This window comes from Paenibacillus sp. NPDC058071 (assembly GCF_042885235.1).
Taxonomy (GTDB): domain Bacteria; phylum Bacillota; class Bacilli; order Paenibacillales; family Paenibacillaceae; genus Pristimantibacillus.
In genome coordinates, this window is record NZ_JBHVSK010000002.1 from 241,106 (window position 1) to 603,680 (window position 362,575).

Annotated in this window: 309 protein-coding genes, 1 pseudogene and 1 riboswitch (1 of these 311 only partly in view); of the genes and pseudogenes, 89 read left to right on the top strand and 221 right to left on the bottom strand. The window is 49.9% G+C overall.

The genetic code is table 11. The features are described 5' to 3' along the window. The 9 genes from guaA to ACFVTB_RS03975 all read right to left on the bottom strand — a co-directional run. Positions 1 to 306, bottom strand: partial view of a glutamine-hydrolyzing GMP synthase gene (gene guaA, locus ACFVTB_RS03935; RefSeq protein ID WP_387745494.1) — the 5' portion only. 1,233 nt of this gene lie to the left of the window's left edge; only the first 306 of its 1,539 coding nucleotides appear in the window; the start codon lies at positions 304 to 306; its stop codon lies off the left edge, out of view. 223 nt (positions 307 to 529) lie between these two features. Next, a complete protein-coding gene (locus ACFVTB_RS03940; protein WP_387745497.1) occupies positions 530 to 3,058 on the bottom strand; it encodes a DUF4129 domain-containing transglutaminase family protein in 2,529 nt (842 codons plus the stop codon). Further along, positions 3,048 to 4,808, bottom strand: a complete 1,761-nt coding sequence (locus tag ACFVTB_RS03945) for a DUF58 domain-containing protein (protein ID WP_387745500.1) — start codon at positions 4,806 to 4,808, stop codon at positions 3,048 to 3,050. The genes ACFVTB_RS03940 and ACFVTB_RS03945 overlap by 11 nt, the downstream gene beginning before the upstream one ends. After that, the gene (locus ACFVTB_RS03950) at positions 4,805 to 5,833 is read right to left on the bottom strand and encodes an AAA family ATPase (protein ID WP_387745503.1); all 1,029 of its coding nucleotides are present in this window, start codon (positions 5,831 to 5,833) and stop codon (positions 4,805 to 4,807) included. The genes ACFVTB_RS03945 and ACFVTB_RS03950 overlap by 4 nt, the downstream gene beginning before the upstream one ends. An 831-nt stretch (positions 5,834 to 6,664) precedes the next feature. Continuing rightward, positions 6,665 to 8,137: a serine hydrolase domain-containing protein gene (locus ACFVTB_RS03955; protein WP_387745506.1), complete on the bottom strand. Its 1,473-nt coding sequence runs from the start codon at positions 8,135 to 8,137 to the stop codon at positions 6,665 to 6,667. Between the two features lie 114 nt (positions 8,138 to 8,251). Continuing rightward, positions 8,252 to 8,740 carry a thioredoxin-dependent thiol peroxidase gene (bcp, locus tag ACFVTB_RS03960; protein ID WP_387745509.1) on the bottom strand — a complete coding sequence of 163 codons (489 nt, stop codon included), beginning with the start codon at positions 8,738 to 8,740 and terminating at the stop codon, positions 8,252 to 8,254. Positions 8,741 to 8,809: 69 nt separating this feature from the next. Further along, positions 8,810 to 9,601 (bottom strand): ABC transporter permease, encoded by a 792-nt coding sequence (locus ACFVTB_RS03965; RefSeq protein ID WP_387745512.1) that lies wholly within the window; start codon positions 9,599 to 9,601, stop codon positions 8,810 to 8,812. A 5-nt stretch (positions 9,602 to 9,606) separates the two neighbouring features. Then, entirely contained in the window at positions 9,607 to 10,401 is a 795-nt protein-coding gene (locus tag ACFVTB_RS03970) for an ABC transporter permease (RefSeq protein ID WP_387745515.1), read from the bottom strand. Further along, entirely contained in the window at positions 10,398 to 11,447 is a 1,050-nt protein-coding gene (locus tag ACFVTB_RS03975) for an ABC transporter ATP-binding protein (protein ID WP_387745518.1), read from the bottom strand. Before ACFVTB_RS03975 ends, ACFVTB_RS03970 begins: the two co-directional genes overlap by 4 nt. A 452-nt stretch (positions 11,448 to 11,899) precedes the next feature. Between ACFVTB_RS03975 and ACFVTB_RS03980 the strand changes: the two genes are divergently transcribed. Further along, positions 11,900 to 12,940: an LCP family protein gene (locus ACFVTB_RS03980; RefSeq protein WP_387745521.1), complete on the top strand. Its 1,041-nt coding sequence runs from the start codon at positions 11,900 to 11,902 to the stop codon at positions 12,938 to 12,940. A gap of 1,102 nt (positions 12,941 to 14,042) precedes the next feature. Beyond that, on the top strand, positions 14,043 to 15,353 hold the full coding sequence (locus tag ACFVTB_RS03985; protein ID WP_387745524.1) for a glutamate-1-semialdehyde 2,1-aminomutase: 1,311 nt from the start codon (positions 14,043 to 14,045) through the stop codon (positions 15,351 to 15,353). A gap of 254 nt (positions 15,354 to 15,607) precedes the next feature. On the opposite strand, the gene ACFVTB_RS03990 is transcribed toward ACFVTB_RS03985, so the two are convergent. The 4 genes from ACFVTB_RS03990 to ACFVTB_RS04005 form a co-directional block, all read right to left on the bottom strand. Continuing rightward, positions 15,608 to 24,412, bottom strand: coding sequence for a hemoblobin-interacting domain-containing protein (locus ACFVTB_RS03990; protein ID WP_387745526.1), 8,805 nt, complete (start codon positions 24,410 to 24,412; stop codon positions 15,608 to 15,610). A 140-nt stretch (positions 24,413 to 24,552) separates the two neighbouring features. After that, positions 24,553 to 26,310 carry an extracellular solute-binding protein gene (locus ACFVTB_RS03995; protein ID WP_387745529.1) on the bottom strand — a complete coding sequence of 586 codons (1,758 nt, stop codon included), beginning with the start codon at positions 26,308 to 26,310 and terminating at the stop codon, positions 24,553 to 24,555. A gap of 123 nt (positions 26,311 to 26,433) precedes the next feature. Beyond that, positions 26,434 to 27,312, bottom strand: coding sequence for a carbohydrate ABC transporter permease (locus ACFVTB_RS04000; RefSeq protein WP_387745532.1), 879 nt, complete (start codon positions 27,310 to 27,312; stop codon positions 26,434 to 26,436). Positions 27,313 to 27,327: 15 nt separating this feature from the next. Beyond that, positions 27,328 to 28,185: an ABC transporter permease gene (locus ACFVTB_RS04005; RefSeq protein ID WP_387746181.1), complete on the bottom strand. Its 858-nt coding sequence runs from the start codon at positions 28,183 to 28,185 to the stop codon at positions 27,328 to 27,330. 319 nt (positions 28,186 to 28,504) lie between these two features. Between ACFVTB_RS04005 and ACFVTB_RS04010 the strand changes: the two genes are divergently transcribed. The 3 genes from ACFVTB_RS04010 to ACFVTB_RS04020 all read left to right on the top strand — a co-directional run bounded on the left by ACFVTB_RS04010 (position 28,505) and on the right by ACFVTB_RS04020 (position 32,472). Beyond that, complete coding sequence (locus ACFVTB_RS04010; RefSeq protein WP_387745535.1) at positions 28,505 to 30,322, top strand: sensor histidine kinase; 1,818 nt, start codon at positions 28,505 to 28,507, stop codon at positions 30,320 to 30,322. A 43-nt stretch (positions 30,323 to 30,365) separates the two neighbouring features. Continuing rightward, positions 30,366 to 32,003, top strand: coding sequence for a response regulator transcription factor (locus ACFVTB_RS04015; RefSeq protein WP_387745538.1), 1,638 nt, complete (start codon positions 30,366 to 30,368; stop codon positions 32,001 to 32,003). A 238-nt stretch (positions 32,004 to 32,241) separates the two neighbouring features. After that, the gene (locus ACFVTB_RS04020) at positions 32,242 to 32,472 is read left to right on the top strand and encodes a hypothetical protein (RefSeq protein ID WP_387745541.1); all 231 of its coding nucleotides are present in this window, start codon (positions 32,242 to 32,244) and stop codon (positions 32,470 to 32,472) included. A gap of 595 nt (positions 32,473 to 33,067) precedes the next feature. Here ACFVTB_RS04020 and ACFVTB_RS04025 read toward each other — a convergent pair. From ACFVTB_RS04025 to ACFVTB_RS04055, 7 genes are all read right to left on the bottom strand, one after another. After that, on the bottom strand, positions 33,068 to 33,925 hold the full coding sequence (locus ACFVTB_RS04025; protein ID WP_387746182.1) for an inositol monophosphatase family protein: 858 nt from the start codon (positions 33,923 to 33,925) through the stop codon (positions 33,068 to 33,070). Positions 33,926 to 34,067: 142 nt separating this feature from the next. Beyond that, the gene (locus ACFVTB_RS04030) at positions 34,068 to 34,916 is read right to left on the bottom strand and encodes a sulfite exporter TauE/SafE family protein (RefSeq protein WP_387745544.1); all 849 of its coding nucleotides are present in this window, start codon (positions 34,914 to 34,916) and stop codon (positions 34,068 to 34,070) included. 16 nt (positions 34,917 to 34,932) lie between these two features. Beyond that, on the bottom strand, positions 34,933 to 35,949 hold the full coding sequence (gene uvsE / locus ACFVTB_RS04035) for a UV DNA damage repair endonuclease UvsE (RefSeq protein WP_387745547.1): 1,017 nt from the start codon (positions 35,947 to 35,949) through the stop codon (positions 34,933 to 34,935). 3 nt (positions 35,950 to 35,952) lie between these two features. Then, positions 35,953 to 36,270 (bottom strand): hypothetical protein, encoded by a 318-nt coding sequence (locus tag ACFVTB_RS04040; RefSeq protein WP_387745550.1) that lies wholly within the window; start codon positions 36,268 to 36,270, stop codon positions 35,953 to 35,955. A 20-nt stretch (positions 36,271 to 36,290) separates the two neighbouring features. Next, the gene (locus ACFVTB_RS04045; RefSeq protein ID WP_387745553.1) at positions 36,291 to 37,397 is read right to left on the bottom strand and encodes a D-alanine--D-alanine ligase; all 1,107 of its coding nucleotides are present in this window, start codon (positions 37,395 to 37,397) and stop codon (positions 36,291 to 36,293) included. 40 nt (positions 37,398 to 37,437) lie between these two features. Further along, positions 37,438 to 39,153: an amidase domain-containing protein gene (locus ACFVTB_RS04050; RefSeq protein ID WP_387745556.1), complete on the bottom strand. Its 1,716-nt coding sequence runs from the start codon at positions 39,151 to 39,153 to the stop codon at positions 37,438 to 37,440. A gap of 1,745 nt (positions 39,154 to 40,898) precedes the next feature. Further along, complete coding sequence (locus ACFVTB_RS04055) at positions 40,899 to 41,642, bottom strand: IclR family transcriptional regulator (protein ID WP_387745559.1); 744 nt, start codon at positions 41,640 to 41,642, stop codon at positions 40,899 to 40,901. A 463-nt stretch (positions 41,643 to 42,105) separates the two neighbouring features. Here ACFVTB_RS04055 and ACFVTB_RS04060 point away from each other — a divergent pair, with 463 nt between their 5' ends. Then, positions 42,106 to 43,164: an alpha/beta hydrolase gene (locus ACFVTB_RS04060; protein ID WP_387745562.1), complete on the top strand. Its 1,059-nt coding sequence runs from the start codon at positions 42,106 to 42,108 to the stop codon at positions 43,162 to 43,164. Between the two features lie 137 nt (positions 43,165 to 43,301). Here the strand turns inward: ACFVTB_RS04060 and ACFVTB_RS04065 are convergent, their stop codons facing one another. From ACFVTB_RS04065 to ACFVTB_RS04100, 8 genes are all read right to left on the bottom strand, one after another. Continuing rightward, the gene (locus ACFVTB_RS04065) at positions 43,302 to 45,989 is read right to left on the bottom strand and encodes an FG-GAP-like repeat-containing protein (protein ID WP_387745564.1); all 2,688 of its coding nucleotides are present in this window, start codon (positions 45,987 to 45,989) and stop codon (positions 43,302 to 43,304) included. A 159-nt stretch (positions 45,990 to 46,148) separates the two neighbouring features. Beyond that, positions 46,149 to 46,742 (bottom strand): GTP cyclohydrolase I FolE, encoded by a 594-nt coding sequence (folE, locus tag ACFVTB_RS04070; RefSeq protein ID WP_387746184.1) that lies wholly within the window; start codon positions 46,740 to 46,742, stop codon positions 46,149 to 46,151. Between the two features lie 43 nt (positions 46,743 to 46,785). Then, positions 46,786 to 47,007 carry a YneF family protein gene (locus ACFVTB_RS04075; RefSeq protein WP_387745567.1) on the bottom strand — a complete coding sequence of 74 codons (222 nt, stop codon included), beginning with the start codon at positions 47,005 to 47,007 and terminating at the stop codon, positions 46,786 to 46,788. A gap of 161 nt (positions 47,008 to 47,168) precedes the next feature. Next, positions 47,169 to 48,335, bottom strand: coding sequence for a tRNA epoxyqueuosine(34) reductase QueG (gene queG, locus ACFVTB_RS04080; protein WP_387745570.1), 1,167 nt, complete (start codon positions 48,333 to 48,335; stop codon positions 47,169 to 47,171). A gap of 77 nt (positions 48,336 to 48,412) precedes the next feature. Then, on the bottom strand, positions 48,413 to 48,850 hold the full coding sequence (gene rnhA, locus ACFVTB_RS04085) for a ribonuclease HI (protein ID WP_387745573.1): 438 nt from the start codon (positions 48,848 to 48,850) through the stop codon (positions 48,413 to 48,415). An 11-nt stretch (positions 48,851 to 48,861) separates the two neighbouring features. Then, positions 48,862 to 49,455 carry a signal peptidase I gene (gene lepB / locus ACFVTB_RS04090; protein WP_387745576.1) on the bottom strand — a complete coding sequence of 198 codons (594 nt, stop codon included), beginning with the start codon at positions 49,453 to 49,455 and terminating at the stop codon, positions 48,862 to 48,864. 6 nt (positions 49,456 to 49,461) lie between these two features. Further along, entirely contained in the window at positions 49,462 to 50,034 is a 573-nt protein-coding gene (locus ACFVTB_RS04095) for a DUF402 domain-containing protein (RefSeq protein WP_387746185.1), read from the bottom strand. 134 nt (positions 50,035 to 50,168) lie between these two features. Beyond that, positions 50,169 to 50,591, bottom strand: a complete 423-nt coding sequence (locus tag ACFVTB_RS04100; RefSeq protein ID WP_387745578.1) for a GNAT family N-acetyltransferase — start codon at positions 50,589 to 50,591, stop codon at positions 50,169 to 50,171. Positions 50,592 to 50,961: 370 nt separating this feature from the next. Here ACFVTB_RS04100 and ACFVTB_RS04105 point away from each other — a divergent pair, with 370 nt between their 5' ends. Continuing rightward, the gene (locus ACFVTB_RS04105) at positions 50,962 to 51,576 is read left to right on the top strand and encodes a superoxide dismutase (protein ID WP_387745581.1); all 615 of its coding nucleotides are present in this window, start codon (positions 50,962 to 50,964) and stop codon (positions 51,574 to 51,576) included. A 276-nt stretch (positions 51,577 to 51,852) separates the two neighbouring features. Next, the gene (locus ACFVTB_RS04110; protein ID WP_387745584.1) at positions 51,853 to 52,698 is read left to right on the top strand and encodes a hypothetical protein; all 846 of its coding nucleotides are present in this window, start codon (positions 51,853 to 51,855) and stop codon (positions 52,696 to 52,698) included. Between the two features lie 142 nt (positions 52,699 to 52,840). Here ACFVTB_RS04110 and ACFVTB_RS04115 read toward each other — a convergent pair whose 3' ends face one another. The 7 genes from ACFVTB_RS04115 to ACFVTB_RS04145 all read right to left on the bottom strand — a co-directional run bounded on the left by ACFVTB_RS04115 (position 52,841) and on the right by ACFVTB_RS04145 (position 61,355). After that, positions 52,841 to 54,001, bottom strand: a complete 1,161-nt coding sequence (locus tag ACFVTB_RS04115; protein ID WP_387745587.1) for a S1C family serine protease — start codon at positions 53,999 to 54,001, stop codon at positions 52,841 to 52,843. A gap of 30 nt (positions 54,002 to 54,031) precedes the next feature. After that, positions 54,032 to 55,273 (bottom strand): FxLYD domain-containing protein, encoded by a 1,242-nt coding sequence (locus tag ACFVTB_RS04120; protein WP_387745590.1) that lies wholly within the window; start codon positions 55,271 to 55,273, stop codon positions 54,032 to 54,034. Between the two features lie 415 nt (positions 55,274 to 55,688). After that, positions 55,689 to 56,207 carry a DinB family protein gene (locus ACFVTB_RS04125; protein ID WP_387745593.1) on the bottom strand — a complete coding sequence of 173 codons (519 nt, stop codon included), beginning with the start codon at positions 56,205 to 56,207 and terminating at the stop codon, positions 55,689 to 55,691. A 156-nt stretch (positions 56,208 to 56,363) separates the two neighbouring features. Further along, positions 56,364 to 58,034: a ribulokinase gene (locus tag ACFVTB_RS04130; protein ID WP_387745596.1), complete on the bottom strand. Its 1,671-nt coding sequence runs from the start codon at positions 58,032 to 58,034 to the stop codon at positions 56,364 to 56,366. Between the two features lie 255 nt (positions 58,035 to 58,289). Continuing rightward, on the bottom strand, positions 58,290 to 59,171 hold the full coding sequence (galU, locus tag ACFVTB_RS04135) for a UTP--glucose-1-phosphate uridylyltransferase GalU (RefSeq protein ID WP_387745599.1): 882 nt from the start codon (positions 59,169 to 59,171) through the stop codon (positions 58,290 to 58,292). Positions 59,172 to 59,232: 61 nt separating this feature from the next. Beyond that, positions 59,233 to 60,684, bottom strand: coding sequence for a sensor histidine kinase (locus ACFVTB_RS04140; RefSeq protein ID WP_387745602.1), 1,452 nt, complete (start codon positions 60,682 to 60,684; stop codon positions 59,233 to 59,235). After that, the gene (locus ACFVTB_RS04145) at positions 60,681 to 61,355 is read right to left on the bottom strand and encodes a response regulator transcription factor (RefSeq protein ID WP_387745605.1); all 675 of its coding nucleotides are present in this window, start codon (positions 61,353 to 61,355) and stop codon (positions 60,681 to 60,683) included. Before ACFVTB_RS04145 ends, ACFVTB_RS04140 begins: the two co-directional genes overlap by 4 nt. A 141-nt stretch (positions 61,356 to 61,496) precedes the next feature. Between ACFVTB_RS04145 and trxB the strand changes: the two genes are divergently transcribed. Further along, positions 61,497 to 62,441: a thioredoxin-disulfide reductase gene (gene trxB / locus ACFVTB_RS04150; protein ID WP_387746187.1), complete on the top strand. Its 945-nt coding sequence runs from the start codon at positions 61,497 to 61,499 to the stop codon at positions 62,439 to 62,441. 299 nt (positions 62,442 to 62,740) lie between these two features. Then, positions 62,741 to 63,175: a Dps family protein gene (locus ACFVTB_RS04155; RefSeq protein WP_387745608.1), complete on the top strand. Its 435-nt coding sequence runs from the start codon at positions 62,741 to 62,743 to the stop codon at positions 63,173 to 63,175. A 289-nt stretch (positions 63,176 to 63,464) separates the two neighbouring features. Here ACFVTB_RS04155 and ACFVTB_RS04160 read toward each other — a convergent pair whose 3' ends face one another. The 5 genes from ACFVTB_RS04160 to ACFVTB_RS04180 all read right to left on the bottom strand — a co-directional run bounded on the left by ACFVTB_RS04160 (position 63,465) and on the right by ACFVTB_RS04180 (position 68,648). Next, complete coding sequence (locus ACFVTB_RS04160; RefSeq protein WP_387745611.1) at positions 63,465 to 64,094, bottom strand: fumarylacetoacetate hydrolase family protein; 630 nt, start codon at positions 64,092 to 64,094, stop codon at positions 63,465 to 63,467. Between the two features lie 137 nt (positions 64,095 to 64,231). Continuing rightward, positions 64,232 to 66,193: an ABC-F family ATP-binding cassette domain-containing protein gene (locus ACFVTB_RS04165; RefSeq protein ID WP_387746189.1), complete on the bottom strand. Its 1,962-nt coding sequence runs from the start codon at positions 66,191 to 66,193 to the stop codon at positions 64,232 to 64,234. A gap of 224 nt (positions 66,194 to 66,417) precedes the next feature. Continuing rightward, entirely contained in the window at positions 66,418 to 67,548 is a 1,131-nt protein-coding gene (locus ACFVTB_RS04170) for a PAS domain-containing sensor histidine kinase (protein ID WP_387745614.1), read from the bottom strand. Further along, positions 67,541 to 68,194 (bottom strand): response regulator transcription factor, encoded by a 654-nt coding sequence (locus tag ACFVTB_RS04175; protein ID WP_387745617.1) that lies wholly within the window; start codon positions 68,192 to 68,194, stop codon positions 67,541 to 67,543. The genes ACFVTB_RS04170 and ACFVTB_RS04175 overlap by 8 nt, the downstream gene beginning before the upstream one ends. Beyond that, positions 68,172 to 68,648 (bottom strand): GAF domain-containing protein, encoded by a 477-nt coding sequence (locus ACFVTB_RS04180; RefSeq protein WP_387745620.1) that lies wholly within the window; start codon positions 68,646 to 68,648, stop codon positions 68,172 to 68,174. The genes ACFVTB_RS04175 and ACFVTB_RS04180 overlap by 23 nt, the downstream gene beginning before the upstream one ends. Before the next feature lie 211 nt (positions 68,649 to 68,859). Here ACFVTB_RS04180 and ACFVTB_RS04185 point away from each other — a divergent pair, with 211 nt between their 5' ends. After that, the gene (locus tag ACFVTB_RS04185) at positions 68,860 to 69,612 is read left to right on the top strand and encodes a Crp/Fnr family transcriptional regulator (protein WP_387745623.1); all 753 of its coding nucleotides are present in this window, start codon (positions 68,860 to 68,862) and stop codon (positions 69,610 to 69,612) included. 107 nt (positions 69,613 to 69,719) lie between these two features. On the opposite strand, the gene fumC is transcribed toward ACFVTB_RS04185, so the two are convergent. Together fumC and ACFVTB_RS04195 are read right to left on the bottom strand one after the other, a co-directional pair. Then, the gene (gene fumC, locus ACFVTB_RS04190; RefSeq protein WP_387746191.1) at positions 69,720 to 71,108 is read right to left on the bottom strand and encodes a class II fumarate hydratase; all 1,389 of its coding nucleotides are present in this window, start codon (positions 71,106 to 71,108) and stop codon (positions 69,720 to 69,722) included. Between the two features lie 277 nt (positions 71,109 to 71,385). Continuing rightward, a complete protein-coding gene (locus tag ACFVTB_RS04195; RefSeq protein ID WP_387745626.1) occupies positions 71,386 to 72,054 on the bottom strand; it encodes a bifunctional 2-keto-4-hydroxyglutarate aldolase/2-keto-3-deoxy-6-phosphogluconate aldolase in 669 nt (222 codons plus the stop codon). Positions 72,055 to 72,384: 330 nt separating this feature from the next. Between ACFVTB_RS04195 and ACFVTB_RS04200 the strand changes: the two genes are divergently transcribed. The 3 genes from ACFVTB_RS04200 to ACFVTB_RS04210 are packed head-to-tail and all read left to right on the top strand — an operon-like array spanning position 72,385 to position 73,705. After that, a complete protein-coding gene (locus tag ACFVTB_RS04200; RefSeq protein WP_387745629.1) occupies positions 72,385 to 73,239 on the top strand; it encodes a collagen-like domain-containing protein in 855 nt (284 codons plus the stop codon). 19 nt (positions 73,240 to 73,258) lie between these two features. Beyond that, positions 73,259 to 73,465: a hypothetical protein gene (locus ACFVTB_RS04205; protein WP_387745632.1), complete on the top strand. Its 207-nt coding sequence runs from the start codon at positions 73,259 to 73,261 to the stop codon at positions 73,463 to 73,465. A gap of 15 nt (positions 73,466 to 73,480) precedes the next feature. Next, positions 73,481 to 73,705: a DUF2642 domain-containing protein gene (locus ACFVTB_RS04210; RefSeq protein ID WP_387745634.1), complete on the top strand. Its 225-nt coding sequence runs from the start codon at positions 73,481 to 73,483 to the stop codon at positions 73,703 to 73,705. A gap of 104 nt (positions 73,706 to 73,809) precedes the next feature. Here the strand turns inward: ACFVTB_RS04210 and ACFVTB_RS04215 are convergent, their stop codons facing one another. Further along, on the bottom strand, positions 73,810 to 74,250 hold the full coding sequence (locus tag ACFVTB_RS04215) for a DUF4395 domain-containing protein (RefSeq protein ID WP_387745636.1): 441 nt from the start codon (positions 74,248 to 74,250) through the stop codon (positions 73,810 to 73,812). Between the two features lie 238 nt (positions 74,251 to 74,488). On the opposite strand from ACFVTB_RS04215, the gene ACFVTB_RS04220 reads away from it, so the two are divergent. Then, positions 74,489 to 75,361 (top strand): 3'-5' exonuclease, encoded by an 873-nt coding sequence (locus ACFVTB_RS04220; RefSeq protein WP_387745638.1) that lies wholly within the window; start codon positions 74,489 to 74,491, stop codon positions 75,359 to 75,361. Between the two features lie 527 nt (positions 75,362 to 75,888). Here ACFVTB_RS04220 and hisA read toward each other — a convergent pair. Then, positions 75,889 to 76,650: a phosphoribosylformimino-5-aminoimidazole carboxamide ribotide isomerase gene (hisA, locus tag ACFVTB_RS04225; protein WP_387745641.1), complete on the bottom strand. Its 762-nt coding sequence runs from the start codon at positions 76,648 to 76,650 to the stop codon at positions 75,889 to 75,891. A 158-nt stretch (positions 76,651 to 76,808) separates the two neighbouring features. On the opposite strand from hisA, the gene ACFVTB_RS04230 reads away from it, so the two are divergent. Further along, positions 76,809 to 77,699 carry a DMT family transporter gene (locus ACFVTB_RS04230; RefSeq protein ID WP_387745644.1) on the top strand — a complete coding sequence of 297 codons (891 nt, stop codon included), beginning with the start codon at positions 76,809 to 76,811 and terminating at the stop codon, positions 77,697 to 77,699. A gap of 1,066 nt (positions 77,700 to 78,765) precedes the next feature. On the opposite strand, the gene murI is transcribed toward ACFVTB_RS04230, so the two are convergent. Then, a complete protein-coding gene (murI, locus tag ACFVTB_RS04235) occupies positions 78,766 to 79,539 on the bottom strand; it encodes a glutamate racemase (protein ID WP_387745647.1) in 774 nt (257 codons plus the stop codon). 140 nt (positions 79,540 to 79,679) lie between these two features. Then, a complete protein-coding gene (gene rbsK, locus ACFVTB_RS04240) occupies positions 79,680 to 80,657 on the bottom strand; it encodes a ribokinase (RefSeq protein ID WP_387745650.1) in 978 nt (325 codons plus the stop codon). Between the two features lie 132 nt (positions 80,658 to 80,789). Between rbsK and ACFVTB_RS04245 the strand changes: the two genes are divergently transcribed. Then, entirely contained in the window at positions 80,790 to 81,551 is a 762-nt protein-coding gene (locus ACFVTB_RS04245; RefSeq protein ID WP_387745653.1) for an exodeoxyribonuclease III, read from the top strand. Between the two features lie 64 nt (positions 81,552 to 81,615). Here the strand turns inward: ACFVTB_RS04245 and ACFVTB_RS04250 are convergent, their stop codons facing one another. From ACFVTB_RS04250 to ACFVTB_RS04260, 3 genes are all read right to left on the bottom strand, one after another. Then, entirely contained in the window at positions 81,616 to 82,446 is an 831-nt protein-coding gene (locus ACFVTB_RS04250) for an energy-coupling factor transporter transmembrane component T family protein (RefSeq protein ID WP_387745656.1), read from the bottom strand. Further along, positions 82,443 to 84,185, bottom strand: coding sequence for an ABC transporter ATP-binding protein (locus ACFVTB_RS04255; protein ID WP_387746193.1), 1,743 nt, complete (start codon positions 84,183 to 84,185; stop codon positions 82,443 to 82,445). The genes ACFVTB_RS04250 and ACFVTB_RS04255 overlap by 4 nt, the downstream gene beginning before the upstream one ends. Before the next feature lie 152 nt (positions 84,186 to 84,337). After that, the gene (locus ACFVTB_RS04260; protein WP_387745659.1) at positions 84,338 to 84,916 is read right to left on the bottom strand and encodes an ECF-type riboflavin transporter substrate-binding protein; all 579 of its coding nucleotides are present in this window, start codon (positions 84,914 to 84,916) and stop codon (positions 84,338 to 84,340) included. Between the two features lie 280 nt (positions 84,917 to 85,196). Here ACFVTB_RS04260 and ACFVTB_RS04265 point away from each other — a divergent pair, with 280 nt between their 5' ends. Together ACFVTB_RS04265 and ACFVTB_RS04270 are read left to right on the top strand one after the other, a co-directional pair. Continuing rightward, positions 85,197 to 85,742 carry an RNA polymerase sigma factor gene (locus ACFVTB_RS04265; RefSeq protein WP_387745662.1) on the top strand — a complete coding sequence of 182 codons (546 nt, stop codon included), beginning with the start codon at positions 85,197 to 85,199 and terminating at the stop codon, positions 85,740 to 85,742. After that, entirely contained in the window at positions 85,690 to 86,835 is a 1,146-nt protein-coding gene (locus tag ACFVTB_RS04270) for a DUF4179 domain-containing protein (protein ID WP_387745664.1), read from the top strand. The genes ACFVTB_RS04265 and ACFVTB_RS04270 overlap by 53 nt, the downstream gene beginning before the upstream one ends. Before the next feature lie 99 nt (positions 86,836 to 86,934). Here ACFVTB_RS04270 and ACFVTB_RS04275 read toward each other — a convergent pair whose 3' ends face one another. From ACFVTB_RS04275 to ACFVTB_RS04355, 17 genes are all read right to left on the bottom strand, one after another. Further along, positions 86,935 to 87,624, bottom strand: coding sequence for a hypothetical protein (locus ACFVTB_RS04275; protein ID WP_387745666.1), 690 nt, complete (start codon positions 87,622 to 87,624; stop codon positions 86,935 to 86,937). A gap of 239 nt (positions 87,625 to 87,863) precedes the next feature. After that, positions 87,864 to 88,796 carry an oligopeptide ABC transporter permease gene (gene opp4C, locus ACFVTB_RS04280; protein WP_387745669.1) on the bottom strand — a complete coding sequence of 311 codons (933 nt, stop codon included), beginning with the start codon at positions 88,794 to 88,796 and terminating at the stop codon, positions 87,864 to 87,866. 12 nt (positions 88,797 to 88,808) lie between these two features. Then, positions 88,809 to 89,762, bottom strand: coding sequence for an ABC transporter permease (locus ACFVTB_RS04285; protein ID WP_387745672.1), 954 nt, complete (start codon positions 89,760 to 89,762; stop codon positions 88,809 to 88,811). A gap of 17 nt (positions 89,763 to 89,779) precedes the next feature. After that, positions 89,780 to 90,772 carry an ABC transporter ATP-binding protein gene (locus tag ACFVTB_RS04290; protein WP_387745675.1) on the bottom strand — a complete coding sequence of 331 codons (993 nt, stop codon included), beginning with the start codon at positions 90,770 to 90,772 and terminating at the stop codon, positions 89,780 to 89,782. Next, positions 90,769 to 91,761: an ABC transporter ATP-binding protein gene (locus ACFVTB_RS04295; RefSeq protein WP_387745678.1), complete on the bottom strand. Its 993-nt coding sequence runs from the start codon at positions 91,759 to 91,761 to the stop codon at positions 90,769 to 90,771. Before ACFVTB_RS04295 ends, ACFVTB_RS04290 begins: the two co-directional genes overlap by 4 nt. Positions 91,762 to 91,789: 28 nt before the next feature. Beyond that, on the bottom strand, positions 91,790 to 93,427 hold the full coding sequence (locus tag ACFVTB_RS04300) for an ABC transporter substrate-binding protein (protein ID WP_387745681.1): 1,638 nt from the start codon (positions 93,425 to 93,427) through the stop codon (positions 91,790 to 91,792). Between the two features lie 246 nt (positions 93,428 to 93,673). Continuing rightward, a complete protein-coding gene (locus ACFVTB_RS04305; protein ID WP_387745684.1) occupies positions 93,674 to 94,468 on the bottom strand; it encodes a DUF1684 domain-containing protein in 795 nt (264 codons plus the stop codon). A gap of 5 nt (positions 94,469 to 94,473) precedes the next feature. Continuing rightward, positions 94,474 to 95,337, bottom strand: a complete 864-nt coding sequence (locus tag ACFVTB_RS04310; RefSeq protein ID WP_387745687.1) for an alpha/beta fold hydrolase — start codon at positions 95,335 to 95,337, stop codon at positions 94,474 to 94,476. Positions 95,338 to 95,648: 311 nt separating this feature from the next. Beyond that, the gene (locus tag ACFVTB_RS04315) at positions 95,649 to 96,488 is read right to left on the bottom strand and encodes an ABC transporter permease (protein ID WP_387745690.1); all 840 of its coding nucleotides are present in this window, start codon (positions 96,486 to 96,488) and stop codon (positions 95,649 to 95,651) included. Then, positions 96,485 to 97,651 (bottom strand): extracellular solute-binding protein, encoded by a 1,167-nt coding sequence (locus ACFVTB_RS04320; RefSeq protein ID WP_387745693.1) that lies wholly within the window; start codon positions 97,649 to 97,651, stop codon positions 96,485 to 96,487. Before ACFVTB_RS04320 ends, ACFVTB_RS04315 begins: the two co-directional genes overlap by 4 nt. A 36-nt stretch (positions 97,652 to 97,687) precedes the next feature. Further along, positions 97,688 to 98,719 carry an ABC transporter ATP-binding protein gene (locus ACFVTB_RS04325; protein ID WP_387745696.1) on the bottom strand — a complete coding sequence of 344 codons (1,032 nt, stop codon included), beginning with the start codon at positions 98,717 to 98,719 and terminating at the stop codon, positions 97,688 to 97,690. Positions 98,720 to 98,754: 35 nt separating this feature from the next. Continuing rightward, the gene (locus tag ACFVTB_RS04330) at positions 98,755 to 99,579 is read right to left on the bottom strand and encodes an ABC transporter permease (RefSeq protein WP_387745699.1); all 825 of its coding nucleotides are present in this window, start codon (positions 99,577 to 99,579) and stop codon (positions 98,755 to 98,757) included. Between the two features lie 47 nt (positions 99,580 to 99,626). Continuing rightward, positions 99,627 to 100,631: a LacI family DNA-binding transcriptional regulator gene (locus ACFVTB_RS04335; protein WP_387745702.1), complete on the bottom strand. Its 1,005-nt coding sequence runs from the start codon at positions 100,629 to 100,631 to the stop codon at positions 99,627 to 99,629. A gap of 16 nt (positions 100,632 to 100,647) precedes the next feature. Continuing rightward, positions 100,648 to 101,367: a glycerophosphodiester phosphodiesterase gene (locus ACFVTB_RS04340; protein ID WP_387745705.1), complete on the bottom strand. Its 720-nt coding sequence runs from the start codon at positions 101,365 to 101,367 to the stop codon at positions 100,648 to 100,650. Continuing rightward, positions 101,364 to 102,386 (bottom strand): CehA/McbA family metallohydrolase, encoded by a 1,023-nt coding sequence (locus ACFVTB_RS04345; protein WP_387745708.1) that lies wholly within the window; start codon positions 102,384 to 102,386, stop codon positions 101,364 to 101,366. Before ACFVTB_RS04345 ends, ACFVTB_RS04340 begins: the two co-directional genes overlap by 4 nt. Continuing rightward, positions 102,383 to 102,850, bottom strand: coding sequence for a hypothetical protein (locus tag ACFVTB_RS04350; RefSeq protein WP_387745711.1), 468 nt, complete (start codon positions 102,848 to 102,850; stop codon positions 102,383 to 102,385). The genes ACFVTB_RS04345 and ACFVTB_RS04350 overlap by 4 nt, the downstream gene beginning before the upstream one ends. A gap of 227 nt (positions 102,851 to 103,077) precedes the next feature. After that, entirely contained in the window at positions 103,078 to 103,506 is a 429-nt protein-coding gene (locus ACFVTB_RS04355; protein ID WP_387745713.1) for a DUF6157 family protein, read from the bottom strand. 189 nt (positions 103,507 to 103,695) lie between these two features. Between ACFVTB_RS04355 and cysC the strand changes: the two genes are divergently transcribed. After that, positions 103,696 to 104,319, top strand: a complete 624-nt coding sequence (gene cysC, locus ACFVTB_RS04360; protein ID WP_387745716.1) for an adenylyl-sulfate kinase — start codon at positions 103,696 to 103,698, stop codon at positions 104,317 to 104,319. A gap of 16 nt (positions 104,320 to 104,335) precedes the next feature. Continuing rightward, complete coding sequence (locus ACFVTB_RS04365) at positions 104,336 to 105,109, top strand: sulfotransferase family 2 domain-containing protein (RefSeq protein ID WP_387745718.1); 774 nt, start codon at positions 104,336 to 104,338, stop codon at positions 105,107 to 105,109. Positions 105,110 to 105,281: 172 nt separating this feature from the next. Here ACFVTB_RS04365 and ACFVTB_RS04370 read toward each other — a convergent pair whose 3' ends face one another. The 9 genes from ACFVTB_RS04370 to ACFVTB_RS04410 all read right to left on the bottom strand — a co-directional run bounded on the left by ACFVTB_RS04370 (position 105,282) and on the right by ACFVTB_RS04410 (position 112,115). Then, complete coding sequence (locus tag ACFVTB_RS04370) at positions 105,282 to 105,743, bottom strand: hypothetical protein (protein ID WP_387745721.1); 462 nt, start codon at positions 105,741 to 105,743, stop codon at positions 105,282 to 105,284. Between the two features lie 15 nt (positions 105,744 to 105,758). Further along, entirely contained in the window at positions 105,759 to 106,151 is a 393-nt protein-coding gene (locus ACFVTB_RS04375) for a DUF350 domain-containing protein (RefSeq protein ID WP_387745724.1), read from the bottom strand. Next, positions 106,148 to 106,843 (bottom strand): signal peptide protein, encoded by a 696-nt coding sequence (locus tag ACFVTB_RS04380; protein ID WP_387745727.1) that lies wholly within the window; start codon positions 106,841 to 106,843, stop codon positions 106,148 to 106,150. Before ACFVTB_RS04380 ends, ACFVTB_RS04375 begins: the two co-directional genes overlap by 4 nt. After that, on the bottom strand, positions 106,844 to 108,040 hold the full coding sequence (locus ACFVTB_RS04385; protein ID WP_387745730.1) for a glutathionylspermidine synthase family protein: 1,197 nt from the start codon (positions 108,038 to 108,040) through the stop codon (positions 106,844 to 106,846). It abuts the gene before it with no gap. Further along, the gene (locus tag ACFVTB_RS04390) at positions 108,037 to 108,783 is read right to left on the bottom strand and encodes a hypothetical protein (protein WP_387745733.1); all 747 of its coding nucleotides are present in this window, start codon (positions 108,781 to 108,783) and stop codon (positions 108,037 to 108,039) included. Before ACFVTB_RS04390 ends, ACFVTB_RS04385 begins: the two co-directional genes overlap by 4 nt. A 27-nt stretch (positions 108,784 to 108,810) precedes the next feature. Beyond that, a complete protein-coding gene (locus ACFVTB_RS04395) occupies positions 108,811 to 109,023 on the bottom strand; it encodes a hypothetical protein (RefSeq protein WP_387745736.1) in 213 nt (70 codons plus the stop codon). Positions 109,024 to 109,201: 178 nt separating this feature from the next. After that, the gene (locus tag ACFVTB_RS04400) at positions 109,202 to 110,476 is read right to left on the bottom strand and encodes a GyrI-like domain-containing protein (RefSeq protein ID WP_387745739.1); all 1,275 of its coding nucleotides are present in this window, start codon (positions 110,474 to 110,476) and stop codon (positions 109,202 to 109,204) included. A 692-nt stretch (positions 110,477 to 111,168) separates the two neighbouring features. Beyond that, on the bottom strand, positions 111,169 to 111,792 hold the full coding sequence (locus ACFVTB_RS04405) for a DUF2812 domain-containing protein (protein WP_387745742.1): 624 nt from the start codon (positions 111,790 to 111,792) through the stop codon (positions 111,169 to 111,171). A gap of 17 nt (positions 111,793 to 111,809) precedes the next feature. After that, positions 111,810 to 112,115, bottom strand: coding sequence for a PadR family transcriptional regulator (locus ACFVTB_RS04410; RefSeq protein WP_387745745.1), 306 nt, complete (start codon positions 112,113 to 112,115; stop codon positions 111,810 to 111,812). 179 nt (positions 112,116 to 112,294) lie between these two features. Between ACFVTB_RS04410 and ACFVTB_RS04415 the strand changes: the two genes are divergently transcribed. Beyond that, positions 112,295 to 113,164 (top strand): pentapeptide repeat-containing protein, encoded by an 870-nt coding sequence (locus ACFVTB_RS04415; protein ID WP_387745748.1) that lies wholly within the window; start codon positions 112,295 to 112,297, stop codon positions 113,162 to 113,164. Positions 113,165 to 113,265: 101 nt separating this feature from the next. Here the strand turns inward: ACFVTB_RS04415 and ACFVTB_RS04420 are convergent, their stop codons facing one another. Further along, entirely contained in the window at positions 113,266 to 114,051 is a 786-nt protein-coding gene (locus tag ACFVTB_RS04420) for a sporulation protein (RefSeq protein ID WP_387745751.1), read from the bottom strand. Positions 114,052 to 114,294: 243 nt separating this feature from the next. On the opposite strand from ACFVTB_RS04420, the gene ACFVTB_RS04425 reads away from it, so the two are divergent. Further along, positions 114,295 to 115,350: an S-layer homology domain-containing protein gene (locus tag ACFVTB_RS04425; protein WP_387745754.1), complete on the top strand. Its 1,056-nt coding sequence runs from the start codon at positions 114,295 to 114,297 to the stop codon at positions 115,348 to 115,350. 94 nt (positions 115,351 to 115,444) lie between these two features. Here the strand turns inward: ACFVTB_RS04425 and ACFVTB_RS04430 are convergent, their stop codons facing one another. Next, positions 115,445 to 115,975: a VanZ family protein gene (locus ACFVTB_RS04430; protein ID WP_387745757.1), complete on the bottom strand. Its 531-nt coding sequence runs from the start codon at positions 115,973 to 115,975 to the stop codon at positions 115,445 to 115,447. Positions 115,976 to 116,113: 138 nt separating this feature from the next. On the opposite strand from ACFVTB_RS04430, the gene ACFVTB_RS04435 reads away from it, so the two are divergent. Beyond that, entirely contained in the window at positions 116,114 to 116,731 is a 618-nt protein-coding gene (locus tag ACFVTB_RS04435) for an NUDIX hydrolase (RefSeq protein WP_387745760.1), read from the top strand. A gap of 404 nt (positions 116,732 to 117,135) precedes the next feature. Here ACFVTB_RS04435 and ACFVTB_RS04440 read toward each other — a convergent pair whose 3' ends face one another. Together ACFVTB_RS04440 and ACFVTB_RS04445 are read right to left on the bottom strand one after the other, a co-directional pair. Continuing rightward, a complete protein-coding gene (locus tag ACFVTB_RS04440; RefSeq protein WP_387745763.1) occupies positions 117,136 to 119,295 on the bottom strand; it encodes a glycoside hydrolase family 3 N-terminal domain-containing protein in 2,160 nt (719 codons plus the stop codon). 117 nt (positions 119,296 to 119,412) lie between these two features. After that, on the bottom strand, positions 119,413 to 120,264 hold the full coding sequence (locus tag ACFVTB_RS04445; RefSeq protein ID WP_387745766.1) for a helix-turn-helix transcriptional regulator: 852 nt from the start codon (positions 120,262 to 120,264) through the stop codon (positions 119,413 to 119,415). Between the two features lie 124 nt (positions 120,265 to 120,388). Here ACFVTB_RS04445 and ACFVTB_RS04450 point away from each other — a divergent pair, with 124 nt between their 5' ends. Then, positions 120,389 to 121,387, top strand: coding sequence for a Gfo/Idh/MocA family protein (locus tag ACFVTB_RS04450; protein WP_387745769.1), 999 nt, complete (start codon positions 120,389 to 120,391; stop codon positions 121,385 to 121,387). 51 nt (positions 121,388 to 121,438) lie between these two features. Continuing rightward, on the top strand, positions 121,439 to 122,377 hold the full coding sequence (locus ACFVTB_RS04455) for an aldo/keto reductase (RefSeq protein ID WP_387745772.1): 939 nt from the start codon (positions 121,439 to 121,441) through the stop codon (positions 122,375 to 122,377). Between the two features lie 93 nt (positions 122,378 to 122,470). Here the strand turns inward: ACFVTB_RS04455 and ACFVTB_RS04460 are convergent, their stop codons facing one another. The 25 genes from ACFVTB_RS04460 to ACFVTB_RS04580 form a co-directional block, all read right to left on the bottom strand. Next, positions 122,471 to 122,737, bottom strand: a complete 267-nt coding sequence (locus ACFVTB_RS04460; protein WP_387745775.1) for a phage holin family protein — start codon at positions 122,735 to 122,737, stop codon at positions 122,471 to 122,473. A gap of 14 nt (positions 122,738 to 122,751) precedes the next feature. Continuing rightward, entirely contained in the window at positions 122,752 to 122,934 is a 183-nt protein-coding gene (locus ACFVTB_RS04465) for a hypothetical protein (protein WP_387745778.1), read from the bottom strand. Beyond that, on the bottom strand, positions 122,925 to 123,527 hold the full coding sequence (locus ACFVTB_RS04470; RefSeq protein WP_387745781.1) for a peptidoglycan recognition protein family protein: 603 nt from the start codon (positions 123,525 to 123,527) through the stop codon (positions 122,925 to 122,927). The genes ACFVTB_RS04465 and ACFVTB_RS04470 overlap by 10 nt, the downstream gene beginning before the upstream one ends. Further along, positions 123,524 to 123,853, bottom strand: a complete 330-nt coding sequence (locus ACFVTB_RS04475; RefSeq protein WP_387745784.1) for a hypothetical protein — start codon at positions 123,851 to 123,853, stop codon at positions 123,524 to 123,526. The genes ACFVTB_RS04470 and ACFVTB_RS04475 overlap by 4 nt, the downstream gene beginning before the upstream one ends. Positions 123,854 to 123,920: 67 nt before the next feature. After that, positions 123,921 to 125,183 carry a DnaB-like helicase C-terminal domain-containing protein gene (locus ACFVTB_RS04480; RefSeq protein WP_387745787.1) on the bottom strand — a complete coding sequence of 421 codons (1,263 nt, stop codon included), beginning with the start codon at positions 125,181 to 125,183 and terminating at the stop codon, positions 123,921 to 123,923. Continuing rightward, a complete protein-coding gene (locus ACFVTB_RS04485) occupies positions 125,180 to 125,896 on the bottom strand; it encodes an ATP-binding protein (RefSeq protein ID WP_387745790.1) in 717 nt (238 codons plus the stop codon). The genes ACFVTB_RS04480 and ACFVTB_RS04485 overlap by 4 nt, the downstream gene beginning before the upstream one ends. Beyond that, positions 125,893 to 126,690 (bottom strand): helix-turn-helix domain-containing protein, encoded by a 798-nt coding sequence (locus ACFVTB_RS04490; protein WP_387745792.1) that lies wholly within the window; start codon positions 126,688 to 126,690, stop codon positions 125,893 to 125,895. The genes ACFVTB_RS04485 and ACFVTB_RS04490 overlap by 4 nt, the downstream gene beginning before the upstream one ends. 129 nt (positions 126,691 to 126,819) lie before the next feature. Next, positions 126,820 to 130,653 (bottom strand): hypothetical protein, encoded by a 3,834-nt coding sequence (locus ACFVTB_RS04495; RefSeq protein ID WP_387745794.1) that lies wholly within the window; start codon positions 130,651 to 130,653, stop codon positions 126,820 to 126,822. Positions 130,654 to 130,790: 137 nt separating this feature from the next. Continuing rightward, positions 130,791 to 131,219: a hypothetical protein gene (locus tag ACFVTB_RS04500; RefSeq protein WP_387745796.1), complete on the bottom strand. Its 429-nt coding sequence runs from the start codon at positions 131,217 to 131,219 to the stop codon at positions 130,791 to 130,793. 5 nt (positions 131,220 to 131,224) lie between these two features. Then, positions 131,225 to 134,203 carry a discoidin domain-containing protein gene (locus ACFVTB_RS04505; protein ID WP_387745799.1) on the bottom strand — a complete coding sequence of 993 codons (2,979 nt, stop codon included), beginning with the start codon at positions 134,201 to 134,203 and terminating at the stop codon, positions 131,225 to 131,227. 22 nt (positions 134,204 to 134,225) lie between these two features. Further along, positions 134,226 to 135,074: a hypothetical protein gene (locus ACFVTB_RS04510; protein ID WP_387745802.1), complete on the bottom strand. Its 849-nt coding sequence runs from the start codon at positions 135,072 to 135,074 to the stop codon at positions 134,226 to 134,228. A 40-nt stretch (positions 135,075 to 135,114) separates the two neighbouring features. Then, positions 135,115 to 136,224, bottom strand: a complete 1,110-nt coding sequence (locus ACFVTB_RS04515) for a hypothetical protein (RefSeq protein ID WP_387745805.1) — start codon at positions 136,222 to 136,224, stop codon at positions 135,115 to 135,117. Positions 136,225 to 136,237: 13 nt separating this feature from the next. Further along, positions 136,238 to 140,323, bottom strand: coding sequence for a hypothetical protein (locus tag ACFVTB_RS04520; RefSeq protein WP_387745808.1), 4,086 nt, complete (start codon positions 140,321 to 140,323; stop codon positions 136,238 to 136,240). Positions 140,324 to 140,721: 398 nt separating this feature from the next. Then, on the bottom strand, positions 140,722 to 144,291 hold the full coding sequence (locus ACFVTB_RS04525; protein ID WP_387745811.1) for a LamG domain-containing protein: 3,570 nt from the start codon (positions 144,289 to 144,291) through the stop codon (positions 140,722 to 140,724). 120 nt (positions 144,292 to 144,411) lie between these two features. Then, positions 144,412 to 145,482 carry a hypothetical protein gene (locus tag ACFVTB_RS04530; protein WP_387745814.1) on the bottom strand — a complete coding sequence of 357 codons (1,071 nt, stop codon included), beginning with the start codon at positions 145,480 to 145,482 and terminating at the stop codon, positions 144,412 to 144,414. 1 nt (position 145,483) lies between these two features. Then, a complete protein-coding gene (locus ACFVTB_RS04535) occupies positions 145,484 to 147,247 on the bottom strand; it encodes a hypothetical protein (RefSeq protein ID WP_387745817.1) in 1,764 nt (587 codons plus the stop codon). 2 nt (positions 147,248 to 147,249) lie between these two features. Next, positions 147,250 to 147,672 (bottom strand): hypothetical protein, encoded by a 423-nt coding sequence (locus ACFVTB_RS04540; RefSeq protein WP_387745820.1) that lies wholly within the window; start codon positions 147,670 to 147,672, stop codon positions 147,250 to 147,252. 15 nt (positions 147,673 to 147,687) lie between these two features. After that, a complete protein-coding gene (locus ACFVTB_RS04545) occupies positions 147,688 to 148,098 on the bottom strand; it encodes a hypothetical protein (RefSeq protein ID WP_387745823.1) in 411 nt (136 codons plus the stop codon). Further along, the gene (locus ACFVTB_RS04550) at positions 148,098 to 151,091 is read right to left on the bottom strand and encodes a peptidoglycan DD-metalloendopeptidase family protein (RefSeq protein ID WP_387745826.1); all 2,994 of its coding nucleotides are present in this window, start codon (positions 151,089 to 151,091) and stop codon (positions 148,098 to 148,100) included. Before ACFVTB_RS04550 ends, ACFVTB_RS04545 begins: the two co-directional genes overlap by 1 nt. A gap of 15 nt (positions 151,092 to 151,106) precedes the next feature. Continuing rightward, positions 151,107 to 152,561: a hypothetical protein gene (locus ACFVTB_RS04555; RefSeq protein ID WP_387745829.1), complete on the bottom strand. Its 1,455-nt coding sequence runs from the start codon at positions 152,559 to 152,561 to the stop codon at positions 151,107 to 151,109. 55 nt (positions 152,562 to 152,616) lie between these two features. Beyond that, entirely contained in the window at positions 152,617 to 153,258 is a 642-nt protein-coding gene (locus ACFVTB_RS04560) for an S-layer homology domain-containing protein (RefSeq protein WP_387745832.1), read from the bottom strand. Continuing rightward, positions 153,255 to 156,899 (bottom strand): hypothetical protein, encoded by a 3,645-nt coding sequence (locus tag ACFVTB_RS04565; RefSeq protein WP_387745835.1) that lies wholly within the window; start codon positions 156,897 to 156,899, stop codon positions 153,255 to 153,257. The genes ACFVTB_RS04560 and ACFVTB_RS04565 overlap by 4 nt, the downstream gene beginning before the upstream one ends. Before the next feature lie 400 nt (positions 156,900 to 157,299). Further along, a complete protein-coding gene (locus ACFVTB_RS04570; protein WP_387745838.1) occupies positions 157,300 to 157,749 on the bottom strand; it encodes a hypothetical protein in 450 nt (149 codons plus the stop codon). Between the two features lie 119 nt (positions 157,750 to 157,868). Continuing rightward, entirely contained in the window at positions 157,869 to 158,708 is an 840-nt protein-coding gene (locus tag ACFVTB_RS04575) for a hypothetical protein (protein WP_387745841.1), read from the bottom strand. Positions 158,709 to 158,819: 111 nt separating this feature from the next. Continuing rightward, entirely contained in the window at positions 158,820 to 159,263 is a 444-nt protein-coding gene (locus tag ACFVTB_RS04580; protein ID WP_387745844.1) for a hypothetical protein, read from the bottom strand. Positions 159,264 to 159,626: 363 nt separating this feature from the next. Here ACFVTB_RS04580 and ACFVTB_RS04585 point away from each other — a divergent pair, with 363 nt between their 5' ends. After that, positions 159,627 to 159,920 (top strand): hypothetical protein, encoded by a 294-nt coding sequence (locus ACFVTB_RS04585; RefSeq protein ID WP_387745847.1) that lies wholly within the window; start codon positions 159,627 to 159,629, stop codon positions 159,918 to 159,920. 75 nt (positions 159,921 to 159,995) lie between these two features. Here the strand turns inward: ACFVTB_RS04585 and ACFVTB_RS04590 are convergent, their stop codons facing one another. Further along, complete coding sequence (locus ACFVTB_RS04590; RefSeq protein ID WP_387745850.1) at positions 159,996 to 160,304, bottom strand: hypothetical protein; 309 nt, start codon at positions 160,302 to 160,304, stop codon at positions 159,996 to 159,998. Between the two features lie 569 nt (positions 160,305 to 160,873). Here ACFVTB_RS04590 and ACFVTB_RS04595 point away from each other — a divergent pair. The 11 genes from ACFVTB_RS04595 (at position 160,874) to ACFVTB_RS04645 (ending at position 169,131) form a co-directional block, all read left to right on the top strand. Continuing rightward, positions 160,874 to 161,188: a hypothetical protein gene (locus ACFVTB_RS04595; RefSeq protein WP_387745853.1), complete on the top strand. Its 315-nt coding sequence runs from the start codon at positions 160,874 to 160,876 to the stop codon at positions 161,186 to 161,188. Between the two features lie 157 nt (positions 161,189 to 161,345). Next, a complete protein-coding gene (locus ACFVTB_RS04600) occupies positions 161,346 to 161,630 on the top strand; it encodes a hypothetical protein (protein WP_387745856.1) in 285 nt (94 codons plus the stop codon). An 84-nt stretch (positions 161,631 to 161,714) separates the two neighbouring features. Continuing rightward, the gene (locus tag ACFVTB_RS04605) at positions 161,715 to 161,936 is read left to right on the top strand and encodes a hypothetical protein (protein ID WP_387745859.1); all 222 of its coding nucleotides are present in this window, start codon (positions 161,715 to 161,717) and stop codon (positions 161,934 to 161,936) included. Between the two features lie 227 nt (positions 161,937 to 162,163). Further along, complete coding sequence (locus tag ACFVTB_RS04610) at positions 162,164 to 163,252, top strand: CHC2 zinc finger domain-containing protein (protein ID WP_387745861.1); 1,089 nt, start codon at positions 162,164 to 162,166, stop codon at positions 163,250 to 163,252. After that, positions 163,249 to 163,830, top strand: a complete 582-nt coding sequence (locus ACFVTB_RS04615) for a sigma-70 family RNA polymerase sigma factor (RefSeq protein ID WP_387745863.1) — start codon at positions 163,249 to 163,251, stop codon at positions 163,828 to 163,830. The genes ACFVTB_RS04610 and ACFVTB_RS04615 overlap by 4 nt, the downstream gene beginning before the upstream one ends. A 95-nt stretch (positions 163,831 to 163,925) precedes the next feature. After that, the gene (locus ACFVTB_RS04620; protein ID WP_387745865.1) at positions 163,926 to 166,040 is read left to right on the top strand and encodes a DNA polymerase; all 2,115 of its coding nucleotides are present in this window, start codon (positions 163,926 to 163,928) and stop codon (positions 166,038 to 166,040) included. A gap of 121 nt (positions 166,041 to 166,161) precedes the next feature. Further along, on the top strand, positions 166,162 to 166,485 hold the full coding sequence (locus tag ACFVTB_RS04625) for a hypothetical protein (protein WP_387745867.1): 324 nt from the start codon (positions 166,162 to 166,164) through the stop codon (positions 166,483 to 166,485). A 123-nt stretch (positions 166,486 to 166,608) separates the two neighbouring features. Continuing rightward, on the top strand, positions 166,609 to 166,998 hold the full coding sequence (locus ACFVTB_RS04630; RefSeq protein WP_387745869.1) for a hypothetical protein: 390 nt from the start codon (positions 166,609 to 166,611) through the stop codon (positions 166,996 to 166,998). Between the two features lie 22 nt (positions 166,999 to 167,020). After that, entirely contained in the window at positions 167,021 to 167,626 is a 606-nt protein-coding gene (locus ACFVTB_RS04635; RefSeq protein ID WP_387745871.1) for a lytic transglycosylase domain-containing protein, read from the top strand. 84 nt (positions 167,627 to 167,710) lie between these two features. Next, positions 167,711 to 168,445 (top strand): sigma-70 family RNA polymerase sigma factor, encoded by a 735-nt coding sequence (locus tag ACFVTB_RS04640; RefSeq protein WP_387745873.1) that lies wholly within the window; start codon positions 167,711 to 167,713, stop codon positions 168,443 to 168,445. 104 nt (positions 168,446 to 168,549) lie between these two features. After that, positions 168,550 to 169,131, top strand: a complete 582-nt coding sequence (locus ACFVTB_RS04645) for a GNAT family N-acetyltransferase (protein WP_387745875.1) — start codon at positions 168,550 to 168,552, stop codon at positions 169,129 to 169,131. 100 nt (positions 169,132 to 169,231) lie between these two features. Here ACFVTB_RS04645 and ACFVTB_RS04650 read toward each other — a convergent pair whose 3' ends face one another. From ACFVTB_RS04650 to ACFVTB_RS04660, 3 genes are all read right to left on the bottom strand, one after another. Then, a complete protein-coding gene (locus tag ACFVTB_RS04650) occupies positions 169,232 to 170,035 on the bottom strand; it encodes an IucA/IucC family C-terminal-domain containing protein (protein ID WP_387745877.1) in 804 nt (267 codons plus the stop codon). Between the two features lie 12 nt (positions 170,036 to 170,047). Further along, a complete protein-coding gene (locus tag ACFVTB_RS04655; RefSeq protein WP_387745879.1) occupies positions 170,048 to 171,808 on the bottom strand; it encodes a glycerophosphodiester phosphodiesterase family protein in 1,761 nt (586 codons plus the stop codon). Between the two features lie 124 nt (positions 171,809 to 171,932). Next, positions 171,933 to 172,253, bottom strand: coding sequence for an antibiotic biosynthesis monooxygenase (locus tag ACFVTB_RS04660; protein ID WP_387745881.1), 321 nt, complete (start codon positions 172,251 to 172,253; stop codon positions 171,933 to 171,935). Positions 172,254 to 172,489: 236 nt separating this feature from the next. Here ACFVTB_RS04660 and ACFVTB_RS04665 point away from each other — a divergent pair, with 236 nt between their 5' ends. The 3 genes from ACFVTB_RS04665 to ACFVTB_RS04675 all read left to right on the top strand — a co-directional run bounded on the left by ACFVTB_RS04665 (position 172,490) and on the right by ACFVTB_RS04675 (position 177,500). Next, the gene (locus tag ACFVTB_RS04665; protein ID WP_387745883.1) at positions 172,490 to 173,296 is read left to right on the top strand and encodes an alpha/beta fold hydrolase; all 807 of its coding nucleotides are present in this window, start codon (positions 172,490 to 172,492) and stop codon (positions 173,294 to 173,296) included. A 22-nt stretch (positions 173,297 to 173,318) separates the two neighbouring features. Further along, positions 173,319 to 174,287 (top strand): sensor domain-containing diguanylate cyclase, encoded by a 969-nt coding sequence (locus ACFVTB_RS04670; RefSeq protein WP_387745885.1) that lies wholly within the window; start codon positions 173,319 to 173,321, stop codon positions 174,285 to 174,287. A gap of 87 nt (positions 174,288 to 174,374) precedes the next feature. Further along, entirely contained in the window at positions 174,375 to 177,500 is a 3,126-nt protein-coding gene (locus tag ACFVTB_RS04675) for a hybrid sensor histidine kinase/response regulator (RefSeq protein ID WP_387745886.1), read from the top strand. A gap of 50 nt (positions 177,501 to 177,550) precedes the next feature. Here the strand turns inward: ACFVTB_RS04675 and ACFVTB_RS04680 are convergent, their stop codons facing one another. The 6 genes from ACFVTB_RS04680 to ACFVTB_RS04705 all read right to left on the bottom strand — a co-directional run bounded on the left by ACFVTB_RS04680 (position 177,551) and on the right by ACFVTB_RS04705 (position 185,412). Continuing rightward, positions 177,551 to 178,915, bottom strand: a complete 1,365-nt coding sequence (locus ACFVTB_RS04680; RefSeq protein WP_387745888.1) for an MGH1-like glycoside hydrolase domain-containing protein — start codon at positions 178,913 to 178,915, stop codon at positions 177,551 to 177,553. A gap of 6 nt (positions 178,916 to 178,921) precedes the next feature. Continuing rightward, entirely contained in the window at positions 178,922 to 179,809 is an 888-nt protein-coding gene (locus ACFVTB_RS04685) for a carbohydrate ABC transporter permease (RefSeq protein ID WP_387745890.1), read from the bottom strand. A 15-nt stretch (positions 179,810 to 179,824) separates the two neighbouring features. Next, on the bottom strand, positions 179,825 to 180,727 hold the full coding sequence (locus ACFVTB_RS04690; protein WP_387745892.1) for an ABC transporter permease: 903 nt from the start codon (positions 180,725 to 180,727) through the stop codon (positions 179,825 to 179,827). Between the two features lie 28 nt (positions 180,728 to 180,755). Next, on the bottom strand, positions 180,756 to 182,414 hold the full coding sequence (locus tag ACFVTB_RS04695) for a type 2 periplasmic-binding domain-containing protein (protein WP_387745893.1): 1,659 nt from the start codon (positions 182,412 to 182,414) through the stop codon (positions 180,756 to 180,758). A gap of 120 nt (positions 182,415 to 182,534) precedes the next feature. Beyond that, complete coding sequence (locus tag ACFVTB_RS04700; protein ID WP_387745895.1) at positions 182,535 to 183,581, bottom strand: response regulator; 1,047 nt, start codon at positions 183,579 to 183,581, stop codon at positions 182,535 to 182,537. After that, positions 183,571 to 185,412, bottom strand: coding sequence for a cache domain-containing sensor histidine kinase (locus ACFVTB_RS04705; RefSeq protein WP_387745897.1), 1,842 nt, complete (start codon positions 185,410 to 185,412; stop codon positions 183,571 to 183,573). The genes ACFVTB_RS04700 and ACFVTB_RS04705 overlap by 11 nt, the downstream gene beginning before the upstream one ends. 610 nt (positions 185,413 to 186,022) lie before the next feature. Here ACFVTB_RS04705 and ACFVTB_RS04710 point away from each other — a divergent pair. Then, on the top strand, positions 186,023 to 189,946 hold the full coding sequence (locus tag ACFVTB_RS04710) for a discoidin domain-containing protein (protein ID WP_387745898.1): 3,924 nt from the start codon (positions 186,023 to 186,025) through the stop codon (positions 189,944 to 189,946). A gap of 61 nt (positions 189,947 to 190,007) precedes the next feature. On the opposite strand, the gene ACFVTB_RS04715 is transcribed toward ACFVTB_RS04710, so the two are convergent. From ACFVTB_RS04715 to ACFVTB_RS04735, 5 genes are read right to left on the bottom strand one after another with little or no spacing between them, the layout of a single operon-like run. After that, on the bottom strand, positions 190,008 to 190,766 hold the full coding sequence (locus ACFVTB_RS04715; RefSeq protein ID WP_387746194.1) for an amino acid ABC transporter ATP-binding protein: 759 nt from the start codon (positions 190,764 to 190,766) through the stop codon (positions 190,008 to 190,010). Further along, positions 190,759 to 191,499, bottom strand: a complete 741-nt coding sequence (locus tag ACFVTB_RS04720) for an amino acid ABC transporter permease (RefSeq protein WP_387745900.1) — start codon at positions 191,497 to 191,499, stop codon at positions 190,759 to 190,761. Before ACFVTB_RS04720 ends, ACFVTB_RS04715 begins: the two co-directional genes overlap by 8 nt. An 11-nt stretch (positions 191,500 to 191,510) precedes the next feature. Next, a complete protein-coding gene (locus ACFVTB_RS04725; RefSeq protein ID WP_387745902.1) occupies positions 191,511 to 192,326 on the bottom strand; it encodes a transporter substrate-binding domain-containing protein in 816 nt (271 codons plus the stop codon). A gap of 38 nt (positions 192,327 to 192,364) precedes the next feature. After that, entirely contained in the window at positions 192,365 to 193,384 is a 1,020-nt protein-coding gene (locus tag ACFVTB_RS04730) for a glutathione S-transferase C-terminal domain-containing protein (RefSeq protein ID WP_387745904.1), read from the bottom strand. A gap of 41 nt (positions 193,385 to 193,425) precedes the next feature. Further along, positions 193,426 to 193,848: a GNAT family N-acetyltransferase gene (locus ACFVTB_RS04735; RefSeq protein WP_387745906.1), complete on the bottom strand. Its 423-nt coding sequence runs from the start codon at positions 193,846 to 193,848 to the stop codon at positions 193,426 to 193,428. A gap of 243 nt (positions 193,849 to 194,091) precedes the next feature. Here ACFVTB_RS04735 and ACFVTB_RS04740 point away from each other — a divergent pair, with 243 nt between their 5' ends. Then, on the top strand, positions 194,092 to 195,006 hold the full coding sequence (locus ACFVTB_RS04740; RefSeq protein ID WP_387745908.1) for a helix-turn-helix domain-containing protein: 915 nt from the start codon (positions 194,092 to 194,094) through the stop codon (positions 195,004 to 195,006). Positions 195,007 to 195,255: 249 nt separating this feature from the next. Here the strand turns inward: ACFVTB_RS04740 and ACFVTB_RS04745 are convergent, their stop codons facing one another. The 4 genes from ACFVTB_RS04745 to ACFVTB_RS04760 all read right to left on the bottom strand — a co-directional run bounded on the left by ACFVTB_RS04745 (position 195,256) and on the right by ACFVTB_RS04760 (position 198,624). Beyond that, a complete protein-coding gene (locus ACFVTB_RS04745; protein ID WP_387745909.1) occupies positions 195,256 to 195,945 on the bottom strand; it encodes an AIM24 family protein in 690 nt (229 codons plus the stop codon). Beyond that, complete coding sequence (locus ACFVTB_RS04750) at positions 195,942 to 196,394, bottom strand: hypothetical protein (RefSeq protein ID WP_387745911.1); 453 nt, start codon at positions 196,392 to 196,394, stop codon at positions 195,942 to 195,944. Before ACFVTB_RS04750 ends, ACFVTB_RS04745 begins: the two co-directional genes overlap by 4 nt. Positions 196,395 to 196,623: 229 nt before the next feature. Further along, the gene (locus tag ACFVTB_RS04755) at positions 196,624 to 197,379 is read right to left on the bottom strand and encodes an SDR family NAD(P)-dependent oxidoreductase (RefSeq protein ID WP_387745912.1); all 756 of its coding nucleotides are present in this window, start codon (positions 197,377 to 197,379) and stop codon (positions 196,624 to 196,626) included. Between the two features lie 225 nt (positions 197,380 to 197,604). After that, positions 197,605 to 198,624, bottom strand: a complete 1,020-nt coding sequence (locus tag ACFVTB_RS04760) for a LacI family DNA-binding transcriptional regulator (protein ID WP_387745914.1) — start codon at positions 198,622 to 198,624, stop codon at positions 197,605 to 197,607. Positions 198,625 to 198,906: 282 nt separating this feature from the next. Between ACFVTB_RS04760 and ACFVTB_RS04765 the strand changes: the two genes are divergently transcribed. The 5 genes from ACFVTB_RS04765 (at position 198,907) to ACFVTB_RS04785 (ending at position 204,975) form a co-directional block, all read left to right on the top strand. Then, on the top strand, positions 198,907 to 199,953 hold the full coding sequence (locus tag ACFVTB_RS04765; RefSeq protein ID WP_387745916.1) for a 2,3-butanediol dehydrogenase: 1,047 nt from the start codon (positions 198,907 to 198,909) through the stop codon (positions 199,951 to 199,953). Positions 199,954 to 200,112: 159 nt separating this feature from the next. Then, entirely contained in the window at positions 200,113 to 201,777 is a 1,665-nt protein-coding gene (locus tag ACFVTB_RS04770) for a helix-turn-helix domain-containing protein (RefSeq protein WP_387745918.1), read from the top strand. Between the two features lie 110 nt (positions 201,778 to 201,887). Next, the gene (locus ACFVTB_RS04775; protein WP_387745920.1) at positions 201,888 to 202,850 is read left to right on the top strand and encodes an iron-hydroxamate ABC transporter substrate-binding protein; all 963 of its coding nucleotides are present in this window, start codon (positions 201,888 to 201,890) and stop codon (positions 202,848 to 202,850) included. 110 nt (positions 202,851 to 202,960) lie between these two features. Beyond that, complete coding sequence (locus ACFVTB_RS04780) at positions 202,961 to 203,971, top strand: FecCD family ABC transporter permease (protein WP_387745922.1); 1,011 nt, start codon at positions 202,961 to 202,963, stop codon at positions 203,969 to 203,971. Next, positions 203,968 to 204,975: a FecCD family ABC transporter permease gene (locus ACFVTB_RS04785; protein ID WP_387745924.1), complete on the top strand. Its 1,008-nt coding sequence runs from the start codon at positions 203,968 to 203,970 to the stop codon at positions 204,973 to 204,975. Before ACFVTB_RS04780 ends, ACFVTB_RS04785 begins: the two co-directional genes overlap by 4 nt. A gap of 335 nt (positions 204,976 to 205,310) precedes the next feature. Here ACFVTB_RS04785 and ACFVTB_RS04790 read toward each other — a convergent pair whose 3' ends face one another. From ACFVTB_RS04790 to ACFVTB_RS04800, 3 genes are all read right to left on the bottom strand, one after another. Continuing rightward, complete coding sequence (locus ACFVTB_RS04790; protein WP_387745926.1) at positions 205,311 to 206,531, bottom strand: hypothetical protein; 1,221 nt, start codon at positions 206,529 to 206,531, stop codon at positions 205,311 to 205,313. 82 nt (positions 206,532 to 206,613) lie between these two features. Next, positions 206,614 to 208,113: a sensor histidine kinase gene (locus tag ACFVTB_RS04795; RefSeq protein WP_387745928.1), complete on the bottom strand. Its 1,500-nt coding sequence runs from the start codon at positions 208,111 to 208,113 to the stop codon at positions 206,614 to 206,616. Then, positions 208,110 to 208,802 (bottom strand): response regulator transcription factor, encoded by a 693-nt coding sequence (locus tag ACFVTB_RS04800; protein WP_387745930.1) that lies wholly within the window; start codon positions 208,800 to 208,802, stop codon positions 208,110 to 208,112. Before ACFVTB_RS04800 ends, ACFVTB_RS04795 begins: the two co-directional genes overlap by 4 nt. Positions 208,803 to 209,101: 299 nt before the next feature. On the opposite strand from ACFVTB_RS04800, the gene ACFVTB_RS04805 reads away from it, so the two are divergent. Further along, positions 209,102 to 209,542 carry a GNAT family N-acetyltransferase gene (locus ACFVTB_RS04805; protein WP_387745932.1) on the top strand — a complete coding sequence of 147 codons (441 nt, stop codon included), beginning with the start codon at positions 209,102 to 209,104 and terminating at the stop codon, positions 209,540 to 209,542. 70 nt (positions 209,543 to 209,612) lie between these two features. Here the strand turns inward: ACFVTB_RS04805 and ACFVTB_RS04810 are convergent, their stop codons facing one another. The 4 genes from ACFVTB_RS04810 to ACFVTB_RS04825 form a co-directional block, all read right to left on the bottom strand. Continuing rightward, on the bottom strand, positions 209,613 to 212,759 hold the full coding sequence (locus tag ACFVTB_RS04810) for an alpha-mannosidase (protein ID WP_387745934.1): 3,147 nt from the start codon (positions 212,757 to 212,759) through the stop codon (positions 209,613 to 209,615). Positions 212,760 to 212,849: 90 nt separating this feature from the next. Then, positions 212,850 to 214,448: an extracellular solute-binding protein gene (locus ACFVTB_RS04815; protein WP_387745936.1), complete on the bottom strand. Its 1,599-nt coding sequence runs from the start codon at positions 214,446 to 214,448 to the stop codon at positions 212,850 to 212,852. Positions 214,449 to 214,509: 61 nt separating this feature from the next. Continuing rightward, complete coding sequence (locus ACFVTB_RS04820; RefSeq protein ID WP_387745938.1) at positions 214,510 to 215,457, bottom strand: carbohydrate ABC transporter permease; 948 nt, start codon at positions 215,455 to 215,457, stop codon at positions 214,510 to 214,512. Next, on the bottom strand, positions 215,451 to 216,395 hold the full coding sequence (locus ACFVTB_RS04825) for an ABC transporter permease (protein WP_387745940.1): 945 nt from the start codon (positions 216,393 to 216,395) through the stop codon (positions 215,451 to 215,453). The genes ACFVTB_RS04820 and ACFVTB_RS04825 overlap by 7 nt, the downstream gene beginning before the upstream one ends. Positions 216,396 to 216,686: 291 nt before the next feature. Between ACFVTB_RS04825 and ACFVTB_RS04830 the strand changes: the two genes are divergently transcribed. Next, on the top strand, positions 216,687 to 217,805 hold the full coding sequence (locus ACFVTB_RS04830; RefSeq protein ID WP_387745942.1) for a LacI family DNA-binding transcriptional regulator: 1,119 nt from the start codon (positions 216,687 to 216,689) through the stop codon (positions 217,803 to 217,805). 153 nt (positions 217,806 to 217,958) lie between these two features. Here ACFVTB_RS04830 and ACFVTB_RS04835 read toward each other — a convergent pair whose 3' ends face one another. The 4 genes from ACFVTB_RS04835 to ACFVTB_RS04850 form a co-directional block, all read right to left on the bottom strand. Then, positions 217,959 to 218,762 (bottom strand): ABC transporter permease, encoded by an 804-nt coding sequence (locus tag ACFVTB_RS04835; protein ID WP_387745944.1) that lies wholly within the window; start codon positions 218,760 to 218,762, stop codon positions 217,959 to 217,961. Between the two features lie 6 nt (positions 218,763 to 218,768). After that, on the bottom strand, positions 218,769 to 219,578 hold the full coding sequence (locus ACFVTB_RS04840; protein ID WP_387745946.1) for an ABC transporter permease: 810 nt from the start codon (positions 219,576 to 219,578) through the stop codon (positions 218,769 to 218,771). Next, positions 219,575 to 220,600 (bottom strand): ABC transporter ATP-binding protein, encoded by a 1,026-nt coding sequence (locus ACFVTB_RS04845; RefSeq protein WP_387745948.1) that lies wholly within the window; start codon positions 220,598 to 220,600, stop codon positions 219,575 to 219,577. Before ACFVTB_RS04845 ends, ACFVTB_RS04840 begins: the two co-directional genes overlap by 4 nt. 260 nt (positions 220,601 to 220,860) lie before the next feature. Beyond that, positions 220,861 to 221,595, bottom strand: a complete 735-nt coding sequence (locus ACFVTB_RS04850) for an SDR family NAD(P)-dependent oxidoreductase (RefSeq protein WP_387745950.1) — start codon at positions 221,593 to 221,595, stop codon at positions 220,861 to 220,863. Between the two features lie 211 nt (positions 221,596 to 221,806). Here ACFVTB_RS04850 and ACFVTB_RS04855 point away from each other — a divergent pair, with 211 nt between their 5' ends. Then, a complete protein-coding gene (locus ACFVTB_RS04855) occupies positions 221,807 to 222,454 on the top strand; it encodes a TetR/AcrR family transcriptional regulator (protein WP_387745952.1) in 648 nt (215 codons plus the stop codon). 129 nt (positions 222,455 to 222,583) lie between these two features. Here the strand turns inward: ACFVTB_RS04855 and ACFVTB_RS04860 are convergent, their stop codons facing one another. Beyond that, entirely contained in the window at positions 222,584 to 224,392 is a 1,809-nt protein-coding gene (locus ACFVTB_RS04860; RefSeq protein WP_387745954.1) for a family 43 glycosylhydrolase, read from the bottom strand. A 704-nt stretch (positions 224,393 to 225,096) separates the two neighbouring features. Between ACFVTB_RS04860 and ACFVTB_RS04865 the strand changes: the two genes are divergently transcribed. Continuing rightward, complete coding sequence (locus ACFVTB_RS04865; RefSeq protein WP_387745956.1) at positions 225,097 to 226,797, top strand: alpha/beta fold hydrolase; 1,701 nt, start codon at positions 225,097 to 225,099, stop codon at positions 226,795 to 226,797. Between the two features lie 109 nt (positions 226,798 to 226,906). On the opposite strand, the gene ACFVTB_RS04870 is transcribed toward ACFVTB_RS04865, so the two are convergent. The 3 genes from ACFVTB_RS04870 to ACFVTB_RS04880 all read right to left on the bottom strand — a co-directional run bounded on the left by ACFVTB_RS04870 (position 226,907) and on the right by ACFVTB_RS04880 (position 231,678). After that, positions 226,907 to 229,012 carry a carbohydrate-binding protein gene (locus ACFVTB_RS04870; protein WP_387745957.1) on the bottom strand — a complete coding sequence of 702 codons (2,106 nt, stop codon included), beginning with the start codon at positions 229,010 to 229,012 and terminating at the stop codon, positions 226,907 to 226,909. Positions 229,013 to 229,558: 546 nt separating this feature from the next. Then, complete coding sequence (locus ACFVTB_RS04875) at positions 229,559 to 230,578, bottom strand: S-layer homology domain-containing protein (RefSeq protein ID WP_387745959.1); 1,020 nt, start codon at positions 230,576 to 230,578, stop codon at positions 229,559 to 229,561. 290 nt (positions 230,579 to 230,868) lie between these two features. Beyond that, the gene (locus ACFVTB_RS04880) at positions 230,869 to 231,678 is read right to left on the bottom strand and encodes a GyrI-like domain-containing protein (protein ID WP_387746196.1); all 810 of its coding nucleotides are present in this window, start codon (positions 231,676 to 231,678) and stop codon (positions 230,869 to 230,871) included. 318 nt (positions 231,679 to 231,996) lie between these two features. Here ACFVTB_RS04880 and ACFVTB_RS04885 point away from each other — a divergent pair, with 318 nt between their 5' ends. Genes ACFVTB_RS04885 through ACFVTB_RS04895 form a run of 3 tightly spaced genes read left to right on the top strand, consistent with a single transcriptional unit; the run spans position 231,997 to position 234,722 of the window. After that, positions 231,997 to 232,797: an ABC transporter ATP-binding protein gene (locus ACFVTB_RS04885; protein ID WP_387745961.1), complete on the top strand. Its 801-nt coding sequence runs from the start codon at positions 231,997 to 231,999 to the stop codon at positions 232,795 to 232,797. Continuing rightward, positions 232,766 to 233,590 (top strand): ABC transporter permease, encoded by an 825-nt coding sequence (locus tag ACFVTB_RS04890; protein ID WP_387745963.1) that lies wholly within the window; start codon positions 232,766 to 232,768, stop codon positions 233,588 to 233,590. The genes ACFVTB_RS04885 and ACFVTB_RS04890 overlap by 32 nt, the downstream gene beginning before the upstream one ends. A gap of 19 nt (positions 233,591 to 233,609) precedes the next feature. After that, positions 233,610 to 234,722 (top strand): ABC transporter substrate-binding protein, encoded by a 1,113-nt coding sequence (locus ACFVTB_RS04895; RefSeq protein WP_387745965.1) that lies wholly within the window; start codon positions 233,610 to 233,612, stop codon positions 234,720 to 234,722. 157 nt (positions 234,723 to 234,879) lie between these two features. Here the strand turns inward: ACFVTB_RS04895 and ACFVTB_RS04900 are convergent, their stop codons facing one another. From ACFVTB_RS04900 to ACFVTB_RS04925, 6 genes are all read right to left on the bottom strand, one after another. After that, the gene (locus tag ACFVTB_RS04900; protein WP_387745967.1) at positions 234,880 to 235,695 is read right to left on the bottom strand and encodes a cupin domain-containing protein; all 816 of its coding nucleotides are present in this window, start codon (positions 235,693 to 235,695) and stop codon (positions 234,880 to 234,882) included. Positions 235,696 to 235,782: 87 nt separating this feature from the next. Beyond that, positions 235,783 to 237,201, bottom strand: coding sequence for a dihydroorotase (locus tag ACFVTB_RS04905; RefSeq protein ID WP_387745969.1), 1,419 nt, complete (start codon positions 237,199 to 237,201; stop codon positions 235,783 to 235,785). Beyond that, on the bottom strand, positions 237,198 to 238,307 hold the full coding sequence (locus tag ACFVTB_RS04910; protein WP_387745971.1) for an acyl-CoA dehydrogenase family protein: 1,110 nt from the start codon (positions 238,305 to 238,307) through the stop codon (positions 237,198 to 237,200). Before ACFVTB_RS04910 ends, ACFVTB_RS04905 begins: the two co-directional genes overlap by 4 nt. Further along, positions 238,277 to 239,320 (bottom strand): PrpF domain-containing protein, encoded by a 1,044-nt coding sequence (locus ACFVTB_RS04915; protein ID WP_387745972.1) that lies wholly within the window; start codon positions 239,318 to 239,320, stop codon positions 238,277 to 238,279. Before ACFVTB_RS04915 ends, ACFVTB_RS04910 begins: the two co-directional genes overlap by 31 nt. 5 nt (positions 239,321 to 239,325) lie before the next feature. Continuing rightward, positions 239,326 to 241,140: an asparagine synthase (glutamine-hydrolyzing) gene (gene asnB / locus ACFVTB_RS04920; protein WP_387745974.1), complete on the bottom strand. Its 1,815-nt coding sequence runs from the start codon at positions 241,138 to 241,140 to the stop codon at positions 239,326 to 239,328. A 196-nt stretch (positions 241,141 to 241,336) separates the two neighbouring features. Continuing rightward, on the bottom strand, positions 241,337 to 241,867 hold the full coding sequence (locus tag ACFVTB_RS04925; protein WP_387745976.1) for a cupin domain-containing protein: 531 nt from the start codon (positions 241,865 to 241,867) through the stop codon (positions 241,337 to 241,339). A gap of 231 nt (positions 241,868 to 242,098) precedes the next feature. On the opposite strand from ACFVTB_RS04925, the gene ACFVTB_RS04930 reads away from it, so the two are divergent. Genes ACFVTB_RS04930 through ACFVTB_RS04945 form a run of 4 tightly spaced genes read left to right on the top strand, consistent with a single transcriptional unit; the run spans position 242,099 to position 245,313 of the window. After that, positions 242,099 to 242,641 carry an NADPH-dependent FMN reductase gene (locus ACFVTB_RS04930; protein ID WP_387745978.1) on the top strand — a complete coding sequence of 181 codons (543 nt, stop codon included), beginning with the start codon at positions 242,099 to 242,101 and terminating at the stop codon, positions 242,639 to 242,641. A 43-nt stretch (positions 242,642 to 242,684) separates the two neighbouring features. Beyond that, positions 242,685 to 244,049, top strand: coding sequence for a purine/pyrimidine permease (locus ACFVTB_RS04935; RefSeq protein ID WP_387745980.1), 1,365 nt, complete (start codon positions 242,685 to 242,687; stop codon positions 244,047 to 244,049). Next, complete coding sequence (locus ACFVTB_RS04940; RefSeq protein ID WP_387745982.1) at positions 244,021 to 244,671, top strand: DsbA family oxidoreductase; 651 nt, start codon at positions 244,021 to 244,023, stop codon at positions 244,669 to 244,671. The genes ACFVTB_RS04935 and ACFVTB_RS04940 overlap by 29 nt, the downstream gene beginning before the upstream one ends. Before the next feature lie 24 nt (positions 244,672 to 244,695). Then, positions 244,696 to 245,313, top strand: coding sequence for a DsbA family oxidoreductase (locus ACFVTB_RS04945; protein ID WP_387745984.1), 618 nt, complete (start codon positions 244,696 to 244,698; stop codon positions 245,311 to 245,313). Positions 245,314 to 246,616: 1,303 nt separating this feature from the next. On the opposite strand, the gene ACFVTB_RS04950 is transcribed toward ACFVTB_RS04945, so the two are convergent. From ACFVTB_RS04950 to ACFVTB_RS04970, 5 genes are all read right to left on the bottom strand, one after another. Continuing rightward, positions 246,617 to 247,165: an OsmC family protein gene (locus ACFVTB_RS04950; protein WP_387745986.1), complete on the bottom strand. Its 549-nt coding sequence runs from the start codon at positions 247,163 to 247,165 to the stop codon at positions 246,617 to 246,619. Positions 247,166 to 247,196: 31 nt separating this feature from the next. Then, on the bottom strand, positions 247,197 to 247,871 hold the full coding sequence (locus ACFVTB_RS04955) for an amino acid ABC transporter permease (protein WP_387745987.1): 675 nt from the start codon (positions 247,869 to 247,871) through the stop codon (positions 247,197 to 247,199). A gap of 35 nt (positions 247,872 to 247,906) precedes the next feature. Further along, the gene (locus ACFVTB_RS04960; RefSeq protein WP_387745989.1) at positions 247,907 to 248,767 is read right to left on the bottom strand and encodes an amino acid ABC transporter substrate-binding protein; all 861 of its coding nucleotides are present in this window, start codon (positions 248,765 to 248,767) and stop codon (positions 247,907 to 247,909) included. Between the two features lie 198 nt (positions 248,768 to 248,965). After that, positions 248,966 to 249,919: a LysR family transcriptional regulator gene (locus tag ACFVTB_RS04965; RefSeq protein ID WP_387745991.1), complete on the bottom strand. Its 954-nt coding sequence runs from the start codon at positions 249,917 to 249,919 to the stop codon at positions 248,966 to 248,968. 295 nt (positions 249,920 to 250,214) lie between these two features. Next, entirely contained in the window at positions 250,215 to 251,294 is a 1,080-nt protein-coding gene (locus tag ACFVTB_RS04970; protein ID WP_387745993.1) for an LLM class flavin-dependent oxidoreductase, read from the bottom strand. A 231-nt stretch (positions 251,295 to 251,525) separates the two neighbouring features. Here ACFVTB_RS04970 and ACFVTB_RS04975 point away from each other — a divergent pair, with 231 nt between their 5' ends. Genes ACFVTB_RS04975 through ACFVTB_RS04985 form a run of 3 tightly spaced genes read left to right on the top strand, consistent with a single transcriptional unit; the run spans position 251,526 to position 254,089 of the window. Continuing rightward, positions 251,526 to 252,530, top strand: a complete 1,005-nt coding sequence (locus tag ACFVTB_RS04975) for an oxidoreductase (protein ID WP_387745995.1) — start codon at positions 251,526 to 251,528, stop codon at positions 252,528 to 252,530. A gap of 40 nt (positions 252,531 to 252,570) precedes the next feature. Next, the gene (locus ACFVTB_RS04980) at positions 252,571 to 253,413 is read left to right on the top strand and encodes a transporter substrate-binding domain-containing protein (RefSeq protein ID WP_387745996.1); all 843 of its coding nucleotides are present in this window, start codon (positions 252,571 to 252,573) and stop codon (positions 253,411 to 253,413) included. Between the two features lie 4 nt (positions 253,414 to 253,417). Continuing rightward, on the top strand, positions 253,418 to 254,089 hold the full coding sequence (locus tag ACFVTB_RS04985) for an amino acid ABC transporter permease (RefSeq protein ID WP_387745997.1): 672 nt from the start codon (positions 253,418 to 253,420) through the stop codon (positions 254,087 to 254,089). A gap of 243 nt (positions 254,090 to 254,332) precedes the next feature. On the opposite strand, the gene ACFVTB_RS04990 is transcribed toward ACFVTB_RS04985, so the two are convergent. Further along, positions 254,333 to 256,096, bottom strand: coding sequence for a sensor histidine kinase (locus tag ACFVTB_RS04990; RefSeq protein WP_387745999.1), 1,764 nt, complete (start codon positions 256,094 to 256,096; stop codon positions 254,333 to 254,335). After that, the gene (locus tag ACFVTB_RS04995; protein WP_387746001.1) at positions 256,086 to 256,814 is read right to left on the bottom strand and encodes a response regulator transcription factor; all 729 of its coding nucleotides are present in this window, start codon (positions 256,812 to 256,814) and stop codon (positions 256,086 to 256,088) included. The genes ACFVTB_RS04990 and ACFVTB_RS04995 overlap by 11 nt, the downstream gene beginning before the upstream one ends. A 194-nt stretch (positions 256,815 to 257,008) precedes the next feature. Between ACFVTB_RS04995 and ACFVTB_RS05000 the strand changes: the two genes are divergently transcribed. The 5 genes from ACFVTB_RS05000 to lgt all read left to right on the top strand — a co-directional run bounded on the left by ACFVTB_RS05000 (position 257,009) and on the right by lgt (position 261,696). Continuing rightward, a complete protein-coding gene (locus ACFVTB_RS05000; RefSeq protein ID WP_387746003.1) occupies positions 257,009 to 258,007 on the top strand; it encodes a peptidoglycan DD-metalloendopeptidase family protein in 999 nt (332 codons plus the stop codon). A gap of 395 nt (positions 258,008 to 258,402) precedes the next feature. Beyond that, positions 258,403 to 259,089: a hypothetical protein gene (locus ACFVTB_RS05005; protein ID WP_387746005.1), complete on the top strand. Its 687-nt coding sequence runs from the start codon at positions 258,403 to 258,405 to the stop codon at positions 259,087 to 259,089. Positions 259,090 to 259,620: 531 nt separating this feature from the next. Next, positions 259,621 to 260,052 (top strand): BlaI/MecI/CopY family transcriptional regulator, encoded by a 432-nt coding sequence (locus ACFVTB_RS05010; RefSeq protein WP_387746007.1) that lies wholly within the window; start codon positions 259,621 to 259,623, stop codon positions 260,050 to 260,052. Then, positions 260,049 to 260,846, top strand: coding sequence for a M56 family metallopeptidase (locus ACFVTB_RS05015; protein WP_387746009.1), 798 nt, complete (start codon positions 260,049 to 260,051; stop codon positions 260,844 to 260,846). The genes ACFVTB_RS05010 and ACFVTB_RS05015 overlap by 4 nt, the downstream gene beginning before the upstream one ends. 67 nt (positions 260,847 to 260,913) lie before the next feature. After that, entirely contained in the window at positions 260,914 to 261,696 is a 783-nt protein-coding gene (lgt, locus tag ACFVTB_RS05020; protein WP_387746011.1) for a prolipoprotein diacylglyceryl transferase, read from the top strand. 251 nt (positions 261,697 to 261,947) lie between these two features. On the opposite strand, the gene ACFVTB_RS05025 is transcribed toward lgt, so the two are convergent. Both ACFVTB_RS05025 and argC read right to left on the bottom strand, forming a co-directional pair. Next, positions 261,948 to 262,460 carry a GNAT family N-acetyltransferase gene (locus tag ACFVTB_RS05025; RefSeq protein WP_387746013.1) on the bottom strand — a complete coding sequence of 171 codons (513 nt, stop codon included), beginning with the start codon at positions 262,458 to 262,460 and terminating at the stop codon, positions 261,948 to 261,950. Positions 262,461 to 262,594: 134 nt separating this feature from the next. Continuing rightward, positions 262,595 to 263,554: an N-acetyl-gamma-glutamyl-phosphate reductase gene (gene argC, locus ACFVTB_RS05030; RefSeq protein ID WP_387746015.1), complete on the bottom strand. Its 960-nt coding sequence runs from the start codon at positions 263,552 to 263,554 to the stop codon at positions 262,595 to 262,597. Between the two features lie 145 nt (positions 263,555 to 263,699). On the opposite strand from argC, the gene ACFVTB_RS05035 reads away from it, so the two are divergent. Continuing rightward, a complete protein-coding gene (locus ACFVTB_RS05035; protein ID WP_387746017.1) occupies positions 263,700 to 264,188 on the top strand; it encodes a pyridoxamine 5'-phosphate oxidase family protein in 489 nt (162 codons plus the stop codon). Between the two features lie 317 nt (positions 264,189 to 264,505). Here the strand turns inward: ACFVTB_RS05035 and ACFVTB_RS05040 are convergent, their stop codons facing one another. Next, the gene (locus ACFVTB_RS05040) at positions 264,506 to 265,285 is read right to left on the bottom strand and encodes an ABC transporter ATP-binding protein (RefSeq protein WP_387746019.1); all 780 of its coding nucleotides are present in this window, start codon (positions 265,283 to 265,285) and stop codon (positions 264,506 to 264,508) included. A gap of 312 nt (positions 265,286 to 265,597) precedes the next feature. Here ACFVTB_RS05040 and ACFVTB_RS05045 point away from each other — a divergent pair, with 312 nt between their 5' ends. The 3 genes from ACFVTB_RS05045 to ACFVTB_RS05055 are packed head-to-tail and all read left to right on the top strand — an operon-like array spanning position 265,598 to position 268,294. Then, a complete protein-coding gene (locus tag ACFVTB_RS05045) occupies positions 265,598 to 266,410 on the top strand; it encodes an ABC transporter permease (protein WP_387746021.1) in 813 nt (270 codons plus the stop codon). A 12-nt stretch (positions 266,411 to 266,422) separates the two neighbouring features. Continuing rightward, entirely contained in the window at positions 266,423 to 267,256 is an 834-nt protein-coding gene (locus tag ACFVTB_RS05050) for an ABC transporter permease (protein ID WP_387746023.1), read from the top strand. 48 nt (positions 267,257 to 267,304) lie between these two features. Next, the gene (locus tag ACFVTB_RS05055; RefSeq protein WP_387746024.1) at positions 267,305 to 268,294 is read left to right on the top strand and encodes an ABC transporter substrate-binding protein; all 990 of its coding nucleotides are present in this window, start codon (positions 267,305 to 267,307) and stop codon (positions 268,292 to 268,294) included. Between the two features lie 160 nt (positions 268,295 to 268,454). Here the strand turns inward: ACFVTB_RS05055 and ACFVTB_RS05060 are convergent, their stop codons facing one another. From ACFVTB_RS05060 to ACFVTB_RS05125, 14 genes and pseudogenes are all read right to left on the bottom strand, one after another. Next, entirely contained in the window at positions 268,455 to 268,817 is a 363-nt protein-coding gene (locus ACFVTB_RS05060) for a 4Fe-4S binding protein (protein ID WP_387746025.1), read from the bottom strand. Continuing rightward, positions 268,814 to 270,424 carry an FAD-dependent oxidoreductase gene (locus tag ACFVTB_RS05065; protein WP_387746027.1) on the bottom strand — a complete coding sequence of 537 codons (1,611 nt, stop codon included), beginning with the start codon at positions 270,422 to 270,424 and terminating at the stop codon, positions 268,814 to 268,816. The genes ACFVTB_RS05060 and ACFVTB_RS05065 overlap by 4 nt, the downstream gene beginning before the upstream one ends. A gap of 386 nt (positions 270,425 to 270,810) precedes the next feature. Continuing rightward, positions 270,811 to 271,686 (bottom strand): hypothetical protein, encoded by an 876-nt coding sequence (locus tag ACFVTB_RS05070; protein WP_387746028.1) that lies wholly within the window; start codon positions 271,684 to 271,686, stop codon positions 270,811 to 270,813. Further along, the gene (locus tag ACFVTB_RS05075) at positions 271,616 to 272,212 is read right to left on the bottom strand and encodes an RNA polymerase sigma factor (RefSeq protein ID WP_387746029.1); all 597 of its coding nucleotides are present in this window, start codon (positions 272,210 to 272,212) and stop codon (positions 271,616 to 271,618) included. Before ACFVTB_RS05075 ends, ACFVTB_RS05070 begins: the two co-directional genes overlap by 71 nt. 237 nt (positions 272,213 to 272,449) lie before the next feature. After that, positions 272,450 to 272,587: pseudogene (locus ACFVTB_RS05080) on the bottom strand (GNAT family N-acetyltransferase); the annotation flags it as partial. A 35-nt stretch (positions 272,588 to 272,622) separates the two neighbouring features. Continuing rightward, the gene (locus tag ACFVTB_RS05085; protein WP_387746030.1) at positions 272,623 to 273,402 is read right to left on the bottom strand and encodes a DJ-1/PfpI family protein; all 780 of its coding nucleotides are present in this window, start codon (positions 273,400 to 273,402) and stop codon (positions 272,623 to 272,625) included. 48 nt (positions 273,403 to 273,450) lie between these two features. Continuing rightward, a riboswitch (ZMP/ZTP riboswitch) is annotated at positions 273,451 to 273,532 on the bottom strand. A gap of 97 nt (positions 273,533 to 273,629) precedes the next feature. Further along, a complete protein-coding gene (locus ACFVTB_RS05090; protein ID WP_387746032.1) occupies positions 273,630 to 274,775 on the bottom strand; it encodes a serine hydrolase domain-containing protein in 1,146 nt (381 codons plus the stop codon). Positions 274,776 to 274,951: 176 nt separating this feature from the next. Next, a complete protein-coding gene (locus ACFVTB_RS05095; RefSeq protein WP_387746033.1) occupies positions 274,952 to 276,592 on the bottom strand; it encodes a response regulator in 1,641 nt (546 codons plus the stop codon). Beyond that, positions 276,589 to 278,367 (bottom strand): cache domain-containing sensor histidine kinase, encoded by a 1,779-nt coding sequence (locus ACFVTB_RS05100; protein WP_387746035.1) that lies wholly within the window; start codon positions 278,365 to 278,367, stop codon positions 276,589 to 276,591. Before ACFVTB_RS05100 ends, ACFVTB_RS05095 begins: the two co-directional genes overlap by 4 nt. A 103-nt stretch (positions 278,368 to 278,470) precedes the next feature. After that, on the bottom strand, positions 278,471 to 279,664 hold the full coding sequence (locus ACFVTB_RS05105; protein ID WP_387746037.1) for a trans-sulfuration enzyme family protein: 1,194 nt from the start codon (positions 279,662 to 279,664) through the stop codon (positions 278,471 to 278,473). Next, positions 279,634 to 280,584: a uroporphyrinogen decarboxylase family protein gene (locus ACFVTB_RS05110; protein ID WP_387746039.1), complete on the bottom strand. Its 951-nt coding sequence runs from the start codon at positions 280,582 to 280,584 to the stop codon at positions 279,634 to 279,636. The genes ACFVTB_RS05105 and ACFVTB_RS05110 overlap by 31 nt, the downstream gene beginning before the upstream one ends. Positions 280,585 to 280,627: 43 nt before the next feature. Continuing rightward, entirely contained in the window at positions 280,628 to 281,482 is an 855-nt protein-coding gene (locus ACFVTB_RS05115) for a carbohydrate ABC transporter permease (RefSeq protein ID WP_387746040.1), read from the bottom strand. Positions 281,483 to 281,485: 3 nt separating this feature from the next. Beyond that, the gene (locus ACFVTB_RS05120) at positions 281,486 to 282,397 is read right to left on the bottom strand and encodes a carbohydrate ABC transporter permease (RefSeq protein WP_387746042.1); all 912 of its coding nucleotides are present in this window, start codon (positions 282,395 to 282,397) and stop codon (positions 281,486 to 281,488) included. A gap of 66 nt (positions 282,398 to 282,463) precedes the next feature. After that, a complete protein-coding gene (locus ACFVTB_RS05125) occupies positions 282,464 to 283,771 on the bottom strand; it encodes an ABC transporter substrate-binding protein (RefSeq protein ID WP_387746044.1) in 1,308 nt (435 codons plus the stop codon). A 315-nt stretch (positions 283,772 to 284,086) separates the two neighbouring features. Between ACFVTB_RS05125 and ACFVTB_RS05130 the strand changes: the two genes are divergently transcribed. Beyond that, the gene (locus ACFVTB_RS05130; RefSeq protein WP_387746046.1) at positions 284,087 to 285,127 is read left to right on the top strand and encodes a serine hydrolase domain-containing protein; all 1,041 of its coding nucleotides are present in this window, start codon (positions 284,087 to 284,089) and stop codon (positions 285,125 to 285,127) included. A gap of 130 nt (positions 285,128 to 285,257) precedes the next feature. On the opposite strand, the gene ACFVTB_RS05135 is transcribed toward ACFVTB_RS05130, so the two are convergent. From ACFVTB_RS05135 to ACFVTB_RS05150, 4 genes are all read right to left on the bottom strand, one after another. Further along, complete coding sequence (locus ACFVTB_RS05135; protein ID WP_387746048.1) at positions 285,258 to 286,889, bottom strand: helix-turn-helix domain-containing protein; 1,632 nt, start codon at positions 286,887 to 286,889, stop codon at positions 285,258 to 285,260. Positions 286,890 to 287,060: 171 nt separating this feature from the next. Continuing rightward, positions 287,061 to 288,038, bottom strand: a complete 978-nt coding sequence (locus tag ACFVTB_RS05140; protein WP_387746049.1) for an ABC transporter substrate-binding protein — start codon at positions 288,036 to 288,038, stop codon at positions 287,061 to 287,063. A gap of 227 nt (positions 288,039 to 288,265) precedes the next feature. Next, positions 288,266 to 289,300 (bottom strand): FecCD family ABC transporter permease, encoded by a 1,035-nt coding sequence (locus ACFVTB_RS05145; RefSeq protein WP_387746051.1) that lies wholly within the window; start codon positions 289,298 to 289,300, stop codon positions 288,266 to 288,268. Then, positions 289,301 to 290,497, bottom strand: coding sequence for a FecCD family ABC transporter permease (locus ACFVTB_RS05150; protein ID WP_387746052.1), 1,197 nt, complete (start codon positions 290,495 to 290,497; stop codon positions 289,301 to 289,303). It lies immediately after the preceding gene. Between the two features lie 423 nt (positions 290,498 to 290,920). On the opposite strand from ACFVTB_RS05150, the gene ACFVTB_RS05155 reads away from it, so the two are divergent. Next, the gene (locus tag ACFVTB_RS05155; RefSeq protein WP_387746054.1) at positions 290,921 to 292,039 is read left to right on the top strand and encodes an NAD(P)-dependent alcohol dehydrogenase; all 1,119 of its coding nucleotides are present in this window, start codon (positions 290,921 to 290,923) and stop codon (positions 292,037 to 292,039) included. A 104-nt stretch (positions 292,040 to 292,143) separates the two neighbouring features. Here ACFVTB_RS05155 and ACFVTB_RS05160 read toward each other — a convergent pair whose 3' ends face one another. The 3 genes from ACFVTB_RS05160 to ACFVTB_RS05170 all read right to left on the bottom strand — a co-directional run bounded on the left by ACFVTB_RS05160 (position 292,144) and on the right by ACFVTB_RS05170 (position 293,688). Continuing rightward, positions 292,144 to 292,629 carry an HPP family protein gene (locus ACFVTB_RS05160; protein WP_387746055.1) on the bottom strand — a complete coding sequence of 162 codons (486 nt, stop codon included), beginning with the start codon at positions 292,627 to 292,629 and terminating at the stop codon, positions 292,144 to 292,146. Between the two features lie 144 nt (positions 292,630 to 292,773). Beyond that, a complete protein-coding gene (locus tag ACFVTB_RS05165) occupies positions 292,774 to 293,091 on the bottom strand; it encodes a GNAT family protein (protein ID WP_387746057.1) in 318 nt (105 codons plus the stop codon). A gap of 42 nt (positions 293,092 to 293,133) precedes the next feature. Beyond that, positions 293,134 to 293,688, bottom strand: a complete 555-nt coding sequence (locus ACFVTB_RS05170) for a GNAT family N-acetyltransferase (RefSeq protein WP_387746059.1) — start codon at positions 293,686 to 293,688, stop codon at positions 293,134 to 293,136. A gap of 189 nt (positions 293,689 to 293,877) precedes the next feature. On the opposite strand from ACFVTB_RS05170, the gene ACFVTB_RS05175 reads away from it, so the two are divergent. Further along, positions 293,878 to 294,303: a DUF7832 domain-containing protein gene (locus tag ACFVTB_RS05175; RefSeq protein WP_387746061.1), complete on the top strand. Its 426-nt coding sequence runs from the start codon at positions 293,878 to 293,880 to the stop codon at positions 294,301 to 294,303. 163 nt (positions 294,304 to 294,466) lie between these two features. Here ACFVTB_RS05175 and ACFVTB_RS05180 read toward each other — a convergent pair whose 3' ends face one another. From ACFVTB_RS05180 to ACFVTB_RS05190, 3 genes are all read right to left on the bottom strand, one after another. Continuing rightward, entirely contained in the window at positions 294,467 to 295,048 is a 582-nt protein-coding gene (locus tag ACFVTB_RS05180; RefSeq protein ID WP_387746062.1) for a YkoP family protein, read from the bottom strand. Between the two features lie 258 nt (positions 295,049 to 295,306). After that, complete coding sequence (locus ACFVTB_RS05185; RefSeq protein WP_387746064.1) at positions 295,307 to 295,807, bottom strand: DinB family protein; 501 nt, start codon at positions 295,805 to 295,807, stop codon at positions 295,307 to 295,309. Between the two features lie 91 nt (positions 295,808 to 295,898). Then, complete coding sequence (locus tag ACFVTB_RS05190) at positions 295,899 to 296,843, bottom strand: helix-turn-helix transcriptional regulator (RefSeq protein WP_387746066.1); 945 nt, start codon at positions 296,841 to 296,843, stop codon at positions 295,899 to 295,901. Positions 296,844 to 297,170: 327 nt separating this feature from the next. Between ACFVTB_RS05190 and ACFVTB_RS05195 the strand changes: the two genes are divergently transcribed. Then, positions 297,171 to 297,533 carry a DUF1304 domain-containing protein gene (locus ACFVTB_RS05195; protein WP_387746068.1) on the top strand — a complete coding sequence of 121 codons (363 nt, stop codon included), beginning with the start codon at positions 297,171 to 297,173 and terminating at the stop codon, positions 297,531 to 297,533. A gap of 138 nt (positions 297,534 to 297,671) precedes the next feature. Here ACFVTB_RS05195 and ACFVTB_RS05200 read toward each other — a convergent pair whose 3' ends face one another. Then, positions 297,672 to 298,460 (bottom strand): CPBP family intramembrane glutamic endopeptidase, encoded by a 789-nt coding sequence (locus ACFVTB_RS05200; protein ID WP_387746070.1) that lies wholly within the window; start codon positions 298,458 to 298,460, stop codon positions 297,672 to 297,674. A gap of 263 nt (positions 298,461 to 298,723) precedes the next feature. Between ACFVTB_RS05200 and ACFVTB_RS05205 the strand changes: the two genes are divergently transcribed. Both ACFVTB_RS05205 and ACFVTB_RS05210 read left to right on the top strand, forming a co-directional pair. Further along, positions 298,724 to 299,332, top strand: coding sequence for a GNAT family N-acetyltransferase (locus ACFVTB_RS05205; protein ID WP_387746071.1), 609 nt, complete (start codon positions 298,724 to 298,726; stop codon positions 299,330 to 299,332). A 21-nt stretch (positions 299,333 to 299,353) separates the two neighbouring features. Then, positions 299,354 to 299,926, top strand: a complete 573-nt coding sequence (locus ACFVTB_RS05210) for a TetR/AcrR family transcriptional regulator (RefSeq protein ID WP_387746073.1) — start codon at positions 299,354 to 299,356, stop codon at positions 299,924 to 299,926. A 74-nt stretch (positions 299,927 to 300,000) separates the two neighbouring features. Here ACFVTB_RS05210 and ACFVTB_RS05215 read toward each other — a convergent pair whose 3' ends face one another. The 4 genes from ACFVTB_RS05215 to ACFVTB_RS05230 all read right to left on the bottom strand — a co-directional run bounded on the left by ACFVTB_RS05215 (position 300,001) and on the right by ACFVTB_RS05230 (position 304,940). Then, complete coding sequence (locus ACFVTB_RS05215) at positions 300,001 to 301,008, bottom strand: FecCD family ABC transporter permease (protein WP_387746075.1); 1,008 nt, start codon at positions 301,006 to 301,008, stop codon at positions 300,001 to 300,003. Then, complete coding sequence (locus ACFVTB_RS05220) at positions 301,005 to 302,054, bottom strand: FecCD family ABC transporter permease (RefSeq protein WP_387746077.1); 1,050 nt, start codon at positions 302,052 to 302,054, stop codon at positions 301,005 to 301,007. Before ACFVTB_RS05220 ends, ACFVTB_RS05215 begins: the two co-directional genes overlap by 4 nt. Beyond that, complete coding sequence (locus ACFVTB_RS05225; RefSeq protein WP_387746078.1) at positions 302,041 to 304,014, bottom strand: AraC family transcriptional regulator; 1,974 nt, start codon at positions 304,012 to 304,014, stop codon at positions 302,041 to 302,043. The genes ACFVTB_RS05220 and ACFVTB_RS05225 overlap by 14 nt, the downstream gene beginning before the upstream one ends. Positions 304,015 to 304,220: 206 nt before the next feature. Then, positions 304,221 to 304,940, bottom strand: coding sequence for an SDR family NAD(P)-dependent oxidoreductase (locus ACFVTB_RS05230; protein WP_387746081.1), 720 nt, complete (start codon positions 304,938 to 304,940; stop codon positions 304,221 to 304,223). A 150-nt stretch (positions 304,941 to 305,090) separates the two neighbouring features. On the opposite strand from ACFVTB_RS05230, the gene ACFVTB_RS05235 reads away from it, so the two are divergent. Then, positions 305,091 to 306,527: an alpha/beta hydrolase gene (locus tag ACFVTB_RS05235; RefSeq protein WP_387746083.1), complete on the top strand. Its 1,437-nt coding sequence runs from the start codon at positions 305,091 to 305,093 to the stop codon at positions 306,525 to 306,527. Between the two features lie 26 nt (positions 306,528 to 306,553). Here the strand turns inward: ACFVTB_RS05235 and ACFVTB_RS05240 are convergent, their stop codons facing one another. Further along, a complete protein-coding gene (locus tag ACFVTB_RS05240; protein WP_387746084.1) occupies positions 306,554 to 307,606 on the bottom strand; it encodes a MerR family transcriptional regulator in 1,053 nt (350 codons plus the stop codon). 537 nt (positions 307,607 to 308,143) lie between these two features. Here ACFVTB_RS05240 and rsgA point away from each other — a divergent pair. Further along, positions 308,144 to 309,217, top strand: a complete 1,074-nt coding sequence (gene rsgA, locus ACFVTB_RS05245; protein WP_387746085.1) for a ribosome small subunit-dependent GTPase A — start codon at positions 308,144 to 308,146, stop codon at positions 309,215 to 309,217. Between the two features lie 425 nt (positions 309,218 to 309,642). On the opposite strand, the gene ACFVTB_RS05250 is transcribed toward rsgA, so the two are convergent. The 3 genes from ACFVTB_RS05250 to ACFVTB_RS05260 all read right to left on the bottom strand — a co-directional run bounded on the left by ACFVTB_RS05250 (position 309,643) and on the right by ACFVTB_RS05260 (position 312,424). Next, the gene (locus ACFVTB_RS05250) at positions 309,643 to 310,440 is read right to left on the bottom strand and encodes a TerC family protein (protein WP_387746087.1); all 798 of its coding nucleotides are present in this window, start codon (positions 310,438 to 310,440) and stop codon (positions 309,643 to 309,645) included. A 310-nt stretch (positions 310,441 to 310,750) separates the two neighbouring features. Further along, entirely contained in the window at positions 310,751 to 311,248 is a 498-nt protein-coding gene (locus ACFVTB_RS05255) for a hypothetical protein (RefSeq protein ID WP_387746089.1), read from the bottom strand. Between the two features lie 477 nt (positions 311,249 to 311,725). Further along, a complete protein-coding gene (locus ACFVTB_RS05260; protein ID WP_387746091.1) occupies positions 311,726 to 312,424 on the bottom strand; it encodes an HNH endonuclease in 699 nt (232 codons plus the stop codon). A gap of 661 nt (positions 312,425 to 313,085) precedes the next feature. On the opposite strand from ACFVTB_RS05260, the gene ACFVTB_RS05265 reads away from it, so the two are divergent. Then, the gene (locus ACFVTB_RS05265) at positions 313,086 to 313,511 is read left to right on the top strand and encodes an exosporium protein C (RefSeq protein WP_387746092.1); all 426 of its coding nucleotides are present in this window, start codon (positions 313,086 to 313,088) and stop codon (positions 313,509 to 313,511) included. 104 nt (positions 313,512 to 313,615) lie between these two features. Here ACFVTB_RS05265 and ACFVTB_RS05270 read toward each other — a convergent pair whose 3' ends face one another. The 6 genes from ACFVTB_RS05270 to ACFVTB_RS05295 form a co-directional block, all read right to left on the bottom strand. Next, a complete protein-coding gene (locus ACFVTB_RS05270; RefSeq protein ID WP_387746094.1) occupies positions 313,616 to 314,656 on the bottom strand; it encodes a zinc-dependent alcohol dehydrogenase family protein in 1,041 nt (346 codons plus the stop codon). Positions 314,657 to 314,841: 185 nt separating this feature from the next. Beyond that, positions 314,842 to 317,238, bottom strand: a complete 2,397-nt coding sequence (locus tag ACFVTB_RS05275) for an MMPL family transporter (protein WP_387746096.1) — start codon at positions 317,236 to 317,238, stop codon at positions 314,842 to 314,844. Positions 317,239 to 317,269: 31 nt separating this feature from the next. Further along, positions 317,270 to 317,884 carry a TetR/AcrR family transcriptional regulator gene (locus ACFVTB_RS05280; RefSeq protein ID WP_387746098.1) on the bottom strand — a complete coding sequence of 205 codons (615 nt, stop codon included), beginning with the start codon at positions 317,882 to 317,884 and terminating at the stop codon, positions 317,270 to 317,272. Positions 317,885 to 318,112: 228 nt separating this feature from the next. Continuing rightward, a complete protein-coding gene (locus ACFVTB_RS05285) occupies positions 318,113 to 318,661 on the bottom strand; it encodes a TetR family transcriptional regulator (RefSeq protein WP_387746100.1) in 549 nt (182 codons plus the stop codon). 69 nt (positions 318,662 to 318,730) lie between these two features. Beyond that, positions 318,731 to 319,618, bottom strand: coding sequence for an alpha/beta fold hydrolase (locus ACFVTB_RS05290; RefSeq protein ID WP_387746101.1), 888 nt, complete (start codon positions 319,616 to 319,618; stop codon positions 318,731 to 318,733). 23 nt (positions 319,619 to 319,641) lie between these two features. Next, the gene (locus ACFVTB_RS05295) at positions 319,642 to 320,277 is read right to left on the bottom strand and encodes a TetR/AcrR family transcriptional regulator (protein ID WP_387746103.1); all 636 of its coding nucleotides are present in this window, start codon (positions 320,275 to 320,277) and stop codon (positions 319,642 to 319,644) included. A gap of 242 nt (positions 320,278 to 320,519) precedes the next feature. Between ACFVTB_RS05295 and ACFVTB_RS05300 the strand changes: the two genes are divergently transcribed. Next, positions 320,520 to 320,774 carry a helix-turn-helix transcriptional regulator gene (locus ACFVTB_RS05300; RefSeq protein ID WP_387746105.1) on the top strand — a complete coding sequence of 85 codons (255 nt, stop codon included), beginning with the start codon at positions 320,520 to 320,522 and terminating at the stop codon, positions 320,772 to 320,774. A gap of 57 nt (positions 320,775 to 320,831) precedes the next feature. Continuing rightward, positions 320,832 to 323,126 carry a preprotein translocase subunit SecA gene (locus tag ACFVTB_RS05305; RefSeq protein WP_387746107.1) on the top strand — a complete coding sequence of 765 codons (2,295 nt, stop codon included), beginning with the start codon at positions 320,832 to 320,834 and terminating at the stop codon, positions 323,124 to 323,126. A 372-nt stretch (positions 323,127 to 323,498) separates the two neighbouring features. Here ACFVTB_RS05305 and ACFVTB_RS05310 read toward each other — a convergent pair whose 3' ends face one another. The 4 genes from ACFVTB_RS05310 to ACFVTB_RS05325 form a co-directional block, all read right to left on the bottom strand. Beyond that, positions 323,499 to 324,527: an alpha/beta fold hydrolase gene (locus ACFVTB_RS05310; protein WP_387746109.1), complete on the bottom strand. Its 1,029-nt coding sequence runs from the start codon at positions 324,525 to 324,527 to the stop codon at positions 323,499 to 323,501. Between the two features lie 257 nt (positions 324,528 to 324,784). Continuing rightward, the gene (locus ACFVTB_RS05315; protein WP_387746111.1) at positions 324,785 to 326,023 is read right to left on the bottom strand and encodes a sensor histidine kinase; all 1,239 of its coding nucleotides are present in this window, start codon (positions 326,021 to 326,023) and stop codon (positions 324,785 to 324,787) included. A gap of 109 nt (positions 326,024 to 326,132) precedes the next feature. After that, the gene (locus ACFVTB_RS05320; RefSeq protein WP_387746112.1) at positions 326,133 to 326,813 is read right to left on the bottom strand and encodes a response regulator transcription factor; all 681 of its coding nucleotides are present in this window, start codon (positions 326,811 to 326,813) and stop codon (positions 326,133 to 326,135) included. A 230-nt stretch (positions 326,814 to 327,043) separates the two neighbouring features. Then, the gene (locus tag ACFVTB_RS05325) at positions 327,044 to 327,928 is read right to left on the bottom strand and encodes a LysR family transcriptional regulator (protein WP_387746114.1); all 885 of its coding nucleotides are present in this window, start codon (positions 327,926 to 327,928) and stop codon (positions 327,044 to 327,046) included. 256 nt (positions 327,929 to 328,184) lie between these two features. Here ACFVTB_RS05325 and ACFVTB_RS05330 point away from each other — a divergent pair, with 256 nt between their 5' ends. Both ACFVTB_RS05330 and ACFVTB_RS05335 read left to right on the top strand, forming a co-directional pair. Beyond that, entirely contained in the window at positions 328,185 to 328,976 is a 792-nt protein-coding gene (locus ACFVTB_RS05330) for an SDR family oxidoreductase (protein WP_387746116.1), read from the top strand. 23 nt (positions 328,977 to 328,999) lie between these two features. Next, complete coding sequence (locus ACFVTB_RS05335) at positions 329,000 to 329,341, top strand: nuclear transport factor 2 family protein (RefSeq protein ID WP_387746118.1); 342 nt, start codon at positions 329,000 to 329,002, stop codon at positions 329,339 to 329,341. Between the two features lie 203 nt (positions 329,342 to 329,544). Here the strand turns inward: ACFVTB_RS05335 and ACFVTB_RS05340 are convergent, their stop codons facing one another. The 10 genes from ACFVTB_RS05340 to ACFVTB_RS05390 all read right to left on the bottom strand — a co-directional run bounded on the left by ACFVTB_RS05340 (position 329,545) and on the right by ACFVTB_RS05390 (position 339,927). Continuing rightward, the gene (locus ACFVTB_RS05340; protein WP_387746120.1) at positions 329,545 to 330,150 is read right to left on the bottom strand and encodes a sugar O-acetyltransferase; all 606 of its coding nucleotides are present in this window, start codon (positions 330,148 to 330,150) and stop codon (positions 329,545 to 329,547) included. 467 nt (positions 330,151 to 330,617) lie between these two features. Continuing rightward, a complete protein-coding gene (locus tag ACFVTB_RS05345) occupies positions 330,618 to 331,367 on the bottom strand; it encodes an amino acid ABC transporter ATP-binding protein (RefSeq protein WP_387746122.1) in 750 nt (249 codons plus the stop codon). After that, positions 331,364 to 332,050 (bottom strand): amino acid ABC transporter permease, encoded by a 687-nt coding sequence (locus tag ACFVTB_RS05350; protein ID WP_387746124.1) that lies wholly within the window; start codon positions 332,048 to 332,050, stop codon positions 331,364 to 331,366. The genes ACFVTB_RS05345 and ACFVTB_RS05350 overlap by 4 nt, the downstream gene beginning before the upstream one ends. 84 nt (positions 332,051 to 332,134) lie before the next feature. Next, positions 332,135 to 332,974 (bottom strand): transporter substrate-binding domain-containing protein, encoded by an 840-nt coding sequence (locus ACFVTB_RS05355; protein WP_387746126.1) that lies wholly within the window; start codon positions 332,972 to 332,974, stop codon positions 332,135 to 332,137. Next, on the bottom strand, positions 332,975 to 333,499 hold the full coding sequence (locus ACFVTB_RS05360) for a thioredoxin domain-containing protein (RefSeq protein WP_387746128.1): 525 nt from the start codon (positions 333,497 to 333,499) through the stop codon (positions 332,975 to 332,977). A gap of 345 nt (positions 333,500 to 333,844) precedes the next feature. Then, on the bottom strand, positions 333,845 to 334,768 hold the full coding sequence (locus ACFVTB_RS05370) for a hypothetical protein (protein ID WP_387746131.1): 924 nt from the start codon (positions 334,766 to 334,768) through the stop codon (positions 333,845 to 333,847). A 119-nt stretch (positions 334,769 to 334,887) separates the two neighbouring features. Continuing rightward, positions 334,888 to 336,165, bottom strand: coding sequence for a sensor histidine kinase (locus ACFVTB_RS05375; protein WP_387746133.1), 1,278 nt, complete (start codon positions 336,163 to 336,165; stop codon positions 334,888 to 334,890). 72 nt (positions 336,166 to 336,237) lie between these two features. Further along, entirely contained in the window at positions 336,238 to 338,283 is a 2,046-nt protein-coding gene (locus tag ACFVTB_RS05380; protein ID WP_387746197.1) for a serine hydrolase domain-containing protein, read from the bottom strand. A gap of 205 nt (positions 338,284 to 338,488) precedes the next feature. Next, positions 338,489 to 339,160 carry a response regulator transcription factor gene (locus ACFVTB_RS05385; RefSeq protein WP_387746134.1) on the bottom strand — a complete coding sequence of 224 codons (672 nt, stop codon included), beginning with the start codon at positions 339,158 to 339,160 and terminating at the stop codon, positions 338,489 to 338,491. A 272-nt stretch (positions 339,161 to 339,432) separates the two neighbouring features. Then, positions 339,433 to 339,927, bottom strand: a complete 495-nt coding sequence (locus ACFVTB_RS05390; protein WP_387746136.1) for a DUF6022 family protein — start codon at positions 339,925 to 339,927, stop codon at positions 339,433 to 339,435. Positions 339,928 to 340,090: 163 nt separating this feature from the next. Here ACFVTB_RS05390 and ACFVTB_RS05395 point away from each other — a divergent pair, with 163 nt between their 5' ends. Beyond that, positions 340,091 to 340,786, top strand: a complete 696-nt coding sequence (locus ACFVTB_RS05395; RefSeq protein ID WP_387746199.1) for a MerR family DNA-binding transcriptional regulator — start codon at positions 340,091 to 340,093, stop codon at positions 340,784 to 340,786. Positions 340,787 to 340,893: 107 nt separating this feature from the next. Here ACFVTB_RS05395 and ACFVTB_RS05400 read toward each other — a convergent pair whose 3' ends face one another. From ACFVTB_RS05400 to ACFVTB_RS05415, 4 genes are all read right to left on the bottom strand, one after another. Continuing rightward, positions 340,894 to 341,568, bottom strand: coding sequence for a stalk domain-containing protein (locus ACFVTB_RS05400; RefSeq protein WP_387746138.1), 675 nt, complete (start codon positions 341,566 to 341,568; stop codon positions 340,894 to 340,896). A 279-nt stretch (positions 341,569 to 341,847) separates the two neighbouring features. Continuing rightward, positions 341,848 to 342,264, bottom strand: coding sequence for a hypothetical protein (locus tag ACFVTB_RS05405; RefSeq protein ID WP_387746140.1), 417 nt, complete (start codon positions 342,262 to 342,264; stop codon positions 341,848 to 341,850). Positions 342,265 to 342,984: 720 nt separating this feature from the next. Then, positions 342,985 to 344,031: a hypothetical protein gene (locus ACFVTB_RS05410; protein WP_387746142.1), complete on the bottom strand. Its 1,047-nt coding sequence runs from the start codon at positions 344,029 to 344,031 to the stop codon at positions 342,985 to 342,987. 4 nt (positions 344,032 to 344,035) lie between these two features. Next, positions 344,036 to 349,243, bottom strand: a complete 5,208-nt coding sequence (locus ACFVTB_RS05415; RefSeq protein WP_387746144.1) for an AAA family ATPase — start codon at positions 349,241 to 349,243, stop codon at positions 344,036 to 344,038. Positions 349,244 to 350,227: 984 nt separating this feature from the next. On the opposite strand from ACFVTB_RS05415, the gene ACFVTB_RS05420 reads away from it, so the two are divergent. Then, a complete protein-coding gene (locus tag ACFVTB_RS05420; protein WP_387746145.1) occupies positions 350,228 to 350,881 on the top strand; it encodes a hypothetical protein in 654 nt (217 codons plus the stop codon). Beyond that, positions 350,847 to 351,611, top strand: a complete 765-nt coding sequence (locus ACFVTB_RS05425) for a class I SAM-dependent methyltransferase (protein WP_387746147.1) — start codon at positions 350,847 to 350,849, stop codon at positions 351,609 to 351,611. The genes ACFVTB_RS05420 and ACFVTB_RS05425 overlap by 35 nt, the downstream gene beginning before the upstream one ends. Before the next feature lie 383 nt (positions 351,612 to 351,994). On the opposite strand, the gene ACFVTB_RS05430 is transcribed toward ACFVTB_RS05425, so the two are convergent. The 6 genes from ACFVTB_RS05430 to ACFVTB_RS05455 all read right to left on the bottom strand — a co-directional run bounded on the left by ACFVTB_RS05430 (position 351,995) and on the right by ACFVTB_RS05455 (position 356,979). After that, complete coding sequence (locus ACFVTB_RS05430; RefSeq protein ID WP_387746149.1) at positions 351,995 to 352,846, bottom strand: sulfurtransferase; 852 nt, start codon at positions 352,844 to 352,846, stop codon at positions 351,995 to 351,997. Between the two features lie 126 nt (positions 352,847 to 352,972). Beyond that, the gene (locus ACFVTB_RS05435) at positions 352,973 to 353,845 is read right to left on the bottom strand and encodes a hypothetical protein (RefSeq protein ID WP_387746151.1); all 873 of its coding nucleotides are present in this window, start codon (positions 353,843 to 353,845) and stop codon (positions 352,973 to 352,975) included. Then, positions 353,838 to 354,389 (bottom strand): RNA polymerase sigma factor, encoded by a 552-nt coding sequence (locus ACFVTB_RS05440; RefSeq protein WP_387746152.1) that lies wholly within the window; start codon positions 354,387 to 354,389, stop codon positions 353,838 to 353,840. Before ACFVTB_RS05440 ends, ACFVTB_RS05435 begins: the two co-directional genes overlap by 8 nt. A 192-nt stretch (positions 354,390 to 354,581) precedes the next feature. Further along, positions 354,582 to 355,835 carry an MFS transporter gene (locus tag ACFVTB_RS05445; protein ID WP_387746154.1) on the bottom strand — a complete coding sequence of 418 codons (1,254 nt, stop codon included), beginning with the start codon at positions 355,833 to 355,835 and terminating at the stop codon, positions 354,582 to 354,584. A gap of 278 nt (positions 355,836 to 356,113) precedes the next feature. Then, positions 356,114 to 356,629: an SRPBCC domain-containing protein gene (locus ACFVTB_RS05450; RefSeq protein ID WP_387746156.1), complete on the bottom strand. Its 516-nt coding sequence runs from the start codon at positions 356,627 to 356,629 to the stop codon at positions 356,114 to 356,116. Positions 356,630 to 356,649: 20 nt separating this feature from the next. Beyond that, complete coding sequence (locus ACFVTB_RS05455) at positions 356,650 to 356,979, bottom strand: ArsR/SmtB family transcription factor (RefSeq protein ID WP_387746157.1); 330 nt, start codon at positions 356,977 to 356,979, stop codon at positions 356,650 to 356,652. Positions 356,980 to 357,203: 224 nt separating this feature from the next. Here ACFVTB_RS05455 and ACFVTB_RS05460 point away from each other — a divergent pair, with 224 nt between their 5' ends. Continuing rightward, positions 357,204 to 357,962 carry a gluzincin family metallopeptidase gene (locus ACFVTB_RS05460; RefSeq protein ID WP_387746159.1) on the top strand — a complete coding sequence of 253 codons (759 nt, stop codon included), beginning with the start codon at positions 357,204 to 357,206 and terminating at the stop codon, positions 357,960 to 357,962. Here the strand turns inward: ACFVTB_RS05460 and ACFVTB_RS05465 are convergent. The 4 genes from ACFVTB_RS05465 to ACFVTB_RS05480 form a co-directional block, all read right to left on the bottom strand. Then, positions 357,959 to 359,236 carry a hypothetical protein gene (locus tag ACFVTB_RS05465; protein WP_387746160.1) on the bottom strand — a complete coding sequence of 426 codons (1,278 nt, stop codon included), beginning with the start codon at positions 359,234 to 359,236 and terminating at the stop codon, positions 357,959 to 357,961. The two genes, ACFVTB_RS05460 and ACFVTB_RS05465, sit on opposite strands and share 4 nt — an antisense overlap. A gap of 206 nt (positions 359,237 to 359,442) precedes the next feature. After that, entirely contained in the window at positions 359,443 to 360,045 is a 603-nt protein-coding gene (locus tag ACFVTB_RS05470) for a beta-class carbonic anhydrase (RefSeq protein ID WP_387746162.1), read from the bottom strand. A gap of 206 nt (positions 360,046 to 360,251) precedes the next feature. Then, complete coding sequence (locus ACFVTB_RS05475) at positions 360,252 to 360,824, bottom strand: DUF3885 domain-containing protein (RefSeq protein WP_387746163.1); 573 nt, start codon at positions 360,822 to 360,824, stop codon at positions 360,252 to 360,254. A gap of 122 nt (positions 360,825 to 360,946) precedes the next feature. Beyond that, positions 360,947 to 361,324: a winged helix-turn-helix transcriptional regulator gene (locus ACFVTB_RS05480; RefSeq protein ID WP_387746165.1), complete on the bottom strand. Its 378-nt coding sequence runs from the start codon at positions 361,322 to 361,324 to the stop codon at positions 360,947 to 360,949. Between the two features lie 115 nt (positions 361,325 to 361,439). Between ACFVTB_RS05480 and ACFVTB_RS05485 the strand changes: the two genes are divergently transcribed. Continuing rightward, positions 361,440 to 362,453, top strand: a complete 1,014-nt coding sequence (locus ACFVTB_RS05485; RefSeq protein WP_387746167.1) for a zinc-dependent alcohol dehydrogenase family protein — start codon at positions 361,440 to 361,442, stop codon at positions 362,451 to 362,453. Positions 362,454 to 362,575: the final 122 nt, after the last annotated feature.

The window sequence follows — 362,575 nt, forward strand, 5'->3', positions numbered from 1 at the left end:
ACCCGCGCGTTCGACTTTACCGTTCAACTGGTGGGACATCAACTGCATACCGTAGCAAATGCCGAAAATCGGAACGCCGATATCATAAATCGCCGGATCTACAAGCGGCGAGTTTTCTTCATAAACGCTAGCCGGTCCTCCCGAGAAAACGATGCCCTTCGGCTGCAATTCCCGGATCCGCTCCACCGACGTATTAAATGGCAGCAGTTCGCTGTAAACGCCCAAATCACGAATGCGGCGCGCGATCAGCTGGTTGTATTGTCCCCCGAAATCGAGAACAACGATGATTTCATTTGGCTTGTTCATTACCGAGCCTCCCTCAATTAATGTAGTAATTATATCTATAGCACTCCAAGGGAGTCAAGGACGAGCGATAGAACTGTACATGCCAATGCGGATGGAAATAAATTGGAACGACGGGATGCGCATAACTGCTAGCATTTTAAAAGGTTTGACGGTTTTATAGTTTAAGTAAAAAGAGCCCGCTCTCTTCACGAGAGCGGGCATTCAAAGGGGCAGTTTCAAAAGGCTAATGGAGCTTGTGCTTGCTAGACCGAAGCAGTCGAAGTACATCGGCCAGTTCATCGGGCTGCGGGGCAACCCAATCGTCGCGATGGCCGAACTTGGCAGCGTCGTCCCAGGCGACAAAGCTGACAAGCGCTGCCGCACGCGCCGGAGGAAGCGACTTCGTCAGCACGTCGGCGTATTCGCGTGCGGTCTGCTGCGCCTGCCTAGCGTGTATGCGGCGGTGCAGCAGCTGCCAGGTCGCAGCCGATACCGCTGCGAACCGCTGCTTCACAAGCGCCAGCGGAGCGAGCGCTTGCCGGCCCTTGACGCCGGAGCCAAGCTCGGCGTACGCGGCGCGATAGCGCCTCAGCGCCAGCGCAAGGCGAAGCCGCTTGCGCTGCGCCACCGCCGCCGCAGCGGCTGCCAGCGTCAGCGCAGCCGCGCCTGCGGCGGCTCCGGCGGCAGGCGAAGCTGCTGCTGCCTCCGCTCTCGCGGCGAGAGCATTCGCCCCTCGCCGTACCCCAGAGGCGGCCAGCGTCGCGGCCGCCTCAAGCTGCGCCTGCGCGCGCCGCCCCAGCAGGCGCGCGACGGCGCCTTCCGGCGCAGCGGCTCCGCTCGCCAGCGCCGCAACTGCTGTGCCGCGGCTGGCTACGTTCGCCGCGGCCATCTCCGCCGCCGTCCGAGCAGCGGCGGCTGCAGCATCGACGCCGCCGGCGAAGCCCGGCGTCGGATCGAACGGCACCCAGCCAGTGCCTTCGAAGTAAGCCTCCACCCAGGCGTGGGCATCTGTGCCGCGCACTTCGTAAGCTTTCATCCCGGCGCGTTCTTCTTCGCTCAACCCCCGCAGCAAAGCAGCAGTCGGCTCCGTCTCCGTCCCTGGGACAAAACCCTTCACCCAGCGGGCCGGAATGCCTTGCGAGCGCAGCATGACGACCATGGCTGAGGAGAAATGAACACAATAGCCGCTTTTTTGCTCGAACAAGAAATGGTCGACAAAGTCAGCCCCCGGAGGAGGCGTTTTACTAGTCTCCGCTGAGTACGCGTAATTGTTTTTCAGATAGGATTCAATCCCTTTTGCCTGCTCATAGCGACTAGTCACTCCGCCGCCCGCTACCTCTGAAGCTAGCGCCGCTACGCGGCTCGGCAATGATTCAGGCAGCTGCAAATAAACGGAGGCATCCGCTCCCAACTCTCCATCCTCGTCTCTACCGCCGCCTGTTGACCTTGCGGAGATACTGCGCTTTAATTCCTTTTCGTCAAACGAGACCAATTGGCTCTCGATTGTGTAGCGTTCAATCTTGGCCGTTTCGGAGGTTGCATAAGCCGCCTCACTATATGCATCCGTTACATACGTTCCAAGCTGGCGCTTCGGAATAGCCGTTTCAATGTGAAGCGGCTTGCTATCGGTACCCGACGCAAACAGAGGCCATCCTGAGGCCGGGTTCGCCAGCCGAACAGATTGAATTATCGCAGCACCCTTCGCCCCAGTACTCGATGACGCCGCTGAGGACTGTTCCGTTTCCTCACCCGTGCTCTCGCCTATGCCAATTGGCTTCAGCGTCTTTCGACTGATTCCGGCACTCCAGCCCCGGCCATCATAAAACGATTTGGATTCCCCTCTCCAATAAGCCTTCACCGGAGAAAGCCCCGTGAAGACAAGCGATTCGTCCTGTGAAAGCGCAGCTCCAAGCTTGCTGTCATCGAAGCCGTAGCCTGTCACGGCAGCGTCGCCCCCGTAGCTTTCGGCTGCGGCAATCGCTTGGTCACCGGGGTTGCTCAAGGACAGCAGCGATCGTTCCACCCGTTCGGCCAGAGCCGCCGTCCATACCGGCGGCTCTGGCTCGGACGACCGGCCAACGGACACCAATAGAGCGCTTCCGGCAACTAACAGCACCAGCGCGCATGAGGCAATAAGTCTGCCGCCTCCCGCGTTCAACGCCTTCTCACGAAAGCCTTCGCTCATCCGCTGCACGCGGGAGATGGTCACCATACCGGTCAAAAGCAATCCTTCGCAAGCTGTTCGCATCAATCCCGCCATAATATCCAAACCCAGCCATATATGAAGCGCGGTTAGATAAAGCACCGTCAACGCCGCAAGTCCGAGAGATAGCTGGCGCATCCACACGAGCGCTTGAAGCGCGGGGGCAAGCAGTGCCCAGCCTGCAAACAGCAGCAGCGTTCTCAGCTCTCCAGACATCGTCCATAACCCATAGCGGAATATATCGATTATGTTACTCCCCAGCGTGGAAGGCAATTGAACTAACCATTGCAGCGCGCTCTCCTCGCCACGATAAAGCTGCATTAAAGAAAATAAGCAGAGACCGACGCCAATCAACCCTGAAACGGTCCAATGCGGACGAAACAGGCCTACGCCCAGCATACAGCCGACGATTGCCAACAGAGGACCAAGCTGATAAAAAGCCCCAAGTCCGCTATCGTCCGTCCATGGCAGCATCCATTCGGCAAGCAAGCCAAACAGCAGAACGCTTGTTATAAGCCTGTAACCAAACGACAAATCGCTTCCCGATGCTTGATCAGTATCATGATGCATATCCGCCGACACCCCCCTCCGCCGCGAAAGGCGTTTCATTCATTTGTTCCGGAAAAGGAAGCCAGTTCACACGATAACCGCATGACTCCCAGTAACGCTGCTGTTCCCTCATTGCATAGGTGAGTATCGTCTGCTTTGTCACGATATGAAGGAACACCTCTCCGCCCTCTCTGGCGATATGCAGAGCCAGCTCTCTCCAGCTCTTCCCGTCATGCCAGTTACCGGTATAAAGCTGCACCGCCGATCCTTTACGCATTCCGCCTAACGCTAACTTGCCGCTATCAGGATGAAGCCCCTCTTCGCTCATTCGAAGCTTTGCAAGCCTCTCCAGCTGTTTCTGGACACTGGCTTTTTCCGCTTCTCCCTTTTGATCAGCAGCAACGATGCGGGCCGGAACCCCGCTGAGGGAGAATGCTTCCGATTGCTGGGCGGCCCAAGCGACGCAAGCATCGAATAAACGGGCGTCGCCGCCGTAAGCCGACACAGCGGAATCGACGACCAGCACGAGCTCAGCCCGTTCTGATTCAGCGTGCCGCTTCGTGTGCAGTCCTCTGCCTCTTGCTGCCGATCTCCAATCGATATGACGCGGCGAGTCACCTTCCCGATAAGGTCGACTATCGGGTCCAATACCTGAATAAAGCGTCCGGTCGACCGCTTCCGAAGGCAAACCCGTACCCATCAGCTCCAGCGAGGATTGATCAGCAGCATCCCGGCAAACCGTTCCGTCAGATGTGATGTCCCCGCCAGCCGGCTGCTTGGGCAGCGCCGGCAACGCCAGCAAACTGCCTTCGCACATGACATGGCGAGTAACGGCCGTTAATCCGAACAAATCGCCGACGGTCACCGTAACCGGTGCAAAGCGATGTTCGCCGCGATGCAAGCCGCGAAGCCGGTAGTCAATTTGCAGTTCCTTTCGAAGCAAAGAGGCTCCTACGAAACGGTACTCCGCCCTGCTTAGCTCTCCGTCAGTTACATTAATCGCCTCGTCCCGAATTGCGAACCATGCGAACGGAACAATCATTTTTCGTTTTAAGATAAGCCTGACAGGCACATCTCTCCCGGCGGCTCCATTATTCTCCGTCTTGCGCACCGCTTCCAATCCGGCAATAGCCGCCAAAGGAACGACTACGCTCGCGGCCATTATGGCCGTAAGCAGCGCAAAAACAAACGTCTCTACCGCTCCGCCGCGCATGACGACTGCCGTCAGACTTACACCCCAGCCAATTGCTATAACCGTCCATGCTCCTATGCGTGTCCGATACATCGGACGACTCTGACTCGTACGATCTCGCCGCGTTTTGCCGCTGCCATCCTTCCTGCCGCTATGCTGCCGTCGGCTGCTAGTATCATAGGACTGATCACCGATCATCCCACTCTTCTCGTGTGCCTTAACAGCCTTCGTCCTTCTTCCACGTGGAGGCAGGGGGCCAAGTGCCACAGCTGCACGATCAGCAGCTTCCCCCGCCGACACAGATGCAGATGCCGATCCAGCCGTCCCAGCCTCCACAACCCCTTGAGCCTCTCCAGTGACTCTCGCTTGCCTGCTTCGCTCAGACCCGGACGTAGCAGAAGCTGCAGCCCCATCCGCAGCCGCGCCTCTCTCCTGTATGTCGCTTGGCGACGTCAGCGCCTTCGTCGCCTCTCGGTCCGCGCCCGCACTCATCGCGCTCTCCCCATTCGCGCCTCTCTCCTGTCTGTCGCTTGACGACGTTAGCGCCTTCGTCACCTCTCGGTCCGCGCCCGCGCTCATCGCGCCCTCCCGCCAACGGATGCATAGCCCGATGATCCCGGCAGCTTCACATCGCGCAGCAGCCGTGCAAGCACCGTTTCCGCCGACTTGCCTGCACCGCGCATACCCGTGCTGCCTTCCAGACGATGGGCAAGCACAGGAGTCGCTGTCGCAAACAAATCGTCCGGCAGCACGTAACGTCTGCCCTCGATATAAGCGCGCGCTTGAGACGCTCGCAGCCAATCTCTCCCGGCGCGCGGGCTTAATCCATAAGCCAACTCAGACGACCGTCTCGTCGCATCCGCCACATTCACGATGTATTCGAGCAGCGCCGGATCAACATGTCCGAGCAGCGCTTCCCTTTGCATGCGCAGCCATTCGTTCGGCATCATTGCCGGCCTCAACTGCAGAGGATCGACGCGCCTGCCGGAAGCGTATTGTTCCAGCAGCCGAATTTCGTCGGCCTGCGTCGGGTATCCGATCGATAAGCGCATCATAAAACGATCCAACTGCGCTTCGGGCAGCAGATTTGTTCCCTCGTAATTCAGCGGATTTTGCGTCGCTATCAGCAAAAATGGTTCCGGCAGCTTGCGCGTCTCTCCATCAACGCTTATTCGCCGCTCTTCCATCGCTTCGAGCAGCGCCGACTGCGTGCGCGGGGCAGCGCGGTTGATTTCATCGGCCAGCACAATATTCGCCATAATTGGACCCGGACGGAAAACAAGCTCGCCGATTCGGGCATCCCATATCCCCCCGCCGACGACATCCGCAGGAAGCATGTCCGAGGTGAATTGAATCCGCTTGAACTCGCCTCCCAACGCTCGGGCGGACGCTTGAGCAAGTATCGTTTTGCCGACTCCCGGCATGTCCTCCAGCAGGACATGGCCGCCTGCGAGCATCGCCGTCAACGTCAGCTTCACCGTCTCTCTTTTACCAAGCAGCACGTTTTCTACTCTATGAATCCATCGCCCGAGCAAGACTTGCGGCGGTTCCGGCCAGCCATGCTCCTCCCGCTCCGGCATATCGTTAAATTTCGGGGCTATCATCGTCCAATCAACCTCCTGAAAAATGAGATTCTATCTATTTTCCAGTCTCGCCACATTCCTCTCTATTTAGACCCGCTAGATTGACAGATTATATTCGCATAAACGCAAAAAAACTTGGCCGATTGGCCAAGCTCTAGACTGGTAGGAAAACGGTATTTTAAAAATGCAGTAACTATTTCTCCGGCTCACTTCGGCTCCAAACCACAGTAGCGCCAACAATAACTGCTTTTCCGCAGTTATTCCCTCCATACCAGGGGTTCAACGAAGAAATAATGCCTTTCTGCAGTTATTTCCACGCGAATGGCTCCATCCGGCGTACAACGCCAAAAATAACTGCGTTTCCGCAGTTATTCCCGCCATACCAGGGGTTCAACAAAGAAATAACTGCCATTCTGCAGTTATTTCCACGCGAATGGCTCCATCCGGCGTGCAACGCCAAAAATAACTGCGTTTCCGCAGTTATTCCCGCCACACCAGGGGTTCAACGAAGGAATAACTGCCTTTCTGCAGTTATTTCCACGCGAATGGCTCCATCCGGCGTGCAACGCCAAAAATAACTGCATTTTCGCATTTATTCCCTCCATATCGGCCGTTAAGCAAAGAAATAAATGCCTTTCTGCAGTTATTTCCCGGCGAGGAGCCTCATTCGGCGCGCCGTGCGAAGTTTGAGTTATTACCCCATCCGTGGTAGAGCCCCAATGAGTTCCCACTAAAAACCCTTATTAGCATTCTTCTACCTCCCATACCTCACACCACATCTCACAACTGCGCTCCCAACAAAAAAGAGGAGCCATCAACTCCTCTCCCTCTACACTAACCAAACGCTTCAAATTAACCGTTCGCACCCACGGCTTTCGCCGCAATCGTCTGTATGTGCTCCATTAGTAAAGCCGTATCCATACCCGCTCGGTTACCGAGTAAAATAACGGTCAGGCCGTTGTCCAGATTTCTGGACATGCCCGTCGAATAGCCGCTTCCACTGCCGTTATGGAAAACGGTTCTGCCTTCCGCAGCATCCCTTGCGATCCAGCCATAGCCGTAGCCTTTCTCCGAATGCGGCGTATACATCGCCTCAAGCGAATCCGCTGTCAGCAGCTTGCCGGAACGAAGCAGACCGTCCCATTTCAGCAAATCGTCAACTGTGGCGTAGAGCGTTCCTGTGCCCGATTGAGAGACGTAATATGGCGCTTCCACCCATTCACCCTTTTGCTGCACATAGCCCTGAATGACTGGCGTGCTTTTCGTCGCCGTACCGGAACGGCTCATGCCCGCACGCGACATTAACTCGCTTTGAACATAGGCGGCATAGCTTTGTCCGGAAAGCTTCTCAATAACGGCGGCCAACAGCACGTAGCCGTTATTGCTATATTTATAGTCCGTGCCGGGCTCGAATTCGAGCTTCTTGGTCCGGATTTCCGCTACAGTCTGCTCAATCGTCCTCTCCGCGCCGCGCGTAAATTCAGAAGGCAGCCCCGACGTATGCGACAGCAGCATATGAATCGTAATCTCATCGCCACGAGGAATCCCCGTTATATACGCGGAAATTGGATCGTTCAGTGAAAGCTTGCCTTCCTCCACAAGCTTCATAACCGCCGCTGCCGTAAACGACTTCGTAATCGAAGCAATGCGCGACGTCATATCCGGACGATTAAGCTTGCCTGGCGACGCGAGACCGTACCCTTTGCGCAGCAGCACACGCCCGTCCTTGGCGACAAGCGCCAGCCCTGAGTAGCGCTGCTCGATCAAATAACGGTCCACTGCGGCCATTTTCTTATCGACCGTTGTTACGTTGTCCGTCGTCACCTCGATCGTCATCAGCGAAGGCGTCTGCGTAAGCTTCAGCGTAGACCGCATCGCATCCGTCAGCGCCCGCAGCGGCACCATCAGCGATCCATTCACTGTCCGCGAAGCGGCTGGCATTCGGAGCCGGAAACCGTCGTTTAACGTAATGTCCGCTACGCCGTTCTGATAGACGTAAATGTCGCCGTTCAATTCCATTCGCGCGGATTTCGTCGCGTTATTCCAAGTCACCTTCGCGCCTAGCGAAGCAGCCGCTTCCCGCAAAGGCACATAGGTAGTACCGCCAGCGACAAAAGGCTTAGCGCTCCAACCCGCCGACTCTTTCCCGTCGACGATCACCTTCGCCGCCTTCACCATTTCCGCGGCAGAAGCCGCTTCCGCGACGTTAAGACGGCCGCCCCAGGCTGATACGCCCGATAACGGCCCCGCCAGAACGGCAGCCGCAATCAGAAGCCGAGCTGCACGCTTCGCATTTTTCGTTCCTCTTCCTACTCCTGTTGCCATACCGGTTCTCCCCTCTTGCCGCAGGTTCAGGATCACCTTCAACTGATCCACTATCTATCCAAAAACGAACGAACGGTTCCCATCCCCGATCGCCCCTCAAGCTCACAACCGACCTTACGGCTGCGTCAATACATTCACTGACTCCAGCACTTGCTGCACATGATTTTTCACCTTTACGGCTCTCCACTCGTTCACGACAAGACCCTCTTCGTCGATCAGAAAGGTCGAACGTACAATCCCCATATACTCACGGCCGTAAAGCTTCTTCAGTTGCCATACGCCGTATAGCTCGCTTACCGCATGATCCTCGTCGGCCAAAAGCAGAAACGGCAAGCTCTGTTTGCCGATAAATCTTTGATGCGTTTTGACCGGGTCGGGGCTAACGCCAAGTACGACGGCGTCGCTTTCCGCTAGCCGCTCGTAAGCGTCGCGAAAGTCGCAAGCCTGCTGCGTGCAGGCGGGCGTCGCATCCTTCGGATAGAAGTAAAGAATTACTTTTTTGCCTCTATACTGTGCAAGCCCCACCGTTTCTCCGTTTGATGCGGGCAGCTGAAAATCAGGCGCGGTTTTCCCAACCATTCCGTCGGTTGTTGTTTTTGACATCGTTCGACTCCTCCATTCTTGTAACGCTTTGCTTGTCCGAAAGGTTTCGATGCATCGGCAAATTGCCTCTTATGAACCGGCTCCCCTGTATCGTTTGACGCCGATATTCCAAAGCGTTAGCCCGAGCACAAAGAATACGATGCCGACAACCGGCGTGAGCAGCGCCAAGCTGGACAAATCGTCCGCTTTTTTCTCCAAGAAGTACGATGCCGGAATGACGCCGACAAACGCAAACGGCAACAGCCAAGTTAAAACGAAGCGAATCGTTTTATTGTAAATATTAACCGGGTAACGGCCGTAGTTTTGAATATTGTAAATGAGAGGTACAATGCCCGTTGGCGCATCCGAGAAAAAGGAGATGGCCGCGAGAGCCGTATATATGCCGCCATAGACGAGTACTGCTCCGATCGTAAACAGAGCCAGCAGCAGCAAATCGGTAAAATGGAACGCCAACCCAAGATCGTTCCAGCAAACCGCCATAATGACTGCTCCGACAGCAGATCCGATTAGCGAAGGCGGATCGATATTTTCCAAAATGACTTGGAACAGATTGTGAGCCGGACGCGTCAAAACGCGGTCCATTTCCCCTTTGACAATATACCGCTCGCTAAAATTCCACATATTAAAGAACGTAGTGAACAAGCCGTATGGAATCATAAAAAAGCCGTAAACGAATACGACCTCCGCCTCCGACCAGCCGCCAAGCGACGAGGTGTGCCGGAAGACGATCAAGATGAAAAATAGATTCATCCCTTGAAACATCAAATCCGAGAGGACCTCGATCCAAAAGTCGGCTCGGTAGGTCAGTCTCGTTTTCGCGTAATTTTTCATGTACTCCAACATAAGCGTCGGATATTTCATCGCCGTTAACCTCCTTGCACGAACAGACGCTTACGCGCCGCCCGCCATATGAATACAATCGGCGCCAGCAAAATGACGAACCAGACGAGCTGCAGCCCCATGACGCCGTATGCCTCATGCAGAGGCGTTCTGCCGGTAAATACTGCGCTCGGCAAATACGTAATCGCCTGAAACGGCAGCCATTTCATAACCGTCTCCAGCCATCCCGGGAAAAAGGCAATCGGAATGAGGACGCCTGAGAACAGGTCGACCATTACGCGCTTCATCCGCATCATGCCCTCGTTGTTTTCAACAAAGAAAGCGAACAGACCGGTTAAAATATTGATTTGCGAATTAATTAAGAAGCTTAAAAACAGCATGACTAAATATACCGCCCACGTTAGCGGATCGGTCGGCAAGGACACCGGGAAGATCAAACAAACGATAAGCATGCCCGGTACCATGAACAGCAGCAGCCGGAAGAGGCCTTCTCCGAAGCCTTGCATCATTTTAACGAACAAGTAGTTGTATGGACGGATCAACTGCGTGGCGACGCTGCCGTCCCGAATTTCGTTCGCAATTTCGCGATCCAGATTGTTGAAATAGAAAGCTCTCGCCATCCACGACACAGCCACGTAAGTCGTCATTTGCGCCAGCGTGAAGCCCTGAAGCGTCTCGGCGTCTCCGTAGATCGCCTTCCATAAAAAATAGTAAGCGCCAATGTTGATCGCATAGATAACGATGCCGCTGTAATAATTGACGCGGTAAGCCAGCATCGTCAAAAAACGAATGCGGATAAAATCCAGGTATGCGCTCATCATCGGATTGCCGGCTCCTCTTCTTTCAATAAAGCCGCCGCAGCCGTTGCCGATGCAGATCCCGAACGATAAATTTCGCGAACGATTTCATCGGTGTTCGTTTCCGTAATTTTTATATCCCGGATATCCGTTCCGCCTGTTACAATCGACAGTGCAACCGACACGTTAGTCGTGTGCGGAAGCCACATCGTCGCGCTCAATTCGGAATCCTGTTTCCAGGTTACGCCAAGCTCTTTTGTCAGCTGTTCCAGCTTCGCCAGCGGCGTGACACGCTCGAATTGGAATTGGATTTCACGGCCCTTGCTCCAGCGGCCCTTCAGCTCGTCCAGTCCGCCATCATAGATGATCCGGCCGTCATCCAGCATAATGACCCGCGAGCACAGCGCCTCGATATCTTGCAGGTCATGCGTCGTGAGCAAAATCGTCGTACCTTCGTCACGGTTCAGCTCTTTTAGAAATTCGCGAATTTCCGTTTTCACGACAATGTCGAGTCCGATCGTCGGCTCGTCGAGAAACAGAATGGACGGATTATGAAGCAAGGAAGCAACCAGCTCACAGCGCATACGTTGACCGAGACTGAGTTTGCGCACCGGGCGTTGCAGCAGCTCGCCAAGATCGAGTCGTTCTACGAGGTTGTTCAGTCTTTTGTTGAAATCTTGCTCCGACACACCATACACTTTGCGCAGCAGCCGGAACGATTCGATGACCCCGATATCCCACCAAAGCTGCGAACGTTGGCCGAAAACGACACCAATCCCGCCGACGAACTTCTCCCTCTCTTTATAAGGAACGAAGCCGTTAACCCGAATATCACCGGAGGTTGGGACGAGGATGCCGGTCAACATTTTGATCGTTGTCGACTTGCCCGCTCCGTTCTCGCCGATATAACCGCATATTTCACCTTGTGGAATTTGAAACGTAATATCTTTGACGGCACGAATTTCGTTGTACTCTCGTTTGAACAAATCTTTTAGCGCGCCTGAAAGGCCTGTCCTGTTCTTTTGCACTTTGAATTGCTTTCGCAAATCTTTGACATCAATTGCCAGCATTTCTGGTGTAGCTCCTCTCGAAAACAGCGGGACATCGACATTTCCCAGGAAATTGCGATTATTTTCCATGGTTTTTGATTAAACTTGCTTCCATGCGACGTTCCGCTTTATAATTTTAAGTTGTGAATGCAATCGCAAGAGATGGACTTGCAACGAAACGGTCCCCATCGCCGTCTTAATATCAGCAGCGTTCAACTTGCGTACTGCATAGGCCCGATAGGGTTGGAAAATACTTATCTATGTTCATCGTTTCCGCTAACTCGCGGGTTTCGCTTTTTGGCGACAACCGCATTCGGCTGGCAACTGGCGATGGCTAAAATAAGTAAAACACTAATAAACTATTATATATTAAACGATTGCCTCTCCTAGGGCAACGGAGCAACCCAATTGGTCAAGCTTTACTTTTTAAAAGATATTAGCTTTTCGTAATTGAAAGGGGCACTCTTAAAATCATGAGTAAACAACCAAAAAAGAAAAGTCCTTGGAAATGGATTGGGATCGGCGCCTTAGTTGTAGTAGCGATCCTCATTGTTGCCGCAATCGTTTGGGGCTCCGGCGTCTTTAAAGGACTGGATAGCTTCAGCAAGCCGAAGGAGGAATCCCGGTTTGGCCAGTTCGAAGAAAAGCCGGATGTAACGCCGAAATGGGAAGGCAAGGAGCGCGTCAACATTTTGCTGCTGGGCGGCGACGCCAGAGGGCTGGAAAAAACGGACGTTCCTCGTTCCGACTCCCTTCTGGTCGCTTCGTTCGATCCGGTTACGAAAAAAGCTCATTTATTCTCCATCCTTCGCGACACCTATGTCGACATTGAAGGGTACGGCAAAGGCCGCATTAACACGGCTATTTCACTTGGAGGACCGCAGCTTGCAATGAAGACGGTAGGCGATGTGCTCGGTTTGGATATCCAGTATTATGTGTATACCGATTTCGAAGGATTCAAGGCGCTAATCGACACTATCGGCGGCGTCGACTTTGAAGTCGAGAAAAACATGCGTTATACGGATAAAGCCGACAATCATCTTTATGATATCGACTTGAAGGCCGGCTTCCAGCATCTCGATGGCGACAAAGCGCTGCAATACGTTCGCTTCCGCCACGACGCAATGAGCGATTATTCCCGCACCGAGCGTCAGCGCAACTTGCTGCAAGCGGTGGCGAAGGAAATGCAATCGACTTGGAATATTATTAAAATGCAAAAAATATTGGAAAGCGTCTCTCCTTACATCGAGACGAACCTGCACGTACCTGATATGCTGAAGCTCGGTCAGCTTGGCGTGGAAAGTCACGTAGCAGGCAACGCTCAGTTGCCGCCGATGGAGCTGGTAACCGAGTTGAAAGTCGGAGGCGCATCGGTCGTAGGCGTTAGAGACGACGAAGAGTTGAGAACGTTCGTGCAAGACACGCTCGCTACGGACGATACCATTCCGGTGCCGACCGATTCGCCGGAGCCCGGCTCCGATAACGCTGCAGGCACGACGGATGCGACCCCATAATGGACTCGCGGTATGGTGAGTAGGGAGAGATGACAGGCCGGAGAGATTGGCTTGTATAGATGAATGGCGGTGCTAGGATGATTATCCTGCACCGCCATTTCTGTTTTTGATTTGAGGTGGCTGTTTCGCCTTACAGTACCCATTTGAGGCATCCGCACAGGCTGTAAGACGGTTTTCCGGCTTACAGAGCCCTTACGGGGCTTCAATCCAGCCTGTAAGACGATTTTGCGTCTTACAGAGCCCTTTCGGGGCTTCAATCCAGCCTGTAAGACGATTTTGCGTCTTACAGAGCCCTTTCGGGGCTTCAATCCAGCCTGTAAGACGGTTTTCCGGCTTACAGAGCCCTTTCGAGGCTTCAATCCACTCTGTAAGACGGTTTTCCGGCTTACAGAACCCTTTCGAGCCTTCAAATCAGGCTGTAAGACGGTTTTGCGTCTTACGAAGCCCTTTCGAGGCGTCAATCCAGTCTGTAAGACGCTTTTGCGTCTTACAGACCCCTTTCGAGGCTTCAATCCACTCTGTAAGACGATTTTGCGTCTTACAGGCTGTGTTGGCTCATCTTCCTGCGAAAGCTTGATTTACACTGTAGCCTGCGGGCGTCAACATCATCAACAACCGAAATAGTGAGAACAACTTCTTCACCAGTAGGTTCAGCTTTACGATTCATCAGAGTCAGCAGCAGTATTGTTCAGCATCTGAATCTGAATCTGCATCTTCAACAACAAAAAAGAGATCAAACTTAAAAAAATCAGTGCTTGACTAAAAAGGAGAGAGTAGCGAAGGGGCAGAGGGATTCTGGAGAAACGATAGTGGTCGCTTTTAAAGCCAGATTCCTGCCGCAAATATTGATAAGATAAAGGAATCAGGCTTTAATGGCGATCGCAAGAACCCTCTGACCCGCAGCGCTCCCCCTCACTTATAATCATGCACTGATTTCGGTTTTGAGCAAAAAAGAGAGAGGGAATTCCAGCGTTCGCAATAGCGAAAAAGAATTCCCTCTATCTCAAAGTAAACTCGCCACTTAGGTGACAAGCCCCGTTTAAACGCTACTTGAGCTATAATGGATCATAGCGGTTATTTACGAAGGAGGAAACATTCGATCATGTCTATGCAACGCAAACATTCTGACGCGCTTTACGAAGAAGCGCTGCAACATATTGTAGGCGGCGTCAACAGCCCTTCCCGCTCGTTTAAAGCGGTAGGAGGCGGCGCGCCGGTATTTATGAAGAAGGGGGAAGGCGCCTACTTCTGGGATGTCGATGATAATCGCTATATCGATTATCTGTGTGCCTACGGTCCGATCATAACTGGACACGCCCACCCTCATATTACGGAAGCGATTATTCGCGCGTCGCAAAACGGAGTGCTGTACGGGACGCCGACCGAGCTTGAAATTACGCTTGCCCGCATGCTGAAAGAAGCGATTCCTTCTATGGATAAGGTTCGCTTCGTCAATTCCGGCACGGAAGCGGTCATGACGACGATTCGCGTCGCTCGCGCCTATACGAAGCGCAATAAAATCATTAAATTCGCCGGCTGCTACCACGGCCATTCCGATCTAGTACTCGTCGCTGCAGGCTCCGGTCCGTCCACGCTCGGCATTCCGGACAGCGCAGGTATTCCGACGAGCATCGCCCATGAAGTCATTACTGTTCCCTTCAACGACCTTGATGCGTTAAAAGAAGCGCTCGATCGCTGGGGCGGCGAGACGGCGGCTGTCATGGTAGAGCCGATCGTCGGCAATTTCGGCATGGTTATGCCGAAGCCTGGCTTCCTAGAAGGTCTATGCAAGCTGACGCGCGAAGCGGGCGCGCTCGTCATTTATGACGAGGTTATTACCGCGTTCCGCTTCCATTACGGTGCAGCACAGACCTTCTCCGCCTTCCCTGACCATGCTGCCATTGAGCCAGATTTAACAGCGCTCGGCAAAATTATCGGCGGCGGTTTGCCGATTGGCGCCTATGGCGGCCGCAAAACGATTATGGAACAAGTCGCTCCGCTCGGCCCCGCTTATCAGGCAGGCACAATGGCCGGAAATCCAGCTTCTATCTCGGCCGGCATCGCATGCCTTGAAGTGCTCCGCGAGCCGGGTGTCTACGACCGAATGGACAAGCTGGCTTCGACATTGGCTGACGGATTGCAGGCAATCGCGGCGCGGCACAGTGTACCGCTGACGATTAATCGCATCCGCGGCGCGCTGTCCACGCATTTCTGCGATCACCCGGTAACCAACTATGACCAGGCGCAGGATACGGACGGCGAAAAGTTCGGCCGCTTCTTCAAGCTGATGCTGGATCAAGGCATTTGCCTTGCCCCATCCAAATACGAAGCGTGGTTCCTGACGACGGCACACACTGAAGCGGACATTCAAGCAACGCTTGATGCCGCTGATCATGCGATGTCCAAGCTGTAACGTCACAAGGATTTGACTGGAGGTTTGACCGCCGAAGTGTGAACGAGCACCGCGCGCCGGGAGACGCACGCTGCAAAAGACAAGCAACTGTCCCAAAAAGGAAAGCCCCCATAAGCGATTCCCAAAAAAATGCAAAGGAGCCTTCAAAACCACCTTAAAGGTGGAATAGAAGGCTCCTTTTCAATTATTCAAGCTGGAGGTTAATCACTTCGACGAATCGAGATCGACTTTCGTAACAACCCATTAACTGCATCCTACGAATATACCTCGATCTCATACAGGGACGGCCCGTAAGGCGGCATTCCCCTCTCTGTCATATAAATCCGAATATAACGTCCTTCTGTTCCGGACGGCAAGTCGAGCAGATCGATTTTCACCGGATCGTTCAACACGCGGTCCAATGAAAGAACGGTTACCCAATCCAACGGCGCTCCCGCAGCCGCAGGCTGAGCTACCTGCACTTCAAACTTTTTGCCGTATGCGGTTTCCCAATGCAGTTTCAGCTTGGATAGGGAATGTACGCTGCCGAGATCGACTGAAATCCATTCCGGCGTCACCAGCACCGGATCTTGCTCATTCGCGGATCTATTCGCGTTCCAATCGGCCTCCCAACGAGTACCGGCTAAACCATCAGTAGCCGCATTGGCCTGACCAGTACTACTGGAAGCTTCGGCCGCCTTGCCCAACGCCAGATTTACTTCCGCAAGGATGGTTTGTTGAACGATTGCATCCTCATAGCCGTCCGCTGCAACCGCAACATTGTAACTGCCTGCCTCTTGGAAGAGGGTGGCTTTCAATACGATTTTTCCGGCAGTTAACTCATACAAGCCCGCAGACACGTTCGCGCCGTTAAGCTTAATACCGGTAATCGCCGCCAGCCAATCGGCATCTCCAGTGTAAGTCAGTTCAATATCCTTGCCCGGCTTATTATCCGTCGTATCCGCTGTAAGCGCAGGAGGCGTTTTGAGCACAGGGCCTGCCGGCGCTCCATACACTTCAAACTCCCATAGCGAATAGCCGTAAGGCAATCCTCTTTCGATACCGAGCATACGAATATGTCTCGCTTCTGCGCCTCCGAGCTGAATCGTATCGATTCCGCCGTTTCCGGCCGTTTCAGAGTAAGCATCTGTCCAATCGCTCTCGCTAGGAACATCCGCAGTTGAGATTTGAATTTTATATACCTTCCCGTAAGCCGCTTCCCAATTCAAAACGACTGTGTCGATAGCATATAAACGGCCGAGATCGATCGTTATCCATTCGTTTGCTGTATGAGCGCTCTCCCAACGGGTTTGCCCGGTTCCTCTGCCGTCGATGGCAAGCGAAGCGGTGCCTGTCGACGCCGTTGCCGTTTTGCCTAGTGCGACGTTCGGCTGATTCGTGCTGATCGGCTGAGACAGCTCGGCATTGCCATAACCCGTTGCTTTAATGACGATGGCATACGTTTTAACAGAAGGGAACAAGGATGCATCCAACGTAATTTTACCCGCCGTAATAATCGCTTTTCCTGGATCAACCGAAACGCCGTCGATATATACGCCCGTAATCGCCCCACGCCAAGCGGCGTTGTCGGCAAACGTCAATTCAATCGGCTGTCCAATCTTAGCATCCGTCGTATCGGCTTGAATAACCGGACCGGCTACGACTTCCTTCAGCAAAATATCGTCAAAACGGATTTGATGCGAGCCAGCCGGCACTGTTAATCCGTTCTCTACGATGTTACCGAGCAGAAACTTCAGATCAAACGTCTGGTTAACAGACGGACGGAGCGTTCTGCTATATACCGCCGTGTCGTCGTTCGTAATCGGGATTACAAATCTCCACATGACATTTTCAGGCTTTGACAGCTCCAGCAGTACCGGACGATCAACCGTCGACCAGGCACGGAAGCTTAACTCATACATTTTGCCCGCTTCAATTCTAATGTTGTTTTGTGAGAGCTGCGTCGACCAGGAATACGGCACGTTCCACTGCGGATCGAAACCGCCATGTGTGAAAATATCCAATTTGGCTTGCTCGTTCTCCACCGTGAAATCGGAGAAGCCATCGTCTCCCGTCCAGTACTCCCAACCTGCAGCGCCATTATTAAATTTCCCGTTAGCAAGCAAGTTGCCGTCAGCTGCCAGCAGTTTCTGTTCCACTATCGCATCCGCGTAGCCGGTCGCCTTAAAGCGGATCGTGTACGATCCTTCTCCGGTAAAAGCAGACGGATGCAGCGTAACAGAGTCTGCGCCCAGTACGTAATCGCCTGCTTGCAGCGCCGTTCCGTTCACTTCAATAGAAGTAATGGCGCCTTGCCATGCCCCATTCGGCGAATGGAGAAGCGTAATGACGGAGCCTTCGAGATTTCCTTGCCGAACCGGCACGATCGTCGGAGGCTGGAGGACTGGCGCGTTTCGGATACGCAGCACGACGTCGTCGATCCATACCTGATGCGGGCCGCTCGGGCTCTGACTTGTTTTGCCAAGCAAAAACTTGAGCGCCAGGTTATCGTCGACCGCCGACTTAAAGCTGAATCGATAAGTCTTCCAATCGGTTCCGAGCTCAATCGAACCTGTCTCGAAGCGTCTCGTATAGCCCGCATTTTCCAGCGATGCCTCGATATCCCGGATTACGCTCGACTTCGCTCTGAATTCAAATTCATACGTGAAGCCCTTTTTGAGAATCAAGCCCGATTGATTGAGCATGACGTTCCAGCCCTCTCCACCCGTGTTCTGCACATCGATGCGGGCTGCTCCGCCGTCCGTCGTGAACGCTGCAACCCCGTTTTGCGTGAACGGTTCCCATGCGGTCAACCCGTCTGTGAAATCGCCGTTTTTCAACGGGAACAGGTCTACGCCGGAAAAGTCGACGTTCAGATCGGTTGTACGGATCAAGCTGATATCATCGAGCGTGACGCCCACATTGCTGCCGCCAAGCTCGAAAACGAGCTGCCCTTCCGTATCCGTTACATTTGCCGGCATCGTGAAACTGAACGTCTGTTCTGCCGGATTGGCGCCGATTGTGAAATCGGATTTCGATGCGTACGTTACCGAACCGTCCTTGCTGCGAAGGGATACGTCTATGCTTCGGTTCGAGTCCGCCGACGCGCTAAAGGTGAGCGTATAGCTGTCGCCTTGCAGCAAATTGATTCCTTTTTGCGTAAGCGTAACGTCATTAGGAGCCGTTCCGCCATTCAAGATAGCTGCTTCGAGCTTCCTTATTGCCGGGTTAACCGAAGCGGATGCCGTTGCTCCGTTCTCACTGTTGAAGCTCCAATATCTCATCCGGTCCATCGAGCCAAGGTCAAAACGGCCGTTGTATACATGCTCGCCGTTGCCCATAGGCTCCTTCGCGCCGTCGCTGTCAACGGCTGTATCGATTTCCTCCAGAACGACATTGCCGATCCAGACCGCATTCGTGTTCAGGCCGAGGTTGAATTCGAGCCTTGCCGCGCTGTCCGTTTCCGACGTCATTTGGAAGCGATACTCAAAATGCTTCATGTTCGCCGCGAGCGGCACATCGTAATTGTCTGTGTACGCGCCCCATCCATTGTCGGCGTCTCCGCCAAGCTTGACGCTAATGCTTCGATTGCCTGCTGCCTTGGCGTCGAAGCTCAGCTTGTAGCTGCGGCCTTTCACCAGCGTAGCGTACTGAATCAGCTGCAAGGAATGCCCTGCGTTTCCGCCATTCCCGATTTGCACATTGGCAAACGGCGTCCCGTCTACCTGCTCAACGGAAACCGATCCGCTGCCGCCAAAATCTGGCGTATGAAGAAAGTTCCAATAAAGCGGATCGAGCGGCGTTGCAGAAGCAGCAATATCCTTGATCCCATTCGCATAGCCTGGATCGTAAATATAATTGCCGTTAATAGCCGGTTTGGCGTCCGCAGGCAGCTCCTCCTGCTCCATCGACGGCTCGACAGGCGACTTATATGGACGTCCCGTCAATTCGTAAACGCGAACATAGTCAACTTCCATCTTGGCCGGCAGATCGGAAGCGTCCGGCAAGCGATGGCCGTCATACATTCCGCCTACCGCAAGGTTCATTATAATGTAGAAAGGCTTATCGAACGGCGCAGGAAACGCATATTTATCAGGCTGATCGACACCCCAGCTATGCCAGTTGTCCACCTGCTGATAAAGCTCTCCGTCAACATACCAGCGCAGCTCGCCAGGCTCCCATTCTACGCTGTACGTGTGATAATCGGATATTTTTTCACCATTCGGGAAGTGATACTCAGCGCCTGTGGCGCGATTGTTCGGAGCAGTTTTGCCGTAGTGAATCGTACCGCCCACTTCGCCCGGCAATCTTCCTCTCGCTTCCATAATATCGATCTCGCCCGAAGACGCCCATCCGCCGTACTCGCTATCCGCCGGCATCATCCAGAACGCCGGCCACAGGCCTTGCCCTTCCGGGAGCTTCATCCGCGCTTCGAATTTGCCGTATTCCTTCGTAAAGGTCGGTCCAGTAAACACGCGGCCCGAGGTGTACGGTTTGCCGTTAAAGCCGTCGTTTTTCGCGGTAAAGACCAGTTTGCCGCCCGTTACTTCTACGTTTTGCTCCCGGTAATATTGCTGCTCCTGATTGCCCCAGTCTGTCAGCCCGTATTGCGAGCCGGTGCCGAGCTGATAGCCCCATTTGTCGAGGTCAAGTCCGTTCGTGTCCAAATTGCTGCCCGAACGGTCGAATTCATCGTTCCAGAATAGCGTCCAGACTTGCTCCTCAATTTTATGCCTTGCCGTGGCTAGCTCATAACCTGTCGCCTTCACAACAAAGGTATAGAGTCCCTCTGCAGCGAACAGACTTGCCGCAAGCTCAATTTTCCCAGGCTCGACGCTGTAATCAGAGGAGGACACGGGCGTGCCGTTTACGACTACCTCTGTAACCGCGTTGCGCCATGGCTCATTGTCTTGAAAGGCCAGCGTGATGTTCTTGCCAATAACATTGTCGATGGAATCAGCTTCAAGCGATGGAGGCGACAGCAGTCGAATATCATTTGTTGTCGGCAATAATTCGCCGGTCGCCTCTCTTGCCCCTTTCAGCTCAAATCGCACATTATCAATGAACACATCATGCGCAGCCGACAGTTTGTCTGACGCCTCTTGCGGCTGGCCCAGCAAGAACTTGAGCGTGGCGGCATCGTCTGCAGGCATGGTGAATTCAAAGGAGTAGCTGTTCGTCGTCGACTGCAGCCGCGTCAACTGATTGAGATAACGGTGATAAAAGGTTGTATTTTCAGCAATGACGTCAATTGCGCGCGGCAACGTCGATCTCGCATCAAAGGAAACGATGTACGTTTTGCCTGCCTTCAGCTCGAAAGGTCCTTGGGACAGTTGAATGTCCCAAGTGTTTGCACCTGCGTTCGCAATTGCCCCTTTAAAAGCGCCCCCATCAAAGCTAAACGCCGCTGACGAGTCACCGTCGTACTGCCCTTGCAGGTGAGTCTGCCAGTTAGCTGCTCCTTCGGTAAAGTATCCGTTGCGCAGAGGGAATGCTTTCTCTCTCGCTCCTTTCAGTTCAACGTGGACATCGTCTACAAAGACGTCATGCGCACCAAGCTTTGCTGCTCCGCTCAGCTGTCCCAGCAGCAATTTGAATGAAACCCTCTTGTCGTCGTTTAACTTAATTTCGTATTGGAGCGTTTGATACTGATCCGTCAATTGAACTCTCTGAGATAAGTATTTAGTATACGAGGTATCGTCGATTGCAATTTCCGTTTCTCTCGGTTTCGATGATTTCAGTTTTGCTGTTACCACGTACGTACGGCCCGCACGCAGTTGGAAATCGTTTTGCATCAGCATGACGTGATAATCGCCGCTGCCCTCGTCATCGATTGCGACCTTCATCTCGCCGTTAGAGACCGAAATGTCGGCTTTAGACGTACTGCCGCCATAGTCGCCCTGCACATGCTTGTTCCAGTAGGTTTTGCCATTGGAGAAGTCTCCGTTGCGAATCAGAAACTGCTCCGCAAGCGGCAGCTCAACTTCAGCTTCACTCACATTGTTCAGCACGATGTTGTCCAGCCATACGTCTGCGTCATGGCCGCCGAGCAGGAAGATAACTTTGCCGTTCGCTTCTGCGTCCGCACCTGTCGTAAAGGCGGCTTCATAGTCTTCCATCGTCGCAGATAACGTGATTTCAGCAATTTCGCCCGTTATTTCCCCGTCTGGTTTGGCCAACGCGACTCGGATCGTCCGACCTGAATCCGCACGCCCTTTGAACGTCAGTTTGTATTCGTTGTCTGGCTGCAGCTTAATGCCCGTTTGCGATAAAGTAACCGCGGCGGCCGCGGCGCCGCCAGATGTAATCCGGGCCTGGAACTGCCGTTCGATAGCGTCGACGTTAGCCGTCGCGGAAGCCCCCTGCTTCGCTTCGAAGTTCCAATACGTCAGCCGATCCATGCGTCCGAGGTCGAACGTGCCGTTATAAATATAGTTTCCGGCAATCGGCTCCTTCGGCTTCAGCTCGTTGAACGGATCGAGCGGTTCGATTTCTTCAAGCTTGACGCTGCCGATCCAAACCGGATTGACGTTCAGACCTAAATTAAATTCCAGCCTAGCCAATGCGTCCGAATCCTTCTCCATCGGGAACGTCATTTCGTAGGTTTTGAATTCTGGCGTCAGGCCATAGGTGATGCTGTCGGAATAGGTGCTCCAGCCGCGATTTTCACCGCCGCCGATTTTCACCGTTATATCCCGATTGCTCGTCGATTTCGCGTCAAAGCTCAGCTTGTACCAGCGGCCTTTTCCGACTGTAACGTTCTGAATCATCTGCACAGAGTGAACCGCGTTGCCGCCGGCTGTGATCTCCGTCTTCGCGTAACGCTTGCCGCTCACAACATCGACTGCAGCCGTTCCGTTACCCTGGAAGTCCGGCATATGAACGAGATTCCAATTTTCCGTATTGAGCGAATCCCCCGCAGCTGCCACTTTCGTAATTGGCTGCTCGAAGTTCGCATCATGCACGTAGTTGCCGTCGATCGCCGCTTTGTGCGGCTCCGGCAGCGGCTCAGTTTCCAGCACCGGCTCTGTCGGTGTCCGGTACGGTCTACCCTTCGGCTCGTAGACGCGCACGTAATCAACCGTCATTTGCGCCGGAAGCTTCGACTGGTCTACCTGAACGTTATCGAACACGCCTCCTACCGCAAGGTTGAGAATCATATAGAACGGCTTGTCAAACGGCGCCGGGTAAGCGTATTTAGCCGCTTTATCGGCACCGGTGCTGTCCCAATTGTTTATCTTCTGGAACAGTTGACCATCAACGTACCAGCGAAGTTCGCCTGGTTCCCATTCTACCCCGTAAACATGCTCTTCAGTGATATCAGTGTCGTTATCGAAATGATAGCTTTCGCTCGTGCTCTTATTGCCTGGCCACGACCGGCCATAGTGGATTGCTCCGCCCACTTCCTGCGGCAGCCGACCTCTTGCCTCCATAATGTCGATTTCGCCCGACGATGCCCATACCCCGTACTCGCTGCTCGCAGGCATCATCCAGAATGCCGGCCATAGACCATTGCCCTTCGGCAGCGACATTTTTGCTTCGAACTTGCCATAAGTCTTCGTGAAAGTCGGCTCTGTGTACAGACGGCCAGACGTGTATGGTTTGCCGCCATAGCCATCCGTTTTGGCCGTTATGACGAGCTTTCCGTCCTCTACTTTAATGTTTTCCGGGCGATAGTACTGCTCTTCCTGGTTGCCCCATCCGTCTAGGCCGTATTGTGAACCAGTCCCAGTCTGGTAGCCCCACTTATCGAGATTGACGCCGTTCGTATCCAAGTTAGTGCCGGATCCGTCAAACTCGTCGCTCCAAACGAGTTTCCATTCGTTGTTTCCACCAGGGTTCTCGCCGTTGCCACCGCCAGGATTCTCACCGTTGCCTCCACCTGGGTTCTCGCCATTCCCTCCACCGGGATTCCCGCCATTGCCGCCGCCGGTTCCTCCCCCGGAGCCGCCAGCAGCGCCTGATCCTGTTCCGCCGTTTTGCAGCGGCGTTCGTTTGCCGTTCAAAAACAAAACGGCTTCTCCTGGTTTCAACGCTTCTCCATTCAACGTCGAACCAGGCACAGTGCTTTCCAAGCGCTGAACAGACACTCCCGGTCCCGCTTCAATGTGGCCTGCCGTCAGCAAAGTGACCGAACCTGCGCTGGTCGTGCCGGAGAATACGACACGCACTTCACCATCCGGCTTATCAATGACAACATCGTTTACAGTCGAATCGGTGATATAAACGCTGTTGACCCCTCCGCCGCTAACATAGACGGTTCCTTTCACGTCGCCTTTTTTGAGCGTAAAATCGCCTTCCTTGATGCCAGGCGCAAGCAGCAGATTGCCGTTGATGCGGGCGTTTTCCAGCGTAACGTCCGTCGTATTGACAATAGCCCTGCCAAGCTCCGCTTTATCGGCGTAAACGCCGGCTTTATTGTAAATTTCACCGGCTAACCGATCGAGCAGCGTAATCGCCTCTCCGCGCGTAATCGGCGCTAATGGACGAATCGTTCCGTCCGTGAAGCCTTTCAAGTAACCGCCGGCAGCCAATCTGCCTAGCGAATCGGCCGCAAAAGCGCCCACTTGGCCCCTATCGGCATACGCCTGCAAAGGCTCGCCAGCAGAGGCAGCCGGAACACGGAACAAACTGGCGGTCATTTTAGCCGCTTCCTGTCTCGTAATCGGCTGATTCGGCTTAAACGTACCGTCCGGATAACCGGAAATATAACCGGCACTGCGTCCGATCGCCGCATGCTCCGCATACCATTTCCCTGCTTCCACGTCGCTAAAGCTTGTACCATCTGCCTTGTGGAACCCGAACAGCGTATTGACCAGCTTAGTGAATTCGGCTCGTGTTATCGGTTTGTTTGGCTTAAAGGTACCGTCTGGGTACTGGTCTGCCAAGCCTTTGTCCATCCACTTTCCGACCTCGGCGGCCGCCCAATGACCGGTCAAGTCGCTTCCGGCCGACACCGGCGCCGCTTGCGCGGCATATGCGCCGGGAAAAGAACTAAATATAACGGTAAGACATAACGCTACTATTAACATACTTTTCAAGGATCCTCTGCTTCTGCCTCTGCTGTTGCGATTGCTCATTATTTGCTTCCTCCTGACTTTCTGTTATTTGAAAGCGCTAACAATTTATCCTATTAATAAATTTTTGCAATAGAAAAGGAATGCCGTTGCGATTTTACTTGCAGGCATTCCTTTTCGAGTCAAATGTGTTTATTCAATTATTATTTCGAAGCCGATGCGTACCATTCGTTTACTTCTTTCGTTACTTGGTCGCCGCCAGACTTCTTCCAATTTTCAACCATTTTATCAAACTCTTCGATTGGCGATTGGCCGTAAATAATCTTCGAGTAAGATTGGTTGATCAATTTGTTCAGCAATTCGTTCTTTTGCTTCATCGTTTCTGTCAAAGGACCTTGGAAGTAGTTTTTCATCCGAATGTCCTTTTGGTCCATAACAATCTTCATCGCTTCCAGGTTTTCCGGTTTACGAACACCAGCTGTTTGCGTTTCATAAGGCGTCACAGCCTCTTCGCCGTTATACAGCTTGATCATCGTGTCTGCATACAACGATGGGATACGAGCGCCGTCAAACGTCAGCGAGTAATAAACTGGTTCTACCAAGTGCGTACGGTCAGAGTAGCCAGGGAACAAGTCTGGATACTTTTGCGGGTCTTTCGTAATCGTTCCGTCCGGCAGTTTCGCCCAGTCATAGCCTTCTGCGAAGCCGTTCTCGAAAATGCTGCCCTTCTCAGGGTTCGCCCAGTTATCGAAGAAGAAGTTATAGTAACGAATAAGAGCTTCAGGGTTTTTAGCGTTTTTATTAATCAGCATCCAGCCATTAACGGATGGGTTGCCGCTTTGCGCGCCGATCTTGCCGTCTGGTCCCGCAGGAATCGGATACGCTTTATACCTCGCGCCAGGCACGTTGTTGAGCAGGTCGCCGAACGGCCAGTCTGGCAGCCAGTTGCGGCCTACGATCGCGCCCGCTTGACCTTTCGTGAAGAACTCAGATCCGGCTACTTCGTCTTTCAAACCGGAGTCTTTCGAGATGTAGCCTTTTTTCATCCAATCTGCCAGTGTTGTCAGCGCTTGTTTCGCAGTCGGATCAACCGAACCGTGCGTCAGCGTTCCGTCCGCACTTTTGTTCCATTGGCCAGGCATCGTGCCGTAAGCACCAAACAGCCAGCTTATGTCGGACATCCAGCCCAGGTACGTATTCTTGAAGCCAAGTGCCAGGCCGAACGTGTCCTTCTTGCCGTTGCCGTCCGGATCTTGGTTAGTGAACGCGTCCATAATGACTTCCAGGTCAGCTACTGTTTTCGGGGCTGGCAGGCTCAGTTTCTCCATCCAGTCTTCACGGAGCCAGAGTACCATGTCGTCATTGTAAGCGTAATCGAGAACCGGCAAAGCCCATTTTTTGCCGTCGCGTACGACTGGCAGCCAAGTGTCCGAATTCAGTTCAACCGCTTGCTTATATTTTTCGCCTGCGTATTTATCAAACAATTCGCTTACATCCATAAACTGACCGGAGTCGATCAGCATGTTGACCGTTTCGACATCGCCGCGATAAGTGACTACGTCCGGCATTTTGTCTCCTGAGGAAAGCATCATGCGAAGTTTCGTTTTGTAAGCGTCATTTGTATCAGTAACGATCCAGTCGTATTTGACATCGATGCCTAGATTATCCTTCATGTACTTCTGCAGGACGTTGTTTTCCATCGTTTCGCCTGTTTTGAAGTAATAGTTGGTACCAATTCCTTTAACCGTCGTCAATGTGATCGGTGTTGTATACTTTGTGCCGTCCCATCCGGTTTCGTCTGCGCTGCTCGACGAATTGTCGTTATCTTTGGCCGGTTCAGACGTTGGAGCATTTGTCGAGCTATTGCCCGGGTTGTTATTCGAGCCCGAACAAGCGGCTAATGAGAAGCCCAATGTTGCGACCAGCGAAAGGAGAAGCATTTTTTTCCAAGAGTTACGCATTTTTTTCCCCCCGTAAATTAATGAGAACGCTTTACTAACGCTCTATACACACTATATGACTGGATTATTTTTAAATAAATGCCAGAATCTTGTGGGCGATGCTAATTTATTATCCTCTTAGTTCTACTCTTTTACGGCACCAAGCACAATCCCTTTGACGAAAAATTTCTGCATGTAAGGGTAGATGATCAGTACAGGCAATATCCCGATAAAAATTTGCGCGGCCTTAACCGTGCGCTCCGAAAAGTTTTTGAGCATCCGAATATCGGGGTTCAATTTGTTGAAATCCTGCTGCACGATAATCGTTTGCAAGAAGGTTGCGAGCGGATAGTTGCGATAATTATTAATATAAAGCAGCCCGTCGAACCAAGAGTTCCAGTTGCCTACAATTGTAAATAACGAGATGGTTGCAATGGCGGGCATGGCGAGCGGCAAGTACACGCGGAACAAAATCGAGAAATGTCCAGCACCATCGATAAAAGCCGCCTCTTCCAGTTCCTTCGGCGTCGCTCTGAAAAAGTTCATTAGCAAAATCATATTAAAGACCGATACCGAAGCCGGCAGGACGAGCGCCCAAATGGTATCCATCAGATGCAAGTTGCGAATCAGCATGTAGGTTGGGATAATTCCGCCGTTGAACAGCATCGTAAATACGAAAAACCAAGCATACTTAGAGCGGCTTCTGAACAATCCGCCGTCTTTGGACAGCGCGTAGCCGGCAAGCGTAATGACTGACATGGTGATGATCGTTCCTAGTACGGTACGTCCAATAGCGATATAGAAAGCGCGCAGAAAGTTCGGGTTGTACATCGTCTTCGTGTAGGAATCAAAGTTGAAGCCAATCGGCCACAAGCCTACCAAATGAGCATTGGCTGGGGCGCTGGCGCTGAAGCTGAGCGCTAGTATGTGTACGATCGGAAGCACGCAAAGAAGGCCTGCAATGGTCAAGATCACATAGTTGAATGATGAGAAAATTCGATAGCCGGGCGATTTATGATACAAGTCCGCGACCTCCTCTTAGAAAATTTTATAATCCGCAAATTTGTAAGCAAGACGATAGCCGATCACGATCAAGACAAGGCCGACGAATGATTTAAAAATACCGACCGCTGTACTGAAGCTGTATTGTCCGTTCAAAATACCTGTCCGGTATACGAACGTGTCGATAATATCGCCTTTGTCATAGACAAGCGGGTTATACAGGTTGAAAATTTGGTCGAAGCCTGCATTCAAAATGTTGCCGAGTGCCAGTGTTCCGACTACGATAACAATCGGAAGCAGCGACGGAATCGTAATGCTGATCGTCTGTCTAAAGCGGCCTGCGCCGTCCACCTCCGCAGCTTCATACAAAGCTGGATTGACGCCTGCGAGCGCAGCCAAATATACGATCGTGCCAAAACCGAATTGCTGCCAAATGTCGCTGACGATAACAGTAAACCGGAACCAGTTGCCGTCGCCGAGGAACAGAATCGGCTCTAGGCCGAACCAGGTGTTCAGCAGCGAGTTGACGATACCGTCGGAGGACAGCATGTCGTTCAGAATGCCGCCCAGGAATACCCACGAAATGAAGTAAGGCAAGTAGACGAGCGTCTGCACCGTACGTTTGAACGGATTGTAGCGAACCTCGTTCAGCAGCAGCGCGAACGTAAACGGTACAATAATACTGAATATTATTTTCAATCCGGCGATTAGCGCAGTGTTAATGATAACCTGCTTGCTGTCCGGATACTCGAACATGAATTTGAAATGCTCCAAGCCGACCCAAGGCGATCCAAGCATCCCCATGTATGGCTTAAAGTCTTTGAACGCGATAATAATCCCGCCGAGCGGCAAATAAGCGAATATAATTTGTAAAATAACGGCCGGTAGCAGCATAACATGCAGCGGCCACGTACGTTTCACAAACACCCTCCACCCATTGCTCCATGCGGATCTCGGCCGTTCCGCACCTTTTTGGCCGGTTGCCGTATTTAACGTTGTACTCATCCTCACTATCCTCTCCGCATACGCATTTTGTCCTTCTTTTTGTTGCTTGCAGCTGCATCTGCAGCGTAGGGCATGCCAATTGACAGTGCAGCATCTTCCTGTATAGTTAGTATAGCAACGGGCTTTTTCGCTCGTCTGCGCCAAACATTTTAGAACGATACCCAATTATTTGTCACATCGCTCATTGTCCACGAGGAGGGGAGCGCTCTTGTCGCTTCGAGTGAATACGTTTACAAAAGTAATGGGCCTGATCGTGATGCTGCTTATTCCGATCATCGTCCTCTACTGGTTTTCGAACCGGACGAGTCTGGAAGTCGTTATGAACGAGGTCGAGAAATCGATGTACAAGGATTTGTCCTATTTTGCTGCGAAAACGGACGAGACTGCCTCACAGTTGGCGAGAAGCGGCCTCATTATCAGCGAAGACCTTAACGTGCGCAATCTTGAATTTATCGAAATCGCATCCCTTTACGAGCAAACCGACGAGAAGCTGCGGATCAGCGACAAGCTGCGCCTTATGAATGCCGCCTCCGCCTGGGATACGACGATCAGCATTTATACGCCCGCCACCAAGACATTCGTATCGACCAACTCCTATCTTCACTTCAATGAGGAACTGGTCGAGAAAAATTATTCGAAGGTATGGAAGTATACCGAGAACGTCGACAAGCCTTACCGGGGCCAGCCCCGATTCGTTCGCTTTATTACCGAGCCCTTGGACAGCACAGCCAGTAAAGCCGGCTTGATCGTCGAAGTCAGCTTCGCCTCCGATGAACTGGTCAAGGCACTCGAGCGCTTCAAGAAAGGCGGCAAGGGCGATGCCGTGTTCGTTTCCTCTGAAAACCATATTTTGTCCGTGAAAGGATCAGATAAGGATTTGCAAGCGGCGTTGCTGCAGCAGCTTGATCTGGAGCAGCTGTCCAAACAGCAGCATTCGCGGATTAAGCTCGACAAAGTCGAATATACGGTCAGCAGTGTGTTCATGCCCGAGCTCGGCTGGTACCTGTTCGACTACTTGCCGATTCAAGATGTCGTCCGTCCAATTACGACGAACAATCTTCTTTTCTATATCTCGATCTTTTTCCTGTTAATTGGAAGCACGGCTGCAGCGTATGTGCTATATACGAACGTTCAAGTGCCTATCCGGGAATTGATTCGCGGGGTTAAAAAGTTGAAAAAGGGCGAATACCCGAAGCTCAAGGTGTTCCATCCGAAAAACGAGTTCCACTTCCTGCTCGTCAGCTTCAACGATATGGCCAAGCAGATAGAGACGCTTATCCAAAATGTCTATCTGGAGACAATCCGCTCCAGAGATGCGAATCTGAAGCAGCTTCAATCGCAAATCAATCCGCATTTCTTATATAACTGTTTCACGCTGATCCGAAGTCTTACACGACTTGGCAAGCAGGATTCAGTCATGGATTTGGCTTTGCACTTGAGCCGTTATTACCGCTACACGACCCGTTCAGAGAAACAATCCGCCTACTTGCGGGAGGAAGTCGACTTGGTCGAGAGCTATCTTGCGATTCAATCGATGAATGTGCAGGATTTGAAATTCGTGATCGATATACCCGAAGCGATGCAAATGTTGGAGGTACCGCGCCTCATTCTGCAGCCGCTTGTGGAAAACGCCGTCATACACGGCGTAGAACCGATCGGCGAAGGCGAAGTTCGCGTTACCGGCTCACAGAACGATCGATACAATATTATTACCGTTACAGATGACGGCATCGGATTGACGGAAGAGAAGCTTGCTCAACTGCGCCTACAAATTTCGATGCCGCCGAGCGAGGACAAAGGCTGCGCCTTGTGGAATACCCGTCAGCGGATGCTGCTGCAATTCGGCCAAGAAGCCGGCCTTCGCATCTTGAGACGAGATAACGGCGGCGTTGCAGTCGAGCTCTACTGGCCGAACGAACAGTCTTTCTCCGCAGCGCCGGCTGCGGCCGCTAAGCAGGAGGTGCCTGCCCGCCTTCGGTCGAATGTCGAAGCTTCAAGCTCAGACCGCGACGGCGGCAGCACCTAGCTAGCTGCACCTGCAATTTACTCGAAGGAGGAATAACACAACAATGCGGCAATTGTTGATTATCGACGACCAATCGATATTGGTCGATGACTTGGCGGAAATGCTGCCTTGGCACAAAGCGGGCATTGACACCGTTTTTAAAGCATATTCGGGATATGAAGCGCTGGAAATTATGAACGAACAGCCCATCGACGTCGTGCTTACCGATATTCGCATGCCCGGCATGTCGGGATTGGAGCTCATTCGAGAAATTAAACAAAACTGGAAACATACGAAATGCATTTTATTGTCGGGCTACGCCGATTTCGAATATACGAAGCAAGCGCTGCAGTTGAGGTCAAGCGACTATTTGCTTAAACCCGCCTCCGACGAAGAACTGCTTGGGGCGGTCAGCAATGCCATTGAGGAATTGGAGCGCGAATGGCAGGAAATCAGCTCCATCCAACGTGCCATGTACTCGCTCAGAGAGCAACTGCCAAAGCTTCGTGAATATCTGCTGCTCGACTTGCTCAGCGGCAAGCAGTCCGCCGAGCCGCAGCGGCTCATGCCAAAGCTCGCGATGTATGACATTCCTTTCCGGAAAGACGACTCCTTTCATGTAATGCTGCTCAGGCTCGACGATGCCGGAGGTCTTTATGAGGGCGGAGATAGCGAGGCTTTAATCGACTATGCGTTGGCTAATATGGCCGAAGAAATATTCGGGGAACGAATGGATCTTTGGCATGCCAAAGATCCGCATGGCTTTCTCGTCTGCCTGCTGCGCGAGAAAGAGAGCGATGGAACCGAAGAGGTCCGCCTCGAAACCGAAGACTGGCTGGAGCGCCGCGCTTTTCAGTTGCAGCATGTCGTAAAATCGTATTTGCGCGTAGGCATTTCCGTCCTGACAAGCAAAGCGGGAAGCTTCCCCATTGACGCAGGCCCGATGTATCAGGCTTCTATCACCAACTTCCGGCATTTTATCGGCAGCGAGCAAGAACTGTTCGTTTCTCTTGCAAAGGAGCCGACGCGTGAAGGCACTCCTCCTCAGTTGCTCAGCGAGCTTTATCGGCCCCCCATGCTTCTGCAATTGCTGGAGATTGGGCAGTGGGAGGCGGCGGAAGAGAAGCTGAACGCCATTTTCGGAGAATTGGAGGGGCAGTGGAAAGATTCGCAAGAGCATGTGCTGGAGACCTATTTCTCTATTGCGGCGACACTAGCTGCACTCGTTCATAAAAACAAGCAATGGCTGTCAGACACAATCAGCAGCGATTTCCACGAATACGCCAACGGTCGTCCAATTGCCAAGGTCGAGGAGCTGCGAAGCTGGTCGTTCCGGGTCATCGAGAACTACCGCAATTCCGTACGCACCGAAGAAAAGGACTCCCGCTCGGGTATTATCCGTAAAGCCCAGGAGTATATCAATGAACATCTGGATAACGCCTCGCTGCATTCCATATCAGCGCATGTCTTCCTGAATCCTTCGTACTTGTCTAAAATCTATAAGACAGAAACGGGCGAAGGCATCAGCGAATATATGCTGCGAGCGAGAATGGAGAAGGCTGCTGATCTGCTGTCGCAAACCGAGGAGAAAATATATGAAATTTCGCAAATGCTGGGCTACCAAAAGCCAAGCTACTTCATCCAGCTGTTCAAAAAGCACTATGGCTTGACGCCGCAAGAATATCGCAACAAGCTGAATTGAAAGAGAAGGCCGAGCAGGCGGAGTGGAATGTCCACGCCTGCTCGGCCTTTCCTGTTTTTGCATGCGCGAACGTTACTTTTGTGAGCTTAACCTTTCGTCGTCGTTCGGACATACGAAGGGCCATGAAAGAAACGAAAGTAACGATGACTGTGGCGGATATGACGACTATGGTCGTTGTGATGGCTTTGGCAGCTTTGGTGGCTTTGATTGCTGTGGTTGCTGAGGTTACTGTGGTTGCTTGGTTGCTTTGGTTGCTTTGGTTGCTTTGGCGACTTTGGCGACTTTGGCGACTTTGGCGACTTTGGCGACTTTGGCGACTTTGGCTGCTTTGGTTGCTTTGGTTGCTTTGGTTGCTGTAGCTGCTTTGGCGACTAAGGTTGCTATGATGGCTTATATTACGAAGGCTGCGAAAGCAATAACTGCTTTTTTGCAGTTATTTTGCGATTTTATCCCCGTGAGCATACAATAACTGCTTTTTTGCAGTTATTGATTAGAGATATATCAGTTTCTGGGCCAACATTGGTTGAATAACTGCCTTTTTGCAGTTATTGTACTTGTTTCGAAGCATTCTCTTTCCAATAACTGCATAAATGCAGTTATTTTATAATGTACTAGTTAAAACCCAGGTGTGTGAGTCAGGGCACTGCGTCGCATGGGGAGAGTAGCAGTTGCTCAACATAGGCTGCTGTACCGCCCCAATGAAGTATCAATGCGATGCTATGCGTAACTGTAACGAAATTGCCGTTTGCCAGCACCCTCCTACCACGCATCTTCACTGCTCACTTCACACAACTTGGACCTTCGCAACATCTCACCGCACACCTCGCATCCTTGCAACTCGCATCTCACGCCTTCGCACTTCGTACCACGTACCTTACACCCTCTTACCCCGATCTTCCAACTCACATCACGCAACTTGCGCCTTCGCAACGTAGCACCACATACCTCACACCTCACTCCACGCGCCTTCGCACCACGCACAAAAGGCCGGCCATCGGTCGTTACAACCGAGACCAGCCTTTTACAAGACGGAAGCTGCAAGCTTCCTCCTCTTACCCTTTTGCCTATTCCGCCGCTTCCGCTTTGGTCAGCGCGTCTACCAGCTCGCCGTGAATATGGCCGTTCGATGCAGCTACATTGCGAACGCCCAAATGATAAGGCCGTCCCGACGTATCCGTTACTTGTCCACCAGACTCTTGTACAAGCAGCGATCCAGCCGCCAAATCCCAGCTGTTCAGGCCGATTTCCCAAAAACCGCTGAGGCGGCCAGCCGCTACATAAGCCATATGAAGAGCGGCCGAGCCGCCGGAGCGGATGTTGCGCACCTGAGGCGCCAATGCTTGCAGTCCCTTCATATTAAGGGGCAGAGCATATTGCTGATCCGCCGGAAAACCGGTCGCGACCAGACCACTCCCCAACGTATCCTCCGGGGACACGCTCATCCGCTTGCCGTGCACATATGCGCCCTTTCCTTTTTCGGCCAAAAACAACTCGTCCTTCAACGGGTCATAAACGACGCCAACGATAACCTCGCCTCGGTATGCAAGCGCTATCGAAACGACAAAGAAAGGGAAGCCGTGCACGAAGTTAGTCGTACCGTCGATTGGATCGACAATCCATAAGTATTCATCCTGCAGTTTCGACTCCAACGCCTTCGCCGAAGCTTCCGGTCCAGGCTCAACGCCCTCTTCACCAAGGAACGAATGATCCGGAAAATGCGTCAGTATAAGCCGTTTTATAAGCTTCTCCGATCCTTTATCGACTTCCGTCACCAAGTCCTGAGCAGACATTTTCGTATCTAATTTTTCGTAATTTCCAAGCTTCGTCTTAATCCATTCTCCCGCTTTTGCCGCACAATTAATGGCAACGGCCGTAAAGCTCTTGCGGCCGATAATGGCTCCGTCCTGCTGATCGCTCACGATCCATCACTCTGCTTTCCTGTTCATATTTCAAATAAATATCAGATCCGTCATCACTCAACCGAAATAGCAATTATATAAAAACAACAATTCTATTATACGTATTAACGCTTTGGAAGTTTCGTACCCTCCGCCCGTTTGCCGCCTACAGCTTAACAATCCCCTCTATGATCATTTGGCAGGCGAGCAGCAGCAACGTCACACGCAGCAGCCAAAGCAGCTTTTTACCGCTCATCCTGCTTGCGATGCGAGCTCCTAGTTTGCCGCCAATCCATGCGCCTGGAATGAGCGCAACAAGCAGCAGCCAGTCGATCTCCCCAAGCCAGCCGTGCATGCCGCTCCCCAGCGCAGAGGAAAGCAAAATGACAAACATTGAAGTCGCCGTCGCCACATGCGGCGGAAACCGAAAAAGCAGCACCATCATAGGCACAAAAAGCGAACCGCCGCCTATCCCGAACAGACCGGAGATAAAACCAACAGCAAATCCGATCCCCAGCATCGGCGCAATCGCGTAGCCGTAAATATGCTCCTTGCCGGAGGCGTCGGTGAAGTTTCGCTCTATCGGCCACTGGCGCGAAATCGGTTTCAAAGAGTCGCGGGCGATTAACAGGACGGCCATCAGCAGCATAAAAATGCCGAAGCTCAGCGAAAATGCGCTGCCCTGCAGCCGTCCGGTCAACGCTGATCCGATCATCGCGGCCGGTCCGCTTGTCGCAAACAGCAGCAAGCCGCTGCGAAAATCAACGATGCCCTTTTTCGTATAACTTAACGTCGAGGCAAGCGCCGTTACAATCAGCATCGTCAGTGATGTTCCGACCGCCGTTGCGTGGCCGATCTCTTGACCCGTAAGCTGCGGCCCGAGCAGCATAAGCGCCGGTACGATAATGATTCCGCCGCCAAGTCCGACAATGCTGCCGAACATCGCCGCAACGACGGCAAGTATCGCCAGCAAGCCCCATTCCAGCAAAAACAACGCAATCCCCGCTTCCTCCACCGCCGCCGTCCTGAGCCTACGGTTTTATTTCAATACTTCCACCGTCAATTACTTTGACGCCTTCTCCGCGTGCTTCCAAAGCTCGAAAGTCCTCCATCAGTTTAAGCAGCGCGCTGTCCTTGTGCTTCGCTTCCAGCATACAATCGACGCGCGAGGTCTGTCCCGCAATCCGCCTTAAAAAATCGAGCAGCGGCTCCGCCTCCACATTGTCCGCATGGCTTCGCCGGTCCGTTTCGCCCTTCGGACTCGAAGCATGAATTTTCGGAGGAAGGCTCTCTTCCTGCAAGCCGAGCAGACGTTCTTCCTCCCGCCAAGTACGCAAAATGCGCGGCCACAACCCGAGGCATAGCTCGTCCATTGAAATACCGCCGTCGTTTACCGCATGATGATGAATGTCGAGCACCATAGGTACGCCTGTCGTTTCCGCAGCTTCCAGCGTTTCTTGGACGTTGAACGTTTTATCGTCGTTTTCCAACGTTACGCGCCGCTTCATTCGCTCGGACAGCGAGCCAAATTGCTCGATGAACCTTTTTAACGATCCGGGTTTATCGCCGTAAGCGCCGCCGACATGAATATTGTTTTTCACCGTCTCCGGCAGCCCCATCGCTTCGATCATCCGAATATGATGCTCCAGATCCCGAATCGAGCCTGCCAGCACCTCGGGACGGGGCGTGCTCAATACGCAAAAATGATCGGGATGAAAGGAAACGCGCATCCCTTTCTTTTGCACAAAATCACCCAACTCGCTGAACGAATCCGCAAGCGCAGAATACGGATCCCAACCGGCAAGCGCATCATGCGTCGCCAGCGGAATAAGCTTGGAGGACAACCGATACACTCGAATGTCATGAAAAGCCGCATGCTTCATGATTCGCAACGTATTATGCAGATTTTCACCTGCAATGCTTTCCAGCCTTCGAACTGCCGCTTCGCGGTCATCCAGCTTGGAAAAGCTTTTGTAGGTCATTGTTTTAGAAGGAGAGGCATTTTCCAGCTCTAGGCTCATTGCTACGAATCCGAATCTAACAATCATTGATTACTCTCGCTCTCCGAAAAACATTTCATGAGCGAGGGCAGTTTGCACCCTCGCTTCCTCTTCCGTCAGCTTTCTCACCAGCTCCATCTCCACTTCCGTGATCTCTTCACCTTGAAAGTTAATTTCTGCAATGGAGGCGAGTATACGTACGATCGCTATCGCCTGATTGGAAGGCGTATAAGCAATGACCTTTTGACCGGTCGGAAAAACACGAAAACCGCTCTTTACCATTTTACCCCTGCCATATTCCAACAATTCATAAAGCTCTTGCTCCGACTTGAATTTGCATACCGAGTTGAATTCCGTCGCGAATCCCATTATTCATTTCCTCCTGTTCGTCAAATGCCGCTGCCTCCAAAATCGATGGACTGCTTGTCGGCGTAGCGTTTAAAAGCCAGATCGATCAGCCGGTCCAGCAAATCCCGATAGGACAAGCCCGATTCCTTCCACATGAGCGGATACATGCTGAAAGGCGTAAATCCCGGCATTGTATTGATTTCATTAATTAAAAGCCGGCCGTCCGATTTGCGCAGAAAAAAATCGACGCGGGACAGGCCCGATCCATCAATGGCAAGAAAAGCACGCACAGCCATGTCCCGCGCCGCTTCGGCAGTCGCCGAGGGCAGGCTCGCGGGAATATGCATCGTCGATTTGCCATCGATATATTTGGCCTTATAATCATAAAATTCATTAGAAGGCGCAATTTCTCCCGGCACCGATGCTTTCGGATCTTCATTGCCCAGAACGGCAACCTCAATCTCCCTCGCGTCGACAAACTCCTCGATAATTACTTTGCGATCAAAACGAAAAGCATAATCGACAGCGGCGATTAGTTCATCACGGTTCTTCGCTTTTGATATGCCGACGCTTGACCCCAGGTTGGCCGGTTTCACAAAGCACGGATAACCGAGCGAAATTTCGCATTCCATAATGAAATACCCAGGGTCCTTCTCCCACTGCGACCGGTTAAAATAACGGAACACGCATTGCGGAAGCCCCTCCTGCGCAAACGCCTTTTTCATCGCGATCTTGTCCATCCCGACCGCAGAGGCGAGAACGCCCGTACCGGCATAAGGGATGTTCGCTATCTCCAGCAGCCCTTGAATCGTGCCGTCCTCGCCGAATGTGCCATGCAGCAGCGGCAGGACAACATCAATTTGCGGCTCGGAGCCCGTCCCGCCGTCCGTCTTTGCGAGCTTTCCGAACAATGGAGCAAGAGGGAAGCCGCTCTCTGTCGCAGTCAGCTGCAGTTCCTGTACACTTCCCGGCTTTCCTGCAAGCGTGGCTCCCCTTCTCCACTCGCCCAGCTTTGTAATATAAAATGGTGTTACATCATACTTGCTATAATCGAATTCGCCGGCAACGGCGAATGCCGTCTGCAGGGATACTTCGTGCTCGCCCGACCTGCCGCCGTAGATTAATCCTACATGCACTTTTTTCGTCATCCGCGCACCCTCCGCTTCGTGTGGAATGGAATCATGCCCTTCAAAAAAAGTCCGCAAGATGAAAAAAGCGGTATTTGGTCTGTTCAGTCCATGCGTACGAATCGCGATAATCCCAGTAACGATGCCGGCTTGGCACCGTGTTCGCATTGACGAGCGGCATTCCCGCGGCGTCGAAAGCCGTAACGATCGTGCTATGCTCGAACCGTCCATCCCCGTTCCAGTCGTACGTAATGATGTCGCCAAGCTCGAGCTCTTCGGCAGAAGACAACACTGTCGCCCTTAAACCGGAACTGCGCTGCGCAGTCAAATATTTGGCCAGCGCATTCGAGACGGACCAGCTGTAGCTCCACCACTCCCGGCCACCATTGCGACCTTTGTACCACCAGCCGCTATCCCTTTTACCAGTATAGTTCATCGGCGCATTGCCTGCAAAGATCGCTTGAGAAGTATAATTTGTACAATTCACCTCGAATTCTTCATATGACGAATTGGCCTGATTCCACCATTGGTCAGCGTACGAGGCCGCCAAATCTCGCCTGTACGGCGTGCCAGCTTGCCGGTATCTTCGCTGCGGGAACAGGTCGGTGTTCAAATAAGGCGTCGAGCTCCATAGTATTTCCCGTTCGCCAAATGCCTCCGGATCTTGAAATTCGTCTTGCTCCACTCCGTATTCCGATAAACCAAACCGTGGGCGCCGTTCTGCAATAATCGGCTCAACCCTCGCTATGCGCCACTCTGCTCCTTCTAGCGACAGCCAGATCCTTTCGGTTTCCGATTTCTCTTCTACATAATAGAGTCCGGCCTGTTCCATTTGCCGTTTCATATGCATCCTTAACAGCACCGCCGTTTCCAGCGACGATTCATTGACGCGAAGCAGTTCCGCCTTCGTCTCGCCTCTGGCCGGGAGACAGCCCCGCAGCAGATCGCGATGGCGCAGCCGCTCCATCCTTCCGCGCAGCCTAGAACAGTGGTCGGCATCACCGATAAAGCTGTCCAACACTTCGACATGCTGCTCGGTCTCCGCTTGATTGTACAGGCTGACATAGCGGTGAATAACCGCCTTCCAGCCCTCCCCTTGCTCTTGACTGCCAGTCCGGTAATCCGAGGAACGCAGCAGCGAGTTCAGCTTCGACCGTTGTGGACCTCCGGCTGCGACCGACCGGCTGCTTCCTGGGGCTACGCGTGCATTTTCAGCCGCAGGGCGTCCGCCTTTCGGCATTGCGCGATCGCTGTTGTTCGGACCTGGGCGGTCGCTGCTGTTCAGCGCAGGGCGATCGCCTTGCGTCGCTGAGCGATTACTCCCCAGTGTTGGGCGCGCATTATCCGATGTCGGAAAATCACTCTTGGACGTTGGATGTGCGTCATCCGACGTCAGATGACCACTTTTGGTTGTTTGATGTGTGCCATCCACCGCTTGACGGACGCTCCCCGACATCGAAGGTCTGCTATTTGTCGGTGTGCGTACACCTTCTGCTGATTGATGACTTATCTCAGATATTGGGTAGCCGCTGTCTGCCACTGGGTTACTACTCTCCAACTTCGGTTGACCACTGCTTGGCGCAAGGTGACCACTACCGTACGTTAGGCGTACGCCATCCGCCGCTGGGCGGATGCTTTCCGAGTCTTGATGTGTCGGCGGCTGCTTCCTTCCTGTTCTATTCCCCTGCGGCGCTCGTATCCCGAATGCCGCGTTCAGCAGCGGCACCTGTCTAGCGGCACTTTTGCCCGTTCCCGATCCGGCCGTACGCGAAGACATCGCTACCCCTCCCATCCACACACGCTGGTTCATTATATGAGAGGTTGGAGGCAGCTATACACGTACGGGCCTTGCTCAACTTCCCAATACCCGTATGCACTACAGGTGATAGCTCGGTTTTCTCGCTGTAAGGCGCTTTGACGCCTTACGGCTGGCTCCGGATCTAGCCCGCTTTGCTCGCTGTAAGGCGCTTTTGAGCCTTACGACTTCGGGATCGTGCCGTTTTGCTCGCTGTAAGGCTCTTTTGAGCCTTACGGCTCCGGATCGCGCTCGGATTGCTCGCTGTAAGGCTCCTTTGAGCCTTACAGCTCCGGATCGCGCTCGGATTGCTCGCTGTAAGGTTCCTTTGAGCCTTACAGGTCTGGATCGGGCTCAGTTTGCTCGCTGTAAGGCTCCTTTGAGCCTTACAGGTCTGGATCGGGCTCAGTTTGCCCGCTGTAAGGCTCTTTGAAGCCTTACGGCTCCGGATCGCGCTCGGTTTGCTCGCTGTAAGGCGCTTTTGAGCCTTACGGCTCTGGATCGGGTTCGGTTTGTATCTCTGTCAAGAAAGTAGACACGCTCATTATGCAACCTGGTGCTGCTCGTAATTAACTTTTTTCACACGAATGTGGGGTCATCTAAACAATAGACGAATGAATGCGAATGCGGTTGTAGCCAAACTCGACTCCTGTAAGACGGAAAACCGTCTTACAGACGCATATCCGGCGCTCATTGACTCCTGTAAGACGGAAAACCGTCTTACAGACGCATATCCGGCGTTTATTGGCTCCTGTAAGACGGAAATTCATCGTACAAACGCATATCCCGCACTCACTGGCTCCTGTAAGACGGAAAAGCGTCTTACAGACGCATATGCGGCGTTTATTGGCTCCTGTAAGACGGAAAAGCGTCTTACAGACGCATATGCGGCGTTTATTGGCTCCTGTAAGACGGAAAACCGTCTTACAGACGCATATCCGGAGCTCATTGGCTCCTGTAAGACGGAAAACCGTCTTACAGACGCATATCCGGCGTTTATTGGCTCCTGTAAGACGGAATACCGTCTTACAGACGCATATCCGGCGCTCATTGGCTCCTGTAAGACGGAAAACCGTCTTACAGACGCATATCCGGCGCTTATTCCTCGCTGTAAGGCTCCTTTGAGCCTCACGGCTTCGGATTGGGCTGACTTTGCTCGCTTTACGGCTCCGGTTCGGACTCGGTTTGTTCGCTGTAAGGCGCTTTTGAGCCTTACGGCTTCGGATCGAGCCCGCTTTGCTCGCTGTAAGGCGTTTTTGAGACGGACTTGCAGCAACTCGCTCGCTTTCGAGACATTGTCCGTCGAGCCGTCAACGGAATGCCCTGCCCTTCGCATTTCGCCTTTCGCCCTTCGCATTTCGTCTTTCGCCTTTCGCCTTTCGCCTTTCGCCTTTCGCATTTGGCATTTCGCCCTTCGCTTTTCGCCTTTATCTTTAAGATTGCCACCGCACTTCTCAAATGAGCGACATGAAGAATGACACGAGCAGGCTCGCTGCAACAAGCACAATTGCGCATGTCAACAACCCAGCTCGCATCATGAAGATAGCAAAAAGCGCAAGTTCCGCGGCTATAGTAAGCCTAAGAACTTGCGCTATCCTTTACACTTAAGCCGAATTCATGCTCCTACAAGGAACACATCATCTAGACCTAACTCACTCCTGCACGACTACCCTTCCGAATAAAACTCGAAGCGGCCACTCACAGTAACACTCATCCTCGAGAAGCAACTACTTCATCATAGTCCCCATCCGTTTCGCGGATTCCATAATGATTGGCGCGTACTCTCTCATTAACGCAAGCGTCAACCTGCTGGCCGGACCAGACAAGGAGAGGGCCGCAGCCAGCCGGCCGTTCCGATTGATAATCGGAGCCGAGATCGCAGCTACGCCGGATTCGCGCTCTTCGAAGCTCGTTGCGTAGCCTTGGTTCAATATCTCTTCCAACTGCTGCTTGTATGGGTCCGGATCAATCGAAGCCAGCCAAGTCGGATCGTTCATAATCTGCTCTCTCACATATGCGTCGGCATAGGCGAGGAGCACCTTGCTGGAAGCCCCCGCATAAAGCGGCAATCTCGCACCAACCGGTGCAACCCGCCTTACAGGTTGATTGCTCTGAACGGCTTGAATCCGAATGCGCTCCAGTCCATCGCGGACATAAAGGCTGACCGTCTCTCCTAACTTGTCCCGCAGCCGCTCCATTTCCGGTTGCAGGATAACGGCGGGATCATCAGTAGTCGACAAGTATGCGGACAGTTCCCATACCCTGATCCCAAGGTGGTAACGGTCTGTTGCCGGATCGCGCTCAATGAAGCCTTTATCCTCCAGAGTGGCAAGCATCCGATGGACCGTACTTTTGTGCAGTCCAACCTTCTCGGCGATTTCCGTCATCGCATAATCCGTTCCCGTCGTAAAGCAAAGCAATATATCAAGCGCCCGGTCGACCGCGCGCACATTCGCCTTTCCTTCTTCCACCTGGAAAAACCTCCTTCTTTGCCCGCGCCATTCCGTTTCGTTCAATGAAATTAATTCTCATTTCAGTATATCGCAATCAGAAGGCAATCGTAAAGGACGCTCTTTCATTACAGACTTGTTACAACGAGTTAACAATACATCGACATCAATTGACAGGCCTTTTCGCCCGGAATACGATAAAAGTACTAATATGATCTTGGTCGTTTGGCCCTTTTAGAACAATAACCATTACGGATAGGCATAAACCTTTCGTCGTATGATTCTCGCACAGATTTGTTCATAACGGCCTTTTCTGAACCATTTAACTTTTTGAACGCATGCCGAAATGCTAGTCTATCAGAATCAAAATCGATACCTCGATTACTTATTACCGCGTGGCCGGCAGTGACGGAACGATTCCGAACTCCACAAGAAATTTGAAGCGCTTACATCTTGAGATTAGATGGAGAAGGGGGTTACGAGTATGAGCACCACGATCATGAACCCGCTGCCGCAGACAAGCGGCTTTCCGCAAGTACTGCAACCCGTTCCTGCGGCAGGAACACTACCGCCGATCAAACGGCGCACGGGATCGCGTCGCTATCATCTGCTAATTGCAGCAACTGCGGCCGTTACCGCCTTCTGCTTGCTTGTCGTTCTTGTTTTCTACGGCTACGTGGCTTGGATGCTCGCTTATCCGTATGTAGCGCCGCTTACCTCCAATCCCAAAGCGGCAGTCGGTCTCGATTACGAGGATATCGTCTTCCCAAGCCGTAGCGGCAAAACAACGGTCGGCGGCTGGTACGTGCCGGCAAACTCAGTTAACGACACACTCGGTTCGACCTCGCAGAAAACCGTTATTTTCAGCCATGGCTATGGCGCAAACCGCGAAGAAACATGGGTGCCGATGTACGATCTGACCAAGCTCCTAAACGGTCTTCATTATAATGTTATCCTATTCGACTATGGTTACGCCTCTCAAACGTATAAGGCTCCGGCAACGGGAGGTCTGGAGGAATCACAGCAGTTGCTTGCAGCTGTCGACTTCGCGAAGCAGCAGGGCGGCAAAGAAATTATTGTGTGGGGTTTCTCCATGGGGGCCGGCACAGCTCTGCAAGCGGCGCTCCAATCCGATGAAATCGACGCGATGATTTTAGACAGCTTGTTTATCGCAAGCCCGGAGACGCTCTATCATAATGTAACGCAATTTGTGAGCCTGCCCCGTTTTCCGTCCATGCCTTTGATCGAATCGCTTATGCCGCTTTGGTCCGGCGCCAATCTTGAGCAAATTCCGGTCGAGCAGATGACGACCAGCAGCTTCTCGATTCCGATCTATATCGTACACGGAACCAACGATGCGAAAGCAACATACCAGACGGCGGAGACCATTGCCGCCAGTCAAGCCAATCCGTTGTCGCGCTCATGGATCGTCCCTGAAGGGCAGCACGAGATGTTATTCCGCCAGCATCCAAAAGAATATATCGGACGCGCTGCGCTGTTCCTCAGTCAGGTTGAGCAGCAATTGTCAGACAGTGAAGCTTAACTTAGAAAGGGTTAAGTATGCGAAGGAGCCTTCAAAACCACTATAAAAGTGGAATGGAAGGCTCCTTTTAAATTAAATATCACATGCAATGCGGGGGATGAAATCCGAAAAGGACTATCCGAACAGCCCCGTTTACTTTATTCTTTTGTCAGCAAAGCCCCAATCTTAGGGTCGAGCATCAACACCCGGATAATCATCGATGCCGCCTCGGCGCGCGACGTCATACGATTGGGATGGAAGCGCCCATCCGAATCGCCCCGCGCTACGTTCGCTCCGGCAGCGGCTTCAACATAAGGCTTCGCCCATGGAACGGAGCCCAGATCATCAAATGACTTTATGCCAGTCTGCAACGCTTGCAGTTGCACTAACCTAAACAGCATCGAAGTCATTTCGGCTCGGCTGACAGGGTCGTCCGGTTTAAATAGAACGGTCGATTTACCGTTCACAATACCATTCGAAGCCAGCAGCCGGATGGCCTCTTCATAGCGATGACCGTTTATATCCGAAAAATCTGCGACGATGCTGCCTTGCGATAACGCAAATGCGCTAACCAACATTTTGCTAAATTCGCCTCGCGTCACCTGCTTGTCCGGCTGAAACGATTCATCAGGGTATCCATTTACAATGCCCAGCTTGTAAGCCGTCCGAATGTCTGAAGCTCCCCAATGAACGTCCACATCCGTCAAACGGACCGGACGATTGCTGTTGAGCGCTTCCTGGATGGCCTGCATCGTTTTTTCTTTGTCAACCGCTTGAATAAATACGCTATTCACTTCGTTGACCGGCGGGCTTGGCTGCGGCGTTGCCGACGGCCCGGATGTCGCCGAAGGTCCTGACGGTACCGTTGGCCCCGGCGTTGCCGTTGGCCCCGGTGTTGCCGTAGGTGCCGGCGTTGCCGTAGGTTCGGGTGTTGCCGTAGGTGCCGGAACTACCGTCAGCGTCGTTGCCGAGCGATAGCCGTTATACGTCGCTTCTATCACTGTACTTCCCGATTGCAAGCCTAGAATCGAAGTTCCCGAAACGCTTGCGATTGCCGGATCGAGCGACACAATTGCCGCATGTTCGGTGACGTCGAGCTGTTGGCCGCTCGTATACACGGCATTCACTGTCACTTCTGCTTGTTGTCCGACTTCAACCGAATTCTCATTAAGAGCGACTTGAATTTCGCTTAAGAAGCTTTCACCAATTGTCTGCGTCACAACAGCGTCCGCATATCCCGCCGCTTTCACCGTCAATGTATGGACCCCTTCAGTCAGCGCGCCTGCCTTAATCGTGATTTTTCCAGGTGAGATTTGAATGTCGCCGGATGGAATCGCCGTTCCATCCTTCAGCACTGCAGTAATCTCGTTTTCCCAAGAGGTATTTTCCGCAAACGTTATTTCAATAGGCGTATAGGCATCGTTATCGGTCGTATCCGCCGTCAATGCAGGCGGCGCAAGCAGAGTCGTAACTGCGCCGGTTAAGCCGCCGCTGAGATTTCCGGCCTTGTCAATTGCCTTAACCGTATAACGATATTCCGTTCCTTCGTTCAATCCGCTAAACGAGTAGCTGGTTATATGGCCCTCGACCGTTGCGATAGGCGTTACCCCTGCTCCTTCGTATATTTCGTACCCGTCCACTCCACGGTTATCCGTCGCCTGAGACCAGATCAGATCAACTCCAGACGCCGTTGCGGCAGTGGCATTAAGCGCGGCACCCGAGCCCCATGTCGGCGGGATAAAGTCTTCACTAATTAAAACTGATATATCATTGGAGCTGCTGTTAACGGCCACTAGGTCCGGAATGCTGTCTTTATCAAAATCGCCTGCCGTGACAAACCTTGGATAGGCGCCAACAGGAACCAACTGCTCCGGACCAAGAGATCCGTTATCCTGCCCCAAGCTGATTCCGATAATGTTCATCACCTCATGCGATACGACAACGTCCAGACGACCGTCCAAGTTAAGGTCTACAAGCTGAATCGATCTAGGGTGCAGAAAAACCGGCAAATTAGCGTTCGCCGTAAACGAGCCGCCGCTATTGACAAACACAATAATTTTTCCAGCCAGCCTGTCAGCTACTACTATATCCGGAGATCCATCGCCATTCATGTCGCCGATGGCAGCTGCACCAATATCTGATCCTGCATTTAAAGTTATCGTTGTACTGAATTGTCCGTTTCCTGCTCCCATCATTACAATAACTTGGCCGGAAGTTCGCGGCACTACAAGATCAAGAATACCATCTCTATTCAAATCGCCGGTCGCCATGATTTGCAGCATACCACCCAGGTCGAAATCCGATTGATAATTAAAAGTTCCATTCCCAGTACCTTTATAAATAACTACATACCCGTTCCAAGTCGAGACCGCTAAATCGAGATTGCCGTCCTGATCAAAATCCTCGGCCAAAACCGACCACACGACACCGCCGTTCTTCACGGAGACGATTGACGGCACTCCAAATGTCCCATCTCCGTTCCCTAAAAAAACGGACAAATTGCCCGAATCATTGGCCGATACAATGTCGGGAATCAAATCGTTATTGAAATCGCCAACGGCAACATAACCCGAGCCCCCGGCCCCTGTCGAATAATGAACGGCACTGCTGAACGAACCGTCACCGTTGCCCAATAATATAGAAATGCTGTTTGAGCCGCTGTTGGCAACAACTAGGTCCAAATTGCCGTCTTTATTAAAATCACCCGTTGCGGAAGCAAAGGGAAAGCTCTGCACAGCATACCTTGACTGATTGCCGAACCCTGCTGCCTGAACGGAAAGCGGAGACAGAACTGTCACAATCATCAGGACCGCCAACGCAAGCGGCATCCATTTTCTTTTCCCCATTTCAATCTATTTCCCCTCTATGTAAGATTCAATCTATCACTCTATTAACAAATAATAGCATAATCGAAATCGAATATCCTGCGTCCCCAATAAAAAAGCGGCGGGCAATCGATGACAAACAAATGTCTCGGTTACCCGCCGCTTTTGAGCTGCGCTCATCTATTCTTTTATCAAAGCCAAAAACTCGGAGCGAAGCGCCGGATTGGACCGAAATTCCCCGCGCACGGCGGACGTAACCGTCTTGCTTCCCGGCTTCTTCACGCCACGCGAGCACATGCACAAATGCTCGCCTTCAACGACAACCATAATCCCTTGCGGGCTAAGTTCCTCTTCAAGCACGTTCGCGATTTGAGTCGTGATTCGCTCTTGCACCTGCAAGCGGCGAGTAATCGCCTCCACCAGTCTAGCAAACTTGCTTAAGCCGGCAATTTTGCCGCTTGGCAAGTAGCCAATATGCACTTTTCCGAAGAAAGGCGCCATATGGTGCTCACATTGACTGTAATAGACAATATCTTTAACGATGACAAGCTCTTCGTGCTGCTCGTCGAACGAAACGCCGAGCACTTCGCGAGGCTCCACCTCGTAGCCCGCAAATATTTCCTCATACATGCGGGTTACTCGCGCCGGTGTTTCCAGCAGCCCTTCCCGCTCTACATCTTCGCCAACCAGCTTTAAAATCTCTTTGACATGATATTCGATTTGCTCTCGGTTGCGAGATACCGCCGAATTGACGTAATCTTTTCTTCCCGCCATTCGATGATCCATCCTCTCCGGCCCCTATCCGCAGCCAATAGTTCTACTTGCGAGGCATTTTTTGATTTTTCATCATGCTCTGGGCACGCTGCATTTGTTGTTTGTTTAAGTTGTAACCCATTTGCTTCGCCATCTTCTGAATCATTTCCGGATCGCTCTGCATTTTCTCAAGCTGTTTGCGCAAATAGAATACGCCTGCAGCAAAACCGCCGATAGCTCCGACGATAAGTGTTACGATCGGGATAACAATGTTATACCAAGCCATTATAAAATTCACCTGACCCTTTCCTATCTATAACTCTCGCTGTCTATAATGACCATTATAATAGCATGTTCCTCGAACGCGTGCAAACGGCTGGAAGGAACACTTATTTCCTGTTGTTGATACGCTCCATCCCTTCACCCGGAACATCAACGCGATCAACATTAAATGGACTCCATCTCACTGCATTCGGCCATTTCCGCCATTGCCCGTTCGATATAAACCTTCGCTTCCTCATCGGTTTCCTTGAGCACAGCCGCCTGCAATGCCGCTTCCGCTTCCTCGCCGCCGATTTTGCCGAGCGACCAAGCAGCAGTTCCTCTCATGACCGGACGCGGATCGTCTTGAAGCACGCCGATAAGATCGCCGACCGCACTCTTTTCTTTAAAATTGCCAAGCGCGATAACGGCGTTTCGCTGAATCGGCTTTTTCCCCCGCCATGCGGAGGACATACTGCCGTAACGCTCTTTGAATTCCCGGTTGCCGATTGTCAGCAAAGGAACGAGCAGCGGTTTGACCAGCTCATGATCGGGCTGCAGCTCGGGATGATGCGTCCAGTTTTTCCGTCTATTCACCGGACAAACCGTCTGACATGTATCGCAACCGTACAACCGATTGCCGATTTTGCGCATAACCTCGTCTTCCAAAAAGCCCTTCGTTTGCGTAAGAAAAGAAATACAGCGCTTGGAGTCCAGTTGTCCCGGACCGACCAGCGCTCCTGTCGGACATGCATCGATGCATTTCGTGCATTCCCCGCAGCCGTCCGCGAGCGGCTTGTCCGGCGGAAGCGGCAAATTCGTAATCATCTCGCCGAGATAAATCCATGAGCCAAGCTCATCGTTCATGATCATGCAGTTTTTACCGCCCCAGCCAAGGCCAGCCCGTTCCGCGACCGCCCGATCGGACAAAGCGCCGGTGTCGACCATGCTTTCGACTCGAAGCTCAGGCACTCTTTCCTTCAGCCACGCCTCCAGCTTGCTCAGCCTGTCCCGCAGCACCGTATGATAATCCTGCCCCCACGACGCCCGGGCTATTATCCCTCTTCTTGCCCCAGGCTCTGACTTGGGCGGATCGACCAGCTTGGACGGGTACGCAATGGCAATAGCTATAATCGATTGCGGGCTGTCGAACAACAAAGACGGGTTTGTCCGCTTGTCGAGATCCGGTTCCTCGAAGCCGGACTCTCTGCCAAGCTCCCGGTGGCGGATCAGAATCTGCTTCAGCTCAATGAATGGATCTGCGGAAGCAACGCCGATTTTGTCAATGCCGAGCGAAGCCGCCGCATCCAGCATTTCTTCTTTTAACCGCATCCAGCGGTCGCCGTCCTTCATCGCTTTTCCCTCCCGTTAACATCTAAGCCGCATCGCGATGAGCCGGACAAACTTCCGAATGACGCAGAAGCTTCTCGTCAAGCGAGACGCTTGATCGCCCCTCTGGCCAGCTCGTCGCAGCGATTATTCCATTCGTTGTCGCTGTGCCCTTTTACTTTTATATACTCGACCTTATGAAGCTTCATCAACTCCCATAACGCCTTCCAAAGATCCTGATTCTCGACAGGCTCTTTCTTGCTGTTCTTCCATCCGTTGCGGAGCCAGCCGTGAATCCAGCCCTTCTGAAAGCAATTGACGACATAAGCCGAATCACTGTATACCTTGACGGAGCACGGTTCCTTCAAAATGCGCAGCGCTTCAATAACCGCTGCAATCTCCATCCGGTTGTTCGTCGTATCCGCTTCTCCCCCGGACAGCTCTTTGCGGTGCGCTCCGTAAAAAAGAACGGCTCCCCAGCCGCCCGGTCCCGGATTGCCTGAGCAAGCCCCGTCCGTATAAATCGTAACTTCCTTCATCGCCTATTCTCCTAAAGCCCTCGCAACTCTTCGAGCGGCCATACTATAAATTCGGCTCTGCCGCGTATGAGCGATTCCGGTACGGCCCCGAACATTCGGCTGTCCTTGCTCGCCCTTGCATGACGGTTGTCGCCCATTACAAAATAAAAGCCTTTTTCAACGGTAACCGGCATAAAATCCATATCTTCGATTTTCGAATCTATATACGGCTCGCTAACCTTCAGTCCGTTGCGATACAGCTCCTGATTATAAATCTCCAGCCGATCGCCTGGTACGCCAACGATCCTTTTAACCAGAAATTCCCGTTTCTCGCCGGTAGCCACAGGGTCTACCAGAATGACGACATCTCCTGCTTTTGGACTGCCGATCAAATATACGAGCTTGTTAACGAACAGCCACTCCTTTTCGTGAAGGGTAGGCTCCATCGAGCGGCCTTCCACCGTAGACAAATTAAACACGAATAGATGCAGCGCCATCACGATGGCGAACGAAATCGCAATCGTTCTTGTCCACTCCCACGCTTCCAAAAGCCAGGATGGCTTTGACGTCCTGTCGCCGCCTGCGTCTTCCGTTATCGCTTCATTCGAAGAGGAGGTGTTGTTCAACGGTTATCACTCGCTTTCGCTTTCGCTATCGCAATTGCCGAATTGTTCATACCAGCTGTCGTAATAGGACCGAATATGTTTTTCTTCAAAAGGCTCCTGCCCGCGATCCATCCGGGACAGCAGCGCGCTAAGACCTTGCTGCACTTTATCCTCCACCATTTTCGGATAATGATAAGCGATGCGGTGCAGGTCGTACTCGTCCTGATCGACAACATGCCGCATTCCGTCAGCCGTTCGAATCACGTCGAGATCGTAATCGATGTAAGTCAGCACGTTATCATGCACATATGGAGGCGAGGCGACATTGCAATAGTAGCGAATGCCTGTCTGCTCCAATAATGCAACAACGTTAAACCACTGGCCCGGTATGAAAAAGGAGACAGCCGGCACCTTGCTCACCCACAGCTTGCCGTCGGACTCCAAAATCGGCGTTTGACGATTGATCAGCACAATCATCTCTTCTTCCCGATGCCGCGGCGCAAGCCATTCGTCCGGTATCCGCCAATTGCGCTGCCAGGTGCGATGAAGACGCCCGTCATGCTTAAAGCTTTTTATCATGCAATGCTGATAGTTGGCCATGCCGTTCTCCTCGCCAATCTGTATCTTCATTCCCTACTGTCCTGTATATAAATAGAAAAGCATATCTCATCCCCAAAAGCAATGGCGATGCAGATATGCCCTGCAAAATGGCCGCCTGCAATGAATCGCGCCGGCTAACCTGCTATAATGCTTAGTTTATGAAACGAACGGAAAAAGTCGTTCGCGGCATAGCCCATCGATTCATACAACGACAAAACCGGCTCGTTGTGCTCATCGACAGTAATGAGTATTTTCTGAACATTGCGCTGTTCGAAGCGCTGACGCAGGGACTGTATGAGCAGCTTTCCAATCCCTTTCCGTTGATGGTCAGGATGGACCGCAATGCGATAATAATAGCCTTTATTATTATCTATCGTACCGATAATCATACCTACAACTTCTGATTGGTCGACAGCGACCAGAACAAGCTCACTGTCCCATGACAATTGACGCGCAAAAGCTTCCATTGTTTGCTCGTAGCACTCTTCAGTAAGGACTTCCTCGAGGAGTGTCGTTAGTGGTCTGTAATCAGATAACTGGAAGGAACGAACGTTCATTAAATAAACACCTTCTATACCCTGTCATAGTGCTGCAAGTATATAAAATACGACATTGTTTTTATATTTCCTTCTCAATTATATAAAAATAATTTAAAAAATTAAAGAAAAACGTAAAATATTGTTGAAAACGCTTTATATTAAGCGCTTACAAGCAGTTTTTTCCTATTTACTCCGGATAAATCCGTTTTCCTTGACTTTTCGTTAATTTAGGAGGGTCTTAAGTCATAGAAGAAGGAGATTGAGGGTCGATAAAATCTTTACCGACTTTTTAAACATTTATGTATATTTAATGTTGATTTATTTAGTCGGATAAGGGATAATAATAAAAGAGATTTACATATCCCAACTTATTAGGAGGCTGTTAATAATGGCTCATCAATTACCTGCTCTGCAATACGCGAACAACGCTCTGGAACCGCATATCGATGCGTTGACGATGGAAATTCACCATGACCGTCACCACAATACGTATGTAACAAACCTGAACGCCGCTCTGGAATCCGCTCCTGAGCTGCAAGACAAATCGTTGGAAGAACTGCTTGCCAACAACCTGGCAATCGTTCCTGAAGCGATCAAAACAGCGGTTCGCAACAATGGCGGCGGCCATGCTAACCACTCCCTGTTCTGGGAAGTTATCGGACCAAACGGCGGCGGCGCTCCAACTGGCGCGCTTGCAGCAGCTATCGACAGCGAGCTGGGCGGCTTCGACGCGTTCAAAGCTGAGTTTGCTAAAGCAGCTACTACTCGTTTCGGCAGCGGTTGGGCGTTCCTGGCTGTAAAAGACGGCAAGCTGAAAGTATACAGCCTGCCTAACCAAGACAGCCCGATCTTCGAAGGCGAAACTCCGCTTCTCGGTCTGGACGTTTGGGAGCATGCTTACTACCTGAACTACCAAAACAAACGCCCTGACTACATCGCAGCGTTCTGGAACGTTGTGAACTGGGCAGAAGTTGGCAAACGTTACGAAGCAGCAGCAAAATAATAGAGCTACTCATTCAAGGGCCGTCCGCTACAATGCGGACGGCCCTTGTTGCTTAAGAAACTCGGCCTATGCGCCGGGTTTCTTTTTATTATCCGCAAAATCAATGGAGTGCTAGAGAGAACTGCGCACATTCAGCAAATAGGCGGTGCGATGCGAGATTAGAAGCTTCTCGCGGATAGGCGCCAAAGTTCAGCCCGTTCATGCACCGGTATAGGCATTCGCCGCATAGGATGGAAAAGAATCGCCTAATCTTTTGCGAAGGAGCCTGACTGCTGTATGAAATATACTTACAAGTACATCAATACATTGGACGGCAGCGTCGTCAATTGCGGCTGCGGCGGGCCGAGAATGTTAATGCCTGCTACGGGTGCGGGACAGGGATCGGGGCAAGGGCAAGGGCCAGGACATGGACCGGGACCGGGGCCGTTCCCGCCAGGACCGGGGCCGTTCCCGCCTGGGCATGGGCCGTTTCCACCTGGGCCGGGGCCGTTCCCACCTGGGCCGGGGCCGTTCCCACCTGGGCCGGGGCCGTTCCCGCCTGGGCCGGGGCCGTTCCCGCCAGGGCCAGGGCCATTCCCACCTGGGCCGGGGCCGTTCCCGCCTGGGCCGGGGCCGTTCCCGCCAGGGCCAGGGCCATTCCCACCTGGGCCGGGGCAGTTCCCGCCGGGACCGTGGTTTCCGCCAGGACCGTGGCCGTTTCCGCCGGGCGGAGCCGGCATTGTCTCCGTCTTCATTAACGGAGGAAGTGCCTTCCCTAATATTAACCAAGGCTACCGGATTCGCTTCCGACCAGGTCTTACCATCGCCCAAGCGCTTGCTGAAACCGGCGTCGTCCGGTTCGGCTTCAACGGTCAAATCGCTTCCGTCAGCGGTATCCCGATCGGCGGGCAAATCAGCTACATTCTCCGTCTGAACGGCCGCATTATCCCAAGCACGCTGCTTAATTTCCCTGTCCAACGAAACGACGAAGTTTCGCTGCTGCTCATCTTCACGCCATCCGATAGGTCGGACGACGAGCAACTCGCCGATATTTCCGATGTCTCTCTTCATTCCAGCGTTTCCTCTGTGGCTCCCGATATCGTGGAAGCTCACGAGCAGTTGCCGCAAAATCCATTGCTATAAGGGTTAACAGTGCCGTATCAACAAGGGCATACTCAAAAAAGCCGCATCCAACATCGCGAATAAATGCGATAACGGATGCGGCTTTTTTTACCTGGAGGCCGCTTCCCAGTCCTATTTTTCAGAAATGTCGACGCCCGCTCGTTTATTTACGCCGATCTTCAGGCGCTTTTGCTTGCCCTTGCTGAATGGCCTTGCCTTTTCCGCTTATCAGCTTCAACTGATCGTTCTCGTAGCCGACCTCGTAAGTGACCTGATATTTGCTTAGCTTGTACTGCCCGTCAACTCTCTCATCCACAGAGATAACGGCAGTGACCGTTGCCTCGTCTTTATTCTTCTCCGTCACATGCATATCGTCGATCACCACATTTCGGGTCGCCATATAGCCTTCGCGGAAGCTCTCGTAACGGGTTCCCGCTTTCCAGTTGCCTCCCAGCAGCGAATAGGCATATACATAATCGGCATTATTCAGACTGTCATAGAAGTGTGTCACTAAATATTCGGCATACTCGCCGATTGTCGCATCCTTTTGCACAACGCCGTCATTATCGGCGAAGGCAAGCTGAGGCAGCTTAGCCATCGGCTCGGACGACCATGCCTCCGCAAGATCCAGCACATTGACAACGGGAATACTGAAGCCAATCGAGCCTTCGTCGATACCTGCTGAGTTAATGCCGATCACTTCTCCCGTCGACTTGTCGACAAGCGGCCCTCCGCTGTTGCCTCGCGCGATAGGCGCGGACACTTGATACAAGTCCTTGTACGTATAAGGCTCGATTTCAAAACTGCGGCCGAGCCCGCTAACAATACCTGTGGTAACGGTATTCTGAAAGCCTAGCGGACTGCCGACGGCAATGACGTCATCTCCGATTTCCGCCTTCCCGTCCCTGCGCACTGGCAGCGGCTCGGTTCCAGCCAATTCAGCGACGCGAATAACCGCAACGTCGATATCCGTACTGATGCCGATGACTTTGCCTTCGAACTCTCTCGCATCGGCCGTCTTAATGCGGACGCGGCTTGCTCCCGCAACGACATGCCCGTTCGTAATCAGATCGCCCTGGTTATTATACAGAAAGCCGGAGCCCTGCTTGCCGTCCTCTGTCTCAATCATGACGACAAGCTTCTGCGTCTCGTAAATAATATCTTTCAACGATTTCACGGCAGCCGCATTTCCGTTGGCGTTGGCAAGCAGCGGCTTGCCAGACAGCTGCTTCGGCAGCTCCGAACGGATTGCGACAATCGCGGCAGCCCCGCACAGAAGCACCGCAATTGAAATCGCAAGAGCGCCCCAAGTTCTTTTTTTCATATCTCTATCGTCTCCTATTTCCGAAAACCATTAATCCAAGTACCAGGTCGCATGATCGATAACAACCTTCACGTTCTCATCCTCAACGCCTTGGATGACGCCTTCAAAATGGAAGTTTTCTCCCGCTTCAATGTAACTCGGCTTCGCCTCTGCCGTCCCGGATTCGATCGCATCCCCGTTTGCGTCATGCACCGTATACTCAATCGTTACCGAATAGATCGGACGGGTAGCTGCATTTTTCATCTCGCCGTTAATGTGCAGCTCGCCGGACTCGCCAAGCTTCGTTTCGATTTTCACGACCTCGACGGCGGCAGTCTGATTAATCAGATCCTCTTCCGCGGCCTTCTGCATCGCGTTGGCAATGCGCTGCTGCTCCGCCTGCTCGAATTTCGTTTTCTCTTTCTGCACTCTATCATACAGCTTCAACAGTTGTTCGTTGCCTGTTACGTACGACATGCCTTGCTGCACGACAGCGAGCGCCTCGGAGAAGTTTTTCTTCTTCAGCAGCGCTTCTGTTTCTTGTGTGGTGAGCCCCGCAAGCTTGTCCTCAATCTTCTTCTGCAACGCCGAGGCGATATCGCCGTTTAAGCTTCTTATCGCGTTATACTTCAATCCAAGCTCTTCTATCGTCAAAAGCTGATCCAGCTCCGCCGAGGTTTGTTCCACAATGACCCGTACCGACAGCTCGTCATATTGTTCGCGCAGACTGGCAAACAGCGGCTCTTCCCTGCCCCGCATTTGCTGCCTCAGCTGATCAAATAACTGAAGCGCTTCGTTCACCCGCTTATTTTCCAGCTTTTTTTCGATAGCAGCGATTGAACGCTTAAACGATATCGCCTCATTTACAATGGACAGATCGGCCTGAGCTGCCGTATAACTTGGCCGCAGGTGCAGCGCATCGTCAAGAAGCTGAGCCGCTTGCTCGTAACGGCCGGCCAGCGCCTCGGACTTCGCCTGCTCCTGATGCTGCAGCACCCGCTCATTGCGATTGGATTCGTACAAATAATAGGAAAATACAGCCCCAGCACTTATAACAAATATACAAAGAGGAATAAGCCAGATGGTGATTGCTGAACCGCCTGCTGTTTTTTTCCTCGATCTTCCCGTTTCAATGGCAGCCGCTAGTTGCTCTCCAGCCGCCTGCAGCTCGACCGCTGCCGCCTCTTCATCAGGGACGCTCCGTCCCGATCCGCGAGTTTCTAACAATTTGCCGCATTTGCTGCAATAAACGGCATCGTTCGCATGTTCTTTTTTGCAATGAAAGCAATACACTTCCGTTCAACTCCCGCCGTGGTACTCTCTCTCTCGTTTAGGCATCTTCTATTCTACTTGAAAAAGTTAATGATCTCCATTTTAATCTATTGGAAATAAGTACTGTCATTATATACGAGCGAACACCCAAAATAGTTCATTTATAAAAAAAACTTACAGCCCTCAAGCAGCTGTAAGCGGCTGTGCAATCCCATTAAATCAAATATTTCGGCTCAAAACCGAAATCAATGCTTGACTTGAAGTGAGGGGAAGCGTTGCGGGTCAGAGGGTTCTTCCGATCGCCATTAAAGCCTGATTCCTTTATTTAATAGAGGTTTGAGGTAGGAATCATGCTTTAAAAGCGAACACTTTCGTTTCTCCAGAATCCCTCTGCCCCTCCACTTTTTCTCCTTTTCCGTCAAGCACTGATTTTAAATTAAATCAAATATTTCTCTTTTAAAATGTTCAAATGGTACCGTTCATGACCAGCAATTATATAAGCCAGCGCCCGGACTGAAATGGTCGTTCCGTTAGCGGTTCCCCTTCGCTGCCATGCAGCCTCTGAAAGCAGTCCCAGCATCGAGAGGGTAGCGATTCTTACAGCGGCGAAATCTTCAACCAGCACGGCGAGAGGAACGGAGGCAAGATCAACTGTCGCTATGTACTCGTCCTGATCGTATCCAGGCAGCGAGGTCTGATCTCCTCTGGCCACAGCCAGCAGCCGATAGGCCATAATTCGCTCGTTGTCCGCTATATGGGCGACCACTTCTTTCAAGCTCCATTTGCCTTCCGCGTAACGAAACTCCGCTTGCGAGTCTGTCAGCGAGCTCATCAGGGCGCGGGTATCCGCTAACTGCTCTCGCAAAATCGCGAGAATATCTCCATCAGGAACCAATCGGACATAGGTGCTCTGATACTCCGTATATTCGTCTGCGCTCGGAACAGTGTTGATCATACTTTCTCCCTCCTTGTCGTACAGGTCAGGTTCAAAGGCTTTCTCTCATGGAAATTATAGCACGTTCAAGTCATGCCATCCATTTCCAACAAAAAAAAGACGCAAGCCGCTCGGGCTGCGTCTTCCATTATCCACCGGTAAGACCGGCTGTCATTCTTAGAGGGATGACTCTTTGATCGCTTTCAAACGCTTCATGACATCATTCGCTCCGCGTCCGTAGTAGTCGTGAAGCTCATTATATTCGGCATACAGCTTATCGTAAACCGCGACGTTCGCCGGAATTGGACGGAATGTCTCCTCCTGCACGCGGGCCATTCGCTCCGCCGCATCCACCACGCTGTCGTAGCCGCCTCTGTCTGCTCCCGCGGCTACCGCTCCGAACATCGCCGCGCCAATCGCCGGCGTCTGTTTCGAAGCTGCTACCTTAATCTCGCGATTGGTCACGTCCGCATAAATTTGCATAAACAACCGGTTCTTTTGCGGCAAGCCGCCGCATGCGTACAGCTCGTTCACTTCAACGCCGCTGCCGTGAAAAGCTTCGATAATTTTGCGGGTGCCGAAAGCGGTCGCTTCCAGCAGCACCCGGTAGATCTCCCAAGGCTTTGTCAGCAGCGTCAGGCCGACGATCGTACCGGTCAAATCGGTATCGACGAGGACCGAGCGATTGCCGTTCCACCAATCGAGCGCCAGCAAACCGGATTCGCCCACAGCAAGCTCAGACGCCTTCCGCTCCAGATAGACGTGGATGTTGACGCCTTCCCGCTCGGCTTCATCGCGAACATAGCCTGGCACGGCCTCCTCCACATACCATTCGAAAATATCGCCAACTGCCGATTGTCCCGCTTCGTAACCGTAATAGCCAGGTATAATGCCGTCCTCTACAACGCCGCACATCCCTTCGACTTCCTTCTCCTCATGACCGAGCAGCAGATGACAAGTGGACGTCCCCATCGCCATCACCAGCTTTCCTGGCGTGACGACGCCGACGCCCGGCACGCCCGCATGCGCATCGATGACGGCAACCGCTACTGCCGTTCCAGCAGCAAGACCCATCCGTTCTGCCATCGCCGCCGTCAGCTCGCCCGCTTTCGATCCGAGCGGGAGCACGTCACCGCGCAGCTTCGTCTCGGCAAGATCGGCCAGTCTCGGATCAAGCGCCGCCAGAAATTCGCGGCTAGGGTAGCCGTCCCGCTTATGCCAAGTCGCCTTGTAACCAGCGGTGCAGCTATTACGGACAAAACGTCCGGTCATTTCCGCGACGACCCAATCCGCCGCTTCGACAAACCGGTCGGTCCGCTCATAAATATCCGGCGCTTCGTTTAGGACCTGCCATACTTTGGCAAGCATCCACTCCGAAGACAATTTCCCTCCGTAGCGCGCCAGGAAAGACTCTCCCCGACGAGCGGCCAGCTCGTTAATGAGATTCGCTTCATCCTGCGCGGCATGATGCTTCCACAGCTTTACCCAGCTGTGGGGATGGTCTTTGTACGCATCTTGCAAGCAAAGAGGCGTTCCTTCCGTATCGATTGGCAGCATGGTGCAGGCGGTAAAATCGATACCGAGGCCGATCACATCGGCGGGATCGATCCCCGCTTGCAGTAAGACAGCCGGCACCGATTGCTCCAGCACTTCCATGTAATCGGCTGGATGCTGCAGCGCCCAATCCGATTCCAGCCGAGCTCCGGTGGAAGGAAGCCTCTCGTCGATTACATGATGGCGGTAAGCGGTTACATGTTCAGCTACTTCAAATCCGTTCGAAAGATCAACTAACACCGCTCTTCCTGATTGCGTGCCGTAGTCGATGCCGATTGCGTACTTTTTACCCATAGTTGCGTCGTCTCCCATCGTGAATAAGTAATCTCGTACAGCAAGCGCCTAAAAAGCGAGCGCTTTCATCATTTAACGCTCTCCAATGAGCGTTCCGGCATTTGCTCAAGTATAGCATAAGTTTGACGCATTGGGGCCGCTTCCGCAAAGCGCTCGATACCATTCGCAATCTGGAAAGAAACGATCGTCGATCACATCTGAATAAAAAGCCGCTTCTGGACAAACAAGTCCAGAAACGGCTTTATTCGCGGCGCCTTAACGGCCTTCCACTTGCGCCAGTCGTTCAAGCAAGTACTGCTTCACGTCAGCGGACAGATCCTCCCGCTCCAGCGCGAAATCAATCGTCGCCTGTACGAAGCCCAGCTTGTCGCCGACATCATGCCTTCTGCCCGTAAAACGGAAGCCCGTAAGAGGCGAAATACGGTTCAACTGCTGAAGGCTGTCCGTCAGTTGAATTTCACCAGCCTTGCCCGGTTTCGCCCGCTCAAGCAGATCGAATACCGCTGGCTCCAGCACATAGCGGCCAACAACCGCCCAGTTGGAAGGCGCCAGTCCCGGAAGAGGCTTCTCTACGAGATCACGAAGCAGCCCTTCCTTGCTTGCCGGATCGAAATCGACAATGCCGTATTTATGCGTCTGATCCCAAGGCACCTCCATCACGGCAACGACCGAAGATTGCCTGCGCTCGTAAATATCGATCATCTGCTTCAAGCAAGGCGGCTCCGACGTTAAGATATCGTCACCAAGCAAAACGGCGCACGGCTCGTCGCCGATAAATCTTCTAGCGCACAATACCGCGTGGCCGAGCCCCAGCGGTTCCTTTTGACGAACGTAATAAATGTCAGCCAGCTTTGAAATTTGGCGGACAACGTCTAGCATGAGCTCGTTGCCCCTCTCTTCCAATTCGGCCTCCAGTTCATAAGATTTATCGAAATGGTCCTCAATTGCCCGCTTGTGGCGGCCGCTGACGATAACGATGCTCTCGATGCCGGAACGAACAGCCTCTTCCACAATATATTGAATCGCCGGTTTATCAATGATGGGAAGCATTTCCTTCGGCTGCGCCTTCGTCGCTGGAAGAAATCTCGTTCCTAGTCCGCCCGCCGGAATAATAGCTTTGCGCACACGCTGTTTCAAATCGCACCGCTCCTTATCCTTGTACCCTTCTTACTTTCCATCATACTATCTTCTGCCAACTTTATCCATACCCTTGTTCGCTTTTTGGCTCCGTCTTGTGGATGCCTTGCAGCGGCAGCCGGATAACAAAGACCGTGCCGGTAGAAGCAGGCTTTCGGCCAAACGCGTATGAATCGCTTCCGCTTGCGGCGTCAGTCTCTTCAATTTCAATCGAACCGCCATGAATCTCGATAATTTTACGCACAATAGACAAGCCTAAACCGCTGCCTCCAACGCTGCGGTCCCGCGAAGCGTCGGATTTATAAAATCGCTCAAACACGCGGTCCCGCTCCTCGGAGGCAATGCCGACCCCGGTATCGGCAATTCGAACGACGACGTTCCCGTTTTTTTCCGACAGATGAAACGAAACATTTCCGCCGTCTGGCGTAAACTTGATGCTGTTCGACAGTAAATTGATCCATACCTGACTGAGCTGGTCCTCATCCGCCTTAATCGTCGTTTCTTCCATAAGCAGCTCGACCGTCAGTTGCTTGGCCACCCATTGCGGCTCGCAGGATAATACCACATCGCGTAGTTGCCGGTCCAGCCTGTACGGCTGCGGATGAAAAGGATGCTGCTGCGAGTCGAGGGAAGCGAGCTTCAGCAAGTTCTCACTTAATCTCGATAATCGGTTGCTCTCCTGCTTAATAATGCCGACATAACGGTTCCTCTCAGCCTCAGATAACTGCTCGCTGCGCAGCGCTTCGGCGAAGCCGCCAATCGAGGTTAGCGGCGATTGAATTTCGTGCGAGACGTTGGAGACGAAATCTCTGCGCATCGTCTCGAGCTGCGACAGGCCGACCGCCATCCTATTAATGCTGTCGGCCAGCTCGCCAAGCTCGTCCTTGCGGTTCGCCGGCAATTGAACGGAGAAATCGCCCTGCGCAATTTTTCCCGTCGCCGCTTTCATCATTTTGAGCGGCTTCACCAAATAGCGGGCTGCTACAAGAATGAGCGCAATGCCCACCAGGAGTAGTGTGGCGACAATCGTTACCGTATTCCGTTGATAAACGCGAACTTCACCCATCCGGTCCGGCGTTACGAAGAGGGCCCATCGCATACCGCCGAATCGAACGGCTTCGCCTATCGCGGGAGGAGCGCTATCCTCTCTTCCGCTCAGTTCAAATTGCCGAACGTTTCCCGCGAATACGTCGCTCAGCATTCCTCTCGTCAACCCGTCAATCAGCTGCTGGCTGCTTTTCCCGGCCGAGATGATCGTACCCCGCTCCGAAATCGCCACGATCGTCAGCCCCTGAACGCCGGAAAGGCCTTCAATAAACCTTGGAAGCGAGCGCGGCATTGATTCGTTATACAGCTGCTCGATACGGGCAATCGTGTTGCGCAGCGACTGCTCGAATTGCCCGTGCATGTCCCGTTTGAACGTCGTATTGGCGATAAAAATCGATATCCCTGTGCTAATCAGAACAATGAGCAGAAAAGTAGCCGTAATTCGTACATAGAGACTCCGGATCATAGCCGCTCTTCCAGCCGATAGCCGAGACCCCGTATCGTAACGATCCGAAAACCGGACGTCTCCTCGGGGAACCGTTCCCGCAGCCTCTTAATATGAACGTCAACCGTTCGCTCGTCGCCCTCGTAATCCATTCCCCAAAGCTGCTCGATCAAATGCTCTCTTGTAAAGGTTTTGCCGGGATAGCTCCCAAGCTTGAACAGCAGGTCGAATTCCTTCGGCGGCATCGGCACCTCCACCCCGCGCGAGAGCGCACACAACTCGCTGCGGTCCATGCTCACCCGGCCGAATTCAAGCTGCCGCGAAGTTGCGATCCGATAACGTTTAAGCAGCGCCTTCACCCGCATGACCAATTCCGGCGGATCGAAGGGCTTGACCACATAGTCGTCGGCACCTTGTTCGAAGCCTCTTACTTTGTGGGCCGTCTCACCTTTCGCCGTCAGCATAATAATCGGCAGATCGTAGGCCTCCCGCAGCTCCGCGCACAGCGCCCAGCCATCCTTTCTCGGCATCATGACGTCGATAATAGCCAAATCCGGCCGCACTTCATCCAGACGCGACAAGGCGTCCTCGCCGTCCTTGGCCTCTATAATGTCGCAGCCTTCCCGCAGCAGGAAGAGAGCGACCAGCTCGCGAATATTCGGATCGTCGTCGACGACCAGCACTTTTGCCATTGGTATCCCTCCGAAATAACGTCTATCCCACTACCTTAATACAGCAACATGAAATTAAGATGAACATGTTTGACTTTCCAGGTAGATTGCAATAATTTTAAACTAATATTTCGATACCGATTTATAACGGAGGGATCTATGATGCATAAAGCAATTATTATCGGCACCGGCCCAGCCGGTTTAACGGCCGCGATCTACCTGGCGCGCGCCAATATGGAACCGCTCGTTATCGAAGGCTGGCAGCCAGGCGGCCAGCTGACAACGACGACCGAAGTTGAGAACTTCCCCGGTTTTCCGGAAGGCATTCTCGGCAGCGAATTAATGTCCAATATGCGCAAGCAAGCACAGCGCTTCGGCGCAACGTTCCGCACCGGCTCGGTGAAAAGCGTCGATTTCAGCGAGCGTCCTTTCACGCTTGACGTTGAAGGCATTGGTGAGTTGAAAGCCGAATCGGTCATTATCTCGACTGGCGCCTCCGCCAGATATCTTGGCATTCCGGGCGAGCAGGACAATATCGGACGCGGAGTCAGCACCTGCGCGACCTGCGACGGCTTCTTCTTCCGGGGCAAAAAGCTCGTTATCGTCGGCGGCGGCGATTCCGCAATGGAAGAAGCGGTCTTCCTGACCCGCTTCGCTTCCGAGGTAACCGTCGTCAACCGCCGCAATGAGCTGCGCGCCTCGAAAATTATGCAAGACCGCGCCCGCGCGAACGAAAAAATCAGCTGGGGCCTGAACCGCACGCCGCTTGAAGTTGTCGCAGGCGATCAGGGGCTGCAAGGGCTGAAGGTTCGCAACAATGAGACCGGCGAAGAAGAAGTCGTCGCGAGCGACGGCGTATTTATCGCAATCGGCCACACGCCGAACACCGGCTTCCTCGACGGACAAATTACGACTGACGAGCAGGGCTACATCCTTGTGAAGCCAGGAACGACCGAGACCAACATTCCGGGTGTCTTCGCCTGCGGCGACGTTCAGGATCGCCAATACCGCCAAGCTATAACGGCGGCAGGCAGCGGCGCTATGGCCGCACTGGACTGCGAGCGGTTTTTGGAGGAAAGCAGCCACGGACAACCGGCTAACGTATAACGTTGCGCTGACGTAATAGTCGAATCTATCGCAAGCCATGATTAGGCATCGCCCCGTTTAATTGACGGGCGCGGTGTCTTTTTTTGTTCATACCCATCATGTCTTTGCGAACTCAGCAAACTGCTTCTTCTTGTTGATGGGGGCGACGGTCTTTTTCCATATAGGGGTTGACTTTTCATTCTTATTTTGTAATAATTCTAATTAAGAAATTAATATAAACAACAGCCAATCGTCCACTCTTCTCTGGCATAAACTTGGAAGGGTCGGCGCAAACTAAATCCCGGAAAGGATGAGATCGAATGACAACAACTCATGCGGTACTAAATAAGCAAATCGCCAACTGGAGCGTACTGTACATCAAGCTGCACAACTATCATTGGTATGTAAAAGGAACGCAATTTTTCACATTGCACGTAAAATTCCAAGAGTTCTATGAGGAAGCGGCGCTTCATGTCGACGAGATCGCGGAGCGGCTGCTGGCGCTGCAAGGCTCTCCGATCGCGACGATGCGGGAATACTTGAACACGTCCAGCATTAACGAAGCGAGCGGAACTGAGACGGCGACTCAAATGGTCGACGCACTGATCGCCGATTTCTCCGCCGTCATCGGCGAGTTGAAAGAAGGCATGGCTATCGCGCAAGCGGACGGGGACGAAACGACAGCCGATATGTTGCTAGCCATTCACACGACGCTTGAGAAGCATGTGTGGATGCTCCGTGCTTTCAACTCCTAAACGTTTAAGAATCGAAGGGCATGGCTAGGCCGACCGTTTTCTGGCTTCCCTGCCTGTCCTGCTCTCAGCTAGGAATGGCTAAGGCAAAAAAAGACGCATCCTGCTCCGCGCTCATTGCGGAATTGGATGCGTCTTTTCATCATTTAGAGACCGCCGTCATGCGGCTATATGTCATACTGTTGTGCCTCATCATAAGAAGGCTGCCTGACTTGGACGCCCTACCTTGCCTTACTTGCTTAGGCGGCACTCAGCGTCATCCGCACGGGAGCCATAATCTAGCGAGGCGGCCTTACCCCATCAGCTTAATCGTGCAGCTGGCCGCCGTCTCGCCGCCCCATAGCGCCTCCAGCTTGTCGCCGTCGACAAGCGCAGCGACGCCGGCCGGCGTGCCTGTGTAGATCAAATCGCCAGGACCGAGGCCGTATGCCTCGTCGATATGGCGAATCAGCCTGCCAATGCTGAACAGCATATCGGAGGAGTTGCCGATTTGCGCCCTTACCCCGTTGCGCAGCAGCTCGAAATCTTTCGCTTTCAGCCCTTCTTCGCCGGGATAAGGCAGCCACTCGCCTAATGTAGCCGAGTTTTTGAAGCCTTTCGCCTCGAGCCAAGGCAATCCTTTTGCCTTTAATACCGACTGTACGTCGCGCAGCGTCAAATCAAGACCTAGCGTGAAGCCGTCGATCACGTCGTCCGGCTCCATGCCCGGCTCCAGACGCTGCCCTACCCGCAGCACCAGTTCCAGCTCGAAATGCACCTCGCCCTTGCCGCCGGGAAGCTCGATCTCGTTTCCGTTCATCGGCACTGCCGCGTGCGTCGGCTTCGTGAACAGAAGCGGCGCCGTCGGCACCTCATTGCCAAGCTCCTCTGCATGCAGACGGTAATTGCGGCCTACGCAATAAATATTACGAATGTTTTCCATTTGCGCTCTCGTCCTTCCCGTTTTGTACGCTACGATGAATACTGTCGATAGGCGAGACGGTTAGTTAGGCGCGAAGCACTCGCGCCGTCCGCCGTTTCGCTATAGATCGCTGGATCTTCTCGAGACGGCTAGTTCGCTTATCCCTTCTTCTGTGAAGCGATTTTCTCCGCCAGCTCGTTCAGCTCCGTCCAACGGTCAAGCAGTTGCTCCAGCTTCGACTCCAGCTGCTCCTGCTCCTGAACGAGCTTCTGCAGCAGCACGGAATCGCTGCCGGATTGCTCCATTTGCTCGCCTACCGCTTGCAACTGCGCTTCCGTTTCTGCAATCAAGCCATCGATCTGCTCATAGTCCTTCTGGTCCTTATAGGACATGCGCAGCGGCTTATCGCTCATCTTCGGCTCCGCCGCGTCCGCAGCAGACTCTGCCGGCTTGGCGGCAGCTTTGGCCGAAGCCATCTTAGCGCCGCCGCCGGATACAGCGGCGGAGCCCGGATCGGTCCCGTGCTTGCTTACGTAATCCTGGTAGTCGGAATAATTGCCCGTGTGCAGAGACAGCACGCCATTGCCTTCGAAAGCGATTATTTTATCAACAGTCCGATCGAGGAAATACCGGTCGTGGGATACCACGAACACAACGCCCGGGAAATCGTCCAAATAATCTTCCAGTACCGTCAGCGTCGCAATATCCAAATCGTTGGTCGGTTCGTCCAGCAGCAAAACGTTAGGTGCATTCATCAATACCCGCAGCAGCTGCAGCCGTCTTTTTTCCCCGCCGGACAGCTTCGAAATGAGCGACCACTGCATCGCTGGCGCGAACAGAAAACGTTCCAGCATTTGACCCGCCGATATCGTCGTGCCGTCTGCCGTGCTTACCTGCTCTGCTCCTTCGCGGATATATTCGATGACACGCATCGATTCGTCCATTTCCTCATGCTCCTGCGTGAACCATCCGAGATTGACGGTCGGGCCGAGTTCGATGGAGCCGCCGTCCGGCTGAAGCTTTCCTTCGATCATCTTCAGCAGCGTCGACTTGCCGCTTCCGTTCCGGCCAACGATGCCGACACGATCCTCGGGCACGGCGATGTAGCTGAAATCGCGAATGATGCTGCGTTCGCCAAACGATTTGGCGATATGTTCGATTTCGATAATCTTTTTGCCCAAACGGGTCGAAGCCACCGACACGTCCATTTTGCCCGACGCTTGTTTTGGCGCCTGCTCCTTCAATGCTTCAAACCGGTCGATACGCGCTTTCTGCTTCGTCGTCCGCGCCTTTGCTCCTCGTCTAATCCAGGCCAGCTCGTTGCGCAGCAGGTTTTGGCGCTTGCTTTCGCTCGCCGCTTCCCGCTCCTCCCGCTCCAGCTTTAGCTCCAGAAAGCGGCTGTAATTAGCCTGGTAGAAATAGGCGCTGCCTCTATCCAGCTCGATGACGCGATTGCTGACGCGATCCAGGAAGTACCGATCATGCGTAATCATCAGCAGCGCTCCTTTGCGCTTTTGCAGCATGCCTTCGAGCCACGCGACCGAGTCGTTGTCGATATGGTTGGTCGGTTCGTCCAAAATCAGCACTTCCGACGGCTGCAGCAGCGCCGCAGCCATCGCCACCCGTTTGCGCTGTCCGCCGGACATCGTCTCGACCTTTGCTTCGCTGTCCAGTATCCCCAGCTTCGCAAGCGCAATTTTCGCCTCGCTCTCCAGCTGCCAGGCATCGTACTCGTCCATCTTCTGGTTTGCTTCGATGAGCTGCTGCTGCAACGGCTCATCGCTCGGATTCAACTCGAGCGCCTCCAACGCGGCCGCATAACCGCGCACCGCGCGCAGCTGAGGCGAGTCGCCGCCGAGCACATGCTCCAGCGCCGTTTCGCCAGCTGCAAACACCGGGTCCTGCGAAAGCATCCGCACCGTTACTCGGCTGCCGATCGAGATTTGGCCCGAATCGGCGGGCTCCAGACCGGCGATCACTTTCAGGAACGTCGATTTGCCGGTGCCATTGACCCCGATTATACCGATTTTATCGCCGTCCTCGACGCCAAACGTAACGTCTTCAAACAGCATTTTCTCGCCGTAGCTCTTTGTTATATGTTCAACTGATAATAAGTGCATGCCATTCCAACCTACTTTGCTTCGGATTCGGGAGCTCTCTTCAGCGCCTTGCTTGCACGCTGCTGTGGGCAGACTGCGTCCGCTAGCCGAGCGTCCCGCCATCCGTATCATACCATAATCCGCCCAGCCGTTCACAGCCTGAATGCCGTCATTCGGCCACCCTCATACAACAAAACACCGCGCGCTGAAAACTGCCAGCGCGCGGTGCAAAACCGCCGATTATTCTATTGAGCCGTACGCTTCGGAACAGACAACTCCACGACTGTACCCGCCCCGGGCTCAGAACGAATCGACAGCGCCGCTCCGACGCTGCGCGCCCGCTCCTCCATGCTGAACAACCCAACGCCTTTGCCGCTGCGATCACGGATGAAGCCAGTTCCGCTGTCGGAAATGCGAGCCTGCACTGTCTCCGCGGTCTCCGTTACGGACACCGTTACTTCCGAAACGCCGGCATATTTGGCGACGTTGGTCAACGCCTCTTGAATGACCCGATACAGCACCGTTTCGCGTTGGACGTCGAGACGGGTACGCAGACTGCAGGCCAGATCTACCTGCATGCCGTAATGCTGCGAATAGTTGTCGATATACGTCCGGATGGCGGGCACAACGCCCAGATCGTCGAGCACGGAAGGACGCAGCTCCCATGCCAAATTCCGCACATCGTCCATCATCCCGGAAACATCCTTGCGCAGCGCCTGCAGCTCCGTCAGCTGATGCTCGGAAATCATCCGGTCGAGCTGAATTTGCAAGGAAAACAGACTCTGCCCGATGCCGTCGTGCAGCTCTCGGGATATCCGCCTGCGCTCCTCCTCCTGAATATGCATCACCTTGCTCATCATTTGTTGGAGCTCTTCTTCCGTTTCCTTCAGCTTCGTAACCTCGCTGCGCACCGCCATGTATTGATAAGGCTTGCCGTTGCTGCCGATGAAAGGCATAATGGTCGTGTTCACCCAATAGTAGCTGCCGTCCTTCGCCCGATTGCGGATTTCGCCGCGCCATATTTTCCCTGAACCAATCGTTCGCCACATCTCGCGAATAAACGTCTTGCTGTGAAACCCGGAATTAATGACCCGGTGATCCTTGCCGATCAGCTCGTCCCGTCCGTACTGCGATATTTCGCAAAAGCGGTCGTTCACGTATAAAATGACGCCGCGCGAGTCGGTAACCGCCACAATGGACGACTCGTCCAGCGCTGTTTTCAAATCGGCCAGCTGCTTGAGCGATTCCTTCAACCGGGCGCGGAACTCGCCTTCCAGCACCTGACTGTCAATCTCCTCAAGCAAGAAGGCCACATTTTGCCCGATCACCTCCGGGTAACCGTCGTCGCGGCTCACCTTGTCCGTTTCTCTATTCAAAATAGAGCAGCCCCCGTTTCACCGCAAATCTCACCAGCTCCGGCCGGGTTTTCAGACCCAGCTTCTCCATGAGATTGCTTTTATGGGTCTCAACTGTTTTTACGCTTATGATTAAATTTTCAGCGATCTCCTTGTTGGAGTAGCCCTTCGCGATCCAAGTAAAAATCTCTTTCTCGCGATCAGATAACGAGTCGTAAATATCAAGACTCTCCCCCGCCTTGATTCGGGACATGTATTCGCTCATCAGCCGCTTCGTTGCCGTTGGATACAAATAAGCGTCTCCCGTCGACACGCTCGCAATCGCCGTCAGCAGCTCCTCGTGGGGCGCGTTTTTCAGAATATACCCTGATGCTCCCGCCTGTATCGCCCTGAATAAATACTCATCGTCGTCGTGCATCGTTAGAATGAGGACAGCCGTATCCGGCAGCATCCGCTTCAGCTCCGTCGTCGCGCTGAGTCCGTCCTTTCCGTGCGGCATGCTGAGGTCCATCAGCACCACGTCCGGCTTATGCTGCGACGCGAACCGGATCGCCTCGTTTCCTTCGGAGGCCTCTCCGATCACCTCCATCCCCTGCTTGCCATGAAGCAGCATCGACAGCCCCGAACGGACGACCGCATGATCGTCAACGATTAGAAGCTTGATCATCGCCTTGCTCCCTCCTCTTCTCTTCCGTCCGCCACTGCTCCTCGATGTACGAGGCTAGCTGCTGGACATTTCTTAATTCTTCCTCGGTAAAAGAGCGCTCCTCCCGGCTGCCTGCCATGAACACACCCGTCGCTTTGCCGTTCTTCTTAATCGTAACCGCCGCTGCGGCTCGAAGCTGTTCGGCCAGCATAACCGGGTCCTCGTTGCGCAGCCGCTCCCGTTCCGTCTCCGCCAAGGAACGGTCGCAATAAATCAAACTGCCCGAGCGGAGTGCTACGTTCGCCAGCCCTTTTCCTTTCAACTGCGCCATATGCAGCGTTCTGCCGCTGACACTGCCTCTCGTCCATATCCATGCGAGCCGGCGTCCGTCCTTCTCCAGCTCGCACACGCCATAGAAGTCGAATGCATCACCGGGATTTAGCCGGTCGTTTTCGTAATTGTCTGCCGCCTTCATCCGCTCTCCCGTCCTCCTTGCCTCTCGCCCGATTTCTTTTATCTTTATTGTAAAAGATCGGGCAGGGCTTTGTATGTAAGGGAGCACCCTGAATTCGCGGCCCCGGTTCAGGGTTCGGATCGCTCGTCTTTCAGCGTATTCCCCGATACCCCCCTTTCCCCGGAAACGTTATGATGGAAATATATCACTATTATAACAGGAGGATGACGCCATGACGCTACAAGTAAGGCAGTCTGCCCGAACCGAATGGAATCTCGGCGCCAGCCACAGCGCAAAGCTCATCAACCGCTTGCTCGAACTGTCACCGGGCTCGTTCACGTATAAACCGGTAAAAGCCGGTCAGCTTTTGTATCGAGAAGGCGCGCCCTGCTGTGCGGTCTACTGCATTTGCAGCGGGTCGGTAAAGCTTCGCAAAACGTCGTCGGACGGCAAGTCGCTGCTGCTGACCATTGCCGGACCGGGAGAAATTGTCGGAGAAATGCAAGGCGATCCCGACGAAGAACCGCTTTTCCATTTTTCAAGCGCTCAAGCCGCCCAGGATACGATTGTCGCGATCCTCTACCATACCGATTTTGACATGCTTGTGGCCCATGATGCGGAAGCAGCCTATTTGTTCGGCAAAGCAATGGCAGGCAAACGCCGCATCGCCGAATCGAAGCTTCGCGATCTCGTAAACGCGCCCAAGCTTACTGCCCTATCCTCGTGCCTGCTGCGCCTTGGCAACAGCTTCGGCGTAACGTCGTCAACCGGCGTTCGCATCGATGTAAAGCTAACCCATAGCGAGCTTGGCGAAATGATCGGAGCGACAAGAGAAAGCGTCAACAGACTGCTCGCTGCGCTTAAAGAGCAAGGAACGATCGGCGCCTCGCGCGGCCGGATCGTGATCCAGCGCGAGCAGGATTTGCGGCAAATCGCCGGCTGTCCGGATTGTCCGGGCTGCCCCGCAGAGGTTTGCCGAATCTAGCTAGCTGATCGTTTGTATCTCTATGGAACCAAAAAGCCCTCTATCCATGAAAGCCGGACACCAGGTCCATTCTTTCGGGATAGAGGGCTTTTTCATGCCGGACTCGCTTATTTCAGCGTGCCGATCATGTTCTCAGGACGAACGAATTCGTCGAATTGCTCAGATGTCAGCAGGCCGCTGGCAATAGCGGACTCTTTCAGCGTAAGTCCTTTTTTGTGCGCATTCTTCGCAATTGCCGCCGCATTCTCATAGCCGATATGCGGGTTCAGCGCCGTTACGAGCATCAGCGATTGCTCGAGATTGCGTTGGATCGCAGCCTCGTTCGGCTCGATGCCAACTGCGCAGTTGTCGTTAAACGAAATCATGCCGTCGCCAAGCAGCGCGACCGATTGAAGGAAGTTGTAGATGATAACCGGTTTGAACACGTTCAGCTCGAAGTTGCCTTGGCTCGCCGCAAATCCGATTGTCGCGTCGTTGCCGAACACTTGGCAAACCGCCATCGTAATGGCTTCGCTTTGCGTCGGATTGACTTTGCCCGGCATAATGGAGCTGCCCGGCTCGTTCTCAGGGATTACAATTTCGCCAATGCCGCAGCGCGGACCGCTTGCCAGCCAGCGAACGTCATTGGCGATTTTCATCAAATCAGCCGCCAGCGCTTTAATTGCGCCGTGAGCGTACGTAATTTGGTCGTGGCTCGTCAGCGAGTGGAATTTGTTTGGCGACGTCACGAACTTTTTGCCAGTGAGCGCCGTTACTTCTTCCGCTACCTGCACCGCAAAATCCGGATGAGCGTTCAGGCCAGTGCCTACCGCCGTGCCGCCCAGCGCCAGTTCGCGCATCGTGTCGACGCTTTGCTCGATCATCGCGCGGCTCTTCGTCAGCATCGCATGCCAGCCGCTAATTTCCTGGCCGAGCGTAATCGGAGTTGCGTCCTGCAAGTGCGTCCGGCCGATTTTAACGAGATTGGCGTATTTGTCCTGCTTGTCCTTAAACGTTCCGCTCAGCACGTCGATCGCCGGAAGCAGACGCTCCTCGACCTCAATAACGCCTGCGATGTGCAGAGCAGCCGGGAACGTATCGTTAGAGCTTTGGGAGCGGTTGACGTCGTCGTTCGGATGAATCCGCACGGAGCTGCCGCGTTCCTCAAGCAATTGGTTAGCGCGGTGCGCCACAACCTCGTTCACGTTCATGTTCGTTTGCGTGCCGCTGCCTGTCTGCCATACAACGAGCGGGAACTGGTCATCCCATTTGCCGGCCAAAATTTCGTCGACCGCTTCGCCGATGACGCCGGCTTTTACCTCGTCCAGAACGCCCAGCTTGTGGTTAGCATTAGCCGCTGCTTTCTTGACAATTGCCATCGCGTAAACGACTTGAATCGGCATTTTTTCGCCGCTGATTTTGAAGTTCTGCAGGCTGCGCTGCGTTTGCGCGCCCCACAGCTTGTCCGCAGGAACTTGAATTTCACCCATCGTATCCTTCTCAATCCGATATTCCATCATCCATGCCTCCTTATTCGTCTCCATGCACATAATACTACTTTATACAAAACGGCGCGACCTTTTCAACTCCGCAGGCCGTTTTTTATTCCCTCTTCTGAAGAACAGCAACCGAATTACAAGAAGGACCGCTTAACCGTCAATTCACATACAAGAGGCAAGCCTCCGCTCCGCCTCGCACCGTGTCTATAAGAACCGGTGCGAGGGGGCGGCAAGCTTGCCTGATCTGTTTGCTATTGACCGCTCCGGCGTCCCGTCTCGGGAACGGAAAGGCTGCTTATTGGCCTTTTGCGTTGCGGTACGCTTCCATATAAGCGGAAGCTTTTTGCTCGATGAGCGAGAAGTCGCCCGTTTTTACAGCGTCCTTAGTCAAATCCGAACCGATGCCGACAGCTACCGCGCCCGCTTTGACCCAATCCTTCAGGTTGTCCAACGATACGCCGCCTGTTGGCATAATGTTCGCTTGCGGAAGCGGACCTTTGATCGCCGAGATGATGCCTGGCGAGAACAGATTGCCCGGGAACAGCTTCACGATATCGACGCCAAGCTCCAGCGCGCTTTGAATTTCATGGACCGTCATCGTGCCCGGCATTACCGGGATCGAGTAACGGTTGCAAAGCTTGATCGTTTCCGCGCTGAAAGCAGGAGCGACGACAAATTCGGCCCCGCTCAGAATCGCGGCGCGAGCTGTCTCCGCATCCAATACAGTGCCGACGCCGATAATGGCGAAGTTATCCGCATCGGGAGAAACGGTGCTCGAATATTCTTTGGACAGCTGCTCGATCGCGCGCAGCGCGAACGGCACTGTCATCGTAATTTCAATCGCTTTAATGCCGCCTTTAATGGCGCGGCGGGCCATTTCGGCCACTTCCTCCGGGGAATCGGCGCGCAATACGGCGACGACGCCGCTTTCCGCGAGCTGTTGCAACACTTGCAGTTTCTTCATGTCTGTTACCTCCTGAATAGTAGGTGAAACGTTACTGCCGGGGTCCGCAGCCCGCCCGTCTCCGGTTCGGCCTTCGTTCGCCCGTAAGCGCATTCGCAAACTTGATGTTACCGGACCGCATGTTCATAAACATGCGCTTTCGTTTGCATTTGTGCGAAAAGGTCTGATCATTACCGTTTTATTATATTCGTTTCCTTCCCGATCGGCAATGCCAAATAAAGTGACGCGCCTGCTCAAAAATGTACGTAAAAATAAGGAAATGTCCTAGTCCGCTCCACTCCTGTAACGGATAAATTAATAGAAACGAATCCGCACAAGAGGAGGCCCCACATGATCGTAGCTGCAAAAAGGAAAAAGCGTCGAAGCCATGGAGCCATTTGGTTGCGCAATCGTCGCGCTGCGGTAAAGCTCGTGAAGCTGGCTCAAAAAAGAAAGCGCCGCGCAGTCAGACATAGAAGAAGGAAGAACGTCCGCCACAGTTCCCATGGCAACGGTGTTGCGCAAAGCCGGAGACTCTGTCCGCCGCGCCGCCGCCATCGCCGTCGCCGTCATCACCGCCGACGTTATTTGAGGAAATGCATCATCATAACCCGGATCGTTAAAGGTCCGCGCGGGCCGGCCGGTTCTAGAGGCGCCGAGGGACCACCCGGATCGACCGGTATGCGGGGAGATCCGGGTACTTCGGGCGGCAGCGGACTGCCGGGCTTGGCCGGGCCTGTCGGCGTACAGGGCGATGCCGGACCTACCGGACCGCAAGGCCTTTCGGGGCCTCCAGGCGTGCAAGGCTTACCTGGAGAAGCCGGGCCGGCAGGGACATCAGGGGCGCAAGGACTGCCAGGCGTACCGGGTCCGCAAGGCATTGCCGGGCCGCAAGGAGAGCAAGGACCTGCGGGGACTCCGGGAGTTCCCGGAGCGGTTGGGGCCGCTGGGGCACAGGGCCCAGCGGGGCTGCAAGGACCACCTGGGCCTCCGGGGCCTTCAGGCGACAATACGGAACTGATCGATCTGCTGACCTCTTATATGAATGCAGAAACGCTCATCAACGTTATGACCGCTGGCCAGCCGACGGGCTTTGCCGGCACCGTCACCAGCGTCCAGCAAACGCTGGCCACCTTCTTGACGAGCGCGCAAACGGTCATGACGATTCCGCTCTCTCAAATTACGAATGTAGAAGATATAAGCTAGCAGAGGAGGCCAGGTTTGAATGGCAACTACGATCTCAGGCGATCTGATCCCGTTAATCGGCTCCGAGGTTACGGTCGTCACAAACGGATTCGGGCAGCTTGCCGTCATCGGCCAATTAGTCCGCGTCGGAAACGATTATATTCTGGTTTCCTTCGAGGATAGCGGCTTCTTGTACGAAATCCGTATTTTTTACGCCAATATCATTTATGTGCATGCCAACCCGTAGAAAGGAGGAAGACCCGTGGCCACACAATCCTCAGCAATCCTTGTCGCGCCCGGCAGCGCTCTGTACGCCCTGCTCAAAAACCGTATTGGCGATAACATCGTTGTCACCACCGCCGCCGGAGAGGTGAGCGGGCAGCTAACCGATTTCAGCCAGTCCTATCTCATCGTGTCCGGGACCGGCGGAACTAGATACGTGTTGATCGGGAGCGTCTCCTTCTTTTCTTTTGTCGAGCCGGTGTAAAAGACGTATCGCTCAGCTTTCGAGGGGATAAAAAAAACTTCAATGCCCGATTAAGGAGCATTGAAGGTTTTTTAACGAAGCGGATCATGTGCGGCAGCAATTACTTACGCTTTGCTTTTCGCATAACGATACTGCTGCCAGCGATACCGGATAAAGCAGCCGACGCAGAAGCCAGCTAACATGACAGCCATTGCAAGTGCAGGCATAATCGTGAAAATGTAGTAGCCAACCGTCCAACCGGCAGCGGCGCTAATCAGCGCCGCCCCCAGCATAATGGCGGCCAATGACGAATTAAAGCGAAGCTGCGCCTTCTCTTCCGACACATAGGACGAAGGCGGCTTATTAAAGAAACGTTTGGCCAGCGCAATTAGCGGATTCCATCCGATCAGCGCTCCCAGGCCGATATAAATAAACGGAATAGCTGCAACCCATTGCCATCCGCTGATCCAGCCAACGGCCAGCAAGGCGAGCGAAACCCAGCTATTGAAACGAACGAGCGGCATTGGTACCGAAGGAACGGCTCCGTTCGGGGAATTTTGGCTCATGCTCCCATCTCCTTCATTATAATGATCGATTCGTTATCGATTCCTCGATTGATTGGTTAACACCAGTATACATCATTTCCTATAAGAATAGTTTGTTTTTGTAAAATAATTCGGCCTCGATATTCATCATTCACTCCGCACAATCGAGCCATCATTCATTAGCGGCCGGGCCGATTTCCCCATCGCGCCTATTATCTGCTAGAATAAGACAACGAGCAAAACCATTTCGGGGGTTATTATGGATTACATTATATTAGATATCGAATTTAATGGACGGAAGTTCGCCAGCGAGCTGCCAATGGAAGTGATCGAGATCGGAGCGGTCAGACTGAACGAGAAGCTGGAGTTTACCGACGAATTTTCCAAGCTGATCAAGCCAGTCTATTTCTCCAAACTCAACAGCTTTATCAAGAAGAAAACAGGCATCCCGCAAGAGGATATCGACGCGGCCGATGGCTTCAAGAAGGTCATTGCTGAATTTATGCGCTGGCTGGACCGCAGCGAGCAGTTTTTGCTCTTCACTTGGGGCGGCGAAGATTTGAAACGTATCGTTTTCGATACGAGAATGCATAAGCTGGACGATGAATATTGGACATCGGCTTATTATTTCGATCTGTTGAAGGGCTTTCTCCGCTACCGCAATTTGACCAACGACGTAAGCGTGGAAGCGGCGCTTGCCGATTTGGCGATTACCGCGGAAGGCAATGCTCACCGTGCGCTGGACGATGCCCGCATGACAGCCGAGGTGTTCCGCGCTGTTTTCGACTCGCTTGATTTCGAGCGCAAGCAGCAGTATAAGGATACCTATACGAATGCCAAGGAACGCCGTATGGTCAAAAATGCGATCCGTTCGCTCCTATCGCAAAAGAAGCCGGTCACTTGGGAGCTCTTCACCGATAAATATTTGAAAGACAAGCCCGCTTTAACCGACTTGAAGAAAATGATTGAGCTGCAGCAATATTTTGAGACCGAGCTCGAGGCGCAGCTTAAAAAGCAGCAAGAGGCTGCGGCCGCAAAGCCTGTCGTTCTCGTAGCAGAGGAACCTGCCGAGGATCGCCAAGAAGATGGCGGTACGGACGCTGAAGGAACTGCGGAAGGGGTCCGGGACTAGGCTAGACTGGACTAGGAAGGTCTGGACTAGGCTAGACTGGACTAGGAAGGTCTGGACTAGGCTAGACTGGACTAGGAAGGTCTGGACTAGGCTAGACTGGACTAGGAAGGTCTGGACTAGGCTAGACTGGACTAGGCTAGACTGGACTAGGAAGGTCTGGACTAGGCTAGACTGGACTAGGAAGGTCTCGCGCTCGGGTTCACCCGCATCGCAATAAAAAAAGGCTCGATTCTAACGAATCGAGGCCGATAGTTGAGAAGAACTCGCCGATTTCAATAAGGACGGGTTCTTTTTATTTACGTTCTTTCAATATGTATGATTTTTCGTATATATTTTGCTGAATTTATGCAAAAGCTTCGATTATATATGATTTTTCGACTATAATCGTCCGAAATTCCGATTTTCTAGAAATTATATATGATTTTTCATACTTATCCCTTCAAAACGGCTCAACGGCTGCTGCAGTTGGATCGCTTTTTCGCAATTGACGGTCTCTGCAAGTCTTTATTGTGCAGCTTGGCCCGATTCTAACGAATCGAGGCCGGGTATGCAACAACCTGCTCATAAGAGAGGGAACCGCCAAAAATATCGAGCGCGCTGCCGATCGTAATATCGAGCCTACCGCGTGAAAGACGGTCGAACAGTGCCATGTCGTCGAGCGAACGGGCTCCTCCGGCATAGGTGGTCGGAATCGTCGTCCAATCCGCCAGCTGCTCCACCAGACTCTCTAATATGCCTGTCCTCTTGCCTTCCACATCGACGGCATGAATCAGAAACTCGTTGCAATGCGCTTCCAGATCGCGAATGTTCGACTCGCTTACTTCAAAGTTGCTGAACGTCCGCCATTGGTTTGTGACGACATGCCATTTGCCGTCGCGCTGCTTGCAGCTTAAGTCGATGACCAGCTTTTCCTTGCCGACCTCGGATACGATGCGCCGCAGGTTGTCCTCTTGCAGTTCTCCGTCTTTGAATATATAGGAAGTCACGATGACGTGCGAAGCGCCCTTCTCCAAGTATAACGCCGCATTTTCAGCGGTTATGCCGCCGCCAATTTGCAGTCCGCCGGGATACGCTTGCAGCGCGGAAATCGCCGCTTCCTCATTCCCCCCGCCCAGCATAATGACATGGCCGCCAGTCAGCCCGTCTCTCGCGAACATTTGCGCGTAGTACGCGGAGTCGTGCTCGGATACGAAGTTTTCCACTACATGCTGCGGATTCGCGTCAAGCGTCTCGCCTACGATTTGTTTTACTTTGCCGCTATGCAGATCGATACAAGGCCTGAATTTCATGCTATCTCCTCATTTCAGCTACGTTTGTCTGTCCCCATTGTAGCAGATAAGCGCCGCGCCAGGTAATCTCCCCCTTCCTATTGCCGCCTGCGTCTCTGTGTAGTAGTATTACAGGCGACATCATTAACCTTTTAACTCGAACTGGAGAAGTTGCAGCTATGAATCGCTTTGCAGGTAAATTTTCAACCTATGAATTGTTATTTGTCGTCGGCATTATCGGCATATCGTTTTCTTCTATATTTGTGCGCTGGTCAGACGCCGACGTGGCGATTATCGCCATGTACCGGCTCTACTTGACGAATTTGCTGCTGCTGCCGCTCGTATGGCGTCACCGGCGCGAGCTGTTCCGGTTATCGGGGCGTCAATGGGGCTGGCTAGCATTTTCCGGCGTCATGCTAGGCTTGCACTTCCTGCTATGGATGGCCAGCCTTCGCTATACGACGGTAGCGAGCTCCACCGTTATTTTGACGCTTGAACCGGTCTTTGTGATGTTCGGCTCTTATTTGCTGTTCGGCACGAAGGCGAATCGCGTCATGCTGATCGGCATGGGACTCGCCTTCGTCGGCTCGTTCGTTATCGCCTCCGGCGATTTCTCGCTGTCAGGAGACGCTTTGATCGGCGACGTCTTGTCTTTCCTCGGCGCGGCGGCTGTTGCCGTACACATGCTGATCGGCAAGGAGCTGCGCAAGGACGTCAGCGCTTTTACCTATAACTTCTGGGTGTTCGCGTTCGCCGCAACCGCCCTCGCCGCCTATAACCTAGTGCGGGGCAATGCTTTCGGCGGCTATAGCGGCCACGACTGGGGCATCTTCCTGCTGCTCGCCATCGTGCCGACGCTGTTTGGACACTACCTATTCAATTGGCTGCTGAAGTACATGAACGCCGCCTCCGTATCAATGTCGGTGCTCGGCGAGCCGGTCATCGCGTCGCTGCTAGCCTGGATTTTGCTCAAAGAATCGCTAAACGGCTACCAAATGGCGGCAGGCGTGCTCGTTCTGTTCGGCGTATGGCTGTTCATTCGATTCGGCAACGAGACACGGAAAGCATAGGTTCGTTGAGTTCGTTGGGTTCGTTGAGTTCGTTGGGTGCGTAGGAATATCTACTGGTATGACGCATTGGGTTAATGCAGTGAGGGTGCTCCGTGGGATAGCGCAATAAGTTGGTAAGATAAGTTGGTGTGGTGTGTGATGAGAGGTAGCTTGGTGAGTAGTTGCTATGAGTTTGTGCGGTGAGTTACCGGATAAATAGTTACATTGACTGGATGCGTTGAATAGATACGTTTGTTAGATACTTTAGGTGGACGCGTGAGGCGAACCTCTCGGCTGTTCCGTTAGCTAAGTGTGCTGGGGCGAACCGTCGACAGGTCCGTCGGCTAAGTGTGCTGGGGCGAACCGCTCGGCTGTTCCGTTAGCTAAGTGTGCTGGGGCGAACCGTCGACAGGTCCGTTGGCTAAGTGTGCTGGGGCGAACCGTCGACAGGTCCGTTGGCTAAGTGTGCTGGGGCGAACCGTCGACAGGCCCTTTGGCTAAGTGTACTGAGGCGAACCGCTCGGCTGAACCGCTCGGCAGTTCCGTTAGATAAGTGTGTTGGGGTGAACCGTCGACAGGCCCTTTGGCTAAGTGTACTGAGGTGAACCTCTCGGTAGTTCCGTTAGCTAGGTGCGCTGACTAGCCTCTTCGGCTAGATTCAAAGTAAATAACTGCATTTTCGCAGTTATTCTCTCGCTTTTTAAGCTAAAAAGAGAAATAACTGCCAAATGGCAGTTATTCAAGGCTCGGCATAGCCGTTTGAACGTATCCTCCAGTAAATAACTGCCATTTGGCAGTTATTTATCGATTTTGCTATTATCCAAGTAAAATAACTGCATATTTGCAGTTATTTACCGACCGAAAGGGATAAACCATAGGGAGTTACATCCGCCCTCTTGACAGTCTAGTAACGAGTACTCGCTTCTCTTAGCGCGACGAAGAGCGTCAACTATCATTAATGGCGAATGGCGAATACAACATTCCCATCAATCCACACAAAAAAGTGCCGAAAAGCCGTTCTTCCGGCTTCTCGGCACTTCAAGGTTCTGCGTTTGACCAACGCGGAACCTTTTTTTTCATATCATTATTAATACTCCAGCTCGCGGGCGTAGCCCAGCGCCGTTTCCATTTTAGCGATATAGTCGGGATTGCCGTCGGTGCACATCAGCTCTACTCGTCCACTGCCGTTGTTGGCGATACCGTAACGCGTTAGCAAAGCCGACAGCCGGCGCACCGTCCCCGCGTTGCCATCGATGACCTCAATATGCGGAGGAAGCATGTCTCGCAGTATGGATCGGTAAAACGGATAGTGGGTGCAGCCCAACACGATCGTGCCGTAATCGTCGAGATTGTACGGCTCTAGCTTTTCGCGGAAATACGCTGTCATAATGTCTGGATCGAACTGCAGACTTTCGCAATAGCGCACCAACTCCGGCAGCGGCAGCGGTTCAACTAGCCCTTCGCCTTCGACGCGCGATACGAGCGCATAAAACTTCGGCTGCTGCAGCGTCAGCGGCGTGGCGAAGACAAGCACTCGCTTACCCGTCGTCCGAATCATCTCCACAGCTGGCTTGACGGCCGGTTCCATGCCGACGATCGGCATCGCATATTTCTCTCTCAGCTCAGTCACCGCAATGCTCGTCGCCGTATTGCAGGCAACGACCAACGCGTCGATCCCCTTCTCCATCATCATTGCGACCGCTTGAAGTACATAATCGTTTACTTGCGCTTTTTCTTTCGTACCATAGGGAACATGAAGCGTGTCCGCCATATAAACGTAATCCTGTGCCGGCAGCTTCCGCAGCGCCTCCGCCATAACGGTCAGACCGCCTAGCCCCGAGTCAAAAAAACCGATTGTCATGATTCCCTCGATCCCTAATCATAAGTAGTCGTAAAAGCTATATTCAGCATATTACGAACGGGCCGATAGAGCAATACCTGTCTATTCGGCAAACCTTCCATTTATAAGCACTAGCGGCCGTCTCGGACCATGCGTCCGATCTAGCCGCCAGCATCCTCTCTAAGCGCCTCGACTTCGGCAAGCGTCGGCATTCCATCCTGAGCCCCGAACCTTGTCACAGCAAGCGCCGATGCACGGGAAGCAAAGCGAACTGCCTCAAGCAAATCCGCTCCAAGCGCCAAGCTATAAGCGAGCGCTGCATTGTAGGCGTCCCCGGCCCCAACTGTATCGACGACGGGCACGCGATATGCCGACTGCACCGAGAGGCTGCCGCCTTGCCGCTTGAAAACGGAGCCGTCGCCGCCAAGCGTCGTCACGACAGCGCCCGGACCGCGTGCAAGCAGCTTGTCGATCGCCGCCTCAAGGGCGGAATCCTGCCCAGATCCATGCGGCTCACCGGCTGCTGCTACGCTTTCACCCTTGTTGCCGACCGCTGTGCCGGTCAATAGCAACAACTCGGAGCGGTTCGGAGTAATCACATCGACAAGTGAAAGCAGCTCATCCGGCAGTTCCCGGGCTGGAGCCGGGTTCAGAATGACCGTTTTGCCAAAGCGCTTCGCAAGCTGTGCCGCAGCCATTACCGTACCAAGCGGAATTTCCAGTTGAAGCAGCACCGCATCGGCTGCGCCAAGCGTCTCCTCCAATGCCTCAACGTCGGCGGGACTTACCGCACCGTTCGCTCCCGGTACCACAACAATTGTATTGTCCTCCGGTGCAAGCGTGATGGAAGCAATGCCGGTCGCCGTTCCACTAACCGTGCGAACATGCTTCGCATCGACCCCGTTACGCTCTAACGAAGCCAGCAGCTCGCTTCCAAAGGCGTCGCCACCGACGGCTCCGGCCATTGCGGTATGCGCCCCCAGCCTGGCGGAGGCAACCGCTTGATTCGCTCCCTTGCCTCCAGGAACAAACCGCGCTTCTGCCCCCGTTATCGTCTCTCCTTCTTGTGGAAAACGCGGCACTTTGACCACAATATCCATATTCAAACTGCCGACGACGGCAATCTTCGGGCGGTTCATAGGCTCGATTCTTCCTTTCCGTTCATTTCGATACTTTCTATGATAGGCGAAAACCCGAAACAATGCCATCCGCTCCACGAACTATGCTAAACTAATAAAAGCTCATGAAGCAGAGAAGGAGAGTACCGCCTGATGAAACTGGTTTCTTGGAACGTTAACGGGCTCCGCGCCTGCGTCAATAAAGGATTTATCGATTTTTTCCGCGAAGTCGATGCAGACATTTTTTGCGTGCAGGAAACGAAGCTGCAGGAAGGCCAATTGTGCCTTGAAATAGGCGAGGAGTATGAACAGTTCTGGAACTATGCCGAGAAAAAAGGCTACTCCGGCACCGCCGTATTTACACGCCTTAAACCGCTGTCGGTCCGCTACGGTCTAGAGGAGGACTACGAGCCGGAAGGACGCGTCATTACGCTGGAGTTCGAAAGCTTCTATCTCGTCAACGTGTATACGCCGAATGCGAGAAGAGATTTGTCGCGGCTTCCGCTGCGCCTCGAATGGGAGGATCGTTTTCGCACTTATTTAAACGGATTGGATGCTTTAAAGCCGGTCGTACTCTGCGGCGACCTGAACGTCGCCCATCAGGAAATCGATTTGAAGAACGCCAAGTCGAACATGGGCAATTCCGGCTTTACGACGGAAGAGCGCGGCAAGATGACAGAGCTGCTCGAAACCGGCTTCACCGATACGTTCCGCTTCCTCAATCCGGAGTTGGAAGGCTCCTACTCCTGGTGGTCTTATATGCCGAAGGTGCGCGAACGGAACATCGGCTGGCGGATCGACTACTTTTTAATCTCCTCGCGGCTGCAGCCGGCGATTGAGGCCGCTAGCATCGAGCCGCATATTACCGGTAGCGATCATTGTCCGGTCACCTTGACGCTCGCATTAGACGCGTAGAAGCAGGACGAAAAAAAGCTGAGAATCGGCGGATACAACCGCTAGACTCTCAGCTTTTTTCTCTTTATCGAAAAGGATTGTAGAACCGCGAGCCGTTGCTGATCGTAACTAGTACAACAACCGTCATCAGAATGACGATGAACGCCAGCGTCAAGTAGTCACGCGCGGCAAACGGTTTGGCGTTGTACCACGTTCTGCGCTTATTCCGCCCAAAGCCGCGCAGCTCCATCGCCGCGCTAATCGTTTCGATCCGTTCGATGCTTGCGAGTATAAGCGGCAGCAGAATCGAAACAACATTTTTCAGCCGCTTGAGCAGCTTTTCTTTGCGTGACGTATCGATGCCCCTTGCCTGAGCGGAAAAACTAATATTTTGGTAATCGCGCTGCACGTCCGGAATATAACGCATCGCCAGCGAGACAGCGAAGCCGATTTTATAATGAACACCGATTTTGTTCAATGAAGCCGCGAATTCACTCGGGTCCGTCGTCAGTACAAACAGTAGCGCAACCGGAACGACCGTCGCGTACTTAAGCATGATGTTGAATTGGTAAAACAGCTGCTCCTGCGTTACGGTATATCGTCCAATCAGATGAAACAGCTCATGGCTTGTGCCGTATATCTTCACGCCCTCCTGCGGCGAGAAGATGAAAATCGCGATATGGTTCAATAAGAAAAAGAATAAAATCAAATAGAGGACAAAAGAATAACTCGCAAATTTGATCTTGGAAACAGCGAAAGCGCCAACCCCGAACAGAAACATAAACAGCAGGCATCTCGTATCGTAGGTGATCATTGCCGTCACCGACCATAGCGCGAAAAACAGCAGCTTAGTGGAACCGGCCAGCCGATGAATGGGAGAATCGAGAGCAGTATAGGTCAACATTTTTACGTTCATATGCCGCGAGCCTCCCGGTCAAACGCAATAAATTTTCGTACAAGCGCCTTCGGGTCGCTCAATCCGGCTCGCTTGCCCAGCTCATAAAGGGACGTTTCCTTCAAATTGGCGGCTCGAATGACGGCTTCGTCTGTTAGCACGCCGGACGGCTCATCGTCCGCCAGCAAACGCCCGTCAGCAAGCACGATCGTCCTATCCGCATACTCCAGCATCAGATGCATATCGTGCGTTATCATGACGACCGTTACGCCGCCGCGATTCAGCTCCAGCAAAAATTCCATCATTTCGTTGTAATGCTTGAAATCCTGCCCTGCCGTCGGCTCGTCCAAAATAATAACTTCCGGCTGAAGAACCAGGATCGAAGCGATCGTCACCCGCTTCTTCTGTCCGAAGCTGAGCGCCGATACCGGCCAGCTGCGATAGTCGTGCAGACCGCAGACGCGCAGCGTGTCCATGACGCGCCGCTCCGTCTCTTCCGGGTCAATTCCTCGAACCTTGAGACCGAGCGCCACTTCGTCGAACAGCAGCGTTTTGGAAATCATATGATTCGGGTTTTGCATGACAAAGCCGATTCGTTCAGCCCGTTCCTTGATCGTGTCCGACGCCATATCGGCCCCTTTATAATGAATCGAGCCTCCACTCGGCCGATAAAAGCCGCAAATCAGCTTCGACAGCGTCGACTTGCCCGCTCCGTTTTTGCCGACGATGCTGACCATTTCACCTTGCTGGATTTGAAAGGAAATATTTTGCACAATCGGTTTTTCCGCCTCATAGGCGAACGAAATGTTTCTCAGCTCTAAGATCGGTGCAGCCATCTCGGACGGCTTTGTCTCCGGGAGACTGTCGCTCCAAGCCTGAAGCGGCGCTTTGCAGTCGTCCAGCTTCAACTCCGTCAGATCAGACAGGCGCATTTCAGGGGTCAACCCGCAGCCTGTATATTTTAGCGCCGTTACGTAAAGCGGCTCGCGAATGCCCGTTAGCTTCAACAGCTCGGAACAAAGCAGTTCGTCGGGCGTGTAGTCTCCAGCAATTCCCCCATCCCGCATCACAATGATGCGATCCACATCGCGATGGAGCACATCCTCCAGCCGGTGCTCGATGATGATAACCGTTTTACCCGAATCTTTGTGAATCCGGTCGATCAACTCAATCGCTCGTTTACCCGTGTACGGATCAAGGTTCGCCAGAGGTTCATCGAACAGCAGTACGGAGGCGTCGCTAACAAGCACGCCGCCTAGCGACGTGCGCTGCTTCTGTCCGCCCGACAGCTCTTGGGGCGAGGAAGCAAGATGCCGCTCCATATCGACGAGCCTAGCCGCCTCTTCGACTTTACGGATCATCTCTGCTTGCTCTACACCGTCGTTTTCCAGCTTGAACGCTATATCCTCGGCCACCGTCAAACCAACGAATTGTCCATCCGGGTCCTGTAGAACCGTACCGACGATTTCTGACAGGCTGAATATATCCAGCCCGCTCAGCGGCTTACCGTTAATCCAAGCGTCGCCGCTTGCTTCGCCGGGATAAAAATGCGGGGCGAGGCCGTTCAGGCAATGCCCCAGCGTGCTTTTGCCGGAGCCGGAGGGGCCGACGATGAGCACCTTTTCTCCCTTGTAGATCGTCAGGTCGATATTTTTTAACGTAGGCTCGGATTGAACCCGGTAATGAAAGCTGTAATCGGCAAATTGGATGATAGGCGTTTTTTCACTTGCAGTCGCGTTTTTTGCCGCTTCCGTTGTCATGGTCGCATACCTCATTTTTTTCATCATCAGTTGATCGATTAGCCATTGCGTCACACAATGTGTCTGCCGAGAAAATAGGAAAGCCGGTGCAGGCACCGGCTCTCTCTGAATTATAGCAAGAATTGGCTAACTTTGGTATAAATCAATAAACCTTATGCGCCTTTAGTCAGACTGCCTTTTCTAGTTCGCGTTTTCGCATAGGCGACAAGCAGCAGCGTGCCGATAATGCCGACCGTCACAATATTCGATGCGCCTGCGACAAGCCCTTGCACGAATACCTTATCCTGCGGCTCTGCGTAAATCCAAATATCGAGTGCAGGAGCGACGAGGAACCATGCCACGGCATTTGCGACAATTTGAAAAATGTTGAACTTAACCGCTTCCGCCGTGCCGAATTCGCCATCCTCTACTTTGAGCTTGCGATAGGCAAGGCCAATAATCAATCCGACAATAGCAGAAGCAATAACCCAGCTAAACCAAGGCGAGCCGTAAAAAATCGCATCCTTCAGCGTATGTCCGATCAGGCCAACGAGCAAGCCGGTGACCGGTCCATAAAGAACGGCGATCAGCGCAAGCAGCGCATAGGTCGTCTCAATATTCGTATCAGGGATGCCTGAAGGAATGGAGCCAAACCGCCCTAAAATGACGAATACCGCGGCGCCGATTCCGATTGCTGCAATCTGTCTTACAGATAAGTATTTCGCAAAAAATTTCGAGAGAAACTTATTCATAGTTCTATACCCTCCCACAGTTATGTCGCGGCTAGGACTCCGCGCTCATTTCACTAGGTATCTTGATTTTTATTCTATATCGGAATAGTCGGAATTGCAAAAGATTTTTTAAGGAAAATGCCTATTATTTTGCATTCTCACAGTAACTGTACTCTGCAAAACCTTCTATCCATAGCAGCTCTATTATGGCTTTCAATTGGCAAATTGTCTATATCTGAATAAAAGTGTAACCTTTTCCCTGAACACGTGTCTCTATTGTAGAAAGAAGGTGAGAGACAAAATGGAGCGGCAAGAACTGCTGAGTCAATGGATTCGGCAATATTACGACCGGTTAGTCTATGTGGCCTACACTTACGTCCGAGACCGCAGCAGAGCCGAGGATCTTGTGCAGGAGTCTTTTGTTAACGCGTACCTTTCTATGCAGCAGTTGAAGGATACCGAACGTCCGCTGCCTTGGCTCATTCGGATCGTCATCAATCAATGTCTCAACGCTTTGCGGAAATACCGCCGCGAGCAGCTGACTGCCGTTCTTCCAGAGGAAAGCGGCGTGAGCACGGAAGATATCTATCTCCAGCAGAGCCGAAATACGGAAGTGTACGAAGCGATTATGAATTTGAAAGAGAAGTTCCGCACTCCGGTCCTGCTATTTTATTTTGAAGATTTATCGATCCGGGAGATTGCGTTCGCTTTGCATATAAGTGAAGGCGCAGTGAAGACGAGGCTTTCCAGAGGGAGAGCGCAGTTGAAAAAAAAATTAAGCAGAGGTGATCGCGATGACTTTGGAGACGCTTATTCGTCAGGCGAAACCGAATTATATCCGCGGTGATGCGGAACAGGCGGAACAAATAATTTTGGAAAACGTACGGCGTTTGACCGCTGGACAGGCGGATGTTGAGCGCGGCTCGGAAGTCTTTTCATCTAAGCAGGGGATCAAACGGTTGACTCGCGGCAAAAGTTGGCGCTCCGCACTTATCATCGCCGCGTGCGTGTCTGTAATTGGATTAGGCGCCGTCGCTTCCGGATTCGTTGTTCCTACCATGGCGAGCGCGTTAAGCCATCTGCCGATTGTCGGAGGACTATTCTCCCAGAAAGGCGACGCCGGACTGAAAGCGGCAAGCAGCCAAGGCCTCGTTTCCGAAGCTGCGGCAAGCGACACCCATAAAGGCGTGACCTTCAGTATCTCGGATGTCGTCTATGACGGCGCTCGTATCTCAATGGTGCTGACCAGAACGTCGGAAGATGGCAAAAACGAGCCTTTAGATAAATGGACGAAGGCGTACTTTCACGAACGGAGTGCCTCGCGCAGTGAGTCGGAGACGAACGCTGGCCTCCTGCAGTTTTGGGCGGACCAACAGAAGCTGAACGTTGGATGGAGTTTGGCTTCCGATATCGGGTACCATCACTCGGCGATATTGACGATTGAACCCGACCCAGTAAACTTGGAGTCGTTTCATTTGCCGGATGAGTTCCAGTTGGCTATTCAGATCCGCGACTCTAAGCTGAAGCAGGATTTCAAGTTAGATTTGCCGGTTAAGAAAATCGCTGCGGAGAAGGTTATCGTGCTAAGCGAGTCGGACATCAAATCGACTACGCAATTCGATATGACCGTCAAAAGGATTGAACTGACGCCGATTACGCTGCGTGCCGACATCGCTCTAACCGCAAAAGAAGGCAGCGAAGGGGAAACGATCAAAGAAATCGGCGATTCGTTGCAATACGAGATATGGAATGAACGTGGAGAGATGGCTCAAGCGATGGGCTACAGAGGAAGCGAGATTGGCGATTCCGACTACGTGCGGTCGTTAATGTTCGAGCCATTCACTGAGATTCCGCAGTCGATTATCATTAAGCCCTATACGTGGGATGGCAAAAATAAAGTGTACCTTCCGGAATTAGAGACTGTTTTATTCGTGAAATAAACGTTGAGCCATTAAATAATCAATCACCATAAAGTGGTTGTTGATTGTTTAATGGCTCTATTTTTATTAAACAAAATCGTTATGGCTTTCTGCTATGTTTTATTCTCTATTCTGAATTTTCATAGCACGTTTCAAAACATCTTCATCTTTTAACATTCTCAATTCATCGTATCTAATATTTATTACATATCCATCATTAAAAGTTATAAACACATTTGAATCGTAATCAGTAGTCGTTATCCATTTTAAAAATTTAGAGCATTCTTTAATGAAGGCATCTTCATCCATGAACATAAAATCATTTTCCAAATTAACGTAAAGGGTAGCATCAATTTTTATATCCCTACTTAAAATTGCATAAGAACTGCTCTCTGAGAGTTTTTCATTAATATCCTTGCCACCTTCAATATGCAACATAGCTCGAGATTTACCACCAAATATGCCTCTCATGACTGCTGATGTCTCATTAGATACAGAATGTTCTACTTTCGCAATATAGTAGTTATCAAATAGCTCATCACTGTAGTCCTCTAACACTTGAAACTGTACACCATTAGGGAGTGTGATAATCGATTTATATTCACCTGTTTTAAAACTGTGAACTGTCGATAATTTATACTCATCGGGAAGATTATAATTAGCTAATGAAAGATACTTCTCTGTCCTCTTTGTAAAATTGGCTTTTCCCCAAGGCGTACCCTTGAAACTAATATTCACGCTAACAATAATAAATATCAAAAGAAAAATGAGTACACCAGTTATAATTAGTTTATTTCTCCTAGAGATCATCCGGGCTCTCTCCCTAACAGAATGTTAATTCTATACATATGAAATTTTGCCTGATTCCCTCTCTTTCTCAAGCATATTACTATAGTATTCGTACTTACCTAATAAACTATCTTAACCCTTCAACCACAACTATGTGTACTCTTACTTGAATTATATCCTTTTTTACTTTTTAACTTTTTTGATACCACAAAAAAGAACCCTCGTGCCGAAAACACACGAAGGTTCCTCTTCCATCCTATTCACTTATTATTTTTCGGATCGAGCGCATCGCGCAGAGCGTCGCCGATGAAATTGATGCTCAGCACGCATAGAATAATCATGACGCCCGGCGGAATCCAGAGCCACGGCTGGGAGGTCAGCACCGACAGCGTCTGGGCGCTGGAGAGCATGTTGCCCCAACTTGGCGCTGGCGGCTGGACGCCGAGGCCGAGGAAGCTGAGCGCCGCCTCGTCCAGGATCGCTCCGGCAATGCCCGAAGTCGCGTAAATCAGTATCGGCGCAATCGTGTTCGGCAGGATATGCCGGAACAGAATGCGCGGAACGCGATAGCCGAGCACGACGCTCGCTTTCACGTAATCCGTCTCCTTAAGCGACAGCACGTTGCCGCGCACGAGACGGGCGACGGCTGGCCAGCCGAGGAAGCCAAGAATGAATATCATATTTTTCAGTCCCGGCCCGACGATGCTGGCCACGACCAGAATAAGAATGATGTTCGGGAACGACATGAACATATCCGTAATACGCATAATAAGTCCGTCAATTTTGCCGCCTGCGTAGCCGGAAATAAGGCCGAGCAGCGTGCCTAAAGCAGCAGAGATCGCAACCGCACCGAGACCAACCATGATCGATACTCGTCCTGCGTAGAGCAGCCGAGTCAATTGGTCGCGCCCAACCTGGTCGGTGCCGAGCAAATGTTGGCCTGACGGCGGTGCGCCGAAGCTCTCCGTGACCGTCGTAGGCTCATAAGGCGTCAGAAAAGGCGCGAAAGCGGAGCATAGTATGAGCAGTATGATGACGACGACGCCTGCAACCGCCAGCTTATGGCGCATGAAACGGCGAAGAAACAGCCTTCTGCCGCTTTCCTCCGCGCCCCGATCCCCGCTATTCGATTCGACGGGCGGCGGCTCCGTAGAACCGCCCGACCCCGCTACGATGTTTTGTTCCAGTTTCATTAACCGCCGCTCCTAGTAACTGTTTTTGATTCTCGGATCAACAACGGCATACGCGATGTCCGTCAGCAAGTTGGCTACAATAACGACCATCGCCGCCACCAGATTCAATCCCATTATCGTAGAGTAATCGCGGCTCATAATCGACGACATCGTCAATTGACCAATGCCCGGCCACGAGAAGATTTGCTCGATTACGACGGCCCCGCCGAACAGAATCGGAATTTCCATGCCAAGTACGGTCACAATCGGAATAAGGGCATTCCGCATCGCATGCCGATTAACGACTAGAAACTCCTTCAGCCCTTTCGCCCTGGCCGTCCGCAAGTAATCTTGTCCCAGTATCTCCAGCATACTGGAGCGGACATACCGAATATTACGACCGGCTACATTCGCCGTCAGCACAATGACCGGCAGGATCATATGCTTCAGGACGTCGCCAATTCCTCCGCCGCCTCCGAGCGTTGACATGCCCCCGGACGGCAGTATATTCAGCCAAATAGAGAACACATAGATGAGACCTAAGCCGAGAAAAAAGTTCGGTATCGAAATGCCGAGAAACGATCCCGTCACCGCAAAGTAATCAAGCTTGGAATACTGCTTCGTCGCGCTCAATATGCCAAGCGGAATCGCAATCAACAGGCCGAGCACCAGCGATATTCCCATGATCAGCAGCGTTGGCCCCATCCGATCCAAAATGATCTTGCTCACCGGCTCGTAAGTAATCATCGAGTAGCCGAGATTGCCCTGCAGCATATTGCCGAGCCAGCTCAAATATTGCACGTAAGGCGGCTGGTCGAGACCGAGCTCCAGCCTTTTCGCCTCAATGGCTTCCGCCGGCAGCTTCGGGCTGACCAGCATATCGACCGGATCGCCCGGAGCCATCATCATAATGATGAAGTTGATAATCGTCACGCCAAGCAGGACAGGCACAGCTATCAAGATGCGGCGCATAAAATAAGTGAACAAGCTCAACACCTCAGATCTTAATCAATAGGAAAAAAACAAGCGAAAGGATGGTCCGCATCGCCTGTCAGGGCCGGCTCCTGCAGCCTGCATTTCTCCTGCGCGTTCGGACAGCGCGTATGAAAACGGCAGCCGCTCGGCGGGTTGACCGGACTCGGCACATCGCCGGCAAGCTCGATCCGCTCCCGGCCGCGAAGACGCGGGTTCGGTATCGGAAACGCATCCAATAACGCTTTCGTATAAGGATGTCGAGGCCGTTCGAACAGCTCCTTCGTCGGAGCGATCTCGACGATTTTTCCCAAATACATAACCGCGATCCGGTCGCTTACATATTTGACCGCTCCAAGTCCGTGCGCAATAAACAAGTAAGTCAGCTTCAATTCCTTCTGCAAGCCCTTCAACAGGTTGAGCACCTGCGCTTGAATCGATACGTCCAGCGCCGATACCGGCTCGTCGCAGACGATCAGCTTCGGCCGCAGCGACAGCGCTCTGGCGATGCCGATTCGCTGCCGCTGTCCACCGGAAAACTCGTGAGGATAGCGCTGCTTGCTCGTTGCCGGAAGACCGACAATCTCCAGCAGCCGATCGACTTCCTTCGAAACCAGCTCCTTCGGCACGATCCGGTGAACGCGAAGCGGCTCTGCCAACAGGTCGCCTACATTCATCCGCGGGTTGAGCGAAGAGTACGGGTCCTGGAACACAATCTGCAGCTCGGTCCGCAACTTGATCATCTGCTCCCTTGAATAATGGGACACGTCGTCGCCCCGGAATAAAATGCGGCCTTCCGTTGGCTTCTCAAGTCCGACAATTGTCTTGCCGATCGTCGATTTCCCACAGCCCGACTCGCCGACCAGCCCCAGCGTTTCGCCCTCGCGAATCGCCAGCTGCACGCCGTCGACCGCTTTGACATTGCCTACCGTATGTTTAATAATGCCTTTGCGAATCGGATAATATTTTTTCAAGCCGTCCAGCGTCAGGAGAGGCGCTTCCCGCTCCAATTCTGTCGTCGTCATCGCTCTCCCTCCAGCTCGATTAGTTGTTTGGTCTCCCAGCAGCGGGCCAGATGGCCGTCCCGCGTCTCTACCAAAGCGGGCGGCACTTCCTCGCAATGCTTGGTCGCAAGAAAGCACCGGTTAGTGAACCGGCACCCTTTGATTTGATCGTATTTCACTGGCACCGCCCCCGGTATCGACTGCAGCTGCGCGCCCTCCGCCGCATCGAGATGCGGGATGGAACGCAGCAAACCGTGGGTATAAGGATGATGGGGTTCTTCGAACAGCGTGAACACATCGGTTTCCTCCACCACTTGCCCCGCGTACATGACGGCGACCCGATCGGCCATTTCCGCCACGACTCCGAGATCATGGGTAATCAATAGAACGGCTGTGCCAGCTTCCTGGCACAGCTCCTTCATCAGCTTCATAATTTGGGCCTGCACCGTTACATCAAGCGCAGTCGTCGGCTCATCGGCAATCAATACCTTCGGCTTGCAGACAAGCGCCATCGCAATCATGACGCGCTGCCGCATTCCTCCAGACAGAGCAAACGGATATTCGTCCATAATTTGTTCTGCACGAGGCAGACCAACCTTGCGCAGCATGTCCACGGCGCTTGCCCGCGCCGCTTTCTTATCAAGTCCCAAGTGAAGCTGAATGGCTTCTATTAGTTGGAATCCGATCGTAAGGACCGGGTTTAGGGAGGTCATCGGCTCCTGAAAAATCATCGAAATGCGATTGCCGCGAATGCTTCGCATCTCCTTCTCATCCAGCGCCAGCAAATCAGTGCCTTCCAGCACGATTTTACCGCCTTCAATCCGGCCGTTGTTGCCGAGCAGCCGCAGCAGCGACAGTGCCGTAACGCTCTTGCCGCTTCCCGACTCTCCTACAATCGCAAGCGTTTCCCCCGGCTTCAAGCGAAAGCTGACGTCGTCGACGCTGACGACCTTCCCCTTATCCGTGTCGAAGGAAGTCCGCAAATGGCTGACTTCGAGCACGTACTCCATCTCTTCTAACCACCTTCGATAAATTGGCTTACTTCACGTCCCATTCGTGAACATTGATGAACATGCCGAAGTCTTTCGGCTTCGCGTTCACGAGGCGGTTGTTGACGGCGCCGAGCGCCTTCGTTGCGTAGATGGACGGCATCGGCACGTCCTGCGCTACGATTTTTTGCAGGCTGCTGTACAGCTCCGTAATTTTAGCTTCGTCGGTTTCCGCTCCCAGCTTGGCGATCAGAGCTTCAACTTCAGCGTTTTTGTATCCGATTGGATTTCCTTCATTCAGGAAGTAAGCCAGATCCGGCAGCGGGTTAACCGGAGAAAGAGATACGGTCAAAATGCCAAGATCATAATCCGAACTTACAATCTTATCGATCAGCGTCGCAAGGTCGGCCATTTGAATTTTGACGTTAACGCCTGCTGCTTTCAGGTTCTCCGCCAAAATGTTGGACGCTTGCTCCAGCGTGCTGTCGCCCGACAATACCGACAACGTCAACGTTTTGCCGCTGTCCCAGCCGGATTCCTTCAGCAAGCTTTTCGCTTTCTCCACATCATATTGCGCCTGAGGCACCGATTTATCGAAGTAAGGGCTATAGCTAGTGAAGTAGCCGTCCACCGTTTCTCCCGCGCCTTTCATCAGATTATCCACGATCATGCTGCGGTTAATCGCATACGAAATCGCTTGGCGCTGCTTCGCATCCGGAACGGTTTTCTCGTTAATGTACATAAACTGTGTTGCGATTGGAGGACCGTCCACCGTCGTCACGCTGGAAAGGCCTTTCATTTTGTCATAATCCTGAATAGGAATGACGCCGAAGGAAGGCACGTTAATATCAATCTCGCCGTTTTGCAGCTGAGTCGAAATCGCAGGACCTTGCAGCACCTTGATGTTCAACTGATCGATTTTCGGAGCGCCTTTGAAATAATCCTTGTTCGCCGCCAGCTCCACGAACTGGTCACGGTTATAGTTGAGAAGCGTGAACGGACCGCTCGTTACAGTCGGCTTTTGGAAAAAGTCGCTTTTGTTAATCATATCTGGAGCGATATCCTTCAGCGCCGATTGCGGCAGCGTCAGCAAGTAACGGCCGATCGTATCTTGGAAAATGTTTAGCGTCGTCGGGGATTTCGTCGTCATCGTAAGCGTATGTTCGTCGACTTTCTTCACGCCCGCAATGTCCGTCGCCCCTTCCGCAGCATAACCGGCATCATCGATGCCTTCAATAATAGCGAACATGTAAGCGAAGTTGGACGCCACTTTCGCATTGGTCATCAGCTTCAGCGTGAAAATAACGTCGTCGGCCGTCACTGGAGCGCCGTCCGTCCATTTTGCGTTTGGATTCAGCTTAACCGTGAAGGTTTTGTTATCTGCCGTTTCAATAGAATCGGCCAGCATCGGCTTGAATTTCAAATCCTCGTCTAGTTCAACAAGCGGCGGGAACAGCAGTCCCGAAACATAAGAAGAAACTTGTCCAACCGGAGAAAGCGGGTTAAGCGCATTCGGAGAATATGTAACGCCAACGTTGATGATTTTCTTGCCGCCTTTGGAGCCTTCCCCTCCGCCCGCAGCACCGTTGCCAGCACCGTTATTCGAGCTGCTGCAAGCGGATACGAGCATCATGATTCCGATTAATACGACTGCAAAAGATGCATTAAGCTTATTTCTACCTTTCATGTAGACACCCCTTGACTAATTCCTATTAGTTCAATCTGAATACATTAAACTATCTGCCTTTAAAAGCCTTTTGTCAATAGTATTATTCGCCAAATTACGACATATAATGACATAAAATGACGTTACTAAATAAGGCGAGAGCGGGCAAAAGCCCGTTATTGCTCGTTTTGTTGCCGCAACCAATCCTTCTATTCACTTTCACAGCCTACCGTGAAGCCGCCGATTGAAAGCCAGCCTTCAACGTCTTTAGTCGGTATAAACGGCTTCCTTCTCTCCCGCTTCTACCGCAAACGGCAGACGATTGTTCGCCGGAGGCATCGGGCAGTTGAAGTGAGGCGAGAATGCGCATGACGGAAGAAACGCTTTATTGAAATCGAGCTTAGCCTCCTTGCCATCTTCGCCGCCTAGCTGGACCAGAACCATGCGGCCTAAGCCGTAAGTGGATTGACCGCTTGTCCGATCACGGAAAATGACGACGAGCGCTTCGCCCGACGCGAAAGGCGTCAAGCGGTAAGTCTCGCCGTCCTTCTCAAAAGCGATGTCTCCTGGCGATAAGTGAGACCTAATCTGACCAGTTTCATCCGAAATATGCGAAAATTCAGCCGTATGCCCGCCTTCCTCATGCGGCAAATACAGGCCGCGAATGTTCCATTCTTCGTTGTAAGCGAAAAATGAAATATCCTCGAACCGCCGCATCGCGTCGGACTCTACATCCCACACAGCCAGCAAATACGGCGATCCCGGTTGTTCGGTCGCCGTCGCCGTTCGATTGTCCGCGAACCGGACGACCGTATGCTCGGCCTCCAACACGACGGCGCCGTCCACCGTCTCGCCGTTCAGCGTAATTCCCTCATCCGCCGAAGCGGTTAGAACGAGCCCATGCTCGCTTCCATCAAGCGGCGCCCATAAGCCGGGAATGTCCTCGAATCTGACCGGGCCGTTCACGACATGCAAGCCAACTAATGCCAGATCTCCTTGCTCGCTTGATACGGACTCTCGCCGATAGGCCCGCCATTGTTCTAATTTATGGTTTTCGCTCATTGCAATCAGCCTTCCCGCTCAGCGATAAATCCGTTCAACAGGTCGATAAAATCGGCTTGTTCCTCAATAAACGGCATATGACCGCTTTGTTCGAAAATAACGAGCTGCGACTGAGGCAGCAGGCTGTGCATTTCTTCGGCTTGCGAAACTGGCGTAATCCAGTCGTGGCGAGCAGCTACGATCAACGTAGGAACGTTTACTTCCGGCAGCTTGCCGCGTACGTCATACTGCGGGATGAAGTGCTTGAACGTGTAGTTCGTAACATCAAGCGAGCCAATCGGACGGTTGCCCGTCTCGCGCATGAGTTCTTCGTCTTTCACATGGAAATACAGCGGGAAGTTCAAATCCCACCAGCGAATGAGATGCGCTTCGTCTTTAATTCGCCCCTCGAACAGCTCTGGAATCGCCTTCAATTGCTCCGGCGTTGCTACACGGCCGGCGAACGCAAGCGCGTCAGGGTAAAAGTTTTTGCTTGGAGCGGTACATACCAGCAGCAGGCTAAGCAGCGAAGACGCGTACTTGGTCGCATAGACCTGCGCTACGAAACCGCCAAACGAATGGCCAAGCACATGTATGCGTTCCAGTCCGAGATACTGACGCAAAGCTTCAATATCGTCGGCAAGCTGCTCCAATGTGCAGATCGCGGGGTCCACACGCTCCGATTGGCCGTTGTTCCGTTGATCCAAATAAACGATCTGCATCTGTTCCGCCAAAGGGGTTAGCCAAGGCTTGAAATCGGAATGATCGCTGCCCGGTCCGCCGTGAACAACGAACAATACCGGTTTCCGCTTCATCGTATCGCCTACAGGCACGTAACCGGAGCCTTCCACGTCAAAGTAAATCTTGGTGTCGTTAATCGAAGCAAACATGTGTGTGCACGCAACTTTCTTTATATTGTAGTCATTTCATAAAAAGGAAGCCTGCTGCCAGGCTCCTCGTCCCATTTTATAGTTTAGCAACAGGGTCGTGATAGGCACCCTATTATCATCTTATTGTCCCATTATCTATATGTTCTAGACGCTTTGTCAACAAAGCTTACGAATGCCGCTCCGTATCAAGATGCCGTGTTCACCCGATTGACAAAAATACGGACTCTTTCTATACAAATAAAGGCAGAAACGCCTGCCGTAACAGGGCTTCTGCCTTTACTCTATCTAGTCGAGCTTTCATTAAAATTCCCTTACATACGGGCTGTTTCTTCCTTCGCCATCGAGCGGATATAGAAGTAGCCCGGCACCGCACAAAGAAGAAAGGTGAAAAACGCAATGGCGGAGGCTTGCTCGCGTTCTCCGAATACGCCAAAAACTTGCTGCATCGCCACGCCAAGCATTTGCGGAGCATTCTGACCCATAAGGAACGGCGCGGTGAACGATCCCATGACGCCCATGAAAACAAATGTGAACGCGACCAAGAACGTTTTATATGACAAAGGAAAAATAAAACGGAAGAAGATGCTCATTCGTCCTGCCCCAACGTCCTTGGCGCTCTCGATAACCGAGTTCGGAATGCCCGCAATAGCGGAGCTGAGCAGCATTGTCGCGAATGGGATGTTGAACCACAAGTTCGCGATAACGAGCCCTTTCATATCGAAAATGATTCTAGGCAGCTCAAGGCCAAACGGAAGCAGCAGACGGGCCAGCCAGCCATGATTGCCAAGCAAATTCATCAGGCCGTAAGTCGCGATAACGCCCGGAATAAACATCGGGATCATGTAGGTCTTGCGGATCCATCTAACAATCCAGCCTGAGCTGAAGCGAAGGTACAGCGCCATTACGTAACTAATTGCCAATACGAGCAGGCAGGAGATGATCGTAACTTTAAGGGTATATACGATGTTGGCCCGCATCCCGACGTCCGTAAACAACGCTTGGTAGCGGCTGAAATCGTAACCGCCCGATACACCTCTTAGACTTGCTATAAAGGATTGTATAATGGGCAAAATGACTATGGTGAATAGGAGTAGGAAAGCGGGGCCGACAAGTGTCAGCCCCCAAATCGCTTGCTTGGTGTTTTTACTCATTGGGCAGCGACTTCGCTTTGCCAGCGTTTGTTAATTTCTTTATCCAGCTCGCCAAGGTTGAACGAACGGAAGCCTTCAGCTACTCCGCTGAACTTGTCTTGAACTTCTTGGGACATGTGCGAAAGCTCGATGCCCGGGAATCCATTCATTTTATCTACGATAACCTCTTGCGCTTCTGGAGAAAGTACGAAGTTAAGGAATTGATAGACCGCTTCTTTCTTATCAGACAGCTTGTTCACCATCAAGTAGGTCGGTCCTCCGTTGAAGCCAGGCGTAATTTGCTGCAGCTTCACATATTCCGGCAGCAGCTTCTCGTTCAACTGCTGTAGCGCCATATCGGACCAAGCTGGGATCATATCAACCTCGCCGTTTTGCAGCAAATCGAGCGTGCCTTGATTTTTCTTCGGATAGATGCCTTTGCCGTACACATCTTTCCCCAGATCCTTCAGCACTTTGAAGCCTTTATCCCACTCGGACATGACCGACGGGTCGCTGTTATGAATCGCTTCTTCCGGCAAGCCGTTGTAGAGAACCGTGTTAACGAACGAGCTGCCCGATCCACCTGTGGACGGATCGTTATAAGCGAATTTGCCCGGATTGCTGTGGATCCACTCCAACAGCTCGTCCAGCGTCTTCGGCGGGTTAGCTACCTTCTCGCTGTTATAGGCAAGCACGACCGCGGAGGCACGGTAAGGAACAGCGAATTGCTTCACATCCTGCATCGTCTTCGCATTCACATTGCCCAAGTTTTTGATCGCATCGGCCGACAGCGTCTCCCATACGTCTTCTTTGCCGCCCTGGGATACGACGTTAATCCCATCCTCGTATAAATCAATACCGCCGGAGCCTTTTCCAGCCTGCTTTGCCGCCAAAATACGATCGTATGTCGGCTGTGCGCCCGTACCGGATGGAAGGTATACGGCCTCCACGTCGATTGTCGGATTTTCCTTCTCGAACATTGGAACGAGCGTATCCCACAAGTCTTTGACATTCTGTGAGCCCGTGAAATAGAAACTGAATTTTACCTGTTCTGCAGCAGCGGGCGGTGTTGGTGAATTCGCAGCTGCATTGTTTTTGTTTTCGGTTTCGGTTTGCGCTCCGCAGCCAGTCAGCGCCATAATCGAAACGGTTGTCGCACAAGCAATAGTCATCAGTTTTTTCATGGTTTCTCTTCCTCCCGGAATATCTCTATTTTTTGGTCAAGCACATGGATAAGCTAGCGTTTTGGAGTAATCGACTTGCACTTGCTGTCCGACGGACAATTCGCGGACGGCTTCCTTCGGCTGGAAGCTGCGGACCGTGAAACCGTCCTCCAACTGAACCGTTATTTCCGCATAATGTCCAAGCACCATCAACTGTTTAATAACTCCTTGCAGTCCTTCCCCGCTTTTCTGCCCGGAACGAATTATCACATCCTCGGGTCTTGCAGCGACCGTTACCTTGCCGGCCAATCCTTTCGGATTCGGGAATTCGGATCGTCCCGCACGAATGACGCCTTGCTCGCCCACCCCCTCCAAAAAGTTCATTTTGCCGATAAATTCAGCCACGTACAGCGTCTCAGGCTCATCGTAAATGTTTCTCGGGTTGCCTACCTGCTCAATATGGCCGTGGTTCATCACCACGATCCGGTCGGATAACGCCAGCGCCTCTTCCTGGTCATGGGTGACAAAAACCATCGTTAGCCCGGTCTGCGATTGAATCTCCCGCAATTCCTCCCGCATCTCATGCCTCAGCTTCGCATCGAGCGCAGAGAACGGCTCGTCAAGCAGCAGCACCGCCGGTTTAAGCAGAAGCGACCTGGCAAGTGCTACGCGCTGCTGCTGTCCTCCCGAAAGCTGGCTCGGCAGCTTTTTCTCCGATCCAGGCAGCTGGACTAAGCGAAGCGCATCAGAAACAGCCTCGCGAATTTCCGCTTTTGGCATCTTGCGTATATGAAGGCCGAATGCCAGATTGTCAAATACGGACATATGCGGCCATAGATTGTAGCTTTGAAACACCATAGAAGTCGGCCGTTTCTCTGGGGGAAGCTTGATAACACTTTGTCCCTCGATCAAAATATCTCCGGAGTCCGGTTCCAGAAATCCGCCGATACTTCGCAGTACCGTTGTCTTGCCGCAGCCTGATGGACCAAGCAGAGTAACCAATTCGCCCTTGGCGACATCCAGATTGATCCCGGTCACGCCTTCGCCCGTTTTGTATTGTTTCGAAAGATTCTGTATGGAAAGTTGCATGCTTCTGTATTCCTCCTATTCCGAATTGTTGCGCTTTACTTGACCTGGAATCCGCTTGCTAGCACATCAGCGCTCACTAATCGCTGCGCCGCTAAAAGCAGAATCAAAGTCGGCGCCGTCAAAATGATCGAGAATACCGCGCCCGCGCTGGCAGGGAAATCCGAAACGATCGAATACATGACGATCGGCATCGTCTTGTAATCCGGTATGCCCACAAGAAACGTGCCCTGCGCCTCGTCCAGCGAGTTGAGAAACGTGAAGACGGAGGCCACAATAATTCCCGGCATAGCCATCGGCAGTGTAATGCTGCGGAAGACGCGGAACGGAGAAGCGCCCACATCTCTTGCCGATTCCTCCTGCGCAGCGTGTACGTTACGGAAAGCCGATGTCGGAATCCACGTCATAAACATCAGAACGTTAATCATGTGGATCAGCACGACACCCAGCAGCGTGTTCATCAGACCAAGACGATAGAACAGAACGGCAATGGCTACGTACAGCCCCATTTTAGGAAAGGCATGCGTTAGTAGAAATGAGAACAGGAACACTTTTTTGAACGGAAACCGGATACGGGCAAATGCATAGGCCGCCGGGATACAAATGACGATCGATAAGGCAGTGACCAGAGTAGCGATTAAAAAAGATAAGCCAATGGACGAGGCAATGTCATCCTTGCTCAAAACAAAGCTCCACCATTTCAACGACCACTGCTGCGGCAAGGCATCAGGATAGGTCCACTGGCCACTAAACGCCAGAACGGCGAGGTTTAGCAGAGGCCCGGCGAAAAACACGGCAAATACGGTCAATAATATAAACTCGACGATTCTTCTAGCGCCGACCGTACGGAAGTACCACCACACAATTTGTTGCTCCTTTCATTCGCCAACGGTAAGCCGCTAGCCGCTCATCATTTCGTAGATTGCCTCACAATCAGCTCACTCGGGTAAATGTTAAGCTGAGGGATGTCTTGTTCCTTGCGGATCAGCCTGTCGAGCAAATCGACTGCGTCTCTGCCCATGCTGGCGGTATCGACCTGAACCGTCGTCAGCCCGGGCGCGTACATCGCCGCATAATCAATGTTATCGAAGCCTAAGACGGAGGCTTGCCCAGGCACGGCAATCGAATGTTCCAGGAGTACCTTCATCGCTCCAAGAGCCAGCATGTCATTCGTAGCTACCAGAGCGCCGACTCTTCCCTCCGAGAACCACTCCAAATGCTTCTGCATCAAGGCGTAGCCCTGCTCGAACGTCGAATCCCGGGACGAAACGATTTCCAGCGTCTCGACTCCTCCAAGCTGCTCCAATCCGCGTTTGAATCCTTCCATGCGAAGGTTATGGCTGCGATGCTTCTGCGGCCCCGCAAAAACGAGAAAATGCCGATGGCCAAGCCCGTGCAGGTGCGCCGCCGCTTTCGCTCCGCCCTCCTCGTCATCGCTGACGAGATGAATGACCTCCGGGTCGTTCGTAGATCCGTTGACCATGAGGTACGGCACATTAAACTTCTTCACGTAATCCACAACATTTTGGCGCAGGCGGCTGATTAGAATGAGACCGTCCACCCGCTGTTCAAGCAAATAATCGGTTGAACGAAGCGACATTTCCCGATCCGTCTTCAGAAATATCGAGTAGCCCTTTGCTTCGGCTTGCATGAGGACGGCGTCGATAAGCTTGCTGTACAGCGGATGGGAGACAATCGGCAGCGTCTCTCGAAAGACGATCACGCCGATGTTATAGGTCCGCTGGGACACCATCGCCCGCGCAACGGCGCTAGGCTTGTATTGCAATTGTTCTACAATCTTCATAACGCGCTCCCGCACTTCGGGACTTGCATACCCATTTCCGGATATGACGCGCGATGCGGTTGATCTGGACACGCCAGCCAGAGCCGCAATCTCGTTTATGTTATAGCCCATTTACGGACGGATCTCCCTATACCAGTTTTGATTTCACAGCCTTAAGCGTATCGACGGTTCGTGTTGTAATCGAGCGCACGCCGAGCTCCGCGCAGCGCTTCATCTCCTCGACTTCATTCACGGTCCAGACGTAAACGGGCAGCCCGGCAGCTTCAGCGATTTCAATCATTTTGCCGCTTACAGCAGGGTACGGCACGTTCAGACCGAAGCACCCGGCATCAAGCGCTTCTTCACACGATCGGGTGACTGCTTCCTCATAGGTCATCATCCGAAAATGCTCAACGTTCACATTGAGCAGCAGCCGCATGTCTGGCACCACACTTTTCGCTTGAAGCGCACGCTCGTAGGAGCAGCCGCTCATAAATACGTTATCCGCTACATCCATTCGCCTAACAAGCTTAGAAACCGGCTCGAGCGCACTGTCCGTTTTCATATCCAGATTAATCATCGTCTCGGAACCTTTCACAAGCATAAGCAGCTCCTCCAGAGCAGCAACCGGCGTTTCAGCATGCTCCGACAGCTCCTGATAAGTCATACTGGAGAGGCTTGCCATCCCCCCGCTCGTCATTCGGATTTCATCGTCATGGCTTAAGACGGGCACTCCGTCTTTCGTCACGCGTATATCATCTTCGATAATGTCAGCGCCAAGCGCCAATGCAGCGCGTGCGGATGCGATGGAATTCTCGGGCTTCCCCATGCAGCCGGTATGCGCGGTAATTAGCGGAAATTCATTCATTCGGTCGCCTCCTTGTCAAAATAAATGGCATTCGTAAAAGCAACCAGCGCGCGTACGCCGCTAACCGTGCCCCAAAGCTCGGCTCTAATCCAAGCAGGGCGCTTCTCGTCTAGATCAAGCCCGATTTCATAATGCTTGTCCTCCGCTTCGATGCGCATCTCGGAAAGGATTCCTTCACTGCTGTTGACCACAAGCCGATACCGCTGATCTGGAAGCTGCCAAATCCCTTGCCGGACGGAAAACGAAAAGTGAACATGGATGGCATAACTCTCTTTGTCCTCAGGAAGACCAACAGGAACCGCGGAGCCAAGCTCATAAACAGCTCCGTTCTCTTTGCCGTGCACTTCCATCGTAACAAGCGGTCCAATTGTGACGGCAACTCGGCCTTCTCTCAAGGCGTTCACGGCTGCTTCCTGTAAGGAATGTTTCTCTTCCTTCAGACCAAGGTAGGTTACGGACAGAGGATCCTTCGTCTCCTCTTGGCGATGCCAATCCCGCCCAGAGGTGGCCGCTATACGGACACCTTCGTTCAGCAGACGCGTCCATAACGCGAAAGCCCGCTGGTTGTCCAGCTTCACTGGCGCGAAGGTCGTCGACCATACCTCGATATAATCGAAAGCGTTCCAATCGCGGATTTTAAATTCCCAGAAGCATCCCGTACAGACAGGCGTACCAATACGAAACGGATGAGCCAGGCCTGCGACGCCTCCTTGCTTATGCACTTTTGCTACATCGGCATCAATGGTGTCAGGTTCCGCTTTGCGCCAATCGACGAACGAGTCTAGACCAACCGTAACCATGTGTCCGTGAAATGTCGTCCATTCCATTCCCGGCAGTATGGCGATCCCCGTTTCCTGCTCGATCTCCTCTTTCCCCTGCAAGCCCGACATTGTGTTATGGTCGGTCAATGCGATACATTCGAAGCCGAGTAGTTTCGCTCCCCTAGTAAGCTCGAGCAGCGTTTGTTTTCCATCGCTATGAATCGTATGAGTGTGAAGCTCGCTAGCCAGCCATTTCATTCGGCATCATCCTCCTCGTCCGCCCAAACCCGGAGCTCGTACGTGCAGCCTTCCGTCACGACAGAATGGACACTGACTGTAACCGACCACTCACCCGCACTAATCGGCCCTTTCATAAGGCCAGGCGAAGCATCCTCGGCAGAAAGGATCAGCTTCTGCTGCGGATCATGCCGATGGCATGCACCCCGGTAGCCGTCCGGCGCATCTACGGTTAGGGTCAATAAATTGGATAGCGTCGTCTCGCGCTCCAAAGAGCGCATTGCCGCAGCTCTTTGTTCGGGTTCGAAGTAGCGGTCAACACAGTCCGCCATAAATTCCCTGACACGCTTCTCGTCCTCTAGCAGCTTCGGGGAGTATGAAAATTCAATATGCAATTTCGATTTCGGTTGTAGGAGTTCAAACTTGCTGCTAATATGCGTGCTCATATGATGAGGCGTTAGGGCTTGCATTTTATCGATCAGCATCGTTGATCGTATCCTTTCTTCTTAGATGTGGGATCGCTCTCAGATGGGATCGTTCTCACACACTCAATTTACAGCCGAAATGTTCGTGCTTTGTTATTCGGGTTAAAAGGTTTTGTAAATGAGAGGGCCAGACAGCAGCTATTCGCCTTACGAGGTGTATTCCCCTGTACACGAACAAAGGCAGAATCGCCTGGGATACAGGGATTCTGCCTTTTAATTGTCCTTTGTTATTTAGCTCTAGCGCTGCGCATTGCCGGGACGACCTTGACGCTGCCATCGGCTCCGCTCGCGTAATGCGCGTACTCGGGGGAATCGACCGGATAGAGCGCCAATTTGCCTTCCTTGTTAAAATGGATGCCCCAGCCGTATTTTTTCGGCAGCATCGAGGTACGCAAGCAAGCTTGCGACTTGCCAAAAAACGCGGCTCTGATCGATTCGCCGTTCTCGGCCTTTTCCTGATCGCTGAAGCCTTTATGCAACAGGTGAACCTCGTATAGCAACTGCTCCATCGAGTAGACGTACGGCCGGTCCACCGCAAGCTCGTATTCGATGCTCGGCTTGGATAGGCCGTTTTTCTTGTCCGGCGGCACAATGCCGGTCAACGCTGTACTGTCCGGCGCAATCGTAATAAACGTATTGTAGTAATTTAAACTCATCGCTCTGCCTCCATGCGAGCAAATGACTCAACGAATTGTCGCATTGACGTCCATCCGCGCTCGTTATTCCCTTTATTTTACTTATTCTATTAAAAGAAGACAACCGCCTTGCACCGCACAATCGTCCAAGAGTATAGCTTTCAAGCCTCATATGATGAATAAAAAGGCAGGAGATGAGGGGTGGGCAGCATGGCAAGCGAAGACGGAGTCGTCTGGCATCTGTCATCGGTATCCAAAGAAGATCGCCGGCAACGCAACGGCCACCATAGCGGCGTCATTTGGTTAACGGGACTGTCTGGCGCAGGCAAGTCCACCTTGGCTGCCGGAGTGGAGACCTCGCTTCACGGGCTAGGCGTTCAAGTCTATGTGCTGGACGGAGATAATCTCCGGCACGGTCTTACGCGAGGCTTGGGCTTCGATTCGGCTGGACGTTCGGAAAATATTCGCCGGATCGGCGAAACGGCCAAGCTGTTCGTCGACGCCGGCCTGATCGTTGCTGTTGCCGCCATTTCTCCTTATCGGGAGGATCGCAAATTAGCCCGAGACCGATTCGCCCCTGACGAATTTATTGAAGTATTCGTCGATTGCCCGCTGTCAGAATGCGAACGGCGCGATCCAAAGGGGCTTTACCGGAAAGCAAGAAGCGGTGATATCGCTCAGTTCACTGGCATTTCCGCCCCTTACGAACGGCCTCTCCGGCCAGAAATGACGATCGATACCTCTTGCAGCACGGCAAGAGAATCGGTTTCATCTATTATTCAACTATTAATCCACAAACGCTGGATTTCCGAGCAAGATTTTGCCGAGAGCTAGGAGGAGGAATTGTTCAATGGACACCGATCCTTTGCTTTTGTTTATGCATATACCGAAAACTGGCGGCACATCCTTTACGCAAAGCTTGCTCAGCAACTATCCTCGGCTCGTGCAATATTATGAGGTTGGCAACAATCTCACGCTATTGGAATATTGCTTGGAGAAGGCGGATGCTTTCAGCGGCCATTTCCCGTTCGGGTACCACCTTTTGACGAAACGGCCCTGTACGTACGTCACTATATTACGCGACCCCGTTGAACAAATCGTTTCCTGGTTTTATTTTAAATATAAAAACCCGAGCTACCCGGAAGCTTATAATATCGGCCTTACGCTGGAAACTTATCTGCGCGAGCCGGCCTTTGACTCCGAATATGTCAACTTGCAGACGCGGCTTGTAAGCGGGGAGATCGACGTATTATTTCCCAACCTCAGTCTCGCTATGGCTAATTTGGATCGGTACTTCTCCTTTGTCGGCATCACCGAATTGTACGAGGAATCGTTGTTTCTTCTATCTAAACGGATGGGCTGGAAATTGAAGCATTACAAAAAATTAAATACAACGCCAAACCGCCCCCGAAAATCGGAAGTATCCGAGGAAGCGATTCGTTTGATCCGGCAAAAAAACGAGCTTGATATCGAACTGTACAGCTATGCCTGCCGCATACTGAACGAAACGATCACCGCCATGTCGCCCTCCGAGGAGCAGGAGCTGCTGCGCTATAAAAGAAGAGAAAAAAAATGGATGGCCTTCCTGCAACGGAAAGGACAGAGCAAGCCGTCATCGGAATAAGACTGAGAAGGCCTACGCATAAAGCTTGAGATCGGCAGCATGCAAGCCATGTAAAAAAGAACGCTCCTGCGCTATCGATTGAAGACTTTTCGATAGTGCAGATAGCGTTCTTTTTCATTTAGTCCGATGAGGTGGCTGTCGGCGGTTAGCATCGCATTTCAGGGAGCGGCCCCTAGGAGACGGTCAGTCGATAATTTCGCTCGCTTAGAAAGGCAGTATCGGCTGTCGGCAGCTCGGCCCTCGTCAGCGTTCTTTCTGTTATGGGCTGCTTGCCGTCTCCAAACCAGATCGACCAAACCTCAACCGGCCCAGCCTCCGCCTGCTCTAGCACATAATCGACAAGGTCACTCCGCCATTGCTCGTCGTGATTCCCTTCAACCATCGTTATGTAACACCGCTCTATATACTCGCGGGTTTCATACGGTAGATGCTTAGGCGTAAAAACATGAAACTTGCCAAAAGCGTTCGGATCCTCCGAAAATAATACGATCCCGTCCGGGTTCATCTCTTCCCACGGAATTATGCCTGCCGGTCTTTTTTGAGCAATCATGTCTTTCACCTTTAGTTTAATAATGCCTGTTTTATTAAGCTCGGGAAGCGCGTGGTCGGCAGCAACAAAACAGTAATGGCTCACCCGGTCATCCCTCCCCTATACAATCAAGCTGCTGATGGCGAAGGCAAAGCCCAAATATACGCAGAACAGCATAATGCCGACTGCCGTATTTCCGCGCACAAGCTGCTCGGACAGTTTGAAGCCCGGGGTAAGCAATTCGAATAACCAGTAAGCGGCTATCAAACATACATAACCGATTGCAAACCAAAGCATCATGAACCAGATCGATGAATTGGTATAGGCGGCAACGCCCAAAATAATAGCCGTCGAAAGAAACTTGCCGCCAAGCGCAAGACCAACGGCGACATTGCCCTTCTTCAGCTCTTCCATATCCTTGTAGGGCGTCATCCAGTTGAAAATAATCATGCCCAACAGTTGAAGCAATATAATAACGACGACGCTGACTACAATGTTAATAATGACCGTCAATCCGCCCACCCCCGAAATTTCGCGTATGCCAAATCGTATTCGGCAAAATCATGTATTTCCTCCAGCTTCGCTTTCACCTTTTTCAACTTCGTGAAAGCTTCGTATCGTTTATCGTCAATCGGCTGCTTGATCCGGTTGCCGGAAGGCAGCTCCACAACGGCGAAGTTGCGTGTCTTGCCCTCGAATTCAGTTTTATACACGCCAATCAAATCAAGCTCCGTCGTCAGCGAAAGCTTCAGCTTGCCCATATCTTCCTTGGCTTCTTTCTCGCTCTTAAACGTCTTGATCGTGTCCCAGCTGGAGAGCCGAATATCGTTGCGGTTATTCTCGTCCGCCGTAATGTCGGCGTCCATAAACTGCAGACTCCAAACGGCATCGCCAGTCGCATAATTACCGTCATTCGGCATCAGCTGATTGTCCGGCAAAACGGTCATATCGCTGCCGATAAGATCGCCAACCGTCCCTTCAACGATTTTATAATCCCATGGCACCCGAACGGTTCCCCTTTCTGGAGCGGCTGCCTGTTCTACCGATTGCGTATGAAATACAGATGATTGATTCATCCCGCATCCCGTCAACGCGAACGCGAGCATGCCTGTCAGTATGACGGCAGCCGCAGTCCGTCCACGCCGTCCCGCGGCATGCCGGTTACCTTCGCCGGACGATCCGCCCGGCTTTAAACGCGCTAGCATTCACTTCACCCCTATAGCGATAAATTGGCTGGCGTTGCCCGTAATCGGCCCGCCTGCTCTACCCAGCAATCCACAAGGCTTGCCGTTAATGACGAATACGCCGGTCAGCAAATGAAGCTCCCCTTCCGACGTCTCAATTCGCGCCAACTGAGCGCGCTTCTGATACACGCTTGGAAACATGACGCTCGTATCATAGCCGTCCCGATCTTCCAGCTCCAGTTCGCCTGCCGGTCCAAACAGTCGAACCGATCCTCCCTCGCGGCCGAACATCGATTTCGATACGAAATCGCCCTCGAAAACCGGTCGATTGTACGTTGGAAGCATGTAACGTTCGATCGTTTCTCGTTCTTGTTCCGTAAACAACTGGCCCAGCTCGTAAAGGCCCCAAACGACCGCGAGCAGCCCTTTGCTTTGAAGCAATATGCTGGCCGGCGGATTAAACAGCTTCAATTGTCCGGTTTCAATCGCATAGGCCAGCGCGTCTCCTCCATCGTCGACGGCCATCCATTCTTTCGGGTACAGAGCGAACATCCGCCGGATATTCCGGCCCTCTCCGTCCATTAATTGACCGTCGTCCACATATAGCTCCAAGCAATCGCGGCAATGTATATCCAACCCGCTATGCTTGACCATAGCCTCTATCGTTCCCGAGTCCTCCAAATGCTCGCCATACGCCACGCAAGCCGCCGTGTCCGGCTGCTCCTCGCCCCAAGCTGCGGCAACCAGACTGGCCATTTCCCCGTTCGGCGTGGACAGCCCCGTCTGCGCGCATACCCAAGGCGTCGCAATGGACGCTTCGACATAGCCGGTCGGCGTGTCGGCATTCAGCTCAAGCAGCTTAATAGAGCCCTCCTCGTCGATCGCAAAATCAAACCGGGCGTACCGGCTGATAAGCGGCTCATCCGGCAGCGGCTCGCCGTCGATCATGTCCCATAGAACCGGTGGAATGCCGATCAACGGATAAAAACCGCGGTTTCCATGCAAGTAACGGACTGCCCGGTCGAATACCGACCAGAGCGACGCCGATGCATTCATTAACTCCTCGTAAGCGCTGCGCTCCATCGCAACCGCTTGATCAAGCCAATACAGCTCCTCACCGATATCCGCCCACGAAAAACCGAGCCGCTTTAATTCCTCTACGCGGCTTGCGCGATCCGGATGCGGCTCTGCGACAACCTTGAAGACGGAGCGGCTCATCCTCCGAATCCGCCGCTCTTGAAGCTCGATCCGCTGCTTCTGCTGCTTGAACCGCTTGAGCTGCTTGAGCTTTTGCCAGAGCTCATCGAGCCGCTTGAGATTGCGCTTTTTTCGCTCGAGCCTCCGGAGGAGCTGAACCCGTTGGACTTGCCGCCGATCCCTCCAGGCTTCGAGGAAGTCGACCGTCTGACAATCGAACCGGTCGATTTCGATGTTTTGGGCGGAACCGAGGAACCGGAGACTTTCTTATTTTGAAACGTATCGGTAGAGTATGTCGCAGGCTTATACGGCTTGCTCGTCGACGTATGATAGACCGGTCGATTCGAATAGTAGGTGGATGGCGAATAACCGTAGCCTCTATTAAAAAGCAAATGATAGAGCAGCACATCGTCCCAGCCGAAGCCGCCGCCATGATGGACGACGGTCGTGTTGTTGACGGTTGTCGAACCGGCGCCGGAAGTCCCAGCGCCATTCTGTCCGGCCGACTCCTCTTCGTCTTCTGGATAAGGCAGGCTCCAATCTCCGTATTGATCGAAGTAAGCTTTGACCTCTTCTGTTGACCACGCCTTTAGCTGCGGCTCTGCCGACGGCGCCGCATTGGCGGTCGAGTATACGCCCGCTCCCAGCGCCGCATTCATGAGCAGCGCAACGCCAAGCGAAGTGGACAGCACGCGCAGCGGCTTCCCTTCCGAAGTAAACAGCCGCGAAGCTTGCGGCCCTTCTTTTTTCTCCTCTTGCTCCAAGATCGTTTCCTCCTTCAATTGCAGCCTCTATGTCTGCATCGGAACAAGCAGTAGCTCCAGATGCCCGTGATCCACGTTAAGACGGCCTTCGAGCGTCTCGTACTCCCTGCCGTTAAATACAAGATAATTGACGTGATCGAGCGAAGCGATCATCGTTCTGCTCCACCTGCGCCGGTCGATTTCCCGAAGCTCGCCTGTTGAACTCTTTTCCAATAAAACGACTGTTATTTCCTGATCCAAAATGTCTTCCGTCCTCTCAACCGAAATATAGGCGAAAATGATTATAACTTATTACGGACATTCGTTACATATGTTTCTTTCATTTGCAGATATTTGTATAGGTGCGCCTGCTTAGAATGCTAAAAGGGCCGGAACCTTCGCAGCGAAGATTCCGGCCTCATCCTTGCCATTATTCTTGTTAATCGCTGTGTACGCATGCCACGACGATCCGGTTTCCATCCGGATCCAGTAAAGCAACCTCGCTTAAATCGTCAAAGCGCTGAGGCTCTGCAGCGAGTTGGAAGCCATTGTCGCGAATATGCTCGAGCGCCTGATCAAAATCGTCCGTTTCAAAATAAAACAGCTCGGTGAACGATTCGCCTTTCAAATAACGATTCGCATCCAGTAGTATAGCTGCACCCGATTCCACCGGTATCGAGTAGAGTGGCTGTTCAGCAGACTGTTCTTCGTACGGAAGTTCGAATAAATGGGAATACCACTCTGCGGCGACCTTCGTATGCTTAACGTCGAGAAATATGCCGCCGATTCGTTTAATCGGACTTAGTCCGGTCAACGTCTCTTCGTCTTCTCCCTTGTTCCAGCACACCATAACGGCGTTGCCGTCCGGGTCCCGGAAGCTGAAGAAGGCCAAGGATTCGTAACGTTCCGGTTCGAAGAAAACTTCGGCCCGCTCCGCTACACGGCGATAAGCCTCATCGATATCGGTCGCCGGCAGCATACACCTAGGCTTCATCTCTTCCCGCCATTGCGGATTATTTCGATTGTTGGCATTAGAATCGAGGACCAGATGCGCGCCTTCCAGCTCCAGCCAATAAACAGGACCGTTATTCAGCCGTTCTTCCTTCAGCGGCAGTCCCAGCAACCGGCTGTACCATTCAGCCGACCGGCGCAAATCAGCGACGTGAACAAAGGCGCTAACCGTGCGATTCACGATCGGCGAGGGACTCGCAGGCTGAATCGGAAACCAAATATCCATAATCGAACTGGAAACATTGTTGCCTTTATAGCGTCTATCGTAAAACTCAAAGCTGATTCCGCCATCGCGCGGCACATACCCCGACTCTGGCAGCCACTCCTCCCAAAAGAAGCGGTAGGCTTCGCCGATATCGTCAATTACCCCTTGTCTCGTGACGACGCAATAGAGGCCGCCGGGAAGCGTCAGCCTCTCCATCCCATCCGGTACTAGGCCAGGACGGCTGACCTTGACTGCCGCTACGTAATCGATCGGACCGTCAGGCGAATCCCCTTCTCGACACACGCTGGCGCCGTATCCTCCGCCGACTGCATATTCGACCTCTCCCGCCCTCTCGTTGAATCGATCCCATAATCGGGCGACAACATTCTGCGAAGGCTTAACGGGGGCTGACGGATCATACCGCACCTTCTCCCCGACAACTTGTATGGATTCTTTCCATACAGTCTTCGCTTCCATAACGCGAGTCCCTTTAGCCAACCTCAATCGTCTCCTTTTCCGATACCCGAATAATAGCGTTAACTCGTGGTGTCAGAAATCCCAATATCTAGATCATATAGAACATATGTTCTTTTTGTCAATTATTTTCTATTAGCCATACCTTCAACTGACTGCCTTTGTAAAAAAAGAAGAAAAGCCCCGTCGACGGAGCTTTTCTGGCTCCAAATCGAAATCAGTTCTTGACATGAAGCGAGGGGAAAAGCTGCGTGTCCTTTCCCTTCCGTAAGATGGTTGTGCGATCAACTCGCCTCAATCGATCCACAAGACAAGCTTGTGAAAGGAGTGCTTTAATGGTTCACAATGGACAGCAGCGTGATCGTATCCATCAAGCGGTCCATTCTGACCGTTAGAGCAAAAAACAAAGCACATTCCCTTTCTTTAAGGACACTAGTGACCGTTAGAAGATGATTGCACGCTATTCTCCGCCCTTATCCCTTGCTTAGGGACAATAATGTCCCTAAGCGAGCCGAAATTTCGAATAATCGGCGCTAACGGTCACTACTGTCCATTAACTAGGCTCCAAACCGAAGTCAGTGCCTGACTTTAAATGAGGAGAAGCGCTGCGGGGCAGAGAGTTCTTCGTTGCTCTCCCCTTGTCAGTTGAACACTGATCCTCATCCTTGCTAAGATGAGACCGGCACAATTGCTGCAATACTACAAAGGCTTCCAGCCTACATACCACCCGTTCTTCGGTAATGCCGGTCTGCTTTTAACGCAAAGCCCAGATAAAGCACAATCGTCGCCGGCAAGAACAGCCAGATCGCTCCTCTAAACAAGGCGAACGGCGTCTCGAATAGAAACGCTCCCCAAAATCCCGCTCCTGTCTTCTCCCACAGGCCCGGCGTGAAATAAAGGGCTTTCGGATTGACATAAGCTGCGCCTTCGATCATCCCGGTCCAGATCATCACAGCGAAAATGGGAATATAGAGGAGTGCAAGGAGCAAATACATATGGGAGACCCGCTTGTAGCGGCCGGCTTTCGAGCCCTCGTCCGAGAATATATGCTCGTCTTTGGAACCATTTTGCATCGGACGCCTTCTAAAGTATTGATACCCCGAATCCTTACCGCCTGCGGCGTGCTCCCACCCGCTATCTTCGAACAAAGCCCGGTAATCCTCGTAGGCGCTGCGGCTCTTGAACTTGCGGTAATCGATTCGGATATTTGCGTTCTCAGGGTCGGCAAGCTCGAATCGATACCCCAACTGCTTTCCAGTCAACTTATATCCGTTTCGAGCCATTTCATTTAACCACTGCTCTTCCTTCTCAAACTTTGTGAAAAAACGATACTTCCTCATATTCTCCCTCCTTCTCCTTATAACAGTGAATTCGCAATCGCAATCCTATGCTTCAAACGCTCCAGATCACGCACGAGGATTTCCTTTCCCTTGCCGGTAATCGCATATACTTTTCGCCGGCCGTCGCTGCTTTCCACAGGCTCGATCCACTTCAGCTTAAGCAAATTATCAATCGCACCATACAGCGTTCCCGCGGCCATTCGCACGCGCCCGTCGCTCAATTCCTCGACTTTCTGCATAATTAAATAACCGTGAGCCGGCTCGATCAGAGCGAGCAAAATATAAGACACCGTCTCCGTCAGGGGCAAATGCTTGTCGTTCATGATGGGATTCTCCTCCCTATTCCTATTTCAGTTATTAGATTTTATATAGTTTAACTATATAGTTAGACTATATACAGTTAGACTGTATAATGCAATAGCTTTCTTAAAATGATTTGACCATTTTTTTACACGGAATTATTATAAAAGGATAATATATCCAATAAAGGAGCATTTGCACCATGCCTTTCACACCGCCCTTAGCCGATATGCGGCAGCCGGCTCCCTCGGATCTTAACTCCGACTGCAGCAGTTGCTTCGGATTATGCTGCGTTGCACTGCCTTATGCCGCATCTTCCGACTTCGCGTTGGACAAGCCAGCGGGCCAACCCTGTTCCCATTTAAAGACCGATTTCCGATGCTCCGTTCATACCGACTTGAGGAAGATCGGTTATCGCGGCTGCACCGTATACGATTGCTTTGGAGCCGGTCAGAAGGTTTCGCTGCGCACCTTCGAAGGTACTGACTGGAGAAATTGTCCTGACATCGCGACTTCTATGTTCACGGTTTTTCCGGTTATGAGACAACTGCATGAGCTGCTGTGGTATATGAGAGAAGCGATCGGGCTGAGCGCCGCAGCGCCGGTTCGCGAGGAGCTGACAAGGATGACGCATGAGGTGGAGACGCTGACCGAATTGCCTCCTGAATCGATCATGCGTTTGGATGTCGCAACCCATCGTGCAGAAATCAATGTCCTACTCACTGAAGCGAGCGAATTGGCAAGGGCCGCTGCGCGAGCGGAGGCGGAAGCGGCCACCGGGCGCAAGCGCCATGTACGTCACGGCCGCGGCGCGGACTTCATCGGCGCGAAGCTCGGCAGAGCCGACTTCAGCTTTGGCAACCTGCGCGGCGCCTATCTGATCGCCGCCGACTTGCGAGGCGCTGCGTTTAGTTTCACCGATCTAACTGGCGCTGACTTGCGTGACGCTGATTTGCGCGGCGCCGACTTGGCCGATACGCTCTTTCTGACCCAAATGCAGCTGAATGCCGCTGTTGGCGACAAATTCACTCGCATTCCGGCCGCCTTGTCCCGACCCATGCACTGGCGATGAAACGATCGCATCCCAATGCGTCCAGCAGTTGCCTATGAGACGCTCAATAAATAAAAATGACCGGAGATCACGCGCGATCTCCGGTCATTTTTATTTATAAACTAATGTGCATATCGCGAAATAGTCGCTTGCAGGACGGAAGCGACATGCTGCGGCCCGCGGGCAAAATCGTTATCCGAAAGGGTCAACCGGACGAAGGTTTCATCCATGTCCAGCGCCTCCGCGAACCTGCTGAACAAGCCCGTTGCCTTCCGGTCGATTTGCAGCAGCATATTGAGCTCGGAGCCCCGATTGTGCAAGAAAATCAGCTCAAGCTCGTCAAGCCGTCCCCGATAGGCTCCCGAATAAGGAACAAACTCGAACTCTTGAACAAAAGGCGACTGCGGTCCGCCCAGCTTCGGCGCATACATCGTCTCCGCTTCTTTCAAACGGAAGCCGAGCGATTCGATCGCCTGCCATACCATCCCCATTTCTGGAGACATTCTGACCTCGATGTGATCGTTGTCGGTCGGATCCGCCGCTGCGCGAATATCGGCCGTCGTCTTAATCCATGTCGGCGTTTTGCCGATCGTAAGCGGAGTTTGGGAAGGAAGTCGGAATTGAAATGCAATCTCTTGCGTTTCATTAGCCCGAATAACGACGGGAGGAGTAACGCGGAAGCGGCTGAGCTCCACAAGCTCTTTTACTTTGGAATCGTTCACCTCTTTGAAGTAATAACTCATAATCGATAGGCTAATCCCCTCGATTCGCTGCTCTACTGATCCGCCTTGAATACGGACGATTCCCTGAATGTCCTCACCCGGGTAATAAACCGTTTTTTCCAGCAGCGTGTCTACCTTCGCAGAGCCGATCCCGATACTGGCCATCATTCGATTAAACAATGACATTGCTTCTCTCTCCTTCGTCGCGACGAATATATCACCCCAGAAACGATCCCGATAGGGAACGTTTCTGCGATTCCAATGTTCATACGGGCGTGACTCAGGATCGGTTTCCGAATCAGGCTGCAAATAGAGAAATTTTTACTAGAAAGCAAGGAAATGAATTCTACTTTTTTCCTATGGCCTGGCCCATCCTATTATGCTATCGTCTATTGTTGACACCACAGCTAAGAGAGAGGACTGAATAGAATGAACAAGCTTAAAGGAACGCTGATGCTGGCACTCGCCTTTTTCCTGACGCTTTCGCTATTTGCGCCGGCAGCGAAGGCTGCTGAGGCTTCTCCGTTGGATCTGTATTTTCCGGCGGATATCGAAGAGCATTGGGCTTATCCGGAATTGGACAATTTCATTAATGCTGATTTGTTAAAGGGCTATGTGGAAGCTGACGGAACGGTGAAAGTGAAGCCGAACAACCCGATCAGCCGCGCCGAATTTGTCGCCATTCTCGTACGCGTACTAGATCTGCGCGCCGATGGCGAGGGTAAAACTTTCGCCGATGTCGAAGCAGGGAAATGGTATACGGAGCCGGTTCGCATCGCCAGCGAGCTTGGTATCGTGAACGGCGTCAGCGACACGAAATTCGGCACGAACCAATCGATTACGCGCGGTGAAATTGCAACGCTGGTCGTAAGGGCTTTCGAATCATCCGTCGTTTTCGCCGGAGATGCCAAAACCTTCACAGACGTACCCAATTACTTTGCTGCACCGTTTATCGAGAAAGCAAGCAGAGCCGGCATCGTGCAAGGCAGCACTGCCACGACGTTCCAGCCGTTCGCTAATGCGAAGCGCGCCGAAGCGGTCGTTATGATCCAACGCGCACTTGATTTGCAAAAGAACGATTTGCCGGAAGACAGCGCGCTGACGCAAATCATTCTCGATGTCGAAGCGCAGGAGCTCGAGCTTATTAACAAGAAAGCATTCGACCAGTTGGCCGCTTTTTACGCGAAATCCCATACGGGCTATTACCAAGCTCTATCGGCCGCATATGCCGAAGACCTAACAGCTCTGGTAGGCGAGGGCTACTCGCTTCAGATGGAGCGGGCAACCGAACAAAAACTGACCGTCCTTGATAAAACGGAACGCTTCGCCGTCGTGGAATCGACTGGCGGCAGCTACCGCGTCACAACGACGGACGCCGCCGGCACTGAGCCGGTTACTGAAACACAATCGAATGCAGGCGTCTATCTGCTTAAAAAAATGGCGGATGGCGGATGGAAAATTTACGCGTATTATGAAAATGAATAGATAAATCAGAGGAGGCCGTTTCGGGGGATGAAAGAACATCCCTCGAAACGGTCTTTTATAGGGAGGAAGTTTGTAATCGAATTGGTGGTCGTTCTTATGATTGATAAGGCTTCGTCTTTCTTTTGCCGGATAAAAGAGCCCTCGCTTGCCGCAGTCCTTGCAGCAACCAGTACCCCAGCACTCCCCCTGCCGTATTCAGAATAAGGTCGTCAACGTCAAAGCTCCCGACCGCACCCAGCAGTTGAAGGCATTCCAGCAATAGGCTGAAAAGAAAAGATGCCGCGGCGATTCGGAGCGCCCGAAATTGACTTGGCAGCAGCAATGGCAGCAGGTAACCAAACGGCATGAAAGCAGCAACGTTGCCCACCACATTGTAAAAGGCAACAAACCGATTCGAATGATGCGCGATGTAATTCCAAATCGTTCTGAACGGGATGAAGTTGCTTATGTACTGAATTCCACGGCTAAGTCGCTCAACATTCACATCCGCCAAGCGCTCGACGAACGCGTGCGGCGTAATGCCCCGAAATAATACGAGCTTAAGCAGCAAATAAAGATAAATCAGAAACAAAAGAAATGCCGTCACTCTGAAAATGAAACTTACTCTAGCTGTATCCTTTGCCAAAAAACGCTCTCCCTTGCTTCGCCAAAATTGAAACTCTATCAAAGCATAAGTCGTCTATTAAGACGGAACACAAAAGGAAAATGTTGCATATTGTTGCTTAATAGAAAGAGATTTCACTTCATTCAGGAGGGCCGAATCATGGAAATCAAATGGCTGGAATGGGCCAAGCAAATTCAAGCAATTTCCCAATCGGGGCTTGCTTACGTCAAAGATCCGTACGACAAGGAACGGTATGAACAATTGCGGGCTTTAAGCGTCGAGATGCTTTCGCATTATACAACGGCGGACACAGAGCAAATCCGGCTAGCGTTTGCCTCTGACAGAGGTTATGCTACGCCTAAGGTCGATGTTCGGGCAGTCGTTTTTCAAGACGACAAGCTGTTGTTCGTAAAGGAACGGTCGGACGGAGCGTGGGCGCTGCCTGGCGGATGGGCCGACATCGGCTACACTCCTGCCGAAGTAGCGGTCAAAGAGGTGAAGGAAGAGTCGGGCTACGATACGGAGGCGCTTCGGCTGCTCGCCGTCTTCGATAAGAAGCGGCATGATCACCCTCCCGATCCCTTTCACGTCTACAAGATCTTCATCCTTTGCCGTCTCGTAGGCGGTCAGGCTCAAACAAGCATCGAGACAAGCGAGGTCGGCTTCTTTGGCGAAGACCAACTGCCAGAGCTGTCTGCCTCACGCAATACGGAAGCGCAGATTCGTTTGATGTTCGATTATTATAAAAATCCGGGGATACCAGTGGCATTCGATTGACAGCAGCCGATCGGCGGGTGCGGATTAATGACCGCTGATCGATGACAACTGATCAATGATTGCTGATCGTTGACTACCGATCAATGACTGCTGATCTGCTGATCGACAGCCCGATGCACCGAATACAAAGAAGTCCGGCCTCTTTTGGCCGGACTTCTTTGTATGAATCCCATATCTTTCTCTGGCTCAAGTTTTAAATCAGTGCTTGACGAAGAAGTAGGGAAAAGCGAAGGGGCAGAGGGATTCTGGAGAAACGAAGTGGTCGCTTTTAAAGCATGATTCCTACCTCAAATATTTGTAAAATAAAGGAATCAGGCTTTAATGGCGATCGCAAGAACCCTCTGACCCGCAGCGCTTATCCTCTCTTCAAGTCACCCGTTGATTTCAGTTTCGAGCCTTTTTCTCTATTTCACCAATTGGAAACTTAACGCTTCGGCATCGCGGCTATTCGCCCCGACAAACAGCTGGAATTCTCCCTCGTCGCTTTCATAGCTGAGATCGGAGTGATAGTAGCGCAGCTGCTCCTCGCCAAGCTCGAACGCAACCGAAACCGTTTCGCCCGGCGCAAGCTTGATTTTCCGGAACGCCTTCAATTCCTTAACTGGACGGACAACCTCGCCCGCTACGTCGCGAACGTAAAGCTGAACGACCTCTTCGCCCGCCGTCTCGCCGGTATTGGTGACATCGACCGTTACGGTTAGCGTCTCGCCCGGACGGATCGTCTCGGCGGACAATGCCGCCTTCGCATATGTGAAGGTTGTATAACCAAGGCCGAAGCCGAACGGCAAGAGCGGATCATTCGGCATATCCAAATATTTGGACACGTACCGCTGATCGGCATTCTCCGGCGTGAGCGGGCGGCCCGTATTGTAGTGATTGTAGTACACCGGAATCTGTCCCACCGCATACGGGAAGGACATGGTTAGGCGGCCGGATGGCGCGCTGTCTCCGTACAGCAAATCCGCGATGGCGTTGCCGCCTTCTGTCCCCGGGAACCATGCGACCAGCACAGCGTCAACTTCGTCGATAACGCCATGCAGATCAAGCGGCCGGCCGTTGAACAGAACGGCTGCCATCGGCTTGCCAAGCGGCTTCAGCCGAGCGATCAAATCGAGCTGCGCCTTTGGCAGACGAATGTCGCCGCGGCTGCCCGCTTCCCCGCTCATCTCGGACGACTCGCCTAATGCAAGCACGATAATATCCGCTTCGCGGGCCGCTTGAAGCGCCTCTTCCAGTTGTTCTTCGCTGCCAGACTCCACATCGCAGCCTTTCGCAACACGAAGCAGCGAAGACTCCGTCTTAGTCAGCATTCCATTGTACAATTGCGCGGCTTCCTCCCGCTTGCCCCATAGCGACCAAGGTCCGAGAATGTCGCCGCTCTGCGCGAAAGGTCCGATCAGCGCCGTCTTTTGTCCGCTGCGCAGCGGCAGCACGCCTTCGTTTTTCAGCAGCACGGCCGATTTGACCGCCGCCTCGCGCGCGACTGCGCGATGCTCGCCGCTCAGAATGACTTCCTCCTCTCGCTCCTCGTCCGCACCGCGATACGGATTGTCGAACAATCCAAGCTTCTCCTTCAAACGGAGCACGCGCAGCACCGACTCATCGATCAGCGCTTCGTCTACTTTCCCTTCCTCGACCAGTCTCTTCAGATCGAGCACATACAGAGGCGTCATCATTTCGATATCGACGCCCGCTTCGATGGCCTTGCGCGCCGCTTCCGCGCCGTCCGCTGCCGCACCGTGAGCGATCATTTCCTGAACCGCTCCCCAGTCCGAGATCAGCACGCCGCCAAAGCCCCACTCCTCGCGCAGCACTTTGCGCATGAGCCAGCGATTGCCTGTCGCCGGAACGCCGTCGACCGTGTTGAACGCGGTCATAACCAATTCCGAGCCCGCATCGACAGCCTCTTTATACGCCGGCAAATACGATTCCCGCAGCTGCCGCTCCGACATATTGACCGTGTTGTAGTCGCGTCCGCCCTCAGCCGCGCCATAAGCGGCCAAATGCTTCACGCAAGCGGCGATCCGGTCGGTATCCGCCGACAAATCCTCGCCTTGGAAGCCGCGAACAAATGCGCGCGCATACTCGCCGTTCAAGTAAGGGTCCTCTCCCGTCGATTCGACAACCCGGCCCCAGCGCGGATCGCGAACGAGATCGACCATGGGAGCAAAGGTAACGTGGAGACCCGTTACAGCAGATTCTTTAGCAGCGGCTTCAGCCGTCCGCTCGGCAAGATTCATATCCCACGAGCTGGCAAGACCCAGCGACACTGGGAAAATGGTGCGGTAACCATGGATAATATCCGCCATCAACAGAAGCGGAATGCCCAGCCGGTTTCTTTTCAAATGCTGCTCTTGAATAGCTTTCGTTTCTTTCGCGCCGACGGCGCTCAGTACGGAGCCAATGTTATGAATAATATCCTCGGACAGGCCCAACGCGGCCAACGGCCCCGTCAGATTAGCCTCTGTATCGGTCAGAAAATCAGGCGTCACTTGAATGAGCTGCGCGATTTTCTCGTCAATCGTCATCTGCGACAGCAATTCGGTAATCGATCGTTTGGTCACTGTTTGTATCCCTCCATTGCAAATAGACAAGCTTATCCATTTATTATACTGAACGTTTCGAGCAACAAATAGAACGGAGGTTGGCTAAAAATTATACGATCTTGTTTTTATTGGAATTTAATTTCCTCCTTGGGCACCATAAAGCTTTCGATAAGCGGTCGGCGTCATCCCTTCGTGCTCCATAAAACGCTTATTGAAATAGCTCACGCTGGGATAACCGGCCTCTTCTGCAATTTGACCCACGGTGACATCCTTTCTTTCGAGCAACCACTGCTTGGCCAGTTGAAGACGGCATCGTGTGACGAACGCCATCGGAGTCATTCTTGTCGCATTTTTGAACAGCTTGCAAAAATAATACGGCGTCACGCCGATCCGATCGGCCCATTCCTCTAACAAGAAGGGTTTGGCCGCTTCCTGCTGCATAATCGGCAGCAGCTCCATAATGCGGTCGCTTGAAGCTCCGCTTTTTCCTTCTCGAAGCGGCGAAGCGTGCTCGACAAAGATGGTCACTAACGCGTACGTCAGCATAGACAGCCGCCCGGGATGAAGCATCCGGTGAGCCTCCGCTTCAGCGAGCAGCTCCTCATGCGCATCGATTAGGGCCGGCAGCTGACGAAGCGTCCACAGCGGGCTTTTGTGCAAGCCTTGCTCGATCAAGTACTCGGTAAGCCCGCCGCCCCCGTAGAAATGAATCCAGCGAATGTCCCATGGCTCGTCCTTGCTGCTGTAATAACGCTGCTTTTGCAGCGGAAAATAGAGAACGGCCTGTCCGGCGGAAAGCTCATGAATGACCCCGTCCAGTTCCACGAATCCTTTCCCCGAAACGACGAAATGAATATTGAAATTATTAAGCGCTCCCGCTTCCCTCGTCACTTCATGCTCGGGAAAATTGAAGTAATTTCCAATCGATTCGGGGAAGCAAAAGTACAGCGAATGCGGAAGGGTGAGCAATAGGCTTTGACGCTGCAAGGCGATCACCTCAATGACAATATTGTTTTAATGATATGCAAAATAATATCATTTTATTTTCTTTTCCCATAGCCTATAATCGCAATATCATCATATCTTAACCAAATGAAGCGGAGGGTGAACCATGAGCAAAAAGCTGAAATGGGGCATTATGGGCTGCGCCGGCATCGCCAAGCGAGCCGTTATTCCGGGGCTGCAGCTATCCGAACTGAACGAAGCGTATGCCATTGCAAGCCGAGATTTGGATCATGCAAAAAAGACGGCTGAGGAGCTCGGTATTCCCGTTGCGTACGGGAGCTATGAAGCACTGCTGGCCGACAGCTCAATCGACGTTATCTATATTCCACTCCCCAACCATCTTCACAAAGAATGGGCGATCAAAGCCATTCAAGCGGGCAAGCCCGTTTTATGCGAAAAACCGTTAGCGCTGAATGAACGCGAAGCGGCCGAAATGGCCGAGGCGGCCGCGCAAGCCGGCGTGCTGCTGGCTGAGGCGTTCATGTACCGCTATCATCCTCGCTACGCGAAGGTGAAGAAGCTCATCGACTCTGGCGCAATCGGCGAGGTGCGCGGCATCCGAAGCGCCTTCACGTTCAACAATGCGGGGGACAGCGCCAACGTCCGTTATCGCAAAGACTGGGGAGGCGGCTCGCTTTACGACGTCGGCTGCTACCCGATCAACGCGGCTAGACTGCTGCTCGGCAGGGAGCCGGAAGCGGCGACGGTAAACGCCTTGTTCTCCCCGGATCATGACGATGTCGATATGATGGCATCCGGGCTGATCGAGTTCGGCGGCGGCGTATCGCTTACATTCGACTGCGGCATGTGGGCCGAATTCCGCAATCCGCTGGAGGTGCTTGGCACGAACGGCATCATCGAGCTGCCATCCGCTTTCGTCACCCCGACGGCCGAAAGCGCGGCGGTTATTCTCTCTGCGAACGGCAAACGACAAGAAATCGAAGTCCCTCATGTTAACGCCTACACCGAGCAGGCCGATCAGATTGCCCGCGCTATTACGACCGGAACGCCGCTTGCCTACTCGGTCTCCGACGCAGTGCTTAATATGAAAGTCATTGACGCTTGTCTCTTGTCGGCGCGCGAACATACAAGAGTCGTTCTGTAACCGATTAACTATTTTGCCTATTCGACCAGCGTACAAAGGAGGATACATGCTATGGAATACTTGACGATAAAGGGATTAAGCAAACCGGTCTCCCGTCTAATGAAAGGTTCGGATTATTTCTACCATGACAGCTACGACCGGGCTGCCGCCAACTTGGACGCATTCTTCGCAGCCGGCGGCAACTCGATCGATACCGCCCATATTTATTGTGGGGGACAAAGCGAGGAAGTCATCGGGCGTTATATGAAAGAACGGGGCAACCGTGAGGATTGGGTCATTCTGACGAAAGGCGCCCATCATGACCAGACGGGACCTCGCGTCAACAAGGAAGCCATTCGCAGCGATCTTGCGGACAGCTTGGCGCGGCTGCAAATGGACTCCATCGACATGTACGCGCTGCACCGCGACGATCCGGCCGTTCCTGTCGGTGAAATCATCGAAGCGCTGAACGAGCATATCGCTTCCGGTGCGATAAAGGCGATTGGCGTGTCCAACTGGACTTGGCAGCGCATTCGGGAAGCGAATGCGTACGCCGCTGAGAATGGCTTGACCGGATTTTCGTTCAACAGCCCGAACCTCAGCCTTGCCAAAGCGAACGAGCCGTTCTGGGCAGGCTGCGTCTCGGCCGACGAAGAAACATGCGGCTGGCATGAAGCAGAGCAATTTCCGTTGTTGTCATGGTCCTCGCAAGCGAGAGGCTTCTTTACCGGCCGATTCACGCCGGAAGATCGCAGCAACGCCGATCTTGTCCGCGTCTTTTACAGCGATGACAACTGGGAGCGGCTTGAGCGGGCGAAACAGTTGGCTGAACGGAAGAACGCGACCGCCATTCAGATCGCGCTTGCTTACGTCTTGAACCAGCCCTTCCCGACATGCGCGCTAATCGGCGCGCAGTCGGCGGATGAGCTTCGTTCCTGCAATGAAGGCGCGTTGATCCAGTTGACCCGCGAAGAGATGAATTGGCTCGATCTGAGCGTCGATCGGATTTAAGACCGATCCATCCAGCTAAGACAGCAAACTGAAAACGCGAGGCCCGTCTCTTGGAAGACGAGGCTCGCGTTTTCAGCTTTGGCAAAGTGCTTTTTATGACCGGCGCTTCTCGACCGTTTGCTTTATCAGTTGGTTTGCGTAAACGGCCACCGCCCCGCACAAAACGCCCTGAAGAATCGATTCCGGCATAAATCCTCGCAGCAAACAGACAAATACGATTCCGATAATCGCCACCAGATAAACGATAAGCCAGTCGGCAACCAGTGGAGTCTGCTTAAAAGCATATCCGGATACCCAGCATGCCGCCAGAACAATAAACAATTCAGGATCAACGAGATGAATAATAACTTCCCAATCCATTCTCTATCTCCTCCTTATAGGTTTAAGCCGCGTTCGCGGCCGCTAATAACTGCATTAATGAATGCCAATTCCGAAGCGGTCATCGTTTTGTTTTGCGCTTTGACAGCCCACTCTTCCCCGATGATTTTCCGATCGGCCGCATCCTTCAAATATCGTTGAAGCATGGGCCAAGCCCAGCTTTCTAGCTTCATTGCCATATTTTCATCCTCCTTAGACTCGGGAATAGCCGGTGCAGGGGGAGCCGCCGGCGCAGCCGCTCGCTAACCGCCCTTCTGAATCTTTCAAACTCCGAAGGCTTCTTAACCCACGGCAAAGGGCAATCCTTCCACCCTACAACGCCTTTATGCGTAAATATGACTTCCGGAAACTCTTTTACTTTAACGAGATACGCCACTAGGTCTGCGGCATTGCGAAATGTATCCTCGTGTATGCTGCCGTCCTTCTCGATGCACATTTCAATGCCAATCGTCGTATTGTTCGGATACGATCCCAGCTTGTCCAACGCTTCCTTTGTGTAACTGGTGCTTCCGCAATGGTACGCCCGTTCGTTTATTGGAATGCTTTGGATAATCGTGAAACGGTCGACGCTATAATGCGCTCCCGCATATCGATTTTTAGCAGAATCGTTAGGATTTTGATGTCGCAGATTGCTAAAGTATCGTCCAATGTTAGCCGCAGGCGCTCCAGGGCTTGCCGTATAATGCATAACGATACCCTTTTTGGCTTTCAATTTGCCCCCGTCCCGACTGAACGGATTGATGGGTATCAAATCGACAGTAATCGAAATCACCCCGGCGTCCTCCCTTCATCCAAACGCTTTTCCAGCTCGGCAATTCTTGAGAGAGCCTTTAAATAATCGATTTCCAACTCGGCATACTTGTCCTTCCACTCCCTAAGCTGATCTTCGACGTCCAAGGAGCGAACTCTCCACATCGCCACTTCATCCCTAAGCTGCTTGATCTCAGAACGCAGCTCTTCGCGTATTTCCTTTGCCGTTTGCCTATCACTGACATACAGTTCCTTCGAGTTGTTGTTTTTGTTTTGTCTGTAATTGAACGCAGCAGTCGCAATAACCCCTGCGAGACTCACCAAACTTACGATAACGCCAACTTCCATGGTCTCGCCCCTTCGTTTGCAGTCTATTCGTTATAAGTAGAGTAGACTGTAACCCGTAAATCCTCTCTCAAAAATAGACTTCGTTCTCGTCGATTTCCTCCCAAAAACCGCGGTCTATATCCGCGCGCATATAGACGTCTTTATTCCGTTCTCCCGCGCGATTCTTCTTGAGCGTCAGCTTAAACGCTTGGTCCAGCTTGCGAATCGTAATGACGCGTGTTGCTTTCTGCGCAGGATGATCGGACTCTTGTATATCTTCCAGCTCCGGCGTCGCCTTTTCATTCTTATGCGCTTCCTTCGCGGCCCCCCGGCCTGCTTGAGCAAGATTTAACACAGGCACCCCTAAGCTTTTATTCGCTTCCCGGATAGCCGATGACACCTTAACAATTCTCCTCCGGATGTCAGACTCTCCGGTTCCGTCCATAATGTCGTAAAGCTGATCGATAACCATAAATGCCGGCCGTTCGGATTCCATCACGGATCGGATGTCTTGAACAGTGATGGACCGGTCTCCGAACGTTTCGGTCGTGATGATCTTGAAGCTTCCATCTCTTTTGGACAACTCGTCCAAATATTCACGATATAGAGTGTGATCGGACAACTTCCCCTCATTTAAGCCGCGATTAGAGAAATGCCCCTTCATGGAATCCAGCCGGTAGCTGATCTCTGCTTCCGGCATTTCCGTCGAAATATAGATAACAGGGGCGTTCAGACCGGCAGCCTGTACGGATTGCCATACTTGATAGGCGAAAAACGATCCGATTAACGATTTCCCCTCACCCATACGTCCCGCCAGCAAAATATTATCATCGTTTCTAATTCCGCCTGTAGCCTCGTCCAACGCCCTAATACCGTAGCTATAGCCCGCCAGGCCGGAACGTTTGTGCGTTTTCATGTAGCGCTCGTACCGCTCCTGCGCATCGCTCGCCCAATCGTATACCGACTGCAATCCCGGCATATCGTATCCTTTTAGCAGCGTCTCGAGTTCAGTTCGCATTTTGCGCATCTGATCGATCGTATCGGCTCCTTCATTCAGGCTATTGCCGACCTCTACGTACAGCGGACGAAAATCCATATAGGCTCTCTGTTCTTTCAAGCTGTTGACCAAGTAAGGCTCCGGATCCAAGTCCCGCAAAATTTGAAAATCTTCGTGCTCTGTAGCAGCCAATTCAATAGTAGGAAGCTGCCCGGTGCTGTCGCGAAAACGCTCGATCCACTCGACAATGTCCCGCAGAACGATGAAATAACTGCGATCCATACCTAACTTTTGAAGATAAGCAGGCTCTTTCTTCGTTAGCCAATAATTAATAAGCTGCAGCTCTTCAATCATAGTCCGAGCCTCCTGTCTCTTCCGCCCAGCTCGATTCCAGCAGCCTTGTTGACTAGCCGGGATATAATTCTGGCACCCAGTCGATGTTCTTCTCGCAGCTCCGATGCTCTGTAGTTGGAAGTGACAATTGTCGAGAGGCGTTTATTCATCCGGTGATTCAAAATTAAAATAGTTTGTTCCCTCGAGAAGTCGGTCATTGTTCCGGCTCCAATATCGTCGAGCAGCAGCAGCGGAACGTTTTTCACCCGGTCGATCTTTCGCTCCAACTCCTCGTCGTCACGGCGATAGCGCAGATCGTGAATCAGCTCTGGGTAAAAAACAAATAGCGACAATGGGCGCTCATAATCGAATCGCTCTGTCATGCATGTTTTATAGATGTAAGCATGAAGAAGGCATGAGGCAAAAAACGTTTTGCCCGTCCCGGTTTTTGATCCGAACACGAAAAAGTTTCTTCCCTGGTCAACGTCGCTGACAATGCCGTTCACCATTTCCTTCAAGCTTTCGTAAGCTGCGACGTTATGATCGTCGACCTGAAACCGAAACAGGTTGGCTTCGCTATAGTTATCCGGTATATCAGCCAGACGCAAAGCCTGATCGAGGCTGTACTTGCCGCGGCACCATTGCTCGAAGCCATTTCTCGGCTTAATTGCACCGCTGTATACTTTACAGAAGGGCGTTGCGATACAATCTTCACATTCTTTATAAGGCTTCATCGCTCATCCCTTTTCCCGAATATTTCATCGTATTCATGTCCGCCGCCGATATTTGTTCCTGAAACAACATGAGGCTTAACCATTGATCGATTTCTGCCATACCTGCCGTTTAGAAACGTTCGGACTCGCTTCGTATTTCGTTTCTCTAACAGTGACAAACCTTTTGCTGTTTGAGCGGGTACTACTCGAACGGTATTGTTTGTTGCGATCAATTCTTGCTTGTTCCTTAAGTCAGCGGTGGTTGCACCGGACACCGTCCGGCCAGCGATCCCCCGCTCGCGGAAGTAGTGCGCGAACCAAGGAGCAATGCGGTCGGCATCATAAGTGTTATAGTGACCGTTTGATGAACGGATAAATTTTTTATATGCAGCCATCGCTGGATAAAAATCGTCCGGTTTTACCCCCAACTCCTCTTTCACGCGATGGATGAGCTCGGAATGGACAATGCAGGGGACTGTCCTGAGCTCCGCAATGTGGTATAACAGAGGCTTATTGACGCCTAGCGACTCGCAGTGAATGAGTCCCGACTCTCGAAGCTCCTTCATATATTTGTCCATGGAAGATCTGCTCCAGCCCAGCTCTAGCCGCAAAATCGATTGGCTCGGGTGGCAGTTTCTTTTATCCCCCCAGGCGTAATCACATATATTGTGGTACAGCTGCTTCGCCTCGGCGCTCAGGAAGTAGCAGCGGTTTATTTTCAAATACGACAGCGTATGTCCGCGATTCACGCCAAAGTTGTAAATAAAGTCTTGCTCCGTACTTAAAAACCGCGATTCGAAATGGCCGTTGTCCATCCCGCTCCATCCCCTCTCCGTATTCTTATACGGTATTGCTTGCATTGATTTAACGATCAAAAAAAAAGAAAAGCCCTTGATAGAGCTTTTCTGATAGAGCTTTTCTTTTACTATATTTATGCAATATGATTAATACCAGGTAAGTCCTAGCGCCTGAATGACCAGCCCCTGCTTGTCCGTTTCGATTTTCAATCGAATCTGATTGCCTTCCGGGAGATCGTCCAGTCTAACGAGTACATCCGGGACAATCGGTTTCCAAGTCCCCCCGTCATCGCGAGAAATGAAATACGCAAACGAATCCTTGGTCTCTAAGGTTAGAAGAGCCGTTGTCGGCGGAATATCAGTCTGTTCAGCTTTCGTTACGACTGTGCACGTTTGGGATGGTGAACTGTTCGATAGTAGCCGTCCGTTCAGAATATCCATTCCGATGAGATTGGAAAAGCCGGAAGCGTCGTTCAAATCGTCGATCCACACATTTTTCATACCGTACCGAGTTGCCTTCGTAATAGCCGCCAGTCTGAAATTGGTCTGCATGAGCGCTATTTGAAGATCAGAAACATCCTTGGCCATTAGCGTGTTATAGCTGACGACGGAGTACGACTTGATCATAGGCGGCTTAGTTCCGTCGACTGGATAGCTCATGACTGCGCGCAGCCGAAAATCATTGCCTGTCTTGTTCAAAAAGCTAATCTTCTCGCCGAGGTTTACCGAAACCCATGAAACGCCTCCGTCGTTGCTCAGAAACCACTCAATCTTTCCCCCACCCGACAGATCCTGCTCAGCATGAAGGATAGCGGCCGATATCGTACTGGCCGATGGCAGCTTAGCACTCTGGAATACTTGCTCAGTCGCTCCAAAACCGTCTGCATTCCCGGTCGAAAAGCTATAGCTATGCAAAGTCGGGCCGAAATAGGGAACCTGTGCGCTAAATCGCCATTTTAATTTAATTCTCCGACCAGGAGAAGGGAAATCAATTGCATCCCCTAAAGGTGCTGTTAGCCAGGAAGCTCCTCCGTCATTCGAAACAAGGGCAGTCAATTGCGACGATGCCATCTGATAGTCCGCTCTTTCAATCGAGAAGTTCGTTCCGAACTTTTGCGTTTCATACACGACGATCAGGTTGCCATCGCCTCCCGTGCCAATGTAAGCGCGCATTTTTCCGCTTACGTCCGCGTTAACGGCAGCATCTTTAATAATCAAGCTGTCGTTCGCGGCGTCGATTACCGAATAGTTAATGCTAGGAATAACAGCGCTCTTCTTCATAGATCCGTAAACTAAATAATAGGCGCCGTTTCTATAAGCTCCTCTTACATTAACCGACATCGTTCCGACTGCCTCGCTATATCCCGTAAAGCGAGTCTCCCCGTTTGCTTGTCTGAACGTAATCCGAAACAATTCTCTCGTGTTGGAGTTGAGACCGAAAACATTGATACAATCAAGAGCCGGGTCATAATGGGACCAGGTTGGAGACGATACCATATTCGTAGAAGCAAATGTCCTTACTGCGGCGGATGCGCCAGTGGAGGTTAATGTTATAGCATACAGGCCTCCATTGGAACCAGTACCATTATTGACGGTGTATAGCGCCCGAAGAACCCCTCTTTTTGAATCATTTATGAGTGAGAGCGACATTACGTACATGTTTGTCGAAACCGATTTAATGTCCATGTAGACGGCCTCATCGCTTGAGAACGCACAATAGTAATAATAATAACTCTGATACGACCATACAAACCATATTCGTCCGTCATTGTCCATTTCAATATCGCAGGATCTGAAATTATAAGATGCATTGTTCAAAAGCGATAATTGACCGGTTCCATCCGGTAAGATCACTAGCTTAAAGATGGCTCCATAGCCGTTCGATCTATGAGCAGGAACGACCGCCCATATTTTGTTGTCAATATCGACAACGGCCTGTATCGAGGCGGCGGGGGAGTTAGTAGGAAATGTATGCGTACCCATTGCAGATGCAGAAACAGCCAGTTTATCTACAACAACTTGACCGCTTTTATCCGTCGCTCTTGCCCTTATTCCAATTCCTTGCTCGAACCATATTTCCCATGTCCGCTGGGCCCTGTCCGTTACAATGGCTGGATAATATTGAGGAACAGATTCTACGGAAACGCGCTTATAAGACGAGAAATTCATGGTACTGAGATGTGTCGCGGAAGCCTCAACCCGAATAAAATCGGCATTTTCAGGCACTTCAAACTCTCTACTCATTAAAACTCCGTCAGTTTGATCGTTTGACAGCGATGCAGCGCCCTTAACGGTGTCCACCTCTATAAATAAAGAATCATTCAGCTGCAAGTGATCGGTCGACGAGAAGCTTTCTGTAAATGTGTCGTCTCGGTTTACTCGCACATAACCAGTTCCGACAACCGCCGTCGTATTGGCAACATCCACTCTGTTGCTGGTCTTAAAATCCTCCGCGAAAGGTACAGCCACCGTACTTAGTGAACTCTCCAGTTCCTTTACCCGATGATCCAAGTCTGAGCCTGAACCAGTCCCGTTATCCAGTCGGGCATCCAACGAATCGAAAGGCTCTCTTGCTTCCCCTATTTCCTTCTCCAATAAGGCAATTCGCTGCTCCAGCGACGAAGTGTTGCTTACAGGGAACGGAATTAGCGAGTTATCGTCATACCATTGAACGGCAAAATCGTCGACCTGTGCTCCTGACACCAGATTAATGCGGAATCGGAGCTGCAAGCCCGCTTGCCCGCTCGTATCCAGCACACGGTCCGTCTCAACGTTCTTTAGCCATGTTGCTCCATCGTCAAACGAAATGTCATAAGTTGCGCCGCCTGTAGGACCCGAACTAATAAGCATCGCTAGCGGTGTACGGCTTAACGGGATCGTTTTTGTTACGGCCTGTGATACTGTTTTCTCATTTGTCAATTTTAGTGATAACGATATTTCATTTAAACAGGCTCCCCATGTGCCACTATTCGTCATATCTAGCCTGTAGTAACTGTACGGCGTATCTCCAAGCAAATTGGTCATGGCGACTCTTTTCCCTGCCGGATTAATCGCATTTGTGTTCGTAAGCGTCTCAGAAGCTTTTACATAACTAATACCATCAGTTGAAGCATACCACGTCAGAGAACTGGCATAAGAATCGGAGCGAGCGAAAGGCACTACAAAAAATTGGTCAACGGCAATAGCCCTGCTAAAATGCATTTTAATAGTCGGCTTAGTTTCTCCAGCTTGAAGCCAATAGCTGGTACTTAGGGGATTGCCGTCAAATAACGAAGGAAAGCTGTATCCACTGTAAATCGATGAGGCCGTAGCTGTTAAAACCGCTCCTCCCAGTTGATCAATCGTTGCAGAAGGAAATTGCAGTCCATATTTCAAAGCATTGACCGGTGTACCCCCCGAGAGGGAAAGCTCGGCTGTTCTCATTAAAGTACCGTTACGGATTGCCGCAAAGTTTGAAAGCTCCCAAAACTTTGTATCGTTGAAAGCTTCGACAAAAGTATTTCGCTCAATATATGCCGGAAGGCTTTCGATAGCTGCCAGATCGGTTCTGCTCTTCAAGCTATGAAGAACGGTATTAAGATCAATTGAACTGCCTCCGCTGCTTCCTCCTGGGAGGCCGCCCCCCTCTTTCGGAATTGCATCTAGACGAGCGTCCAGCGTTGGATACATGTCCCGCGCCTGCACGATTTCCTGTTCCAAGTCGCTCAGTTTTTTCTTGAATTCCGTAGAAATTGTGCCTGCATCGATACGCTCCTGCAAAGTACCAAAGCTCCCTCTGGCGTTAGCAATCTCGTTGGTTATATCTCCTATTGATTGCGCATATTCTGTCATTCTGCCGTCTAAACTGACGTAATTTCCACGCGCTTCGTCAATCTCTTCGATTGCATGATCGATTCTTTCATGCGTGTAGCGTCCTTTGTTAGCCAGTTCGTTGTGGTCCTTCCAAACACCTGTGCCAGCTCGTTTAAATGAAATAGACAAAGCTTGTCCCCTCCTATCGGATTCCTAGTATATAAATAACTCACATTTATCAAACTTATATACGAAATACAGGAATACAAATGAATCCCAAACAAAAAACGACCTCCAATAGAGATCGTTTAATCGTTTAGATGTAATTATTTTTCGGCGCCCGTCAGCTGTTTTTTCTTTTGTTTATAGTTTTCGCGATTTGCCTTCGCTGTCAGCATATTCGATTCCGCGTAAGGAATACGCCAATCGTCGGCCTCCATCGTTGTTTCATGCTGCTCAACGTACTCTTGAAACCTGCCTATATAAGCTTTCTCTGCTTCCGAAAGAGGCTCTCCCGAAGTTAGTTTGAACAATATCTTTGCCAGGCCAAATACGGTGAACTCCAATGCAGACAGAGCGGCGGGCAAATCTACAGGCTGGCTGTGTTGTTCTAACAAAGCTTTTCTAGCCATTTCTTGTTCTGAGCAAGAGAACTTGCCATAGGCTTCATTATCGATTTCGCCTACACGGGTACGCTGATGTATGGACTGCTCTTTTATTTCCTTTTCACTTAACAAATTTATGACTTCTCTCATCCTCGTCACCTCCACGCAACGCCGATTGCCTGAACAGAATCGTTGCCCGTTTCGATCTTATATCTAAGCCTCGATCCAGCAGGCAGCCCAGCCAAGCTGGTTGTTTTCCCTTTCGCTACTTCCATCCAGCTCATGCCGTCATCTCTGGAGATATAATATTTCGGATTGCCGGTATCTACCGCAGTGAGGATGACGAATGACGGCTGTATCGGAAGGTGCTCTGCTTTGCTCACAACAGTCCCATCCACACCCTCTTGCAGCACAAGTGATGTAATCAATGCATTATCCGGCTGAAAATAACTTGTAAGGACATTCAGTCTGTAATAGCGATAGAATCCAGGATTGCTAACAACATAATTGTTATAGACAAGGTTATTCGGATTGGTTGCTTTATGAATTTGTGTCCAAGCTGATTCATCATTCGAACCGTATAATTCGAAGTCTTTGAGGCCGTTTGAACCTCCTGAAATATTGCCCGGCATAATTCGGAATGAAACAATATTGCATGATCTGCCAAGATCGATCGAAGCCCAATGCCCTCCTGCAGGCTTTGGAGCAGTATAGGTATACCAGTAGCTGGTATCGGAATCGTCGAACATATACCATCCGGCGTAACTGCTATATTGGCCCGACTGCTTTACTACAAAGGGAGCCGGTGTTGACGGCCCGGTCATTTTAGGAGAAATATCGCGCAAACCGCCTCGTACCGTGCCGTTGATAGTAACAAAACTAGATCTGGCAGCATCGATTCCGCTATCGTCGTTAAAGGCATCAATAAACATGCGAACCATATTATTTTTTGACGCAGCGGAAAGCGTATCGACTTTAAAATTAGTTAGAGCAAGGTTTTGCTGCAGCGTATCAAGATCAGACTGAACGATAGAGCTGTAGCTGGCGACATTGTACCCTGTAATGACAGGTGGCTTGCTGGCTAGAATAGGATAATGCAGTATTGCCTTTACCCGCAGATCGCTGTTTAAGTCCGGGAAAGAAACCGTCTGGCCTGGAATGGCTGGTTTCCAATTGTAGCCGCCGTCATTAGCCACATACCATTCGATTATTCCACCTCCAGAAACGTCCGTATCAGCCGCAAGCACTGCTTTACCGACGGGAGAAACGCTTGGCAGGGACGTACTGATAAAGGTTCTGGTGGTACCCGGGTTAGTAGAGTTATTGCCTTCGGTTATCGAATACGAGAGGATTTCCGGAGAGAAGCCTAGCTGAGGCGCCTTCAGTGCTGCTCGAATCCGAAGCTGAGAACCGACCGTCGGAAATTCGATTTGTTGGTCTGAAAGAGCTGCTCTCCAAGTAGTACCGCCGTCGTTAGAGAGATGGAACTCTACCGTTGAAGAAACATTCTGATAGCTGGCATCCTCAATCATAAGCGTTGTGCCGTAGCGCAGCGTACTATAAGCTACTTTTATCGTTCCATTGGGGCTCCTATAAATAGTAGGGTGATAATGATTCGATATATTGCCGCTTGCAAGCATATCTGGAACGACCGTCACCCCGTAAGCATCGACTCCGATGACATGAATCGTACGGCTCTGGGCGCTGTCTGCTGTAGTAGAATATGCAAGCATAAAAGCATCCCCCGATATCAGTACGGAAATTGGGGCATCTACGCAATTGAGTGAGTCATTGATCACACCGGCCCAGACTTGTGTCAAAGTTTGCGGGTTAAGATGAACGATATGAATTTTTCCCGAACTAAAACTAAAAACGATTATACGATCCAGTTTGGCGTCGTATACGGCATTGATAGAATGTACCGTAGCAGAAGACAGGCTTATAGATACGGAGGATACCAATTGAGCGCCACTTATGCTCCAGGCACTGGAACGTATAGCGTGCCCGCCACCAGTTCCATGACCGAGAAATATCATTCTATCTCTAGTGCTGTCGTAAACAATTTTAACCGCCCCCATAGTTATTCCACCATGAACTCTTTCTGTTTGGGTGACATGTAATGAGATATCCTTTTGAGATACATCATAAACTTGAAAATTATTATAAGCTGAGTTGACGTTTGCTCCATAGTACACCCATAAATGATCGTATCTATCCAAATATAAGCTTGTAAATCCTACATAGTTGGAGGAATTAGAAAGCAAAGGCCAGCTTCCAACCGACGTAAAATCGGGATTAAATCCATAAAGGATGGATCTATAAACACTAGCAGAACAAACGACAGCCGACAGCCATATCCTATTACTGTAATCTACTGCAATGCTGCTGCTATAACCATTGGCATGATAAACAAAATCAGTCGATTGAAGAACAAGCCCATCATAGGCAATCTTTCCATCTTCATTTGTGCAGCGCAGATAGATACCAACCGATGAAATAAACCAGAAATGCCAGGTCCGACTACTGCGGTCTACAACTACAGCTGTGCCCATATGCCACGATTGCGGATAGCTTTGACTTAGCTTGGTATGTCCGGAGAAAGCCAATTCCTCTTTGTGTCTAACCGAAGCACTCAATGTAGCATACTTGGTCCCAGTCGTCGGAATGCTTTTACTCAAAGCTACGCCTGACAAATTGCCTGCCGCTAACGCTAGCTTCTTATTTGCCGTATCCACCGATATATTAGTAGAGTTGGCGATATCCACATAATTTGTTGTCGAATAATCCTCCTGAAAGGAGGCTAGCCGATCGGTACGTACATAGCCTGTACCAACGGAAGCGTCCGTTTTGGCGAAATCGATTCGATTTTGCGATATAAAGTCCTCTTTAAAAACATGCGTCGCTGTTGTCATCGCGTTTTCGATCGCTGTCACTCGGCCGTTTAATGATGGGTCTGAGCCGCCAATGCCGCCGCTCATCGGGTTGTACTTCGATCCGTCGAAATGATAGAGGATCGTTCCGCCGCCGGCAGTTTCATCCGTTCTAACGACATACAGCTTGTCCGGTACGCCGGAAGCCGGTAAATCGGCTGCATGCTCCACCACCGCATAAATATGATCCAGCGTTTTTTTCATCCGAATCCCCCCTTCTCAATAGTTACGCCTTGCGTTGTTGAATTTTTGTTACTCGGCCGTTGCTGTAGAAATACGTTTTTACGAAGACACTGCCGTTCTTGGTCAGCGTCTCTGTTTTTACAGCCCCGTCAGGATAATAGTCGTAATCAATGGTTTGCAGAATTGCCCCGCTAACCGTTTTCACCGTTTCCCGGATAACCGAACCGTCAGCCGCATATTCGTATTCCGTGTCCGTCTCCTCTGGTGGGTTGCCCGAGGCGGAACCGCCAAACAAAATAAACTCCACGTGAGATTCCGCCGGAATGTCATAACCAAATACGACCTCAGTTCCGGAATCGGTAAATTCCGTGCGCGGCGAATGAATGCCGTCAACGTATGCGATCAGGCTGCCTGCCGGATGCGAAGGAACAGAAAATTGTCGTTGTACGTCAGGACGTGTACCAGGAAGTGAGGCTTCATAGCCCAAAGCAATGCCACCTGCTTGACCACCGTTTCCGCCTCCCCCAAGCTGCTGCATATAATCCAGCCGTTCTTTAAGAGAAGAGAACGTCCGGTTGCTGCCGTCTGTTCTGGCGGCAATGACCTCTTGGCCAGATCCCGGAACGCCCTGCTCGAGCTGTTCCTCCAATTCGTCGAGCTTGGCTTGTATGTCAAGCAGCTCCGCTTTTGCTTCCGTTAATCCTTGGGAGGCGTCGCCGGCCGTTTGTTCTATTGCATTGATCCGATTATGGATGGAAGGGTATGACGATCTGGCCTCATCCAACTCGTCCATATAGGCATCAATCTCAACATGCGGTCTGACGCCCTTGTTGGCTAGCTCGTTATGATCCTTGAACGCGCCGGCACCGCCGAACGATAATTTAACGGACACCTTGCTCACCGCCTTTGCTTGAAAATAGTTGAAATCAGTATTAAGTAATAAACTTGGAATACACTATAAGCCCGAAGAAGATATCGGTTGTGAACTTGGCGGGATCGTTCTCCCTGGACAGCTTGACCCACAGTCTCGCTTCATCGGCTACATCGCCGATTAGGACGGAACTGCCATAGTTTCCGGCAGAACCGTTCGTATCCGGCGCCAGCTCAACCAGCCGGGAAAAATGATCGGTACCGTTATGCGCTTCCAGCTCCACAAAAACATCTTCGAAGGAACCTTCTCCTCGAAGCACCAGCTGACGTTCGGCAAAAGCGCCGTTATTGACAGCCCCCAGAAATTCTTCAGCGTATTTGGAAAGCAGCTTCTCAGAGCCGCTCTCGTCGATGAAGTATAAATCAAGCGTCATTTCGAAACGATAGCTGTCCCCGCCCCATATCGAAAGCGGAGAGGTAGAATACGTTTGTCCGCTTCCGTCCGTTATCGAAAGAATGCCTTCGAACGGCAGCGGCAAATGTGTCATATCGAATCGAACGTTCGATTCTGAGGTTTTGCAAGTTCGCGACTGAATTTCCGTTCCGACGGCATCCTTCAGCTTCACAACGGCGCCAGGCACTAGACCTCCCACTTCGACCTTCGTTGACTGTATGACTCTCATACGGTTGACAAGGAGTTCCTCTCCACTGTCTCCTTGCAGAAATAAGCCGATCTTCGGAGAAAGCCGGTCAAACTCCTGAATGCCGATCAGTTTCCAGTCCCGCCCGTCTTCTGACCAATATGCAGAATAGGTATTATAATCTCTGATCAATCGCAGCCATGGGTAAGTTTGAGAGATCCCTTGGGCTGAATTGAAGTATTCTTCCAGAAAAATATAATCCTGCTCGTCCGAGTAGACTGCAATTCCGCCGACATCTCCGTCTTCCGTCGGATTGTAATCGTTCTGAATATCAAGCACGAATTGCTTTATAGCGGTCAAAGGTTCGAAAAAAAGAAACATAGGAGAAGCCCCGTGCTTCAGCTTGAGCCCATTTGCCAGCTCCAAACGCGTGCTATCGTTGGGAAGGACCTCCCACCGCCCGTCCAAAGGACTGGCGGCAAAGGTATCTTCATAAATTAAGCCTTGTTTCAAGAGGGATACGACTCCCATTCCCTCGCCTCCTTTACGTAAACAGCCATGCCTTTCTGCCGATCATGCAAGCTTTAGGCCGATCATTCCATAGCTTAAGCAAGCATTTGATAAGTTCCTCTACACATTTGTCGCCGCCGCCGGGATCGCAGTAGGGTACAACTTTAACCGAATCGCAAATCCAGTTGGTAGATTTTATTAAATCCAAGTCGCAAAAATCATAGGAGTTGCCCGATCCTAACTCGGTGAACACCCATTTCAAGTCATGCTTTCCCTTTGGCAACGGGTGATTGACGGTCAAAGTCTGATTAACATTCTTGTAAGTGCCTTTCAATTCCCCATCGATATAAAAATCCAATTTTCCATTGAACGGATCAGGGATGTTGGCCCACTTCTCGAATACTCGGAAATCGAGAAGACTAAATGTGGTTAAATATTGGCCAGAACCTCTTTGATTGGTTTCAATCTCAATCTTATATTTAGAATAAGGCCGATTCGGAAGATCGCTAACGTAAAACCCATGCCATCCTTCGTTGTAAAAATCACCAAAATCTTTAATAACTGTCCCCTTTTCGTCCGTTACCTTTACCTTGACAGAACTGCCATCACATCCGCCTTTATAAACCGGATGGTTGTCAATTACGGAAAACGCGCTCAAAGTGACGGAAGATGGTTCCAGCAGCGAAACGTCCCTGAATATGATTCTTCCTTTACGTAATGCAGCCCCGTCGCCGCAGCTTGAATGAAATTCTTGCCGGACTACATAGGTTTGGACCGTATCCGACGTATTTTTTACACTTGTCGTCGTCAACTCCCCGCTATTTCTCCATTCTCTAGAGCTTATTAGCTTATTACCTTCTCGAACGGTAACGCGAACACTGGTATCAGGACAAACGGGAAAGTTAGCTTCCCTTACCCGAATTAAATCCAGCCAGCCCCAAGGAGCAGTAATCGGCGGCACTTGAACCTGGGAGGGAGCGGACGAAGGGTGCTTCGTTGATTGCGTTAACGGATAATATTTCCCATTATGACTACAGTACGCCTGCCATTGCTCCTTAATCACCCCACCGCTAACGCGGAAGCCGCCGCCACTTCCATTGATCCCATGAGTCGTGCCTTTTCCCTTTAACAAGGTATACCGGATCGAGTATGGCGTGTCAGCGCTTAAACCATTAAAGTTGATATTGTATTCTGCTGATTTGTTTCCATTAGCTCCGTAAATGGTACTGTTTTCAACCTTGCCCGTTTTCTGATTGACAAGATCTACTCGAACTCGGGTATTATCATATCCCGGTAAATAACGGACATATTTACATGTCATAGACAAGCCCCTGAATGCGGCATAGTAAGGGAAATTTTCATCATCCCTATCGTTATCGCTTACGACGTCTTGCAATACAAATTTAAGATAATATCGTCCTGGAGCAACTGAAACCGGAATATTATATACACCACATTTACTCCAATCCTTAATCTGTTTATGTTGTTGTTTTACACCAACATTTTCGTAAATATTTAACAGGCGCTCTACTACTTTCCCCGTTGCCTCCTCTATGAGGTAGACAAAGCATTCCGCTCTGTATCTCGTATCCCTGCCTGATTTATTTGTACCGTTACCTCTGTACTTAACATCCTTTAAAAATGCCAAATATTCAAATTTAATTCTTAGACTGCTGTCTGCATAGAAAGAGGACGTTCTCCAGCCCACTGAATTAGGTGGAATAACCGATATTACATCGAGTGCGTAATACCCATCGCCTGCGAACATAGTACTTTGATCAAATCTCTCTATAGAAAAATCAACCGGATAATTCCCTTGTTCGGCGATGGTTCTACCGGCTTCTATATAGAGCTTTTCACTAAAGTCAGTTGTTGCTATTGATGTATTGTAAATAGTACGCTCAACAACTGCTCCGTCTTTATCCGAGACTTGTGAGCTTGAGCCCGGTGTCATAGACTTCCCGCTCAAAGAATAACGAGAGCCCCGCTCTGTAAATATTTTGTCTGAATATGTGTCGTAAGCAATTGGATAGTTTCTATTTCCGTGTACAGCACATACCTCGCCATAAGGATTTTCCGGAAGCTGCGTTTCCGGATAAAGCGTTTCCCAGTCTGCTGCGCAATGATATACCCACTTCAACATATAGCTTCCGGGAGGAAGAGGTACCTTGACGTTCGTATCCTCAAGTTGAGAACTCTCTCTCCCTTTCCAAATCAGTACATCATTCGCATAGAGCGCCATGTAATCGTATTTTCCATATTTTCCACCGTATTGAAAGGTGACATATCCGCCTCGTCCAACATTAACGAACGTTTGAGCCGTGTGGTCCCCTTTAACTCCCTCAATCTTGTAGATTCCATCGCCGCTTCCGTAAGGATTTTTACGTTTAACAATATCCTCCCACTCCCATGGCCCGGTAAATCGAACATTAGGGTGCACGTTTTCAACGTTAAACTCCTCGTCCAAAACCGGATTATAATATTGTTCCCGAAGATTAGGGTTAGGGTAAAACTCGACAACCTCATCCAGTTGGAACTCTGCTCCCGGGTTTAAGGTTACAATATGTTCAATCGATTGACCGTTACTGAAGGTGCTCGCTTCGGAATCCGTTACATCCCAATTCCTTATAATTTCCGCTTTGCTGCCAAGCGGAGATTCCGTCGTAAACGATCTGCCGCTCGTAGATTCGCCATACGTATAAAATCGGAGAAAATCGTAGCGTAATGGCTGCTCCGTATAGAAATCATGAACTCTGAATGTTATTGTATGCTCCCCGGCAGTTAAAGGGATGTTTCGGGTTTGGCTATAGCTTCCATTCGTATGAGAAACAGAGATGCCGTCTACAAGAACCTCCAAGCTCTCCGAAGGCCGAAAAACATGGGTATAATGAAATGTAAACCATCCATCGTCTTGAAGCGACACCTGAGCGGTCAAATCGCTGACGCCTTCTTCTGGATTTACCAATACAAAGTGACCGTCACGTTGCTGCCACTTTCCCGAACGGCTCCAGCCGCCGCTCTGGATTGAGAAAATCTCTTCTGCGGAGTAATGATCCACCACTTTGTCAGGGCATTTGATTTCCACTACCCCTCGTGCATCCAGTACACATCCGTCAGCGGCCATCAGTTCGTACGTAATTTTGGCCGCATTTGCTTTAGTAGACAAGCCATCGCTATTACCGCTCCAATGGCCGTCATGATTTTTCCTAGCCAAACTGTCGTGATTGCCTTTAGCTTCTTGTGTGCGGCTGCTCAAATTGTCCACATACATTAAGTGATACTCAAATGAGGAGGATGGAAGCGCCGCTCCCATCCGATATGCAAACGAAATCTCGCCGTCACATTCATTATCCATATCGTAAACAAGCGTCCGTTCCCGATTCCCCTCGGTTACAACTCCATCGAAATGCGTGCGGATCACACTGCTTTTGGAAAACGTAATCCAGTCGAAACGCGGATCAGAATACGCTTCGCTCCCCAACGTATCGTAATCCGGAGGAACCGGCGCGTCCAAGCTAGTAATCACCTCTACACACTCTACGTCTTTAATGTAGATCGCATTCTTCCCCCAAGATCGCTCGGTTTGCCTGCGCACCAGCCAATCGAACTTGTACGTTTGCCCTGGCGATACATTGAACTTCGCTTCCTGCCAGCCGGACGAGCGGTTCCACTCGCCGCCCACTTGATTATTGTTGATAAAAAAAGCGAGTCCGTTGCCTGCATCAGCGTTGGCGAAATATTTAAACCGGATAAATCCTTTCTTTTTAAACCGCCAATCAAAGGTGATTTTCGAAGAATTGCCGTAGAGCAGACGCTCGAGCGAAAGCTTCATAATCGTTTCGTTACCGTCCGATTCCCGCGCGCCTGTCGAATGCACAACCTCCCATTCTTGATCCTCCGAGGAAGATACATAGCGGAAAAAGCCGGGAAACTTGTCCGACAACGGAATTTTCCGGCTGTCGAACATCGATACTTCACGATCAACCCCATCGAAATGATTGAAATAATCCCCTCGATACGGGTGCAAATAAGGAGCCGGGCATAGCGGCAGCGAGACGTTATGCGCCAGATCGGGGTCCTGCGCTTCCTCAAGGATATGGTTTATGCAGTCTTTAATCATTTGAACCGCCCGCTGGTAGTCGTTCTTATCCGGATCGACCTGCTGCTCCAACCACCAATTCAGACGGCGGTACATATTCCACAACGCTTCTCTGCACCTGACCTTCCCATACCAGGTGCGGTCTCTTAAATATTGTTCAATCATTTGATCAATGACCGTCTCCAGCGCATCGAGATTCAATTGCTGCCACCTTCCGATTTTGCCGTTCCCCTCGTCGCCCAACAGAGGATTTTGATAGCCGGGATAGCGGTCTGCCCGAGGCGCATTAGGCGAATCCGGATTGTCTGGATGATTCGGATTCGTTATATCTCCAACAATCTCGGCTTTCATATTTCCGAAAACGACGTTGCCTTGTGCATTAGTAAAAACTCCGAATGTATGTCCCACGTCTTCACCTCTTAATCGATAAGATCGTATTGCAGCCTTCCGTTCACTTTAACCCTTATGCGGTCGGCAATGATCGATACTTCAAGCCGATACGTTTGTCCCTGTGACCAATTGAACGGGTTCATCGGTGCTCCAAGCGAAGCCGAAACCCCATTGACGACTTTATGCAGCCCCATCTTCCTTGTGTCGCCACTGCCGCCGTATACCGTGAATTTTAAATAATTTCTATCATTGAAATACTTGAAAACAACGCCTGCCTCCGACTCACCGGCTCCTTCCACCCGGAAGTCGACATGCAATAGATATTCGGAGTGGGCAAAATGCTCTCGAACATAGCCTCCGTCGCCAGGTTGGGCGGAAACGGCCTTGAACTGGCCGTTATCTTTATCCCACGACCATTCTCCGACGCCGAACCGCTTCCACTTATCCGCATGAAGCTGCTGGCTGTTTATGGGCACTGCCCATGGATAATAAGGGTTGAACGGATTCTTAGGATCGTATACTTCCGGTACGCCGAAGCCCTCCTCCCAAAATTCCGGATCGTCGCCTTCATACAGAATGTCGTCGTTGTTGTAATCGTAGACAAAGCTCTGCCCTTCCAGCGACTGCTCCAGCAGCGCTTGCTTAAGCTGCTCCTTACCTACTAGAACCTCGGGAACGACCCCTTCTTTCCGCCTCTTCTGCGCGAGCAGATAATCTTCAATGATCGCCTCGCTCAGTTTTTTATCGCCGATAATTTGCGTAATGAGATCCACATAATGCGGCTTACGATCGGCAATAACTGGCGAAATGATATCGGATGGATGGCGCTCTTTCTTCGCAATCACTTCTTCGGGCAAATCAGACGCAAACGGTTCCGTAAAGCCCAATATGTGCTCGACCATCTCCGAAGCCCGTCCAGGATCGTAAGCAAACATCTGCTCGCCGACAATTGCTTGGCGCAAAGCAAGTCTTGAGTACTTCGGCTGCTCTTCGGGCTCGAGATATCCGTCTCTAATCGACTCTGCTCCAAGCCAATATATATCGGCAATACTGGCGGCACGGGTACTTGGCTGCGTACCGAAAATATAAGTCGCCGAAAGAGTAGCCAGACGGCTCTGCAGCTCGCCCATTAGGCCGTCCATATGATCTGCGCCACGCAAGTCAAGCAGCCCTGACAAGCCCTCCTCATATAGGCCGGAGGCCGTTTGCCTCACAGCTGCCTTTCCGTCTCCAATATGAGCGTCCCGCTCCGGTTCTTTGCCAAGCAGCTCCTCCTCCATAACGGAGCCGCCTTCCACTTTCTTGCCTTCCTGCCCTTCGTTGAGATGAGCTCCTCTCCCCGGCTGGCCGCCCTGAAGCGGATCATTCATCGTCGAGGCTTGTCGTTCCGTCTCTTTGAGGGCCAGGCCTGCCCCGCTTTCAAGCTGGGCATCGCGTTCCGGCTTCACCGCTAGCTTTTCGCGGGATATATGCGCCTTTCTTTTCTTAGAACGTCCCTGTAAGCCGTCTTCAATAAAAGATGGCTGCGCCTCAGTAAAGCCTGCCGTATCCTCGGACAAGACAACGGCGGATATCGCCTTGGAGATAGAGCCGAGCTCCTGATCGAATGTAATTTCTCCCGATCGTTTGGACTCTGTGTGCGCTACGGTATTCGCTTCATCCAACAGTCCTTCGCCGCGCATCGTATTCCGAGAGCCTGTCTCGATTCCGCTCTCGATTATCGCTGTCAGCCTATCCCTCGCCCCAACCAGAAATTCGGGTCTAATATCACCTGTACGTGGCAGCGTAATACCGAATTGCTCGGCGTAATCCACCCAGCCCTTCTCGTCAAAGCTTCTGTCGCCAAGCAGCAGGTCCTCGAAAATTTCCGCCAAAAAGCCTTTGCCGCCGAGCAAGTCTTCTAAGAAAGCAGCTGGAAACTCACGAAGTACATTAGCCCAGAAAATCTCCTCCATGCTCATGCCGTAAAGCTCTTTCTGTCCGAGCTGTCCCTCGTAAACGTCACTGTCAACGGAGCCGTTCATTGACCGCTCAACGTGAGCGAGCAAGGCTTCTTCAATAAATCCATACTCGGGATAAATGAACTTATCTCCGAAAGGATCGTCTTCTTCATAATGGCCTTCATACGGCCCTCTCTCGCCGCCATCGTTTACTCCGTCTTTCTCCAGAAACGCCGGTCGGTCGCTTCGACGGGATGCCCGATAAGCAACGCTCTCCAAATACAGCTCTCTTTCCAATTCACGAGAGCCTGTGAAGGTCTCGCTGATTACAGCAAGCTGTTGCTCCTTCTCTCTCTCTCCGAACGATTTGGATTTGAGCAAGTATAAACCGCTATCCGTTCGTCTGAAGCCATTAACTTCATCAGATTGATGAACATAAAAGGGTTGATTCCGATCCCGTTCACCTCGAATTAAATCCTTCCGTATGGAGCCTTCAAAAGAATGCGTCCGAGTTCCTTGGAACCTCTCGCTTTCAACGACAAGCGAATGGCGGCGGTTAGTACGAGCCGCCGAGTCAATCCGATGAAGCGCAGCGGCTGCCTGCCTGATTCGGTTTAAGAAAAATCGCTCCTTCTCAATTGCGCCTTGTCTGCCGTTAACGCGTACAGCCTCCGGCAGCTTGGCATCAACCGCTAAAGCGAACCGAAAATCTCTTTCCGCGCGTATTTCTTTATGCATCAAAAAAGGATAAGCCCTGTAAAGCAGTCTCCCCATCGGGTGTTCCTTCGGTACAAAAACACGATCTCTTACGCGGTCGAATGTCGCACGCATTTCTTTCGAGAGATGCAGTCTCCCCCGCCAATCGCGTTTAGCATGCTTAAGAGGAACAGAAGGCAAGTATGCGGCTGTGTCGTTTTTACGCGATGCACTAATCGGCCCCTCCATAACGACCAACGGCTCCAATATATGCCTGAGAGCTTCAAGAAACGTACTGGATACAGCCGCTATTTCGTTCCTGTCTCTGCCCCCAGCTTCCATTTCTGAAGCGGTTAGCAGCTCGAAGGTCCTATTCCGAATGGCTTCTGCAAGCGCCGAATGAATAACTGTATCTTCTGCTGTTTTCCTTGAAGCACTGTCTATGCGAATTAAATGCAAGCGGTCGCCGATCACTCTTGCCGCTAGCGGTGCGCGGTCAAGAATGCGGCCTCGCCTGTCTGTTTCTTTGCGTGTCAGAAATACCTCTCTGAACACTCTAAAATCCCGCTCCACGATAGGCCGGGCCGAAGCCCCCAGCTCATTCGTCTCTACACCGTTATTAGCTTTCGGTCGAGTTCCCCAACGATTCTCTACTAATTCGAAAGCATCCCGCCGAGCATTGGCTGCAGCTTCTTGCGAGTCAACGACAATAAAGCCGGGCTTGGACTGCAAATCGGAACGAAGCGCCTCCTGAAGCGGCTCAAGCAGCTCCGCCTTCATCCCATCTCTGCGGGCCAATAAAAAGTCGGTAATCAGAACGCTCGGGAACATGTTAATCGGAACATAAGCAAATTTATAATGGGCTTCGGAAGCGTCGCGATACATCGTTACCTTAAAAAAATAGTCGTTATTTGAGGTACAAAAGTCGACAGCTTTCAAGCGATAGTGATGAATAGTCTCCATCTTGCCCCGCCTTTCTATAAAAAAGGGAACTCCAGAGGTAGGAGCGCTCTGAAAGTTCCCTCAAAGATTTATACGGAAGCTGCGGCAGCTTCTTTACCCGCCGCCTCGCAAAAAGAAAAATTAATAACGAACCTCTTTCAGGAAAGCAACGCCCATTTTGACGTTTGCCGACATGTTCATGAAGTTCTGCTCAGTATTGTGATCGAAGTAACGATAAACCTCTTGCTTCCACTTCTTGCCTGCTGTTCCGTCCGGAATGTCGACAATCAGCTCGTCCAAATGCAAGATGTTGTTTTTCGATACCGAAATGACATACTCCAGCTGTCCGCGGTAGCCGTCGTACGGATGCACGATGTAGATCGGGGACATGTGGTATTTTCTGGACCATGCGCTTGCGTTGAAGCCTTGAGGCTCAAGCAGAAGGCCGGTGTCTTTCAGAACCGGATCCACAAACGCTTTACCCGGCTGCGGAGCTTGCGTAATGAAAGATGGGTAATGCTTCTGGAAGCGAATGCCCGATTTGGTCATAAACATTTGGAAGGTGTTGTTTCCATAAGAGGTATACTGGCCGAAATCGTAACCGGCGGCCGGTGCTGTCGGCTCTGCTGTAACCGAACCCGCCGTAAGCAGCACGTTGCCCGCAACGTCGTCGTTCTCGTTGTATTTGAACGGCTTGATCGCTCCGACGTACAGGAAGGATTTACGATAATCCTCGAAGTTGATGGCCGGATCGCCTACAAGGATCATCGCCAACCGGTTGTTCATAATGTTCAAGTACATATAAACCGGTTTGGTCATATCGCGATCTGTTTTCGGCGTCGCATTCTCTTTGGCCCATTCGTATTTAACCGGATGACCGGCCTCGGTTGCCGTTCCTTTGTCGAAATCCTTCAACTGTTGAACAATCAACGAGCTATGGCTTGCAGGCGTTGCAAAGCCCGGGTTCGTCAGCTTAACCTGGAATACTTTCGTACCAGTCGTACCGATTTTCGCTGTGCCTTCAATGACCAGCTCTTTGATTTTGCCAGTTGCCTGATCAGGAACTTCGTTAACGATTTTCCAAGCGTTCTTTTCCTCTGTCTCGCCTGCCGATGCGTTGAAGTCAAAGGCATTGAATGTCAGCGCCGATTTCAGGGTTCCCAGAAGATCCTGCGAAGTTGTGATATGCTCTACGTATTTAAAATTTGCCATTTTATTTTACCTCCTTAAGAATAGCTACTGTCATGCCGTTGGGATTTGCCGACAGATCAAACATGGATACCGGGGTATTCAGGCTGAAAAACTTATAGACTTCCGTCCAAGTTCCGCCGCCCGGCTTCGGTTCTTCTGTGTCGACGACCAGCTCGTCCAAATTAATGAGATTGTGATCGTTGACCGCTACCACGCTGTCCATATGGCCCCGATAGCCCTCGTACTGGTGAGCCAAGTAAATCGGACTGCCGTGATACTTTTCCGTCCAGTTCGACATTTGATAGCCGTTTCTCTCTACTAATAGTTTAGACAGTTCCGGCGGCAGCGTACCGATGCTCGGATAATTCGGCAGTTCAGTAATGAATGCGGGATAATGCGCTTGAAAGAAAACGTTAGCACGTGTGGCCATCATCGATACGGAGTACATGCCGTTCGAGGTATACCTTCCCCAGCCCGCGTAGGTCGGGTTTGTATCCTGCTTAATATCGGCTACGACAAAGCCCGTTTTCGGAGCCGTCAAATCGCCCATCCCTACCGTTAACGCAAAATTGTTCGGGTTATCGTGGTCGTTAATCGGCGTGATCCGTCCAATATAGGCAAAAGAGCGATAGTAGCCATCCATATCAGGAGACGGATCGCCTTCAAGGACAATCGCTATCCGGCTATTCGAGATCGATAAATGGTAGGATACGTAATAATCGGGCCGGCGTTTCTTATAAGGCACCCAAGAAACGACAGAATCCGCTCCAAAATGATAGTGTGCCGGCGGGCTCTTAATCTCCGTAACGCCGTCAATATCAATCTCCCATTTTTCGTGAGGTCCTACAAAGCCCGTTCCTACCTGCTGCCTCTTGTAGGCTGCCTCCGCTTCGAGCTGACTGATAATGACCGGTACCGCATTGGGTTTGACCGTATCCGCCTTGCAGGCCCGCCGATAAGTTTCGGCGGCATTTCCGGTAAGATTCTCTCCCGAAAAACCTTTGCCATAACGAATATCGAAATAGTTGAACTGCTCTTTCGGCTGCTTCAGCATAACGAAATATGAGTCCATTGACTTCGTACCGTTTGTATCATCCGGTACCGCTTTTAAAACAACCGTTTTCTCATAGAAATGAACCGGATTAGCCGTATAATATCGTTCCGTAAATTTGTATTGCGGAACTGCATAAGGGTGCGGCCCCCCTGAAATAGGTCTAATAGCAATGTTCATCGAACCATTGCTGATAAAGTAATCCCATCCGACCATATCAGAAGGCAAATCGCCGTCAATTTCAAACTCGTTCCAATTCAAATCCTCAACGATCGACTGATCGAGCTCTTTCCTGCGCTGTTTAACGATTTTCAATCCTTCGGGAACCTTTACAATTAGCAGCCCAACAACGTTAACCGTCCGGTCAATGCCTTGCTTGTCCTTGTAAGTAGTCGAACCCGTTACCTTCAATTTTGCCGGATTGGCAATATTGGAAGGAATCAAACCATTCGCGTCAGGAGCGTTGAGCAATGTCGAGAGCTCTTGCGTTACGGTGTAGACCAGATAGCTGAGTCCGTCCGTATGCTTGTAGACGCCTATAATGTTAGGTCTCGTATTCTCTGAATACGTAACCCATACATCAGGGTCCTGCCTAAATACTTCTTCCCAGCGGTTCTCCACCGGTTTGCCGTCGTTGCCGTTCCAGCCAGCGCCGGTAATTTCGTCAGCCAGCGCATAAATAATATTGTCCGCGCGCGTCTCGCCTTCAATATAGGCGACATTTCTGCTTGGCAATGCTACCCCTCCTTGCCTCTTAAAAATTTAACGTTGTACCATACTTGCTTTGCTTCGCCACTTACGTTGTGAAAGTCGAACTTGATAACTGCGTCCGCCGGAAGCGGATAGACGATTCCGAAAGAGTTGCCCATGCTCACGCTCTCCGGCAGCTCTTTCGTATAGATCGTCTCGCATACTTTAACGCCGTTGATTGTGAGCTCCCAGTAATCGCCGACACAATACACGCTCGATGCAAACGCTACGGATAAAAATTCGGTTTGATAAGGAAGCGAATAAGTATCCGAGAACACTTGCGGAGACGCTGCGATGTCGACCATTCGCCCTCTTACAAACGGCTCCGTCAAACGGGAAAAGTGCGGATACGGCAGCTCTCGCACTTTGTCGATGACTCCGCCGCCAACGTATGCGATTTGAAAGGACATATTGCCACCCCATTTCTATATACGCTCTACAGTCGTTCCAATTAAGAGACCTCTGCCTTCGTAGTTTAGACGGATTACGTAAGTTGCTAGCGGCTCCAGCGAAGGATTAAGAGCAACCGTCGTTACGGCTGTCAATCGGCCGTTTACATAGTAATCCCAGGAAGGATCCTCCGGTGTTGCGGATAACGGGTACGTTTCCGTATCGTCGGAGCCGAAAGTGAGGGATATCTCAATCGCATAGCCGCTTTCATAGCTTGATTTGGCCCCCGTCACCCGCTCGGGATCTCCCGCATAATCGCGAAACAAAGTGACCTCAGGCGTTCCTTCGAAAGGATCGATTACGGTTGAGCCCGTTCTTTTATTAAGTTCCGCTCTAATCAAATCCAGTATCGGATAAATTAAATAATCATTCGCAATTCCTGCCATTAGAGCATATTCCCCTCTCCGCCCCAGGTAAGATCGATCACCTGCAAGTAACCGTTCTCCGAGGAAAATGATGTTTTAATCCCCTTAATGAGATAAGTGGATCGGGTTGTCGTCCTTCTGTCGCTAATATAAATGCGATCCAATACGTCGAGGGCCGGGTTGCCTGGAATTGATATTTGAAGTGTCCGGCACAGCCGCTTCAAATCCCAGAAAAATCGTTCGGCAATCTGTTTTTTCTCCTCTTTCGTCTTGACGTACGGCAGATTCATTACGGTTGATCGGAGCTCGCCCTTCAGTTCCATCAACAATTCAGGATCGAGGAAATGCTCCGCATTATTGCCTTCAATCATGACGACATGGCTGCGCGCGCGCGTATAATCGACTGTTTTATTAATGGAAACGAGATTGTCATATTCCGTAAAGCTTGCGGATACCGGCTTGTTGAGATTGATTTGCTCCAAGTGGAATGTGCCGTACCTGTCGCAATACGTCCGGTAATTGGTATCTCCGATGACTTCATTTATACAATCGCTAATCCGGTGCTCAAACGCTCTCCAGTTCCTTGGTTGGTCTACAAATGGATTCAACCAGCCTTGCGGAGTCAAAGTCGAATCGTAGGGGACCTCTTCGAACTCTCCTTCTTTCCCGGGCACAGCCTTTATCATTTTCCCGTTCTTGGCGTCCCTTTCAATCAAATACGTTTCTTCAATGATATAGTCGGGATAACCGATATCGGAGGGCGATTGCCTCCAGCCAGACAATCCGGCATGTACGATCAGATCGTTCACTATCGACGATTTCAGCCAGCTCGCCGGTTTTGCCGGCGCATTCTGAGCCGGGGGCTGCGCATCGGCGGAATCGGATAGCCAAATAGGCGTGCTTGCAAAATCAGCCGGCGGGTTCTGCTGCAGATTTTTATAGACGGCATATACGCTGTTAGGCCAATTCTTATCGGCCGCCCATTGATAAACACCTTTATCGCCGCCTTTCCAGAAATACTCCACATCTGCTAGCGATTTAAATTCCCAATTCTTGCTCTTCATCGCTTCGTTGTAACGCTTCGCTCCATACTTCAGCTGATTGTCTATCCCTTTATACTGAGCCCGGTACCCGTTCGGATGAACATCATAGCCGAGAATCCAGCTGCCGGACGATTCCCGGCCGGCGCCTTTCGTCCCCATCGCCGTCTCATGCGTCGCAATTGCCAGCAGAAAAACATAATCGAGCTTGGGATTCGTTGTTTTCGCCCAATACTTTGCTTTCGAAATGATCTGTTGCCTGCGGTTAAGCGGTGAGAGGATACCGTCCGCTGCGCTTCCTCCGATGTCTGTATGCTCCGATTGAGCGGGTGTCCCGTATTCCTTATCCTCGGTCAGCACTTTATTTAACACTTTCTTATACATGTCCCTAGCCGAGATCGTGAGCATCGGACTGTCACTTCCAGAATCGATCTTATCGATCAAACCGGTAAATACGCGAACCATATTCATGCCATAGCCCATATAAATTCGAATCGGAGCGTTTTCCGACAATACGCCGTAATGATGGCCGTTAATGAAATAGTTCCAAGGGGTTTCCATAAAATTCTCGGGAAAATAGTACGGGTTGGAATCCGGGCTGTAGAAGCCGTCAGGATTCGAAATAGTGATCCTCGCCTCTCTTGAGTCCATCTCGAACTGGTCGTCTATATCGACGGAAGTAACGCCTTCCAATACGAGCGTATCCATGTAAACGAACTCTCCGACATGCAGTTTGGAGCTTGATTTAAGCCCTTCGTTAAATAGCGTTCCAGTCAATCGTTCGCCGTTCAGGCCTGACGGCTGGGTCGGGTCGACAAAGCCCACGTTGCCCGGTTCGGGAGAGGTTACCCATTCTCTGACCTGAATATAATCTAACGCAAGCGCATGCTTGGCATTTCGCTGGAAGCTCGCCTCGAACCGAATGGTCCCGCTGCCTGCAGGAAGCATAATCCGTTTGAATTGCTCGAAACGGTCAATGCCTTTAAATTGAGAGAACTTGAAGAGAAGCCGCGATCCGCTGTACAGACGGACTTCCCCCAAGCCTTCCGTCCCAGCCATGCTCAATTCAAGTGAACCGGCTTCCCGCGGCGATACTTGAAAGCTGAACCCGGCTTTTATCGGCTTGTCCGCATTCAGCCGGTATACGCTATCTCCGTTAACCCACTGGATAACGCCAAGCTCCCTTAGCGGTTTATCATAATCGACAATCCGGCTTTTATCATTGAGCCAATCTCTCGACCGAAATCTTTCTTGAAACAGCCATTCTCCCTCATGACCTTGAGGAAGCTCTTCCCTTATGATGCCGGACCCGCTCGCTTGCGCATTGCCGAACAGCTTTTTCGTGCCGGTTAAATAATGATATGGATCAATAAACTTGGAGCCGCTGTCCAGCATGGCGAAATGCAAATGCGGACCAGTTACCTTACCCGTTTTTCCGCTATCGCCCAAATACTCTCCTTGGGTAACGACATCATTCAACTTCACGTCGATCTTATTGAGATGGCCGTATCGGGTCGTAAGGTTACCCTCATGCCTAACATCTACATAAAGCCCAAGATCGTTGGAAGCATTTGAATTAATTCGGGTCACGACCCCGGACCAGGCTGCGCGGATCTTCGTTCCAACGCCGCAGCCAATATCTACGCCGTTATGCTGCTTTCCTTTTTCCCCGGTCACCGGATGCGTTCGAACTCCAAATTTTGAAGTAATATCGTCCTCGCTTTTCCCTTCGACAGGAAAGATAATACTGTAAGGGCTGGAGGACATTTCTCCGCCGCCCTTCGATTCGTCGATATAGATGCGTTCGGCCTGCTCCTGTGTCGCGCCATTAGATAATAGAAACGATATTTCTTGCATTCTTCCCGGTATAAAAGCGAGCCGGTCCACCTCTACGCGGCATACCGGCCGGGCGTTCTCGCCCAGCTTCAATCGCTCGGAAAACACTTTCGCTAATTCATCAGGTATTCGTTGCACGATTATGCACCTCCATTATTTGAAGCGTTCCATTCCCCATTTGCGAAACCGGTTGAGAAACGAAACAGCTTCCGCTCGCGTGAGCGGCGTATGCGGCATAAACCAGTTTTCTCTAAGAGATGGAATGTTCGAGTAGACAGGGTGATTCATCTCGCTCACGACTACGGCATGCTCGTTAACGGTGAAATTATCTACTAGAAACCCTTCAATTAAATATTTTCCGTCGGCAAATTGCTCGTTCTCCATGGCGATAACGGGAAGGGCCCACCACGAGGGCTTGTGTCCCCCGCTATCGTCGATCGATCCGTCAATCACCGTCGTTTCACCAGTTGCCTGGTTGTACATAGCCGTTTGTTTCCCTACGTCTTCGAACCGTGTGCTGACCAGCTTCTTGTAAATAAAGGTGACGATTTTCCCAGCCGAAAGCGGATGCTTCCAAAGAACGCTGTGTCCATCAATTTCCGTATAATCTACGTCTTTGATCTGCACCACATCCATGCTTTCGTCGTCTCCGACATTGCGCAGCCTGACAACCAAGCCTTTATCTCTGTCGTAATAGCCGTTTAGCTTAAACGACATTTGACCCGAATAGGTCGCAACGGATTGGCGCAGTTCGTGAGTCGGGGCATCCAGATCGGTAAAGCGACTGTAGAAGGTTCTTCGAAGACGGTCGATTAACAGGAACGCTTCCCCGCGGGAAATGATAGCGTTCGGAAAGAACCGGTTGTTGTACACCATTTTGGTCGACGTACATTTGAACTCGCCTCCGCGCTTCATCAGCGCGCCATTCGCCTCCCTGCTGTGATAAGTGAAATTGCAGGTAACGCCATCCAGATTATAAGGCAAGTAAAGATAGCCTCCCTGATCAGCCGGAGAGACGACATAAACGTCGGTTTTCAACCCGATGTACTTTTGCGCAACAGCTTGACCAGACTGTTGTCTCCACTCCTCGTCGGACACCGTTAGCCTACGGAGAGCCCTGCCGAACGCATACAAATATTCAACGCTCTGACGGCTGAAAGGATCGTAATGATAGGTGTCCCCATAATCGAGCTTTTTGCTCGGCAGCTGTCCGCCCCCGGTATAGGAAGGCTTCTCGAAACGGTCCTTCACAGGCTCGCCAATCATCGAAAAAGAAACGATCGCTCCCGGTCTCGGAGCGGCATACAGCTCAACATCCGATGTCCCGCCGGCATTGCTTTTCACATCCTTATATACGGTTCGGATCCCATCAATATAAACGAGCAATGGATTGTCATTCGTCGGCGCTGCTTTCTTTTGAAGCGTAAATGTCTTTTTACCGGTGCTGCCAACCTTTTGCTCTTCGTAAATATAAGGCGCATTGGCTTTGAAAACGTTATAAACGATGCTGGAAACGAACGGCTCGCCGTCTTCTAAAATAATGTTAGAGGCCTCCGTCACTTCGTTAAAAAACCAGTCGTCTTCATTCACATCAACCCAGCGTGTCAATATGTTCACCTTCCTTTTGAATTTAGAATAGAACGAAAGAGAATAGGCTTATGGCCTACTCTCTGATGCTGCGTTCCATCAGCCTGCGCGTTCGGTTTAGGAAAACGACAAACTCCGCTCGCGTTATTCGGGTATTCGGTCTGAAATAGACGACTGGGTAGCCGTCTTTAGTAATGACCGAGACCAGTCCCAGATCGGACATCTCCTCGATATTTTCTTGCGCCCAATGGCCCTCGATATCCTGAAAAGCAAAGCGATGCTTCCGGTCATAGCCATCCTTCTTAACAAAAGTGAACTCCGCTTCCGCTTTATACCCTTTGTTGCGGTCGAGCGAGTTGTCCAGCCCGTTCAGCTTGACAACCGGCTCTGCGTTAATCGATTCCAGGGCGCCTACAAAAATATGGCCTTTCTCGTCATAAAACTTATGCGTCCAGCCGCATTGCGCCAAATAATCGCTGTAATCCTGCTTGGTCTCGAAGAGCAAGGTCAGCTTAGCCTTATAAGCGGACAGTCCCATTTGATGCAAATGGCTGGGGGCATTAATAATTTTGATTTCTCTGACATTCATCTTCGGCAAGGGCGGCTCGTACGGGTTAACCACCCTGGCTCGTACCTCTACGAATCCTAAACCGTTGTCTACGAACAGCTTCTTCCGATAGCGTTCGTTCGCGCTTCCGAACGGATTTTGCTGACTCACATTCTCGCCCCCCAGCCGTAATTATTTTGAATACCGGTCTTAACCTGCTGTGACAGCTCCTGCGCAATATCCCTATGGACGCCCTTCACCGCGTTCGCCACCTTTTCCCCAATTAATTGCAAGCCGTTTCTGTCAGATGTAATTTGATCCGTAATAATATTGACAATGGTATCGCCCGAACCAATCGTTACACTGCTATGCGTCCCGCTCGCCGCTTTGGATTCCCAATAGGTCATAGGCTGAACGCCGTCCGGCAAGTTAAAGGTCGGCTTTTGAATCGCAGACAGATTGCGAATATCGAGAAGATGGTTTTTCGACTCCATTTCAATGGCGAGCATTTTATTCTCTATCTGTTTGCGCATCGTCTCGTTATCCCGATATTCATTCAACAATTCACTGAGCTGCGATCTCGTTTCGCCCATGCGGGCGTTTACGGCATATAGGCCCGAACGCTCGATTTGATTCAGGGCGGAGGAGTCTTCACTTACTCCCCCTAGGAGAGCATCGGCTTTCTGAATGCCGTATCGGGTCTGAATGTTCTGCACGTCTTCATTCATATCGTTCATAATTTCATCCAACGCGCTGGTTTCGTTCTGGTACGCCTGGAGTTGGTTTCTCGCCACCTCGCCTTTGTAGCGAAGCTCCTCCGATTCAAGCACTGCATAAGCATCATCGGAAGGCCGCAGCAGCTGCTTTTTCTGTGCAATGCCGGCGATTGCTTGTTTTAGAGCTGTCATATTGCTATCCAGAAGCTCCTTCGTCAGCTTGCGCATTTCCTTAGAGTCTTCTCCGACTCCTTTCAACAGCATCGCTGTCCGCTTCACTTCGTAGTCCGATTGATTGTTTTGCTGCTTCTGTTGAAGCAGCATCTGGACGCGGTTCAACATTTGCTGCCCTTCGCCGTAGGTAGAAATTTGCTTCCAGCTCGTCTTGGCTGTATCCGGGATGCCGTCTCCATCCAAATCCAGTCCCGCAGCCGGCGTTGGCGCAGCCACTGCTTTCGTTTTTACCGTAATGCCCTTCACTGCTTCAGCATTAGGTTTTTCAGAAGGCACTGCCTGGTTGGTTTTCGCACTCTCATCCTTTGTTTTCGAATCCGAAGAACCAAAGGTCTCCTTCCAATAGTCTTTGAAAGAAGCCGTCGTACCGCCAAACAAATTAATAATGCCGTCGGTTAAAGCATCCGTCGCCAGCCCTACGCCTGCCAAGTATTTCATTGGATTCGCATTGCTCATGCTCTTGACCTGCGCAAACGTATCGGATAACTCATTGACGTTTTTGTTGTACCGCTCCTCCCTCTGCTCCTTGGTCATGGTCAGTGGAGCGATGCCATCCGTGACGACATCCTTAACAACATCTACAACCGCAAGCGCCGTACCGAGATACGGAATCCCTTTTGCGCCGATTTTCAGCGCTCCTTTTAACGGCTTCGTTGCCTTTAAGGCCCCTTTCGCCACCGATGTCGAGGTTTTTTTATTTTCGCTCAAAACAGAAGCTGCGCTATTGGGATGAGTTGCTGCTTCGGATGTTGCCCTCCTGTTCGACGCCCCTGCAGCATTGCTGGAAGCATCTGTTCGCGAATTGCCTACCGGGCGGACATCCGTTCCTGCTCGGCTCGTTGGCACACTGCTATCGGTCCGGCTGCCTGTCCTTGCACTGCTTGCTTGCGGACTATCTGCTTGATTTCCCGTTCTGCTCGTTGGCGAAATGATGATCGAACGGCCGCCGGTTCGGAAATCTCCACCAATTCGGGTACCGATGCCAGTTCTGGCACCGCCACCGGTTCGGACATCGCTACCGATTCGGGTACCAGCGCCCGTTCGGACATCGCCAACGATTCGGGTGCCGCCGCCCGTTCGGACATCGCTGCGCGTTCGCGTGCCACCGCCGGTTCGGGTGTTGCCGCCCGTTCGGACATCGCCGCGCGTTCGCGTGCCACCGCCGGTTCGCGTGCCGCCGCCCGTTCGGGTACCGCGGCCGGTTCGGGCATCGCCGTCGACTCGGGTACCACCGCAGGCTCGGGTTCCGCCGCCGGTTCGCGTGCCGCCGCCCGTTCGGGTACCGCCGCCGGTTCGGGTACCGCGGCCAGTTCGGGCATCGCCGTCGACTCGGGTACCACCGCAGGCTCGGGTTCCGCCGCGCGTTCGGGTGCCACCGCGCGTCCGAGTACCGCCGCGCGTTCGGGTGCCGCGGCGCGTTCGGGTGCCGCGGCCGTTTCCGGCATCGTCGCAGCTTTGGGTTCCGCCGCCGTTTCCTGATCCGCTGCCGTTTCCTGATCCGCCGCCGTTTCCTGATCCGCTGCCGTTTCCTGATCCGCCGCCGTTTCCTGATCCGCCACCGTTTCCTGATCCGCTGCCGTTTCCTGATCCGCCGCCGTTTCCTGATCCGCCGCCGTTTCCTGATCCGCTGCCGTTTCCTGATCCGCCGCCGTTTCCTGATCCGCCACCGTTTCCACCGCTTCCGCCGTTTCCACCGTTCCCGCCGTTCCCGCCGTTTCCGCCGTTCCCGCCGTTTCCGCCGCCCCCATTGTTCCCGCCGCTTGGATTTTCATCTTTTCTGAACAAGTCGAGTAAGCCGTCGCCAATAGCATCTACCGCTTTATTCAGAATCGCTTTTTTGAGCTCGTCCATATAATTAACGCTGGTCGTTTTCTGGTCTGCAGAAGGTATCTCAACAGGCGGTATCGTTACCTCAACAACAACATCGCCACCAGAACCAGCACCAGCACCCGAAGGAAGGCCGTATTGCAGCTTCTGCAGCTCCATCCGATACTGGCTTGCGCTTTGTGCCCCGTTCTTCAACTCCTGATCAAGTCGTTCAATCGCATCGATGAATTGCTCGGTACGATGGTCCGATCGCTCTACCGCTAATGCGTAATGCTGTAAAGTCTCTTTCATGCTGCTCAAGCTCCGACCGGCTTCTCCAATGCTCAAAGTTAACCCTTTCAATCGAAGATTAGCCTCATAGACGACCGAAGCGAGCAATCCCAGCATGCGGTACAACGAATACGCCTGCATATCGACAAAGCGCATGGCACGCTCCAATTCCTTCATTTCGGAGTTCAGCTTCTTGGCCATTGCCGCAAGCTTTGCGTCTCTTGTCGTGTTGCGGTTAAGATCCGCACGCGCCTGCCTGTCCGGCGAATTAAGGCGCTCTCGAATGCTTTCGATTTTCCCTATACGCTTTGTCAACAAGCCCTTACGCTCCGATATTCCTTTGGCGGCTACTTTCAAAGCGTGATTTTCTTCATTAAAAGAAGCCATAAGCATACTGGCTGCTTGTTCGATCATTTTCCCTCTGTCCGCCATCTTGTCGGGTACCGCGGCTTGATTCATCTCTTCCGCCAACTGTACCAGCGATGCTTCAAGCATCTGGTATGCTTTCTGAACGATATCGGCCTGCAACTGCTCCAAACGTTTGGTCACGTTTGCCGCTCCATTTTGTTTGGTTGCTGCTCGCCCTCCCGCACTTCCAAATCCTGCAGGAATCGACACCGTCCCGCCAGCAGCTTGCAGCTTGCGCAATACGGCCTCCGCTCCGCTTTCATTTGGCGGGGCGCTGGTTGATGGCAGCTTACCGTTATGCTTGTTGCGAAGCTGTATGTCATTAGCCAGCGAGTAGTTATTTTCTTCCGTTTTCATCTGTAACACCGTCCTTTAAAAGAAAAATCCCGTCAATTTAGAATAGACGGGATTACGCTTTAACCCCCGCCCAAAATTCGGGCTAGGAGATTGATATCTTCCTCTGTTGCTTCTTGTTGAGCTTCGTCTTTCTTAAAAACATTTACAGGCTTGCTTTCCCCTTTTACCGCTCCGGTCATACGTCCGGACGATACGGTTCGGGTTTCGATTTCAAATTGAATATTACGATTGGTCATGCGCAGGAGGTCTTGGATTTGCGGGTAAGTGTACCCCCTAATTTTCCACTTATCGAGGTGACAGTGCTTATGAAGCAGGAAGATCAATTCTCCCCAGGTCAAAGGTTCCCCGGTATCGGTGTCTCTGATCTCCGTCCCTTCAGGCTGCTGCTCCTCTGCCCGTTCTACTTTTTTAGTGCATTGACGTCCAGCATGATGTCAATAATTTGGCGGGCCATCCGAATATCGACGTTGCGGTCGATGTAATCTCGATTGGGCTGATACGTAACCCGTCCTCCTTCATTAACGACCGTCACCATATCCGAATGATCCTTAAAGGCCATCGCTAAAATATCGTAAAGATCGGTTTCGGCAGGGCTTTGTCCATTTGGCCCAAAGTTAAAAAGAATGACGTCGATATTGACAGTCTTTACCTTCTGCATAAACGTCCGAGCATCACCGAAAAGCAAAGGCGGAATTGTTCTGACCGACCCGTCCCGCAGCGTCACCCGTTCATCGTCCTCAAACCAAATCTTCTCCGAAGCTGCTTGCAGCTCCGTTTCCCGCTTGAGCCGGGCAACGGCGTCGGCATTCATTTCGGCTGCCATCTGTGCTTCCATTTGTTCCTTGTCCATCCTTGTTCCCCCTTGCTTATTTTCCCCTCGTGCAAAAAAGCAACCGGCAAGACAAGGGAATCAGGCAGGGGGAACCTGATTCTCCTTCTCTATTCATGCTGGCCGCTGCGGCAAAAAAATTACTTCGTCGCTTGCGTGAATCGTTTGATCGAACCGAGCTTGCCGTCGGCCCGCTCCGGATCGATCACTTTCAGCGAGATCGAGGAGGTGGATGCCGTCGAACGCGCGGCATCGAGCGTAAATTGTCCGTTTGCGATGCACTGGTACAGTTCAGTTTCCACGCCTTGGTACGTACCGTCTTTTTGCAGGAATGCGCCATGGTGGATGACATGTACGGGGAATGGTACTTCGTCGCGCAGAATGTCTACGACATCGACCGTTTCCTTACGCTGGTAATTGATAACAAGATCCTTGCCAATGTGGTCAGGGCTGACCACAATATTGACTGTATTGGGCGAGCCTGCAACAGTTTCCACAAAGAACTCGCCGTCTTCGGGCGCGGACGATGTAGTTGGCGCAATGCGGTTAAGCAGCGTGTTGCTATCTTTCAAGCGAACCTGGAAATTTCCGTCGTCGAACAGCGTATCACCATACTTAACAGCCGACTTGCCGGCCGATACGGATGCGCCTACAGTACCGCTCGCAACGAGCGATTGTTCTCCCAGCACCCACAAGGATTGATTTTCAACCTTCTCTTGAACGCGAGAGCCCATCATAAGCTCCAGCGCAGCCAGATCGAATTTGGCATCAGTCGCCGTAATTTCGATCGATTTGGAAGTAACGAGCGTATCAATGGCGAACAAGCCGTCCCCGCCAAAGATATCTTCGATCTCCACGTTCAAGTTAATAGCCAGATCCTGCAGGGAGCCAAGAGTGATTACCTCTACCCCTTTGCCGTCTTTGGCATAACGTTTAGCCATAAATTGACCGACGCCTTTAATAATCATGCGTTTTGCCAAATTTACCCACTCCTTCATATATGAGATAGAGTCGCTGCATGAGCAATCTCTTTACGGACATAGAGTAGACGAAGTGTTCGTTACGCTAACAAATTTCTTTACTCATGATTCCTAATCGATCTGTATCGTAAATTTGAATATGCTAGTTAAACAGAACAAACCGTTCAGATCTATTTCCTTCTCGTACTGATCGATAAGCACGGTACTCAGCCCTTCCATGTCTCTCTTTTGTACAAATGGGACGTCGTCTTGGAAAAGCTCTGTTAAGCGGTCGGCAATTCGAAGCGCCAGTTCAACTTCCCCTTTTGTAAACACATGAAAATGAAACATAATGATGGAACAGTTTCGATTCTCCTCTTCCAGAAAGCGCAGACGCGGCGCAGCATGGAAGGCAATGAGAGGAAGCTTTTCCTCTTGCAAATTACCCGGATTCATTCTCATATCAATTCTCTCTAAAATGGCAGCTTGGTTGGAAGCGTCCACTCCTAATAAAGAAAGCAATACAGCATCATCCGTCAGTCGCCGTCGAACTTGATCATACAATTCGCTCAACATGTTACTTCACACTCCTTTTCTCTATTTCTTTTATAGGTTAGCGCCGGGTTCTTATTCTCTCACTGTCCATTTTTGGCTCAAAACCGAAATCATCGCTTGACTGATGTAAAATTTGAGCCGATTTATTTTTATATGTTTCTTTATAGTGATTACTTTGTTTATGCTTCCGTTCCGAAAACCGGAAGACGGCGTACCGAATGACGGAACGCGGGATTCCGATTTTCGGAAAGCATCTAATGCGCAGCGCCGCTAGGGTCACAAAGAATCCACTTCAAAAAAAAGATCTACACACGTATATAACCGATAAAGGAACAAAATCTATGGAATCTGCAACGACGATATTTTACGAAAGGAGCCACGCTGATGAATTTAACTACCAAGCAGACGAGAAGGGAATCCTATCTACATGTTCGACAATCCGTAGCCGGCAAACGAGGACTCATCCTGCAGTCCATGCCTGCATCTGAAGGTATTACGGCAAGAGAACTTGCTTATAAAATGTGGAAGTCCGGTGACATTCCGGCCCCGGAAAGAAATTATGTCCATCCCCGACTTAATGAAATGGCGGCTGCGGGCTTAGTGAGCATTATCGGTAAGCGCAAATGCAGCATTAGCCAAAAAAACTGCGCCGTCTATTCCGTCGTCAGTGAGAAATAAGCAAAAAAACTCCGATCCTCGGAATAGGATCGGAGTTTACTTATATGCAACATATACAATTACAGACGAATCATGCTAACCAGATTCTGGCCCATTTCCGTCTATATAATACTCAAGCTTCTGCCTGATCACCATATTTAACGAGTCTTTCGACAATTCGCCTAATGTAAGCAGGATCGCCATAAACTCATAATCGTCCTTCGCTTCTTCAACCAGTTGTTCGACCATAAGCTGAACCTTTTGCTTTGTCCCGGCTCTCCTAGCATATTCATGCACTTTCTTTATGTACTCAACGGCACTTGCCGTTCCCAGCTCATCGAGCGAGATATCGGATTTCAGATAATCGGCGCGCCAACTCCGTTCATTCATGCTGTATTCCCCCAATTAAGAAACCTCCTGTATCAAAGCAAAAATCATCATAAGCCCTTTGTCCCGTACGTCCATATCTTTGCAATTACCTCTGCCTATTGCTCATTCCTATTCTACGGCTTAACCCAGAACTTTTCACCCATTATTTTCTTTATAATAGGGCTAAATGAGGAAATATACCTAATTTTCAAGACTCATTTTGAAGTATATAATGTAAAATATGTTATTATATTTTAATTTCAGAATGTCCTCTCTTTTCTATGTTGCCTCTCGCCATTCCCCCTTTCGTGAACGCAGTATGCCGCCCCAACATTTTCATGTGAATCTAACGTTATTATTTGAAGTTACACATGAGAAAATGATGTTAGTATGTTATTATAGTGACGAACACACATCCCCCTTTATTCTGCTTAAAGGCAGACGAATTATCGTATAACCATAATTTCAACGAAATGATGTATAAAAACACGCACGGGGCTACGCCTAATTCTAGAAGGACAATTGTTTCCCTTTAACTGCTGCTCTGTGCGTTTCTAAGTGCCGCAAGTGCAAAAATATGCCTATCGTCAGGGGTGTAAAGTTAAGTGTCGAAGTACAATGAAGCGCAGATCGGAGCAATCGTCAGTCATCTTACCGACAAAATTAAAGATGGTGAATACGATACGAGGATCGCTGCCGTTATGGTATTGTCCATGGCAAAGGCCGGACGGGTCGAATCAGAAGATATCGTGACGATATTGATTAAGGTATTGGGAGGCAATCTCGAAGCCGTTGTATCTGTATTAGCCGATGTTAGCAAAGGCATCGACGGCGATGATATTGAAGAAGTTGCCGCACTAGCCCAGCGAATGATAAAGGGCAGCAAAAATAAGCCGGACTCAGGCAGTCCTTCCGTTTGATAACCACGGATGCTTCGGCAAGAGAGAATGTACAATATTTGCATTATAAGTATAAGGTCGGCCGGACATACCGGTTGGCCTTTTTTTATTTCTTCCTCTTCAGCCGCTTCCTTCTCTCCCGTATAACATGATTAACGAAAGGAGTGAAGAGAGTTAGATGGAAGATGCAAAAAGAACGATTCTATTCATGAATACAATCGGTGTATTGCTCGATTTGGTTTTTGCCCAACAGATCGAGGACTCTGTCGAAGATTTAGAGCATGCACTTTATGCACTGGGCCTAGACGGTCGGAAACTGTTAAACGATCAGCCGCTTATTCAAACCCTTCATGAGGTTTGCTCCGCTTTTGGGGCTAGTCCGATGAACGCAGCCATCCTTGACGACATTAATGACATCAATGCCGTCCATTTCGGAGCTTTAGATGATTTCATTTTCCATTAACAATTCATGCTTTTCCCCGTATAAAGCAGCAGGAGACGGTCTTATATCAATGAGAACCAATCGATTCGAGGAGGCGCAGCAACCATGTCTGAAAATAGTATTAATGAACACGATAACGAGACGGATGGACGCCATCCCTACCGTTGCACTTATGCCATTAACGAAGAAACAATCGAAACCTTCGTTTTCTATAGCGGCGATCTAGAGACTGCCGTCAACGAAGCTCTTCAAACAGTGTATGAGAACACGCAAAATAGCGAGCATCCCATTGCTTTCAGCATCTTGCGCCAGAATTCCGACAGTTAGATGCCGACTTTCAAAGGAAATTATGGTAGCTAACGCCGTGAGGACATGCTATGATTAAAATATACGAACTTATGTTCCCATAAAATAAGAACAAATCGAACAGAACATGCAAATATAAGGTTCAAAAATTAGCGACGGTTTCTCAACGAGACCGATTTAGTTGAATCGCCAGGACCAGGAAAGGTCCTTTTCCATCCTAATATTAAGATCGGAGATGAAGCTCTCTATTGGCGGATTTGCAAACGGTGCAACTCAATCTTCATAAAATCGTCGACGACCTGCGCAGTGCCTGGTCCGACCGTACGGATGCATACCTTAATCGGCATGCTTTCTCCAAAGCGAGAACAGTCGGCGATCACATCATGTTTTGTTGCCCTTATCATTCGGAAGCCAACCCTTCATTCGGAATTCGGACATGCTATCCTTACGTATTCCATTGCTTTGGTTGTGGCATTTCAGGCAAATTATCCAAACTTATTGCCGAGACTTTCCGTCTGCCAAGCGAAGCACATGCGGCAAGGTATATCCTTAGACGCTATTTCGACTCCAATCGAGCTAGTCGGCCGCCACTCATTGCCGAACATATTCTTGACGGTCGCCAAACAAACCGTGAACGTTCCTTAACGGAACGCGAAACCGTCCGGTTCACTAAACAATTTCACCCTTATATGACTGTAGAACGGGGATTGCATGCAGAAACACTTCGGGCGTACGAAGTCGGATTCGACAAGTCCTCCCAATCCGTGACCTTCCCTGTACGCACTCGTCAAGGATTGCTTCGATTCATTAAAAGAAGAAGTGTCCATCGCAAAAGCTTTTTGAATGAAAGACAAGTCATCAAAAAAGATATTGTCTACGGCCTATGGCATATTCTTAATTCTCCGCTGCCGATCAAACGAATTCGAATAACGGAGTCGGAAATCGATGCGATGTCGTGCTTTCAGACAGGCTATGCCGCTGGAGCTTTACTTGGGAAACAGATGTTTAAAGAACAAGTCTTTGAATTAATGAAAGCGGGAATTGATACGATCGACCTCTTTCTAGACAACGACCCTTTCGGCGTTCATGCCGGACTAAAGGCCTACAAACTTGTTTCTGCCATTTCTCCCATTCGTATTAACATGGTGTTGTATCCCTCTGGGCATTGGGGAATTGATTCCACTCATCCCGAAACGGACATGCCATTTAAAGACGCAAATGATCTTTTGCTAGCAGGTATGCTTGATCAAACAACTGTCGTAAGCTTTGAAAAATTTGTGCAAATGCTCAAAGTTACTGAGCGAGAATTGGACGACTACTTCAGGAGGAAAAAATGAACGAAGCGAAATTGGGACTGGACGAGCTGTATGCGATCGGCGAAATGGAAATGTTTTATAAGGCTGCGAAAGAAAAATGCGAAAAGAAAATCGGCGCCACTCGATTTGCCGGGATGGATCGCGAAGACGTTGTTCAAGAAGCGCTCCTTAAAGTACACCGATATCTTCCAAAATACGATGCAACCAAAGCAAAGCTGAGCACATGGGTCGATCGGGTGCTCAGCAGTATGATTAAAGATATGCTTGAAAAAGCAGGTACAGAGAAAAACCTAAGCGTCGTCAATGCGGCCTCATTAGACTTATATGCTTGCGTCAAAGAAGCACCTTTCTCCGATTACGCCGATCAAGGGCAAGCTTATACCGTACAAGTGGGCGGCGAAGATTACGGCTATGAGAACGCCGAGCTGATGATCGATTTTCTCGAATATATTCAGTTGTCCAAGCGCGAGAAGGAAGTGTTTAATCTGCGAGCAGCCGGTTATTCGCCTTCAGAGATCGCCGATCTGCTGCAGGTTTCCGCTTCCAGAGTGTCTCAGCTATGGAAGAGTATTATCCAAAAATACGAGCAAGCCTGCTGATATTGGTTTGAGCAGAGGAGAGATCCGGATTCTTCCGGGTCTTTTTTTTATTCCACGAATACCGCCCCGTATATAAAGGACAGGAGGTGCTTTCCATGATTCGTGAATCGATTCCGCTGCTAGCCAAACGCGAGGAGCGGTATAGAAATAAAAACAGCAGGGCCAAACAAGCAATTCAAGCCCAAGCTTCACTGTTAGCCCCAGTCCCGGCGGCATCGTTCGTAGGGCAGCAGGATCAGTTTAATTCCCGAGAAAGCGACCCTGCATTCCCGTCCAAATGGTTCACCGTTGAAACCCCGGAACAATTAAGTGAAATGACTGATTGGCTGCGTCAGCAACCGCTGCTTTCCATCGAAATAAAAACGACCGGAACTAACCCTTTCCTTGATTCTATTGCAGCAATTGCTGTCTACGCAAAACCTGAAAAGGGAGAAGAAAAGGGCTACTGTATACCGCTTATTGAACGGGAGTATAATTCCGAATATTCGTCTTGTAGCGATCGTCCCCCTATTCTTCCACTCAAAAGCATTAGCGAAAGTTTGCGACCTATTCTTGAAAATGCTCCTATAATGCTGCTGCTGCATAACGCGAAGTTCGGAATGCATATTATGAGTCGCTTGTTGAATATCACCATCATTCCCTATTTCGATACGAGCATTGCCCAGGCTTTACTTGATGAAAACCACAGCAGCGATCTTGAAGAAATGGCCGCACGATACCTTAAAACAAAGTCAGCAAATTCCCGAAAGTCAATTATCGAGAAAGCCAGCCTCTCCTGCAATAGTGGACTGCAAGCTGAGAAGCTTATGATGTTAGATGCGCTTCACGATGCGATGCTGATCTGGGAACTCGCGGAGTTTCAGCATCGTGCATTGAATCGTCCCGAACTGCACGAATTAAGGGATCTTATGGAGAAGGTTGAAATGCCATTTCTTCAGATTGTCGCAGCGTCGGAATGCAGAGGGGTACATGTTGATGCTCGCTATTTGGAGGATACTGTCTCTAAACGGTTGTCTGATGACTTGGAACAATTGCGGCAAAAAATCTGGGCTTATACAGGACCCATTAATTTAAACTCGCCCGCCCAAGTATCGGAGGCGATCTACGTGAAGCTGGAAATACCCCCAATAAATAAATTCAAATCCCGTTCCATCGATAAAAACACGCTTAGCAAACTCTCCAAAAAACATGAGGTTATTGGAATGATACTGACTTATAGACAAAAAGCTAAGCTACTTTCCGATTTTGCGGAAAAACTTCCGAAGACCGCCATCCACAGCCGAATCCATACCTGTTTTCATACAATCGGTACTAAAACCGGAAGAATGTCCAGCTCGACCCCAAACCTTCAGCAAATACCGGCCAGTTACGATGGATTAATTCGAAAAGCTTTTACAGCCGATCCCGGCCGCCTGCTCGTTTCCGTCGACTTTAACGCCCAGGAGCTTCGCTGGCTCGCACATTTGACGCAAGATCATACGCTGCTCCATGCATTTAAGGAAAATCTCGATATTCACTCGATGACAGCCGTAGAGCTTTGGAATAACAAGCATCCGAAAGAGCCGGTTACATACGAGTGCTTTGAGCGCCTCCGCAGCCTTGCGAATCGTTTCGAACGGACGGATGGCTTTGACAGTGCTGATGATCGGAACTGCCGCCTCACCGATTTGGAGCAGGGTAAACGCTTTGCAGGCTATCGAGAAGCCGCTAAAACTGTCAACTTCGGTATGATTTACGGCATGTCCGAGTACTCGCTATCGGAAAAGCTGGATATAAAGATTACAGAAGCACGTTCCTACATGAAAGCCTTCTTTTCAAAATACCCCGCGGTTGAGAAGTGGATGGCAGGTACGCAAAAGCAAATTGATGCGCTTGGATACACTAAAACTTTTCTGGGCCGTAAACGTCGTCTCTATCCTGAATTGGAGGCTGGAAATGTCCGAAGACGGCAAGCTGCTTATCGTATGGGGATTAACGCCGTTGTCCAAGGCTCCGCTGCCGACCAACTAAAGCTGGCTACAATCGCCCTTCAGCCATACTTAGAGAGCATCAATGCCTATATCGCCCTTTGGCTGCATGATGAAATTGTATTAAGCGTTCCTAGCTCTATTAATAAGGAGCAGTTGGAGCGGATCACGGAAATCCTGTGTAATGCTGTTGTACTGGATAGCGGGATGACCTCAACTATAAAAATCGGAATACATTGGTGACAAGCCTTTAAAGAGAATGATATCCTTCATCATTCAACAGCTCCTCTTCATTTTTCTTCATAATGGCCGTATAAATCAATGCCAGTGTTCTTGGCATAATGAAATTCATTCGAGGTGTTGTATGAACTGGAAGGAAATCGCATTAGCCGCTTCTGTATCGCTTGCTGTCGCTTCCTTATTTAAATACGGCTTTTTGTATTTAATTGCGCGCATCGAGCGCCAAACTTTATTGCAGGCATTAAAGAAAACGTTAAAAGAAGATATGTCAGGCATGATCATCGACCGCATTCACATTGCCGTAGAACGAACCCTTACTCATCTCATTTATTCGGATAAAACGATTAAAATAGTGGATCGGGCTGGAAATCCCGTCGGTTTCATCAGAAAGTCAACCGAAACGAATTCCGCGCACACGGGAAGCGAAAGACAAGAAGATTCTTTATAAGCTGTCATTCATTTAACCCATTTTAATAGAACCGCGCTCTCGCGCCGGTTCTTTTTTTTCGCCCCTTCAAGGCCAACATTCTCCCCCGTATATAGCAACAAGAACCCATTAGGAGTGAGAACAATGAAACAAAAACAAGAAGCTTTGACAGAGAACTTGGTTGCAGGCCTTATCGGCCAACATATTCAAGTGCCGGAAAATATGGTCGAAATCCCGGAAGCGGGCAAGCAAAATGTATGGTTTGCAGGCAGGGTTGCCGGTTATGAAAAAGCGGTGTTCGGATTTAACCCCTCAGACGGCAGTTTTATGGAAGAGCCCTTTACTTACTTAAGCGTCGTTATGACGGATGGCAAGGGCTATATTCTGGCAGAGGATTGCTGCATTAACGCCATTACGGAGCAAGAGTTCAAAGACATGCTTGCGGAGCATGTTACCAAGCAATCGTTTGAAGAATCGGCCGAAAGTTCGACAGAAGTGGACCCTTCAGAAGCAGAGGCGCTCGCCTATGACTAACACGAGAGCTGGCGTTTAACAGATGCTCGAATGGATCGTGTTTTTTTGGATGCTGTTAATCGCCATGCATAATCAGCATCCGACTCCCGAGATTCCTCGAGAGCCCGTTGTCATTGACGATCATAAAGAAGCCGCGAAACCGCAGGAAGCCCCGCAGTCCATTGTACCGAAAGATTTGGCTGATCTTCTGCTCTTCTATCAGCCCAAGCTGTCTCGTGACGAAGCGGATCGATACGCAAGTTCTATATACTCTGCAGCGTCGGATTACAATATCGACCCCTTATGGATTGTCGCCATGATGTGGCAGGAAAGCCGATTTATTAACAACTCTCGCTCGAAGGCAGGAGCAGTTGGATTAATGCAGATTTTACCCAATACCGCTCGGAGCAAAGGCATTAATCCCGAAAATCTGACTGTTCCCGAGATTAACATACAAACCGGAGCAAGCTATTTGGCCGATATGATAGAGCTTTTTGGAAGCTTAAAGAAAGGAACCATCGCTTATAACCAAGGTCCCTCAAAAGTAAAGAAAGGCTCTTATCGTACGGGATACTACTCCAACGTTAGCAAGCACTACGCAGACATTCAAGAAAACTATAAGGAGCGTGCTGCGCGTCTGCACAGATAGGGGGCGATTTGAATTACGATTCCTTTTCCCGAATATATTAACCGAGAAATAGCTGCTGATAAATTTTATTTCTCATTGGATTTAATGGAGAATATTGAACGCGCAAAAACGGACAAGCACTACCTCGGCGATTTGCTCCTCGTAAACGAGAACTTAATTTGGCATAGCATTCATAAATATGTCGGCAAACCTGAGACTCTTTCAACAAAATATTGCATCGAGAAGGATGACATGCTTCAACTCGGGAGAATCGGATTCATTAAAGCGATCCATGCATTCGACACGTCCCGGGGCAATAAATTCTCCTCTTTCAGCGTGACCGCCATCGTAAGAGAGGTTCGCTGCTTCCTCCGCGATTCGGCCAATATTGTCCGGCCAACACGGACAGCAAACGAACTCATGCATCAAATTCACAGACTGGAGAACGAACTTGGTTATCGTCCGGCCACTCCTGAAATAGCCGATGTGCTAAATGTAAAAGAGGAACAAGTCACCAAAGCTCTCTGTGTAGGCCAACCCGTAAAATACTTGGACGAACCGCTCAAGCAAGCAGCCGAGGATATGTTTAGAGCGACCGCCGCCGACTATTTAGAGGACGATCTTAATATCGAACACTTCGTAGTCGATAAGGTCTATACGGATTCCATTATAGATTCTATAAGAAATCGCTTAACAGAAACCGAGCTCCGCGTCCTTAAGCTTCGCGTTTCCGGCTTGAATCAGACCCAAACCGCCGAAACAGAGAATCTATCGCAGATGCGGGTTAATCGAATCATGAAAAAAGCAGCTACTCACCTTAAGCATACTCCCAAAGGATAGGCGTAAAAGTGGCCCTATAAAAGCAACAAAAATTGGACCTTATCGATGTCCTTTGCAGCCCCTATACTTGTGGATAACATCGTAATCGAAAGGTGCTGCCAAGTATGAGTACACAACAAATCGCACTAAAGGGAACACGTGCAGGATTGTATCCGATGGAGGAAGAGCATGCCGAGCGGCTGCTTGAGGCGGGACAGGACCCCGCCATTTGGAACGTCTTTATGGAACCGCTCCAAACGATTGAGGACGTGCTGCGTTATATCCGCAAGGCCAAGCAGCAGGAAGCAGCGGGCACTTGCCTGCCGTTCGTCATTGCCGATCTCAACGACAACCGCATTGTCGGCAGCACCCGCTTCTTCGACCTATCCGTCCACGATCGCGGATTGGAGATCGGCCATACATGGCTTCATCCATCGGTCTGGCGCACGCGTATCAATACAGAGTGTAAATATTTGCTGCTTCGCGACGCATTTGAACGGCTGGACATGCTGCGGGTTCAACTGAAGGCCGACTCGCGCAACGCAAGATCGCTAGCCGCTATTGAACGGCTGGGGGCCGTCAAGGAGGGGGTGCTGCGCAACCACCGCGTTCTTCACGACGGCTATGTTCGGGACACGGTGATGTACAGCATTACGAAGCAGGAGTGGCCGCAAGTAAAGGCTCATCTTGAGCGCCTTCTACAGTAATAGCCGGCCCCAATAATTCTTCCTTCACTATTCCAAAAAAAGACCGATAGCGCAGAGCCGGTACATTTTCGCCGGCAATATGCTATCGGTCTTTTAGCGTTCACTCACCCTGTCGGACCCGCTGACGCTGCGCCTTTGGACAGGTATTGCAATAGTCGTCGGTTTCATCCGAGGTCATATAGTAATAGCAGCAGGTTTTGCGCACCCGAATCGGCGCCTCCAGCTTCGGCACAACGATTTTCGGGCTGTTGTATTTCGCCAATGGATTAGCCTTCTCGCCAAAAAGCGAACCTGGCGCATCGTGAAGCAAGTATTGAAAGTCCTCATGCATACGTTCCCGGCGCTGCTCGTCTTGTTCGGCAGCCATATTTTTCTCGTAAAGCCAGTACACGTAGATAGCCGCATTTTCCCATAAGACCGCCTTCGAGATCGGCTCAGTCTCCGCAATACTCCGCCACGCCATAGCGATATTGCCGGCAAACAGGGATCGTATGACTTCGTCCCGCCATTCACCGCGCTTGCCCGAGACAGGCCGTGAAGCCTTCCTCTCATTCAGCCTTAGCTTGAGAAGCCAGGTTTGCTCGTTTCGAAACGATTCGATATGGCAATTGGCAATGGAATAATCCATCGCTTTATTAAAGAGCGACATCGCGCTCAAGCCCGTTGCGACCATCATGAACGCATAGCGTTTGGCAAACAGAGAAAAGGATACGGTCCTGTTCGCTGTCGCAAAATTTAAAATGATTTTGTTGCCATACTCCCGGCATTTCTCCCCATCCAGCAAATCGGCTGCGGCCAACGAATAGGTTCGATCCGGCGATGGCTCCGTTGTCAGCCGGCAGTAGGTTTTCAACATCTCAAGTTCAATCGGCTCCAAGACGCAGCCCGTCGACGCTTCCTGCATCGTCCTGCCTCCTTACAAGTTCAATTCGACCATCGACTGCGCTATCGCTGGGTAATCCGTAATGATGCCGTCCACTTGGAATTTGAGTACTTCTTTCATATTCCGCTTGCTGTTAACCGTCCATACCCAAATCTCGCGCCCGGCGGTATGCGCTCTCTCCACCAGTTGGTCGGTCAGCATCATTGTCTCCACTGTATAGAAATCGACGTCAAGCGTCGTCAAATCGCCGAAGGCAAAAAACAAAATTTGACCGATCTTAATCTCCGGCGCCAAATCGCGTATCTGCCGTAGTGTAGCGCTGTCGAAAGATTGAATATATACCTCTTGCTCCATGCCCAAGCCCTTCACCTGAGCGACGACTTCCTTAACCAGCTCTTCGCTCGGACCATATGGCTTCAAATCGAGCAGCAGCTTGGTCCGCCCTTGCGCTTCGACTAGCGCTTCAGCAAGCGTAGGAATGTACACCGGTTCTAAATGCTCATTCTCGCCGATAGGAAGCTTGCTTAACTCCGAATAATTCAACTCGGACACGCGAGCCGCTGTACCCGCCATACGCTTCAAATTAAAATCGTGGTGCAGCACCGCCACACCATCCTTCGTCAGCTGAACATCCAGCTCTACCGATTGAATGCCCTTCTCGGCAGCCGCCGTTATCGATGGCAGCGAATTTTCCGGCGCGCTCTCGGCATCGCCGCGATGAGCCGAAATAGTGACGGTCCATTTGGCGTAGACGAGACTGTCGCTCGCTTTGAAGCCGACGAATAAGGCAATTCCCAAATAAAAAGCAACCGCACCCACAATCATAAACCGTTTTCGCTTCCAATGGGTCAAGTAAACGGTAATACGCTGCTCCAAGCGGCCTAACCGGCTCCGATACACGGTCAATCGATCATGATTATCGCGGCCTAGGAAATAGTACAAGCGAGTCAAGAAAATAAGATTAATCGGCAAAATGAGCAGCGCGAGCATATATGTCAAAATCGTCGAGAGCGTCAGCGAATAATGGTTCGTAAACGCCTTGAGCACATTGATATTCAACCAAGCCGGTAAATACGAGAGAGCCGCGATCACTACAACGCCAGCAGCAACAACAGCGGCATTGATAAAAAACAAAGTAATAAACAGCTTCAGCTTTTTGCCGCGAGTCAGGGCAATGCTGGCGCGTATCGCTTCCGCGATCGATTTGCCCTCCAATACAATGAAATGAAGCACGAATATCCAGCGCATCACCGTGTAAAGGATAGCAACAACAAGCACTGCGTATACGAAAGTCATTGTAAAGGAAGCATCAAGCACCCAGTTGTTGATAAAAATCGGAAAGTTGAACAGCGCGTAAAACGACTCGGATAAAGGCGAATCGATAAACGGAATGAGCAGCAGCAGCATCGCTAGCAATTGGACGATACCAAATCCAAATAGCCGCGGCGTTCGTCGCAGCGTCGTCAGCAGCGCGTCCGTTATGGCAATTTGCTTGCCAAAGTAACGCTGTTGAATCATCGTGACCAATACGCATAATTCGATAAACAAAGCGAAAGAGGCAACGAGGCCGATCAGCACAAGACCGATGGCGCCCTCATAGCTGAGCCCCAGACGGTACACCTCGCTGTTCAGCAAAGAGCCCGATCCGATAACCGTCAAGATCCGGTTGAATATATAAGTAATGCTCGGTACGACGATCACACTGGTCAGAAGCATATACAAGTATTCGAAGACGAGCAGTTTCTGAAAGGAAGCGCGGAAATCGCGAATGCTCCGGGTCAGCAGCTTCAACATATGTCGTTCATCCTATCTATGTCCGGTATAAATGATACTTCTATTATACCGTGCAATGCCGGCAGCATGAAGACAAGAATGAAAAAGAGCCGCGCTGCTGGAAGCCGACTCTTGATCGTACGTTTTACTGTCCACCCTTGCGAACCGTTTTCACCTCATACATGTTAACGGTTGTGTCTATCACATACTCGGGCTGAGATTGATCTTTTTTATTGCGATGCCCTTGCATATGATCTGGACTCTTCTCCCAATTTTTCCACGCTTCCTCCGACTCCCATCGGATCATCGCGACAACTTCTTCTTGCTCCTTACTGCGCTTATTAATCATGACGCTAACATCGAGAAGGCCTGGCATGCCGTCGATCGGCCCTCTCTCGCTAAACCGCTCAATCACTTTATCCGCATATCCTTTTTGTACAGTTATCGTTCTCGTTTGAACCAACATATTGGAATCGCTCCTTTTTACCCGTTTCCATAGGATGGAGCCAGTATAAAAGAAATGGCCTGAAATCGGAATGGATTTTCCCGGCCGACGGCATGGATTATTCTCCCCTTCACTTTTACCGACTTTTCGACAATTTGGCAGGTTTACTTTTCCATAATCTATTTTTATCCGATATAATAAGACAAAGAGAATGCTAAACCTTACCTTATAAAGTCTATATCTAGAGGGGGATTCTTATGGCAATTGACATTCTAGCACGCAATAACGTTACCGTGTCCGGCAGCGGCAGCCAAACGATCGTGTTTGCTCACGGCTTCGGCTGCAACCAAGACATGTGGCGATACATTGTTCCCGCCTTCGAGGACAACTATCGAGTCGTCGTGTTCGATTATGTGGGCTCCGGCAATTCACAAATCGAGCATTATGATTCCGTCAAATATAGCGACCTGCAGGGCTATGCGCAAGACGTCATCGATATTATGGAAGCGCTCGATTTACGAGATATTATTTTCGTTGGCCACTCGGTAAGCGGCATGATCGGCATGCTCGCTTCCATTCGAGAGACGAAATACTTTCAGCGTATAGTTATGCTTGGTCCATCACCATGTTATGTGAACGATCTTCCCGACTATTACGGAGGCTTCAACCGCGGCGATATTGACGAATTGCTGCAAATGATGCAGCTCAACTTTATCGGCTGGGCCAGCTATCTGGCGCCGATCGTTATGCAGAATAACGATCGGCGAGAGCTGTCCGAGGAGTTGGAGCGCAGCTTCTGTTCTACCGACCCGCATATCGCCAGACAGTTCGCAGAAGTCACCTTCCTGTCCGATTATCGGGCCAGTCTTGCTTCGTCGGCGGTTCCAACGCTTATTCTTCAATGCTTGGGCGACAGCATCGCGCCGGTTGAAGTCGGCCATTATCTGCATGCCCACTTGAAAAACAGCATGCTCCAGATCATGGAGTCACAGGGCCACTACCCTCATTTAAGCCATCCGGAGGAAACGATCCGGTTTATTCAGCAGTATCTGGCTAGCGCATAATACTTGAAGGGAACGACCGGTTATGGATCATCTATTGGATACGGCCCCGTGCGGTTATTTCTCATTATCAGACACGGGCATCTTTCGATCGGCCAACCAAACCTTTCTCAGTATGCTCACCATGGAGCGCCTCGCGCTGCTGGGGCGGCATATAGACTCGGTCATGTCGATCGCCAACAAGCTTTTTATGCACACCTACTTCTTTCCTTATATTCAGCTGTACGGAGAGGTCAACGAAATGTATGTGTCCTTCCGAACCGCTGACGGCCTGGATGTTCCTGTACTGCTTAACGGCGCGCGGCGGCAGCGCGATGGCGAGGTTGCCATCGATTGCGTCGCCCTCCCGATGCGTAAACGGATCGAGCATGAGAAGGATGTGCTGCAAACGAAGGTGAAGCTGGAGGAGCTATATCAAGCGACTCGGGAAGCTAATCAAAAACTGGAGCTGTTGAACGAAGAATATGCGGTTAAACAGCGAAAGCTTGAGGAACTGAATGAAAAACTCGAGCTGCTGGCGACAACCGATCCGCTGACCGGCCTTCGGAATCGAAGGTATTTCCAGGACAGCCTGTCGGCTCGATTGGCCGCCTATTGGGAGGAAGGCACGCCTTTCTCCCTGCTCATTCTCGATATCGATCATTTCAAGAAGGTGAATGATACATACGGCCATCCTGTTGGCGACCTCGTTCTATCCGGAATGGCTAGATTGCTCCAGTCCTTGTCGGAAGAAAATGATATCGTCGCCCGCTTCGGAGGCGAAGAGTTTGTCGTGCTGATCAATGAAGGCGGTAAGGAGCGGGCGATGTCGAGAGCCGAAATCTACCGCTCAGCAGCCGAAGCCGCGTCATGGGAAACATTCCGCGTCACCATCAGCATCGGGGCGGCGTCGGCCGTTTCCGAAGACAGCGAGTTGACGCTGCTGAATAAAGCCGATTCCGCTCTCTATGCCTCCAAGAGCGGAGGAAGAAACCAGGTAACCTATTCCGAATAACGGAAAGAACGATATTTGCCGGGCGCGGGTTCAGTCCATGAGAGGGAGATTTACGATGAAATCGAACGTATTCGCACGAGGTGCGAAATGAGCCGAATCGCTTTAAGGCGCTTTACCGCATTCCTTTTATTTATCGGCATTCTTATAGGCTTGCGATGGTTCTGGTCCACCCAGTTTTATACGCTGGACCCTCCGCAGCCTGTCCAGGACGGCGTACTTGATCTGCGTGGGTTCGACTTGAACAACTCCCCTTCACTTTTTCTTAATGGTGAATGGCAGTTTTATCCAGGAAAACTAGCAACGCTTGAAGATATTCGCAAAGATTCCGACCAACCAGTTCTCGTCCAAGTTCCCGGCAGTTGGACAGCCGCACAGCATCACGACGGGCATAACGCCTACGGTTACGGAACCTATCGCCTGCGCATTCTGGTCGATCCGCTGGAGGAGCCCGTCAGTTTCTGGGTTCAAAACATACAGGCATCGGCGGAGACGGAGCTCAACGGAAAGCTCGTCGCAGTCAACGGGCGGCCGGCCGACAAACGCGAGGACTACGAGCCTCGCAATATTTCCTATACGGCTTCCTATACCGTCCCGGGAACGACCGAACTAGAGCTGCTCATCCGCGTTGCCAATTACGATCAGCCGCTCAACGGGGGCATCATCCGCCCTATCCGTTTCGGAGCCCAATCCTCTGTCGACTTCGTGCGCTGGTACTCCATCGGCTTTCAGATGATCACATTCGTCATATTGCTGCTTCACGGCTTATATGCTTTCATTCTTTATCGTTTCAATCGCCGAGAACGCGGGCTGCTCATAATGGCCCTCCTGACGCTGCTTGTCGGGGTAGCCGTTCTGATCGGCCATGACAACGTCTTTCTATTATGGTTTCCGATTAATTACGAATGGGCGGCCAAAATTAGAATCATCGCGCTCCTTTGGCAAAACTTGCTCATACTTGTTCTATTCCGGAAGTTCGCGCAAGGAACCTCGCCAAATAAAGTGCTTCGCGCCTTTACGGCTGTGCTTTCGGTTCTATCCGTCATAATAGCTGCAGGACCGATTTCTTGGCTCCATCTTATGGTCGACCTGCGTATTTTTCTGATCGCCTATTCGTTCACGTTCGTGTGGCTCCTTTATACGGTTGGCACCATGATTTTCCGCCAACAGAGAGACAAAGACATTATCTTCCTGCTGCTGACCGCTGCAGGCATAATTTCGAATCTAGTATGGAGCGTCATCGAGTCGAAATATGACGTCACGACCATCTATTATCCGATCGATCTCACCATTACGATCATCGGCTTTTCGGCCTACTGGTTTAAAAAATATTTCCGCAACTCGCTGGAAAATGCCAAGCTCAACGAGCAGCTCCGCGAGACCGACAAGCTCAAGGACCAGTTTCTCGCCAATACGTCTCATGAGCTGCGGACGCCGCTGCATGGCATTATGAATATTGCTCAAACCGTTGTAGACAAGGAACGGGAAAAGCTGGACAAAGGCAGCGTCAGGGATATGGAGCTGCTCATCACCGTCAGCCGCCGTATGTCGTTCATGCTTGGCGATTTGCTCGACGTCGCCCGATTGAAAGAGCATCGTGTCGTCTTGCAGCAGGAACCGCTTCTTATTCAAGCGGTTGTGCCCGGCGTCATCGGCATGCTTGAATATATGACCCAAGGCAGGCCGATTCAACTTCACTCGGAAATTCCGGCTGCGCTGCCTCTCGTTCTAGCCGATGAAAAAAGGCTCGTGCAGGTCATCCATAACCTGCTGCACAATGCTCTGAAATTTACCGAGGAAGGCGACATTCGCATCTCTGCCGAAACGCGAAACGGTCGTGCCGTCATCCAAGTATCCGATACAGGCATCGGCATGGACGAAGAGACGCAAGCCCGCATTTTTCTTCCTTATGAGCAAGGCCTGCATGGACAAAACGACGGCAGAGGAATTGGGCTGGGACTCAGCATTTGCAAGCAACTGATCGAGCTGCATGGGGGAACGATTATGGTACAGTCCAAGCCCGGAAAAGGTTCGGTGTTCCAGTTCGACCTGCCGCTTGCGAGCGAGGCTAGTCCGGATGGAACGGCGCCACATCCGGTTTCTTTCCAGGAAGAAATCGCCGCTGGCTTTGAGGAGGGGGACAACAGCCTTTACCGTTTTGCGCCCGCTGGCAATATCGGAGCGTCGGATTCCGCTGCGATCGAGCTGCCGCCTTTGAGCGGCGGGCCAATCTTTATTTTAGCTGTAGACGACGATCCTGTTAACCTGAATGTACTAGCGGGAATCCTGTCTACGGAGTCGTTTCAAGTGACGATGGCTGGATCCGCCAGCGAAGCATTGGAGCTGCTGGACGTACGGGCCTGGGACCTGCTGATCGCCGACGTCATGATGCCGCAAATGTCGGGCTATGAGTTGACCCGAAAGGTACGGGAACGCTATTCTGTCTCCGATCTTCCGATTTTGCTCTTGACCGCCCGAAGCCAGCCCGCCGATGTGTATACGGGGTTTCTAGCAGGCGCCAACGATTACGTGACCAAACCCGTCGACGCGATAGAGCTGAAGTATCGCATTCGCGCCTTGATTATGCTTAAGCAATCTATTAATGAAAGTTTGCGCATGGAGGCCGCCTATCTGCAGGCCCAGATTCATCCTCATTTCTTATTTAATACATTAAACTCGCTGATTGCGCTTAGCGATTTCGATACGAATAAAATGCGTTCGCTTGGCGAAGCGTTCGTATCGTACTTGCGCATCAGCTTCAATTTCCTCAATACGGGCGAATTGGTCGACCTGTCGCATGAGCTTGAACTTGTCGAGTCGTATCTGTACATCGAGAAGGAACGCTTTGAGGAACGGCTGATCGTCGAGTGGGAGGTTGAGCCTGGAATCAGCTTACAGCTGCCTCCGCTCTCCATTCAGCCGCTCGTTGAAAATGCCGTCAAGCACGGCCTCTTCCGCCGCAGGACGGGAGGCAAGCTTCGCTTGCGGATTGCACGCAGGGATCATTATACGCTGGTTGAGGTGCAAGACAACGGCGTTGGCATGGATGAGGAAACGGCACAACTGCTGCTGACGCTTTCGCCAAAGGGAAGCCGCGGAGTCGGGCTGTCCAATACGAACCGCCGCTTAAATCAGTTGTATGGTCAAGGCTTGTCGATTGTCAGCAAGCCAAACGAAGGAACGACCGTTTCGTTCCGCATACCGGATCAACGTTAACATACAAAAGACCGGAGCGTCTAACGGCACTCCGGTCTTTTGTTTCTTTATTAATCAACGGATACAATATGCGTTTCGCCCAGACCGACTGTGATTTCAGCCGTCCGATATCCGCGGCCTAGTCCGTCCTGCTCCCAACCGGCTTCGATAGAGGCGCCGTTATGCTTCAAGCTGCCTGCAGCTTCTGCCGGGAACTTCACTTTCCACACGATCGTCTCTCCGCTCATGAGCGTCAGCGCTGTAGAACGATGATCCTCATGCTTGACGCCGATCGTCCTGCCGATAACCGGCAGACCGGTCAGCTCGGCTTGACCGACGCCGCCGGCCAAACCGGAAGCTGTAGCAATGCCCGATACTCCGTCGGCAGAAATGCCCATCAATCCGGAGACGATGGCTCCGATGGCCGAGTAGGATACTTCCGGGTATTCGCGCCGCTCAAGCTCTGGCTCCATCAAAGCTTTCAGGCTGATGAGCGCCTGCTCGTCATAACCAGCGCGATAATACATCTCCGGCAAATAAGACATGCCCTCGACGTTGGAGACGCCCTTCGCGATTGCCTCGATCAAAGCGCTTTCCCGCTTTGCCGAGTCTGTAATCGCTTCGTAGTACAGCGGAAGGAACTGCCCTTCCCCTGCTTCCGAATTCAGGAACTGTCCGTCATGTCCAAGCGCCACGTAGAAGCTGTTGTTCGCTTCATCCCACCAGCGCTCATTGAGCAGTTTTTGCAGATCATCCGCTTTTGCGGCATATGCCGCATGCTCGTCCTCCTTGCCTTCCAGTCTCATCATTTCCGCATAAGCTTTGTAGCCCGCGATCATGATCGCGATCAGATCGGCACCGATCCGGGGAAATTCGCCTACCTCGTTGTAAGAGGCCAGTCCGCGCCGACCGTATTCCGGATAGTATTCCGGGATGCCGTCGCCGTCTTTGTCCCAACGTTCCACATAAGCGGTAACGGACAGATCATAAAAGCGGCGCATCGCCGGATGCTCCAGATAGAAGCGGTCACCCGTCCACAAATATTGCCGCCAGCACGCTTCGATAACGTCGAAGTTGGCCGGCAGATTGTACCAGAAATCTTCGTCGCTCTCGTAGTCAACCGGGGCCGGCTGGTCGTCCTTGTCGATTTCCCAGTAAGTGCAGTAATCTTTGCTCTCGCTAATGTTTTCCGCAAACTTCTGCATCATGTTGCGCGTGTGCGCCTGCAATCCAAGCGCTGCTGCGCCCAGGCTTTGATGCGAGATGTCGCGCATACAGAAAGCTTCGCGACTCGGAAGAGCCGCCTCATACCACAGGCCGACGGCATCTTCGCCGTCATGCGCATAGAACAGCGCCTGCTCTTTCGCCCAGGCGAAGCCCGCATTCAAAAATTCGTCGTTGGATTGAAACGAAATAGCGGATCGTTCTGTCTTCATAATTCACTACCCTTTCACGGAGCCGATCGTCAGGCCGCCGATAAAGTACTTTTGCAAAAACGGATATACGAGCAAGATTGGAACCGTCACGACAATTGTCGTTGCCGCCCGCAAAGTAAGTGGAGACAGGCTGTTGAATTTTTGATACAAAAGCTGCTGGTCCATAATTTGCTGCGACGCTTCCACCTCAAGCAGCAACCGGCGCAAATAAACTTGCAGCGTATCGTAATTCCCGCTGGAGTTGTAAAGTACTACGTCGAACCAAGCATTCCAATGGCTGACCGCCGAGTAAATGAAGATAGCGGCGAATACCGGTATCGCCATCGGGATGACGAGTCGCATATAGATTTTCATTTCGCTCGCCCCGTCGATCCGGGCCGATTCGAACAGCGCCTCCGGCAGCTCCTGAATGTAAGAAGACATCAGCAGCATATAGTACGCGCTTATAAGAGACGGTATCCAATACACATGGAACGAGTCAATCAGTTTCAGATTAACCATCAGCAGGTAGATCGGAATCAGACCGCCGTTGAAATACATCGTGACAAGAAATAGAATGCGCATAAACTTCCGTCCGGAAAAAAGTCGAATGCTGACTACATACGCAAGCAGTCCGGTAACGAATAAGGCAGTCGATGTGCCGACGATAACCCGCAGCACCGACCAGCCGAAGCCCTCCAGCATTTGGCTGTTTTGCATCAGCAATTTATACGCGTCAAGCGAGAACTCTCTCGGAAAAATATAGATGCCGCCTCTTGCCGCATCGGCGCCGTCATTAAGTGACAGCGCCAGCAGGTTCAAGAAGGGATAAATCATAACGGCGCCAAACAGCAGCAAGACTACGCCGTTCGCAATGTCGAATAGCCGCTGGGGGATGGTCGAACGTACGTTCATCCTTGTTGCTCCTCTCTAGAATATCGCGGTTTGCATATAACGTTTGGACAGCTTATTGGCAATAATAACTAGCGTTACGCCGATTAAGCTCTTCATCAAGCCGACAGCCGTACCGTATGAGTAGTTGCCGAGCTGTACGCCGAAACGATAGACATACGTATCGATAACCTCATGGTAATCGCGGGTCGTCGGGCTGCCGAGCAGCAATTGCTGTTCGAAGCCGGCGTTCAGAATGCCGCCTAAAGCGAGAATAAACAGCAGAACAATGGTCGAGCGAATATTAGGCAGCGTGATGTGCCAAGCAGCGCCGAATCGGCCCAATCCGTCTACCGTGCCCGCTTCATATTGTTCGCGGTCGATGCCCGCGATGGCGGACATGTAAATAATCGAGCTGAAGCCGATTTCCTTCCAAAGGTTCGCTGACGTCAGAACAGTCCAAAAGTATTTGCCCTCCCCGAGAATGACAATCGGTTTGTCGATAAACCCTAAGCGAAGCAGCAGATCATTAACGATACCGTCGTTGCCAAGCAGCGTAAAGGCGATGCTGGCAACCACAACCCAGGAAATAAAATAAGGAATGTAAGACAGCGTCTGAACCGTCTTCTTGAAAAACGTGTTTTTCACTTCGTTCAGCAGCAGCGCCAGTATGATAGGAGCAGGAAAGCCGATCAATAGATTCAGCATGCTGATGACAATGGTATTACGCATAATGAGCAGGAAATCCGGCTCTTGGAAAAACCGGATGAAGTTATCTAGACCCACCCAATTCCCGAACATGGAATCTCCGGGACTGTAGTTTTGAAAGGCGATGATCAAACCGTACATCGGGAAATACGCGAATACGAGCACCCAAAGTATGATCGGCAGACAGATCAGCCATAGTTGTCTCTCTCTATTAAATGTTTTAAGCAGGTTCATAGTACGGTTTCTCTCCTCCCGTAACTCGTTACTTCAGTTTGGCGAGATTATTCTTATACGACTCTGTACGGAATGCCTCAATATCAGCAAGTCCGAGTTTGTTCGCTTTATCGCGCAGTTCTTCAAAGTTTTTAATCGCTTCCGCTTCCGATTTGGACATAACGACTTTCGGGAAGCCCGATTTGATCAAGTCTTCGATTTGCTGATTTTTAATCGTCAACGGATTTTCAGGCGAGAACACAATACGACGCTCTGTGTTGTCATAGATCGTATCAGCTACATTTTCGTTCATCATCTTTTTCCACTTGTCTTCATTGTTAAAGTTCTGGTCGTACCAAGCCGTGCTCTTATTGTCGTCGCTCATCAGGCCTTGCGGATAAGCCAGCCAGAAGATGTTGCTGCCGTTGGCGGTTTCCGTGCGCTCATAATCGAGATCGCCGGCGAGAAGCGCTGCTTTTTGCGTTTCGTTGAACGACCACGTTCCGTCGGTATTGTAATTCCAGTAGGAATCTTCAATGTTCGGGATGCCCCAGCCCATCAAGCGAGTGCCGAGCGGCGTCATCGTAAAGTCGAGGAACTTGATAATGTCTTCCGGCGATTCCGCCTTATCCGTCAATACCGTGTAGTTCCAGCCGTGCGTATTTTTCGCGGACAAGTATGCTTGCTCCGCTTCCGGCGCTTTAAACGCGATTTGTACATAACGCTTGTCTTCCGTGTAGTTTGGATCGGTTGTACGCCAAACCTCATGACCAGCGTTCAAGGATTGCCACCATGGGCCGATGTGGCCGGCAATTCTTTCGTTGGAGAACTTGATTTTCCAATCATCAAATTTGTTGATGAAAGCGTCCGGGTCCATCAGGCCTTCCAGGAAAAACTTGTTGTAGTAAAGTACGCCTTGCTTGCCCTCTTCTGTGTTCAGCCAGTGAGTCAGGTTCTTGTTGGCGTCTTCCTTAAACCCATCCTTCAATCCCCAGAAGCCAAGAGCGCTGTTCACTCTAACGTCGGCGTTCCAGGAGAGCGCATACGTTTTTTCGCCCTTCTCGTTCGTCGGATGCTTCGCAACCATTTGCTTCATGACGTTGTAGTAATCATCCGGAGTCTCGATCTTCGGCGCTCCAAGCTCCTGATACCAATCCCAACGGATATGAGCCGTAAAGTCCGGAATCGGCAGTAAGCCCCAGCCGCGCGGAAGGCCCCATAGCTTGCCGTCCTCGTCCAAATAAGATTCGTAGCGAGCGCCGAGCGCTTTCTTAATGTTCGGACCGTATTGATCAATCAGCGGCGCCAGATCGATAATTTTCTTCTGCGCTTTCCATTGCGACATTTGCGAATCGTCCAGTCCCGCAATTACGCCTGGGTAGTCGCTCGATACGAGCATCAAATTGAGCTTTTCTCTCGGATCAACGTCCAGCGTGGAGCGTTTCACATCGACATTAAAGTTTTCCAGCAAGTAGTCGTGAAAAGCTGCTTGTTTTTTGTCGATTTTATTCGGGTTGCCTTGTTCGGCTTGATAGAAATGGATTTTGGTCGGTTTGACAGGCGGCTGCCAACCGAATTCATTGGCTTCTTTCTGTACCGGCGTCTCACCCGAATTGCCGGCATTGGTTCCTTCGTCCTTGCCGCAAGCCGACAATACGAGCGTAGCGCTAAGAACGAACGTCATCAGTAAAGCCGTTTTCCGTTTCATTATGGAATCCCCCTAGTGTACTATGATGTACTTGCAAAATTGATTGTAGTCTAGCGGGAAGCTGGCGAGAATGGCTTTTTCGTCACCCGCATGTCGTTTTCATCTTTCATGTTAGCGGTTTCATTTTTGTTGCATATTTTTACGGTATTCCGTTGGGGTTAGTCCGATTTGACGCTTGAACCGCTTCGTGAAATGCGGATAATCGGGATAGCCGCAGCGTTGTCCCACCTCGTACGTCTTCAATTCGCTATGCTCCAGCAGCTCCTTTGCATGCTCCATTCGGACATGCGTTAAATAGGCAATATAGGACATGCCGGTCTCTTCCATAAGCATGTGGTAAAAATGGGTTGGCGATATGCCAAGCGGAGACAACACCTTCTCTAGGCTCAGCTCGCTGTCCGAGAAGTGCTCTTGAATGTAATCGATCGCCTGCTGAATGACACTGCGCTTGCCCCAGTTGCGTTTCTCCAGAATGTCCTTCAAGGTGTCCTCCAGCCATGAAGCGAATGAAGCCGCGGCCTCCTCAAAGCTTTTGGAATCGTAAGGGTAGGACCACGCTGCCGTATCGTGCTGCGGCTTTAATTTACTGCCGATTAAGGAGGCGGCGTCGCGAAGCAGCGATACCCTTTCCTCGTCTGACAGCTCCGATTCTTCAAGCAGATGACGAAGCGACTCCGCCTCCTTGCCGAGCCCGGCTTCATTCGCAATCCACAGCTCGCTACCAATCCGCTCGGCTGCGGCGCTTACCGGCGCGATTAGTCGGTTTTTCGTCTCCACGCGATGATTCGATTTCACGAATCGTTCGTACCTCTGCTCGACAACCTGGGTAACCTGCTCCTGCCGCATCGGTTTCAAAATATAGTCGGCGACGCCATACCGCAGCGCCTGCTGCGCGTATTCAAATTCGCCATACCCGGACAAAATAACAATGTCTACACGGCTGCCGCTGCTGCGCAGCTGGTGAATGAGCTCCAAGCCGTCCATAACAGGCATGCTTATATCGGTTATAATCAAGTGCGGCTGCTCTTTCTCTGCAAGCCGCAGCGCTTCCGCTCCATCCGATGCTTCTCCCACAATCAAGTAACTCGAATTGGCTGAAGTCAATATTTTAACGAGGCTTTTTTTACTCATCGCCTCGTCGTCAACCAGCAATATTTTATACATCATCGTTTTCCCCGCCCCCGCTTTCTTTCGGTTTCTGCTCCAATGGCAGCAAGATGTCAATGCAGGTCCCGTCTTCACCCGACGTAGCAATGAACAGTCCATACGGCTCGCCGAACTGCATGCGGATTCTCGTATGCACATTAATAAGACCGATCGATCGTTCATCCTTCGGCCACTTGTGCTCCAGCAATTGATCGATAGGCAAATCAAACAGATCGTTGTAGCGCTGCTGCACGTCGGCCGGCATCCCCTTGCCTCCGTCCTCCACCGACAACAGACAGCCTGCGCTTACTTCCATTTCGGAGATGCGAATATAGTTCGGGGCCATTTTATGCTTTTGGAACCCATGCTTGAAGCTATTCTCGACGATTGGCTGCAGCATCGAGCGGACGGACAGCACGCCTCTGGCCCATCTCTCCCGAATGCCAATGGAGTAATCAAGCGATTCGAACCGTTCCGATTGAATGGCCAAATAGGCTTCGATATGATGAGTTTCATCCCACAACGTCACAATGTCGTTCGGATTTTGCACGTTATACCGAAACATATCGCCAAGCGATACGATCATGCGGCTAATCTTGTCGTTGCCCTCCACGATCGCGCTCGAATTAATAAACTCCAGCGTATTGTATAGAAAATGTGGATTAATTTGCGCCTGCATCGCATGCAGCACTGCTTCCTTCTGCTTCACTTCCAGCTGCTTCTCGCGCAATTCCGAGACATGCACGATTTCAACCAGCCGATTCAGCTCTTCCACCATGTTATTAAAGCCGCGATATAGACTGCCGATCTCATCATTTTTGTTCTCCGGCGCGCGAACGGTCAGCTCGCCCAGCTCCGCCCGCTTCATTAGCCTGAGCAGCTTCAATACCGAATTGCTGAGCGAGTACATAATGGCGCTGGCTATCAGCATAATGACGAAAAAGAATAAGAGCAGCAAAACCGTCGAGATGCCGTTCATTTTCAACAGCGACTGGTTTAGCTCCGAAAACAGCACCTCCGAAAACAAGGTCAGTCCCGTGCCGTTAGAGCGAAAAAAAACGACCAACTTGTCGCCTTCGCCGGAAGGGACGGTGAACGTGCCTCTTCGCTGCTCGCCCATCGCTGCGCGGTACTGCTCCGGTATACGCGTCTCGGCCCCGTAACCGTTGGGGTGGTACGCCGTCTTTTGTTCGGCGTCGGCGATCCAGATGAAGCCGGTTTTGCCGATGCGAACATTTTGCGTAATGCTGATTATGCTGGTCAGCTTCAAATCGACGATCAGCATGCCGTTATCCGCGTCCCCGCCATTTAAGCCGCTGAATTTGAAGGCCATGGACAGAAACGTCCGATCCTCCGCCTCCTGCTCCAAGCCCATGATGACGAATTTGCCGTTCTCTTTGATCTTCTCGTTATATAAAGCGAAGCGTCTTTCCGCCGACAAATAACTGTACGTTGACACCGCTGTTCCTTTCGCATTGACGATAGACAAGCCTAGAATATCTTCGCGATTCGTTAATAGCGGCTTTAGCAGCTTCTTTTCCACCTGATCTGATAACCGGTACCGTTCGTAGGAGTCGGTCATCGAGCCGGTTAAAAACTCCAGCGTCAATTCGTTCACCAGCACCGGATACAGCAGACGTTGCACTTCTTTGAAATACGTATCCAGATGATCGTTCACCTGATTAACGAGCTGATAACTGGAGTCGATGGCATTTTCCTTAATCGCTTTGGACGACTTGTCATACCAAAACTGCCCTAATAAAGGTAAAGGAATGAATGCTGCCATCATCAGCAAAATAATTTTTTTTCGCAGCGATGCCCTTTTTCTTGACGCCCATCTGAACGAAGCCACGTCTTTTCTCCCCCCGTCTGTCTGTGCGAAAAACCGCTTTCATTTCGGTTGTGCTTTCATTATAAAGAATTACAAGAGCAGCGAAATGAATTTGGCGCAGCAAGACGTCAATTCGATAATGATATTGACATATTTTCGATGAAATAGACATGGCAGGTACTGGATAAGCGATTACCGGGCTCCAAACCGAAATCAGTGCTTGACTTGAAGTGAGGGGAAGCGCTGCTGGTCAGAGGGTTCTTCCGATCACTATTAAAGCCTGATTCCACATCCCAACCTCGCTTTCCCACTATTCGGTAAAACAAACAATAAAATTACACACAATAATCGTAGTAACGCATCTTTAGTAGAAATTGGAACTGCCTTATGCTTAAGCTACGTCTGATTACAAAACTGCATGAGTGGAGTCATGTTTCTGCATGATGGGTATAAACCAATATTTCACAAATATTGGTTTTGTTGCTTTTCGGATTTCAGACGTGTTTTTTGGAAACGATTACATTCTTGTCCCAAGGGGGTGTTTGCTAAAAAAACGAAATGTCGCTTCTCCTCAACATGCAAGCGCATTGACCATGTATGAACAATTACAAGGAGGATGGTTATGTTTTCCATGAGTCATTCAAAAAGAAACCCTTACCTGATTGGGCTTCTCGCTTTTGCTCTGTTTCTGTCACAGCTCTCATTCTTCCCTATCCACTCGCAAGCGGCGGGAGGAGCGAACCTTGCCAGCGGAAAAACGGCTACGGCCAGCGGTCATGCTGACGTATACACTCCAGGCAATGTCAATGACGGCAATCAAGGAACGTACTGGGAAAGTCCGAACAACGCCTTCCCGCAATGGCTTCAAATCGATCTTGGCGCAAGCGCCAGCATTGATCAGATCGTGCTGAAAATTCCTTCGGGCTGGGGCTCGCGTACGCAAACCTTTGCGGTTCAAGGAAGCGCGAACGGCTCGACATTCTCAGATATCGTGGGCTCGGCCGGGTACACGTTCAATCCGGCGAACAACAGCAATGCGATAACGATTAATTTCACCGCAACCGACACTCGTTATGTTCGCCTTTCCTTCTCGGCCAACACTGGCTGGCCAGCCGGACAAATTTCCGAGTTTGAAATTTACGGCGCTGGCGGCACGGCTACACCTACGCCAACGGCTTCGCCTACTTCTTCCCCTGAAGGCACGTACCAAGCCGAAAGTGCGGCTCTGGCCGGCGGTGCTAAAGTCAATACAGACCACACCGGCTACTCCGGAACGGGCTTTGTCGACGGCTACTGGAATCAAGGCGCCACTACAACGTTTACGGTCAGCGCAGCTTCGGCCGGCAACTATGACGTTGCGTTGAAATACGGTAATGCCAACGGCAACTCGCGTACATTGAGCGTCTATGTAAACGGCACGAAAATTCGCCAAACGACGCTGAGCAGCTTGGCCAATTGGGATGCTTGGGGCACCAAAACCGAGACGCTGGCATTGAATGCCGGCAGCAATACGATTGCGTATAAATTCGACGCTGGCGATACCGCCAATGTTAATCTGGATCAAATTACGGTGACGTACAACCCGACATCGACGCCTACACCTACACCTACACCTACACCTACACCTACACCGACACCGACACCTACTCCTACTCCTACTCCTACTCCTACTCCTACACCAACACCTACTCCAACACCAACACCAACACCGACACCAACACCGACACCAACACCAACACCTACACCTACACCAACGCCTACGACTCCTACGGGAAGCAACCTGGCAATAGGCAAATCGATTACCGCATCCTCCTCTACGTTCACCTATGTAGCAGACAACGCCAATGACGGCAACACGGCTACATACTGGGAAGGCGGAGGAAATCCGAGCCAATTGACCGTCGATCTGGGAGCCGATCATTCGCTTACCTCGATTGTCGTCAAACTGAACCCTGCAAGCTCATGGGGTGCCCGTACGCAAACCATTCAAGTGCTTGGCAATACGCAAAGCAATTCGGCCTTTAACAATCTCGTATCCGCTCAATCGTATTCGTTCAATCCGGCAACCGGCAATTCGGTAACCATTCCAGTGACGGCGACAGCCAAGCAAGTCAGATTGAACATTACAACCAATTCCGGCGCGTCTGCAGGTCAAGTCGCCGAGTTTGAAATTTACGGCGCACCTGCGCCTAATCCGGACTTGACGATTAGCGGCTTGTCCTGGACGCCGGCATCACCAGTCGAGACGGACGCCGTTACGCTGAATGCCACGGTTAAAAACATCGGCAGCCTCGGCTCCGGCGCGACTACCGTTAACTTCTACATTGGCAATCAACTTGCCGGGTCCGCTCCGGTTGGCGCTCTCGCCGCTGGCGCACAGGCGACGGTATCCTTTAACGCAGGCGCGAAAAACGCGGGCACCTACTCGCTTAGCGCCAAAGTTGACGAAGGCAACCTCATTATCGAGCAAAACAAGGGCAACAACAGCTATACAAATCCAACTTCGTTAATTGTTGCTCCTGTACAAAGCTCCGATTTGATTACTACGGCTACTTGGAATCCGAGCAATCCGAGCGCAGGCAACACGGTTACCTTCACAGTCAACCTTAAAAACCAAGGCAACATCGCTTCGGCAGGCGGCGCCCATCCGGTTACGCTCGTCTTGAAAAATGCCGCTGGCGCTACGATTCAAACGCTTTCCGGCTCCTATACCGGTTCGATCGCTGCAGGCGCGTCCGTGAACATCAGCTTGGGCACTTGGACCGCAGTCAACGGCAGCTACTCGGTAACGACAACAGTTGCGAACGACGGAAACGAAGTACCGATCAAGCAAAGCAATAATACGAGCACAACAAGCTTGTACTCCGGCCGCGGCGCTAATATGCCGTTTACGATCATCGAGGCTGAAGCGGCTTCCAATACAACGAACGGAACAAAGCTGGCACCAAACTTCAAGCCTGGCGATTATGCGGGTGAAGCATCCGGCCGCTCTGCTGTTCATCTGGATGCAACGGGCGAGTATGTTGAATTCACGTTGTCTTCTCCGGCCAACGCTTTCGTGCTCCGCAACGCTGTAGCCGAGAATACGTCGGGCACGATCAGCATCTATGCGGACGGCGTAGCGAAAGGCAAGTTCAACGTTACTTCCAAATTCTCTTACGTCTATGCAACACCTAGCACGCTTGGACGTCTTGGCTACGACAACCAGCCTGGCGCGGGATTGACCGCTTACTGGCTGTACGAAGATTCGCAGCTGCTGTTAGATCAAGTGTATCCAGCCGGTACGAAGATTAAAATCCAGAAAGATGCGGGCGACGTGCCTTGGATTTATGTCGATATGATCGAGACGGAAAATGTCGCACCAGCGGCATCCAACCCGGACCCTAGCAAATACGTCGAAGTGTCCGCAACCAAATCGATCGAGCAGGCGCTGTCGGAGTTCCGTCAAGATTCTTCGAAGAAAGGGATTTTCATTCCAAAAGGCGAATGGGCAATCAACAATAAAATCTTCCTGTACGGCCGCGCGACCGAGATTATCGGTGCTGGTCCATGGCATACGAAGCTGGTAGCACCGCAAAACCAAAGCAATACCGACGTCGGCTTCAACATCAGCTCGGCGGCCAACGGTACGGTAATTAAAGACCTGTCGGCATGGGGCAACTACATCTACCGGGTAGACGGACCGGGCAAATTCATTGACGGCAACGGCATGCAGAATGTAACGATACAAAACACATGGGTCGAACACTTCGTCTGCTTGTACTGGGGCGTAAACTCTTCCTACAACACGTTTAAAGACAATCGGATCAAAAACACGTTTGCGGACGGCATCAACATGACTAACGGCTCGTCCTACAACGTCATCGACAATAACTACTCCAGAGGAGCGGGTGACGACGCCTTCGCGTTGTTCAGCGCCATTGACTCTGGCGGCTCCTACAATGTCGGCAACAAATATACGAACCTGACAGCAACTAACGTTAGACGCGCCGCCGCCTTTGCCGTATACGGCGGATCGGATAACCTCTATCAGAACCTGTACGGAGCAGACACACTGACTTATCCGGGCATTACGATCAGCAGCTTGAGCTTCGGCTACAACACGCTCGGCTTCGGCGACAAAGATACGGTCATCGACGGCGTTACGCTCGATCGAACGGGCGGCGACTTCTGGACCAGCGTTGGAGCTGATGATAAAATCAACGATTATCAAAACTTCGGCGCGATCTGGTTCTTCGGCGGCGACAGAACGTTCAAGAACATTTTGGTGAAAAACGTCGACATCAACAATCCGGTATACTTCGGCCTGATGTTCCAGACGAAGTCTCCGGAGAATCTGGCGATGCAAAATGTTCGCGTGGAAAATGTCAACATCAACAACCCGACCCGCTACGGCATTAAACTCGTCGCTCGTGCCGAGCAGGGCCAAGGTCCGGTTCTCGGCAGCGCGAGCTTCACAAACGTGAAGGTCAACAACCCTGGTGTCGCAGCCATTTACGGTGAAAGCAGCAGCCCGAACTTCACGGTGAACCGCGTATCGGGCAACAACTGGTAATCCCTCGTCTCACCAAAAAGAGCTTGCCGGATGGCAAGCTCTTTTTGCTATTTCAAACCTATTAGATGGCGAATTCCGGTTCCCTGTCTCGATAATAATTGGCTAGAAATTGCTTAGTTCGTTCGGATTTGGGATTCGTAAATACTTCTTCTCGTGTTCCGTCTTCCACAATGGAGCCTTTATCGAGCATCAGTACTCTTGTTGCAACTCTACGAACAAAGCTCATTTCATGCGAAACCAGCAGCATGGTGTTGCCTTCCTCCGCCGTTTTTCTGATCGTTTCCAATACCTCATCAACAAGCTCGGGATCGAGCGCAGAGGTAGGTTCATCAAACAGCAGGATTTGGGGCTGCATCGCAAGGGCACGCGCTATGGCTACACGTTGCTGCTGTCCGCCGGATAACTGCTTTGGATAATGGTGAATTCGATCTAATAAGCCAACCTTTTCAAGCTGAAGCAGAGCGATTTTACGCGCCTCTTCCTTCACCACTTTTTTGACGGTAATTAATCCCTCCATCACATTTTCAAGAGCCGTTTTTTGCCGAAACAGATGAAATTGCTGAAAGACCATGGCTGTGCTTTTACGAAGCTCCAACGTCTCTGCTTTGGTTCGCTTAACGATGTCTACCTCCAGCTCTCCAATTCGAATCGTCCCTTTATCCGGTATTTCCAGCAAATTAATCGATCTTAGCAAAGTAGATTTCCCTGCACCTGAAGAACCGATTAGAGCAACAACCTCGCCTTTTTCAATGGTCAGATTGATATCATTTAGCACGTTAAGATCTTGAAACGACTTTGTTAATCCCCGGATCTCAATCAACAAGCACATCTCCTTTTCTTTTTCTAAGGCTTCTAAAGTCGATATCAAATCGTCTCTCCAGTAAAGCAACTGCACGCTCAATAAGAATGGTCATCATCCAATAAATCAAGGCTAGCGCGCAATAGGACTCAAAAAAACGCAGATTGTTCCCCGCCAGGATGCGGGACTGTGCCGTAATTTCGACAACCGAACAAACAAATGCGAGCGAGGTGCCTTTCATCAATCCAATCAAGGCATTGCCTAGTGTCGGCAGCGCAACGACAAAAGCCTCCGGAAGAATAATCCGCCTCAGAATCTGTCCATAGGTCATCCCCAATGATTGAGCTGCTTCTGTCTGTCCTTTGTCAACGGATAGCAGGGCTGCGCGAATGATTTCCGAGAGGTATGCCGCTTCATTTAGCGATAAGGCAATCAGCACATAAACGATCGCTGGAATGGAATTAACGTTATAGCTGGTTTCATGATAATAGTTATAGTATTTCAAAATCAGCGGGATACCGGCATAGGACAAATACAGCTGAACCAGTATGGGCGTGCCTCTCATAAATGAGATAAATACAACACTAACTTGATAAAGGACGGGCGTTTTTTTTATCTTGATGATCGCCAGCAGAAGACCAAGCAAGAGCCCCACAATCATTGCTACTACCGTTAGTTCAATCGTTACAGGCAAGTATTTAAGCAGTTGAGGAATTAAGGTAAAAACAAGCTCAATATCAAAAATTTTCGGCATAATCCCGTACCTTATTCTATTTCTGGCGCAAAATCACCATTAAGAAATTCCTTGCTTATCTTGGAGATCGTTCCGTCCTTGATCAAAACCTTCAGTCGTTCATTGACTTCGTTGGTTAACTGCTCGCTATTTTTCCCTTTGCTGAGAATAAGATAGCTGTATGGTACGCCAATCCGATCAGAATCCTCCTGCGACAGCGGTATGGAGGCAAGCTTCAAACCAAACTCTTTAATGTAAAGATTAAGCATAGCCGCATCCAAAAGGATAAAATCTGCTGCTCCGCTTTCCACATGCTGCAAGGTGGACGCCAGCTCATCTTCCGTATATTTCAAAACAACGGGCTGCTTAGCGCTATTTTTATTGTAATTCTCCAAAGCAACCGTATAGTTTCTGCCAGGGCTGACTTCGGTCGTTTTTCCTTCCAGATCGGCAAAGCTCTTGATATCGTCCCGGCCTTCCTTCACAACAATGACGAATTGATTTTTGGATATCGGGCTGGAATAATAATATTTCTCTTTTCGCTCCTTGTTGCTTGCGAAATTGTTGGCGCCGATCTGATAGCGATCACTATCCAAGCCGGCGAAAATAGAGGCAAATTCCGTTTTTTCGATATTCACTTTATATTGAGGCAGTCCTTCAAAGATAGCCTTTACAACTTGGATGTCATATCCATCAACCTCATTTTTATCATTTACAAATGAAAATGGTTTGGGTGCTCCGCTTGTAGCAATATTTATAACCGTCTGCCCTTCACTGCCCTTTTCTTTGCCGGAAGTATTTCCGCAGCCTACGATAATCGTCAAAACCAATAGCGATGTTAGACCCATAAAAAGTTTGCTCTTTTTTCTCATATCTAGTACTCTCCCTACTTTTTTATAATAAATTTCTGCTCAGGGTCCGCACTGTTAGTTTGTCTGTCATGTGGTGCTGACCAAATACCTGCATAATCCAGCTGATCCCAGAACCTGCTGTTATAATCCATAAAAACGCCTGATTTACTCCGATGCGACTTCGCCATATCCTGCAAATAGGTATTGTTTTTGAAAGCTGGAACTTCATACAAATCGCGTGCATATCCCCATAAGTTTTTAAAGTCGACTATACGATTGCGCAGCGGCCCAAGATACTTAAAATAATAGGTATCAAAACGTGCCAGCGTAACATATAAGCGGACGTCGGAATCCGTTACATAATCACCAAAGAGAAAGCGATTGGCTGCCAATCTTTCTTCGATGCTATCCAGCGCTGCGTAGAGATGATTGAAAGCATCATTGTACGCTTCGATGGACTTGGCAAACATCGCTTTATATACACCGTCATTAACGTTTTCATATAAAAAATCGTTATATGCGTTAATCTCGTTTCGTAAGTGAATAGGATATAAATCCGGCGCTCCTGGCTTATGAAGCGAGGAAAATTCGTTTTCAAAATAATTGGTTAGCCAAACGTAATCGTTATTAACCACCTTGCCCGTCGTAATATCGATCACTGCCGGCACTGTCGTTCTTCCTTCATAATGCGGATCCGCATTTGCATATAATTCACTCAGAAACTGTGCGCCTAGCACCGGATCGATCCCGTTCTCGTCATAGACAAATTCCCAGCCAAGATTTTGTTCATGCTTGCCATGACCAACTAAATTAATGCTTATCGCTTCTTCCAGCCCCAGCAGCTCACGGACAATTGCGGCCCGATTAGACCAATGGCAGCCTTTGGCCCAGATTAGACGGTATCGTCCCGCTTCAATCGGCAGCTGGTCTTTTCCCTCACCAAAAGGAGTCGTGAACACGTTTTTTTGTCGGATAAAATATCCTTTTGCATCAATCTCCTGCTCAATTCCTTTAGCGCTTGCCGGACTGTTTAATTTTGAGTTTGTTGTTTCCATCGTCCCATCTCCCTTCCACATCCATTTCGACCTGACAGGCTTTATTCAATAAATCCCATTTGCTCTACCTTTTCTTCATGTACATAAATGGCCATTCCCGTTTTCATCCGACGAAACCCTAAACGCTTGTAAAAATCGATCGTATCTGGATGAGTGTACAAAACAACATTGCAATGCTTGACGAAGCTCAGCAAATTCTGAACAATTCGTTTGCCAATACCTTGGCTATGGTAATTCGGATCTACCGCAATATTATAGATAGCGGCTTGGGATACTCCGTCAGAGATGGCGCGGCCAAATCCGATTAAGGTTTGGTCATCATACACAAATGTCACAACATAGCTATTCTCAAAGGCCTGTTGATGAGTATTTGCAGGCGCATCAGACAAATCAAAGTACCTCATTAAATATGCAACGCGTTCCCAATCCCTATCTATACAGTCGTTATAAATATTCAGCTTCATTACGCTTCCCTTCCTCTCATACCCTGTTGAATCAAACGAATCGGATTCTGCTCAACTATGCCGTGCTAAGCAACAAAATTCCAAGTAAACTCATTCGTTTTAACTGATTGTAAAAGAGAAGCAGCATGAAATTATAGTAAAAAACGGAACTGTAACATGCATTGACAACCTCTAGGAAAGTAAATAAAATGTTATATTATCATTTAATATAATAGGAATTGTCGGAATTAAAATTGCGATGTTGTGCCGAGATTTAGTTTTCGCAAGGAGGTTTTTTCCATGAGGCCAGCAGTTCGTCAAAACTACCCGTATCATCCTCATCAGCCTATTTTTGAGAAAATTCTCGATACCTATAAAGAACATCGGACAGATGCCTCTCCCTTATTCCAAGGAGGAGTCATATTTTATGGGTTTCATATAAATGCGCTGAATGAAAACCGGATATTTGTCGTTCCTGACGGATGTCTGCATCTCGTCGTTTGCTGCCATAAAGAGCATCCCTCTGCCAATATTTGCGGAACTATTTTTAAAGGCAGACAAGGCGTTTTTGTGCGCTCCGATTGCGAATACTTCGTCATTTGCTTCATGCCTGGCTATGCAGAGTTTTTCTTAAAATATCCGATTGGCGAGTTCAGCGAGCTGGAAATCCCCGTACAGGAGGTTTTCCCCTATTCCGATGAACTGCTCGAGAAAATAGCAGAGCAATCCACCTTTGAGGGAAGAATTCGCGCATTTGAAGCTTTTTACTTGAAGCATTATCGCATGGGTCTTGAAATTCCTCTCCTGGTCAAATATTTGACCGAGAAAATCATTACGATCCAGGGTGCATTGAATGTAAAGGAATTAGCCGAGGATACCGGTTATTCGAACCGTTATTTGCTAAAGTCCTTTGAAAAATTTGTAGGGGTGTCTCCTAAGCTCCTCAGCCGCATTGTGCGTTTCCAGAATGTGATTCACTCGCTTGAGCATAAACATTATGAACAAACGCTTGATCGTATTTTTGAAATGGGTTACTTTGACCAAAATCACTTTATAAAAGAGTTTAAGGAATTCAGCTTTATTACACCCAAGAAATATATTCAGCAGATCGATCCCGCTTCCACGCTCGCAAATGGAGTTGAACCTCCCCCTGCTTGGCAGTCCAAACAAAGATCATAAGTTTAATCATAGCCTAACAAAATTTTGAAAGAACCCATCTTTACTTTTTAATAGCATAGTGCCGTTTTTATTTCTATAGTTGTAGAACTAGCGAAACAGAAGATGCACGTTTGGCGTCAAAATGAGACTCGAATACAACTTGTTTCAAAATATAAAACGAGAAGATGGCCGCCTTGGCTGGCTGTCTGCTGATAAAGAAAAGAGCTTGCCGCTCGGCAAGCTCTTTCTTCTATCCATTACTTCTATCCACTACTTAATATAAACGCTGCCAAAAGGCAGCAATTCGCGCAGCAGCCGCTTAATAAAGCCGCCGTTCTGCAGCTGGGCTTCCAGCTCTGCGTCATGGGAGCCAGTCTGGATCAATACAGGGCCGCTGCCCTTCAACTCCCATTGCACCGGCATATGCTGGCTGGCTAGCTTATTGCCATATACGGCAAGCTGGATGGACGCCGTTCCGGGATAAGCAACAAGCGCCCCGGCTTCTACAAACAGAGGCCGATCGGGATGAAGCGGGATCGTCTTTAAATCTCCAGCCGTTATTAAGCCAAGCGATCCTGGACCAGAAAACCGCATCCGCACCAATTCTTTCGTAATCCATGCGTTCTTCAGCTTTTGTACAACCGACTTCAGCCTCATGCCGTCGGAGAAAAAGAGAACATGCCGCAAATCGAACAGCAGATCGCTGTTCTCATCGATCTCGACCGTCTCCAGCGAGCAGCCGGCAGGCAAGCCGATGACAAGCTCGGCAGGGCCGCGAAATAATGACCGCACCATTTTCCGCTTGCGGTACATGCCGGCCAAGTCCATCACCCGGTCCTCCCGGTGCTGCGGCAAGCCTTGAAAAGCGACGACCGCGTTCGGATGCAGCACATGCAGCTTGTCCGGTTCTTCGAGCGACACCTGCACATGTCCGATCCGGGCAGGAACGGTTACGTTCATCCGCTTACCCCTCTTTCACCCAAATTCCGATGTCTGCGCCATGATAAAAATCGCCATATTCGAATAGCGGCTATATAACCCAGGAGCAGCGATGCCATAACAATTCCGGCTGTGACGAGTTTATGCTTAAGCGCTGCTTTTTCCTGCTTTATTTGCTCAAGCTCCGTTTGCAAAGATGTATTTTGCTCCATTAGCTGGCTATTGCTCTCTGCAAGCTCTTCCTGCTTCCTCGCTATACTTTCCGCATGCTGTCGGGATTGCTCCAGCTGCTGCGATAAAGCTTCGTTCGCTTCCTTGTATTGCTGCTCGATTTCGTTCAATTTTTCCGGCGCATAATAAATGTCCTGAACCCGATCGAAAAAACCGGCGTGCGCCGTCTTCGGCGGGAGTGCGATCATGAAACTGATGAATAATCCAATGATAGCTGTAAAACGAAAGGCTGCGTGCATATGGAAAAGCCTCCTTTCTTCATTCGACAAGAAACGAGTTGTCTACCTATATTACTGAAAAAGAATGAAAAAAGTTGCAGCCTACATCGTTTTTTCCTTATTCATCCTTGAAATGACCGGACACATTTTGAAACTGGGCTCTCTCAGAAACAAAAAACGAAAAAAAGACCCGATTACTCCGCTCACTTCATGATTCGTTAGCGGGGTAATCGGGTCCTATTCAATCCATTTAGACGATGCTCATTGCGCCGTCGATGACATGCGCAGCGCCGGAGATATAGGTAGACTCATCGCTTGCAAGAAAGAGCGCCAAATTAGCAACATCTTCAACATAACCGAAGCGGCGCAGCGGAATCATGCTTATGATAGCTTCGCGCATTTCATTTGTTGTTACGGTATCCGTCAGCATTTTGGTTTCGACGCCGCCTGGATGAATAGAATTGACGCGAATGCCGTTTGGTCCAAACTCAGCTGCTGCGGCGCGTGTGAAAGCTTCAATGGCGCCTTTGGTTGCTGTATAGGAATTAAAACCGCCTACGCTCGTAATGCTCGCCAGCGAGCCGATATTAACAATCGAACCGCCGCCAGCCTGTTTCATGATAGGCGCTAATATCTTAATGCCAACGAATTGGCTCCATGCATTGATGTCCATCGCTTTTCTGAAATATTCAATATCAGTTTCCTCATATCGTTTCGTAGCCTGAATGCCTGCGTTGTTAATAAGCACCGTAATGGGGCCAAAAGCATCAACGCCTGCTTTTACAATAGCTGCCCAGTCCTCTTCCGAGGAAACGTCATGTTTAAGCGCAATCGCGCTGTTCGGATACTGTTCATTAATGTTGTTAACGACAGCCGTTACATTCTCGAATTGGATATCGGTGGCGATTACTTTCGCGCCTTCCTTGGCGAACAACAGTGCTTCTGCTGCGCCTTGACCATTGCCTGCACCTGTGATCAATGCTACTTTGTTTGTTAAACGACTCATTGTATGAAATACCTCCATAATACGGAAATATCCGCATTGATTATTGCGATAAGCGCTTTCGCAGTTTCATAATAGATCAGTATCCACTCAATAACAACAAACACATCAGGCCAATTTGTCGGAATTTCGATATCTTTTTGGTTATTAGTTCAGCATAAGCGAACGGGCTGTTGGATATTCAAGACAACAGGATTGCCGGTTGACCCGAACGCAGCAAATATTTGCTTACCCTTGAACGGCCGGGCTCATTTTGACACTGGACTCTCTGACGATCAGCCGAGGCTCGAACTCTACTCGCTCGTACTCGCTTCCCGGATACTGAATGCGTTTCAACAGCAGCTCGGCAGCCAACCGCCCGACTTCGCTGCCCATAATGGAAACCGACGTAATTTGCGGAGTCGTAACCGCTGCCCACAAATTATTGTCGATGCCAGCTATCGCCACATCCTCCGGGACGCGTACCCCTAGCTCTTTTAGCCGATTCACAATGCCAATTGCGACCATGTCATTCACGGCATAGATTGCGTCCGGCATATGCTTCAAGCTGTAAAAATAGTTTGCCGCTTGCCTGCCGGTCTCAAACGAAAAATCTTCCCCAAAATAAACAAGCGATGGATCGACATGGTCGATCGATTGCTCGTAAGCTCTGTACCGCTCTTCTATTTTCCCTTTCGGCGCACCCGCATATGCAATTCGCTGGCGGCCAATCTGCAGCAAGTGATCCATGACGAGCTTCCCTTCCTGCAGCGCCATGCCCACAATGTCCGCCTGCAGGTCGGCACTCATTTTTTTGCCATAATTGATAACCGAAACGGGAACGCTCGCTTGATTAATCATCGCCTCCAACTGCGGCGGATAGGCTAGCGGCATGATGACCAGTCCGTCGACATGAAGCTTCTTCAACTCCCGCAGCGTATCCAGCTCCAGCATAGCGTTGCCGAGCGTATTAATCTGGACAACCCGGTAGCCGTGCTGCTTGGCGGCCTGTTCGACCGACCAGGCGATATCGGGAATAATCGCGTTGCGAATATCCGGAACGGCCAGCGCAATTTGGCGCGTTTGACGTATCTTCAAGCTTTGAGCCGAGCTGTTAGGAGCAAAGCCCATTTCCTCGACGACTTGCATGATTTTCTCCTTCGTCTTGGCGCTGATTCCTTCGCTATTATTAAGCGCACGGGAGACGGTCGCGATGCCAACGCCTGCCCGTTTCGCCACATCCTCAATCGTTATTTTTTTCATCGTCATAAAGAATGGTCCTTTCGTTTCGGAATCGTTTCCTATTTCATTCCGCAACTATCGATTTATAGCTTTATTATAACACAGCTTCCATCCCTTATAACGGAGCGGCTCCCTTCATTGATACCAACGCATCCGACGCCAATAATTGGCGACGACTTTGCTCCTTCTTCGTCTCTTGAGCATTTGACAGTTTGACGAAATTGTGACATGATTGTTTCCGGAAACGTTTCCTATCATGCGGATAACAGCATGAGCACTTATATATTTTCATTAAGGGGATGACAACCTATGAAAGCATTGAGATGGCATGGAGTTAAAGATTTGCGGGTTGAGACGATTGCCGAGCCGGCTCCTAAAAAAGGACAGGTAAAAATCAGAGTTGAAGCTTGCGGCATTTGCGGAAGCGATTTGCACGAATATACGGCAGGTCCGATTTTCATTCCGGAAGGCGCACCGCATCCGTTGACGAATGAAAAAGCGCCTATCGTGATGGGCCATGAATTTTCCGGTCAAATTGTAGAAGTAGGCGAGGGCGTATCCCGTCTTGCAGTTGGCGATCGCGTTGTTGTTGAGCCTGTATTCTCCTGTGGAAAATGTACCGCCTGCAAACAAGGCAAATACAATCTTTGCGATCAAATGGGCTTTCTCGGCCTCGCCGGCGGAGGCGGAGGCTTCTCCGAATACGTAGCAGCCGACGAGCATATGGTTCATAAAATTCCGGACAGCCTCTCCTACGAGCAAGGCGCCCTGGTCGAGCCTTCCGCTGTCGTCCTTTACGCCGTTCGCTCCAGCCAATTGAAAGTTGGGGACGTGGCAGCCGTATTCGGTACAGGCCCAATCGGCTTGCTGTTGATTGAAGCATTAAAAGCATCCGGCGCGTCTAAAATTTATGCCGTCGAGCTGTCCGAAGAGCGCCGGAACAAAGCGGCTGAGCTTGGCGCAATTACGCTGAATCCGGCCGACACCGATGTCGTTGCAGAGATCCAGCGGCTCACGAACGGCGGTGCCGACGTAAGCTTCGAAGTAACCGGCGTGCCCGTTGTTCTGAACCAAGCGATTTCGTCCACGAAAATTAGCGGTCAAATTATGATCGTCAGCATTTTCGAACGCGAAGCGTCCATTCATCCGAACCAAATCGTGATGAAGGAACGGAATATTGCTGGCATCATCGGCTACCGCGACGTCTTCCCTGCCGTCATCAGCCTAATGCAGCAAGGCTACTTCCCTGCCGATAAGCTGGTTACCAAACGGATTGCGCTGGAGAACGTCGTCGAAGAAGGCTTTGAGACGCTCATTAAAGAAAAAAGCCAAATCAAAATACTGGTTCAACCGTAAAGCAACTAAACGCTAGCTATTTATAGGAACAAGAGGCGAGGGCTCAGGCCCTCGCCTCTTTCACATGCAGAACGACTATCTTCACCTTGCTGTTAAACAGCTGTACTAGCGGATATAATCAAGCTATAACTTGATTTATTTTTTATTGGAGGCTTGTTCATGAATTCGGCCGGCTCGGAATGGGTGGAATCTTATTTCCCTTTATATAATTGCGCAGGCGTTCATTCGTATTATGGCAGCGCCGCTCTGCCGGAGTACAAGGAAAATGATGAGTTGACGGCGCTGATCGTTGTAGCACAAGGCAAAGGCATCTTGAGGGTCAATGACCAAAGCTTCGAATTAAAGCAAGGCAATGTGCTGCTCATGCCTGCGCATCATATTGCGGCGCTTGTTACCAACCGTTTGCATTTGCTGCATGTGTATTTGTTGCTAATACAAGCAAGCCAGCCGCCCGTACCGGAGCAAGGGGAAGTGTTCCAACGGCAAAGCGCAATTGTATCTCGTCCGGAATTTATTTTTCACGCCAATGAGCCTGAGCTTGTAGCCAAGGCCGAGCAGTTATATATGCATCGTTCTCCCGTTCATGAAATTCGGCATGCCAAAAACCAGCTGCTGTTTCAAGAGATGATGTTCCGTCTGCTTGAGCTGCAAGAGGCCAAGTACGAGAGCAGCGGACAGCCGAGCATGGAACGAAGCATCGATTTTTTAGAAACGCATTTTAGTGAAAAAATAACCAGGGAACAGCTTGCGGCTATAGCCGGCATAAGCCGTTCCCATTACTCCATATTGTTCAAACAGGTAACCGGCTTTTCGCCGAGCGACTACTTATCGAGACTGCGCGTGCATCGGGCCATGGAGCTGCTTATTGACGGCTTTGGCACGCTGCGGGAAATTGCGTTAAAGGTCGGCTATAAGGATGAGTTTTATTTGAGCCGCCGCTTCAAGCAGCAGGCGGGCGCAGCCCCGTCCGCCTACATGTCTGAAGATAATCGCAGGATTGCCGTATTGCTGCCCCCCTTCACTAGTCATCTACTGCTGCTTGGTATAGAACCGCAGGTTGCTATCGCTGACAGCAGCGAATATGCCCGCACCTCGGAGCTTCAAGTACCGCAATCGATGGTGCTTGTTGATGAGGAATGTACAGCCGATCAGTTGAAAAGCATTTTGCTTGAGAACAGCATCGAACTGATTATTGCTTCTAGAGCCGTCTTAAATCAGAGCGGACTCAGCCCCGAGCAACTGAGGCTTGCTGCCCCGGTCATTGATATTTCTTGGATGGAGATGGGCTGGAAGGAGCATTTTCGGCTGATTGCCAATGCGGTGCAAAGAAGCGAGGCGGCGGAGCGCTGGCTGACGGCGTTTGAGCAAGAGGAACATGCCGGACGGCTGCTGCTTAAGCATACCTCTTTAATGGAAGAAACCGTATCGATTGTTGTGCTGAAACCCGACGAACTGCTTATTTACGGCGCACGCAATGCCGGCTATGTGATCTACAAATCGCTTGGGCTGCAGCCTCCAGCACGAATACGCCAAAAGCTGGAGAAGCATGGCGAATGCTTTCACTCCTTTTCGATTCCCATATCCGAGCTCCCCGAATATGCCGGAGATCGGCTGCTTGTTATTTTGTTCGCGGACCGGCTGGGCTCTACAGCGCATGCGGAGCGTTTATTTCAGTCTGCCGTCTGGCAGCAGCTTCCTGCCGTTCTTCATCAGAAGGTTCATATGCTGGACCAGAACGATTGGATTCCCTACAACCCCGTATCCGTTCAACTCCAGCTGCAGCGGGCGATTGCACTATTGACCGAAACCTCAGGCAATCAATAGTACAAATAGCTTTTCCAACAAAAAGCCATGGCTTGAAACCCACAAGCTCACTATAATTAGCCTTGTAATTGAGAATAATACTCATAATCAATGTAGGGGAGACTCATCGCATGAAAAAGCTTTTAATACCTGTTTTATTGATATTTGCCCTGGCGCTGACGGCGTGCGGCGGCGGCTCCGCAAATACGGAAGGATCGAAGGAAACGAACGCTCCTTCGTCAAATGGACAAACGGAACAGGCGGGACAAACAGATTCCGGTACATTCATCTACGAATCGGAAAACGGTCCGGTTGAAGTGCCAAAAAATCCGCAGCGCGTCGTTGTCCTAACCCGCTTCTTGACGGGCAATGTTATGCTGCTTAATGTTCCGCTGGTCGGCGTGGACGAAATGTCCAAAACAAATCCGAAGTTCGAAGAGCAACTGAAGGACGTCGAGGCGGTCAGCGACGAGAGTCTGGAAAAAATTATGGAGCTTGAGCCAGATTTGATCATCGGCCAGGACGGTATTAAAAATATCGATAAGCTGAAGCAAATTGCGCCAACGGTTATTTATACTTACGGCAAATTGAATTACTTCGACCTAGAAATCGAAATCGGCAAGCTGCTGAACAAGGAAGAGGAAGCTCGCGCCTGGACGGTCGACTTTAAACAGCGCCTTGAAAAAGCGGGCGAGGAAATTAAAGCGAAAATCGGCGAGAACAAAACGATTACTGTCATTGAAACCTTCAACAAGCAGCTCTACGTATACGGCTACAATTTTGGCCGCGGCACCGAGCTTTTGTATAATGAGCTTGGCTTCAAGCTTCCTCCAAAAGTAGAAGAAGCAGTGAAAAAAGACGGCTACTTCGCCTTGTCTACCGAAGTACTGGATGAGTACACCGGCGATTATATCGTATTCAGCAAAAATGCGGACGAGGATAACTCGTTCCAGAATACGTCGACCTATAAAAACCTGGATGCCGTAAAGAACAATCACGTTCTGGAAGCGGACGCCAAATCGTTCTATTTTAACGATCCGCTTAGCTTGGAATATCAATTAAAGTTCTTTACCGAGCAGCTATTGGGTCAGTAAAAAAATGATGAGGCAGGCGTACGATGACAGCCTTGGCCTCCTTGCAAAGGAATTGCCTCAGCGCGGGCAATTCCTTTCCCTATTCCGTAGAAAAGTCGAGATGAACCGTCATGAACAATAAACATGTAGCTGCAACGTTGGCATGGAAGCTGGCCTGCAGCTTTGGCATTCTTGCCGGCGCTTTCTTGCTGGCTATGCTGTTTGGCGCCAAGGAAACGACCTTGCATGATTTATGGCAGGCGCTGACCTGGCAGGCATCGCAAAAAAATGAAGTGATGGTGCTCCGCGAGCTGCGGCTTCCGCGCGAGATCGGCGCCTTGCTGATTGGCGCGGCGTTTGCCGTGTCCGGCGCGATTATGCAAGGCGTCACGCGCAATCCGCTGGCCGATCCCGGCTTGCTCGGTCTGACAGCTGGGGCAAATATGGCGCTGGCGGCGGCGTTTGCGTTTATTCCCGGCATCAGCTACACGGGCATTATGGCCGCTTGCTTTGTAGGGGCAGCCCTGGGTGCAGGGCTTGTGCTTATAATGAGCTCCGCACGCAGAGGAGGCTTGTCTCCGTTTCGCGTCGTTCTGGCGGGCGCAGCGGTATCCGCTTTCCTGTATGCGATCGCGAGCGGCATCAGTCTTGTATTTAAAATATCGAAGGATGTTTCCATGTGGACGGCCGGAGGCTTGATCGGCACCAGTTGGGAGCAGGTAGCACCTATTGCGCCGGTCATTGTCGTTGCGATTGTGATCGCGCTGCTCTTATCCAATCAACTGAACATTTTAAGCCTGAGCGAAGAGGTGGCGATCGGGCTTGGGCAAAAACAGGGGCGAATCAAGCTGGTGATGTTTTTGCTTGTTATCGTAATGACGGGTGCGGCGGTTGCCCTTGTTGGCAATATGGCTTTTGTCGGTCTGATGATCCCTCACATGATCCGTCGGTTTACCGGAACGGACTACCGTATTTTGCTTCCGGTGTCCGCTGTGGCGGGCGGAACGTTCATGATGCTCGCCGATACGCTGGGACGCACGATTAATTCGCCTTATGAAACGCCTGTCGCGGCGATCGTCGCTATGATCGGCTTGCCGTTCTTTTTATTTGTCGTACATAAAGGAGGCAAGACGCTCTCATGATTCCAGCCGCCATTTTGCGCAAACAGCGCCTCATCGTTATTGCTTTGTTCGTCATCATTGCCGTTACGGCGGTCATCAGCATGGTCGTGGGATATTCCCGTCTCTCCATTGATCGTCTGCTGCCCGTGTTGATGGGCAACGGCACGTTCAAAGAGGATTTTATTTTATTTTCCATTCGGCTGCCGCGCATTATCATTACAGTGCTCGCCGGAATGGCGCTGGCCTTGTCCGGTTCGATACTGCAAAGCATTACGCGCAATGACCTGGCCGACCCCGGCATTATCGGCATCAATTCGGGAGCTGGCGTTGCTATTGCAATCTTTTTTCTGTATTTCCCGATTAAACCGGATTCCTTCATCTATATGCTTCCGCTCGTCGCATTCGGCGGCGCGATAATAACGGCAGCGCTCATCTATCTGTTTTCCTACAGCAAAAATCATGGACTTAGCCCCGTCCGGCTCGTGCTTGTAGGGATCGGCTTCTCCATGGCGTTATCCGGCATTATGGTCGTTATTATTTCATCGGCGGAGCGAACAAAGGTCGATTTTATCGCCAAATGGCTGGCCGGCAGCATATGGGGCGTCGATTGGCCGTTTATTTGGGCTCTGTTGCCCTGGCTGATCGTGCTGGTTCCGTTTACGCTGTACAAGTCGGTTCGCCTCAACCTCATGGGCCTGAACGATCACACGGCGATCGGCGTCGGCATGCGCATAGAGCGGGAACGGTTATGGCTGCTGCTCGCTGCGGTAGCTTCCGCTTCCGCGGCCGTATCGGTTACCGGAGGCATTGCCTTTGTCGGCCTGATGGCGCCGCATATTGCCAAAGCGCTCGTCGGCCCGCGTAACCAGTTGTTCATCCCTGTCGCGGTATTGCTCGGCGGTCTGCTGCTGCTGATAGCCGATACGCTTGGCCGCAACTTGGTTGACCCTGACGGCATACCTGCAGGTGTCATGGTATCGCTGATCGGCGTGCCTTACTTTGCTTATCTGTTGCTCAAAAAATAAACGGCTTTAAGGGTTCAAAACCGAAAACAGTGCTTGACTTTAAGGGAGGGGAAGCGCTGCGGGTCAGAGGGTTCTTCCGATCGCCATTAAAGCCTGATTCCTTTATTTAATAAAAATTTGCGGTAGGAATCTTGCTTTAAAAGCGAACACTATCGTTTCTCCAGAATCCCTCTGCCCCTTCGCTGCTCTCTCCTTTTCAGTCATACACTGATTTTAAGGTTGATCCTATAAGTGATAAAATAAGGACTGCTTGTTGGGACGACGCATTATACATGCCGTCCAACAAGCAGTCCTTTTCGCGTTTACGCACGTTAAGCTTAACGTCTTCGCAGAGCTTATTTCGACGTTGAAAGTTTCACGATGCCTTCCACCTTTTCGATCGACGAGCCTCCGCCTTCATAAGCCAGCTTAACGTTTACAGATTGACTGTCGGGATTCCAGCTGGCGAGCAGCCAAATGAGCGCAAACAGCTTATACCCTTTTATCACCGTGCGTTTGTTTTCCAGCTTTCCGTCCCGCAAGTCAGCGATCGTCACTTCCTCGTTCACCAAATTTTGAATTAGGATATGCTTCTCGTCCGGAGACAGGCTGAACGAATAATTGTGCCGATAAGGATCGGTATCCGTTGCTCCAATCAGCGTCGTGCAATATTTAATTGCCGGATCGTATAGGAAGACACCGTCCTCTCCGCTAAACTGCCCGGCGAACAATAGCTTTCCATCCGCAAGCGGCTGATAGGCTCCCAAGTACAAGTCTGCGCTCACCAACACCGGCTCAGCTTTCAAGCTGTCCAGATTGACTTTGTACAGATCTTCGAGCTGTCCGCTCCCAATAGCAAGCGGTACATATAACTCATTTTGTACCACTTTAAAATTATGAGCATACCCGTAGGAATCTCCCGCAAATTCCTTCAACCGGATCGTTTTAACGGTATCTGTCGCCGTATCGGTGACATCTATTTCTCCCATGCCTTTATTAACAATGACATAGCGCCCTTCCGCATCTCCGAACTGGACGTCGCTTTCATATAGCCTTCGGCCCGGTGTCTCGTCAACGCCTTCCGTATGTTCAAGCACCACCGGCACTTCTTTGCTGACACGGCTCTCGATGTCGTATAAGAAGACCGACATCCCTTCGCTGTACAGCGCCTTTCTGCCATTCCCTGAAACTACTGTTGCCTGCTTCCCTATCAACTGAGATAAGGATGATTCGCCTGCTTCTTCACCTTCAATAGCTGCAACGTAGAAGCCTTGTTTTCGGTTAAAATACATTTTGCCGTCTAGTATTGCCAAGATGTCCTCCGCGTCAATCTGCTCGTCGAGCGGCATCGGAAGCACCTGTCCATCCAGCAGCAGCGCCTCCGTTTTGTGGATATCCTCCCTGACATCCTCGCTCAGCAGAAAGGAAGAGGACAATGCAGTCCCCGTTCCGATTCCCGTTCCCGTACCCATTGCAGAACAGCCTCCTAAAGCAACCGCCGCCGCTAGAATCCCCGCTAACAACCCGCTGCTTTTGACTTTCGTACTCGCCGTCCGCCCCATCCGTTGTACCTTCATGATCGCTTCCACTCCTTTATATCGTTTATAACGATCACTATACCGAACGTTTATGTCCGATTTGCCGGCGGTTGTTGCCGAGTTATGAACGGATCGGCAATTCAACCCGAACGACAACCCCGCTATCTTCCTGACGGAAAACAATAGTACCCTCATGGCGTCCCACAATCGTTCTGCAAATCGAAAGACCGAGTCCGATCCCTTCCGAATTCCCACTCAAGGATTCATTTGATCGATAGAACGGCTTGAACACGAGCAGTTCGTCGTTCTCCAAGCCGCTGCTGCTTTCATTTCGGACCTCTATGATGGCTCGCTCCTCCTCTTGGAACGCATGTACGAATATTTTCGTGCCCGGAGTGCCGTATTTGATCGCATTATCGAACAGGTTAACCCACACCTTCCGCAGCTCGTCCTTCTCCCCGACGATCGTTCCAGCCTGCAGCTCGCACTTCAGATTCATGTCATAACGCGCCGCTTTCAGCTCCATATCCTCACAGCAGCTTGCCAACTGGCCGTCTAGATCGAACGGCTCTCTCGGGGGAGGCGGTTCCGTCTCCTCTCTGCGCGCCTGCTCCAACAATTCCGCGACCATGCCGCTCAATCGATCACTCTCTGTTTTGATGCGTTCGGCCGCACGCATCAGAAATACGGGATCGTCAAAATTCGGTTCGCCGATAATTTGCGCATAGCCCGATATTGACGTGAGAGGCGTCTTCAGTTCATGCGTCATCTGTTGATAAAATCGCCTTTTGCTTTGCTCCAGCTCAGCGATCCGGTTCCGCTCCGCCGCCAGACGCGTAAGCTGCTCCTCAAGTTGCTCTTTCATCTGGTTAAAGCTGGCCGTTAACTGTCCCGCTTCGTCGTTTCGCTCGCGCAAAAGCGGCTCCTCCGATTGCCGGCCTTCGCCGAAGCCCTTCATGGCGCGAGACAGCCGAACGAGCGGACGCGTCATCCGGCTCGCCAGCAAATAAGAAAATATCGTTACCGCTATAAAGAGAATTCCCGCAAACCAAGCAAAGCTTCTCAGTATCGCTTCATTATGCTTGTACCGCACAGAGTAGTCGCTTGTCAGACGAAGCATTCCGTCATACTGATCATTTGTATAATAGGGGAGCGTCAAAATAGCTAGATGCTTATTGCCTTCTTGCAGCATTGTGACGACTGATTTGTTTTCCAAACTAAGCTTGCGCTCCTCCTCTAGATGATGCATAAAAGCGTTCGAAGGCTTCGTCTTGAAACGAACAGTTCCTACCTTATCCAGAAACGTTTCCTCGACGAAAGTGCCCTCCTTGTCGAAGAAGACAATCGGATGACCTATACTGCGGCTTATACTGGAAAACAGCGACGATCGCTCATCAGCCGCAACGTTCTCGCTCGATTGGCTCATAAGGCTGCGCTGCTGAATTTGGTCGTACACCAGCCCTTGCAGCTTCGTCATATCTTCGCGAATCACCGCTCTCGTCTGCTCGGCCAATATTTGCGAAATATAAGAGTATAGACTCACGGTAGAAATCGAGAAAATAAGTAAAAACCCCAGCGTAAACTTCCAATGAAGCGGAAACGTCCTTCTGCTTCTGCTCATACCGCCCCACGCTCTCCCCAGCGATAGCCGATCCCGAACACGGTCTCGATCAGCGAGGCATCCAGCTTCTTACGAATGCGCTGCACATGAACGTCCACCGTTCGCAAATCGCCGTCGTAATCCATCTCCCACACATGGTCGACAATTTCCTCTCGGGAGAATACACGGCTTGGATATTCATGAAACAGCAGCAGCAGCTCGAATTCCTTCGGCTTCAGCTTCACTTCCTGCCCATCCTTGTAGACCGCATATCCCTTCTTGTCCATTTCCACGTCCTGACTCAGCCGCACTCTGTGCTGAACTGCCCCCGCTTTTTCCTTCCGTCTTAACAGCGCTTTAATCCGAGCCGAAACCTCTCGCAGCTCGAACGGCTTGGTCATATAATCATCGGCACCTAGCTCCAGCCCAATTATTTTATCTACCGTGTCAGTCCTCGCAGTTAGCATTAATATCGGGATAGAATACCTTTCCGACACCTGTCTGCAGATGTCGAAGCCGTTGGCGTCCGGCAGCATGGCGTCCAACAGCAGCACATCCGGCTCCGCTTGCTCCAGCAAACGAAGCCCGCCCTTGCCCGTACCGGCCGCCAAGACCTGATACCCTTCTCCTCTAAGCGCGTAGGTCAGCAAATCGCGGATCGCCTCGTCATCTTCCACGATCAGCAGCTTCTTTCTCGTCTGCTCCCGCATCTTTTTCCCTCGCTTCCCAAATCTGCAAATCTATTCTTCTATTATAGCCGACAAATGTTGCCGTCTTATAGACAGAATAAAATGGATAGGTTGATGTGGCAGGCGTAAATAATCAGCGTAAGGAAGGAAATATCAGCCATGCGTCGCGAATAAGTATCATGGGCTTTTGTTTTTCATTTTGAAGGGAGCGATGTGGAATGAAAACGATGAAAATGGCAGCGGTAAAAGGAACATTTCAGCACTAGAGGCAGAGGAAGTCGAATTCCTCTGCGAAACTTATTTTAGGGAGGAATTTTCGAATGGGAATTACGCTACAACCGATTACTTTGGACAACTGGTACACTTGCACAAAGCTGAAGGTGAAGCCGGAGCAGCTTGCTGTTTTTCCCGCGCCGGTCGTGTATTGGATTGCGGAATCGAAGTATGTTGAGGATTTTGAATTACAAGCTATTTATCAGAAGGATGAAGTTGTTGGCTTTATCGTATTTAGTACGAAGCCGGATGAAGAGGACCGCTACTGGATTCCCGCTCTCATGATCGATGAACAGCATCAAGGCAAGGGTTATGGCCGAGCCGCAATGAAACTGCTTATTGCTTACATGACCTCTTTAAACTTTCATCCGTTAGTCATTGGACACCGTCCAAACAATGAAATAGCCGGCAAGCTGTATGAAACCTTAGGCTTTCAAAAGATTAGCGATGACATTATAGACGGTGAAATTATCCGTCTTCTCGCCTAAATAGATGTTCCGCCAGCGTTAAAAAAACAGCGCCCTCACTCAAATCGACGAGGGCGCTGTTTTTTTCGTTCTAATAATAAACCTTTATCGTCACAATCTCGAAAGCTCTGAAGGATAGCGTGGCTTCTCCCGCTTCGTTCACGGCCAGCTCCTCCAGCTCTTCCTCCAGCAAATTCGTAATCGCCGCCCGAACCGGCGCCTTGCCGAAGGTTAATTTCGTCGTAACGGCCGACCGCTCCGCTTCGTACAGACGAACGACATAAGCGTCATCTTCCTCGGCCGGTTTCACCGCTTCAACAATGACGTTTGGAGCTGCAACCTGCAGCAACGATCCGCTTCCTTCTGCCTGACGACCTTCAGTTGCCAGAATCGGCATGTTGAGCTCGTAGGCCGGACGGATTACCGTCTCCGACTGGAAGCCGCTGTTGTGCGGCAGGAAGGAGTACGTCACTTCATGCACGCCTTCGTCGCCGCGAGGATCGGGATGGCAGCCGCCTTTATGCAGCGTCAGCCTCATATCCGAGCCTGACACCGAGATGCCGTACTTGCTGTCGTTCAGCAAAGCAACGCCATAACGGTTCTCGGACAGGTCGGTCCACTTATGATTGCACACCTCGAACATCGCTTGATCGTAAGTTGTGTTGCGGTGCGTCGGCCGTTCCACATGACCGAATTGTACTTCATGGCGCGCATAGCCGCCAAGCACCTGCACGTCAAAGCCAACCTTCAGCAGTTGGTAGCGATCCTTCCAGTCGATGATCGTCTCGAAGTCAACACGAGCGTCGTCGGAATAAAACACGATGTCCTGCTTCAGCGTCGAGGAACGGCCGATCCGATATTCGCTGCGCACTCGGAACTGTAAAGGTCCGTCCGCAACGACCTCGCGGGATACGAGGCCGGTTTGCAGCTCCAGCTTTAAATCGATGTCCGGATCGATATCCCAGTTGTCCCATGCGAGTGGAACATCCTCGCCCATAAGCAGCGCATTCAGCGGGAAGCCTTTGCCGACAAGCTCGCGGCCGCTAGGCTGATCGACAAATGAACGGATATAGCCATTGTCGTCGAACGAAACCGACGCGAAAGGCGTCTCCAATGTGCTTCCGTCGTAACGGAATGGATTAATCGTGCTGTCCGACGTATCGCCGCCGAGCGGCACTGTCGTATGGCCAAGCGCCGGTACGCCAACGCCGCCGACCGCCAGCTTCGCATTCCCGTTCAGATCTGTGAAGCGCTGCGTAACGACGGAAGGAGCGGACGGCACCCTGCCGTCTTCCCGAGCCGCTATCACCAATTGCCCACTGCGCGCCCAACTGAGCGTATTCCATAAGGTGACGGAATCGTCGCCATGCGAAGCTGCTTGCATCAGTTGGCTTGAAAGCTCTGCCGCCCTGACGATAATATCGCCGACCTCGCGAATAGCCCGATCATGCACCTCTGGAATGGATGTGCCCGGAAGAATATCGTGGAATTGGTTGATGAGCAGCAGCTCTTCCAGTTCGGCTTTCTCCGCAGCAATGTCCGGGTTGTAATCGCCAGCGGCGGCCGCAACGGCTTCAAGCAGCTCCAAATCATGAAGCGCTATTTCCGCTTTGCGATTGTTTCGCTTAATTTGAGCCATCTGCGTCAGCGTGCCGCGATGCCCTTCGAAATACAGCTCGCCTGCATAGACCGGCAGCTTCGACGTATCCCGCAGCTCCTGCATGAACGCGCTAACTGTCGTATGCGACGTTTTCGGTACGCCTTCCACATCCTCCAGCCTGCGGGCCGTCTCCAGCATGCCGTCATGCGGACCGCCGCCGCCGTCGCCGAAGCCGTACGAGATTAAACGGCGGTCGTTCACTTGCTTATGCTGAATATCGTTCATATCCCCTTGCGAGCCGTAGATACGACCGATAATCGTCTCTGCATCAGGCCAGCAATGGATATGATTGAAATGGGTGAGCACCGGCGTGCCGTCGAGTCCCTTCCATATAAACGTATCGTAAGGGAACCGATTCGTATCGTTCCAGCTCAGCTTCGTCGTCAAGAAGGACGTAATGCCGACTCCCTTCAAAATTTGCGGAATAGCGGCGCTGTAACCGAACGTGTCGGGCAGCCAGAACGTATCAGCCGTATAGTTGAAATGCTTCCTCGTATACCGCTGTCCTCTCAAGAACTGGCGGACAAGCGATTCTCCCGACGTCAAATTGCAATCCGGCTCAATCCACGAGCCGCCAGTCGGCTCCCACCGTCCTTCGGCCACTCGCTCTACAATTCCTTCGAATACTGAAGGATAGTGCCGGCGCATAAGCTCAGCGTGAAACGGCGAGCTTTGCACAAACAAATATTCAGGATACTGCTCCATCAGGCTAAGCGCATTGGAATAAGTTCTGGCGCATTTCCGAATGACCTCGTCGCGCGTCCACAGCCAGGCTGTATCCATATGAGAATGTCCGATAATGCCTGCGGACGGCGCGGAATCGCCGTTTTTCTTCGCAAGCAGCGGCTCCATGCTGCGGACGGCGACCGCCAAGCCTTCTCTCCACACCGTCTCTTCCGCTTCCTCCGGCTTTTGCACCACCGCTTCGAACACATCCAGCAAGCCGTTCATAATTTGGCCTTTGCGGAACGAATCGGTGCTTGGAGCAGATACGATCTGTACAAGCGTCGACAGATCATACAGAAAACGGTTGACGTCCTCGCGGCGCTCGCCGATATAAATTCCTTCAAACTCGCGATTGTTCGGGTCTGTATATGTATCGTTGGACGCATAGGTTTGATAAGGCTGCGTACCAACGATTTGCTTTCCTGCATAGCCTTCGAAAGCGAGCTCCGCCGTTGTCCCGGCTTCGGCCCGTTCGGTCAGCAGCAGCGCGCGATGGAAGCCAAGCTGCACGGAGTTGCTTTTGACGTTATAAATGCCTCTCGGACGTCCGTCAATCCAAAGCATTGCTTCGTGAGCGTCCGTCTTCGCTTCAATATAGAGCTTCTTTCCGTGCAGGCGCTCAGGAATGCGATATTGTCCTTTAAACCAGGCCGACCCGCCAGGTTGGCCCCAATGCGTACCCGAAGAGATGGGCTGCCAAGCCGCTTCTGCAGGAACGGCATATAAATGCTCCATCGTCTCAAAATAGGCAACGTCGACCGTATCGACCCGCTCGTACAAAAAGTCCCTGTAATGCTCTACTAACCGCCTCACCTTCTGCAAAGTGCGGTCAAGCTGCTTTACGTTAACCAAGTTTACTCATCCTCTCCAAGCTATAATTAGCGATGTTGTTCAAAAAAAAGAGAAGCCGCCTTCAAAGGCAGGCTTCTCTTTTTCTATTGCTTATTTATAGGACGGCTTCGACTTGTCGGTTTGGTTTGCGTTCACTTCGTCGATAATTTGGCTGCCGCCGGCGTTCAGCCATGCTTCAACCTGCTTATTCCAATCGACCAGCGTCTGCTTGTGGTTAATGACAAAGCCTTTCACAATGCTGTTCAAGTTGTCCTCGTAAATTTTGGCGCCGATTTTGCTATCGGTTTCGCTAGGAATGAATGGGTTACGGTAATCTGGATATTCAATTGCCGTATATTCTTCATATTTGCTCTTGTACAAATCGTACAGCTCGGACACGCCGAGGCTTTCCATCCAATCTTTGTTGTACTCCCAGTCTACGCTGCCCGAATCGCTGAACGGCGTTAGCGTCCAGAACGGCTCCATTTGCGGACGTTTGTATTCGTCAGGAATTTTGTCTTCTGGGAATGGATAAATTTTGCCGTCTTTTACTTCGTAGTTCTTGCCTTCTACGCCGTATTTCATCATGTTATGTCCTTCGGTCAGCTCCCACTCCAAGTAGCGGAAAATGCCGTCCGGGTCTTTCGCTTTCGCCGAAATGTAGAACCCGCGGTCGATCGGCAGCAAGGAGCGGATACCGCCCTTAATGCCAGTCGGTCCTTCAAGCGGGGAAATAATGCCAACCTTCGCATTCGGCTCCGTTTTCCGCAGCTCGTTCACGATCGTTGGATAGTTATTGTAATGCGAGATGAGAACAGCAGCGCTGCCCGCTTTAAATTTATCCTCAGACTTGGAAGCGTTCGGACTTACGATCAAGTCCGGATCGACGAGACCGTTCTTGCTCAAGCTCTGCTCCCACTCGAAGAACGCCTGCTGCTCCTCCGCCATATACGAAGGCACCAGCTTATTCGGGTCGTCCTTGGACGGCTGCCATCCGTTCAAGCTTGCGCCGAAGGAAGTGGCAATCTCTTTGAACGTCCAGTTGTCGCTGACCGTCAACGGAATTTTTTTCTGTCCACCGATTGGCGTATCTTTAAATTTTTGTAGCGCCGCTACGAGTTCGTCTATCGTCTTCGGCTCTGGAATATTCAATTGTTCGAACCAGTCTTGACGGTAATAAGTCAGAAACGCCACATGCGGATTCAACGTATTAGGCAGGAAATAAATGTTGCCTTCTTTGTCCGTCAGCATATCCCACAGCTTTTGCGGTACGGCTTCTTTTACTTTCGGGTATTTATCCAAATACTCGTTGATTGGCAAAAACGCTCCTTGCTCCTGCGTTTCCCGGAAGAACGCGTCCGCCGGACCCGAACCCCACATTACATCCGGAATGGAGCCGGATGCGACGATCGTTTTGATTTTCGTGTCGTAATCGGATACAGGAACGATCTGTACGTTGATTTCGACATTTGCTTTCTCGAACAGCTCTTTTTCGAAAGCACCGCCTTTTTGATACGTCGCCGGACCCCAGATCGGTCTCAAATAGCTGAACTTTGTTGGTCCGTCGCTGTTCGTCCCGGACGTATTTCCTACTTCGCCAGTCGCTTGATTATTGGGCTTCTGTTCCCCCGTGCTCGTATTTCCGTTGGAGCAGCCGACCGCCGAAACGAGAAACATCGCGGCAGCAAGCGTTGCAGCAAACTTTTTCATTGGCTTCAAATCCCCCTAATTTTTTATTATGAGAACCCATGGATATGGATTGTCAACGCTATCAGCCTTTCACGGAGCCGATCATAATGCCTTTGACGAAATACTTTTGCAGGAACGGATAGGTCACCATAATCGGCACGATGGCGAATATGATCGCTGCCGCTTTAATGTTTTCCGGCGTAATGACCATTTTGGATGGATCGGTCACTATCGGAATGGCGCCCATGTTCATCATGTTTTGGTCGATGATGATCGAACGAAGCACGACCTGCAGCGGCCATAACGCATTATCGTTGATGAAGATGAGACCCGTGAAATAATCGTTCCAATGCCCTACCGCGTAAAACAGACCAACCGTTGCGAGAACCGGCTTCGAGAGCGGTAAAATGATTTTCATCAGTATCGTCAGTTCTGACGCGCCATCGATGGAGGCCGATTCCTCCAGCGCTTCCGGAATAGACCAGAAGAAGTTGCGCATGAGTACGAAGTTGAACGGAGACACCAGTCCGCCGATGATGAACACCCAGAGCGTATCGACGAGACCCAAGCTTTTCATCAGGATGTAGTAAGGGATCAGACCCGCGCCGATCAGCATCGGGATAATGATGACCCATGTGAAGAAGGTGTAGCCCGGCAGCTTCGTTTTCGACAGCCCGTAAGCGGCCGCCGCGGTAAACAACAGATTGAAAAACGTTCCCGCCACCGTTACAAACACCGTAATGAGAAAAGAGTTGGTCAGGACAGGAGTTCCAAAAATGTACTTGTAAGCGCTTAATGTAAACTCCCGAGGAAACAGCATCATCGGATGCAATCGGATTTGCGACGCTTCGCTAAAAGAGAGCGCAAGCACGTTCAAAATCGGAATAAAGGTTATAAGCCCTAGAAACAGCAGAATAATGTAAATGATCGTTTGCGCCCACCAAGGGTTTTGATTCAGCAGAGAAGAGCCTTTAGGGCGGATGCGAATGCGTCCTGCTGTCTGCGCCGATGCGTCGGTTTGCCTTACCATAAAGACCTTCCCTCCCACTTCTTGACCATAGAGTTAGCGGTAATGATTAGAATGCAACTGACAACGCCTTTGAATATACCGACAGCGGTTGCCAATGAGAAATCGTTAGACTGCAAGCCGATACGATACACGTAAGTATCGATAATGTCGGCAACGTCATAAACCGACGGGTTGTACATGTTGAATACTTGGTCGAAGCCGGCGTCCAGCAAGCTGGCCAGATTGAGCACGAACATTAGAATAATGATCGGCCGCATGCCCGGCAGCGTGATATGCCAGATTTGTCGCAGTCGTTTGGCGCCGTCTACACGGGCCGCCTCGTACTGCTCCGGGTCGATACTCGTGATCGCGGCCAAGTAAATGATCGCGCCCCAGCCGAATTCTTTAATAATGCCGGTTACGATGAGCACGGGCCGGAACAAATTCGTATCCGTTAGAAACTGGACGGGATCCATCCCCGCGTTGGTCAAAATCGTATTGAAAATCCCCGTCGGCCCGACAAAGTTAATCGCAATGCCTGCGTATACGACCCAGGATAAAAAGTGCGGGAAGTACGTGACCGTCTGGATCGATTTTTTAAACCACATCGATTTGACTTCGTTCAGCAAGATAGCGAACAGAATCGGAATCGGGAACCCGAAGATAAGTCCATACATGTGAATGATGATCGTATTTTTCAAAACAGCCATAAATTTAGCGGATGTGAAAATGTAGTGAAAATTATCCCATCCAACCCATGGGCTTGCTGCAATTCCTTTAAACGCAATGTACTTCTTGAACGCGATTGTCAAACCGTAGAACGGTATGTAGGAAAAAACGACAAAGTAAACGATTGCAGGAATGAACAGCAGGTACATCAAACGGTACCGCCACACCCTCTTCATCAGCACCGACCACTTGTTCTGTCGGGGCCGAAGCTCCAAACCAGCTTCCAGCATGCAGTCACCTCGATTTCGTCTTGATGTCAGGTAAGCGGTTACAAAACGAACCTGAGCTTTCGATCAATACTCGTTTCTTAGACCGGCGTATGAACGCCTCAGCTATCTTTTACCGATCCGCCTCCTTCACTTGTATATTTGTAATATGACCTTTTTACATGTTATTCTTGATGTAAAGTATAATATCACCAGCCTTCTCCAGCCGTCAAGAAAATATTTACATAGAAACATTTACATAAAATCAGCAAAGTTGTATATTTGTAATATAAATAATCAAGGAGATTAAATAAAATGGAGAAGTCGATGAAACGGGTCCCTCACTATATTCAGATTCGGAAATATGTGAATGATCAAATCGGCCAGCAGAATTGGAAGGAAGGCGACCGGCTGCCTTCAGAGAATGAACTGGCTGCTCAATTCGGCGTCAGCCGGATTACGGTGAAAAACGCGCTAGATAGCCTCGTCAAGGACGGGGTCATTTATCGTATTCAGGGGAAAGGCACCTACGTATCCATGCACGGTGGAGAACCGACGTTATATGCCAACGGCGGCAACTTACCGGCTTCTTCATCCCTGCCGGTTGTCGCCTATATTACGCCGGAGCTCAACAATTCGTTCACCGCCTTGCTGTTAAGCGGCATTGAGGAGGAGCTTGCCCGAAGCGGGCATAAGGTGATTATTTCGAAATCGGACGGCGATTTGGAGAAGGAGAAACGGCTCATTCAGGAGGCGATGGCTCTTGGGGTGAGAGGCATCTTGATTTTTCCGGCAGACGGGGAAATGTACAACGAAGAGATCATACAGCTGAGTATGTCCCATTTCCCAATCGTCCTGATCGATCGCGATTTTCCGGGACTATCCACCCACTGCGTCTGTTCCGACCATGCGGGCGGGGCTTATGCCGCGACCAAGCATTTTATCGATCTGGGCCATACCTCTATCGGCTTTCTGTCGGCCAGCCCTCGTTACACGAGCAGTATGGAGGAGCGTCTGAACGGCTATGAGCAAGCGCTGATCGACTCCGGCATGCCAATCTTCCATCATCATCGGGCAAGTATTGTCAGCCGTGACGATATCGCTGCGTTTCTGGAAGCCAACCCGGAAATTACGGCCGTTTTCGCCGAAAACTCCGGTGTCGGCAATGGCGTATTGGAAGCTGCAAAACAGCTGCAATGGAACGTGCCGGAGCGGCTGTCAGTCGCCTTCTTCGACGACATCGAGTATCATAACCTGCATGTTACACAGCCAACCGTCGTCATTCAGCAGGACAAAGCCATCGGCAGAGAGTCGGCGAAGCTGCTGCTGCAGGTGATGGCCGATCCGCTCCAGCAGAAGCAGAAGGTGCTGCTTCCGACGGAGCTGCTGCAGCGTCAATCGTCTGCAGCGCCGATGCCTTCCGTTAAGGCGTAAGAGCTGCGACGAAAAGGGTAATACAAAAAAGAAGAAGCATGCGAAAAGTCGCATGCTTCTTCTTTTTTGTATTTTCACCGGACTATACAGGCTGACACAGTCGATTTAGACAATCGTTTTAGGCGAGGGTGCCGTACGCCCCCTCGCCTCCGGTCAGCTTCCCGTTCCTTGATAACGATTCAGTCCTACGCTCCACACCCGGTACGCGATGAAGAACAAAATAAGGCCAACAGCCGGGGCGGTGTAAGGCAGCCAAGAAGCGAACAAAGAGCTGCCGTCTTTATCGAGAATGATATGGGCCGGATAAAAGTTGACGAAGCCGTACGGAATAACAAACGTTAAGACGCCCCGCAAAACCTTGCCGTAGATCGAGATCGGATAATCCGCCAAACCGCGAATCCCGTACAAAACCACATCCATAAACGACCTTGCGCGAACGACCCAGAAGCACATCGAGCCGCTGATCACAATGAAAGAAGCTTGAATCAGCACCGCTCCGAGCAGCGTTACCGCAAAGCTAACGTAAGCGCCAAAGCCGGGACTGATGTCTAAATGATTAAAGCAAAATACCATCATAATAACCGCAATCACAATGTCGCCGAGAAAGAAGTGGCCGAAGCCGCGAATAATCATATGGATAAACGGATTGATCGGCTTGACGAGCAAGCTGTCAAACGAGCCCTTGTAGACATCCTCCTCGATAGCGTCCATTTGGAAAAAGAAAAACACCGCCGCAATCGCGTAAGTCAGCATATTCAGCGTGTAAATGAGCATGACCTCGTACATATTCCAGCCGTTAATCGTTTGAAAGCGGCTCATCAGCGCCCAAATAAGCGCGTAGCTGACAATATGATTAAGCGCAAAGCCGACAAAATCCATGTAGAAGCCGAAACCGTACTCGGTTTTGCTTCTAAAGTATATCGGAATGAATCTGGCGTAAAGCTTAAAAAATCTCATCTCCTCTTAGCCCCCCTGAACGACAAGCCGGCGTACGGCTCTCGACCACATCCACTTTTGCAGCAGCAGAAAACCGGCGATCCATGCTAATTGCTGAACGATGATAGCAAGCAGTTCCTGACCGCTCGTCACTTTCCCCAAATAGACGGAGATCGGTTCATAATAAATAAGACGGAACGGCATGAAATAAGAAAGCTGCATCAGCGAATCAGAGAAAAACCAAATCGGAAGAAACGCTCCCGAGAACAGCCGGATGAGCCCGTTCAATACCGTATTGACCTGCCACACCAGGACGTACCAGAAGGCAATCAATCCTATCGTATACGTAATTAGAAAGTTCAATAATAGACCGTTGATGACAAGCACGAAGAACACCAAAGCATTCCCAGGCGACGGCAGCTGAATATGGAAAATCAGCAGGCTGACAGTCACTAGCGGAATCAGTTCGAACAGCATCCGGTACATGTTCCGGCCGAACGCCTGGCAAAAAACAACCGATCGAAAGCTCATCGGCTTCAGCAAATCCATCGCAATTTCACCCGAGGACACTTTCGAGCTCACTCTGAAAATAACGTCATTCGTCGCGAATACCGAGATGATCGAGCTGATAACGACATACGTAATCATTTCCTGAATCGAGATCGCGCCCGCTTTCGAGTTCAAGTGTCCCGTTCCGTCGAACAAAGCATGCCAAATATACACTTGCACAAATATTTTGAACAGCTGGCCGAACAGGAACAATAGCACTTCCGCCCGGAAAGCGAGCAGTGAGCGAAAAGCGTTCATCGTCATTTCGCGATAGAGCGCGATTCTCATACCATCACTTCCTGCCGCTCGATTTTCTCTTCCTGGCTGAATCCGGCGTACAATTTGCGAATAATCTCCTCGATCTCCGTTTCTTTTACGTTGAAATCGCGAACCGTATACCGCTCCATAATCCATTTGATGATAGAAGAAGAGTTCATCTTGTTTTTATCGTAAATGAGCTGATTGCGGGCGTCTTCGGTCTGACTGTACGCGACGCCCATGTCCTGCAGCGCTTCGTCCATCACAAAATTCTCTACCGTGTCTACCACCATCGTTTCCATATTGCCGTAATCATTCTTCAACGTTTGGAGATTGCCGTCATACATCAGCTTGCCGTGGTCGACGACCATGACGCGGCTGCACAGCTTCTCGATATCGGCCATATCATGCGTCGTTAAAATAACCGTCGTGCCTCTGTCGCGGTTAATCTCGCGTATGAATTCGCGAATTCTCTCTTTCACGACAACGTCGAGACCGATAGTCGGCTCGTCGAGGTAGACGATTGCCGGGTCGTGCAGCAAAGCTGCGCAAAGATCGGCACGCATCCGCTGGCCGAGGCTAAGCGCGCGAACGGCAACGTTTTTAAATTCATCCAGTCCTAAAATATCGCTGAACATCGCCATATTTTGAGCGAATCGATCTTCTGGAATATCGTACATATACTTGGTCAGCTTGAGCGATTCAATGACCGGAGTATCCCACCACAGCTGGCTTTTCTGTCCGAAAACAGCCCCGATTCGCCGCGCATTCTCAATCCGGTTCTCGAACGGAACGAGTCCGTTCACGCGCACAACCCCGCTGGTCGGCACGAGAATGCCCGCCATCATTTTAATCGTCGTCGATTTCCCCGCTCCATTCGGCCCGATATAGCCTACAATTTCCCCTTCGCCGATCGTAAACGAAATGCCCTCAACCGCAATTTTTTGTTCGTATTCGCGGTACACCAAGCTTTTCATTAATGGCCAAAATCCGTCTTTACGCTTCTGCCTTTTAAACTCCTTGCGCAAATTTTCAACTTGAATAAGCGCCATGACAGATCCTCCCCCATTTCATATCCAATTATTATATAAGGTGGAAGGAGATAAATATATATGGTAAAACAATCTTTTGAAGGTTAATATTGCTCAAATAAAAAGACACGCTTTGCTGCAAGCGTGTCTCATCTATATTACATTCCTATCGAAATGGCTGACATACTAGGTTTCCCGAACTCGTTAAAGCCGTAATGCAAAAAAACTGCGCCTCAGAGGTTAGATTGCATCTAATCCTTATGAGGCGCAGTTTCTTTTTCTTAGATAAGGAATCCGCCGTCAACGACAAAGTCCGCCCCCGTCGAATAGCTGGAATCGTCCGATGCCAAGAATACGGCCAGCTTGGACACCTCTTCCGGAGAAGCAAGGCGTTTCATTGGAATTCCTGCTACGATATTCGCCACTCTGTCCGGATCGGGGTCGCCGACCATTGGCGTTTGAATAACGCCAGGCATGATTGTGTTGACGCGAATATTGTACGGTACGAATTCAAGCGCAGCGACTCTGCTCATTCCACGAATTGCATACTTGGTTCCGCCGTAAGCGACGTTCCCCGGAATGCCTTTATCGCCAGCGGCGGAAGACACGTTGATGATCGAGCCGGAGCCCGCGCGTTCCATCGAAGGAAGTACGGCCTTCATGCCCAGGAACACACTGACTTGGTTGATGTTAACAACTCTCTGAAACTCTTCGACCGTCGTATCCCTAATCTCCTTCAAAAAAGCAACGCCCGCGTTGTTGACCAGAACGTTAACCGGACCGAATGCAGATTCGGTCGCTTCGACGACGCGCTCCCAATCCGCTGGATTCGAAACGTCTTGTTGGATGAACAGTGCATTGGCGCCAAGCTCCTTCGCCAACGCTTCCCCCTGCTCAACTAAAATATCTGTAAATGCGACCTTTGCGCCTTCCTCAATAAAAGCGCGAACATGAGCAGCTCCTTGTCCGCGAGAGCCTCCCGTTACGATAGCCACTTTCCCTGTCAATTTACCCATTGTAATTGCCTCCTCACATTGTAAGCGGTTTTAATCAAGTCCGACGCTAGCATTTTAACAATACCGATATCGAGGGGCAACCGACAAAATCGCGATTGTGTCGCTTACGCAATACTATTGGAATTCTGTCTTTCTTCTCTTAATTGGAAGCCGACAGCTGTTGCGTAAGAACGGGCGAATTTCCTATAATAAGGTTGCGGAGGTGACCATCATGTCGCATGTTCTCAATTCGAACGATCCTCGCGTTGTACGTACGCGCCAGCTTATTCTAGATGCGTTTGTCGCGCTGCTGAACAAACGAGACTTCAACGATATTACCGTAAGCGATATTACAAAGCAGGCAACGGTAAACCGCGCGACCTTTTACGCTCATTTTGCCGACAAATACGCTTTGCTGGATACGCTCCTCTCAGATACCTTTATGGAGTATGTGCAAAACCGGGTTGATACAAACAGCAAATTTTCTCATGATATGCTTAAAAACGTTATTATGGCCTTATGCGACTACCACGCGAACTCAAGCAGCCAAATCGCCAGACATTACGAATCGGCGGCTCCCGTTGTCGAAGCAAATATTAAATTGCAAATAGAACAGTTCGTAACCCGATCGCTCGGGCAGAGCTATCCGGCCCCGGATCCTACAAGCCACATGGTTATCACGATGGTCAGTTGGGCCATCTATGGCATTACTTATCGCTGGAACTGTCAGGGCCAGAAGGAATCGCCGGAGGAACTGGCCGATCGCGCCCTTCCAATCATGCTGACCGAGGGAGCCACCATGCTGGAGCTCTCGCGCCAAGTTGTCGATTCGGATGACGAGTATCGGGCGGCATGTGATCGAATTCCTGTCCAATTGTAGCGTTTATCTGTGATTATGTTGAAAAATAAAAGCTCGGGCAGCTTATTCCAATGAATAGGCTGCCGAGCTTATTTTGTACGTATAGATTAGCTGCAGCAAGCAAGCTGCAAAGCTGCCATTCTGTTTGAACTACGAAATAATAATCTTGCTGATGTTGGCTCCTCCATTGCCGCCGGTTATTTTAATGACATTGTTCGAGCCTGGATTCAAGTCGATAACACGGCTGACACGTCCCGTGAAGGTGCCCCATCCGCCGGTTCCCGGTAAAGTTACCGAATATCCGTTACCGGACGAATCTCCGCTTGCATTCACTCTAAAGGTTGAAGAGTTGTCGTTTGAGGCGTAGATTATCGTAAGCGTCTTCTGACCGCCAGTACCGCCATTAATGCCGGACACTTGAACGTTGGAGCCCGAGATGTGCAAGTTCTCAATATTGCCGCCCGAACGGGTCGCCCCGCCGCTAACGGTTACATTGGTTCCGCTCATCAGATATTCCGTCTCTTGAGGCGCCTGCCCTTTCAACGATACAGTCACTTTGGAGATATTGGCTCCACCCATGCCGCCTGTCAGCTTGATTGTGTTGTTCGTTCCAGGGTTCAGATCGATCAGACGGTTGGCTCTGCCGGTGTAATTGCCCCAGCCGCCCGTGCCCGGCAAGGACAGGAAGTAGCCGTCTCCCGCCGTATCGCCGCTGGAATCAACCTTAAAGGCCGCGCCTGTGTCACCCGATGAGTACTGAACGGTAATGAGCGCTTTGCCGCCTGCTCCGCCATTAATGCCGCTCAACTGGATGTAAGAGCCTTGCGTATGCATATTCTCCACATTTGCTCCTGGACGAACAGCTCCGCCGCCGATCGTTACGTTGCTGGCGTTCATCGCATATTCTGTTTTTTGCGTGTATTCGGTAAAGCTTTCATTAATGAGATCATAGTATTTAATCTCGGTTGCCGGAGAGCGCGGCCCGACAGCCGAAACGCCGCTCGTCGTTTGCGTTACCTTTTGAATCGTGCCGTCTGGATTGAAGTTGACCTGATCCACACAGACGGAGCGAAGCGTGCCGTTGGAAGAAATTTCGCCGTTGTGATAGAACATGTACCAGTTGCCTTTGTATTCGACGATCGAGCCGTGGGAAGTTTCGCTGTTTTTCACCGGATCGAGAATGACGCCGCGGTTTACCCATGGACCTAGCGGGCTGCTGCTTGTCGCGTACCGCATCCGGTTGGCTCCAGGGTTATTGTCGGAATACATCAGATAATAGATGCTGCCGCGCTTGAAAACCCATGACGCTTCATGGAAGTCTTCCAACTCTGTGAACTGCTTGAATTGTCCATCAATCGACATCATGTCGGCGCCCAGCTTGCCGCCGTAGCTTTTTCCTCCGCCGCCAGCGTATAGGTAGTAGCTGCCGTCATCATCGCGGAACACAGCAGGGTCGATCAAGTTGCTGCCCGGAAGCCCTTGGATATAGCCTTGATCCGTGAAATTGGCGGCAGGCTGATTGCTTGTCGCTACGCCGATCCTCCAAGTATCGTTCCAGTTCGTACCGCTTGGATGAGGGTAGTAGAAGTAGTAGGTGCCGTCTTTGTAAGCTGCATCGGGAGCCCACATAAAGCCGCCTTCCGGCCGTCCCCACGACACGTCGTCGGCGCGCAAAATCTCGCCTTCGTCTACCCAGTCGACCATGTTGTCCGACGAGAAGACGTGGTATTTATCCATTAAATCGCTGCCTCTGGAAGGGAAAATATCATGTGATGCGTATACGTAAATACGTCCGTCATTCCACACATGCGCGGAAGGATCGGCGGTAAAAATACTGGTGAATATAGGGTTTCCTGATGTGATGACGGGCTCTGCTGCTGATGAAGAAGAGGTGAATCCGGTAAATACAGTCAGCAACATCGTTCCTGACAAAAACAGACTCAAAAACTTTTTCCTCACTAGTGTTACCTCCCCATTTCATAGGATCCGGGATTCCCGGTATGCGCTTTCATTTTAGTTCGCAATCTTGCTGGCAGCCGAGTAACGGTGTCGACTCAGACTCACCTCCTATCTTTCCTTGTGGTAAAAATGTTAATTTATTTCTACTACTAGCTTACAGTATATGTCATGTATTATGTAGTGAGGTAATTTTAAACTTTTACTAGTCATTCTTAGCTTTTTGGAAGATAATGTTTTCATTTGCTCTGTAAAACGCCTGTTATTTAATGATGATACAGCTATAATTGAAGCATATGTTAACCATAAAGAATATATTATTTATATTATTATTATAAGAATTTAAGCTCAAAACCGAAATCAGTGCTTGACATAAGTGAGGGGAAACACTACGGGTCAGAGGGTTCTTCCGATCGCCATTAAAGCCTGATTCCTTTATTTAATAGAGGTTTGAGGTAGGAATCATGCTTTAAAAGCGACCACTGCCGTTTCTCCAGAATCCCTCTGCCCCTTCGCTACTCTCTTCTTTTGCGTCAAGAACTGATTTTGATGTAGAACCAGAATTTAAGCTAAAACAGGCCTCTCCTATAAATGAGGGATGCGCCTGTTTTCCTTCTCCGCCCCTCTGAGAATATAAGCTCCCCGCAACCAATTATGGAAGTATTTCGTATTAATAATGGTCAAACATTCCAGGGGAGGTAGAAATAATGCGTAAGTATGTTGCTTCAGTTATGGCGCTGTTGCTATTGCTGACTATCGTGCCAGTGTATGCAGCCAGTGCCGCCTCGCAAGTCACAGTAAAGGTTAACGGCACACAGGTCCAATTCTCCGATGTGCAGCCTTATGAAAAAAACGGTATCCCGATGGTACCACTTCGCGCAGTGGCGGAACAACTCCGCCTAAACGTTTCCTTCGATCAGACCACACAACAGATCCTACTAACGAGACCGGGGCTTCTCGTCGCATTCAAGTCGGGCTCCAAAGAGGCTCGTGTCGGTCAGGTCAAATTGACGTTCAGTCCGGCCGTGAGTTCTATTAAAAACCGGGTATACGTACCGCTCACCTTCTTCGAACAAGTGCTCGGCCTAACAACAAAATACGATAAAACCGCCCATACTGCTTCCATCACGGCCCCTATTGTCGAGCCAGAGGATTTTGTTGAGGAAGTGGTAAAACTCCTGCAAGCGGGAAAGCATCAGGAGCTTATTGATCGTTATTTTGCCGACATTGCCAAACCTTCCATAACCGCTGAAAATCTCGGCACGATCTGGAAACAGTTCAATACGGCAGCCGGTCAATTCGTTGAAGTAATAGAGGTATTCAGCGAAACAATCGATCTGAATACGCAACTGACAGAAGCGCATTTGAAATTTGACAATGCCATTTACAAGTTTGTCTTTCCGATGAACTCCATCGACCAGCTTCTTGGTTTTCAAATTACGCCCCTTCCTATCGACGCACAATTGCCTCAGACCGTTATCGAGGAAGAAGTGACCGTTGGCAAAGGTACCGACTATGAGCTTGGCGGCACATTAACTCTACCAAAAGGGGCAAGCGGTCCCGTGCCGGCCATCGTGCTCGTTCATGGATCGGGACCTTCCGATCGCGATGAATCGGGCTTGGGTTTCAAAACTTTCCGCGATCTCGCCTATGGATTAGCCGAGCAAGGCATCGCCGTTCTTCGTTACGACAAACGGACCTTTGCTTACGGAGCCAGCTTCTCTCCGTTAGAGGCAGCTCAATTAACTGTCAAAGAAGAAACTGTCGATGACGCCATATTAGCGTCGAAGCTGCTTAAAAGCGACAAACGAATCGATGCGGAAAAAGTATATATTGCCGGCCATAGTCTCGGTGGCTTGCTAGCGCCACGGATCGATGCTCAGGGCGGCGATTTCGCAGGCCTTGTTCTGCTCGCCGGTTCTCCGAGAAATTTGTGGGAGATTTTTCATGACCAATGGACCGACCTGGTTGCAGAAATGAATCCAAATGACCCTGCAAAAGCAGTAACAAAAGCTTGGGTGGCGGCCGAATATGCCAAAGCGAAAACGATTGCCGATATGTCTGATGCGGAAGCAGCGAGCACAACCGTTTTCCAAATCCCTGCGCTTTATTACAAGGAAATGGACAGTCACAGCGCCGCGGACTATGCTGCCCAATTGACCAAGCCTGTCCTCGTGCTGCAAGGGGAAAGTGACTTCCAAGTATACGCGGACAATGACTATATTCGTTGGCAAGAGTTGTTCAAAAATAAATCGAATGCCAGCTTCAAATTGTATCCTAGCATGAACCACTTCTTCGTCGAATATGATGGCCCTGGCGCCGGTACGAGACAAGAGTACTTACTTCCGGGCCTCGTCTCGCAGAAGGTCATTGACGATATCGCTAGTTGGATTTTGAAGCAGAAATAAAGCAATCATCCTGCTTGATGAGGATATCTGCAAAAACTGCTAACTGGCCCACATGAAAAAAAGGCCGTCACTCAGGTCGTTACGACCCAAGTGACGGCTTTTTGGCATATTACTGGTGACTTGTCGGATGCTGCGCAGTCGCCGGTATTTGTCCTTTCAGCATTCGGTTGATGTCACCCGTAAGTCTCAGATAGAAATCCGACGATACCGCAACTCCGTCCGCATCGAGCGTCAGGAAGTAGTGATTAGCAGGAGCCATTGAGGCGTTTTCCGCTGCCTTCGCAATTGCCGTACCTTCATCATATTCGTCGAACATAGCTACATATCCGCTGCTAATGCCAAGGCTCTTGGCGTTATATGCCTGCCTCCACATGAAATCGCCATGCAGTCTCGGAATCTGATTTTGCGGTCCGCCGTGCAAATTGTACCAGGAGAAGCCTGGCCACATCACCGGCTGATAATCAATCCCGTATTGGTTCGTCATCGCCAAGTCTTGCTGCATAAAATTATTTTTGAAATGATCCGCCCCGTCCAGACCCGAGAAACGGCCCACATACCAAGGGGAGAGCATGTCTAGCGATTGATACACGCTCAAGAAGCCCGACTTGGAATCCTCAACGCCGGTTCTCCAATACGTTGGCACACCGCCAATGACGTAAATGTTTTGATCTTTGAACCACTGAATAAGCGCCGACGATTCTGCTGCCGTTCCCGGCCGGTCCGTAAAGCCGATTCCCCAAATACAAACGACAATTTTGCCGTTTTGCTTCGCGTAAGCCGAAGACGTTGTCAGATTCATGCTGTTAACGGCATTGTTCGTCCAGTCGTATTTCACCGCATTAACCCAGTTGTTCGGGTCCATGCCGGTGATGTCGTACATGACGTAAAACTTGCGATTATAGCTCTCGGCCGCATTTTTCACCTTAACCGCGACGCTGTCCCGATTGAGACGCCAGTTGTCCGGCGTACTGCTCGCGCTCGCTCCAAACCTTTGCAGCGCCGCACCGTCAATATTATAAGTTTGCATCCATTCAAAGTGCTTGTTGACGGTCTCCTGATCGTAGGAGGAGAACAGCCTAGCTTGCTGTCCGTTATTCAAATTTTGCAGACTGGTTGCGTACGTTTTGGAATACTCTCTAAGATCCGGATATAAGTCAAAATTCGTGTTATTCCCTGAGCCTGGCGCAGAGCTGTTCTTGGACCAGTGAATCCAGCCTCCGTTCGGAGAGCCGTCTCCCGCAGCATTGAACCAGCCTTGATAACCGGCGATCACTTTTCCGACGACATCTCCCCCTGTAGGCTGAGGAGTGGACTGGTCAAAGCGGAACCAGTTGATATTGAACAAAGCGCCCGCCCCGCCTGTAAATTTCAGAAAGACGTCATGCACGCCCGTTATGTTCGAGACCGTGCAGTTTCTCGTTACCCAGGTTTGCCAGCCGCCGGTAGAAGGAACGGTACATGTCCCTGCAAGCGTGCCGGTCAAGCTATCCAGACGCACCTCAATCGATCCGCCGTTCGTATTGCTCGCGACTCTCGCCAAGAAAGCGTTTGCACCATTTCCGAAATCAAGGCTGTTAAACCGGATATAGTCGCCATTGTCGATAAAAGCGACATTTTGTCCTCCCTCACTGGAAGTCTCCAGTTGAGTGCCGGATTGCGCATCGTAGCTTGACGCCGCTGTCTGCACGAATGCCGATTTTGTAGGCGTGCTTGCAGCTGTAAATTTGAACCAGAGTAGATTGAACAGGTTGCCCGTGCCTCCCGTAAACTTCAGGAACAGCGTTTGCGTACCGGACGGATTGCCGCTAACGGGGCAATTTACCGTCGTCCAGTTTTGCCAGCCGCCTGTGCCCGGCACTGTACATGTCGCTGCTAGCGTGCCGGTTGCGCTGCCCAGTCTCGCTTCGATAGCTCCGCCATTCGCATTGCTCGCCACCCTCACCGAGAAAGCGCTTGCACCATTTCCGAAATCAATATTATCAAATCGAATATAGTCGCCGTTATCGATAAAAGCGACATTTTGCCCTCCCTCACTGGAAGCCTCCAACTGAATCCCCGACTGTCCGCTGTAGCTTGACGCCGCTGTCTGTACGTAAGCGGAAGCTGCATGTACGGCTGACGGTCCAAACGCCATCGTTGTCAGCAGCAAGGCAACAATAAGCGCTGCGGACAGCCACCTTTTATGGCCTTGCCGTTGAACTGCATGAATCATCATTTTTGCTCCTCCTCACCATTTTTAAATAGGATTGCTATATCGTCTTAATCACCGTTCCAAACGGTCGTCCGACTCCTCCTTTCTGGACAGTCCCGATCCGTACGTTTCGCCGGACACGTAGAAGTTTGCTATTAAATCGAAACAGGAGTTGAGCAGGTCGGGATGCCTGTCTCTACCATATTCATACAATCATTTTGAAAGGTAAAGAGGGCAATCTTGACTTTTACAGTGCAAATAGATGCAAAAACAGGCTCAAAACCGAAATCAGTACTTTGACTTTAGGTAAGGGAAGCGCTGCGGGTCAGAGGGTTCTTCCCATCGCCATTAAAGCCTGATTCCTTTATTAATTTAATAATGGTCTGAGGTAGGAATCTTGCTTTAAAAGCGACCACTATCGTTTCTCCAGAATCCCTCTGCCCCTTCGCTGCTCTCTCCTTTTCAGTCAAGCTCTGATTTTATGTTTGATCCGCAAATAGATGCAAGAACACAAAAAGAAGACCCGCATCGGCGGGCCTTCTACTTTATCGCTGCTAGAATTGAAATCGTTTATGGTATATCTGGAAAAGTGGGTGGTGGAGATGGAATAAAAGACGGTAGACCGACTGGTGGAAAAGGCGTTGGTGGAATGATTATTGGCGTTGGCGTCGGGGTCTCAGTTGGACCCGGATTGTCTGTTGGTTGATTCGTCGGCTCATCGGTAACATATGGCGTTTCTGCAGGACCCGGCGTTTCGTAAGGCGTTTCTGTCGGCTCATCCGTTGGCTGGTCTGTTACATCCGGCGTTTCGGTAGGCGGAACCTGCGTCTCGACTGGCGGCGTCGGGGTCGGCGTTGGCTCCGGCGTCGGCTGCGATGGAGACGAAGTCCAAGATGTTGCTGGCGCTGGTGTCGGTGACGGAGTCGGTGTTGGTGTCGGCGAAGGAGATGGCGACGAAGTCGGCAGCGAACCCTTCACTTGGGCCGCTTCGAACGCGGACAAAACCAACAATTCGCGCGTAGCGTTGGATTTCCCATTAAATGACCCGTTATCTCCTGTAGTCACTAGCTTCAATTGCAGCGCTAGCGCGACATACCCCTTTGCCCAGTCGGAGACAGTCGGGTCGTTAACTGGAGCGGCAGCGGGTTGTTGTCCAAGGCCCCGAACTAGCATGGTGGCGAGCTGTTCTTTTGTGACCGTTCCCGAAGGATCAAATTTGCCTGCACCTACGCCGTCAACAATGCCTTCTTTCTTCAACGCTTCTATGTATGGAAGCGCGTAGTGATCAGCCGACACGTCGCTAAAAGAGGATGCCGCGGGCGGTTGATCCGATTTCAGATCAAAGATCAAGGCTGCGACCTTCGCAAACTGTGCCCGGTTCATTTCTTCTTGCAAACCGAAATTTACGTCGCTTACGCCATTGATTATTCCCGCTGCGATCAAGGCGTCAAACTTGGCTTTCGTGGCCGCATCCAAGTCCTTCAAATCGGTAAAGTCAGCAGACGACGGTCCCGCCCCAGCGGTTAATGCCCCCGTCAAACTGATAGCAGCGCCAATCGCCAGCGCGGCAATCCAACGTTTTGCTTTCATATCTAATCCCCCTATTAAAATGTACTAGCCTATTCGTCATTATATTCTAAAAAATGACATTTTAATAGATGGGAACGGGGAGTTTTTTGTCGTTTTTTTAATTAATAGGAACTCAAACATTTAATCAGTGCACAACGGAAAATGGAAAGAAAAGCGAACGGGCAGAGGGATTCTGGAGAAACGGCAGTGGTCGCTTTTAAAGCAAGATTCCTACCGAAACCTCTATTAAAAAAAGGAATCAGGCTTTAATGGCGATTGGAAGAACCCTCTGACCCGCAGCGCTTCCTCCTCTACTCTATTGGAATATAAATATCCATCTCCGAGTTCTCGTTATCCGGGCCAAGAAAACGCTCGCCATATCGTTCATAATCAATCCCCTTAACTACCTTAAGGCCTTGCAAAGGCAGCCATTTGCTGTAGATCAATTCGTAAGTCTCGCCCAGCTCCTCCACCTTCCCCTTATGGGTAAACACGGCATAACGCTGAGCCGGAACGTCTACTTTGACCATCCCGCCGGGAAGCCGCTCGCCATCGGCTTCGAAACCAGCGATGTAAATGAAGCGTTCGGTATCGGTCGGCACGCATATGCCATAGTTGACCTCCGGCTGCCGTTTGCCTTCGATTTCGTGCTCACGCGGAACAAATCGATGCCACAACAACGGAATATCGCCCTCGCTCGATTGGCTGTCCCAATCCATTCCGACAACGCTAAACGCTTCTTGCTCCACTACCTTTGGTTCCATAGGTATTCCTCCCGTGCTCTTCATAAACTCGACCATCCGGTGAATTTCATGGAGCTGCTTGTTCAAGGCACCCATCTCGTCTTGAATAGCTTCCGCCCGCTCCTGGAGGAGCACTTTCATTCGATCGGCATCGTCCAGCGTACCATTGCGCTTCATCTCTTTAATGGAATCGATGCTAAGCCCCATCGATCGCAAGAACAGAATAGTACGCAATTCAGGCAGCTGTTCGGGGGCATACATTCGATAAAGATTGTCCCCGCCCACTCTAGCCGGCATAAATAGCCCTATCGAATCATAGTGGCGCAGCGTTTTGGCTGTAATGCCATACAGACGCGCGACAAGTCCAATCGTAAGCATTCCCACTCTTCTTCCTCCTTCAATCTTGGCCGGTAATGTCATCCTACAGGCTTACCCTTGGGGCAAGGTCAACACTTATTTGCAAAAAAGTTTAGGCAAAACTCCCGATCCCCTCAGTTACATCAATACCACCAATTATATCAACGTTTGACGATAGGCAATTGTAATATTTTTCAACCCTGATGCATTGCATGCGAGCTATCGATTATATAGCCAATTTGGTATTGGATTGCATGATTCATCATTGGTACAGTAGTAGCATTATTAAACATATCTTAGCGGAATAGTATGAATTAAAAGAAAGGAGTGGATCTAAAGTTGCATGAACATTCTCCTATTTTGTCGATCGATAACGTCACCGTCGCTTTTAGAAGCCCCGGACAATCGGCGGACAGACTGGTCCTGAATCGGCTAAAGCTATCTGTAGACGCCGGACAGTTTATATGCGTTCTTGGCCCAAGCGGCTGCGGCAAGACAACACTGCTTAACTGCATAGCCGGCTTTCAGCCCTATGAAGGCGATATTTATTTTGACGGCGCGCGGATTGAGAAGCCCGGGAAGGAACGAGGCGTCGTTTTTCAGGAATATGCGCTGTTTCCATGGTTTACGGTAGAACAAAACGTGGAGTTCGGCCTGCGGGTGAACGGGTTTCAAGCAGCGAAGCGAAAGGAGCGCGCACGGCACTATATTCAAATGGTAGGCTTGGCCGGCTTCGAGAAGCACTATCCCGGCAAGCTTTCCGGAGGAATGAAGCAGCGTGCGGGACTGGCTAGGGTGCTTGCCAATGAACCGAGCATGCTGCTGATGGATGAGCCGTTTGCCGCGCTTGACGAACAGACTCGCGAAAAACTGCAAACGGAGCTGCTTGGCCTATGGGAGAAACAGCGCAAAACATGCCTGTTTGTCACTCACAGCATCCAAGAGGCGGTTTATTTGGCCGATCGCGTCATCGTCCTGCAGCCAAACCCTGCGCGGATCGCCTTGGACTTGCGTATCGAGCTGCCTAGATTACGCAATCGCCATGACGAGAAGCTGCTTCATTATCAGGCCCGAATTAGCGAATCTTTGCGAGAAGGAGATTCCCAGTATGGAGAACGCCTTTCCGTCATTACCGCATAAGGAGGTCCATTCGCCCGCAAAGAAACGCTTCTCGCCTGTTCAGGGCAAAGCGTGGACCCGGCTGCTGATCAAGCTGTCCGGCTTGTCCATCCTGCTGCTTGCTTGGGGGCTGATTACCGGCCTCGGTTATGTCGCTCCTGCGCAGCTGCCCGGCCCGATTGAAACGATGCAAGCGATGTGGCATATGCTCCAGGACGGTTCTCTAGTCGTCCATGCGCTGTCCAGCTTAAAACGCGTTTTCTCCGGCTTCGGCGTCGCTTTTGCAATCGCGCTCCCGCTCGGAGTGATGCTTGGCTCCTCCCGCTTTCTTCGGGATGCAATCAATCCTGTTATCGAGCTGCTCAGGCCGATACCGCCGCTCGCCTTTATATCGCTGGCCATTCTATGGCTCGGCATCGACGAGTGGTCGAAAATTTCAATTATTATTTACGGAGCCTTCTTTCCTCTCCTTCTAAACATCACGGGAGGAATTAGTCAGGTCGATCCCGTCCATATTCGAGCCGCGCAATCACTTGGCGCCCACAAAGGCCATATTTTCTTTCACGTCACGCTGCGCGCCGCCATTCCAAACCTGATGATCGGCATTCGCTCGGGAATGGGCATGGCTTTTATATGCCTAGTCGGCTCTGAGCTGATCGCAGCTAACGAGGGACTCGGCTTCCTCATTCAAGAGGGGCGTTACATGTTTAAAACCGATCAGGTGCTCGTCGGCATGATCTCGATCGGTATCATCGGCTACTTTATTAACTTACTGCTTACCGCGCTGGAGAAACTTCTGCTGCGTTGGAAATAACCATTTGGAGGCTATCGCTATGTCTAAAAATCGTACTTATCGCTCATCCCTACTCATTCTGCTGTTCGTCGTATTAACCGTGCTGCTCACCGCTTGCGGAGGGGGAGGCAAGCCTGCCGCAACCGATCCGCCGCCGCCCTCGGCTTCGCCCGTCCCTACCACGGAAGCCACGGCCGAGCCGACCGAGCAGCCTAAGCCCGCGCTAGAAACGACTAGCCTGTCCATTGGCTCGGCTCGCGATACGCAGCTATCGCCGCTCATTGTCATTGCGAAAGAGGAAGGCTACTTTAAAGAGGAAGGTCTCGACGTCAAAATCGAGCTGTTCGCAGCCGGTCCCGATGTTACCGCTGCTATCGGCTCGAAGAGCATCCAGCTCGGCTCCTCCGGCGACATTCCACCGATTATCGCCAAAGCGTCCGGCCTTCCAATCAAAATCGTCGCCCAACAGGCCGACATATCCGGTGTGCAAACGCTGGTGGTCAATCCGGACAAAATTAAAACTCCTGCCGATTTGAACGGCAAGAAGATCGCCTTTGTACCCGGAACGGTATCGGAAGCTTTCTTCCTCCGCATCGTGGAGAAATACGGCCTCGATCAAAAATCGATTGAATCGTTCAAGATCGGTCCGACCGAGCTAGTTCCCGCTTTCAAAGCTGGTAATATCGACGCATTCTCTATCTGGCAGCCCGTTGCGCTTAACGGCGTGAAAAGCGGCGGCGTTGCACTCCTCACCGGCAAGGAGTCTCATGTTCCTGGCGAAGAAGGCCCGCAACAGCTTATTCGCTCCTATTCAATTCTGGTCGGCCATAACGACTTTGTTGATAAAAATCCAGAAACGGTCAAAGCGGTGCTGCGTGCCTTGAACAAATCGGTAGCCTTTATTCAAGCGAGCCCGGATGCGGCAGCGGCCCATATCGCCAAAACGCTCGGACAAGACGCAGCCGATATTAAAACGTTAATTGCACTTAACCATTATGCGCTTGATCTGACACCTGAACTAGTTGGCGCTCTGGAGAGCATCTCCCAGTTCCTCCTTGCTAATGAGAAGATCAAAGAAGTGCCAGACTTCAAAACCTTTATCGACTCTTCTTATTTGAAAGGCATAGCCCCTGAACTGGTGACTATTCCTTAATGGCCTGACTTACAACAGAAAACGAATGTACTCCAAAAGTACCCGTTAAAAAAGAAAGCCCTCTAACGGCGAACATTGATTAGCTAAGCTAACCAATGTCGCTTGTTTAGAGGGCTTTTTCTTTTCTACATACCGTTGCAGCTTTTGGGGATACGCCTTACGCCGGGTCCACAACCTCCGGAGACACGCCGGCGAACGTATAGAAGCTCGCGTCAAAAGGCGTCGGGCCGCCCGTCGTAACAAATCTCGCTGCTCCTTCACCGGTATAAAGATTGCGCGTACCGTGGAAGATGCCCTGCGGTACATAGAGCAAGTCGCCTGCCTCGAACGGCAGCCATTCGCCGTTCAAATAGATTTCACCCTTGCCCTCTACGCCAATGAACAGCTCGCTCGATTGCGGGTGCTGGTGAACGGCAAAGCTTTGCCCTGGCTCCTGAATGCCGCAATGCAGCGACAGTCTGGCGCTGCCGGTGCCCGGCCAGAACAGGAAATTCATATTGGCCGGATTTTGGATCGTTTGCGACGGGTCATTGCCTTTAAAGCCTTTAAGCTGAGTTTCCTCGTTGTACAAATGGTTGAACAGTCTCGGTCTGGACGCGGTAGGCGACCCTTCCGGCAGTACCGACTGCCAAATGTACAACGTAATTTCTTCGCCTTGATCGGCCGTTACTTCATAATCGGCGCCGGCTGGCGCATACAGCGCGGATGAAGGCTCCAGAGCGTTTGTTTCGTCCCCGACGCGCGCGCTGCCCTTTCCTTTCCAGATTACGCCCACTACTTCCTGAGCTTTTCCTTTCTCGCAGCTGGTCCAGACGCCGCCTGGCTTGATGCGAACGACCAGCCCTTTGACCAGCGTTGCTCCCTTCTCTTCGTTTACCGGAATGGCGACCAGCTTATCGCCCCGATCTTCCCAATTCAATTCGGACCATCTGATGACGGCACCGGATGTTAACGGTTTTTCCGCAGTAGTCATTGTTATTCCTCCTCTAAAATTGGATATCGGAAGGGCAAGCGGAATGACACCGCCTGCCGTTCCGTTTATTTCCTTTCAAGCCGCCGGTCAAGCCAGTACCTGGTAGGGGCTTCCTGCAGTAATCCGGAAGGCGTCCGGCGCATCCGTTCGAATGGAAACGGGCTGCCCGATTTCCTCGCCGAATTGTCCACGGTTATAAACCACTTGCCCTCTGACGATCGTTACCAACGGTTCCCCTTCCAGCTCGATTCCTTCGTATGCGGACCAGCCGCTGCCCGACAGTACGCCATCTCCGGTCAACACCCGTTTCTTCTCATCGTCCAGTATAAGCAGATCAGCATCCAGCCCGACTTCGATGCTGCCCTTCCGATGATCGAGTCCGAATCGGGACGCTGGCCCCGACGCAAGCAATCTTGCCACGGCGAGCAGCCGCTCTTCCCTCGTCAACGAAGGGAGACGCCGCTTAAGCCCGGTCAGCAGAACCGGCAGCAGCTCCTGAACACCCGGCAAGCCCGGCGGCGCATCGTGAAACTCATAGCTTTTCTCCGCCTTGGAGTGAGGAGCATGATCGCTGCCTACCGATGTCAGCGTACCTTGAGCAACGGACTGCCAAAGCCTTTCCCGGTCGCGCGGCTCGCGGATCGCAGGACTAAGCTTGGCCTTCGTGCCTAAAGGCAGAGCGCTCGCATGATCGAACCATAATTGATGAGCAGTAGTTTCGAAGGTAACGGGGTAGCCCGCCGCCGCTGCGGCTTCCAGCAGCTCCGCCTCTTCAGCAGACGATACATGCAGTACGTGAATGGATGTGCCATGCTTGCGCACGAGCCGGAGCGCTCTCGCAACAGCTGTAATCGCTCCGATGCGCGGATACGCCGCTTCATATTCCGTTAAGTCGGACGGCTCGCCGCGTGATTGACGAAAAAGCCGGAGCACGAAGTCGTCCTCCGCATGCAGCGTCAGTGGAATTCCTTTGTCAGCCGCCAGCCCGAATATATAATCAAGCTCCGCTTCGTCGTCGATAATATGCTTGGCCGTGCGATGGCCGGTCAGAAACAGCTTGATACTCGCCGCTTCCCCGCGTTTTAGCGGCTGAAGCGCCTCCGCCTTTCCCGGCGCGACGCCGATATGAAAGCCGTAATCGACATAGGACTGACCGTCCGCCAGAGCCGACTTTTGCCGCAGCCTCTCCACCGTATCGGTGTATGGATTCGTATTAGGCATATCTAGTACCGTCGTCACGCCGCCCGCGACGGCTGCCTTCGAGGCCGAATGCCAGTTTTCCTTATGTTCATAGCCCGGCGTACGAAAATGGACATGCGAATCGATAAGTCCCGGCAGCACATACCGTCCTTCCGCGTCGATCGTTCGATTCGCCGTCGCTTCTTCATCCTTGCGCAGCAGCTTGGCTATTTTCCCGTCGCGGACGCCGATCTTGCCGTCCAGAATACGGTCGCGATAGACGATGCGGGCGTTCGCAATGACGAGGTCGAACGTTGCCCCGCTCATGAGATCAGCTCCCTTCCGATAATTTCCCGAGCCAGCCGATTGACCGGGCCCATCAGCGAGACGGCTCTTGCATCGCGCAGCAGGCGCTCAATTTTTTTACCGCGCACATAACCTGAGCCGCCGATAATTTGCTGAGCTTCGCGAACGATTTTCTCACTCGACTCCGATGCGAAAATTTTAGACTGGTAGGCAATCCGGCTGAGTTGATCGCCTCCTTCTCTGGCTCCGACCTTCTCGACCAGCGCCCGAACCGCTTCAAGCTGCATATGCAGCTCAGACAACGCCGCCTGCAGCACCGGATTGCCTTGCTGTCCTCTAGCCTTCACATGATCCGATGCCAGACGATAAGCAGCCTCGCTAATCCCCAGCGACACGGATCCGAGCGTCAGCCCGCACTCTCGAATCCCGTTAATGACGTTTGGCGCCCCGCCAAGCGGGCCAATGAGCTGCTCGCTCGCTACCTCGCATTGATGCAGGTTGATAAACCCGGTTGAGGAGCCGCGCATCCCGGATAGATTCGTATCCGCATCGGCTGTAATGCCTTGCGTCGTCTCGATCAGAAAAAACGATTGGCCGGAATTGCCGTATAGCGAACCGGATTCGCCAGCGCCCGTCTGAACAAGCACGAAATACAAGTCAGCTAGTCCAGCCCCTGTCGTAAACGACTTAACTCCTCCAATAATCCAGTTGCCGTCTGCTGTCCGATCAGCATTCGTCGAAATATTCTGTTTATTTGCGCCAGCACCGCTCTCCGACCATGCCGATGCGGCTAACCATTGGCCATTTGCTAGTTTTGGCAAATAATCCGTTCGCTGCTTGACGCTGCCCCATTCCAGTATCCGGGATACGACGGAGAAATGCTGAAAGACGATAATGGCAATCGACGGGTCGACCTCAGCAATAGAGGCGATTAATCTGCCTGCAAATAAAGAATCGTAACCAAGGCCACCGTATTCCTCCGGTACGATACTGCCGAGTAAGCCTGATGCTTTAAGCGCCGAAAGCGACTGCTGCTGTGTACGGCCCGTCTCGTCCGCCAATGCGGCGTAGCGGTCCAGCTCCTCCAGCAAAGATTCTATGCGTATACCTTGCGTTGCAACTCCCATTCGTAGGTCGCTCCTTTCTTGAAAGGTAACGCCCCGAGCAGACGCACGTTTTTCTCAGAAATGCTGCTGTACAGCAAATAGTCCGATAGCTTTCCGCCCGTAGTCGCAGTCGAGATATACGTATTTCCGCCTTTCGTGCTCACCTTCAGATGGCGGCCTCCAACAAGAGCGCCTCCGATTAACCGATGCACGATCGTACCCTCAATTGCCGCGGCAACGCCAATGCATGCTGCACCGGTCAGCGCGATGGTCGGATGCCAGGAAGGAATCGAAACCGCCCGGAATGCGATCGTCTCCGGCTCAAAGCTGGCTACGGCTGCCACCTTCGGAAAGACGCCGTCCGGATTCCAGCCGAGCAAAAGCGCCGCCGCACGCCGAATCGCATTCAAGCGGTCCAGCGTATCCTGGCCAGCATCGAACAGCTCCTGCTCCGAATGAATGCCCAACTCGGTGGCATTCACGAACACATAGGGATTGCCGGAAGATACTAGGGATACCTCATAGCTTCCATATTCGGTAGCAAGCCGGTTCGTCAGCACGCCGGAAGGCAACAGGCTCGCCAGCGTCGTACCGCCGTCCACGATGAAATGCGCCGTGCAATTCATCCCGGAGCGTACCGCGTGGTCGACCTCGCATACGAGCGAGTCTCCGACATTTTCCACATATACGCGGACCCGCAGTCCCGGACTTGCGCTCGGCAGCCAGCCCCACTTCATCGCGACCTGTATGGCAGCGAGAATGGAATGCCCGCAGCTTCCGGAATAATCGAAGGTTACGGGATTACCCGGTACGAGCTGGAAAAACAAATAGTTCAGATCATACATGGGATGCTGGGACGGACGGATGACGACAAATTTAGAAATGAACCCATAAGGCCGTTCCTCATGATCCAGGTCGTTATTAATGCCTTGCAGGATCGGAATGATGGCATCAGGCGAGGCAGGCAGCTCCGTTCCGTCGATAATGATGGAAGAGGATACGCTCCCTTCAGCATGTGCCAGATACGTTTGCATAAGAATCACCCCTCAAACTGATATTGTTTTGACGCGCCAATATGAACCTGATACTGACTGATCCATAGCTGAAAAATAACGAGCGACCAAAGCGTCAACGCCGTTTTGCCGTCCGGCTGGGTCGCCTGCTTGTGCAGCAGCCTCTCGACCGCTGCCGGGCTGAATAGATTTTGCCTGCGAAGCGTGTCCCGGTCGAGTACCCGCTGCACCGCCTCGTAAAGCGGTAGGCCCTTACGCATCATTGCGTCGATCGGCAGTGTAAAAGGCTGCTTTTTCCGGTTCAGAATCGCATCCGGCAATTGCCCTTCAGCCGCACGATACAGCAGCCGCTTCACTTTCCCTTCTCCGATCCTCCAATCGGACGGCAGCTTGCCCGCCAAATCGAGAATGCGCGGCTGGCAATACGGTACCCGCACTTCAACGGAATGCGCCATGCTGAGATGATCGACGCGCCTTAAGTGGTAGGACGGCAGCCTGTATTCCCGCTCGAAATCGAGAATGGCATCCAATCTGCCCTTCCGGTGGTGGGCGGTTCTTAAGCTGTCCGCTATTTGATCGCCAATCGCCCCGTTATCATGAACAAAAGCACGATAATCGTCGCTGTACAGTTCCTTGCGCACTTCCGGCGACGCAACGCCGAGCGCGGCCACGTATGGCTTGATCCAATCGTCTGTCGCCTCAGCCGCCTCCAGAAAGCGGTCGTAGCCGCCAAACATTTCGTCCGCTCCGTCGCCGGATATCGTCACCTTGAAGCCCGCTTGATGAATCGCTTCGAACAAAGCGTAGCTGCTCAGCGTGATCGGGTCGGCGTTCGGCTGTCCCAGCCGCTCCGCTACAAGCGGAAGCAGCTTCTCAAAGTCGCGCGGATCGACCAGCACCTCATGATGCGTCGTGCCGTAACGTTCGGACACCTGTCTGGCGTATATTTTTTCGTCAAGCGGCCAATCGCCCACATACGATAAGTTAAACGAGTGGATGCCTGCTTGTCTCCGGCTAGCCAGCGCGGTTACAAGACTGGAATCCAGTCCCCCGCTGTTAATCGTCGAGACCGGTACATCCGCAAGCAGCAGTGTCCTGACTTCGCGATCAAGCTGCTCCCGCAGCGATAAAGCGGCGGTGGCCGGATCGCTGCCGAGCGGCTCAGATACGAGCAGCGTCTTCCATCTGCGAAGGGCGGGCCGTTCTCCCAGCCTCGCATGCAGCAGCGACGATGGAGGCAGCGCATAAACGCCGTCGAACAGCGTCCGCTCGCCGAATACGACCTTCGTCGTCAGATAGAAGTCGACGCCCGGCAGCCAGAGGTTCGAAGGGACGGTGCCGAATGCGAGCAAGGACGGAAGCTCTGAAGAAAAATACAGTGTCTTTTTCCCTTCATCCCAATAGTAATACAAGGATTTAATGCCAGAAGGATCCGTCGCTAAGGTGAGCGCAGCCCCCTCCCGCAAATCGATAACTGCGATCGCAAACATGCCGTCCAGATAACGTACAAAGTCCTGACCGTATTCCGCATACAAAGCTGGCAAAATCGAGCCGTCGCAATGATCGGTAAAGGTATAGCCTTTCGCTTCCAATTTGCTTCTTAGTTCCCGATGGTTATAAATCTCTCCGTTCAATACAATGCGTATCGAATCACCCAGACTGTAAGGCTGTTCGCCTCCATCGAGTCCGACGATCGCCAGCCGGTTATTGCCGATTGCCCAATTTCTCTCCGCCAATACCGACTGCTGATCCGGCCCTCCTGCCAACTGCCCATCGGAGACAGCCTTCAACCGTCCGGGATCGATGTAATCATGACCGATATACCCGAAAATTCGGCACATTTTCTTCCACTCCCTTATCTATTTATTCACTCCAATCCATTAATCCGTCTGATCCCCCCTTTCGATACCTTTTTACAAATTGTTAATAGTTTATTATTTTGGAAGTTTTTACAATTAAAATGTACTCTCCCTCTTCTCAGCCGTCCAATATTACTTAGCGTATAAGGCGTATTGTCCAAAAGCTATCATTCCGACTTCAACCGACAACAAATGTCGGATCTTCCGCCTCGAACGTTACCGACGCAGCCTCTCCTTCGAACAATCGGACTACAATAAACTGCGGCTGCTCAGACAAGCGGAAGGCATGAGGCCTGCGAGCGGGAATGACGACGACGTCGCCGGGGTGCGCCGTCAGCTCGAAATAACCCGTGTCGCCTTCACCTTTTATCGTAAATACGCCTCCTCCTCCCAGCACAATTCGTACTTCATCGTCCAGATGGTAATGCAGCGAACCGAATTTCTGCAGCATACCGGGTGTCTGTTCCGACAGGATGACAATATCCCATTGCTTATAGCCTTTCCGTGTCGCAAAGTCCGCAATTTGATTTTCATAGATTTGAAGCAATTCTGTCTTCTCCTCATCCGTCAGCAATAGGTGATTGTCGAATGATGATGGCGTAAGATTCTCCTCCCATCTCTCATAATAGACGCCCTGCTCCTCCAGAAAAGGGCGCAATTGAGACGGACTCAACGTCTCCAAAGACCCTCGCAATCGTAATTCAGTCATATAAATCCTCCTATTCCAATTTGAATTGTACATTATCATAATTGGTAATTATTTCCCTGTCAATCAAAAATATAAATGATAGTTTACGAGCAATATGTTCATATCCTCTGGTCTATAAAACCTATTACGAATTTGGTATTGGAAGTTTTTCTCATCGGATCATTATAATACTAATAAACCCGGAATAGGTGGTTATATGAATCATTATTCTTGATATGGAGCGTGTGAAAAATGAGTAGAAACGTTTTGTTTATTAGCGGAAGCCCTCGTGCCGAGGCTCGCACTAAAGCCGTAATCAATGTGGTGTACCGCTTGCTGAGAGATAAGCAAGGCAACTCCCAGCTGCTGGATCTACATCGCCACGTCCTGCCTTTATTCAACGGAGAACCCGCTCAGCAAGAGCTGGATACCGTCGTTCAGCTTCGGAAGCTGGCGCAAGAGGCCGACGCATTCTTTATCGTGACGCCGGAATACCATAACGGCATTAGCGGCGCGTTGAAGAATGCTCTCGAGTTTCTGAGCAGCGATCAGTTCAAAGGCAAGCCAGTTGCGATTGCAGCGGCAGCAGGAGGCGGTAAGGGCGGCATTAACGCGCTGAACAACCTGCGCCTCGTCCTGCGCGGGGTCCATGCCAACGTGCTGCCTGTCCAATATGTAGCCGATCCTCACCAAATCGATGAGCATGGCATTTTTACCGATGAAGCCGGCGTTCAAGCGCTGCAAGAGCTGGTTCTTGAGTTGGCATCCGCCGTCAATGCGGAAGTCCGCGTATGAGGAGCAACGCCAATTGCCGCCGCTTTGAAGGGACTTGCCGCCCGTGAGAACGCTGCTTGATTCGCTGCAATGGGCATTTTTTCTGCTGACGGGCGGGCTTGTTGCGCCTATCGTCGTAGCGGCGGCCTTCCAGCTGTCCGATGCGGAAACAATCAGCCTACTGCAAAGAACACTGACCGTCATTGGCGTTTCTTCCTTGCTGCAAGTAACGCTCGGCCATAAGCTGCCGATTTTGGAGGGCCCTGCCGGCGTATGGTGGGGCGTCTTCATCCTTTTAGCGGCCAATCTGGCGCCGGGAGCATCCGGAGTAGAGCTGCTGCGGCAGATGGAAATGGGGTTGCTGCTGGGCGGGGTGATCATTCTGCTGCTGAGCATTTTTCATATTATCCGCTATTTGAAGAGACTGTTTACTCCGGTTGTCACCGGCACTTATTTGCTGCTGCTCATTTTCCAGTTCAGCTCGCCAATCGTGAAAGGCATTCTTGGCGTTGGTTATGTGGATCCCTATATCCACGCAAGCATCGCCTTTCCCGCGATCGCGACGCTTCTGCTCACTTTTCTATGCGGCCGCAGCAAAATCGATTGGCTCCGCAACTATAATGCGCTGATCGGAATTGTTTCGGGCTATGGCTTCTTTTTGTTATTCGGCCATATTCCCGCATTTCCCGAACTGCCGGAAACGGTCATTCTTCTGCCTCAGCTGTTTGCCTGGGGAGCGCCGCTGTTCGACTCGGGCATCGCGTTTACGACGCTGGTCATTACGCTTCCGCTGCTCATTAACATGATCGCAGCGATCGTCGTCATGGAGAAAACGGTCGGGAGCGAGCCTGTCGACCGCTATCGCCGATCCGGCATCGTAATGGGTGTCAATCAGCTGCTGTCCGGCGCCTTCTCTGCGGTGGGCTGCGTATCCAATTCGCATTCCGCAGGCTTTGTCGCTTCCACCCGCATGACGAAGAGACTGCCTTTTATAATCGGCTGCCTATTGTTGATCGTGGCCGGCTTTTTTCCTTTTTTGACCACCTCGCTCGCATCAGTGCCCGTACCTGTCGCATTTGCTGTCATCTTTTACTCGTTTGCGCATCTGTTGTCCGCCGGCCTGAAGGAGCTGGGAGCTGTTTTGCATGACGAGAAGAAGCTGACGATCGTCGCATTTTCTTTATTTGCCGGCGTTGGCAGCATGTTCATTCCTGCCGCAAGCCTTGCCCAGCTTCCCGATGTATTGAAGCCGATTTTGAACAATGGCCTGGTCGTCGGCGTGCTGGCGTCTATTGTGCTTGAGCAGGCGTGGAAGTGGAAGGACACTCTCTCCTCCGGTTCCGGAATCGGATTTGGCCGTTGGAAACGTAAGCATGCCTCTCTCGAAAGGAGCGCCAGCCATGCCGTTAACGATCAAAGTGTACTCTGATTACGTGTGTCCATTCTGTTTGCTTGCGGAAGGCCAGTTGAGGGCGGCCGCGGCGGAACGGGATGTGACGATTGAGTATCTGCCTTTTGAACTAAGGCCTTATCCGACACCGACGCTTCGTCCCGAAGATGGCTACATGCAAACAAGCTGGACAGAAAAGGTTTATCCGATTGCAGAGCAGCTCGGCATTCCGATTCGAATGCCCACTCTCTCTCCTCAGCCTTACACGCATCTCGCTTTTGAAGGCTTTCAATTCGCGAAGGAAGCGGGAATCGGAGAGGCTTATAATTCGAGGATGTATAAAGCCTTTTTCCAGGACGGCCTCGATATTGGCGACATCGGCGTACTGACCGGGCTTGCCGAGGAGTTGGGCCTAGACGGCCGCGCTTACCGCGAGGCGCTGGAATCTGGCGTCTATCGGCAAGCGCATAGACAAGCGCTGCATCATGCGCTTGATGAGGCGAAAATTACCGCGGCGCCGACTTATGTTATCGGGAAGACGACGATCAAATGGCTGCTATATAAAGAGCAATTCCTTGAAGTAATCGATGCAGAATTGAAAAAGCAGCGGCTGGAGCAATGGAGCACCGGCATCAGCTGCACCATCGACGGTTGTTCCTAATTTACTGTAAAGGAGCTTTTATTTATGACATTAAAATTGCAGGTGTATTCCGACTTTGTATGCCCGTATTGCATTCTTGCCGAAGGAGAGCTGGAGGCAGCTGCCGCTGAAAAAGGAATCGAAGTCGAATATGTACCGTTCGAGCTTCGTCCTTATCCAACGCCAACGCTGCGCCCCGAAGGCGAGTATATTACGAAGGATTGGAAAGAACGGGTTTACCCGATTGCGGCGGAGCTGGGCATCCCGATTGTGAAGCCGCCTTTCTCCCCTCAGCCGTATACTCATCTAGCGTTTGAGGGCTATCAGTTTGCAATTGAACACGGCAAGGCGAAGGAATATAACAAACGAATGTACGAGGCCTTTTTCCTGGAGAGCAAAAACATCGGGGAAATCGACGTGCTGACCGAACTGGCGGGCGAGATCGGCCTTGACCGAGCCGCCTACCGCAAGGCGCTGGAGGATCGCACGTACCGCGAGAAGCATCGTGAGGCGCTGCATCACGCTTATTACGTCGCCAACATTAACTCAGCTCCGACCTTCATCATCGGCGAGACAGTTATTCGAGGCATGGCGTTCAAGCATCAATTCTTGGAGGTCATCGAGCGCGAACAGCAGCGGGAGCTGGAGTCGGCTAAGCGGTAAGCGGCTTGCTCTAGCGAAGCTTGCAGGTGTAGAGTTAGCTAAATCTATCTTCTCTGTTGCCTTCTGGCTAGCTAAATCTATCTTCTCTGTTGCCTTCTGGCTAGCTAAATCTTCTCTCTTTGCTTTCTGGCAAGCTAAATCTTCTGTTTGCCTTCTGGCCAGCTTCTGTTTGCCTTCTGGCTAGCTAAATCTTCTCTGTTTGCCTTCTGGCCAGCTAAATAACTGCCAAAATGCAGTTATTTTCGCTCCTCGCACTAAAAATACAGAAAATAACTGCAAAAAGGCAGTTATTTCCTGAAGCTAGCCCCTAAACTGCGGGGTGAGGCCAGTAATAACTGCAAAATAGCAGTTATTTCCTCATTGCCCAGAAAAACACGGGTCAATAACTGCGAAAAAGCAGTTATTGACCCTCAGCATGCTCCCAAACCACCAGACCGCGCAACATCATGGCGATATGGGCCACAATATGCTACAAAATTCAGCCGTACTTAAAGCAACTTACCTTCTCGATGTCTTCTACCTAACCCATAGTATCGACGTATAGTCCCTTCGTGCTGCACGTAACTGCCAAAACGTCGCCTTCTACCTCATCGTACCTACGCGGGCCATCCGTGCTCGAAAGTAACTAATCCCAACCCTTACCTTAAGCGCACACACAATATTGCGTATAGTCCATTCGTGCTTGTAAGTAAACGTCAAACCACCACATCTACCTCATCGCACCTATGTGACCATATGTGCCCATCCTCACTCGAAAGTAACTAACCAAACCTTACCTTTAACGCACAGTATTACGTATAGTCCATCCGTGCTTATAAGTAACCGTCAAGCCACCACACCTACGTGGCATACATGCTCCAATTATCTTTACCTCACAGTAATGCGTAAGTCCAATCGTGCTTGCATCTAACCGCCAGACTACTGCCTTCTACCGCATCGAATCTACGTTTAGCTCCATCCGCGCTCAAAAGTAACTAACCCTCACCTTTACCACACAGTCTTGCGTATTCTCCATCCGCGCTTATAAGCAACATGCCAGGCTATGCCTTTAGGTGCACCCACCATACTTCCTGCCAAAAGTCTATCCTCTCTTGCACTATCTCCTGAAAGTGACCCTTGTCAGGGAGCATCATCCGAGGAGGCGAGCTAGGACTAGCTAAGACTAGTAACCACGATAAAGTCCTAATAACATTCAGGCTGCCGAGAGTATCTCGACAGCCTGAATAAACGCACATTACATCCGCTTCTACCCTGCTTACCTCATCCATCGCTGCCCTGCTCACCTGCAACCACCTCTGCCTGCTTACCCCGTCTTGCTCTTCTTGCGTTTTGTTCGTACCAGCGTACCGGCAACTTGCTGCGGCTGCTGAAGCAGATTCAGAATCGGGCAGGCCAGCTCGACCGCCTCATGCAGATCCGCAAGCTCCTTCGCGGAGGCGCTGGACTCAATGCGCAGCGTGTACGCAATGTTATGCAGAAAGACCGGCACATCCTCGTATCCCGGCTTACCTGCGAGCGGATGCATATCTCCCGTTACTTCTACCTCAACAGAATCGAGCGGCACGCCTCGCTCTGCCGCTTGGATCAACGTGATATGCGACAGACAGCTTCCCAGAACGCCAAGCTGAAGCTCGGGCGAGCTTGGCCCCAGCTGATGCCCGGCAAGCTCTGGCCCGCTATCGCTTACGACTTGAAAGTCGCGAATACGAATTTCACGTACGCCGCTTCGTCCGGCTACCCGAACCCCTGCGCTCAATCGATTTGCCGACACTTCGTTCTCCTGCCCCAACCTGTTCTTGCGAGCGTCCAGCGCCGACTTTTTGTCGCGCAAATACTCATTTAACCCGCTCATCGATCCCACTCCTTGTTTGTCTCATCCTCGGTTATACTTCATGGCCATACGGGCGGTTAACCCTCTTCTCCATAGAGTTTTGAATATAGCCGTATACAATGGCGGCCAGCCAATACAAAATAGCGGCCGCCAGAAACGACTCCAGAAACTTGTAAGTCTCAGCTGCCATCAGCTTGGCCTGCGCCATCGTTTCGGTCAAGCCGAGCGTAAAGCCAAGCGAAGTCTCCTTCACAACGGTCACAAAGGTGTTGCCAAAGGACGGCAGCGCAATACGGAGTGCTTGCGGCAAAATGATCCGCCTCATGCTCTGCCAACGGGTCATCCCGATCGATTGCGAAGCCTCCCATTGGCCATAATCGATGGAACGAATCGCTGCCCGGATGATTTCCGCCAAATACGCCGCACAGTTCAAACTAATGCCGATTACCGTAGCCCAATAAGCGTTGATTTCGCCGAACGCCGGAACGATTTGCGGAATCCCATAATACAAAATAAATAACTGCACAAGCAGCGGCGTCGCCCGAAAAAAGGATATGTACACCTTCGCGAACGCGGCGAGCAGGAACACCTTGCGTCTGATCGCCGACTCCAGCAGCAGACCGAGCACGAGTCCAAACAGCATGGAAAGTACAGCGATCGTCATCGTCAAATACATCATTTTAAGCAGCCGGGGAAGCGCCGACAGCAAATAGACCAAATCAAACATAGCTGCTCTCCGCCCCTTCCAGCGCTCTATCGAAGTTAGTTATCGGGATTGGTCAAATCCTGCGTAAACCATTTTTTCGAAATTTCGGCCAGCTTCCCGTTCTCGCGGAGCTGCTTCAGCGCGTCGTTCACCTGATTGATCAATTCCTTGTTCTCTTCCTTGTTCAAGAACGGATTGGCGGCCGGTATCGTTGTCAGCTGCTTGCCACCCAATTGAAGCGGCAGCTTCGTCTTCTGAATAGTGCCGAGCGCCGAGGCCTTTGTTGCAAAGGTTGCATCAATACGTCCGATCGAGACATCCTGAAAGCCCGCCTCCGCCGACTCATAGTTAACGATTTCGATTTCGCCGTTCTTATCAAAGTCCTTAACCAGATTGGCAAAGTTGGTTCCAAGCTGAATGCCAATCTTTTTGCCCTTCAAATTTTCCAGCGATTGAATTTCATTATTTCCTTCCTTGACCACAAGCTGTGCGCCGGAATAAACGTAAGGCTCGCTGAACAGATACTTCTTCTTCCGTTCCTCCGTTACGGCGATGGAATTGGCGATCGTGTCGATCTTGCCTGTATCCAACAGTCCAAACAGGCCGCTAAACTCCGACGTCTTCCACTCCACCTCAAAACCTTTCAGCTGAGCGATCTCCTGCCACAAGTCGACCTCGAAGCCTTCCAGCTTATTGGTATCGCTGTTCTGAAATACGTAAGGATAAAATCCTCCCGTCGATCCGATAACCAGCTTTTTGGCTGGCGCCGCCGTTGGCGCATCCACCGTCTTCGAAGCTGGCGCCTGCGCCGATGCCCCCGTTTTTTCAGTTTTCTGTCCGCACGCCGTCAGCAGCAAAACGAAAGCCAGAATAACGAACGATGCTGCCTGCCAGTTTCCTCTTGTCTTTTTTTGCATCTCTAAACACTCCCTCAATGATCATTTTGTCGCCCCTATTCGCTGCATCGTTTAATTGACTTATTCTTTGCCAGTCTGCGCTGCCGCGAATAGAGCACCCCCTACCTACCATAGTTAACCTATGAATTTAATGGGTATTTTGGCTACAAAATGATTATAAGGTTGCTCCTAACCCCCTATCCAATACAAAAATCGATATTATATTAATCGTTCTAAACCTATGATAGAGCGCGAGCTTTCCCCTGCCGAGTAGGCTGAGCTGACCAACCGCTGCTGCAGTTTGTGAAAGTATTCGATCAAATAAAGACGAAACCGTTCAAAACTTGGCGACAGCTCCTGCCTCTCCAGCCAGGTCAAGCTGATCGTACGGAAGCAATTCGGGTCCGCAATCCTCACCGATACGGCGGCAGGGTCGGTATTGTCCATATCCCAAAGAGCAGGAATAAAGGCGATGCCTATGCCGGCGCGGACTAGCTTATGAAGCAACGCGGGATCCTCGACTTCAAAAATAACGTTCGGCGTAAATCCCGCTTTGCGGCTCAGGCTATCCGTCGCATCCCGCAGCCCGAAACCTGTCTTGAGTCCGATAAAAGCTTCCTTCTCCGCCTCGATCAAATGAATCGAATCCCTTGCGGCCAAACGGTGGCCGGCCGGCACAAGTAGCCGCAGCTCTTCCGTCAGAAGCGTAATGCTCGTTGCATTAGGCAGCTCGATCGGCGGCGCGGATAAGCACAGGTCGATTTCTTTATCCTTCAGAAGCTGCTTCATGGAATTATAGCAGCCTTGCTGGAAGCGGAATCGCGTTTCGGGATGCTTCGCTACGAACGAGGCCAGCATTTCCGATACAATCGGCAAATGAATGGAAGCCAGCGTGATGACTTCCTCATACTTTCCCGAAATCCGGACGGCCTCCCGCTTGCCTTTCTCCAGTTCAGTGAACGCATTCTCTACATGCTGCAAAAAGACTCTTCCCGCCTCATTCAGCCGAATATTGCGTCCGAGCCGGTCGAACAGAGACACACCCAGATCGTCCTCCAGCCTGGCAATCGTCTGACTCAAGGAAGGCTGCGCAATATTCAGCTCTTTGGCCGCTTGCGTAATATGCTCCCGACGGGCGACGGTTTGAAAATACTTCAGTTGCAACAGGTCCATTCTCCTTCTCCTCTCTCTATTGAAATGCCGTTAATAAACAAAAAAAGCCGAAGCCAATTGCGCTTCGAGCCTACAGATGCCTGTTCGACTTATGATATGGAATCAATTGCATGATTTTATCATTAATCCCATTTTAGACAGAAAGACAAGATTGGTCAATACAATCTCTCTGCGGCGCAAAACGAAATGACAAAGACGCTTGTTCCGCACGCTTGCAGCGTGTAGGTCAAACGTTCTTTTTTAGCCACTTATTCTGGTCTTTCACCTTAAAAACAACACCTGCCAACGCGTCGGCTTACCGTTTGTCCGCTGCCGTCTCCGCCTTCGTGCGACTGAGCTCGCGCCGGACGACCGGCATTACTTTCGCCGCCAGCAGTTCTATGGAGCGGGCCACCTTGGCGTACGGTACGCCCCCGATATCCAATTGGAGAACATAACGGCTATGACCAATTTGCTCATGCTGATACAATATTTTTTCTACAATTTGCTCAGGGCTCCCGACGGCCAGCGCGTGATTCGCGCCGGTCGACAGCTCGAACTCTTCGCGTGACAGACGGTCCGCCGGATTCCGTCTTTGCATGATATGCTCGAAGTAATTGGCATGATACGGAAAATATTCGTCCAGCGCCTCGCGCGGCGTTGGCGCAATATAGCCGTGGCTGCATAAAGCGATCGGAAGCTGCTCCAGCGCATATCCAGCCGCCTTCCCCGCCGCTCGATAGGCTTCGGCAAGCGGCTTCAGTCTGCCTGTATCGCCGCTAAGCTGCGCAAACGAAAGTCCCGTTCCAAGCCTGCCCGCTCTTTCCGCACTCTGCGGCGTTCTTCCGACTCCGATCCATAAAGGGAGCTTTCCTTTCAAGGGCCGAGGAGCGACTCCCGCGTCAACCAATTCGGGACGAAACTGTCCTTTCCAAGACACGCTCTCGTTATCATTGATTTGAACGAGCAGCTCCATTTTCTCTTCGAACAAGGCGTCATAATTGGCCAGCTCATAGCCAAACACACGGTATGTATCCAAAAAAGCCATCGCGCCGCGACCCGCGATAATTTCCGCTCGACCGTCAGACAGCAAATCAAGCGTCGCAAAGTCCTCATATAGACGGACCGGGTCAACCGTGCTCAGTACGGTCGTTGCTGTGGTCAGCTTAATTCGTTTCGTATGCCTCGCAATCGCCGCCAATACAACAGGCGGCGCCGTCACCGCGAAATTCGGCGTATGATGCTCTCCCAGACCAAAAACGTCAAGCCCGGCGTCATCGGCCAGCTTAGCTGCGGCCACAATTTCCTCCAGCCTCTGCTTGGCGCTGATTGGGCGGCCGCTATGCGGATCATTCGTTAAATCGCCGAACGTGTATATTCCAAATTCAAAGCTCAAATTCCGTTCCTCCTGTCGTTCGCCATGCCCAACGGATGGAAACCGTTTTGTCCCCTACATCTTACGGGAGGCTGCGCACGAACTCCAATATCAATTTTCATATCGAATTGATAGGCTGGACCAATTAAAGCGATAGCGAACTTAATATTGGATTTGCATAATCGAATAACTCTATAATTACGTCCATATACAAATTAAACCTATCAGAATAAAGGGAAAGGAGATTCCACAATGACCGTTTCATTGCAATCAAGCAGCCGAATCAACAAGCTGCAGTTGAAAAATCGGCTTGTCCTTGCGCCCATGCAGCAGCACCAGGGCACACCCGACGGGCATGCAACCGATTATCACATTCGTCACTATGGACAGCGTGCAGCCGATGTCGGCCTGGTCCTGATCGAGTCCACTGCCGTATCGTCGGAAGGACGGCTGTATCAGGACGATATCGGCATCTATTCGGATTCCCATATCAAACCGCTCAACCAAGTCGTCAAGGCTGTTCATGACAAAGACGCCCGCGTCTTTATTCAGTTATCTCATGGGGGACGGAAATCGAAGCTGCTGCCCGGGGAAAGACTGCTCGCTCCAAGCGCTCTCGCTTTCAACGACGAATACGGTCTGCCTTTCGAAGCGAACGACGAAGAGCTCGAACGTATTATCGACGCTTATCGCAAGGCTGCGCTTCGCAGCCGGGAAGCCGGCTTCGACGGCATTGAGCTGCACGCCGCGCACGGCTATTTGCTGCATCAGTTTCTGTCCCCTATCAGCAATCGCCGCAACGATGCTTTCGGCGGCAGCGAGAACCGCAGGCTTCAATTTGTTTTGCAAGTCGCCATAGCCGTACGCGAGGCAGTCGGCCCGGATTATCCGGTCCAGATTCGATTATCCGCCACTGATTACAATTCGGCTGGCCTGTTCCCTCAGCAAGTAGCTGACATTTTCAACAAACTGGAGCCTTTGCTCGACGCTGTTCATGTCAGCTCCGGCGGCCTGACGCCCGAGCGCCCTCTCGACGTCCATCCCGGTTATCAGATTCCTTATGCGGCTATCCTGAAATCTACAACGGCCCTACCCGTCATCGCCGTAGGCGGCATTCATACGAAAGCGTTGGCGGAACGCGTCATTGCGGAGAAGCTGGCGGATTTCATTGCAATTGGAAGGCCTATGCTGGAGGACCCGGATTTTGCAAGACGGCTGCTCAGCAAGCAGCCTTTGCCGATCCAAAGCGTAACTTAACCCTTTAACACCCAAACTATAATAAAAGGCGGTAATGCTCGTGTTGAAAAATAGGAGAAGGTACATATTCAAAAGAGCGCTGGCCGGAGCAGCCTTGACGGTTGCAGCCGTCACTTTGCTGGCCGCTTGCGGAACGAATGCGGATAAATCGGCTTCCAGCGCTCCGAAAGAGCAGAGAGTGGTTCGAATCGGAACAAACGGAGCCTTTTACCCTTATACGTTCAAAAATACAGAAAACGGAGACAAGCTCGAAGGCTATGAAATCGAAATTTGGGCAAAAATCGCGGAGAAGCTGAACCTCAAAGTCGAATATCAGCTGACCGATTTCGCAAGCTTGTTCGGCGCGCTGGAGGCCAAGAAAATCGACACGATCGTCAATTCGATCGCACTGTCCGAAGAACGGAAGGCTAAATACTTGTTCACTGATCCTTACGTCTATTCCGGCGCGCAGCTCGTCGCCAAGAAAGACAACACAACGGTAAACTCGCTAGAGGATTTGAAGGGCAAAAAGATCGGCCTCGTCGCCGGCAATAAAATTATGCTGAACTACATCAAACAAGCCGATCCTGAAGGAAAAATCGAGGTGGTCACTTACGAGACCGGAGAAGGCGCCTTCCGCGACGTGCTGCTCGGCAGGCTGGACGCCACCTTCTCAACCAAAGCAGCCGCGCTCGCCCAAATCAAGAAAACAGGCCAACCGCTGCGGCTGGCGGGCAAACAGTTCGTCGTCATTCCAGCCGGCAGCCCCTTCCTGATCAACGACGATAACAAAGCCTTCGTTCAAGAGGTCAATGACACCTTGAACGGTCTGCGCGAAGACGGTACCCTTAAGCAAATTGCGGAAAAATGGTACGGCGAAGACATAAGCAAGCCGGCGGAGTAAGGCCATGAACTTCGACCTGCCTTATTTTATAAGAAGCCTCCCGCAGTTGCTGAGCTACCTGCCGATTACACTGTTGCTATCCGTATTATCCATGGTGTTCTCGGTCATGCTCGGCATCATTCTGGAATCGATGATCCGCTCGCGGGTTAAAGGAGTGACCGCTGCGGCCAATGCCTACATTTTGTTTTTCCGCTCCACCCCGCTGCTCGTTCAGCTTTTCCTGCTCTATTACGGCTTGCCGCAAATCTTCCCCGCACTAAGCGCTATGAATGCTTTTCAAGCTACCGTTATTGGTATCAGCTTGAATAATGGAGCTTATCTTGCGGAAATCTTCCGCGGAGCGATCGACTCGGTCGACCGCGGCCAAGGGGAAGCGGCGCTGTCCGTGGGCATGACCCGGCTGCAAGCGTTCCGGCGCATCGTTTTTCCACAGGCTTATCGAGTGGCTCTGCCTTCGCTCGGCAACACGTTCCTTGTCATTATTAAGGAATCGTCGCTGGGCTTCACGCTGGGCTTAACGGAAATGATGGGCCAAGCGAAGCTGATGGCCGCCGATACGCTGAAGGTTATGGAAGCCTTCCTTTCCGTCAGCTTTCTCTACCTCGTCGTCGCTCTCCTTTTCGGCAAGCTGCAAGGATTGCTGGAGAAGAAGGTCGGCAAACCTTACGCGCAGTAAACTTTTCCACATTAAAAAAGCCTTCAAATCCACTATCGAGGTGGTTTTGAAGGCTTTTTCGTGCTCAAACGTTTGACTTCCAGGGGAGGAAATCGCTGTGGGTCAGAGGGTTCTTCCGCTTTACACCCGGGGCTTTCTCATCCGAGGCCATCAACGCCCGGCTCGGCTCGACATGTCACAGCGTCCGTTCATTCCATAGTCCGCTGGATCTTACGGCCTTTTCCGGCCTTAAACGTCCCCTTTTCAGAAGCGTTCCTGCTCCTGCTTCAGCCAAATGACGCGAATCGACGTGCCTTCTCCGATCGCTGTCTCCACTTCAATGGATGCGCCCAGCGCTTCCGCCAGCGCCTTGCTTACAGCCATTCCGAGACCGGTTCCTTCCACCCGGCTTTCCGAATCCGTACCACGGAAGTAGCGGTCAAACAATCTTAAAGCCGTTTGTTCATCCATTCCGTCGCCGTTATCGGAGAAGGTGATCGTAGCGCCGCCAGTCGGCTTACCTTCCAACGATATCGTCAGTGTCGTCCCAGGGCGGTTATGGAGAAGCGCATTGGCCACCAGATTATCAACTATTCGGTGGAACCATGGTCTGTAAAGCGTAAGGTGTACAGGCCGATCAGCGGGCACAAAATGGACAGCTCCTTCCCGGTAAAACGGATGCTGCGCAAAGTCTGAAATGATGTCAGCCAAATAGCCATTCATTTCAACCGATTCCTGCGAAGGCGGTTTTTCCCCGCTCCGCAGCTGGTACGTGAGCGTAAGATCGTTAATCAGCGCTTCCATATGAGACGATTTATCCAACATCACCTTCGAAAAAGAGCGAATTTCATCGGTTGTCCACTCATAGCTGTCTGTCTCCAGCATGTGGGCATATCCTTTTATAGAGGAAAGAGGGGTCTTCAAATCATGGGATACGCCGGCTATCCACTCGTCTCTCAATCGCTCGGTCTCCTTGCGCAGCTGCTCGTTTTGATGAAGGGTGTCCGACAGCGACTCCAACGAATGAATCACTTCTCCGTAAACGTGGAACTTCCGTTTTCTGCGTCCCTTGCGATTTCGGCTTCTCGGCTTGCCGTGCAGATCGGAAGGCTCTACATATTGACCTTTTCCAAGCAAACGAAGCCAATTCAGCACATGGACGACAGGGGAGCCGATCCGATTGCCAAACCAGTAAGACATCAACAGCAACAACAGCATAGCCGCTACAACTAAAGCACCTATACCCTTAGCCAGCACAAGCGCTTCAGGCAACAAAGACGGCTGCTCACCCGGCGCATATCCAGCCAGCGGAGTGCTTAGAACCCAAGTTTGCTTTGTGCCTACATCATAATGCGAAAACAGTTGAGCGCCGTATCGTTCAGGGTAAATGGATCTCAGAATCATTTCTGGAGCAGAAAAATCGCTAATGGCCGCCTGCGGTTTATTGACGGATGCTACTTCCGCACCTTTCTCGTCCAAGAGCTGCAGCCAGCCTTCTTGCTCCTGCAATTTTTCCAACAGCTCGGCAGGCAGACGGATGTCGCTTCCGTTCTGCTGTCCCTTCTCAACAAGCAATTGAAAAAACTGATCCTCTTGATCCTTCATCCCGTAAATTAGCGTATGAGTGACGCCGTCCTTAATTTGAATCCAAATCGACAATTTATAGGGGAATGGGAGTCGGCCCAGCCAATAGGCGTTCAACTCTCCAGGGTTATAAGAATCGGGCACGTCCGGCGGCGTAAAGAAGGCGTCTGTCACTTTGCCGCTTTCATCAACACGTTGCAGCCAGCCCCCAGATTTCTCCAAACTCTCAAGCAGCTTCGGATCGAATCGCCAGTTGTCCCCCTCGGCATGAACCGTATCCACGAGCTGGGTCAGCCCGGCGTACAAAAAATCTTTTTCCGACTGGATATCCGCTAGCTTATTAATAGTCCAAAAAAACACGCCTCCAGCCAATGTAAGCAGAATAAGGCCAAAACAGGAAAACCAGCCGACGAGCCTCAGCGTGAACTTCCATTTAACGTTCATGTCCCGGCTCCCTAGCGGCAACCAGCTTGTAGCCAAGACCTCTTACATTCACAAGAAACTCGGGCTGGGCGGGATTCGGCTCAATCCGCTCGCGAATGCGATGAATATGAACCATAACCGTATTGTCGTCGCTAATGCTGTTCTCTCCCCATACCCGCTCGTAAAGCTCGCTTTTCGTAAAAACGCGATTCGGATTTTTGCACAAAAACAACAACAATTGAAAAACAAGCGAAGGACAAGAAACAGCAACACCCTCCACCCGCAGCTCAACAGCCGCTTCATTAACCTGGAATCGTCCAAAATCATAGACAAATCCCGGTCCCGCAGCAGTTAGAGCGCCCGCCCCTTTGGCAGAACGGCGAAGCAGCGATTTTATTCTCGCTACGATCTCTAATGGATTGAAAGGTTTTGTCACATAATCATCGCCGCCCACAGCGAAGCCCGACAGCTTGTCAAAATCGGTAGATCTGGCGCTCAGGAACAGGATAGGCGCATCCGTAAGCCGGCGAATAAGCGGACATACCTCTGTACCGCTCATGCTCGGGAGGGTTACATCAAGCACAATTACGTCATACGACCTCTGCTCGCACATCGCAAGCGCCATCTCGGCAGTTGTCACTTTATCGATATGGAAGAAGCCTTCCTTGCGCAGCACGGTCTCCAACAGTTGAAGAATGGCTTGTTCATCGTCCACCAACAGAATGGAGCTATCATTCACGGATCCATCTCTCCTTGAAACATCTTTATTCGCCTATTTTAACATTGCCGCGCACGGAAAACACAAAATCGCAAGCTTAACGGAACCTTAATTCCTCGTGCTCCAAAGTTAAGACAGCGATAAGATTCCGTTGATTTGGGAGTAAGATAAGCGCGTTAAAATAGAAGAAAATAGAGATAGGATGGTGTGGAGTCATGAAAAAATGGATCATAACCGCTGCAGCAACAGCACTGCTTTTATCAGGATGCGGAGCAAATACAGAAAAGAATTCACCGGCCAATACGGCAACAGAAGCGCCAGGAACTCCAGTAAACAATGGCAAGGAGGAAACGGCAGTGGCGAAATATGAGGTAGATCAAATCTCTCAAGCGCTGATTGATGGAGATTACGAAGGCGTCTACTCCCAATTGAACCCGGATTTCCAGAAACAGATGTCGCTTGAGGATTTTGTTAAGACAGCGCCGACACTTCTGAAAGGAGTAGAATCTTTTACACAAGAAAGCACGATGACCTTGAACGGCGCAATCTATGCGGCATGGATGAATCAAGATCGAAGCAAGGGCCTGAAGGTTTTAGCGGATGAAAACAAAGTGCTCAACTTGCTTCAAGTTGTTCCTCTCCAGCACTTTCCAGACACCGATTCGACTAAAACGAAGCTTACGTACGAACTTCCGTTCAAAGGGGAATGGTATGTCTTCTGGGGAGGAGAAAACGTCCTTGCCAATTATCACTATGAGTACGAGCAGCAGCGTTACGCCTATGACCTCATCCAAGTGAAGGACGGTTACTCTTACAGCGGGGACAGCACTAAGAACGAAAGCTACTATGCGTTCGGTCAGGAGATTTTCGCGCCTAGAGCCGGAACCGTCGTCCGCGTCGTGAATGATATTGAAGATAATGAGCCTGTAGGCAAAATGAACCCGGAGCATCCCGAAGGCAATGTGGTCGTGATCGACCATGGAGACGGCGAGTACAGCTTCTTGGCACATATGAAAAAAGACTCTGTCGTCGTCAAGGTTGGCGACAAAGTCGAAGAAGGCGACTTGCTCGGCTTGTGCGGAAACTCCGGCAATACCAGCGAGCCGCATATCCACTTCCAAGTCTCGGATACCGATGACATGTTCGACGGCAAATCCATTAACGTGAGCTGGGCGAATGGCCTGAGCCCTAAGCAGGGAGAAACGATGAAGTAAGAGAGCGGGCTGGAGAGGTTGGATGAGTCGCTTGAGAGAGAGTCATGGAAAGTTGGTATATGAAAAGGTGACAACAGCCAGGGCGTGCGTATCGTATAAGTGCTCATTCAAGCTGTGGCGCTGTCTTAATCGACGTTTGCTTATTCGCCGAAGTGGCGCGCACGATGAGCGCTATCATAACGTACTCTAATCATTATGCCATTGCTTTAAAGTCTCTCTATACGCATAACTGTTCCTCTTGCTGCTCTCTTGTTGCGCTCCAGATAGCTTTGTGGCACACTAGGACTAACATATATTAGCTCAGTGGCAAAGAATGCCCCGCTTCCTTTCGTTATCGATAAGGAGTCGGGGCTTTTCTGTTTGTTTGGATGAATTCGAGAAGCGGGAGGTCGAACATGAGTTTTGAAATAGAGCATGATCAATGGTTGGAAGATCACTTCAAACAAAGAAAAGGCGAACGTCTTGATGCATTACGGCGCGGCCATGGTTACGGAAATCGACTATTCGTTGAGACGGTATGGTGGCCGCTAATTGGGCATTTCCACGGTTTGCATCCGGAATATGAAGTCAAGGACTGGCGGGGGCGCTCCTACTTTGTTGATTTTATGTGGACTGTTGGGGCGGTGCGAGTTATTGTTGAAATTATGGATTTTGGCTCCCACGGCACGGATCGAACCAAATATCGCAGAGATTTAAACCGAGGACTTTTTCTTCAGGCTCAAGACTGCTCCGTCTATTACATCGCATTGGATGAGCTGAAAGAGAATCCTTCGTTTATTCTCTCCTCTTTGCGGAACGCTCTGTATCCCTATCTGTCAGCGGCCGAGTCTGGAGCTAAAAGAACAATTACAAGATCTTATTCCAAAATCGAACGCGATTTAATGCGATCCGCCATTCGCCACAACCGCATCATTCGCCCTGTCACGGCAGCGCGGGAACTGGAGTTGCACACAATGACGGTCATTAAGCATTGCCGCATGCTAGTGGATAAAGGAAAGTTGCGAGCCGTAGAGCGGGGAGCCTCCGGCCGGATCACCTATTATGAATATATAGGTTCCCTGCAAAGTCCGGATTTGGTTTGAAGCCCGCTATGCGCTCTGTTGGTAGCGGAGCGTTTGTGACGGAGCGTTGCTCCGTCATGATGTGTCGTTGTTCCGTATTATACGGTACCCCGTCTTCTTAAGGCTGGTCCGTCATACGTCAGTTTTGGATATATCATCAAATTGCGACTACCATCACATCTGGTTACTTGATCGCTGGTAAACTTGCCACCCTCCGTTGCAATATATATGAAAATTCATATATAATTTGCGGAAAATCGGAGAAATCGTTAAATATGTTCGAAAAATCATATATAATTTGTCATTTTGGGCTTTTTTCAAAAATTATATATGAAATATCATACATAATCGCGGGAGGTGCACTGTTTTTGCCTCTCCCGCATAGCGCCAGCACGCTCCCCCATCGCTCGCAAACAGCAGGCGGACGTGCGATAAACAAAACCTTTCAAAATACATGCGCCTCCCCCCAGCCTACCCACGTCTGCCACAGCGCTCAATTGACAATCCACTCCAACTAAACTACAATTCGTAGTATAATGGAGTGTGAATCTAATGCAGATTAAAAAGCTGAATGTCAGCGGCGAGGGAATGAATCGTTTTTTTGGTCCGCTCGAAGCTAGAATTATGGAACTCCTTTGGAGCTCCGAAGGCATGAGAATTAAGGAAGTGCAGTCGATCCTCAATCAAGAAAGTCCAATTTCGGTCAACGCGGTTATGACCGTGATGAACCGATTGGAGAATAAAGGGCATCTCACAAAAGTGTTAACCGGAAGCGGCAGAACCCAGGCCGCGCAGTTCAGCACCGTGCTGTCCAAGGAACAGTTTCTTTCGGAGCAAACGAAAGCCGTATCGCAAGGACTTATTAAAGAGTTTGGCAGTTTGGTCGTCAATCACATGATCGATGCCCTGGACGATGTAGATCAGGAAACGATCGCAAAGCTGGAGCAAAAACTAAACCAAATCAAACGAGGAAAAAAAGAATGAGCCCTCCGGTTAGACTGAGATGGATCTATGCGCTGACTGTCGCCCTCCTTGCTTTATTCTGTATGCAAATGGGACTACTCGCAGCCCGCCAAATAGAAGGTGGCGCGCTGGAAGGCAGTCTTTTCATCTTCATTTTGTTTGACCTCATAATCGGATACACGATCGTAAGAGCCGTCTGGCGAGTTGCGGCACAAGCGTATTTATCGCGCAAGCTGCAAAAGCTGTTCGCCTCAACGCGGCACGCCAAACTGACTAAACGTTTGAACTACCAGTACCGCCATTTCGGAACGGAAATTATGGTCGTGCAGGATGAAGCGTTTATCGCTCTGGCACATGGTATGTTTAAGCCGAAAATCGTCATTTCCACTCAGGTGCTCCATATGTTCAGCGACAAGGAAGTGAAGGCTATTCTGCTGCACGAGTGGCATCATTGCCGCAACCGAGATCAGATCAAGCTTTTTACCATCACCTTGTTGAAGGATGCCTTCGGATATTGGCCGATCATGAAGCCGTTATTCAGCTACTACCAGACATGGACAGAGCTGCTTGCCGATCGCTTTGCTATTCGCCGGATGGGGACCGAGCTTCATTTGGCCAACGTTCTGCTGAAGCTATCCAAATCAAGAACAGCGCAGTCAGTTGCCGCCGTTCATTTTTCAGCATCGGCTATGCACTATCGAATCATGCAGGTTCTTGAGCCGCATCAAACAGTAAAGGTCAAGATAGCTTTGTTTAGACCGCTGCTTGCCTCTTTTTCACTGCTGCTTTTATTGTTGTTAGGCGGGGATGCATAGCCCCTTTTTTTTTGCACAACTATACTACATATTGTAGTTTAATTACTATTAGCGGGAGGGTCAATTAATGAGAGTTGTATTATTTACTATTGGTCATTATGAAGTGCATTCGTACGGAGTTATTGTAGCTTTAGCTGTGCTTCTGGCGGTTGGAATAGCTCGTTTTCTGGCTGAAGGCACTCCTTATCGGGATCATATCTTGAATATGATGCCTTTTGTATTGGTGGGCTCAATTTTGTGCGCGCGCATCTGGCATGTTTTCTTTTTTCAATGGGACTATTACTCGCAGCATTTTGTAGAGGTCTTCTTTATTTGGAAAGGCGGCATTGCCATCCAAGGGGCATTGATCGGCGGTTTTATTGCTGCGTTCCTCTATACGAAAAGGCATCGTTTGTCGTTCTGGAAGCTAGCCGACATCCTCGCTCCGGCCATCGTACTCGGTCAGTCGATCGGCAGAATAGCATGCTTCCTCAATGGCGATGCATACGGCTCGCCGACCGGATCGGGCTTCGGCATTGTTTACCCGGAAGGCTCCATGGCATACGACATGTACGGTTCGCAGCCGCTATGGCCAGCCGAGATATGGGAAGGCCAGTGGGATTTGATTGTATTCGTCGTGCTGATTTTGTTGAAGAACCGACAATGGCCGACCGGATTGCTGTTCCTAACTTACAACATTCTGTACTCGTTTGGGAGATTTAATCTGGAGTGGCTGCGTGGAGATTCGCCGCGTTACGCATTCCATTGGACAGCCGGACAGTGGACCAGCTTTAGCGTTATAGCGATAAGCTTATGCTTAATGATTATCTTTGTTCAGCGCGACCGGAGAAAATTACAGGTTCCAGTTTAACAGCCGGTATAAGCTGTTGTACCTTCAACAGCCAGCTTTTTTAGTTCGCCGCATCGCTGTTATGCATACAGTGAAACACCACTTGCTAGGAACACCTTATAGTACGACTAACCGACCGCCACCTGACCATTTTTTGCAGCTAAACACAGCACAGGCTGCACAATTCGGATTCAACGTTTCAATCCGTCTTTGTACAGCCTGCAGCTGTTTCGTTTGGTATAGGTCCGTTAATTTACGATCACCGTCATTCTTTAAATGAGCGCCTTGCGAAACCGCAACTGAACGACAGGCGCCCCTCTATCAATTGTCCTCTCCGCTCCATCAAACACAAAGTTTAGTTTTTCATAAAACTTTATTGCATTTGCGTTTTCTTTCAACACCCAAAGAGAAGCATGCCGGTAGCCCAATCCAGCCACATGTCTTAAAACCCAATCCGTCAGTTGTTTTCCATAGCCTTTACCGGAATGCTCTTGGACAAAATAAATGGCAAACAGCTCTGCAAAGCTCGCGGCCAGATCTTCATCCGCAGACTTGCCAATTTCTATATAACCTATCATGTTGTTATCTTTGGTAATCAAAGCTATCTGGGTAGCACCCGTTAGGCACGCGTTTCTAAAATGATTAGCTCGGTCTTCCGGTTTCTTCTCATTCAGAAACTTATCCGGCAGTATCCCTCTGTATGCTGCACGGTATGACTTCCAATGGACAATACTTAAATCATGGCAATCCTTAAGCTCCGCCCATCTTATTTCAACAGCATTCATAAAACCCCGCCTTTGCCCACCTGTCTAGAACCAAATAATTTTGTATATAAACACACCGCGTCAAGGGAATTGATGACCCTGTTATAATGACGCTGTCCTTGTTATTATTGCTTTCTGCACTCACCATAACCGACTCACCATACCAAGCCGCCCTCTTCCTCAAAGCCCAGCATCAAATTCATATTTTGTATCGCAGCACCCGAGGAGCCTTTGCCTAAGTTATCGTATCTGGCGATGATGTTGATATGATCGTTTTGCCCAAAAACAAAAATCTCGACTCGATTCGTATCGTTGCATTCCGTAATCTTGAACTGACCCCCATCAAGATACGCTTCGGAATCAAAAGGCATCACGCGCACAAAGCGCTCCGATTCGTAATACGCCGCCAGCACTTCATGCACTTGCCTAGCAGAAGCCTTTTTCGGCAAAAGTCTGCTTAGCAGAGGAATCGTCATCGCTATCCCTTGCGCATAATTCGCCTTAATAGGCGTAAACAGCGGCTCATGCTGAAGGCCGGAGTACAACAGCATCTCAGGGATGTGCTTATGATCGCCTTTCAACGCGTAGTGTCTTGGAACATTTAATTGTTTTGCGGCTGCGAGCGAGAGCGAGGAATTCTCATACTCCTCAATTCCGCTTCTTCCCGCGCCAGAATAACCGGTCACCGAGTAACAGGTAATCGGATAATCTTTTGAAAGAATGCCTGCATCAATAAGTGGCCTGACCGTGAGAATAAAACCGGTTGCATGGCACCCTGGAACGGTTACTCTGGTGGCTGTCCGCAAAAGCTCGCGCTGCTTCTTAATTTCAGGCAAACCAAATGTCCAATCCTTATCCGTTCTAAAGGCTGTGCTCGTGTTAATGATTTTTGTTTTGTCGTTTTTCACAAGCGCTGCCGATTCTTTCGCGGCCGAATCGGGAAGGCAAAGAAATACGAGATCGGCTTCATTCAGAAGCTTACTCCGTTCCTCAGCATCCTTTCTTTTGTCTGCGTCGATCCGAAGCACTTCGATGTTCGGTATTGCGGATAGATAGTCAAATATTTTCAAGCCAGTCGTACCCTCTTGTCCGTCTACAAACACGGTATAGGTCATGATATCCCCCTTAAGAAAGAATAATTATTCATTATAATGCATTATTATACACAATTGTCATCCTTCTATCTAGCATTGGTTTGCCGATGCACAGCTAATGGAATACTAAAAATAAAAACACATGTTAAAGGGGACCCATACAACGATGAACACTGCCTCTCATGACCAAGAAGCGATTGAAAAAGTACGTGAATTGATTAAAGGGATCAACATTGCGATGCTGACGACCGTATCAGACGAAGGGCTCGTTTCGCGCCCTATGAAAACGCAAGACGTCGAGTTCGACGGCAACCTTTGGTTCATAACGAAGAAGGACACCGGCAAATTTCATGAGCTCCTTCGTAATCGGCAAGTCAACGCGGCCTATGCGGGCAAATCTTTCGTCTCCATCCGAGGTGAAGCTGAATTAGTGGAAAGCGTCGACAAGCTGAAGGAGTTTTGGAATCCGGTCTACGAGGAGCTGTTGGAAACCTCCTACGACGATCCAAACCTTGTACTTATTCAGGTAAAAGCCGAAACAGCCGAGTATTGGGACCCCGGCAATAAGTTCAAAATGGCCAAGTTCTTGTTCCGCAGACTGCTCGGCAAGAATACAGAAGGCACCGATATGAATCGGATCGTAGAGTTGAGTTGAATTGAGTTCGTCCATGTAAAAGAAAATGAAAGGGCCATCCTGGAGGGGACGGCCCTTTCATCGTCATGTATGTGGATGTAAAAAGGCAAGGTCGAACTTAAAACCCTTCAACCTGCCTTCTCTTTATAAGTTCGAGTTCAAAAAGTCCGGTTTTCAGCACCAAGAAGGTTGGATGAAGAGGGAATGAGGAGCGGAGCGTAGTGAGAGCTACGTGAGCACCGGAAGTCCCGGCTGCATGCAAGATTCGATGTCGAGTGGACCTCTTGGTAGACTTCGTGATCAAAAGTGGACTTTTTGAACAACCTCTATAAGACTCTTTAAATACCCGCCCCGTCTGTAAACACATGCTGCTCCGCCGATTCAAACTGGTTTAAAACGTGCAGCCGCAGGTTTTGAAAATCATGCGACGCCTTTTTGCGCGGATACGGCAATTCTACCGGCACGATGGAACTGATTTCACCCGGGCGCGGTTTTAAAATGACGACGCGATTGGCTAGGAAAATGGCCTCATCAATATCATGCGTCACAAAAATCATCGTTGTTTTGTTCGTTCTCCAAATATCGAGCAGCACTTCCTGCATATGAGACCTGGTAAACGCATCAAGCGCGCCGAAAGGCTCGTCAAGCAGCAGCACCTTTGGATTACGCAGCAAGGCACGGGCGATAGAGACGCGCTGCGCCATGCCGCCCGACAGCTCGCGCGGGTAAGACTTTTCGAATCCTTCAAGCTTCACAAGCTTGATCAGTTCATCGACCTTGTTGCGGACTTCCTTGTCTCGAAGCGACAAGTCGGAAGCGATATTTTTTTCCACCGTCAGCCATGGAAACAGCCGATGCTCTTGAAAAATAAAGCCTTTATCCACTCCCGGTCCGGCGATCGGCTCGCCGTTAAGCCCAACGAAACCGGAGTATGTTCGATCAAGCCCCGCAATAATGCGCAGCAGCGTGCTTTTGCCGCAACCACTAGGACCGATAATGGTAACGAACTCGCCTTCTTTAATCGTCAAATCGATATTTCGGAGTGCGTGCACCGTTCCTTTTCCTGTTGAAAATTGCTTATCGAGTTCCTCAATATTCAGCAAAGCGGAAGACGTCATCTAATCACCTCTAATTATATCCGATAAATTCCATGTTATTTGTAGGTTATCATTGCCATATGGACGGTGTCAATACACACCTTTGGGTTGGATTTGCTCGACCAAACGGAACTGTAACAAAATAAATACAACTTGACTTATGGGGATTATTGGTATAAATTTTAGATTGTCTTTGCATCCCTTGCAAGGCACACCTCACCTTTCAAAAGGACCTCTTATCATTTCTACCGTGCAATTTTCTCTCATCTATCCATATCGATTCATCCACCATTCCAATGGCGATTGATAAAAACTTCATAAAGAGGGTGCTACATGAGCGTACCGAACAAAACCGCCGGCAATCCGACAATCGGCCAGTCTCCGGGTAAATGGACCCTCTTCGTTCTGGCGCTGGCGATACCTGTTGCCACATTGATTGTTTGGCAGATACTTGGAGATTTAGGGCTCATATCGGATTTGCTCTTTCCGACGCCATTCACGATAGGAACGGCTTTTGTTGAGCTCGCTAAAACCGGCGTTCTTTGGAAGCATATCAGCATTAGCGTGCAACGCGTATTGATAGGTTTTCTAATCGGAGCAAGCCTCGGCTTGTTGTTTGGCATTGCCGTAGGCTTATTCAGAAGGACGGAAAAGCTGCTTGATCCGACCGTTCAAATGATCCGGATGATCCCAAGCTTAGCCATCGTTCCGCTATTCGTGCTTTGGTTCGGGATTGGCGAATTATCGAAAATTCTTATTATTGCGCAAGCGACCTTTTTCCAGCTTTATATCAATACGTTTCTAGGCATTCGCAACGTAGACAAGAAGCTGTTTGAAGTGACCTATGTGCTGGGCTATAGCCGCTTCCAGCAAATTATCCGTCTTGTCCTTCCGGCGGCGCTGCCCCATATTTTATTGGGCGTCCGACTTTCATTTGGCATTTCGTGGATTGGGTTGGTCGTTGCCGAACTCATCGCTTCGACTTCCGGTATTGGCTACATGATGTCCGACGCTAGGCAGTTTGCGGATACGCCGGTCGTGTTCGTCGGCATATTTCTGTTCGCCATACTCGGTCTTGCGGCAGATAGTTTGATCAGGTTGCTGCAGCACCGTCTGCTCCGTTGGAAAGCCGCCATTAACAGGTAAGGAGGTAAGCTTATGAACAGCTCAACTCATGCGATAAAAGAAACCGCCGAACCCTCCGCCTCTCCGATCGGCAAACGGATACGCTCCTTTTCTTTCGGATCACTTCAAGGCGCGATACTGCCGGTTGTTATTTTGACCGTGTGGCTGCTAATCGACTGGAGCGGCAGCGTTCCAAAAACGCTTTTGCCGTCGTTATTTTCCGTCATCGAAACGTTCTGGCAGATGTTGATATCAGGAGAATTGCTCTCGCATATCGGCTATAGCATGGAGCGCGTAGCATATGGCTTTGCGATCGGCGGCCTTCTGGGACTCGGCTTAGGCATCCTGGCCGGACTCATCCGCAAAATCGATTATTTGATCGACCCGAGCATGCAAGTGCTGCGATTGGTGCCGCATTTGGCGCTAGCCCCGCTTATTACGCTCTGGTTCGGCTTCGGCGAAGCGTCCAAAATCGTCATTATAGCGGCTGGAGCGCTATTTCCGCTCTATATCAATACGTATCTCGGCATTCGCAATGTCGATAACCAGCTGTTCGAAGTAGCAGACATTCTGCAGTTCAACAGGCGGCGACGCATTACGAAGCTCATTCTGCCGGCGGCATTGCCGAATATTCTGATGGGCCTGCGCACCTCTATCGCTGTTTCCTGGATCAGCCTTGTCGTAGCCGAATATGTAGGCGCCCATTACGGCGTCGGCTTCCTCATCAATGAGGCCAAACAGAACCTGAAACCGGAAGTTATATTTGTCGGCATTCTCGTGTTCGCGATAGTAGGCAAAGTACTAGATTCTATCATTAAACTCCTTGAGCTTCGTCTGCTGAATTGGCGGGACAATTATCAAGGCTAAGACTGATTCAAACCTAAAAAATACGTCACTTGAAAGGAACTCAACCCTATGAAAAATTCCAACCGTAAACGAATCCCTTATAAATTCGCCGTGATCTCCCTGCTGTTATTATCTATTGTTCTATTACAAGCCTGCGGCGGCAAGTCAACGGCGGCGAACACGACTCCCACCGTTCTGAATTATGGCTTTATCGGCGTCAACTCGCTCAATTTGCCGACCGGCGCGGAAGGCTGGGGGCTGCACAAAGGAATTATTCAAGAAGAGTTGAAGAAACACGGCATCGAGAAAATCAATCCTTTCGGCTTCCCTAACGGTCCGGACGAATCCGAGGCGCTCATTAGCGGCCGTCTTGATATCGGAAGCCTTGGCGATACCCCTGCTGTAATTGCCTACGGCGGCGGCGCCAAGACGCGGCTTGTGGGTCAGATCAATAATGGTCTCATTGCCTTTCTAATCGGCAAAAAAGGCGGCCCTACTACGATAAAAGAACTGGAAGGCAAAGTGATCGCCGTTCCAAAAGGATCGTACAGCCACCGATATATTATCGGCATACTGAAAGAGGAAGGCGTCACTAACTACGAGCTTGTCCATATGCTCGGCTCCGATGCGGCCGCAGCAATCGCAAGAGGCGATATAGACGCCAACGTAGGCTTTGGAGCAGATGCGCTATCCTTGATCGAACAAGGCTTCCCGCTCATTCATTCATCCGATAAAACGCCGCATTTGTCAGGGGCGAGCGTCTCGGTTGTCACTAGCGATTTCTTAAAGAAATTCCCCGATTTCCCGAAAGTGTGGAACGAAGCACGCGAGAAAGCGCTGGCCGATCTGAAGCAGCATGAAGACGAATATTATGCCTTTCTGTCTGAGGTAACCAGTGTGCCGGTTGAAAAAGTAAAAGTGCTTTATCCGATCAGCGCGTTGTCAGAAACGGCATTCCCGGATAATGGGCAGAAGCAGCTGGAGGATGTAAAACAATTTTTGATTGAAGAAGGTCTGTCCAAGAAAGATTTCAAAATCGAGGACTGGATTGCTAAATAAAGAAGAAGATTCGCTCTCCGCAAAGCGTGAGCTTCGGTAATCGTACCGGGCTCGCGCTTTTTTAGTTAGCTGGACAACGTCTCCACGAATCGGAATTTCAGCAAAAAAAGCTGCCCCTCCATTGCTAGCTCTTGTCTAGCGTAGGGGGGCAGCTTTTTTATTATTTACGGCTCGCGTCCTGCATCTGGGCTAATAGGCGGGTCTGGCGGAAGACGAGATAAGACTCATCATCCGAAGCGGTCGATTTCCTTCCCTTCCCCCAGCCTACAGATTCGCGATAGCTGCCGAGAAGACTATCTTCAATAACTGTGGATTCCTGAACGTTCTCAAGTCCATCCGCATTCGGCGCCACGTAGATGGCATCCACAGGGCAATAGAGCTCGCACATAAAGCAGGTTTGGCAATCGGACTGTCTGGCAATAACCGGGATGCCGTTCTCTACTTTCTGAAAGACGTTCGTTGGGCAAATCCTTACGCATTGATTACAGCTCGTGCAGCGCTCTTCGCTCAATATTTCAATCACGTTCTCAAAGCCTCCTCTTTATGCTCGCTGTTCAGTAAAGTATGAGGCTTCACCCATATACGATCCAACCCGCCGCTGATCAGCCGGTAGTGCTGATTGGCGTCTCTTTCCGGGAAATCGGTACGCACGTGCATCCCTCGCGTTTCCCGCCTTGCGAGTCCGCTTTCGTACATCCATCTAGCCGTAGCCGTCATCGCCGCAACCTCTCTGGCCGAGATACGATTGCCTTCCGTTGTGTGAACGCCCTGTTTAATTTCCTGCCACAGCGTATTCAGGCGGCCAAGGGATGCTGTTAATCCCTGCTCGCTGCGGAACCAGTTGCGATCGTAAGGGAACACCTCATCCTGAACGCGCCGAATCACATCCTCCGTACTGACGCGGCTCCGGGAGGCGTCCGCTTGAGTCGGAACACCGGAAAGCTCGGATAAGCCACGGGCGTTGCGATTGAACCGGTTAGCGCCTTGCTTCAAAGCAAACTGGGCCGCACCCTCTCCAGACCAATAACCGGACGACATCGCCCAGGCCGCATTATGACTGCCGCCGCCCGTGAACCCGCCGCATATGAGCTCGCGGGTCGCTGCGTCGCCGGAGGCATATAGCCCCGGAACCTTCGTCGCGCAGGTTTCGTCGACAATATTAATGCCGCCCGTGCCTCTCACGGTTCCCTCGAATCGCATTGTAACGGGAAACCTATCTGTAAAAGGATCGATTTTAAGCCGGTCAAAGGATAGGAAGAAGTTCGGCTGTGCCCTTCTCATAGACAATCTGATCGACTCATCGGCTTTGTCCAGACGGGCATAAACCGGCTCTTTAAGCAGCGTCTTGGCAATAATCGAGCGCCCTCTGCGTGATCCGGCTCCTTCAATAACTCTGCCGTCCTCGTAGTAGAACGTAGCGAATTGAAAAAGCGCCGTCTTCGTGACCGGTGAAAAATGCGGAACGATCGCATAGGCCGTCGAGAACTCCATCCCGGAGAAATCGGCGCCGGCTTCTCCCGCCATTAAATAACCGTCGCCTGTAAGGACATTCGTTCCGAGCGCCTTGCTTAGAAAAGCGCAGCCCCCTGTCGCGATGACAACCGCTGCCGCGTCGACTCGCCATGGCTGACGGGTTTGTTCATTAATTCCAACCGCCCCGGCCACGCCGTGGCTGTCGGATAAAAGCTCAAGCGCAGGGCTGTGATCCAATATGCGAACGCCTGCTTTTTGTACCCGTTTGCGCATGAGACGCATATATTCTGGGCCTTGTACGCTAATGTAGTTAGGGCCGCCTGTCTCGTCCGTCGGGAATGGATAGCCCCAGTCCCGAATGAGATGCATATTCGAATAAGTCCGATCAAGCACGCGCTGCATCCACGACCGTTCCGCCAGCTTCCCGCCCATTTCAAATCGGCTCATCATGGCGTCTTCCCTGGCTTGCTCCTCCGGCTTCACATACCATACGGCTGTTCCCGAAGGCGCCGTAGCTCCGCTAGTTCCGCAGTAGCCTTTGTCAACGAGAACAACGCTTGCGCCTTTCTCGGCAGCAGCAATCGCCGCCCATGCCCCGGCCGGCCCGCCGCCAATGACCAACACGTCAGCATGAAGATTAATTGTTTCTTTACTCATTTTATCAACCCGCCTCCCTTTCCAGTGCGAACTGTCCTCAACTAGGCGAAACTGGCCTATTGAGCTACGAGTTGCTTTTTTCACTATCTTGATACAGGTCCGAATGACGCTCTGCCATTGTCCGTGCAGTAGGCTTCATCATCCGCGAAACCTGCTATGCTCTATAGTCGATTTCATTTTTCTCCATACAATAAAAATAGCCCCTCGCAATGTGCAAAGGGCCATTTCCAGTCGTCTGGTAAATGGGGTTATTCTTATTGGTTTACTGGTGTTCAAGGCATGGCATAGCCATGCAGTAGGGAAATATAGGTTAATTTTACCATGCGATAGGACGAATGTAAATTGTAATTTGCCGCCTCAGCTCGAAGCGCGCGCCCCGCTTCTTCCTACTTCCCCATTACCGCCGATGCCATCTCGATAAGATTTTCTCGCGGCAGCTTATGGGTTGAAAGATCATCCAGACGATAGTAGACATAACGCTCCCCTTCGCCTTCCCCCCACGCTACCCGTTGCCTTGTACTGTCGGTGTCTTTCATATAAAAGATTTCCGTTGCGCCGACTTGAACTTTTTCTACTTTCGAATGGTTCATTTCGGTTGTGAAGATCTGCCGATCAGGCAAATTAAATACGGCGCTTAACGACAATTTATGACCGCTGTTATCGCTGTAGCTCGCATAATATCCGGTCACATTGCCAAGCGGTATCATCCGGTAGCGAATATCGTCAACCGTTTTTGAGTCTGTCCAGTCGATCTCTTCCGCCAATTCGCTCTTCAAATCATGTACAAGCTTTCCCGATTGAAAGTTAAAATCGTCCCCCAGCTCCTTCAACGGCGCCCTGCTGCCGACCTCGGAAGCGAACTGCGCATAATCGGCATACTGCCGCTCATTTGCCAAGCCAATCATCCGATCCTCCTGCATCAGGTGGAAAATAGCCGCCTCTCCCTCGGCCAGCATATTATGCAGCTTCGCTGTATCCAATTCGTCTCTCGGCTCGTCGCCTGGCAAAAAGCTTCTGTACTCCAATGTTACCGATCCATCCGGGGCAAACAGCTTCCACGACTCTGCCGCATAGCCAAAGCCGCATGCAAATACAACAGCAGCCACGGCTATAGATATATACCACTTTCTGCTTTTATGCAGCTTCGTCCCTGATCGCCTGCGTACAGCATCCATTACCTGATCCGTAACATCAATCCGGGGCAATCGCTCCTCCAACAAGCTCAGGCTCGTTTGCCAATCTGCAGGTTGCTGTTTCTTCATCCACTTCCCCCTCTAATTCGCTCCAGATTTTTTTAAGCTTTGATTTAGCCCGTTCCACTTTTTTACGCAATGCTGCAGGCGACTGGGGAAAAGCTTGTCCAATCTCTTCATACGATTTTCCCTCCACCACTCTGAGCACAATCAGCGAGCGCTCGGCAATCGTTAGCCGTCCCAACGCTATTTCGCTCTGCGCCAAAACTTCCTTTCTTCTCGCAACGGCGTAGCCCTCTTCAGCATCATTGTACCCGAGCGGTTTGAGCAACCTGGTTAGCAGCTCCGTCCTTTTCCGTTTCCTGAGCAAGTTCAAGCAATGATGATACGCGATCTTATATAGCCAAGCAGAAAAGGATTGACTGTAGGACATCTGCGACAGCTTCTCATATCCTTTAATAAGCACATCCTGTACCGCATCCTCGGCTTCTTCCCGCTGCATCAGCAAATGATAGCAATACACGTATAACCGCTGCTGATACCTTCTAATCAGCACTGCGTACGACTCGATCTGCCCGTCTCTAACGTCGCGCATCAACTCTTCATCTGTAGATTCGCATGTGAGCTCTGGTTCGATTCTTCACCGCTCCTTTCTATTCTTATATCTATATAACAACCGAACCCGTCGATTGTGACATTACTCTTCATTAATCTCGATCTCATAGAGGTTTGCGCTCCAGCCTTCGCCGTCGAATCTTCCCCGCTTGCTCAATCCCTGAGCGAGGTAGTATTGGTTTAATGTCGGATTGCCCGCCATGCAATCCAGCCTTAGCCAACCTTTTCCCTTCTCTCTGATGTAAACCTTGGCCCAAGCCAGCAGCCTGCTGCCAATTCCTTGTCCGCTATACTTGCGAGATACAGCCAAACGATGATCATAGCCGGCATCGTCATGATACTGCTCTCCCCAAATCTCCTCATACTCCCAATGAACCGAGAAACAGCCAACTAGTTGGCCTTGCGTAAAGCAACAAACACCTCATGATCGCGAATGAATCTCTCCAAGTACTGCTGCGTAAAAGCCTCTTTGCGCCATTGCCTGAATCCTTTCGAATCGTGTATCCATTGAGCCGCCTCTTGGTATAAACGTTGCAGAGTAGGCCAGTCTTCAATCTGGGCTTTTCTTATTTCCAGCCTTTCCAGCCAACGATACTCCAGCCTCTCAGCCGTTTCCACGGCTCGCTGTTCCCCATGAAGTCTAGCAACGGCATGAAGCGCGGCATCGAACCCGGCGGTAATGCCTGCGGACAAGATGATTTTCCCGTTATCTACATATCTGACGTCCTCAATGACTGTTGCATCCGAGGGCGCTGCTGAGCGTAATAGATCCATGGCAAAACGATTGGTCGTCACTTTCATTCCGTTCAAGATATCCGCTTTGGCCAACAGAAGCGCTCCCGTGCAAACCGACAGGACAAGCTCGGCGCTGTCTGCCATGCGGCGAATCCAAGCGGTTAACGTCTCATTGTTTATTTCGGTACGGGCGCCTAAGCCGCCAGGCACGATCAAAATATCAGGGGCCGGGCAATCGTCAAAGCCATATTTAGCAGTCAGTGTTAAGCCGCTAACTGTGTTTACCGGCCCTTTTTTCTCGCCAACCGTGTACACATGAAAATCCTTTCCCCATTGGCTGGACACCGCGAACACATCAAACGGCCCTGCCAAATCCAATGTATCGACCCCTTCATACACGAGAACTGCAACGTTTCTGCACTTAGCTCGACTCATCACGATCCGCTCCTTAAAAATAAAAAAGTATTTGATCGGAATGACCAAATACTTTGCCCAGGCGAACGGCTGCTATGAAATATGCGCTCCCCCGTAGTGATCTACGTTTTCGCCAGTTACGCATACCTGAAATTGAAAATATTGTAACCGAATAGTCTGACAATTTCAATAGCCGTTTTTCTCGATACACAATAACATGAACGACTCGGTTGCCCGATTACGCTAACCTACCAAATACTCGCATAAGCGTAGTTCCGCACCGTCCCATGCCAAGTGTACCAAGGAGAGCCGTTCTCCTGCTGCGCGTAAAACAGCGTTACTTCCGCTTCCGGGTCAATGACCACGTAGCAGCCTCTAGCCCCGTCCCAGCCGAACTCTCCGTTAGCGCTCAGCGAGTTATTATTCTCCCGGTTTACTAAGGTTCTAACACCGAGACCGTAGCTGTAGCCATATTTGCTTGGCCCGCCGAATCTCTCAAAGTCCTGCTGAGCAATAGGCGATAAACGGGGGCTGCGCATCGCATTTACCGTTTCCGGTCGTAATATGCGTTCGCCGTTAGGCGCAAGACCATAATTGCACAGCGTCTCCGCAAACAAAATATAGTCCGGCACAGTCGAAAACAAGCCGCCTCCGCCGTTCTCATAAGCTCTGCCCGGTTGCAGCAAGAAGCTCTCTCCTATGCTCTCCGCCGTATGCGTCTGTGCATTAAAATGATTGTACAGCTTGCAAAAACGGCTCTCGTCCTTTAGCTGGAAAGAGGTATTCTTCATCCCGAGCGGATCAAAAATGTTGTCCTGCAAATACTGCCCGAGCGTTTGGCCGGTTATAACCTCAAGCAACGCGCCAAGCACATCGTGACAAATCGTATATTTAAAATGCGAGCCCGGCTCGAAAGCAAGCGGCTCCTGCGCTACCGCCTTAATGACGGCCAGCGTCGAGCCTTCGCCATTGCTCTCGGCAACGACACGGCGAACGGCATCCGTAGTATACGATTCGATTCCCGCTGTCATCGTAAACAAATGCTCAATTGTAATAGGATTTTGTGCAGGACGCAGTTCCTCCGTCCCATCCGGCAGCGTATGCCGGACAAGCATATGCTTATACTCCGGGATATACTCATACAAAGGATCGGTGAGCTTAAATTTTCCCTGCTCAAATAATTGCAGTAAAGCTGTACAGGTCACAACCTTGGTCGCAGAATACAATCGAAAGATGCTGTCGCCGCTAAACGGCACTTGACTCTCTACATCCGAAAAACCGGTATAGTGCTCATAAACAGGCTGATGTTTATAATACATAGCCACGCCTGTGCCGGGAATGTTCTTCTCGTTATAAAACGTATCCAAATAAGCTGTCAGCTTCGCAAAATTCATCTCATCCTTCACCCGCCGTTTCCCTTTAATGAAACCTTGCTCAGCTCTATTTTATCTGAGCAATCGCTTTGGGACTATATGCGAAAATGCGACTAGGAGCGTGCCGTGACGCATTTTCGCATATAACGGGCAAGTCCGACGAAGGCGGCGGTACCTCTCCAATCGTCGTCATCCCATTACTGCTCTTTGCCTCGTTCAGCAACGATGCGCGTTTTGTATTCCTGCGGCGTACAGCCCGTATATTTTTTAAACAAATTGCTAAAATATTTCGGATCGCTGCCCATTCCGAGCCGTTCCGCAAGCTCATAGATTTTCACATTGCCGGATCGCTCCAGCATTTCCTTCGCTTTGTCGATGCGGGCTTTCGCTACATATTGCGGGAACGGCATATGAAGCTCTTTGCGGAACAGCTTGCCCAAGTAATCGGGGTTCATGAACAGCTTATGCTTAGCCAGCCACTGCAAGGAAAGCTCTTCTTGATCCAAATGGTCGTGAACGAGCTGCGCTATGCGATGGGCCGTCATGCCTCCTCTTGCGGCTGGATTGCCGTAGTAGGTTTCGAGAATGGATGCTGCTTCCGCATAGATATACCGCTCTACTTCCTCTAACGTCTCCATTTCCAAAATCGGCCCCGTCTGCTCTAAATACTCATGAGATTGCTGCGGAATGCACTGTTTATACATCGTAATGGCCAAATCAATGCAGGCGCCCTTCGTCGTTCCAATCGGCAGCCGCCGCCTTCTGAGCGCCGCAAAAAAAGCGGCCAGCTCCCGATTCAAATTCTCCTTCAAGCCGAGCTGGATGTTCGCTATAATGCCCGCGCTGCGGACCAACTCAACGACGTCCTTGACCAATTCCGCTCGGTTCGCCGCCTCCGCCCTCACATCCACTTCCAGATCTACATCCGTGCTTTCTCCTAAAAAGCAAAGCTGCGCCATATGCCGCTTCGCTTCCTTATAAATGTCCGGCAATTCTTTAAAAATGCCTGCATCGCTCATTGACCAGTGCAGCCGCCACTCTCCCGTTTTCTCGCAGCTGCGGGCAATTTGCTTCACGCTTTCGGCCAGTTCGGATGGGGGATGTACCGCCGTTATCAGAAAAACGATGAGATGATCTATTACAACAGCATGCTTGATAACCTCTTCGCCAAGAGAAGCGTCAAGCAGGGCAGCAAGCTTGTGTACATCGTCATACCGTGGCTCCTTGTCAGTTCGACACAGCAGCAGCCTTATCGCCTCTTCGCCAATTTGCAGACGATTCTGTACGGAGGCGGCATCCGTGTCGGCTGTATCGCTCGTCTCGGCCATGTCGGCTTCTCGCAATTGGCCTAGTAGGAAATCGGACAGCCACTTCTCCTGCGCTTTCGTCATCGCTTCCGACAGCATCGACTCCATTTGCCCATACCTTTGCCGCTCCAGCCGCTCGGCATCCAGCTCCTTCACGACTTCCTCCAGCACCTTCTTGATGTCGTCCTCATCGCATGGCTTCAGCAAATAATGCTTAACGCCGAACTGCATCGCCTTGCTCGCGAAACGGAATTCGCCGAAGCCCGACAGCACGACAAACTTAATGCCGGGCTGCTTATCTTGCGCAAGCTGAATCAGCTCCAACCCGTCGACGCGCGGCATTTTAATATCCGTAATTACAATGTCAGGCTGAATGCCATCCAGCTCTTCCAGCACAGCTTGCCCGTCGGTCATGCAGCCCGCAAGCTCCAGACCCAAGCCAGCCCAATCAACAAGCGCCGAAATGCCTTCGCGAATAATGCGTTCATCGTCTACAAGCAATACTTTGTAGGGCTTGCTCTCGCTATTCATAGATGATCACCTCGTAATGTCGGATCTATGTGCTGCTGTACCGGCATCGGCTGTGACAGCTCTGGCGTCACGATATACGGCAGCGCAATTCGAATGACAGTACCTTTCTCCGTCGCGCTTTCAATCGTCAGTCCATACTCTGGGCCGTGCAGCAATTGGAGCCGCTTATGAATGCTTCGCAGTCCTACGCCGGTTCCCTCCGCGCTAATCTCGTCTCGCTCCAGCTTCTGCAAATATAGCGGGTCCATGCCGCCCCCTGTGTCGCTGACAATAATATCGAGCCGATTCTCATGCTCCTCGGCGGTAATGACGATATGGCTAGGCTCGGCGGAAGGCTCTACCGCATATTTGATGCTGTTTTCCACAATCGGCTGCAAAATGACGCAGGATATATATAAGGGATGAAGATGCTCTCCGATTTCCATCCGGAAATTCAAGCGGTCCTCGAATCGAAATTTTTGAATGTAAATATAATTATTTAGATTGTCGATCTCCTCTTTGATCGTCGTATAAGGGCTGTCCGTAATGGAGCTCCTCAACAGCTTGCCCAGCGCTTTGACCATACCGGAAATTTGCATCTGGCCGTTCAGCCTTGCCAGCCAGTTAATCGACTCCAGCGTGTTATAGAGAAAATGAGGGTTAATCTGCGCTTTCAGCCTTTCGTACTCCGCATTGCGGAGCATGAGCTGCTTGATATAGTTTTCCTTAATCAGCTCATTCAGCCGGTCAATCATCCGATCAAAGGACAGGCTGAGCAGCGTAATTTCATTCCGTTGATTCGGCACCTCGAGCCGGTCTAGATCGAGATTGCCTTTCTCGACGACGGCCATCTTCTGAATCAGCTTGCCGATTGGCTTCGTCATGTACCGGGACATGCGGACGCCCGCCACAAGAATAACGATTAGCAGCACTGCGTACAACAGCAGCAGCATAGCCTGCATTTTCTCGATCTCTAGAAATAAAAAGCCGTACGGCACCAGTTGCATAAACGTCCAGCCTGTATAATCCAGCTGAAAGCGAGCCGCCAAATACTTGCTGCCTTCTATATTAACGACGGTATAAGCGTCTTCTTGGTTCAAACTAGGCTCCAGTTGATCCATCGGCACGGCATTCGGGCTCGCATACAGAGACTGTCCGTCCGACACGATCATAAGGGCCGAATCGTAGAACGCTTTTTCCTCTGGGCTGGAGTAGACGATATTGTCCGCCTTTGCCCGCAGCACCATCGTTCCGATAGGCTCCATACTGTAATCGCTGACCTCGCGAATTTCCCGCAGCGACTGGAAGTAACCGTCTTGATGGCCGCTCACCCATACGCTGGCCCCTTTATATTCCGCTGCTTTATCTATCGCGTCTGTAACGTCTTCCCGGCTCATTGGAGCGACATGTAGTCCCGCCCCATGAGACATGCCGTTGCTGTCGATGATGACAATGGAAGCAACGCCGTAATCGAAAAGCTGGAAGGTCAGCAGCTTGCGTTTCAAGTTTTCGGCAGCCCGATAGGCTTCGAAGGTGCTCGGATGCTCTTTTATCGTCAACAGATAGGACTGGATATAGGGATCGGACATGATCGACAGCGACAGCAAATCGATATTTTGCAGCTTCTCTTCAATTCGCAAGGAGAACAGATGGAATTTCTCCGACGTTTCGCGGTAGATGACATCGTTATATTGCGAGCGGGAAAATTGGACGAACAAATATCCAAGAATGCTTGTCGATACTGCCGTCAATACGAAAAAGATGATCAGCTTCTGCTCCAGCTTCAATTGCTTCATTGGCGCTCCCCCCAGGCTCTCATTATACCAGCACCGGCACGGTACAACGACGATAAGATCGGCGCTTATCGCACCGATCTTATCGTGATGTCTCTACTCTCTATTACTGCGCCTGCACCTGCTCCTGCGCGCTTTCTCCGAAGAAAGCATAGAAGCTGCTAAGGTCGCGAATAAGGTCGCATGGAGCTTCTAGCCCGATGTTGAGACGGATAAGCGTCACCGGACGCGTATCTTCGGATTCAGGCGTCGCCCCGACAACCAGCGCCAAGCTTTCATAACCGCCGAAGCTGAGGCCGATGCGGAACAGCTTCAATTGATCAACCCACTGCTTCGCCTGTGCCATATCGGCCTCCAGTTCGATAGAAAACAGGCTGCCCCAGCCGGTCATTTGCTGTTTGGCCAGTTCATGCTGCGGATGCTCCGGCAGGCCGGGAAAGTTCACTCGGCGAATGCGCGGCAACCCATTCAAATACCGGGCGATCTTCGTCGTCGATTCGCCAAGCCGCTCCATCCGAAGCGGCAGCGTCCGCAAGCCGCGCATCATCAGCGAAGCGGTATGCGGCGTCATAATACCGCCGAGCAGCTGATGGTCGATGCGGCTTAACCGCTCGATCCATGAGGCTTTGCCGATGACCGCACCGCCCAGCACGTCGCTATGACCGCTGACATACTTGGTCAAGGAATGAACAACGAGGTCGATTCCGGCATCGAGCACATGCTGATGGCAAGGTGAAGCCCAAGTGTTGTCCATGATTGTATCGATGCCGAATTCCTTAGCTAGGCTGACGCATGCTTGTAGGTTCTGCAGTTGGAAGTAGTAGCTCGTCGGGCTTTCCAAGTAAAGCACCTTCGTATTGTCCCGCACCGCTTCGCGAATGCGATCGATCGAAGTACCGTCGACGTACGTTACTTCCACTTGATAGCGAGAGAGGAAGTAGTCCATAAACTCTCTGGTACCGAAATAAACCTGGCTGACGCAAATGACATGATCCCCGGCGTTTACCCGCGACAGAATCGCCGAGGAGATCGCCGCCATGCCAGATGCGAAGCACTGCGCGCTTTCGCCGTGTTCCAGTGCGGCAAGCCGCTTCTCCAGCTCAACCACGGTCGGATTGCCCATCCGGCTGTACTTGAAGCCGTGGCCCGGCTTGTCGCTGGCAGCATAAGTGAACAGCGAATTCTGATAGATCGGAAAGACGACTGCGCCTTGGTGGCGCTCGTCATGCTCGTCGTGCGCAACTAACGTATACGGCAGCGTCTCGTTCTCTACGCTGAACGGATGGTTTCGACTACCCATTTGATTCTCTCCCTGTCTATTTCATTCGATAACGAACAATCAGCGCCGACGATCAGTCCAGTCGTTCCCGCCTGAGCGAGCAATTGCTTCGTAAACGCCTCGACCTCCGCCCGTTCTCCGCTGTGCAGCACGCCGGAAGACGTGTTCTCGAAGCCTCCCAGCACCGTTTGGTTTCCGAAATACGAACGGCCGTCCTCCAGACTAACGCCGTCAACGTAGATCGCCCAGTTCACTGCTTTCGCCGGATAGTCCTTCCAATTGTCCAGACGGTTCTGAATGCCGGCCCAGCCGCACATGTGGAGCATGTTATATTCGCTTAGTCCGTTCGCCCGATCCAGCACATACCGGTCGCTCGGCATAATCAGGCTTCTGTATTCGGCATCGGTGAAGCGATCTTGCTCGCCGCCTTGCAGGCAGTAGTAGATGCCTGTGCAGCCGGCTTCCGCAATCAGCTTCTCCGCCAGCATCGCTTGGTCCTCGGCAATGACGCCCAAGGCGTAAAGAACAGCTTGAGGGTCTTCCTTCAAATGCTGCATGACCGTTTCGTCGGAAGCTGCAAACCGGATGCAAGAGAATGGCGCGAACAGGCTGTAGAACGTGCAGCACTCGCCGTTCACGCCTTCCGTAATAAGCTTCGCCCGCTCCACCTGCTCAGTAATGTACGGATGATTCGCTCCGAGCGGCTTAAGCTTGCGCCAGTCGGACGCTTCTTTGATCTCGGCCGTCAGCGGAAATTGGAAGTAGCCGTCGCACATAATTTTAATAAAATCGATGTCGGTTTCCCGGTAATAGTTCAAATGCGCATCGACGCACGCCTGCCCCATTCCTTCTTCGCCGTTGAAATGAAACCAGAAGCTTACTGGAGGATAATCGACCGGCTTCTTATCCAGCGCATTCAATACTCTCGTGACTTTATCCATATCTGTTCCTCTCCCTTGTTGTCCGTTTTTTATAGCAAACCGTCTACCCTTTGAGACCTGTCGTGCTAATTCCGTCTACGATGTAGCGCTGGAACAAGAAGAATACGAGCACGATCGGAATGAGCGACAGCACCGACATCGCGAACATCGCGCCCCAGTCCGTCTTCATCGTCGGATCGGAAAAGTTTTTGATCGCCAGCGACACGGTGGCCAGCTTCGGCGAATTCAGATAGAGCAGCGGGCTGAAGAAATCGTCCCATGTCCAGTAAAACTTGAAGATCGCGCTCGTTATGAGCGGAGGCGTCAGCAGCGGCAAAATAACGAGTCCGAACGTGCGGTACTTGCCGCAGCCGTCGATGACCGCCGCCTCATCCAGCTCTCTCGGAATGCCTCTAAGAAACTGAATAATCAGAAAAATGAAGAAGGCTCCTCCGAAGAACGACGGGATAATGAGCGGAAGAAACGTATTGATCCAGCCCATCTTATGAAACAGAATGTACTGCGGAATCATGAGCACTTCGGACGGCAGCATCATCGTCAGCATCATGCAGGCGAACCAGATCGGCGCAAACTTAAAGCGAATTCTCGCAAAGCCGTAGGCTACCATAGCGGAGGAAACGACCGTACCGATGACCGATAAAATGGTAATAATAAACGAGTTTTTGAAGAAGACGGCGAATGAAATGCCCGCAAAGCCTTTAAAGCCGGTAACATAATTGTCGAAGCTCCATTTCGACGGAATGAGCTGATGCGAATTAACGAAGATTTCCGTCGTATCCTTAAGCGAACTGGATACCATCCACAGGATGGGATACAGCATGACCAGCGCGAACAGCGATACCGCAAGGTGGAGGACGGCGCTGCGGACTCGATGAATGAATCGCACGGAAGATGACATAGCCTAATCCCCTTTCGACTCGTAGTACACCCAATGCTTGGATGTCGTAAATACGATTGCGGTAAAGCCGGCAATAATCATCAGCAGCACCCATGCCATTGCCGATCCATAGCCCATCTCGTAATAACGGAACGATCTTTCGTACAGATACAGAACATAAAACAGCGTTTTGTCGAACGGTCCGCCGTTCGTAATAATCATGCCTTCCGTAAACACTTTAAAGCCATTAATAATTCCCATAATTAAATTGAACAGCAAAACCGGCGTCAGCAGCGGCAGCGTGATCGATTTGACGCGGTGGAACAGGCTCGCGCCGTCAACCTCGGACGCTTCATACAGCTCCTTCGGAATCTGCTTCAGACCGGCCAAGAAGATCAACATAGCGGAGCCGAACTGCCATACCGACAGCAGGATCAACGAAGAGAGAGCTGTGGACGGATGCGTAATCCACGAAATTTTCTCCGTTATGCCGAACACGCTCTCCAGAAACGAGTTGACCGCTCCGTTCATGCCGAACAAATGGCGCCACATAACTGCTACTGCCACGCTGCCGCCGATGAGCGTCGGCATGTAATAAGCGGATCGGAAGAAGCCGAGAAATCTCAGCTTCTGATTCAATACGATCGCGACAAGCAGCGCAAAGGAGAGACGCAGCGGAATAGCGACAAACACAAAGATCAGCGTTGCTTTCACCGACAGCCAGTACCGGCTGTCCTCTGTAAACATTTCCTTAAAGTTGGCAAATCCGACCCATTCCGGCGATGACAGAATATCGTACCGGGTAAAAGCAAGAAACAGGGACGCGCCGATTGGGATGACTGAAAAGATGAGGAAACCAACCAGCCACGGCAATATAAAGAGATATCCCGCCGTATTGTCGGATGACCAAATCGACTTGTTACCCACACCTCGCATGCTCTGTCACCTCCTGTTATTCACTATCTTTTTTCACTTTCTTATTTGCCCTTGGCCAGCGCTGTGTTAGCCTTCTCTGAATTTGGCGGCCCCTGCCTCCGGCGTAATTTGTTCAAAGAAGATTTCCGATGCGATATTCGTAAACAGCTTGCTAATCTCCATGCCTGCAACCGGAGCAGGCGGATCGATTTCGGAGGAATGCTGCTCCACCATTTGCAGATAAGAGGATACGCGCTTCTGCGTCTCCGAGAACGTGGATTGCATTTCCGCTACCAGGTTCGGATGATACGGCATGCCGAAGTATGCGTTCAGCGACTTGGCCGCATCAATGTTGTTGGTGAAAAATTCAATAAACATCGCCGCTTCCTTCGGATGCTTCGAGCCGGACCAAACACCGTGGAAGAAGGATGGCTTCATGTACATGCCTTTGCCGTCTCCAGAGCCCGGATACATCGCCATGCCGACCGCTTTGCCCAACTGCGTCTCCATAATGTCAGCCTGGTTGCTCCAGTACGAGTAGCCGCCGAATGCGGATTGGCCTTTCGGGAATGGCCCGTCCTCCAGACCGCGAATTTCGAGCTCTACGCTGGTCGGCGTGATGAGCCCATCCTTCTGCCATCTGATCTGCTGCTCCATGAACTGGATGAATGGCTGATCGTCTTCGTAGCCGAGCGCCGTCTGGTCGTCATTGTACAGCTTCTTGCCATGCTGTCTAAGCCATACTTCGAAGTGCTCGCGCGCCAGGTGCGTATCGCCGTAAATGCCGAGCTTATCCTTCGCTGTGCGCAAGTCCGCTTCGTATTGCTCCCAAGTGTAGTCCGGTGTTGGGGGCTCAATTCCCGCTTCCGCAAGCTTGTCCTGGTCGTAGAACATGACGAGCGCGTTGTTGCCGATATTGATGCCGTACGTTTTGCCGTCCATCATGCCGCCCTTCATGTTGACCTCGGCTACGCCTTCCATATTGATCGTTTGATCTTTGATATAATCGTCCAGCGGCATCAGAAGACCTTTGTTCACATAGTTTTTGATTTGCGTGTAATCGACGCGGATAATATCCGGCAAGCTGTTGGATGCGGCCTGCACATTAATTTTGTCGTTATAAGCGTCTGCCGAATAATACTCGGCTTCGATTTTGATATGAGGGTACTTTTGCTGGAACAGTTCAATAACGGCATTATTTTTGTCTACCGTCAGCTGCGAGCCTGCCCAATAGGACATTCTCAAGGTAACATTTTTCTGTGATTCGCCTTGCTTGGATTCGTTTTTCGTCGATGCCGAGTTCCCGTTTCCGTTGCCGCTGCCGTTCCCGCAGCCCGACAGAACAAGAGTGAGCGACATCGCCGCCAGAGCGATAAGCTTGGTAGCTTTCTTCAAGACAATCCCCTCCATAGTATCGTTTACAGTGCCGTTATTGCCCCTCCGGCCTCTCTGTTCTCTCATTGTACCGAGCAAGCTCCAGGCCGTTAACCGAAAAAGCAGAGGCTTTAGGTGGAATTTTCAGTACTGATAGCGCTTCCTTACACACATTTTTACTTTAATGTTAACTTCCAGAAGAAGAATCACTCGATAAACTGCAATCTTCACTTTCTCAAACCTATTGCTAGGCATATCCGTATATCTTCTTAATGAAAAGAATAGATATCATCAGGGAAGCAGCAAGCAGGATCAATAAAAGGAGGTTGTTCCAGCATGCAACAGCGCATTGAGCGCTTGGAACGAATGATTCAGTCAGCCGTCGATCACAAACGGGTATTTGGGGCGGTTGTACGCATGGAATCGGGAGACGGGCAGTGGGCATGGAGCGGGGCTGCAGGCAATCTAAACATAGACAGCCGTTTCTTTATCGCCAGTACGACCAAGCTTTTCGTAACGGCAACGCTATTGAAGCTTAGAGAACGGAACGACATTCGGCTGACCGATAAAATCGGCGATTATTTGGATGAGAAGCTTCTCTCCGGTATCCACCATGATCAAGGTACCGATTATTCCAAGGAGATTACGATTGAGCAATTAATGGCGCATACTTCGGGCCTTCCCGATTATTTTCAGCAAAAAAGAGTAGGCGGCAAAAGTTTGGCGGACGAAATTTTGGCCGGACAGGATCAAGCCTGGACGTTCGAACAAGCCATCGAGAACAGCAAGCAGTTGAAGCCGGCCTTTCCTCCCCGAGCGAAAGGAAAGGCTTTATATTCCGACAGCAACTATCAATTGCTAGGCAAAATAATCGAGACGGTTACGAGCCAACCTTTAGACGAGGTGTTTCGGCAGTATATCTATGAACCATTATCTTTGACCAATACCTACATCTATTCGAATAGTGAAGATCAAAGCCCTAGCCTTTTTTATTACAAAAACGCTCCCCTTCATGTACCGCTCGCCATGACTTCCTTCGGTCCCGACGGGGGCATCGTATCCACCGCTGAAGAACTAACTCGATTTTTGCGCGCTTTTTTCGAGGGAAAGCTTTTCCCTAAATCCGCTCTGAATGAGCTCTACGAATGGAACCGAATTTTTTTCCCGCTGCAATACGGCAAAGGAATCGTAAAATTCCAGCTGCCGCGCGCCTTCTCGCCGTTCAAGCCGCAGCCGGAACTGATTGGCCATTCCGGTTTGTCCGGGGCTTTTGCTTACTGTGCGCCTAAGAAGGATATTTACCTGTGCGGAACCGTCAACCAAACCAACATGCCCAGTCTTCCGTACAAGCTGATGCTCGGCCTATTGAGTGTGTAACGAAAACACCAGCCAACGCGGCGTTAATAGGCAATAAAAACAGCGGCAGCCCCGGACACTGTGCTTCTTGTCCGAGACTTCCGCTGTTTTTTTATCGGTGGTCGTCTGATGGATTGCAGTTTGCTAGGCTCTAGGCTCCACGCTCCAACAGCAGATTGGTCAGCAGCTCGAGCTGAGCCTCCAGCGATATCGGATCAAAATAAGAGAAACGCTCCTTACTCAGCTCGAACACGCGATTGTTGTTTACAGCCGAGAGTCGATGCCAAATGTCTTTATCCATCATCTTCTCGACCCCTTCGCCTTCATTCACAACAAACAAGTAATCGGAGGACTCCGCATATTCGGGCAGCATCGCGATCGGCATGTGTTGTACAATCTGCTGTCCACTTTCGATCAACTGACGCACCTTCGTCGGCGCTTCAAGCCCCAGTCCCCTATATACCGCCCACCCGCTGCGCCCGTAATTGTCGCCGAATACGGAAAATCGGCTGCCGCCTTCTTCGAGCCGGATAATGGTCGCCTGATTGCCGCCCTTTACAATGCCCGCCGTCTCAATCTTGGCCCGGGAGGCCGCCGCCTTCCGTTCATAGCCGGCAATTAACCGTTCCGCCGCCTGCGGATTGTCGATCAGATTACCCACCAGACGAATATCCTCATAAACATTCCGTTTACCGTCGTATGGAATGACGAGAGAAGGAGCGATTTTCGAGAACTGACCGTATTGCTGCGAATGTTGATCATTCATTAGAATAAGATCGGGCTCAAGGCTCGCGATCATCTCCAGTGAAGGCGGAGCTCCTACATCGACAACGCCCTCTTCCTGTTCTTTCAAAAAATCACTGCCGCCCCACCAGGTCAAATTCGCGCCTACCGGCCTGACCCCCATCGCCATCAAAATGCCAGCATAATATAGCGCAACGACTCTAATCTCGCGCCGGCGTTTCGTTATGAAATGTTTCGGCGCCATCCCGACCACTTGTTTGAACCGCCGGCTAAAATAATACACATCCTGAAATCCCGCATTGCGGGCAATCGTGCTCAGCTGGTCGTTAGATACAAGCAGCTGCTTTTTCGCCTCATTAATACGCAGCTCGGTTATATAATCCATCGGACTCTGACCCGTCAATTCCTTAAACAGATAAGTATATTGCCTGATTCCCACCTGTGCCTTTTCCGCTAATTGCTTCACGCTGATTCTCTGTGCAATATCGGCATGCAAATCATCGATCGTCCGGCCAACCGCACTGCGCGGGTTATGCTCGGACTGCACGGCGTTTCTTTCACCCAAATAATAGAGCAGCTCTTGCAGACGTATATGCTGCCGATATCCCTTCAGTCCTGACAGATATGCCCGATGTCGGTACATCTCATTCAGCATCGCCGACCACTCCAGAAACGGCTGCACGTTCAGCATGCCACCCGGCAAAAGTACGCTCGCGCTTTCTCCCGCTCCGGCCGCCGTCTTGACGTCCGCATTCGCGATTCGTTCCATCCGAAACGAAAGGTGATAGAATGCCAGTCCCTCCGGCTCTGCGCTATCCGCTTCGAATAATGCCCCGGGCGCTGCCAGAAAGCAGCTGCCTTTGCTTAGCTTGCAGCGCTTGCCGTCGATGATTCCTGTGCCCGTCCCTTTCATTACGCCAACTATCGCATAATCGGATATAAACAGCTTTACAGGCATGCCTTCAGACGGGCATTGTATATACTCCATGTTCACGAAGGTGAATAAATAAGACTGAAAAGGCAGTCCAATATCATTCATGATGGAATCAGCCCCTAGTGATTTTATTGAGAATCGTTATCATATGCTTGATAATGTTTATTTTAACGCTAAGTGCATGGCCCATCAACCATCAATCGGCGAAAAAGGAAAAAGACGTTTCGGTTCCGCCTACTAGGCGGAACCGAAACGTCTATACCAATCATGCTGATACTACGAATTCTCCAGTAACAGATTAGTAATCAAATCAAGTTGAGCCTCAATGGAAATCGGATCAAAGTAGAAGTATTGTTTGCCGTCAAGCTCGATCGCTTTGTTATTTTTAACAGCGGAAATCGTCTTCCAGGTTTCGCTGTTGGTGATCGCATCCATACCTTCGCCCTCGTTGGATACAAGAATATAATCGGCGTCGGCCACATATTCCGGCAGCAGTTCAATAGAGAGCTGCGGCACGAATTGCGCTTTTTGATCGTTAAGCTCTTTCTCGATTCTGGCTGGCATTTTCAAATTAAGCCCTTTGTAGACGGACCAGCCGCCTCGTCCATAGTTATAGCCGAAGATCGAGAATTGGCTGCCTTTTCCTTCAATTCGGATAATCGCAACCTTTGCGTTCTCGTCGACTTTTTGATGCAATTTCTCTCTTGCCGCTTTGGCCTTCTCCTCGAACCGTGTCAGCAGCTGCTCACCTGCATCCGGCTTGCCTAAAATATCTGCAAGCAGCTTCGCATCGTCGTAGGCGCTGTTATCAGGATTGTAAGGAATCAGCACCGAAGGCGCAATTTTCGCAAACTGATCGTAGTCTTCCGTATTGTTACTATTCATAATGATTAGGTCAGGATCAAGCTCCGCGACCTTTTCCAGCGAAGGCGGGCCGCCTACGTCAATGATTCCGTCCGATTCCAGATCTTTCAAGAACGGGCTGCCTCCCCACCAGGTCAAGTTTGCCCCAACCGGTTTCATATCGAAGGCGAATAAAAGATGATGATAGTATAAAGCAACGATCCGTTTCGGTTCTGCCGGAATTTCCACATCGCCGTTGATCGTACTTACAATACGCGTCTCCGCTTTCTTTTCTTCCTTAGCCTCTCCTTTGGTTTCTCCCTTTGATTCTCCTCCACAAGCGCTGAGCACAGTAACTACAAGCGCAAGTACGACTCCCATTAGAACATATTTCTTTCTTAGTGCTTGCATGGTTTAACCCTCCACGGTGATAATAGTTATCATTATCATCAATTATAGAGAGCGCGCGCCTCTCAAACAATAGATTTTTAGGCTAAAATTCATTCGATTCCGGCAAAAGCTTGTTATTTTGTACAAAATCGCCGTGTATAGATTTGAGCGTAAAAAGAGCCTCCTCCCTGTACTCGGGAGAAGGCTCTTGCCATTTCATCCTTGCTTAGCATTTACTTGCTCGCCGCCTAATTCTTCGATTTCGCCATCAAGTACAAGAAATATGGCGCTCCAATGACGGCAGTGACAATACCCGCTGGGATTTGGCTCGGCTGCATAATCCATCGGCCGATCGTATCCGCCACGAGCACAAGCAGTGCTCCAAGCAGCGCTGAAGCAGGCAGCAGTCCTTGATACTTCGGACCAACGAGCCTCCTCGCCAGATGGGGCGCAACGAGGCCGACAAAGCCGATCCCCCCGCTGACTGCGACGCTGGAAGCGGCGAGTCCCACGCCTGCGGCAAGCAGCTTGATCTGCTCCCGCGAGACATTCGCTCCGAGCCCTTTAGCGGTCATGTCGCTCAAGCTCAATACGTTCATCGTATGAGATTTGAAAAAAACATACGGAAGCAGAATAACAATCCACGGAAGCAGCGCCAACACGTGCTTCCAGTTCGTATCACCGATAGAACCTGCAAGCCAGGTAGCAACCATTTGATACTTATGTGGATTAATTCGCAGCGTCAATACGATCATCGCCGCACTAATACCTGCTGCGACGGCAACGCCCGTCAAGATGAGCCTCGTTGGCATGATGCCTTCGTTTTTCTTATACGAGAGTAAATAAATCAGCAGCGCTGTCAATGAAGCCCCGCCGAATGCCAGCATCGGCAGCAAAAAGACTGAATTGCCTGTGGCCACCGGGAAAAAGGCTACGTACAGCATGACAACAAGACCGGCTCCGGCATTAATGCCTAGAATACCGGGATCAGCTAGCGCATTGCGCGAGATGCCTTGCATAATGGCGCCAGAGAGAGCAAGCCCGGCTCCGATCAGCATCGAAACGACGATGCGCGGCAGCCTAAATTGGAACAAAACGAGTTCTTGCTTATCGTTGCCCCATCCAAATAGCGTCTGCAGCAGCTCCTTAGGCGACATCGCAAAGGCGCCTGTATTCATACTAATGACAAAAGCGGTCAAGATAAGCGCGATAAGAACGGTAATGACTTGGAAGGAGCGGCGACGGCGTTTCTTCTCGGTAGAATATGCAGTGACGGAGTGCATCTACAGCTCCCTCCTTTCCTTGCGAGCCAAATATAGAAAGAACGGTACGCCAATGAGTGCGATGATAGCGCCAACAGGCGTTTCCTCCGGCGGATTGACCATGCGTGCGCCGATATCGGCGAAAATGACGAGCAAAGCGCCAAGAACGGCCGAGCAAGGAATAATCCAGCGATAGTCGACGCCGACCAGCTTCCGCGTCAGATGCGGAATGATTAGTCCTACGAAGCCGACCGCGCCAACGACGGATACTGCGCTGCCTGCAAGGATAAGCACCACAATAGCGCAGATCGCTCTAACCAGCTGTGTGCGCTGGCCGAGACCGCGCGCAATATCTTCGCCAAGACTGAGCAAAGTAACTGATCGCGAGATAATGATAGCTACGATGAGTGCCGCACCTACCCAAGGAGCCATAACTTGCAGCTGGTCCCAACGCGTTCCAGCCACGCCGCCCGCGTACCAGAATGCGAGATCCTGACCGATTTGGAAATACAGCGCGACCCCTTCGCTCAGGGCGCTTAGCAAAGCGCTTAATGCCGCCCCGGCAAGCACAAGCCTCACCGACGAAAGCCCGCCCTTTGCCATAGAGCCAATGCCGTAAACGATGCCCGCCCCTAGCGCCGCACCAAGGAAAGAGAACAAAATCAGCGTCATAAACGGCATTCCTGGGAAAAAGGCGAAACAAATCGCGAGCATGAATCCGGCGCCCGAGTTAATGCCGAGCAGCCCGGAGTCCGCAAGTGGATTGCGGGTCATTCCCTGCATAATTGCTCCTGCTACCGCAAAGCTCGCACCGACCATTGCACCGCCTAGAATACGCGGAAGACGCAGCTCACGAATAATTTGATGGTCGGTCACCTTCGGATCGAATTGGAAGATCGCCTCCCACACGACACGGAACGAAATATCTGCCGCTCCGAGGTTGACGGACAAGAACAGTCCAAGCACCAACGCGACCAGACCTCCGATCAATACAAGCGCGCCTGTAACTGGACGGCTCTTGATTGGCGCAGACGGAGGAGTCGAGCCCGAATTAGACGGATCGCTCGATGGCGAACCACTCTCTGACGGAACTGAAGACGAATAAGACGATGACAGCTGGGCAGACGATAATGCCGAGCTTATTGAAGCCGATGGGGACGAAGCGCTTGCATCTGCTGGCGAGTACCCGGCCTCTCCCTTATTAGATCTAGTAGACATTTTTTCTCCTATACCTTCTCAAGGTTTTATTGAAATTGATTCTCATTTACAATCACAAAAAAATTATAGGTGAAATTGCCTCCGTTTGCAATGGCATCGTTAGAATTTCCTGTTCTTTTCTTTCATCAACACATTCAAGCTTTTTGTTTGTTGACCAAAACTTTCATCCTCAATTTCCAACACATTCGTTGTTTTTGTTTGTTGATCGCGTCTTTAATCATTATTATACTGGAAGTGCTTACGGGCATACGGCATTTTAAAACACCAAGTAAGCAAACTATACATGCAAGTTTCTTTAATGAAATTGCATGATTTTCTCGCGAGAAACAAGCTCGACTCGGGTTTGGAGTTGATCATTTCAGACCCCTATCCTTATACAATTGTAAGCCCTTTAATTTATAATTAGAAAGGTTGGAATCGAACATGAAAATAAGAGCAGCAGTCACTAATGAAATTGATTCCCCTTATGTAATTGAGGAACTAACGTTAAACGAAATTCGTGATGACGAGATTTTGGTCAAAATGGTAGCCTCCGGCATCTGTCACTCTGACGAAGTTGCACGTAAAGGAGGATATCCTGTCTATCCGGTTGTTCTGGGCCATGAAGGATCCGGAATCGTGGAAAAGGTGGGGGCAGCCGTGCGCGGGTTTGAACCTGGCGACCATGTTGTTCTCTCCTATCATTACTGCGGTCATTGCAGCAACTGTCTCAGCGGCGTTCCAGCTTCTTGCGAGGACTGGATGACGGTCAACTTGAGAGGCACCCGAGAAGACGGTTCTTTATATTTTCAACGGGAAGACGGCTCGCCAATCTATAACTTTGTTAGCCAATCCTCCTTCAGCACGCATACCATTGTGACTGAACGCAACCTGACCAAAGTGGACAAATCTGTTGATTTGCGTCTTGTCGGTCCTTTGGGCTGCGGTTTTCTGACTGGCAGCGGCACCGTGTTGAACGGACTGAAGCCTGGACCAGGCTCCACCATCGCTATTTTTGGTACTGGTGCGGTTGGTTTGGCGGCAATGATGGCTGCCAAGATATCCGGCTGCTCCCAAATCATCGGGGTAGATATCCACGACAGTCGTCTCGATACTGCGAAACAGTTGGGCGCTACTCACACGATTAACAGCAAGGATAGCGATGTGCTTGCCGAAATCAAAAAGCTTACAAACAATAAAGGCGTTAACTTCTCGATTGATACAACCGGTGTTCCGGCTGTTGCGCGGACTTCCATCGATATTTTGGCTGTCGGCGGCGTAGCCGCTCCGATTGCATCCTCGAGAGGTGGAGTTGAAATTAACTTCAACGCCGATCTGAATATGCTTAACCGTTCGATCAAAGGCGTATTGATGGGGAATTCTATTCCGCAATTGTCCATTCCACAATTGATTCAATTCTTTGAAGCAGGACAATTCTCGTTCGATCAGCTCGTTAAATTTTATAAATTTGATGAGATCAACGAAGCTTCGGCAGACTCGGCGTCGGGCAAAACGATTAAACCTGTTTTGATCATCGACGAGGATTATGCACCTGCAAAATAAATGATTTATCAAGCATTTAAAAACGGAAACGGAGACCTCTCGAAAGGAGGTCTCCGTTTTATTTTATACCTATTCGTTCCGCTCGATTCATTCACGCGCAAAACTTACGCTGATGCATCAATGGAATCAGATTTGGACGACAGTTTCTTGCCTGCCCACAAATGGCCGAACTTGCTCTCGAGACGTTCCGCGATGAACAGCGTAAGCATCAGCCCAAGGAGCACCCCGGTTACCGAGAATGGGATAACCCATAGGTGAGTCGAATGAGAGAAAAATGGAATGAGGGAAACCGCTACGATCGGAGGAGCATTCCATTTGAATTTTCTAATCAGCCAGAATGCGATTAGTACATTTAGAAACACCGATATCGCACTCGGATAAATGTGAAACAGTACATTTCCGATTATCGACATGATAAATGCCCCCAGCGTAATCCGGGCAATCTCCGCATACCGTAAGGAGCGCGAAACAAACAAAAAGCTGAATGCGCCAAGCGTCGGAAAAAACAACGTATCCAGAAAAGAAAAATGCAGTGAAAACCAGTAAATCACCATAATATAGGTGCAAATCGCTAATGTTTTAATGTTCATTTGAATCCGTTAAGCCTCCTGACTGACTCTTTGCTTGCTTAAAGGGCGCACTTGGCGCATGTTCTATTCTATCACTTGAGCGAAGCCAGTCAACCCTAACGGATTCTCAAATATTTCTAAGCAAACAACGGCTCAAAACCCAAATCAGTGCTTGATGACTTGAAGTGAGGAGATGCGCTGCGGGTCAGAAGACCCCAAAGAACGATAATCGCCATGAATCATGAGCAAACCGAGCCACGGACAGTTGTCTTTCGGATTGTTTTGGAGAAAATCGATGATTCCGATAGGCCTGTCGTCATGTACGATAAAATAGCTTTCGCTATCCGGGTTAATAAACTCGCTTCGTACTTCTTCTAGCGGCCTCGAGGGATTTCCATCTTCATAAGTATTGTAAGTGGGGTTAGAGTTAACAATTTGAAGGGCTACCTCTAGCGACTTTTCCGAAATGCGTTCAAAAATCATTGTCTTTTTCCTTTCGTCCTTACATTTTCACCCTAATTCGAATCATTCAAAAATCAGATACCAAAATATCGCGATTTCATCGCTGTTTTTATGAATGCCTTGGTACAGGTGATGATCAAAACCGCCTATTGTAAAACCGCAGCTGCTATAAAATTGGCAGGCGCTCACGTTATTGCTTTGGGTTTCCAGCATAATGCCGGGCATATCACCTTCTTGCGCCCATCGCACAGCCTTATCCATTAACTTACGGCCTAGGCCAAGGCCTCTAAACTTCTTATCAACCGTAATATCCTCGACATAAGCGTATTTGTTCCAGTTGCGGTTCAGCAGGATACGGCCTGCTACATGATTCTCGACGAGGGCCAAATACACAATTCGATCCGGGTTATGTATATAATCTGAATTATCCCTGTCTGCTTCTTCGTTTAACTGATCTTGCGAATAGCTTTTGGTATAGCTCGGTATTTTTTTCACGGTAAACTCGACTTGCCGGCCCGTCAATGACAGAACAAGAGTGGAATCCACCGTAAAACTGTCGTCTAAATCTCTCCAGTTATCTTTATCTTCCGCCATAAGCTCACGAATGATAACATCCATATTGAATCACCTGCTTTTTTTGCAAAATACACTTAAATGAACCCTCTTCACCATTTTACTTAACGGCATGATGGATGCAAAGACTGGGTAAGTTCAATAGCAGCATTATTGGCAGTAGTACCTTGCAGAGAAATTGAAAAATAGTAGAATTATATAGGTAATAACAGGAACAACCACCGAAGGAGATGTATGATGACCGTCTACGATAAAGCAAAATACCATTATGACAACGACTTTCCACCACAATTATCTCAAGATCAGGCTTACGTGCACATTGGTTTTTTCCTGGGATGGTTAATTGAAAAAGAACTTTGCAGTGAAGAGTTTCTGGAGGATTATGAAGAGGAGATTAAAGCTTTCAAAGCGAGGGAGCTATTAAGCTCACGGCTTTTTAAAATGGCAGCTGGCGTTCTTGCCTCCGATATGCTGAATGAGGAAGGAAATGCATTTGCCGCAAGTAAATACGATAGCTACATGAGCGACTATCTCTACATTCTGAATCAAGAAGATGCCGAATCGTCTTATCATGTCCCCGATACTTGGGAAAATTATAAACTGATATGCGAAGAGCTGGATATCGTGTATGAGATGTGGTGCCAGAAAAGAGAACGTTGACTCCCTCTAGATTTCTACATGAAAAAATACATCGCCTAAGGTATGCAATCCTTATAGCGATGTATTTTTATTGAAATTATCCTTCCCCCTCATAGCTGCTCCAATCGCTCCAGCTAGAGATATCACTTATGGTACGGTTCTCGTCACTGTTTGAATTGCCCCATTAACGTGTTAATCCACCACGGGCTTTTAGTGCCGGTGTGCTTATCATCATTAGCATAGGCGACAGCTGCTCTCTATTTTGCCGAATACGCCGCTTTCCTTCCGGATGCATGACTCTGAGCAGCAAACGAAGATACCACCCGTACCACAGCCGCTGCCATTTCGCCTTAATGGGATGGTGTTCAAAGCCGATACCATGGACGATTCCCCGATGGAGTAACGTAATTCCCATAAAAGCCTGAATTTGACCCATCTCCGGATTATCGTTCAGTTCCAGACGTATTTGTTTGATCGCTGCCCGAAACATACGCGCAGTGCTCAGCCCCGCCAAATCTGCCCCGAATTCACGCGTAAGCTCCATCACCTTTCGATTGTCCAGATGAAGCTCTCCCACCCAATCTCCGCTTCTAATTTGATGTCCGTCATAACAGGTTAACGTCCGCCCATGGTGGCGCCTCACAACTAATTTGCAAATACCGTAATGTTTAATCGATGCGCTGCGAAAGGTTGTAATCCAGTCAAATACGCCCTCCCACATCATCCATAGGGACTGCACCGCTCTTTTCGATAGTGTTGCTTCCATCGCGCTCTCCTACTTTCTTCTGTATTCTGCTTTCTTAATGATGGTTTGCGCGGTGTAATATTGGGTAGTGCCATACTGTCATATGACAAGCAATACCTCCTAGTGTCCGAAATATCATTACGATTGTTAGTCATTAAAAACAAAGCCTAAACGAAAAACCGGCATGTGAAAGTAATATCACATGCCGGTTTTCAAACGTTTATTTTTATTATAATCTCTCACCGATCGTCACATCTTTAACGAAATGGTCGATCATTCTTACAGCATGGGCTGCATTCCACCCGCTAGCCAGTCTTCTCGTGTAGGACCGTAAACATCAGGTGGAACCAAACCCGCTTGACGTACTAATACAGTCATCTGTCCACGATGGTGAATTTCATGCTTGATCAAAATCTGAAGGGTTAAGCCATTTGGCCACTCTTCGTCATACATCATGCTGGACTGAAGCAGGTTTTCATCTGTCCATTGGCTTTTCACAGCTGCCAGCATAGCTTGGCTTGCTTGTCGATAGGCCGCCGCGATGGCTGCTGCAGAAGCCGGTGCTTCCTCGCCGCCTTCTACCTGTTCAAATACAAGACCCGTGCGGGATAACATTTCATGTATAGTGACAGCCAAATGCCAGCCTAGTTGCCCCAGAGAACGGTTTACTGAAGTGATTTTTTGAACTGCTGCTTCATCGGTCAATTGATCCATGGCCCGTTGTGTAATAGCTGTTTCTTGTTCCCATTCGCTAATAAAATCCTGAAGGGTTTTAAACATAATGATGGAACGCCTCCTAATACATTCGTAGTAATCATCTGCGTGTGTAGATGTATATTTACTATAAGCCAGCATTGCTGACAACTGTATGTCAGTATGGCTTGTACATACGAATAATATTTTCAGCCTTTTCCACCAATCGTTTTGCTACAGCAGCAGGTGCCAATACCTTGACTTCCTCTCCATACTCCAGCAGCATTCGATAAAGCCAAGGCTCATCAGGCTGTGTAGAGGTCACCAGTAATGTTCCTTCCTTTTCAGCCGTAATACTTGAGGGCGAGAAGTAATCGTATACTCTTGCTTTTGCACTAGGCTGAAAACGCAATTGAACTGTAACCATTGGATAATTACTGGTTGAAGTCATGGTTTCAAATTGCAGTCCGTCCAGATCGATCTCGCGTTTGTCAAAATGCTGCTCGTCTAGGGTTAAGTCCCTGATACGGGACAGCCGAAAAATCCGAAAATCATCGCGCAGCAGGCAGTAGCCGTATAGATACCAGATATATCCTTTTAAAACAACTGCAGCAGGCTCGCAAGCGCGAACAGAGTCAGCCCCGTCAGAAGAGATGTATGCAAAATGGATCATTTGCGATTGCTGAATCGCTTGGCGCAGCAAAGCAAGCTTTTCCTTATCCTCGTTACCATTACTCCAGGGATTAATATCGATAAGCAGCTCGCGACTCCTCGTCTCGGTTAAGCTATGTTCTGATTTTGCCATTAGTGCTCCAACTTTATCGAGCAGCCTTCCGATTACTTGATCACTTAAGGTTGCCTTGACACCACGCAGAGCGATAATAATGGCTTGCAGCTCATCTAGCGTTAGCATTTGGCGGTCAAGCCGATAGCTGTCCATCATTTCATAGCCGCCCTCTGCTCCTGAAAACGAAGTAATTGGCAGTCCAGCTTGACTGATTGTTTCTACATCTCGATAAATCGTTCTTAATGAAACCTCGAATCGTTCGGCCAGCTCCTTGGCGCTTATACGCTTGCGATTTAGCAGCAGCATTGTAATCGCCAGCAGTCGGTCAATTTTCATTTGGGGTTGCTCCTTTTGCTTGGCTTAAATAAGGCCAGGTTCCCCAATTGAGAAATTGAGAAATCCTAGCCCTATATTAGAGCGAGATCTTGCTCCCGTTAATCATAATTAATGATTTGATTGACTAGAGTAATTTACAATTCGAAAATTCCAAGCATTACTATATCATTCAGTTAGACCCACTGTATAGATATATCAAACGATCTAAGTTGACTCTGACTGATGCCGTTTTTTGTGAGGGGTGGGTTAAAAATCAGGAGCCGTTCATGTATAATCCTGTAAGGTAGTTTATATGCCATTCAATAAAAAAAGGAGAGTTAGACATATATGCATATTGTATCCGACATTTTAACCTCGATTGTTGCCATTGAACATGTGTATATTTTGGTTTTGGAAATGTTCCTGTGGACGACTGCGAGAACAAGAAAAACTTTTGGGACCGAGAAGGCGTTTGCGGAAGCAACGAAGTCGCTTGCGGCCAATCAGGGACTGTACAACGGCTTCTTGGCTGCAGGTTTGTTCTGGGGACTCATTCATCCTAATGCCGCTACAGGGCACCAATTGCAAATATTTTTCCTGGGTTGCGTCCTCGTAGCGGCGATCTATGGAGGAATTACTTCGAAACGGTCCATTCTGTTCGTTCAAGGGCTGCCCGCATTAGCAGCGATGATTGCCGTGCTCTTGTTCTAGCATCACTTCTGCCGCAAAGACTTTCAGCAATATAGTGCATAAGCTTGCCTCCTGCATAGCAAATGTATGACAAACATAAAATACACCGTTCATGCCATGAAGCTCATGCGGTGTATTTTATGTGGATATTGGCTTTCCTTAGCCAGCATGCTTGCCTACGGATTTAACAGGTGCGCGCCTATACAGCATGATTAATAAACATAGTGCTGTAATTATTAATCCCGAGGTGGTACCTAATTTCACCCATAGCTTCTCATCCATCGCCCAAGAAGCAGAGAAGGCATTAATCATGCTATGGAACAAAATACACAACCAGATGCTTCCACTGACCCGATAAATCACTGCAAGTGCGAATGACATCCCCAGTATTGAAATGCTAAATAGTCCAAAGCTCCAATTGTATTGACTAGTTCCGGGAATAAAAAATAATGGTAAATGCCATACTGCCCAAATGCACGACGTAATTACTGTCGAAGTAATGAAGCTAAAGCGTGTCTCTAAGATAGGCTGTAGGATGTAACGCCACCCTAACTCCTCTAAACCACCCCCAATAACCATTACAGGAATGGACAGGACTGCTATGTAGACTGGCCAGCTATTCGTGATTCCTCCCATAAGTGCAGGAAGACCAAAATAAACAGCAGTTAAAACTAAAACGACCATATACATCAGAAGAGGTTCTTTTACAGTAAAAGCAGATTTCATAAACGATCTGAATCCTGTCACCCTACCATGCTTCCTCAGCACAAAATAGGCAATGAGTGGCGGCGCATTGCCCCCAATAATGTGGAGAATCACACCGACAGGCGTACCCATTTCAATACCGCCGAATTGAGATCCGAGGATCAAGCATCCCCAAGCCAAATAAGTAATCAAGAAGGTAAATAATAAATATTGCAAAATCATTTTATAATCTCTATTTTGCATAGCACTTCTCCTTCTATCTTTTTCCACAACAAAATAATAATTCATTTCACACAAGTATAAATGACCAACTAAATAACAGCATTCTACCTTAGATGTAACTTCGCTCATCCTTAGGATGTAGCCGGTCGTCAGATCTGACGTTGTTCTGTCAGGCATCACAATCAGTTATCGCTATTGATAAATGTGTGTTTGACAGAGCGCTTGTTTTTTTGAGATGATGGTACTACAAAATCATTTTCAGTACCACGGGATGGAGTGACAATATGAAGGATATTCAAATTATGCAAGCAGAGCAGTCGACGACAGATGGAGCCAAGCTGCATCAAATGGCGCTTCAAGAAATGGCTCAAATGATTGTTGGGACAGAAGACGATTATGAGGTGGAACAGACTTTGGGCCAATTGTGGCAGCATCAGCATAATCGGTTTAGCTTTCATTACGCTTATGTCGCAAAGGCGGGGAAAAAGACGGTCGGCATGATCTCCTGTTACCCAGCGACGCTGCTGCAAAAGCTGGCGTGGCCGACAGTAAAGCGGGTTTTGGCCATTCGGCAATGGCCGTTAATTCAATATACCATTCGGCATCTGCCGGAGACTTGGCAATTGCTGCGACTCGATGAAGGACGCAAGGATGAATTTCATATTGCTGCACTAGCTGCTGCGCCTGAAAGCCGAGGAATGGGAGTGGGCACCAAGCTAATTGCTTATGCCGAGCAGTTGGCAAGAGAGCAGCATTTTCAAAAGCTATCCCTTACGGTAAAGCAAAATAATGAAGGTGCAAGACTGCTGTATGAGCGATTGGGTTTTCGAATTGTAGATCGGATAGATAAGAAACCGTTTTACTTATACAGAATGGTCAAGTTGCTTGGCTAAGCCTGCCTAGGAGGAAGAAATATGCTGAAGCAAGCAGATGAAAATGTGTTTTTGACAATTGTGAAGCTGATGAGCTTGAAAGGCATACATTTTACTACCGAGGAGCTTGCACGGGAGCTTGGGACTAGCAAACGTACTGTCTATATGTACTTTGCGAATAAAGAAGAGATCATCGATCAGACGATTTCTTTTATTTTTGCCGGCATTCATCGCTCAGATCAACAAATTGCGTCAAATGCCTCCCTTGCCTATCCAGATAAGCTAAAGCAAGTGGCCTATTATCTGCCAGACGGCTATCAGCTAGGCATCCTAGTTAGGCATGCTGATGATTTGCGCCGCTATTATCCCATCATATGGACCAAGGTCAGATCCTATATTGATGCCGGTTGGGACAGACTAATTGCTCTCGTAGAAGAGGGTATGCATAACGGAGTAGTGCGGCACATTGATACGCAGATGCTGCGTATTATGCTTGATCAGACATTAATAGCGCTTCTCTCTCGTGAAAATGCAGGCGAACTGTCCGTTTCTTTTGAGCAGGAGATGAAAGCGATGTTTGATATTGTGCTGCACGGTATTCTGATAGAGAGCTAGTCAATAATGCCGAGAAGTATGGGTATGCCAAAAAGCCTTCGAGCATGCTCAAAGGCTTTTTTATTAATCGATATTCATTTTGAACGCATCAATAGATATAGGAAGTAAGGCACACTCAGCATGGTTACAATAATCCCTGCGGGAATATCCGTCTTAAAGCTGACCGTTCGAGCAATCGTATCCGCTGCAAGCAGCAATAGCGCACCAATTAGCGCTGAAGCTGGCAGAAGTACTTTGTAGTCGTGACCTACCAGCTTGCGAGCCACATGCGGACTAATCAATCCTATAAAGAAAATCGAGCCCCCTAACGCTACACAGCCAGACGCAATGCCTACAGCTGCAATCGCTAGGCGCAAAAATTTCCGTTTTACAGCAACTCCTAATCCTATCGAGAGTTCATTGCCTAGCACCAAGACGTTCAATGTCCGAAAATTGGAATAGAGATAGGCGAATAGCAACAATACCCAAGGTACTAGCAAGCTGATATAAGACCACTTGTCTCCCCATAAGTATCCTGCTTGCCAACGCTGCGCAAACTCATACTTCTGGTCATCAAGCTTTAAAGTCAGAAATAACGTCAGAGCACTTAACCCCATATTAATTGCAACACCAGTCAAGACAAGTCGTGTAGAAGAAATCATACGACGTTTTCTATAGGCTAGAACATAGATCAGAACTGCTGCCAGCAAACCGCCCACAAATGCCATAGATGGCAATAGTAATGTTATAGCGGCCCCTTGAATGCTTACAGTTGAGATAATCACCAACACCATAAGACCTGAACCTGAGCTAATGCCAAGCATGCCGGGGTCGGCCAGATCATTGCGCAGCAACGCCTGCATAACAGCGCCTGCCAGTGCCATCCCAAATCCAACAAGTATCGCTAATACGATACGGGGAAGACGAAATTTATAAACAACGAGATTATGCTCATCTGGACCTTGTCCAAGCAATACTTGAAATACTTCGAGTGGATTGAGAGACACCTTTCCCATATTAAGACTAAGAATAGCTCCTGCGAAAAGCAGTATGAAAAGAGATAGAATCGTTATTGTCGCCTTATACGATTTAACAACATTCATTCGAAGGCTCTCCTCTCTTTGCTCGCAATTAGCAAGAAGAAAGGAACACCAATTATTGCAAAAATAATGCCCAGCGCTGTCTCTGCCGGACGATTAATCAGCCTTCCTGCGATATCCGCTACAACCATTAGTGCGCCGCCGTAAATGGCTGAGGCTGGAATAATATAACGATAATCTACGCCTACAAAAAAACGCATCATATGCGGTACAATCAGCCCTACAAAGCCGATTGGCCCTACAAGTGCAACAGCCACACCTGCAAGTAAAAGAACGGCTAGCGTAGCTATCGTCTTAACGAGAGCGATCCGTTGCCCAAAGCCCTTCGCGATCTCTTCCCCCAAGTTTAAAACCGTGATAGAGCGTGCAATGAATAGTGACAAAGCCAGCCCACCTAAGAACCAAGGAATAACTAGCTTAATTTCCGTCCATGTCGCTCCTGCCACACTACCTGATGTCCAATAAGCAAGGGCACGGCCAATTCCATAGTTTAAGGAGATAAATGATCCCATAGCTCCAAATAGCATTGTAAATGATATTCCCGCTAGCACCAGTCTCTGGGGTGTCATTCCTGAGCGATTCAATGAAGCGGCAAGATACGTTAATCCTGCACCAAGTCCTGCGCCAGCAAAGCTAACTAACAATGTTGTCGTCTGCAGTTGCCCTGGAAGGAAAGCTAGTGTTACGGCCATTGCAAGAGCAGCCCCTGCATTTACTCCCATTAATCCCGAATCGGCTAACGGATTTCGCGTATAGCCTTGCATGACCGCTCCTGCTACTGCGAGACACATGCCCGCAATAATATCAGCCGCCGTACGCGGAATACGTAGGGCATGAATAATCTGATGCTCGGTCAGTTCAGGATTAAATTTAAAAATCGCTGTCCATGCCGTTGTCAGGCTCATGGAAGCAGAGCCGAAAGAGATAGAAGCTGCTGCCGAAAGCAGCAGCAGCAGTATCCCTAGGAGTAAAAACAGACCGAAATACGATTTCCCCTTTAAATCTGGAATAACGGTTGTTTTATCATCTAGCTTTCTACTTTTTTTCATACGCTGACACTAGATTCTCAACCACAAAGTCAAGCTGCTTATCAAGAGAGTAGATATCGGAATAATAGGAGAAATCAAATCCAATTTCGATCATTCTACCTTCTTTAATTGCTGGAATGCTGTTCCAAATTGGATTGTCCGATAAATCATCCGCCCCATCCCATACAGAACGGAACACGAAGTCTCCTATATACTCAGGCAACACTTCTAAGGAAACAAACCCTCCAGTAGCCTTCTCCCTTCCATCAATCTTCTTCTGAATAATCTCTGGTGCCTTCATCCCTAAATATTCATAAATGATTTGAGAGCCCCTTCCGTAAAGCTTGCTATCGATAACTGCCATCTCTTTTTTTCCGCCCTCGATAATGGTTACTGTCTTATCTAAAATGCCAAGTTCATCAAGCTTCTGCTTACTCCTCTCCACCTTTTCGTGGAAATTATCTAAAAGAGCTTGTGCCTCCTGCTCCTTGCCAAACACCTCGCCCATCTTCAATACACGTTCATCCGTAGACATTTTTTCATAAGGGATAGGAACAGTCGGTGCTATATCCTTAAGAATATCGTAAGTTTCTTCGGAAGCAGCTATAATCAAGTCCGGTTTTACTGCCATAATAGCCTCTGGATTAGGCTCATACCATGAACCTAGATTTTCAACACCGCCGATCTCCTCTGCAAAGGCCGCTCCTTCAAAGACGCTCGAAGTACCTACTGGCTTAATGCCAAGTGCAACAAGATCCCCTTGAAGATATAACACAACAACCCGCTCTGGATTAGCTGGAACGACAATATCTCCCTTCACCGTAGAGATGGTTCTTGTCTGAGCCTCTTTATTGATATTATCATTTTCAGTTGAATGATTAGCAGGTGATGATGTAACTTCAGAAGCTTTGGATCCATTAGAATTCGTAGCAGTAGAACCAACATTTGCAGATCCACATGCACTTAAAAGCAAAGTAAAGCTAAGCAGCATCGCTACAATAAAACTTGATGTCTTTGTTATTCGCATAGGTGAAGACCCTCCGATATTTGTATTATGATAATGATTATCATATTCAAAAACATTATATCGAGAGGGTATATTATCGCCAATGGAGAATCTGGCGGCGGTAAATGGACGATTCTCCGATGAGCTTATCTGCCTGCTTGCCTTGCGAAATCGGATCGGAGATTGACCATTATATTTACGGAATATTCGACTAAAGTAATATACATCTCTATATCCAACTTCTTCTGCAATATCGCGAAGTGGAGCATCGGTACATTGTAATAGCTCTTCTGCATGTTGAAGCCGGAATCGTATCAAATATTCGATCAAGCTAAACCCCGTCTCCCCCTTAAATCGCGTTGATAAATGACGAGGACTGTAGTTAAATTGCTCCGCTATAGATTCTAGTGATAAATTGTGACGATAATGCTCCTCGATATAGCGGATAACCTGTCCGATGACGTCCGGTTGCCTGAGGTTATTTCCATCCTTTGTAAGCTGCTTCATTAATTCATGTATAAACTGATAGAACAAGCCTTTAACTTGAATGCGTTCCAACAGGCTTCCTTGTGCCCAGAGCTGCTCTATTGCCATTAGCTGATAGTGCAGTGGCAATGGCTCCATGGACTGAAAGCCATACTGCATCCGAAATGGATTGCTGCGTTCCAAAAGTCTTGCTAAATCCCTTCTTCCAGGCAAAGAGGCTCTATAGAATAATAGATAATATTCAAACACTTCCCTTGCCTCTATGCTTAGTCTCATGCCTTTGCCGCCATGCACCATAAAGTGACGGTCTGCATCGTAACTTATGCCGTTGAGATTCAAGCTGGCGGTACCCCGCACACAGTAGATAAATCCACATGCTGGCAATATATAGCCTTGCAACTTGTCCCCAGGCTCCATCACAGCATGTCGAATATCCAGTACCTTAACAGCAGCATAATTCCATGCGACAATATGATCTTCCAGCTTCATCTTTGCATTTCACTCCGATCTGCTCCACAATTCAGTTGAGGTAATTATATCTCAAACAAATGATAATGATTATCAATTAGTATTGGGCAGTTCCTCTATTTTGTCAATGATTAGCTTCGCATGAACTTTGAAAACTCATAAAAAAACATCGCCATGGATCTATGACCCTAATAGCGATGTTTCGTTACGCTTCTGATTTGGATAAGTTATACATTCGTATCCATTAGCGCCGGAATTTTGATTTCTTTTACACAGGCAGCTTTAGACAAGCTAACCACACATTTCACTAAGGAAACGATATCCTGAAGCGGAATCCGTGTCCCATTATAGACGGAAAGGGCGCGGTCGACTCCTTCTTCATATGGAATTTCAGCTGCCAATTCACCTGGATTGATGCACGTCACAGCAATGCCATCTTCTCTCGTATGCTCTCTTAAAGCCTCTGTAATTCCTCGGATGGCGAATTTGGAGGCTACAAAAGAAACTTGACTGCTGTTCGCATTATTCAGACCGGCTGTCGAACCAATAAGAATAATTTTTCCTGCGTCAGATTTACGAAGATGAGGCAACAATGCCTGAATACATACGATTGCGGAAGTAATATTCACTTGAATAAGGTTGCTGATGTCAGCTGGCTCATCCTTGTCGAAAGTATAATGATCCTCAAAACCTTCTTTTTCCCAAACCCCTACGTTGTATATCAGAACATCCAATGTTTCGTTCCGCAGCATGTCCTTAACAAGGTTCGCCGACTGGAGATCTGACAAATCCGCCGGTATCCATTCTCGTTGAACGCCATCCTCTAAATCCAAGCTCTCGGGCTTGCTGCGAGCAACTACCCAAACCTTATCGCCTGGCTGAGGCAACCCTCTTACAAAGGCATCTCCTAATCCCTTGCTAGCTCCAAACACCATATATGTTTTCATCTGTATTCTCCTTCATTTCGATTCAAGGTCTAATACGTTCTATCCTCTCTTTTGGTTCAAAATAGGGCTTGAATCTTCACCTACTGGAGGTTGTAAGCTTTGAATTAGCTAGCAGCTAGCAGTTTACTGTGAACATGGAGGTTCAATTTTATGAGGTCTTTAGAAATGTTGTTAATGATTTTCAATATTTTGATGGCGGGCTGGATTCTATTTGCCAAGAACAAGCAGCAACAACGCTCGCTTCTCTTCGGGTTTGGCATTTCCGCCATTATCATGCTGTTGCATGGGATCATAGAAGGAATGCGTTGGCCGATGATTCCGGCTTATGTGATGAGCGCCTTGCCGCTTCTAATCATCGCTGTCAGATCGATACGCGGCACTAACAAAGATGAGGAACGGGCTGTTCGAAAAGCTTTTTCTTTAAAGCGCGTTCTAGTGACAGCACTGGCCGTTATTTATTCAGCTGTAGCTGTAGCGCTGCCGCTTTTACTTCCGGTATTCACCTTCAAGAAGCCGGCAGGTCCTTACAAAATCGGCACAGTCACCTATGATTGGATCGATACTCAGCGAGATGAAATCCTTACACCAGATGCTGGCGATAAGCGCGAGCTAATGGTTCAAATCTGGTACCCTGCAGACGCAAAAGCAAAAGGAAAGACGCAAGCCTATCATTCAGACATCGATGCTTTTGCCGAGGGGTACAGTAAAATGTTTGGTTTCCCCAAGCTATTGTTTACTTCAATCGGTTATGTCAAAACGCATGCCATTGAGAAAGCTGAAATCTCTACTGCAGAGCCGTCCTACCCGGTGCTTATCTTTTCACATGGCCTGACCGGAAATAAAATGCAAAATACGTTCCAGGTCGAACAATTGGTCAGTCGAGGTTACATTGTGGCCGGCATAAACCACACCTACAGCAGCACGGCTACGATCTTCTCGGACGGGCGTGTGGCCCCTTTGCTTATGCCAGATATTAAGGCCGTCGCCGATCTAGATAAAGCTAATGAACAGTGGGTAGAAGATGCCAAGTTTGTTTTGGATCAGGTGGAGAAGCTGGCGGCGAACGATCCGGAACAGCGTTTTACCGGCCGAATGGATATGAACAATGTAGGCATGTTCGGTCATTCCTTCGGCGGAGCGACAAGCCTGCAGATGTTAATGACGGATGCAAGAGTTAAAGCAGCGCTTAATATGGATGGTGCATTATATGGTGAACTTCGTATTCCAGAAGAAGGGCTGAACAAGCCGTTTATGATGATGAGCGCGGATTCCAGTATGGAGAGTCTGAAGAACGCGACGAATGGCGAGATTGATATGGCGAAGGAAGTGCTGCCGCGGTATGATCATGTAGCTGCAGGCGGTAATTACTGGATGATTCTGAACAAAACGAATCACCTCAGCTTCACCGATATGGTTCTGTTCTCGCCTCTTTTTAACTTCATGCAGGGCGGCAATATTCGAGAGAGCCTAAGCCTTATTACTGAGTATTCACAGGATTTCTTCGATCATTATTTAAAAAATGAGCCATTCCGGCTCTTGGAGCAAAATATTGGCGAACAGCCTGCATTTACGCTTATACAAGAATGATTACACCTGTGAGCATCCCGAAGGCTTTAGCTTTCGGGATGTTCGCCTGATTGATTTTGTTGAGAGCTCAGCTTTTGCTGCAAGTTTTGAAAAAACACGAGGTTTCCCTCCGCAAGCAAATTTAATGGCGGGCTCATAATCGCACATAACCTGTTGATGCGATCAATAAGAGGCGTACGAGTCTGCTCGGAATGTTCCAAAAAGGAGTTAAGGAAAGCTTTATTATAAATCGTTTGCTCCGTGTTGTTATAAAGCGAGACCGACTCTTCAATAATGGCCTGAACCTCAGGGCTATCGGCAGACTTCTTGGCCTCTACCGCTTGGCTCAGCCGGACATAGATCTGATCCAGCTTTTTAATCCACGTATCTGCATCATAGCGGGGCTGAAGCTCTTTAATATAAATAACAAATTCGGTGTTTTTCGCGTCTCTCATAAATTGGGGATCATTAATGATTTCCTGCAGCTCATTCCATGCCGCTATTTGTTGGGCGGTTGTTTTTTCTTGATTCACAATATATTTATTGAAGTAATGCAGCATGGGACTCTGCCACTCTGAAGGAATTCCTTCAAAGAGATCCGAAGCTTCCACTTTCTCGGCAATGAACTGTTTTCGTTTCTCCGCATTGGATGCTTTAGCTTGGACAAAATCATAAAGGTAACGCATGGAATCCCCTTGTTGCCGCTTGGCTTGCTGCAAAATAGAGATCATATTGGTAAGCGCGCTAACCTGAACGGAAAGCGATTCAATCTGCCAGTCTAGGGCTTTATCGACCGATAGTACCCCAGATAAGAGCCGACTGATCTCTACAATGCTAAAATCCAGATAACGCAGCGTTGCAGTAAGCTCCAAACGCCATATATCTTCCGTGGTGTACAGTCGATGCCCTCCCTCGGTATGGCTGGTGGGCTTTACTAATCCAATCTCATCGTAGTAACGGATCGTTCTAACTTTAGATCCAATCATTTTGGCTACTTCGCCAATCGAATAAGTTCTCTTTTCTATCCCCGAATCGGCAGACATTTGATCCCGCTGCTCCGTATCGTCATGTAAATGCAAGGAATCCGCCTCCAATTTCATCTATCAATATCTTCAGCTCACTGGAGCTTCAGTTCAATTATACTGTGGGGCTATACCGATTGCCTAATCGCGTATTCGTAAATTCACATAATTGAAAAAGTATGGTATATTCGAACAGTAACAGGTTTTTCCTGTCTACAATATTTAACGACGATAGCAATCGAAAGGGGATGTTTCTCAAATGACAATCAATGTAATGGTGATGAACGCTTAAAACTGAATACGGGCAGTCCATGCGCTTCTAGATAGCACCTGCACACGTTGCAACCCCAGTTTTTGACTGGAATTGTGTACGTCTATTTGAGCTTGCATCCATGCCCATGTTGTCAAAGTAACCTTTCGTGAATACTGTTAACTGCAGGCACACTCGTTGAGGTGTGTTTTTTTGTTGTTTTTCTGCTTAAGCGCAGCAGAGCAGCCTATCCATGTGAATGGCTCCTTTCTGCGCTTTTTTGGCATGCCTTTTTACTATCCGCATGAAGCTACTTTGAATGAAAATAATCATGAACAATGACGCAATGAACAATAATTTGAATTTTGGAGGCAAAGATTATAAATACGAACATTGAAGATTACGGCATCTCCCCTTTTACAGAAACAACAACCCCATCCGATCTGATACAAGGAAGAATCACTGCCGTACACAGAGAACGCTATGAGGTTGTCTGTCAACACGGAGAACTGGGAGCAAGGCTTAAATCCGGGATTTACTATAGCGAGGCTGCTAATGAACGGTTCCCTACAGTCGGGGACTATGTGCTGCTCCAGTATAATCCCGGCGGCGACAGCCTGATTGTACAAACCGGGGAACGCAGGTCATCTTTTTCACGCAGTGATTACTCCGGCCATGGTGTTGGCTTTGTGAAGAATATTCTGGAGCAGATGGTTGCGGCAAACTTTGACTATGTATTTATTATGGCTTCACTCAATTATGACTTTAACATGAAGCGGATTGAGCGTTATTTGACGATGGCCTGGCAGAGCGGAGCACAGCCTGTCATCGTTTTGACCAAATCCGATCTGTCTGATCAGGTAATACAGCAGGTTCAACAGGTCAGAGAGATTGCGGTCGGTGCGGACGTATTTGCAATCAGTTCCAAAACAGGCGACGGGCTTGACGAGCTAAATAGCTATTTGCAGCCGCGCAAAACCATTGTATTCCTTGGCTCATCCGGTGTCGGTAAATCCAGTCTGGTTAATGCTCTCGCCGGGGAAGGGATCATGAAGGTAGCTGATATTCGTGAGGATGACTCTAAGGGCCGACATACGACAACCCATCGGCAGCTTACGCTGTTGAACAATGGCGTGATGATTATAGATACGCCAGGTATGCGCGAGCTTGGGCTATGGGATGCGGATAGCGGGATCAGCGAGACGTTTTCTGATGTAGAGGCCTTGTTCCACCAATGCAAATTTTCTGATTGTAAGCATGAGAGGGAGCCGGGCTGTGCAGTCAGACAATCCATCGAAAGCGATACGCTTAGCGGTGATCGCTGGCAGCGTTACCTGCAATTGAAAAAGGAAAATCTGTTTGTAACCAATAAGACCGCATACCTCAGGGAGAAAGATAAATGGCATAAATTAACCGTCATAAACAAGAGAAAGAAATAACCTCAAAACCTAAATCAGTGCTTGACCTTAAGGGAGGGGCAGCGCTGCGGGTCAGAGGATTCTTCCGATCGCCATTAAAGCCTGATTCCTTTATTTTATTGATTTTTGCGGTAGGACTCTGGCTTTAAAAGCGACCACTTCGTTTCTCCAGAATCCCTCTGCCCCTTCGCTTCTCTCTCCTTTCAGTCCAGCTCTGATTTTAAGTTTGATCCCCTATTTTATATGTTTAATGTATCAAATTAATCCTGTCTAATACACATACGGATAGGGATTAACCAGCTTCGACTTAGATGCTGTTGAACGAAAATGTTAAAGGGGGCTGTGAACAGCTTGCCTCCCGGCAAACTGTTCACAGCCCCCTAGATCCCGAATAATTAATTCATAACATTCGTGATGATCTATACTTTATCAAACATTACGCTTGGTTACAGAGCTGCACGTTCCCCTTCATCTTTAGACTCAGTCTGTTTCCGACCGGATACAAACCAGCCAATGGTGGCAATCGCAATCAGTACGCCATAGAAGGTAAGCTTCCAGCCCGCCGATTCAGCGAAGCTATGCGGAATGACATGCAGATCAGGATGGGACAAGGTGTGTACGGCCAATTTGACCCCTACCCAGCCGACAATAACGAAAGCGGCGACTTCCAGCGACGGCCGAGCCTCCAGCAATTTGACGAACGCATTCGCCGCGAAACGCATAATGACCAAGCCGATAAAACCGCCAAGGAAAATAACAATAAACTGGCCGCCATCCATTCCCCCGATTTGCGGCAATCCCGAAGCTGGCAATGCAACGGCAAGCGCCACTGCTGCCAGAATGGAATCGATAGCGAAAGCGATATCCGCGATTTCCACTTTAAGAACCGTAAACCAGAAGCCTGACTTCTTCACTTCCTTGCCCTTTGCTTCCTCTGCTTCTTGCTCTCCTTTACGCACAATCAGCTTGCGGGCAATATGATTCGCTGCTATGAACAGCAGGTATAACGCGCCAATCGCTTGCACTTGCCATACGTCTACCAGGAAAGAAATAATGAATAATGAAGCTAAACGGAACACGAACGCTCCGGCAAGTCCGTAGAACAAAGCTTTCTTCCGCTGTTCGGCTGGCAAATGCTTCACCATTATAGCCAGAACCAGCGCATTGTCGGCGGCGAGCAATCCTTCCAATACGACTAGTACAAGCAGTACCCAGCCGTATTCCATTAATAAAGCGAAATCCATGTCTGTCATCCTCCTTAGGTTCAAGCCGTCGTTCGACAACAAAGCAAAAAAGACCCATGGTCTTGCCGTGTGGCATGGCCAAAGGTCTCGCTTACAATACCGTTATCGACGACATTGCCAATAAAACCGGAAAGCATCAGCTTTCGGATTGACGACTTTATTGCGGCAAGCTACTCCCCTTCGGGTTCTATGCAGTTGTCCGACTTGCTTGTTATGTTTGTCTAATACGTGCAAGGTTGGCATCCGTTTCAAAAATTGATAAAAATAAATTTAAACTCTTTTTGTTCCTATAAAATTAGTTCATTTCAAACTATTTAGGTTCAGCGGTAGGGCTAGTTTTTGAGCTGATATCTTCAGCAAGCGGCTTTATCGTTTCACTGCCGTCCTTGCCGAAAGTTACATGCATCACCTTTCCGGCAAGCACATAAATCGCTTCCTCTCGCTGTTCATCCAAATAATAAATCGCTCTATGAAGCCCACTCCCGCCTTCAAAATCCGGTGCTCCCGCGATTTTATTAAATTCAACAATGACATCCTCAACATTTTTCTTTTCAGATATAATTTTCACTGCAGATTCAACTGTAAGCCGTTTAGCATCCTTGGGTAATTCGCCACTAATCTCTAGCGACTTGCGTTTCCATTCCCCAATCCCTAAGCTTTTATCTTCTCTTAGCTTATCAGTTTCTGAATCCGCCTTATGTATCCATGGGAGTGAGATGCTGTTTTCATTTGCTAAAACAATTGCTGTGGATGCCAACAGCAAAGCTATTGTTACTGTTACAACAAAAAACTTTTTAGGATTCTTCATGTTGCACCCCTCCAGTGCAATTTAGTAATTACATAACGCCCGGCATCTAACTAATTGTTGAACTTTCATCTTCGTTAAGCCATCATAATGGGCATTTTGCCTTTAAACCGCAAATGGGACAAGTAATTATTCGTTCATTAACCACTCCTATTTTTAGCACAAAAGAAACCGACTTCGACATAACGGACAAACAAAATTGTTTTGTACGCAAATCTATATATTGTACACAGGCAAAAAAATAAAACTAATGGGATAAATACTTGAATCAGAATGAGAACTGGATCATCTGGATTCATCAATATTCCCTTCTCTTCAAAAGTCATATCAAGAAGCCAAACAGTATTTTTAGACAAGTAGCACTGTTGCGAAGCGGTTAGTCGATGAAGATGAGAGCACGGTAAATTTATTTGATTCAAATAATACTACTGCCAGGGCAGAGGGATGTATGACCAGATACGTAAATATGGTATAACGAATCTAATTAAACTCTGAGGGATATATTACAAAATGTTTTTCCTTGGACTCTCTCTTCAGCCTCTCAATTAATTCTTTGTCATCAGTGATTATCTCAAAATCCAGTGGTACATCATTTTTCTGAAGATTATTGTTTTCTACACCGATCAATGGCAAATGAATTTCAGTAAAGAATTGCATTAAAAATCCCAAGGCGAAGTATTTTTGCAATTCAAGCATATCAAAATCAAATCCGCCGTTTTCATTTTTATGTCCTTGAATATCCAAATAAAGATATCTCTTTCTATTTGGATACTGCCTCTGAGCATTCTGTAATAATTTAACCAATATTGTGGCTGAGGTTTCAAAATCTTCATGTTCGTAGACAATATGATAAATAGCAATTCCTTTGCTATTTAGAAGATTAATGTTATTGGGCTCCTCATCAATAGGTTCTATGATATTTATTTCCCCATTGTATCTCCTCTCCATTAGCTCAAACCAATGATCGCGCATTTCTCTTATTTGTTTACGCTTCTCTGGATTTCCCCCAAAAAGATCATGACAAGAAGCACATAATGGAGCAGCGTTGTCAATTATATCGCTTCCTCCATTCGCTTGAGAAACTATATGATGTACTTCAACAAATTTCTTGTAACAAATAACACATCGAAAACACGCTTTTCTTTTTGCTTCTAATTTCACTTTCTCTGAAAATGCCATTAAGCTTGTCCTCCCCTTGATTAATCTTGATTAACGATCTTGTATTCCCGCCTCTTCACCGACTTAGGGAGCGAGAGAATCCTTAAAAAAGGTGTGGATTCATCCACATTGAGCAGCTTGATAACAATTAGTCTTATAGATCGATTTTCATAAGTATACCTGCCATCGGCTGCTCTTATTTGCCAATAATCTTTGTTATCTCATAAGGTTTAAATCCTAATTTTGAATAAAACAGCAATCCTCTAGTGTTTGTGTTGTAATTACATAGATGCAACGTCTTCACTTTCAACCCATTCTTTGCGAGTGATATCATGTAATTTATTAAAAAATTCCGCTGCACCCGCTCGTCTATAACTGGTTGATATCATTACATTACCAAGCCAACACCGTTCATCTTTTTCATAATTACTGATCAACATAACGCTCTATAGTAGTGGACGCACTTAAAAGGAATATGTTTCCTTTAAATATAAAAAAAACTCTTATCAGCAGCTTATTTTTCTCGCCAAACAAAAATCCTCCGCAGCGCAAAAAAATTTTCAAACTATTCAGTCCGTTATACTTGTATTTGCCTCAAATCGAAGCAGATTAATAGAATTGCCCAATCTTTCTCCTTTTGTCTGGAATACAGTAGATTTATCAATCAAAAGGAGTTGATTTTTTGGCACGTATTATCGATAAAGCTGCCGTTCAGCCACGCCGTAGTTTTAACCTAGCAAACTCATTTATTATCCGGCGTTCGCCAGCGAGTTCTCGTCTTGCAACAATCACTCTAGTTATTCCCAGGAATTCTCAACCTAATCGGGTAGACCTGGTCGCAACCGTCGGTGTTCGAGGCGTCACTGGCATTGCGCAAATCCTCTTCAGAATCTTCCGCGATGGAAGAGAGATTTTCAATACTCTACAAGGCATCGAATCTGTTGGTTCTGAGCAAAATTATGCAGTTACATTCCAGGCGGAAGACAGAAACATTAGAGCTGGCACCCATGTCTACACAGTCACAGCAGAAAACCGTACTGCAAATACAAGAGCTGATGTTGTCGGACCTATATCGTTTAGCGGGCTTGCCGTTAAAACGAAATCTTAAAATCCATTACCAATTAATCAGCACCTGAATAGAAGAGTAAACACAAAAAATAGCGGCACAGAGATAACTACTCTGATGCCGCCATTTTCAAAACCAAATTCAATTTAAAACTTCGTAATAACCGTCATTCCTGCGCCGCCATATCCGTTCATGTCCTCAAACGTTTTGTTGACATCCTCGAGCGAAATTTCGTTCGTCACCAACGCTCCGGGATTAAGACGCCCTGTCTCCACCATGCGCAATAATGTTCGATAATCCGGATTCGGCATGCCGGCAGAACCGACGATTTCAATTTCGTTCACCGTTACTAAATTGAGCGGAATCGGCGTTGCACCAAAGTTCTCATTCGAGCTCGCTCCGATTTGAACATGCCGGCCTTTTTTAGCCAGGCTCAAAATCGAGTTTACACAAGTGTCGGTAATGCCTAGAGCCTCAATGGAAACATGCGATCCGCCTTTCGTTATTTCTTTGATCGCTTCAACAGGATTGTCGCGCTTGCTGTTTACGGTATGAACAGCCCCGAATTTTTTAGCCATCTCGAGCTTGTCGTCGCCGATATCAACCGCGATCACATTCGCACCTGCAACAGCAGCGATCTGAATCGCGGAGAGTCCGACGCCGCCAGACCCATAAACTGATACCCAATCGCCCGCACGAACGCGGCCTTGGGTCATCACCCCATGAAACGCCGTTACAAAACGGCATCCCATTGCGCTTGCCTCTATAAAGCTAATGCTATCCGGCAATGCAATGAGGTTAAGATCAGCGCGAGGAATATGAATATGCGAAGCAAAGCCGCCATTAAAATCAGCCCCGACGACTGTACGTGTATCGCATACGTTATGGTGCCCGGCTTGGCAGTGCGGACAAACGCCGTCGCTCTGGCTGAACGGAATAATAACCCGATCGCCCTTTTTGAAATTTTTAATTTCTTTGCCGACTTCCTCTACAACTCCGGCAATCTCATGACCCAAAATAATAGGAAGCTCTTTTACAGGCAAATGACCTGCCCAAATGTGCCAGTCACTGCGACAAACGCCGCTCGCTTCAATCTTAACGATGACGCCGTCCGGTGTTAACGTTGGATCTTGGACCTCTTTGACAACAAGTGGAGAATTATAAGCTTCTAGAATAGCGGCTTTCATAGTTGAAACACTCCTTTTTTATTTTTGCTCGCATTTAAACAATGGGAGAATCTAAAATGAGGACTTATTAAAATTCGGACGTACGTCCGACCTAATTAATAATAACAAGATAGAAAGCGCTCCCGCAAGAGCGCGACATAAAAAAAATCTGCCAAAATGGCAGATTTTAAAAGTGTTTTTATAGATCAATGCGCTTGTTTCGAGGCAGCCGCATCCTCGGCGTTGAGTTTGGCGATCAGTTTGTCGCCTTCTACGTCCAGGTTCGGCAGAATGCGGTCCAGCCATTTAGGCAGCGCCCAGGCCTTGTCTCCAAAGAGTGCCATGACGGCAGGGACAAGCGCCATCCGCACCAGAAACGCATCGATCAGAATGCCGATGGCCAGCGCGAAGCCGATTTGTTTGATCATAATGTCGTGTGTGAAAATAAACCCGGCGAAAACGGACACCATGATGATGGCGGCAGCCACGACGACACGGCTGGCTTGGTCGTAGCCGTTGATCACGCTTTTCACGCCGCGATGCCCATGGACATGCGCCTCGCGCATGGACGAAACGAGGAATACCTGGTAGTCCATCGCCAGACCGTACAGGATCCCGGTTGCCAAGATTGGCATGAAGCTCATGATCGGTCCGCCGGTGTCAAATCCGAATAGATTGCTCAACCAGCCCCATTGAAACACAGCCGTGGAAATGCCGAATGTCGCCAGAATGCTGAGCAGGAAGCCTACTGTCGCTTTAATCGGCACAAGAATCGAGCGGAAAACGAGCAGCAGAATGATGAGCGATAAGATGACAATAATAACGATATAGATCGGGAACACTTCCGCCAGTTTGGAGGACATGTCGATGTTAATCGCCGTGAACCCGGTCACTCCGAGAGTCACATCATAGGTTTTGGCAATGCTCGAATCAGCGGCGCGCAAATCCTGTACGAGATCCCGAGTCGCCGTATCCGTTGGGCCTGTCTTCGGAATGAGGCTTAGTATAGCCATGTTGCCTTCCTTGTTCAAGCCGAGCGGCGAGACGACTGATACATCCTGCACCTGCTGAATATCCTGAACGAGACCACCCAACATTTCCGGTGAGATAGTACCCTTAGAATCCTTCGGTTCTGCGACAATCAGCAGCGGCCCGTTGAAGCCTTCTCCGAAGCCCTTGGATATCGCGTCATAGCTTTGACGTTGAGGCGTATCCAGATTCGCAGTCGATCCGTTAGGCATACCCATTTGCATTTCAGTGGCCGGAATCGCTGCAAAACCGAGAATAACAATGACACCCAAGATAACTAACCAGCGGTATTTGACGACGCCTTTGACATAGCGGTCCGCGAAGCCGTGCTTGTCGCCCGACTTGGAACGGGTTTTCTCGCGCGCTTTGCGGGAACAGATGCGTTCCCCCAACAGACCGAGCAGCGCCGGCAGCAGCGTGAGCGCGATGAGCACATTGAGGAACACGGTCACCGAAGCGACGAGCGCCATCAGGCTCAGGAACGAAATATTGATAACGAGTAAGCCGCAGAGAGCGATGATAACCGTCAACCCGGCGAAAAATACCGCGCTTCCGGCGGTGCCCACTGCTCGGGCAGCCGCTTCTCGAGCCGACAGTCCCTGATCGAGAATAAGGCGGCGCTGGCGGTTGACAATAAAGAGTGCGTAGTCGATGCCGACGGCCAGACCGATCATCAGCGCCAATACCGGCGTAATTGAGCTCATGTTAACAAAGCTTGAGATTGCGAATGCGCCTCCGACCCCAATTGCCACGCCGAACAGCGCGACGACCAGCGGCAGACCGGCCGCAACGATGGAGCCCAGTGTAACGACGAGTACAATAGCGGCTATGACTAAGCCGTAGATTTCGTTGGTGCCGATCGGGATGTCGACGACATTCAGCGAGTCGCTCGGCAGCACGGCAATGCCCGGATCTTTCTCAACGTCCTTGACCGCTTCGACGACCGAATCCGTGACGCCCTTCGGCAAGGAGGTTTGCATGACGGTAAACTGGAATTGAAACAAGGCGACGCTGCCGTCAGTGGCGATCAGTACGCCCGGCACCGGCACGCCATCGATCATCAGAGGCATGTAAGGCGGCATTTCGGATGGGATCGATTGCGCTGTGGCTTGCGTGTTCTCTCCACCCTGCGCGGCTTCCCCGTTTTGTGCGCCTTCAGTTTGCGTCGCTGCTTGACCGCCCTGACCTTGAGCGGCCTGGCCGCCGTCCGCAGAAGCTCCGCCTTGGGCGGCAGCGGCGGCTAGCTCGGCGGGGTTAATCACATATTCCAGCGCATAGACTTTGTTGATCGCTTTGGTGATTTCCGCCAAACGTTCAGGCGTATCGAGGCGCTCGCCTTCCTTAGCCGCGAATACAACGCTCGCTTGGCCGCCTGCCGCTTCCGGCAGTTCCTGCGCCAGCTTGTCGAGAACCTTTTGAGATTCGGTGCCTTCCAGCTTCATATCCGAGCTGACTTTAAGCCCGTTGACGCCGATCATCGCTACGACGATGGCGAGGATTACAACCCAGCCCGTAATGAAGGCCCAGGGCTTGTCGTAGGCAGCTTTTCCTATTTTGTACAAAAACGTTGACATGGCAGTATGGCACTCCTTTTTTTATCTGAGATCAGAAACCGTTGCGCAAGTAGCCGAAAATGGTGTCCAAGTATTCGCCGAAGGTAACCGCGTCCGGCGTTTCCTCGGTCGAGTCGGTAGGCAGCAGGATCTGGAGACTTCCGTCGATGACGGGAAGGATCGCTCCGTATACCGCGCCAATCAGCAAGTGGCTGTATTCTTCCGAATAACGTCCTTGAAAATGAAAGTTGATCATCTCGCAGGCCGCCGTTTGCATCCGGCGGAAGGTGCTGAGAATATACGGCTCCAACGTGGGATATCGCACGGATAACGACATCAGGTCGCGCATTCTCCGGAACAACTCCGCGGTGAACTGCGCCTTCAGCCAGTAGTGCAGCAAATCCAGCGGTGTGGCGCTCTCGGTCAAATCCATCATCATTTCTTCCGCGCCGATCATATCGTCGGAAGGGAAGGCAGCCGAAGCAACGGCTTCCTCCTTGCACGTAAAGTGATTGGCGAACGTCCTGCGGGAATAACCGGCGCGCTGGGCCACTTCGTCCACGACAAAGCCGTCCAGGCCGCGTTCGAGCGCCAGCTGAAATGCCGCTTCCGACAGGGCGTGGGCTGTCGCCTCCTTTTTGATATGGCGTAGACTATGCTTATCCACGAATTTTTCACCTCGCTCCCTTTCTTCAAATTGGATGATAATAACTTAACATTTCATTGCCCAAAGTGCAATTATTCTCAAAGTGCATTAATGCTCAAAGTGCAATTTTGTGGCGGAATTGTGACGCAGCTTTGTCTGAAGCGCGGTTTTCCTGTTCACCCTGACGAGAGGAAGAAGTTTCAGAACCTCCCTAGACTCAAAGAAAAAAATCTGCCAAAATGGCAGATTTCAAAAGTGTTTTTTTATCGTTTCTAAAAACAATTCATAAGCAAAATTGATTTTCTCAGGAGAGGTCTCATGGAAGGTTTGGAAAGCCACCCCGTCAAGAAATATGCTCATGTAGATACCAAGTTCCGGATGACGAAGAGATAGACTGATCTCTTTACCGGTCATACAGTCGATTACGCGCTGATGGATTTGTTTGACATGGTCTTTAAGCAGCGGGTTGGAAAAAGACATAATAGCCAGCTCAAAATAGATGCGAACAAATGGAGATTTTGTGATCTGTTTTTGATAAATGAACTCAATGGTTCGAATGGTTCGGTCTAATGGCTCCTGAATGCCTTCAAGTTCGGCTAGCAGCTCCTCAACTAACTGGTCAATCAGCGTATTCGCGGCTACAGCAATCAAATTCTCTTTACTTTGGAAATGATAATGGATTTGACTAAGCGCAACGCTGGCCCGAGTGGATATATCACGAAGCGATAATTGGGAGGCGCCAAGCTCGGCAATGCTATCGAGTGTTGCTTGGATAATTTTCGTTTTAACTTCAGACATCGTTTAACCTACCTTTAATCCGATCTGTATGGACAGTATACCGAACTATTCGTCAGGTGCAAAGTAAACTTATCCGACTGAGGATAGGAATTGTATGATCTCTTTATTGATTAAATCAGGCTGTTCATGGTTGATGCCATGACCCGCATCTGAAATTACCCTATAACGGAATTTACCGTCATTTAAAAGATGGATGAGCTCTTTTTTATGACCAATGTGATGTTCTGCAATAAGAAAATATAGCTTATCTTTGATAGCAGTGCCTTTCTGCTTATCGTAGGTTTCAAGTTTGTGAGCAAACATTGCTTGCTGATTATGGTTTTTCATTAGCAAGATTAAATGCTCCGCTAGTATGGGGTGTTTATCAAAAATATCGGTTTTAGGCGAACTCATCTTCTTCAATATTTTCAGCATATTATTCTGCGTTGGGATCAGTATTTCCGGGAACATTAATAGAAGGGTCCGTATCATAGCTTTTGTTGGTTTGGTGACCATACCGCCTTCTAAGCAGACTGCTTTACTCACTCTTTCGCTTCTGACCGTAGTATAGTTATAAGCCATGTATGCACCATTCGATACACCAGCTATGTTAATACTCTTTAAATCGAAATAATCAACAATCTGATCAATCCAGTTCACTTGCCTAAATGAGCGTTTCGTGTATTTTTCGTTTGGAACACTCTTACCTGGTCCGCCGAGAGTATCAACGGCAATACAATAAAAACTTTGCGATAATTCCTTAATGTTGAGCATCCACATAACTGCCGAATTATCTCCAACCCCATGCAGTAAAAGAAGAGGCGGGTTTTCTCGTTTTCCAGAAGTAATACAATGAGTCTTGCCGTATTCAGTCTCAATATCATGCTCTTGAAACTCGATTGCCCACATATCCAATATCCGATTATAGGAGTTAATCACTTGTTCCTTAGCAGGTTCATTTTTAAATACTTTCACCATAATCGTCTCCTTCCCCATGTTGACTAGAACGAACCCATCTTTCTCATGAATCGTAGGACAACCTCTGCAGACGGAAAGGGCAAATCTTGCGTTGTTTGCATTCTAGCAATACCTAGTCCCTGTACGAATGAAAAGTAAGTTAAAGCTAATAACATGGGATCTTCTTCTCTTATCTCGCCCGATTGTTGTCCTTGAACGATCAGGGGGATCAAATATTCGAAGGGTTTGCCCATCTTTTCTTTAGATATCCGTTTTGCTTCCTCTGGTATTGCTTCAGAAGTAGATGTCTGGAGTAAGATTAATCTCCAGTGCTGCATCGCTATGCTATCTGAAGACAAGAATGCTTCAGTCAGCCAAGTTATTTTTTCAAGAGGGGTTCCCTCCATATCAGACACCATTTGAACCGATTGCCATGCCCCATCTGAAGCAAGTTCAACAATTTTTGTAAAAATCTCCTCCTTTGAATTAAAGTAGGTGTACACGTAACCTTGACTAAATCCGGCACTGGCGGCGATATCCTTAATTTTCGTTCCGACAAACCCTTTCCTAGAGAAAACCTCGATCGCATGTAAAATAATTTGCATCACAGCACGGTCCAATACGGACTCCTCAAAAGCTTTTATAAATTGCTGTTGTAACTTTTCGCTCTGAATAGACATATGCAAACCTCACTTTTGAATGAACGTTCATTCAAATAATAGCTTAATAAAATTTACCATGTCAATATATTCCTAAAATAATAAAGGTGATGATTTGACGTTGCCTTTTTGCCGCACGTCAGCACCATTGGTTCAGAGAGTGAGAGAGTTATGATAGCTTCCAAAATGCAATAGATCATTTACATTTTGCCATACTTAAATTACAATCTATTCAAACCAGTAACTGGAAAGGACCCCTTCGTATGCTTGCTAACAAAGTTCGTGAAATGAGAGCACGCTTCAGATGGTCGCAGCAAGATCTGGCGGATGCCATTGGAGCCACTCGCCAAACCGTAGGGTTAATTGAGAAAGGAGACTACTCCCCTTCAATTACACTCGCGCTTAAAATTGCCGCTGCCTTCAAAGTGCCCGTTGAGGAAGTTTTTTATTTAAACATTCTTTTAAGCAAGGAGCTTGAAAGTACAGCCCCGTCTGATTCTATTAAAACGGACAGGTGACCGATCAACGCCAATATATTCAAAACTAAGCGTGTACCGAGGAGGGAGCATATTCCTATGAATTTAGCCGTCAAAGCGATGCATAAATTCAATGACAGCCTTGACCCGAATAAGATTAAGCTGAAGGACTATCGGGAAAAAGCGGAGCTCATTAAGAATCGGAATTTAGAAGCATGGGACGATCAACAGCTGCAAGCGGAATCTCTCCGGCTGAAAAAAGAAGCTGAATCGGGTACGCCTTTGGATGAACTGCTTATTGATGCCTATGCGCTAGTCTGCGAGGCAGCGAAGAGAAAGCTCGGGTTACAGCCTTACGATGTACAGATCATGGCCGCCATCGCTCTGCACGAGAGATTTTTGATTGAACAGCATACCGGTGAAGGAAAAACGCTCTCTGCTGTTATGCCTGCTTATCTAAATGCGCTGACCGGCGAAGGCGTTCATGTGCTGACTTTTAACGATTATTTGGCAAAACGGGATGCGGAGTGGATGGGCCCGATCTATCGTTTCCTCGGGTTAACGGTAAACTCGGCTCAAGCGGGCATGAGCCCGTCCGAGAAACGGGAAGCGTACGCCGCGGATATAACCTATGTTACGGCCAAAGAGGCGGGATTCGATTATTTGCGCGACACAATCGCATTGGATGAAGCGGATACCGTGCATCGTCCTTTCCACCATGTCATCGTCGACGAGGCCGATTCATTACTTCTCGACGAAGCGCGAGTGCCGCTAGTCATTGCTGGCGAGTCAGGTTCTCTCGGCAACGACGGCTTTCGTTTCGCTGAAGTGGTTCGGCAGCTCGGGCTAATCGAGCATTACGACTTCGACGAGTCCAAGCGGAATGTTTACTTGAATGAAGCGGGCTCGGCAAAAGTGGAATCGCTGCTGGGATGCGGCAATTTGTACGAAAACGATAATAGTCATTTATTATCGTCATTAAATTGCGCGCTGCATGTGGAAACGTTATTGAAAAAAGACGTCGATTACATTGTCCGTGACGGTAAAATCGAGCTGATCGACGAGTATACCGGACGCGTGGCGGAGAACAGGCATTTGCCGGACGGACTGCAAACCGCGCTTACGGCTAAAGAAGGACTGCAGCCCGACTCCGGCGGCAAAATTCTCGGGACGATCACCCTTCAACACTTCCTTAGTCTATATCCGAAGGCTTGCGGGATGACGGCTACCGCGCAAGCTTCCGCAATGGAATTCGAAGCTATTTATGATCTGCAGGTCGTGCAAATCCCGCCAAACCGGCAAAACATACGGATCGACCATCCGCGCCGGATTTTTACCCATAAAGAAGCCAAACTTAAGGCACTTGTACAAGAAATCTCGTCTGTCCACAAGACGGGCCGCCCGATTCTCATTGGTACGTCAAGCGTTGAGGAGTCAGACATGCTGGCGGAGGCGCTGGCGGCTGCCGACGTTCCATGCCATGTTCTGAATGCGAGGAACGATGCAAAAGAAGCTGAGATCATCGCCAAAGCGGGCGAAATCGGGGTCGTGACGGTGTCTACGAATATGGCTGGACGCGGCGTCGACATTCGGCTCGGCGGCGGCAACCTCGAGCAAGCAGAAGTTGTCGCCAAGCTGGGCGGGTTGTATGTGATTGGTACGCATGTGAACGAAAGCGTGCGGATCGACAACCAATTGCGCGGGCGTTCTGGCCGACAAGGCGACCCGGGAGCCTCCGTATTTTTCGTAAGCTTGGAGGACGAGCTGGTGCTTCGGTTCGGCATCGATAGATGGTTTCGCGGTCTTAGGCAAGATGAGCCCCTCGAAGATCCACTACTCCATAGCAAAATTTCGCATATTCAGCGCGTTGCTATGGGCCAAAACTTCCATATTCGCCAGGAGCTCAACTATTACTCAGATATGGTGGAGGATCAGAGAAAAATTCTATACGAGGAGCGGCTCGAGATTTTGAAAGGCGAGAAGCCGATAAGCCCTGCGGAGCAGCGGGTACGGCTTTTTTATATCGACGAGTTCTGGGCTGACCATCTGGGATACGCCTCTTACATTCGCGAAGGCATCCACCTGGAGAGCCTTGCTAGCCGCAATCCGATGGACGAGTTTCATATGCTAATCACCCAGGCATACGAGCAAATTCCAGGCAAAATAAACAGGGAGTCGGCTAATATGCTAGTAAAGCTCGGAGGATCAAATGATCCGGCGGAGTGGGAAAAGTTCGGCCTGAAGAGCCCTACTTCCACTCGGACTTATATGATTAGCGATCAATACATTCAGGACAAGCGCGTCTCATGGACCCCGGTGACGATAATGGCTTATTATTTGCGCAAGGTTTTTAGGCTGATTTTGTTGCCGATACATAAGCTGTCAAAATATTGATGGAGTGCGGCTTTTTTGAGGATGATCACGTTATATTGAAGACTTAAAATTGAAGTAACAACAAAGGTGGAAAAACTGTACTCAGGCATATTTTCTAATGCTTACCCCAAAGGTACTAAGCTGTTTAAAATCCTTAACGTTGATATTAAAGATTCGATAGCCGTTGATGGCCGGCAGCCACTCTCCAGAGGAGGGGGCTGATCGGGCTTCTTTGTGTATACGGAGGGGAGAGCGGCGACATGCGATGGATGATACGAAAAGAAGCACATCGCCACATAAGCGATGTACTCCGAGTCCTATACTATATATCCGCTTAAACTTTCTCCTCTTAACGCAACCGAATTCCCGTTATCCGAGCACCATTCGCACCAGCTATCTGCGCGTACTTGCCTTTTCAAAGACGTCCTTGATAACAGCAATGATCGCGTCCGGGCGCTCCAACTGCATCACGTGGCTGGAGTCTGCAAGAACTTGATGCGAGCTATTGGAGGACCAGCTGGCTTCCTCAGCCTGCATGCTTGCCCAAGCTGCTTCCGTACGATTAAACAGTTCGCGCGTGAGGCCACTTGCGGTCCGTTCGGCTTCGCTGAAAGCATCCCAAGGCTTTCCTCTAGAGAGCACGGCGAGAGGCAGGTTACCGAGAGTTCGGAATGTGCCGGCCTCGCGTAGCGAATCTTCGAATACGGCTGCCTCCGCAAAGGCAGCTCTGAGTGATGTCGTTTGATAGGCCGTGATTGCTTTAGCCGTCTGGGACGGCAGCTCCGGGACTTCAGCATCGGGAAGTACAAGTCTTGGCAAACCGGACCACGCGATTGCTGCGAGGGCGCGAAAAGCGATTGGAATCGGATCGCTCTCCGGTTCGCCGCTGGCCTGAGCGAGGCGCGCGGTCTGGTCCGGATGCGAAGCATCGACCAGAACCATCCCAGCGACCTCTTTTCCATAATATTTGGTGAACGTCATGACATATGGGCCGCCCATGGACGCACCGACCATAATATAAGGCGGTTGCTCATTTGCAGCGCGCAGGGCCTTGTGAAGATCTTCGGCAATGGCGAGACTATTTCGCTTATCCTTGGCAGGATCACTCCACATAATGCCGGCTCGGTCATAGGAGCAAACTCGCGTGAACCGGGATACCTGTTCCTGGACGGGTTGCCATAGCGCAGATCCACTGGTGTCAGCACCCGCTTCAAGCACGACGAGCGGTGCGCCTTGCCCCTCACAATTCAGATGGATCTGACGACCACCTATGTCCACAAGCTTTCCAGGCGCCGGAAAATCCGTGGCAGCCCGACTACGTGCCGCCTGTTCATAAATGGTGCCGATCGAAACTAGTGCGATTGCAATAATAGATATGGTGATAGTCACGCGCCTTACCCAACGACTAAATGATATACGCATAATCTTCCTCCTCCTGTAAAAGTAATGGTTTCTCCTGCTTCCTTGTGAATTCTCCAAATTGCAACTTTGGAAAATGAAGAAGCCGTGATGGAGCATTTACTTCATTAGACGATTTCATGTAAGCTCTCTCCTTTCATTCAACTAGGGACACTATAAGCGTCGTATTTGAATTGAAAATGAACGGAGCGTTACAAAAAAAATCGGAGGCCGGCGGCCTCCGATTTTTTTGAAATCAGGTGAGTATGACTATGCGGTTGTTACAGGCCTTTCCTGATTGGCAGCTTCACTGTGAAAACCGAACCTCCTCCCGATTCTTCATCCGCCCGAATTTCTCCTTCATGCATATCAACGATTTGTTTGACGATGGACAGACCCAATCCGCTTCCGCTGACGGCGCGGTCACGGGCCTTGTCCGTTTTGTGGAATGGCTTGAAAATATCCGTCCGCTGATCCTCCGGTATTCCGATGCCGTTGTCCATTATGCAGACGACCGCCGACCGACCCTCGGTATAGGAGCGAATGCAGATCCTTCCGCGGACAGGAGTGAATTTAATGCCGTTGCCCAGTAAATTCATCCATACCTGGCTGAGTTGATCCTCGTCCGCATGGACGGTTACCGGCTTCAGGTCCAATTCTACAGCGATCTCTTTACCCGACCATTGCGGCTCGAGAGCGATCACGACTTTGCGGAGCTGCTCGTCAAGCCGGAAAGCTGTCGAGTGGACGGAATAGGGATCGTGCTGCAAAGAAGAAAGTCTCAGCAGGTTTTGGCTGATCCTGGACAACCTTTCGCTTTCTTCCTCGATAATCGTCAGGTAATACATCCGGCTTTCCTCACTCATACGTTTCTGCTTCATCGCCTTGGCGAAACCGGAGATGGACGTCAGCGGCGACTGGATCTCATGCGATACATTTGCTACGAATTCCCGCCTCATCCGGTCCAGCTTGGCAAGTTCCTGCGCCATCTCGTTAAAGCTGGCATTAAGCTGTCCGATTTCATCCTTGCGGTTCGTCCGAATCTTTACGTCAAAATTGCCTTGAGCCAGGCTCCCGGCCGCATCTCTCAACCGAAGAAGCGGCTTCACAATGAATCGCGTGGCGGCCAGAATGAGGAAACTTCCGACCAGGAAGACGGTCAATAGCTCCGTGCTGACTTCTTTGTTAGACTGCATCCACAATTCGTTGCTCTTCAGCATGACGAATAAAGCATAGGGCTTGCCGTCAACCGGGAATGGGAGCCCGACCATTGGATATCGTCCATCGTTCTCAATGTCTCTGACTACGGTGCCAGCCAGCACGTGACGAATCCGTTCCGCATCGGGAACGACAGGCTCCGATTTGTCTTCCAGCAACGGCTTGCCGGAGGCATCGAACAGTTGGATCGCATAAATCGATATGCTGGAAACGTTGTTCATGAAAGGAATCAATTCCGTTCCGACGGACGAACGGTAGGTCTGAATAATTTGCTCGCCGTTCGACAGCAAGCTGTTTTCCAACGTACGCTCAAACGGTTTCTGGAACAGAAGCGCAGACACGATAGAAGCGATGATGAGGCTGACAGCGATGACACCGATGTAGAGGAGGACGATCCGGGTATAGAGCGATTTAATCCCGGTACACCTCCAGACGGTAGCCGAGACCGCGCAACGTTACAATGCGGAAATCAGACTCGTGTTCGACGAAGCGATCCCGAAGCCGTTTGATGTGAACGTCCACGGTCCGCTCGTCTCCTTCATAATCCATTCCCCAAATTTCCCCGATCAGATGGTCCCGGGTGAACAACTGCCCCGGATAACTTCCGAGCTTGTAGAGCAATTCGAATTCTTTCATCGGCAGGGTGACCCCCACATCATCCTTGTTCACCACTTGGTAGCTTTTGCGGTCCAACTGCAGATTACCAAGCCGGATCGTTTGGGAACAGGCGATCCGGTAACGTTTCAACAGTGCCTTAACCCGCAGCGTAAGCTCCATCGGGTCGAACGGCTTCGCAAGATAATCGTCGGTACCCAGCTTGAAGCCTTTGATCCGGTCAGCCGGCTCGCCTTTTGCAGTAATCATGAGAATCGGCATGTCCCCCAGCTTGCGGAGTTCGGCACACAAGTCCCAACCGTCCATTCCCGGCATCATGATATCTAGGACGACCAAGTCCGGCGAATAATTCTCGGCGTATTCCAGCGCTTCGGCGCCGTTTCCCTTCTGCACTACTTCAATTCCTTCATCTTCGAGGTAGAGCCGTACCAGTTCACGAATGTGTGCGTCATCGTCCACAACCAGCACTTTGGGCATTCGCCTTCCCCCTTTCCGCCTGTGCCGCTACATTTTACGGCATTTGTTTGAACTCAATATGAACCAACACTTCCGGCGCGTCGGTAATCTCCACTGGCTTTCGCTCCCATAATGTCTGATCAATAACGAATTCTTAGAATTTATTACTTCAATTATTCTAATAAATAAAATTAATGTAACAAGCATACTTGGGTCTTTACCTGTGATTTCTCCAAATAACTCTACACGAGCTAACTTAACGAGATAGCCTTTTCTTTAATAAACTTAACAAACAGATCAGTTGCAGGGGACAGATATCGTTCTTTCTTGAGATGCAGGCCCACTTCCCAGCGCCATTCTTCTTCTTCAATCGGGATCCATCTAAGGCCATCGATGTTTAAACCAGCCGTTTTCGGTAACACCGATATTCCAAGTCCTGCCGCTACAAAACCAGCCACCGTTTGAAGGTCTTCTGCATCATAAGTTGAAGCAAGCGTAAAATTCATATGATGGACTCTAGCCAGCAGTGAATTCTTCAAGCTACAGTTATGCTTCAGTCCTACAAATGGCTCCCCTGTGATTTCTCCTAAACTAACCGATGCTTTTTCCGCTAATCGATGTTCTATAGAGACCACAAGATAGAGCGGAAGCGACAACATTGGCACCCATTCAAAAGTATCATTTACTGGCTTCTCAGATGTAATCATGAGATCCGAATGCCCTTCCTCCACCTGATTCAAAATAGCCCCCTTGTCGCCTTGTGACAATTCGAAGGTGATTGTCGGGTTCATTTTCTGATAATCTCGGATGAGATTAGGAATTAGATCAACCCCTAATATACTTAAATACGCGAGATATATCACGCCGGAATCCGGATTGGAGTGCTCCTCGATTTCCTTTTTCCCACGCTGTACTTCCTGCAGTATCTTCTCCACATGCTTCGAAAACATCAATCCATATCGATTGATCTTCAGATTTCTCCCCTTACGTTCGAATAGAGGAACCCCAAGCTCAGCTTCCAGCTTCAAAATAGAATGACTTAAAGCAGGCTGAGTGATGGATAATGATTCAGCAGCTTTGGTCAAGTGCTCCATTTTCGCAACTTTTAAAAAATATTCTAATTGGGTCAATTCCATCTCTTTACTCTCCTACATTTCTATTGTCCATGAATTATATTGTAACCATACATTCAGTTTGTCGTGTAAGCAAGGCCAGCACTTTTCACGAAAATCATTTTCTGCGGATCCCCCTAAATCATAAGTGATCACTTCATTTAATGAATTTTAGTAATTAAAATGATTAAAAATATAGATTTTATTTATTTGATGATTAAAAGTATACTTAGACCCGTAGAAATTAATACTAACATAAACAAGGAGGACTTCTTTCTATATGAGCTATGCATCTTATGATAAGGAATTTCAAGGAAAACGGGTATTGATTACAGGCGGAACACAGGGTATGGGTCTTGCGATTGTGAAACGATTGGCCGGAGCTGGCGCGACTGTACTAACAACAGCTCGAAATACTCCGGCTAAATACGATATTCCTAACGTTGATTTTGTACAAGCAGACATTATGAAGCCTGAAGGAACTGAATCAATTGTTGACGCGGTAAAAGAAAAACTCGGCGGAATTGACATCTTAATTAATACTGTTGGCGGCTCAAGTTCCCCAAGTGGCGGCGCGCTTGCATTAACCGAGGAGCATTGGCTTGAAGAATTGAATTTGAACCTTCTTGGTTCTGTCCGTTTGGATCGCAACTTGCTTCCGTTGATGCTTGAACAAGGCAGAGGAGTAATCATCCATGTTAGTTCGATTCAAAGAACTTTGCCGTTGTATGAATCCACTTTGGCATACGCTGCAGCAAAAGCAGCTTTAACAGCTTACAGCAAAGGACTATCTAACGAGTTCGCTCCAAAAGGAATTCGTGTAAATACAATTGCACCAGGGTTTATTCAAACTGAAGCGGCTAACCGTCTAATTGATCGTCTTGCTGTTACTGCGGGAAGTCGCGAAACTGCTTTGAAGCAGCTGATGGATTCCCTTGGAGGTATTCCATTTGGTCGCCCTGGAATGCCAGAAGAAGTTGCTGAACTCGCTGCATTCTTGGCTTCAGAACGCGCAACCTCTATTCACGGCAGCGAGTATGTCATTGATGGCGGCACAATTCCAACAATCTAATTTTCCTCAAGGAGGTATATTGTATGATTAAAATTCCCGAATCTGTAGCCGTATATTTTAACTCGGTGAATGACAGAGAGCCGGAAGCTTTTCTAGCAGCATTCGACGAGCATGCTTATGTTCTTGATATGAAAAGAGAGTTCATTGGGAAGGAGGCTATTTCCAGCTGGAGCAAATCGGAATTATTCGAACCGAAAGTTCAATTTGCAATTACTGATGCTAGGGAGCAAGATAACAGTTTTATTGTCACTGTATCTATAGATGGTGAATTTGATAAAACAAATCTCCCTGACCCTTTCCTAATGAAGCATCGATTCATGCTTGATAATGGAAAAATCAAGGAATTGCATATCTCTTTCACATAAAACACTTAATACCAAGCAGAACAATTGAACTATCGTACCCAACGCCAAAAAGGGCTGCGACTGATCACTTACTCACCACCTGTCACAGCCCCCAAACCCACGCCTTCATGGAATAACGTCCGACGAACTGGTCCTCATAGACTGGACACTTAGAAAAGAGTGTTTAGTCTGTGAGGACCCGTTTACCCGTTATGCCGAGGCTCTTACTTGAATTCAATTTTTCTGTCTTTATAATAGTATTCCTTGTCATGGTCATTGATTTCACGCAGCACACGGCAGGGATTGCCGACAGCAACCACATTAGAAGGAATATCCTTCGTCACAACGCTTCCAGCTCCAATAACGGTATTATCGCCAATTTTAACCCCAGGGACAATGACAGCACCTGCACCAATCCACACATTTCGGCCAATATGTACCGGTATATTGAATTGCGTCACATTTTCGCGAAGATGGGGAACAATGGGGTGACCTGCGGTCGCTACCGTTACATTAGGACCAAACATCGTATGGTCTCCCACATAAATATGGGTATCATCCACCATAGTCAGATTAAAGTTGGCATAAACACCCTTCCCAAAATGTACGTGCTTTCCACCCCAATTGGCATGAAACGGCGGTTCAATATAACAGTCGTCACCTAGTTCAGCAAACATTTGCTCCATGAGCTGTTTACGCTTCTCCACTTCCGACGGACGTGTTGCGTTAAAATCATATAGTCTTTCCAGACATTGTCTCTGTTCAATCATCAGCTCTTCATCGGTGCAGTTGTATAGCTCGCCTATATGCATTTTCTCATAAGTTGTCATTTATTGATCCTCCATTATCGTCTGTGAGAGTTCGTGGATTTGCGAACAATTCATCCACTCGCACTCCCATCTTAGCATAATTAAACCCGGACAACTAAACCCTTGCTCTCCCTTTGGTATGGGATGTCCTTGTTGCGTAGTCATTGGGTAGTGCTACAGAAGATGTTTCTTGGGAGATGTTTCATGGCTGACTCCGGTGGGAGTGGTCATGACGACTTGTATGCCTGCCGGAATTCAAGTTCATACCTGGCAGGCAAAAGCGGAGTGGCGCCGCAAGACATTTGTCCACCGTTAGCGGATCGATCGTCAATAATGCAGGAGATTGCTGGATAATATTTAAACGTTTGCCCCTTCTTCGTCATAAAAAGTTCACCCCCTAGATTTACATCGGATAAACCAGGGTTTATTCCAATGTCTATTCTAAGGGGTACATTTCATCAACTATAGAAATACTTTCTTTTGTTGCATTACATCTTTTCATGCAATGTTAAATAGTTTTTTAAAAATCGCTTCGTTCTTTCATTTTGTGGATTTTTAAATAATTCCTCTGGCGTGCCTTGTTCCACAATATACCCATCTGCCATAAAAATCACACGATCTGCTACTTCTTTTGCAAACTCCATTTCATGGGTCACAACAATCATTGTTCTACCTTGTTTCATAACATCCTTCATAACAGTCAGTACTTCCTCTACAAGTTCCGGATCTAAAGAAGATGTCGGTTCATCAAATAAAACAACATACGGATTAAGCGCTAGTGCTCTTGCGATACCTACACGCTGCTGTTGGCCACCTGATAAGGCAACTGGATAGTTAAGCTCTTTTCCTTTTAAGCCTACTTCAGCTAATAAATCATACGCTACTTGCTCTGCTTGTTTTTTCGGCATCTTTCTCGTTAAGCGCAGCGGCTCTGAAACATTATGTAAGGCGGTTTTATTTTTAAATAAATTATAGTTTTGAAAAACCATTCCTGTATGGCTACGCAAATGAACAACTTCTGCCTTCGTATACTGCTCTACATTAACTTTTGTTCCATCAATTTCAATGATCCCTTTTTCCGCTTTTTCTAAAAAGTTTAAGCAACGTAAAAATGTTGATTTCCCTGAACCTGATGGGCCAATAATCGCCAACACTTCACCATCTTTTACTTCCACTTCAATGCCCTTTAAAATAGCCGTATTACCATAGCTTTTATGGAGGTTTTGAATTTTAATCATGATTTTGTCGCCTCCTTCAAGTACGGACGTTCCATATAATTCTCAAGCTTTGACTGTAAAAACGCTAATACTACTGTAATTGCCCAATAAATTAATCCAACGGCTAAATACGCCTCTAAAAATTTATAGGTAACAGCAGATTCAAGCTTTGCACGGGCTAACATATCGACTACACCGATTGTAAATGCCAATGAAGTTTCTTTAATCATCATAATATAGTAGTTACCTGTAGATGGAATAGCTACACGAAATACTTGTGGCAAAATAACTGTGCGCAATCCTTGCCACTTTGTCATATTCACTGCCTCGCAAGCTTCAAATTGACTTTTATCTACTGCTAAAAATGCTGAGCGGAATACTTCAGATAAATAAGCAGCATTTTTAATACTTAATGCGATAATAACCGCCGTTATGGCTTGCATGGAGCTTAAGCTCGGAAATAGTTGTGGTAATCCAAAATAAAAAATAAAAATTTGAATTAACGTTGGTACACCGCGGAAATAGGAGATGATGACTTTCAGTATCTGGTACAAAACGGGCACCTTTGCATTAATAATAACTGCAAAAATCAACCCGACGATGACTGCTAAAACAAATGATAATGTCCCCATATATAAAACAATCGGTAAGTATTTTAATATTCTTGGAAAAATATCAACCATATAGCCAATATCGAAGTTCACATTAACCCCTCTTCTCTATCTTTAAAATACGTTAAACATGTGAAGGCCGTACAGAGATTCCTCTGAACAGCCCTCAAATTATTATTATTTTTTGTGTGGAATTGTTACATCAATGGCACTCCACTTGTCTGAAAGCTCTTTTAGCTTACCGCTATCTTGTAACTTTTGAATTTCTGCGCTAAATGCTTCTAAAAACTCTTTATTTTCATCAGAGCGTACGAATGGGAAGCCATAGTCAAAATTAATTAAATATTCTTCACCATAAAGCTTTAATGGTAAACCTTCATTGCGAATTCGAGAAGCTGCTGTAATTTTCACATCAATGAATGCATCCAAACGCCCTAATGCTACTTCATTATATGTACCACTTACATCTTGGTATGGTGTAATATTGATTTCATTACCGTTCTCTTTATTCCACTTCTCTAAAAATTGGTGTAAATTGTTGCCTAAAAGTACTCCAACTTTTTTTCCTTTTAAATCTTCAATTTTATTAATGCTAGTATTGTCTTCACGAACAACTAATGTTGCACCAGAATATGCATACGGTGTAGAGAAATCGTATTTTGCACGACGTTCATCTGTCATCGCAATTAAGTTTGCTACTGTATCAATTTTACCTGTATCCAACATACCGAAAATACCTGAGAACTCCGCAAACTCCCATTTAATTTCATAGCCTAATGCTTCACCAACTAATCCTAATACCTCTACGTCATAGCCTTGCGCCTTGCCATTCGCATCTACTGAGATGAATGGTGGATATATTCCTGATGAACCAACAACCAATACGTCTTTTTTCGCTGCAGAATTACCAGAAGCTTCAGATGATACAACGTCGTCTTTCTTATCACCACATGCCGCTAGAAACAGCATTAATGTACTCATTACTAATAGAAACGATAATTTTTTAAAGCTACTCACTTAAACCCCTACCTTCTCTAATTCTTTTCCAATAACCTCTACTAATTCATCTGCAAAAATTTCACGTGGGTATTGGAACTCGATTTCATTAATGAATACAGTTGGTACCATTTTTACGCCACGTTCAATTGCCTCTGCTGTAATTAATAAGCTGCGATCAATGTTTGAAAATTCTTCTTTTAGATCGTACTTTTCTTCAATATATTTTTTAATTTCATGGCTTGAATATTTATCCCATGTTGCTTGGTATTTAAATAATTCACTAATGATTTCTAATGTTCTTTCCGGATTTGAATAATCTAAGTTAGCATTAATCAATGTTCCAGGTAATAACATTTCACGCGGTTTATCATAATGCTTCACTACTAAAGCAACTTTACTTTGTTCAAAATATTGCGGAAGCGTGTTGTCTACTAATTCATAAAATGTTGCACAATATGGACAAGCATAATTTAAAAACACTTCAATTTTCACTGGTGCATTTAAATCACCAATTACTAAATAATCATTTTTAATTTCAGCCATGTTATACCGCCTTTTTGTTATAATTTTCTGAGTTTTTTAATTCTACACTATTTATATAGGAATTGTAAACTATGTGTTAATAAAATTATTTATTGTTATTAAACCCCTAAGGTAATCCTACCAATTATACCAGGGTTTCCAATCACCCATAAATGTTACGAGACACAACTGCTGGCGCAACATGTTACAACCATGAGCGTTTCCAGAAAAAACTCGGCGACCGCTCCCCGGTTGAGTACCGAATTGCGATCGCCGTATAAAAGAATTTTCTATATTACTGTCACTCAGTACTAGACCAAATTGTACAATTGAATCTTGGGTGGGCATGGTTTCCTATCGATCCCTCTATTTAATCAAGAAGCTGGTCAAATGCGAATACCCGTAAACGAGATAACCGTTTTTTTGCTTTACAATGTATGCTGGCCCATCCTTCAACGCTATTTGTTCCAACGTCTTGCCTGTCTTTTTGTTGATTTGATAGAGGTAATCCTTCTCGTTTGTGAATCCATAACCGGACAGAATGACGTCACCGACAATTTGAAAATTTCTAGAATTGCTGACGAGCGATGAGGTTCTCCACAATACTCTATTATCGGAGAGACGAATTGCGGTAATGAAGCCATTCGCTCCGTTAGAGCTCTTGGCATATGTCCGGTGTCCATGGGAGACATAGAGAATCCCGTTCTCAACCGCCGCCCAGTTACTCTGCTGATAAATGAAATCATAGTCCTTTTGAATATATTTGGGGGAAATCGCATAGTTGATAAAATCGTAAACCTTCTCAACCTTTGTCATGGATTTATCCAATATGACAACGTACCTATTCTCAGCAAAGTTTAGACCATAGAACAGAATAACATTGTTATCTCCTTTTATAGCCTTCACTATCATTTGTCCTTTGTATTCGGTCGGAATGCCTGCGGGCAGATTGCCCTTGATAAACCGAAAGGAATTGGGAACCACATATTGAGAATCCAGAAACTCTTTGGGTTCATCATAGGCAACCTCAATAGACTTGACCGAATTCTGCTTCAGTGTCAATTTTTTTGTTTTATTGGCCGCTGCATTTGGATCGATTACCGTGCTTAAATAATAATAAAAAGGCGGTTTCGATAGTTGAACCGGCTTTATTTGATCCAAATTCGCAATGTTATTTGCTTCGATCCCTTGTTCTTTCGTTGAGTCATCATTTGACTCTGCACCCATAATCGTGGAACTTAACATGAAGAATAAAACTGTGAAAATAGCGACGAATCGGCTTAATTTCATCAAGGATTGACCTCTTTTCTACTCTCTCAAATATACCCAATATTTTACTATATAAATATTTAGGAGACAATAGATGGTCTAAGCTGCTTCCTTTTTCCATATGCCAATGTCACGGTTATCTAACCAATCACCGGAAAACGAATCATCACTGTCGTGCCCTGTCCTACTTCGCTGCTAATGTAGATAGTACCTTGATGCTGGTCGACGATCCAGTGTGCGATCGATAGCCCCAGGCCCGCTCCATGATCCCCTCTATCTCTTGCAGAATCTCCCTTGTAGAAGCGATTAAATACAAGTGGCAAATCACGTTCTGGAATACCCGCTCCGTTATCTTTAACGGTTACGAGAAACGATCTCCCCTGCCTAGCGCATCCCAGGTCGATTTGTCCATGCTCTTGAGAAAATTTTATGGCATTGTCTAACAAAATCATAAACAACTGCATGAGTCGATCCTCATCGCCATTGATGAGCATTTCCGCACTCTCTACTTGGACTCGTAGCCGCAACTGCTTGTACTCCATGATCGGCTCAATATTTTTAGCTGCTTCTTTAATAGTCCCGTCAAGTCGCACAGGCTTACATACGATTTCTTCCTCATGCGAGTCACCTCTTGCCAGAAGCAGCAACCCGCTGACCATGTTGCTCATTCTTTTCGTTTCTTTCAGAATGGCTGCGATCGGTACGCTTTCTTCCTCGATCGTATGATCGGGATGCCGCAGCAGTAATTGCATCTGCCCTTGAACAACGGAAAGCGGACTCCGGAGCTCGTGGGAGGCATCCGCGATAAACTGCTGCTGCTTGTCCCAAGCTTTCTGGATCGGAACAAGAGCCCGTCTAGCCAATAGGTAACCCGCAATGACCGATAACATTGCACCGATGCCAATGCCAATTCCAATTGCCCACAACAATCGGTTCAAATAATACACCTCGGCCGAGATTTCCGTAATGATCTGAACGGTTTTCAAGGGTGTATTAGACATCAACACTTTCTCTATTTCCGGCAAGTGGCCCTGATAGGGTCTGCTTACGAATCGGTAGATTTTATTGCCTAATTGTATTGACTCGGGTCCTGAAAGGTGTAGTTTTTCCCGAAGCGTCCCACTCAAAGTATTAAATGGCTCTTTATAATAGACGCTTCTCATCAAGAAATCGTTAGAATCCCAATAATAAATCATGTTGAATCGTTCTGGTTCTTTCGAATCAATATTAATGACACTCTCTCCGGTACTCAGGGAGACCTGTCTCATATGATCAATATTGAACACCAGCATACGGTCTATGTCTGAATAAATTTGATAACGAGCCAGTCCATATAAAACTCCCCCCAGTATGACGAATAAGCAAAATACGATCGCACTGTTCCAGATCGTCATTTGTACGAGCGTTCGTTTGATCATACTGGGGTTTGCTCTCCTTTTAATTAGCCAATTTGATGTATGGATTTACTTCCTGTTCTCATATTGAAAAAGTTACTGGGTGGAAATCTCGAACTTTGCACCGACATCGCCAGCGAAAACAATGGAACCTCCCGCGGGCAGCACCGTTTGATCCTTGTCTTCGATGACACTGAAATAGATGCATGCTCCATTCGCATCATAAACGGCGAAGGAGGCGTTCGAGGGCATGTTCACCTTAATAGTCTTGTCCCCGTCTTTGTCGGTTATCGTATACCACTCAGCGTATCCGCTCGATGGAATGGCAACGATTGACCTCTTAGCCAATTTCATCGGCTTCACGGCGTCCTCGTTCACTAAAATTCTTCCGCCTTGCTCCAGATACTCAACGCCATCCTCCTTGAAGAACGTTAAACCAGAGAGATCCCGCCCATTCACTCCCGGAATTTGCAATTCGGAGACTGCCGTATTGGGGCCAGTTATTCGCTTATCCGAAACGTATCCCGGCAATTCTTTCGACATATTCAAATGAATGGGCGGCAACACCATATAAACGAGCGACGTATACTTCTCATTCACCAGATAATATCTCTTGCCGTCGCGCTGAATCCATGGCTTTATTGTCTCTTTCGGAAGATCTTGAGGCTGGAGCTTCTCGGCGGTGTACATAGACGAGGCCGTCTGCCCAAGACCCGGCGATGAAAAGTAGGTACGAACCCAGTAGTAGGTGCGGCCGTTCTCCTTCGTTACGAAGCTCGCCATCACATTCCCATTCGCACTCCGAAAGGTGCCGTCCGCCGAATATACGTAGGTCTGATCCAGATTAATTAGCGTCTGCTCCGAAGTGACGGACATGACGCCTCCTTCAGTAATATCGATGTTAATCATTCCAACGAACGAACCATAGATTCCCGAATACTGCAGCATGGACTTCGGCATATCTGCCTTTACCGGCGCGCCGTACGACTTCTCAGGCTTGAGCTCGGCAATTTCCCCTTTCTCTTTCAGCGCCTGAAGCAGGATTGCGTTCGCCAGAAGCTGGTTATCCCCACTGTTCCCGCCGGAAGTGACGACAGCAGCTGCTATATCCTGCTCGGGAAGCACAACAAGCGACGCATGATAGAGTTGTGTGTCCCCGCCTTTAGTCAGCCCCTTTATTCCATATTCGCTGAAGGGATACAGATTAACGCTGTCCCAGCCGAGACCGTAATCGATTGAGTTATCCGCATCGTCAGGCCACAAAGACGTCTTATACTCTTCTTGAGCCATGGCTGCAACCGATTCAGCAGATAAGACTTCTTTTGCTTTCCCCGTAAATATTTGCGAGAATCGAGCCAAATCTTCCGCTGTAGAATAGATGCCTCCAGCTCCGATCAAGTTGATCGTCTGATTAGGAAGTTGTCCGGTATAAGTAGGATAATAGAGTCCGGCCATTTCGGCAGTGTTCGGAGAGTCGAGCGGCGTCATCGTATTGGCCATGCCTAGAGGCTCCGTAATATATCGATGGATGTAAGAGGTAAAGTCCATGCCGCTAACATACTCGACCAGAATCTCGGCCAACGTAAATCCGTCATTGCAATAAACCGAATAAGCCCCTGGGTCAGCCTTCAAGGTTTGTCCGACCAGTTGCTTCAGCAGTGTGTCGTGGGCATAAGTATCGTTATCCTCGAATAAATCGGCGTTTACTGCCGAGGTTCCATTCAGACCGGAAGAATGATTTAACAGCATGCGCGGCGTAATTTGCTTATAGCGCTCATCTTTCATCGTAAATTCAGGGATATATTGAACGACCGGCTTATCGAGATCAATTCTCCCTTGTTCGACCAATTGCATGACGGCAACCGTTGTAAACATTTTGCTCGTCGAGCCAATCCCGTACATCGTGTCTTTCGTGAGCGGCTTCTGTTCCTTCGCATCATTCTTGCCGGATTGGCCCGATATGACGATGTTGCCATGATCGATAATGGCGTACTGAACGCTGTTTACGCCGTATCTTTTCGCGAGAAGATCGGCCTTCTCCCTTGCCGCTTGCCGGGTTGCTTCGTAGGTGATCACAGCCTCGTTCGAAGGCAAGTCCATTGCTGCCTTCGGCTCAATCCCGTCAGATGCATTCAGCGCCATTGCCGTATTCTGCGTCTCTACCGGTGTAGGGTTGTCAGCGCAGGAGGTTAACAGTAGACACAAAGATAGCAGAACTCCCATTAGGAAGGTCAACCGAGTATTCTTAAACACCTGTCGTCGTAAAAGGCTCATCAATTGTATCCCCCTTATCTAAATATATAGGGAGTATAAAAGATGAACCTTTGATTTTCCTTTGAAGAAACGGCTACATCTTGAGTTTGTATCCCAAGCCTCTTACCGTTTGAATAAATTGATCCGCATGCCAGGGGGATAGCTTCTTCCGAAGATAATGAACATAAAGCTCGACGATGCCGATTCCCGCTTCCGAATCGAGCCCCCAAATCCGGTTATAGATTTGTTCCTTCGTCAGGATCTGCTCTTTATTCATGAGCAAGTACTCAAGCAGCTCATATTCCTTTTCCGTTAAAGTCAACTCTTCTCCTGCAACCGTCACCACTCGGTTTCTGACTTGAATAGCGATCGGTCCGTAGCTAATCTGCTCTTCTTGATTAATCTTGCCATAACGGCGCAACAGTACTTTGACTCTGACGATCAGTTCAGGAATTTCGAACGGCTTCACCACATAATCGTCTGCTCCGATCGTTAACCCTTTTACCCGGTCGTTTAATCCGTCTTTTGCCGTCAGACAAAGGATCGGAGTATCCACTCCCAGCCTCCTAATCTCTTGGATGAACATAAACCCATCAACCTTAGGCAGCATAATATCCAAAATAATGAGATCGAACTCGCCGTACAAGGCGTGATGCAAGCCCTCTTCCCCGTTATGACACTCTATAACCTCGTATCCTTCATCCCGCATAACCCTCATAATCGTATACGATATCGCTATATCATCCTCTACGATCAGCAGTTTCATAGTCTCCTCCATGTAGTGGGGCGTGTTTTAGGATAGGGTAACATATTAAAATATATTTGTGAGCTTTGTTAAAGAAAACAATTCCAGTTTATTTTTAGTGTTCTATAGTGGACTAGCAGGCTCTCCGTTAGTATGAGGCATAAAAAAATCGCCGTGGCGCTTAGGTCACATGGCGATTTTTTCAAGATCCGCGTACTGCTATACCTCTTATTTAGAGAAAAGCTTTGCAGACTTTTTCGCCAGCTCAAACGATAGCAAATGGATCGGGGAATTCAGCTTGATTCCTTAATTCGCCTGATTCCTTGCACGATCTGCTCCTTGATAGTCTCCCGCAGCGAGTAAATAACCGGTGACGAAGGAATGTCGAATTTATAATGGGAGTGAGGAATTTCCGTGAGTATGGTGCCGATTGCGTTGCCTTGCTTGTCAAAGACTACGTTCCAGAATATTCTCGATCTGTTGTCTTCCGTACCCCATTTTTCAAGAGAGTTTCGGAAAATCAAGCGCTTGCCGATAACGAAATCATTCTCTTCGATCTTCTCCATAGTGCTGAAACCGGCATCTTCCAACTGATCGAATAGGAACGGCATAAGCTGATCCAAATAAAGACCGTAGGCCGCATCTTCGATTTCAGCAAAAGCAGCCGTCAATTGCTCATACATGGATTCGTACAAAGACCTCCACTCAGACTCGATATAACTGTTGGCCACTTCACTTATTTCTTCGATCGCCATGTCTTCCCGAAAAATCGAGGATCCATTCTTCACAACCAAACGCCTCCTTCTCATCATTTCAATTCGATTGTAGCACTTGTAAGCAAATTAGAAGGTTATGCAAAATAGTAGCAGGAGTATCAACTGTTTTTATTGAAAACCTTATAAGCAAGTTTAATCTTTAACTTCTGTGGCGAGGAGAGATGACAGGTTGACGATGCGCCCCAAAAAAATGGCGGAGAGATTCATGATCAGCGCCAGCACGATAAGGAATTACGAGGCTAAGGGCCTCATACCTCCAGCTGAGCGATCATCAAATGGTTATCGCATTTACACGGACCTGCACGCAGCCTATCTATCTTGTATCCAAGCCATGGCCCAGCCATTCGGAATGGAATTGACTGCCGAGGTCCTTCATTGTCTCCATCAAAACAAACCGCAAAATGCAATGTGGATCATCAGGGAAAAAGAAATCGTTTTGTATGAGGAAAAAGAGAAATTAGAGAGGTTAATCGAAGATATTCGCATTTACTCTAACGAAGATAAATCTCCATATGCCGGGGAGCCGTTCACCATCGACGAAGCATCCGAATTAACACAGGCTTCTACGTCGGCGATCCGCTACTGGGATCGAGCAGGATATGTCATAGCGGATCGGGATCCTGCCAACCGTTATCGTCAATACAGTGGATCTCATTTGCTAAAAATCAGGTTGATTCAAATGCTGCAAAACTCAGCATATTCAGAGGATACCGTGAATTTTAGGCAATCTATCGCCGCGACCGAACATACTGATCTGCAAGGCGTCATGGAAGTAGCTGAGAATATCAGGATTTATTTAGATAAGATCCTCGAATCCCAGATGCGTGGGATATCCTGTTTATACGAATTGATTCAGTTTACAAAAGCCTAGGGTCTTGCAAACTGTTGACAGAAAAGCACAAAGAGGGCTGAAACAGATTACTTGCTTCCAATCTGTCTCAGCCCTCCTACCGTGCATGACGGAGTCTTTCGGCTCTATTATTTATATTGCGAAGTTGTTAGCGGAACAAACACGGTTCCACCGTCAGAAATACTGCCTTCAACAAACAATTCTTCAACTCCGCTAACGTTAACCTCAATTGTTGTTAAGCCATCCTCTGCCTTAATAAGCTTTACTTCTTTTAAGATTATATCTTTTTTAGTATCTTTAACGGTAATATTCTTAAGGTCGGAGCCGATAGCTGCAATTTGCAGTTGAAGCGTTTGATACTTTTTATTTGGATGCAGCATAAAGTTGACGGAGCGGTCTCCAGTACCATTATTAAAATAGGCCTCTTTGTAATCCTTGCCCTTATAGGAAGTGAAGGCCGGGTCTTTAGTGTAGTACATATCATTGAAGCCAACAGACAAAGGCGTGCCTTCAGTCTTCTCTCCAAAAATAATCGTTTGTGTCGCTTGGTCATAATCAACGGCTACACCTAGTGCATCCGCTATCGCTCTTGCTGGAACGTAGTTGGCATTTTGGTACTGGATAGGTACGATTGCGCTTCCTTTAGCATCCTTCAGCTGCACGGATACCCCATTTACTTTAACTTTCACGTCGGGATTCAAGTATGCTTTAATTTCTTGCAGCTTTGTCGCTGCATATGCTCCAGTGCTCATACTTGCCAAAATCGTTACTCCTAAAATGGCTGCCATCGTTTTTTTCTTCAAAATATCTTCTCTCCTTAATATATGAAAATGGATGGTAATTAATGAATAATATACCTTAGAGATAATTGATATACAAGTTAAAAAAGCACTAATTACAACGAAAGAGCGACCTCGATATTATTGCCCGGTAGTTGGAGTGGCGTAGTATTGATGACAGTAATAATAATCGGTTCTTTATCTACGCTTGACCTTCCCATTCTTGGTAAAATCGCTCTACATACTGTTCCATACCAATCACTCCAGTTGACTTCGAAAGTCATTTGAGTGTATTTAGCTAAGCTATACCGGCTTTTGGAGTGAGCGCATGTCGTCGATAAACAATAGAATGCTTGTACAGAAGAGAGTCGCCGTGATGCTTAAACAGAGAACGAATGCATTAAAGCCATGATCAATAGAAAACAGACCGAATTGAACAAAGGTCAAAATAAGACAGAGCAATGGGAACATCATCTGAATAATTTTCACCATTCTTCTCTGTACCGGATTGCGCCTGATAAGCGCGTTGACAAGAATGTCGACGACCAGTGGAAGCGGCACGAACAAAATCAGGGTAAACAATCGAAAGCCGTCATCCGGTCCATTGGATTCTACGAAAATAAATAAGTCCAGATACAAATAAATCACATAACCTAATGTACAGAGTAATATCAAATGATGAATAATTTTCAGCGCTTTATTGACAGATGTATCTTGCAACAGCCATCACCTCAGATTCCGAATTTGTACATCTTCAAAGAAGGAGCCGTGCTGCTAACACGACTCCAACAGTACAGTAGACCGCTTCAAAAACGGTCGACTTAGGTAAAGCAGTCAGAATTTAGACGCTACCTTACAGGAGGCGGTCTATTTCTTTTGGTTACAAACCGTTCTATGCGTTTGTCCTACTATATCATAATTTGTAATAATTAAGGTGGTTGAATACTGATTTTTGCCCCCGGCAACCTCATAAAGCGCGTTGCCTCCTTTCATTCTTTGTGTCGGTACAAGATTCTATGAGCTGTACATCCCCTTACGAAAAAACGTCGGCAAAAGCCTTGTTGGATTCGACTCCTCAAAGCATACCAATAAGAATTATATCGCCATAAGGACGATGTAATTCGAGTCATATACTACTGTGCTGATTAAGCCTTTTCTCCCTCCCCAACCGCAACCGGATTCTCCTCAACAGAACTCCAATCGCTCCAGCTGCAAAACTGGTACTGAAAACCATTCTGAGTATGCTTCTGGACAATTCAATAATCGACAATGAAATGTGAATATTGGTGTGGTAGATCACCAATGGATGTAACCTAACCTCAATACGAGCACATCCTTAAGCCATCTGTCAAAATAATTATTTTGACGATACATTCCTTCAAAATAAAGCAGGGACAAGACAATATCGTCTTGTCCCTGCCTAAATTCCTAACTCTCTTCCTAGACTCGACCATTTAATGCAAATATCTTCATAACTTGATTGCTATCCAATGGTTCCAAGTGAGCCAGATCATTCCTAGCATCATACACGAGACGGAATGTGTTCTCATCCTCAGCATTGCCGAACCCGTTCGATTTGAAATAGTAGTACCACATATGCCTAAACTCCATGTCCTGCGGGGATTGCAGCTCCCTATCGAAATTATCTCTAAGGGGCAACATACCCTGCAAAGCCGTTCCATACCGCACAATAAAGCTTCGACGTATCCTCTCAATGATCGGAAAAATCGTTTGGATCTGCGCTTCCCATACGATTTGCTCCAAAGGCATCCCCTCGTCCACCAGCCTTGCCGCCTCTTCGTGGTCGGGCACCAGTCTCAATAATAATCCTCGCAAATCAAGCGCGGCTTCTTCCGTAGCCAACGCACTGCATAGATCAGGATTAGTGCCCGCAATCCGAGAGGCGAGCAGCGTAATATAGTCTCGTGCCACCAATGACAGATGTTGACGTTGCGCCACGCAATACGAAGCGAACAGTTGCATGTCATAGCTCGTGAAGTACGCCTCCCATCTTAGCATCGTTATACCTTTGCGTGATTGGGCAAGTGGAGCAGCACCGCTATAGGTGAGGATAAACAGCCCATTACGCATAGTACTGAATTTCGCGTATTCTACGGCAGTATCGATCCATTCCATCCGCAGATTGGCATCCCTTACAATGAACGCACGATCAGCCAGCAAGTGATGCTTCGCTATGTATTCAATGCGGCTGCCATCCATCGGATGAAAGTCACTCTGAGGCGCGTATCTGTTCATTAGCGTTTCACCAATTGCAACATTCTCACCCCAAGACTCAGCATAAAAGTTCTCGATATGGAGGCTGCTATCCCACTGCCGTATTCTATCCTGCAGCAGAAGGAAGAAGTGGTCCATGTAGGGAACTTCTTCAATTAGTAGCACCTTTCCGCTCTCAACCGCCGCTACTGCATCATGAAAATAACGGGCGGCACCGGAGATAAAGTTCCACCAAATCGTCTGTTGATCCATCGCTTCACTTCACCCCCAACTCATATAGCTGCTCGAAGAGTTCGAACTCGCTGCTTCCCAGCATTTGGAGGAAGCTATGACGGTTAAATACATACTTGTCAGATCCGCGCGTCTCTCGGCGGATAATATTTAGCTCATCCATCTCTTCGAGCAGCGCCGCAACACTGCCTTTCTTTAAGTTCGTAATCTGGTCTATCCCAAATTCGTTGCAGATTGCGAGAATATCATCAACCGACGTGCCCGGACCTGCGTCCGACGAGTAATAGCGATAAGCTATCGCTTTCGCCAAAGTCTCGTATAGGTTATCCGAACCCAACTTAAGCGTAATCCGGAATTTGTTCTCGATCTCGATGAGGAATTCCTTCTGCCCGAGCAGCGTCTTAATATATTTCTCATCAAGCAAATAAGGTGGGTTCATATTCTCGTTGTAATTGCCATTGCGATAGCTGTCGCTGATCGCCTCGATAAGCTTCTCGCAGTAGAAGTGAATGAGTCCCGGGTAATAGTTCGTCTTCGCCAGTATTAAGTTGATGATGTCCTCGCCGTTCTCCTCGATCCGAAAGCCCAAGTAATGCAGTGGTCGCAAAAGTAGATCGCGGGCATCCAAGTACTTGAGCGGCCGGATTGTAATATGTCCGAAGTGGGCCAATACGCTGTTCCCACCCAGCCGCTGTTTGTCGAACCTGATGACGTCTCGAAGACCGGCTAGCACGAACTTGAACTGTCCGTTGAAAGTGTTTTTCAGCTCACGCAATATTTCCAATGGCACGTTGCCGCTCTCTTCGCAACTGGCCAAGAAAGCATCCGTTTCGTCGAGCAGCAGCATGAGCTTGTGGATGGGCGTGTCTATATCAGTGAGCCGGGCGCGTAGCGCCGTTCGCAATTGTTCCCACGTGCCGCAAGGTTCCGTCAATACTTTATCGGATACCATCGCTTCGCTAATGCTCCTTAACGAGGCATCGGCATCCTTCTCCCGTAAGTCTACGAAGACCACATAACGGCCCTTGTCCGGATTGTGCTCCCGGTTTTTGGACTCGTGAAGCAACGCAGTCTTGCCGAGTTGCCGGCCGCCGTAGATGAATATCGGCCCGTTTAAATCCCTGATTTTGTCCAACTCATCGGTTCTTCCGATAAACATCTCGGAAGGGATTCTACCTACTGGAATATACGGCTGAATCTTGCTCGACGGAAGGGCGACCATTAGAAACGCATTGCCACGTTCGATCTGGCTGTAACCTGCAAGGAACAGCGCCATGACCCGGTCGATGACGACAACGATTCCCGGGAATGACTTCAGCTTAATGGATTTAGCCAGCAACCTGCGGTCCGCCTGCGACAACGCATAATCCAGAATGACGATCGTCGCCGATCCGTTGCCCACACCGCGATGCGCGACTTCGTCCAGTAAATTATCGGCCGTGCGCACACCCGCCATCGTCAGAATCCGTAAGCCTTTATGCACGGCGTCCGTTCCAAATTCCTTGAACGGGTGCGGATAATGGCCGAGCAATGCATCCTGCGCAGTTGGATACACCATGAATTCATTGTCGCCCAGCCGCTCGACGTGCCTGACGCGGTGGAACAGCAATTGCTCCATGAATTCTTTGATATGGTCGGGATGCAGCTTATACCATTGCCGAATGAACCGCTCCGCACTCGCTACATTGCGGTTATTCTGATTCGAGAACAGCATTCTGCGAACCGATTGGTCGTAAGTCCGGTACAGATCAACATTTTTGTGTGCGTTGCAGCTATTAAAGAGAACTTGATAGCTGCTGTGGAACTGCGTAAGTAGATCGCTGTCGAACATCTGGATCGACGAAGTGTCCTTGTAGCCTGACGCTGCGAGGTGAATATAGTCTTCGGCCACCGTCATGTTGCGCTTCTCAAGAGCCATCTCGATTTTCTGAAGAATCGGCCACTGCTTCAGCACCTCTTCGTCGTCAATTAGTTCTTCGCGTTCCTTTTCGCGGAGAATGTCGCTCTTCAGGGCGTTCAGACGGCTACGCATCGCTTCCATCCTGATATCCGCGCGATGTACGATGTTCATTCTGCATACATCTAGCAGTCGCTTGAAGAATCCTACGTTCTGTGTCTGCTCCGCGTGCTTCTTGGCCGCTTCCGCAAGCCGGATATACCCGTACATCTCGTCGTTGCTGGACATCTGTCCGTAGTTTTGCGCGAGTTCCACTTCGGTCCGGAACTCTTCGTTATATCTGCCCAGTTGCTGCATGGCGCGGCGACGGGTATCCTTCACCGTCGTTTCGTTCGGCCACTCTCCCGGCCTACTGGCAATAAGATCAAAGGCACCCATGTTGTACTCGCGCAAAGCCTGGCTAGCTGTATCCTCCCAGGTCCGTTGCTCAGCATTGCAATGTTCCAGCAGCCGCTCCCATAGCCGGTATCCGGGAATCGGCCGTAAGTCCTGCAGCCATTCCCCGTCTCCGAATGGCTTATAGTCATCGCTGATCTCGATGCTGACGGACAGCAGCAGAGGTTCATAAAATCGTTGGTCCGGCTCGCTCGAAACCCCGTCCAGCACTTGTTGAAAATGTTCAATCGTTGAACGGAGCAAAGCATATCCCGCCTCGTGCCAGTTGACCGTTGTATCCTCGAGCTGACGCAGCGCTTCCTGCATCAACTCCTTTGTGCGATTGCGGGTTTTACTCGCCATCTCTGAAGAAATTTCCGTCGTCCCTTTCTTTGCATTTAACGCGTTGCGGCAAACGTAGCAACGCAGGAGCAACTCCGTCGCATCGCGAAGCCAGCTCCGCATCCGGCTGCGATATGCGCCCTTCAGCATGTTGCTTTTATCGCTCGCCGCCTTCATGCTCATCCCTGCCCAGTACCGATCGATATATTGTTCAAGCTTGCCCTCATTCGAGTAAAGCTCCAGGCCACCCCATTCTTCACTCAGCGGAATATCCGTGAATTGCTGGCAAATATCGCGTAATTGCGACAGAGGAATATTGTGTGCCTGCTGAAAATAACCCGTAATAATGCCGCTATTGCCGTATAGCTCCACCGCCATCTGCTTTACCTTGCGATGATTGATCTCCGTCGAGACGTTGCGCGGGAAAACGGTTTTCAACATTTCGCCGATCTGGTGGCGGCTCTGCTCCAGAGCATTGTTAATGCCGAGCTGGTTGCGTACGTCGGAAGAGGTGCAATATTTGATTCCGATATTATAACGTTCGATGAATGCCCAGAAATAACTGATGAGTTGCTTGATACCCGGATAAGATTCCAATACTCTGCTCGACAAATCGCTGTTGATCTGCCGCCAACGATTGTTCAACCGGTAATCATTCGGAGTATCCGGATCGAAGAAAAGTCGGAGCCACATCGCTACCTGTAAGTAATCGTCTAATTGCTCATAGGGTCCGAATGGCAGATCGACGGGCAGATCGGCGAGCAGATGAACATCCATCTCACCCCGCAACGGATCTCTCACAATATACGAGATTTTATCCCGTAGAACGGCGGCTGCATCCGAATACTCCGCCGCTTCGTGCAGCAGCAGCATGCCCTCCGCACGACGGCCCAAAATGAACATCCGCATGGACGTGTCGACAATGAGCTGCAGTTCGTCAGCCCCAATAGCAGCGTTTTGCTCGGCAGCCACTTCTGTTTGCTCTTCCAACAGATGAGAACTGTCACCAATATTCGGAAATTCAACTTCCAATCGCTGAGTGGTCAACGAGCTTTCACCCGCAGGCACCGACTCCGAATCGAATTGCTCCTGCTCAGCGACAGTAGAAATTTTCGCCGTTTCATCTCCTCCCTGCTCCGACTCCAAATCTTGCAGACCAAATAACGCGGCGAACTGATCTTCTCCCATTTCATCTCCAATGAATAGCTTACCGTTTTCGATCAAAAGGAAATACGCCGATCGCTCCGCGCGAGACAGAAGTCTAGCCCATAATCTTCCTTCATCCGGGGCTAAAACAATCATCATTGGGCTGATCTCAGTATATTGCTCCAGCATCTCGGCAACCTTGTCGTAATCGCCCCTCATAGCAACTGCATTCAGTAACCCAGGAATCAGCAAGAAGCGTTTATCAGTCTGCTTGTCATGAAGCTCCCGATGCGGGAATGGCATTATTCTTGGCGGACCGACTATAATCCGTTTCGGAAGACGCGCAAAGAAGAACTCCTGCACGCGATTGAACAGACGAAGCCTAAAAGCAATCTCTTCTCTCTGATCCGCATGCAGTACCCGGGGTTCTTCCTCCTGGCGGAAGAAAAGCTTGGTGCCTACTCGTGTCTGGATGAGTTTGCGGCTTGAGTCCTTACGGAACGCTGCGGCTCCATAGGCGCTAAGTGTGTAAAAGATATCAGAGTCGAAGCGTAGGGTAATTGTATGTATTGACACGTAACCCTTTTGGTAGAGCTTATTTAAGGTGTCTGTGACAGCTTCGAGTGCTATGCTCGGATCGGAGCCGTCTCCGTTCTGCTGTTCTGCAAAAATATCCAGCTGACTTTGCGCCACAGCTCCATTGTTATAAAGATAACTTAATATGACGAATGCCAACCGCGGACGAACCGAGATTTGCTTAAGATCCCCCTCAAACCGATTCGCCGAGAAGTTGTCCGCCAGCTTCTTCTTTTCCATTATATCGTATTGAAGCACGGTGAAATCGACTACCCCACTCGTGAAACGCAAGCTCTCCAGGAAATCATCCGAATATTCCATGAGCGGCCCGCCTTTCGTGAAGTCCATAATGGCCTCGTATGAAGCAGCACCCTCCTTTTCGGCTTCGCCAGTCATAATTAATTCATTGATTTCCGAAAGGTCTTCAGTTAGTGCAGCCAAAGTGCTCTCCGTAAGCCCAGTAAGCTCGACCGCGGCGACCGGAGACTCATCCGCCCTCAATGATAGCCATCCCTGCTCAAGCGCATATCGAGTCGCAAATCCAATGGATTTCGTAATCTGCTTGAATGTGTCTAAACTATTGGTTGCTGATTCGGGATTCTCAACGATTTGAATTACTGCGTGGTATACTTCCCATACCTCCAGTAGCTGTTCTTCGACATCCACGTCTAGCAACTTGCTCGCGGTCGCCTGTTGGAGAGAGAATTCCTCGAACACCTCTTCATCGGAGCAATGCAAGCGGACGAATAAACGAACCGCTTCTTTCGCGTGCGCAAGCTTTGCCGACTGAAGAGCGTTGCTCTCCACTTCCCGTACAAACCAATTCAACTCCGTCATGGTAGAAGGTTTCTGATAAGTTAGCGGAAGTTGACTCAAAAGTTCTTCTTGAAGTCGGAATATCGTCGATAAGACCGTTAATAGATCATCCAACGCATTTACGGGCCACAAATCATCCGACTCCGCGATTTTTAAAAGCCTTTCCACATGTTCAATTGCTTGTTGACGAGCCTGTTCCAACAATTGTATTTCTTGACTTACACCTTTTATGTGTTCGATATGATCCAAAATATTCACCACTTCCCTTCATTATCTAGTCCTATTCTACTATATCCTACACTTTCTCTCTACTAGAAACTGGGATTTTAAGCAGATTCCACATATCTAGTATAGCGGTTCGTGAGAAACTGGATTCCCCACACAGTAAGTACAGTCTGCGTATTAAATATAGAACTTCGTTTTGCTCAAATTAATTTTGAGTAAATCAGTAAAATCAGTAGTTTATGTAACTATTAATTCACAGAAACAACGTATTTGTTGGTTTTGCGTTGAATTGCCATCTTGTTTCGTTAGGGTGTTGATCTGTCTACCAGGTAATAAAGGCTGTACACCTCAATAACGGGCTTCCCTGTTCTTTATCTGTCTTTCTCAAGAAATACCGTATTGACCTTCATTTATTGATTCCATGTTGACTTTGAGGTACAAAAAATACATCGTCTGGCGCATAACCCACCCGACGATGTATTCAACATGTACATTCCGTTATGCCTTACTCGGTTTCTCTTTATTCCCGGTTGCCACGGGGTTATCTCTGTTGCTACTCCAATCATTTCAACTAAAGAATTCAGCATCCGTCGTTCCGTCTGAAATTGTACGCTATACGACTGATTGGCTCTACCTCGTTACAATAGTGATCGCTTTCCTATAGTAAAAATATCTTAATGATATTTTTTTCCTGAGTTGGTTGATAAAATAATAGAGTTGCTAGATAATGTTTAATAATTTAAAATTATTAATACTTAAAATCTATAAGGAGCGAACTGTATGATGTTACTACGTATTTATAGCCAGTTAGGAACTTTAGCTTCCTTAATTGGAGTTATTTTTTTACTACCAAAAAAATCAGGTGAAGGAACAAGTGTTTGGATAATCATATTTTCAGTAGTTGCAGTTATTGCATTTATAATATCAATATTTCTTGAGATCAAACTACATCAAAAATTAACAGGAAAAAAAGTGGGTGGAACCAGAAATATTAGAGACTATATGTATGACTGGATCTCCAAGCCGGGAGTTGCGTTTATTTTCACTAGGGATCTAAGCTGGGTAAATGATGATGAAATGAAAGAAATGTTAAGAAGAAAAGCCAATAACAATGAACTTCATATTTGCATGGCTGATAGAAATAGCATCGCTTCTGAGTTAGAGAACAGTGGCGCTAAAATATATACATACAGTTCTTTAAACTATACATTAAAATCCAGATTTACATTTATGAATATAGATAGAGCAGACTGCAGAGTTGCTATTGGTAAAGAGATTAATGGTGTTAGATATGTTGAAGAACTAACGTCGAGTAATGCTCCGCATTACTGGGTTCTAAACGACTTAATGGAAATATTACGAAGGGTTGTAATTTCAGAAAAGGAGATAAACCATCAAAATGAACAAATACCGGTCGGTTCCGCCCAAAGATAACAATCAGTTATCTAGTGAGTGGGATGCAATAGCATTAACACGTGCCGAACAAATAGAAAAGAATATTGATATAAGTTTTAAACATGTACTCTTACCCTACATAGAAAGCAGCTTAATGGCACATTCACGGAGATTAGTTCTTGATATTGGTTGCGGAACAGGATTTCTAACTTACCAATTATCAAAAGTATGTGATCGTATTATTGGTGTTGATTTAAGTAATAAAAGCATACAAATTGCAAAAGAAAAGTTTTCCACATCAAATACCACATATTTCCTCACTTCGATTGAAGATTACTCAATTAGTGTAACACGCAGTATGTTTTCTTTGGCAGTTGCGAATATGACATTAATGGATGTGAAAAATTTATTCGAGGTCGTTAATTCTGTATCCAAAGTTCTAATGAATGGCGGGCACTTTATTTTCACCATAACCCACCCTCACTTTTGGCCATTTTATTGGGGATATTACGATGAACCATGGTTTGACTATAAGAAGGAGATTTTTATTGAAGCTCCATTTCATATCTCCTTAGACTCGTCTAATAATAATATTACTACTCACGTCCACAGACCGCTTGAAATGTATATCAATACATTAACTAACAATGGATTTGTAATTGATGAAATTAATGAGCTTATGCCCGAAGATACAAAGGTACAAGAAAAGTATAATACAGCATGGAAATATCCACGTTTTCTTGGTGTTAAGTGCCATCTAGAGAAATAAATAGTTTGTCATCTAAACTGGTCCCCATAGACTGGACACTTTTTTTCAGTGTCTAGTCTATGGGGACCAGTTTAGAATTATTTTCCATAATATTTTGCGTAAAAAATTGTGTCATTTTTGATACGGTTTAGCGCGATTGATACCCAACGCTATATGTTGACTTATGGTTGATTGGTTCTAACAATTTGCGATGGTTGGTTCAATGCATATCTATGTTCACTGCAAAAAGTATGCAACACACTCTAAGAGATCATTAAAAAATGCTTTGTTAAACAAATTGTTGACCCGATGTTGACCTTAACGCATTAAAAAATACCGAGCAACAGCATCCCTATCGCCGTGCTCTGCACTCACCTTTACAACTACTTTCCGTCTTTCCTCCCTTACTCATCCCCCACCGCAACCGCATTCCCCTCATCGCTACTCCAATCGCTCCAACTTCCCGCATACAGCTTCACATTCTTGAAGCCTGCGGCTTCAAGAACCAGCACGTTTGGCGTAGCGGTGACGCCGGAGCCACAGTAGACGATGATTTCATCGTCGGGCGACAGGTTGGCGAAGCGCTCGCGCTGTTGCTCGATCGGCTTCAGCAAGCCGTTCTCGTCGAAGCCGTCCTTCCAGAAGCGGTTGATCGCGCTCGGCACATGGCCTGCCGCCTTGTCGATGGGCTCTACTTCACCGCGATAGCGGGCGCCGTCGCGCGAGTCTATGATCGTCACACCGTCAAGACCGATCCGCTCGCGCACATACGCGGCATCGACTACGATGCCCTCCGTCACACTCGGAGTGAACACGGCAAATTCCACAACCGGTACTTCCTTCGTTACCTCACCGCCGCTGGCAAGCCACTCCGAATAACCACCTGCCAAAATGTACGCTTCGGCTTCATGACCGGCCCACTTTAATAACCAAAGCAGGCGCGAAGCATAGGCATCGCCTTCATTGTCATAAGCGATAACCGTGGTCTTTTGGCCAATGCCCATTTTCCCAAACGTAGCTGCCAGCGTCTCCGGCTCCGGCAGTGGATGGCGCCCGCCCTCCCCATTCTCGCGCTTTGGACCAGACAAGTCCTTGCTGAGGCTCGCGTATTGCGCGCCCGGCACATGGCCCTCGTCATAAGCGAGCTTGCCCGCCGCAGAGTCCATTAACTGATAACGCGCATCCACAATGATAAGCGGCGCTCCCGCAGCCATTTGCTCTTTCAACCATTCCGTCGTTTGATAATATCCCGACATATCGATCATCCTCCCGGTAAATGTGTACCTGCTTGTATCTGTTATTTTCTCAGATTGGCGACCCTTCGCGCAATGTGCTGACCATATAAAAAAAGAGCGCGAATCCCTCCGCGCCCCGTTACATTTCTATTTCTCCAGACTTGCTGTCAGAACTGTTTGCCGCTGCTCGTTGTTGCTCACTTTGACGTGGATGACCTTCTTTGTCTGATGCCCTTGTCTGTCGGTAATGACGATTGTGATCTCATCCTCTTTCAGCTCATCCGGATAATCGTCCAGCTGCATATGCCCGATTCCGGCACTGCTTTCGCCAGCTGCCAGCGCTCGTCCTTCATCGCTATTCGGCTCCACAGCCTTTTGCCCAGAGGCGCCGAGGAAGTGCGCGTAGTTATTCTCGGAAGCCCATTGATACATATTTTGCGGCGTCCAACGGTACCAAATATCCTTGTAATCGCTGAAATTCTCGTCAAAGTTCATCGTCATGCTCTTCGAGTAAAGCTTGCTGAAATCGGCGATAGAGATTTGACGTTCCTCGTCAAAGGTCTGATAGACTTCGGAGTTCCAATACTTTTCCTCCTGCGTCTTCGTCCAGTCTGCCGCATACAGATACTCGTTTTTGGAGCTGATCTCGATCTTCGCAATATTATTGCCCTCTATATAAAACTCCAGCTCTGGCCTTGCCTGAATTTTGCTTACAGTTGTCCCATATTGATCGGGGCTTTTCCCATAATCCGCAAGCCGGAATACAGCGCCGTCCTCGCCGATCTTCACATCAATGGCATATGCCGTCTTCTGCTCTCCAAACGGAAGGTTTAAAAAAACAACGAGAGCCACTGCCAGGCTAACTGCCGAAATTACCCACCTTGCACGCAGCCGACGACCAGGAGAACGTTCGGGCTTCACCCTAGGTTGATAATTTATAACATTCCGCCGCATTCGCTCTTTCTGCACCTCGTCGGGCGTCATCTTCTCGAAAAAACCCGCCAATTCGTCCTTATTCATCCCAATCAGCTCCAATCTCCAGCTTCAGCCGTTTTCTCGCGTTTCTCATTTGCGACTTCACCGTATTCACATTGATGCTCAGCATCTCCGCGATTTCCGCCACCCGGTAGCCCTCGTAATAATGTAAGTATAAAAGGAGGCGATGCGCCGAAGGCAGCTTCCGCAAATGCTCCGCCAGCTCCAACTCGCCATTCAATGAAGGATGACTTCTTGTTTCCAGCATCCATTCTTCCAGCGTCCCTACCTTTTTTCTCCACCACTTGCGCAGCATATCCCGGCAATGATTCCGGGCCGTCACAATGAGCCAAGCCTTCTCATGCTCGGTTTCCGAGAACGTCTTTCCGTTTTCCATCAGCTTGATGAACACCGACTGGGCCGCGTCCTCCGCATCCTGCCGATTGCCCATCAGCGAGAAACAGACCCGGTAGACGACGTCGATATGGCGGTCATACGCCGAGTTAACGTCTTGTGCAACCCGATTCGTCGGCGTGTCTGGCATACTCTCAGCATCTATTTTTCTTGCGAACAACATCGATAGAATCACCCGCCTCATCCCCCCCTTTCACCTACAACACGATTGATACAGGCAAACGGTTTTCTTCCTATTCAACAAAAAATGATTCAGCGCCTGCCGCCTACGAAAAAAAAGCCCGCTTCATGAGCGGGCCTTCACACCATTCTTACTTATTTCAACCTCTTCTTTCGACTCAAAACCGGAATCGGGCTTCAAATCGGTTTATTCCTGCACCGCTTCCTTATTGACCGGCATGCCCGCCTCCACCAAAGAGCGGTTGCGAGCGAAAAACAACGTCATAACAAGGGTCAAGATTCCGGTGCCGACCAGCAGCCATTCAATGTCAACGATATCCGAGAGCGGCCCGAAAATCAGCATCCCGATTGGCATCATCGAGGTGGAGATCATCCCGAATACGCCGAAAATGCGGCCGAGAAAGTTCGGGTCGATTTTTTCCTGCAGCATAACGGTCGTTGGGGTATTGAACATCGGCATGGCGAGGCCGAAAATGGTCATCACCGCCAGGTAGATCCAGAATACGGGCACAAGACCCAAAACCAACGTGCATGCCCCCATAATCAATCCCGCCAGCGCCATCGTATGCACTTTATTGCGGAAGCCGCCCCACCATGCGATTAAACCGCCACCCGCCATCATGCCCACGGAAAACGTAATTTCAATTGCCGTCAAACGCCAGTAATCGTCTCCGAAGCTGCGAGTCACCTGCAGTGGCGTTAAGAAGGCGGCCGGGGCCATCAGTACAAAGAATACGGCGAAAAAAGAGAAGAACGTCTTCAAGAAGCGATGCTCTTTAATATAGCTGATACCTTGCTTAAAATCGTCCATATAGCTCGTCGTATGACCGTCGGCTGCTTTTTTATGCAGCGGAATTTTCAGGAATGTCAGAACGGTAAAGATAGCCATCGCTGCCGTCACGACATCAATAAAGAAAATAATTTCAATGGTCGCCATCGTCAGCAAGGTCGCGCTTATGATCGGAGCCACAAACATCATCAGCGCTTGAAGGCTGCCGTTAATGCCGTTAATTTTCGTCAGCTTATCCTCCGGTACGATTTGAGGCAAAATGGCCGCCACGGCCGGCGTCTGAACACCCGCTCCGAGAGCACGTACAGCAGAGATGGCGAACAACAGCCAAATCTCTTTATAGCCAAGCAAAAAGGTAATGGCAAGAATCAGCGTCACAAACGCAATCATCCCATCGGCTATTACAATCAAATACTTGCGGTTAAACCGATCCGCCCATACGCCCGCAAAAGGCGAAAGCAGAAAGGTTGGAATAAAGCCGCAAATAATATACAGCGTCATCATCATGCCCGATTGCGTCGTAAGCGTGATATACCACATAATCGCATATTGAACGAGCGCAGAGCCGAATAATGATATCGTTTGGCTGCTCAGGAAAAGCGTGATGTCCCTTTTCCAATGTTTGCTCTTATACTCTTCCGTTTGAGTCATAGCTTAGGTAATTCCCTTCTGTCCGTTATGTATTTCATTCTCAATTCCTTATAAAAAAGCCTGATGCGAAGCTTCGGGCAATTCTCCGGCTCCTTCCTTTTATTCTTCTCCTTTTAACGGGACTTGCAGACTTCTTTCAAGCAGCAACGCGAAATCGCCCCATCCAGATTATACTAGAAACCGCAGCCCAAGGCTTCATGATCTTTCGTGAATTTCCCGTAAAAAAAGACGAGTATCCGATCCCTCTCGGACACTCGTCTCGCCCATCATCCCGTCGATTAACGCTGCAATTCCTCGAGCAAAACGTCCAGTCTCGCCATCGTCGAGCCCATGCCTTCCAGCATGCCCATGTCGAGCACCGTCCGCAGCGCTTCCTCCGAAATGTACGTCGCCGTATTAATCAATTTGGTCGTACGGTCGTCCAGCTCTACAAACTCAAGCGCAACGAGCGTCTCCGGCAAGTTAGCGTCAATATTGCCTTCAGCGTCGGAGAACCAGTCCTTGTATACGATTTTTTCCGGCGGCTGAATTTCGATGTATTCGCCCAGCCCCCACGATTCCATTCCGTAAAAATCGCCCTGCGCGCGGTCCTCGCATTTCATGCAATAATGCCATTTGCCGCCCGGACGGAAGTCGACCTTGCATACCGGAACCGACCAGCCCTCCGGTCCCCACCATGCCGACAAATGTTCGGCTTCGGAATAGCATTTGAACACCAACTCGCGCGGTGCTTTAAAAATCCTTTCAACAATAAGTGTGTTACCTTCTACTCGAGTAGTTGCCGCATTCGTCATCGTCTTGCCTCCTAATGGATTTATAATTTGTTCTTGTCTGCACTTTGCAGCTTCTGCAAATAATCGTCCAAGTTGTCGTAACGCTGTTCCCAAACTTCACGATACGATTCCAGCCAAACGTCCATGGCCATGAAAGGCTCGGGGCGCAGTGTGCAAATTCGCCGGTTGGCGTCCTTCCTCACGTCCACGATACCCGCATCGTTCAACACCTTTACATGCTTGGAGGCTTGCGGCTGGCGGAGTCCCAGCTTTTCCGCTATCTCGCCGATCGTTAGCTCAGCTCCGCGAAGCAGCTCGACGATTAGCAGTCTGCTTGGTTCCGCTAAAGCGTTAAGTATGCTCGCATCCATTGATCCACACCATCTTTTGCTCATAAATTTAGGTTTGAACTTAATATAGCATATAAAGAATATTCCTACAAGTGAATATTAATGAAAGAACTAGCCAATAATAAAGGGACTGCCTCTGACCAAAACGGCCTTGCAGCCCCTTTATTTAACGGCCTAAAACTTGACCGCACCCTCTATTCCATTCGGATAATCATTGTTAAAATGACAGAAATGGAGGGAATTACATGTCAACGAAATTGCGAATTTGTATTGTCGTTATTACGATATTTACTGTACTTCCGCTTATCCTCTTAACCGCCTGCAAAAGCGATGCCGGACGTTTGCCGCTCAAGCAAGAAACGGCGCATGCCGGCTTTTATAGTCCGAATGACAATTCAAATGAATCAGTAGCTTCGCTTGCCGAAGTGTTCGAGGAGAACTACGAACGGCTAGCTGATCTTTTTCGTTATACAGCTGAAGACAAAACGATTGTTCATGTATATACAGACAGGAATGCGTTTCGCAAAATGATCGGTCGCGACACAGAAGGTACGTACGACGGCCGGGATCGTATGATTAAAGTGTATACACCTGCAGATTTAAGCGATGAGGGAGTAAAGCGCCATTATAACGAGCAGCTTGTTCACGAGTTCGTTCATCAGATTATACAACAGCTCAGCCCAGACGTTGGCAAAGTCAAATGGCTGGACGAAGGGACAGCTTATTATGCGTCAGGGCAATTAGAGGAAGAAATGCAGCGAAAGACGGCCTATTACGATATCCCGACTCTCCAGCAGTTCGCAGACCCAGGATACTTCGACCAAGAAGGCGGGGCAGCTTATTTTTACAGCGGTCTAGTGGTCAAATACATTGCCGATACATATGGAGTCGATACATTGAACGAAATCATCCGGCAGCCGGATCTGGAGCATGTTGAGCAAATCCTAAAAATGTCGATCGATCGATTTTTCGATGCATGGCATGACACCATGTTAAATAACTAATTAATACTTGGCATAAACGTGTCCTTAATTCCCATTAATCCATCTCCGAAGATGATGGAAACGGGATGGGATTCCTTGCCGTCTGCCAGGGACACACGATATTGAAAAGGGCCACTATATTCGAACTGGAGCTTATCGGTCGAACCGAAATACAAACGATACATCTCCATTAGCTTGCTTGCAGTAGCATCTGGTACGTTCAGATCATCAGCCTGGAGAAAACCAGCTAATTTGTTGGCATCCCCGACTTTCAGCCATTTTAGATAGTCCGATATATATTCGTCCGCAAAAACCAAATAAGAGAAATAAGCCCAACGATATTGGTAGTGATCCCCCGCATCCGATAAAAAAATCGGCTCTCGTATGGTGACGGCCGCATCATTTTTCGTCCCGTTCAATCGGTAAACCACAGCATCCGCGTAAAAACCATCTTCAACAACTTTCTCATATCCGACCGTTCCTAAGTCGAGCTCAAAATTGATTTTCTCCATTGCTTTCTCCGCAAGCTTGTCGTTCATCCTGTTCTGGTAGTAATCAGGATCCGTTGCTTGCAGCAAGTTCTTTAACCTCGCAGCATCCTGGTTATTGATGACTTCTACCAATTTGTCCATCACTAATGCTTCACGGCTCTTTGCGGCGTTCGCAACAACTTCCTTTTCAGCAGAATCTATCTTGGAAAAATCCTCAATTGCCTCCGTCGAGACATTGAAAGTGAACTCGCCTTCAAATCGAGCATCGTTCTCGCCGTTCCATTGGAAGGTGGCTCGCAATTTATCGTTGCCAAGCCATTTTTTCGGTTTCACGTATCCATCCGGACGTGAATCGTTTATCGTTGCCTCTTCTCCCCAAGCGGAACGAAGGGCATCTAACTTTGGCAGTGCGATTTCTTTGTTATTTTGAACATCCACAATTACGGTCTCGCCGTACTCACGGGCTTCATAATAGACAGCAACAAATCGACTATCCGCCGACCACTCGAATAATTGCTTATAATATCCGGGTTCTATCGTCCAAACCGTATGCTTGGCGCTGACGTCTCGGATTCGAATACCTTCAGCCGACAACAGTCCGCCCGCAGTTATGCCCGCGCTTTGTCCGTACGATTCGATCATATATTTGCCGTCGGGAGATATCTGGCTTGCTAGTGTAACGACCGATTCCGACGCCCCCTTTGTTGAAGGAACGGGTCGTGCGGCTATCCATACGATCAAAACAACGATCGCCAAACTTAGAATCGCAATGGTTGCTTCCTTTTTTCCAAATCGCTTTTTCACCTTTCGATACCTCCGCACTTTTGCTATCAGATGTAGGAACCCGAAGCATGCAACTTATTGTTGTTTGACGTAACAAATATGGAAAATGTTCCTTATCTCTAGTCACGTATCTGTGGTCTCAACAAATAAAAAAACAACCCCGCGTAGTTTAAATACACGGAGTTGTTCTATTATTCGAAAATGGGTTTGGTCTCTGACGTTAGACGTTAAACGCTGGAACCGGACGCAACAGCCGCACTGCCAATTCGCGTAGCCTCAGCGACTTCAATTAAGCGGCCGCTTTTTACATTGTAGATATAGCCGTAAATCGGAATGTTACGCGGCACAAGCGGATGAGTACGAATCCGTTCCACATCATCTACGACGCTTTGCTCCAAATCGTTGAACGGCAGAAACTCGAGGAAACGAGCCGCTCTGGAGCCCGGTCCATGGCCTACGTCCTTCCATCCTTCAGCTGTCAGTGCGGCAGTCTCGAGACTATTTTCTAATAGCCCACGAATCGTGTCGTTGCTGAACGTCTCCATGCCGCAATCGGTATGATGTATGACAAACCACTCTCTAGTTCCCAGCAGCTTGTAGGAGATAACAAGCGAGCGAATCGCATCGTCACTAGCCCGTCCACCGGCATTGCGAATAACATGCGCATCGCCTTCGGCTAATCCAGCGAACTTAGCAGGATCCAATCTAGCATCCATACAGGTCAGAACCGCAAATCGGCGGGCAGGCGGAATAGTCAACTCTGCCTTCTCTCCAAAAGATTCCGCATACGCTTCGTTAGCGGCCAATACCTCTTTCAACACATCGCTCATAAACTTGTTTCCCTCCCATAATATATCATTCCAATTGTATTACTAAGAATTAATTTACATCGATTAGTATAAATTGTCAACGTAAATGCAATTGGAACTAAAAAGGGAGGTAATAGGCGCCGAGCGGGAGGTGTTGAGGAAATATTCGTCCGAAGAAATACGTTTAATCGAGAACTGAGCGAAGGCAATGGTTTTACCCATAAAATCTATTTAAATATGGCGTCAATGCTCTCCCGATCATAATTCAGTATCCAATCATTTCGTTTCAAATACAGCTCCTGCAGCGCATCCCTCGAATGAGATACGATATCTAATCCTCGGTTGTCATAGAAGTAAAAAATAGTATGCCTGGTCCTATTAATAATGAACATTTGATGTGGGTTAAACAAAATCTTATGATGCTTCAGATCAGAAGCTTTACATTGCAGGACATATTGATAAGACTCCCATCCTTCGTCCTCTTCATCATCAGCTTTATGAATAGAGACGCAGTTAAGACTCCGTAAAACCTGTGGATTACGAAAAGAATGGTCAAAAACTTTACGCCGGACGGGCTTGATTCCTTTTCGTAAGAGATAAACATTTACAACTATTAGAATATCGTCATCAGCTTGATGAACATCTTTGAAAAGAGCAAGCGCGCGATGATGCACCTGTTCTTCGTAAGCTTCGTCCGATACAGAAGGATCTGGATTTCCAATCTCAAATCTAATGCCAAAATCAGCATTATAAAATAACGGCGATTCAAGCTGAAGCCGATTGGAATAAAAATCCTTCATATAGCTTTCCAATACAGTTATAGAATCTATGAATGTTCATCCTTTCTATTCATCCCTCTGCAATAATAAAGCGATAAGACGACGTCCTTCATGTTGTCTTATCGCTTATTTTAACTCATTAATTACCGAACGACGGGCTCTGTCTCGCTACGATCATACTCTTCTCTAGCTTTCGTTACCGCGGAGTAGTGGTTAGATGCCCACTCCTTTAGCATTCGCAGATTAGGAATCAATGTTTCTCCAAGCGGGGTTAACGTATACTCCACGATTGGAGGAACCGCAGGCGTTACTTTCCGGCTAACCAATCCATCCCGCTCCAACTGCCGCAACGTTTGCGTTAGCATTTTCTGTGAAATGCCTTCGATGCGCTTTCTTATTTCTCCATACCTTATGGTTCCGCTCTCTAAGGAATAGATGACTAGAGCTGTCCACTTATTGGATATAATCTCCAAAACATGACTATAGCTGCACGCCGCTAAGGATATGTCTCCAGACTTCATATAGCCCGCCTCCTTACTCACCTTTGGGTGCGTAACCGACCTAAAAGTGCCGTCTAGCTACATCTTAGTATATGACTTAATCTGTGTCTAGATTGATGATAAGGAGAGATGTCCAATGAAAGCTTATGTTCTTCAAGGAGGATTTGGCCTTGATCATATCGTTGAAATAGATCGCCCAATCCCAACTCCTGCCCGTGGTGAAGTCCTTATTCAAATGAAAGCCGTATCTCTGAACTCGCGCGATATAGGAGTCATTGATGGATTTTACAACCCTGAACTGAACGAGCCGCTCATTCCAGTATCCGATGGAGTCGGCGAGATCGTCTCCTTGGGGGAAGGTGCCAGCAAATTCAGTATTGGAGAGCGCGTAAGCCCGATTTTTACTCAAAGCTGGAAGTCAGGCGAGGCTACCCAAGAGAATTGGATTTCCACGTTAGGTTATCCTCTTCAGGGACTGCTCGCGGAATATGTTGTGCTGCCTGAGGAAGGGTTAGTTCGCGTGCCCCAGCATTTGACGGATACTGAAGCGTCAACTTTACCATGCGCCGGGGTTACCGCCTGGCATGCGATCGTTGAAGAAGGACAGGTGAAAGCTGGAGATACGGTTGTCGTCCAAGGTACCGGCGGCGTTTCCTTGTTCGCCCTTCAGTTTGCTAAGCTCCAAGGTGCCAAAGTAATCGTAACGTCTAGCAGCGATGACAAGCTTTTGCGCGCAAAGGCTCTAGGGGCCGATCATGGCATTAACTACAAGAAAACAGCCGAGTGGGACAAAGCTGTATTAGACTACACACAAGGAAAAGGGGCTGATCATATCGTCGATGTCGGGGGAGGAACAACGCTTAATCGTTCCGTCTCTGCGTTAAAAGTAGGTGGTCAAATTAGTATCATCGGCATTCTGACGGGTGCTGCTGTTGGAGATTTAGCTATAGTCCCCGCTATCCTTAGAAGAGCAAAGCTTCAAGCTATTAACGTAGGCAGTCGGACGATGTTTGAGAACATGAATGCCGCGATCGTTCATCATCGTCTACGTCCTGTAGTCGATTCAGAGTATCCATTTGATCAAGCCGTTAATGCTTTCTCCCATTTCGCGAATGGCTCTTATTTCGGCAAGATTGCCGTCAAATTCTAAAAACGCCATGCTCGCCTTGCCGGTGCAAAAACCAGCTAATGGTATGTCAAGTGTAGCTTTTTGAAATGCCTCAGATTTGCTATACTGAAAAACAGGTATAACAAATAAACCTCCATCTCATG

What these genes read in the sequence shown, in the direction of transcription:
- ACFVTB_RS03940 (WP_387745497.1), bottom strand. Translation starts at nt 3,058, where the DNA reads ATGCATCATGATACTGATCAAGCATCGGGAAGCGATTTGTCGTTTGGT.
- ACFVTB_RS03945 (WP_387745500.1), bottom strand. Translation starts at nt 4,808, where the DNA reads ATGAGCGCGGGCGCGGACCGAGAGGTGACGAAGGCGCTAACGTCGTCA.
- ACFVTB_RS03950 (WP_387745503.1), bottom strand. Translation starts at nt 5,833, where the DNA reads ATGATAGCCCCGAAATTTAACGATATGCCGGAGCGGGAGGAGCATGGC.
- ACFVTB_RS03955 (WP_387745506.1), bottom strand. Translation starts at nt 8,137, where the DNA reads ATGGCAACAGGAGTAGGAAGAGGAACGAAAAATGCGAAGCGTGCAGCT.
- bcp (WP_387745509.1), bottom strand. Translation starts at nt 8,740, where the DNA reads ATGTCAAAAACAACAACCGACGGAATGGTTGGGAAAACCGCGCCTGAT.
- ACFVTB_RS03965 (WP_387745512.1), bottom strand. Translation starts at nt 9,601, where the DNA reads ATGAAATATCCGACGCTTATGTTGGAGTACATGAAAAATTACGCGAAA.
- ACFVTB_RS03970 (WP_387745515.1), bottom strand. Translation starts at nt 10,401, where the DNA reads ATGATGAGCGCATACCTGGATTTTATCCGCATTCGTTTTTTGACGATG.
- ACFVTB_RS03975 (WP_387745518.1), bottom strand. Translation starts at nt 11,447, where the DNA reads ATGCTGGCAATTGATGTCAAAGATTTGCGAAAGCAATTCAAAGTGCAA.
- ACFVTB_RS03980 (WP_387745521.1), top strand. Translation starts at nt 11,900, where the DNA reads ATGAGTAAACAACCAAAAAAGAAAAGTCCTTGGAAATGGATTGGGATC.
- ACFVTB_RS03985 (WP_387745524.1), top strand. Translation starts at nt 14,043, where the DNA reads ATGTCTATGCAACGCAAACATTCTGACGCGCTTTACGAAGAAGCGCTG.
- ACFVTB_RS03990 (WP_387745526.1), bottom strand. Translation starts at nt 24,412, where the DNA reads ATGAGCAATCGCAACAGCAGAGGCAGAAGCAGAGGATCCTTGAAAAGT.
- ACFVTB_RS03995 (WP_387745529.1), bottom strand. Translation starts at nt 26,310, where the DNA reads ATGCGTAACTCTTGGAAAAAAATGCTTCTCCTTTCGCTGGTCGCAACA.
- ACFVTB_RS04005 (WP_387746181.1), bottom strand. Translation starts at nt 28,185, where the DNA reads ATGCTGCTACCGGCCGTTATTTTACAAATTATATTCGCTTATTTGCCG.
- ACFVTB_RS04015 (WP_387745538.1), top strand. Translation starts at nt 30,366, where the DNA reads ATGCGGCAATTGTTGATTATCGACGACCAATCGATATTGGTCGATGAC.
- uvsE (WP_387745547.1), bottom strand. Translation starts at nt 35,949, where the DNA reads ATGATTGTTAGATTCGGATTCGTAGCAATGAGCCTAGAGCTGGAAAAT.
- ACFVTB_RS04040 (WP_387745550.1), bottom strand. Translation starts at nt 36,270, where the DNA reads ATGGGATTCGCGACGGAATTCAACTCGGTATGCAAATTCAAGTCGGAG.
- ACFVTB_RS04045 (WP_387745553.1), bottom strand. Translation starts at nt 37,397, where the DNA reads ATGACGAAAAAAGTGCATGTAGGATTAATCTACGGCGGCAGGTCGGGC.
- ACFVTB_RS04050 (WP_387745556.1), bottom strand. Translation starts at nt 39,153, where the DNA reads ATGTCTTCGCGTACGGCCGGATCGGGAACGGGCAAAAGTGCCGCTAGA.
- ACFVTB_RS04060 (WP_387745562.1), top strand. Translation starts at nt 42,106, where the DNA reads ATGAGCACCACGATCATGAACCCGCTGCCGCAGACAAGCGGCTTTCCG.
- ACFVTB_RS04065 (WP_387745564.1), bottom strand. Translation starts at nt 45,989, where the DNA reads ATGGGGAAAAGAAAATGGATGCCGCTTGCGTTGGCGGTCCTGATGATT.
- folE (WP_387746184.1), bottom strand. Translation starts at nt 46,742, where the DNA reads ATGGCGGGAAGAAAAGATTACGTCAATTCGGCGGTATCTCGCAACCGA.
- ACFVTB_RS04075 (WP_387745567.1), bottom strand. Translation starts at nt 47,007, where the DNA reads ATGGCTTGGTATAACATTGTTATCCCGATCGTAACACTTATCGTCGGA.
- queG (WP_387745570.1), bottom strand. Translation starts at nt 48,335, where the DNA reads ATGAAGGACGGCGACCGCTGGATGCGGTTAAAAGAAGAAATGCTGGAT.
- rnhA (WP_387745573.1), bottom strand. Translation starts at nt 48,850, where the DNA reads ATGAAGGAAGTTACGATTTATACGGACGGGGCTTGCTCAGGCAATCCG.
- ACFVTB_RS04095 (WP_387746185.1), bottom strand. Translation starts at nt 50,034, where the DNA reads ATGGCCAACTATCAGCATTGCATGATAAAAAGCTTTAAGCATGACGGG.
- ACFVTB_RS04100 (WP_387745578.1), bottom strand. Translation starts at nt 50,591, where the DNA reads ATGAACGTTCGTTCCTTCCAGTTATCTGATTACAGACCACTAACGACA.
- ACFVTB_RS04105 (WP_387745581.1), top strand. Translation starts at nt 50,962, where the DNA reads ATGGCTCATCAATTACCTGCTCTGCAATACGCGAACAACGCTCTGGAA.
- ACFVTB_RS04110 (WP_387745584.1), top strand. Translation starts at nt 51,853, where the DNA reads ATGAAATATACTTACAAGTACATCAATACATTGGACGGCAGCGTCGTC.
- ACFVTB_RS04115 (WP_387745587.1), bottom strand. Translation starts at nt 54,001, where the DNA reads ATGAAAAAAAGAACTTGGGGCGCTCTTGCGATTTCAATTGCGGTGCTT.
- ACFVTB_RS04125 (WP_387745593.1), bottom strand. Translation starts at nt 56,207, where the DNA reads ATGATCAACACTGTTCCGAGCGCAGACGAATATACGGAGTATCAGAGC.
- ACFVTB_RS04130 (WP_387745596.1), bottom strand. Translation starts at nt 58,034, where the DNA reads ATGGGTAAAAAGTACGCAATCGGCATCGACTACGGCACGCAATCAGGA.
- ACFVTB_RS04140 (WP_387745602.1), bottom strand. Translation starts at nt 60,684, where the DNA reads ATGATCCGGAGTCTCTATGTACGAATTACGGCTACTTTTCTGCTCATT.
- ACFVTB_RS04145 (WP_387745605.1), bottom strand. Translation starts at nt 61,355, where the DNA reads ATGGCAAAAGTGCTGGTCGTCGACGACGATCCGAATATTCGCGAGCTG.
- trxB (WP_387746187.1), top strand. Translation starts at nt 61,497, where the DNA reads ATGCATAAAGCAATTATTATCGGCACCGGCCCAGCCGGTTTAACGGCC.
- ACFVTB_RS04155 (WP_387745608.1), top strand. Translation starts at nt 62,741, where the DNA reads ATGACAACAACTCATGCGGTACTAAATAAGCAAATCGCCAACTGGAGC.
- ACFVTB_RS04160 (WP_387745611.1), bottom strand. Translation starts at nt 64,094, where the DNA reads ATGGAAAACATTCGTAATATTTATTGCGTAGGCCGCAATTACCGTCTG.
- ACFVTB_RS04165 (WP_387746189.1), bottom strand. Translation starts at nt 66,193, where the DNA reads ATGCACTTATTATCAGTTGAACATATAACAAAGAGCTACGGCGAGAAA.
- ACFVTB_RS04175 (WP_387745617.1), bottom strand. Translation starts at nt 68,194, where the DNA reads ATGATCAAGCTTCTAATCGTTGACGATCATGCGGTCGTCCGTTCGGGG.
- ACFVTB_RS04180 (WP_387745620.1), bottom strand. Translation starts at nt 68,648, where the DNA reads ATGAAGGCGGCAGACAATTACGAAAACGACCGGCTAAATCCCGGTGAT.
- ACFVTB_RS04185 (WP_387745623.1), top strand. Translation starts at nt 68,860, where the DNA reads ATGACGCTACAAGTAAGGCAGTCTGCCCGAACCGAATGGAATCTCGGC.
- fumC (WP_387746191.1), bottom strand. Translation starts at nt 71,108, where the DNA reads ATGGAATATCGGATTGAGAAGGATACGATGGGTGAAATTCAAGTTCCT.
- ACFVTB_RS04195 (WP_387745626.1), bottom strand. Translation starts at nt 72,054, where the DNA reads ATGAAGAAACTGCAAGTGTTGCAACAGCTCGCGGAAAGCGGCGTCGTC.
- ACFVTB_RS04200 (WP_387745629.1), top strand. Translation starts at nt 72,385, where the DNA reads ATGATCGTAGCTGCAAAAAGGAAAAAGCGTCGAAGCCATGGAGCCATT.
- ACFVTB_RS04205 (WP_387745632.1), top strand. Translation starts at nt 73,259, where the DNA reads ATGGCAACTACGATCTCAGGCGATCTGATCCCGTTAATCGGCTCCGAG.
- ACFVTB_RS04215 (WP_387745636.1), bottom strand. Translation starts at nt 74,250, where the DNA reads ATGAGCCAAAATTCCCCGAACGGAGCCGTTCCTTCGGTACCAATGCCG.
- ACFVTB_RS04220 (WP_387745638.1), top strand. Translation starts at nt 74,489, where the DNA reads ATGGATTACATTATATTAGATATCGAATTTAATGGACGGAAGTTCGCC.
- hisA (WP_387745641.1), bottom strand. Translation starts at nt 76,650, where the DNA reads ATGAAATTCAGGCCTTGTATCGATCTGCATAGCGGCAAAGTAAAACAA.
- ACFVTB_RS04230 (WP_387745644.1), top strand. Translation starts at nt 76,809, where the DNA reads ATGAATCGCTTTGCAGGTAAATTTTCAACCTATGAATTGTTATTTGTC.
- murI (WP_387745647.1), bottom strand. Translation starts at nt 79,539, where the DNA reads ATGACAATCGGTTTTTTTGACTCGGGGCTAGGCGGTCTGACCGTTATG.
- rbsK (WP_387745650.1), bottom strand. Translation starts at nt 80,657, where the DNA reads ATGAACCGCCCGAAGATTGCCGTCGTCGGCAGTTTGAATATGGATATT.
- ACFVTB_RS04245 (WP_387745653.1), top strand. Translation starts at nt 80,790, where the DNA reads ATGAAACTGGTTTCTTGGAACGTTAACGGGCTCCGCGCCTGCGTCAAT.
- ACFVTB_RS04250 (WP_387745656.1), bottom strand. Translation starts at nt 82,446, where the DNA reads ATGAACGTAAAAATGTTGACCTATACTGCTCTCGATTCTCCCATTCAT.
- ACFVTB_RS04255 (WP_387746193.1), bottom strand. Translation starts at nt 84,185, where the DNA reads ATGACAACGGAAGCGGCAAAAAACGCGACTGCAAGTGAAAAAACGCCT.
- ACFVTB_RS04260 (WP_387745659.1), bottom strand. Translation starts at nt 84,916, where the DNA reads ATGAATAAGTTTCTCTCGAAATTTTTTGCGAAATACTTATCTGTAAGA.
- ACFVTB_RS04265 (WP_387745662.1), top strand. Translation starts at nt 85,197, where the DNA reads ATGGAGCGGCAAGAACTGCTGAGTCAATGGATTCGGCAATATTACGAC.
- ACFVTB_RS04270 (WP_387745664.1), top strand. Translation starts at nt 85,690, where the DNA reads ATGACTTTGGAGACGCTTATTCGTCAGGCGAAACCGAATTATATCCGC.
- ACFVTB_RS04275 (WP_387745666.1), bottom strand. Translation starts at nt 87,624, where the DNA reads ATGATCTCTAGGAGAAATAAACTAATTATAACTGGTGTACTCATTTTT.
- opp4C (WP_387745669.1), bottom strand. Translation starts at nt 88,796, where the DNA reads ATGAAACTGGAACAAAACATCGTAGCGGGGTCGGGCGGTTCTACGGAG.
- ACFVTB_RS04290 (WP_387745675.1), bottom strand. Translation starts at nt 90,772, where the DNA reads ATGACGACGACAGAATTGGAGCGGGAAGCGCCTCTCCTGACGCTGGAC.
- ACFVTB_RS04295 (WP_387745678.1), bottom strand. Translation starts at nt 91,761, where the DNA reads ATGGAGTACGTGCTCGAAGTCAGCCATTTGCGGACTTCCTTCGACACG.
- ACFVTB_RS04300 (WP_387745681.1), bottom strand. Translation starts at nt 93,427, where the DNA reads ATGAAAGGTAGAAATAAGCTTAATGCATCTTTTGCAGTCGTATTAATC.
- ACFVTB_RS04305 (WP_387745684.1), bottom strand. Translation starts at nt 94,468, where the DNA reads ATGAGCGAAAACCATAAATTAGAACAATGGCGGGCCTATCGGCGAGAG.
- ACFVTB_RS04310 (WP_387745687.1), bottom strand. Translation starts at nt 95,337, where the DNA reads ATGTTTGCTTCGATTAACGACACCAAGATTTACTTTGACGTGGAAGGC.
- ACFVTB_RS04315 (WP_387745690.1), bottom strand. Translation starts at nt 96,488, where the DNA reads ATGAGTAAAAACACCAAGCAAGCGATTTGGGGGCTGACACTTGTCGGC.
- ACFVTB_RS04320 (WP_387745693.1), bottom strand. Translation starts at nt 97,651, where the DNA reads ATGAAAAAACTGATGACTATTGCTTGTGCGACAACCGTTTCGATTATG.
- ACFVTB_RS04325 (WP_387745696.1), bottom strand. Translation starts at nt 98,719, where the DNA reads ATGCAACTTTCCATACAGAATCTTTCGAAACAATACAAAACGGGCGAA.
- ACFVTB_RS04335 (WP_387745702.1), bottom strand. Translation starts at nt 100,631, where the DNA reads ATGGGCTATAACATAAACGAGATTGCGGCTCTGGCTGGCGTGTCCAGA.
- ACFVTB_RS04340 (WP_387745705.1), bottom strand. Translation starts at nt 101,367, where the DNA reads ATGAATGAATTTCCGCTAATTACCGCGCATACCGGCTGCATGGGGAAG.
- ACFVTB_RS04345 (WP_387745708.1), bottom strand. Translation starts at nt 102,386, where the DNA reads ATGAAATGGCTGGCTAGCGAGCTTCACACTCATACGATTCATAGCGAT.
- ACFVTB_RS04350 (WP_387745711.1), bottom strand. Translation starts at nt 102,850, where the DNA reads ATGCTGATCGATAAAATGCAAGCCCTAACGCCTCATCATATGAGCACG.
- ACFVTB_RS04355 (WP_387745713.1), bottom strand. Translation starts at nt 103,506, where the DNA reads ATGAGTTTAAATTACTACAATACGTTTATTACGATTGCGCCGGACAGT.
- cysC (WP_387745716.1), top strand. Translation starts at nt 103,696, where the DNA reads ATGGCAAGCGAAGACGGAGTCGTCTGGCATCTGTCATCGGTATCCAAA.
- ACFVTB_RS04365 (WP_387745718.1), top strand. Translation starts at nt 104,336, where the DNA reads ATGGACACCGATCCTTTGCTTTTGTTTATGCATATACCGAAAACTGGC.
- ACFVTB_RS04380 (WP_387745727.1), bottom strand. Translation starts at nt 106,843, where the DNA reads ATGCTAGCGCGTTTAAAGCCGGGCGGATCGTCCGGCGAAGGTAACCGG.
- ACFVTB_RS04385 (WP_387745730.1), bottom strand. Translation starts at nt 108,040, where the DNA reads ATGAGCCGCTCCGTCTTCAAGGTTGTCGCAGAGCCGCATCCGGATCGC.
- ACFVTB_RS04405 (WP_387745742.1), bottom strand. Translation starts at nt 111,792, where the DNA reads ATGAGGAAGTATCGTTTTTTCACAAAGTTTGAGAAGGAAGAGCAGTGG.
- ACFVTB_RS04410 (WP_387745745.1), bottom strand. Translation starts at nt 112,115, where the DNA reads ATGAACGACAAGCATTTGCCCCTGACGGAGACGGTGTCTTATATTTTG.
- ACFVTB_RS04415 (WP_387745748.1), top strand. Translation starts at nt 112,295, where the DNA reads ATGCCTTTCACACCGCCCTTAGCCGATATGCGGCAGCCGGCTCCCTCG.
- ACFVTB_RS04420 (WP_387745751.1), bottom strand. Translation starts at nt 114,051, where the DNA reads ATGTCATTGTTTAATCGAATGATGGCCAGTATCGGGATCGGCTCTGCG.
- ACFVTB_RS04425 (WP_387745754.1), top strand. Translation starts at nt 114,295, where the DNA reads ATGAACAAGCTTAAAGGAACGCTGATGCTGGCACTCGCCTTTTTCCTG.
- ACFVTB_RS04435 (WP_387745760.1), top strand. Translation starts at nt 116,114, where the DNA reads ATGGAAATCAAATGGCTGGAATGGGCCAAGCAAATTCAAGCAATTTCC.
- ACFVTB_RS04450 (WP_387745769.1), top strand. Translation starts at nt 120,389, where the DNA reads ATGAGCAAAAAGCTGAAATGGGGCATTATGGGCTGCGCCGGCATCGCC.
- ACFVTB_RS04455 (WP_387745772.1), top strand. Translation starts at nt 121,439, where the DNA reads ATGGAATACTTGACGATAAAGGGATTAAGCAAACCGGTCTCCCGTCTA.
- ACFVTB_RS04460 (WP_387745775.1), bottom strand. Translation starts at nt 122,737, where the DNA reads ATGGATTGGGAAGTTATTATTCATCTCGTTGATCCTGAATTGTTTATT.
- ACFVTB_RS04465 (WP_387745778.1), bottom strand. Translation starts at nt 122,934, where the DNA reads ATGGCAATGAAGCTAGAAAGCTGGGCTTGGCCCATGCTTCAACGATAT.
- ACFVTB_RS04475 (WP_387745784.1), bottom strand. Translation starts at nt 123,853, where the DNA reads ATGGAAGTTGGCGTTATCGTAAGTTTGGTGAGTCTCGCAGGGGTTATT.
- ACFVTB_RS04480 (WP_387745787.1), bottom strand. Translation starts at nt 125,183, where the DNA reads ATGATTGAAGAGCTGCAGCTTATTAATTATTGGCTAACGAAGAAAGAG.
- ACFVTB_RS04485 (WP_387745790.1), bottom strand. Translation starts at nt 125,896, where the DNA reads ATGAAGCCTTATAAAGAATGTGAAGATTGTATCGCAACGCCCTTCTGT.
- ACFVTB_RS04490 (WP_387745792.1), bottom strand. Translation starts at nt 126,690, where the DNA reads ATGGACAACGGCCATTTCGAATCGCGGTTTTTAAGTACGGAGCAAGAC.
- ACFVTB_RS04500 (WP_387745796.1), bottom strand. Translation starts at nt 131,219, where the DNA reads ATGAGAGAAGTCATAAATTTGTTAAGTGAAAAGGAAATAAAAGAGCAG.
- ACFVTB_RS04505 (WP_387745799.1), bottom strand. Translation starts at nt 134,203, where the DNA reads ATGAAAAAAACGCTGGATCATATTTATGCGGTGGTGGAGCATGCAGCC.
- ACFVTB_RS04515 (WP_387745805.1), bottom strand. Translation starts at nt 136,224, where the DNA reads ATGGGAGTCGTATCCCTCTTGAAACAAGGCTTAATTTATGAAGATACC.
- ACFVTB_RS04520 (WP_387745808.1), bottom strand. Translation starts at nt 140,323, where the DNA reads ATGATTAAAGACTGCATAAACCATATCCTTGAGGAAGCGCAGGACCCC.
- ACFVTB_RS04525 (WP_387745811.1), bottom strand. Translation starts at nt 144,291, where the DNA reads ATGGAGACTATTCATCACTATCGCTTGAAAGCTGTCGACTTTTGTACC.
- ACFVTB_RS04530 (WP_387745814.1), bottom strand. Translation starts at nt 145,482, where the DNA reads ATGGCAAATTTTAAATACGTAGAGCATATCACAACTTCGCAGGATCTT.
- ACFVTB_RS04540 (WP_387745820.1), bottom strand. Translation starts at nt 147,672, where the DNA reads ATGTCCTTTCAAATCGCATACGTTGGCGGCGGAGTCATCGACAAAGTG.
- ACFVTB_RS04545 (WP_387745823.1), bottom strand. Translation starts at nt 148,098, where the DNA reads ATGGCAGGAATTGCGAATGATTATTTAATTTATCCGATACTGGATTTG.
- ACFVTB_RS04565 (WP_387745835.1), bottom strand. Translation starts at nt 156,899, where the DNA reads ATGAAAACGGAAGAAAATAACTACTCGCTGGCTAATGACATACAGCTT.
- ACFVTB_RS04570 (WP_387745838.1), bottom strand. Translation starts at nt 157,749, where the DNA reads ATGGACAAGGAACAAATGGAAGCACAGATGGCAGCCGAAATGAATGCC.
- ACFVTB_RS04580 (WP_387745844.1), bottom strand. Translation starts at nt 159,263, where the DNA reads ATGTTGAGCGAATTGTATGATCAAGTTCGACGGCGACTGACGGATGAT.
- ACFVTB_RS04585 (WP_387745847.1), top strand. Translation starts at nt 159,627, where the DNA reads ATGAATTTAACTACCAAGCAGACGAGAAGGGAATCCTATCTACATGTT.
- ACFVTB_RS04600 (WP_387745856.1), top strand. Translation starts at nt 161,346, where the DNA reads ATGGAAGATGCAAAAAGAACGATTCTATTCATGAATACAATCGGTGTA.
- ACFVTB_RS04605 (WP_387745859.1), top strand. Translation starts at nt 161,715, where the DNA reads ATGTCTGAAAATAGTATTAATGAACACGATAACGAGACGGATGGACGC.
- ACFVTB_RS04615 (WP_387745863.1), top strand. Translation starts at nt 163,249, where the DNA reads ATGAACGAAGCGAAATTGGGACTGGACGAGCTGTATGCGATCGGCGAA.
- ACFVTB_RS04620 (WP_387745865.1), top strand. Translation starts at nt 163,926, where the DNA reads ATGATTCGTGAATCGATTCCGCTGCTAGCCAAACGCGAGGAGCGGTAT.
- ACFVTB_RS04625 (WP_387745867.1), top strand. Translation starts at nt 166,162, where the DNA reads ATGAACTGGAAGGAAATCGCATTAGCCGCTTCTGTATCGCTTGCTGTC.
- ACFVTB_RS04630 (WP_387745869.1), top strand. Translation starts at nt 166,609, where the DNA reads ATGAAACAAAAACAAGAAGCTTTGACAGAGAACTTGGTTGCAGGCCTT.
- ACFVTB_RS04635 (WP_387745871.1), top strand. Translation starts at nt 167,021, where the DNA reads ATGCTCGAATGGATCGTGTTTTTTTGGATGCTGTTAATCGCCATGCAT.
- ACFVTB_RS04640 (WP_387745873.1), top strand. Translation starts at nt 167,711, where the DNA reads ATGGAGAATATTGAACGCGCAAAAACGGACAAGCACTACCTCGGCGAT.
- ACFVTB_RS04645 (WP_387745875.1), top strand. Translation starts at nt 168,550, where the DNA reads ATGAGTACACAACAAATCGCACTAAAGGGAACACGTGCAGGATTGTAT.
- ACFVTB_RS04650 (WP_387745877.1), bottom strand. Translation starts at nt 170,035, where the DNA reads ATGCAGGAAGCGTCGACGGGCTGCGTCTTGGAGCCGATTGAACTTGAG.
- ACFVTB_RS04655 (WP_387745879.1), bottom strand. Translation starts at nt 171,808, where the DNA reads ATGTTGAAGCTGCTGACCCGGAGCATTCGCGATTTCCGCGCTTCCTTT.
- ACFVTB_RS04660 (WP_387745881.1), bottom strand. Translation starts at nt 172,253, where the DNA reads ATGTTGGTTCAAACGAGAACGATAACTGTACAAAAAGGATATGCGGAT.
- ACFVTB_RS04665 (WP_387745883.1), top strand. Translation starts at nt 172,490, where the DNA reads ATGGCAATTGACATTCTAGCACGCAATAACGTTACCGTGTCCGGCAGC.
- ACFVTB_RS04670 (WP_387745885.1), top strand. Translation starts at nt 173,319, where the DNA reads ATGGATCATCTATTGGATACGGCCCCGTGCGGTTATTTCTCATTATCA.
- ACFVTB_RS04675 (WP_387745886.1), top strand. Translation starts at nt 174,375, where the DNA reads ATGAGCCGAATCGCTTTAAGGCGCTTTACCGCATTCCTTTTATTTATC.
- ACFVTB_RS04680 (WP_387745888.1), bottom strand. Translation starts at nt 178,915, where the DNA reads ATGAAGACAGAACGATCCGCTATTTCGTTTCAATCCAACGACGAATTT.
- ACFVTB_RS04685 (WP_387745890.1), bottom strand. Translation starts at nt 179,809, where the DNA reads ATGAACGTACGTTCGACCATCCCCCAGCGGCTATTCGACATTGCGAAC.
- ACFVTB_RS04690 (WP_387745892.1), bottom strand. Translation starts at nt 180,727, where the DNA reads ATGAACCTGCTTAAAACATTTAATAGAGAGAGACAACTATGGCTGATC.
- ACFVTB_RS04695 (WP_387745893.1), bottom strand. Translation starts at nt 182,414, where the DNA reads ATGAAACGGAAAACGGCTTTACTGATGACGTTCGTTCTTAGCGCTACG.
- ACFVTB_RS04700 (WP_387745895.1), bottom strand. Translation starts at nt 183,581, where the DNA reads ATGATGTATAAAATATTGCTGGTTGACGACGAGGCGATGAGTAAAAAA.
- ACFVTB_RS04710 (WP_387745898.1), top strand. Translation starts at nt 186,023, where the DNA reads ATGAGTCATTCAAAAAGAAACCCTTACCTGATTGGGCTTCTCGCTTTT.
- ACFVTB_RS04720 (WP_387745900.1), bottom strand. Translation starts at nt 191,499, where the DNA reads ATGCCGAAAATTTTTGATATTGAGCTTGTTTTTACCTTAATTCCTCAA.
- ACFVTB_RS04725 (WP_387745902.1), bottom strand. Translation starts at nt 192,326, where the DNA reads ATGGGTCTAACATCGCTATTGGTTTTGACGATTATCGTAGGCTGCGGA.
- ACFVTB_RS04730 (WP_387745904.1), bottom strand. Translation starts at nt 193,384, where the DNA reads ATGGAAACAACAAACTCAAAATTAAACAGTCCGGCAAGCGCTAAAGGA.
- ACFVTB_RS04735 (WP_387745906.1), bottom strand. Translation starts at nt 193,848, where the DNA reads ATGAAGCTGAATATTTATAACGACTGTATAGATAGGGATTGGGAACGC.
- ACFVTB_RS04745 (WP_387745909.1), bottom strand. Translation starts at nt 195,945, where the DNA reads ATGAACGTAACCGTTCCTGCCCGGATCGGACATGTGCAGGTGTCGCTC.
- ACFVTB_RS04750 (WP_387745911.1), bottom strand. Translation starts at nt 196,394, where the DNA reads ATGCACGCAGCCTTTCGTTTTACAGCTATCATTGGATTATTCATCAGT.
- ACFVTB_RS04755 (WP_387745912.1), bottom strand. Translation starts at nt 197,379, where the DNA reads ATGAGTCGTTTAACAAACAAAGTAGCATTGATCACAGGTGCAGGCAAT.
- ACFVTB_RS04760 (WP_387745914.1), bottom strand. Translation starts at nt 198,624, where the DNA reads ATGACGATGAAAAAAATAACGATTGAGGATGTGGCGAAACGGGCAGGC.
- ACFVTB_RS04765 (WP_387745916.1), top strand. Translation starts at nt 198,907, where the DNA reads ATGAAAGCATTGAGATGGCATGGAGTTAAAGATTTGCGGGTTGAGACG.
- ACFVTB_RS04770 (WP_387745918.1), top strand. Translation starts at nt 200,113, where the DNA reads ATGAATTCGGCCGGCTCGGAATGGGTGGAATCTTATTTCCCTTTATAT.
- ACFVTB_RS04775 (WP_387745920.1), top strand. Translation starts at nt 201,888, where the DNA reads ATGAAAAAGCTTTTAATACCTGTTTTATTGATATTTGCCCTGGCGCTG.
- ACFVTB_RS04780 (WP_387745922.1), top strand. Translation starts at nt 202,961, where the DNA reads ATGAACAATAAACATGTAGCTGCAACGTTGGCATGGAAGCTGGCCTGC.
- ACFVTB_RS04785 (WP_387745924.1), top strand. Translation starts at nt 203,968, where the DNA reads ATGATTCCAGCCGCCATTTTGCGCAAACAGCGCCTCATCGTTATTGCT.
- ACFVTB_RS04790 (WP_387745926.1), bottom strand. Translation starts at nt 206,531, where the DNA reads ATGAAGGTACAACGGATGGGGCGGACGGCGAGTACGAAAGTCAAAAGC.
- ACFVTB_RS04795 (WP_387745928.1), bottom strand. Translation starts at nt 208,113, where the DNA reads ATGAGCAGAAGCAGAAGGACGTTTCCGCTTCATTGGAAGTTTACGCTG.
- ACFVTB_RS04800 (WP_387745930.1), bottom strand. Translation starts at nt 208,802, where the DNA reads ATGCGGGAGCAGACGAGAAAGAAGCTGCTGATCGTGGAAGATGACGAG.
- ACFVTB_RS04805 (WP_387745932.1), top strand. Translation starts at nt 209,102, where the DNA reads ATGGGAATTACGCTACAACCGATTACTTTGGACAACTGGTACACTTGC.
- ACFVTB_RS04815 (WP_387745936.1), bottom strand. Translation starts at nt 214,448, where the DNA reads ATGAAAAAGTTTGCTGCAACGCTTGCTGCCGCGATGTTTCTCGTTTCG.
- ACFVTB_RS04820 (WP_387745938.1), bottom strand. Translation starts at nt 215,457, where the DNA reads ATGGTAAGGCAAACCGACGCATCGGCGCAGACAGCAGGACGCATTCGC.
- ACFVTB_RS04825 (WP_387745940.1), bottom strand. Translation starts at nt 216,395, where the DNA reads ATGCTGGAAGCTGGTTTGGAGCTTCGGCCCCGACAGAACAAGTGGTCG.
- ACFVTB_RS04830 (WP_387745942.1), top strand. Translation starts at nt 216,687, where the DNA reads ATGGAGAAGTCGATGAAACGGGTCCCTCACTATATTCAGATTCGGAAA.
- ACFVTB_RS04835 (WP_387745944.1), bottom strand. Translation starts at nt 218,762, where the DNA reads ATGAGATTTTTTAAGCTTTACGCCAGATTCATTCCGATATACTTTAGA.
- ACFVTB_RS04840 (WP_387745946.1), bottom strand. Translation starts at nt 219,578, where the DNA reads ATGAGAATCGCGCTCTATCGCGAAATGACGATGAACGCTTTTCGCTCA.
- ACFVTB_RS04845 (WP_387745948.1), bottom strand. Translation starts at nt 220,600, where the DNA reads ATGGCGCTTATTCAAGTTGAAAATTTGCGCAAGGAGTTTAAAAGGCAG.
- ACFVTB_RS04850 (WP_387745950.1), bottom strand. Translation starts at nt 221,595, where the DNA reads ATGGGTAAATTGACAGGGAAAGTGGCTATCGTAACGGGAGGCTCTCGC.
- ACFVTB_RS04855 (WP_387745952.1), top strand. Translation starts at nt 221,807, where the DNA reads ATGTCGCATGTTCTCAATTCGAACGATCCTCGCGTTGTACGTACGCGC.
- ACFVTB_RS04865 (WP_387745956.1), top strand. Translation starts at nt 225,097, where the DNA reads ATGCGTAAGTATGTTGCTTCAGTTATGGCGCTGTTGCTATTGCTGACT.
- ACFVTB_RS04870 (WP_387745957.1), bottom strand. Translation starts at nt 229,012, where the DNA reads ATGATGATTCATGCAGTTCAACGGCAAGGCCATAAAAGGTGGCTGTCC.
- ACFVTB_RS04875 (WP_387745959.1), bottom strand. Translation starts at nt 230,578, where the DNA reads ATGAAAGCAAAACGTTGGATTGCCGCGCTGGCGATTGGCGCTGCTATC.
- ACFVTB_RS04880 (WP_387746196.1), bottom strand. Translation starts at nt 231,678, where the DNA reads ATGCTTACGATTGGACTTGTCGCGCGTCTGTATGGCATTACAGCCAAA.
- ACFVTB_RS04890 (WP_387745963.1), top strand. Translation starts at nt 232,766, where the DNA reads ATGGAGAACGCCTTTCCGTCATTACCGCATAAGGAGGTCCATTCGCCC.
- ACFVTB_RS04895 (WP_387745965.1), top strand. Translation starts at nt 233,610, where the DNA reads ATGTCTAAAAATCGTACTTATCGCTCATCCCTACTCATTCTGCTGTTC.
- ACFVTB_RS04900 (WP_387745967.1), bottom strand. Translation starts at nt 235,695, where the DNA reads ATGACTACTGCGGAAAAACCGTTAACATCCGGTGCCGTCATCAGATGG.
- ACFVTB_RS04905 (WP_387745969.1), bottom strand. Translation starts at nt 237,201, where the DNA reads ATGAGCGGGGCAACGTTCGACCTCGTCATTGCGAACGCCCGCATCGTC.
- ACFVTB_RS04910 (WP_387745971.1), bottom strand. Translation starts at nt 238,307, where the DNA reads ATGGGAGTTGCAACGCAAGGTATACGCATAGAATCTTTGCTGGAGGAG.
- ACFVTB_RS04915 (WP_387745972.1), bottom strand. Translation starts at nt 239,320, where the DNA reads ATGCAAACGTATCTGGCACATGCTGAAGGGAGCGTATCCTCTTCCATC.
- asnB (WP_387745974.1), bottom strand. Translation starts at nt 241,140, where the DNA reads ATGTGCCGAATTTTCGGGTATATCGGTCATGATTACATCGATCCCGGA.
- ACFVTB_RS04925 (WP_387745976.1), bottom strand. Translation starts at nt 241,867, where the DNA reads ATGACTGAATTACGATTGCGAGGGTCTTTGGAGACGTTGAGTCCGTCT.
- ACFVTB_RS04930 (WP_387745978.1), top strand. Translation starts at nt 242,099, where the DNA reads ATGAGTAGAAACGTTTTGTTTATTAGCGGAAGCCCTCGTGCCGAGGCT.
- ACFVTB_RS04940 (WP_387745982.1), top strand. Translation starts at nt 244,021, where the DNA reads ATGCCGTTAACGATCAAAGTGTACTCTGATTACGTGTGTCCATTCTGT.
- ACFVTB_RS04945 (WP_387745984.1), top strand. Translation starts at nt 244,696, where the DNA reads ATGACATTAAAATTGCAGGTGTATTCCGACTTTGTATGCCCGTATTGC.
- ACFVTB_RS04950 (WP_387745986.1), bottom strand. Translation starts at nt 247,165, where the DNA reads ATGAGCGGGTTAAATGAGTATTTGCGCGACAAAAAGTCGGCGCTGGAC.
- ACFVTB_RS04955 (WP_387745987.1), bottom strand. Translation starts at nt 247,871, where the DNA reads ATGTTTGATTTGGTCTATTTGCTGTCGGCGCTTCCCCGGCTGCTTAAA.
- ACFVTB_RS04960 (WP_387745989.1), bottom strand. Translation starts at nt 248,767, where the DNA reads ATGCAAAAAAAGACAAGAGGAAACTGGCAGGCAGCATCGTTCGTTATT.
- ACFVTB_RS04965 (WP_387745991.1), bottom strand. Translation starts at nt 249,919, where the DNA reads ATGGACCTGTTGCAACTGAAGTATTTTCAAACCGTCGCCCGTCGGGAG.
- ACFVTB_RS04975 (WP_387745995.1), top strand. Translation starts at nt 251,526, where the DNA reads ATGACCGTTTCATTGCAATCAAGCAGCCGAATCAACAAGCTGCAGTTG.
- ACFVTB_RS04985 (WP_387745997.1), top strand. Translation starts at nt 253,418, where the DNA reads ATGAACTTCGACCTGCCTTATTTTATAAGAAGCCTCCCGCAGTTGCTG.
- ACFVTB_RS04990 (WP_387745999.1), bottom strand. Translation starts at nt 256,096, where the DNA reads ATGAACGTTAAATGGAAGTTCACGCTGAGGCTCGTCGGCTGGTTTTCC.
- ACFVTB_RS05000 (WP_387746003.1), top strand. Translation starts at nt 257,009, where the DNA reads ATGAAAAAATGGATCATAACCGCTGCAGCAACAGCACTGCTTTTATCA.
- ACFVTB_RS05005 (WP_387746005.1), top strand. Translation starts at nt 258,403, where the DNA reads ATGAGTTTTGAAATAGAGCATGATCAATGGTTGGAAGATCACTTCAAA.
- ACFVTB_RS05010 (WP_387746007.1), top strand. Translation starts at nt 259,621, where the DNA reads ATGCAGATTAAAAAGCTGAATGTCAGCGGCGAGGGAATGAATCGTTTT.
- ACFVTB_RS05015 (WP_387746009.1), top strand. Translation starts at nt 260,049, where the DNA reads ATGAGCCCTCCGGTTAGACTGAGATGGATCTATGCGCTGACTGTCGCC.
- lgt (WP_387746011.1), top strand. Translation starts at nt 260,914, where the DNA reads ATGAGAGTTGTATTATTTACTATTGGTCATTATGAAGTGCATTCGTAC.
- ACFVTB_RS05025 (WP_387746013.1), bottom strand. Translation starts at nt 262,460, where the DNA reads ATGAATGCTGTTGAAATAAGATGGGCGGAGCTTAAGGATTGCCATGAT.
- argC (WP_387746015.1), bottom strand. Translation starts at nt 263,554, where the DNA reads ATGACCTATACCGTGTTTGTAGACGGACAAGAGGGTACGACTGGCTTG.
- ACFVTB_RS05035 (WP_387746017.1), top strand. Translation starts at nt 263,700, where the DNA reads ATGAACACTGCCTCTCATGACCAAGAAGCGATTGAAAAAGTACGTGAA.
- ACFVTB_RS05040 (WP_387746019.1), bottom strand. Translation starts at nt 265,285, where the DNA reads ATGACGTCTTCCGCTTTGCTGAATATTGAGGAACTCGATAAGCAATTT.
- ACFVTB_RS05045 (WP_387746021.1), top strand. Translation starts at nt 265,598, where the DNA reads ATGAGCGTACCGAACAAAACCGCCGGCAATCCGACAATCGGCCAGTCT.
- ACFVTB_RS05050 (WP_387746023.1), top strand. Translation starts at nt 266,423, where the DNA reads ATGAACAGCTCAACTCATGCGATAAAAGAAACCGCCGAACCCTCCGCC.
- ACFVTB_RS05055 (WP_387746024.1), top strand. Translation starts at nt 267,305, where the DNA reads ATGAAAAATTCCAACCGTAAACGAATCCCTTATAAATTCGCCGTGATC.
- ACFVTB_RS05065 (WP_387746027.1), bottom strand. Translation starts at nt 270,424, where the DNA reads ATGAGTAAAGAAACAATTAATCTTCATGCTGACGTGTTGGTCATTGGC.
- ACFVTB_RS05070 (WP_387746028.1), bottom strand. Translation starts at nt 271,686, where the DNA reads ATGAAGAAACAGCAACCTGCAGATTGGCAAACGAGCCTGAGCTTGTTG.
- ACFVTB_RS05075 (WP_387746029.1), bottom strand. Translation starts at nt 272,212, where the DNA reads ATGCGCGACGTTAGAGACGGGCAGATCGAGTCGTACGCAGTGCTGATT.
- ACFVTB_RS05085 (WP_387746030.1), bottom strand. Translation starts at nt 273,402, where the DNA reads ATGAGTCGAGCTAAGTGCAGAAACGTTGCAGTTCTCGTGTATGAAGGG.
- ACFVTB_RS05090 (WP_387746032.1), bottom strand. Translation starts at nt 274,775, where the DNA reads ATGAATTTTGCGAAGCTGACAGCTTATTTGGATACGTTTTATAACGAG.
- ACFVTB_RS05095 (WP_387746033.1), bottom strand. Translation starts at nt 276,592, where the DNA reads ATGAATAGCGAGAGCAAGCCCTACAAAGTATTGCTTGTAGACGATGAA.
- ACFVTB_RS05100 (WP_387746035.1), bottom strand. Translation starts at nt 278,367, where the DNA reads ATGAAGCAATTGAAGCTGGAGCAGAAGCTGATCATCTTTTTCGTATTG.
- ACFVTB_RS05105 (WP_387746037.1), bottom strand. Translation starts at nt 279,664, where the DNA reads ATGGGTAGTCGAAACCATCCGTTCAGCGTAGAGAACGAGACGCTGCCG.
- ACFVTB_RS05110 (WP_387746039.1), bottom strand. Translation starts at nt 280,584, where the DNA reads ATGGATAAAGTCACGAGAGTATTGAATGCGCTGGATAAGAAGCCGGTC.
- ACFVTB_RS05115 (WP_387746040.1), bottom strand. Translation starts at nt 281,482, where the DNA reads ATGTCATCTTCCGTGCGATTCATTCATCGAGTCCGCAGCGCCGTCCTC.
- ACFVTB_RS05120 (WP_387746042.1), bottom strand. Translation starts at nt 282,397, where the DNA reads ATGCGAGGTGTGGGTAACAAGTCGATTTGGTCATCCGACAATACGGCG.
- ACFVTB_RS05130 (WP_387746046.1), top strand. Translation starts at nt 284,087, where the DNA reads ATGCAACAGCGCATTGAGCGCTTGGAACGAATGATTCAGTCAGCCGTC.
- ACFVTB_RS05135 (WP_387746048.1), bottom strand. Translation starts at nt 286,889, where the DNA reads ATGAATGATATTGGACTGCCTTTTCAGTCTTATTTATTCACCTTCGTG.
- ACFVTB_RS05140 (WP_387746049.1), bottom strand. Translation starts at nt 288,038, where the DNA reads ATGCAAGCACTAAGAAAGAAATATGTTCTAATGGGAGTCGTACTTGCG.
- ACFVTB_RS05145 (WP_387746051.1), bottom strand. Translation starts at nt 289,300, where the DNA reads ATGCACTCCGTCACTGCATATTCTACCGAGAAGAAACGCCGTCGCCGC.
- ACFVTB_RS05150 (WP_387746052.1), bottom strand. Translation starts at nt 290,497, where the DNA reads ATGTCTACTAGATCTAATAAGGGAGAGGCCGGGTACTCGCCAGCAGAT.
- ACFVTB_RS05155 (WP_387746054.1), top strand. Translation starts at nt 290,921, where the DNA reads ATGAAAATAAGAGCAGCAGTCACTAATGAAATTGATTCCCCTTATGTA.
- ACFVTB_RS05160 (WP_387746055.1), bottom strand. Translation starts at nt 292,629, where the DNA reads ATGAACATTAAAACATTAGCGATTTGCACCTATATTATGGTGATTTAC.
- ACFVTB_RS05165 (WP_387746057.1), bottom strand. Translation starts at nt 293,091, where the DNA reads ATGATTTTTGAACGCATTTCGGAAAAGTCGCTAGAGGTAGCCCTTCAA.
- ACFVTB_RS05170 (WP_387746059.1), bottom strand. Translation starts at nt 293,688, where the DNA reads ATGGATGTTATCATTCGTGAGCTTATGGCGGAAGATAAAGATAACTGG.
- ACFVTB_RS05175 (WP_387746061.1), top strand. Translation starts at nt 293,878, where the DNA reads ATGATGACCGTCTACGATAAAGCAAAATACCATTATGACAACGACTTT.
- ACFVTB_RS05180 (WP_387746062.1), bottom strand. Translation starts at nt 295,048, where the DNA reads ATGGAAGCAACACTATCGAAAAGAGCGGTGCAGTCCCTATGGATGATG.
- ACFVTB_RS05185 (WP_387746064.1), bottom strand. Translation starts at nt 295,807, where the DNA reads ATGTTTAAAACCCTTCAGGATTTTATTAGCGAATGGGAACAAGAAACA.
- ACFVTB_RS05190 (WP_387746066.1), bottom strand. Translation starts at nt 296,843, where the DNA reads ATGAAAATTGACCGACTGCTGGCGATTACAATGCTGCTGCTAAATCGC.
- ACFVTB_RS05195 (WP_387746068.1), top strand. Translation starts at nt 297,171, where the DNA reads ATGCATATTGTATCCGACATTTTAACCTCGATTGTTGCCATTGAACAT.
- ACFVTB_RS05200 (WP_387746070.1), bottom strand. Translation starts at nt 298,460, where the DNA reads ATGCAAAATAGAGATTATAAAATGATTTTGCAATATTTATTATTTACC.
- ACFVTB_RS05205 (WP_387746071.1), top strand. Translation starts at nt 298,724, where the DNA reads ATGAAGGATATTCAAATTATGCAAGCAGAGCAGTCGACGACAGATGGA.
- ACFVTB_RS05210 (WP_387746073.1), top strand. Translation starts at nt 299,354, where the DNA reads ATGCTGAAGCAAGCAGATGAAAATGTGTTTTTGACAATTGTGAAGCTG.
- ACFVTB_RS05215 (WP_387746075.1), bottom strand. Translation starts at nt 301,008, where the DNA reads ATGAATGTTGTTAAATCGTATAAGGCGACAATAACGATTCTATCTCTT.
- ACFVTB_RS05220 (WP_387746077.1), bottom strand. Translation starts at nt 302,054, where the DNA reads ATGAAAAAAAGTAGAAAGCTAGATGATAAAACAACCGTTATTCCAGAT.
- ACFVTB_RS05225 (WP_387746078.1), bottom strand. Translation starts at nt 304,014, where the DNA reads ATGAAGCTGGAAGATCATATTGTCGCATGGAATTATGCTGCTGTTAAG.
- ACFVTB_RS05230 (WP_387746081.1), bottom strand. Translation starts at nt 304,940, where the DNA reads ATGAAAACATATATGGTGTTTGGAGCTAGCAAGGGATTAGGAGATGCC.
- ACFVTB_RS05235 (WP_387746083.1), top strand. Translation starts at nt 305,091, where the DNA reads ATGAGGTCTTTAGAAATGTTGTTAATGATTTTCAATATTTTGATGGCG.
- ACFVTB_RS05240 (WP_387746084.1), bottom strand. Translation starts at nt 307,606, where the DNA reads ATGAAATTGGAGGCGGATTCCTTGCATTTACATGACGATACGGAGCAG.
- ACFVTB_RS05250 (WP_387746087.1), bottom strand. Translation starts at nt 310,440, where the DNA reads ATGGATTTCGCTTTATTAATGGAATACGGCTGGGTACTGCTTGTACTA.
- ACFVTB_RS05255 (WP_387746089.1), bottom strand. Translation starts at nt 311,248, where the DNA reads ATGAAGAATCCTAAAAAGTTTTTTGTTGTAACAGTAACAATAGCTTTG.
- ACFVTB_RS05260 (WP_387746091.1), bottom strand. Translation starts at nt 312,424, where the DNA reads ATGGCATTTTCAGAGAAAGTGAAATTAGAAGCAAAAAGAAAAGCGTGT.
- ACFVTB_RS05270 (WP_387746094.1), bottom strand. Translation starts at nt 314,656, where the DNA reads ATGAAAGCCGCTATTCTAGAAGCTTATAATTCTCCACTTGTTGTCAAA.
- ACFVTB_RS05275 (WP_387746096.1), bottom strand. Translation starts at nt 317,238, where the DNA reads ATGTCAACGTTTTTGTACAAAATAGGAAAAGCTGCCTACGACAAGCCC.
- ACFVTB_RS05285 (WP_387746100.1), bottom strand. Translation starts at nt 318,661, where the DNA reads ATGTCTGAAGTTAAAACGAAAATTATCCAAGCAACACTCGATAGCATT.
- ACFVTB_RS05290 (WP_387746101.1), bottom strand. Translation starts at nt 319,618, where the DNA reads ATGGTGAAAGTATTTAAAAATGAACCTGCTAAGGAACAAGTGATTAAC.
- ACFVTB_RS05295 (WP_387746103.1), bottom strand. Translation starts at nt 320,277, where the DNA reads ATGTCTATTCAGAGCGAAAAGTTACAACAGCAATTTATAAAAGCTTTT.
- ACFVTB_RS05300 (WP_387746105.1), top strand. Translation starts at nt 320,520, where the DNA reads ATGCTTGCTAACAAAGTTCGTGAAATGAGAGCACGCTTCAGATGGTCG.
- ACFVTB_RS05305 (WP_387746107.1), top strand. Translation starts at nt 320,832, where the DNA reads ATGAATTTAGCCGTCAAAGCGATGCATAAATTCAATGACAGCCTTGAC.
- ACFVTB_RS05310 (WP_387746109.1), bottom strand. Translation starts at nt 324,527, where the DNA reads ATGCGTATATCATTTAGTCGTTGGGTAAGGCGCGTGACTATCACCATA.
- ACFVTB_RS05320 (WP_387746112.1), bottom strand. Translation starts at nt 326,813, where the DNA reads ATGCCCAAAGTGCTGGTTGTGGACGATGACGCACACATTCGTGAACTG.
- ACFVTB_RS05325 (WP_387746114.1), bottom strand. Translation starts at nt 327,928, where the DNA reads ATGGAATTGACCCAATTAGAATATTTTTTAAAAGTTGCGAAAATGGAG.
- ACFVTB_RS05330 (WP_387746116.1), top strand. Translation starts at nt 328,185, where the DNA reads ATGAGCTATGCATCTTATGATAAGGAATTTCAAGGAAAACGGGTATTG.
- ACFVTB_RS05335 (WP_387746118.1), top strand. Translation starts at nt 329,000, where the DNA reads ATGATTAAAATTCCCGAATCTGTAGCCGTATATTTTAACTCGGTGAAT.
- ACFVTB_RS05340 (WP_387746120.1), bottom strand. Translation starts at nt 330,150, where the DNA reads ATGACAACTTATGAGAAAATGCATATAGGCGAGCTATACAACTGCACC.
- ACFVTB_RS05345 (WP_387746122.1), bottom strand. Translation starts at nt 331,367, where the DNA reads ATGATTAAAATTCAAAACCTCCATAAAAGCTATGGTAATACGGCTATT.
- ACFVTB_RS05360 (WP_387746128.1), bottom strand. Translation starts at nt 333,499, where the DNA reads ATGGCTGAAATTAAAAATGATTATTTAGTAATTGGTGATTTAAATGCA.
- ACFVTB_RS05370 (WP_387746131.1), bottom strand. Translation starts at nt 334,768, where the DNA reads ATGAAATTAAGCCGATTCGTCGCTATTTTCACAGTTTTATTCTTCATG.
- ACFVTB_RS05375 (WP_387746133.1), bottom strand. Translation starts at nt 336,165, where the DNA reads ATGATCAAACGAACGCTCGTACAAATGACGATCTGGAACAGTGCGATC.
- ACFVTB_RS05380 (WP_387746197.1), bottom strand. Translation starts at nt 338,283, where the DNA reads ATGGCGCTGAATGCATCTGACGGGATTGAGCCGAAGGCAGCAATGGAC.
- ACFVTB_RS05385 (WP_387746134.1), bottom strand. Translation starts at nt 339,160, where the DNA reads ATGAAACTGCTGATCGTAGAGGATGATATAGCGATATCGTATACGATT.
- ACFVTB_RS05395 (WP_387746199.1), top strand. Translation starts at nt 340,091, where the DNA reads ATGCGCCCCAAAAAAATGGCGGAGAGATTCATGATCAGCGCCAGCACG.
- ACFVTB_RS05410 (WP_387746142.1), bottom strand. Translation starts at nt 344,031, where the DNA reads ATGGATCAACAGACGATTTGGTGGAACTTTATCTCCGGTGCCGCCCGT.
- ACFVTB_RS05415 (WP_387746144.1), bottom strand. Translation starts at nt 349,243, where the DNA reads ATGACGGAGTTGAATTGGTTTGTACGGGAAGTGGAGAGCAACGCTCTT.
- ACFVTB_RS05420 (WP_387746145.1), top strand. Translation starts at nt 350,228, where the DNA reads ATGATGTTACTACGTATTTATAGCCAGTTAGGAACTTTAGCTTCCTTA.
- ACFVTB_RS05425 (WP_387746147.1), top strand. Translation starts at nt 350,847, where the DNA reads ATGAACAAATACCGGTCGGTTCCGCCCAAAGATAACAATCAGTTATCT.
- ACFVTB_RS05430 (WP_387746149.1), bottom strand. Translation starts at nt 352,846, where the DNA reads ATGTCGGGATATTATCAAACGACGGAATGGTTGAAAGAGCAAATGGCT.
- ACFVTB_RS05435 (WP_387746151.1), bottom strand. Translation starts at nt 353,845, where the DNA reads ATGAATAAGGACGAATTGGCGGGTTTTTTCGAGAAGATGACGCCCGAC.
- ACFVTB_RS05445 (WP_387746154.1), bottom strand. Translation starts at nt 355,835, where the DNA reads ATGACTCAAACGGAAGAGTATAAGAGCAAACATTGGAAAAGGGACATC.
- ACFVTB_RS05450 (WP_387746156.1), bottom strand. Translation starts at nt 356,629, where the DNA reads ATGACGAATGCGGCAACTACTCGAGTAGAAGGTAACACACTTATTGTT.
- ACFVTB_RS05455 (WP_387746157.1), bottom strand. Translation starts at nt 356,979, where the DNA reads ATGGATGCGAGCATACTTAACGCTTTAGCGGAACCAAGCAGACTGCTA.
- ACFVTB_RS05460 (WP_387746159.1), top strand. Translation starts at nt 357,204, where the DNA reads ATGTCAACGAAATTGCGAATTTGTATTGTCGTTATTACGATATTTACT.
- ACFVTB_RS05470 (WP_387746162.1), bottom strand. Translation starts at nt 360,045, where the DNA reads ATGAGCGATGTGTTGAAAGAGGTATTGGCCGCTAACGAAGCGTATGCG.
- ACFVTB_RS05475 (WP_387746163.1), bottom strand. Translation starts at nt 360,824, where the DNA reads ATGAAGGATTTTTATTCCAATCGGCTTCAGCTTGAATCGCCGTTATTT.
- ACFVTB_RS05480 (WP_387746165.1), bottom strand. Translation starts at nt 361,324, where the DNA reads ATGAAGTCTGGAGACATATCCTTAGCGGCGTGCAGCTATAGTCATGTT.
- ACFVTB_RS05485 (WP_387746167.1), top strand. Translation starts at nt 361,440, where the DNA reads ATGAAAGCTTATGTTCTTCAAGGAGGATTTGGCCTTGATCATATCGTT.